General features: G+C 66.4%; 404 protein-coding genes, 6 tRNA genes, 1 pseudogene and 1 riboswitch (1 of these 412 only partly in view). Of the genes and pseudogenes, 174 read left to right on the top strand and 237 right to left on the bottom strand.

All coding sequences use genetic code 11. The features are described 5' to 3' along the window. Positions 1-332 precede the first annotated feature (332 nt). The 18 genes from IEW02_RS13305 (at position 333) to IEW02_RS13220 (ending at position 17,661) form a co-directional block, all read left to right on the top strand. Positions 333-1,187: a tetratricopeptide repeat protein gene (locus tag IEW02_RS13305; RefSeq protein ID WP_229745986.1), complete on the top strand. Its 855-nt coding sequence runs from the start codon at positions 333-335 to the stop codon at positions 1,185-1,187. Further along, a complete protein-coding gene (locus IEW02_RS13300) occupies positions 1,184-2,182 on the top strand; it encodes an HAD-IIA family hydrolase (RefSeq protein ID WP_188545199.1) in 999 nt (332 codons plus the stop codon). Before IEW02_RS13305 ends, IEW02_RS13300 begins: the two co-directional genes overlap by 4 nt. A gap of 61 nt (positions 2,183-2,243) precedes the next feature. After that, a complete protein-coding gene (locus tag IEW02_RS13295) occupies positions 2,244-2,486 on the top strand; it encodes a hypothetical protein (RefSeq protein ID WP_188545198.1) in 243 nt (80 codons plus the stop codon). Position 2,487: 1 nt separating this feature from the next. Then, entirely contained in the window at positions 2,488-3,315 is an 828-nt protein-coding gene (locus IEW02_RS13290) for a TlyA family RNA methyltransferase (RefSeq protein ID WP_188545197.1), read from the top strand. Continuing rightward, entirely contained in the window at positions 3,312-4,259 is a 948-nt protein-coding gene (locus IEW02_RS13285; RefSeq protein WP_188545196.1) for an NAD kinase, read from the top strand. The genes IEW02_RS13290 and IEW02_RS13285 overlap by 4 nt, the downstream gene beginning before the upstream one ends. 4 nt (positions 4,260-4,263) lie before the next feature. Continuing rightward, positions 4,264-6,033, top strand: a complete 1,770-nt coding sequence (gene recN, locus IEW02_RS13280) for a DNA repair protein RecN (RefSeq protein WP_188545195.1) — start codon at positions 4,264-4,266, stop codon at positions 6,031-6,033. A 94-nt stretch (positions 6,034-6,127) separates the two neighbouring features. Further along, positions 6,128-7,312: a putative cytokinetic ring protein SteA gene (gene steA, locus IEW02_RS13275; protein ID WP_188545357.1), complete on the top strand. Its 1,185-nt coding sequence runs from the start codon at positions 6,128-6,130 to the stop codon at positions 7,310-7,312. Beyond that, the gene (locus IEW02_RS13270; RefSeq protein ID WP_188545194.1) at positions 7,309-8,256 is read left to right on the top strand and encodes a copper transporter; all 948 of its coding nucleotides are present in this window, start codon (positions 7,309-7,311) and stop codon (positions 8,254-8,256) included. The genes steA and IEW02_RS13270 overlap by 4 nt, the downstream gene beginning before the upstream one ends. Positions 8,257-8,364: 108 nt before the next feature. Further along, the gene (gene pyrG, locus IEW02_RS13265) at positions 8,365-10,101 is read left to right on the top strand and encodes a CTP synthase (RefSeq protein WP_188545193.1); all 1,737 of its coding nucleotides are present in this window, start codon (positions 8,365-8,367) and stop codon (positions 10,099-10,101) included. After that, the gene (locus IEW02_RS13260; protein ID WP_229745985.1) at positions 10,098-10,784 is read left to right on the top strand and encodes an NUDIX domain-containing protein; all 687 of its coding nucleotides are present in this window, start codon (positions 10,098-10,100) and stop codon (positions 10,782-10,784) included. The genes pyrG and IEW02_RS13260 overlap by 4 nt, the downstream gene beginning before the upstream one ends. Further along, complete coding sequence (gene xerD / locus IEW02_RS13255) at positions 10,774-11,715, top strand: site-specific tyrosine recombinase XerD (protein WP_229745984.1); 942 nt, start codon at positions 10,774-10,776, stop codon at positions 11,713-11,715. Before IEW02_RS13260 ends, xerD begins: the two co-directional genes overlap by 11 nt. An 89-nt stretch (positions 11,716-11,804) precedes the next feature. Continuing rightward, complete coding sequence (locus IEW02_RS13250) at positions 11,805-12,785, top strand: ParA family protein (RefSeq protein ID WP_371829942.1); 981 nt, start codon at positions 11,805-11,807, stop codon at positions 12,783-12,785. Beyond that, a complete protein-coding gene (locus IEW02_RS13245) occupies positions 12,782-13,600 on the top strand; it encodes a segregation and condensation protein A (RefSeq protein ID WP_188545192.1) in 819 nt (272 codons plus the stop codon). The genes IEW02_RS13250 and IEW02_RS13245 overlap by 4 nt, the downstream gene beginning before the upstream one ends. Beyond that, on the top strand, positions 13,597-14,277 hold the full coding sequence (gene scpB, locus IEW02_RS13240; protein WP_188545191.1) for an SMC-Scp complex subunit ScpB: 681 nt from the start codon (positions 13,597-13,599) through the stop codon (positions 14,275-14,277). Before IEW02_RS13245 ends, scpB begins: the two co-directional genes overlap by 4 nt. A 13-nt stretch (positions 14,278-14,290) precedes the next feature. Next, positions 14,291-15,373 (top strand): pseudouridine synthase, encoded by a 1,083-nt coding sequence (locus tag IEW02_RS13235; protein WP_188545190.1) that lies wholly within the window; start codon positions 14,291-14,293, stop codon positions 15,371-15,373. Positions 15,374-15,426: 53 nt separating this feature from the next. Continuing rightward, on the top strand, positions 15,427-16,089 hold the full coding sequence (gene cmk, locus IEW02_RS13230; RefSeq protein WP_188545354.1) for a (d)CMP kinase: 663 nt from the start codon (positions 15,427-15,429) through the stop codon (positions 16,087-16,089). Beyond that, entirely contained in the window at positions 16,086-17,525 is a 1,440-nt protein-coding gene (der, locus tag IEW02_RS13225; RefSeq protein ID WP_188545189.1) for a ribosome biogenesis GTPase Der, read from the top strand. The genes cmk and der overlap by 4 nt, the downstream gene beginning before the upstream one ends. A 62-nt stretch (positions 17,526-17,587) precedes the next feature. Beyond that, positions 17,588-17,661 (top strand) — tRNA-Pro (locus IEW02_RS13220). Positions 17,662-17,726: 65 nt separating this feature from the next. On the opposite strand, the gene IEW02_RS13215 is transcribed toward IEW02_RS13220, so the two are convergent. The 4 genes from IEW02_RS13215 to IEW02_RS13200 all read right to left on the bottom strand — a co-directional run bounded on the left by IEW02_RS13215 (position 17,727) and on the right by IEW02_RS13200 (position 21,986). Further along, complete coding sequence (locus tag IEW02_RS13215; RefSeq protein ID WP_188545188.1) at positions 17,727-19,049, bottom strand: flavin monoamine oxidase family protein; 1,323 nt, start codon at positions 19,047-19,049, stop codon at positions 17,727-17,729. 11 nt (positions 19,050-19,060) lie between these two features. After that, positions 19,061-19,612 carry an Rv1733c family protein gene (locus IEW02_RS13210; RefSeq protein WP_188545187.1) on the bottom strand — a complete coding sequence of 184 codons (552 nt, stop codon included), beginning with the start codon at positions 19,610-19,612 and terminating at the stop codon, positions 19,061-19,063. Between the two features lie 50 nt (positions 19,613-19,662). Beyond that, complete coding sequence (locus IEW02_RS13205; RefSeq protein ID WP_188545186.1) at positions 19,663-19,953, bottom strand: DUF3263 domain-containing protein; 291 nt, start codon at positions 19,951-19,953, stop codon at positions 19,663-19,665. Between the two features lie 191 nt (positions 19,954-20,144). Next, a complete protein-coding gene (locus IEW02_RS13200; protein WP_188545185.1) occupies positions 20,145-21,986 on the bottom strand; it encodes an NAD(P)/FAD-dependent oxidoreductase in 1,842 nt (613 codons plus the stop codon). Between the two features lie 246 nt (positions 21,987-22,232). On the opposite strand from IEW02_RS13200, the gene IEW02_RS13195 reads away from it, so the two are divergent. From IEW02_RS13195 to gcvP, 10 genes are all read left to right on the top strand, one after another. Further along, complete coding sequence (locus IEW02_RS13195) at positions 22,233-23,297, top strand: 2,3-butanediol dehydrogenase (RefSeq protein WP_188545184.1); 1,065 nt, start codon at positions 22,233-22,235, stop codon at positions 23,295-23,297. 48 nt (positions 23,298-23,345) lie between these two features. Beyond that, positions 23,346-24,632 (top strand): GAF domain-containing protein, encoded by a 1,287-nt coding sequence (locus IEW02_RS13190; protein WP_188545183.1) that lies wholly within the window; start codon positions 23,346-23,348, stop codon positions 24,630-24,632. A 40-nt stretch (positions 24,633-24,672) separates the two neighbouring features. After that, complete coding sequence (locus tag IEW02_RS13185; protein WP_188545182.1) at positions 24,673-25,296, top strand: NUDIX hydrolase; 624 nt, start codon at positions 24,673-24,675, stop codon at positions 25,294-25,296. Positions 25,297-25,345: 49 nt separating this feature from the next. After that, positions 25,346-25,945, top strand: a complete 600-nt coding sequence (locus IEW02_RS13180; RefSeq protein WP_188545181.1) for a CDP-alcohol phosphatidyltransferase family protein — start codon at positions 25,346-25,348, stop codon at positions 25,943-25,945. Between the two features lie 85 nt (positions 25,946-26,030). Continuing rightward, entirely contained in the window at positions 26,031-26,435 is a 405-nt protein-coding gene (gcvH, locus tag IEW02_RS13175; RefSeq protein WP_188545180.1) for a glycine cleavage system protein GcvH, read from the top strand. Between the two features lie 217 nt (positions 26,436-26,652). Next, entirely contained in the window at positions 26,653-27,150 is a 498-nt protein-coding gene (gene garA, locus IEW02_RS13170; protein ID WP_188545179.1) for a glycogen accumulation regulator GarA, read from the top strand. Further along, positions 27,147-27,878 carry a transcriptional regulator FtsR gene (gene ftsR, locus IEW02_RS13165; RefSeq protein WP_188545178.1) on the top strand — a complete coding sequence of 244 codons (732 nt, stop codon included), beginning with the start codon at positions 27,147-27,149 and terminating at the stop codon, positions 27,876-27,878. The genes garA and ftsR overlap by 4 nt, the downstream gene beginning before the upstream one ends. A gap of 117 nt (positions 27,879-27,995) precedes the next feature. Continuing rightward, entirely contained in the window at positions 27,996-28,469 is a 474-nt protein-coding gene (locus tag IEW02_RS13160; protein WP_188545177.1) for a bifunctional nuclease family protein, read from the top strand. 257 nt (positions 28,470-28,726) lie between these two features. Beyond that, positions 28,727-29,296, top strand: coding sequence for a MerR family transcriptional regulator (locus tag IEW02_RS13155; protein ID WP_229746022.1), 570 nt, complete (start codon positions 28,727-28,729; stop codon positions 29,294-29,296). A gap of 13 nt (positions 29,297-29,309) precedes the next feature. Further along, positions 29,310-29,421, top strand: a riboswitch (glycine riboswitch). 196 nt (positions 29,422-29,617) lie between these two features. Continuing rightward, the gene (gcvP, locus tag IEW02_RS13150; protein ID WP_188545175.1) at positions 29,618-32,470 is read left to right on the top strand and encodes an aminomethyl-transferring glycine dehydrogenase; all 2,853 of its coding nucleotides are present in this window, start codon (positions 29,618-29,620) and stop codon (positions 32,468-32,470) included. A gap of 9 nt (positions 32,471-32,479) precedes the next feature. On the opposite strand, the gene IEW02_RS13145 is transcribed toward gcvP, so the two are convergent. From IEW02_RS13145 to IEW02_RS13095, 11 genes are all read right to left on the bottom strand, one after another. Further along, positions 32,480-34,249, bottom strand: coding sequence for a substrate-binding domain-containing protein (locus IEW02_RS13145; protein WP_188545174.1), 1,770 nt, complete (start codon positions 34,247-34,249; stop codon positions 32,480-32,482). Positions 34,250-34,252: 3 nt separating this feature from the next. Next, positions 34,253-36,427 (bottom strand): malate synthase G, encoded by a 2,175-nt coding sequence (locus IEW02_RS13140; protein ID WP_188545173.1) that lies wholly within the window; start codon positions 36,425-36,427, stop codon positions 34,253-34,255. A 65-nt stretch (positions 36,428-36,492) separates the two neighbouring features. Next, positions 36,493-37,389, bottom strand: a complete 897-nt coding sequence (locus tag IEW02_RS13135; protein WP_229745983.1) for a 3-methyladenine DNA glycosylase — start codon at positions 37,387-37,389, stop codon at positions 36,493-36,495. Next, positions 37,386-38,474: a hemolysin family protein gene (locus IEW02_RS13130; RefSeq protein WP_188545172.1), complete on the bottom strand. Its 1,089-nt coding sequence runs from the start codon at positions 38,472-38,474 to the stop codon at positions 37,386-37,388. The genes IEW02_RS13135 and IEW02_RS13130 overlap by 4 nt, the downstream gene beginning before the upstream one ends. Next, positions 38,467-39,846 (bottom strand): hemolysin family protein, encoded by a 1,380-nt coding sequence (locus IEW02_RS13125; RefSeq protein ID WP_188545171.1) that lies wholly within the window; start codon positions 39,844-39,846, stop codon positions 38,467-38,469. The genes IEW02_RS13130 and IEW02_RS13125 overlap by 8 nt, the downstream gene beginning before the upstream one ends. 330 nt (positions 39,847-40,176) lie before the next feature. After that, a complete protein-coding gene (locus IEW02_RS13120; RefSeq protein ID WP_188545170.1) occupies positions 40,177-41,613 on the bottom strand; it encodes a GuaB1 family IMP dehydrogenase-related protein in 1,437 nt (478 codons plus the stop codon). A gap of 28 nt (positions 41,614-41,641) precedes the next feature. Further along, positions 41,642-42,526, bottom strand: coding sequence for a DMT family transporter (locus IEW02_RS13115; protein WP_188545352.1), 885 nt, complete (start codon positions 42,524-42,526; stop codon positions 41,642-41,644). After that, positions 42,523-43,971, bottom strand: a complete 1,449-nt coding sequence (gene gnd, locus IEW02_RS13110) for an NADP-dependent phosphogluconate dehydrogenase (protein ID WP_188545169.1) — start codon at positions 43,969-43,971, stop codon at positions 42,523-42,525. The genes IEW02_RS13115 and gnd overlap by 4 nt, the downstream gene beginning before the upstream one ends. A 112-nt stretch (positions 43,972-44,083) precedes the next feature. Beyond that, on the bottom strand, positions 44,084-45,625 hold the full coding sequence (locus IEW02_RS13105; protein ID WP_229745982.1) for a DEAD/DEAH box helicase: 1,542 nt from the start codon (positions 45,623-45,625) through the stop codon (positions 44,084-44,086). A gap of 278 nt (positions 45,626-45,903) precedes the next feature. Continuing rightward, complete coding sequence (locus tag IEW02_RS13100; protein WP_188545168.1) at positions 45,904-46,854, bottom strand: M56 family metallopeptidase; 951 nt, start codon at positions 46,852-46,854, stop codon at positions 45,904-45,906. 45 nt (positions 46,855-46,899) lie between these two features. Continuing rightward, complete coding sequence (locus IEW02_RS13095; RefSeq protein ID WP_188545167.1) at positions 46,900-47,283, bottom strand: BlaI/MecI/CopY family transcriptional regulator; 384 nt, start codon at positions 47,281-47,283, stop codon at positions 46,900-46,902. A gap of 177 nt (positions 47,284-47,460) precedes the next feature. Between IEW02_RS13095 and IEW02_RS13090 the strand changes: the two genes are divergently transcribed. Beyond that, complete coding sequence (locus IEW02_RS13090) at positions 47,461-48,744, top strand: alpha/beta hydrolase (protein ID WP_371829941.1); 1,284 nt, start codon at positions 47,461-47,463, stop codon at positions 48,742-48,744. Continuing rightward, positions 48,741-51,287 carry a bifunctional lysylphosphatidylglycerol flippase/synthetase MprF gene (locus tag IEW02_RS13085; RefSeq protein WP_371829940.1) on the top strand — a complete coding sequence of 849 codons (2,547 nt, stop codon included), beginning with the start codon at positions 48,741-48,743 and terminating at the stop codon, positions 51,285-51,287. Before IEW02_RS13090 ends, IEW02_RS13085 begins: the two co-directional genes overlap by 4 nt. Here IEW02_RS13085 and IEW02_RS13080 read toward each other — a convergent pair. The 3 genes from IEW02_RS13080 to IEW02_RS13070 are packed head-to-tail and all read right to left on the bottom strand — an operon-like array spanning position 51,265 to position 54,694. Continuing rightward, positions 51,265-52,143 (bottom strand): ABC transporter ATP-binding protein, encoded by an 879-nt coding sequence (locus IEW02_RS13080; protein WP_188545165.1) that lies wholly within the window; start codon positions 52,141-52,143, stop codon positions 51,265-51,267. The genes IEW02_RS13085 and IEW02_RS13080 overlap by 23 nt on opposite strands. Beyond that, positions 52,140-53,231: a FecCD family ABC transporter permease gene (locus IEW02_RS13075; RefSeq protein ID WP_371829939.1), complete on the bottom strand. Its 1,092-nt coding sequence runs from the start codon at positions 53,229-53,231 to the stop codon at positions 52,140-52,142. The genes IEW02_RS13080 and IEW02_RS13075 overlap by 4 nt, the downstream gene beginning before the upstream one ends. Continuing rightward, complete coding sequence (locus IEW02_RS13070) at positions 53,228-54,694, bottom strand: FecCD family ABC transporter permease (protein WP_371829952.1); 1,467 nt, start codon at positions 54,692-54,694, stop codon at positions 53,228-53,230. The genes IEW02_RS13075 and IEW02_RS13070 overlap by 4 nt, the downstream gene beginning before the upstream one ends. Positions 54,695-54,891: 197 nt before the next feature. Between IEW02_RS13070 and IEW02_RS13065 the strand changes: the two genes are divergently transcribed. The 9 genes from IEW02_RS13065 to IEW02_RS13025 all read left to right on the top strand — a co-directional run bounded on the left by IEW02_RS13065 (position 54,892) and on the right by IEW02_RS13025 (position 62,102). Beyond that, complete coding sequence (locus IEW02_RS13065; protein ID WP_229745981.1) at positions 54,892-55,638, top strand: hypothetical protein; 747 nt, start codon at positions 54,892-54,894, stop codon at positions 55,636-55,638. Positions 55,639-55,864: 226 nt separating this feature from the next. Then, positions 55,865-56,293 carry a PaaI family thioesterase gene (locus IEW02_RS13060; protein WP_188545164.1) on the top strand — a complete coding sequence of 143 codons (429 nt, stop codon included), beginning with the start codon at positions 55,865-55,867 and terminating at the stop codon, positions 56,291-56,293. Positions 56,294-56,319: 26 nt separating this feature from the next. After that, the gene (locus IEW02_RS13055) at positions 56,320-57,555 is read left to right on the top strand and encodes a DUF6986 family protein (protein ID WP_188545163.1); all 1,236 of its coding nucleotides are present in this window, start codon (positions 56,320-56,322) and stop codon (positions 57,553-57,555) included. Positions 57,556-57,687: 132 nt separating this feature from the next. Next, complete coding sequence (locus IEW02_RS13050; RefSeq protein ID WP_188545162.1) at positions 57,688-57,990, top strand: urease subunit gamma; 303 nt, start codon at positions 57,688-57,690, stop codon at positions 57,988-57,990. A 7-nt stretch (positions 57,991-57,997) separates the two neighbouring features. Then, positions 57,998-58,309 (top strand): urease subunit beta, encoded by a 312-nt coding sequence (locus tag IEW02_RS13045; RefSeq protein WP_188545161.1) that lies wholly within the window; start codon positions 57,998-58,000, stop codon positions 58,307-58,309. Beyond that, positions 58,309-60,030, top strand: a complete 1,722-nt coding sequence (locus tag IEW02_RS13040; protein ID WP_188545160.1) for an urease subunit alpha — start codon at positions 58,309-58,311, stop codon at positions 60,028-60,030. The genes IEW02_RS13045 and IEW02_RS13040 overlap by 1 nt, the downstream gene beginning before the upstream one ends. A gap of 10 nt (positions 60,031-60,040) precedes the next feature. Beyond that, the gene (locus IEW02_RS13035; protein ID WP_188545346.1) at positions 60,041-60,685 is read left to right on the top strand and encodes an urease accessory protein UreF; all 645 of its coding nucleotides are present in this window, start codon (positions 60,041-60,043) and stop codon (positions 60,683-60,685) included. Between the two features lie 39 nt (positions 60,686-60,724). Continuing rightward, positions 60,725-61,429, top strand: coding sequence for an urease accessory protein UreG (ureG, locus tag IEW02_RS13030; RefSeq protein WP_188545159.1), 705 nt, complete (start codon positions 60,725-60,727; stop codon positions 61,427-61,429). 1 nt (position 61,430) lies between these two features. After that, positions 61,431-62,102, top strand: coding sequence for an urease accessory protein UreD (locus IEW02_RS13025; protein WP_188545158.1), 672 nt, complete (start codon positions 61,431-61,433; stop codon positions 62,100-62,102). A 72-nt stretch (positions 62,103-62,174) separates the two neighbouring features. Here the strand turns inward: IEW02_RS13025 and IEW02_RS13020 are convergent, their stop codons facing one another. Next, positions 62,175-63,713, bottom strand: coding sequence for an NAD(P)/FAD-dependent oxidoreductase (locus IEW02_RS13020; protein ID WP_188545157.1), 1,539 nt, complete (start codon positions 63,711-63,713; stop codon positions 62,175-62,177). Between the two features lie 216 nt (positions 63,714-63,929). On the opposite strand from IEW02_RS13020, the gene IEW02_RS13015 reads away from it, so the two are divergent. Both IEW02_RS13015 and IEW02_RS13010 read left to right on the top strand, forming a co-directional pair. Further along, positions 63,930-64,598 carry a rhomboid family intramembrane serine protease gene (locus tag IEW02_RS13015; RefSeq protein ID WP_188545156.1) on the top strand — a complete coding sequence of 223 codons (669 nt, stop codon included), beginning with the start codon at positions 63,930-63,932 and terminating at the stop codon, positions 64,596-64,598. Positions 64,599-64,643: 45 nt separating this feature from the next. Further along, positions 64,644-65,516, top strand: coding sequence for an LLM class F420-dependent oxidoreductase (locus IEW02_RS13010; protein WP_188545155.1), 873 nt, complete (start codon positions 64,644-64,646; stop codon positions 65,514-65,516). On the opposite strand, the gene IEW02_RS13005 is transcribed toward IEW02_RS13010, so the two are convergent. Beyond that, a complete protein-coding gene (locus IEW02_RS13005; protein WP_188545154.1) occupies positions 65,513-66,529 on the bottom strand; it encodes an LLM class flavin-dependent oxidoreductase in 1,017 nt (338 codons plus the stop codon). The two genes, IEW02_RS13010 and IEW02_RS13005, sit on opposite strands and share 4 nt — an antisense overlap. Before the next feature lie 105 nt (positions 66,530-66,634). Between IEW02_RS13005 and IEW02_RS13000 the strand changes: the two genes are divergently transcribed. Then, positions 66,635-67,303: a GNAT family N-acetyltransferase gene (locus IEW02_RS13000; protein WP_188545153.1), complete on the top strand. Its 669-nt coding sequence runs from the start codon at positions 66,635-66,637 to the stop codon at positions 67,301-67,303. Between the two features lie 29 nt (positions 67,304-67,332). Here IEW02_RS13000 and IEW02_RS12995 read toward each other — a convergent pair whose 3' ends face one another. Then, a complete protein-coding gene (locus tag IEW02_RS12995; protein ID WP_188545152.1) occupies positions 67,333-68,475 on the bottom strand; it encodes an RNA polymerase sigma factor in 1,143 nt (380 codons plus the stop codon). Between the two features lie 9 nt (positions 68,476-68,484). Next, complete coding sequence (locus IEW02_RS12990; RefSeq protein WP_188545151.1) at positions 68,485-68,892, bottom strand: YciI family protein; 408 nt, start codon at positions 68,890-68,892, stop codon at positions 68,485-68,487. A gap of 326 nt (positions 68,893-69,218) precedes the next feature. Here IEW02_RS12990 and IEW02_RS12985 point away from each other — a divergent pair, with 326 nt between their 5' ends. After that, positions 69,219-69,926: a GAF and ANTAR domain-containing protein gene (locus IEW02_RS12985; protein ID WP_188545150.1), complete on the top strand. Its 708-nt coding sequence runs from the start codon at positions 69,219-69,221 to the stop codon at positions 69,924-69,926. Between the two features lie 9 nt (positions 69,927-69,935). Here IEW02_RS12985 and IEW02_RS12980 read toward each other — a convergent pair whose 3' ends face one another. Continuing rightward, a complete protein-coding gene (locus IEW02_RS12980; RefSeq protein ID WP_188545149.1) occupies positions 69,936-70,376 on the bottom strand; it encodes a hypothetical protein in 441 nt (146 codons plus the stop codon). Positions 70,377-70,407: 31 nt separating this feature from the next. Beyond that, positions 70,408-71,079 carry a TetR/AcrR family transcriptional regulator gene (locus IEW02_RS12975; RefSeq protein ID WP_188545148.1) on the bottom strand — a complete coding sequence of 224 codons (672 nt, stop codon included), beginning with the start codon at positions 71,077-71,079 and terminating at the stop codon, positions 70,408-70,410. Positions 71,080-71,152: 73 nt separating this feature from the next. On the opposite strand from IEW02_RS12975, the gene IEW02_RS12970 reads away from it, so the two are divergent. Next, complete coding sequence (locus IEW02_RS12970) at positions 71,153-72,283, top strand: FAD-dependent oxidoreductase (protein ID WP_188545147.1); 1,131 nt, start codon at positions 71,153-71,155, stop codon at positions 72,281-72,283. A gap of 64 nt (positions 72,284-72,347) precedes the next feature. Beyond that, positions 72,348-72,911: a dihydrofolate reductase family protein gene (locus IEW02_RS12965; RefSeq protein WP_188545146.1), complete on the top strand. Its 564-nt coding sequence runs from the start codon at positions 72,348-72,350 to the stop codon at positions 72,909-72,911. Positions 72,912-72,917: 6 nt separating this feature from the next. On the opposite strand, the gene IEW02_RS12960 is transcribed toward IEW02_RS12965, so the two are convergent. Beyond that, positions 72,918-75,116 carry a sensor domain-containing protein gene (locus tag IEW02_RS12960; protein WP_188545145.1) on the bottom strand — a complete coding sequence of 733 codons (2,199 nt, stop codon included), beginning with the start codon at positions 75,114-75,116 and terminating at the stop codon, positions 72,918-72,920. Between the two features lie 245 nt (positions 75,117-75,361). On the opposite strand from IEW02_RS12960, the gene IEW02_RS12955 reads away from it, so the two are divergent. Then, positions 75,362-76,999 carry a cation:proton antiporter domain-containing protein gene (locus IEW02_RS12955; RefSeq protein WP_188545144.1) on the top strand — a complete coding sequence of 546 codons (1,638 nt, stop codon included), beginning with the start codon at positions 75,362-75,364 and terminating at the stop codon, positions 76,997-76,999. Between the two features lie 11 nt (positions 77,000-77,010). Here the strand turns inward: IEW02_RS12955 and IEW02_RS12950 are convergent, their stop codons facing one another. After that, a complete protein-coding gene (locus IEW02_RS12950; RefSeq protein WP_188545143.1) occupies positions 77,011-77,838 on the bottom strand; it encodes a MerR family transcriptional regulator in 828 nt (275 codons plus the stop codon). 137 nt (positions 77,839-77,975) lie between these two features. Between IEW02_RS12950 and IEW02_RS12945 the strand changes: the two genes are divergently transcribed. From IEW02_RS12945 to IEW02_RS12915, 7 genes are all read left to right on the top strand, one after another. Beyond that, the gene (locus IEW02_RS12945; RefSeq protein WP_188545142.1) at positions 77,976-78,320 is read left to right on the top strand and encodes a nuclear transport factor 2 family protein; all 345 of its coding nucleotides are present in this window, start codon (positions 77,976-77,978) and stop codon (positions 78,318-78,320) included. Further along, the gene (locus tag IEW02_RS12940) at positions 78,317-79,156 is read left to right on the top strand and encodes an SDR family NAD(P)-dependent oxidoreductase (RefSeq protein ID WP_188545141.1); all 840 of its coding nucleotides are present in this window, start codon (positions 78,317-78,319) and stop codon (positions 79,154-79,156) included. The genes IEW02_RS12945 and IEW02_RS12940 overlap by 4 nt, the downstream gene beginning before the upstream one ends. 81 nt (positions 79,157-79,237) lie before the next feature. Further along, positions 79,238-79,603: an ArsR/SmtB family transcription factor gene (locus IEW02_RS12935; RefSeq protein WP_188545140.1), complete on the top strand. Its 366-nt coding sequence runs from the start codon at positions 79,238-79,240 to the stop codon at positions 79,601-79,603. A gap of 35 nt (positions 79,604-79,638) precedes the next feature. After that, the gene (locus IEW02_RS12930) at positions 79,639-80,295 is read left to right on the top strand and encodes an SRPBCC family protein (RefSeq protein ID WP_188545139.1); all 657 of its coding nucleotides are present in this window, start codon (positions 79,639-79,641) and stop codon (positions 80,293-80,295) included. Between the two features lie 409 nt (positions 80,296-80,704). Further along, positions 80,705-82,300 (top strand): DUF2207 family protein, encoded by a 1,596-nt coding sequence (locus IEW02_RS12925; protein WP_188545138.1) that lies wholly within the window; start codon positions 80,705-80,707, stop codon positions 82,298-82,300. Between the two features lie 61 nt (positions 82,301-82,361). Continuing rightward, the gene (locus tag IEW02_RS12920) at positions 82,362-82,985 is read left to right on the top strand and encodes a dihydrofolate reductase family protein (protein WP_188545137.1); all 624 of its coding nucleotides are present in this window, start codon (positions 82,362-82,364) and stop codon (positions 82,983-82,985) included. A 116-nt stretch (positions 82,986-83,101) separates the two neighbouring features. Further along, positions 83,102-84,208, top strand: a complete 1,107-nt coding sequence (locus IEW02_RS12915; protein ID WP_188545136.1) for a GGDEF domain-containing protein — start codon at positions 83,102-83,104, stop codon at positions 84,206-84,208. Here IEW02_RS12915 and IEW02_RS12910 read toward each other — a convergent pair whose 3' ends face one another. From IEW02_RS12910 to IEW02_RS12900, 3 genes are all read right to left on the bottom strand, one after another. After that, positions 84,209-85,609 (bottom strand): amino acid permease, encoded by a 1,401-nt coding sequence (locus IEW02_RS12910; RefSeq protein ID WP_268236724.1) that lies wholly within the window; start codon positions 85,607-85,609, stop codon positions 84,209-84,211. 153 nt (positions 85,610-85,762) lie between these two features. Further along, positions 85,763-86,770, bottom strand: coding sequence for a phytanoyl-CoA dioxygenase family protein (locus IEW02_RS12905; RefSeq protein ID WP_229745980.1), 1,008 nt, complete (start codon positions 86,768-86,770; stop codon positions 85,763-85,765). An 11-nt stretch (positions 86,771-86,781) separates the two neighbouring features. Continuing rightward, on the bottom strand, positions 86,782-87,594 hold the full coding sequence (locus tag IEW02_RS12900) for a class I SAM-dependent methyltransferase (RefSeq protein ID WP_188545135.1): 813 nt from the start codon (positions 87,592-87,594) through the stop codon (positions 86,782-86,784). A 73-nt stretch (positions 87,595-87,667) separates the two neighbouring features. Here IEW02_RS12900 and IEW02_RS12895 point away from each other — a divergent pair, with 73 nt between their 5' ends. Next, complete coding sequence (locus IEW02_RS12895; protein WP_188545134.1) at positions 87,668-88,528, top strand: class I SAM-dependent methyltransferase; 861 nt, start codon at positions 87,668-87,670, stop codon at positions 88,526-88,528. 98 nt (positions 88,529-88,626) lie between these two features. Continuing rightward, positions 88,627-89,055 (top strand): VOC family protein, encoded by a 429-nt coding sequence (locus tag IEW02_RS12890; RefSeq protein ID WP_188545133.1) that lies wholly within the window; start codon positions 88,627-88,629, stop codon positions 89,053-89,055. Between the two features lies 1 nt (position 89,056). Here the strand turns inward: IEW02_RS12890 and IEW02_RS12885 are convergent, their stop codons facing one another. Beyond that, entirely contained in the window at positions 89,057-91,417 is a 2,361-nt protein-coding gene (locus IEW02_RS12885; RefSeq protein WP_229745979.1) for an ATP-binding cassette domain-containing protein, read from the bottom strand. A gap of 69 nt (positions 91,418-91,486) precedes the next feature. Continuing rightward, entirely contained in the window at positions 91,487-91,819 is a 333-nt protein-coding gene (locus tag IEW02_RS12880; RefSeq protein WP_188545131.1) for a hypothetical protein, read from the bottom strand. A 127-nt stretch (positions 91,820-91,946) separates the two neighbouring features. On the opposite strand from IEW02_RS12880, the gene IEW02_RS12875 reads away from it, so the two are divergent. Then, complete coding sequence (locus tag IEW02_RS12875; RefSeq protein WP_188545130.1) at positions 91,947-92,291, top strand: RNA polymerase-binding protein RbpA; 345 nt, start codon at positions 91,947-91,949, stop codon at positions 92,289-92,291. Positions 92,292-92,364: 73 nt separating this feature from the next. Here the strand turns inward: IEW02_RS12875 and IEW02_RS12870 are convergent, their stop codons facing one another. From IEW02_RS12870 to IEW02_RS12840, 7 genes are all read right to left on the bottom strand, one after another. Further along, positions 92,365-105,876 (bottom strand): non-ribosomal peptide synthetase, encoded by a 13,512-nt coding sequence (locus IEW02_RS12870; protein ID WP_229745978.1) that lies wholly within the window; start codon positions 105,874-105,876, stop codon positions 92,365-92,367. A gap of 257 nt (positions 105,877-106,133) precedes the next feature. Then, positions 106,134-106,898: a polyprenol monophosphomannose synthase gene (locus IEW02_RS12865; RefSeq protein WP_188545129.1), complete on the bottom strand. Its 765-nt coding sequence runs from the start codon at positions 106,896-106,898 to the stop codon at positions 106,134-106,136. Beyond that, a complete protein-coding gene (lnt, locus tag IEW02_RS12860; protein WP_188545128.1) occupies positions 106,895-108,502 on the bottom strand; it encodes an apolipoprotein N-acyltransferase in 1,608 nt (535 codons plus the stop codon). The genes IEW02_RS12865 and lnt overlap by 4 nt, the downstream gene beginning before the upstream one ends. Then, a complete protein-coding gene (locus IEW02_RS12855; RefSeq protein ID WP_229745977.1) occupies positions 108,499-110,076 on the bottom strand; it encodes an amidohydrolase in 1,578 nt (525 codons plus the stop codon). Before IEW02_RS12855 ends, lnt begins: the two co-directional genes overlap by 4 nt. Before the next feature lie 46 nt (positions 110,077-110,122). Then, a complete protein-coding gene (locus IEW02_RS12850; RefSeq protein WP_188545127.1) occupies positions 110,123-110,641 on the bottom strand; it encodes an FxsA family protein in 519 nt (172 codons plus the stop codon). A gap of 115 nt (positions 110,642-110,756) precedes the next feature. Further along, a complete protein-coding gene (locus IEW02_RS12845; RefSeq protein WP_188545126.1) occupies positions 110,757-111,416 on the bottom strand; it encodes a response regulator in 660 nt (219 codons plus the stop codon). Between the two features lie 24 nt (positions 111,417-111,440). Continuing rightward, positions 111,441-112,604: a sensor histidine kinase gene (locus IEW02_RS12840; protein ID WP_188545125.1), complete on the bottom strand. Its 1,164-nt coding sequence runs from the start codon at positions 112,602-112,604 to the stop codon at positions 111,441-111,443. Positions 112,605-112,645: 41 nt separating this feature from the next. Here IEW02_RS12840 and IEW02_RS12835 point away from each other — a divergent pair, with 41 nt between their 5' ends. Genes IEW02_RS12835 through IEW02_RS12825 form a run of 3 tightly spaced genes read left to right on the top strand, consistent with a single transcriptional unit; the run spans position 112,646 to position 116,335 of the window. Then, positions 112,646-113,413, top strand: a complete 768-nt coding sequence (locus IEW02_RS12835; protein WP_188545124.1) for a TSUP family transporter — start codon at positions 112,646-112,648, stop codon at positions 113,411-113,413. Between the two features lie 10 nt (positions 113,414-113,423). Beyond that, entirely contained in the window at positions 113,424-114,968 is a 1,545-nt protein-coding gene (locus tag IEW02_RS12830; protein ID WP_371829938.1) for a TldD/PmbA family protein, read from the top strand. Beyond that, positions 114,965-116,335: a metallopeptidase TldD-related protein gene (locus IEW02_RS12825; protein ID WP_188545122.1), complete on the top strand. Its 1,371-nt coding sequence runs from the start codon at positions 114,965-114,967 to the stop codon at positions 116,333-116,335. The genes IEW02_RS12830 and IEW02_RS12825 overlap by 4 nt, the downstream gene beginning before the upstream one ends. 51 nt (positions 116,336-116,386) lie before the next feature. On the opposite strand, the gene IEW02_RS12820 is transcribed toward IEW02_RS12825, so the two are convergent. Next, a complete protein-coding gene (locus IEW02_RS12820) occupies positions 116,387-116,773 on the bottom strand; it encodes a PPOX class F420-dependent oxidoreductase (protein WP_188545121.1) in 387 nt (128 codons plus the stop codon). A 17-nt stretch (positions 116,774-116,790) separates the two neighbouring features. Continuing rightward, entirely contained in the window at positions 116,791-120,393 is a 3,603-nt protein-coding gene (gene cobN, locus IEW02_RS12815; protein ID WP_188545120.1) for a cobaltochelatase subunit CobN, read from the bottom strand. A gap of 181 nt (positions 120,394-120,574) precedes the next feature. Between cobN and cobG the strand changes: the two genes are divergently transcribed. From cobG to cobJ, 3 genes are read left to right on the top strand one after another with little or no spacing between them, the layout of a single operon-like run. Further along, positions 120,575-121,702, top strand: a complete 1,128-nt coding sequence (gene cobG / locus IEW02_RS12810) for a precorrin-3B synthase (protein WP_188545119.1) — start codon at positions 120,575-120,577, stop codon at positions 121,700-121,702. A 23-nt stretch (positions 121,703-121,725) separates the two neighbouring features. Beyond that, positions 121,726-122,352, top strand: a complete 627-nt coding sequence (locus IEW02_RS12805; protein ID WP_188545118.1) for a precorrin-8X methylmutase — start codon at positions 121,726-121,728, stop codon at positions 122,350-122,352. Then, positions 122,349-123,842, top strand: a complete 1,494-nt coding sequence (cobJ, locus tag IEW02_RS12800) for a precorrin-3B C(17)-methyltransferase (RefSeq protein WP_188545117.1) — start codon at positions 122,349-122,351, stop codon at positions 123,840-123,842. The genes IEW02_RS12805 and cobJ overlap by 4 nt, the downstream gene beginning before the upstream one ends. On the opposite strand, the gene IEW02_RS12795 is transcribed toward cobJ, so the two are convergent. From IEW02_RS12795 to dprE2, 4 genes are all read right to left on the bottom strand, one after another. After that, positions 123,793-124,551 carry a cobalt-precorrin-6A reductase gene (locus IEW02_RS12795; protein ID WP_188545116.1) on the bottom strand — a complete coding sequence of 253 codons (759 nt, stop codon included), beginning with the start codon at positions 124,549-124,551 and terminating at the stop codon, positions 123,793-123,795. The genes cobJ and IEW02_RS12795 overlap by 50 nt on opposite strands. Before the next feature lie 400 nt (positions 124,552-124,951). Continuing rightward, a complete protein-coding gene (cobM, locus tag IEW02_RS12790; protein ID WP_188545115.1) occupies positions 124,952-125,701 on the bottom strand; it encodes a precorrin-4 C(11)-methyltransferase in 750 nt (249 codons plus the stop codon). Then, a complete protein-coding gene (gene cbiE / locus IEW02_RS12785; protein ID WP_188545114.1) occupies positions 125,698-126,885 on the bottom strand; it encodes a precorrin-6y C5,15-methyltransferase (decarboxylating) subunit CbiE in 1,188 nt (395 codons plus the stop codon). The genes cobM and cbiE overlap by 4 nt, the downstream gene beginning before the upstream one ends. After that, positions 126,882-127,628 carry a decaprenylphospho-beta-D-erythro-pentofuranosid-2-ulose 2-reductase gene (dprE2, locus tag IEW02_RS12780; RefSeq protein ID WP_229745976.1) on the bottom strand — a complete coding sequence of 249 codons (747 nt, stop codon included), beginning with the start codon at positions 127,626-127,628 and terminating at the stop codon, positions 126,882-126,884. The genes cbiE and dprE2 overlap by 4 nt, the downstream gene beginning before the upstream one ends. A 30-nt stretch (positions 127,629-127,658) precedes the next feature. Here dprE2 and IEW02_RS12775 point away from each other — a divergent pair, with 30 nt between their 5' ends. Then, entirely contained in the window at positions 127,659-128,060 is a 402-nt protein-coding gene (locus IEW02_RS12775) for a PPOX class F420-dependent oxidoreductase (protein ID WP_188545112.1), read from the top strand. Here the strand turns inward: IEW02_RS12775 and IEW02_RS12770 are convergent, their stop codons facing one another. Next, positions 128,061-128,813, bottom strand: coding sequence for a maleylpyruvate isomerase N-terminal domain-containing protein (locus IEW02_RS12770; protein ID WP_188545111.1), 753 nt, complete (start codon positions 128,811-128,813; stop codon positions 128,061-128,063). It lies immediately after the preceding gene. Continuing rightward, entirely contained in the window at positions 128,810-129,922 is a 1,113-nt protein-coding gene (locus IEW02_RS12765) for a M24 family metallopeptidase (protein WP_229745975.1), read from the bottom strand. Before IEW02_RS12765 ends, IEW02_RS12770 begins: the two co-directional genes overlap by 4 nt. A gap of 34 nt (positions 129,923-129,956) precedes the next feature. On the opposite strand from IEW02_RS12765, the gene IEW02_RS12760 reads away from it, so the two are divergent. Next, positions 129,957-130,907, top strand: a complete 951-nt coding sequence (locus tag IEW02_RS12760) for a 5'-3' exonuclease (RefSeq protein ID WP_188545109.1) — start codon at positions 129,957-129,959, stop codon at positions 130,905-130,907. 1 nt (position 130,908) lies between these two features. Here IEW02_RS12760 and IEW02_RS12755 read toward each other — a convergent pair whose 3' ends face one another. The 7 genes from IEW02_RS12755 to pafA all read right to left on the bottom strand — a co-directional run bounded on the left by IEW02_RS12755 (position 130,909) and on the right by pafA (position 139,098). Continuing rightward, a complete protein-coding gene (locus IEW02_RS12755; RefSeq protein ID WP_188545108.1) occupies positions 130,909-131,610 on the bottom strand; it encodes a DUF4333 domain-containing protein in 702 nt (233 codons plus the stop codon). A gap of 52 nt (positions 131,611-131,662) precedes the next feature. Continuing rightward, complete coding sequence (locus tag IEW02_RS12750; RefSeq protein WP_229745974.1) at positions 131,663-134,383, bottom strand: DEAD/DEAH box helicase; 2,721 nt, start codon at positions 134,381-134,383, stop codon at positions 131,663-131,665. Between the two features lie 25 nt (positions 134,384-134,408). Then, on the bottom strand, positions 134,409-135,368 hold the full coding sequence (gene tatC, locus IEW02_RS12745) for a twin-arginine translocase subunit TatC (protein ID WP_188545106.1): 960 nt from the start codon (positions 135,366-135,368) through the stop codon (positions 134,409-134,411). Positions 135,369-135,389: 21 nt separating this feature from the next. Further along, positions 135,390-135,659, bottom strand: coding sequence for a Sec-independent protein translocase subunit TatA (gene tatA / locus IEW02_RS12740; protein WP_188545105.1), 270 nt, complete (start codon positions 135,657-135,659; stop codon positions 135,390-135,392). A 97-nt stretch (positions 135,660-135,756) separates the two neighbouring features. Then, entirely contained in the window at positions 135,757-136,719 is a 963-nt protein-coding gene (locus IEW02_RS12735) for a helix-turn-helix transcriptional regulator (RefSeq protein ID WP_188545104.1), read from the bottom strand. Next, positions 136,716-137,714 (bottom strand): helix-turn-helix transcriptional regulator, encoded by a 999-nt coding sequence (locus IEW02_RS12730; RefSeq protein ID WP_188545103.1) that lies wholly within the window; start codon positions 137,712-137,714, stop codon positions 136,716-136,718. The genes IEW02_RS12735 and IEW02_RS12730 overlap by 4 nt, the downstream gene beginning before the upstream one ends. Before the next feature lie 25 nt (positions 137,715-137,739). Beyond that, on the bottom strand, positions 137,740-139,098 hold the full coding sequence (pafA, locus tag IEW02_RS12725) for a Pup--protein ligase (protein WP_188545102.1): 1,359 nt from the start codon (positions 139,096-139,098) through the stop codon (positions 137,740-137,742). 67 nt (positions 139,099-139,165) lie between these two features. Here pafA and IEW02_RS12720 point away from each other — a divergent pair, with 67 nt between their 5' ends. Beyond that, a complete protein-coding gene (locus IEW02_RS12720; RefSeq protein WP_229745973.1) occupies positions 139,166-140,656 on the top strand; it encodes a bifunctional phosphatase PAP2/diacylglycerol kinase family protein in 1,491 nt (496 codons plus the stop codon). Here the strand turns inward: IEW02_RS12720 and prcA are convergent. The 4 genes from prcA to dop form a co-directional block, all read right to left on the bottom strand. Next, a complete protein-coding gene (gene prcA / locus IEW02_RS12715; RefSeq protein WP_188545101.1) occupies positions 140,632-141,381 on the bottom strand; it encodes a proteasome subunit alpha in 750 nt (249 codons plus the stop codon). The genes IEW02_RS12720 and prcA overlap by 25 nt on opposite strands. Continuing rightward, positions 141,378-142,220 (bottom strand): proteasome subunit beta, encoded by an 843-nt coding sequence (prcB, locus tag IEW02_RS12710; RefSeq protein ID WP_229745972.1) that lies wholly within the window; start codon positions 142,218-142,220, stop codon positions 141,378-141,380. The genes prcA and prcB overlap by 4 nt, the downstream gene beginning before the upstream one ends. After that, positions 142,217-142,411, bottom strand: coding sequence for a ubiquitin-like protein Pup (locus tag IEW02_RS12705; RefSeq protein WP_188545100.1), 195 nt, complete (start codon positions 142,409-142,411; stop codon positions 142,217-142,219). Before IEW02_RS12705 ends, prcB begins: the two co-directional genes overlap by 4 nt. Positions 142,412-142,504: 93 nt before the next feature. Further along, the gene (gene dop / locus IEW02_RS12700) at positions 142,505-144,004 is read right to left on the bottom strand and encodes a depupylase/deamidase Dop (protein WP_188545099.1); all 1,500 of its coding nucleotides are present in this window, start codon (positions 144,002-144,004) and stop codon (positions 142,505-142,507) included. A gap of 65 nt (positions 144,005-144,069) precedes the next feature. On the opposite strand from dop, the gene IEW02_RS12695 reads away from it, so the two are divergent. After that, entirely contained in the window at positions 144,070-144,576 is a 507-nt protein-coding gene (locus IEW02_RS12695; RefSeq protein ID WP_188545098.1) for an NUDIX domain-containing protein, read from the top strand. A 36-nt stretch (positions 144,577-144,612) separates the two neighbouring features. Here the strand turns inward: IEW02_RS12695 and arc are convergent, their stop codons facing one another. Both arc and IEW02_RS12685 read right to left on the bottom strand, forming a co-directional pair. After that, on the bottom strand, positions 144,613-146,376 hold the full coding sequence (gene arc / locus IEW02_RS12690; protein ID WP_188545097.1) for a proteasome ATPase: 1,764 nt from the start codon (positions 146,374-146,376) through the stop codon (positions 144,613-144,615). A 226-nt stretch (positions 146,377-146,602) separates the two neighbouring features. Beyond that, positions 146,603-147,481, bottom strand: a complete 879-nt coding sequence (locus IEW02_RS12685; RefSeq protein ID WP_188545339.1) for a tRNA (adenine-N1)-methyltransferase — start codon at positions 147,479-147,481, stop codon at positions 146,603-146,605. A 97-nt stretch (positions 147,482-147,578) separates the two neighbouring features. On the opposite strand from IEW02_RS12685, the gene IEW02_RS12680 reads away from it, so the two are divergent. Together IEW02_RS12680 and IEW02_RS12675 are read left to right on the top strand one after the other, a co-directional pair. After that, positions 147,579-148,445, top strand: coding sequence for a RecB family exonuclease (locus tag IEW02_RS12680; RefSeq protein ID WP_229745971.1), 867 nt, complete (start codon positions 147,579-147,581; stop codon positions 148,443-148,445). Next, positions 148,442-149,287, top strand: a complete 846-nt coding sequence (locus IEW02_RS12675; RefSeq protein WP_188545095.1) for a thioesterase family protein — start codon at positions 148,442-148,444, stop codon at positions 149,285-149,287. The genes IEW02_RS12680 and IEW02_RS12675 overlap by 4 nt, the downstream gene beginning before the upstream one ends. 12 nt (positions 149,288-149,299) lie before the next feature. On the opposite strand, the gene hisG is transcribed toward IEW02_RS12675, so the two are convergent. From hisG to metH, 4 genes are read right to left on the bottom strand one after another with little or no spacing between them, the layout of a single operon-like run. Beyond that, positions 149,300-150,151 (bottom strand): ATP phosphoribosyltransferase, encoded by an 852-nt coding sequence (gene hisG, locus IEW02_RS12670; RefSeq protein WP_188545094.1) that lies wholly within the window; start codon positions 150,149-150,151, stop codon positions 149,300-149,302. A gap of 45 nt (positions 150,152-150,196) precedes the next feature. Further along, the gene (locus IEW02_RS12665; RefSeq protein WP_188545093.1) at positions 150,197-150,478 is read right to left on the bottom strand and encodes a phosphoribosyl-ATP diphosphatase; all 282 of its coding nucleotides are present in this window, start codon (positions 150,476-150,478) and stop codon (positions 150,197-150,199) included. 4 nt (positions 150,479-150,482) lie between these two features. Next, entirely contained in the window at positions 150,483-151,172 is a 690-nt protein-coding gene (locus IEW02_RS12660) for an HAD family hydrolase (protein WP_188545092.1), read from the bottom strand. Continuing rightward, positions 151,165-154,734 carry a methionine synthase gene (metH, locus tag IEW02_RS12655; protein ID WP_188545091.1) on the bottom strand — a complete coding sequence of 1,190 codons (3,570 nt, stop codon included), beginning with the start codon at positions 154,732-154,734 and terminating at the stop codon, positions 151,165-151,167. The genes IEW02_RS12660 and metH overlap by 8 nt, the downstream gene beginning before the upstream one ends. Before the next feature lie 192 nt (positions 154,735-154,926). On the opposite strand from metH, the gene IEW02_RS12650 reads away from it, so the two are divergent. From IEW02_RS12650 to IEW02_RS12610, 9 genes are all read left to right on the top strand, one after another. Further along, the gene (locus IEW02_RS12650; protein ID WP_188545337.1) at positions 154,927-155,826 is read left to right on the top strand and encodes a PAC2 family protein; all 900 of its coding nucleotides are present in this window, start codon (positions 154,927-154,929) and stop codon (positions 155,824-155,826) included. Further along, positions 155,823-156,983: an MFS transporter gene (locus tag IEW02_RS12645; protein ID WP_229745970.1), complete on the top strand. Its 1,161-nt coding sequence runs from the start codon at positions 155,823-155,825 to the stop codon at positions 156,981-156,983. Before IEW02_RS12650 ends, IEW02_RS12645 begins: the two co-directional genes overlap by 4 nt. Before the next feature lie 56 nt (positions 156,984-157,039). Next, positions 157,040-157,384: a molybdopterin oxidoreductase gene (locus IEW02_RS12640; RefSeq protein WP_188545090.1), complete on the top strand. Its 345-nt coding sequence runs from the start codon at positions 157,040-157,042 to the stop codon at positions 157,382-157,384. Further along, the gene (gene nirB / locus IEW02_RS12635; protein ID WP_188545089.1) at positions 157,384-159,867 is read left to right on the top strand and encodes a nitrite reductase large subunit NirB; all 2,484 of its coding nucleotides are present in this window, start codon (positions 157,384-157,386) and stop codon (positions 159,865-159,867) included. Before IEW02_RS12640 ends, nirB begins: the two co-directional genes overlap by 1 nt. After that, entirely contained in the window at positions 159,864-160,190 is a 327-nt protein-coding gene (locus tag IEW02_RS12630; protein ID WP_188545088.1) for a Rieske (2Fe-2S) protein, read from the top strand. The genes nirB and IEW02_RS12630 overlap by 4 nt, the downstream gene beginning before the upstream one ends. A 63-nt stretch (positions 160,191-160,253) precedes the next feature. After that, on the top strand, positions 160,254-161,723 hold the full coding sequence (locus IEW02_RS12625) for a TIGR02677 family protein (RefSeq protein ID WP_188545336.1): 1,470 nt from the start codon (positions 160,254-160,256) through the stop codon (positions 161,721-161,723). Beyond that, on the top strand, positions 161,720-163,030 hold the full coding sequence (locus IEW02_RS12620) for a DUF2398 family protein (RefSeq protein WP_188545087.1): 1,311 nt from the start codon (positions 161,720-161,722) through the stop codon (positions 163,028-163,030). The genes IEW02_RS12625 and IEW02_RS12620 overlap by 4 nt, the downstream gene beginning before the upstream one ends. Further along, complete coding sequence (locus tag IEW02_RS12615) at positions 163,024-167,163, top strand: TIGR02680 family protein (RefSeq protein WP_371829951.1); 4,140 nt, start codon at positions 163,024-163,026, stop codon at positions 167,161-167,163. The genes IEW02_RS12620 and IEW02_RS12615 overlap by 7 nt, the downstream gene beginning before the upstream one ends. A gap of 42 nt (positions 167,164-167,205) precedes the next feature. After that, positions 167,206-167,574 (top strand): glyoxalase superfamily protein, encoded by a 369-nt coding sequence (locus tag IEW02_RS12610; protein ID WP_188545085.1) that lies wholly within the window; start codon positions 167,206-167,208, stop codon positions 167,572-167,574. 91 nt (positions 167,575-167,665) lie between these two features. Here IEW02_RS12610 and mshC read toward each other — a convergent pair whose 3' ends face one another. Next, positions 167,666-168,904 (bottom strand): cysteine--1-D-myo-inosityl 2-amino-2-deoxy-alpha-D-glucopyranoside ligase, encoded by a 1,239-nt coding sequence (gene mshC, locus IEW02_RS12605; protein ID WP_188545084.1) that lies wholly within the window; start codon positions 168,902-168,904, stop codon positions 167,666-167,668. A gap of 137 nt (positions 168,905-169,041) precedes the next feature. Here mshC and IEW02_RS12600 point away from each other — a divergent pair, with 137 nt between their 5' ends. Continuing rightward, on the top strand, positions 169,042-169,509 hold the full coding sequence (locus IEW02_RS12600; RefSeq protein WP_188545335.1) for a MarR family winged helix-turn-helix transcriptional regulator: 468 nt from the start codon (positions 169,042-169,044) through the stop codon (positions 169,507-169,509). On the opposite strand, the gene IEW02_RS12595 is transcribed toward IEW02_RS12600, so the two are convergent. The 4 genes from IEW02_RS12595 to IEW02_RS12580 all read right to left on the bottom strand — a co-directional run bounded on the left by IEW02_RS12595 (position 169,466) and on the right by IEW02_RS12580 (position 172,561). Further along, on the bottom strand, positions 169,466-170,278 hold the full coding sequence (locus IEW02_RS12595) for an SCO1664 family protein (RefSeq protein ID WP_188545083.1): 813 nt from the start codon (positions 170,276-170,278) through the stop codon (positions 169,466-169,468). The genes IEW02_RS12600 and IEW02_RS12595 overlap by 44 nt on opposite strands. Before the next feature lie 2 nt (positions 170,279-170,280). Then, positions 170,281-170,877, bottom strand: coding sequence for a DUF3090 domain-containing protein (locus tag IEW02_RS12590; protein ID WP_188545082.1), 597 nt, complete (start codon positions 170,875-170,877; stop codon positions 170,281-170,283). A 99-nt stretch (positions 170,878-170,976) separates the two neighbouring features. After that, the gene (locus IEW02_RS12585) at positions 170,977-171,690 is read right to left on the bottom strand and encodes a histidine phosphatase family protein (RefSeq protein ID WP_188545081.1); all 714 of its coding nucleotides are present in this window, start codon (positions 171,688-171,690) and stop codon (positions 170,977-170,979) included. A 25-nt stretch (positions 171,691-171,715) separates the two neighbouring features. Continuing rightward, positions 171,716-172,561, bottom strand: coding sequence for an undecaprenyl-diphosphate phosphatase (locus IEW02_RS12580; RefSeq protein ID WP_188545080.1), 846 nt, complete (start codon positions 172,559-172,561; stop codon positions 171,716-171,718). A gap of 118 nt (positions 172,562-172,679) precedes the next feature. Here IEW02_RS12580 and IEW02_RS12575 point away from each other — a divergent pair, with 118 nt between their 5' ends. Next, on the top strand, positions 172,680-173,612 hold the full coding sequence (locus IEW02_RS12575) for an aldo/keto reductase (protein WP_188545079.1): 933 nt from the start codon (positions 172,680-172,682) through the stop codon (positions 173,610-173,612). Here the strand turns inward: IEW02_RS12575 and IEW02_RS12570 are convergent. After that, a complete protein-coding gene (locus IEW02_RS12570) occupies positions 173,609-173,992 on the bottom strand; it encodes a hypothetical protein (RefSeq protein WP_229745969.1) in 384 nt (127 codons plus the stop codon). The two genes, IEW02_RS12575 and IEW02_RS12570, sit on opposite strands and share 4 nt — an antisense overlap. Before the next feature lie 123 nt (positions 173,993-174,115). On the opposite strand from IEW02_RS12570, the gene IEW02_RS12565 reads away from it, so the two are divergent. From IEW02_RS12565 to IEW02_RS12555, 3 genes are read left to right on the top strand one after another with little or no spacing between them, the layout of a single operon-like run. After that, the gene (locus IEW02_RS12565) at positions 174,116-175,123 is read left to right on the top strand and encodes an NHL repeat-containing protein (protein ID WP_188545078.1); all 1,008 of its coding nucleotides are present in this window, start codon (positions 174,116-174,118) and stop codon (positions 175,121-175,123) included. A 15-nt stretch (positions 175,124-175,138) separates the two neighbouring features. Further along, complete coding sequence (locus IEW02_RS12560) at positions 175,139-175,378, top strand: DUF5703 family protein (protein ID WP_188545077.1); 240 nt, start codon at positions 175,139-175,141, stop codon at positions 175,376-175,378. A gap of 2 nt (positions 175,379-175,380) precedes the next feature. Further along, positions 175,381-176,454 carry a quinone-dependent dihydroorotate dehydrogenase gene (locus IEW02_RS12555; RefSeq protein WP_188545076.1) on the top strand — a complete coding sequence of 358 codons (1,074 nt, stop codon included), beginning with the start codon at positions 175,381-175,383 and terminating at the stop codon, positions 176,452-176,454. Here the strand turns inward: IEW02_RS12555 and IEW02_RS12550 are convergent. Both IEW02_RS12550 and IEW02_RS12545 read right to left on the bottom strand, forming a co-directional pair. Beyond that, entirely contained in the window at positions 176,451-176,981 is a 531-nt protein-coding gene (locus tag IEW02_RS12550; protein WP_188545075.1) for a YbhB/YbcL family Raf kinase inhibitor-like protein, read from the bottom strand. The two genes, IEW02_RS12555 and IEW02_RS12550, sit on opposite strands and share 4 nt — an antisense overlap. Positions 176,982-176,995: 14 nt before the next feature. Beyond that, a complete protein-coding gene (locus IEW02_RS12545; RefSeq protein ID WP_188545074.1) occupies positions 176,996-178,363 on the bottom strand; it encodes a M20/M25/M40 family metallo-hydrolase in 1,368 nt (455 codons plus the stop codon). A 149-nt stretch (positions 178,364-178,512) separates the two neighbouring features. Here IEW02_RS12545 and IEW02_RS12540 point away from each other — a divergent pair. From IEW02_RS12540 to IEW02_RS12515, 6 genes are all read left to right on the top strand, one after another. Next, positions 178,513-178,598 (top strand) — tRNA-Leu (locus tag IEW02_RS12540). 78 nt (positions 178,599-178,676) lie between these two features. Then, positions 178,677-180,101, top strand: coding sequence for an SDR family NAD(P)-dependent oxidoreductase (locus IEW02_RS12535; RefSeq protein ID WP_188545333.1), 1,425 nt, complete (start codon positions 178,677-178,679; stop codon positions 180,099-180,101). Between the two features lie 15 nt (positions 180,102-180,116). Continuing rightward, entirely contained in the window at positions 180,117-181,613 is a 1,497-nt protein-coding gene (locus IEW02_RS12530; protein ID WP_188545073.1) for a glutamate-cysteine ligase family protein, read from the top strand. A 25-nt stretch (positions 181,614-181,638) separates the two neighbouring features. Beyond that, positions 181,639-182,895 carry a saccharopine dehydrogenase family protein gene (locus tag IEW02_RS12525; protein ID WP_188545072.1) on the top strand — a complete coding sequence of 419 codons (1,257 nt, stop codon included), beginning with the start codon at positions 181,639-181,641 and terminating at the stop codon, positions 182,893-182,895. A gap of 32 nt (positions 182,896-182,927) precedes the next feature. Beyond that, entirely contained in the window at positions 182,928-184,202 is a 1,275-nt protein-coding gene (locus tag IEW02_RS12520) for a CoA transferase (RefSeq protein ID WP_188545332.1), read from the top strand. Positions 184,203-184,215: 13 nt separating this feature from the next. Further along, positions 184,216-185,256 carry a nucleoside hydrolase gene (locus tag IEW02_RS12515; protein ID WP_188545071.1) on the top strand — a complete coding sequence of 347 codons (1,041 nt, stop codon included), beginning with the start codon at positions 184,216-184,218 and terminating at the stop codon, positions 185,254-185,256. Between the two features lie 82 nt (positions 185,257-185,338). On the opposite strand, the gene meaB is transcribed toward IEW02_RS12515, so the two are convergent. The 3 genes from meaB to mutA are packed head-to-tail and all read right to left on the bottom strand — an operon-like array spanning position 185,339 to position 190,540. Further along, on the bottom strand, positions 185,339-186,367 hold the full coding sequence (meaB, locus tag IEW02_RS12510) for a methylmalonyl Co-A mutase-associated GTPase MeaB (RefSeq protein ID WP_371829937.1): 1,029 nt from the start codon (positions 186,365-186,367) through the stop codon (positions 185,339-185,341). Further along, positions 186,360-188,651, bottom strand: coding sequence for a methylmalonyl-CoA mutase (scpA, locus tag IEW02_RS12505; protein WP_188545070.1), 2,292 nt, complete (start codon positions 188,649-188,651; stop codon positions 186,360-186,362). The genes meaB and scpA overlap by 8 nt, the downstream gene beginning before the upstream one ends. After that, on the bottom strand, positions 188,648-190,540 hold the full coding sequence (mutA, locus tag IEW02_RS12500; RefSeq protein ID WP_188545069.1) for a methylmalonyl-CoA mutase small subunit: 1,893 nt from the start codon (positions 190,538-190,540) through the stop codon (positions 188,648-188,650). Before mutA ends, scpA begins: the two co-directional genes overlap by 4 nt. Before the next feature lie 155 nt (positions 190,541-190,695). Here mutA and IEW02_RS12495 point away from each other — a divergent pair, with 155 nt between their 5' ends. The 3 genes from IEW02_RS12495 (at position 190,696) to IEW02_RS12485 (ending at position 192,597) form a co-directional block, all read left to right on the top strand. Then, complete coding sequence (locus tag IEW02_RS12495) at positions 190,696-191,430, top strand: TVP38/TMEM64 family protein (RefSeq protein ID WP_371829936.1); 735 nt, start codon at positions 190,696-190,698, stop codon at positions 191,428-191,430. Positions 191,431-191,509: 79 nt separating this feature from the next. Then, on the top strand, positions 191,510-192,100 hold the full coding sequence (locus tag IEW02_RS12490; RefSeq protein ID WP_188545068.1) for a hypothetical protein: 591 nt from the start codon (positions 191,510-191,512) through the stop codon (positions 192,098-192,100). Further along, the gene (locus IEW02_RS12485) at positions 192,097-192,597 is read left to right on the top strand and encodes a hypothetical protein (RefSeq protein WP_188545067.1); all 501 of its coding nucleotides are present in this window, start codon (positions 192,097-192,099) and stop codon (positions 192,595-192,597) included. Before IEW02_RS12490 ends, IEW02_RS12485 begins: the two co-directional genes overlap by 4 nt. Before the next feature lie 4 nt (positions 192,598-192,601). Here the strand turns inward: IEW02_RS12485 and IEW02_RS12480 are convergent, their stop codons facing one another. The 3 genes from IEW02_RS12480 to IEW02_RS12470 are packed head-to-tail and all read right to left on the bottom strand — an operon-like array spanning position 192,602 to position 195,080. Further along, positions 192,602-193,792 (bottom strand): SPFH domain-containing protein, encoded by a 1,191-nt coding sequence (locus IEW02_RS12480; protein ID WP_188545066.1) that lies wholly within the window; start codon positions 193,790-193,792, stop codon positions 192,602-192,604. 7 nt (positions 193,793-193,799) lie between these two features. Then, positions 193,800-194,231 (bottom strand): NfeD family protein, encoded by a 432-nt coding sequence (locus IEW02_RS12475; protein WP_188545065.1) that lies wholly within the window; start codon positions 194,229-194,231, stop codon positions 193,800-193,802. 9 nt (positions 194,232-194,240) lie between these two features. Beyond that, positions 194,241-195,080 carry a DUF3097 domain-containing protein gene (locus tag IEW02_RS12470; RefSeq protein WP_229745967.1) on the bottom strand — a complete coding sequence of 280 codons (840 nt, stop codon included), beginning with the start codon at positions 195,078-195,080 and terminating at the stop codon, positions 194,241-194,243. Between the two features lie 110 nt (positions 195,081-195,190). On the opposite strand from IEW02_RS12470, the gene IEW02_RS12465 reads away from it, so the two are divergent. Both IEW02_RS12465 and IEW02_RS12460 read left to right on the top strand, forming a co-directional pair. After that, positions 195,191-196,261, top strand: a complete 1,071-nt coding sequence (locus IEW02_RS12465; protein ID WP_188545063.1) for a class I SAM-dependent methyltransferase — start codon at positions 195,191-195,193, stop codon at positions 196,259-196,261. Positions 196,262-196,297: 36 nt separating this feature from the next. Continuing rightward, on the top strand, positions 196,298-197,113 hold the full coding sequence (locus IEW02_RS12460) for an Rv1486c family protein (RefSeq protein ID WP_188545062.1): 816 nt from the start codon (positions 196,298-196,300) through the stop codon (positions 197,111-197,113). 21 nt (positions 197,114-197,134) lie between these two features. Here the strand turns inward: IEW02_RS12460 and IEW02_RS12455 are convergent, their stop codons facing one another. The 8 genes from IEW02_RS12455 to IEW02_RS12420 form a co-directional block, all read right to left on the bottom strand. Beyond that, positions 197,135-198,196: a ferrochelatase gene (locus tag IEW02_RS12455; protein WP_188545061.1), complete on the bottom strand. Its 1,062-nt coding sequence runs from the start codon at positions 198,194-198,196 to the stop codon at positions 197,135-197,137. A gap of 31 nt (positions 198,197-198,227) precedes the next feature. Further along, positions 198,228-199,052 carry an NADH-dependent enoyl-ACP reductase InhA gene (gene inhA, locus IEW02_RS12450; RefSeq protein ID WP_188545060.1) on the bottom strand — a complete coding sequence of 275 codons (825 nt, stop codon included), beginning with the start codon at positions 199,050-199,052 and terminating at the stop codon, positions 198,228-198,230. Positions 199,053-199,104: 52 nt separating this feature from the next. After that, positions 199,105-199,848, bottom strand: coding sequence for a 3-oxoacyl-ACP reductase FabG1 (gene fabG1, locus IEW02_RS12445; protein ID WP_188545059.1), 744 nt, complete (start codon positions 199,846-199,848; stop codon positions 199,105-199,107). A gap of 61 nt (positions 199,849-199,909) precedes the next feature. Next, complete coding sequence (locus IEW02_RS12440; RefSeq protein ID WP_188545058.1) at positions 199,910-200,905, bottom strand: VWA domain-containing protein; 996 nt, start codon at positions 200,903-200,905, stop codon at positions 199,910-199,912. Then, positions 200,902-201,858, bottom strand: a complete 957-nt coding sequence (locus IEW02_RS12435) for a DUF58 domain-containing protein (RefSeq protein ID WP_188545057.1) — start codon at positions 201,856-201,858, stop codon at positions 200,902-200,904. The genes IEW02_RS12440 and IEW02_RS12435 overlap by 4 nt, the downstream gene beginning before the upstream one ends. Beyond that, on the bottom strand, positions 201,855-203,054 hold the full coding sequence (locus IEW02_RS12430; RefSeq protein WP_229745966.1) for an AAA family ATPase: 1,200 nt from the start codon (positions 203,052-203,054) through the stop codon (positions 201,855-201,857). The genes IEW02_RS12435 and IEW02_RS12430 overlap by 4 nt, the downstream gene beginning before the upstream one ends. Positions 203,055-203,157: 103 nt before the next feature. Continuing rightward, on the bottom strand, positions 203,158-204,660 hold the full coding sequence (locus IEW02_RS12425) for an NlpC/P60 family protein (RefSeq protein ID WP_229745965.1): 1,503 nt from the start codon (positions 204,658-204,660) through the stop codon (positions 203,158-203,160). Between the two features lie 376 nt (positions 204,661-205,036). Next, positions 205,037-205,600: an Rv1476 family membrane protein gene (locus IEW02_RS12420; RefSeq protein WP_188545056.1), complete on the bottom strand. Its 564-nt coding sequence runs from the start codon at positions 205,598-205,600 to the stop codon at positions 205,037-205,039. Positions 205,601-205,916: 316 nt separating this feature from the next. On the opposite strand from IEW02_RS12420, the gene IEW02_RS12415 reads away from it, so the two are divergent. Then, a complete protein-coding gene (locus tag IEW02_RS12415; protein ID WP_371829950.1) occupies positions 205,917-208,712 on the top strand; it encodes an aconitate hydratase in 2,796 nt (931 codons plus the stop codon). Positions 208,713-208,792: 80 nt separating this feature from the next. Beyond that, positions 208,793-209,368, top strand: a complete 576-nt coding sequence (locus IEW02_RS12410) for a TetR/AcrR family transcriptional regulator (protein WP_188545054.1) — start codon at positions 208,793-208,795, stop codon at positions 209,366-209,368. A 4-nt stretch (positions 209,369-209,372) separates the two neighbouring features. Here the strand turns inward: IEW02_RS12410 and IEW02_RS12405 are convergent, their stop codons facing one another. Next, entirely contained in the window at positions 209,373-209,597 is a 225-nt protein-coding gene (locus IEW02_RS12405; protein WP_188545053.1) for a helix-turn-helix domain-containing protein, read from the bottom strand. Positions 209,598-209,722: 125 nt separating this feature from the next. Continuing rightward, on the bottom strand, positions 209,723-211,354 hold the full coding sequence (locus tag IEW02_RS12400; RefSeq protein ID WP_188545052.1) for an ABC-F family ATP-binding cassette domain-containing protein: 1,632 nt from the start codon (positions 211,352-211,354) through the stop codon (positions 209,723-209,725). A 114-nt stretch (positions 211,355-211,468) separates the two neighbouring features. On the opposite strand from IEW02_RS12400, the gene IEW02_RS12395 reads away from it, so the two are divergent. Genes IEW02_RS12395 through ku form a run of 3 tightly spaced genes read left to right on the top strand, consistent with a single transcriptional unit; the run spans position 211,469 to position 214,328 of the window. Beyond that, entirely contained in the window at positions 211,469-212,239 is a 771-nt protein-coding gene (locus IEW02_RS12395) for an SDR family oxidoreductase (RefSeq protein ID WP_188545051.1), read from the top strand. Next, positions 212,179-213,384, top strand: coding sequence for a lycopene cyclase family protein (locus tag IEW02_RS12390; protein WP_268236723.1), 1,206 nt, complete (start codon positions 212,179-212,181; stop codon positions 213,382-213,384). The genes IEW02_RS12395 and IEW02_RS12390 overlap by 61 nt, the downstream gene beginning before the upstream one ends. Positions 213,385-213,386: 2 nt before the next feature. Then, positions 213,387-214,328, top strand: coding sequence for a non-homologous end joining protein Ku (ku, locus tag IEW02_RS12385; protein ID WP_188545050.1), 942 nt, complete (start codon positions 213,387-213,389; stop codon positions 214,326-214,328). Position 214,329: 1 nt separating this feature from the next. Here the strand turns inward: ku and IEW02_RS12380 are convergent, their stop codons facing one another. Genes IEW02_RS12380 through IEW02_RS12345 form a run of 8 tightly spaced genes read right to left on the bottom strand, consistent with a single transcriptional unit; the run spans position 214,330 to position 221,320 of the window. Further along, a complete protein-coding gene (locus tag IEW02_RS12380) occupies positions 214,330-214,947 on the bottom strand; it encodes a hypothetical protein (RefSeq protein WP_188545049.1) in 618 nt (205 codons plus the stop codon). A 5-nt stretch (positions 214,948-214,952) separates the two neighbouring features. Continuing rightward, on the bottom strand, positions 214,953-215,288 hold the full coding sequence (locus IEW02_RS12375) for a metal-sulfur cluster assembly factor (protein WP_188545048.1): 336 nt from the start codon (positions 215,286-215,288) through the stop codon (positions 214,953-214,955). Further along, positions 215,285-215,752 (bottom strand): Fe-S cluster assembly sulfur transfer protein SufU, encoded by a 468-nt coding sequence (gene sufU, locus IEW02_RS12370; protein ID WP_188545047.1) that lies wholly within the window; start codon positions 215,750-215,752, stop codon positions 215,285-215,287. The genes IEW02_RS12375 and sufU overlap by 4 nt, the downstream gene beginning before the upstream one ends. Before the next feature lie 3 nt (positions 215,753-215,755). Beyond that, positions 215,756-217,012, bottom strand: a complete 1,257-nt coding sequence (locus tag IEW02_RS12365) for a cysteine desulfurase (RefSeq protein WP_188545046.1) — start codon at positions 217,010-217,012, stop codon at positions 215,756-215,758. Beyond that, a complete protein-coding gene (sufC, locus tag IEW02_RS12360; RefSeq protein WP_188545045.1) occupies positions 217,009-217,782 on the bottom strand; it encodes a Fe-S cluster assembly ATPase SufC in 774 nt (257 codons plus the stop codon). Before sufC ends, IEW02_RS12365 begins: the two co-directional genes overlap by 4 nt. 27 nt (positions 217,783-217,809) lie before the next feature. Then, positions 217,810-219,009, bottom strand: a complete 1,200-nt coding sequence (gene sufD / locus IEW02_RS12355) for a Fe-S cluster assembly protein SufD (protein WP_188545044.1) — start codon at positions 219,007-219,009, stop codon at positions 217,810-217,812. Between the two features lie 5 nt (positions 219,010-219,014). Then, positions 219,015-220,478, bottom strand: coding sequence for a Fe-S cluster assembly protein SufB (gene sufB / locus IEW02_RS12350; protein ID WP_188545043.1), 1,464 nt, complete (start codon positions 220,476-220,478; stop codon positions 219,015-219,017). Then, the gene (locus IEW02_RS12345) at positions 220,475-221,320 is read right to left on the bottom strand and encodes a helix-turn-helix transcriptional regulator (protein ID WP_229745962.1); all 846 of its coding nucleotides are present in this window, start codon (positions 221,318-221,320) and stop codon (positions 220,475-220,477) included. The genes sufB and IEW02_RS12345 overlap by 4 nt, the downstream gene beginning before the upstream one ends. Before the next feature lie 86 nt (positions 221,321-221,406). Between IEW02_RS12345 and mptB the strand changes: the two genes are divergently transcribed. Genes mptB through IEW02_RS12325 form a run of 4 tightly spaced genes read left to right on the top strand, consistent with a single transcriptional unit; the run spans position 221,407 to position 225,889 of the window. Continuing rightward, a complete protein-coding gene (gene mptB, locus IEW02_RS12340) occupies positions 221,407-223,116 on the top strand; it encodes a polyprenol phosphomannose-dependent alpha 1,6 mannosyltransferase MptB (protein ID WP_188545042.1) in 1,710 nt (569 codons plus the stop codon). Next, positions 223,113-224,069, top strand: coding sequence for an ABC transporter ATP-binding protein (locus IEW02_RS12335; RefSeq protein ID WP_229745961.1), 957 nt, complete (start codon positions 223,113-223,115; stop codon positions 224,067-224,069). Before mptB ends, IEW02_RS12335 begins: the two co-directional genes overlap by 4 nt. Then, a complete protein-coding gene (locus IEW02_RS12330; RefSeq protein ID WP_229745960.1) occupies positions 224,066-224,866 on the top strand; it encodes an ABC transporter permease in 801 nt (266 codons plus the stop codon). The genes IEW02_RS12335 and IEW02_RS12330 overlap by 4 nt, the downstream gene beginning before the upstream one ends. Before the next feature lie 48 nt (positions 224,867-224,914). Continuing rightward, on the top strand, positions 224,915-225,889 hold the full coding sequence (locus tag IEW02_RS12325; RefSeq protein WP_188545041.1) for a COX15/CtaA family protein: 975 nt from the start codon (positions 224,915-224,917) through the stop codon (positions 225,887-225,889). 10 nt (positions 225,890-225,899) lie between these two features. Here the strand turns inward: IEW02_RS12325 and IEW02_RS12320 are convergent, their stop codons facing one another. Then, on the bottom strand, positions 225,900-226,286 hold the full coding sequence (locus tag IEW02_RS12320) for a hypothetical protein (RefSeq protein WP_188545040.1): 387 nt from the start codon (positions 226,284-226,286) through the stop codon (positions 225,900-225,902). Between the two features lie 35 nt (positions 226,287-226,321). Here IEW02_RS12320 and IEW02_RS12315 point away from each other — a divergent pair, with 35 nt between their 5' ends. Continuing rightward, positions 226,322-227,287 carry a quinone oxidoreductase family protein gene (locus tag IEW02_RS12315; RefSeq protein WP_188545039.1) on the top strand — a complete coding sequence of 322 codons (966 nt, stop codon included), beginning with the start codon at positions 226,322-226,324 and terminating at the stop codon, positions 227,285-227,287. A gap of 20 nt (positions 227,288-227,307) precedes the next feature. On the opposite strand, the gene IEW02_RS12310 is transcribed toward IEW02_RS12315, so the two are convergent. The 3 genes from IEW02_RS12310 to IEW02_RS12300 form a co-directional block, all read right to left on the bottom strand. Then, positions 227,308-228,534 (bottom strand): cysteine desulfurase-like protein, encoded by a 1,227-nt coding sequence (locus IEW02_RS12310; RefSeq protein WP_188545038.1) that lies wholly within the window; start codon positions 228,532-228,534, stop codon positions 227,308-227,310. A 112-nt stretch (positions 228,535-228,646) separates the two neighbouring features. Beyond that, positions 228,647-229,486, bottom strand: a complete 840-nt coding sequence (locus IEW02_RS12305; RefSeq protein ID WP_188545037.1) for a DNA-3-methyladenine glycosylase family protein — start codon at positions 229,484-229,486, stop codon at positions 228,647-228,649. A 142-nt stretch (positions 229,487-229,628) separates the two neighbouring features. Further along, complete coding sequence (locus tag IEW02_RS12300; protein WP_188545036.1) at positions 229,629-230,615, bottom strand: heme o synthase; 987 nt, start codon at positions 230,613-230,615, stop codon at positions 229,629-229,631. Between the two features lie 307 nt (positions 230,616-230,922). On the opposite strand from IEW02_RS12300, the gene tkt reads away from it, so the two are divergent. From tkt to pgl, 5 genes are read left to right on the top strand one after another with little or no spacing between them, the layout of a single operon-like run. Beyond that, positions 230,923-233,022 carry a transketolase gene (gene tkt, locus IEW02_RS12295; protein WP_188545035.1) on the top strand — a complete coding sequence of 700 codons (2,100 nt, stop codon included), beginning with the start codon at positions 230,923-230,925 and terminating at the stop codon, positions 233,020-233,022. Positions 233,023-233,027: 5 nt separating this feature from the next. Next, complete coding sequence (gene tal / locus IEW02_RS12290) at positions 233,028-234,149, top strand: transaldolase (protein ID WP_188545034.1); 1,122 nt, start codon at positions 233,028-233,030, stop codon at positions 234,147-234,149. A 4-nt stretch (positions 234,150-234,153) separates the two neighbouring features. Further along, a complete protein-coding gene (gene zwf, locus IEW02_RS12285) occupies positions 234,154-235,695 on the top strand; it encodes a glucose-6-phosphate dehydrogenase (RefSeq protein ID WP_188545033.1) in 1,542 nt (513 codons plus the stop codon). Continuing rightward, on the top strand, positions 235,692-236,600 hold the full coding sequence (gene opcA, locus IEW02_RS12280) for a glucose-6-phosphate dehydrogenase assembly protein OpcA (RefSeq protein WP_188545032.1): 909 nt from the start codon (positions 235,692-235,694) through the stop codon (positions 236,598-236,600). Before zwf ends, opcA begins: the two co-directional genes overlap by 4 nt. Next, positions 236,593-237,330, top strand: a complete 738-nt coding sequence (pgl, locus tag IEW02_RS12275) for a 6-phosphogluconolactonase (protein ID WP_188545031.1) — start codon at positions 236,593-236,595, stop codon at positions 237,328-237,330. Before opcA ends, pgl begins: the two co-directional genes overlap by 8 nt. 265 nt (positions 237,331-237,595) lie before the next feature. Here pgl and ppc read toward each other — a convergent pair whose 3' ends face one another. The 10 genes from ppc to IEW02_RS12225 form a co-directional block, all read right to left on the bottom strand. After that, a complete protein-coding gene (gene ppc / locus IEW02_RS12270; protein WP_188545030.1) occupies positions 237,596-240,358 on the bottom strand; it encodes a phosphoenolpyruvate carboxylase in 2,763 nt (920 codons plus the stop codon). A gap of 53 nt (positions 240,359-240,411) precedes the next feature. Beyond that, positions 240,412-240,645 (bottom strand): preprotein translocase subunit SecG, encoded by a 234-nt coding sequence (gene secG / locus IEW02_RS12265; RefSeq protein WP_188545029.1) that lies wholly within the window; start codon positions 240,643-240,645, stop codon positions 240,412-240,414. A 78-nt stretch (positions 240,646-240,723) separates the two neighbouring features. Then, the gene (tpiA, locus tag IEW02_RS12260) at positions 240,724-241,509 is read right to left on the bottom strand and encodes a triose-phosphate isomerase (RefSeq protein WP_188545028.1); all 786 of its coding nucleotides are present in this window, start codon (positions 241,507-241,509) and stop codon (positions 240,724-240,726) included. Between the two features lie 3 nt (positions 241,510-241,512). Beyond that, positions 241,513-242,718, bottom strand: coding sequence for a phosphoglycerate kinase (locus IEW02_RS12255; protein ID WP_188545027.1), 1,206 nt, complete (start codon positions 242,716-242,718; stop codon positions 241,513-241,515). Between the two features lie 9 nt (positions 242,719-242,727). Beyond that, positions 242,728-243,747 (bottom strand): type I glyceraldehyde-3-phosphate dehydrogenase, encoded by a 1,020-nt coding sequence (gene gap, locus IEW02_RS12250; protein ID WP_188545026.1) that lies wholly within the window; start codon positions 243,745-243,747, stop codon positions 242,728-242,730. A gap of 108 nt (positions 243,748-243,855) precedes the next feature. Beyond that, positions 243,856-244,833 carry a DNA-binding protein WhiA gene (gene whiA, locus IEW02_RS12245; protein WP_188545025.1) on the bottom strand — a complete coding sequence of 326 codons (978 nt, stop codon included), beginning with the start codon at positions 244,831-244,833 and terminating at the stop codon, positions 243,856-243,858. Next, positions 244,830-245,852 (bottom strand): gluconeogenesis factor YvcK family protein, encoded by a 1,023-nt coding sequence (locus IEW02_RS12240; protein WP_308933176.1) that lies wholly within the window; start codon positions 245,850-245,852, stop codon positions 244,830-244,832. Before IEW02_RS12240 ends, whiA begins: the two co-directional genes overlap by 4 nt. After that, on the bottom strand, positions 245,849-246,769 hold the full coding sequence (gene rapZ / locus IEW02_RS12235; protein ID WP_229745959.1) for an RNase adapter RapZ: 921 nt from the start codon (positions 246,767-246,769) through the stop codon (positions 245,849-245,851). Before rapZ ends, IEW02_RS12240 begins: the two co-directional genes overlap by 4 nt. Then, positions 246,766-248,847, bottom strand: a complete 2,082-nt coding sequence (gene uvrC, locus IEW02_RS12230; RefSeq protein WP_188545024.1) for an excinuclease ABC subunit UvrC — start codon at positions 248,845-248,847, stop codon at positions 246,766-246,768. The genes rapZ and uvrC overlap by 4 nt, the downstream gene beginning before the upstream one ends. Positions 248,848-248,856: 9 nt before the next feature. After that, positions 248,857-249,438 (bottom strand): TetR/AcrR family transcriptional regulator, encoded by a 582-nt coding sequence (locus tag IEW02_RS12225; RefSeq protein WP_188545023.1) that lies wholly within the window; start codon positions 249,436-249,438, stop codon positions 248,857-248,859. An 89-nt stretch (positions 249,439-249,527) separates the two neighbouring features. Here IEW02_RS12225 and IEW02_RS12220 point away from each other — a divergent pair, with 89 nt between their 5' ends. Together IEW02_RS12220 and IEW02_RS12215 are read left to right on the top strand one after the other, a co-directional pair. Further along, positions 249,528-250,964 carry an FAD-dependent monooxygenase gene (locus tag IEW02_RS12220; RefSeq protein ID WP_188545022.1) on the top strand — a complete coding sequence of 479 codons (1,437 nt, stop codon included), beginning with the start codon at positions 249,528-249,530 and terminating at the stop codon, positions 250,962-250,964. After that, positions 250,957-252,897, top strand: a complete 1,941-nt coding sequence (locus IEW02_RS12215) for a gamma-glutamyltransferase family protein (RefSeq protein ID WP_195812347.1) — start codon at positions 250,957-250,959, stop codon at positions 252,895-252,897. The genes IEW02_RS12220 and IEW02_RS12215 overlap by 8 nt, the downstream gene beginning before the upstream one ends. Before the next feature lie 4 nt (positions 252,898-252,901). Here the strand turns inward: IEW02_RS12215 and IEW02_RS12210 are convergent, their stop codons facing one another. From IEW02_RS12210 to efp, 24 genes are all read right to left on the bottom strand, one after another. Next, positions 252,902-253,372, bottom strand: coding sequence for a PH domain-containing protein (locus IEW02_RS12210; RefSeq protein WP_188545021.1), 471 nt, complete (start codon positions 253,370-253,372; stop codon positions 252,902-252,904). After that, complete coding sequence (gene ribH / locus IEW02_RS12205; protein ID WP_188545020.1) at positions 253,369-253,866, bottom strand: 6,7-dimethyl-8-ribityllumazine synthase; 498 nt, start codon at positions 253,864-253,866, stop codon at positions 253,369-253,371. The genes IEW02_RS12210 and ribH overlap by 4 nt, the downstream gene beginning before the upstream one ends. Continuing rightward, a complete protein-coding gene (locus IEW02_RS12200; protein ID WP_188545019.1) occupies positions 253,863-255,128 on the bottom strand; it encodes a bifunctional 3,4-dihydroxy-2-butanone-4-phosphate synthase/GTP cyclohydrolase II in 1,266 nt (421 codons plus the stop codon). The genes ribH and IEW02_RS12200 overlap by 4 nt, the downstream gene beginning before the upstream one ends. A gap of 64 nt (positions 255,129-255,192) precedes the next feature. Beyond that, the gene (locus IEW02_RS12195; RefSeq protein ID WP_188545018.1) at positions 255,193-255,798 is read right to left on the bottom strand and encodes a riboflavin synthase; all 606 of its coding nucleotides are present in this window, start codon (positions 255,796-255,798) and stop codon (positions 255,193-255,195) included. Between the two features lie 12 nt (positions 255,799-255,810). Next, positions 255,811-256,821 (bottom strand): bifunctional diaminohydroxyphosphoribosylaminopyrimidine deaminase/5-amino-6-(5-phosphoribosylamino)uracil reductase RibD, encoded by a 1,011-nt coding sequence (ribD, locus tag IEW02_RS12190; protein ID WP_188545017.1) that lies wholly within the window; start codon positions 256,819-256,821, stop codon positions 255,811-255,813. 5 nt (positions 256,822-256,826) lie between these two features. Further along, positions 256,827-257,507, bottom strand: coding sequence for a ribulose-phosphate 3-epimerase (rpe, locus tag IEW02_RS12185; protein ID WP_188545016.1), 681 nt, complete (start codon positions 257,505-257,507; stop codon positions 256,827-256,829). A 6-nt stretch (positions 257,508-257,513) separates the two neighbouring features. Beyond that, entirely contained in the window at positions 257,514-258,182 is a 669-nt protein-coding gene (locus IEW02_RS12180) for an SGNH/GDSL hydrolase family protein (protein WP_188545015.1), read from the bottom strand. Next, the gene (locus IEW02_RS12175; protein WP_188545014.1) at positions 258,182-259,639 is read right to left on the bottom strand and encodes an RsmB/NOP family class I SAM-dependent RNA methyltransferase; all 1,458 of its coding nucleotides are present in this window, start codon (positions 259,637-259,639) and stop codon (positions 258,182-258,184) included. The genes IEW02_RS12180 and IEW02_RS12175 overlap by 1 nt, the downstream gene beginning before the upstream one ends. Further along, entirely contained in the window at positions 259,636-260,559 is a 924-nt protein-coding gene (fmt, locus tag IEW02_RS12170; protein WP_188545013.1) for a methionyl-tRNA formyltransferase, read from the bottom strand. The genes IEW02_RS12175 and fmt overlap by 4 nt, the downstream gene beginning before the upstream one ends. Before the next feature lie 38 nt (positions 260,560-260,597). Beyond that, positions 260,598-262,550 (bottom strand): primosomal protein N', encoded by a 1,953-nt coding sequence (locus IEW02_RS12165; protein WP_188545321.1) that lies wholly within the window; start codon positions 262,548-262,550, stop codon positions 260,598-260,600. 54 nt (positions 262,551-262,604) lie between these two features. Further along, complete coding sequence (gene metK / locus IEW02_RS12160; protein WP_188545012.1) at positions 262,605-263,819, bottom strand: methionine adenosyltransferase; 1,215 nt, start codon at positions 263,817-263,819, stop codon at positions 262,605-262,607. Positions 263,820-263,933: 114 nt separating this feature from the next. Next, a complete protein-coding gene (gene coaBC / locus IEW02_RS12155) occupies positions 263,934-265,202 on the bottom strand; it encodes a bifunctional phosphopantothenoylcysteine decarboxylase/phosphopantothenate--cysteine ligase CoaBC (RefSeq protein ID WP_188545320.1) in 1,269 nt (422 codons plus the stop codon). An 11-nt stretch (positions 265,203-265,213) separates the two neighbouring features. Next, positions 265,214-265,498, bottom strand: a complete 285-nt coding sequence (gene rpoZ / locus IEW02_RS12150) for a DNA-directed RNA polymerase subunit omega (protein ID WP_188545319.1) — start codon at positions 265,496-265,498, stop codon at positions 265,214-265,216. An 87-nt stretch (positions 265,499-265,585) separates the two neighbouring features. Then, positions 265,586-266,176, bottom strand: coding sequence for a guanylate kinase (gene gmk, locus IEW02_RS12145; RefSeq protein ID WP_229745958.1), 591 nt, complete (start codon positions 266,174-266,176; stop codon positions 265,586-265,588). 7 nt (positions 266,177-266,183) lie between these two features. Further along, complete coding sequence (mihF, locus tag IEW02_RS12140; protein ID WP_188545011.1) at positions 266,184-266,504, bottom strand: integration host factor, actinobacterial type; 321 nt, start codon at positions 266,502-266,504, stop codon at positions 266,184-266,186. 133 nt (positions 266,505-266,637) lie between these two features. Next, entirely contained in the window at positions 266,638-267,459 is an 822-nt protein-coding gene (pyrF, locus tag IEW02_RS12135) for an orotidine-5'-phosphate decarboxylase (protein ID WP_188545010.1), read from the bottom strand. Beyond that, positions 267,456-270,815, bottom strand: coding sequence for a carbamoyl-phosphate synthase large subunit (carB, locus tag IEW02_RS12130; protein ID WP_188545009.1), 3,360 nt, complete (start codon positions 270,813-270,815; stop codon positions 267,456-267,458). The genes pyrF and carB overlap by 4 nt, the downstream gene beginning before the upstream one ends. Then, positions 270,815-271,969 carry a glutamine-hydrolyzing carbamoyl-phosphate synthase small subunit gene (gene carA, locus IEW02_RS12125; protein WP_188545361.1) on the bottom strand — a complete coding sequence of 385 codons (1,155 nt, stop codon included), beginning with the start codon at positions 271,967-271,969 and terminating at the stop codon, positions 270,815-270,817. Before carA ends, carB begins: the two co-directional genes overlap by 1 nt. After that, complete coding sequence (locus tag IEW02_RS12120; protein WP_188545008.1) at positions 271,966-272,487, bottom strand: PH-like domain-containing protein; 522 nt, start codon at positions 272,485-272,487, stop codon at positions 271,966-271,968. Before IEW02_RS12120 ends, carA begins: the two co-directional genes overlap by 4 nt. A gap of 2 nt (positions 272,488-272,489) precedes the next feature. Beyond that, positions 272,490-273,785, bottom strand: coding sequence for a dihydroorotase (locus tag IEW02_RS12115; RefSeq protein ID WP_188545007.1), 1,296 nt, complete (start codon positions 273,783-273,785; stop codon positions 272,490-272,492). Beyond that, positions 273,782-274,735: an aspartate carbamoyltransferase catalytic subunit gene (locus IEW02_RS12110; RefSeq protein WP_188545006.1), complete on the bottom strand. Its 954-nt coding sequence runs from the start codon at positions 274,733-274,735 to the stop codon at positions 273,782-273,784. Before IEW02_RS12110 ends, IEW02_RS12115 begins: the two co-directional genes overlap by 4 nt. After that, on the bottom strand, positions 274,732-275,301 hold the full coding sequence (gene pyrR, locus IEW02_RS12105) for a bifunctional pyr operon transcriptional regulator/uracil phosphoribosyltransferase PyrR (protein ID WP_188545005.1): 570 nt from the start codon (positions 275,299-275,301) through the stop codon (positions 274,732-274,734). The genes IEW02_RS12110 and pyrR overlap by 4 nt, the downstream gene beginning before the upstream one ends. A 73-nt stretch (positions 275,302-275,374) precedes the next feature. Further along, a complete protein-coding gene (gene nusB / locus IEW02_RS12100; protein ID WP_188545004.1) occupies positions 275,375-275,878 on the bottom strand; it encodes a transcription antitermination factor NusB in 504 nt (167 codons plus the stop codon). Between the two features lies 1 nt (position 275,879). Further along, positions 275,880-276,443 carry an elongation factor P gene (gene efp, locus IEW02_RS12095; RefSeq protein WP_188545003.1) on the bottom strand — a complete coding sequence of 188 codons (564 nt, stop codon included), beginning with the start codon at positions 276,441-276,443 and terminating at the stop codon, positions 275,880-275,882. A gap of 84 nt (positions 276,444-276,527) precedes the next feature. Between efp and IEW02_RS12090 the strand changes: the two genes are divergently transcribed. Continuing rightward, positions 276,528-277,151, top strand: a complete 624-nt coding sequence (locus IEW02_RS12090; protein ID WP_188545002.1) for a B-4DMT family transporter — start codon at positions 276,528-276,530, stop codon at positions 277,149-277,151. Between the two features lie 20 nt (positions 277,152-277,171). Here the strand turns inward: IEW02_RS12090 and aroB are convergent, their stop codons facing one another. The 5 genes from aroB to IEW02_RS12065 form a co-directional block, all read right to left on the bottom strand. Then, positions 277,172-278,281, bottom strand: a complete 1,110-nt coding sequence (gene aroB / locus IEW02_RS12085) for a 3-dehydroquinate synthase (RefSeq protein WP_188545001.1) — start codon at positions 278,279-278,281, stop codon at positions 277,172-277,174. Further along, positions 278,278-278,898, bottom strand: coding sequence for a shikimate kinase (locus IEW02_RS12080; RefSeq protein WP_188545000.1), 621 nt, complete (start codon positions 278,896-278,898; stop codon positions 278,278-278,280). Before IEW02_RS12080 ends, aroB begins: the two co-directional genes overlap by 4 nt. A 12-nt stretch (positions 278,899-278,910) precedes the next feature. After that, the gene (gene aroC / locus IEW02_RS12075; RefSeq protein ID WP_188545317.1) at positions 278,911-280,098 is read right to left on the bottom strand and encodes a chorismate synthase; all 1,188 of its coding nucleotides are present in this window, start codon (positions 280,096-280,098) and stop codon (positions 278,911-278,913) included. A 13-nt stretch (positions 280,099-280,111) separates the two neighbouring features. Then, positions 280,112-280,690 carry a prepilin peptidase gene (locus tag IEW02_RS12070; protein WP_229745957.1) on the bottom strand — a complete coding sequence of 193 codons (579 nt, stop codon included), beginning with the start codon at positions 280,688-280,690 and terminating at the stop codon, positions 280,112-280,114. 99 nt (positions 280,691-280,789) lie between these two features. Beyond that, positions 280,790-281,407, bottom strand: a complete 618-nt coding sequence (locus tag IEW02_RS12065; RefSeq protein WP_188544999.1) for a class I SAM-dependent methyltransferase — start codon at positions 281,405-281,407, stop codon at positions 280,790-280,792. Positions 281,408-281,612: 205 nt separating this feature from the next. Here IEW02_RS12065 and IEW02_RS12060 point away from each other — a divergent pair, with 205 nt between their 5' ends. Continuing rightward, on the top strand, positions 281,613-282,074 hold the full coding sequence (locus IEW02_RS12060) for a hypothetical protein (protein ID WP_188544998.1): 462 nt from the start codon (positions 281,613-281,615) through the stop codon (positions 282,072-282,074). Here the strand turns inward: IEW02_RS12060 and IEW02_RS12055 are convergent, their stop codons facing one another. From IEW02_RS12055 to aspS, 11 genes are all read right to left on the bottom strand, one after another. Continuing rightward, positions 282,075-282,902 (bottom strand): shikimate dehydrogenase, encoded by an 828-nt coding sequence (locus IEW02_RS12055; RefSeq protein ID WP_229745956.1) that lies wholly within the window; start codon positions 282,900-282,902, stop codon positions 282,075-282,077. Next, positions 282,899-284,212 (bottom strand): endolytic transglycosylase MltG, encoded by a 1,314-nt coding sequence (locus IEW02_RS12050; protein WP_188544997.1) that lies wholly within the window; start codon positions 284,210-284,212, stop codon positions 282,899-282,901. The genes IEW02_RS12055 and IEW02_RS12050 overlap by 4 nt, the downstream gene beginning before the upstream one ends. After that, a complete protein-coding gene (gene ruvX, locus IEW02_RS12045) occupies positions 284,209-284,748 on the bottom strand; it encodes a Holliday junction resolvase RuvX (RefSeq protein WP_188545314.1) in 540 nt (179 codons plus the stop codon). Before ruvX ends, IEW02_RS12050 begins: the two co-directional genes overlap by 4 nt. Before the next feature lie 14 nt (positions 284,749-284,762). After that, the gene (gene alaS / locus IEW02_RS12040; RefSeq protein ID WP_188544996.1) at positions 284,763-287,432 is read right to left on the bottom strand and encodes an alanine--tRNA ligase; all 2,670 of its coding nucleotides are present in this window, start codon (positions 287,430-287,432) and stop codon (positions 284,763-284,765) included. A 22-nt stretch (positions 287,433-287,454) separates the two neighbouring features. Then, entirely contained in the window at positions 287,455-288,825 is a 1,371-nt protein-coding gene (locus IEW02_RS12035) for a replication-associated recombination protein A (protein WP_188544995.1), read from the bottom strand. 9 nt (positions 288,826-288,834) lie between these two features. Then, a complete protein-coding gene (locus IEW02_RS12030; RefSeq protein ID WP_188544994.1) occupies positions 288,835-290,007 on the bottom strand; it encodes a kinase in 1,173 nt (390 codons plus the stop codon). A gap of 178 nt (positions 290,008-290,185) precedes the next feature. Further along, a complete protein-coding gene (locus IEW02_RS12025) occupies positions 290,186-291,124 on the bottom strand; it encodes a transglutaminase family protein (protein WP_188544993.1) in 939 nt (312 codons plus the stop codon). Then, positions 291,121-293,817 (bottom strand): circularly permuted type 2 ATP-grasp protein, encoded by a 2,697-nt coding sequence (locus IEW02_RS12020; RefSeq protein WP_188545313.1) that lies wholly within the window; start codon positions 293,815-293,817, stop codon positions 291,121-291,123. Before IEW02_RS12020 ends, IEW02_RS12025 begins: the two co-directional genes overlap by 4 nt. A 35-nt stretch (positions 293,818-293,852) precedes the next feature. After that, positions 293,853-297,266: a transglutaminase family protein gene (locus IEW02_RS12015; protein ID WP_188544992.1), complete on the bottom strand. Its 3,414-nt coding sequence runs from the start codon at positions 297,264-297,266 to the stop codon at positions 293,853-293,855. A 139-nt stretch (positions 297,267-297,405) separates the two neighbouring features. Beyond that, positions 297,406-298,317 (bottom strand): DUF389 domain-containing protein, encoded by a 912-nt coding sequence (locus IEW02_RS12010; RefSeq protein WP_188544991.1) that lies wholly within the window; start codon positions 298,315-298,317, stop codon positions 297,406-297,408. A gap of 14 nt (positions 298,318-298,331) precedes the next feature. Beyond that, positions 298,332-300,122 (bottom strand): aspartate--tRNA ligase, encoded by a 1,791-nt coding sequence (gene aspS / locus IEW02_RS12005; RefSeq protein WP_188544990.1) that lies wholly within the window; start codon positions 300,120-300,122, stop codon positions 298,332-298,334. Positions 300,123-300,250: 128 nt separating this feature from the next. On the opposite strand from aspS, the gene ypfJ reads away from it, so the two are divergent. After that, a complete protein-coding gene (gene ypfJ, locus IEW02_RS12000) occupies positions 300,251-301,174 on the top strand; it encodes a KPN_02809 family neutral zinc metallopeptidase (protein ID WP_188544989.1) in 924 nt (307 codons plus the stop codon). Further along, positions 301,175-301,987, top strand: a complete 813-nt coding sequence (locus IEW02_RS11995; protein ID WP_188544988.1) for an MBL fold metallo-hydrolase — start codon at positions 301,175-301,177, stop codon at positions 301,985-301,987. It begins immediately after the preceding gene. On the opposite strand, the gene IEW02_RS11990 is transcribed toward IEW02_RS11995, so the two are convergent. Continuing rightward, positions 301,984-303,009, bottom strand: coding sequence for an Rv2578c family radical SAM protein (locus IEW02_RS11990; RefSeq protein ID WP_188544987.1), 1,026 nt, complete (start codon positions 303,007-303,009; stop codon positions 301,984-301,986). The genes IEW02_RS11995 and IEW02_RS11990 overlap by 4 nt on opposite strands. A 65-nt stretch (positions 303,010-303,074) precedes the next feature. Between IEW02_RS11990 and IEW02_RS11985 the strand changes: the two genes are divergently transcribed. Both IEW02_RS11985 and IEW02_RS11980 read left to right on the top strand, forming a co-directional pair. Beyond that, positions 303,075-303,539 carry a DUF3237 family protein gene (locus tag IEW02_RS11985; RefSeq protein ID WP_188544986.1) on the top strand — a complete coding sequence of 155 codons (465 nt, stop codon included), beginning with the start codon at positions 303,075-303,077 and terminating at the stop codon, positions 303,537-303,539. Positions 303,540-303,546: 7 nt separating this feature from the next. Further along, entirely contained in the window at positions 303,547-304,332 is a 786-nt protein-coding gene (locus IEW02_RS11980; protein ID WP_188544985.1) for a Fic family protein, read from the top strand. Here IEW02_RS11980 and IEW02_RS11975 read toward each other — a convergent pair whose 3' ends face one another. The 4 genes from IEW02_RS11975 to IEW02_RS11960 are packed head-to-tail and all read right to left on the bottom strand — an operon-like array spanning position 304,333 to position 309,353. Continuing rightward, positions 304,333-306,318, bottom strand: coding sequence for a 5-oxoprolinase/urea amidolyase family protein (locus IEW02_RS11975; RefSeq protein WP_188544984.1), 1,986 nt, complete (start codon positions 306,316-306,318; stop codon positions 304,333-304,335). It lies immediately after the preceding gene. Next, the gene (locus IEW02_RS11970) at positions 306,315-306,974 is read right to left on the bottom strand and encodes an urea amidolyase associated protein UAAP2 (protein ID WP_188544983.1); all 660 of its coding nucleotides are present in this window, start codon (positions 306,972-306,974) and stop codon (positions 306,315-306,317) included. The genes IEW02_RS11975 and IEW02_RS11970 overlap by 4 nt, the downstream gene beginning before the upstream one ends. Further along, positions 306,971-307,807, bottom strand: a complete 837-nt coding sequence (locus IEW02_RS11965; RefSeq protein ID WP_188544982.1) for an urea amidolyase associated protein UAAP1 — start codon at positions 307,805-307,807, stop codon at positions 306,971-306,973. The genes IEW02_RS11970 and IEW02_RS11965 overlap by 4 nt, the downstream gene beginning before the upstream one ends. A 1-nt stretch (position 307,808) precedes the next feature. Next, a complete protein-coding gene (locus IEW02_RS11960) occupies positions 307,809-309,353 on the bottom strand; it encodes an amino acid permease (protein ID WP_188544981.1) in 1,545 nt (514 codons plus the stop codon). 172 nt (positions 309,354-309,525) lie between these two features. On the opposite strand from IEW02_RS11960, the gene IEW02_RS11955 reads away from it, so the two are divergent. Further along, positions 309,526-310,197: a TetR/AcrR family transcriptional regulator gene (locus tag IEW02_RS11955; RefSeq protein ID WP_308933175.1), complete on the top strand. Its 672-nt coding sequence runs from the start codon at positions 309,526-309,528 to the stop codon at positions 310,195-310,197. Between the two features lie 3 nt (positions 310,198-310,200). Here IEW02_RS11955 and IEW02_RS11950 read toward each other — a convergent pair whose 3' ends face one another. Genes IEW02_RS11950 through IEW02_RS11940 form a run of 3 tightly spaced genes read right to left on the bottom strand, consistent with a single transcriptional unit; the run spans position 310,201 to position 312,765 of the window. Continuing rightward, complete coding sequence (locus IEW02_RS11950; protein ID WP_229745954.1) at positions 310,201-310,830, bottom strand: hypothetical protein; 630 nt, start codon at positions 310,828-310,830, stop codon at positions 310,201-310,203. Continuing rightward, a complete protein-coding gene (hisS, locus tag IEW02_RS11945) occupies positions 310,817-312,097 on the bottom strand; it encodes a histidine--tRNA ligase (protein WP_188544978.1) in 1,281 nt (426 codons plus the stop codon). The genes IEW02_RS11950 and hisS overlap by 14 nt, the downstream gene beginning before the upstream one ends. Next, the gene (locus tag IEW02_RS11940) at positions 312,097-312,765 is read right to left on the bottom strand and encodes an MBL fold metallo-hydrolase (protein ID WP_188545312.1); all 669 of its coding nucleotides are present in this window, start codon (positions 312,763-312,765) and stop codon (positions 312,097-312,099) included. The genes hisS and IEW02_RS11940 overlap by 1 nt, the downstream gene beginning before the upstream one ends. Before the next feature lie 207 nt (positions 312,766-312,972). Here IEW02_RS11940 and IEW02_RS11935 point away from each other — a divergent pair, with 207 nt between their 5' ends. After that, positions 312,973-313,845 carry a peptidylprolyl isomerase gene (locus tag IEW02_RS11935; protein WP_188544977.1) on the top strand — a complete coding sequence of 291 codons (873 nt, stop codon included), beginning with the start codon at positions 312,973-312,975 and terminating at the stop codon, positions 313,843-313,845. Positions 313,846-313,863: 18 nt separating this feature from the next. Here IEW02_RS11935 and IEW02_RS11930 read toward each other — a convergent pair whose 3' ends face one another. From IEW02_RS11930 to IEW02_RS11875, 12 genes are all read right to left on the bottom strand, one after another. Then, positions 313,864-316,134: a RelA/SpoT family protein gene (locus tag IEW02_RS11930; RefSeq protein ID WP_188545311.1), complete on the bottom strand. Its 2,271-nt coding sequence runs from the start codon at positions 316,132-316,134 to the stop codon at positions 313,864-313,866. A gap of 191 nt (positions 316,135-316,325) precedes the next feature. Next, positions 316,326-316,868, bottom strand: coding sequence for an adenine phosphoribosyltransferase (locus IEW02_RS11925; protein ID WP_188544976.1), 543 nt, complete (start codon positions 316,866-316,868; stop codon positions 316,326-316,328). Next, positions 316,865-318,562, bottom strand: a complete 1,698-nt coding sequence (locus IEW02_RS11920; protein WP_229745953.1) for an ABC transporter substrate-binding protein — start codon at positions 318,560-318,562, stop codon at positions 316,865-316,867. Before IEW02_RS11920 ends, IEW02_RS11925 begins: the two co-directional genes overlap by 4 nt. A gap of 2 nt (positions 318,563-318,564) precedes the next feature. Further along, a complete protein-coding gene (gene secF / locus IEW02_RS11915) occupies positions 318,565-319,743 on the bottom strand; it encodes a protein translocase subunit SecF (protein WP_229745952.1) in 1,179 nt (392 codons plus the stop codon). Positions 319,744-319,745: 2 nt separating this feature from the next. Beyond that, a complete protein-coding gene (secD, locus tag IEW02_RS11910) occupies positions 319,746-321,506 on the bottom strand; it encodes a protein translocase subunit SecD (RefSeq protein WP_188544974.1) in 1,761 nt (586 codons plus the stop codon). Positions 321,507-321,632: 126 nt separating this feature from the next. Continuing rightward, positions 321,633-321,992 carry a preprotein translocase subunit YajC gene (yajC, locus tag IEW02_RS11905; RefSeq protein WP_188544973.1) on the bottom strand — a complete coding sequence of 120 codons (360 nt, stop codon included), beginning with the start codon at positions 321,990-321,992 and terminating at the stop codon, positions 321,633-321,635. A gap of 74 nt (positions 321,993-322,066) precedes the next feature. Then, on the bottom strand, positions 322,067-323,140 hold the full coding sequence (gene ruvB / locus IEW02_RS11900; protein ID WP_188544972.1) for a Holliday junction branch migration DNA helicase RuvB: 1,074 nt from the start codon (positions 323,138-323,140) through the stop codon (positions 322,067-322,069). Next, positions 323,137-323,745, bottom strand: a complete 609-nt coding sequence (gene ruvA, locus IEW02_RS11895) for a Holliday junction branch migration protein RuvA (RefSeq protein ID WP_188544971.1) — start codon at positions 323,743-323,745, stop codon at positions 323,137-323,139. The genes ruvB and ruvA overlap by 4 nt, the downstream gene beginning before the upstream one ends. Continuing rightward, a complete protein-coding gene (ruvC, locus tag IEW02_RS11890) occupies positions 323,742-324,314 on the bottom strand; it encodes a crossover junction endodeoxyribonuclease RuvC (protein ID WP_188544970.1) in 573 nt (190 codons plus the stop codon). The genes ruvA and ruvC overlap by 4 nt, the downstream gene beginning before the upstream one ends. A gap of 90 nt (positions 324,315-324,404) precedes the next feature. Beyond that, a complete protein-coding gene (locus tag IEW02_RS11885; RefSeq protein WP_188544969.1) occupies positions 324,405-325,160 on the bottom strand; it encodes a YebC/PmpR family DNA-binding transcriptional regulator in 756 nt (251 codons plus the stop codon). 44 nt (positions 325,161-325,204) lie between these two features. Further along, on the bottom strand, positions 325,205-325,810 hold the full coding sequence (pdxT, locus tag IEW02_RS11880; protein ID WP_188544968.1) for a pyridoxal 5'-phosphate synthase glutaminase subunit PdxT: 606 nt from the start codon (positions 325,808-325,810) through the stop codon (positions 325,205-325,207). Then, positions 325,807-326,661, bottom strand: coding sequence for an acyl-CoA thioesterase (locus tag IEW02_RS11875; RefSeq protein ID WP_188544967.1), 855 nt, complete (start codon positions 326,659-326,661; stop codon positions 325,807-325,809). The genes pdxT and IEW02_RS11875 overlap by 4 nt, the downstream gene beginning before the upstream one ends. 88 nt (positions 326,662-326,749) lie before the next feature. On the opposite strand from IEW02_RS11875, the gene IEW02_RS11870 reads away from it, so the two are divergent. Continuing rightward, a complete protein-coding gene (locus tag IEW02_RS11870; RefSeq protein WP_188544966.1) occupies positions 326,750-327,367 on the top strand; it encodes a nucleoside/nucleotide kinase family protein in 618 nt (205 codons plus the stop codon). Positions 327,368-327,370: 3 nt separating this feature from the next. Here IEW02_RS11870 and pdxS read toward each other — a convergent pair whose 3' ends face one another. The 10 genes from pdxS to IEW02_RS11820 all read right to left on the bottom strand — a co-directional run bounded on the left by pdxS (position 327,371) and on the right by IEW02_RS11820 (position 336,102). Continuing rightward, positions 327,371-328,258: a pyridoxal 5'-phosphate synthase lyase subunit PdxS gene (gene pdxS / locus IEW02_RS11865; protein WP_188544965.1), complete on the bottom strand. Its 888-nt coding sequence runs from the start codon at positions 328,256-328,258 to the stop codon at positions 327,371-327,373. A 102-nt stretch (positions 328,259-328,360) separates the two neighbouring features. Beyond that, positions 328,361-329,389, bottom strand: a complete 1,029-nt coding sequence (locus tag IEW02_RS11860) for an NUDIX hydrolase (protein ID WP_188544964.1) — start codon at positions 329,387-329,389, stop codon at positions 328,361-328,363. Next, the gene (locus IEW02_RS11855) at positions 329,389-330,513 is read right to left on the bottom strand and encodes a glycosyltransferase family 4 protein (protein ID WP_188544963.1); all 1,125 of its coding nucleotides are present in this window, start codon (positions 330,511-330,513) and stop codon (positions 329,389-329,391) included. Before IEW02_RS11855 ends, IEW02_RS11860 begins: the two co-directional genes overlap by 1 nt. Next, the gene (locus IEW02_RS11850) at positions 330,513-331,415 is read right to left on the bottom strand and encodes a phosphatidylinositol mannoside acyltransferase (protein WP_188544962.1); all 903 of its coding nucleotides are present in this window, start codon (positions 331,413-331,415) and stop codon (positions 330,513-330,515) included. Before IEW02_RS11850 ends, IEW02_RS11855 begins: the two co-directional genes overlap by 1 nt. Then, positions 331,412-332,083 carry a phosphatidylinositol phosphate synthase gene (gene pgsA, locus IEW02_RS11845; protein ID WP_188544961.1) on the bottom strand — a complete coding sequence of 224 codons (672 nt, stop codon included), beginning with the start codon at positions 332,081-332,083 and terminating at the stop codon, positions 331,412-331,414. The genes IEW02_RS11850 and pgsA (IEW02_RS11845) overlap by 4 nt, the downstream gene beginning before the upstream one ends. Before the next feature lies 1 nt (position 332,084). Continuing rightward, positions 332,085-332,684, bottom strand: coding sequence for an ATP adenylyltransferase (locus IEW02_RS11840; protein WP_188544960.1), 600 nt, complete (start codon positions 332,682-332,684; stop codon positions 332,085-332,087). Continuing rightward, on the bottom strand, positions 332,684-334,738 hold the full coding sequence (gene thrS / locus IEW02_RS11835; RefSeq protein ID WP_188544959.1) for a threonine--tRNA ligase: 2,055 nt from the start codon (positions 334,736-334,738) through the stop codon (positions 332,684-332,686). The genes IEW02_RS11840 and thrS overlap by 1 nt, the downstream gene beginning before the upstream one ends. Positions 334,739-334,815: 77 nt before the next feature. Further along, positions 334,816-335,532, bottom strand: coding sequence for a (2Fe-2S)-binding protein (locus IEW02_RS11830; RefSeq protein ID WP_188544958.1), 717 nt, complete (start codon positions 335,530-335,532; stop codon positions 334,816-334,818). Further along, positions 335,511-335,933, bottom strand: a complete 423-nt coding sequence (locus tag IEW02_RS11825) for a TIGR02611 family protein (RefSeq protein WP_229746015.1) — start codon at positions 335,931-335,933, stop codon at positions 335,511-335,513. The genes IEW02_RS11830 and IEW02_RS11825 overlap by 22 nt, the downstream gene beginning before the upstream one ends. Positions 335,934-336,030: 97 nt before the next feature. Beyond that, positions 336,031-336,102, bottom strand: a tRNA-Val gene (locus tag IEW02_RS11820). A gap of 174 nt (positions 336,103-336,276) precedes the next feature. Between IEW02_RS11820 and IEW02_RS11815 the strand changes: the two genes are divergently transcribed. The 5 genes from IEW02_RS11815 to IEW02_RS11795 all read left to right on the top strand — a co-directional run bounded on the left by IEW02_RS11815 (position 336,277) and on the right by IEW02_RS11795 (position 337,352). Next, a tRNA-Gly gene (locus IEW02_RS11815) sits at positions 336,277-336,349 on the top strand. A gap of 40 nt (positions 336,350-336,389) precedes the next feature. Continuing rightward, a tRNA-Cys gene (locus IEW02_RS11810) sits at positions 336,390-336,460 on the top strand. Between the two features lie 31 nt (positions 336,461-336,491). Beyond that, positions 336,492-336,566 (top strand) — tRNA-Val (locus IEW02_RS11805). An 82-nt stretch (positions 336,567-336,648) separates the two neighbouring features. Continuing rightward, entirely contained in the window at positions 336,649-336,792 is a 144-nt protein-coding gene (locus IEW02_RS11800; protein WP_188544957.1) for a hypothetical protein, read from the top strand. Further along, positions 336,771-337,352 (top strand): alpha/beta fold hydrolase, encoded by a 582-nt coding sequence (locus IEW02_RS11795; protein WP_188544956.1) that lies wholly within the window; start codon positions 336,771-336,773, stop codon positions 337,350-337,352. The genes IEW02_RS11800 and IEW02_RS11795 overlap by 22 nt, the downstream gene beginning before the upstream one ends. Positions 337,353-337,654: 302 nt before the next feature. Here IEW02_RS11795 and IEW02_RS11790 read toward each other — a convergent pair whose 3' ends face one another. Beyond that, positions 337,655-337,900, bottom strand: a complete 246-nt coding sequence (locus IEW02_RS11790; protein ID WP_188544955.1) for a hypothetical protein — start codon at positions 337,898-337,900, stop codon at positions 337,655-337,657. A gap of 90 nt (positions 337,901-337,990) precedes the next feature. On the opposite strand from IEW02_RS11790, the gene IEW02_RS11785 reads away from it, so the two are divergent. Together IEW02_RS11785 and IEW02_RS11780 are read left to right on the top strand one after the other, a co-directional pair. Beyond that, on the top strand, positions 337,991-338,254 hold the full coding sequence (locus IEW02_RS11785; protein ID WP_188544954.1) for a hypothetical protein: 264 nt from the start codon (positions 337,991-337,993) through the stop codon (positions 338,252-338,254). Continuing rightward, a complete protein-coding gene (locus IEW02_RS11780) occupies positions 338,251-338,778 on the top strand; it encodes a GNAT family N-acetyltransferase (protein ID WP_188544953.1) in 528 nt (175 codons plus the stop codon). The genes IEW02_RS11785 and IEW02_RS11780 overlap by 4 nt, the downstream gene beginning before the upstream one ends. Here the strand turns inward: IEW02_RS11780 and zapE are convergent. Further along, the gene (gene zapE, locus IEW02_RS11775; RefSeq protein ID WP_188544952.1) at positions 338,775-339,785 is read right to left on the bottom strand and encodes a cell division protein ZapE; all 1,011 of its coding nucleotides are present in this window, start codon (positions 339,783-339,785) and stop codon (positions 338,775-338,777) included. The two genes, IEW02_RS11780 and zapE, sit on opposite strands and share 4 nt — an antisense overlap. A gap of 35 nt (positions 339,786-339,820) precedes the next feature. Here zapE and IEW02_RS11770 point away from each other — a divergent pair, with 35 nt between their 5' ends. From IEW02_RS11770 to IEW02_RS11750, 5 genes are read left to right on the top strand one after another with little or no spacing between them, the layout of a single operon-like run. After that, positions 339,821-340,585 (top strand): pyrimidine reductase family protein, encoded by a 765-nt coding sequence (locus tag IEW02_RS11770; RefSeq protein WP_371829935.1) that lies wholly within the window; start codon positions 339,821-339,823, stop codon positions 340,583-340,585. A gap of 48 nt (positions 340,586-340,633) precedes the next feature. Next, positions 340,634-342,235 (top strand): alpha/beta fold hydrolase, encoded by a 1,602-nt coding sequence (locus IEW02_RS11765; protein ID WP_188544950.1) that lies wholly within the window; start codon positions 340,634-340,636, stop codon positions 342,233-342,235. A 21-nt stretch (positions 342,236-342,256) separates the two neighbouring features. Further along, the gene (locus IEW02_RS11760) at positions 342,257-343,516 is read left to right on the top strand and encodes a glycosyltransferase family 87 protein (RefSeq protein WP_229745951.1); all 1,260 of its coding nucleotides are present in this window, start codon (positions 342,257-342,259) and stop codon (positions 343,514-343,516) included. A gap of 9 nt (positions 343,517-343,525) precedes the next feature. Next, positions 343,526-343,948 carry a peptide-methionine (R)-S-oxide reductase MsrB gene (msrB, locus tag IEW02_RS11755; RefSeq protein ID WP_188544949.1) on the top strand — a complete coding sequence of 141 codons (423 nt, stop codon included), beginning with the start codon at positions 343,526-343,528 and terminating at the stop codon, positions 343,946-343,948. Positions 343,949-343,953: 5 nt separating this feature from the next. Beyond that, positions 343,954-344,412, top strand: a complete 459-nt coding sequence (locus IEW02_RS11750; RefSeq protein WP_188544948.1) for a MaoC family dehydratase — start codon at positions 343,954-343,956, stop codon at positions 344,410-344,412. Here IEW02_RS11750 and IEW02_RS11745 read toward each other — a convergent pair. From IEW02_RS11745 to hemE, 5 genes are read right to left on the bottom strand one after another with little or no spacing between them, the layout of a single operon-like run. Continuing rightward, positions 344,393-346,699 (bottom strand): molybdopterin-dependent oxidoreductase, encoded by a 2,307-nt coding sequence (locus tag IEW02_RS11745; protein WP_188545307.1) that lies wholly within the window; start codon positions 346,697-346,699, stop codon positions 344,393-344,395. The genes IEW02_RS11750 and IEW02_RS11745 overlap by 20 nt on opposite strands. Before the next feature lie 29 nt (positions 346,700-346,728). Then, complete coding sequence (locus IEW02_RS11740; RefSeq protein WP_229745950.1) at positions 346,729-347,451, bottom strand: HAD family hydrolase; 723 nt, start codon at positions 347,449-347,451, stop codon at positions 346,729-346,731. Next, complete coding sequence (hemQ, locus tag IEW02_RS11735; protein WP_188544947.1) at positions 347,448-348,143, bottom strand: hydrogen peroxide-dependent heme synthase; 696 nt, start codon at positions 348,141-348,143, stop codon at positions 347,448-347,450. The genes IEW02_RS11740 and hemQ overlap by 4 nt, the downstream gene beginning before the upstream one ends. Positions 348,144-348,178: 35 nt before the next feature. Further along, complete coding sequence (locus tag IEW02_RS11730) at positions 348,179-349,546, bottom strand: protoporphyrinogen oxidase (RefSeq protein ID WP_188544946.1); 1,368 nt, start codon at positions 349,544-349,546, stop codon at positions 348,179-348,181. Next, positions 349,543-350,610, bottom strand: a complete 1,068-nt coding sequence (gene hemE, locus IEW02_RS11725; protein WP_371829949.1) for a uroporphyrinogen decarboxylase — start codon at positions 350,608-350,610, stop codon at positions 349,543-349,545. The genes IEW02_RS11730 and hemE overlap by 4 nt, the downstream gene beginning before the upstream one ends. A gap of 69 nt (positions 350,611-350,679) precedes the next feature. Between hemE and IEW02_RS11720 the strand changes: the two genes are divergently transcribed. From IEW02_RS11720 to IEW02_RS11705, 4 genes are all read left to right on the top strand, one after another. After that, positions 350,680-351,279 carry a DUF3000 domain-containing protein gene (locus tag IEW02_RS11720; protein ID WP_188544944.1) on the top strand — a complete coding sequence of 200 codons (600 nt, stop codon included), beginning with the start codon at positions 350,680-350,682 and terminating at the stop codon, positions 351,277-351,279. A gap of 19 nt (positions 351,280-351,298) precedes the next feature. Beyond that, complete coding sequence (locus IEW02_RS11715) at positions 351,299-352,603, top strand: ribonuclease D (protein WP_188544943.1); 1,305 nt, start codon at positions 351,299-351,301, stop codon at positions 352,601-352,603. A 64-nt stretch (positions 352,604-352,667) separates the two neighbouring features. Further along, the gene (locus IEW02_RS11710) at positions 352,668-353,861 is read left to right on the top strand and encodes a thiolase family protein (RefSeq protein ID WP_188544942.1); all 1,194 of its coding nucleotides are present in this window, start codon (positions 352,668-352,670) and stop codon (positions 353,859-353,861) included. 2 nt (positions 353,862-353,863) lie between these two features. Beyond that, positions 353,864-355,951, top strand: a complete 2,088-nt coding sequence (locus tag IEW02_RS11705) for a 3-hydroxyacyl-CoA dehydrogenase NAD-binding domain-containing protein (protein WP_188544941.1) — start codon at positions 353,864-353,866, stop codon at positions 355,949-355,951. A gap of 55 nt (positions 355,952-356,006) precedes the next feature. On the opposite strand, the gene dxs is transcribed toward IEW02_RS11705, so the two are convergent. Beyond that, on the bottom strand, positions 356,007-357,884 hold the full coding sequence (dxs, locus tag IEW02_RS11700; protein ID WP_188544940.1) for a 1-deoxy-D-xylulose-5-phosphate synthase: 1,878 nt from the start codon (positions 357,882-357,884) through the stop codon (positions 356,007-356,009). A 109-nt stretch (positions 357,885-357,993) separates the two neighbouring features. Here dxs and glsA point away from each other — a divergent pair, with 109 nt between their 5' ends. After that, the gene (gene glsA / locus IEW02_RS11695; RefSeq protein ID WP_188544939.1) at positions 357,994-359,805 is read left to right on the top strand and encodes a glutaminase A; all 1,812 of its coding nucleotides are present in this window, start codon (positions 357,994-357,996) and stop codon (positions 359,803-359,805) included. Here the strand turns inward: glsA and IEW02_RS11690 are convergent. From IEW02_RS11690 to IEW02_RS11675, 4 genes are all read right to left on the bottom strand, one after another. Then, the gene (locus IEW02_RS11690; RefSeq protein WP_188544938.1) at positions 359,789-360,535 is read right to left on the bottom strand and encodes an anti-sigma factor; all 747 of its coding nucleotides are present in this window, start codon (positions 360,533-360,535) and stop codon (positions 359,789-359,791) included. The genes glsA and IEW02_RS11690 overlap by 17 nt on opposite strands. After that, entirely contained in the window at positions 360,528-361,289 is a 762-nt protein-coding gene (locus IEW02_RS11685) for a sigma-70 family RNA polymerase sigma factor (RefSeq protein WP_188544937.1), read from the bottom strand. The genes IEW02_RS11690 and IEW02_RS11685 overlap by 8 nt, the downstream gene beginning before the upstream one ends. A 334-nt stretch (positions 361,290-361,623) precedes the next feature. Beyond that, positions 361,624-362,889 carry a class I SAM-dependent RNA methyltransferase gene (locus IEW02_RS11680; protein ID WP_188544936.1) on the bottom strand — a complete coding sequence of 422 codons (1,266 nt, stop codon included), beginning with the start codon at positions 362,887-362,889 and terminating at the stop codon, positions 361,624-361,626. After that, entirely contained in the window at positions 362,886-364,883 is a 1,998-nt protein-coding gene (locus IEW02_RS11675) for an APC family permease (protein ID WP_188544935.1), read from the bottom strand. The genes IEW02_RS11680 and IEW02_RS11675 overlap by 4 nt, the downstream gene beginning before the upstream one ends. A 147-nt stretch (positions 364,884-365,030) precedes the next feature. On the opposite strand from IEW02_RS11675, the gene IEW02_RS11670 reads away from it, so the two are divergent. Further along, a complete protein-coding gene (locus tag IEW02_RS11670; protein WP_188544934.1) occupies positions 365,031-365,696 on the top strand; it encodes a potassium channel family protein in 666 nt (221 codons plus the stop codon). Between the two features lie 34 nt (positions 365,697-365,730). Further along, positions 365,731-366,396 (top strand): potassium channel family protein, encoded by a 666-nt coding sequence (locus tag IEW02_RS11665; RefSeq protein ID WP_188544933.1) that lies wholly within the window; start codon positions 365,731-365,733, stop codon positions 366,394-366,396. On the opposite strand, the gene IEW02_RS11660 is transcribed toward IEW02_RS11665, so the two are convergent. Beyond that, the gene (locus IEW02_RS11660) at positions 366,383-367,066 is read right to left on the bottom strand and encodes a DUF3159 domain-containing protein (RefSeq protein WP_188545305.1); all 684 of its coding nucleotides are present in this window, start codon (positions 367,064-367,066) and stop codon (positions 366,383-366,385) included. The genes IEW02_RS11665 and IEW02_RS11660 overlap by 14 nt on opposite strands. A gap of 56 nt (positions 367,067-367,122) precedes the next feature. Next, positions 367,123-367,509: an OB-fold nucleic acid binding domain-containing protein gene (locus IEW02_RS11655; RefSeq protein WP_188544932.1), complete on the bottom strand. Its 387-nt coding sequence runs from the start codon at positions 367,507-367,509 to the stop codon at positions 367,123-367,125. 130 nt (positions 367,510-367,639) lie between these two features. On the opposite strand from IEW02_RS11655, the gene IEW02_RS11650 reads away from it, so the two are divergent. Next, complete coding sequence (locus IEW02_RS11650; RefSeq protein WP_188545304.1) at positions 367,640-368,341, top strand: alpha/beta fold hydrolase; 702 nt, start codon at positions 367,640-367,642, stop codon at positions 368,339-368,341. On the opposite strand, the gene IEW02_RS11645 is transcribed toward IEW02_RS11650, so the two are convergent. Both IEW02_RS11645 and dut read right to left on the bottom strand, forming a co-directional pair. Continuing rightward, complete coding sequence (locus IEW02_RS11645) at positions 368,318-369,082, bottom strand: DUF3710 domain-containing protein (RefSeq protein WP_188544931.1); 765 nt, start codon at positions 369,080-369,082, stop codon at positions 368,318-368,320. The two genes, IEW02_RS11650 and IEW02_RS11645, sit on opposite strands and share 24 nt — an antisense overlap. A 2-nt stretch (positions 369,083-369,084) precedes the next feature. Beyond that, on the bottom strand, positions 369,085-369,576 hold the full coding sequence (gene dut / locus IEW02_RS11640) for a dUTP diphosphatase (RefSeq protein ID WP_371829948.1): 492 nt from the start codon (positions 369,574-369,576) through the stop codon (positions 369,085-369,087). Positions 369,577-369,609: 33 nt separating this feature from the next. Here dut and IEW02_RS11635 point away from each other — a divergent pair, with 33 nt between their 5' ends. Further along, on the top strand, positions 369,610-370,104 hold the full coding sequence (locus IEW02_RS11635) for a DUF3093 domain-containing protein (RefSeq protein WP_188544929.1): 495 nt from the start codon (positions 369,610-369,612) through the stop codon (positions 370,102-370,104). A gap of 47 nt (positions 370,105-370,151) precedes the next feature. On the opposite strand, the gene IEW02_RS11630 is transcribed toward IEW02_RS11635, so the two are convergent. Next, a complete protein-coding gene (locus IEW02_RS11630) occupies positions 370,152-370,454 on the bottom strand; it encodes a DUF4193 domain-containing protein (protein ID WP_188544928.1) in 303 nt (100 codons plus the stop codon). A 496-nt stretch (positions 370,455-370,950) separates the two neighbouring features. Here IEW02_RS11630 and cei point away from each other — a divergent pair, with 496 nt between their 5' ends. Further along, positions 370,951-371,634 carry an envelope integrity protein Cei gene (gene cei / locus IEW02_RS11625; protein WP_188544927.1) on the top strand — a complete coding sequence of 228 codons (684 nt, stop codon included), beginning with the start codon at positions 370,951-370,953 and terminating at the stop codon, positions 371,632-371,634. A 3-nt stretch (positions 371,635-371,637) separates the two neighbouring features. Here cei and IEW02_RS11620 read toward each other — a convergent pair whose 3' ends face one another. Beyond that, on the bottom strand, positions 371,638-372,534 hold the full coding sequence (locus tag IEW02_RS11620) for an inositol monophosphatase family protein (protein ID WP_188544926.1): 897 nt from the start codon (positions 372,532-372,534) through the stop codon (positions 371,638-371,640). A gap of 75 nt (positions 372,535-372,609) precedes the next feature. Here IEW02_RS11620 and ppgK point away from each other — a divergent pair, with 75 nt between their 5' ends. Both ppgK and IEW02_RS11610 read left to right on the top strand, forming a co-directional pair. Beyond that, positions 372,610-373,419 (top strand): polyphosphate--glucose phosphotransferase, encoded by an 810-nt coding sequence (ppgK, locus tag IEW02_RS11615; protein WP_188544925.1) that lies wholly within the window; start codon positions 372,610-372,612, stop codon positions 373,417-373,419. 167 nt (positions 373,420-373,586) lie between these two features. Beyond that, entirely contained in the window at positions 373,587-374,921 is a 1,335-nt protein-coding gene (locus IEW02_RS11610; protein WP_188544924.1) for an RNA polymerase sigma factor, read from the top strand. A 56-nt stretch (positions 374,922-374,977) separates the two neighbouring features. Here the strand turns inward: IEW02_RS11610 and IEW02_RS11605 are convergent, their stop codons facing one another. Together IEW02_RS11605 and IEW02_RS11600 are read right to left on the bottom strand one after the other, a co-directional pair. Continuing rightward, positions 374,978-375,349 carry a DUF952 domain-containing protein gene (locus IEW02_RS11605; RefSeq protein WP_188544923.1) on the bottom strand — a complete coding sequence of 124 codons (372 nt, stop codon included), beginning with the start codon at positions 375,347-375,349 and terminating at the stop codon, positions 374,978-374,980. A 44-nt stretch (positions 375,350-375,393) separates the two neighbouring features. Next, positions 375,394-376,314 carry an EamA family transporter gene (locus tag IEW02_RS11600; protein ID WP_188544922.1) on the bottom strand — a complete coding sequence of 307 codons (921 nt, stop codon included), beginning with the start codon at positions 376,312-376,314 and terminating at the stop codon, positions 375,394-375,396. Between the two features lie 213 nt (positions 376,315-376,527). Here IEW02_RS11600 and IEW02_RS11595 point away from each other — a divergent pair, with 213 nt between their 5' ends. After that, positions 376,528-376,728, top strand: coding sequence for a DUF7455 domain-containing protein (locus IEW02_RS11595; RefSeq protein WP_188544921.1), 201 nt, complete (start codon positions 376,528-376,530; stop codon positions 376,726-376,728). Between the two features lie 111 nt (positions 376,729-376,839). Here the strand turns inward: IEW02_RS11595 and IEW02_RS11590 are convergent, their stop codons facing one another. After that, a complete protein-coding gene (locus IEW02_RS11590) occupies positions 376,840-378,585 on the bottom strand; it encodes a DEAD/DEAH box helicase (RefSeq protein ID WP_188544920.1) in 1,746 nt (581 codons plus the stop codon). Positions 378,586-378,781: 196 nt separating this feature from the next. Here IEW02_RS11590 and IEW02_RS11585 point away from each other — a divergent pair, with 196 nt between their 5' ends. Next, positions 378,782-379,867, top strand: a complete 1,086-nt coding sequence (locus IEW02_RS11585) for a YihY/virulence factor BrkB family protein (RefSeq protein WP_188544919.1) — start codon at positions 378,782-378,784, stop codon at positions 379,865-379,867. Here the strand turns inward: IEW02_RS11585 and IEW02_RS11580 are convergent. After that, positions 379,840-380,076 carry a DUF3039 domain-containing protein gene (locus IEW02_RS11580; RefSeq protein WP_188544918.1) on the bottom strand — a complete coding sequence of 79 codons (237 nt, stop codon included), beginning with the start codon at positions 380,074-380,076 and terminating at the stop codon, positions 379,840-379,842. The two genes, IEW02_RS11585 and IEW02_RS11580, sit on opposite strands and share 28 nt — an antisense overlap. 147 nt (positions 380,077-380,223) lie before the next feature. On the opposite strand from IEW02_RS11580, the pseudogene IEW02_RS11575 reads away from it, so the two are divergent. From IEW02_RS11575 to IEW02_RS11565, 3 genes and pseudogenes are all read left to right on the top strand, one after another. Then, a pseudogene (locus IEW02_RS11575) lies at positions 380,224-380,574 on the top strand (DUF3099 domain-containing protein); the annotation flags it as partial. 190 nt (positions 380,575-380,764) lie between these two features. Continuing rightward, positions 380,765-382,261, top strand: coding sequence for a DUF7782 domain-containing protein (locus IEW02_RS11570; RefSeq protein WP_188544916.1), 1,497 nt, complete (start codon positions 380,765-380,767; stop codon positions 382,259-382,261). Between the two features lie 159 nt (positions 382,262-382,420). After that, positions 382,421-383,389: a sigma-70 family RNA polymerase sigma factor gene (locus tag IEW02_RS11565; RefSeq protein WP_188544915.1), complete on the top strand. Its 969-nt coding sequence runs from the start codon at positions 382,421-382,423 to the stop codon at positions 383,387-383,389. A 24-nt stretch (positions 383,390-383,413) separates the two neighbouring features. Here IEW02_RS11565 and IEW02_RS11560 read toward each other — a convergent pair whose 3' ends face one another. Both IEW02_RS11560 and IEW02_RS11555 read right to left on the bottom strand, forming a co-directional pair. Beyond that, positions 383,414-386,089 carry a bifunctional acetate--CoA ligase family protein/GNAT family N-acetyltransferase gene (locus IEW02_RS11560; protein ID WP_371829947.1) on the bottom strand — a complete coding sequence of 892 codons (2,676 nt, stop codon included), beginning with the start codon at positions 386,087-386,089 and terminating at the stop codon, positions 383,414-383,416. 58 nt (positions 386,090-386,147) lie between these two features. Next, positions 386,148-387,410, bottom strand: a complete 1,263-nt coding sequence (locus IEW02_RS11555; RefSeq protein ID WP_188544913.1) for an acetoin utilization protein AcuC — start codon at positions 387,408-387,410, stop codon at positions 386,148-386,150. Positions 387,411-387,535: 125 nt separating this feature from the next. On the opposite strand from IEW02_RS11555, the gene IEW02_RS11550 reads away from it, so the two are divergent. Both IEW02_RS11550 and galE read left to right on the top strand, forming a co-directional pair. Continuing rightward, positions 387,536-388,225, top strand: coding sequence for an iron-dependent transcriptional repressor DtxR (locus tag IEW02_RS11550; protein WP_188544912.1), 690 nt, complete (start codon positions 387,536-387,538; stop codon positions 388,223-388,225). Between the two features lie 22 nt (positions 388,226-388,247). After that, positions 388,248-389,234 (top strand): UDP-glucose 4-epimerase GalE, encoded by a 987-nt coding sequence (gene galE / locus IEW02_RS11545; RefSeq protein ID WP_188544911.1) that lies wholly within the window; start codon positions 388,248-388,250, stop codon positions 389,232-389,234. Here galE and IEW02_RS11540 read toward each other — a convergent pair. The 4 genes from IEW02_RS11540 to IEW02_RS11525 all read right to left on the bottom strand — a co-directional run bounded on the left by IEW02_RS11540 (position 389,231) and on the right by IEW02_RS11525 (position 392,850). Beyond that, entirely contained in the window at positions 389,231-390,364 is a 1,134-nt protein-coding gene (locus IEW02_RS11540) for a DUF4192 domain-containing protein (protein ID WP_188544910.1), read from the bottom strand. The two genes, galE and IEW02_RS11540, sit on opposite strands and share 4 nt — an antisense overlap. A gap of 98 nt (positions 390,365-390,462) precedes the next feature. Then, positions 390,463-391,146 carry a sensor domain-containing protein gene (locus IEW02_RS11535; protein ID WP_188544909.1) on the bottom strand — a complete coding sequence of 228 codons (684 nt, stop codon included), beginning with the start codon at positions 391,144-391,146 and terminating at the stop codon, positions 390,463-390,465. Next, complete coding sequence (locus IEW02_RS11530; RefSeq protein ID WP_188544908.1) at positions 391,136-391,768, bottom strand: MBL fold metallo-hydrolase; 633 nt, start codon at positions 391,766-391,768, stop codon at positions 391,136-391,138. Before IEW02_RS11530 ends, IEW02_RS11535 begins: the two co-directional genes overlap by 11 nt. After that, on the bottom strand, positions 391,765-392,850 hold the full coding sequence (locus IEW02_RS11525) for an S-(hydroxymethyl)mycothiol dehydrogenase (RefSeq protein WP_188544907.1): 1,086 nt from the start codon (positions 392,848-392,850) through the stop codon (positions 391,765-391,767). The genes IEW02_RS11530 and IEW02_RS11525 overlap by 4 nt, the downstream gene beginning before the upstream one ends. A gap of 154 nt (positions 392,851-393,004) precedes the next feature. On the opposite strand from IEW02_RS11525, the gene sthA reads away from it, so the two are divergent. The 5 genes from sthA to IEW02_RS11500 all read left to right on the top strand — a co-directional run bounded on the left by sthA (position 393,005) and on the right by IEW02_RS11500 (position 399,865). Further along, positions 393,005-394,417 carry a Si-specific NAD(P)(+) transhydrogenase gene (gene sthA, locus IEW02_RS11520; RefSeq protein WP_188544906.1) on the top strand — a complete coding sequence of 471 codons (1,413 nt, stop codon included), beginning with the start codon at positions 393,005-393,007 and terminating at the stop codon, positions 394,415-394,417. A 97-nt stretch (positions 394,418-394,514) separates the two neighbouring features. Then, complete coding sequence (locus IEW02_RS11515) at positions 394,515-395,459, top strand: proteasome assembly chaperone family protein (RefSeq protein ID WP_188544905.1); 945 nt, start codon at positions 394,515-394,517, stop codon at positions 395,457-395,459. A gap of 136 nt (positions 395,460-395,595) precedes the next feature. After that, positions 395,596-396,636, top strand: coding sequence for an alpha/beta fold hydrolase (locus IEW02_RS11510; protein WP_188544904.1), 1,041 nt, complete (start codon positions 395,596-395,598; stop codon positions 396,634-396,636). 9 nt (positions 396,637-396,645) lie between these two features. Beyond that, entirely contained in the window at positions 396,646-399,153 is a 2,508-nt protein-coding gene (locus tag IEW02_RS11505; protein ID WP_188544903.1) for a DEAD/DEAH box helicase, read from the top strand. 25 nt (positions 399,154-399,178) lie between these two features. Continuing rightward, positions 399,179-399,865, top strand: a complete 687-nt coding sequence (locus IEW02_RS11500) for a PhzF family phenazine biosynthesis protein (protein ID WP_188544902.1) — start codon at positions 399,179-399,181, stop codon at positions 399,863-399,865. On the opposite strand, the gene IEW02_RS11495 is transcribed toward IEW02_RS11500, so the two are convergent. Next, positions 399,849-400,493 carry a hypothetical protein gene (locus IEW02_RS11495; protein WP_188544901.1) on the bottom strand — a complete coding sequence of 215 codons (645 nt, stop codon included), beginning with the start codon at positions 400,491-400,493 and terminating at the stop codon, positions 399,849-399,851. The two genes, IEW02_RS11500 and IEW02_RS11495, sit on opposite strands and share 17 nt — an antisense overlap. A 23-nt stretch (positions 400,494-400,516) precedes the next feature. Here IEW02_RS11495 and IEW02_RS11490 point away from each other — a divergent pair, with 23 nt between their 5' ends. Continuing rightward, positions 400,517-400,753 carry a hypothetical protein gene (locus tag IEW02_RS11490; protein ID WP_188544900.1) on the top strand — a complete coding sequence of 79 codons (237 nt, stop codon included), beginning with the start codon at positions 400,517-400,519 and terminating at the stop codon, positions 400,751-400,753. Here the strand turns inward: IEW02_RS11490 and IEW02_RS11485 are convergent. Genes IEW02_RS11485 through IEW02_RS11475 form a run of 3 tightly spaced genes read right to left on the bottom strand, consistent with a single transcriptional unit; the run spans position 400,728 to position 403,173 of the window. Further along, positions 400,728-401,960: an aminotransferase family protein gene (locus IEW02_RS11485; protein WP_188544899.1), complete on the bottom strand. Its 1,233-nt coding sequence runs from the start codon at positions 401,958-401,960 to the stop codon at positions 400,728-400,730. The genes IEW02_RS11490 and IEW02_RS11485 overlap by 26 nt on opposite strands. Before the next feature lie 10 nt (positions 401,961-401,970). After that, on the bottom strand, positions 401,971-402,588 hold the full coding sequence (locus IEW02_RS11480) for a Pr6Pr family membrane protein (protein ID WP_188544898.1): 618 nt from the start codon (positions 402,586-402,588) through the stop codon (positions 401,971-401,973). An 18-nt stretch (positions 402,589-402,606) separates the two neighbouring features. Then, positions 402,607-403,173 (bottom strand): GNAT family N-acetyltransferase, encoded by a 567-nt coding sequence (locus IEW02_RS11475; protein ID WP_188544897.1) that lies wholly within the window; start codon positions 403,171-403,173, stop codon positions 402,607-402,609. Positions 403,174-403,210: 37 nt separating this feature from the next. Here IEW02_RS11475 and hrpA point away from each other — a divergent pair, with 37 nt between their 5' ends. Further along, positions 403,211-407,125 carry an ATP-dependent RNA helicase HrpA gene (gene hrpA / locus IEW02_RS11470; protein ID WP_188544896.1) on the top strand — a complete coding sequence of 1,305 codons (3,915 nt, stop codon included), beginning with the start codon at positions 403,211-403,213 and terminating at the stop codon, positions 407,123-407,125. A gap of 1 nt (position 407,126) precedes the next feature. Here hrpA and nrdR read toward each other — a convergent pair whose 3' ends face one another. Together nrdR and IEW02_RS11460 are read right to left on the bottom strand one after the other, a co-directional pair. Beyond that, the gene (gene nrdR, locus IEW02_RS11465; protein WP_188544895.1) at positions 407,127-407,594 is read right to left on the bottom strand and encodes a transcriptional regulator NrdR; all 468 of its coding nucleotides are present in this window, start codon (positions 407,592-407,594) and stop codon (positions 407,127-407,129) included. A gap of 62 nt (positions 407,595-407,656) precedes the next feature. Continuing rightward, positions 407,657-408,064 (bottom strand): hypothetical protein, encoded by a 408-nt coding sequence (locus IEW02_RS11460; RefSeq protein ID WP_188544894.1) that lies wholly within the window; start codon positions 408,062-408,064, stop codon positions 407,657-407,659. 275 nt (positions 408,065-408,339) lie between these two features. Between IEW02_RS11460 and lexA the strand changes: the two genes are divergently transcribed. Next, entirely contained in the window at positions 408,340-409,122 is a 783-nt protein-coding gene (gene lexA, locus IEW02_RS11455) for a transcriptional repressor LexA (protein ID WP_188544893.1), read from the top strand. A 66-nt stretch (positions 409,123-409,188) separates the two neighbouring features. On the opposite strand, the gene IEW02_RS11450 is transcribed toward lexA, so the two are convergent. After that, positions 409,189-410,331 (bottom strand): acyl-CoA dehydrogenase family protein, encoded by a 1,143-nt coding sequence (locus IEW02_RS11450; RefSeq protein WP_188544892.1) that lies wholly within the window; start codon positions 410,329-410,331, stop codon positions 409,189-409,191. 373 nt (positions 410,332-410,704) lie between these two features. Between IEW02_RS11450 and IEW02_RS11445 the strand changes: the two genes are divergently transcribed. After that, positions 410,705-411,670: a glycoside hydrolase family 26 protein gene (locus IEW02_RS11445; protein WP_188544891.1), complete on the top strand. Its 966-nt coding sequence runs from the start codon at positions 410,705-410,707 to the stop codon at positions 411,668-411,670. Here IEW02_RS11445 and ptsP read toward each other — a convergent pair. Then, positions 411,667-413,346, bottom strand: coding sequence for a phosphoenolpyruvate--protein phosphotransferase (gene ptsP / locus IEW02_RS11440; protein WP_229745948.1), 1,680 nt, complete (start codon positions 413,344-413,346; stop codon positions 411,667-411,669). The genes IEW02_RS11445 and ptsP overlap by 4 nt on opposite strands. 136 nt (positions 413,347-413,482) lie before the next feature. Here ptsP and IEW02_RS11435 point away from each other — a divergent pair, with 136 nt between their 5' ends. The 7 genes from IEW02_RS11435 (at position 413,483) to IEW02_RS11405 (ending at position 419,598) form a co-directional block, all read left to right on the top strand. Then, positions 413,483-414,250, top strand: coding sequence for a DeoR/GlpR family DNA-binding transcription regulator (locus tag IEW02_RS11435; RefSeq protein ID WP_188544889.1), 768 nt, complete (start codon positions 413,483-413,485; stop codon positions 414,248-414,250). Then, positions 414,247-415,221 carry a 1-phosphofructokinase family hexose kinase gene (locus IEW02_RS11430; protein ID WP_188544888.1) on the top strand — a complete coding sequence of 325 codons (975 nt, stop codon included), beginning with the start codon at positions 414,247-414,249 and terminating at the stop codon, positions 415,219-415,221. Before IEW02_RS11435 ends, IEW02_RS11430 begins: the two co-directional genes overlap by 4 nt. A 54-nt stretch (positions 415,222-415,275) precedes the next feature. Next, positions 415,276-417,333, top strand: a complete 2,058-nt coding sequence (locus tag IEW02_RS11425) for a PTS fructose transporter subunit IIABC (protein ID WP_188544887.1) — start codon at positions 415,276-415,278, stop codon at positions 417,331-417,333. 32 nt (positions 417,334-417,365) lie between these two features. After that, positions 417,366-417,623, top strand: coding sequence for an HPr family phosphocarrier protein (locus IEW02_RS11420; RefSeq protein WP_188544886.1), 258 nt, complete (start codon positions 417,366-417,368; stop codon positions 417,621-417,623). 235 nt (positions 417,624-417,858) lie between these two features. After that, entirely contained in the window at positions 417,859-418,728 is an 870-nt protein-coding gene (locus IEW02_RS11415; protein ID WP_188544885.1) for an aldo/keto reductase family oxidoreductase, read from the top strand. Positions 418,729-418,801: 73 nt separating this feature from the next. Then, the gene (locus IEW02_RS11410; RefSeq protein ID WP_188544884.1) at positions 418,802-419,173 is read left to right on the top strand and encodes a ribosomal L7/L12 family protein; all 372 of its coding nucleotides are present in this window, start codon (positions 418,802-418,804) and stop codon (positions 419,171-419,173) included. Between the two features lie 44 nt (positions 419,174-419,217). Continuing rightward, positions 419,218-419,598 (top strand): hypothetical protein, encoded by a 381-nt coding sequence (locus IEW02_RS11405; protein WP_188544883.1) that lies wholly within the window; start codon positions 419,218-419,220, stop codon positions 419,596-419,598. Positions 419,599-419,806: 208 nt separating this feature from the next. On the opposite strand, the gene IEW02_RS11400 is transcribed toward IEW02_RS11405, so the two are convergent. Genes IEW02_RS11400 through IEW02_RS11375 form a run of 6 tightly spaced genes read right to left on the bottom strand, consistent with a single transcriptional unit; the run spans position 419,807 to position 425,651 of the window. Next, positions 419,807-420,814, bottom strand: a complete 1,008-nt coding sequence (locus IEW02_RS11400; RefSeq protein ID WP_229745947.1) for a hypothetical protein — start codon at positions 420,812-420,814, stop codon at positions 419,807-419,809. Then, on the bottom strand, positions 420,807-422,258 hold the full coding sequence (hflX, locus tag IEW02_RS11395; protein WP_188544881.1) for a GTPase HflX: 1,452 nt from the start codon (positions 422,256-422,258) through the stop codon (positions 420,807-420,809). Before hflX ends, IEW02_RS11400 begins: the two co-directional genes overlap by 8 nt. 43 nt (positions 422,259-422,301) lie before the next feature. Further along, on the bottom strand, positions 422,302-423,171 hold the full coding sequence (dapF, locus tag IEW02_RS11390) for a diaminopimelate epimerase (RefSeq protein WP_188544880.1): 870 nt from the start codon (positions 423,169-423,171) through the stop codon (positions 422,302-422,304). A 10-nt stretch (positions 423,172-423,181) separates the two neighbouring features. Then, positions 423,182-424,000: a TrmH family RNA methyltransferase gene (locus IEW02_RS11385; protein ID WP_188544879.1), complete on the bottom strand. Its 819-nt coding sequence runs from the start codon at positions 423,998-424,000 to the stop codon at positions 423,182-423,184. After that, positions 423,988-424,911 (bottom strand): tRNA (adenosine(37)-N6)-dimethylallyltransferase MiaA, encoded by a 924-nt coding sequence (gene miaA / locus IEW02_RS11380; protein WP_188544878.1) that lies wholly within the window; start codon positions 424,909-424,911, stop codon positions 423,988-423,990. Before miaA ends, IEW02_RS11385 begins: the two co-directional genes overlap by 13 nt. A gap of 26 nt (positions 424,912-424,937) precedes the next feature. Next, positions 424,938-425,651 (bottom strand): class III extradiol ring-cleavage dioxygenase family protein, encoded by a 714-nt coding sequence (locus IEW02_RS11375; protein WP_188544877.1) that lies wholly within the window; start codon positions 425,649-425,651, stop codon positions 424,938-424,940. A 123-nt stretch (positions 425,652-425,774) separates the two neighbouring features. On the opposite strand from IEW02_RS11375, the gene IEW02_RS11370 reads away from it, so the two are divergent. Continuing rightward, complete coding sequence (locus IEW02_RS11370) at positions 425,775-427,169, top strand: DUF349 domain-containing protein (protein WP_188544876.1); 1,395 nt, start codon at positions 425,775-425,777, stop codon at positions 427,167-427,169. Here IEW02_RS11370 and IEW02_RS11365 read toward each other — a convergent pair. Further along, positions 427,162-427,692 (bottom strand): Rv2732c family membrane protein, encoded by a 531-nt coding sequence (locus IEW02_RS11365; RefSeq protein ID WP_188545303.1) that lies wholly within the window; start codon positions 427,690-427,692, stop codon positions 427,162-427,164. The two genes, IEW02_RS11370 and IEW02_RS11365, sit on opposite strands and share 8 nt — an antisense overlap. Positions 427,693-427,742: 50 nt before the next feature. Further along, positions 427,743-429,254 (bottom strand): tRNA (N6-isopentenyl adenosine(37)-C2)-methylthiotransferase MiaB, encoded by a 1,512-nt coding sequence (gene miaB, locus IEW02_RS11360; protein ID WP_188544875.1) that lies wholly within the window; start codon positions 429,252-429,254, stop codon positions 427,743-427,745. A gap of 188 nt (positions 429,255-429,442) precedes the next feature. On the opposite strand from miaB, the gene gluA reads away from it, so the two are divergent. The 4 genes from gluA (at position 429,443) to IEW02_RS11340 (ending at position 432,700) form a co-directional block, all read left to right on the top strand. Next, a complete protein-coding gene (gluA, locus tag IEW02_RS11355; protein ID WP_188545302.1) occupies positions 429,443-430,171 on the top strand; it encodes a glutamate ABC transporter ATP-binding protein GluA in 729 nt (242 codons plus the stop codon). A gap of 38 nt (positions 430,172-430,209) precedes the next feature. Continuing rightward, a complete protein-coding gene (locus tag IEW02_RS11350; protein ID WP_188544874.1) occupies positions 430,210-431,037 on the top strand; it encodes a glutamate ABC transporter substrate-binding protein in 828 nt (275 codons plus the stop codon). Between the two features lie 89 nt (positions 431,038-431,126). Beyond that, complete coding sequence (locus IEW02_RS11345) at positions 431,127-431,807, top strand: amino acid ABC transporter permease (RefSeq protein ID WP_188544873.1); 681 nt, start codon at positions 431,127-431,129, stop codon at positions 431,805-431,807. Then, the gene (locus tag IEW02_RS11340) at positions 431,804-432,700 is read left to right on the top strand and encodes an amino acid ABC transporter permease (RefSeq protein WP_188544872.1); all 897 of its coding nucleotides are present in this window, start codon (positions 431,804-431,806) and stop codon (positions 432,698-432,700) included. The genes IEW02_RS11345 and IEW02_RS11340 overlap by 4 nt, the downstream gene beginning before the upstream one ends. 5 nt (positions 432,701-432,705) lie before the next feature. Here the strand turns inward: IEW02_RS11340 and IEW02_RS11335 are convergent, their stop codons facing one another. From IEW02_RS11335 to pgsA (IEW02_RS11290), 10 genes are all read right to left on the bottom strand, one after another. Beyond that, positions 432,706-433,293, bottom strand: coding sequence for a regulatory protein RecX (locus IEW02_RS11335; RefSeq protein ID WP_188544871.1), 588 nt, complete (start codon positions 433,291-433,293; stop codon positions 432,706-432,708). A gap of 5 nt (positions 433,294-433,298) precedes the next feature. Then, a complete protein-coding gene (gene recA, locus IEW02_RS11330; RefSeq protein ID WP_188544870.1) occupies positions 433,299-434,345 on the bottom strand; it encodes a recombinase RecA in 1,047 nt (348 codons plus the stop codon). A 234-nt stretch (positions 434,346-434,579) separates the two neighbouring features. Beyond that, complete coding sequence (locus IEW02_RS11325; protein WP_188544869.1) at positions 434,580-434,774, bottom strand: DUF3046 domain-containing protein; 195 nt, start codon at positions 434,772-434,774, stop codon at positions 434,580-434,582. Positions 434,775-434,788: 14 nt separating this feature from the next. Then, complete coding sequence (locus IEW02_RS11320; RefSeq protein WP_188544868.1) at positions 434,789-435,937, bottom strand: glycosyltransferase; 1,149 nt, start codon at positions 435,935-435,937, stop codon at positions 434,789-434,791. Positions 435,938-435,954: 17 nt separating this feature from the next. Then, on the bottom strand, positions 435,955-436,125 hold the full coding sequence (locus IEW02_RS11315; protein WP_188544867.1) for a hypothetical protein: 171 nt from the start codon (positions 436,123-436,125) through the stop codon (positions 435,955-435,957). Between the two features lie 144 nt (positions 436,126-436,269). Next, complete coding sequence (gene pspM / locus IEW02_RS11310) at positions 436,270-437,013, bottom strand: phage shock envelope stress response protein PspM (RefSeq protein ID WP_188544866.1); 744 nt, start codon at positions 437,011-437,013, stop codon at positions 436,270-436,272. Between the two features lie 13 nt (positions 437,014-437,026). After that, the gene (locus IEW02_RS11305; RefSeq protein ID WP_188544865.1) at positions 437,027-437,848 is read right to left on the bottom strand and encodes a PspA/IM30 family protein; all 822 of its coding nucleotides are present in this window, start codon (positions 437,846-437,848) and stop codon (positions 437,027-437,029) included. Between the two features lie 94 nt (positions 437,849-437,942). Beyond that, on the bottom strand, positions 437,943-438,281 hold the full coding sequence (locus tag IEW02_RS11300) for a helix-turn-helix domain-containing protein (protein WP_188544864.1): 339 nt from the start codon (positions 438,279-438,281) through the stop codon (positions 437,943-437,945). A gap of 79 nt (positions 438,282-438,360) precedes the next feature. Beyond that, positions 438,361-438,861 carry a CinA family protein gene (locus IEW02_RS11295; RefSeq protein ID WP_371829934.1) on the bottom strand — a complete coding sequence of 167 codons (501 nt, stop codon included), beginning with the start codon at positions 438,859-438,861 and terminating at the stop codon, positions 438,361-438,363. Then, positions 438,858-439,448: a CDP-diacylglycerol--glycerol-3-phosphate 3-phosphatidyltransferase gene (gene pgsA / locus IEW02_RS11290; RefSeq protein WP_188544862.1), complete on the bottom strand. Its 591-nt coding sequence runs from the start codon at positions 439,446-439,448 to the stop codon at positions 438,858-438,860. Before pgsA (IEW02_RS11290) ends, IEW02_RS11295 begins: the two co-directional genes overlap by 4 nt. A 114-nt stretch (positions 439,449-439,562) precedes the next feature. Between pgsA (IEW02_RS11290) and IEW02_RS11285 the strand changes: the two genes are divergently transcribed. Then, on the top strand, positions 439,563-440,057 hold the full coding sequence (locus IEW02_RS11285) for an amino-acid N-acetyltransferase (RefSeq protein WP_188544861.1): 495 nt from the start codon (positions 439,563-439,565) through the stop codon (positions 440,055-440,057). Between the two features lie 26 nt (positions 440,058-440,083). Next, on the top strand, positions 440,084-440,365 hold the full coding sequence (locus IEW02_RS11280) for a YciI family protein (protein WP_188544860.1): 282 nt from the start codon (positions 440,084-440,086) through the stop codon (positions 440,363-440,365). Here the strand turns inward: IEW02_RS11280 and IEW02_RS11275 are convergent. From IEW02_RS11275 to IEW02_RS11265, 3 genes are all read right to left on the bottom strand, one after another. Then, complete coding sequence (locus tag IEW02_RS11275; RefSeq protein ID WP_188544859.1) at positions 440,358-441,344, bottom strand: TerC family protein; 987 nt, start codon at positions 441,342-441,344, stop codon at positions 440,358-440,360. The two genes, IEW02_RS11280 and IEW02_RS11275, sit on opposite strands and share 8 nt — an antisense overlap. 240 nt (positions 441,345-441,584) lie before the next feature. After that, positions 441,585-444,224 (bottom strand): FtsK/SpoIIIE family DNA translocase, encoded by a 2,640-nt coding sequence (locus IEW02_RS11270; RefSeq protein WP_188544858.1) that lies wholly within the window; start codon positions 444,222-444,224, stop codon positions 441,585-441,587. A gap of 56 nt (positions 444,225-444,280) precedes the next feature. Continuing rightward, positions 444,281-444,907 (bottom strand): TIGR03085 family metal-binding protein, encoded by a 627-nt coding sequence (locus IEW02_RS11265; protein WP_188544857.1) that lies wholly within the window; start codon positions 444,905-444,907, stop codon positions 444,281-444,283. Positions 444,908-444,964: 57 nt separating this feature from the next. On the opposite strand from IEW02_RS11265, the gene IEW02_RS11260 reads away from it, so the two are divergent. Continuing rightward, positions 444,965-445,735, top strand: coding sequence for a sulfite exporter TauE/SafE family protein (locus IEW02_RS11260; RefSeq protein WP_188544856.1), 771 nt, complete (start codon positions 444,965-444,967; stop codon positions 445,733-445,735). Here IEW02_RS11260 and IEW02_RS11255 read toward each other — a convergent pair. Next, positions 445,732-446,137, bottom strand: the 3' end of a protein-coding gene (locus IEW02_RS11255; RefSeq protein ID WP_188544855.1) for a ribonuclease J. Its footprint extends 1,409 nt past the window's final position; 406 of the gene's 1,815 nt are visible here — the last part of the coding sequence; its start codon lies off the right edge, out of view — the gene reads right to left on this strand; it ends in the stop codon at positions 445,732-445,734. The two genes, IEW02_RS11260 and IEW02_RS11255, sit on opposite strands and share 4 nt — an antisense overlap.

Genomic DNA, 446,137 nt, shown 5'->3' with positions numbered 1-446,137 from the left:
ACCGCCGAACACAACCCCCAGAAAGCCCCCCACCACCAGGTGAGGGGCTTTCTGCATGTCACGGGCAAGTCGATGCCGGCCCTCAAACTGATGAATTATTGGGTCACCTATGCGGACCCAGTGACACATTGAGTCACCCATGCGGACCCAGTGACACATTGGGTCACCCATGCGGACCCAGTGACACATAGGGTCCAGCCGACGTGCGGGACTCGTGCCCACGCCCTGAGGCGTCGGTTGGTCTCGGGGCCCCGGTGCGCGGTATCTTCGACGTTGCTGGAAAACCTGTTCGGGCTGTGTTCGCCCGACATTTCGATGCGAAAGGAACCAACGTGCCGGAAGACAACGGCCGAGGCCGTCCCTTCCGGGATTCGGCTCCACGTCGCAACCCGCGGCAGGACAACCAGAGCGGGCGACCCCAATCCGGCGGAGACGGTCCTCGCCGACGAGGCGGCGAGGGCGCAGCTGCACCTCGGCGTTCCGGTGGTCCCCGTGATCGCGACTCCCGCCCACCGCGTCCGGTCGAGCCGGACCTGCCCGAGGATCTCGAAGCCAGTGAGCTCGATCCGGCGGTACGGCGTGATCTGCTCAGTCTCGACAAGAACAATGCCACCGAAGTGGCCCGACACATGGTGATGGTCGGCCGTCTGATCGCGGACGATCCGCGTGCCGCCCTGACTCATGCGCGTGCCGCTCGTCAGCGCGCCGGCCGGATAGCGGTGGTTCGTGAGACCGCCGGTATCGCGGCTTACCACGCCGGGGAATGGGCAGAAGCTCTGTCGGAACTTCGTGCCGCACGTCGGATGGCCGGCGGACCGGGACTTCTGGCTGTGATGGCCGACTGCGAGCGTGGTCTGGGTCGGCCGGAGCGCGCTATCGAACTGGGACGAAGCGACGAGGCACGCATGTTGTCGGGCGACGATGCCTCCGAGTTGCGCATCGTAGTGGCTGGAGCCCGCATGGACATGGGCCAGTACGACCAGGCGGTTGTCACGCTCCAGACCCCGGATCTCGAAGGTGACAAAACGGGATCCGCACCGGCTCGCCTGTTCTACGCCTACGCGGATGCGCTGGTGGCTGCAGGTCGCGTCGACGACGGGGTTCAGTGGTTTCTCCGGTCGGCTGCCGCCGACGTGGAAGGCGAGACCGACGCCGAGGAACGAGTGGAAGAGTTGACCGGACAGTGAGCGTCCTCGGCGACAAGTTCGACGCTCTGTTCCTCGACCTCGATGGAACCCTCTACCGCGGCGCGGACGTGGTTCCCGGCGCTGTCGAGGTACTGGCCGACTGCAGCGCCTCCCTCTGGTACGTCACCAACAACGCCAGTCGTTCACCGGCTCAGGTGGCGCACCACCTCGACGAGCTCGGATTCGTGGCTACCGAGGACACCGTGGTCACCAGCTCGCAAGCCGCAGCTCGAGTGCTGGCAGATCTCGTGGACCCGGGGTCGACGGTTCTCGTGGTGGGCACGGACGCGCTCGCCGCGGAGATCGAGAAGGTCGGACTGGTCCCCGTGCGTTCGGCCGAGCCGACGCCCGCGGCTGTGGTGCAGGGGCATTCCCCGACCACGGCGTGGCCGATCCTTGCCGAGGCGACCTATGCGCTGCGCGCGGGTGCGGTCTGGGTGGCGGCCAACACGGACACGACTCTTCCCAGCGAGCGCGGGTTCGGTCCCGGTAACGGAGCGATGGTTGCCGCGCTGAGGGCTGCGACCGACCTCGAGCCAATCGTCGCGGGCAAGCCGGCCGAACCGTTGATGCGAGATTCACTCGAGCGCAGTGGATCTCGTTCTCCGTTGGTCGTCGGTGACCGCCTCGACACCGACATCGAAGGTGCGAATGCGATCACCGTACCGTCGTTGCTTGTTCTCACCGGCGTCAGTCAGCCACTCGACGTTCTTCGAGCCGTTCCCGAACAACGGCCGACTTACATCGCATCCGAGCTTTCCGCTCTACTGCGCGCGGAAGACGACTCGATCGTCCGAGCGACGGACGACTGGTCGGCGACCGTGAAGGGCGACACCCTCGTCGTGAAGTACAACGGTTCCGAAGCCGTGTCGTACGACACCTCGACGGCCGCGCTGCGGGCCGTGGCTCCACTTGCCTGGGCTGCGGGCCGATTCTCCGAGGTCGCGGGTGACGGTTCCGTCGCCTCCGCCGTCGTCGAGCAGTGGATGCGCTGAGACCGCGGCCGGACGCGTCCGACCGGACCGGTGTCGGGACCATCGGCTAGCGTTGGCCGTGATGAGCGCACCCATTCCCCGTCCGGGTGAGCACCTACCCGGCCCGTCGCCGACCGTCGACCCCGACGCGGTGGTCGCGGAGGTCGACCGCCTGCTGTCCGAGGTCGACGATCTGTCATCGATCGAGTCCGGTGTCGACGCGGACGATCAGCACGGTCTCGTGTCCGTGCATCATCAGGCACGCATCCTCGAACAGGCCCATCAGCTGCTGGTCGATGCGCTGGCCGCCGTGGACAAGAACTGACGTGGCACGCCGTGCCCGGGTCGACGCGGAACTCGTACGTCGCGGTCTCGCGCGATCGCGCGAACACGCAACGGAACTGATCACCGAGGGTCGCGTGCTGATCGCGGGCTCGGTTGCCACCAAAGCCGCGACGGCCGTCGAACCCGGAACCCCGCTTCTGGTCACCGAGGTGACCGACGAGGTGTCGTGGGCATCGCGCGGTGCGCACAAACTGATCGGCGCCTTGGACTCGTTCGCTCGGCACGGGCTCGATGTCGCGGGCGCTCGCTGCCTGGACGCCGGCGCGTCGACCGGAGGATTCACCGACGTGTTGCTTACTCGCGGGGCGCGCGAGGTGGTGGCGGTCGACGTCGGATACGGCCAGTTGGTGTGGCGATTGCAATCCGACGATCGCGTGACCGTCATCGATCGTACGAACGTCCGCAACATCGATGCCGACGCGATCGGCGGACCGGTCGACCTCGTGGTGGCCGACCTGTCGTTCATTTCCCTCGGACTCGTCCTTCCCGCGTTCGCAGCGTGCGTGACGCCGCGTGCGGACCTGGTGCCGATGGTGAAGCCGCAGTTCGAAGTCGGCAAGGATCGGGTGGGGTCCGGCGGAGTCGTACGAGACCCCGCTCTTCGAGCAGAAGCGGTGATCAAGGTTGCCGAGACCGCGGCGTCCGTCGGATTGACTACAGTTGCGGTAGCGCCGAGTCCGCTTCCCGGGCCGTCGGGAAACGTGGAGTATTTCCTGTGGCTCCGGACGAAGGCGGCGTTGGATCCCGGTGAGACCATCGCACCGATCGCCGACCTGGTCGCGAGAGCCGTCGAGGAAGGACCGCAGTGAGCATCGAGCGCGACAACGCTCCGCGTGAGATCTTGTTGGTTGCCCACCCGGGCCGCCCCGACATCGCGGCCACCGCCCTGCGCGCGGCGAAAGTGTTCCACGAGGCAGGGATTCGTCTCCGGGTGCTGGTCGACGAGTACTACCGGTCCAAGCCCGACTCGAGCAGTGACATCGACGATCTGACTGCTGCCGTTTCCGACGTGAATGTCGTGGAGTTCGGTCCGGACGCAGCGGCAGGTTGCGAAATCGTTCTTGTTCTCGGCGGCGATGGAACGTTCCTCCGCGCAGCCGAGCTGGCGCGGTCTTCGTCCATCCCGGTTCTCGGAATCAATTTGGGCCGCATCGGTTTTCTCGCTGAGGCGGAGGCCGAGAATCTCGAAGAGGTTCTCGCTCGCGTCGTTCGGCGCGACTACCGTATCGAGCCCCGTATGACTCTGGACGTCACCGTTCGTGTCGACGATCAGGTGGTGGAGCGAGGCTGGGCTCTCAACGAAGCCAGCGTTCAGAACGGCACCCGGCTGGGCGTGCTCGACGTGGTCCTCGAGGTCGACGGACGGCCGGTATCGGCGTTCGGTTGCGACGGAGTGCTGCTCGCCACGCCCACCGGATCGACTGCCTACGCGTTCTCGGCGGGAGGGCCGGTGGTGTGGCCGGAACTCGAGGCCATACTCGTCATTCCCAGCAACGCTCATGCGCTCTTCGCCAGGCCGCTCGTCACCAGTCCCGAATCACGGATAGCGGTCGAGACCGTCTCGGACGGCCACGAAGCCCTCGTGCTGTGCGACGGTCGCAGGACCATGGCGCTGCCTGCAGGTGCACGCGTCGACGTGGTGCGCGGAGCAGAACCCATCAAGTGGGTCCGGCTCGACTCCGCCCCGTTCGCCGATCGCGTCGTGAACAAGTTCGCGCTCCCGGTCACCGGGTGGCGGGGAAGGATGACGTAGCCACGTGCTCAGCGAGATACGAATCGACGGCCTGGGGGTCATCGCCGAGGCGAGCGCGCAGTTCTCGAGCGGTTTGACGGTCCTCACCGGGGAGACCGGTGCGGGTAAGACAATGGTGGTCACCAGCCTGCATCTGTTGTCCGGAGCGCGGGCCGACGCCGGACGGGTGCGCATCGGTGCCGACCGCGCGGTCGTGGAGGGCCGGTTCACGACCGACAACGTCTCGTCCGCTGTCGTACGCGGGGTGGACGAGTTGCTCGAGTCCACGGGTGGACGGCGCGACGACGACGACAGCGTGATCGCCGTGCGAACAGTCGGCGGCGACGGCCGGTCACGCGCTCACCTCGGCGGACGCAGTGTGCCGGCGGGCGTTCTGGCCGAGTTCACCGGTTCGTTGCTCACGGTGCACGGGCAGAACGATCAGCTACGACTGCAGCGTGCCGACGAACAACTCGGCGCGCTGGATCGATTCGCCGGAGACACCGTCGGGACACTGTTGGCTCGATACCAGAAGCACCGCGCCGAATGGGCCGCGGCGAGAACCGAATTGCGCGATCGCACCGAGAAGAGCCGCGAACTGGCGCGCGAGGCCGATCAGCTGACTTTCGCCGTGCAGGAGATCGATACGGTCGCTCCGGCGCCACACGAGGACGTGGAGATCGCGGCGAGCGTTCGACGTCTGAGCGACCTCGACTCTCTGCGCGACAGCGCCCTGGGCGCGCACGCAGCACTCACCGGAGGGGACGACCCCACCGACGGGCCCTCGGTGATGGATCTACTCGGCGAGGCTCGTGACCGTCTGCAGTCCTCCGAGGATCGACTGCTCTCCGACCTCGCGCCGCGGTTGGCCGAAGCGATCGCGGTGGTCACCGACGTCGGTGCCGACCTGTCGTCCTACCTGAGCGATCTGCCGTCCGATCCCGAATCCCTGGATTCGCTCCTGACACGGCAGGCCGAGCTGAAGAATTTGACCAGGAAATATGCCGCGGACGTCGACGGCGTGCTGGCCTGGGCGGAGGAGGCCCGCGACCGGCTCACACGTCTGGACGTCTCCGCCGACGCATTGGCGGAGCTGTCGGCTCGGGTCGACGCCTCGGCCGCCGAGACCGTCGCGGTCGCCCGAAAATTGTCGTCGGCGCGGGTCAAAGCGGCAACCAAACTCTCGAAAGCGGTGAGTGTGGAGCTCGCCGGACTTGCGATGGGCAAAGCGGCGCTCGAGGTCGCGGTTCGTCCGCGCGACGCTGCGCCCGGCGACGTCGCTGCACTCGACGTCGACGGCCGCAGCCTGCACGCGGGTTCGTCGGGAACCGACGAGGTCGAGTTCCGGCTGTCCGCCCACAGCGGAGCGCAGTCGCTGCCGTTGAACAAGAGCGCCTCCGGCGGCGAGCTGTCGCGGGTGATGCTGGCTCTCGAAGTGGTTCTGGCGCAATCGGACACGGGAGCAACCATGGTGTTCGACGAGGTCGACGCCGGGGTGGGTGGCCGCGCGGCCGTCGAGATCGGGAAGCGTCTGGCTCGTCTTGCGCGCACCCACCAGGTCATCGTCGTGACTCATCTTCCGCAGGTCGCGGCGTTCGCCGACACCCACCTCGTGGTCGACAAGACGGACAGCAAGAGGGGTGCGAACAGTGGCGTCCGCACCCTGACGGACTCGGATCGAGTGGTGGAGCTCGCGCGCATGCTTGCAGGCCTGGACGACACGGAAACCGGGCGGGCGCACGCCGAGGAGCTGCTGCAGACAGCCAGTGTCGAGAGGCGTCAGACCGCTCGTTGACACGGAACGATTCGTGTGACTGGTGTGAACGATGTGGTAGTTGGTACGGCGCGCCTCCATCACGGCGGCGTGCGTCGGGTTCATCATCGTTCCCATGAAGATGCCGGCTCTGCTCTCGCGTAGTCATGACTCGTTGCCCGGAGTGAGCGGTATCGCTCGGGTGGACCGCAGTACGGCGAAGTTGCTTCGCCGCGTGGGCCCGGGTGATGTCGTGGTCCTCGACGAAATCGATCTCGACCGCATCACCGCCGACGCGTTGGTCGGCGCCGGTGTGTTGGCGGTCGTCAACGCCTCACCGTCCATCTCCGGTCGGTACCCGAACCTCGGGCCGGAGGTGTTGGTAGCCAACGGAATCCTGCTGATCGACAACGCCGGGTCCGAAGTGTTCAAGAAGGTCAAGGACGGGTCCAAGATCCGACTCGACGACGGCGGCGTCTACGCCGGCGAGCGTCGTCTGGCCAAGGGTATCGAACAGACCGAGGCCGAGATCTCCGACCGGATGATCGAGGCCAAGAGTGGTCTCATCGATCACCTGGAAGCGTTCTCCGGCAACACGATCGAGTTCATCAGAACCGAGAGCCCACTGCTCATCGACGGCGTCGGGGTTCCCGAAGTGGACGTCGACTTCACCGGTCGGCACGTCGTCGTGGTGGCCGAAGGCCCGGATCACATCGTCGACCTGAAGAACCTCAAGCCGTTCATCAAGGAGTACTCACCGATTCTCATCGGCGTGGGCGCAGGCGCAGACACCCTGGCGGACGCCGGCTACCGCCCCGATCTGATCGTCGGTGATCCGGAAGACGTGAGCACCCGAACCCTGAAATCGGGCGCCGAAGTGGTGCTGCCGGCCGACTCCGACGGACACGCCAAGGGCCTCGAACGCATCCAGGACCTCGGAATCGGCGCAATGACGTTCCCCGCCAGTGGAACTCCCTCCGATCTCGCTCTGCTCCTCGCCGACCACCACGGTGCGTCGCTGATAGTCACCGTGGGATGCGCCGCGTCGCTCGACGAGTTCTTCGACGCCGGCAAACGATCGAGCACGCCGTCCACCTTCATGACACGTCTCAAGGTCGGTCCGAAGCTGGTCGACGCGAAGGCAATGGCCACCCTGTACCGCAGCCGGGTATCCGGTGGGGCCGTGGCACTGCTGGTACTGGCTGCACTGATCGCGGTCATCGCGGCACTGATCGTCACCAACGGTGGCGGCGAGACGCTGGATTGGGCCATCGCCACGTGGAACAGCTTTGCAGAGTGGGTGCAGGGGCTGCTGGCGTGATCTCTATGCGACAGCACGCAATATCGCTCGCCGCAGTCTTTCTCGCCCTCGCCGTCGGAGTGGTTCTCGGCTCGGGATTGCTCTCGGGAAGTGTTCTGTCCGGACTGCGCGACGACAAATCTGATCTGCAGAATCAGCTGAACTCGTTGCAGGACAACAACAACGCTCTGGGTGAGCAGCTCAATGCCGCCGACGGTTTCGACGCTGCCGTGGCCGGCCGCGTGGTGGCGGGCTCGCTGACCGGACGTACCGTCCTCGTCGTCACCACACCCGATGCGGATCCGGGTGATCTGGACGCGGTGAACAGGATCGTTGCCGACGCCGGCGGATCCGTCACGGGCCGTGTCGGACTGACCGACTCGTTCGTCTCGGCATCGAGCGGTGACGACCTACGGACCCGTCTCACCAACGTCGTGCCCGCCGGGATTCAGCTCCGCACCGGAGCCGTCGACCAGGGAAGTCTCGCCGGGGACCTGCTCGGATCCGTCCTCCTGCTGAACCCGCAGACAGCGGAACCGCAGAGCACTCCCGAGGAGATGGGTCTCGCTCTCGACACACTCCGCAGCGGCGGCTTCATCACTTACGACGACAACGCCGTGCAGCCCGCACAACTCGCCGTGGTGCTGACCGGAAGTGCAGAGTCGAACGCGGACGACGGCAACCGCGGGGCCATCGTCGCGCGGTTCGCCGGAGCGTTCGACGGACGCGGCGCGGGCACGGTGCTGGCGGGTCGGCCGGGAGCGGCACAGGGCAGCGGCCCGATTGCCGTCGTGCGCTCCGACGCCGGACTCTCGTCGGGGCTGAGCACGGTGGACGACGTGGACCGGCAATCGGGCCGCATCACCGTCGCCCTCGCGCTCGGCGAACAGTTGAACGGTGCATCGGGTCGGTACGGAACGGGCCCGAACGCCACGGCAGTGACGGTAGGGGCACCTCCCACCTGAGGGGCCGAAAGGTGTTACCGTGAAATCCCGTGGGTCGGCCAGGTTCCGAACCACTCGACATGCCGGTCTTTCGGTCGGCGTCGGGTCGCAGTCGTCACGGGAGTTCCTTTGCCACTGTCACGCATTCATACGCGGACTGACATCAAGCACATCTTCGTCAGCGGCGGCGTCGCATCGTCCCTCGGCAAGGGGCTCACTGCCTCCAGCCTGGGACAGTTGCTGACCGCACGCGGCCTACGCGTCACCATGCAGAAGCTCGACCCCTACCTCAACGTCGATCCCGGCACGATGAACCCGTTCCAGCACGGCGAGGTTTTCGTGACCGAAGACGGCGCCGAGACCGATCTCGACGTGGGTCACTACGAACGCTTCCTCGATCGCGACCTGTCGGGACACGCCAACGTGACCACGGGGCAGGTCTACTCGACGGTCATCGCCAAGGAGCGGCGCGGTGAGTACCTCGGTGACACCGTTCAGGTGATTCCGCACATCACGGACGAGATCAAGAGCCGCATCCTGGCCATGCGCGGCCCGGACCTGCAGGGCCACAGCCCCGACGTCGTGATCACCGAGATCGGCGGAACGGTCGGCGACATCGAATCGCAGCCTTTCGTCGAAGCGGCGCGCCAGATCCGGCACGACGTGGGCCGGGAGAACGTGTTCTTCCTGCACGTGTCCCTCGTTCCCTACCTCGCACCGTCCGGAGAACTCAAGACCAAACCCACACAACACTCGGTGGCCATGCTGCGCAGTATCGGTATCCAGCCCGACGCGCTCATCCTTCGCTGTGATCGTGATGTGCCACCAGGACTCAAGAACAAGATCGCGTTGATGTGCGACGTCGACGTGGACGGCTGCATCTCCACCCCGGACGCACCGTCGATCTACGACATTCCGAAGGTCCTCCACAAGGAAGGGCTCGACGCGTACGTGGTGCGCAAGTTGGGATTGCCGTTCCGCGACGTCGACTGGACTGTGTGGGGAAACCTGCTCGAGAGGGTTCACCAGCCGCGGGAGTCAGTGCGCATCGCGCTGGTCGGCAAGTACGTCGATCTTCCCGACGCGTACCTCTCGGTCACCGAAGCCCTGCGCGCCGGCGGGTTCGCCCACCGCGCCAAGGTCGAGGTCGTGTGGGTGCAGTCCGACGACTGCCAGACCGACGCAGGCGCTGCGGCCGCGCTCGGCGACGTCGACGCGGTGCTGATCCCGGGCGGATTCGGCATTCGCGGCATCGAGGGCAAACTCGGCGCGATCAAGTACGCGCGCACGCGCAAGGTTCCCATTCTGGGACTGTGCCTCGGACTGCAATGCATGGTGATCGAAGCTGCGCGCTCGGTGGGTGTCACCGACGCGAACTCCGCCGAATTCGACCCGGAGACAACGCATCCGGTGATCTCCACGATGGCCGATCAGGAACAGGCCGTCGCGGGCGAAGCCGACCTCGGCGGAACCATGCGCCTCGGCGCCTATCCGGCGACGCTGACCAAGGGGTCGGTCGTGGCGCAGGCGTACGGATCGGAATCGGTGTCCGAGCGGCACCGTCACCGCTACGAGGTGAACAACGCGTACCGAGACAAGGTCTCCGAGAGCGGACTCGTCTTCAGTGGCACGTCACCGGACGGGCATCTGGTGGAGTTCGTCGAGCTGCCGGCATCGACTCACCCGTTCTTCGTTGCGACGCAGGCACATCCGGAGCTGAAGAGCCGGCCGACTCGTCCGCACCCGTTGTTCGCCGCACTGATCGGCGCGGCCCTGAAGTACAAAGCTGCAGAACGGCTCGAAGTGAACGTTCACGGCGACGAGATCGACATCGAAGGCGCCGCATCCGAAGCCGTCGGCTCGTGACGGACGACAGGCACGAGTTCGACACCGTCGATTCCCGACTGAAATACCAGGGTGCGATCCTCGCGCTCCGACTGGACACGGTTCGGATGCCCGGCGGGCGCGAAGCCGAGCGCGAGGTGGTCGAGCACTACGGCGCCGTCGCGGTGGTCGCGATCGACAGCGAGCAGCGCATCGTGCTCATCGAGCAGTACCGACACCCGTTGGGCAGACGGCTTCTCGAACTGCCCGCGGGCCTGCTGGACGAGGCCGGGGAGGACTACGTCGCGGCTGCGCAGCGCGAACTGGGTGAGGAGGCAGGCCTGCAGGCCGACTCCTGGTCACTCCTGGTGGACGTGGCAGCGTCACCCGGCTTCACGGACGAGACCGTGCGCCTGTTCCTCGCCGAGGGTCTGACCGAGATCGACCGTCCGGATCCGGTCGACGAGGAAGCCGACATCGAGATCGTGCGCCTCGAGTTGTCCGAGGCGGTGGCGCGCGTGTTCTCCGGTGAGATCGTCAACGCGTCGGCCGTCGCAGGGATTCTGGCGCTGGCGGCTGTCCGATCGTCCGGCGAGGTGTCGCTACGTCCTGCGTCGGCGCCGTGGCAGGACGTGCCGACTGCCTTCGAGCGCCGCAAATCCGGCAGCGGGTGCGGGCAGGCCGGAGGCCGGTCGGTGAGCGGACAGGGTTCGAGTGGCGGGTGACCGCCCGGAGCTCGACAAGGTCGGAGAGATCATCGCCACCTACCTCGATCACTTGACGGTCGAGCGCGGATCGGCTCGCAACACGATCACGTCGTACCGCCGTGATCTGACGCGGTACCACCACTATTTGAGCGAGCTGGATACTTCGGATCTCGGCGCCGTCACCGAGAACGACGTGGCGGAGTTCGTCTCTGCCCTACGACTCGGGGACGACGAGTTTCCGCCGCTCGCCGCGAGTTCCGCTGCGCGGACGCTGATCGCGGTTCGGGGGCTGCACCGGTTCGCAGTGTCGGAAGGTGTCGTCGCGCGCGACGTCGCGGCCGGAGTCAAACCGCCGGCGCCGGGTCGGCGTCTGCCCAAATCGCTGACGGTCGACGACGTGTTCGCGGTGCTCGACGCGGCCGGCGGCGACAGCGCCGATGCACCTCGCGGACTGCGCGACCGAGCGCTTCTCGAGCTGCTCTATTCCACCGGCGCACGCATTTCCGAAGCCGTGGGCCTCGATGTCGACGACATCGATACCGAGTCGCGGTCGGTACTGCTGCGCGGCAAAGGTGGCAAGGACCGGGTGGTGCCGGTGGGCAGACCGGCCGTCGACGCCGTCGACGCGTATCTCGTGCGCGGCCGGCCTGCTCTACTCGCCAGAGGGACACCGGCGCTGTTGCTCAACGCCCGCGGCGGGCGCCTCTCACGCCAGAGCGCCTGGCAGGTGCTACGCACCGCAGCCGAGCGGGCCGGCATCGCGGCGAGCGTGTCGCCGCACACGCTGCGCCACTCGTTCGCCACCCACCTGCTCGACGGGGGAGCGGATGTGCGCGTGGTTCAGGAGCTTCTCGGACACGCGTCGGTGACGACGACACAGATCTACACGTTGGTCACCGTCACCACCCTGCGCGAGGTGTGGGCCGAAGCGCATCCGCGCGCCAGATAGCGTGTCCGAACCCGACTGCACCCTCTGCGGCGGGTAGCGTTCCGCAGAACCAGACATGCAGGAATCGACGAGGGAGGGGAGCGCGGGCCGTGGTGTCACCACAGCCGCCGGCGGCGAGGCCCGAGGGCCCGCAGGCGGGCGAGCACGACAGGGAGCACGACGACGGTGCACTGTTCCGTACCCGCCAGCCCGAACCCGAGCATGCCGCTCCCGCATCTCATCCAGTGGGCGCCGGACCCACCGGCCGCCTTCCCCGGTCCATCCCGGAACCTGCGCCACTGACGTCACACGGCCCGGCGGTCGTGATCGCGATGTGCAATCAGAAGGGCGGCGTCGGAAAGACGACGTCGACTATCAATCTCGGTGCGTCGTTGGCCGAGTTCGGTAGGCGAGTTCTGCTCGTCGACCTCGACCCGCAGGGAGCGTTGTCCGCCGGTCTCGGTGTGCCACATCACGATCTGGACCTGACCGTGCACAACCTGCTCGTCGAACCGCGGGTATCGGTGGACGACGTGCTGATGCGCACCCGGGTCGAGAACCTGGATCTGCTCCCGTCCAACATCGACCTGTCCGCGGCCGAGATTCAGCTGGTCACCGAGGTCGGTCGGGAGCAGACACTGGGCCGAGTTCTGCATCCGATCCTCGATCGCTACGACTACGTCCTGATCGATTGCCAGCCGTCCCTCGGTCTCCTCACGGTCAACGCATTGGCCTGCGCCGACGAGGTGCTCATCCCGATGGAGTGCGAGTACTTCAGTCTGCGCGGCCTGGCCCTGCTGAACGACACCGTCGACAAGGTGCGCGACCGACTCAATCCGCGGCTCAAGTTGTCCGGCATCGTGGTGACGATGTTCGACGCCCGCACCCTGCACTCGCGGGAAGTGATGAACCGAGTGGTCGAGGTGTTCGGCGACGTCGTCTTCGACACCGTCATCACCCGCACCGTTCGCTTCCCGGAGACGTCCGTGGCCGGGGAGCCCATCACGACCTGGGCACCGAAATCTTCGGGGGCCGAAGCGTACCGAGCGCTCGCGCGTGAAGTGATCCACCGCGACACGCCCGTGGCATGACGGCGGCGACCGTCGTTCCGGTGGACAAGCCCACCGGCTTTCAGGTCCGGCTGCAGAACTTCGAAGGCCCGTTCGACCTTCTCCTGACACTCATCAACTCGCACCGTCTCGACGTGACCGAGGTTGCCCTGCACGTCGTCACCGACGACTTCATCGCCTACACCCGCGATCTGGGACCCGAGATGGGCCTCGACCAGACCACCGAATTCCTCGTCGTGGCGGCCACCCTGCTCGATCTGAAGGCGGCACGCCTGCTGCCCGCGGGGGACGTCGAGGACGCCGAGGACCTCGCACTGCTCGAAGTACGTGATCTGCTCTTCGCCCGGCTGCTGCAGTACCGGGCCTACAAGCAGGTCGCGCAGTTGTTCGGCGAACTCGAGGGTGCCGCGCTCCGCCGTTACCCGCGCTCGGTGTCCCTCGAAGATCAGTTCGCGGATCTGCTGCCGGAAGTGCTGCTCGGGGTGAACCCGCAGAGGTTCGCCGAGATCGCGGCGTCTGCGTTCGCGCCCAGAACGGTGCCGACCGTGGGGCTGGATCACCTACATGTGTCCAAGGTCTCGGTGCCCGAACATGCCGCCGCCGTGCTCGAGATCCTGCGCGGCGCAGGGGAGGGCGAATGGACGTCCTTCGGCGACCTCGTGGCCGCATGCGGTGTGACCGTCGAGATCGTCGCTCGATTCCTCGCGCTCCTCGAGTTGTACCGAGAACGTGCCATCGTGTTCGACCAGCCCGACGCTCTGGGTGAACTGAAGGTGAGCTGGACCGGTGAGCACCCGGACGTCGCGGGCCTGACCGAGGTGGAGGACTACGGATGACCCTTCCCGAGAGCCCCGAGCAGGAAGAAGCTCCGGCCGAGCTCGACGAGCACGAACTGCGCTCCGCCCTCGAAGCGGTGTTGCTGGTGGTCGACTCACCGGCCCCCGTCACACTGCTGTCGTCGACCCTGGGTACCGACGCCGAACGCATCGACGCTTCGCTGCGCGAGATGGCGGCGGACCTGACTCGACGGGGGAGCGGCATCGACCTCCGGTACGCCGGCGACGGGTGGCGGTTCTACACCCGGACCGACTACGCACCGTATGTCGAGAAGCTCCTTCTCGACGGCGCGAGATCGAAGTTGACTCGCGCCGCTTTGGAAACCTTGGCTGTCATCGCCTATCGTCAACCGGTTACCCGCGCACGAGTCAGTGCAGTGCGCGGCGTGAATGTCGACGGCGTGATGCGCACCCTTCTCGCGCGGGGACTCATCGCCGAGGCCGGGACGGATCCGGACTCGGCGGCGACGCAGTACGTCACCACCGAAATGTTTCTCGAGCGTCTGGGGTTGGCATCGTTGGCCGACCTACCCGAGCTCGCGCCGCTGCTTCCGGGCGTGGACATGATCGACGACATCAGCGAGAGCCTGGACACCGATCCACGGGTTCTGCGCGCGAACGCTGCACCGAAGAACGACCGGGGCCCGATCATCGGGCTCGACACCGAAGACGATTGACAAGAGAGAAAAAGTGAAGAACCCCGCTCGCCGTGATGGCACACCGGACCGAAGCAAGAGAACCCAACCGCGCCGCGGAGCGCCAGGCACCAGCGCAGCGCCCGGCGCCGGTGCACGGACCGGAGAGTCCAAGCGTGCCGCGAAACCGTTGCCGAAGAAGCCCCGCGCCGCACGAGGTGCCGCACGCACCGACGACGCGGACACGGTCAATCCGCGTGAGGTCAGCCCGACGATTCCGCGCAAGGCGCCGACAAAAAACGCCAAGCCCACACGCAAGCACGTCGCAGCACCGACCGTCAGCAACGCCAAACCCGCGCGACACCAGAACGCCGACGCCGGCCCGCGCAAGCACGTTCCCGCCGGCGAGGGAGTGCGGCTGCAGAAGGTGCTGGCTCAGGCCGGTGTCGCATCGCGCCGCGCAGCCGAGGAACTGATCGATCAGGGGCGTGTCGAGGTGGACGGGCGCATCGTGCGCGAGCAGGGCGTGCGTATCGATCCGGGTACCGCCGTGGTTCGCGTGGACGGCACCCGCGTTCTGGTGCAGGCCGATCTGGTCCACATCGCACTGAACAAGCCCCGCGGATGGCAGTCGACGATGTCCGACGACCTCGGCCGTCCCTGTATCGGCGACATCGTGGCCGAGCGCGTTCAGGCAGGACAGCGTCTCTTCCACGTCGGACGTCTCGATGCCGACACCGAAGGTCTCATCCTGCTGACCAACGACGGCGATCTCGCACACCGGTTGATGCACCCGTCCTTCGAGGTGTCCAAGACGTACATGGCGACGGTGAACGGCGTGATGGAACGCGGCGTGGGTCGCCAGCTCAAGGCCGGTGTCGAGCTGGACGACGGCCCGGCCAAGGTCGACTCGTTCACCTTGCTCGATGCCGGTGAGGGCAAGACCCTCGTGAAGGTCGTTCTGCACGAAGGTCGTAAGCACATCGTGCGCCGCCTGTTCGACGCCGTCGGCCACCCCGTGATTCGGTTGGTTCGCACGGACATCGGCATCGTCGCACTCGGCGATCAGCGTCCGGGCACCCTTCGTGTGTTGGGGCGCGGCGAGGTCAGCAGCCTGTACACGGCGGTGGGTCTGTGAGCGAGGTTGCGGGAGGGCCGGAGGCCGGTCGGACGTCCGGGGTGATCATCGCCATGGACGGACCGTCGGGAACCGGGAAGTCCACCGTCTCGCGGCGACTGGCGGCCGCGCTCGATGCGTCGTACCTCGATACCGGCGCGATGTACCGGGCGGCGACGGTGTGGGTGCTGGACAACGGCATCGACCCCGACGACGTCGACGCTGTCGGCGGCAGCGTGCGGGGCCTCGAACTGCGCGTCGGAACCGATCCGTCTCAGGAGACCGTGAGCGTGGCGGGTGCCGACGTGACCGGACCCATCCGCGGTGCTGCCGTGACCGCGGCAGTCTCGGCAGTCTCGGCCGTGCCGGCGGTCCGCGAGAAGCTGGTCGCGATGCAGCGCGAGATCGCCCGTTCCGCCGACCGAATCGTGGTGGAAGGTCGTGACATCGGGACCGTAGTGCTCACCGACGCCGACGTGAAGATCTACCTCACCGCGACCGCAGAAACGCGTGCTGCCAGACGCAACGAACAGAACATCACCGAGGGGCGTGGCGACGATTTCGCTGCCGTCCTCGCCGACGTGGAGCGACGCGACAGAGCGGATTCCACTCGCGCCCTGTCGCCCCTGCGCCCGGCCGACGACTCGGTGCCCGTCGACACCAGCGAGCTGAGCATGGACGAGGTCATCGACACGCTCCTGACGCTGGTTCACGAACGAACTGGAGTACGACAATGACCGAGGACAGCACTTTCGCAACCACCGACACGTTCGCCGGGGACGGCACGTGGACCGAGGAATCCGACTGGGACGGACTCGATTTCGAAGGGGAGGACGCGGACGAAGAGTTCGTTGCCGTACCGACCCTGGCCGTGGTGGGACGTCCCAACGTGGGCAAATCGACTCTCGTCAACCGCATCATCGGCCGCCGCGAAGCCGTTGTCGAGGACGTTCCCGGCGTGACCCGTGACCGTGTCTCGTACGAGGCGAATTGGAGCGGCCGCCGCTTCATGGTGCAGGACACCGGCGGGTGGGAGCCGGACGCCAAGGGCCTGCAACAGTCCGTGGCGCGACAGGCCGAGCAGGCCATGTCGACCGCCGACGCGATCTTGCTCGTCGTCGACGCCGTCGTCGGGGCGACCGCGACGGACGAGGCCGCGGCCCGCGTCCTGCGACGCTCGAAGACGCCGGTCATTCTGGTGGCCAACAAGGTCGACGACGAGCGCACCGAATCCGAGGCGGCCGCACTGTGGTCGCTGGGCCTCGGTGAACCGCGCGCGGTCAGTGCGACGCACGGACGCGGCACGGGCGATCTGCTCGACGACGTTCTCGCCGTGCTGCCGGAGACCCCACGAGAAGGCACCGGTACGGCCGGCCCCCGTCGTGTCGCCCTGGTAGGGAAGCCCAACGTGGGCAAGTCGTCGCTGCTGAACAAGTTGACCGGAGACGAACGATCGGTCGTCCACGACGTGGCCGGCACGACCGTCGACCCGGTGGACTCGTTGGTCGAGCTCGGTGGCAAGGTGTGGCGATTCGTCGACACCGCCGGGTTGCGCAAACGCGTCTCCCACGCCAGTGGAGCAGAGTTCTATGCATCGCTGCGCACCAAGGGCGCCATCGACGCCGCCGAGGTCGCCATCCTCCTGATCGACGCGTCCGAGGTGATCTCGGAGCAGGACCTGCGGGTGCTGTCGATGGTCGCGGAGGCCGGACGTGCACTCGTGATCGCGTTCAACAAGTGGGATCTCGTCGACGAGGACCGCCGCGGGCAGCTCGAGCGCGAGATCGACCGCGATCTCATGCGCGTCCCGTGGGCTCAGCGAGTCAACGTCTCGGCGAAGACCGGTCGTGCCGTGCAGCGGTTGGTGCCGGCACTGGAGACGTCACTTGCCTCGTGGGACAAGCGAATTCCGACGGGCCGGTTGAACACCTGGCTCAAGGAAGTGGTGGCTGCGACGCCACCGCCGATGCGAGGCGGGCGCTTGCCGCGCATCATGTTCGCCACGCAGGCAACGACCCGGCCGCCGACGTTCGTCCTTTTCACCACCGGGTTTCTCGAAGCCGGGTACCGCCGGTTCATCGAGCGGCGGTTGCGCGAGGAGTTCAACTTCGACGGAAGTCCCGTGCGCATTTCGGTGCGTATCCGAGAGAAGCGCGACCGGAACCGCAAATGAGCGGCGATTGGCTTCTGAAGTCGGCGCTGGGGTAATCTTTCCCAGCGCCCTTCGGGGCGCGGCGGGCTGTGGCGCAGCTTGGTAGCGCACCTGACTGGGGGTCAGGTGGTCGCAGGTTCAAATCCTGTCAGCCCGACCGACAAGGCAGTCCCGATATCTCGGGACTGCCTTTTTCGTGTGCAGGCACGTTTCGTGTAGGTGTCACGACCACAGTTCGTCGAACGCCACGGCGCGCCCGAGAATGCGTTCAGCCGCCCGGTGGCCCGATCGCAGCGCCGCGGTCACCGTGGACGGATCGTCGGTCCAGGTGGCTTCGCCGGCCAGATGAAGCACACCTCCGACCGGCGTCGCGAGGTCGTCGTGGTCGGTCGGAGTCGACCCCACAGTGGGGTAGGAATACGAGCCCCGCGAGAACGGGTCGTCCTGCCAGCGCGTGACGTGGACGCGATCCGGCCGTACGACGAGGTCTCCGTACAGCTCGCGCAGTGCGTCGAGAACGGAGTCGGCGATCCGGGTGTCCGGCCAGTTCCGGGTCTCGCGCGCGCAGGGCCCGGCTGCGAACGTCAGCAGCGTCGGCGAGCCGCCGGGCACGCTCACGTCGTACCAGGAATGCCACCACCGTCCGGCCTCACCTTGACGGCGGACGGCATACACGTCGTCGTCCCAGAACTTGGTGGGAAAGCGAAGGAACACCTTCTCGAACGCGTTCATCTCCAGACGTCTCAAGGCGCGCGCCACCGGGTCCGGTAATTCTGGTTCGACGACGAAGCCGGACGACTTCAATACCCCGACGGGGACGGTGATCACGGTTCGGGCTGCCTCGAAGACACCTCGGTCGGTCTCGACGGTGACACCGGTGCTCGACCACGTCACGCGGGTCGCCGTGTGCTCGAGCCGTACGTCGAGCCCGTCGGTCAGGTGTGTGGCGAGCCGGTCGTAGCCGTCGGGGAAGACGACTTCGTCGCCGAAGATCGCGTCGTCGTCGAGGCCGTGAGCATCGAGATCGTCGATCCAGACGCCGAGCTGCTCCTCTGCGCGGTGCCGCATGAATTCGTGAACGCGGGCGCGGCGGTCGTCGTCCCAATCACACTGTGACAGGGCGGCATCGACACAGTCGCCGTAGGAGGTTCCACGTTCGGAGGCGGTGACGACCCTCGCCAGCACGACATCGAAGGAGTGGATGTCGGATGCGAATCGGGCAGCGTCGTCGTCCGTCAACCGGATGCCGGCCGGGGAGTAGTAGGCGATCGGCCGCCCGTCCGGTTGAAAACTGCCGACGGTGAACTCGGTGGTGCGCAACCCGAATGCGTCGGCGGCAGTGGCCAGAGGATTGCCGTCGACGCCGTGAATCCAGGACGCGCCGTAATCGAGTACGTCGCCGCCGGTTCGAGAAGTCCACAGTCTGCCGCCCACGCGATCTCGGGCTTCCAGAACGATCACCCGCCTGCCGGCTCCGGCAAGAATCCGCGCAACGGTCGATCCGGCTATGCCGGCGCCGAGGACCAGGGTGTCGGCGGTGTTCACGCTGTCGAACGCTAGCCGATTCGTCCGTAGAACACAGCGAGGTCGTGGTCCCACTGCTTGTCACGCTGTTCGTCGAATCTGCGTCGAACGGCGAGGCGAGCGGCGACGTAGGCGGCCACGGTCAGGGCGAGCAGTACGAATCCGGTGACGGTCGCCATCACCCCGGCGCTCGCCGGGGCCGGTCGAAGAGATGCGGGTGCGCCGGTCGAATCCACAGTCAGCGGTACCCGGGTTCCGGCGGGTGTGTTGGCCGGGACAGTGATCGTGCCGGTCCGTTGGGCGCCGTTCCACGTCCAGTGCGCGGAGACGGTGGTCGATCCGTACGAACCGATAGCCGTGGAACTGGGGGTCGCTGCTCGAGTGGCCGCGTCGGTTTCCGCCGTGACGCGACTGACGGCGGGCGGCGGCGCGGACGTCGCACTCGATTGACTGCCCATCCAGATGGAGCCGCACACCACAGCGAGAGTCCCGATGAGCACCGCCGTCAGCGCGAGGATGCGCAGAACGCGTGCTTCCATGATGTCGACTCGCCGGGTGAGGGGTTCTGCTCGCATGTCCTTCATTCGGAACCGTGACGTGCGAGGATGTCCGCGCCACCGTCCTCGGCGAGTTGTTACTCGCCCAACCACAATCGCTTCCTGCAGACCGTGAGCATGTCGGCGACGACCGCTGGATCCATGCCCCTGCTCGACGGCCCTGTCAACAGCGTCCGGAGGCGACCGAAGAACTCGCTCGAGGACAGGCCGAATTCGACGAAGATGCTTTCGGCCGCGCCGCCCCCGAACGGATACCACCGCTGACCGAAGTCGAGCAGCGCGGCGCCGTCTGCGAGCGACGTCGACTCCGACCCGGAATCGGTCGGCTCGACGAAGGGCGGGAACAGGATGGGGTCCGGTGGTGGCACGAAGTCAAGTATCACCATTGTCGATGCCGGTGAGGTGCGCGCCGGTAAACGCCCGATGAACGGCGGTAACGACCGCGTACCGACCGGTACCGGAGGTCCGTGACCTGCCCGCGAGTCCAGCCTTCGGTACGGTCGCGAACCGAACTCGGCCGCGAACCCCGAATTGCGTCGGGGTTCGCGGCCGTGGGTGGTCACTTCAGATGGTGCACTTCCTGCAGCCCGTACACCGGGGTGGGAATTCCTTCGTACCGAGCCTTGATCTGCAGTGCGAGATACAGCGAATAGTGCCGGGACTGATGAAGATTGCCGCCGTGGAACCACATGTTCTCCTGCTGGGTGGGCTTCCACATGTTTCGTTGCTCGCCCTCCCACGGCCCTGGGTCCTTGGTGGTGTCCGAGCCCAGGCCCCAGCATTTGCCGACCTTGTCCGCTGTCTCCTGGTCGATCAGGTCGGCGACCCAGCCGTTCATCGACCCGTAGCCGGTTGCGTAGACGATGAGATCCGCCGGCAACTCCGTACCGTCGTCGAGAACGACACCGGTCCTGCTGATCCGTTCCACTTGTCCGGCAACCAACTTGATCTTTCCGTCGGCGACCAGTTCGGACGCGCCGACGTCGATGTAGTAGCCGGACCCCCGTCGCAGGTACTTCATGAACAGGCCACTGCCGTCGTCGCCGAAGTCGTGCTGGAAACCGACCTGCTCGAGGCGGTCGTAGAACTCCTTGTCCTGCTCCGCAATCCGCTGATACACCGGAATCTGGAACTCGTGCATGATCCGGTAGGGCAGCGACGCGAACGTCAGATCTGCCTTCTGAGTGGTCATCCCGGACTCCACCGCGCGCTCGGAGTACAGATCCCCCAGGGCGATGTCGCAGAGGGAGTCGGACTTGACGATGTGGGTCGAGGAGCGCTGCAGCATGGTCACGTCGACGCCGGTTTCGTACAGGGCCTTGCAGATGTCGTGCGCCGAATTGTTCGAACCCACCACCACCACACGCTTGCCGACATACGCGTCGGGGCCGGGGTGTTCGCTCGAATGGTGTTGCTCGCCTTCGAATTCGTCCATACCCGGGAAGTTCGGCACGTTCTTCTTGCCCGACATCCCGGTGGCCATCACCAGTTGCTTCGGCCGTAGAACCACCTCGTCGCCGTCACGATCGACGACGACCGTCCATTCCTTATTCTGCTCGTCGTAGGTGGCCGATTTTGCCGTGGTCTTCGTCCAGTACGGGACCTCCATCACCTTCGTGTACATCTCGAGCCAGTCGCCGATCTTGTCCTTGGGCGCGAACACCGGCCAGTTCGGCGGAAACGGCAGGTAGGGCAGGTGGTCGTACCAGACCGGGTCGTGCAGGCACAGAGACTTGTACCGACCTCGCCACTGGTCTCCGGGCCGTTCGGCGCGGTCGACGACGATGGCAGGGACGCCCAACTGGCGGAACCTGGCACCGAGTGCGATACCGCCCTGGCCGCCTCCGACGACGAGGACGTACGGCTGTGTTCCGTAGCCGAGATCCTTCTCCTCGGCTTCACGTCGCTCGGCCCAACTCTGCGCGTCGGCGTTCGATCCGTGCACCGCGCCCTTGACACGTGAATGGCCCTGCTGTTCCTCGTGACCCTTGAGTTCTTGCATGGTGGTGAGGAACGTCCACGCCGAGTCGGCTCCGGTATCGGGTACCTCGATCAGTCGCAGGTGGCCTTTGCCCCTACTGGTGGCGGTCTCGAACTCGATCCATGCGGACACGACACCGTCTGCCTCGTCCGGCTCCTCGATCGTGTGAAACCCGGTGGGGTCGGTGTCCCCGAGTCGGTGGGAGAGCAGGTCTCGAACTCCGTCTCGACCTTCGACCGTCTTGAGATTCCAGGTGAAGGTCACGAGGTCGCGCCAGAAGCTGTCGACCGCGAACATGGACGCGGCCCGGTCGACGTCGCGGGCGACGAGGGCGCTCTCGAATTCTCCGAGCCATGCATCGACGCGTTCCTGCGGCGTGCGTGTATGGGTCTGCGCGACCGGTTCGATGGTCTGGGTCATTACCGACTCCCTTGCTGATCGTGTGCGTGTGCTGTGACCCAGCACACTCGTTTCTCGGCCGGATGTCGAGGGTTGCACCGTGTTGCACGCAGGTCTCGGAGGCACGATTTCCTTCGGGCCGATCGAGTGGGAACGGACGATGAATGCAACGGCCTGCAACCCTTCTCCCTGTGCTCCGGGCCACATAGACATACATGCATCGGCAGGAGTTGTTCCTGCGGAACGAATGTCGAGGAGTGAGACCCGATGCGCGCAGCTGTGTACTACGGCCCGAACAAGGTGGAGATCGCCGACGTCCCCGAGCCGTCCCCCGGCCACGGACAGGTCAAGGTCGCGGTCGGCTTCAACGGGATCTGCGGAACGGATCTGCACGAGTACTACGCAGGGCCGATCTTCATCCCGACGGAACCGCACCCGTTGACCGGTCAGCAACTACCGATCGTCCTCGGCCACGAGTTCTCCGGCACCGTCGCCGAGGTGGGCACGGGCGTCACCGGCGTCGCGGTCGGCGACCGGGTCGCGATCGAACCGCTGTATCGCTGCGGTCATTGCGGACCGTGCCGTGCCGGCAACTACAACATCTGCGCCCAGATCGGCTTCCACGGGTTGATGTCCGACGGCGGGATGGCCGAGTTCACGGTCGTTCCGAGAAACATGATTCATCACCTTCCCGACAATGTGTCGCTGGAATTGGGGGCCCTCGTCGAACCGATGTCCGTGGCGTATCACGCTGCGACACTCGGTGAACCGAAGTCCGACGACACGGCGATGGTGTTCGGAGCGGGCCCGATCGGTATCGGTCTGTGGTTCGCACTCCGTGGAAAAGGCCTCGAGAACGTGTATGTCGTGGAACCGTCGACGACTCGGCGGAAGTCCATCGAGGCGCTGGGCGCGAGGACCCTGGATCCGACGGCACTCGACGTGCCGGCTTATGTTGCGGACCTCACCGACGGCCGCGGCGCCGACGCGGTGTACGACGCTGCGGGTGTGCAGGCTTCGGTCGAAACGGCGCTCGGGTGTGTGGGTGCTCGCAAGCCGATGGTCAGTGTCGCGATCTACGAAAAGCCCCTCAGCACGCCACTGATCGACCTCGTGATGAACGAGTCACGCATTCAAGGGTCGCTCTGTTACACGTCGGCGGACTACGACGCAGTGATCGCGCTGATGGCGGAGGGCAAGTACGACACCACGGGTTGGGTCGACAAGATTTCCCTCGACGGCGTCATCGACGACGGTTTCGAAGCGTTGCACGCCGGCACGAAGATGAAGGTTCTCGTGGATCCGTCGGTCGGTGGCAGTGGCGAACGCTGACGTCGTCTCGTTGCGTTCGACCTGTGATCCGGAGCACACTGAATGACGATGGTTCATTCGACGGGTCCGGAAGCTGCGGTAGCGGCAGGGGAAGACCCTCGCCGCTACGCGCAGATCCTCACTGCCGTCTACGACGCGACGATGTCGGGCGACCGGGCGCCGGCGCGTCCACGCGATGTCATCGGCGACTCGTGGCGCCGCTTGATGTCGGCCGGCGTCGACCCGGAACAGCGCGCACCCGATACCCCGACCATCGACATGTCCGACCTCGAGTTCGCCCGTCGACAGTCCGGCCTGTTCGACGTTCTGGACGATCTGGGCCGCGGACTCGAATCCGTGGTTCGCGACGGTGAGAACATCTTGGTCATCGCCGACAGGTCCGGGCGAGTGTTGTGGCGTAGCGGAACCACCACGGTCCTCGGCCGAGCGGACCGACTCGGGTTCGTCGAGGGGGCGAATTGGGCTGAGAACTCCGTGGGTACCAATGCAATCGGGACGGCCCTGGTCTCACGCCGCGCCGTTCAGATCTTCTCGGCCGAGCACTACGTCCGCAGTCACCATCCGTGGACCTGCGCCGGAGCGCCCATCCGAGATCCGCGAACCGGTGATGTTCTCGGCGCGGTCGATGTGAGCGGACCCGCTCGGTCGGTACATCCGACCACTCTGGCCCTCGTCGACGCCGTCGCCCGGCTCGCCGAGTCGCATCTTCGTGAGGACCATCGATGCACTCTCGATCGGTTGCGAGCGATCGCGGCGCCGGTTCTCGCGCGTCATCGAGGACCGGCGCTGGCGGTGGACGCTCACGGTTGGGTCGCGGCCGTCGAGTCGGTGCCGCTTCGAAGCCGAGTTCTGTTGCCCGACAACGTGTCGCCGGGTCGGTTCTGGGTGCCGTCCTTGGGTCTGTGCGACGTCGACGCGTTGCCGGGCGGCTGGCTGGTGCGAATCGCGGAGGACGACTCCGCGACCGGAACCACCCATGTCACGCTGGATCTGAGAAATCCGGAGCGCGCGACGGTGCACATCGCCGGACCGGTCGGTGAGTGGACGCACGAGGCCACCCCCCGGCATGCGGAGATCCTCTTCGTCCTGGCTCACCACCGTGACGGCCGGACTGCTCCGGAACTTGCCGACGACCTCTTCGGGGACCGCTCGCGAACGCTGACCGTCCGAGCCGAGGTATCGCGGCTTCGCAAGCATTTCGCGGGGATTCTTTCGGGTCACCCTTACCGCTTCGACGACGCGGTAGCGGTGGACGTTCTCGTTCCGGAGGTGCCGGGGCGAGTGTTGCCGCACTCGTCGGCTCCGTTCGTCAGGGCCGCGGACGTCGTGGCCTGAGCGGACGATCCCGTTCGTCGCCGGGCGATATGGTCTGGTGATGGCATCGGACTTCAGGCTCGAACGATCCGCGATCGAGCAGGCGCTGTCGGGGTTCGAACCACGCGGGATCGACGAGAGTGCCCCGCAGGGCGTCCGCATGGCCTCGGTAGTGATTGCGGTCGCCGGTGAACCGGGTCGGCGACACATCGTCCTGACCCGACGCCCTACCACCATGCGCGCACACCCCGGTCAGTTCGCCCTGCCGGGAGGAAGTGTCGACGCCGGTGAAACCGCTGTTCGAGCCGCCCTTCGCGAATTGCACGAGGAGGTGGGACTCGAGTTGACCGACGCCGACGTTCTCGGTCGTCTCGACGACTACGTGACTCGTTCGGGCTTCGTGATCCGTCCGTTCGTCGTATGGGCGGCCGAAGCGCCTGGCCCGGTCCTCGTCAACCACGACGAAGTCGCGGTGGTCTACTCGGTGACCGCCACCGAGATCGATGTCGACGTTCGGTTCGTCACCATTCCCGAGTCGCCGCGTCCGGTGATCCAGTGGCCGTTCCGGGAGTCCCTGGTCCATGCGCCGACCGGGGCGATCGTGCACCAGTTCCGTGAGGTCGTACTCGCGGGTCGGCACACACGCGTGGCCGACTTCGAGCAGCCCGTCTTCGCGTGGCGCTGAGCCGTTCTCGCATCCCGATGAACGGCCGGCAGTATGGCAGGCTGACGCCATGACCGAAGCGACGTCACAGGACCGGATCGTGACGGTACCGAACGCGCTGAGTCTGCTGCGGTTGCTGGGGATTCCGGTATTCGTGTATCTGCTGCTGGGTCCGAGGGCCGACGGCTGGGCGCTCGCGCTGTTGATGATCATCGGTGCGACGGACTGGCTGGACGGCAAGCTCGCGCGGCTTCTCGACCAATCCTCGCGGCTCGGTGCGCTTCTCGATCCGCTGGTCGATCGACTGTTCGTCGTCACCGTGCTGGTTGCGTTCGCCGTCCGCGGCATCATCCCGTGGTGGGTCGCTGCGCTGCTCATCGGTCGGGACGCGATTCTGGGGTTGACCATGTTCGTCTACAAGAGCCGCGGGTTGCCGCCGCCCGACGTCATCTACCTCGGTAAAGCAGCAACGTTCGTCATCATGTCCGCTCTTCCCATTCTGCTTGCAGCGCAGGGTGATTGGGTGGTCTCGGTGGTGGCCGACCCGGTCGGGCACGCACTGCTCGTGTGGGGGACCGGGCTCTACGTCTGGACGGGCGCTCTGTACCTGATCAAGGCCATCAGGGTGGCGCGCCGGATTCCGGTCGTCGGCCGCGCCGACCGGAAGTAGGGGTCGTCTTGCGAGATGCCGGAGCGCGCAAATACGCTCGTCCCGGGCCGACGGCCCATGGACACGTCGAAAGGAACTGGTAAGGGTGAGCGAGACCGATATCCCGACCGAGTTGAAGTACACGGCCGAGCACGAATGGGTGCAGCGCACCGGACCGACGGCGGTGCGGGTGGGTATCACGGACTTCGCACAGTCCCAGCTCGGCGACGTCGTGTTCGTGCAATTGCCGACCGTCGACGAGGCCGTCGCATCCGGGGAGTCGCTCGGCGAGGTCGAATCGACGAAGAGCGTGTCCGATATCTACTCCCCGTTGTCCGCGAAAGTCGTTGCGGTGAACGGTGAATTGGACGGCGACCCGGAGTTGGTGAACTCGGACCCGTACGGCGCAGGGTGGTTGGTCGACCTGGCGGTGGACTCGGAGTCCGAACTCGACGATCTGCTCGACGCGATGCTGGACGCCGAGGCGTACGCGGCGATCACAGAGGCATAACGTCTGCCGCCGAACAACCGGTAAGCAGCGCCATGCGCACCCGCGCGCAAGGTACGGTCGGTATTGTCCTCACGAGAGGTCACGACCGGACCTCGTGTCGCACCGGCATGGTTCGTAGAAGTACAAGCCGAAGAAGCACGAGTCGGACGACCGTGACCGAGAATGTCCTGAATTGCCTTCCGCGTCAGTCGGGGCGATCAGATCGAGGAGGAGAAACGTGAGCGATAACGGCAACGATGGCGTGTACGGCGAATCGCCGGCAGAGACGACATCCGTCTTCCGGGCAGATTTCCTGAACGAGCTCGACAAGGCCGCTCCGTCGAACACGGAAGCCCCCGTGTCGGGTGTCGAAGGACTGCCCGTCGGGTCGGCGCTTCTCGTGGTCAAGCGCGGTCCGAACGCCGGGTCTCGTTTTCTGCTCGATCAGCCGACCACCTCGGCCGGTCGCCACCCCGACAGCGACATCTTTCTCGACGACGTGACCGTCAGCCGTCGGCACGCCGAGTTCCGACAGGAAGAGGACGACTTCCAGGTCGTGGACGTCGGCAGCCTGAACGGCACGTACGTGAACCGTGAACCTGTCGACTCCGCCGTGCTCGCGAACGGCGACGAGGTACAGATCGGCAAGTTCCGTCTCGTGTTCCTCACCGGTCCCCGCGGCTCCGCGGGCGGCAGCCAGATCGGTGAAGCGTCTGCAGGTGCGGGCAGCCAGTGACAGCGGTCGGGCAGCAGTCACGCGGAGGGATGTCGATCGGCTCCGTCCTGGATCGACTGCGGCCCGACTTTCCCGACGTCACCATCTCGAAGATTCGTTTCCTCGAGGCGGAGGGACTCATCTCGCCCGAGCGCACCGCGTCGGGTTATCGGCGCTTCTCCATCGAGGATTGTGAGCGTCTGCGGTACGTCCTGACTGCGCAGCGCGACCAGTACCTGCCGCTCAAGGTGATCAAAGAGCAACTCGAAGCGATGGACGAGGGAAGCGCGGCGCTCGCCCCGCCCCTCGCTCGCCGACCACGAACTCTGGCCGTTGCCCCCGGCAGCGTGTCGCCGGACGAATTTCTGGCGGATCCGCAGACCAGGATGAGCAAGGCCGACCTGTTGGAAAGGGCCGGGATCGACGACGCCTTTCTGGCACAGCTGCGTTCGAGCGGCTTGGTGACTCCGGGACCCGCCGGCTTCTACGACGACGAGGCAGTGGTGCTGGCTCGAACGGCGTCCGCGATGACCGAGTTCGGTCTCGAGGTGCGACACCTGCGTGCGTTCAAGCTCGCGGCCGACCGCGAGGCAGGTCTGGTGGCGCAGATCGCGGGGCCCGTGGCGATGAGCCGAGACGCCGGCGCCCGAGATCGCGCCGAGGAGCTCGTTCGGGAACTGGCCGCGTTGTCCCTGATGCTGCACACATCGCTCGTGAAGCAAGCCGTCCGAGGCATGCTCGATCGTTGACTCGCACAACGCCGACGACCGTCGATCCATCGCGGCGACGGAGTGTGAATAGACTGGAGTTGCGGCCTGTCGGCCGCGACTTTTCTTGCGAGAAACACCAGGTGGGAGGCAGGCGCGATGAGCGAGATGCGCGTGATCGGGATCCGGGTCGAGCAACCGCAGAACCAACCGGTGCTCCTTCTCCGTGAGTCGGACGGTGATCGATACCTTCCGATCTGGATCGGGCAGACCGAGGCGAGCGCCATCGCGCTCGAGCAACAGGGAGTACAGCCGCCGCGTCCGCTGACCCATGACTTGATTCGGGACATTGTGACCGCACTCGGGCACACGCTCAAAGAGGTGCGGATCGTGGACCTCCAGGAGGGCACGTTCTACGCAGATCTGGTCTTCGAGAAGAACATCCGGGTGTCGGCCCGTCCGTCGGACTCGGTGGCGATCGCCTTGCGTGCCGGTGTACCGATCTTCGCCGAAGAAGCGGTGCTGGCCGAAGCGGGGTTGATCATGCCCGACGAGAGCGAGGACGAGGTCGAGAAGTTCAAGGAGTTCCTCGAGTCGGTGTCACCGGACGACTTCAAGGCCACGGACGGTTGATAACAGTTCAGTCTCACCCTCGACTCGAGGTTGAGGTTTGGGCGTGGCGCATTGATCGCGACCGCTCGGACCCATAGCGTTCGGTTCAGCAAGCGTCGAGGTCGTGAGAAGGACGTGTTGTCGGGTCGGTGGGGGCGTAGTCTTCACATACTGTGTTCTCCGAACGCCCGGCGGTACGGAACTCGTTGCCAGGGCGCGCAATGGGAGATCCGAGAGGGAGTATTTACGTGGCAGATCAGCCGCAGGAGCCCGAGCAGATGACGCTGCTCGCTCCGAACGTCGCCGACGTTCAGCCGGGCTTGTTCCCCGACGACTCCATTCCCGACGAACTCGTCGGATACCGCGTACCCAGCGCCTGCCAGATCGCCGGAATCACCTACCGTCAACTCGACTACTGGGCCAGGACCGGCCTCGTGGTCCCGTCCATCCGCGGGGCGGCCGGATCGGGGAGCCAGCGGCTCTACTCCTTCAAGGACATCCTGGTCCTGAAGATCGTGAAGCGGCTTCTCGACACCGGTATCTCACTGCAGAACATCCGGGTGGCCGTCGACCACCTTCGCCGTCGTGGCGTGGCCGACCTGGCGCGGATCACCCTGTTCTCGGACGGCACCACCGTCTACGAGTGCACGTCCGCCGAAGAGGTGGTCGATCTTCTCCAGGGCGGACAGGGAGTGTTCGGTATCGCGGTGTCCGGTGCGATGCGCGAACTCACCGGAACCATCGCCGACTTCCCGGCCGAGCGTGCCGACGGTGGCGAGAGCGAACCGACACCCGAGGACGAGCTCGCGTCGCGTCGCAAGAACCGGTCCTCACGCAAGACCGGCTAGACTCGAACTGCGTCGATGTCGCACGGGAGAGTTCCGTAGCGCGGTGATCCACTGCCGCGGTGCGGGCGCCGAAGGAGCAACACCTCTCCGTCAACCTCTCAGGCACCCAGGACCGTGCGGCCCCCGACGCCTCTGGAAAGTGGTGGACACACCCACCCGCCCACGGTGAAAGGCGCCGGCCTCTCAGGTCGGTTGCCGAATCTCTCAGGCGCCCGGAACGTCGGGCAATCGACAGAGGGAGAGGCGCGGACGTCCGCCCGAGTGCGGCGATCGCGTGTCTCGTCTCGGTTCGAGGTGTGGAGAACGCCAGTGGAGAACACAGTGAGTCAGTCCCCAGAACGCTCGTTCGTCGACCGTCACGTCGGACCGGACGCGTCCGACACCGACAGAATGCTGGCGGTCATCGGTGTCGCAGATCTCGAGGAACTCGCGGCCGCAGCGGTCCCGGCCAGCATCCTCGACGGGTCCACGGACGGCATCGCGGAGGGGCTCGACGCACTCCCACCCCCGGTCGACGAGCACCGCGCGCTGGCCGAACTGGCCGAACTGGCAAGCCGAAACACCGTGTCCACGTCCATGATCGGACTCGGGTACTACGACACCCTCACACCGCCCGTGCTGGTGCGGAACATTCTCGAGAGCCCCGCCTGGTACACCGCCTACACCCCGTATCAACCGGAGATCAGCCAGGGCCGCCTCGAAGCGTTGCTGAATTTTCAGACCATGGTGTCCGATCTGACCGGTATGGACATCGCCAATTCGTCCATGTTGGACGAGGCCACTGCGGCGGCCGAGGCGATGACTCTGCTCCGCCGGGCGAACAAGTCGAAGTCGGCCCGTCTCGTCGTCGACTCGGATCTGTTCCCGCAGACGAAGGCCGTCTTGGCGACACGGGCCGAACCGCTGGGAATCGAGCTCGTCGAAGCCGACCTGGCCGACGGGTTGCCGGACGGGGAGTTCTACGGAGTTCTCGCCCAGTACCCCGGCGCTTCCGGCCGCATTCTCGACCTCACCGGCGTGATCACGCAGGCGCACGAGCGTGGGGCTCTCGTCGCGGTGGGCGCCGACCTTCTCGCCCTGACTCTGCTCACCTCACCGGGCGAGCAGGGCGCCGACGCATGCTTCGGCACATCGCAACGCTTCGGAGTCCCGATGGGGTTCGGCGGCCCGCACGCCGGCTACCTCGCCGTCCACTCCGCGCACGCACGCCAGTTGCCCGGGCGCCTCGTGGGGGTCTCGGTCGACGCCGACGGAAATCCGGCGTACCGCTTGGCGCTGCAAACCCGCGAGCAGCACATCCGCCGCGAGAAGGCGACGTCGAACATCTGCACCGCGCAGGTTCTGCTCGCAGTCGTCGCGGCGATGTACGCCAGCTACCACGGCGCGGACGGCCTCACTGCCATCGCGCGCCGGGTTGCGGGGCGGGCGTCGAGCATCGGGACCGGTCTGACCGCGATGGGCGTCGACGTCGTCCACGAACACTTCTTCGACACCGTCGTGGCGCACGTCCCCGGTAGGGCGGCGGACGTCGTTGCGAAGGCGAAGTCCGAGCACAGGATCGACCTTCGCCTGATCGACGACGATCATGTGGGCATCTCGTGCGACGAGACGACCACGGCCCAGACGGTGTCCGATGTTCTCGGTGCGTTCGGCGGAGGCGGCGACGAGCAGCTGTCGTCCCAGCCTGCGATTGCCGCCGACATGCAGCGCTCCTCGGAGTTCCTCACCCATCCCGCGTTCACGCGCTACCGCACCGAGACGTCGATGCTGCGATACCTGCGAGCGTTGTCGGACAAGGACATCGCGCTCGACCGGAGCATGATCCCACTCGGCTCGTGCACCATGAAGTTGAACGCCACGGCCGAGATGGAGCCCATCACCTGGCCCGGCTTCAACCGGCTCCACCCATTCGCGCCGCTCACCGATGTGCCCGGCATGATGTCGCTCATCGACGACCTCGAAAAGTGGCTCGTTGCCGTGACCGGGTACGACTCCGTCAGCCTCCAACCCAACGCCGGTAGCCAAGGCGAGTACGCGGGACTGCTCGCGATTCGCGAATACCACCGCAGCCGCGGCGACGACGAGCGCACCATCTGCCTCATCCCGTCGAGTGCACACGGCACCAACGCCGCGTCCGCCGTCATGGCCGGAATGAAGGTCGTGGTGGTCTCGTGCCGGGAGAACGGCGACGTCGACGTCGACGACCTGAGGAACAAGGTCGAGACGCACCGGGACACCCTGGCCGCGATCATGATCACCTACCCGTCGACGCACGGTGTGTACGAGCACGAGATCGCCGACATCTGCGCGGCGGTGCACGACGCGGGTGGGCAGGTCTACGTCGACGGTGCGAACCTCAATGCCCTTGTCGGCGTGGCACGTCCGGGCCGATTCGGTGGCGACGTCAGCCACCTGAACCTGCACAAGACGTTCTGCATCCCGCACGGTGGCGGCGGTCCCGGGGTCGGCCCCATCGGGGTCCGCGAGCACCTCGCACCCTTCCTCCCCGGTCACCCGACGGTGCCCGGACTCGGGAGTGCGGGAGCGGTGTCGGCCGCCCCGTACGGCAGCGCTTCGATCCTGCCGATCACCTGGGCCTACATCCGAATGATGGGTGCCACGGGCCTGCGGCGCGCCACGCTGACGGCCATCGCCTCGGCCAACTACATCGCGCGCCGACTCGACGAGTACTTCCCCGTCCTCTACACCGGAGACCGGGCGATGGTGGCACACGAGTGCATCCTGGACCTGCGGCCGATGACGAAGAAGACCGGCGTGACGGTCGACGACGTGGCAAAACGGCTGGCGGACTACGGGTTTCATGCGCCCACGATGAGTTTCCCTGTGTCGGGAACCCTCATGGTCGAGCCGACCGAGAGCGAAAGCCTAGAGGAGATCGACGCATTCTGCGACGCGATGATCGCCATCAAGGGCGAGATCGACAGAGTCGGCTCGGGGGAGTGGCCCGTCGACGACAATCCGCTGCGCGGCGCCCCCCACACCGCGCACGCACTGGTCGCGGAGGAATGGGCACACCCGTACTCGCGAGAGATCGCGGCGTACCCACTGGGAACGACCCGTCCGAAGGTGTGGCCGAGTGTGCGGCGCATCGACGGAGTGCACGGCGATCGCAACCTGATCTGTTCGTGCCCGCCCATCGAAGCCTTCGCCTGACGGTCCCTCTCACTCCTCCTTCGCGAGCAGACGCCCGATCGTGCTCGCGAAGGACGGGTCCGACGACGACGTCTCGACGAGTTCGCCTCCCGTCTGTTGCGCCAGCGTGCGCAGGGTGGCGAGATCGGAGTTCGTTGCCAGAGAGACGACGTCGATGCGCACCGGCCGGGCCGGGTCGGGTCGAACGTTCGTGAGGAACGTCGCTGCCGTCAGGGAGGCGTCGTCGTTGGGACCGTCGGTGATCAGGAGAAGCGAATTGCTACGCCCTGCGTCCCAGTTGTCGACCGCCGCGCGGTAGGCGGCCTGCACCGACACGTAGGTCGACGTCGCGGTGGCCGGTCGCAGTGCCGACAGATCCGATGCCAACGCGGATCGACGCTCGCCGTCTCCCAGCGGACCCGTCGGCTCCTCGATGCGATAAGCAGTGGTTCCGTCGAGGTTGCGGCTGTAGACCCACAGTCCGACGTCTGCGGAGTCCGGCCGGCCGGAGATGCCGGCGGTCAGAGCGCGGGTGGTGTTGGTCAGCCTCGAGGCCGAGCCGTCCACGGTCTCCATGGAGCCGGAGACGTCGAGGAGAACCGTCGTCGTCGTGGGGGAGACGGGGTTCGCGAGAGTCGACGCGACCGCAGCGGACGCCCCTGCAGTGGGTGCCGGTGCCGGTAGTCCGACAGCGGTGAATTCCAGCCCGTCCGAGCTCGCCGGCGCGACCGGCTGCCTCTCCGGGCCGGCGACACGAAACCCGGCCTGACCCAACATGTTCTGCTGATCCGACCCCAGGACATAGTCGACGAATTCGGCAGCTGCACTGCTCTGCGTCTCGTCGACACCGGACAGCACCACTGATGGATGATCCGCGATGGGCGTCGCCCCGGCCGGCCGGTAGACGGTGAGGGTCGAACCGGCCTTCCGCGTCGCATACAGCTGTTGCTCGGTGGCAGGGACCACGTGGAAGGTGCCCTGCGCGGGATCGGCTTCGGAGACGATCTGTGCCAGGGCTGCCCCGGTGTCGGCGGGCGGGTCGGCGGTCTCGGCCAGGGCCAGTTGCGACAGACCGGCGACGACGGTTCCGGAGGAGACCTGGTCGGCAGTGAGCGGTTCGGTCGTGGCGCCGGCGAGGCCGATCGCCACAGCGTCCGTTGCGAGAGTCGTTGCGTCCGAACCGGCTCCGGACGGTAAGGCCATGCGGAGCGAACCCCATCCGGTCAAGCCGATCGCGTCGAGCGAGCCGGCGACCCCGGCGAGGCGAGGTAGATCGGCCCACCCGGCGGCGGCCGCGCCGAGAGCGGCAGTCAGATCGCCGGGCGCAGCGAGCACCACCGGACTCGATGCCAGGGACTTGGGGGTGCCGTTCACGGCACCGGTCTGCTCGAGGACGGGCGCTGCCGCCGCCGAGCTGCTCGGTATCCACAGAGCCGGCCGCGGACCCGTCGTGGGCGCGGCCGACCCTCCCTGCAGAGCCGAGGCCATCGCCGCAGACGGGGCGGCGGTGACGTTCAGCGTGATGCAGTGATCGCGAACCACGGGTGCGGTGTCGTTCCACCGGCCGGCGAGTTCGGTGATCGACTCGGCGATGTCGGGATCAGCGGACACCTCGACCGTCGACGGACCTTCGACGCACGCCTGTGCGGCCTCGGCCCCCTGGTCGGAAATCTGGTTGCGCAGCTCGAACCAACCGAACACCAGGGCGGCGACCACGACGAGTGCGACGACGGCGATGATCGGGCCTTTGCTGACCCCCCGACCACCTCCGTCGTCGGACTCGCGGCGGTGTTCGCCCATGACCTATGCGTTCGCGGCTTTGTACTCGCGGCGGCGTGCGTGCAGGATCGGCTCGGTGTAGCCGTTCGGCTGCGACGTGCCCTCGAGGATCAGGTCCCGAGCGGCGAGGAACGCGATGTTCGAATCCGGATCCTCGGCCAGGTTGCGGTAGGTGGGATCGCCCGAGTTCTGACGATCGACCACCGGCGCCATCCGCTTCAGCGACTCGACGACCTCGTCCTCGGTCACCACGCCGTGACGCAGCCAGTTGGCGACCAGCTGACTCGAAATACGCAGTGTCGCACGGTCTTCCATCAGAGCGACATCGTCGATGTCGGGAACCTTGGAGCAGCCGACACCGTGGTCGATCCACCGGACGACGTACCCGAGGATGGATTGGGAGTTGTTGTCGAGTTCGTTGCGCTTCTCCTCGCCCGACCAGTCAGTCGACGGAGCGAGGGGGATCTCGAGGATGTCGTCGACGGATGCCCGCTTGGACTTCGCGATCTCCTCCTGGCGGGCGAACACGTCCACCTGGTGGTAGTGCAGGGAGTGCAGCGTGGCCGCCGTCGGCGAGGGAACCCACGCCGTGTTGGCGCCGGCCTTCGGGTGCCCGATCTTCTGCTCGAGCATGTCGTGCATGAGGTCCGGCATCGCCCACATGCCCTTGCCGATCTGAGCCTTGCCCTCGAGCCCGGCGGCCAGACCGGTGTCGACGTTGAAGTCCTCGTAGGCGGCGATCCACTTCTGCTTCTTCATCTCTGCCTTGCGCACCACCGGGCCGGCGAGCATCGAGGTGTGGATCTCGTCTCCGGTGCGGTCGAGGAAGCCGGTGTTGATGAACACGACGCGTTCCTTCGCGGCCAGGATGCAGGCCTTGAGGTTGACCGTGGTCCGGCGCTCCTCGTCCATGATGCCGACCTTGAGAGTGTTCGTCGGCAGTCCCAGAACGCCTTCGACCCGCCCGAACAGTTCGTTCGTGAACGCGACCTCGTCCGGCCCGTGCATTTTCGGCTTCACGATGTACAGCGAACCGGTCCGGCTGTTCTTCAGTGCCGTTCCGTCCTGCAGGCTGTGCATGCCCGTCAACGATGTGAACAAGGCGTCGAGAATGCCCTCGGGCACCTCGTCTCCGTTCTTGTCCAGAATGGCGTCGCTGGTCATCAGGTGACCGACGTTGCGCACGAACAGCAGCGACCGTCCGTGGAGCGACAGCTCGGAGCCGTCGAGCGCGGTGTAGACGCGGTCGGGGTTCATCGTGCGGGTGAAGGTCTTGCCGCCCTTGCTGACCTCCTCCGTCAGGTCGCCGCGCATCAGGCCGAGCCAGTTGTGGTACCCGAGCACCTTGTCGTCGGCGTCGACGGCGGCAACCGAGTCCTCGAAGTCCATGATGGCCGTGACGGCCGATTCGAGCACGACGTCCTTGACGCCGGCGGCGTCGGTCTTGCCGATCGGGCTCTCTGCGTCGATCTGGATCTCGAAGTGCAAACCGTTCTGCACGAACAGGATTCCGGTCGGGGCGGACGGCTCACCGGTGTACCCGAGCAGCAGGGCGGGGTCCGCCAAGCCGACCGTCTCACCGGAGGACAGGGTGACCGCCAGGGCGTCTCCGTCGACGGCGTACTTCGTGGCGTCGACGTGCGACCCGGATGCGAGAGGCGCCGTGTCGTCGAGGAACTTGCGTGCGAACGCGATGACCTTGTCGCCGCGGACCTTGTTGTAGGACGTGCCCTTCTCGGCGCCGTCCTCCTCCGAGATGGCGTCGGTTCCGTACAGCGCGTCGTACAACGAACCCCACCGTGCGTTGGACGCGTTGATGGCGAAGCGGGCGTTGAGAACTGGCACCACGAGCTGGGGGCCCGCGGTGGTGGTGATCTCGGTGTCGACGCCGTCCGTGGTGATGTGGAAGTCGGCGGGCTCGTCCTCGAGGTACCCGATTTCCTTCAGGAACGCCTTGTACTCGGCCCGGTCGTATCCGGTTCCCGGGTGCTCGGAGTGCCACGCATCGAGCTTGCCCTGGATCTCGTCGCGGGTGGTGAGCAGAACGCGGTTCTTCGGCGACAGGTCGTCGATGAGCTTTTCGGTGGCGGACCAGAACGCGGCGGAGTCGACACCTGTGCCGGGCAGCGCCTGCTTCTCCACGAAGTCGTAGAGCACCGTGGCCACCTGCAAGTTACCGACTTGCGTTCTCTCCGTCATGAATGCCTCACTTCGCTTCGTTCGTCACGGACGTTGCGCCCGCGCTGGACAGGAGAACATGTTACTCACTGGTAAGCGAGCAATCGTCGGCAGAGCAGCGACACTTCCTCGCGCAGCGGAGCCGCCTCGGCCGACACCGTCGCCTGCGCCCGAACGTACTCGGCTCGTCCCGCTGCGGTCTCGATTTCGACGGGTGTGTACCCGAGGTCTCTCAAGTCGTACGGACTTGCTCGCATGTCGAGCTCCCGTGCCCGCAGTGCCAGTTCGAAGCACCGCAGAACCAGGTCCGACGGAACCAGGGGGGCGAGTTTGGTGCACCATTTGTAGAGGTCCATGTTGGCGTGCAGACACCCCGGCTGTTCGAGACGGAGCTGATCCGCACGGGCGAGAACACGTGCGTTCAACGGTGCGGCCTCGGGGGTGAAGAATCGAAACGCGTCGTAGTGAGTGCACCCGAGCTGAGCCGACTCGACTACCCGGTCGGTTGCGGCCGGCCCCAGACGCAGCGGCACGTCGTGGCGAACGGAGGCCGGGTCGCCGCGATAGACCATCGCCCACTCGTGCAGGCCGAAGCATCTCAGCACCGGTTCGCGAGCGGCGGTGACCCGCGTCAGGTGCTCCACGAACTCGAGTGTCGAGCGGCGGCGGACCAGGAACTCGTCGGAGACACGGACCGCCGACTGCTCGAACGATCGATCCACCTCGAAACCGGTCGAGCCGACGAAGTCGTCGGCACCGGCACCGGTCAGAACCGTTCCGAATCCTGGACTCCACCGGCGCAGCAGACCGGGTTTGAGGTTGTAGTACGTGAAGAGGAAATCCAGGACCGGATGCGACCGTCCGTGTCGACGACCCTCGGCGTAGGCCCCGACGAGCGCGTCGACGTGCTCACGATGCGCCGACCGCCGCGTGGTCCACTCGACTTCGTCGAGCACCGTGAACTCCACGTCGGTCGTTCTCACGCGTTCCGTGACCCCGGTACGAAATCGTCGCCTCGGTGCGTGCCGTCGCGCACGGTCCCCACGAACTCCTCCACGACGTCCTCGAGAGCGACGATGCCGATGGTTCCGACACCCTTCTCGACCACCGCTCCGAGGTGTGAACGTTGTCGCCGGAGCGCTGACAACGCCTCGTCCAACGGAGTGGAGACGTCGACGATGGGCAGCGGACGAACGTCTGCGCGTGGGATGACCGAGTCCGGGCCGGCCGATTCGTCGGCCATCAGATCGAGAACGTCCTTCAGATGCAGGTAACCGATCAGCCCGTCGTTCTCGGCGCGCACGGGGTATCGCGAGAAGCCCGTCTCCCGGACGGCGGCCTCGATGGCACCCAGCGTCGGTCCGGACGGGCCGGCGACGACTGTCCGAGCGAGGTCGAGCGGGATGAGCACGTCTCGCACCGTCCGGCCGGTGGTCTCGAGTGCCTGACGGAGCCGCCGGTGTTCGCCCTCGTCGATCAGACCTTCCGATCGCGATTCGCCGATCATCTCCGACAACTCCGTTGCCGAGACGCTCGAGCTCAACTCGTCCTTGGCCTCGACTCGCAACGCGCGCAGGACCAGGTTGGCGCTGATGTTGTAGAAACCGATCAAGGGATGTGCAACCTTGAGCCAGACGAGGTGAATCGGAACGAGCAGCATCGCCGTCTTCTCGGGCCCGGCGATGGCAATGTTCTTGGGCACCATCTCACCGATGAGGATGTGCAACACGACCACCAGCGCGAGTGCGAAGGCGAACGCGATCGGGTGCAGGAGCGCCTCGGGGACGTGAACGAGGTCGAGCGGCGCTTCGATCAGATGCGCTACCGCGGGTTCACCGACACGGCCCAGCAGGATCGAGCAGATCGTGATGCCGAGCTGAGCAGCGGCGAGCATCAACGACAGGTTCTGGCCTGCCTCGATGACCGTCTGCGCGCGTTTCTTGCCTTGCGCGACGAGGTTTTCCAAGCGGTCGCGTCGGGCGGAGATCAACGCGAACTCGGCGCCCACGAAGAAGGCGTTGAGCAGCAGCAGCACGGCGGCGAGAAGGACACCGTAGAAGTCATTCATCGTTCGCACCTGCTGCCGCCAGTTGCGCCAGTTCGTCCTGCGGGACCGGTCGGATCAGAATGCGATCGATGCGCCGACCGTCCATCGCGGTGACCGTGGCGATCCACCCACCGGCATCGTCGGACTCGGCGTCGCGCAGCATCGGTGGCAGAGCGACCTGCTCGCCTTCCTCCGGAATACGCTCGAACTGGGTCAACACCAGTCCGCCGAGGGTGTCGTACTCGCCTTCGGGCGCTGCGTAGCCGGTCGCCTCGTCGACCTCGTCGATGCGGAGCAGACCCGAGCACAACCACCCGTCGTCCGTACGCTGGACGTCGATTTCCGGCTGGTCGTGTTCGTCGCGCACGTCGCCGACGATCTCCTCGATCAGGTCCTCCATGGTCACCATGCCTGCAGTGCCGCCGTACTCGTCGACGACCAGGGCCACCTGCATTCCGTCGGCCCGCACCCGGTCCATGACGGAATCGCCGTCCAGGCTCGCGGGGACGTTGGGAACGCGTTGGGCCAAGGTGCTCAGTTCGGTGGTGGGGCGCGCAGCGGTCGGAATGGTGAAGGCGTGCTTGATGTGCACGACACCGAGCGTGTCGTCGAGGTCGCCGTCGACGATCGGAAAACGCGAGAACCCGGTACGGGCGGCGACGGCGATGAGATCGGTGACGGTGTCGGTGGCGGCGAGGGTCTCGATCTTGACGCGCGGAGTCATGAGTTCCTCGGCACTGCGTTCGCCGAACTGCAACGACCGGTCCACAAGCAACGCGGTGCCCTCGTCGAGCGAACCTTGTTCCGCCGAACTCCGGACGAGCGAGCCGAGCTCCTGAGGTGATCGCGCCGATCGCAGTTCTTCGGCAGGTTCGACGCCGAGGCGGCGAACTATCCAGTTCGCGGTTCCGTTGAGCCCGTTGATCGCCCATCTGAAGACCAGCGAGAAGCCGGCCTGCAGGCCGGCCGTCGCGCGTGCGGTTTTCAGTGGAGCTGCGATCGCCAGGTTCTTGGGTACCAGCTCACCGAACACCATCGACACCGAGGTGGCGATGACCAGAGCCAGAGCGAGGGAAATGCCACCGGCCAGATCGTCGTCGGCCCCGAGGGCGGTGAGTCCGGGGGTGATGAACCGCGCCAGAACGGGTTCGGCGATGTATCCCGTGATCAGCGTGGTGATCGTGATACCGAGCTGCGCACCGGAGAGCTGGAACGACAGCGTCTTGTGCGCGTGCTGCACCTGCCGGGCGCGTCTGTCGCCGTCGCGCGCATGGGCGTCGACCGTACTGCGTTCGAGGGCGGTCAACGAGAACTCGGCCGAGACGAAGATGGCAGTGCCGGCGGTGAGTGCGACGAAACCGACGAGGCTGGCAACGGTGATCAGGACGGTCACTGGACGTCACCGCGCATGCACAGCAACGAGAGTTGGGGAGGATCGCCGGGTTCGAGACCCGGCTCGGTAGAGGAACCCTCCGAAGTGGGGGCGCTCGACGTGTCGCCGGAGTCGGAAGGACCGGGGGCTGTGAGAGTAGGTGCCGCGGGCACCGTGGTCCTTTCGATAGACACTGCTGTAGGGCGTGACGGGTCAGCAAAACAGGAAACTGACCGCGCGGTGTGTGCTTACTGTACCGGCGACGCGACGTTTCGTGGACTCGGCAAACGATCCGGCCGGCCTCCGGCCTTCCCGCCAATCGATCCGGCCGGCCTCCGCGCACTCGGTTGGTCACCACCCGGCAGGCAGGGGCCGCCCTTCCGCGAAGCCCGCTGCAGACTGCACTCCCAGCACGGCGTCGCGGTGCAGTTCCTCCAACGAGCGCGCTCCCGCGTAGGTGCAGGTACTGCGGACACCGGCGCAGATGTGGTCGATGAGATCTTCAACACCCGGGCGCTCGGGATCCAGACGCATACGCGAACTCGATATGCCTTCCTCGAACAGGCCCTTGCGTGCGCGATCGAAGGCGCTGTCGGCCGCCGTGCGCGCTGCGACCGCGCGCTTGGATGCCATCCCGAAGCTCTCCTTGTACGCGTTCCCGGACGAGTCGACCCGGAGGTCGCCGGGCGACTCGTAGGTGCCGGCGAACCAGGATCCGATCATCACGTTCGCTGCACCCGCGGCGATGGCGAGGGCCACGTCCCGAGGGTGCCGCACGCCACCGTCCGCCCACACGTGCTTACCCAGTTCCCTTGCTGCCGATGCGCATTCGCGCACGGCCGAGAACTGCGGCCTACCGACGCCGGTCATCATGCGGGTGGTGCACATGGCGCCGGGGCCGACACCGACCTTCACGATGTCCGCTCCGGCCTCGATCAGGTCACGCGTGCCCGAGGCGGACACGACGTTGCCGGCGGCGATGGGAACCCCGAGACCGAGGTCCGCGACGGACCGGAGGGCTTCCAGCATCTTCTGCTGATGGCCGTGCGCAGTGTCGAGAACGAGGAGATCAGCACCCGCGTCGACGAGCGCCTTCGCTTTGCTGCCCACGTCGCCGTTGATGCCGACCGCCGCCGCGATGCGCAACTGTCCGTTGCTGTCCGTCGCGGGGCGATAGATCTCGGCACGCAGCGCTCCCGTCCTGGTCAGGACCCCGGCCAGCGTTCCGTCGCCGCGGGTGAGCACGGCGAGATCCTCGTGCCGGCTCTCGAGCATCTCGAACACCGCGCGCGGATCGGTGTCGACCGGGGCGGTCACGAAGGTCGACGAGGCGACGGTGCCCAACCGCGCGAAGCGGTCCACGTCGGCGCAGGAGTTCTCGGTCACCACCCCGATCGGACGATCGTCGGCCACCACCACGACGGCCCCGTGGGCCCGTTTGTGCATGAGGGCGAGCGCGTCGGAGACCGACGCGTCGGGAGCGAGGCTCACCGGCGTGTCCGCGACCAGATCACGCGACTTCACGAACGCCACGGTCTCGGCGACGGCGCTGGTGGGGAGGTCTTGGGGAATGACCACGATGCCACCGCGGCGCGCGACGGTCTCGGCCATCCGGCGCCCGGAGACAGCCGTCATGTTGGCGACGACGATCGGAATCGTGGTGCCGGAACCGTCGACACTGGAGAGGTCGACGTCGAATCTCGACGTGACATCGGTTCGATTCGGGACGAGGAAAACATCGTCGTAGGTGAGGTCGTACGGCGGCTGCGGTCCGGGAAGGAATTGCACGTTGTACGAGGGTACGCGGTTCGGGCCGTTACGCGGAATCGTGCGCGACGGGGCCGAGGTCGTCGGTGCCGACCACGGCCTGGACTCGGGACAGCAGTATCGCGCTCGCAATCATCGCCGCGACCGCGGCGCCGACCACGACGAACCCGACACCCCCGGTGCGGAGGCGTTCGTCGAGAACCGCAATCCCGAGTACCGCGGCACCGATCGGTTCTCCGACCGTCACGGCGGGAAGCGATGCGGCCAGCGGCCCGACCTGAAAAGCTTTCTGCTGCAGATAGAAGCCGATCACCCCGGATGCGACCAGTGCCCAGGTCTGCCACGCCGTCGCAGCCTCGAGCAGGCCGTCACCGACGAGGTCGGTCACGTACTTCGTGAACGCGACGGCCACTCCGAACAGAACGCCGCCCGCGGACCCGAGAAGCAGGGCGCGCCAGCGCGGGTCACGGATCGCGAAGGCCCCCGCCGTCGCTGCGGCGCACACGCCCACGACCACGCAGAGCGGAAGTGCCCACTGCGACCATGGTGCGTCGGAGTTGCCCTCGGTCGGGTTGCCGACCGCGAGGAATACGACGAGCGATGCGGCGAGCACGGATGCGAACACCCATGTCGAGCGACGCATGGTCAACCCGGAGAACCTCGCCGACAGGGGCAGTGCGAAGAGCAGCATGGTCACCAACAAAGGTTGCACGATCAGAACGGATCCGACCGCGAGTGCAGCGACCTGCACGAGATACCCGCCGGCGTCACCGACCAGTCCGGCCCACCAGCGTCTGCTGCTGACGAGACCGGAGACCAGAGATCGACCGTCGGGCACCGCGGACGCGGCACTCTGCTGGGCGACGGCGCCGCACGCGAAGAGCAGCGCCGCCACCAGCGAGAGAACGACCGCGGCGATCGGCACGTCGGTCAGGCTTCGACTTCGGACCTGTCACCGCTCCAGAGCGTGTGGAACTTGCCCTCGGCGTCGATGCGCTCGTAGGTGTGTGCGCCGAAGAAGTCGCGTTGGCCCTGAGTCAACGCGGCGGGCAGACGCTCGGCGCGCAACGCGTCGTAGTACGCGAGCGAGGACGCGAACGCCGGGACGGCAATGCCGAGGGACGCGGCGGTGACCACGACCCGTCGCCAGCTGTCGATTGCGTTCTCGATGGCCTCGCGGAAGTACGGCGCGAGAATCAGGGACGGCAGTTCGGCGTTGTCGTCGTACGCGTCCTTGATGCGGTTCAGGAAACGCGCTCGAATGATGCACCCACCGCGCCAGATGGTGGCGAGGTCGCCGGGGTGCAGGTTCCAGTCGTATTCGGCGCTGCCCGCGGCGATCTGGTCGAATCCCTGCGCGTAGGCGACGATCTTCGACGCATACAGCGCGCGGGAGATGTCGTGTGTGAACTGCTCGGCGTCGGTCGGCTTGTCGGCGAGAGAACCCGAGGCCAGCCCGACAGCTGCCTTGCGCTGAGCACGCGATCCCGACAGTGCACGCGCGAACACCGCCTCCGCGATACCGGTGACGGGCACGCCGAGGTCGAGAGCGGCCTTGACCGTCCAGCGTCCCGTGCCCTTCTGCTCGGCCGCATCGACGATGACGTCGACGAGAGGCTTGCCCGTCTTCGCGTCGACCTGCTTCAGGACCTCGGCGGTGATCTCGACGAGGTAGCTCTCGAGGTCGCCCGAATTCCATTCGGTGAAGACGTCGGCGATCTGTGCGGGGGAGTAGCCCAGGGCGTCGCGGAAGAGGTTGTAGGCCTCGCCGATCAGCTGCATGTCGGCGTATTCGATGCCGTTGTGCACCATCTTGACGAAGTGGCCGGACCCGTCCGGGCCGATGTGTGTGCAGCACGGGGTGCCGTCGACCTTCGCGGAGATCTCTTCGAGCAGGGGCCCGAGAGCCTTGTAGGAGTCGACGGGTCCGCCGGGCATGATCGATGGGCCGTTGAGGGCACCTTCTTCGCCGCCGGAGATTCCTGCGCCCACGAACAGCAGACCGCGGTCCTTCATGGCCGCCTCGCGGCGGATCGTGTCGGTGTAGAGGGCGTTGCCACCATCGATGATGATGTCGCCTTCTTCCATCGCGCCGGCGAGCTCCTCGATCACCGCGTCGGTGGGGTCACCCGCCTTCACCATGATCAGCACGCGCCGTGGCTTCTCGAGGCTGGCGACGAACTCCTCGATGGTCTCCGAGCGTATGAACGTGCCCTCGTCGCCGTGTTCCTTCAGCAGCGCGTCGGTCTTGGAGATGCTGCGGTTGTGGAGCGCGACGGTGAACCCGTGGTGGGCGAAGTTGCGTGCGATGTTGGAGCCCATGACCGCGAGGCCGGTGACCCCGATCTGGGCGAGCGTGGACGAATCCGAAGAAGTCATGACTACAGCTTTCCCTGCGCGGGGAAAATTGGAAACTCGGACAGCCCGAGACGACGAAAAACGGGACACCGGCAACTGCCGATGTCCCGCTTCGTCGAGGTTCGACCGAAGCTCAGTCGGTGCTTCCCGCTGCGCGGCTGCGGAATCCACCGGTTCGTACGGTGGCATCCGGGCGGCCTTGATAGCCACCGCCGGTGCTGCGACGGTTCTCGTCGCGGCCTTGGTAGCCGCCGGTGCTGCGACGGTTCTCGTCACGGCCTTGGTAGCCGCCGGTGCTGCGACGGTTCTCCTCGCGGCCCTGGTAGCCGCCGGTGCTGCGACGGTTCTCCTCGCGGCCTTGGTAGCCGCCGGTGCTGCGACGCGAATCGGTACCGAAACGGCTTGCGCCGGTGGGGCGTTCACGACGCGGTGACTCGCGGATGGGGTCGCCGCTGGGAGCTTTGGCGCCCGTGATCGACATCAGTTCGGCAGAGCCGGGTGCGACGTCGACGGACGTCACCTTCACGCCGGCCATGCCGGTGAGCTTGCTGATGGTGCGGCGCTGGTTCGGCAGTGCGATGGCAACCACGGTGCCGGCTGCGCCTGCGCGTGCCGTGCGGCCCGCGCGGTGCATGTAGTCCTTGTGGTCGGCGGGCGGATCGACGTGCACGACGAGATCGATGCCGTCGACGTGGATGCCGCGGGCGGCGACGTCGGTGGCGACGAGGACGGGGGTGCGGCCGGTCTTGAACCGCTCGAGCACGCGGGTGCGCTGGTTCTGAGCCTTGCCGCCGTGCAGCGATTCGGCGTGAATGCCCACTGCGCGAAGGCGATCGGTGATTCCTTCGCATCCGAGCTTGGTGCGCGCGAACATGATGGTGCGACCTTCGCGCGAACCGATCTCGGCGAGGACGATGTCCTTCTGCCCGCGGCCCACGTTGAGGACGTAGTGGTCCATCGACTCCACGGCGGCCTTGCTGTCACCGGTGGAGTGCTGCACGTGATCGGCCAGGAACTGGCGGACCAGAGACTGCACTTCACGGTCGAGCGTTGCGGAGAACAGCAGGCGCTGCCCGTTCTGTGCGGTCTGTCCGAGGATGTCGCGCACCTCGGGCAGGAACCCCATGTCGGCCATCTGATCGGCTTCGTCGAGGGCGGTGATCTCTACGTTCTCGAGGACGCAGGTGCCCTGGCGCAGGTGGTCGTTCAGTCTTCCGGGCGTCGCGACGAGAACGTCGACGCCGCGGCGAAGCTGGTCCGCCTGGCGGGAGAACGGGGTGCCGCCGACGGCGGGACGCACGGTCAGGCCCAGGGCCGACGCGTACGAGGTGAGCGAATCGACGACCTGGAACGCAAGTTCACGGGTCGGCACCAGGACCAGAGCGCGGGGGCGCTTGGCTGCCGGACGATCGTCGCGGCCGGCGAGGCGGGTGAGCATCGGAAGACCGAACGCGAGCGTCTTGCCGGATCCGGTCTGGGCGCGGCCCAACACGTTTCGGCCTTCGAGCGCGTCGGCGATCGCCATCTTCTGGATGGGGGACGGCACGGTGATTTCGTTGCGTGCCAGCGCGCTGACGATGGCTGCGGGAAGTCCGAGGTCAGCGAAGGTGATCTCGGAATCGGCCGGTACGTCGATGGATGTGGTGGAGGAAATTGTGGTGTCTGCGCTTGTCAACGCGGTGGTACCTCTCGGGTTGCAGGCGCGTCGCGAAGCAGCGACCTTCTACGGTCGCGTAAGAGAGACGAGCCAGGGCACTCTTCACCTGGTCATCGATGCGCAAGCGGTGCTCGGGCGCAAATGGAAGGTGTCACAACACTGCAGTACTGACTGGGCGCAGCGCGTTATGTGCCATATCGAAAAATGGACGGTTCGGTTGTGAACCACTGGTAACAGTACAGGGCGTCAGCGCTTTCGCTCGACTCCTGTGAGCCAATCGACTCCGCCCGCGTCCGTCAGCGGGTGAGAAGACGCGACAGTTCGGTCAGCCACGGCACGGCCACGTAGACGGTCGGAACCACCAGGATGCCCGCAGCTGCCGCGTACGCGGCGACGGACGTTGCTCGGTCGGGCCCAGCGCCGCCCAGGCGTTGAACACGCACGAGGGTGCTCGGACCGCCCGCTGCCATGGCGCCTTTCGGCGCTGCCGACCCCGCGCAGGCCACCAAGGCCCGCGCGAGGGGGCGGGGGCCGGTGACCTTGACCGCGGAATCGTCGGCGAGCAGTTCGACGAGAAGTTGCACGGCGCCGAGGGCGGATCGGCTACGCACGATGCGTGGAAAGGCTTCGTTGACGGCGGTGAACGCTTCGAGTACGAGGTCGTGACGAGCGCGCAGGTGCGAACGCTCGTGGCTGAGGATGGCGGTGAGTTCGACACGGTCGAGGTTGGCGATGGTGCCTTCACTCAGGACGACCCGCTGTCTCAGTCCCGGAAGGCAGTATGCGATCGGCTCCTCGGAGTCGAGGACCCGAATATCCGCTCCGTGGCACCCGGGGGTCGACGCCGATCCACAGTCGAGCAGGTCGACGAGCATCCGGTGCCGGGCGCGGCGGCGCCGGGTTCGCACCGCGACAAGAGACGACGCGTAGATCAGTCGAGCGCCGATCACCAACGTGATGGCGAGTACGACGACGTAGAGAATCCAGAGCGGGAGGCCGAGGGCATCGATTTCGGCGGTGGGTGCGGTGGTCGGTCTGCCGTCGGCGCCGGGTACGAGCAACTGGCTCGCGATGGCAAGGCCGGAGCTGAAGGCCGACAGCACTGCGGCCAGCGCGATGGCCTGCCACAGCACCAATGCGGCGCGCGGAGTGCGGTGTGGCCACCGGGCACGGGCGAGGAGGGCGGGAACCGGGCCTGCCAGGACGAGCGCCAGCACCGCGAACACCAGCGCTGTCGTTGCGCTCACGTCCTCCATGACTGCTCACTCACTGCCGTGGTCCGGCTGCTGTGGTTATACGTCCGGTCGGTCCTTCGCTTCGAGCGCAGCCAGCGCGTCGCGCAGCGCTGCGGCTTCGTCCGCACCGACCTGACCGACGAAATGCACCAGTGCGGCAGCGCGTCCACCGGATCGGTCGGCCTGCTGCAATGCGTCGACCATCAGGCTGGCCACCAGTTCCTCACGGCCGTGTACCGGAGCGTACCTATGGGCGCGGTCGTCTCGCTGCTGAGTCACCAACTGCTTCTTAGCGAGGCGCTGCAGGACGGTCATGACCGTGGTGTAGGCGAGTTCGCGTCGCTGTGCGAGCGCTTCGTGGACTTGACGCACGGTCTGCGGTTCGTCGTTCGACCACAGATGTTCCATGACTGCGCGTTCGAGTTCGCCTAGGCCTGCCATGGGATGCACTCTACTCAGCGTCCGACAGAGCTGCGTACTACGCGTCGTAGCAGCCAGTCGGTGCCACGTGTGGCGGTGTTCGAAGCGCCGTCGGTCCGATCGCTATCGTGTGCCTGTCTATCGTGTGCCTGTCTATCGTGTGACTGTGGTGGGAGTGCCGTGCTGACGGTTGCAAGAGTGTCGCTCATATCTGGTTGGTTGCCCGTCGTGGCCGCCGTTCTCGGTGTACTCGGAGTGTTGTGGCTTGTCGCCGTGCGGTCGCGACGGCACGTCGCCGTCACCGTCCCGCTCTGCGCGGTGTCCGCGGCCGTGGTCACCGTTGCCGCGTGGTACGTCGTGGAGAAGGTGTGGCGACCGTTTCCCGACCCGATCGAAACCGTCATCTACGTGTGGATCGGTACCGGGTTGTTCGCTCTGTTCGTGCTGGTACCGCGGTTGCTTCGATCCCGAGGATGGGTAGGCCGCATCGTCACGGTCCTGGCGGTCGTTGCGGTGGTGTTGACGGCGTCTCTGCACGTCAACGCCAAGTTCGACGCGTACCCCACGCTGGGAACTGTCATCGGTGTGTCGGACGAGAATGCGACGGCATTCTCCGACATCCCCGGTTTTCAGGGCGACCCGGTGACCGGCGATCCCCTCGACACGGTCTGGACGCCGCCGCAAGGGCAGCCCTCCGCGGGTCGGGTGACCTCTGTCGCCATCCCGAACACGCAGTCGGGGTTCACGGCCCGAGAGGCGAAGATCTACCTGCCGCCCGCGTACTTCGCGAACCCGAGGCCGCTGCTGCCGTTCATGGTGCTGCTCGCCGGTCAGCCGGGATCTCCCGACGATTGGTTCAACGGCGGCAAACTCGCCGAGACCATGGATACGTTCGCCGCCGCGCACGCCGGGTTGTCTCCAATCGTGATCGTCGCGGACGGCACCGGATCGGAGGTCGCCAATCCCTTGTGTGTGGATTCACCGTTGGGCAACGTCGCCACCTACCTCGCCAAGGACGTTCCCGCGTGGGCGGTCGCGAACCTGCAGATCGACACGAACCCGAAGCACTGGGCTATCGGGGGATTGTCCTACGGCGGGACCTGCTCCCTCCAAATGGCGACCAACTACCCGGATGTGTATCCGACGTTTCTCGATCTGTCGGGACAGCTCGAGCCCACACTCGGTGACCGACAGCGCACCCTCGACGCTGCGTTCGGTGGAGACGAGAAGGCGTTCGAAGCGGTCAACCCCGTGGATCTGATGAAGGCGAAGAAGTATCCCGACACCGCGGGGGTGTTCGTGGTCGGTGCGAACGACAACGATTACCGTCCGGGTGTGATGACCCTGTACGCCGACGCGCAGGCGGCCGGGATGAACGTGAAGTATCTCGAATTACCCGGCGCCCACAGTTTCGAAGTGTGGTCGGCAGGATTGATCCAGCAACTGGAGTGGCTGTCGCAGCGGATGGGAATCCTGTCGTGAATGCAGTGCTACTGCGCATCCGCCGTCAGGCCGTGCGGATCGGGGCGCTCGTGCGGTTCGGCGCGGAGGGCGCACCGGTCAGCCTCACCCTGCTGGCGATCATGTGGATTGCCGGCATAGCAGGAGCAATCGCCACCGACGACTGGTCGAAGTTCGTGGATCGACACTTCGCCGTCGGCATCGTTCCGTTCGAGCACCTGCGGCTCTGGACTCCGCTGACGGCGGGTGTCCTGTCCGTCGGCGTCGCATCGTTCGTGTCCGCAACCCTGTTGATCGTCCTGGTCGCCGCGCCCATCGAGCACCGGATCGGCTGGCGCCGTATGGGAATCGCGATCCTGTCGACGCAGGTCGCCGGTTCGTTGCTGGGGCTCGGTGCTGCTGCAGTGGCAAAACTCCTCGACGAGGACTGGGGCTTTCGGCTGCACCTCGGTGTCGCCGTCGGCCCGAACACCTGGATCGTCGGCGCACTCATGGCGGCGAGTGCCGGCATGGACACGTTGTGGCGCCGACGCGTGCGGGTCGGACTGTTCGCTCTTCTGATTGTGCTCGCGCTCTTCGGTGGGCACCTGCAGGACGTCATCCGTCTCGCGGCCGCGGTCGTAGGTCTGATTGCCGGTCCCGCGATCGTCGGAAAGTCGCCTCGCGGAACACGTCTGGCCGGAACACAGCGCGAGGGGCGGGTTCTCGTCGCGCTGGTGGTTGCCGCGACGACGTTGGGTCCGTTGCTGGCTGCGTTCTCGCCGGAAGCGGTCGGACCCTTCGCTGTGCTCCGAGATCTTTTTCGGTCCAGTCCGTTGTCCGTGTCGGAGGTGCGCGATATCTGCGCCGACACGCCGACCGCCGCGGAATGCCGGCGCGGTTTGCTCGAATTACGTCTCAGCGGCGTGGGACCCACGATTCTGTCGCTGATGCCGTCCATCTTCCTGCTGGTTCTCGCCGACGGGTTGCGCCGAGGACGTCGATTCGCGTGGGCAGCATCGGTGACCGCGCAGGTCCTGCTCGTCGCGGTGTCGGTTGCGAACTTCGCCATCCGTTTCATCGAATCGGGAGATGACCAGTCGATCTTCTACGGTCTGGATTCACCGACCTTCTACCGCACCGCAGTGCCGTTTCTGACCCCCGTGGCCGTGCTGCTGGTGTTGGTGGCAACACGAAAGTGGTTCGACGTGTCGGCGCCGCGCGGAACGTACCGACGGTTCTGGTCGACCGTCGCCCTGGCGGCCGTGGTGCTCGGCGTCGTGTTCGTCGCCGGCGGCCTCGCGGCCGGACAGGGATTCGACCGGCCGCCGGGAGTGTGGGCGCTCGTCGCGGAGTACCCGGACCGTCTCGTGCCACCGGTGTACCTGCAGTGGCTCGATCCGCAGTTCCTGCCGGACAGTGTCGCCACAACCCTGCTGTACGAGTGGGTCGGCGTGTTGTTCTGGGTAGTCGTCACGGTGCTGACGGCGGGGACGTTCGTGAAACCCGCGTTCGGGACCGAGACCGAAGCAGCCGAGCGCGCACGCGAGCTGCTGTGCGCGAGTGGCGGCAGCGCGCTGTCCTGGATGACCACCTGGCGCGGTAATCGGTACTGGTTCGCCCCGGACGGACGGAGTTACGTTGCCTTCCGGGTCATTGCGGGTGTTGCGCTGACGACCGGTGGGCCTGTCGGACCGTCGGCCCGTCACCGTGACTCGGTGGTCGGGTTCGCAGAATTCGCAGCGAGCAACGGATGGGTGCCGTGCTTCTACTCGGTCACCGCGGACATACGGACGATCACCGACGGTTTGGGCTGGTCGGGCATTCAGGTGGCAGAGGAAACGGTCCTGCCGCTGCAGAGTCTCGCGTTCACCGGGAAGAAGTTCCAAGACGTGCGCACGGCGGTCAACCGGGCGAAGAAGGCCGGTGTCGAGGCCGAGTGGATCAACTTCGGCACGGCCCCGCTGGCGATCACCGATCAGATCACCGCCATCTCCGAGGAATGGGTTGCCGACAAGGGCATGCCCGAAATGGGCTTCACGCTCGGTGGACTCGAGGAAATCGACGACCCTCAGGTCCGGTGCCTGGTCGCGGTCGACGAACATCGCACCGTGCACGGCATCACGTCCTGGATGCCGGTCTACCGGGACGGTGAAATCGTCGGGTGGACATTGGATTTCATGCGGCGCAGATCGGAGGGATTCCGGCCCGCGATGGAGTTCCTGATCGCGTCGGCGGCCCTACTGCTTCAGCAGGAGGGCGCGTCGTTCCTGAGCCTGTCCGGCGCGCCACTCGCCAAGATCGACGACCCGAACGGCGATTCCGAGGCCCTTGCGGGCTCGACTCTGTCGACGGTTCTCGAACGGCTGCTCGACGTCGTCGGTCGTACCCTCGAACCGGTCTACGGCTTCCGGTCGCTGCTGGCCTTCAAATCGAAGTTCCAGCCCGAGTACGAGCCCATGTACATGACGTTCGCCGACCCCGGTGCGCTGCCCAGCATCGGAAACGCCATCGGTCGCGCATACCTCCCGGACGTGTCGTTCGGTCAGAGCGTCCGGCTGATCAGGACGATGCTCGATCGCTAGCTGCAACAGCGGGTCTGACCGGCCCGCCGACGGAGCCGTAGACATGGCGGGTACCGATCGGGACGATCAGCGGTCGATCGGAGACCGGGTCGGCGATGACCGTCGCGTCGAGACCGAACACGTCCCGAAGCAGCTCCTCGGTGATCACGTCGGCCGGTGATCCGCTTGCCACGATCCGTCCGGCCTGCATGACAACGAGCTCGTCGCTGTAGCGGATGGCGAGGTTGAGATCGTGCAGAACCATCACCACCGTGCGGCCCAGTTCCTCGTGCATCCGGTCGACGAGGTCGAGAACTTCCATCGAGTGTGCGAGATCGAGATACGTAGTCGGCTCGTCCAGCAGCAAGATGTCTGTGCCCTGCGCCAGTGCCATGGAGATCCACGCGCGTTGCCGTTGACCTCCGGACAGTTGGTCGATGGGACGGTCGGCCAGATCGGCGACACCGGTGAGTTCGAGTGCACGCGCCACTTCGGTCTCGTCGTCACCGGACCATTGGCGGATCCAGGTCTGGTGCGGATTGCGGCCACGCGCGACGAGGTCGGCGACCCGTAGTCCTTCGGGTGCGATCGGAGCCTGCGGCAGCATGCCGAGGATTCGGGCCACCTCCTTGGTCTTCATGGAGTGAATGGCCTTGCCGTCGAGGAGGATCTGTCCACCTCTCGGCTTGAGCAGCCGCCCCAGGGACCGAAGGAGAGTCGACTTTCCACATCCGTTGGGCCCGATGACCGTGGTGATCACTCCGGTCCGGATGGCGAGATCGAGGCCGTCGACGACGATGCGGTCGCCGTAACCCAAACTGATTCCCTCGGCGACGAGCCGATCGGGAGCGCCGACGAGCCGGTCGGAAGTGCTCATGCCGACACCTTTCGGTTGCTGCGGACGAGTAGGTAGAGAAGGAACGGGCCACCCAGTGCCGAGGTGACGATGCCGACCGGCAACTCCACCGGCAGGATCGTCCGTCCGACGAAATCGGCGAACAACACCAGTATTGCGCCGCAGAGCGCGGAGCCGAGCAGCGGAGGACCGGAGGTGCGGAGCAGTCTCAGGGCCACCTGAGGCGCAGCCAGTGCGACGAATCCCACCGGCCCTGCGACCGCGGTCGCCGCCGCCGCCAGAACCACCGCAGCGAAGAGGAAGCCGGCCTGGTTCCGTTGCAATCCGAGGCCGAGCGATCGAGCGTTGTCGTCGCCGAGCCGCAGGATCGTCAGCCTGGTCGAACCCACGATCAACGCTGCACCGACCACGAGGACGGTCACGAGGATGGGCCATACCTGCGCCCACGTGGTGGCGCCGAGCGATCCGGTCAGCCAGACCTGCGCGCGTGCCACGTCGGTGATGTCCGCGGACACGAGCATCCACCCGATGAGCGCGGTCAGAATGGCATTGATGCCGATTCCGACCAGTACGAGCCGGAATCCTGAGACACCGCCGCGCCAGGAGAGCGAGTAGATCGCGATCGCGGCCAGAAGGCTTCCGATGAGAGCGGCGAGTGGAAGCCCCAGCGTCGCAAGGATTCCCACCAGAGTTCCGCCGCCGCCGAGCACGATCAACGCGACCGCCGCCGCGCTGCCGCCGGCGGTGATGCCGAGCAGGTCCGGGCTCGCCAGTGGATTGCGGGACACGGACTGGGTGACCGCGCCGGACAGACCGAGCGCCGCGCCGACGAGAAGGCCCGTGAGGCTGCGGGGGAGCCGTAGATCCATGACGACGAAGTTCTGGATTCGGGTGCCACCCCCGAGGAGTACGTCGACTACCTGGGGGATGGACAGTGGGTAGTCGCCGCGACCGATGCCGAGACAGAACACGAGGAGAAGCACCAGCGTCATCGCCGCCGTCACGACCAGCATCAGTGGGCGGCGCACCATCGACACGCGGCCGATACGGACGGCCGGGCGCGTCGGAACGCGCACCCTGTCGACGTACGTATCTTCGGACAGCGTCACAGCGTCACCAGCTTTCGACGCCGGATCAAGGCGATGAAGAAGGGCGCTCCGACGATCGCGAGAACGATGCCCACCTGTAGTTCGCCGGGACGAACGAGCACCCGCCCGATGACGTCGGCGAGAACGAGCAGCAGTCCGCCCAGCAGTCCCGAGTAGGGCACGAGCCACCGATAGTCGGGTCCGGTCATCGACCGCGCGATGTGCGGAACGACGAGACCGACGAAGGCGATCGGACCGCAGGCAGCGGTGGCCGCCCCGGTCAACAACGTGATCGCGACGATGCCGATCACGCGGGAGAGTCCGACGTTGGTACCCAACGACCGGGCGACGTCGTCGCCCAGGCTGAGGGTGTTCAGGCTGGGCGTACTTGCCAACGCGACGACGATCCCCACGACGATGAACGGGAGGACGGTCCACAGAATGTCGGTTCCGCGTCCGGCCACCGATCCGACGATCCAGAAGCGGTAGCCGTCGAGGGTCGTCTGATCGAGCAGGACGACAGCGTTGGTCATGGCCTGGAGGAAGAACGCGACTGCGGCGCCCGCGAGAGCGAGGCTGAGTGGGCTGGACGCGCCCGATCCGATCGACGACAGACCGAACACGACGATGCTGGCCACGGCCGACCCCGCGAACGCGAACCACAGGTAGTCACCCGGCGACACGACGTCGAACAGGTAGATGCCCATGACGACGAAGAAGGCTGCCCCGGCGTTCAGGCCCAGAAGGCCTGCGTCGGCGAGGGGATTGCGCGTGTGACCCTGGATGAGCGCACCCGCCACACCGAGCGCGACGCCGACCACGAAGCCGAGTGCGGTGCGAGGAATGCGCAGCGAGCGAACGACGGTGTCGGTGTCGCTTCCGGTCGAGGCCACCAGTGCGTGGAAGATCTCGGTGAAGGCGAGCGGACGCGCGCCGATCGCGACGCTCATGGCGGCGACGACGACGAGTGCCACGGCGAGCACGATCAACCCGATCAGGCGACGACGCCGAACCGCGGCCACCGTTCCGTCGGCCTTGATGGGCTCGAAACCTTCGTGAACCGCCGTCTTGCGGCGTACCACCTCGACGCCGCGGGTGCGAGGGCGAAGTGCGCGCCCGACCCCGACGGCAGCACGACTCTGCGTGTCGCGCAGTACGAGTCCGACGGCGTTCTTGCCGGCTCCTGCACCGGTCCTGCCGTCGCGGAAACCTCGATTCCAGACGAAGACGCTTGCGGCTACCACCACAGCGAGACCGCCGAACACCACGCGGTCCGCCTGGCCACCGCCGTTGTCGTCTCGCAAGGACTGAACCACCAGGGCGCCGAGAACCAGCGGTAGAGCCACCATCAGCAGATCGAGGGCATCGGCGACGAGCGTGAGACGCCGCGGGGCCGGACCCGTCGGCACGACCGTGGTGCCGTACCGGTCGTCCGGGGCGACGTGCGGACCCGACGACGGGTCGGGGAGGGCTGCGTGGCCCACGGATCGCGTCGTCACGCCTGTTGCCCTCCAGCCTCGGTGTCGCGTTGTCCCTCCAGGTTACGGAAGGCTAACCAAATGGGTCGTGCGGGTGGTCGTTTTGCCGCGTGCGATCACGGTCACACGAATCCGGATGCCGCTGCACGAATCACTCTGGTTAGGCTAACCTACATTTAACGACGGGCAATGGAGGTCGAGCAGTGACTGCAGTGCAGGACAGGTGGGCGACAGAACAGGTCGTCGGCGCGGCTGCGCGCCTGGCCGAGGCGTCGTCGGTGTTGGCCCACAGCAACATTCGACTGCGCAGGCTGGATCCCGAACATCCTCGTGTGTACGCCGTCGCGGACATGAGCACACAGGGAAAGAGACGTTGGTGGGCGTTGGCGTCCGGGTCGGAGTCCGGTCGAATCGCCACGTTGTACAGACGCGCCGAGCAGGACGCCACCCGTCCGGCGGATGCCGTCGAGCAGGTTGCCACCGCGTTGATCCATGCCGTCGTCGGGCGGGCGACGGCGTTGCTCGCACTGGAGGCGCGCGTGTGGGATCCCGGGATCGACAATCTGTGGATCCACCTCGACAGTGACGTCGGCATCGATTGGACCGGCGTGGTCGACCCCACGCTGCGCGTGCTGGCGAGTGACGCGAACGCCGGTCGGCCCGGTGTCGTGACCGTGCCGTGCGTGGAGGCACTGGTCATGTGGACCGCCCACCGCTGCCTGACGTCGTTGTTCGAGATACGCAGAGCGCTGGGCGAATGCGATGCAGTGGACGACGGCCGGTTCTGGGGGCTGGTCGGGCGTGCGGTGGTCGGTGCGTCGTCGTTCGTGCCGGTGCTCGGCGGGTCCGATCAACGGGCCGGTTGGCTCCGCGGCCAGGAACTGCTCGACGCGTTCGTCGCTCTGGGACAACCCGTACGCGGACAGGCGCGATCGAAGCAGATGACTTAGGACAGCCTTTCCTATATGCTCGACCGAAACACCGAGACAACACCGGACCGGCCGGAGTCCTGAGGGCTGCAGTGACTCCCGGTCCTTGCCACGACGGGCCCCACACGCGAATGCGCCGTGTGGGGCCCGTCGATCTTTCCCTCTCGTAGTGTCGGTGCCTCGCAGTGTCGGTGCCTCGTAGTGTCAGTACGAAGACACAGTGACGAAGACGGACAAGGGAGACGGCATGGCTGGAGTACCGACCGGAGACGACCTCGCGGCAATGCTCGCGACCGGGTTCGACAAAGTGATCGGACTGTCCTTCACCGAACTCACGCCCGATCGCGTACGGGCGACATGGACCGTCACACCGGAACTGTTGCAGCCGTGGGGAATCGTGCACGGGGGAGTGCACTGCGCAGTCATCGAGTCGGTGGCCAGCGCGGCCGGTTCGGTCTGGCTCGGCGACCGAGGTCACGTCGTCGGGGTCAACAACAGCACCGACTTCATTCGCGCCTGCAGGTCGGGAGTTCTCCGAGCGGAGGCGCTTCCGATTCATCGGGGCCGCACTCAGCAGTTGTGGGTCGTCGTCGTCACCGACGAGAACGACCGTCAAATCGCGCGCGGGCAGGTGCGCCTGCAGAACATCACCGACACGGCCGCGATCGGCAACTGACGCGGCAGTCTGGGAGACTTCGTCCCGTGATCGACCCACATCTCGCCGCCGCAGCTCTGGACCGTATCGACTCGATTCTCGATCCCGTCGATCGCCGCCTCGAACTGGACTACCCCGGCGAACGCTTCGGGGGCCAACCCGCCCACACCGTCTACGTCAGCGCCGCAGACGCCACCGACCGAACCACCGACGAGTGGGGTGCGAGGGCGTCCACGTTGCTCGCGGACAATTCCGAGGTGCTGTCCTCGCTCGCGGGCGCCGACGTGGTCAAACGGGTCGCAAACAGGCTCTCCCGCAACCCGATACAAGACCTCCGCATCGACTTCGAAGACGGGTACGGATGGCGGGGAGATCCCGTCGAGGACGAACACGCCCGCGCCGCCGGAGCCGTTCTGGCGGGACTTTCGGCACGTAACGACGGCCCGATCGCTCTCGGCATCAGGGCGAAGGGGCTGGCGCCGCACGAGCGCAGGCGCGGTATTCGCACTCTCGAACTCGTACTCGACGCAGCGGGCGGCGTCCCCGACGGTTTCGTCTTCACCGTGCCCAAACTTCGTGCCGTGGAGCAGGTGTCCGCGGTGGTCGCGCTGTGCGAGGAGCTGGAGACGGCACACGGCCTGACCACCGGGGCCTTGCGTTTCGAGTTGCAGATCGAAAGCCCGCAAGCGGTTGTCGGTGCGGACGGGACCGCCACCGTGGCTCGCGCGATTCACGCCGCGGACGGCCGGTGCACCGGATTGCACTACGGCACATACGACTACAGCGCAGCCTGCGGCATCACATCGGCCCAGCAATCACTCGAACATTCGGTGGCCGACCACGCGAAGGACGTGATGATGGCTGCGGCGGCACAGACCGGAGTCTGGATCAGTGACGGCTCGACACAGGTCGTTCCCGTCGGAAATCACGAGCAGGTGACCGACGCGATCCGGCGCCACTTCCGGCTCGTCACCAGGTCGCTCGAACGCGGTTTCTATCAGGGCTGGGACATGCACCCGGGTCATCTCGTCACGAGGTGGCTCGCTACGTTCGCCTTCTTCGGAGCTGCTCTCGAGCCCGCTGCCGTCCGGTTGCAGGCCTACCTCGACAAGCAATCCGGCGGAGTCATGGACGAACCGGCCACTGCTCAGGCCCTCGCTGCCGTGCTGCTGCGTGGCCTCGACACGGGATCGTTCGATTCGGCTGCAGTCGCCGCGGTGGCACCGGACGTCACACCCGAGGTGCTGCGCGGCCTGCTCTCGCGCAGAACTCCTCTGGAATGACCCACCTGCTCTGCACTGTGGCCCGGCGACTTTCGTGTCACCATTGCTGCGTCCGACTAGCCTGAGTCCCACTGCCCCGAGTCCCACTGCCCCGAGTCCCACTGCCCGAGTCGAGAACCGAGGAGCGCGTCGATGCGTTTGTCACCGCACGAGCAGGAACGGCTGCTGTTGAGTTACGCGGCGGAACTGGCTCGCAGGCGGCAACAGCGCGGGCTGAAGCTGAACCATCCCGAATCCATCGCGATCATCACGGACCACCTGCTCGAAGGGGCGCGGGACGGAAGATCGGTTGCAGAACTGATGGTTTCGGGTCGCGAGGTGCTGTCCCGGAGCGACGTCATGGACGGCATTCCTGAGATGCTCGTCGAAGTTCAGGTCGAGGCGACGTTCCCGGACGGAACCAAACTCATCACCGTGCACAACCCGATCACGTGAGGTGCGCATGATTCCCGGAGAAGTCATCACCGAGGACGGTGTGATCGAGCTGAACGCCGGCGCGGTCGTCACCGAACTGCACGTGGTCAACGACGGTGACCGTCCGGTCCAGGTCGGCAGCCACGTCCACTTCGCCCAGGCCAACGCCGCGCTCACGTTCGATCGCGTCCGTGCGCACGGCAAGAGGTTGGACATTCCGGCGGGAACCGCAGTGCGATTCGAGCCCGGAATTGCGCAGGACGTCGTTCTCGTCGATCTCGGAGGAACGCGAGAAGTCCACGGGCTCAGCATGACCCCACCCGGAAAGTTGGATTCCTGATGGCCGAACTGTCCCGTGCTCGCTACGCGCAACTCTTCGGGCCCACGACCGGTGACCGAATTCGGCTGGCCGACACGGACCTTCTCGTCGAGATCACCGAAGATCGCTGCGGTGGACCGGGTCTTGCGGGTGAGGAAGCAGTGTTCGGCGGCGGCAAGGTGATTCGCGAGTCGATGGGGCAATCTCGCGCAACTCGCGCCGACGGTGCTCCGGACACGGTCATCACCGGCGCCGTGATTCTCGATCATTGGGGAGTCATCAAGGCCGACATCGGTATTCGTGACGGGCGAATCGTCGCTCTCGGCAAAGCCGGCAATCCCGACACCATGGACGGAGTGCATCCCGGTCTCGTCATCGGTCCGTCGACCGAGATCATCGCTGGGAACGGCCGCATCGTCACCGCCGGTGCCATCGACTGCCACGTGCACCTCATCGCACCGCAGATCATGGAGGAGGCGCTCGGCAGCGGAATCACCACGATCATCGCCGGCGGTACCGGACCTGCCGAAGGCACCAAGGCCACCACGGTGACTCCCGGCGCCTGGCACCTGGCCCGCATGCTCGAAGCGCTCGACGGCTGGCCGATGAACATCGTGCTGTTGGGCAAGGGCAACACGGTCAATCCCGACGCGATGTGGGAGCAGTTGCGAGCCGGTGCATCCGGGTTCAAGCTGCACGAGGACTGGGGTTCGACGCCCGCGGCCATCGACGCCTGCCTCACTGTCTGCGATGCCGCCGGCGTCCAGGCCGCGTTGCACTCCGACACTTTGAACGAAGCAGGTTTCGTAGAGGACACCCTGGCCGCGATCGCCGGCCGCGGGATTCACGCGTACCACACCGAAGGTGCAGGCGGCGGCCATGCACCGGACATCATCACGGTGGCCGCGCAGCCACACGTCCTGCCGAGTTCCACCAACCCCACGAGGCCGCACACGGTCAACACGCTCGACGAACATCTGGACATGCTGATGGTGTGTCATCACCTCAGCCCCTCCATCCCCGAGGATCTTGCGTTCGCGGAGAGTCGAATTCGACCGTCGACCATTGCAGCCGAGGATCTGTTGCACGACATCGGTGCCATCTCGATGATCGGCAGCGATTCGCAGGCCATGGGCCGCATCGGAGAAGTGGTGATGCGGACGTGGCAGACCGCCCACGTGATGAAGAAGCGGCGCGGCTTTCTTCCGGGCGACACCCGTGCGGACAACGAGCGCGCCAAGCGATACGTCGCCAAGTACACGATCTGCCCGGCCGTCGCGCACGGACTCGACAAGGAGGTGGGGTCCGTGGAACCGGGTAAGCTCGCCGATCTCGTGTTGTGGGAACCGGCGTTCTTCGGCGTGCGCCCACACGTGGTGATCAAGGGCGGGATGATCGCGTGGGCAACGATGGGCGACGCCAATGCGTCCATTCCCACTCCGCAGCCCGAACTGCCGCGGCCGATGTTCGGCGCCACCCCGAAGGCCGCCGCTGCCACGTCCCTTCACTTCGTGTCCCCGCAGGCCATCGAAGACGGTCTGGCGGACCGGCTGGCGTGCGACCGAAAGCTGGTCGCGGTCGGCAACGTTCGCCGCATCGGCAAGGCCGACATGCCCAACAACGACGCGACGCCGAGCATCGAGGTCGATCCGGACACCTTCACGGTCCGCATCGACGGCGACGTGTGGACCGAGCAGCCGGCAACGGAACTGCCCATGGCGCAACGGTATTTCCTGTTCTGATGAGCCCGGTCTGATGCACCTGTCCGCCTTGCTCACGCTCAGCGATTCGCGGTTGCCCATCGGGGGACATGTGCATTCCGGAGGTGCCGAGGAAGCGGTGTCCTCGGGCATGGTGCACGACCTCGCCACCGTGGAGGCGTACCTCCTGCGTCGCATCAGGTCGAGCGGAGCCGTCGCCGGCTCGATCGCCGCTGCCGTGGCATCGGGACTTCTCGATCCGACCTCCGCCGATTTCGAGACGGATGCTCGTACGCCGTCACCCGCCGCGCGAGCCGCGTCTCGGGCACAAGGCCGGGGCTTGTTGAGGCTGGCCAAACACACCTGGCCGCAACACGATTGGTCGCCGTTGGGGTCGCGACCGCACCTGCCCGTAGTGTCCGGTGTGGTTGCCGACATCACCGGTCTCGGTCCGCGGGAGACAGCTCTGGTGCAGATCTACACCGCCATGACCGGTTCGGCGATCGCCGCACAGCGACTCCTCGCGCTCGATCCGGCCGATGTGGCGGCGTGCACCTTCGGGCTGACCGCGGAATGCGATCTGGTTGCCGAATCGGTGACGGCTCGTCTACCGGACCTCGCGGACCTGTCCGATCCGCTTCTCGACTTCCTCGGCGAGAAACACCTCGAGCGCGATCGACCCCTGTTCGTATCCTGAAGTCCAGCAACGCAGAAACCTGTCAGAAAGAGAGTTCCCATGCCCCCGCATCTCATCGACGGCGAACCGCATTCCCACGCGCATGATCGGCCCAAGCGCACCCGAACGCCCGGCGAGGCGCTTCGGATCGGTATCGGCGGACCGGTCGGGTCGGGAAAGACCGCGCTGGTCGCCGCACTCTGCCGGGAACTGCGAGAAGAGTTGTCGCTGGCGGTGCTGACGAACGACATCTACACCACCGAAGATGCGGACTTCCTCCGCCGACATGCCGTACTGCCGGACGAACGAATCACCGCGGTACAGACCGGCGGATGTCCGCATACGGCGATACGTGACGACATCACGGCGAACCTCGATGCCATCGACGACCTGGTCGAACACAACCCTCCGTTGGACCTCGTCCTGGTCGAGTCCGGTGGCGACAACCTCACGGCCACCTTCTCGTCCGGCCTGATCGACGTCCAGATATTCGTCGTCGACGTCGCCGGCGGAGACAAGGTTCCGCGCAAAGGTGGTCCGGGCGTGACGTTCTCGGATCTGCTGGTCATCAACAAGACCGACCTTGCGCCGATGGTGGGTGCGGATCTGTCGGTGATGGAACGCGACGCAGCCGCCGCACGTGACGATCGACCCACGGTGCTGATCTCGTTGACGGACGATCCGTCGGCCACCAAGGTGCTGAGTTGGGTGCGTGAACAACTTGCTGTGGTCGCGGAGTCCGACGCGGCGCTCAGCAGCACGTAGCTTGCGTACGCAAGTCCTGGTTGTCGCATCGGCCAGTCGAAGCCCTCGATTCGATGCCGTCGGAGGCATTGCGGCACGTCAGACGGGACGCGACACCGTGCACCTGATCGGAACGGCACAGACACCACTCGGCGGTGACGAGATCTGCGTCGACGTGCGGGTCGAGGCCGGGGCGAGGTTGGTGCTGCGAAGCGTGGCTGCCACGGTGGCCCTGCCCTCACGGGAGACGGACCTGTCCTCCGCATCCTGGACATTCGACGTGGCCGACGGTGCGTCGCTGGTCTTCGACCCGCAACCGACCATCGTGGCGTCCACCGCGGACCACCGGACGGTCACGCGCGTGGTGATGGCACGGTCGGCGTCGGTCGTCGTACGCGAGAGAGTGCGGATCGGGCGATCGAACGAAAGCGCCGGACGATGGTCGGGGGCGTTGAACGTCGACGTCGAAGGCCGACCTCGATTACGTCATCGGCTCGAACTCGGTCGTGGCGCCGCGGGACACGACGTACTGTTCGCGCCGTCCGCACTCGTCAGCACGCTCCACATCGGTGACGACGAGGCCGACACCGTGACGGTCGATGGACATCGTCTGGACCGGACCACTGTTCGGCTCCCGCTCGCCGGCGGCGGTTCGCTGTGCACCTGGCTGGGCGGCGAACTGCCCAGTTCTTGACGCGGACGTGCTACCTACGACGAAGGCCGCCGATACGACGCGCGTATCGGCGGCCTTCGTCGAAGATTCGGGTCAACCCGCGCGTGTGGCTCCGGCGTCCTCACGTTCGGGGTCGGTCGGCGAGGCACCGGACGCTGCGTCCTTCTCGGTGCTGTCCGCCTGATCCTGCTTGCCGGCATCGTCCATGGACGCGCTCACGACTCGCTGGCCGACCTTAGGCGACGCCTCCACTGTGCGAGTGGGAACGGAGATGCCGTCGATCTGCTTTTCCTTGCCCAACGTGTGAAGTTGCTCGATGGCCAACCGTGCGAACACCTGCTGCTCGGTAGACGCCATCTGAGCACGCCCGCGTCCGAGGAAGGTGACGAACCAGCTGATGATCGTCGTCAGGCGGTTGCGGTAGCCGACCTGGTAGAACAGGTGCAGCCCAAGCCACGCGACCCACGCGATGAACCCGCCGAACTCCAGCTTCCCGACCTTCGCGACCGCGCTGAAACGCGACACCGTGGCCATCGAGCCCTTGTCGAAGTAGGAGAAGGGCTTGCGCTGTGCCGGGTCGTCCCCGCTCAGGGATCCCTTGATCTGCTTGACTGCGTACTTGGCACCCTGAATAGCGCCCTGCGCCATACCGGGAACGTCCTTGACCGACATCATGTCGCCCACGACGAACACATTGGGGTGTCCCTTGACCGTCAGGTCGGGTTCCACGATCACGCGGCCTGCGCGGTCTACCTCGGTGCCGTCCGACTGATCGGCGAGCTGCTTGCCCAGCGGGCTGGCCTGCACGCCGGCCGACCACACCTTGCACTGCGCCTCGATGCGTCGCTCGGTGCCGTCCTTGTCCTTGACGGTGATTCCGTCGACGTCGACACCGGTGACCATGGCGTTCAGCTGAACGTCGACACCCAGCTTCTCGAGTCGGCGCTGCGCCTTGAGTCCGAGCTTCTCACCCATCGGCGGCAGCACGGCCGGGGCGGCGTCCAGCAGGATCACCCGCGCGTTCTTGGGGTCGATGTTGCGGAAGGCGCCGTCGAGAGTGCGGCCCGCGAGTTCCGAGATCTGGCCTGCCAGCTCGACACCGGTCGGTCCTGCGCCGACCACCACGAACGTCAGGAGGCGCTCGCGCTCCTGCGGATCGGTGGACAATTCGGCTTGCTCGAACGAACCGAGAATGCGGCCGCGCAGTTCGAGCGCATCGTCGATCGTCTTCATGCCGGGGGCGAACTCGGCGAAGTGATCGTTACCGAAGTAGGACTGCTGCGCGCCTGCCGCGACGATGAGGCTGTCGAACGGTGTGACCGTGACGCGCTCGAGCAGTCGTGACGTGACCGTCTGCGCCGTCAGATCGATGTTCTCCACATCACCCATCAGCACTTCCGCGTTCTTCTGCTTCCGCAGAATGACGCGGGTGGCGGGCGCGATCTCGCCGACGGAGAGAATGCCCGTGGCCACCTGGTACAACAGGGGCTGGAACAGGTGGTGCGTGGTGCGCGCGATCAGCGTCACGTCCACGTCCGACCGCTTCAGAGCCTGAGCTCCGAAGAGGCCGCCGAAACCTGAACCGATGACGACCACACGGTGCCGCTTCTTTTCGACCGGTTGGACGCTCATATATCCGCTCCTACATTCTGGGACTTGCCTACAACGGTAGTCGCCCCGCTGCTCACCGTCTCGCCGAGGCTCGGGGCAAGTTTGTCAGGACAATTATGCGCCGGGTCGCGACGTTTCTCGGCCACCGAATCCGGTTGCAACCACCTTGGCTGTTCATGCATCGTGAAAACGCACCGCCGGGGGGCCGTTGCGACGACACACGAGTAAAGGGGAACCATGTCGACTTCGGGTGGTGGGGGTGTGAACGCCGTGGCGTACCTCGTGGTCGTGTTCGCTGTGTTCCGGGGAGTTCAGTCGGTTACCGATACCCGCGCGCTCATTCTACGCCCGCGCCGGTCGGCACTGGTGCTGTGGACGCTGGTCGCAGTTCCCTCGGCCGCTCAGTTCGTGGTCCCGGACATCTACGACGCTCTTTCGCGACAGCCCGATCTCGTTCGCAACGAGTACCAGGTGTGGCGTCTGATCACGTCTGCGTACGTCCAGGACGGCGGCGTGTTCGGCACCGTCACGAACCTGATCATTTTGTATATCGTTGCTGCACTTGCTGTTCCACTGTGGGGGCGGCTGCATACCGGCCTGCTGTTCGTGTTCGGGACCGTCCTGTTCAACGTTCCCGCCGTCTACTTCTATCCGTCGGAGGGGGGCGGAAACTCCGGTGCAACGTTCTTTCTGGCCACGTCGATCCTGGCGCTGCTCGTCGTTCGTGATCGTTCGCGCACGGTCGTTGCCGCGTCGGCAGCGGCCGTCGTCGTCGGTGTGGTTCTGATCGCGATCGGAGACGCGCACGGAACGGCTTTCCTCGGCGGTGTCGTCGTGGGAGCGGTCGTCGCTGTCGCGGGTGGTCCTGCCGCTGGGAAGCGAGGGTCCGCGCAGGCGCCGACGTAGAGTCGGTCCGGTACCGATCCGGCTTCCGACCGAAGGTGAACAGCGATGCAACTCGCCATCCATTTCTCCAACTTCACACTGCCCGGCGGGACTCCGTCCCTGGCGTCCGCGCTGTCCGAAAGTGCTGTGGCCGCCGACGAGGGTGGGTGCTCCCAGTTCACCTTGATGGATCACTGGTTCCAGATGGAAAGCCTCGCCACCTCGTTCGATCCGATGCTGGAGGGCTACACCTCACTGGGGTTTCTCGCCGGCCGAACCGAGCGAATCACGCTGGGACTGCTGGTCACCGGTGTGACCTACCGCTATCCGGGTCTGCTGGCAAAGACGGTCACCACGTTGGACGTGCTGTCCGGCGGACGGGCGCTTCTCGGGATCGGTGCAGCGTGGTACGAGCGCGAGCACCTCGGTCTCGGCGTTCCGTTCCCTCCCACGGCGGAGCGCTTCGAGCGGCTCGAGGAGACCCTGCAGATCTGCAATCAGATGTGGAGTGACGACGACGGACCCTACGAGGGTGCGCACTACCGGCTTGCCGAGACCATCTGTTCGCCGCGGCCGATCAGTGCACCGAAGCCGCGCATCATGATCGGCGGCAGTGGCGAGAAGAAGACGCTGCGGTTCGTGGCGAAATACGCCGACGCCTGCAACTTGTTCGCGCCCGACCAGGAAACGGTGGCGCACAAGGTGGGTGTGCTGAAGGGGCACTGCGAGGCGGAGAGCCGTGATCCGTCCGAGATCGAGAACACCATCATCATCGGGTACGACCCCCTCGACGACGTCGACAAGTTCCTCACCGACATGGAGGGCTACGCGAAGATCGGGATCGATACCGTGTGCGTCGGCCCGGCGGGTGGGGATCCCGCCCGTTGGGTCACCGAGGTCACCGAGAAGACAGTGGGCCGACTCGCGGACGTCGGCTAGGTGGACGGGTTCCACCCGAGTGCCGGGCCGAGATGTGTCGCGATGTCGGTCAGGATCTGCACGTAGTCCTCGTGCTCGAAACTGAACGGCAGCGCGAATGCCACTTCGTCGATCTCGAGGTACCCGGCGTGAGAGTGCAGCCGTTCGGCTATCTGCGCCGACGTTCCCACGATGTCGGGGGAGAAGAGCATGCGCGCCGGACCGACGGGCGCCGCGGTGCGCGCCAGCCGAGAGTCGGCGTAGGCCTGGTACTTCGCGCGCTGTGTTGCCGACGCCGAATCGGTGGGTATGACGACCAATCCCTGTGAGACGCGGGCGTTGTCGCCGTCGGGATGATGGCGGCGAAAGTTCGTGATGTGGGACCGCTGGATCTCGGCGAAATCGTCCGACTCTTCCGCCTTCACCACGCTGCTCGTGAGGAAGTTGAGCCCGTTCTCGCCGGCCCATTGCGCCGATCGCAGACTCGCGCCCCCGTACCAGACGCGGTCTGCCAGGCCCGCCGAGTGCGGCTGTACGCGATTGCTGAACACTTCGATGCCCTCGACGCCGCTGAAGTCGTTCACCGGTTCGCCGCGGACGGCACGTAGGAACCGCTGCACGCGCTCGTACGAGAAATCTTCCGCGGCAGCGGTATCCGGATACAGGGCACCCTTGACCCGCTCCCAGTGCATCGGCGGTCCGACACTGATTCCGGGGTTCAGCCGGCCGTTCGAGAGAAGGTCGACCGTCGCGAAATCCTCGGCGAGTCGCACGGGATTCTCCCAGCCCAGCGGCGTCACGGCCGTCCCGAACTCGATCCGACTGGTGCGCTGCGACGCCGCAGCAAGGACCGCGACGGGCGAGGAAATGCCGTACTGCAGATGGCGGTGGCGTAGCCATGCGCTGTCGAATCCCAGCTGCTCACCGAGTTCGATGATCTCCAGGGTCGACTCGTGGCCGCGAGCCGGATCGTTCTCGTCGAACAACCCGATGGTCAGAAATCCCAGTTTGCGCAGCGGCTTGGGTGAAGGCACCCGTTCACTGTAGGGCGCGCGACTCCGTGTCCGACAGCGCGTAGCGGCGGTTCGGGCTCGACACGTGCTGGTCGCCCGAACGGTCGCTGTTCTAGGCTTGCGCCCATGACCGACCACGACCACGCCGCGACACGCCGCGAGATCACCGACGCCCTGCTCACCGCGCTCGAACGCCGCCACGAGGTGCTCGACGTGATCGTCGAGGCGGACGACCGCCCCACCGCCGTCGAGGCCATCGCCGCGCTGCTCGGCACCTCGCGCCTCGGTGGTGAGGCCGTCATGGGCATGTCCTTCGATCAGCTGACCAAGGACGAACGGCGCAAGAACGCCAGCGAACTCGAGGACCTGAACAACCAGCTCAGCTTCACGCTGTCCGAGCGACCGGCCAGCGCCGGCGAGGACTTGACCTTGGCTGCGTTCAGCGCCGACGCCGACCGTGACATCTTCGCCGCCCGTCTCGAGGATGTCGGCGCTTCCGGCGACGGCCTCGGGGGAGCGGCAGGCGATCTGGACGACGAGATCACCGCGGCACTCTCGCGGGTGCACCATGAAGACGCGGTCTGGTACGTCGCGGTCGAAGGCACCGAGAAGGTCGGCATGGTCTTCGGCGAACTGGTGAACGGCGAGGTCGATCTTCGCGTGTGGATCCATCCCGAGCATCGCCAGAAGGGTTATGGCACTGCAGCTCTGCGCAAGTCGCGGTCCGAGATGGCTGCAGCGTTCCCGGCGGTTCCGTTGGTCGTTCGAGCGCCGGGCGTGAAGCCGGGGGCCTGAGTCTCGTCATCCGTGCCGACGCACCGCGATCACGGGCTGCGGTGCCGGACGCGCGCAGCCTCTCGCGTCAGGTGGTGCCGCTCGGCGAGGGTCGGGGCCGACAAGGCAGCCTCGGCGTACAACTGCGCTGCGGCGGCCAGGTTCCCACCCCTCTCGTTCAGATACGCCGAGGCAGCAGTGAGGCGCGGGATTGTCGGATCGACCTCAGACAGTGCCCTCAGACCGGCGGCGGGACCGTCTGCCTCACCGACGGCGATCGCGCGGTTGAGCTGAACCACTGGGCTTTTCGTGATGTCGAGCAACTCGTCGTACCACTCGACGATCTGCGCCCAGTCGGTCTCGTCGACGTGGGACGCGTCGGCATGGAGCGCGGCGATAGCTGCTTGCGCTTGATACTCGCCGAGGCGATCGCGAGCGAGCGCGCGTTGGAGAACACGCACCCCTTCGGCGATCAGCGCGGTGTCCCAGAGTCGCCGATCCTGTTCTGCGAGAGGGACGATGGTTCCGTCGGGGTGAGTACGGGCAGATCGTCTCGCGTGGTGCAGGAGCATCAGGGCAAGGAGCCCGGACACCTCCTCGTCATCGGTGGTGGCCGCCACTTCGCGAGTGAGTCGGATTGCTTCCGCCGAGAGGTCGACGTCACCGCTGTAGCCCTCGTTGAACACGAGATAGAGCACCCGCAGGACGGTGTCCAGGCTCCCCGGCTCTCGGAACCGGACTCCGGAAACGGTGCGTTTGGCCCGGCTGATCCGTTGCGCCATCGTTGCTTCCGGTACCAGGTACGCCTGCGCGATCTGCTTCGTCGTCAACCCTCCCAGCGCGCGCAGGGTCAGTGCGACCGCGGAGCTCGCAGACAGAGACGGGTGCGCACAAAGGAAGAACAGCTGCAGGGTGTCGTCCGCGGACTCGGTCTCGCCCGGCGCGGGTTCGAGTTCGACGCGCTCCTCGCGTGCACGTCGAGCCGCATCGGACCGGTGCGAGTCCAGGAATTTCCGCCAGGCGACCGTGACCAACCATCCCTTGAGGTCGGCCGGCCTCCGGTCGGGCCATGACGAGTACGCCTCGATCAATGCCTCCTGGACGGCGTCCTCGGCCGCGGCAAAGTCGACTCCGCGACGGACGAGGACACCGATTACAGCGGGCGCGAGTTCACGCAGCAGGTAGTCGTCCACCCTGCGCACTCAGTCGGTGACGTTCTTCGGAACACCGAGCAGTGGCCTTATTTCGAGCCATTCGTGCAGCGGGCGCCCGCCCGATCCCGGCGCCGCAGACAATTCTCCGGCCAGTTCCAGAGCCCGTTCGTAGCTGTCGACGTCGATCATCATCCAGCCGGCGATCAGATCTTTCGTCTCCGCGAACGGGCCGTCGGTGACGGGCGGTCGACCCTCCCCGTCGTAGCGGACGAACGTTCCCTCGGGGGAGAGTGCCTGGCCGTCGACGTATTCGCCCGTACCTTCGAGTCTGGTCGCGAAGTCCGCCATGAACTGCATGTGGTCGTCGACTTCCGGTTGCGTCCACTGGTCCATGGGCACGTTGTTCACCGGCTCCGGAGCGCCGCGGTAGTGCTTGAGAAGCAGGTACTTCGCCATGATGTTCTCCTCGGTTCGGTGCACCCTGTTCGGCTGCATCTGCCCCTGGGACGGAGCCGTCCGTGCGTTCTCGACATCGTCTCGCACAATTCTTCGGGGAGAGGAGCATTCTCCGGCTCAGCCCTCCTGCGGGGAATCCGGCGCTCGCTGGACCATGCTCTACTTGGTCAGCGTTTACCGACTGCGCTCGCGCCCAGATTCGTCCACCCAGTACTGTGAACCGACACAACTGCGACACCGTGACACTGTGCCCTGGGTTCATGAAGCGGATCGGCACCGTACGCACGGTGCTCATCGACCGACAAAGACACAGGGCGGACCACACGATGTCCATCGATCGCGATTCCACCGGCTACCACCTCGGGCAGGCACTCGCCGAGGCCACGCGTACTTTCTTCAAGCCGAGCAGCGTCGACGAAACGCTCGCCGAAGTCACCCGCAGCGCGACCGCGTTGATCGACGCTGCCAATTCTGCGGATGTTCTCGTCGTCGCGGGCCGCAAGTCCTTCGAGTCGCATGCCGCCACGAGCGAGCTTCCGGTCCGGCTCGACTCCCTCCAGGAAGAACTGCAGGAGGGCCCGTGTGTCGATGCCGCCCGGCGCGACGTCTTCGTTCGGTGCGACGATTTCACCACCGACACCCGGTGGCCGAGGTTCGGTCCGAGGGCTGCGGAAATCGGTGTGCGCAGCAGCCTTTCGTTCCAGCTCTACACCGGGGAGGACACACTCGGCGCACTGAACATCTTCTCCTTGGAAGCGAACGCCTTCGATCTCGCGTCCGAAGAAATCGGCGCCATGCTCGCCACCCACGCAGCAGTCGCGTTGTACGCCGCGAACAAGAATCGGCAGTTCGTCTCGGCACTGGCCACCCGCGATCTGATCGGCCAGGCCAAGGGAATGTTGATGGAGCGATACCGGATCGACGCCGTGCAGGCGTTCGCACTTCTGGCCAAGCTGTCCCAGGACAACAACACCCCCGTCGCGACGTTGGCCGCCGATCTGATCAAGCTGGGTTCCGAAGCTCCGCAGGCCTGAACCGGGTCGCTATCGGACCGAGCTCGCGACTCGATCGAAACGCATGTCCATCCAGGTGACCCATGTCGAGCCGACCCTTCGCTCCCAGCGGGTCGTCATGAAATCGGGGCCGGCCAGAACGTTGAACCAGCTGCGCACGGCTCCGCCGTCGACAAGCAGTACTCCGGGCTCGTGCACGGTGAGCCGCATGAGTCCTGGTTCGGGGGACGAGTCGAAGGAATGCATCGACCATCCGCCGTCGGGATGCTCGCCGCCGATCAACTCGTGCGCAACGATGTGTCCGCCGCCGATCCGAACGTCGACTTCGTGTGCGATCCACGCTTCGCCGGGGAGCGTGCGATACGAGTCTGTTCCGTTGATCCTGGACTCGATGCCGCCCACGTCGTCGCGGACGTCCCCAGATGTCCGCCACTGACCGAGTATCGGCGCAAGTTCGTCGAGCGAAGGCACTGTGGGGCTCCTCTGGGTCGTCGGTTCCTTCTCACACCGTGGCGCTGATTCCTACCAGTATCAAGTCGATGCCGGCCTGGAACTGCGTGCGGTCGTCGTGCTGGGGGAGTTGCTCGGCAATTCGACGAACGAACGGGTACTCGTCTGCGTCCAGGCTTCTCCACCTGTCGGCCGCCGACGCCAGATACGCCGTTCGGTTCGTCTCGCCCGCAACAAGTCTCGCGCCCGCTGCGTACTGAGCGGCAAGGCCGAGGATGTAGCTCATGATGGCTGTTGCGCAATCGAATTGCTTGTCGTCGGGGACGCCGAACTGATCGAGTCGTGTTCCGATGCTCTCCAAAATCTGCATCGATGCGGTCTGCATCAGCTCTCGTGACAGCTGCGTACCGACCCACGGATGCGCGTGAATGGCGTCGAATACGCCGGAGGTGATGGTGCGGATGGCAGTTCGTGGGTCGTCGTTGTCGCCGACGGCAGCCAGGGCGTGGGCAATGACGGCGTCCGTGGCTGCGGTGAGCAGCTCGCTCTTGTTCGCGACGTGCCAGTAGAGCGCTCCACTTCCTGTGGCCAGGTGCGTGGCGAGGGCTCGGAACGTCAACGCGCTTTCGCCGTCGGAATCGAGAATGTCGATGGCTGCCTCGACTATTCGCTTCTTGGACAACGCGTCGGTGCGCCGTTCTCCTCGCTGTTCCTCCGTCGCCATGGGTTCATCTTGACACATCTGGAACGTTGTTCCAAGATGTTGGAACAACGTTCCATAACGAAGGGACCACCTCATGGCCACGTCGATCACGATCATCGGAGCAGGATTGGGCGGCCTCGTTCTCGCCCGCGTTCTGCACGTCCACGGGATTGCCGCAACGATCTACGAAGCGGATCCGTCGCCCGACGCACGTACACAGGGCGGTCAGCTCGACATTCACGAGCACGACGGCCAGATCGCCCTTGCCGAAGCCGGGCTCACTGCCGAGTTCCGCGCGATCATCCATCAGGGTGGGGAGGCCACCAGGATCCTCGACCCACAGGGCAATGCGCTTCTCGACGAACCCGACGACGGCAACGGCGGCCGCCCGGAAGTCCTGCGCGGCGATCTTCGGCGAATACTGCTCGATTCGTTGCCGAACGGCACTGTGAAATGGGGGCGCAAGCTCGTCTCGATCCGGCCCGTCGGTGGTGGACGGCACGAGCTGACGTTCGCCGACGGCACCACCGACACCGCCGAACTGCTCGTCGGCGCCGACGGAGCCTGGTCCAAGGTTCGGCCGCTGCTCTCGGACGCAGTGCCCGAATACGCAGGCACCGTGTTCGTCGAGACCTATCTCTACGACGTCGATCGCCGGCATCGTGAAACCGCAGAGGCCGTCGGCCCCGGCGCCATGTTCGCGTTCGCTCCAGCGAAAGGTATTGCTGCGCATCGAGAATCGGGCGATGTGCTGCACACTTACGTCGAACTCAGCCGCCCGCTCGACTGGGTGAACCGAATCGATTTCGGCGACCGCGAGGCGGCAACCGAGACGTTGGTGAACGAATTCGACGGGTGGGCGCCAGAACTCACCGCGCTCCTCACGGACGGTGACACGGCCCCGGTACCACGGCCCATCTACACGCTTCCGAGCAGTCACCGGTGGGACCGGACTCCTGGCGTCACGCTGCTCGGCGACGCCGCGCACCTCATGCCGCCCTCGGGAGACGGCGCAAATCTGGCATTGTTCGACGGCGCCCAGTTGGCGAAAGCCCTTGTGGCACATCCGACGGACGTGAACGCGGCGCTGGACGAGTTCGAATCGGCGATGTTCACGCGTAGTGCCGAGGTGGCCGTGGAAGCACACGACACCCTCGATCGCTGCATCGGAGAGCGTGCGCCGTACGGATTGATCGAGTTGTTGACGGGGGCGACAGTGCGCTGATGAGTTTCGAGCGATCGCGTGGTCTATCCCTTGTATTCTCGTACATCGACATTCGGAGGACACCATGCGCACACTCATCGTCTCGGCATTCGTCTCGCTCGACGGCGTCATGGAGGCCCCCGGCGGAGAACCGGAGTACCGGAACTCGGGGTGGACCTTCGAGGACATCGAGTTCGATCCGGCAGCGTACGAGATGAAGGGCAGAGAGCAGACCGAAGCGTCGGCCATGCTGTTGGGACGTCGGTCCTACGAAGCCTTCGCGCCGGTGTGGCCGACGATGAACGAGTTCGCGGATTACAACGCGATGCCGCGATACGTGGTGTCCACGACTCTCGATAAAGACGACACCCGTTGGCCTGCAACGATACTGAGGTCGATCGACGATGTGGCAGCGCTGAAGAAGACTGAGGGCGGCCCGATCTCCGTCCAGGGTAGTGCGCAGTTGGGGCAGTCACTCGCGGACGCCGGACTGGTCGACCGCTACCACCTACTGGTTTTCCCGCTGCTTCTCGGAGCGGGAAAGCGATTGTTCAGCGAGGCGGACAAGGACACCACGCACCTGACGCTCGTCGAGCACGAGGTCTACGGCAACGGTATTCAGAAGCAGATTTTCGACGTCGTGAAGTAGGGACCGTCACCGCGAGGTGCTTCGCAGCAATTCCGTGATCTCCGGTGCGGTGGACGGTCGTCCCAACAGAAAACCCTGTGCCAGATCGCAACCGGCTGCGGCGAGAGCGTCCAACTGTTCGCGCGTCTCGACACCCTCGCCCACCACGGTCACACCGAATGCTCGTGCGAGACCGACGATCGCCGTTACGATTGCGCGAGCCCCCGGCGCCGGCAACCGTTCGATGTAGGACTTGTCGATCTTGAAACTCTCGAACATCGGATAGCGGTCGAGGTAGGACATCGAACTGTGCCCCTTGCCCATGTCGTCGAGGAGCAGGGCCACCCCCATTGCGTGCAGCTCGGCGACGGTGTCCGCCACCCGCTCGGTGTCGGACACCCACACCGTTTCGGTGACTTCGAGACCCAAAGCGTGCGGCGGCAGGCCGGTGTCTCGGAGGATCAGCGCCACGTCGGCGGGAAAGGTGGGGTCGCGCAACTGCAAGGCGCTGACGTTCACCCGAACCGCAACGGTGCAAAAGGATCGCCAGCGGACCGCGTCGGCGCACGCAGTGCGAAGTGCCCACGCGCCCAACGTCATCGCCAGCCCGGTGCGCTCGGCGACACCCACGAACTCGGTCGGATCGATGGCCCCCAGCGTCGGGTGTTCCCAGCGGGCCAGGGCTTCCACTGCAACGGTCCGCTCGGTCGCGATGTCCACCAACGGCTGATACACGAGAGTGAGCTCGTTTCCCGCCAGCGCAGCCCGAAGATCGATCGACAGCGACCGGATGCGATCGGCGTCGTACAGATCGGTGGGATCGAACACCGCGTGGCCACCGGTACCGCCGTCCTTGGCCCGGTACATGGCAAGGTCCGCCCGGTTGATGAGATCGTGTCGCGTGGTGGTCGAATCCGATACTGCGATGCCGATACTGGCGCTCAGGGGAATCGGTACCTCGTCCGACGAAAACGGCACCGCGATCGACGAGGTGATGTGGCGAGCGATGTCCTCTGCGTGCGAGACGCTGTCGACGCCTTCGCACACGATGAGGAATTCGTCACCGCCCAATCGCGCGACGGTGTCCTGATCGCGAGTTGCCGACGTCAGACGGGCGACGAAATGAACCAGCGCGTGGTCACCCGACACGTGCCCGAGGCTGTCGTTGATGATCTTGAAGTCGTCGATGTCGAGCAACAGGAGAGCGACGGCGCTCGACGCCACTCGTGCGCGTTCGAGGGCCGCATCGATGACCTCGTAGGCCAGTGTGCGATTCGGCAGTCCGGTCAGTGCGTCGTGCGTGCTGCGTCGGCGTAATTGCCCTTGCAGGTCGATGCGCCGCACGGCTGCGGACAGGATTCCGGCCACCGAGTCGAGGAAGGACACCTCCTCGTCTCGGTACCACCGGGCATCGGCGCTGTGTGTGGACAGGACACCCCACGCCTCACCCGTCGCCGTGAGGACGGGGACCGCCATCCCGCTTCGCAGGCCCAGGGTAGCCATCGTCCTTGTCTCGAATCGAGTCTCGGAATCGATGTCCGGGCACACCACCGCCTCTCGATTTGTCAGCGCAAAGCCCATCAGCGAACCGTTGCCCGCGGGAATGTCGCCTCGGGTTCCCAATGAACCGCTTGCCGCGTCGATCTGTAGATAGGGATCACCAGGAGAACGGTGATGTGCAATCGCGGCCTGACCACTCCCGATCAGCGTTGCCGCCGCCGCGGTGGCCGCAGTCAGGAGTTGCGGCAGCTCGGCGTTCACGGCGATGCGGCTCAACTCCGCGAGTGCCTTCTGCTCCTGCGCGTGCCGTCCGGCCTGCGCTGCAGATGCGGCCATCTCGGTGTTCAGCCGCTCGCCGCTGCGACGGTCGCGCAGCGTTGCCGCGACCAGGTCCGGCATTCCGGGCCCACCACGCACCACATGGAGCGACACCACCACCGGAATGCCGGCGCCGCTGGCTTGATGTCGAAGTTCGCTGTAACCCCGCCAACTTCCCTTCGAGCGCAACGACTCGTCGATGTCCGTCACCACGTCGAGACCGCGCGCGGTCAACATCTGTTCGGCCGTCATACCCCTGGCATCGGTCGCACCGGACAAACCCACCAGGTCGAGTCCCGCCGGGTTGACCCACAGAATTGCGCCGCCGAAATCGGCAATGGCGACGAAATCGGGGGAGGACTCCACTAGAGACCGCAACAGCACCGGGTCGTCCAGTGGATCGCGCATCGATTCTCCGTTCCGAGCGGCGCGCTCCGACAACGCCACCACGAAATCTAGCAACGCCAATGTTCGCAGCAGACAATGGAGGGTCCGAAATGGTCGATCCTGAATCTGGGCAGCGACGACGCTCGGGCCGAGAGGTGGCGTCGCATCGCCCGCACTGAGAAATTGCCGGACTGCCGGGATAATTGTCCGAATCCGGCATCGCCCGGGTTCGGCGACTGTCGGCACACGACCAGCGAGGGATCCACATGACCGTTGTTGCACTCTATTTGGTCATCACGTTCGGGCTCGGTGGCCTCGCCATGGCAGCACGCCTACCTCCGTTGGTCGGATTCCTCGGGGCGGGATTCGTCATCAACGCGTTCGACTTGCAGGAGGTGCCGGAACTCGACACGGTCGCCGACCTGGGCGTCACGCTTCTGCTTTTTGCCATCGGTCTCAAGCTGGACATCCGGATTCTGCTCCGCCGCGAGGTTTGGCTGACGACGTCTGCGCACATGGTGATCAGTGTCGTGTTCGGCGCCGTGGCGATGTGGGTTCTCGCGCTCGTCGGGGTCTCGATGTTGGCGGGGCAGAGCTTGGAAACCATTGCGCTGCTTGCTTTTGCGCTGTCCTTCTCGAGCACGGTGTTCGTGGTCAAGGTGCTCGAGGAGCGGGGTGAGTCGCACTCGTTGTACGGCCGTGTGGCCATCGGCATCCTGGTGATGCAGGACATCGTCGCGGTGGTCTTCCTGACGGCGACCAGCGGAAAGTTGCCGAGTCCGTGGGCTCTCGCGTTGGTGGGACTGTGGCCACTCACTCGTGTACTTCGCAGAATATGGAGTGGCCTCGGGCACGGCGAGATGCAGAGCCTGTTCGGGATCGTGATGGCGTTCGTGCCGGGGTACGCACTGTTCTCCGCGCTCGGTCTGAAGGGCGATCTAGGTGCGCTGGTGATCGGTGTGCTGTTGGCCTCGCACCCGGCAGCGTCGGAACTCTCCCGTTCGCTGTTCCACATCAAAGAACTGCTCCTCGTCGGATTCTTCGTCTCCATCGGGTTGACCGGTCTGCCGGATCTGCCCACCATCGGGGTCGCTCTGCTGATGCTGCTGTTCCTACCGGTCAAGGCCGGCGCCTACTTCGGACTGTTCACGCTGATGAAGTTGCGGCATCGCACCGCACTTCTCGCTGGGCTGTCGTTGATGAACTACTCCGAGTTCGGCTTGATCGTGGTGTCCGTCGGCGTGACGTCGGGACTGCTCGCACCGGCGTGGTTGGTGGAGATGTCGATCGCGGTGGCGTTGAGTTTCGTGGTGTCGGCCTTGGTCAACGGACGTGGCCACCTCATGGTCGAGAAGATGGCCGCACGACTCCCCGCGCAGGACGAGGAAGCGCTGCATCCGGAGGAGCGGCCCGGTGACGCCGGTGACGCCGATGTGGTCGTCATCGGAATGGGCAGAGTGGGACTTGCTGCCTACCGGCGTCTGACCGATCACTACGGCTACCGCGTGGTCGGAGTGGACTACGACGGCCCCCGAGTCGAGCGACTGGTCGAGGAGGGTCTGCGAGCGATCGAGGGGGACGCCACCGATCTCGACTTCTGGCATCAACTACGGCGCTCCGAATCCGTGGCCATCGCGGTTCTCGCCATGCCGCGACACGGCGCCAACGTCACTGCGCTCGCGTGTCTGCGCGAGTCCGGCTTCAGCGGCCGCGTCGCCGCGGTGGCCCGGTACGACGACGAGGTCAAGTGGGCCACCGACCACGGCGTCGACATCGCCTTCAACGTCTACGCCGGCGCGGGGTTGGAGTTGGCGGATCAGGTGGCCGGCGGGGGACCGGTCGGCTACACCGAAACGCCGTCCGCCACGGGAAGCGATGCGTCGGGCGACTCCGAAGGCACGTGAAGGTCGTCCGGTCAGGGTGTCGGTGGGGTGGTGGAAAAAACCGGCCAGCAGATTTCCGTGCTGGTGAACGTTGTCGGAGTCGATTGGGTGCCGCCGAAGTAGTGTTCGCGGATCGGCCCCTGGTCGCTGATCAGGTGCTCGTTCGCGTAGATGCCCAGAGCCGCGTAACTGCGGTCGATGCCGTCGTGACCACCGGGGTGGGTGAGCACCGCGAACTCCGCTTCGGGAAGGATTTCGGCTCGGACGCCCTCGGGGGGTTGACCGACGAGCGGCGCAGGGACGAACAGTGTTGCACGACCCCGGGATTCGAGAAACAGTGCTCGGTCGTAGAGGCCACCGGGTACCACTTCCGAGGGCGCGCCCGTTGTCGCGGCAACTGCGCTGCGCAAGGTGTTCACCGACGCCGAGAACCAACTGTCGATCCCGGATTCCTCGAGGGTGGCGCGGATGGACCACACGGGGAGCGCAGGTTCACGGCGCACGGTCACGAAGGCGGGGGTATCGACCGGTGACAACAATTCGCGTAATTCGCCCACGGTGTCACGGGTCTGTTGAAGCTGCTTCTCCATGTGTTCCAGATGAGTCGTGATGATTTCGGCGCGCGTTGTCGCGTCGTCCGTGCTCAATAGTGCCTTGATGTCTGGAATGGACATGTCGAGGGAACGGAACCGGCGGATGATATGTGCGTGATCGACCTGACCGGTGTCGTAGAAGCGGTAGCCGGTGTGGGAATCGATATGCGCCGGTTGGAGAATGCCGATCTCGTGGTAGTGCCGCAGGGCCTTTCGGCTCAAGCTGGTCATCACCGCGAAGTCACCGATCGAGACCCGTGCGCTCATGGCGTCCTCCTGTTTTCGGCCCTGCCCGGGAATCGTGCAGCTTCCCCTTACGGCAAGGTCAACGTCCGCGGTACGAGTTCGGCGAATTCCAGCCTTGGGCTTGACTTTCCCCTTGGGGGAAGTCTCACCGTGGAGTCATGACCACAGAATGGGACGCACTCCCGAACAGTGTAAAGACGTTCATGACCGCCATCGACAACCGTGAGGACGGCCAAGCCATGACCGCGCTCACCGCCGACGCCGAGGTGACCGACGACGGCCACCACTACACGGGCCGTGACGAGATCGAGGCCTGGCTGTCCGCGGCGGTCAGTGGCAGCGGGTTCACCTATACGTCGACGTTCAGTGGCGCAACTGCGACCGCAGCCGGCGTCGACGTCCGGCAACATCTGGAGGGAAACTTTCCCGGTGGGGTAGTAGACCTGCACTACCGCTTCACCATGGACGGCACGTTGATCGGCCGGGTGGTGATCGAGCCGTGACGCGGCGTTGGTTCGTCACCGGAGGTACGCCCGGCGGCTTCGGAGTGGCGTTCGCCGAGGCCGCGCTGGAGACGGGGGACCTTGTGGTGATCACGTCCCGGCGGCCGCAGGAACTGGCCGCGTGGGCTGAGCAGTACGGTGACCGAGTTCTGGTCGTGCCCCTCGATGTCACCGATGCCGACCAGGTGCAGCGTGCGGTGCGAGAAGCAGAGGAGCGTTTCGGGGGTATCGACGTGCTCCTCAACAATGCCGGGCGCGGCTGGTTCGGATCGATCGAGGGAATGAGCGAGTCCTCGGTGCGGATGATGTTCGAACTGAACTTCTTCGCCGTGCTGTCCGTGACGCGCGCAGTATTACCGGGCATGCGGGCCCGCGGCGACGGGTGGATCGTCAACGTGTCCTCGGTGGCCGGGCTCGTGGCAGCTCCCGGTTTCGGCTACTACAGCGCGACGAAGTCCGCTATCGAAGCCGTCACCGAGACCCTGCGTGACGAGGTGGCCGCGCACGGCATCTCCGTGCTGGCAGTCGAACCGGGAGCGACCCGCACGAACGCCTACGCGGGCTTCGCCGAAGAGCCGGTCTCCGAGCCCATTCCGGAATACCACGAGCTTCTCGAGCACGTCCGCGCAACGTTCGTGGACATGGACGGTGTGCAGCCCGGCGATCCATACCGCGGTGCCCGTGCGGTGATCTCGGCCATGGCCCAACAGCCACCTCCTCGACGACTGGTGCTGGGCAACAGCGGCTTCGACGCCGTGACCGACACGTTGGAGACGGCGCTGGCTGATATTCGATCGAGCGAAAAGATTTCCCGGAGCACAGATTTCCCGGACTGATCTGTCGTTCGAAACCATCACGACACCGTCCTGATACACCGCTCTATGCTTATATAAGCAGTATCTGATATCATGGCGGTCGTGAACGCGTTCGATGTACTCGGCGACCCGGTGCGTCGGCGCATTCTGGAGGTGCTCGCCGACGGTGAGCAAACCTCCGGTGCGATCACGGACGTGATTCGGGCCGAGTTCGCGTTGTCGCAGCCTGCTGTGTCGCAGCATCTGCGTATTTTGCGTGAGCACGGATTCGTTTCGGTCCGAGCCGAGGGAGCTCGCCGGTTCTACACCGTGGAGGCCGGTCCGCTGAGTGAAGTCGATGCGTGGCTGGACCGGTTCCGCAGCTTCTGGAACCAGAGACTCGATGCGCTGGAGACCGAGCTCGCCCGCGGGAGGCGCACTCACCGGAAATCTGCCGGCGACAAGCTCGGCGGAGCCAAAGAAGCGTAGGCACACAAACGTTCTCGACCGAACGGAGCACGACGATGAAGGATGTACTCGACGAACTGTCCGAGGCCCGCCGGAAGATGGGCACGTCGACCCTTCCCGCAGGGGAGGCCTACACGATCGAGCTGAGCCGTCGCTACGACGCGCCCCTCGATGACGTATGGGACGCGATCACCAACCCCGAGCGGCTAGGTCGCTGGATGAAGCCGGTCACCGGCGAATTTCGCCTCGGCGGGGCATTCGCGCTCGACGGCGGCGAGCATGGCGAGATCCTCCGATGCGAGCCGCCGCGCTTGCTGAGGGTGTCCTGGATGTTCGGGCCCGGCGCAGATGAATGGCCGGGCACGAGCGAGGTCGAGGTGCGCCTGTCTCCTGGATCGACCGGAGGCACCGAATTCGAGCTGGTCCACGCGGCCGCCGTCGGAGAGCCCATGTTCCCGACCTACGGTCCTGGCGCAGGTGGTGTCGGCTGGGACCTTCACTTGCTCGCGCTCGCCTGCTTCCTTTCGAGCGGCGAGGTACTCGAGCACGAGGAGTTCAGCCAATCGCCCGCCGGACGCGAGTTCAGCCGGCGTAGCGCCGCTGTTTGGGGTGAGGCACACCTGGCCGGCGGCGGCGAACCGGGTCACGTCGCGGCCGCGGTCGAGGCCACCACCGCGTTCTACTTGCACACCGGGGACGCGCGTGACAAGTAGGCCGAACCTAGTTGACATAATGTCGATTATCGGCAAAGTTTCGACCTGCGGGTTGTCGGGGATGCGTCCGATGTCGTTGTCGTCGAACAGCACTCGATCGAATCGGGTTCGGGTTCGTCGTCGCTTGTGAAGGATGATCCGTGGCCTGCGCGGACTCTTCTTCACAAGCGGTGAGTCCGATCCGGCACGTCGTACTCGGTGGCTCCAGCTTCGGCCCTGGTCGTCGCTTGTGCAGGATAATCCGCGGCCTCCGCGGACTTTGCTTCACAAACGATCCGGGCTGGCGGGCCCGGTCTTCTGCCAGCAATTCGTCACTGTGACGAATTGATCGCAATCGAGACCGTATGTTCACCATCGTTTCCGACGAATGCGCTGGAAACGACAGACCACCTCTGATTAGCATGCCTAAATGGACGCGCTGCCGAACACACGTCATCGTCGGATCGCTGTGCATCGACTCGCCACCGTTGCAGTAGCGCTCGTCGCAACCGTCGTCCTGGTCGGATGCTCGGACGACTCCGGCGGCAATACCGCCTTCCAGGGACTGACATCCGATCAGCGGGTGTACGACGACACCGGCGAATCGCTGGATTCGGCCCAGTCCGCCGACATTGCCGGCCGGTTGGAAAGCCTGAAGACCGGAACCGGCGCCGACGTCATCGTGTACGTGCGAGAACTCGACGCAGACTCCGACGACACGCTCGACCTGGTCGAGGAACTCCAGCAGCAATGGGTCGCCGCGGCCGGAATCGACCAGAACATCGCGGGCGCCATTCTGATCAACCGGGAACCGGGAAAGGGCGACGAAGCTCGAGCCGGCATTTTTCTCGGCAGCACGTTCGACGACGGCAACGTCCCGCGAGACGAGCAAGAGGCCATCGTCGAAGACGCATTGATCCCGCCGCTGCGTGACGGAAACGTCGCGGGCAGTCTCACCGCGGGAATCGACCGTCTGCAATCGGACATTCGCAACGGTCCCCCCGTGACCGCACTCGACCGGTTCGCCGCGGGCCCGGGCTCGACCTGGCTCCCCTGGGCCGGGTTGGTCGTCGCGCTACTCGGTCTGCTTGGAGTGGCTGTTCTCTTCCGCGGCCGAGCCAAACCCACTGTGTCCGAACAACCTCCGAGCACTCTTCGGCCCGATCACAACACCGAACCCGCGTTCGTGACCGCCCTCGTCCATCGAAGCGCGCAGGCGAGTGGGGTGCCGGCCACCGTTCTGGCGCTCGCAGCCCAAGACGCGCTGATGATCGAGCAAGACAAGAAGCCCGGAAAATTCGACAAGGGAACAGTCCGCATCAGACTGCTCGACGAATCGCGGGTGCGCGGAGAAATGCAGCAGGCGGTGTGGGCGATGCTCGCCGAACGCGCCGACGGCGCCGTGGTGGACAGTGCCGCATTGAAGAAGATCGCCGGAAGCCCCGGTTCGACGAAAACTCTTGTCGAGGAACGGCTTCGGTCCAGCGGGCTCGTGGCCGACGGGACCGGGCGCCGACGCGCGGCGCTGACCGCTCTCGCTGTACTCGGCGGTGCGCTGGCTGTCGGCGGTATTGCCGTCGCCACGTCGGGCGCACCGCTGATGTGGCTGGCAGCAGGTCCTGCGGCAATGCTATTCATCGCAGGAATTGTCACCGCCATTGCGTACTCGCGATTCTCGGTCGCCGGGCGGGACGCAGCTCGGCCCTGGGAGGCATACCGAGACGGGTTGAAGAATGCAGCGAAAGACCACGACGAAGCGGTCGACCTGAACTCGGCGCTGCCCGACATCGTCGCGCTCGGTCTCGCACCGGCGTTCCAGAAACAGTTGGACGCCGCGACCGATCCCTCGAACGACACGCCGCTGCAAGCCTTCTCGTCGCCCGCGAGCGCGGGATTCGCATCCGGTGGACCAGTGGTACTCCCCTGGGCCGCGTTCTCCGGCGTCTTCGTCTCGAGCGGTGGCGCAGGATCGACCGTGTCCGGTGCGGGCGCCGGCGGCGGCGGAGGTGCTGCCGGAAGCACCTGACCGATGAGTTCGGGCACTGGCGATGGTCTGCCTCCATGTAGACCACGACAGGAGAAAAGCCATGGGACTCATCACGATCGAAACATTTGCGACTCTGGACCTCGTCGGTCAGGCGCCGGGAGGACCCGAGGAGGATCCGTCGGACAGTTTCCCGTTCGGCGGCTGGCAGGTACCGCTGATGGACGAGGTGTCGGGTGCGCAGGTCGACGTTGCCTACGAGGGGACGGATGCGCTGCTGCTGGGCAGACGAACCTACGACATCTTTGCCGCGTACTGGCCGAATCAGGACCCCGAGGCCGATTTCGTCGGCCTGTTCAACCGCATCCCGAAGTACGTGGCGTCCCGCGGTACGCCCGACCTCTCGTGGTCCGGATCGTCGCACCTCGGGTCCAACCTGCCCGACGCGATTCGCGAGATACGCGACCGACACGAGAACATCAAGGTGGTCGGCAGTTTGGACCTGGTGCAGACGCTGCTGCGGGAGCAGCTGTTCGATCGCCTGGATCTGTGGATTCACCCGATCGTGCTGGGTACGGGCAAGAGACTGTTCGACGGAGGCGCCGTGCCGTCGACTCTCACATTGCTCGAACCGCCGGTGGCGAGTTCGAGCGGCGTCGTCCAGATGCGATACGCGCGGGGCGAGGAAAGGCCGACCACGGGAGACATGGGCGACGTCACTCGGTAAACCGCCGAAAAGACCTGACTCCCGCAAGCAGCAGCGAAACGTTCGAAAGGCCCGATCCTGTTACGATCGGCCTCGATATCGTGCTCGGGGGCGCACCGTCTCTACCAGGGGTTCTCATGATCGCTGTACGCGCGCTTCTTGCTGCATCGATCCGTCCGTCGGAGCCTCGTCGAGATCCGACGACTGGCCGAGCGGGTCTACTCGACCTCGAGCGTCAACGGGCCACACTCACGCAGTACCTGGTCGGTCTGGCCACTCTCACCATCGGGCTCATCGGAATCGTCAGCGCCCCCTCGGAGGAGTACGACGGAATCGGTGTCGTCATCGTGGTTGCCGTCAGTCTCACGACGGTGCCGGTGGCCCTGCGGTGGTTCCTCGGAGGGTGGCCGGCGCCGCACGCATTGGTTGCGTACGTGGTGTACGCCGATGTGGCAATCACGATCTGCCTGCTGTTGAAACAGGACCTGCTGACCGCGATCGGCGGGACCGTGCTCTTCGCGGTCGTCACCACCTTCGCCGTCATCACCGTTCCGCCGCTCGTGAGTTCCCTCCACATGATGGCGGCGGTCCTCGTTCTGGGGATCGTCGCTGTTCGCGCCGTGCTGAACGATGCAGCCAGTAACTGGGTGGTGGCGGCACATACCCTGACCATGCTGCTGATGTTCTCGGCGCCGCTGATCTTGATCATCTACGTCAGCGAACTCCGCTCTCGTGCACGCGAGTCATTGGTCGACCCGTTGACCGGACTCCGCAATCGGCGGGGGTTGCTGGCTGCGGTGGACGCGATCGTGCTGACCGCGCCGAAGAACCGTCCGAACGTGATGTGCGTTGTCGTACTCGACGTGGACGGTATGAAGAAGGTCAACGACACCTTCGGTCACCACACCGGTGACGCCGTGCTGCTCGACCTGACGCAACATCTGCGGGCCTTGACCGCGAACGATTGGGTGGTAGCGCGCCTCGGAGGCGACGAATTCACCTGCGTCACGGTCGGTGCGGAGTCGGCCACTCAGGTTCGCGGCGAGGAGTTGGTGGCTGCGCTCTCCGGTGCCCGGATGATCTCGGGGTTGTCGGTGAGCGTCGGTTCTGCCACCACCGAGGTGCACGCCGGCGGTTCCGAACAGGCCGTACTACACCTGCTCAGAACCGCCGACGCCGAGATGTACCGCGCCAAGAGTGCCCGTAGGCAGGGTGGCGACCACCGTGATTCGGCGCGCGGCTGACTAGGTCTCGATGCGCTCAGCGGCGGTGGTCTCGATCGTCCGGTCCGACGATGCGGCGCGGTAGCGGTAGAGACCGATGCCGATCACGATGGCGGCGAGTGCGAGCGAGACGTACATCTGGCTGCGCGTCTCCGGAATGATCACCATGCCGATGCAGAGGGCGACGATCGAGATGATGGTCAACCATGTGAGGTACGGGAAGAGCCACATCTTCAGGTCGAGTTCGCGTCCCTCGCGTTCGAGCTGACGGCGCATCCGCAACTGCGACACCGAGATCACGAGCCATACGAACAGCGCGATCGCACCGGACGAGTTGACCAGGAACAGGAACACCCGGTCGGGCGAGATGTAGTTCAAGCCGACGGTGATGAACCCGACGACGGTCGACACCAGAACAGCTTGACGGGGAACGCCCGAGCCGCTGATGGTCGCGAAGCTCTTCGGCGCGTCTCCGCGTCGGGACAGCGAGAAGATCATGCGGCTCGCGGTGTACAGGCCGGAATTCAGGCACGACAGGACCGACGTGAGTACGACGACGTCCATGATCGTTCCGGCGGCGGGGATGCCGTACGAATCCATCACGGCGACATACGGACTCAGTGCCACGGACGCACTGTCCCACGGGAGGAGTGTGACGACGATGGCGATGGACCCGATGTAGAACACCAGAATTCGCCAGACGACCGACTTCACGGCCGTGCGCACAGCCGCAGCCGGGTTCTCCGACTCGCCGGCGGCGATGGTGGCGATCTCGGCGCCGAAGAACGAGAAGACCACCACGAGGATGCCGGCGAACACCGCGCCGTATCCGTTGGGGAAGAAACCGCCGTTGCCGGTGAGGTTGGACATCCCCGGTGCTTCCACTCCGGGCAGCAGCCCGAGTATGGCGAGTATGCCGAGTCCGAGGAAGGCGACGATGGCGGCGACCTTGATGGAGGCGAACCAGAATTCGAATTCGCCGAACGACTTGACCGACGCGATGTTCGTCAACGTCAGCACGATCATCAGCACCAGCGCCCAGGTCCACTGAGGCACACCCGGTACCCACCGGTTCATGATGACGGCACCGGCGGTGGCCTCGATTCCGAGCACGATGATCCAGAACCAGGCGTAGAGCCACCCGATGCTGAAGCCGGCCCACCGTCCGATCGCGCGGTCGGCGTACGCGGAGAAGGAGCCGGTCTCCGGGTTGGCCGTCGACATCTCCCCCAGCATGCGCATGACGAGGATGACGACGATGCCGGCGAGCGTGTACGAGACGAGGACGCCTGGCCCGGTCTCCTTGATGGCGGCGCCGGATCCGACGAACAGTCCAGCCCCGATCACCCCTGCGATGGCGATCATCGACAGGTGACGCTTCTTGAGCGTCTGCTGTAGTTCCGTGGGCGGGTTCGCGGCCACTGTGGACTCCCTGTGTCGTGCACGGTGGCTGCCACCGTGCGGTAGGGAAAGTCTGTTGCAGCCGGACGACGGAGAGCGCACTCCACTGTGTACAAGAAGGAACGAGCAGTTGTACGAAACGAAACGCGCAGATGACGGGAGAGTGCAGTCGGCTCAGCCGCTACGGCCGACCACGGGGTTGAGTTCGGAGATCGCCGGCCCACCGGGTTCGACGCCCGGAAGGAATTCGCGCCAGGTACCACTGATGAGCGTCGGCGAGTCGACGACCCGTGCTCCGTCGACGAAGTAGGTGGTGGCCAGCGCCCGCCGAGGTTGCCTGGTCCGGTTGGGACCTGCCGTGTGGAAGCACAGCGCCGAATGGAACGACACGTCGCCCACTGCGAACGGCTCGGACTCCACCGCGACGTCGCGCTCGACGAAACGCTGGGCGACGGCTTCGTCGTAGGAGGTGCCGACCTTGTCGAACTCGAGGTCGGCGACCTCGCCCCGCACCTCGCGGCCGCGGGCGAACGACAGCGGACCCATCCGTCCGGGGATGGCCGACATCGGCATCCACGCGGTGACCGCCTGGGTGGTCTGCAACGGGAAGTGCTCGGCGTCGTGGTGCCAGGGCGTGCGCCCGCAGCCGGGCTCCTTGGACAGCGCGTTGTCGTGATAGAGCCGGACGCCCGGCACGGCGAGCAGGGAGGCAGCCAAGCCGCCGATCCGGGGCGACAGAGCCACGGCGCGCATCAGATCGTCGTGAAGCCACATCTGTTCCAACGCGGTGAACCGGCCGGCCACGTCGTCGCCGTGTTCGGCGCGCAGCAGTTCGTCGAGTCGCTCGGCGAGCCGCCTGACGACAGCCGGCGACAGGACGGCCGGTAGCCGCACGAAGGCCTCGCGGGCGAACGCTTCGACGGAGGGCGGGTCGAGGTCGTACGGTTCGGCAAGCTCACGCTCGACCTGCTCGTCCGAAGCGGCCTCGATGTCGGGCAGGCCCGGTCCGTCGACCAGCTCGGCGGGCGCCGTGTCGTTGGCGGCCAGCGTGACGTACCAGTCCCACCAGTCCTGATCGTCGCCGGCCCAGTCCTGGTCGATACCGCCGGCGCGGTTCTGCTCGGGGAGCCGTTCGTTGGTCGTCGGATTGTTCGGATCCACAGCAGTTTCGTTCGGATCCACAGCAGTTTCGTTCAGATCCACAGCAGGGCCGCCTCGTGAGAGAAGGTGTAGGAACCGGACGCGTCGCGACACGAGGCGAGATAGTCGCCCAGCACCGGCGCCGCCTCCATTTCCTCCAGCGACACGGAGTCGTCGAAGGCGCACCGCTGCAGAAAGCCTTCGGCGACAACGCGATCGGATGTGCCGGTCGTATAGGTGACGCGCTGGTCTCGCACATCCGCGCCGGCTCGGATCAGTGCGTCGCGCACCTGCTCGGCCGTCGTGTAGGGCGTCGCTTCGCGAACGCCGGCGCGGAAAGCGTCGTAGAACGCGAGGTAATGGGAGGCCGCGGTAGCCTGCGCGACCAGGCCCAGACCGCCGGGGGCGAGTGCGGCGACGAACCGCTCGGCTGCGGCGTCCAACTCGTCCGGCGGAAGGGCGTAGAGCGCGTGCGTGGCCCACACGACGTCGTAGCCGGTGTGGTCGGCGGGGAGGTCTTGCAGGGTCATCACCAGGTCCCGGCGGGCCACGAACGGCACACCCAGGGCCCCGCGCGCCTCGGCCACCGAGAACTCGGACGGATCGAGAAGGTCGTAGGCCACCTCGGGCACGGCGGACAGGTCGGTGTAGCGGCGCAGCGCGGTGGGAAACTTTCCGCTGCCGCAGGCCACGTCGAGCAGCGACCAACCCTCGTGCGCTCGGTCGGCCAGCAGGGTGGGCCAGTCGGCAGCCAGTGCCAGCTGGTGGTAGTCCTCGGTGGCCAAGGCGTAGAACGCCTCCATGCCGGTGCGACCGGCCTCGCTCCAGTGCTCGAGACTCCGCTCGGCCGTATCTTTGCTGCTCACACCAGTCCTCGTCTTCTCGTCGGGAGCCGACCGCGTGCACCCGAGACGCAGGCGTGGTGGTTGACTCGAACAGGTGCCGAGCCTAGTCCCGACCCCGTCGACCGCCGCCGCCGCGCTCCTCGACGACCTACGTGCGTTGCGGCGCGGCGCCGAGCCTCTACCCGGGCTGGAGCCCGGTTCGTACGCTCGCGATCACGCCGCGTTCGAAGAGCTGTCCGACCAGCGCGGCCTGATTGCCGACCACCTCGTCGGCCGGCTGGCCGGAATAGAAGAAGGACCGGTATCGGTGCTGTCGGTGGGTTGCGGCGACGGCTCGCTGGACGTCCGGATCGCCGAGGCACTTCTCCGGACGATGCCCGGACGGCCGGTGCGCTACGTCGGTATCGAGCCCTGGTCCGACAGCGCCGAACGCTTCACCGACACGATGGCCGCACTCGGGGCGGGCACGCTGAGTGTCGACGTGCACGTCACGTCGTTCGCCGACGCACCGGTGGACGAAACGTTCGACGTCGTGATGTTCGTGCACTCGATCTATTACGTCGTCGACGTGGGCAAGGCGCTGATGGCCGCCCGCGAACTGCTGCGACCGGGCGGAGAGCTGTGGGTGCTCGTCGCACCGCGCGCCGCGCTCAATGCGCTGGTGGACGTACTCGCCCCGCCGCTCGAGGAGCATCGTCAGTGGTTCAGCGACGACATCGAGAACGCCTTCGTCGACGCCCGCGTCACGGTCGACGAAGTGGTGACCCTGAACGCGTTCGTCGACCTTGCTCGGGCGTCCGACGAGGTGCTCGACTTCGCGGTGCAGGCCCGGTTGACCCCCGAGTTGCGCGGGCCGGTGCGGGCCTACCTGGACGCCGTCTCCGTGCCCGCCGCCGACGGCTGTCCCCGGGTACCGCACCCGGTCGACATGTTCAGCACGCACGGTCTCTCGTAGCGGCCCGGTCTGTCGCAAGGGACAGTGGCTGTCCGCAATGACGGATAGAAATGAACGGCCCACCGCTCGGTGAGCGACCGACAACACCAGGAGCCGTCATGCCGTCGACCGACTACCTTCGTGAGAATTTCCAGGGATCGCAGATCGACCACGTCAACGTCACGGTGACCGACGTCCCAGCGGCGATCGCGGTGTGGGAGCCGGCCCTGGCGACGCTCGGTATCCGCAAGCTCCTCGACTTTCCGGCCCCGGCCGACGGGAGCAGGCCCCACATGACCGGCTTCGGGTCGGACCGGAAGCCGTCGTTCTGGTTGGTGGCGGGCGACGTCGTCGATCCGAACCTGCACATCGCGTTCACGGCGCCTTCACGCGAACACGTGCGCCGCTTCCACGAGGCCGCGCTGCACGCTGGTGCACGCAACAAGCTCGACCCGGCGGTGCACACCGAATACCACGAGAACTATTACGGCGCTTTCGTTCTCGATCCCGACGGAATCAACCTCGAAGCGGTCTGTCACATCGAATGAGTCAGCCGACGTAGGCCGCGAGGTGCTCCCCCGTCAACGTCGACTTGGACGCGACGAGCTCGGCGGGGGTGCCCTCGTAGACCAGACGGCCGCCGTCGTGGCCGGCGCCCGGCCCGAGATCGATGATCCAGTCGGCGTGCGCCATCACCGCCTGGTGATGCTCGATGACGATGACCGACTTGCCGGAGTCGACCAGTCGATCGAGCAGGCCCAGGAGCTGTTCGACGTTGGCAAGATGCAGCCCGGTGGTCGGTTCGTCCAGGATGTAGATATCGCCCTTGTCGGCCATCTGCGCCGCGAGTTTGATGCGTTGTCTCTCGCCACCGGACAGGGTGGTGAGCGGTTGGCCGAGTTTGAGATAGCCCAGTCCGACGTCCGCGAGCCTGGTCAGAATCTTGTGCGCCGCAGGTAACTTGGCGTCGCCGCTGCCGAAGAACGTCTCCGCCTCGGCGACGGACATGCCGAGCACCTCACCGATGTTCCTGCCTCCGAACGAGTAGTCGAGAACGTCGGCCTGAAACCGCTTTCCTTCGCACACTTCGCACGTGGTGGCGACCCCGGCCATCATTCCCAGGTCGGTGTAGGTCACGCCCGCTCCGTTGCAGTTGGGGCAGGCACCTTCGGAGTTCGCGCTGAACAGAGCCGGTTTGACTCCGTTCGCCTTCGCGAACGCTTTGCGAATGGGCTCGAGCAGCCCGGTGTAGGTCGCTGGACTGCTACGCCGAGACCCCTTGATGGCCGACTGGTCGACGGACACCACCCCGTCGAGGCTTGCCACGCTGCCCTGGATCAGGGAGCTCTTTCCTGATCCGGCCACTCCGGTGATCACCACCAGCACACCGAGGGGGATGTCGACGTCGACACCGCGCAGGTTGTGCGAATCGGCTCCGCGGATCTGCAGCACCTCGGAGGCCTCGCGCACCGAGTCCTTGAGGGACGCGCGGTCGTCGAGGTGGCGTCCGGTGAGCGTGCCGCTCCCCCGCAGTCCGTCGACGGTTCCTTCGAAGACGATCTCGCCGCCGTCCGATCCCGCCCCCGGGCCGATGTCGACGACGTGTTCGGCGATCGCGATCGCTTCCGGCTTGTGCTCGACCACCAGGACGGTATTTCCCTTGTCGCGCAACTCGAGCAACAGGTTGTTCATTCGTTCGATGTCGTGTGGGTGCAGTCCGATGGTGGGTTCGTCGAACACGTAGGTCACGTCGGTCAGACTTGACCCGAGGTGGCGAATCATCTTCGTGCGCTGCGATTCTCCGCCCGACAGGGTCCCGGACCGACGGTCCAGGGACAGGTACCCGAGCCCGATGTCCACGAACGAATCGAGAGTGTGGCGCAGGCTCTTCAGAAGCGGCGCCACCGATGGCTCGTCGAGGCCGCTCACCCATGTGGCCAGGTCGCTGATCTGCATCGAGCATGCGTCGGCGATGCTCACACCGCCGATCGTGGACGACCGCGCCGCCTCGCTCAGCCGGGTTCCGTGGCAGTCCGTGCACGTGGCGAACGTGACGGCCCGTTCGACGAACGTCCGGATGTGCGGCTGCATGGCGTCGACGTCCTTGGACAGGAAAGACTTCTGGATCGACGGAATCAGACCCGCGTAGGTCAGATTGATTCCGTCGACCTTGATCTTGGTCGCTTCCTTGTAGACGAGATCGTTCAGTTCCCTCTTGGTGAACTTCGCGATCGGCTTGTCGGGATCGAAGTACCCGCAGCCTCGATAGATCCGTCCGTACCAACCGTCCATGCTGTAGCCCGGAATGGTGATGGCGCCGTCGTTCAGGGACTTGCTCGCGTCGTAGAGGGCAGTGAGGTCGATGTCGCTGACCGATCCGCGTCCCTCGCAGCGCGGGCACATGCCGCCGGTGACGCTGAACGCGCGCCGTTCCTTCACGGTTCGGCCGCCGCGTTCCACGGTGACGGCCCCGGCGCCCGAGATCGACGCCACGTTGAACGAAAATGCTTGTGGCGAACCGACATACGGCGTGCCCAACCTGCTGAACAGGATGCGCAGCATGGCGTTGGCGTCCGTCGCCGTACCGACGGTGGAGCGTGGATCTGAGCCCATCCGTTCCTGGTCGACGATGATCGCCGTGGTCAGGCCCTCGAGCACGTCGACGTCCGGACGTGCGAGCGTCGGCATGAATCCTTGGACGAAGGTGCTGTACGTCTCGTTGATCATGCGCTGAGATTCCGCGGCGATGGTGCCGAAGACCAGGGAACTCTTTCCTGAACCCGACACCCCGGTGAACACCGTCAGGCGACGCTTGGGAATCTCGATGTTCACGTTCTTCAGGTTGTTCACCCGAGCGCCGTGTACCCGAATGAGATCGTGGGTGTCGGCTGTGTGGGTTCTGCTGGCCATGCCGGTCACCATAGTGGCGACGAGCGCCGAAGACTTCTCGAATCCTGACCGACCGCGGACGGTGTGAAGTCAGCGCAGCCGTTCGGCGTCCCGCGATCGTTCGACCAGGTCCGCACACAGTCGGCTCAATTCGTCTGCACTCGCGCCTTCGTCGACCGCGGTGGCGACGTCCTCGGCCAGACACCGGACCTCGAATGCCCGGTCGGCGAGAGCGGTGGCTTCGTCGGCGGTCAGCACCACCGCGTCGACCGGCACCGCCGTCCCCTTGACGGCGGCGCGTTGCTCGTAGGCGCGCTGCCGACACGACTGTCTGCAGTAGCGACGGCGCCGACCCATGCCGGCGTCCGGGACCGGGCGGCCGCACCACACACACGTCGACGGACGACGACTCCTCCCGGCCATGGTGATCAACCCTAAGGTCTCGGGCGGGTATCATTGCGCCTCGACACTCGCTCGACCGGGGAACGATGCAGGCTGCTCCGTCGTTGAACACGGTGACGAGCGGGAAACGATCAGAGAGGACTCCACCATGGCAGATCGCGTATTACGAGGTAGTCGACTCGGAGCGGTGAGCTACGAGACCGATCGTGACCACGACCTGGCTCCGCGCCGGATGGCGCGATACCGCACCGACAACGGTGAGGAGTTCGACGTTCCCTTCGCCGACGAGGCCGAGATCCCCGGTACGTGGCTGTGCCGTAACGGGCTAGAGGGGTCGCTCATCGAGGGCACCGCGCCGGAGGCGAAGAAGGTCAAGCCGCCGCGCACCCACTGGGACATGCTGCTCGAGCGCCGATCCGTCGAGGAACTCGACGAACTGCTCAAGGAGCGGATGGACCTGCTCAAGGCCAAGCGGCGCGGCGCCAACGCCTGACACGTCGTTCGACGACGAAGCCCCTAGACGACGAAGCCCCTCGGAGACGATCTCCGAGGGGCTTTTTCGTGTCCTAGGCCGTGCGGCGTGTGAGCGCCAGATGCTTCTCCACGGCGGGTCCGATCTGCGCCAACGCGGCTGGTTCCGTCATTGCGACGTGTGCGCTGTCGACCGCGTAGTCGACGATGCCGCCACCGACGTGCGCTCGCCAGGCGGACGCGTTGCGCGTGTGGTCGTTGCGGTTGACCTCGTCGTCGACGGCGGTGAAGAACACGACGTCCCCGTCGAACCGGGCGGGCCGGAACGAGTGCGCGAGCTCGGTGCCGTTGACGTACGCGTCGTACAGACGCTCGAGGGTGTCCGTGGTCAACGTCGCCGCCGGTCCGCCCTGCGCCCGCAGAACCTCGGCGGCGTCGGCGACGGTCGGCTCCAACCCGTCCGGCAGGACGTGCCCGGTGAACTCCTCGATCAGATCCCGTACCGACGGCGTCGCCGATTCGAGGTACCGATCGGCGAGAACGTAGCTGTCCAGCATCGACAAGAACGCGACATCTTCTCCTACCGAACGCAGTTGAACCGCCATGGCGTGCGCGATCAAACCGCCGAGCGACCATCCGAGCAGGTTGTACGGTCCGTGCGGCTGAATCGATCGGATCTCACGGACGTAGTGACGCGCGACGTCCTCGATCGAGTCGAACGGCCCGCTCTCCCCCGAGATCATCGGCGCCTGCAACCCGTAGACCGGCTGCTCGGTGTCCAGATGCGCCAGGAGACCGGTGTAGCTCCACGACAGCCCGAAGGCAGGGTGAACGCAGAAGAGCGGTGAATGTGATCCCTTCGGGCGAATCGGCAGAATCGTGTCGAACGAATCCTCAACGCTGGCAGCCACTTCGGCGCTGCTCAGATGACTGGACTCGTCTATGCGTCGTGCCAATCCGGCCGCGGAGGAATCCGTGAACAACCACTGCATCGGAACGGTCACCCCGAGAGCGTCCCGTAGCTCCGTCACCACGCGGGTGCCGAGCAGCGACGTCCCGCCGAGTTCGAAGAAGTTGTCGTCCACGCCGATCTCGTTCGCACCGAGGACGGTCGAGAATGCCAGGCACACGGCAACTTCCGTGGGGGTGCCGGGGCTGCGGTGGACGGCCGTCGCGCTGAAATCCGGCTCGGGCAATGCCTTTCGGTCCAGCTTGCCCACCGCCGTCAGCGGAAGCGAATCGAGCACGGTGATCGACTGCGGCACCATGTAGCTCGGAACCCGCGCCCCGACGTGCCGGCGCAGGGCGTCGACGTCGATGGCCGTTCCGGCTCTCGGGAGCACGTACGTCACCAATGCAGTGTCGCCGGAATCGCGGGCGAGGCCCATCGTCACCGAGAACTCGGTGTCGGCGTACCCGTCCACGGCAGCGTCGATCTCGCCGAGTTCGATTCGGAAGCCGCGGATCTTGACCTGGTGATCGGACCGTCCGACGTAGACCAGTTCGAGGTCCGACCCCACCCGTGCCCACCGCACGAGATCGCCCGTGCGGTACATCCTCTCCCCCGGCTTTCCGCACGGGTCGGCCACGAATCGACCCGCGGTGAGGGCGGTGCGGTCGTGGTAGCCACGGGCGACCTCCGGCCCGGCCAGGTACAGCTCGCCCACGACGCCGACGGACACGGGATTGAGTCGCGAATCGAGCACCAGCGCGGAGACCCCACGAATGGGTTCACCGATCGTGACGGGCGCGCCCGGTGTCATCGGCGACCCCATGGTGGCGACGATGGTCGTCTCGGTCGGGCCGTAGACGTTGTAGAGGTTGCGACCCGGCGCCCACTTCTCCACCAGTTCGGGCGGGCACGCCTCCCCGCCCACCAGGACGTGGGTCAGCGATGTGGCCGCCGCCGGGTCCGCCGTGGCGAGTGCGGCGGTGGTGATGAACGCATGAGTGATGCGTTCGGACCCGAACAGCTCCGACAGTTCGGTGCCGCCGTAGACGGCGGGTGGAGCGATCACGAGGGTGGCGCCCGCGCCGTACGCGAAGAGCTGATCCATCACGGCAGCATCGAAGCTGGGCGTCGCGAAGTGCAGAATGCGCGATTCCGGCTGCACCGAGAAGCGGTCCTTCAGCTCTGCTGCGAAGTTGGACAACCCACCGTGCGTGACGACGACGCCCTTCGGCGTCCCGGTCGAACCGGAGGTGTAGATGACGTAGGCGGGGTGAGACAGCGTCAGCGTCCCCGACCGATCCAGGTCGGTCAGCGGGTCGGTGGATTCCCGCGCGAGTGTGGACCGGGTGTCCTCGTCGTCGAGTGCGATCCAGGTGGTCGCGGTGCCGGCCGCCACCGTCTCACGATGCGCCGTGATCGTGATTCCCAGCGGCGCAGCCGAATCGGTGAGCATGTGTTCGATGCGCGCGCTCGGATACGTCGGATCGATCGGCACGAACGCGCCGCCTGCCTTCGTCACCGCGAGCACCGTCGTCACCGATTCGATCGATCGTGTGAGAGCGAGGGCGACGAACGTCTCCGGCCCGACTCCGCGGCGAACCAGCAAGCGAGCCAACGCATTCGACCGTGCATCGAGCTCGGCGTACGTCAGGGCTTCGCCCGCGTACTCCACGGCGATCCGGTCCCGTGCGCCCACGAGAGCGCGCGTGAACGCAACCGGCAGCGTGATGGCCGGATCGGGGTCGGTGTCGGCCACGCACACCGGAGCGAGCTCGCGATGTTCGTCGCTGCTGAGAAGGTCGATGTCACCGAGGGGCTTGCCCGGGTTGGACGCCGCCGTGGACAGCACCGCCGTGAACCGTCGCAGCATGTCCGTGGCCGTCGACGCGTCGAAGAGATCGGTCGCGTAGTCCACCGCGATCGACAGACCGCCCGCATTCTCTCGCTCGGTCACGGTGAACTGCAGATCGAACTTCGCGATGCCCACGGCGATGTCGGCGGCCGCGAGCTCGAGTCCACCTACGCTCGCCGACGTGACGGTGTCGGTGCGGTGGGACAGCATCACTTGGAACAGCGGGTGGTGGCTTGTCGAGCGGGTCGGGCGGAGTACCTCGACAAGCCGCTCGAACGCGACGTCCGGGTGCGCGTAGGCGTCGAGGTCGACGCTTCGGACGCGCCGTAACGTATCGCTCACGTTTGCGGCGGGCTCGACGTCGGTACGGAGCACCAGCGTGTTGACGAACATGCCGATCATGCGGTCCAGCGCCTCGTCGCCGCGGCCGGCGACGGCCGTTCCGATCGAAATGTCCGTGCGTCCGGACAAGCGGCCGAGCAAGATCGCCAGTGCCGTGTGCAGCACCATGAACAGGGTCGCGTTCTCGCCCTGCGCAAGGTCCAGCAACCGCCGGTGTAGCGCGGCATCGATGTCGACGCTCGTCGACGCGCCCCGATAGGACGGGACGCGCGGACGTGGACGGTCGGTCGGCAGATCGATCCGATCGGGTGCCCCGGTCAGTGCCTCGGTCCAGAACGCCAGCTGGGATGCCGCGACGCTGTCGGGGTCGGTTTCGTCGCCGAGTCGCTTCTCCTGCCAGATGCTGTAGTCGGCGTACTGCACCGGCAGTTCCGGCAGTGTCGGTGCGGTGCCGGCGGTGCGTGCGGTGTACGCCGCGACGAGGTCGGCGGTCAGCGGTGCCAGCGACCACCCGTCGGCAGCGATGTGATGCAGCGAGATCACCAACACGTACTCCGCGCGACCTGTGGTCAGGAGGTACGAGCGCATGGGGGCTTCGGTGGTCACGTCGAAACCTGCCGAAGCCAGCTCGCGGACGCGGCCGGCGAGATCGGCTGCGGACACCGTCTCCACGGCCAGGTTCGCCTCGACCGAATCCGCGTCGAGGATCACCTGGTGCGGGCCGTTCGTTGAGTCCGGGAAGACGGTCCGCAGGCTTTCGTGACGGCGTCGGAGGTCGGCGATGGCCATGCCCAGCGCGGGCACGTCGAGGTCGCCGGTCAAACGTACGGCGAACGGAACGTTGTACGCGCCGGAGGTGGCGTCGAAACGGTTGAGGAACCACAGCCGACGCTGCGCGGCCGACAACGGAATATGTTGCGGGCGTTGCTGTGTCGTCAGCGCCGGGCCGGCGGTGGCTGCCGAGGTGGCGACCGCTTCGGCGAGTGCGGCCACGGTGGGGTGTTCGAAGAGCGAGCGCACACCGATTCTGACGTCGGTTGCCGTGGCAATGCGTGACACGACCTGCGTCGCGAGCAGCGAGTTGCCGCCGAGCTCGAAGAAGTGATCACTGCGGCCGATGCCGTCTCGGTCGGCGCCGACCACGTCGGCGAAGATCTCGGCGACGACGGTTTCGAGTCCCGTTCGCGGAGCCTCGAATTCGCCTCCGGCGGAGGCGAACACCGGTGCGGGCAGCGCGCGCTTGTCCAGTTTGCCCACCGGGGTGAGCGGCACGGTGTCGAGGACGGTGATCGACGCCGGCACCATGTGCGGAGGGAGCACCGACTGCAGCGACGTCGTTACCGACTGCGTATCGAGTACGGCGCCGGTGCGAGCCACGACGTACGACGCGAGTGTGCTGCCCTCGTGCACCACGGTGTGCGCGAAGGTGATGTCGCTCAGACCGGTGAGAGCCGAGTCGATCTCACCGAGTTCGATGCGGAATCCGCGAAGCTTGACCTGATCGTCGGCGCGCCCGACGAATTCGAGGGCGCCGTCCGCGGTCCAGCGGACCACGTCGCCGGTACGGTACATCCGCTCGCCGTCGCGACCGTGCGGATCGGCGACGAACCGAGATGCGCTCAGGCCGGAGCGGTTCAGGTAGCCGCGGGCGAGCCCGACGCCGCTGAGGTAGAGCTCGCCCGTCACTCCGTTCGGAACGGGGGCGAGTCGGGCGTTCAGAACGGTGGCGCGCACACCGCGGATGGGGCGCCCGATGGTGACGGGTTCTGCGGAACGCAGTTCGGCGATGCTCGCGACGATGGTGGCTTCGGTCGGGCCGTACCCGTTGAACATCTCTCGGCCCTCGGACCATCGAGTCACCAGGTCCGCGGAGCAGGCGTCACCGCCGACCACGACGGTACGCAGAGACGGTAGGTCACCGGGTGCGATGTCGACGGTCGCGAGCGCCGCCGGCGTGACGAAGGCGTGGGTGACCCCGGCGCGCTCGATCAGCTCGGCGAGTTCGCGGCCACCGTAGACGTCGGACGGGGCGATCACGAGGGTGGCACCGGCGCGGATCGCTAGGAGCAGTTCCAACACCGAGGCGTCGAAACTCGGTGATGCGAAGTGCAGAGTTCTCGAATCCGGCGTGACGGAGAACCGCTCTCGTTCCTCGTCCGCGAAGTTGGACAGACCCGAGTGCGTGACGACCACGCCCTTCGGCACCCCGGTGGACCCCGAGGTGTAGATGACGTAGGCGGGGTTGTCGACCGAGGTCCGAGACGGAAGGGAGGCCGTCGACCGCTGTGTGAGGTCGTCGCCCACGACGGTGTCGTCGAGTGCGAACCAATCGATGTCCGTCGGCAAGGTGTCCGCGTGCGCGGTGGTCGTGAGCCCGAATGCTGCGCCCGAATCGGTCACCATGTGCGCGATGCGGTCGTGCGGGTATTTCGGATCGACCGGAACCCATGCAGCTCCCGACTTCGTCACGGCCACCATGGCGACGACCGACTCGATCGAGCGTGAAAGACCGAGCGCGACAATGGTTTCAGGACCAGCGCCGCGGTCGATCAAGAACCGGGCGAGCTGGTTCGACCGTTCGTCGAGATCGCGGTAGGACAGGGCCAGTGCCGACTCGGCGTTCCGTCCGTGCGACGGGTCGAACGTGACGGCGATGCCGTCGGGGTCCCGGCGGGTGACGGTCTCGATCATCGACGCCAGCGTCTCGGCGCGAGCTCCCGCTGCACCGCGACGGTCCACGAGGTCTTCGCGCTCACCGTCGACTAGCAGGTCGATGTCACCGACCACGACGGACGCGTCTGCGGCGACTGCGGTGAGCAGCCGCACGAGGCGCTGCGCGACGGAGTCGATCGTGTCGGCGTCGTAGAGATCTCGCGTGTAACCGAACTGGAACGCCGCGGCATCGCCCCGCTGCGAGACGCGCAACTCCAAGTCGAACTTGCTCTTCTCGATGTCGATCTCGTCGGCCTCGACCGTCAGCCCGGGCAGCTCCACGACGTCGTCGGCGGCCGTCGCGAACGCGAGTACGACCTGAACGAGCGGGTGACGTCCGGAAGATCGGGTCGGCGACACCGCATCGACCAATCGCTCGAAGGGCAGATCGGCGTTCGCGAACGCGTCGAGATCCGTTGTCCGCGTGCGAGCGAGCAGCTCTTCGAACGTGTCTGCAGATCGAACGGTGGAGCGCAGGACGAGGGTGTTCACGAACATTCCCACGAGATCGTCGAGGCGAGAATCACCGCGCCCGGCGATCGGCGTTCCGATCGCCACGTCGTCGGTGTCGGCGAGACGAGCCAGCAGGACCGCGAGCGCGGTGTGCACCACCATGAACAGGCTCGAGCCGGTGCGCGCGGCCAGCGCCGACAGGGCACCGACCACGTCGGCGTTCACCTCGAACGGGTGTACGCCTGCCCTGTACGTCGGCAGTGCGGGGCGTGGTCTGTCGACGGGGAGGGTGACCTCGTCGGGGAGGCCGTCCAATGCCGTGGTCCAGTAGGCGAGTTGCTGCGCGGCTCGGGACCGCGGATCGCTCTCGTCGCCGAGCATCGTCCGCTGCCAGAGGCTGAAATCGGTGTACTGCACGGGCAACGGTGACCACGCGGGGGTCGAACCTGCGGCCCGCGCGGTGTAGGCCGTCATCACGTCACGGGCCAGTGGGCCGAGGGACCAACCGTCGGCTGCGATGTGATGCACGACGAACGCGAGAACGTGCCGATCCGGGCCGGTCTCGAACAACGCGGTACGCAGCGGCGTGTCTGTCGTCAGATCGAACCCGGCCGACGCGAAGCTGCGAATGGACTCGGCGACAACGGAATCGGAAACGCGTCGGCGCTCGAGCGTCGGTACGACATCGGTGAGTACTTCCTGGCGTGGCCCGTGATCACTGTCCGGGTACCGCGTTCGTAGCGTCTCGTGCCGGCGCACCAGATCGGCGAGCGCCGCATCCATTGCGTCGACGTCCAGGGCGCCGGACAACCGGACCGCGAACGAGATGTTGTAGGCGTTCGACCCCGCGTCGAACCGGTTCAGGAACCACAGTCGCTGCTGTGCGAGCGACAGCGGAACGACGTCGGGCCGCTCCGCCGCGGGCACCGCCACCAGCGGTGCACGCGAGTCGTCTCGCTCCAGCTCGTCGAGCCGGGATGCGAAGGCCTCCACCGTCGGTGCCTCGAAGAGAACACGCACCGCGACGTCGGTACCGAGCACGGCAGAGAGTTGCGCGGTCACTCGCGTCGCCATCAGCGAGTTGCCGCCGGATGCGAAGAAGTCGTCGTCCAGGCCGACCTCGGTCACGCCCAGGACGTCGGCGAACACCCTCGCGACGTCGTGTTCGAGTGTCGTTGTGGGCGCACGGTATTCGTGCTCCACGGCGGCGAACACGGGCTCGGGAAGCGACTTCTTGTCGATCTTGCCGGCCGGTGTCAGCGGAAGTGTGTCCAGCACGGTGATGGACGCAGGAACCATGTACGACGGGAGCGTCGCGGCAGCTCGGGTGGTCAACTCCTCGACGCTCACCGGCCCCCTGACGCACACGTAGGCGGCGAGCCGGGTGACACCGGTCTCCGAGACATGCGTCGTGGTGAACGCGAACGTGACCGCAGGCTCGCGCAGCAGCACCGCGTCGATCTCGGTGAGTTCGATGCGGTGACCACGAATTTTCACCTGGTCGTCGCTGCGTCCGAGGTACGTGATCTCGTGGCTGTCCGTCACCGCGACGACGTCTCCGGTGCGGTACATCCGCTCCCCCGTATCGCCGTAGGGGTTGGCGACGAATCGCTCCGACGAGAGCGCGGTGCGGCCGAGGTAGCCGCGCGCGAGGGCGGGACCGGCGAGGTACAGCTCGCCGCGCACACCCGCGGGTGTGGGGTGCAACCGGCGGTCGAGGACCAGAGCGGTGACGCCGGGCAGGGGTGTGCCGATGGTCACCGGTCGGTCGGCCTCGAGCGGCGCCGTCATGGTCGCAACCACGGTGGCTTCGGTCGGCCCGTACAGATTGCGCATCACCCGACCCGGTGCCCAACGGGTCACGAGATCCGGATTGCAGACGTCGCCTCCGACACCGACGAATTCGAGATCGACGAGCCCCGACGGGTCGCACGTCTCGAGTGCAGCCGGCGTGACGAAGGCGTGGGTGACCCTCTTCTCACGCAGCAGCGTGGTGAGTTCGGCACCGCCGTAGACGGTGCTCGGCGCAATCACCACGGTGGCTCCCGCGGCGAAGCCCATGAGCAGTTCCAGCATCGAGGCGTCGAAACTCGGGGACGCGAAGTGCAACGTTCGGGATGCGGCTCCGATGCGATACCGCTCCACCTGTGTGGCGGCCAGATCGGCGATGCCGCGGTGGGTCACCACGACGGCCTTGGGAACACCGGTCGATCCGGAGGTGTAGATCAGGTAGGCCGGATTATCGACCCGCACAACGGGATCGAGTTTCTCTTCGGGGTCGAGTGTCACCACCGGTTCGGCGTCGAGCTCGATCCAGTGCACCGCACCGGGCAGCTGTGCGGTGTGCTCGCGCACGGTCAGACCGATGCGGGCACCGCTGTCGCGGATCATGTGCTCGATACGGTCGGACGGGTAGCGCGGGTCGACCGGGACAAACGCTCCCCCGGCCTTCGCCACTGCCCACAGGGCGGTGATCGATTCCACGGACCGTCCGAGAGCAAGCAGCACAAGGGATTCCGGTCCGACCCCCTGCGCGGTGAGAACCCGTGCGAGGAGCGTGGAACGCTCGTCGAGCTCGCGGTACGTCATCTTCTCCGACCCGAACTCGACGGCGGCGGAGTCGGGATGCACCCGCGCAGCGCGTGTGAGCAGCTCCGCTAGAGTCCCCGATTGTCCCGACGGGCCGCCGCTGAACGGGACCAGTGCGCTGCGCTCGTGCTCGGACAGCAGGTCGATGTCGCCGACCGACGTGTTCGGATCTGCCGCGACGGCCTCGAGAACGGCGGTCAGACGCGTCGCGAACGCGGCGGCCGTCTCGGGGTCGAACAGGTCGACCGCGTATCCGAACGTGAGCGACAGACCGGCCGGTCGGCCCGAGGAGAACGACTCCGACACCGACACCGAGAGGTCGAACTTGGCTGTGTCGGAGACGATCTCGTCGACCTCGACGGTCATTCCCGGAAGTTCGACGCGGGTAGGCGCCGTGTTCTCGAACGACAGCGCGACCTGAAACAGTGGGTGGCTCGCGGTCGACCGGGTTGTCGACACCGCGTCCACGATGCGTTCGAACGGAACGTCGGCGTGCGCGAAGGCTTCGAGGTCGGTGTCGCGAACCTCGCGAAGGAGGTCGACGAATCGCACGTGCGGAGCGGGTGCCGATCGAAGGACGAGCGTGTTGACGAACATGCCCACGACTGCGTCGAGGGCCCGGTCGCCGCGGCCCGCGATCGGCGATCCGATGGTCACGTCGTCGACATCGGCGAGCCGACCGATCAGTACCGACAGTGCGGCGTGCAGAACCATGAACATGCTCGCCGAGCGATCACCCGCGAGGGCGGCCAGCGACCGATGCACGTCCGCATCGACGGTCACGGTGTGCTGAGCACCCCGGTAAGTCGGTGCCGGCGGGCGCGGACGATCCGCGGGGAGGTCGACCACCTCGGCGACCCCGGCCAACTGAGTTGTCCAGTAGTCGATCTGCTTCCGTGCGGTGCTGGTGGGATCGTTCTCGTCACCGAGACTTGCGCGCTGCCAGATGCTGTAGTCCGCGTACTGCACCGGAAGCGGTGCCCATGCCGGGGCGTCACCGGCGACGCGCGCGGTGTACGCGGTCATGACGTCGGCGGCGAGCGGGCCGAACGAGAACCCGTCCGCCGCGATGTGGTGCAGCACGATCGCGAGGACATGGGTGGGTGCATCGGCGTCGATGACCCTGAGGAGGGTGACGCGCATCGGGCGGTCGACCGTCACGTCGAAACCAGTCGTCGCCGCGGCGATCAGACGTTCCCGAAGTGCGGCCTCGCGCACGTCGTCGGTGTCGAGTTCGGCAACGTCCGCGGCATGGACGATCTGGTGCGGTCCGTCGGTGCTGTCGGGGAACGTGGTCCGCAACGATTCGTGTCGGTCGAGCACGTCCGTGAGCGCGGAGGCCAGCGCATCCCGGTCCACGTCACCGGTCATGCGAATGGCGAACGGCATGTTGTAGGCAGGGGACGCCGGGTCGAAGCGGTTGAGGAACCACAGGCGTTGCTGCGCGGGAGAGAGCGGAATCTGCTCGGGGCGAGGGCCGGCCACGAGTGGCAGGCGGGTGTCGGAGTCATCTGTGGTCGGGTGACCGATTCGGTCGGCCAAAGCGGCGACCGACGGCGCTTCGAACAAATCCCTGATGGTCACGTCGGTTCCGAGGTCACTACTGAGCCGCGACACGACCTGCGTTGCGAGAAGGGAGTTTCCGCCGATCTCGAAGAAGCTGTCGTGAACGCCGGGCTGCGGTACTCCTACTACGTCGGCGATGGTGTCGGCGATCTGTTGCTCGACGCTCGTGCGCGGTGGGACCGACGGAGCGGTCGACACCTCGCGCTGCGGCGCGGGCAGCGCTTTACGGTCCACCTTTCCGTTCGCGCTGAGCGGCATCTCGTCCAGAACCATGAACAGGGTGGGCACCATGTACGCGGGGAGGACCTGCGACAGTTCCGTGGTGAGGTCCGCGGGGACGATGCGGTGACTGTTCGCCGACGCCACGTAGGCGACGAGCTCGGTCTCACCTCGGTCGTCCGTATGCGCCACGGCCACTGCGTGATCGACAGCGGGCTGGTCCATCAGGGCCGACTCGACCTCGCCGAGCTCGATGCGGAGACCACGAATCTTGACCTGGAAATCGGTGCGGCCCAAATACTCGACGTGCCCGTCTGCGCGCCACTTCGCGAGATCGCCGGTCCGGTACAGACGCTGTCCGCTTCGACCGTAGGGACTCGCAACGAACCGGTCGGCGGTGAGATCGGGCCGCGCGACGTATCCACGCGCGAGTTGTGTTCCGGCGAGATACAACTCACCGGCGACACCGACCGGAACCGGTTCGAGCCGGGCGTCGAGGACGTACAGGCCGGTGTTCCACACCGGTGACCCGATCGGAACCGTCGTGTCACCGGGCCGGTAGGTGTAGTGGCTGACGTCGACGGATGCCTCGGTGGGGCCGTAGAGGTTGTGCAGTTCGCGTCCACCCAGTGCGCTGAATCGGGTAGCGGTGTCGGGGGCGAGCGCTTCGCCGCTGCAGAAGACGCGGCGCAGCTTCGGCACGGCATCGGCGGAGGCCGGTTCGGAGACGAACGCGCTGAGCATGGACGGGACGAAGTGGGCGGTGGTGATCTTCTTCTCGGAGATCACGCGTGCGAGATACCGCGGGTCGCGGTGGCCGTCCGGCGTCGCCACGACGAGCCGAGCCCCGGCCTGCAGCGGCCAGAAAAACTCCCAGACGGACACGTCGAACGTCGCCGGGGTCTTCTGAAGGACGGCGTCGGTGCGGTCGAGCGGGTACCGCTCCTGCATCCAGAGAAGCCGGTTGACGATGCCCGAATGCGGTACGGCGACGCCTTTGGGGCGGCCGGTGGACCCGGAGGTGTAGATGACGTACGCGGTGTTGTCACGGTGGAGCGGCGTGACGCGCTCGTCGTCGGTGATCTCGGACCGATCGATCCCGTCGAGAGACGTCGTGTCCACGTCGATCCGAACGGTGTCGCCGGGCAGAGTCGGCCGGTCGCGGGTCGAGGTCAGTACACACACCGGCGCTGCGCTGTCCAGCACGTAGGCCAGGCGGTCCGCGGGATGGTCGGGATCGAGCGGTACGTACGCGCCGCCCGTCTTGATCACGGCGTACATCGCGACGACGAGGTCGAGCGATCGGCGCATCGCCAGGGCGACGGATCGTTCGGGCCCGACCCCACGGCCGATCAGGATCCGGGCCAGGGCGTTCGAGCGGCGATCGAGCTCGGCGTAGGTGAGCGTGTCGTTCTCGAACTCCAGGGCCACGGCGTGCGGCGTACGACGGACCTGCGCGGCGAAGAGGTCGGGCAGCGTGGTGGCAGGGACGGCGTGGGCGGTGTCGTTCCAGGTGTCGAGGACCTGGCGGCGTTCGTCCGGTTCGATGACGTCGAGACCGGAGATCCGGGTGCGCGAGCCGCGTCCGAGGAGGTTCTCGAAGAATGCGAGGAAGCGACGGTGGTGGCCACGCAGCTCGTCGGTGCCGTACAGGGCGGGGTTCGCCTCGAAGTCGATGTTGAGCCGGGCGCCGGCGTCACTGTTGTAGACGTTGAACGTCAGATCCTCGATGGGACCGCTGGAGAGCAGATGCAGATCGCCCTTCAGATCACCGAGTCGAACCTGCCAGTCGAACAGCATGATGTTCACCATCGGCCCGAAGAATCCGCGGTGCATCGACGCGGTCCCGTGATCGCGGCGGATGTCCTCGTGGCGATATTTCTGATGGCGAAGGGCGCCGGTGATGCGCAACGTCACCGCATCGACGAGGTCGCCGAGGTTGGTGTCGGAATCGATGTGGATTCGGATGGGGACCACGTTGGAGACCATCCCGCCGGACCGGCGCAGGGCCGCGGTGGTGCGAACCGAAACCGGCAGGCTCAGGACCACGTCGGCGGATCCGGTGATGCGGTGCAGGTACGCCGCGAACGCGGCGGCCACGACTGCCGCTGCACTGGCATCGAAGCGCGTTGCGGCGTCGGCCAGCAGTTCGTTCACGGAGGCATCGAGAACTGCGTTCTCGCGCAACCGGTTCGGCTCCGCAGGTGCGGTCCGATCGGACAGTCCGAAAGAGTCTGCAAGTCCGAAAACTTCTGCAGCCCAGTACGTGCGGTCGGTCTCGAAACGTGTGGATTGACGGTACGCACGTTCGGATTCGTAGATCTTTGCGAGCGGAGACGCTGTGCTGGTGACGGATTCACGACCCGCGGCTTTGTCGGTGTACAGCTCGGCGACGCGGTTCATGGCCGTCATGGCGCCGAATCCGTCGCCGGCGATGTGATGCATTCGCGTGTACCACAGGTACCGATCGTCGGCGACACGCAGAAACACGTTCACGGTCAACGGATCTCGGTCGATGTCGACCGGTCGCCGCATCTCCTCCTGCATCCAAGCCAAGGCATGGGCGATGGGGTCCGCTTCGCGGCGGACGTCCATCCGGGTGGAATGGATGGACGCTTCGGGGTCGACCACCTGGTAAGGCTGGCCGTCGATCTCGACCAGACGGATACGGCCGGACTGCAATTCGGCACCGGCCTGATTGCCGGCAAGCTCGAGCAGGTCGACGTCCAGATCACCGTGGATGTCGACGTACTGGGCCACGGTGAGCGGCACCTCGGGGGCGAGTTTCTGCGCGAACCACAAGCTGGTCTGAGCAGGTGAAAGAGGAATAGGGTCCAGTGTTGCTGCGTCGCTTGCGCTCTCGGCGCCGCCGGAGCGGCGACGAGCAGTGGGATTGTTTTCGGTCTCCGCAGAAGAGGGCACCGTTCGCTCCGTTCATGACGTCGATCGTCTCTGTCGCAGAAACGACGCACACATCAAACCGAAAGCTGAACGCGGTGAAAGTCTCGGACGCGCAGAGACTTCCAGGTTGCCCCTCGTGTGAAGGGCAGATCCCCTACGTGTGACGCTCGGTGTCCCCGACCGTGGTCGCACTGTGTTGGGTGATTCGCTGTATAGAACCGGTTGGATTGGTCCGAACGTCTAGTTGTTCGGCACCGAAGCCGACGGCGTTACGTCGGTCACCCGCGACGGGACGAGCCCGTGATCTTCTGCCAACGATTGCGTAGACCCCACACCGTGACCTTGAGCAGAGCCTCGCGGACGATGTTGCCGCTCATCTTCGATTCGCCACGTTCGCGTTCGGTGAACGTGATCGGGACCTCGTCGACCACGAAGCCTTCCTGAATGGTGCGCCACGCCAGATCGACCTGGAAGCAGTAGCCGTGCGATTCGATCTTCTCCAGCGGGAGCTTCTCGAGAACCTCGCGGCGGTAGGCGCGGTAGCCGCCCGTGATGTCGCGCAGTGTGACGCCGAGGGCCAGTCGCGAGTAGATGTTTCCGCCGCGGGACAGCACCTCGCGGTGCTTCGGCCAGTTGACGACGGAACCGCCCGGGACGTAGCGCGAACCCAGGACCAGGTCGGCGCCGGCGTCCACACGCGCGAGAAGCAGGTGCAGCTGTTCCGGAGCGTGCGATCCGTCGGCGTCCATCTCGACCAGCACCGTGTATTCGCGCTCGAGCCCCCACCGGAAGCCGGCGATGTACGCGCCGCCGAGGCCGTTCTTCTCCGTGCGATGCATGACGTGGATACGACCTGCGGTGTCACCGGCCGCCAAGCTGTCGGCCAGATCGCCGGTCCCGTCGGGGCTGCCGTCGTCGACCACGAGGACGTGGGTCTTCGGGAGTGCGCGATGAAGCCGCTCCACGATCTGTCCGAGATTGTCGATCTCGTTGAACGTGGGCACGATCACCAAGGTGTGATCGCTCGGCTTCTCTGCCGTCATCGCGCGTCCTTTCCTACGGCCGGTGGCCGGTTCGTCGTTTCTCCGCCGGGACTGTAACCGGTCGCGGCCCCACGCCGCGTGGAGAACACGGCCACGGCGCCGGCCAGCACGGCCACGGCGGCGAGAACGTATTCCGGTATCGCACCGAGCCGGGTTGCCAGAGTAATACCCGAGCGAATCCCCACCGACGACACCAGGAAGTCGGCGTCGAAAAGATTCGTGCGTTCGGTCACCGAGCCGTCCGGTGCCACGATGGCGCTGACCCCGGATGTAGCGGCCACCACAACCGTTCGCGAGTGCTCGACGGCACGAACGCGTGACATCGCGAGCTGTTGATACGTCATTTCGGTGTCGCCGAAGGTGGCGTTGTTGGTCGGTACTGCGATTATCTGGGCCCCCGACTCCACGGATTCGTGCAGCGCGCGGTCGAACGCGACCTCGTAGCAGGTGGCGACCCCGACGGCCAGATCCGCCGGCCCGGACAGGTCACGGTTGTCGTTGACGTGCACGACGCCGTTTCCGTCGCCGGGGACGAAATTGCCGGCCGAGTCCGCGTAGGACGAGAACAGCCGGAAGAAGCTTCGGTAGGGCAGGTATTCACCGAACGGCTGGATGATCTTCTTGTCGTGCCTCTCCCCCACGCCCCGGTCGCCGTTCCACACCAGAACGGAGTTGGTCGTGGTTCCGTCCGAATTGACCAGAACCGCGCCGACCAGGATCGGGGCCCCGATCCGTTCCGATGCCGCGGAGATCTCGATCGCGGCGTCGCTGTTGCGCAGCGGATCGATGTCGGAGGCGTTCTCCGGCCACACCACCACGTCGGGCTTCGGCTGCCGGCCGGCGTCGACCTCGTCGGCGAGCCGCAGCGTTTCCTGCACGTGGTTGTCCAGCACCTTGCGACGCTGGGAGTTGAAGTCCAGACCCAGCTTCGGGACGCTTCCTTGAATGGCCGCCACGGTGATGGTGCGATCGCCCTCGGTGGGGCCCGCCAGGGTGGTGCCGACGATTGCGGCGACGACAGGCCAGAACACCGTCAGCGCCAGGGTGCCCGCCACGCCGCGCACGGTGCGCCGCTCTGCCGTGGCCACGACCCTGATCAGCGCGGCGAGGCCGGTTCCGGTGAGCGCGACGGCAAAGCTCAGCAGCGGCGCGCCTCCGAGTTCGGCCACCGGGAGGAGCAGCGACTCCGATTGGCCGAACGCGAGTCGGCCCCACGGTAAACCGCCGAACGGGGCGGAGCTACGCAACCATTCGGCGAGCGACCACGCGGCTGCGATCCACAGCGGCGCGAACCGCAACCTCGACACGAGCACGGCGACGATGCCGAAGATGCCGACGAAGAGCGCCTCGGCAACGCACAGGGCGATCCAGGGCAGCGGTCCGACGTACACCCCGATCCACGGCAGCAGCGGGAGGAAGAAGCCGAGTCCGAACAGGTATCCGTAGAGGAATCCGCCCTTCTTGCCGACACCGCCGGTGGACAGGACGGACGCGATGATCGCGATCGCGATCGGGGCCAGAAACCACAGCGGTCTCGGCGGGAAGGAAAGGAACAGAAGTCCGCCGGATCCGGCCGCGAGCACGAGACGAACGAGGACGCTCATCGAGCGAAGACCGTCTGTCCGCGGTGGACGGTCCGCAGACAGGTCGGATCGGTGAGTCCGACATCCATCCGAGGAAGCGCCGGTACGCGGGACCGGGGGTCCGTGGACCAGCGTTGTACCGAGTCGTTCGGCGCGCTGACGACGAGTTCCGCAGCGTCCCACACCGCGTAGGAGGCCGGCGCACCCGGTACCAGGGTGCCGGCCAACCCGTCGCGCACACCTCCGGCCCGCCATGCGCCGCGAGTGGCGGCCGAGAAGGCTGCGCGAGGCGACACGGCGGAACCGGGCGTGTGATGGTTGACCGCAGCACGGATCGAGGACCACGGGGAGAACGGGGTGACCGGCGAGTCGGTCCCGAAAGCCAGCGACACCCCCGCAGCAGCCATCATGGCGAGCGGGTTCAGCGCTGCTGCTCGGTCGGCGCCGAGGCGCGCCGCGTACATCCCGGCCGGTCCGCCCCACACGGCATCGAATGCAGGTTGCACGCTCGCGATCACGCCGCGGGCCGCCAGTACTGCGGCCTGGTCCGACGTGACCATCTCCGCGTGCTCGAGACGGTGCCCCCTCGACGCGAAGGCCGGTCCGCCCAACTCGTCGACAACTCGACCGATTGCCTCGACGACCGCAGTCATGGCAGCGTCACCGATGACGTGGAATCCGGCTTGGATTCCGGACCGGGTGCACGCTGCGAGGTGGGCAGCAATGGCGTCGACCTGGAGATAACTCGAACCGGTGCCGTCGGCGTCCGTGTACGGGTCGGTGAGCCACGCAGTCCTCGAACCGATCGACCCGTCCACGAACAGGTCGCCGCCCAGTGCGTGTGCGCCGGTGTCGGACAGCAACGCCCTCGCGTCGTCCTCGGACGTCACGGCTTCACCCCAGTACCCGCGCACTTCCACACCGTGGTCCAGTGCGAGCAGGTCGGCGAAGTCGGCTCGCCCGGTGATGTCCGGTCCCGCGCATTCGTGGACGGCGACGATCCCGTGCCGAGCCGCGGTGTCGAGGGCAAGAGAGCGTGCGCGCTCTGCGTCACGCGGTGTCATGAGGTCGCGGACAGCACGCCGGACGGCGTGGTGCGCCTCGCCGATCACCGGGACGTCGTCGACGGGAACACCGGCGACGGTCCGCAGGGCGGTCGAACACACTGCGGAGTGCGCATCGACACGCGAGAGGTAGATCGACCGCCCGGGCACGGCCGCATCGAGTTCGGCCGTGGTCGGTCCCCGTCGTTCCGGCCACGCAGACTCGTCCCAGTTCTGCCCCCACAGCACGGCGTCGTCGTGCCGCGCGGCATGCGCACGCAGGAGTTCGAGGCAGTCCCCGAGCGACCGGGCGCCTGCGAGATCGAGACCGCCGAGGGCGAGACCGGTCGCCGTGACGTGGACGTGCGTGTCGACGAAGGCGGGCGCAACGAACGCGCCGTCCAGACGAACGATCTCGGCGTCGGGGTGCAGCGCCAGCGCCGGACGGTCCTCACCGACCCAGACGACCGTGCCATCGGTGACGGCCATCGCAGTGGCGTCGGGGGCAGCCGGGCTGTAGATCCGGCCGTCGATCAACAGTTGCGTACTCACGAGAGTCGAGTCTGCCCGGTCCTTGAACCGGCGGGGGCGCCGCGGGTCAGTCGCGCGGCGTGCGCAGGTCGGGGCCCTCGATGACGGGGTAGGACTGACGGGCACGTGGTTCGGTCACGACCTCTCCGTCGACGACCACGTGACCCGATGCGAACGTCGGTCCGAAGCGACCGCTTGCCGTGGGTGCGAAGTGGCCGGCGGCGACGGCGCCGGAAAACCGCTTGGCTCCGACGGCCTTGACGACCGGTCGCAGCAACGCGCGGGTGAGCGGAAACAGCAGAAGCAGTCCCAACGCGCTCGTCACCAGACCGGGTACGGCCATCAGGATCGAACCCGCCGCCACCATTCCGCCGTCGGCGAGAGCTCCGATCGGTGATCGACCCGACGCCGACGCCGCCCGCAGTTCGCTCAGCACCCGCCGACCCTGCGAGCGGACCAGCACGAGACCGAGGACCGACGTCAGCACCACGAGCAGAATCGTCGACAGAATGCCGATGGTGCTGCCGAGCCAGACGAGGGCGGCGATCTCCACCGCCACGTAGAGGAAGAAGTACAGCAGTGCCATGACAGATCCTTTCGTCGTTCTTGTCCGGATCAACGCACGGGCTCGGTCGTTTTCTCCCCGGCACCGACATTGACAGTGGATTCTCAGCTGCCGAGATTTTCAGTTGCAGGGATTCTCAGCTGCCGGGCGTGACGAGTCCGGTCTCGTAGGCGAGTACCACGGCCTGCACTCGATCGCGCAGGTGCAGTTTGGTCAACACCCGACCGACGTGGGTCTTCACAGTCGCCTCGGACAGGAACAGGGATCCGGCGATCTCGGCGTTGGACATGCCGGTCGCGATGAGTCCGAGGACCTCTCGTTCCCGTTCGGTCAGCGAGTTCAGGACCTCGACGTCGCGTGGTGGCGCCGGGTCCTCGGTCATGAAGCGCGAGAGCAGGCGTCGGGTCACACGCGGCGAGACCACTGCATCCCCGGCGGCGACGCTGCGGACTGCGGACACCAGATCCTCGGGTGGGGTGTCCTTGAGGAGGAACCCGCTGGCACCGGCGCGCAGCGCACCGAGTACGTGTTCGTCCAGGTCGAACGTCGTCATGATCAGCACTCGGACGGACTCGTTCGACGACGTGATGCGCTCGGTCGCGGTCACACCGTCGATGCCCGGCATGCGCACGTCCATCAGAACGACGTCCGGTTGCAGGCGCGCCGCTGCTGCGATGGCCGACGCACCGTCCGCGGCCTCCCCGACGACGGTGATGTCGTCGTGAGCGTCGAGCACCATGGTGAGGCCCATGCGCATCAGTTCCTGATCGTCCACCAGAAGAACGGAAACGGTCACGGCCAGAACCTATCGTGCACGAGGTCACGAATCGAGTTCGAGCGGCAGCTCGGCTCGCACGGCCCAGGTTCCGTCCCGTCGTCGTCCGACGGTGAGATCACCACCCAGGACGGTCACCCGCTCCCGCATACCGAGCACTCCGTTTCCGGTCCCGCCTCCCGTCGAGGTCACCGGACCGGCACCCGATCCGTTGTCCACGATCTCGACGAGTACGTCGTGCGCTCGGCGCCGCACGGTGACCCTGGCTCGCGGTGACGCACCCGCGTGGCGGAGGACGTTGGTGAGCGATTCCTGAACGAGTCGGTGTATCCCGAGGGCGACGGCGGGTGCGATGTCGTCGATGTCTCCGCTCTGCTCGAGCTGAACGGCCAGGCCGGCGCTGCGCATCGTCTCCACGATCTTCGCGAGCGCCGCAGTGCCGTACTGCGGAACGACGTCGTCGGGGCTCTCGGTGCGGAGGAGCGCCACGGTGCGACGCAACTCCGACAGCGCCTGGCGGCCGGTTGCGGAGATGTTGCCGAGCGCTGCCTCGGCCCGATCCGGATCTCGGCGGAGCGTGTACGACGCACCGTCGGCCTGAACGATCATCACGCTCACGGCGTGCGCGACGACGTCGTGCAGTTCGCGCGCGATTCGGGTGCGTTCTGCCGCAACGGCTTCGACGGCACGACGGTCCCGCTCGTCCTCGGCCACCGACAGTCGCGCCTCGACTTCTCGGTCGTAGGCGCGACGGGCGCCATTGAATTCCGCCGAGATCCACGCCAGCGAGTAGACGAGGAACACGACGCCCAAGTTCTCGAACAGTGGTTGGTCGAGCAACAGGGTGGAGAAGACGTCGGTGGCCACCAAGACGAGCAGATAGATCGCACCGGGTCCGCGGCCGACGTACGCGACCAGGGTGTAGAGCGCCACGACCGTACTCAGCAGGCCGAGGTGAGTGGTGTCGTCACCGACCGCATAGGACACGAGCGCCGCGATCGGCGCCATGGTCAGCGCAGCCCATGCCGAGGCCAGCGGTAGCCGGCGACGCCACGGAACCGGTGCGCAGACCGCGATCCCGACGAGCAGGTACGCAATCGTGTTGTCTGCGTTGACCGTTCCGATGACTTCCAGCGCGAACAGCAGCGCGGCGAGGGCGCAATCGGCGACGAACGGCTGTTGCCGAAGCCACAGGCTGAGCGCACGCATGGTGCCACCCTATTCGGATGGTGCTGTGATCCACTGATGTCATGGGTGCTGCCGACTGGTCGATTCTGCTGGTGGCTGCCCTGGCCGCGGGGTGGGTCGATGCCGTGGTCGGCGGAGGAGGGCTGATTCTGATTCCGGCCCTCTTCCTCGTCGCGCCGACCTTGACTCCCCAGACGGCGCTCGCCACGAACAAACTCGCCGCGGTTGCGGGAACGTCTGCCGCAGTCGTCACGTTCGCACGCAGACTGTCGATGAACTGGCGGCTCCTGGTTCCCGCCGGGATCGCGGCGGCGTGCGCCTCCTCTCTCGGCGCGGCGACGGTGTCGCTGATCGACAAGGACGTGTTCGTCCCCGTGATCCTCGTCGTCCTGGTCGGTGTGGCACTGATCGTGACCCTGCGTCCGAACATCGGCGCGGTGACCGACGCCCCTCCCGCCACGGCTCGGCGCCTGGTGACGGTGGTGCTGGCGGCCGCCGTCGTGATCGGCTTCTACGACGGCTTGTTCGGACCCGGTACCGGCACCTTTCTGATCATCACCTTCGCTGCCCTGCTCGGAACCGAATTCGTCCGCAGCGCAGCGATGGCGAAGGTGCTGAACCTGGGGTCGAACCTCGGTGCACTGATCTTCTTCGCGTCCACCGGCAACGTCCTGTGGCTTCTCGGACTCGCCATGGCCGTCGCCAACGTCGCGGGCGCCGTCGTCGGCTCTCGGATGGCGCTGACGAAGGGGTCCGGGTTCGTACGAATCGTGTTGCTGGTGGTGGTACTCGCGCTCGTCGTCCGGTTGGGATGGCAGCAGTTCGGCTAGCGTGAGCGCGGTGACCACGAACTCACCGCAGAGGTCCGTCGATGCGGATTTTCTCGCCCTGCCGCTCCGCGTGTTGGCCGAAGCAGCTCTGACCGCGGCGCGGGCCGCCGGGGCCACGCACGCCGACCTTCGAGTGCATCGCATCCGGTCGCAGTCGCTCCGTCTGCGTGACGGGACGGTCCAGTCGTCGGTGGAGGGCGTCGAACTGGGGGTGGCGGTCCGTGTCGTCGTCGACGGGACCTGGGGTTTCGCCTCTCACGCCGAACTCGGAGTCGACGTGGCGATCGAGACGGCACACCGCGCGGTACAGGTGGCGCACGCCCTTCGCCTGCTCAACCGAGAGCAGGTCGTGCTGGCTCCCGAGCCCGTCTACGACGACGTCACGTGGGTGTCCGAGTACGCCGTCGATCCGTTCGACGTGCCGACTCCGCACAAGATTGCACTGCTGAGCGAGTTCTCGTCACGCCTGTCCGCCTCCGACGGCGTCGACCATGTCACGGCGTCGGTGCTGCAGGTCAAGGAACAGACGTTCTACGCCGACATGGCGGGGTCCACGCTCACGCAGCAACGAGTGCGGCTCCACCCACAGATCGAGGCCACCGCTGTCGACTCGGCGGCAGGAACCTTCGAATCGATGCGTACGCTCGCTCCCCCGGTCGGCCGCGGGTGGGAGTACCTGGTGGGCACCGAGAACGGCCCCGAAGGCGGGTGGGACTGGGACGACGAGCTCGCCCGAATCCCCGGGTGGCTGGCTGAGAAGGTGAAGGCTCCACCGGTGGTCGCCGGCCCGATGGACCTGGTCATCGATCCGACCAACCTGTGGCTCACCATTCACGAATCCATCGGTCACGCAACCGAATACGACCGCGCGATCGGGTACGAGGCGGCGTACGCCGGCACCTCGTTCGCCACACCGGACCAGCTGGGCACCTTGCAGTACGGGACGCCCGTCATGCACGTGACCGCGGATCGCACCGAACCGCACGGCTTGTCGTCGATCGGCTGGGACGACGACGGTGTCGCGGCCCAGAAATGGGACCTCGTTCGTGACGGTGTGCTGGTGGGGTATCAACTCGATCGAGTGTTCGCGCCCCGACTCGGGCTGCCCCGATCGAACGGTTGCGCCTACGCCGACTCGCCGCACCACGTGCCGATTCAGAGAATGGCCAACGTCTCGCTGCAGCCCGACCCGGTCACGGACACGACCACCGAGGATCTGATCTCCCGCGTCGAGAACGGGCTGTACGTCGTCGGTGACAAGTCGTGGTCCATCGACATGCAGCGCTACAACTTTCAGTTCACCGGGCAGCGCTTCTTCAAGATCGAGAACGGTGCGCTCGCGGGTCAGGTGCGCGATGTCGCCTACCAGGCCACCACCACGGACTTCTGGGGCTCGATGGAAGCCGTCGGCGGCCCGTCGACGTGGCGCCTCGGCGGCGCGTTCAACTGCGGGAAAGCCCAACCGGGACAGGTCGCAGCGGTGAGCCACGGGTGCCCGGCTGCGCTCTTCCGTGGGGTCAACGTCCTGAACACACGCACGGAGGCGGGCGCATGATCGCGGCACACGAACTGGTCGAGAAGGCACTGGCTCTCACCACCGTCTCCGACGCCGTCGTCATTGCGACGGACGCGACCGAGGCGTCGCTGCGGTGGGCCGGAAACTCGATGACCACCAACGGGGTGTCCGTCACCCGCTCGTGGATCGTGATCGCGATCGTGCGCGACGGTGCCGACACTCGCGTCGGCACGGTCGCGTCGACCAGCGTCGATCCGGACGACATCGCTGCCGTGGTGGCCGCCGCCGAGGACGCTGCACGCAGTGCAGAACCAGCAGACGATGCCATGCCCCTGATCGACGGTGCCGGCGCCGGGTCGGACTGGGGAGACGTCGCGGCCGCGACGGGCGTGGACGTCTTCGGGCGCGTCACCGACGACCTCGGGGTGGGGTTCGACGGCGCCGACGCGTTGTACGGGTTCGCCACTCATCACGTCACCACCACGTGGCTCGGTACCACCACGGGGTTGCGCCGCAGGTTCGTCGAACCGGTCGGGTCCATCGAGATCAACGGCAAGCGCGGTGGTCTGAACGGCGCCAGCGCCTGGGCGGGGACCGGGACGCGCGACTTCGCCGACGTCTCCGTGGCGTCGTTGCTCGGCGAGATCTCGCGCCGACTCGATTGGGCTGCGCGCACGATCGAACTGCCCGCGGGCCGGTACGAGACGCTGTTGCCGCCGTCCACCGTCGCCGATCTCATGATCTACCTGATGTGGACGATGGATGGGCGCGGCGCTCAGGAGGGTCGCACGGCGCTGTCGAAGCCGGGCGGTACGCGCGTCGGGGAGCGACTGGGAACGCTTCCGCTCACGCTCTTCTGCGACCCGTCGGCGGCCGGGCTCGAGTACTCGCCGTTCGTCGTCGCGGGGTCGTCCAGCGATGCGGTGTCGGTGTTCGACAACGGAATGACGGCCGAGCGGGTGGACTGGGTTCGCGACGGCGTCGTGAACTCGCTCGCCTACCCACGTGCCGCGGCCGCGGAATTCGATGCGCCGGTTGCCGTTCCCGGTGAGAACCTCGTCATGACCGGTGGGTCGAACGCGACGATCGACGACATGGTGGCGCGCACCGAGCGCGGGTTGCTGTTGACCACACTGTGGTACATCCGCGAGGTGGACCCGACGACCCTGTTGCTGACCGGACTGACCCGAGACGGGGTCTATCTGGTCGAGGACGGCCGAGTGACCGGCGCCGTCAACAACTTTCGGTTCAACGAGAGCCCGTTGGACCTGCTCCGGCGTGCCACCGAAGCGGGCGTGACCGCGCCGACGTTGCCGCGCGAGTGGAAGGACTGGTTCACGCGCACGGCGATGCCGGCGCTACGGATCCCCGATTTCCACATGTCGTCGGTGAGCAAGGCGCAGTAGGCAGCTCCGCTGCCTGTGCGCCTTTTGATACCTTCCGGGGTACTTTTCTGCTCACGACGGGGTGGGGGTGACTGCGATCCCGATCGTGCTGGACTTGCCCTTGAACAGCTGACTCGCCGTGACCGCGAACCGTCCGGTGATGCCGTACTTGGCGATGACGGCCTTGCGAGTACGTGCGGTTCCTGCGTCGTCGAGGATGCGGGCGGTCGCTTCCTGTGTGGGTCCGACGTTCTTGCCGGCTCGGTCGCACGTCGCGAGGGTGACGCGCGGGGTGTTCTTGATGCGCTTGACCTTCCACGACTTCGCTTGCGTCCACATCAGCAACTCCCCCTTGTCCAGCGCGGCCCAGATGGGCGTCGGCTTGGGGGTGCCGTCCTTGGTGAACGTGGTCAGCTGGACGTACTTCGCGGTACCGATGTCTCCGAACGGGTTCGTCATGCTGACCAGCGTAGGGCTCAGGCGCCTTCGAGGTCACCTTCCGATTCGAGGTACGCCGACTTCAGTTCCGCCAGCAGCTGTGGGTCCGGTTCGGCCCACAGCCCCCGCTCGACCGCTTCGAGCAGTCGTTCGGAGATCCCGTGCAGTGCCCACGGGTTGGACGTCGTCATGAACTTGCGGTTCTCTTCGTCCAACACGTATGTCTCGGTGAGCTTTTCGTACATCCAGTCCTGGACCACACCCGTCGTGGCGTCGTAGCCGAACAGGTAGTCGACCGTCGCCGCCATCTCGAACGCACCCTTGTAGCCGTGGCGTCGCATCGCGGTGAGCCACCGCGGGTTGATCACTCGCGCACGAAATACCCGCGCCGTCTCCTCGGCCAGGGTGCGCGTGCGCACCGACTCGGGGCGGGTGCTGTCACCGATGTACGCCTCGGGTGACGAGCCGGTCAGAGCGCGCACGGTCGCGACCATGCCGCCGTGGTACTGGAAGTAGTCGTCGGAGTCGGCGATGTCGTGTTCGCGGGTGTCGGTGTTCTTGGCTGCCACTGCAATCCGGCGGTACGCGGTGCGCATGTCGTCGGCCGCCGGAATGCCGTCGAGTCCGCGTCCGTAGGCGAACCCACCCCACGTCGTGTAGACCTCGGCGAGGTCCTCGTCACTGCGCCAACTCTTGCTGTCCATCAACTGGAGCAGTCCGGCGCCGTAGGAACCCGGCTTGGAGCCGAAGATGCGGGTGGTGGCGCGTCGTTCGTCTCCGTGCTCGGACAGATCGGCCTGCGCGTGAGCGCGCACGAAGTTCTGTTCGAACGGCTCGTCGAGGGCGGCGACCATCCGGACGGCGTCGTCGAGCATGGCCAGCACGTGCGGAAACGCATCCCGGAAGAAGCCGCTGATACGCACGGTCACGTCGATGCGCGGACGGGCCAGTTCCTCGAGCGGAATGGATTCGAGCTTGACGACGCGCCGAGACGCCTCGTCCCACACGGGCAGGACCCCGAGGAGTGCGAACACCTCGGCGACGTCGTCGCCCGACGTGCGCATGGCGCTCGTCCCCCAGACCGACAGGCCGACCGACTGCGGGTACTCGCCGTGATCGGTCAGGTAGCGCTCGAGCAACGAGTCGGCCATCAGTTGACCGGTCTCCCAGGCGAGTCGCGACGGGACTGCCTTGGGGTCCACCGAGTAGAAGTTGCGTCCGGTGGGCAGAACGTTGATCAGTCCGCGCAGCGGTGACCCGCTGGGTCCGGCCGGAATGAACCCGCCGCCGAGGGCGTGCAGGATGCGGCCGACTTCGCCGTTCGTCTGGCGCAGGCGCGGAACTACCTCGGTCGCAGCGAATTCCATGATCTTGGCGACCGTCTCGTCGTGTCCGGCGGTCACCGACGGGACGGCGTCGACGGACCAGTCCGCAGCCGCCATCGCGGCCACCAGACCCCGAGCGCGCACCTCGATCTCGTCGACCCGTTCTCGCACTTCGTCGCCGTCTTCGCTGAGCCCCAACGCTTCTCGCAGACCGGGCACGCTACGTTCGCCGCCCCACATCTGACGAGCACGAAGCATCGCGAGGACCATGTCGATCTCGGACTCGCCACGCGGAGCCTCCCCGAGAATGTGCAACCCGTCGCGGATCTGGACGTCCTTGATCTCACACAGCCAGCCGTCGACATTCAAGAGCATGTCGTCGAACACTTCTTCGGCGGGGCGCTCCTCGAGTCCGAGGTCGGTGTGCATCTGCGCCGCCGTCATCAGCGTCCAGATCTGCTGCCGGATCGCGGGCAGTTTGACCGGGTCGAGGGTCGTGATGTTCGAGTGCTCGTCGAGGAGTTGCTCGAGCCGGGTGATGTCGCCGTAGCTCTCGGCCCGCGCCATGGGCGGAATCAGGTGGTCGACGAGCGTCGCGTGCGCGCGGCGTTTCGCCTGCGTCCCCTCCCCCGGGTCGTTGACGAGGAACGGATAGATCAGGGGAAGGTCACCGAGCGCGGCATCGGTTCCGCACGAAGCCGACATGGCCAGGGTCTTGCCGGGCAGCCATTCCAGGTTGCCGTGCTTGCCCAGGTGCACGACGGCATCGGCGCCGAATCCGCCGCGTTCGCGCGGTGCCGCCACCCAGCGGTAGGCCGCCAGATAGTGGTGGCTCGGTGGCAGATTGGGGTCGTGGTAGATCGCGATCGGGTTCTCGCCGAAGCCGCGAGGCGGCTGCACCATCAGCAGTACGTTCTCGAACTGCAATGCGGCGATGACGATTTCACCCTCGGGATCCGCCGAACGATCGACGTAGAGCGATCCCGGTGCCTCACCCCAATGATCGTTGACGCGATCGCGGAAATCCTCTGGCAACGTCGCGAACCACTCGCGGTACAGCGACGCCGAGATACGAATCGGGTTGGACTCCAACTGATCCTGAGTGAGCCAGTCGGGATCCTGACCACCCGCGGCGATCAAGGCGTGGATCAGCGCGTCACCGTCCTGTGCCGCCAGACCGGGAACCGCGTCGTCCCCGAACTCGGGGCCCATCCGGTACCCGGCTTCGCGCATCGCGGTCAGCAGTCGGATCGTGCTGGCCGGGGTGTCGAGGCCCACGGCGTTGCCGATGCGCGCGTGCTTGGTGGGGTACGCCGACAGCATCAGCACCACGCGCTTGTCCTGCGGCTCGATGTGGCGGAGGCGGGCGTGCCGCACCGCGATGCCGGCCACGCGGGCACACCGCTCGGGATCGGGAACGTAGGTGCTCAGACCCTCGGAGTCGATCTCCTTGAAGGAAAACGGAACCGTGATGATGCGGCCGTCGAATTCGGGCACGGCAACCTGCGTCGCCACGTCGATCGGGGTCATACCGTCGTCGTTCGAGGCCCAGGTCGCGCGGCTGCTCGTCAGGCACAGGCCCTGCAGGATCGGCACGTTCAGGGCAGCCAGTTCGGCGACGTCCCACGCTTCGTCGTCGCCTCCCGCCGACGCCCCCGCAGGCTTGGTGCCGCCCGCGGCCAGAACGGTGACCACCATCGAGTCCGCCTGGCGCAGCGTCTCCAGCAGCTCGGGCGGGGCGGCGCGCAGTGACGCGCAGAAGATGGGAAGCGGCCGTGCGCCGTGCGCCGCGATGGCGTCGCACAGGGCGTGGATGTAGGCGACGTTTCCTGCGAGGTGCTGCGCACGGTAGTAGAGAACGGCCACCGTAGGGCCCGATACGTCGTCGTTGCGCTCGAGCAGACCCCAGACGGGCAGGTGCGCGGGCGGCTCGAACCCGTGACCGGTGAGCAGGACGGTGTCCGACAGGAAGAACGCGAGCTGGGCGAGGTTGGTGGCGCCCCCCTCGGCGAGATAGTTGTGGGCTTCCGAGGCGACGTTGGCCGGAACCGTCGACAGTTCCATCAACGCTGCGTCGGGAGCTTGCTCACCGCCGAGCATCACCAGGCGAACACCCGACTTCAGGACTGCGTCGACACCGCGGGACCACATCTGCCGACCACCGAGGATGCGCAGCACTACTACGTCGGCCTCGGCCAGCATCACCGGGAGGTCGTCGGTGACGCTGATGCGATTCGGGTTGGCCAGGCGGTAATCGCCGCCCGAAGCCCTGGCGCTGGAGAGGTCGGTGTCCGAGGTGGACATCAGCAAGATCACAGGTACTGCCTCCCATGGGGTTTCGCGCCCCGTCGGTCGTTCGCGGTGAGCGGCCCAGGTCTGACTTCCCGCGTCTCCGCAAGTCCTGCGTCGACGAGAGTCACAGTGGCGCGACCGCGCCGGAATCACACCGGCTTCTGCGCTGCTCACGGCCGATCCTACGGGTCGTAGTCTGGAACGCATGGAACAGGACCGGAGCCGAGTGGACGCGTGCCCGGGCGCGCTGCAGGTCCATCAGGCATCCGACGGTGCCCTGGCGCGAGTGCGGCTTCCCGGTGGCGTGCTGACCCCGTCGCAAATGCAGGTGCTCGCCACCGCAGCACAGGAACTCTCGACCGGTGAATTGGAGCTGACCAGCCGCGGAAACATTCAGCTGCGGGCGGTGACAGATCCGGACGATCTGGCCGAACGCTTGGCGTCCGCCGGCCTGTTGCCGTCGGAAACACACGAACGTGTGCGAAACATTCTGGCGTCACCGCTCGCCGGACGTGTCGGTGGACGGTCGGTGTCGGGACTGGTCGACGGTCTCGACACCGCCCTCCGCGCCGACCCCGACCTCGCCGAACTGCCGGGTCGCATCCTGTTCACCGTCGACGACGGACGAGGTGACGTCTCCGGCCTGGAAGGCGACATCGGTGTCCATGCGGTCGACGACAAGTACGCGCTGCTCCTCGCCGGCCGTGACACCGGCGTCAGGGTGCCGCACGACGCTGCGGTCGAGACCATGGTCGACGCTGCACGGGGGTTTCGAACAGCGCGCGACCGGCACTGGCGAGTGGCCGAGTTGCCCGACGTCGGCGCTGTCCTGGGGCATACCGGCCACGTACCCACGGCCGAGCGGATCGACTTCGACGTGGTTGCGACGGCGCCCGTCGGGTGGTTCGACCAGGACGACGGGAAGGTGGCGCTGGGCGCAGTGTTGGCGCACGGTGTGCTGCCCTCCCGCACCGCCGAATTCTTGGCTGCGGTGGACAGACCGATCATCGTCACGCCGTGGCGGTCGATTGTTCTCGTGGACCTCGACGAAGGTGCCGCCGAGCAGGTGGTGCGGGTACTTGCGCCGATGGGACTGATCTTCGATGCCGAATCGCCCTGGGTGAACGTGAGTTCGTGCGTCGGTTCGTCGGGTTGCGCGAAGTCGCACGCCGACGTCCGGGGCGATCTGGACGACGCGGTCCTGAACGGTGAGGTGCAGGAGGGTGAGCGCCAACACTGGGTCGGGTGCGAGAGGCGTTGTGGCCGCCCCCGCGGCGAAGTCACCGACGTCGTCGCCGGCCCCGATGGGTACACGGTCACACCGCCGGCCTGACCCCCTCCCCTAGGGTGAACCGCATGCACGACTACATCAGCGACGGCGCCGAGATCTACCGGCGTTCGTTCGCCACGATCCGAAACGAGGCCGATCTCTCTGCGTTCGCGCCCGATGTGGCGCAGGTCGTCGTCCGCATGATCCACGCGTGCGGCGAGGTGAATCTGGCCCAGTCGATCGCGTCGACTCCCGGTGCGGTGGCCCGTGGCCGCGCGGCTCTGCAGGCCGGTGCGCCCATTCTGTGCGACGCGACGATGGTGGCCGCCGGAGTCACCCGTCGGCGGTTGCCGGCGGACAACGAGGTGGTCTGCACCCTCAACTCGCCGACGGTTCCCGAGATGGCGCAGCGGTGGGGAATGACGAGAACCGCAGCAGCGGTGGATTTGTGGGTGGACAAGCTGGAAGGGTCCGTCTTGGCGATCGGAAACGCGCCGACCGCGCTGTTCCGCTTGCTGGAGTTGCTCGCCGACGGTGCCCCGCGGCCGGCTGCGATCCTGGGTGGACCGGTCGGCTTCATCGGCGCTGTCGAGTCGAAGGAAGATCTGATCGCCTCCGAGTTCGGGCTCGAGTACGTCGTGGTCCGCGGGCGACGTGGGGGTAGTGCGATCACTGCTGCCGCCGTCAATGCCGTTGCGAGCGAAGAGGAATGAAAGGGAAGCTGTGGGGTGTCGGGATCGGGCCGGGTGATCCCGAACTGGTCACCGTGAAGGCGGCGAGGGTCATCGGCGCGGCAGACGTGGTGGCGTTCCACAGTGCTCGCGGGAAGAGCCTCGCGCGCGCGTCTGCGCTGCCGTATCTGCGCGACGGGCAGATCGAAGAGCACCTGGTCTACCCCGTCACGACCGGAACGACCGATCACGCGGGCGGCTACGACGGTGCCATCGCGGACTTCTACACCGAGGCTGCCGAACGGTTGGCCGTGCACCTCGAGGCGGGACGGTCGGTGGCGCTGCTCGCGGCGGGAGATCCGTTGTTCTACAGCTCCTATCAGCACATGCACACCCGCTTGGCCGATCGATTCGAGACCGAGATTGTCCCCGGCGTGACATCGGTCAGCGCGGCGTCCGCCGCGCTGCAGGAGCCGCTCGTCGAGGGTGAAGAGGTGCTGACAATTCTGCCGGGAACGCTTCCGGTGGAAGAATTGACCCGACGTCTTCGGGAAACGGACTCGGCCGCGATTCTCAAGCTCGGTCGTACGTACCCCGCTGTGCGACAGGCGCTTCGAGATTCGGGTCGGCTGTCCGAAGCGCGGTACGTCGAGCGGGCATCGACATCGACCGAGCGTGTAGTCGACGCGGGTGACGTGGACGAGTCCTCGGTGCCGTATTTTTCCATCGCTGTGGTGTCGAGTCCGTCGTACGCCCCCGCCTCCGCGGCACCAATTTTCGGCGAGGTCGTCGTGGTGGGGCTCGGTCCCGGATCGGACGAATGGACGACACCCGAAGCTCGACGGGAATTGTCGAAGGCGACGGACCTCGTCGGATACACCACGTACATCGACCGAGTGCCGGTGCGGGAAGGCCAAGTCCGTCACGCGAGCGACAACCGTGTCGAGTCGGAACGCGCGGAGATGGCCCTCGATCTCGCGAGCCGCGGAGCATCGGTGGCGGTCGTGTCGTCGGGTGACCCGGGCGTATTCGCCATGGCCGCAGCGGTTCTCGAGGTTGCGGCCGAGGAACGGTGGCGACACGTTCCGGTGCGGGTGGTTCCCGGCATGACGGCGGCCAACGCGGTTGCCTCCCGTGTCGGTGCGCCGCTGGGCCACGACTACGCGGTGCTGTCGCTGTCGGATCGGCTCAAGCCGTGGGACGTGGTCGAGAAGCGGGTGCGTGCAGTGGCATCGGCGGACATGGCGATCGCCGTCTACAACCCGGCGTCGAAGACTCGGACGTGGCAGGTCGGTGCGCTGCGCGATCTCGTCCTCGAGTCACGAGCGCCGGAGACGCCGGTCATCGTGGGTCGGGACGTCGCCGGTCCGGAGGAGGACGTCTACGTGGTGACTCTGGCAGAGCTGGATCCGTCACGAATCGATATGCGGTGTCTGCTGATCATCGGGTCGTCGACGACCGTCGTGTCCGGGGATCGGGTGTTCACGTCGCGTCGGTACGCATCAGATGGTTCAAAACCGCTGTCGCAGTGACGAACTCGGTGGTTGGAATGGACGGCGGTCGTTCTACGACGATTACCGGGATATTCCGTCGCCGCGCCGCAACCAACTTCGCGTAGGTCATGTCGCCGCCACTGTTCTTGGTCACCAGGATGTCGACGGACTGACGTCGCATCAGGTCGAGTTCGTCGTCGAGATCGAACGGACCCCGAGCCAGCACCACCGTCGACGAGGCTGGTGTCGGACCCGTGGGCGGGTCGATAGCGCGAATGACGAACCGGTGACGAGCAATGCCGGCGAACGTCTCGACGTCCTGACGACCCGTGGTGAGAAAGACAGTCGACGGGTCGGGAAGTGCGTCGAGCGCCAGCGCCGCAGCGTCCATCGTCGGCACGTTCTGCCACCGATCGCCCGGAACCGGCAGCCAGGGTGGGCGGCGGAGGACCGTCAGGGGTATGTCCGTGTCCTTGCACGCTGAGACGGCGTGATCGGAGATGGTGGCGGCGAAGGGGTGGGTGGCGTCGACAACCTCGTCGATGTGGTTGTCCGACATCCAGTGTCGAAGGCCGATCACGCCGCCGAACCCACCCGACCTGACCGTGCCGGTCGGGACTACCGGATTCTCGACTCGGCCTGCGAGTGAGTAGACGACCTCGAACTCCGGCTTCTTGTCGAGCAATTCGGCTAGCCGACGCGCCTCACCGGTACCGCCGAGCAGCAGGATTCTGCGCGGTGGTGTCATTTGTCGATCATCTCAGATGGTGTGTCGGTGGGTCGTTGTAGGTTGCGCGGTATGAAGGAGTTGGGGGACTTCACCGACATCGACGACCGGCAACTGGTCGTCGACGCTGTCACGCTCGCTGAACGCGTAAACACCGTCACAGCACAGAAACTGGCGCACCTCGCCGAAATCGACCGCCGCGGACTCGCCCTCACACTCAACGCATCGAGCATCACCCGCTGGTGGGCCAGAGGCACCCGCGTCACCGACGGCAACGCCGCCCGCCAACTCGAGTGGGGGCAGTCCCGATCGTCCTCGGCGACGACCGACACCCCCGCATCATCCCGCCGGCCACACTCGACCCCGAACGAGAACCACGACAGAGCTGCCACCGACAGCACAGGCGACGAGCGGCGTGAGGTCAGTGATCGAGACGTCGGCGAGCCGCCGAATACAAGAAGCTGTCCGGGAAACCTTCGGCCGACAACACGCGGCCCACGACCACGACGGCAGTCTTGAGGACGCCCGCCTCGTGTACGAGCGCGGCAATCGTGGACAGCGTTCCGCGCAGTACGATCTCGTCGGGCCGGCTGGCGAACGCAACCACCGCAGCCGGGCAGTCGGCTCCATAGGAGGGGGTCAGCTCGTCGACGATCTGCTCGATTCTGCGCGCGCCGAGGTGAACCACCATCGTGGCGCCGCTTTGCGCCAAGGTCGGCAGGTCCTCGCCGTCGGGCATGTCGGTCGACAGGGTCGACACCCTCGTCAAGACGACTGTCTGCGAGACACCCGGCACAGTCAGTTCGCGACCCAACGACGCTGCGGCAGCAGCGAATGCGGGCACACCCGGCACGATCCGGTAGTCCACGCCGGCTGCGTCGAGACGTCGGGCTTGCTCCGCCACCGCGCTGTAGATGGACGGATCACCCGAATGTAGCCGCGCCACATCCAGATCGGCGCGGTGCGCCTGCACCATTTCCTCGACGATGTCTTCGAGCGTCATCCGTGCGGTATCGATGACCCGGGCGCCGGGCGGGCACATTGCGACCAGTTCGGCCGGCACCAAACTGCCCGCGTACAGACACACCGGGCTCGACTCGACCAGCCGAGCAGCGCGCAGTGTCACCAGATCCGCCGCACCGGGCCCCGCGCCGATGAAGTGGACGGTCACTTCGTCGCCACCCACTGGGCAACCGGAAGCTGCGGGCGCCACGCCGTGAACGACCCCAGGGCATCGGCGCGGTACACCTGGAACTTCTTCATGACTCCACCCTTCCTCGAATACCACTGCAGGATGAGCGATTCCGATTCTGCCGTGACCGCATTCACGACCATGCGCCCACCCTCTGCGAGGCGATCCCAGCATGCGTCGAGCAATCCTGGTTCCGTCACCCCGCCGCCCACGAATACCGCATCGGGAGAAGCCAGGTCACCGAAGGATTCGGGGGCGCGGCCATGAATGCGTAGCGAAGGAACTCCCAGCGCCGCAGCGTTCGCCGAGATGAACTTCGACCTTTCCGACGACTGCTCGAAGATGTCCGCGCGACACGACGGGTGTGTCCTCATCCATTCGATGGAGATGCTTCCCGATCCGCCGCCCACATCCCACAGCGTCTCCCCCGCTGCCGGGGCCAGCGCGGCGAGCGTCAGCGCGCGAATCTCGTTCTTGGTCAGTTGTCCGTCACCGGAATAACATTCGTCGGGCAGGCCGGGGACGCGGGACGTGCGGGCGCCGACGACGTCGACGGCGATGACGTTCAGCGGATCGGGCGCTTCGCCTGTCCAGGACTCGGCCGTCGCAGTCACCACGGTCTCGTCGGGGCCGCCCAATTGCGCCAGTACCGTGACCGACGACTGTCCGAACCCGTTGTCGCACAACAACTGCGTGACGCGGGAGATCGACTGCTCGTCCTCGCTCAACACCAGCACGCGCCGACCGTGCGTCAGCGCCGGAATCAGTGACGACGGCTGACGCGCAACCAGGCTGACCACCTCGACGTCGTTCACAGCCCAGCCGAGCCGGGCACAGGCCAGCGAAGCCGACGACGGATGGGGCAGCACCCGAATGTTCTCCGCGCCCAGCATTCGCACGAGTGTGGTGCCGATACCGAAGAACATCGGGTCACCGCTCGCGAGCACGCAGCGCGGCGAGTTCTCATGGTCGGCCAGCAGACGTGTGAGAGCGGGCATCAAGGGACTCGGCCACTGCACCCGACGGCCGGCGAACTCGGTCGGCGGGACCGAATCCAATTGTCGCGCGGACCCGAACAGGACTTCGGCGGACGCCACCGCGCGCTTGGACGCGTCGGCAAGACCGCTCCATCCGTCGGCGCCGATCCCGACCACATCGATCATCGAGGCATCCGTCGCCAGACGGCGCGCGGCAGCAACCGCATCACGAAGAACACCGGGCGCAGTCGCCCCGGAACCCACACCACGTCTCTGCTGCCCTTCAAGGCGCCGACCACCGCGTCGGCGACCTGACCGGGCGTACTGGACATCGGAGCGGGGTCCATCCCCTCGGTCATTCTTCCGATCACGAAGCCCGGACGAATCAGGATCAAGCGCACACCGCTGCCGTGCAGGGCGTCGGCCAGCCCGCTCGCGAACCCGTCGAGACCGGCCTTGGCCGACCCGTACACGTAGTTCGCACGCCGAACACGCACACCGGCGACGGACGAGAAGACCACCAGCCGGCCCGACCCCTGAACGCGCAACAGCGTTGCGGAGTGGGTCAATACGCTGACCTGGGCAACGTAGTCGGTATGCACGACGGCCACCGCGTGGTCGGCATCGACCTCCGCCGCGGCCTGGTCGCCGAGGATGCCGAAGGCGAGCACGATGGTGTCCACCCGGCCGTGTTCGCGGAAAACGGTGGCCAACACGTCGGCGTGAGTATCCAAGGCGTCGGCGTCGAACTCGACGGTGGACACCGCTGCTGCGCCCGCCCCCTCGAGACGAGCTCTCTCGTCGGCCAGATCCTCGCTGCGCCGAGCCGCGAGCACGATGGTGTTGCCCGGTGCCAGTCGCTCGGCGATCTCGAGGCCGATGTCGCTGCGTCCACCGAGGAGGAGGACGGTCGAGGATGCAGAAGTCACGGGCTCAGTCTCCTGGATTATCGTCGGATCATGGCTGCCACCCCCTCCGACCTGAACGACGACGCCCTCCAGTTCCTTACCGAGCGTCATCTGGCGACTCTCGCGACGTCTCGTCCCGACGGCACCCCGCACGTGGTGGCGGTGGGATTCACGTGGGATCGCGACGCGCAGAAGGCCCGCGTCATCACGATGGAGGGGTCACAGAAGGTTCGCAACGCCGAACGTGGCGAGTACGCCGCCGTCACGCAGATCGACGGCCCGCGGTGGCTCACCCTGGAGGGCAGCGCGCGCATTCTGCGGGACAAGGACAGCGTGACGGATGCGGAGAATCGTTATGCGGCGCGCTACCGGGTGCCGCGGGAGAATCCGCGGCGCGTGGTGGTCGAGATCAGCGTGACTCGGGTGCTCGGGTCGCAGTCCCTCCGAAGCTGATCAGAACCGCGCGACGTCCAGCAGGCCCTCGACGATCGACACGTCCCCGAATGTCTCGACGACGCTCGTCGGACGTCTACGGCACATGATCAGCAACAGGTCTTGGGCCGAACCACGCAGCGCCACATCGGCTTTGGCGTGCGTCCGTTCGGTGGTGACGCGGCCGTTGTCGATGGTCAGCAGCCATTCGGCGTCGGCGACTTCGGTCCCGTGCAGATGAATCGTTCGACCTGTGACGTGCGGAGCCATCACCTCGTGTTTCACCCGGTGAACAAGCTGCAGCTCGGTGAGTTCGTCGATTCCGTCGGCGGCCGACTCGGCATTCGTCGGCTCCGGCTCGGGACCGCCTGCCGCGTGCACCGCGTCGGCTGCGTCGAAGCGATGAACAGTGGCTTCGTGAGCCTGTCGTCGCATCCACCATCCCACCGTGGCCGGACCGACAAAGCTCATGGCGGGCGTCGACGGATCCGCGTCCCCGAGCCGTTCGACCAACGCGTCCAGCTCCGTGCGGTACTCCGTGAGGCAATCGGCACCGCGGGGTAACGACTCGACGCGGACGGACGGCACATCTACCGACGGGCCCGCATCGAGTATCGCGCTGACCCATCTGTGCACCTTTCCGGTGTGCCGCACGACGTGCTCGAGCGTCCAGCCGGGAACGGCCGGGACGGGAGCGTCCAGCGCGTCCGCCGGCATCTGGGCGAGGCGGTTACCCTCACGCCTCAGCGTCTCGAGCAGCAGCTCGGGCGTCACAGAACCGTCAGCCCATGGGGCCGGTTGTTGAACGATTCGCACCCGTCGGCGGTGACCACCACGATGTCCTCGATCCGGGCGCCCCACTCACCGCGGAAGTAGATGCCTGGCTCGATGCTGAACGCCATCCCCTCCGTGAGCGTCATCGAGTTGCCCGCCACGATGTAGGGCTCCTCGTGAACCGACAGCCCGATGCCGTGGCCGGTGCGATGGACGAAGTACTCCCCGAGCCCCTCCTCGATCAACACGTCTCGACCCGCCGCGTCCACTGCTTCTGCGGTGACTCCGGGCCGGACCGATTCGACGGATGCCTGTTGCGCCCGCTCGAGTACGGCGAACTTCGCGGCGACCTCCGAGCTGGGCTCACCGATGCTGTAGGTGCGGGTCGAGTCGGAGTTGTATCCGGGCTCGACGGGTCCGCCGATGTCGACGACCACGATGTCGCCGGCCTGGACTACCCGGTCCGACACCTCGTGGTGTGGATCGGCGCCGTGCGGGCCGGACCCGACGATGATGAATTCGGCAGCGGTGTGGCCTTCGTCGACGATGGCGCGCCCGATGTCGGCGGCCACCTCCGCCTCTGTGCGCCCCGCCGCGAGGAACTCCCCCATCCGTGCGTGCACTCGGTCGATCGCTGCCCCGGCCCGTCGGAGCGCAGCGATCTCGTCCGCGTCCTTTGTCATTCGCAGCTCGCGCAGCACCTCGGTCGCGAGAACCGGTGCGGCGCCCAGGGTCTCGGTGAGGGGAATCAGATGCAGGGCCGGCATCGCGTCGGCGACGGCAGTGCGGGCGGGTGAGGGAAGCATGGCCGCGACCATCTCGTGGGGACTGACACCGTCGACCCAGTCTCTGATCTCGAGACCCAACTCGTTCGCTGCGGACTCGCGGAGCGCCGCCAGTTCGAGGCGAGGGATCACCACCGACGCGGTGGAGCCGTCGGCGGGGATGACGAGAGCGGTCAGACGCTCGAACGATTGCGCGCGAGAACCGATGAGGTATCGCAGGTCCGGCCCGGGGGTGATGACGAGGGCATCGAGCCCGGCGGACTTGGCCAGTTCGGCTGCGCGGCGCACGCGGGAGTCGTACACGGACGAGGGAAAGCGTGTCATGCAGATCAGGCTAGTGGTTTGACAGTATGGGTTCATGACCGACGACCGCGGCACCGTATTGCTCCTGGACGCAGCCTCGCTGTGGTTTCGTGCGTTCTACGCGCTCCCCGAATCCATCACTGCACCCGACGGTCGGCCGGTCAACGCCGTTCGCGGTTTCACCGACATGGTCTCGTCGTTGATCACCCGTACGAACCCGACTCGTGTGGTCGTGTGCCTCGATCTCGACTGGCGTCCGACGTTTCGGGTGGACCTCGTGCCGTCGTACAAGGCGCATCGAGTTCTGAAGGAAGTGTCGACGGGTCCGGACGCGGAGGAAGCGCCCGATGCGCTCGGTCCGCAGGTGAACCTGATCATGGAAGTCCTCGACGCGGCCGGTATCGCGGCGGCAGGCGCCGTGGGTCTCGAGGCGGACGACGTGCTCGGAACCTTGGCCGCGCAGGAGCGGACAGACAACGTCGTGGTGGTGAGCGGCGACCGTGACCTGTTGCAGGTGGTGTCGGACGACCCGGTAGCGGTGCGGGTGCTGTACGCCGGCCGAGGCCTGGCGAAGGCGGAGTTGTTCGGGCCGGCCGAGGTTGCCGAGCGGTACGGCGTACCGGAACACCGGCCCGGACCCGGTTATGCGGAACTTGCTCTGCTGCGCGGAGATTCGTCCGACGGACTGCCCGGCGTGAAGGGCATAGGTGAGAAGACGGCGTCGACGTTGATGCTGCGGTACGGCTCGCTCGAGGCGCTGATGGACGCGGCCGACGGGACCGATCGAGACCTGGCGGCCGGTGTCCGCTCCAAACTGCTGGCCGCGAAGGACTACATCGAGGCGGCTCTGCCCGTCGTGCGGGTGGTCACCGACGCCGACGTGACCGTGTCCCGCTCCGACGAGCTTCCCACCGAACCCGTCGACCCCGACCGCATCGACGAGTTGGCTGCCGAGCTGGGCATCGAGAATTCGATCGCGCGACTCCGTAAAGCGATGGCGCGCTGAGCTACTGCGGCCTGCTCACTTCGTAGGTTCCACTGTCGTCGGTGAACTTCACGGTGACCTCGCGGGCCTGACCGTCCACACTGAGCGAGCAGGTGAACTCCTTGTCCGACTCGACTTTCTGTCCCGACGGGCACGACACGTCGGTGACATCGGTGGCGCCGTAGGACTCGGTGACGATCTTCTCGACGCCGGCTTCGGCGGCGGCGTTGTCGAGGGTGTCGCCGCCGACCACGCCCGTCAGTCCGAGAACCGCAGCAACGATCGCGATGAGCGCCACCAACCCGATGATGATGAACAGCGGCGCCTTCGACTTCTTCGGCGGCTGCGGCGCGCCCGACGCGTTCCACTGCTGGTTGCCTTGCGGGTACCCGTACTGCTGCGGTGGCTGCTGGCCGTACCCGGGCTGCGCGTACCCCGGTTGTCCGTAGGCCGGTTGGCCGTAGGGCTGCTGACCATACGCGGGCTGCCCGTACTGCTGCGGCGGCTGCCCGTACGGCTGCTGGCCGTAGCCGGGCTGGCCGTACTGCGGCTGCGGCTGCGGCTGGCTGTACGGCTGCTGCCCGTACGCCGGCTGGCCGTAGGGCTGCTGACCGGTGTCGGACGCCGGAGGGAACGCCTGCGTGGGATCTGGCGACGCCTGCTTGTCGGCGTCACCCGAGCCGGCACCGCGCCACTGCTCGTTCGGGTCGTACGGGCCGGTCATCGTCGCCTCCAGGAAGCCGTCGCTCGAATCTGCTGAATCCTACGTGTGTGCACTATGCGGCATCGACGGCTACAACGCCACGCCGGATCGCCGAGATCGCCTTCGTGGCAGCGCCCGTCACCTCGTCGTCGGGTGACGCCGATCGAATCTGATCGAGCAGATCGATCACCTGACGACACCACCGCACGAAGTCGCCGCCGGACAGTGCCCGCCCCTGCTGACCGGCCGCCATGAGCACGTTTTCCAGAGATTCCTTGCGCGCCCACTTGTAGACAGCGATGACGAAGCCGTGGTCCGGCTCGCGAGTCGGCGGCAGTTTGTGCCGGATCTCGTCCGAACGCAGCTCGCTCCACAGATGAACGGTCCGTGCGAGTGCGTGCCGGATTGCGCCCGTCGGGCCGTGTGGGGGCGCCGATTCACCGTCCTGCCGCGATTCGTAGACCACCGACGACACGACCGCCGCCAGTTCCGCCGGCCCGAGCCCCTTCCACACCCCGGCCGCGAGGCACTCCGCCACGAGGAGATCGGACTCGGAGTAGATGCGTCCCAGCTTCGACCCGCGCTCGGTGACCTCCACGTCCGGTTCGTCGGTCAGGTAACCACGCTCGCTGAGCAGAGACAGAATCCGATCGAAGGTCCGCGCAAGCGAATTGGTCGTGGACGCCACCTTCTGGCGCATCGACTCGGTGTCGCGCTCGAGTCGGCTGTACTTGTCGGCCAGGCGGGCCAAGTGATCGCGATCCGGCCACGAATGGCACGGATGGGAGCGCACTGCACGCCGCAACGCGCCGAGTTCGCGATCGTCGGCTGCGGTGGACTGGTGTCGTCGCCCACGCCCCGGCGCGACGATTCCGGTGCCCCGCAACGCCGACGCCAGGTCCCGGCGCGTGCGCGCGGTGCGGTGATCGACGTGGCGCGGTAGTCGCATGTGTCCGAGAGAACTGACGGGAGTGGGGAAATCGGCGGAGGACACCCGTCCGGCCCACTTGTCCTCGGTCAGGACCAGCGGTCGGGGGTCGGCGGAGTCGGTGTCGATTTCGAGCACCACGGCGAGTCCGGACCGCCTGCCCGACGGGATCGAGATGACGTCGCCCCTGCGCAAGGTGACCAGGGATTCGACCGCGTCGTTGCGGCGGTCGGTGCGGCCCTGCTGTTCGAGCGTGCGCTCACGTGCCTTCAAACGGGCCTTGAGCATCGTGTACTCGACGAACGGGGAGTCCTCCCCGCCGAGCTTCTCCAGCAGATCGCGGTGCGACTTCTCGTTGCGTTCGATGCCGCGTACAAGGCTCACCACGGACGCATCCGCCTGATACTGCGCGAAGGAGCGCTCCAGAAGCTGCCTCGACGCCGGAACGCCCATCCTGTCGACCAGATTGATGGCCATGTTGTAGGACGGCCGAAAAGAGCTGCGCAAGGGGAAGGTTCGCGTCGACGCGAGTCCGGCGACCTCGGTGGGCTCGACACCCGTCTGCCACAGCACGACGGCGTGTCCCTCGACGTCGATACCGCGCCGGCCCGCGCGTCCAGTCAGCTGGGTGTACTCCCCTGCCGAGAGACTTGCGTGTGTTTCGCCGTTGTACTTCACCAGTCGCTCGAGCACGACGGTGCGCGCGGGCATGTTGATGCCCAGAGCCAGTGTCTCCGTGGCGAATACGGCTTTCACCAGGCCCTTGACGAACAGTTCTTCCACGGTGTGCCGAAAGACGGGAAGCATGCCGGCGTGGTGGGCGGCGAGTCCGCGCTCGAGCGCCTCGCGCCATTCCCAATAACCGAGCACTTCGAGATCGCCTCGCGGGATATCGGCGGTGTGCCGGTCGATGATGCCGGAAATTTCCGACGCCTGTTCCGGCGTCGTCAGCCGCAGTCCCGATCGCAGGCACTGCCCCAGCGCGGCATCGCATCCCGCTCGGCTGAAGACGAACGTGATCGCCGGCAGCAGCGCTTCGGAATCGAGAAGTCGAATGACCTCGGGCCGCGGGATGGGCCGCGTCTCCGGCCGACCACCCCGCGACGGACCGCCGCGACCACGTCCGCGCGGCTCCCAGGATCCCATTCGCTCGGCGGCGACTCGTTCCTTGACGTGCCGTGCCAGATCCTTGTCGACGATGGTTCCCTGCGGCCCGTCCGACGTCTTCACGTCGAAGAGGTCGAAGAGTCGGTGTCCGACCAGAATGTGCTGCCACAGCGGCACCGGCCGCTTCTCGTCGACGACGACGGTGGTGTTGCCGCGCACGGTTTCCATCCACGCGCCGAACTCCTCGGCGTTGCTGACGGTCGCCGACAGGCTCACCAGCCGGACGTCCTCCGACAGATGCAGGATCACTTCCTCCCACACGGCGCCGCGGAAGCGGTCCGCCAGGTAGTGCACTTCGTCCATGACGACGTGGGAAAGCCCGCGCAGCGCGGGTGACTCCGCGTAGAGCATGTTGCGCAGCACTTCGGTGGTCATGATCACGATCGGCGCGTCGGAGTTGATGCTTTGGTCACCGGTGAGCAATCCGACGTACCCCTTGCCGTACCGCGCGACGAGTTCGGCGTACTTCTGATTGCTGAGCGCCTTGATCGGTGTCGTGTAGAAGCACTTGTTTCCCGACATCAACGCCAGATGAACAGCGAATTCGCCGATCACGGTCTTACCGGCGCCGGTCGGTGCGCACACGAGGACTCCGTGACCGTCCTCGAGCGCGAGACACGCGCGTTGCTGGAACGGATCGAGAGGGAACGGCAGGCCCTCCACGAACTTGGTGAGTTGGGGCCCGGCTTCGACTACCACCACTCCAGGTTAGAGGTTGTCCCGACTAGAGGGTGTCGGAGTAGTCCGCGTCGGCGCTGTGTCGCACCGGCGCCGGGGCCTCGACCGGCGACGCCGAACCGAGTGGCGTGGCACGGGCGTCCAACGGAGACGCCTCGTCGTCGGAGAGTGCACCCCATTCTTCGCCGGCTCGTCGTGCTCGACGCTTGTCGGTGATGCGGGCGATCTGCACGGCGAACTCGAACAGCACGGTCAGTGCAAGCGCCAGCGCGAGCATCGAGAAAGGGTCCTGGCCGGGTGTTGCCACGGCAGCGAAGACGAACAGCGCCATGATCAGTCCGCGCCGCCACGCCTTGAGCTTGGCGTAGCTGAGCACGCCGACGGCGTTGAGCGCGACGATCAGAAGGGGGATCTCGAAACTGACACCGAAGATGACGAGCAGGTTGATGACGAACCCGAAGTACTCGGCACCGCTCAGGGCGGTGACCTGCACGTTGTCGCCGATGGTGAGCAGGAAGTGCAAGGCCTTCGACACCACGACGTACGCGAGAACCGCGCCCATGACGAACAGGACGGCCGCGGCGCTCACGAACGCGATTCCGTAACGACGTTCCTTGGCGTAGAGGCCGGGAGTCACAAACGCCCAGATCTGGTAGAGCCAGATCGGGCACGCCATCACGACGCCGGCGGTGATACCGACCTTGAACCGGAGCATGAACTGCTCGAAGGGAGCGGTGGCCAACAGCCGGCAGGATCCGTCCTCGGTCAGGTACGCGCGGGACTCCGGCGGAAGCGAGCAGTACGGCCCGCGCAGCAGATCACCGAGACTTTCGATACCGAACAGGGTGTGCGAGTACCAGAAGAACCCGACGACGGTCGTGACGAGAATGGCGAGCAACGCCCACAGCAGGCGAGTACGCAACTCGTAGAGATGCTCGACCAGGGACATGGTCCCGTCGGGGTTGACTCGCCGCTTGCGTTGCCGCGGATCCAGGGGAATTCGCACCGTGACGTACGCGTGGGTGGATCAGGCCGACTTGGACTCGGGATTGTGCGCGTTGCCGGTGGTGTACGGCGCCTCGACGGGGGGAAGCTGCGCGGGCGGAGTGACGGTCGACGCCTGCTCGGTCGGCGCCGAGGTGTCCTTGCCGTCGTTCTGCATTTCCTTGACTTCGCTCTTGAAGATGCGGAGCGAACGGCCGAGACCGCGGGCGGCTTCCGGCAACTTCTTCGAACCGAAAAGAACAACGATGACGATCAGAACGATCGCCCAGTGCCATGCGCTCAACGCACCCATAACAAGACCTCCCAGATCAGATGACACCAATGCTACCGGAGATGGGTCCCCCCGACGGGATCGCCTTTACCGCTCGAGTCGACAGTTTGCGCGATGTTCACGTCGAACTCGTATCGAATTCGTCGTAGAGGGACAAGGCTTCTGCCGCTCGCACACCGACCAGGTCGACCAGTGTCGACGGTCCGAGCACTCGCACTCCCGCGCCGAATCCGAGGACGAGTCGTGCCATCCAGTCCTCGGTGGCGAACCGCATCGTGACCTCGACGAATCCGTCCTCGCGCACCGCGGTCTGGGTCATCGGGTAGTAGTCGAGAATCCACACGTGGTCCGGTGCCACCGCCAGGCTCGCAAGGGGTAGGGCCGGATCGTCCCGGAAGAGATCGAGCGCGTCCGAGTCGTCGACTTCGTGTGGCGGCGCGGAGGGTTCGTCGCGTTCGGTGGCCGCGTCGATCCGATCGAGGCGGAAAAGGCGGACACCTTCGGCGCTGCGGCACCAGGCCTGCAGGTAGCTGTGGTCGTCGACCAGCACGATCCGGATGGGATCGACAGTCCGCTCCGACACGACGTCGCGCGAGGCGGAGTAGTAGGTGATGTCGAGTGCGTGTCGTCTGGTCACCGCACCGCGCACGGTTGCGACAGTGGGACTTTCCGCGGCGGCCACGTGCGTTCCGGCCTTGGACGCCGCCGCCCCCGCAGCCTGCTCGATCTTCGCGATCGCGTGCTGAGCAGCGGACGGGTCCACCATGCCCGGCATCTCGACGAGCGAACGGAGCGCCACGAGCAAAGCGGTCGCCTCCGTCGACGTCAACCGCAGAGGGCGGTCGATGCCGGCCGAGAAGGTGACTTCGATGCTGTCCTCCGAGAACGACAGATCGATGAGGTCGCCGGGTCCGTAACCGGGAAGTCCGCACATCCACAGCTGATTCAGATCGTCCATCACCTGCTTGGCGGAGACGCCGAGCTCGGCAGCGGCGTCCGCAGCGCTGATACCGGGGTTGGCGATGAAGTAGGGAACCATGTTCAGCAATCGCGCCAGCCGCGACGACAACCGCGCTGTCATGCCGACCTCGAATCATGTTGCTGCGCAGCGACAGTCAGCTTGGCCCTGACGTCGGCACGCAACTCGGCGGGATCGAGGACGACTGCATCGGCGCCGTGCCCGGTGATGACCCGAGCGATCCACTCCCACGACCGGACGGGGATCCGTACGACTACTCCGCCTCGCTCACCGACGGTGCGCGGTCCGTCGTCGCTGCCGAGCCGGCGTAGTTCCGCGGCACGGCCGTCGGCGACCCAGACGCGCGCCTCCCCCGCTACGTCACCGGTGCTCGCGACACGCTCGACGATGGCCTGCAGGTCGACGCCGTCGGGCTTCTTCACACTTCCGGATTTTCCCACCAGGGTGACGTCGTCGCCGATACGGGACAACCGAAACGTCCTGACGTCGCCCCGGTCCACGTCGTGTCCGACGAGGTACCAGCGACCGCCGTGCGTGACCACACCCCACGGCTGCACCGTGCGCGTGATCCAGTCCGACGTCGGCGACGAGCGGTGCGGAAACGTGACGGCGCGTCCGTCGTCGATGGCGGCGAGAAGTTTGCCGAGCGCCGGTTCGGATCCGCGGGTTCGCGCGGGCACGGCAGTGATCGACGCCGGCAACTCGTCGGAGTCGACCTGTACCCCGGCCGCACGCAGCTTGAGCAGTGCGCTCTGCGCAGCGGACGTCAGCTCGGGTGATTCCCACAGCTGAATCGCGACGGCGACTGCCGCTGCCTCGTCTTGCTCGAGGTCGATCTCGGGGAGTTCGTACGCGTCGCGGTTGATCCGGTACCCCTCGACCGAGGAGAACTGAGACGACATCGACGTCTCCAACGGAATACCGAGATCACGCAGTTCGTTCTTGTCGCGCTCGAACATCCGGCTGAACGCGTCGTAGCTGGCGGACTCGGAGTACCCCGCAACGGAATCGCGAATGCGTTCGGCCGTGAGGTACTGACGTGTCGAGAGAAGGCAGATCACCAGGTTCATGAGCCGTTCGACTTTGGAGATCGCCACCCACGAAACCTTAGTGGTACCGCGCTCACATGGACGCGATGAGCCGTTCGACGCGCTCGTCCACCGACCGGAACGGGTCCTTGCACAGGACGGTTCGCTGCGCCTGATCGTTGAGCTTGAGGTGGACCCAGTCGACGGTGAAGTCGCGGCCGGCTTCCTGCGCCGCGGTGATGAACTCGCCGCGCAGCTTCGCGCGTGTCGTCTGCGGCGGCGTGTTCACGGCCTCGTCGATCTGCTCGTCCTCGGTGATGCGCTTGGCGAGACCCTTGCGCTGGAGCACGTCGAAGACTCCGCGGCCCCGCTTGATGTCGTGGTACGCCAGGTCCAACTGTGCGATCTTCGGATCGGACAGCTCCATGTCGTACCGGTCCTGGTAGCGGTCGAAAAGCTTGCGCTTGATGACCCAGTCGATCTCGGTGTCGACCTTCGCGAAGTCCTGCGCTTCGACGGCGTCGAGCGTGCGTCCCCAGAGGTCGACGACCTGCTCGATCTGCGCGTTGGGTTCGCGCGTCTTCAGGTGCTCGACGGCGCGGGAGTAGTACTCGCGCTGAATGTCGAGCGCACTGGCCTGGCGTCCCCCTGCCAACCGCACCGGTCGGCGGCCAGTCAGGTCGTGGCTCACCTCGCGGATCGCCCGGATCGGGTTGTCGAGCGCGAAGTCCCGGAACGACACTCCGGCTTCGATCATCTCCAGAACGAGCGCGGCGGTGCCGACCTTGAGCATGGTGGTCGGTTCGGCCATGTTCGAGTCACCCACGATGACGTGCAGACGGCGGTACTTCTCGGCGTCGGCGTGCGGCTCGTCGCGGGTGTTGATGATCGGGCGCGACCGCGTGGTCGCGGACGACACACCTTCCCAGATGTGCTCTGCGCGCTGCGACAAGCAGAACGTGGCTGCTTTCGGCGTCTGCAGAATCTTCCCGGCTCCACAGATGAGCTGACGTGTGACCAGGAAGGGCAGCAGCACATCGGAGATCCGCGAGAACTCGCCGGCCCGCACGACGAGATAGTTCTCGTGGCAGCCGTAGGAGTTACCCGCCGAGTCGGTGTTGTTCTTGAACAGGTAGATGTCCCCGCCGATACCTTCTTCGGCGAGACGCTGCTCGGCATCGATCAGCAAGTCCTCGAGGACCCGTTCACCGGCGCGGTCGTGTGTGACGAGCTGGACGAGGCTGTCGCACTCCGCTGTCGCGTACTCCGGGTGCGAGCCCACGTCCAGATACAGCCGGGCGCCGTTGCGCAGGAACACGTTGGAGCTGCGTCCCCACGAGACCACCCGCCGAAACAGGTAACGGGCCACCTCGTCCGGGCTCAGCCGGCGATGACCGTGGAAGGTGCACGTGACACCGAACTCGGTCTCGATACCCATGATTCGTCGCTGCACAGTTCGACAGTACAACGGTGGGACGACACGCATCGGGCGTCGGTTGTCACCACCTAGGCTGGGCCACGTGAAGCTCAGAACCGTGACCCGTCGTGCACGCGCGGCAGACCTTGCTCTGGTGCGGGCCGTGTCGTCCTCGCGACCGCTCCTCGGGGATGCCGCGCTGCGTCGGTTGTCCCAGTCCGCGAACCACAGTCGATTGTGGATCGTCGTCTCGCTGGCTCTGGCCGCGTCGGGCGGATCACGCCGCCGGGCGGCGGTGCGCGGGCTGTTGTCGGTGGTCGGCGCGAGCGCGCTCGCGAACGGTCTCCTCAAGCCCATCTTCCCGCGTGACCGGCCGCCGGTGGATTCCGCACCGGTGTTGCGCCGGTTGCTCGATCCGCCGCTGTCGTCGTCGTTCCCGTCCGGACACTCGGCCTCGGCAGCAGCGTTCGCCGCCGGTGTGGCTCTCGAATCCCCGGCGGCCGGCCTGGCCATCGCCCCGCTCGCTGCCGCCGTCGCCTATTCGCGGGTGCACGTGGGCGTGCACTGGCCGTCCGACGTGGTTGCCGGCGCCGCACTGGGCACAGCCGTGGCGCTGTCGACCCGTCGATGGTGGGCCGTGCGGTCGGAAGATCCCGCCGAACTCGCATCGGGAGGAAACGCACCCGCACTCCCGGGCGGCGAGGGCATGGTAATCCTGGTCAATCCCAGTGCGGGCGTGCGCGATTCAGATCAGAACACCGCCGGAATCGTCGCGATGCTCGAGGAGCACCTGCCCAAGGCCGAGTTGTTCGAACCCGACACGGACCGCGACTTCGCCGAGCAGCTCACCGAACGCATCGGTGCCGACACACAGGCGCTCGGCGTCTGCGGCGGTGACGGAACCGTTGCGACCGCGGTGGGCGTGGCCATCGAGGCGGGCCTGCCGCTGGCGGTGTTTCCGGGCGGAACGCTGAACCACTTCGCACGCGATACCGGTCTGGTCGACGTCGAGGCCTGCGCTCGCGGAATCGAGACCGGTGAGTCGGCGATGGCCGACATCGGGCACGTCAGTGTGGACGACGAGCCCGGTCGCTACTTCATCAACACCGCGAGCATGGGCGGTTACCCGGACTCGGTCCTGCTGCGCGACGAGTGGGAACCGAAGATCGGCAAGTGGCCTGCGGCAGCCGCAGCGATGGTCGCGGTTCTGGCGGTCGCGAAGCCGCTGGTCGTCAGTATCGACGGGCGGCGCGAATCGATCTGGATGATCTTCGTGGGTAACGGCAAGTACGCGCCGGCGGATCAAGTTCCGATGTCACGTCCGTCGATGTCCGGCGGGGTGCTCGACATTCGGTACCTGCGCGCGAACATGAAGCTCTCACGCACCCGGCTGCTGTTCGCTGCGTTGACCGGGACTCTCGGATCGTCACCGACCTACACGCACCTACGGGAGCCGTCGATTCGTGTGCAGGATCTGCAGAAGACGTTGACGGTTGCAGTGGACGGCGAGGTGTACGGCGAAGGCCGAGCGTTCGAATTCGACGCCCGGCCTTCACTGTTGACGCTATATCAGCCCGTCGGCAACAAGTCCTGAAGTGCCGCGCCGGCGATCCGCCGGAACGCGCGGCGCGGGCGGGTCTGCTCGAGCACTCCGACTTCGAGGGCGGACACCTCGAGAATCCGCTTCTCGGGTGTCGGTTCGGCGCTGCCCCCGTTGGCGGCGACCGGAGCCGGCGCCGGTGACGTGCCGTCCTGCAGGGCGTTGACGGCAAGCGCGACAGCAGCACCGAGATCCAGACCGGAACGGTACTGCTCCTTCAGCGCGGTGGAGATCGGCTCGGTGGCGCCGCCCATCACCACGAACTCGGTCTCGTCGACGATCGAGCCGTCGTACGTGATGCGGTAGAGCTGCGACCACGACGGGTCACCCACGTTGCCCACCTCGGCCACACAGATCTCGACTTCGTAGGGCTTGAGCTGCTCGGTGAAGATCGTTCCGAGGGTCTGCGCGTACGCCTTAGCGAGGGACCGTCCCGTGACGTCGGCACGGTCGTAGGTGTAGCCCTTGGTGTCGGCGTGCACGATGCCGGCACGGCGCAGGTTCTCGAACTCGTTGTATTTGCCGACGGCAGCGAATCCGAGTCGGTCGTAGAGCTCGCTGACCTTGTGCAGTGCCGACGACCTGTTCTCGGCGACGAACAGAACTCCGTCGGCGTAGGTCAGCACGATGACACTTCGGCCACGCGCAATTCCCTTGCGCGCCAGCTCCGATCGATCGCGCATGATCTGTTCGGCAGATGCGTAGTACGGCATCGTCATCGCAGTTCACCTCCCTGATTCGCGCGGTCGGACAACACGGCACGTGCGACGGCTTCGGTGCGCGATTGCGGCGCGAACGTCGCCCCACCGGCGCCGATGACCACTGCGGTCGGATAGATCCCGCGGGTGATGTCCGGTCCGCCGGTAGCTGAGTCGTCGTCGGCCGCGTCGTAGAGCGCTTCGATGGCGACACGAAGTCCGTCGTCCTCGGACATGCCGGGCGAGTAGAGCTTCTTCATCGCCGCCTTGGCGAACAGAGAACCAGATCCGACGGCGTGGTAACCCGAGGCTTCCTCGTAATGGCCACCCACGACGTCGTACGAGACGATCCGGCCGGCCTTGCGGGCGTCGGCGGCATCGAGGTCGTATCCGACCAGCAACGGGACCACGGCGAGACCCTGCATGGCAGCACCGAGGTTGGCGCGGACCATCGACGACAGCTTGTTCACCTTGCCGTTGAAGGTCAGGGAGACGCCCTCGATCTTCTCGTAGTGCTCGAGCTCCACCGCGAACAACCGGACGAGCTCGATGGCCATGCCCGCGGTACCGGCAATGCCGGCCGCCGAGTACTCGTCGGTGATGTAGACCTTCTCGACGTCGCGACTGGCGATGAGATTGCCCATCGTCGCTCGGCGATCGCCCGCGAGGATGACTCCGCCGTCGAACGACAACGCCACGATGGTCGTACCATGCGGCGCGATGTCCGAATTGGTCTTTGCATCAGCGGGATTCATGACGCGATTCTCCGGGAGAAGTTCGGGTGCATGCTTACGCAGATGGTCGGTGAACGAGGACAGATTCGAGCCGAAGGGCAACGCGAGTTCGCTCTCCGCCGTCACTGGCCGCCCTTTTGGACGTAGGCACGCACGAAGTCCTCGGCGTTCTCCTCGAGGACGTCGTCGATCTCGTCGAGCAGATCGTCGGTCTCCTCGGCGAGCTTCTCTCGTCGTTCCTGGCCCGCTGCACCGTCGACACCGGTTTCGTCATCGTCGTCGCCACCGCCGGAGCGTGTGGTCTGCTCTTGTGCCATCGCCGATCTCCTTGTCCTACGTCGACCCGCTGATGAGTTACGCGAGCGAATCCTCAGCCTACCGAGCCGGACAGCCCGCAGGGTGGCAACACGTCAGTTGGTGAGTTGATCGACCAATTCGGCCGCCGAATCGACCGAGTCCAGCAGCGCCCCCACGTGGGCTTTGCTGCCGCGCAACGGTTCGAGAGTCGGGATCCGGACCAGCGAGTCTCCGCCGAGATCGAAGATGACCGAATCCCAACTGGCCGCGGCGATGTCCTGACCGAACCGGCGTAGGCACTCACCACGGAAGTACGCACGGGTCTCGGTCGGCGGGTTGCCGATGGCGTCCAGCACCTGCTGCTCGGACACCAGCCTCTCCATCGAGCCACGAGCGACGAGGCGGTTGTAGAGACCCTTGTCGAGGCGGACGTCCGAGTACTGCAGATCCACCAGATGCAGCCGCGGCGCAGACCATCCGAGGTTCTCCCGATTGCGAAACCCTTCCAGGAGGCGGAGTTTGGCCGGCCAGTCGAGCAGGTGAGCACAATCCATCGGGTCGCGCTCGAGCAGATCGAGAATCATCGCCCACTTCTCGATGATGTCGTCGACGCGCGGATCCTCCTCACCACGAGCGTCGACGAACTTCTTCACCCGGTCGAGGTAGATGCGCTGCAAGGCGAGCGCCGTGAGTTCACGTCCGTCGGCCAGTGCAACCGTTTGCCGCAGCGTCGGATCGTGACTGATCAAGTGCACCGCGGTCACGGGCCTCGCGAGCTGCAAGTCGCTGAGATCGACTCCCCCCTCGATGATGTCGAGGACGAGAGCGGTGGTGCCGACCTTGAGGTAGGTGGCCATCTCGGCCAGGTTGGCGTCGCCGATGATGACGTGGAGCCTGCGGTACTTGTCGGCGTCGGCGTGCGGTTCGTCGCGAGTGTTGATGATGCCGCGCTTGAGCGTCGTCTCGAGTCCGACCTCGACCTCGATGTAGTCCGAGCGCTGCGAGAGCTGGAATCCGGCGTCGTCACCCGCCTGGCCGATCCCGACGCGGCCTGAACCGGTGATCACCTGGCGGGATGCAAAGAATGGGGTCAAACCCGTGATGACCGCGGAGAACGGCGTGTCGCGGGACATCAGGTAGTTCTCGTGCGTTCCGTACGACGCACCCTTGCCGTCGACGTTGTTCTTGTACAGCTGCAGCCGCGGGGCGCCCGGCACGCTCGACGCATGGCGCGCAGCGGATTCCATGACGCGTTCTCCTGCTTTGTCCCAGATCACGGCGTCCATCGGGTCCGTCACCTCGGGTGCGGAGTACTCCGGGTGCGCGTGGTCGACGTACAGCCGTGCGCCGTTGGTGAGAATCATGTTCGCGGCACCGACCTCGTCGGCATCGATCACGGGCGCGGGACCACTGAACCGCCCGAGGTCGAACCCGCGCGCGTCTCGCAGTGGCGACTCCACCTCGTAATCCCACCGGGTGCGTTTGGCGCGCGGCACTCCAGCGGCTGCGGCATAGGCCAGCACGGCCTGGGTGGACGTCAGGATGGGGTTGGCCGAGGGTTCTGTCGGAGACGAGATTCCGTATTCGACCTCGATGCCGATGATCCGCTTCATCGGTCGAGCCTAGGCGATCGACCGCGGTAGGCGGTGGCCCCGACCCCCTCTGACACGATGCAGGGATGGACGAGACCGTTGCAGTGTTCGACGAGGCCGGAGTGGCCGTCGGCTCGGCGCCACGCTCTCGTGTGTACCGAGAGGGTCTGTGGCACGGCAGTTCCGGGGTCCTCCTTCGGTCCGTCGACGGGGAACGGATTTACGTCCACCGCCGTACGACGACGAAGGCGGTGTTCGGCGGAATGCACGACTGCATTGCCGGCGGGGTGATGGACCCGGGTGAGTCACCGATCGAGACCGCCCGCCGCGAGCTGGCGGAGGAGTTGGGCGTGAGCGGGTGCGAACTCACGCCGCTCGCGCGCGCGGCATGGAGCGGACGATCGGGCGACCGGATTCTGCGGTGCCATCTGTTCGCGTTCGAGGCGCGCTACGACGGGCCGGTGCGTCACCAGGCCAGCGAGGTAGCCGAGGGTTGGTGGTGTACGGACGCCGAACTGGCGGCACTCCTCGCCGACCCCGATTGGCCGTTCGTCCCCGACACACGAGAACTGCTCGCCACAGTCTTCGGGTGACGAGCAGTTGACGGCTGTACAGCTATTGGGGCGGGCCTAGAGGTACTGACCGGTGTTGGCCTCGGTGTCGATCGCTCGGCTGGCGCTGGCATTCTTGCCGGTGACCAAAGTGCGGATGTAGACGATCCGCTCGCCCTTCTTGCCCGAGATGCGAGCCCAGTCGTCCGGGTTCGTGGTGTTGGGCAGGTCCTCGTTCTCGGCGAACTCGTCGACGATGGAATCGAAGAGGTGTCCGACCCGCAGACCGCGCGTTCCCGACTCGAGCACCGACTTGATCGCGTACTTCTTCGCGCGGTCGACGATGTTCTGGATCATCGCGCCCGAGTTGAAGTCCTTGAAGTACAGGACCTCCTTGTCACCGTTGGCGTAGGTGACTTCGAGGAAACGATTCTCGTCGGTCTCGGCGTACATCCGATCCACGACGCGTTCGATCATCGCCTTGATGCATGCTCCGCGATCACCCGAGAACTCGGCGAGATCGTCGGCGTTGATCGGCAGCGCTTCGTCGAGGTATTTCGAGAAGATGTCCAGTGCCGACTCGGCGTCCGGGCGTTCGATCTTGATCTTCACATCGAGGCGGCCGGGGCGCAGAATTGCGGGGTCGATCATGTCCTCGCGGTTGGACGCGCCGATCACGATGACGTTCTCCAGGCCTTCGACACCGTCGATCTCGGCGAGAAGCTGGGGAACCACCGTCGTCTCGACGTCGGACGAGACGCCCGACCCACGGGTACGGAAGATCGAGTCCATCTCGTCGAAGAACACGATCACCGGTGTGCCCTCGGACGCCTTCTCACGAGCGCGCTGGAAGATCAGTCGGATGTGACGCTCGGTCTCACCGACGAACTTGTTGAGCAGCTCGGGACCCTTGATGTTCAGGAAGAACGACTTGGCTTCCTTGGGGTCGTCTCCCTTGGCCTCGGCGATCTTCTTCGCCAGCGAATTGGCGACGGCCTTGGCGATGAGCGTCTTGCCGCATCCGGGAGGCCCGTAGAGCAGCACACCCTTCGGCGGACGCAGCGAGTACTCGCGGAACAGCTCCTTGTGCAGGAACGGCAGCTCGACGGCGTCACGAATCTGCTCGATCTGACGGCCCAGGCCGCCGATGTCCTCGTAGCCGACGTCCGGGACCTCTTCGAGCACCAAGTCCTCGACCTCGGCCTTGGGTATGCGTTCGAAGGCATACCCGGCCTTGGTGTCCACCAGCAGTGTGTCGCCCGGGCGCAGGCGTCGTGACGGTCCGTCGAGGTCGTCGTCGAGACGCTCGTCGTCGGCCATCTCCTGCAGTGGCTGGGCTAGCCACACCACGCGCTCCTCGTCGGCGTGACCGACGACCAAGGCGCGACGACCGTCGTCGAGAATCTCGCGCAGTGCGCTGAGTTCGCCGACCCGCTCGTATTCCATGGCCTCGACGATCGTCAATGCCTCGTTCAAGCGCAGTGTCTGACCGGGGCGCAGGGATGACGTCTCGATGTTCGGTGAACACGTCAGGCGCATCTTGCGACCGGAGGTGAATACATCCACAGTCGAGTCGTCGTAGACCTTGACGAGCACGCCGTAGCCGCTCGGTGGTGCCCCTAGACGATCGACCTCTTCACGCAGAGCGATCAGCTGCTGACGTGCTTCCTTCAGCGTCTCCATGAGCTTGGTGTTACGGATGGACAGCGAGTCCACACGCGACTCGAGATCACGAACACTGTCGGGTGAGTCGGACAATTGGCGGCGAAGAACGGCAGCCTCGGCGCGCAAGGCGTCCAACTCTGCTCTCGCGGCAGCATCCGATTTGTCTGTAGGGCTCATAGCGACTCCTCCCAGTGACAACGACAACAAGTGCTGCGCCAACAACACCGGTGCGATTCGTTCAACGCTACCGGTCGAAACCGATCGGTGCGTGACGACCGTCCGTGGTGTCGGCGCCGACATGCGTTCGTAACGCGCTCATTTCCCGGTAACCACGTGTTTTCCGGTGACCGGTAGAGAGCATTCGGTACGACTGGCCGTTTGGACCGGCTGAGGCCGGAGCGGCTCAAGCCGGCGCGGTCGGAGTCTTCCCCGCACGGCGTTGCGGCTTGGGAGTGACCGTTCCTTCGGCCAGGCGGCGCGCGCTGACGAGAAACGCGGTGTGGCCCTGCATCCGATGCTCCGGACGAACAGCAAGTCCGACGACGTGCCACCCGCGCACTATCGACTCCCACGAGCGGGGCTCGGTCCAGCACTCCTGCTCGCGCAGCGCCTCGACGACCTTGGACAGCTGCGTGACCGTGGCTACGTAGACGATGAGCACGCCGCCGGGAACCACGGCGCGGGAGACGGCGGGGAGCGCGTCCCACGGCGCGAGCATGTCGAGCACCGCGCGATCGACCAGGCCTTCGTGTGTCGCCACGTCGAAGTCGGCCACGTCGCCGAGAACGAGGTCCCAGTTGTCGGGCCGCCCTCCGAAGAACTGTTCGACGTTGCGTACCGCGTGCTCCGCGTGGTCGTCGCGCACTTCGTAGGAAATGACCTTGCCGGTAGGACCGACTGCCCGCAGAAGCGAGCAGGTGAGTGCACCGGAACCGGCGCCGGCTTCCAGAACGCGCGCACCCGGGAAGACGTCACCCTCGTGCACGATCTGAGCCGCATCCTTGGGGTAGATCACCTGCGCGCCGCGCGGCATCGAGAGCACGTAGTCGACGAGAAGTGGACGCAGGGCGAGGTACGGCGTGCCGTTGGTCGACTTGACCACACTCCCCTCGTCGACACCGATGAGGTCGTCGTGCCGGATTCCACCGCGATGCGTGTGGAACTCCTTGTTCTCCTCCAGGTTGACGGTGTAGTGGCGGCCCTTGGCGTCCGTGAGTTGCACACGGTCACCGGCGCGGAACGGTCCGGTGGGTCGAGCGCCGTAGGTCGGCTGCACGGGCATCCTCTTCTGTTCGTACGACTGCGGTCGGGTCACGACGCGCCGGTAACACTATGGGAGTGACAGGGTGTTGTCGGACCGCGGGCATAGTGTGCGCACCGTGAGTACTGCACTGGTCGATCTCGATACACCGGTTCGCCGCCGTCCGGCGTTGTCGCCGTCGCGTGCGGGCGATTTCAAGCAATGCCCTCTGCTCTACCGCTTGCGTGCGGTGGATCGCATCGACGCCCCGTCCACGCGCGCTCAGCTCAAGGGCACTCTCGTTCACGCGGCGCTGGAGGCTCTGTATTCGCTCCCCGCGCCGCAGCGAGTCAGTGATCGCGCTGTGGCCTTGATCGACGAAGCCTGGCGAACCATGCTCGCGGACAACGAGTTCGCAGCAGCGGTGGTACCCGAAAGCGACGCCGAAAAATTTCTGGGTGAAGCGCGGGCGCTGGTCACCGGTTACTACGAGTTGGAGGATCCGACCCGCTTCGAGCCGGAGTCGTGCGAGCAACACATCGAGACCGAGCTGGACAACGGTGTGGTGCTGCGCGGATTCGTCGACCGCATCGACGTCGCCCCCACCGGGCAGCTTCGGGTGGTCGACTACAAGACCGGGCGCGCGCCCCGCGAGATGAGCGAGTCCAAGGCGCTGTTCCAGATGAAGTTCTATGCGCTGGTTCTGTTGCGGACCCGCGACGTGGTGCCGACTCAGCTCCGGTTGCTCTACCTGGCGGACGGACAGATCCTCACCTACTCCCCCGACCGCGACGAGTTGCTGCGCTTCGAACGCACCTTGTCCGCGATCTGGAAAGCCATTCTCGAAGCGGGTCGCACGGGTGATTTCCGGCCCAAGACGTCCCGGCTGTGTTCCTGGTGCGAGCACAAGAACCTGTGTCCCGAGTTCGGCGGGACGCCGCCGCCGTACCCCGGGTGGCCGCAGGAGCCCGCCGAGGATGCGGTCTTCGAGGAACCGGCCGAATGACGAGCGGGAAGGCCGGAGGCCGGCCGGAGTTGACTGGCGCGTATTTCGTCCCGGTGCAGTCGGTTCGAGAGGGCTACGAACGGTTTCGTGCCACCTCGCACACCGTCAGCGTGTGGGCCGACACGATGCAGCACGGCGCGCCGCCGTCCGCGTTGCTCACCCGCGCCCTCGAGCTGTGTCAGCCGCGCGCGGGGGCACGGCTGAGCCGCATCACCGTGGAAATTCTGGGTCCGGTTCCCGTCGCCGAGATCGAGTCGCGGGCGTGGGTGGAACGCCCCGGCTCCAGGGTCGAGATGCTCGGAGCCGAGCTGACTGCGCGCCGACCCGACGGCAGCGACCGGGTCGTGGCGCGCGCAACGGGTTGGCGAATTGCCTTGTCGGACACGACGACCGCAGCTCATGACGCCGACCTCTCGTTACGGCCGGGCCCCTCCGACTGCGAGGCCGGGTGGGGTTTCGCGTCCGACTGGCACGGTGGTTATCTCGACTCGCTCGAGATGCGCGGCTCAGAGGCGCCCGACCCGACGCGCGGACCGGGCCGGGTATGGGCCAAGCCGATCGTGTCTTTGATCGACGGGGAGCATTATTCGCCGCTCACCCGGCTGATGTCCGTGGCGGACATTGCCAACGGTGTCGGCGCACGCATCGACGTCGGAACGTGGACTTTCCTGAACACCGATCTGTCGGTACACATCTACCGCGAACCCGTGGGCGACTGGACCGGCGTGTTGTCCGAGACATCGATCGGTCCGGACGGGGTCGGGATGTGTGCCGCGGTGCTGCACGACGAGGTGGGACCCGTCGGCAGATCCGCTCAGATAGTCGAGGTTCGGCGACGCTGACGTCCGACAGGGCTAGAACGCGCGGCAGGACCGAATGTCCGACGCCAGAATCGCTTTGGCGCCGAGATCGGCAAGCTCGTCCATCACGGCGTTGTGTCCCTTGCGCGGAACCATGGCTCGGATAGCCACCCATGCCTCGTCGGCCAGCGGCGACAGCGTCGGCGATTCCAGCCCGGGCGTGATCAGCACAGCCTCGTTCAGAATGGTCTTCGGGCAGTCGTAGTCCAGCATCAAGTACTGCTGAGCGAACACGACACCTTGGATGCGGGCGATCAGCTGGTTGCGTGCACGGTCGTCGGACGGCGCCCCGATCTGCTCGATGAGCACTCCTTCGGAGTCGCAGAGTGATTCGCCGAAGGCAACCAGATTGTGTTGGCGCAGCGTGCGGCCCGAGCCGACGACGTCGGCGATGGCGTCGGCCACTCCGAGCTGAATCGATATCTCCACGGCGCCGTCCAGACGAATGACGGTCGCGTCGAGTCCGCGCTTCTTCAGGTCTGCTTTGACCAGGTTGGGGTACGACGTCGCGATGCGGAGACCGGCGAGATCTTCGGGCGCCCACTCTTTTCCGGCGGGAGCAGCGTAGCGGAAGCTGGACCGCCCGAAGCCGAGTGGGAGACGTTCGGACACCGGCGCACCCGAGTCGAGGGTCAGGTCACGACCGGTGATGCCGAGATCGAGTTCACCCGATCCGACGTAGATGGCGATGTCCTTGGGGCGGAGGAAGAAGAACTCGACGTTGTTCGACGGGTCCAGAACGGTGAGGTCGCGGGAATCGGTGCGGCGGCGGTATCCGGCCTCGCTGAGAATTTCGGCGGCGGATTCGGACAACGAGCCTTTGTTGGGTACGGCTACGCGAAGCATGGGTGAATCCTTACGGTCTGGGGAAGATGTGGGCGACGGCGGGTGTCACAGATGTCGGTAGACATCGTCGAGTGACAACCCCTTTCCGACCATCAAGACCTGCACCCAGTACAAGAGCTGCGAAATTTCCTCGGCGAGCGCCTCCTCGGTCTCGTGCTCGGCGGCGATCCACACTTCACCGGCTTCTTCGAGAATCTTCTTGCCCTGAGAGTGGACGCCGGCGTCCAGCGCGGCCACCGTTCCCGAGCCTTCGGGTCTGGTTGCGGCGCGGTCCTTCAGTTCGGCGAACAGGCTCTCGAAGTTCTTCACGGGTGGTGATTGTTCCACGGTCTCAGACCAGCGCCGCCTGCAGGTCGGCCAAGGTCAGTCCGTCGAGGGTCGTCCGGAAGGTGCGTCGTGCGCCCGCCGGAACCTCGATTTCGGACGGGACCACCACGACCGCGCATCCCGCCGACGAGGCGGATTCGGTCCCGGTCGGCGAGTCCTCCACCGCCACACAGCGTGATGGGTCGACGCCGAGCAGAGACGCCGCGCGCAGGTAGGGGTCCGGAGCAGGTTTGGTGGCGTCGACCTCGTCTCCGCACACGGTGGCGTCGAAGAAGTCGCGGCCGATGGTGTCGAGTGCCATCTCGGTCAGTGCCCGCTCGGTGTTGGTGACCAACGCGCACTTGAGACCGGCCTCGCGCACCATCGTCAGCGCCTCCTTGGCGCCGGGACGCCAGGGCAAGCCCTCGCCGAAGAGTTCGGCGACGCGAGCGTTCAGCCAACCGGCGCTCCCGGCGAGAGCCTCGTCGGTGGCGTCGACCCCGACATGGGCGTACACCTTGCGTAGCGCCCCCATCATCGAGTTTCCGAGCGTGCTCTCCCGAACCTCCGGGGTCAGGTCCTTCCCCAGGGCCGAGGAGAGCTCGAACACCGCGATGTCCCAGAGCTTTTCCGAATCGAGAAGCGTGCCGTCCATGTCGAACAGAACTGCAGTCACAGTGACATCCGGCCGGCCTCCGGCCTTCCCGCTAAACATTGAAGTACTTGGCCTCGGGGTGGTGGAGGACGAAGGCATCGGTGGACTGCTCCGGGTGCAGCTGCAGTTCCTCGGACAGCTTCACGCCGATGCGTTCCGGCTCGAGCAGCGCGACCAACTTGGCGCGGTCCTCGAGGTCGGGGCACGATCCATAGCCGAACGAGTAACGGGCGCCGCGGTATTCGAGTTTGAAGAACCCGTCCACTTCGTTCGGGTCCTCCTCGGCGATCTTGTGTCCGCCCGGCAGCAACAACTCTTCACGTACTCGGCGGTGCCAGTACTCGGCGAGCGCCTCGGTGAGCTGCACACCGATACCGTGAACTTCGAGGTAGTCGCGGTACGAGTCGGCGGCGAACAGTTCGTTCGCGAAATCCGCGATGGGTTGACCCATGGTCACGAGGTTCATCGGCAGCACGTCCACCTGTCCCGTCTCGCGAGCGCGTTCGCGTGAGCGCACGAAGTCGGCGATGCAGAGGAACCTGCTGCGATCCTGGCGCGGGAAGGTGAACCGCAGGCGTTCGGGCGCATCCGGTTCGGGTGACTCGAGCACGATGACATCGTCGCCCTCGGAGACGCAGGGGAAGTATCCGTAGACCAAGGCGGCGTGCGCGAGAATTCCGTCGGTGCTCAGGCGGTCGATCCAGTACCGCAGCCGAGGCTTGCCCTCGGTCTCGACGAGGTCTTCGTAGCTTGCACCTTCGCCCGCGCGGGCTCCACGCAGTCCCCACTGCCCCAGGAACAGCGCACGTTCGTCGAGCAGGGTGGAGTACTCCGCGAGAGAGACGCCCTTGACGATGCGGCTGCCCCAGAACGGCGGTGTGGGTACATCGAGGTCCGCGGCGACGTCGGAGCGCTCCGGAATCTCGACCTTGACTTCCTCGGCTTTGCGTTTCGCGGCGATGCGCTGCGAGCGTTCGTGGCGCTCCTTGCGCTCGGCCGTCTTCTGCTTGGCGGCGAGTGCCTCCGGGCTGTCGGGGGCAGGGCCGGACCCGCGCTTGGTGGTCATGATGGTGTCCATCAGCCGCAGGCCCTCGAACGCGTCTCGGGCGTAGCTGACCTCGCCCTCGTAGACCGATTGGAGGTCGTTCTCCACATAGGAGCGTGTCAGCGCGGCGCCGCCGAGCATGACCGGGAACTGCTCGGCCACACCCTTCGCGTTGAGCTCGAGGAGATTTTCCTTCATCACGACCGTGGACTTCACGAGCAACCCGGACATGCCGATGACGTCGGCGCGCTTGTCGATCGCAGCTTCGAGAATCGACGAAATAGGTTGCTTGATACCGAGATTGACGACCTCGTACCCGTTGTTGCTGAGGATGATGTCGACGAGATTCTTCCCGATGTCGTGCACGTCGCCCTTGACGGTGGCGAGCACGATTCGACCCTTGCCGTCCTCGTCGCTGGCTTCCATGTGCGGTTCCAGGTGCGCCACAGCGGCTTTCATGACCTCGGCCGACTGGAGCACGAACGGCAGCTGCATCTGGCCGGAGCCGAACAGCTCGCCGACGGTCTTCATGCCCGACAACAGCGTCTGGTTGATGATCTCGAGTGGCGGCTTCTCCGTCATGGCCTCGTCGAGATCGTCACCCAGGCCCGCGCGTTCGCCGTCGACGATGCGACGTTCGAGACGGTCGAACAACGGCAGGCCGGCCAATTCCTGCGCACGCGACTCTCGTGCCGACGCTGCGGACACGCCCTCGTACAGCGCCATCAGCTTCTGCAGTGGGTCGTAGCCCTCGCGGCGACGGTCGTACACCAGGTCGAGTGCTGTTTCGCGCTGTTCGTCGGGAATCTTGTTCATCGGCAGGATCTTCGACGCGTGCACGATCGCCGTGTCGAGTCCGGCTTCGGTGCACTCGTGCAGAAACACCGAGTTCAGGACCTGGCGTGCGGCCGGGTTCAGGCCGAACGAGATGTTGGAGATACCGAGTGTGAAATGTACGTCCGGATGCGAAATATGCAGTCGCCGAATGGCTTCGATGGTCTCGATGCCGTCCTTGCGCACCTCTTCCTGTCCCGTCGAGATGGGAAAGGTGAGGGTGTCGAGAATGATGTCGGACTCGGGAAGGCCCCAGTTCTCGGTGATGTCGGTGATGAGCCGCTCGGCGATGCGCACCTTCCAGTCCGCGGTGCGCGCCTGGCCCTCCTCGTCGATGGTCAGCGCGACCACCGCGGCGCCGTGCTTCTTCACCAGACGCATGATCTTCTGGAAGCGCGAGTCCGGACCGTCACCGTCCTCGTAGTTGACCGAGTTGACAGCGCTGCGTCCGCCGAGGTGCTCGAGCCCGGCCTCGAGAACGGCCGGTTCCGTGGAGTCGAGCATGATCGGCAGCGTGGACGACGTGGCCAGGCGACTCGCGAGCGCGGACATATCAGCTGCTCCGTCGCGGCCGACGTAGTCGACGTTCAGGTCGAGCATGTGTGCGCCGTCGCGGGTCTGGTCCTTCGCGATGTCGAGGCACTTCTGGTAATCCTCGGCCAGCATGGCATCGCGAAAAGCCTTGGAGCCGTTGGAGTTGGTGCGCTCACCGACCATCAGAATGCTGTTGTCCTGATCGAACGGCACCGCGGCGTAGAGCGACGAGACACCACGCTCGGGGACGGGCGAGCGTTCGGCCTTGCGTGCGTCGTGCACGGCGTCGGCGACCTGGCGAATGTGCTCGGGTGTGGTGCCGCAGCAGCCACCCACCAGGGACAATCCGAACTCGCTCACGAATCCGCTCAGCGCCTCCGCCAATTCCTCGGGCTGCAGCGGGTATTCCGCACCCTTGGGGCCGAGCTGCGGCAGGCCGGCGTTGGGCATGACGGAAACCGGAATGGTGGCGTGCTTGGACAGGTGGCGCAGGTGCTCGCTCATCTCGGCGGGCCCGGTGGCGCAGTTGAGGCCGATGAGATCGACGCCCAAGGGCTCGATGGCAGTCAACGCAGCGCCGATCTCGCTGCCGAGGAGCATGGTTCCGGTGGTCTCGACGGTGACGTGGGTGATGATCGGCAGGCGTCGCCCGAGCTTCTCCATGGCGGCCTGGCTGCCGAGAACGGCTGCCTTGACCTGAAGAAGGTCCTGGCAGGTCTCGATCAGGATGGCATCTGCGCCGCCGTCGATCATGCCCAGTGCGGACTCGGTGTAGGCATCGCTCAGCGAGCGGAAACTGGCGTGGCCCAGCGTGGGCAACTTCGTGCCCGGACCCATGGAACCGAGTACGAAGCGGGCCATCCCGTCGCGGCCGGGGCCCATTTCGTCGGCCACTTCGCGGGCGAGCCGCGTGCCCTTCTCGGACAACTCCCGGATTCGGTCCGAGATGTCGTAGTCGGCGAGGTTGGGCAGGTTGCAGCCGAACGTGTTGGTTTCCACCGCGTCCGCGCCGGCCTCGAAGTACGCGCGGTGGATGTGCCGGAGCACGTCCGGCCGGGTGTCGTTGAGGATTTCGTTGCATCCCTCGAGGCCCAGGAAATCGTCCAGAGTTAGGTCTGCGTCCTGCAGCATGGTGCCCATGGCGCCGTCGCCGATGACAACGCGCTGTGCCAGCGCATCGAGCAGGGCTGAGTGGAAGTCTGCAGGCATACCCACCAGCGTAGTGGTCCCGTCGGACACTGGGCTTCGTCGGTCGGGCGAGGGTCGTAGGCTGGGCGGGTGAGTGAGCCAGAATCGCCCCGAGGCGAGTCCGCACCGGACCCGTCGGTTCCCCCAGCACCCGTGAACACAGCACCCGTGGACGATGCACCCGTGAACACTGCACCCGTGGACACTGCGCCCATCGATGCGGACGTCGCCGGCGACGAGGGTGATGACGACACGATTCTTCCGTCCCTGCGCAAGCCCGTCCTCGTGGCCGCCTTCGAGGGATGGAACGACGCGGGTGACGCGGCGAGCGGCGCCGTCGAGCATCTCGAACTCATCTGGGACGCCAACCCGCTGGCCGAACTGGACTCCGAGGACTACTACGACTACCAGGTCAATCGTCCGACGGTGCGTCAGGTCGACGGTGTGACCCGCGAAATCGAGTGGCCGTCGACGCGCCTGTCAGTGTGTTCGCCACCGGGAAGCGACCGAGATGTCGTGCTGTTGCGCGGCATCGAACCCAACATGCGGTGGCGCAGCTTCTGCGACGACCTTCTCGAGTTCATCGACCAACTCGGCGTCGACACGGTCGTCATCCTCGGCGCGCTGCTGGCCGACACACCGCACACCAGGCCGGTCCCCGTCACGGGAACCGCGTACAGCATCGAATCGGCCGAGCAGTTCAACCTCGAACAGACGCGATACGAAGGCCCCACCGGCATCACGGGTGTGCTCCAGGACGAGTGCGTCAAGGCCGGTATTCCGGCCGTGTCCCTCTGGGCGGCCGTCCCGCACTACGTGTCGCAGCCACCGAACCCCAAGGCGACGGTTGCGCTGTTGCAGCGCGTCGAGGACGTCCTCGACATCGAGGTTCCCCTCGGTGAGCTGCCGACGCAGGCCGAGGACTGGGAAGAGGCGGTCACCGAGATGACGAAGGACGACGACGAGATCGCCGACTACGTGCGCACTCTGGAAGAACGTGGAGACGCCGAGGTGGACATGTCCGAGGCGGTGTCCAAGGTCGACGGTGACGCGCTCGCTGCCGAGTTCGAGCGGTACCTGCGTCGTCGGGGCCCCGGCAGCTTCGGAGTGTGACCGGCCCACTCCGGTCACGGTTGCAGGTTTCCGCCCTCTACCTCGGTGGTTTCCTCGGCCCGTTCGGCGGCGCGGTGGTCGCGTCGATGCTGCCGGAAATGGGCTCCGGGTTGGGCGTGTCGTCGGGATCGGCGTCGTCGTCGCTGACGGCGTACCTGCTCCCCTTCGCCCTGACGATGCTGGTTTCCGGAACGCTCGGCGCCCGGTGGGGCCGACTGCGCACCGTACGGATCGCGTACGGGGTCTATCTCGTCGCGTCCATTGCCTGTGCTCTCGCGCCCGGGCTCTACTTCCTCCTCGGTGCCCGAGTGGTGCAGGGATGCGCCAACGCGTTCACGACGCCCCTTCTCCTCGCCGCTCTGGCGATGATCACGCCGAAGGAACGCCTCGGGCGCGTGCTCGGTACGTTCGGCGCCTTGCAGGCGGCCGGTCAGACCAGCGCTCCGTTGGTCGGCGGTCTCGCGGCGGAGTTCGATTGGCGCTACGCATTCCTCGTGCTCGCGGTGGTGTCGGCGGTGCTCGGTCTGATCGGCCTGCCCGCGCAGGCATCGGCACCCGCATCTGCAACACCGGAGCGACTACGAGACGCGTTGACCCCACGCGTGCTGCGCATCGGCGTGGTGGCTCTGCTCGGGTGGGGTGCCCTCGGCGGACTGAGCTTCCTGCTGGCGTTCCGGGCCGAGGACGATTTCGGGTTGTCGCCGGGGCTGCGCGGTCTGTTGCTGACCGGATTCGGCGCCGCCGGCATCGTGGCGGCTCGGCCGGTGGGCGGTCTGATCGACCGGATCGGACCGCGGCGCACCATCGTCATCGGCGCGGTGGGCGGCGCTGCTCTCATCGCCGCTGCCGGAACCGTGAACGTGGTGATCGTCGTGGGAATCGTGTGGGCGATCGCGGGCGTCGCCTCGCAGTTCGTCCTGGTCGGAGTCAACGCCGCCGTACTCGGCGCATCCGGACCGAATCGCGGCGGCTCGGTGTCGGTGGTGCAGGCGTTCCGTTTCACCGGTGCGGCACTGGCGCCGCTTGCGCTGACGCCGGTGTACCAGGTCCACCCGGCAGCGGCGTTTCTCGTCCCGGCGGCGCTCCTAGCGGTGATCGCGCCTTTGGTGATGCCCGCACCTGACAGCAGAGCGCCCGGCCTCGAGAGGTCTTCCTGACTCCGCCGTAACCTGCGCGCAGCGTTCTCGTCACCGCACCCACGGACAGTCGAGCCATGGCCAGCACACCGACATTCCTGCAGGGCGTCTTCTCTTTCACCGGCCACGGCCTGAGCAAGCCGGAGCCCATCGATTCGATGTCGTTCGTCGTCCCGTCCGGACTCACCGCGCAACCCCTCTACTTCCGCGGCGGAAATTCGTCCGAGGAGCTCATCGTGGTGACGTTGACCCGCGACGGCGAGTCGATGCGGGTCTTTCCCATGGGGGCGAAGAGCAGCGTCAACGTCCCGTTGCGCGTCGTCGAGGACGTGGACCCGGACACCACGCTCGAACTGGTCGTGGCGGCGCCCGAGGGATGCTCGGGCGAGGTCGTCGTCGACTTCGGCATGGTCACGTTCTGATGACTCGCCAACGGCTGCTCGTCGTCGGCAACGGCATGGCGGGCGCCCGCACCGTCGAGGAAATCTTCGCCCGCGGCGGAGCGGACATGTTCGACGTCACCATGATCGGCGACGAACCGTACGGCAACTACAACCGCATCATGCTCTCGCACGTGTTGTCCGGCGAAAGCTCCATCGACGACGACGATCTCATGCTCAACCCGATGGCCTGGTACCGCGAGAACAACGTCACGTTGTTCGTCGGCGACCGGGCGGTCAAGCTCGACCGCTTCGCGAAGTCCGTCACCTGCGAGAGCGGCCGGACCGTCGACTACGACATTCTCGTGATAGCGACGGGGAGCAACACGTTCTTTCCCAACATGGACGGACTGCGCGAACCGGACGGTCGACTGGCCAAGGGCATCTTCGGATTTCGCACCATCGAGGACACCAACGGCATGCTCCAGATGGCACTGTCGGGCGACGACGTGCGCGCCGTGGTCATCGGCGGCGGACTCCTCGGCCTCGAAGCGGCGTACGGATTACGTACGCAAGGAATCGATGTGGACGTGGTGCACTCCCCCGGACATCTGATGAACCAGCAACTCGACGAGCGCGGCGGGCGCGTGCTGCGCAACAAGATCGAGGACCTGGGCGTCGGCGTCCACACCTCGAAGCGCACCACCTCGGTGCTGCGCGCCGACGACGGGTCCGTGGCCGGAGTGGGCTTCAACGACGACACCACCCTTGCGGCCTCGATGATCGTCGTGACCGCCGGTATCAGGCCGAACGTGGAGTTCGCCCGCGGTGGTGGCTTGGTCGTCGAACGCGGCATCGTCGTCGACGACCAGATGCGCTGCGAGGACGAAGGATCGATCTACTCCGTCGGTGAATGCTGCCAACATCGCGGTGAGGTCTACGGCCTCGTCGCCCCGCTCTGGGAACAGGCCGTGGTGTTGGCCGACGTCATCACGGGCGCCGATCCCACAGCGGCGTACCACGGTTCGCGACTGACGACCAAGTTGAAGGTCGCCGGAGTCGACGTGGCCGCCATGGGCGTCAAGGGGCCCGAGCGGGACACCGACGAGTTCGTCCAGTTCTACGAACCACGCAGCGGGACATACAAATCCGTCGTCGTGCGGGACAACAAGCTGATCGGCGCCATGCTTCTCGGTGACATCAGCAAGGTCAGCTTCCTTACGCAGGCGTTCGACGAGAAGGTGCCGCTACCGGACGAGCGCATCTCGATGCTCTTCGACATGGGAACGCCCAGCGCAGAGACGGGAGCCGCCGAACTGGCCGACGACGTACAGGTGTGCAACTGCAACGGCGTCACCAAGGGTGACATCGTGGCGTGCGTCCACGGCGGCGCCAAGACCGTGGCCGACGTCGTGGCCAAGACCCGCGCCGGCAAGGGGTGCGGTTCGTGCAAGGGACTGGTCGGCGACATCGTCGCCTGCGCGGCGGGCGGAGCGCTGGAGGTCGACCCGGCGGCGAACTGGTACGTCCCGTCCATTCCGATGACCAAGCCCGAGCTGATCGCCGCGATTCGTGAGAACGATCTGCGTTCGGTCTCGCAGATCTTCGCGGAGCTCGCGACCGACGGCGCCGAGGACGTCGCGTCGAAGATGCCGCTGGCGTCGTTGCTTCGGGTGGTGTGGGGTCCTGATTGGGTCGACGAACGCGGCGCCCTGTTCATCAACGATCGAGTGCACGCCAACATTCAGCGCGACGGCACGTTCTCCGTCGTGCCGCAGATGATGGGCGGCGTCACGACTCCGGACCAACTCCGCACGATCGCCGACGTGGCCGACAAGTACAACGTGCCCCTGGTGAAAGTGACCGGCGGACAACGCATCGACCTACTGGGCATCAAGAAGGAGGACCTCCCCAAGGTGTGGGGCGACCTCGACATGCCGTCCGGGTACGCCTACGGCAAGAGCATGAGAACCGTCAAAACCTGTGTGGGAACGGACTTCTGCCGGTTCGGGCTCGGGGATTCGACTGCCCTCGGCATCGCGATAGAACAACGGTTCCAAGGTCTGGAGACCCCCGCGAAACTGAAGATGGCGGTGGCCGGCTGCCCGCGCAACTGCTCCGAGGCGCTGTGCAAGGACTTCGGTGTGGTCGCCGTGGGAGACGGCCGCTGGGAAATCTACGTCGGGGGCGCGGCGGGGGCACACATTCGCAAGGGTGACGTGCTGGCGACCGTCGACTCGCCGGAAGAGGTACTCACCATCGCGGGACGCTTCATGCAGTACTACCGGGAAGAGGCCAAGTGGCTCGAGCGCACCTACGCCTGGGTCCCGCGAATCGGGCTCGAGGAACTTCGAGCCATCCTGATCGACGACCGCGACGGCATCGTCGCCGGTCTCGACGAGCGCATGCAGAAGTCCATCGACGGGTACACCGACCCGTGGAAGGAACGGTCCGCACCGCGGTCACCGGCACAGTTCCAGCCCTCGCTGCCGTTGCTCCCCCTGCCGCAGGTGCCGGTCCGATGAGCGCGGCGATGGACTACGACAGCTCGGTCGTCGTCGGCCACGTCAGCGACCTCACGCCGGGTGAAGGGCGTACCTACGTGGTGGGCGGCCGTCAGATCGCAGTCTTCCTCCTCGGAGACGGAACGGTCCGGGCGATGGACGCACTCTGCCCGCACAAGGGCGGACCGCTGGCCGACGGGCAGATCGACGGCAAGGTCGTCATGTGCCCGCTGCACCAGTACCAGTTCTCCTTGGCCGACGGCGGATGCACGTCGGAAGGTATCGCATCGGTGGACGTCTACGAGGCCGCGGTGGTGGACGGTCAGGTGTCCGTCCGGCTCTGAGGTCGACCACCTACCCTGTTCCGAGTGACCGCATCTGCCGACTCTTTTCTCGTCGACGACCGTATGCGGCTCTTCTCCTTCGCCACCGCCGAGAAGAGATCGGACTATCTACGCGTCCTGCGGGCGTTCGAGCAGGCGCGCACCGGGTACGTGGTGCTTCTGCACGCCGGTGAGGTGGCCGACCTGCTACCCGGTGACCATCTCACCCGCATCGAGATCGCGCCGCTGCTCGAGCAGTTGCATTCCTGGGGCGTGCTCGAACGCAGCTACGACGGCACCCGCGCCGCCACACTTGCCGAGTACCGAAACCGTCACTACGTCTATCAGTTCGCCCAGGTCGGTTACCAGGCATACCGTGCGGTCGAGGATGTGCTTGCCGCCAGGCCCGAGGATGCGTCACTGTCGCGGTTGGTGCTGCCCGAGTTGCTGGCGGATCTCGACGAACTTGCAACGGCCAACGCCACCGGCAATTCCGATCTCGTCTATCGCAAGCTCAACCGGCTCGACAGCGCGCTCACCGACATGGCCACGCGGGCGGCACATTTCTACCTCTCCCTCGGTGATCTGGTGCGGACCACGGAGGTGACCCCCGAGTCGTTTCTTGCTCACAAGGACGCGCTGTTGTCGCATATGCGGGAGTTCAGTCTCGATCTCGCACGCTTCGCGCCGAAGTTGGCCGACGCCATCGGACGGGTGGAGAGCACCGGTATCGAGGCCCTGCTCGACCGGGCCGCGCGCAGCGACGAGCGTGTCTTTCTCACACCGGACGAGCGCCGCGACGACTGGAAATCCCGCTGGACCGGCCTCGTTCATTGGTTCGTCAGTGCATCCCAGAGAACGGCCTCCGGCCTGCCCACCGCCGAAGGTGAACTCACCGAGGCGGACCGCCTGCGTGAGGGAACGATGAGCGCGATCGCGGCCGTGCTGTCGTTGTTGCGTCGTGTCACCGAGACTCGGAAGGGTGGGGTGAGTCGCGAATCTCAGCTCCGCCATCTCGCAGGCTGGTTCGCCGCCGCACCCACCGAGGACGCGGCCCACGCACTGTTCGGGGCCGCGTTCGGACTCGGTCGCCCGCGACATCTGTCCATGGTGCATCCCGACGACGACATCATCCCCGCGAACAGGTCCTGGTGGGACGCCCCACCGGTCGAGATCTCACGCACCCTCGCCGAGACCGGCAGGCCGCCCGCCGCCGGAGCTCCGGCCAGGGTGCAGCGCAACGATGCCGGCGTGCGACGGCTCCGTGAGCGGCAGCTCGACGACCAGCGCCGCCGCGCGAATGCAGCCGCGTCCCTCGCCGCAGCCGACCTCTACGACCGCGTCCTGACGGACGAGGAGACCGAGGTGCTGCTGCGGTTGCTGACCGCGGCCATGTCCGCGCGGGTCCCGACGGTCGGCCGCATCACCGACTCGTCCGCCGCCGATTCGGGTGTCAAGCTGATCGTCTCGAACGGCGCGGGCTACTCGGCGGTTCGGACTGCCCGCGGCGTACTGCACCTCGGTGACCAACGTCTTCGGGTCGAAGCTCTGTGAAAGCCCGAAGCATTCCGACTCTCGCCCTCGACTCGTACCAGCGTGCGGCTCGGGTGGCGTTGTCAAACCATCTCGTGACGCGCACCTATCCGGATCGTATTGCGCTGCCGCTGCTTCGGCGCTGGGCGACCGAGCTACGCGAGGACATGCTCGAGCTGTTCGGGTACCGCCTCGAGGTCACCGAGACCACGGCACGGTTGTATCCCGTTCTGGATCGACTCGATCCGACGCAGCCGGCCAGAACGGGAAACGACCGAATTTTCGATCGTCGTCGGTACTCGTTCCTCGCGTTGGCCTTGGCCGCGCTCGGGCGTGCCGGTGACCAAATCACGTTGTCAGAGTTAGCGGATCATGTTGCGGCCGAGGCCAATCGGGTGGTCGGAGTCGATCTCGACACCGCACGCGCGGCGGATCGCGACGCGTTCGTCGACGCTGTCGGCTGGCTTGCCGCGCGGGGCGCCATCGGTCTCGCCGATGGCGACGCCGGTGGGTGGGTCAGCAATCCCGATGCAGGAGAGGCGTTGTACGACATCGACAGGGCCGTCGTCGTGGCCTTGTTTCGTCCGCCGCGTGCGCTTCAGCACCTGCGCAGTGTCATGGGCCTGTTGACCGGTCCGTCCGACGAGCCGGGTGAGGCGGCCCGCCGGGCTCGCCGGGCTCTCGTGGAACTGCCCGTGGTGTACGGGATGGACGGCATGGACCCACGTTCCGTCGAGGACGTACAGCTGTTCACCGGCCTCGCGGTCGAACGCCGCGCCGAAGGCCTGGCGTTGATCGACACGTCGGGTCGGTTGTCCGACACCAGGTTTCCGTCGACGGGTACCGTCGCTCAGGTCGCGCTTCTGCTCGCCGGCGAGATCGCCGAGCGGGTGCTGGACCCGGACTCCCCCGACCGGCAGGACCACCCGATCGACACGGATCCGACGGTGCACCTCGTCGTTGCACTCGACGATGCCATCCCCGAGGACGGAGTCTTCGACAACCTTCTGGACGTACCGGACGATCCGAGCTCGGCTCAGGTTCGCGCCACCGAACCTGTCCGGTATCCGTTCGTTCCGGATTCGTGGACAGCGGACACCGTGGAGAGATTGGTCGACGCCTACGGACGAACCTTTGCCGCGCAATGGCAGTCGGACCGCGAAGGGCTGCGCGCTGCGGCCGTTGCGTTGCTGTCCAAGTTGTCGCTCGTGGCCCCCGCTCCCGGCGGCGTGGTCGCCCTGCCCGCCCTTGCTCGTTACCGCGGTGTGGTCGTGACCGTTCGGGAACGCAGTGCCGAGCCCGATTTGTTCGAGGAGTCGTCATCGTGACCCGCAGTACTAGATTTCGCCCGACTCGCGCAGGCATCGTCAACCTGTGGGACTACCGAGACCAGGAATTCTCCTTCGCCGACGGGCGACTGGTTCTGCGCGGACCCAACGGCTCCGGCAAGACGAAGGCGCTGGAAGTGCTGTTCCCCTTCGTCCTGGACGGTCGTATCGAACCTCGCCGATTGAATCCGTTCGCGGGTGAAGAGCGCACCATGAAGTCCAATCTCCTCTACCGCGGACAGGACTCGGCTCATTCGTACGTGTGGATGGAGTTCGCGCGCGGTGACAGTCACGATCCGGAGGCCGTGACGGTCGGAATCGGCATGCGCGCCACCAAGTCTGCGGACAAAGTGACTCGGTGGTACTTCGTCGCGGACGGTCGGGTCGGGGTGGATTTCTCCTTGCTGGGGTCGGACGATCGACCGCTCACCAAAAAGCAACTGGCAGAACAGATCGGCACCGATTCCATCGTCGATCGACCCGTCGATTATCGGGCTGCGATCGACGCTCGCCTGTTCGGGTTGGGTGCCGAGCGTTACGACCAGCTGATCAACCTGATCCTCACGTTGCGACGCCCGCAGCTCGCGAAGAACCTGGACCCCAAAGGTCTCTCGCGTGCTCTGTCGGAAGGCCTGCGGCCCCTCGACGAACATCTTGTTCTCGACGCTGCGCGATCGTTCAGCGACATGGAAGAGGTCGGGCGAGCCCTGGACGGTCTCGTCCAAGCGGACCTCGCGTCCAAACGCTTCGTCGGCGTGTATTCCAAATATCTTGCGGTGCAGGCGAAGACCGACGTAGAGCAGGTCACCCGTCGACTCGACTCGGTCGAGCACGCCACCGTTGCCCTGTTCGCGGCCAAGCAGCTGCGTGAACGGCGCCGGACCGAGAGGGCGGAGGCAGAAGTACGGTTCGAGGCCGCCGAACGTGCGCTCGACCTCGCCCTCGCAGATCAGCACACACTGCAGCGTTCGTCCGCCTACGAGGGCAAACAGCAACTCGACGACCTCGCCGATGCCGTCCGCAAGCTCGAGGTGTCGATACAACAGCAGGTCGAGAAGTCCCGAAAGGCCACCGAAGCCGTCGACGTGCGCAGCCGCGAGAACGCCGAGGCGTCCGCGAAACTTCGGGAGGCAACCGCGTCCATCTCTCGTGCCGAGGACGAACTGCTCGCGGCCGCAGAGGACGCCGGCATCGTGTGGACCGCCCTTCCCGCCGGCGCCCGCACCGATCAGGTGACGGCAGCGGTACGGGGGCACGCCGAGGAGCGCGACGGCGATGTACGTGCCGTCCGCTCCGCTGCGGCTGTCGCCGAACGCGCCTCGGCCGAACGCGACCGCGCCGAACGCGCGGCAACCCGTGCCGGCGAACAGCACGACACCGCGTCGGTCGCCGTGCGCGAGGCGGAGGCCGGTGTCGAAGCTGCCCGCGGCGCGTGCGCCGGCGAACTGCGGTCCTGGTGGACCAGCCACTCCCCGCTGTTCGACACGCCCACCCTGTTCGAGTCCCTGGATGCGGCTCTGTCGACTGTCGGGGACGACGACGCTCCGACGCTCGCGGACGTGGTGAGCGACGCAGCACGCGAGCCGCTCGACGAGCTGCGTGCCCTTCGCCAGGACGCTCTGCGCGACGCCGAAGCAGCCGGTGACCGGTTGCGTGAACTCGCCGCCGAGAAGGCTTCCGTGGCCGAGAGCCGCGACGACGCACCCCCGGCGTTCGCCGCACGTACCGCCGACCGCTCCGACTTGGTCGGCGCGCCGCTGTGGCGCCTCGTGCGCTTCGCGGACCACGTGTCCGACTCCGATGCCGCGGGTCTCGAAGCAGCTCTGCAGGCCGCGAACATCCTCGACGGGTGGGTCACCGAGTCCGTACCCGACGACGTTCGCTCGGAGCAGTTTCTCGCGGCCGCAGCACCCGTCGTGGGTCGTTCCCTCGCCGACGTTCTCGTGGTCGAGAACGACATTCCCGTGTCCGCCGCGACGGTGCGCGCCATCCTGGAATCCGTCGCGCTGGACGACGACAACGCTGCGGTGCACGTCGGTGTCGACGGGCAGTACCGCCAGGGGGTGCAGCGCGGTGCGCACGGCAAGCCCGCGGCCGAATACATCGGTGCGACCGCACGCGCACAGCGGCGGTCGTCGCGTGTCGCCGAGATCGAGGAACTGTCTGCCGACATCGTGGAGCGACGGACCGAGTACATCCGGATGGCCGACGAGGCGGGGGCCCGCATCGATGCCATTCAGATTGCGTCCAAGGCCCTGCCGCGAACTGCGGCGATCACCACCGCACTCCGGAGCGTCGTCGATGCAGCCGGCGCGTTGCGGTCGACTGCCCGCGCCGTCGCGTCGGCGGATCGCGATCTCGACGTGGCCGTGGCCGAGTTGTCTGCGGCCGAGCGAACGCTCCGTTCCGAGGCTGTGGCTCATCGCGCACCCCACCGGCCCCGCGAGCTCGACGCACTCGCCGCGGCCATTCGCCACTTCGAGAACATGGGCTCGGCCATTCTGCGGCACCGAAGCGATGTCGACCGAGCGTCGGAACGTGGACGTGAGGCCGAGTCACGGCTCGACGAAGCTCGGTCCGTCGCCGAGGAACTGGCTGAGGAAGCGGCCATCGCCGAGTCCGGATACGAGCAGCAGGTTGCCAAACTCGACACACTTCGCGACTCGATCGGCGCGAGTGCCGAGAAGATCGACGACGAACTCGCCGTCGTCCGCACCCGCATCGAGGAGTGCAAGAAGGAGCAGCGCGCCGCAACGAAGGCCGACCGTGACGCGGGTGAAGCCATCGGCAAAGCGGAGGGGGGACACGAAACAGCGGTTGCCGGGTTGACCGCGGCGCTCACCGAGACGATTGCCGACGCCGGTCGCTTGGCGCCCTACGCGCAGCGCGATCTCCTTGCTGTTCTCGGCGCTGCGCAGGACTGCACGTGGCCCGCGAGCGACGCTGCGTGGTCGACCGCCGCACAGCTGCTGTATCGCATCGAATCCGCCGCCGGCCCCGACGACGCGCCCGATGTTCTGCCCGACGATGTGCGCCGGCTCCTGCGCGAGTTGGTCCTGGCGACCGATTCGGTGAAGGTGAGCGACGCCTCGAGAAAGACCACCCGAAGTGCTCTCACCGCGGCACTGCAGGAATTCGACGCTCAACTCGCCGGGTCCGGCCAGGACTTCAGGCTGAGCTGGGATGCAGTGGACGGTGTGACCGTCGTGCGAGTCCAGGACGAGCAGGGATATTCCACGATTGCCGATTTCGCAGATCGCATCGACGCGGCACGGCGCGACCAGGAAACACTGCTGACCGACGCGGAGCGCCGCATTCTGGAAGACGCGCTCCTCACCGGTCTGGCCCAGCAGATCCACGAGAGGACCGCGGACGCAAAGGAACTCATCGCCCGGATGGGATCGGAGATGAAGCAACGCCGAATGTCGTCCGGCAATACGATCGGAGTGCACTGGGTGCTCGCCGACTCCCTGGACGATGATGCGCGTGCTGTGTCCAAACTGCTCGACCGGGATGCATCGGCGCTGGGACCCGACGAGCTGTCGGCGATGAGAGCGCATTTCGCGGCGCAGATTCGGACGGCTCGTGCGGCGCATCCCGAGCGCTCGTATCCCGAGATCCTGTCGTCCACACTCGATTACCGGCAGTGGCGGGTGTTCTCGTTCACGCTGATCGGCGGTGACGGATCAGAGGACCGGCTCACGGTGGCGAGGCACAGCGCCTTGTCCGGTGGCGAACAGTCCGTGTCGCTTCACCTTCCACTGTTCGCGGCGGCGCACGTGATGTTGTCGTCGGCGGATCCGCACTCACCCCGATTGTTGGCGCTCGACGAAGCCTTCGCCGGTGTCGACGACAACGGTCGAAGCGAATTACTCGGTCTCAGCGTGCAATTCGACCTCGACCTGTTCATGACCGGGTACGACCTGTGGATCACCTACGCCGGCGTGCCCGGGTGTGCGCACTACGATCTCGCGCACTCGACCGCCGAGAACACCGTCAGCGCAGCGCTTCTGGTCTGGGAGGACGGCGAGCTACTCGCCGAACACGACGGGTCCGATCTGGCCGCGGCCCTGGGCTCGCCGCGCCGGCGCCGGGTGCCGGAGCCGACGGCGGGTGGCTTGGATTTCGCGTGACACCGGGTGTGATGAGCCGGTCTCGAGGACTACCCTGACGCCGTGACCATCGGAGCAGCCATTCCGATCCTCCGCATTTTCGACGAAGCGGTCGCTCGGAAGTTCTACGTCGACTACCTGGGCTTCACCGTGCAGTGGGAGCATCGATTCGAGCCCCAACTGCCCCTGTACATGCGGGTGGAGCGGGACCAGTGCACGCTGGACCTTTCGCAGCATCACGGCGATGGCACTCCGGGCACCGTGCTGTGGATACCGGTCACCGACGTTCTGGCGTTGCACGAGCAGGTGCACTCCCGGCGCGATCTGTTCCCACTGCGGCCCGGTATCGATCCGGATGGCCCCGGCGGTCCGACCATGGACGTGCCCGACCCGTTCGGCAACAGTTTGCGGTTCGCGCAGAACGTGTCCTGAGCACGCTGTTCCAGTGTCGGCGCCGCCGAGCGGGAAGTCGCTCGCGGACAACGCAACCGGAACACACGGCCCATGCAACACCAGGCTCGCCTTAGAGCTGCACTCCCAACAAGGCATCCACCACGTCGACTACGAGCCCCGGCGCTCCCGCGTCCGACCCGCCCGTCGACAGCGCGTACGTGGCCCATGCGTCGATCGCGTCGAGCGCCTTCGGTGAGTCCAGGTCGTCGGCGAGGTGCTGACGCACGCGTGCCACGGTGTCGTCCGCGGACTGCGCGGTGTCCAACGCCGTCGCCTTGCGCCACAACGCAACTCGATCCTGCGCGGCGGCGAGCACCTCGTCGGTCCACTCGCGATCCTGGCGATAGTGACCGGACAGCAGGCCGAGCCTGATGGCCGCAGCGTCGACTCCGGCCGCCAGCAACTTCGAAACCAACACCAGATTGCCCAGGCTCTTCGACATCTTGGTTCCGTCGAGGCCGATCATGCCGGTGTGCACGTAGTGCCGCGCGAACCGGTCCGCTCCCTGGAGCGACTCGGCGTGGGCGGCTGAGAACTCGTGATGCGGAAAGATGAGGTCGCTGCCACCACCCTGAATGTCGAATCCGAAACCGATGCGGTTCAGTGCAATAGCTGCGCATTCGATGTGCCAACCGGGACGCCCGGGGCCGAAGGACGACGGCCAGGACGGCTCGCCCGGCCGCTCGGCCTTCCAGATCAACGCGTCGAGCGGATTGCGTTTTCCGGGCCGGTCCGGATCGCCGCCGCGCTCGGCGAAGAAGCGATCCATGGTGTCTCGGTCGTAACCGGATTCGTAGCCGAACTGCTCGGTTGCGTCGGCACGGAAGTAGACGTCGGGAAACTCGGCGTCGTCGACGACGTAGGCGGCGCCGGACGCCACGAGCTTGTCGACCAATTCGGTGACCTCGTCCACGGATTCGACGGCGCCGATGTAGTCACGCGGGGGAATCACACGCAGTGCCGTCATGTCCGAGCGGAACAGGTTCGTCTCGCGGTGGCCGAGCGACACCCAGTCCTCCCCGTCGCGTTCGGCTCGCTCGAACAGTGGGTCGTCGACATCGGTGACGTTCTGCACGTAATGCATCTCGTGCCCGAGGTCGCGAAGTATGCGGTTCACGAGGTCGAAGGTCACGTAGGTTGCCGCGTGCCCGAGGTGAGTCGCGTCGTAGGGGGTGATCCCGCAGACGTACATCGATGCAATGGGGCCCGGTGTGACGGGTCTGACAGCTCGATCGGCCGTGTCGTACAGCCGAAGTGGAGGTCCTTCCCCGGGAACGGAAGGGACGACGACTTCGGGCCACGACTGCATGTCGCGAGCCTAATCGAGGCCCCTCGGGCCCCGGCCGCGGGCGTCGAGGTAGGGGTCGAAGGGCGTGCCATTACGCTGTGACTCGACACAGCTGGTTCAGCGTGCTGAACGGTTTCTCCAGACACAGCGAGGTGGCCGTGACGAGCGAGGTCGACGGGTTCGACGAGTGGCCGACGGGCCGCTTGCTGTCCACTGCCGCGCGCCTCGTCGAGCAGTCCTGGAGCGAATTGCTCGAGTCCCACGGCGTCACCCACGCGGGTCTGATTGCCCTGCACACCATTCGCAACGCTGCTCTGTCGCAGCGCAACATGGCCCGTGCGAGCCGAGTCACGGATCAGACCATGAGCCGGACCGTGGAGAAGTTGGCGCGCTCCGGCATGGTCGAACGCAAGAGCGACCCGAGTGACGACCGACGGGTGTTGGTATCGATCACAAAGAGCGGTCGCGCGATGCTGTCGACTGTCATCGCATCCGAGCGGGAGGACAGCGCGCTCCATTCCGTATCCGATCCCGACGCACTCCGCGATCAGCTTCTGCAGTTGGTGCGCGACCTGTCGGGTCCTAGAACGCCGGCCACGGAATCGGACGGTGCCGGTCCGGAGTAGGCATGACCGGTCGAGCGATCAGCGTCGCCGTCCGATCGATCAGGGCGTCGATCTCGACATCGGTGATGTGGGGCGCGAGCGTGTCGGTGAAGCCGGTGCCCAGCTTCTCTGCGAAGGCGACGACGTCGGCCATCGATCCGTCGTCGATCGCACGCCCCGCCCAGCCCCACAGCACCGTGCGGAGCTTGTCGTCGGTATGCATGCAGATTCCGTGATCGACGCCGTACACCGATCCGTCGAGACCCTCCAGAACGTGGCCGCCCTTACGGTCGGCGTTGTTGACCAGGATGTCCAGCACTGCCATCCGCTGCAGGCGCGGGTCGTCCGCGTGGACGAGCGACACCTCTTCTCCCACGTCGTCGTAGGCCTGGAGAACCGGGATGTATCCGGTGGGAACCATGTCGGGCCGGCACAGATCGACCATGTCGATCCCTTCGCCCCGCTCCGGATGGTGATCCGCGGTGTCGATCCACCGCTGAACCATCCCGGGTCCGAACGGTCCGTCGCGCAGCACCGTCGTCGGGACCACGCCCCACCCGAGGGCCTCGGACACCAGGAACGAGGACACCTCTCGGCCGGCCAGGGTGCCGTCCGGAAAATCCCACAGCGGACGTTCCCCGCGCACCGGTTTGTAGACGCACCGCAAGGGGGGTGCCTCGTCCGGGCGCACGATCTCGCACACGAGGGTGGCGTTGCTGGCCGTGGTGACTCGCCCGACGATGGCGAGCTCCCCCGTGGTCAGCAGTTCGGTGTCCGACGCTTCGGTCAAGGTCAGGTCTCGTCGCCGAATTCGGTGGAGTCTTCGCCCAGGACGGTTCCGCGGCGGTACCCGTTGGTGCGGACGCACATGTGTCCGGCCGACGTCAGCGGCTCGCCGCACAGCGGGCAGGGCGGGCGGCCGGCAGCGATCACCCGCTCACTTCGCGTCGCGAACTCACGGGCTTGCTCCGGGCTCAGGAACACTCGAACGGCGTCCGGGCCCTCGTCCGTGTCGTCGAGAACCACGGACTCGTCGACTTCCGTCTCCGTGATGGCGAGCAACTCGACCACCACGGCGTTGGCTTCCGCGTCCCACCCGAGGCCCATCGTGCCGACACGGAACTCGGCGTCGACCGGCATCACCAACGGGTGGACGTCGCGCGGCTCGACCTCCTCCGGCGGTACGTCCGTACCGAAGCGGCGATGAATCTCCTCGAGGAGGAGGCCGACCCGATCGGCGAGCACCTGCACCTGTTGCTTCTCGAGTGCGACGCTGACGATCCGTGCCTCGTGAACTGCCTGCAGGAAGAACGAGCGATCACCCGGCTCCCCCACCGTTCCGGCGACGAACCGATCAGGAGTGCGAAATACGTGAATCGCGCGGGACATGAGCACCTCCCTTGATCGCGCCGAAGTATCGAACTGTCATTCCCATTATCCGCAGTATTGCCCGTGCTGGACGGTCGACGACGCCGACGGGGCCCCGAATCAGACTTCCCCGCCCGGAACGGCGTCGGACGCCGACCGTTCCGGCAGGTCAGCGGCGGGCTCCGACTCGGCCGGCGGAGTTTCGCCAGGAACGAACGCGGACAGATCACCACCCGTGTCGCCCACTCGATGCACGAACGGACGAGTTTGGGTGTAGCGCACGATGCTGATCGACGCCGGTTCGATCATGATTCGCTGGAATTCGTCCAGGTGACATCCCAGCGCGTCGGCGAGAACCGACTTGATGACGTCGCCGTGCGAGCAGGCAACCCAGAGAGCGTCACGTCCGAACTGCTCCGCGAGCCTGCGGTCGTGCTCACGGATGGCTTTGACGGCTCGCGACTGCACGTCGGCCAAGCCTTCGCCTCCGGGGAACACGGCCGCCGACGCGTGCTGCTGCACGACCTTCCACAGCGGCTCGGCCGCCAGGTCCTTCAGGCCGCGCCCGGTCCAGTCGCCGTAGTCGACCTCGACTATCCGATCCTCGACCGCAGGCTCGAGTTCGCGCGCGGCAGCGAGCGGAGCGACCGTCTGCTCGCACCGCAACAGCGGCGAGCGCACGATCGCGTCGATACGAAGGCCGCTGAGGCGTTCGACCACACGCTCGGCTTGCGCGACGCCGGTGACGTCCAGTTCGACGCCGGGTGTGCGGCCCGCCAAAGTGTGCGCCGTGTTCGACGTAGACCGTCCGTGCCGAAGAAGAATGACCGTCATGGGGCAAGCCTAATGACCGACCGGCCTAGGTCGCGGCGACGACCCCCGTGCCCAGCAGGACCAACACAGCGGCACCGACGACGATGCGGTAGCCCACGAACCAGTACAGCGAGTGGTTGGCCACGAACTTGAGCAGCCAGGCGATCGAGGCGTACCCGAGGACGAAGGCGACGATGGTCGCCACGATCAGCTGCGGGCCCGACGCGGTGAGCCCCTCGCCCGCCGGTTCGAACGCGTCGGGAAGCGAGAACAGACCGGACGCCGTCACGGCGGGTATCGCCAGTAGGAACGAGAACCGAACGGCGGCTTCACGTGTGAGTCCCATGAACAGGCCGGCACTCGACGTCGCTCCCGACCGCGAGACGCCCGGGATGAGCGCCAGACACTGCGCTGCGCCCATGACCAGCCCGTCTCGGGTGGTCAACTTCTCGATCGGACGGGTCTGACGACCCACCTTCTCGGCGACCGCGATGACCAGGGCGAAGACGATCAGCATCGTCGCGATGACCCAGAGATTGCGTGCGCCCGTACGAATCTGGTCCTTCAGCAGGTACCCGAGGAGACCGATCGGAATGGTGGCGATGATCACGTACCACCCGATGCGGTAGTCGAGATTGCCGCGTTGGGTCTTGTCGAACAGGCCGCGGAACCAGGCTGCGACGATGCGACCGATGTCGCGGGCGAAGTAGATCAGCACCGCCAGCTCGGTGCCCAGCTGGGTGACTGCGGTGAACGATGCGCCCGCATCGTCACCGAAGAAGACCTGCGAGACGATCCGCAGATGGGCGGACGACGAAATGGGCAGGAATTCGGTGAGGCCCTGCACCGCGCCGAGAACCAGCGCCTGCAGCCAGGTCATCGATTCGATCACGCCAGAGGCTCCGGAGTCGAAGTAGTCACGGAGCCAGACCGTACTAGGGTTCTGCCGTCGGCGACCATTGCGGTCTGCGGGGGAACAGGACGAAAACGACGATGATGCGGAAACACCCATGATTGAGAGAACGGTCGGAACCAGCGGCCTGCGCGTGTCGAGGCTCGGCCTCGGGACGGCCGAGTGGGGCCGCAGCGTCGACGGTGACTCCGCGGCTGCGCAACTCGCCGCATTCGCCGAGGCGGGCGGCACCCTGGTCGACACCTCACCGGCGTACGGCGACGGACGGTCGCTGCGCGTACTCGCCGAGATCGTGGACGACGTGGTCCCCCGCGCCGACCTCGTCCTCAGTTCCGATGCGGGGGTGTTCGCACGCGACGGCGTCACCCGGATCGATTGCTCGCGGCGCGGCCTGTTGACGGTGCTCGATGCGACCCTGCGCGAGCTCGGTACCGACCATCTCGATCTGTGGAACGTCGGCGCGTGGGATCCCGTCACACCGACCGAGGAGATCGCCGCCACGTTGAGCTACGCGGTCACGTCCGGACGCGTGCGTTACGTGGGGGTGCGCGGTTACCTCGGCTGGCAGTTGGCCACCGCGACGGGTACCGGCCTGCGGGTCGAACCGGTTGCGGCGCAAGCAGAGTACTCGCTGCTCGCCCGTGACGTCGAAGACGAATTGATCCCGGCCGCGCAGCATCACGGCGTCGGAATCCTGGCGGTTCTTCCGCTCGCCGGAGGCGTTCTGACCGGTAAGTACCGTGACGGCGTTCCGGCCGACTCACGAGGTGCGGACGACACACGTGCCGTCGGCATCGATCGCTACCGGACTCGGACGGCGGCAAACGTCGTCGAAGCGGTCGCCACGGCCGCGGACGGGCTGGGTACGTCGCCGCTCGCTGTCGCGCTCGCGTGGGTTCGGGATCGGCCGGGCGTGTCGGCGGCCGTCGTGGGTGCCCGTGACATCGGTCAGCTCACGGGGGTTCTGGCCGCCGAGGACTTGGAACTACCACCGGCGATCGTGTCCGCGCTCGACGACGTGAGCAGTTAGCTCGGATCGATCACGGAGCCGAGGCGCGAGAGGATTGCGCGGATGCTGGACCCGTCGTTGGGGGGTCCGTCCACCGGAGTCGCCGAGGCGACGGCGTCGCGAACCGCACCGACGATGCTGCGTTCGTCCGCCAGGTCGAGTTCGACCACGGACAGGTCTGCGGTGGCCTCGACGTCACGAACGTCGGGCACGGTCGTGGCGAGGTCTGCCCGGTAGACGTCGAGGAACATTCGATTGCCTCGGACTCGGAACGCGTACGTTCGCCCGTCTCCGGTGTCGCCGAAGCCGTGCGCGTACGCGCCGACCGAGATGTCGTCGACGGAAAACACCGGCGGTGTGTCGAAGTGCGACTCACGCTCCACGGTCTGCCTTTCGTTCACTCGAGCTGTTGGTGTGTCTTCGCGACCGACGCTGCGGGCGACTGGTCCCCGATCGCGTCGGCTCCGTTCGTGGATGATCGAATTGACCCGCCCGATCGACAGAGCCCGAAGGAAGTTGCCCCGATGCCGTCACCCGTTGCCCGCCGTCACGCGATCACGGTCGGACTCCTGGTCGTCGTCGCGGCCGGTTGTTCGTCCGGGGACGATCAGACCAACCTCAACGTACGCGAACCGGAAACTGCCGCAACCTCTCCCGAGATCACGACCGCGCCCGCAGGTGTCGTGTCCGAGGCGGGAACGTCCGTCGAGTCCATGGCGTTCGACCCCGGTTCGCGAACCGTGGCCGCGCTCACCGCCGACGGCAGGACGCTGCTGCTGCAGACCTCGGCCGGTACGGACGCCACGCCGCGCACGACAAGCCTGCCCGAAGCGGGCAACTCGGTGTCGGCTGGTCGTGACGGGACAGTGCTCGTCACCACGAATTCGGGCGTCCTGCAAGTGGATTGCGCATCCGGCGCCGTGCGTGATCTCCCCGTCGACGGCGGCGCTGTCTCGGCGGTGCCATTCGGTGACGGCCTGGCCGTCGGCAACTCCAGTGGTGCGATTCACATTCTCGATGCCGACGGCGGCGTCACCGAGACGATCGACGGACTCGCGTCCGTGGACGCGCTCTCGGCCATCGACGGTCAACTGACCGCTCTCGACACGAAACAGACGTCCGTGACCTCGATCGACACAGACCGAGGCGCCCTCGGTCCGGCGTTGCGAGCCGGTGAAGGTGCCACCAATCTCGCGTCGTCTCCGGACGGGCGCATTGCGGTCGCGGACACGGCGGACGGCGAACTGCTCGTCTTCACCGACGACGACCTCATCCTGCGCCAGCGATTCCCCGTGGCCGGGTCGCCGTTCGCCGTTGCGTACGACACCAGCTCGGGCATCGTCTGGGTCACGACGACGGCCACCAACGAGGTCGCCGGTTACGACGTCTCCACCGGCATCGGAGTCGAGACGGCACGTTTCCCGACTGTTCGACAGCCCGACTCGCTCGCCGTCGACTCGCAATCGGGCGATCTTTTCGTAGGCTCGTCCGACGGGCAAGGTATTCAACGCATTCAGGCTCGGAGCGAATAGCGAGGTGACGAACTGATGAGCAGCTCCAAACGCGCCCTGCCTTCGGGGTGGGAAAGCACGTCCGACGACTGGGAGTACGTACCCCTGCGTCTGCCACCGGACGTTACGCGGGTCAGCGCGTCGATGCGGTTGGCCATCTCGGCTGAGTTCGGCGGGTGGGAACTCTCACGTGTCCGGCTGTACACGGACGGGAGCCGCCGGGTGCTGCTCAAGCGGCGCAAGACGGCCGCGCACGTCCCCGAACCCGGAATGTGAGCATGTCTGCGTATCACCTGCTGCTCAAAGCGATGTTCCTCGTTCCGCCGGAGCGCATCCACCACGTTGCGTTCACCGCGATGCGCTCGGTCACCGGGTTCGGTCCGACACGTGCCGCAGCGGCACGGATCCTCACCGTCCGCGATCCGCTGCTGGCATCCACCGTGTTCGGAGTCCGATTTCCGTCGCCCGTCGGTCTCGCCGCGGGATTCGACAAGGACGCCGCGGGAGTCGACGCGTGGGGGCCGCTGGGCTTCGGCTTCGCCGAGATCGGCACCGTCACGGCAGATGCGCAGCCCGGTAATCCGCAACCACGTCTGTTCCGCGTCGCCGCGGACCGCGGTCTCGTCAACCGAATGGGGTTCAACAATCACGGCGCTGCGGCCGCGGCCGGCCGGTTGACCCGGCGGCGCGGTGACATTCCCATCGGGGCCAACATCGGCAAGACGAAGGTGATTGCTCCGGAGGGAGCGACCGCCGACTACACGACGAGCGCACGGCTGCTGGGCCCGGTGGCGGACTTCGTGGTCGTGAACGTGAGTTCGCCCAACACGCCAGGATTGCGGGATCTGCAGGCAGTCGAATCGCTGCGACCCCTCCTGGCCGCGGTGCAGTCGGCCGTCGACAAGCCCGTTCTGGTCAAGATCGCCCCCGACCTCAGCGACGACGACATCGACGCCGTCGCGGATCTGGCGGTCGAACTCGACCTCGCCGGAATCGTCGCGACCAACACCACCATCGCACGGACCGGGCTGCGAACGCCGTCGGCGGAAGTCGATGCCATGGGCGCGGGCGGGCTGTCCGGCGCACCCGTCGCCGCGCGATCCCTGGAGGTACTGCGCCGCCTGCATTCCCGTGTCGGTGGGCGTATCGCGTTGGTGTCGGTCGGCGGCATCGAGACGGTCGATCAGGCCTGGGAACGCATCGAAGCCGGTGCATCCCTGATTCAGGGCTACACCGGCTTCGTGTACGGCGGACCGTTCTGGGCGCGTCGACTGAACGCGGGCATCGCCCGGCGTGCCCGCGCCGCCGGATTCCGCTCGTTGTCCGACGCAGTCGGTTCCGGCAGTCGCTAGTTCTGCTCGTAGGTCCCGACGATCACGGCACGGGCGATCGCGTGCGAGAACAGGTTGAATCCGAGGTACGCGGGAGAGGCGGTCTCGTCGATTCCCAACGACTCGGTGTCGACGGCGTGGACGGCAACGAAGTAGCGATGCGGTCCGTGACCGGCGGGCGGGGCGGCGCCGATGAATCGCGCCACGCCGGCGTCGCCCTTCAGGGTGATCGCAGACGTCGGCAACCCGGTCCCCTGGTCGTCACCGGCGCCCACGACGAGCGACGTGGTCGATGCGGGGATGTCTGCCACGGCCCAATGCCAGAAACCCGAGGCCGTGGGCGCGTCCGGGTCGTACACGGTGACGACGAAGCTCTTCGTCTCCTCGGGGAATCCCGACCAGGACAGTTGCGGCGACTGATCGTGACCGCCGGCGCCCATGATTCCGCTGACCTGGTCTTCTTTCAGCGGACCGCCGTCGGTGATGTCCTCACTCGTCAGTTCGAAGGACGGGAGATCGGGAAGGGCGGCGTAGGGGTCGTACGACATGTGAATCCTTTCGGTCAGCTGTGCATCAAGAAATGCGCGAACACCTTGGTGCCGAACACCAAGGAATCAGTGGGTACCCGTTCGTCGACGCCGTGGAACAACGCAGCGAAGTCGAGTTCTGGCGGCAGTTTGAGCGGCGCGAATCCGAAGCATCGAATGCCCAGCTTCGCGAACGCCTTGGCGTCGGTTCCCCCGGACAGCATGTACGGGACGGTGCGACCGTTGTCGTCGAAGGCCAGGATCGCGTCGTTCATCGCATCCACGAGGGTCCCGTCGAACGTGGTCTCGTAGGAATCGAGGTTCGTGATCCACTCCCGCTCGACGTGCGGGCCGATCAACTCGTCGACCTCTTTCTCGAAGGCGGCTTTACGGCCGGGCACGATGCGGCAGTCGACGACGGCTGTGGCGCTCTGTGGAATGACGTTGGCCTTGTATCCCGCCGAGAGCATGGTCGGGTTGGCCGTGTCGCGGAACGTGGCGCCGACGATGCGGGCGATGCTTCCGAGCTTGGCGAGCATGCCGTCGATGTCGGGTGACTCGGGGTCGAAGTCGATACCCGTTTCTTCCGACACCGCGGCGAGGAACTCGCGCACGGAATCCGACATGACCAGTGGGAAGGTGTGATTGCCCAGGCGCGCAACGGCTTCCGCCAGGTAGGTGACTGCGTTCTCTTCGTGCAGAAACGATCCGTGACCCGCTCGGGCTTTGGCGGTGAGCCGCATCCAGGCCAGGCCCTTCTCCGCCGTTTCGACGAGGTACAACCGCTTCTCGGTTCCGTCCGGCCGCGCAACCGTCAGCGAGAAACCGCCGACCTCGCCGACTGCTTCGGTGACACCCTCGAACAGGTCGGGTCGGTTCTCGACCAGCCAGTGCGAACCCCAGGTGCCGCCCGCCTCCTCGTCCGCGAGGAATGCGAAGACCAGATCGCGCGGGGGCACCGTGCCGGAGGACTTGAGCTCGCGGGCGATGGCAAGTGCCATACCGACCATGTCCTTCATGTCCACGGCACCGCGGCCCCACAGGTAGCCGTCCTCGACGGCGCCGGAGAACGGATGCACACTCCAGTCGGCGGGTTCGGCGGGAACGACGTCGAGATGTCCGTGTACGAGGAGCGCACCGCGGGAGGAGTCGGCACCTTTCAGCCGCGCGAACACGTTGCCGCGCCGCGGTTGTCCGGACTCTACGTACTCGGTCTCGTATCCGACCGCCTCGAGTTGCGAGGCGACCCACTCGGCGCATTCCTTCTCGCCGACCGTGGTCTCGAGTTCGCCGGTGTTGGACGTGTCGAAGCGGATGAGGGACGCGACCAGGTCGACGACTTCGTCGACGGCAACGGTAGGAGTGGAGCCTGCGGAACGACTCGATCGATCGGTGTCAGTCACCCGTCTTTCCTACCAGGGAGCTGCCGCGCCGTCCGTGCGACGTGCGGTTTTGTCTCGTGGGCCGGGATCGGCTAATATTTGCCGTCGCACCGAGAAATCGGTGCGGCAGTATCTGTATGTCACACGGTGGCCAAGTTCAGAAACTGTATGTCCGAGTGGCGGAATGGCAGACGCGCTAGCTTGAGGTGCTAGTGTCCTATTAACGGACGTGGGGGTTCAAGTCCCCCCTCGGACACGCACAGACCCCGATTCTCGCCCGAATCGGGGTCTTTTCGTGTGTGAGGTGTCAGAGCGTCGTGGTAGCCGAACGGAAGTGGGCAGCGTGAACATCGATCCGGACGATCTCGACGTCTGTCTCCGGGTGCTCGCCCAGGCCTCCGACCTGCACGACGAGCATCCCGATTCCGTTGCGCTGCAACGTGCGACGGCGCAGCTGTTCAAATCGATCAAGAAGCGCCGACGCGTCGAATCACGCACCAGAGTGTCCGAAGCCGACCGATCCGTGATCGCGAGCACGGCCACCGGCTCCCCCGAGCGCATCGACGACGAGACGGCCGGGTTGGCGCTCACGTCGGCCACGACCGCTGACACGGCGGGCACACTCCTGCGCGCACGTCCCTGCTACATCTGCAAACAGCGCTACACGGTCGTCGACGCCTTCTATCACCAACTGTGCCCGGCGTGCGCGGAGCTCAACCGCGACAAGCGGAACGCGCGGACCGATCTGTCCGGACGGCGTGCGCTGTTGACGGGCGGCCGGGCGAAGATCGGCATGTACATCGCGCTGCGTCTGTTGCGGGACGGGGCGCACACCACCATCACCACCCGCTTCCCGGCCGACGCCGTTCGCCGTTTCACCTCCATGCCCGACAGCGCCGACTGGTTGCATCGACTTCGGGTGGTCGGTATCGACCTTCGCGATCCAGCGCAGGTGGTTTCTCTCGCCGACTCGGTCGCCGCCGACGGACCACTCGACATTCTGATCAACAACGCCGCGCAGACCGTGAAGCGCTCCGCTGGTTCGTATTCCGCGCTGATCGACGCCGAATCTCCACTGGTGTTGCAGGAATCGCCCGTCGAGGTACTGACCTTCGGCAACACGAGCGACGCGCATCCCGCTGCGCTGGCCGGGTCCGTTCCGACCACTGCACTCGAGGCGGTTTCGGCGCTGGCGTTGGTTGCCGGGTCGGCGTCGCCGGAACGCATCGAGATGGGTGTCGCCATCGACGCCGGCGGGTTGGTCCCGGATCTGGCCGACACCAACAGCTGGGTGCACACCGTCGATCAGGTCGATCCGATGGAGCTCCTGGAAGTTCAGCTGTGCAATTCGGTCGCACCGTTCATCCTCGTCTCCCGCCTGCGGCCCGCCATGGCTTCTGCGGCTGCCAGGCGCAAGTACGTCGTCAACGTCTCGGCAATGGAGGGACAGTTCGGCCGTGGGTACAAGGGTCCGGGGCATCCGCACACCAACATGGCCAAGGCCGCGCTCAACATGCTGACGCGCACCAGCGCGGGTGAAATGCTGTCCGACGGCATCCTGATGACCGCCGTCGACACCGGGTGGATCACGGACGAACGCCCACATCCGACGAAGATGCGGTTGGCGGACGAGGGATTCCACGCTCCGCTGGACCTGGTCGACGGTGCGGCGCGCGTCTACGACCCCATCGTGCAGGGCGAGGCGGGACACGACGTCCACGGCAAATTTCTCAAGGACTACGCCCCCTCGCCCTGGTAATGGTGTGATTGCTACATGGGCGATGAAGTCGACGCACGGACATTCAGTCGTCAAGACCGACAGGAATTTCGGCGCAAGGTGCAGCGGTGTCTCGACGCGCTTGCCACGATGCTGGCGAACGACGACTTCAGCGTCGACGAGCCGCGTCTGGGCATGGAAGTCGAACTGAACCTGGTCGACGACACGATGCAACCGGCCATGGCCAATGCTGCGGTCCTCGAAGCCATTGCCGACCCGGACTTCCAGACCGAGCTGGGCCAATTCAACATCGAGATCAACGTGGCGCCGAAACCGCTGAGCGCGAACAACATGCGCGCGCTCGAGGACGGGCTGAGGTTCTCGTTGGACTCCGCGGATGCGCGGGCGAAGGAATCCGGTAGCCGGCTGGCGATGATCGGCATGCTTCCCACGCTCACCGAAGAACACTTCGCACGGCACTGGTTCTCGTCCAACCCCCGCTACGAACTGCTCGATCAGCAGATCTTCGCCGCGCGCGGCGAGGACATCGAGTTGTCCATCTCGGGTGTGCCATTGCACGACGACGGCAATGTCGAGACGCTGAACACCATCTGCGAGACCATCCTGCCCGAGGCCGCCTGCACGTCGGTACAGCTGCATCTTCAGGTCGCTCCGTCCGACTTTCCGTCGTATTGGAATGCGGCTCAGGCACTTTCTGGAGTCCAAATCGCGCTGTCGGCCAACTCGCCCTTCTTCGCCGGTAAGGCACTCTGGCACGAGAGTCGCATCCCCATGTTCGAGCAGGCCACCGACACCCGGCCGCAGGAACTCGTCAATCAGGGCGTACGGCCGCGGGTGTGGTTCGGCGAGCGGTGGATCACCTCCATCTTCGACCTCTTCGAGGAGAACTCGCGCTACTTCCCTGCCCTGCTGCCGGTTGTCACCGACGAGGATCCCGTGGAGGTTCTCGCTGCGGGCGGTACGCCGAAGCTGACCGAACTGCGCATGCACAACGGCACCGTCTATCGCTGGAACCGGCCCGTCTACGACACGTCCGGCGGCGGCCATCACATCCGTCTCGAGAACCGCGTACTGGCGGCCGGACCCACCGTCGTGGACATCATGGCCGACGCCGCCTTCTACTACGGAACAGTGCGCGCGCTCGTCGACGCCGATCGGCCCGTCTGGTCGCAGATGTCGTTCGACGCGGCCGAGGAGAACGTCCACGCGGCGGCGCGCGGCGGTTTCGACGGGCGACTGTATTGGCCCGAGGTCGGGTGGGTCGGACCGCAGGAACTCGTGCTGCGCCGGTTGCTCCCCCTCGCCGACGCCGGTCTCGAGTCCTACGGTGTCGACGCCGATGTCCGCGATCGCTATCTCGGTGTGATCGAGGCGCGGTGCCTTGCCCGGCAGTCGGGGTCGGTATGGCAACGAGCATCGGTCGCCGCTCGCGAATCCGCGGGCGACAATCGCGCGACGGCGTTGGCGGGCATGCTCGCCGAATACCTGGACCGCATGCACCAGGGCGATCCGGTGCACACCTGGACGGTGTGACCCGTCGCGCACGTAGGGTTGGCTCATGGCTTCCACTGAGCAACGTGTCCGCGATTTCGACGTGATCGTCTACGGAGCCAGTGGCTTCGTCGGCGCTCTCGTAGCCAAGCATCTGGCGGGCGCTGCGCCCGAGGGAACTCGCATCGCGCTGGCCGGCCGCTCGCAGAGCAAGCTGGTGTCGGTCCGGTCCTCGCTCGGCGGTACGGCGGCCGACTGGCCCATCCTCGTGGCCGAAGCGGACGACACCGTGGCCTTGGACGCGCTGGCGAGCAAGGCCCACGTCGTGATCACGACGGTCGGACCCTACGCCAAATACGGTAAGGCGCTTGCACATTCGTGCGCAGCAGCCGGTACCGACTACGTGGACCTCACCGGTGAAGTATTGTTCGCGCGCGAGAGTGCCGACGAGAACCACGAACTGGCTCACTCGACCGGCGCCCGCATCGTGCACTCGTGCGGGTTCGACTCCATCCCGTCGGACATCGGTGTGTTCGCTCTCTACGAGAAAGTGAACCAGGACGGCGCCGGTGAGCTGACCGACACCACCTTGGTCGTGACATCCATGAGCGGCGGCGTCAGCGGAGGCACCATCGATTCGCTGCGTGGGCAGATCGACGAGATGACGGCCAGCAAGAAGGCCCGCAAGATTGCGGTCAGTCCCTATTCGCTGAGCCCCGACCGCTCGATCGAACCCGACCTGGGTCGACAGAACGACGCGCCGATCATGAAGGGTTCGTCGATACATCCGTCTCTGAAGGGTTACAAGGCGCCGTTCGTCATGGCGTCGTACAACTCTCGGGTGGTGCGACGGTCCAACGCCCTCCTCGGCTACGCGTACGGCAAGACGTTCAAGTACAACGAGGTCATGAGCGTCGGTTCCTCACCGCTCTCCCCCGTTCTGGCCGGCGCGGTGGCCGCCGGGCTCGGCGCCGTCGTCGCGGGTCTGGCGTTCAAGCCGACTCGCTTCATCCTCGACAAGGTGCTCCCGAAGCCGGGTGAGGGACCCAGCGAGAAGACCCAGCGGAAAGGCCATTTCACGGTCGACATCTACACGACCACCACGACCGGTGAGCACTACGTCTCCCGCGTCAAGGCCAAGGGTGACCCCGGCTACGCGGCGACGGCCATCATGCTCGGCGAGTCGGCGCTCGCACTTGCTCTCAATCGTGACGAGCTGCCCGGTATCGGTGGCGGGGTGCTCACTCCCGCAACGGGTATCGGTGACGCGCTCGTCACTCGGTTGCGGACCGCCGGCGTCGAGGTGTCGGCCCGAAAGGTGTAGCGGTGCACGAGCTCCTGCTCAGCGACTACGACATCGGGCTCAAGTCGGCGACTGCGCTGCGTGGTGCGCAGCCGACCCGGCCCTACCTGTCGGCGACTCTGCCCGTGGCTGCCTTGGCGGCCGGATCCGTTGCGGCGCTGTGCAGTGCGGTCGACCGCTACCGCACTGCACGCGAGCTCGAATCGGCTCCCTGGACTCTCGACCTCGCACGCATTGCCGCCTCCTTCAGCGGTGACAAGATGCTTCGTATCGACGGTGCACCGGTGAACGGTTTCGCCGAGCTCTCCGGTTTCTTCCCCACCTCGGACGGATGGGTTCGCACCCACGCCAACTATCCGCACCACCGTGCGCGGTTGCTGGCCACGCTCGACCTGCCCCGCAACGCATCTCGGGACGACCTTTCCGCCGAACTCGCACGTCGGGAGGGTGCAGCGGTGGAACATGAGGTGACGTCGGCCGGTGGTCTCGCGGTGCGGGTGCGGACCGAACAGGATTGGGCCGCATCGGAACCCGGACGGCGCGCCGCATCGGGGCCCGTCGTGTCGCGGACGATGCGGCCCGACTTCCGCGACCCCTACGGGCCGCCACAGGCCACCTCGCGGACGCCCCTGGCAGGCATCCGTGTTCTCGACCTCACGAGGGTCATCGCCGGTCCCGTTGCGACGCGAGCGCTGGCGCTTCTCGGCGCGACGGTGCTGCGGGTGGACTCGCCACACCTGCCGGAAATCGCCTGGCAGCACATCGAGAACGGGCAAGGCAAGCGCACCACCTTGCTCGATCTCGGTGAACCGAACGACCGCGAGCGGTTCGACGCCCTCATGAGCGGAGTCGACGTCGTTGTCACCGGATACCGGCCAGGTGCCCTCGACATTCGTCTGGCCCCCGGAGTGGTGCACGGACGTGTCAGCGCATGGGGTGAGCGCGGCCCGTGGGCGCACCGACGCGGATTCGACAGCCTCGTCCAGGCCGCATCGGGGATCTCACTGATCGAAGGCGCACCGGGAGCGCTGCCCGCGCAGGCACTGGACCACGCCAGCGGATACCTGCTCGCGGCAGGAGTAGTCGACGCGCTCGCGGCTCAGCTGGCCGACGGGATCGGTCGAGACGCGACGGTGTCGTTGGCCCGTACCGCCGCGTGGCTGCTCGCGGCTCCCGGTCGAATCGAGGACCCACCGGCCGCGGTTCTTCCCGACGAGCAAACTGTCTCCACTCACGGCACGATCACGGCAGCCAGGCCTGCCCTGGCCGACTACGACGACTACCCGTTCCCCGCGCACGACTGGGGTTCCGACGACGCGCGGTGGTGAGAGGATCACTCGGGTGACCCCGTTCCCGCAGAAGCTGATCGTCGACGTCGACACCGGAATAGACGACTCGCTCGCACTTCTCTACCTGCTGGCAAGCGCCGACGAAGCCGAGATCACCGTCCTCGCCTGCACCGCGGGCAACGTTCCCACCGCGCAGGTCACCGAGAACAACCTGCGCTGGCTCGACGTGTGCGGCGCCCCGCTGATCGAGGTGGCCGTGGGCACCGACGGACCGCTTGTTGCTCCCCTCATGACGACCGAGGACACCCACGGGCCCCACGGCATCGGGTACGCGGAACTACCACCGTCGACCAGGACGGTCTCCGATCGGACCGCAGCGCAGGCGTGGGTAGCGGCCGTCCACCAATATCCCGGCGAGATCACCGGACTGGTCACCGGACCGCTGACCAATCTGGCCCTGGCGGTCAGGTTGGAACCAGATTTGCCGAAACTGTTGCGCCGCCTGGTGATCATGGGCGGATCGTTCGACCACCCCGGCAACACCACCCCCACCTCGGAATGGAACGTGGCCGTCGATCCCGAAGCGGCGAAAGAAGTGTTCGACGCGTTCTCCGAGGCGCTCCACCCGCCGATCGTGTGCGCACTGGGCCTGACCGAGACCATCGAGATGAAGCCGCATCACGTGGCGCGACTGGCCGAGATCGCGGGCAGTCGACCGATCGAGACGCTCTCCGAGACCGACGAAGTGGGGATCCGCTCGGCAGCGTCGAACCCGATGGTGCGGTACTTCACCGATGCGGTGCGCTTCTACATGGAGTTCCACCAGGCACAGGGCGAGGGATATCTCGCGCACATGCACGACCCCTTCGCTGCGGCGCTCGCTCTGCACCCGGAATTCGCCGAGTACGAAGAGGCGACGGTCGACGTCGAGCTGGACGGAACCCTCACGCGCGGAACGACGGTGGCCGATCGGCGCGGATTCTGGGGTCGACCGCCCAACGCGGCGATCGCGGTGCGCACGGACCCGGACGCCTTCTTCGACCATCTGCTCGAGCGGGTGGGGCGGTTCGCGGCGGCCGTTCATCCCGACTGAGGGGCACATTCGGTCGATCTATCGGTGTGAGGGTGCCCCTGAGTCGCAACAGGTTCCCGACTGAGGGGCACATTCGGTCGATCTATCGGTGTGAGGGTGCCCCCGAGTCGGTGGGTGGCGCATCGAACGCGCTCAATATCTCCTGCGCCGCCAACGCCGCGGTGAGCGTTCCCTCCGCCACCCGCGCCTCGACGTCACCGCGCACCTTCTTGACCGCATCGTTCGAGGAAAGTCTGCGCAGCAGTTGATCGTTGACCATCATCCAGGTCCACTCGACCTGCTGCCGCCGGCGCTTCTCGTCGAACTCGCCGGCCTCGGCAAGTACCCGTTGATGTTCGAGCACGGTGTCCCAGAACATGTCCAGGCCGGTACCTTCGATGGCGCTCATGGTGAGGACCTTCGGCTTCCACAGCGCGTCGTGCGGGTAGATGAGCCGCAATGCTCCCGCCAACTCGCGCGCGGCTCCCTTCGCCTCGGTCAGATGCTTGCCGTCGGCCTTGTTCACCGCCACCACGTCGGCGAGCTCGAGAACACCTTTCTTGATGCCCTGCAACTGATCTCCGGTGCGGGCGAGGGTGAGGAAGCAGAAACAGTCGACCATCCCCGCCACCGTGATCTCGGACTGCCCGACGCCGACGGTCTCGACCAGAATGACGTCGTAGCCGGCGGCTTCGAGCAGGACGATGGTCTCGCGGGTCGCCTTGGCCACGCCGCCGAGAGTTCCCGACGTCGGAGACGGCCGGATGTACGCCTCGGGTGCGACGGCCAACCGGGCCATCCGGGTCTTGTCACCGAGAATGGAGCCACCGGTACGCGTCGACGACGGGTCGACGGCCAGGACGGCGACGCGGTGACCTTCCGCGATGAGCTGCATGCCGAGGGCGTCGATGAACGTGGACTTGCCGACGCCGGGCACACCGGTGATTCCGACGCGATGCGCTCCCCCAGCTTCGGGCAGCAGCTCGAGGAGAAGCTTCTGCGCGAGGTCTCGATGGTCCGCACGAGTGGATTCGACCAGGGTGATGGCGCGCGCCAACCCGGATCGCTCGTTCGCGCGGACCGACGTGGCGAGCTCGGCGATGTCGATCGTGCGTGTGGGACGGTCAGACACCGGAGACAGACGGGAAGGCCGGAGGCCGGTCGACGTGTCCAGCTCCGTGTCCCAGCGATTGCGCGAGCTTGGTCACCAGATCGGCTGCGGCGTCGGCGATCACCGTGCCGGGCGGGAAGATCGCGGCCGCGCCGGCGTCGTAGAGGGCGTCGAAGTCTCCGGGAGGGATGACACCGCCGACCACGACCATGATGTCCGGCCGTCCCGCGGCGGCCAGGGCATCGCGCAGCGCCGGAACGAGGGTGAGGTGCCCAGCGGCGAGCGAGGACACACCGACCACGTGCACGTCGTTGTCGGCGGCCTGGTTGGCGACCTCTTCCGGTGTCTGGAACAGCGGGCCGACGTCGACGTCGAATCCGATGTCGGCGAAGGCCGTGGCGATGACCTTCTGGCCGCGATCGTGGCCGTCCTGCCCCATCTTGGCGACGAGGATGCGGGGTCGGCGCCCTTCGTTCTCGGCGAATTCCGCGACGAGTTCGCTGGCGTGGGCCAAGTTCTTGGCTTTCCCTGCTTCGTCGCGGTACACGCCGCTGATGGTACGGATCTCGGCCTGGTGGCGGCCGTAGACCTTCTCGAGCGCATCCGAGATTTCGCCGACCGTCGCCATGGCTCGTGCTGCGTCGACCGCGAGGGCGAGCAGGTTGTTCTCCATCCCGCCCTCGTCGGAGGCGGCTGCGCGGGTCAGCGCTGCCAGCGCCGCCTCGACGGCATCCGAATCTCGTTCCGCGCGTAGTCGTTCGAGCTTCTCGATCTGCTCCTTGCGGACCTTCGAGTTCTCGACCTTGAGCACCTCGATGCTGTCCGGCTCGTCCGGTACGTACTTGTTCACCCCGACCAGCGGTTGGATACCGGAGTCGATGCGGGCCTGTGTGCGGGCGGCGGCTTCCTCGATACGTAGCTTCGGGATGCCCTCGCTGATGGCCTGTGCCATACCGCCGGCTTCTTCGACCTCGGCGATGTGGGCGCGCGCGCGGTCGGCCAATTGTGCGGTGAGCCATTCGACGTAGTACGACCCACCCCAGGGATCGATCGGGCGGACGGTACCCGATTCCTGTTGCAGCAGAAGCTGCGTGTTTCGCGCGATGCGGGCGGAGAAGTCCGTGGGCAGTGCCAGCGCCTCGTCGAGGGCGTTGGTGTGCAGCGATTGGGTGTGGCCCTGCGTTGCCGCCATGGCCTCGATGCAGGTGCGCGAGGCGTTGTTGAACACGTCCTGGGCGGTGAGGGACCACCCGGAGGTTTGCGAATGTGTCCGCAGGGAACGCGATTTGGGGCTCTTCGGGTCGAATTTCTGGACGAGCTCCGCCCAGAGCAAACGGCCCGCGCGGAGTTTGGCGACCTCCATGAAGAAGTTCATGCCGATGGCCCAGAAGAACGACAGCCGGGGCGCGAAGGTGTCGACGTCCATGCCCGCGTCGAGGCCCGCGCGGATGTACTCGACACCGTCGGCGAGGGTGTACGCGAGCTCCAGATCGGCTGTCGCACCGGCTTCCTGGATGTGATAGCCCGAGATCGAGATCGAGTTGTACTTCGGCATTCGCTCGCTCGAGTACGCGAAGATGTCGGAGATGATGCGCATCGAGGGCTTGGGCGGATAGATGTAGGTGTTGCGCACCATGAACTCTTTGAGGATGTCGTTCTGAATGGTCCCGGCCAGTTTTTCCGGTCCGACACCCTGCTCCGCCGCGGCGGCCACGTACAGCGCGAGAATGGGGAGCACGGCACCGTTCATGGTCATCGAGACCGATACGCTGCCGAGATCGATTCCGTCGAAGAGCTGACGCATGTCGTAGATGGAATCGATTGCGACACCGGCCATTCCGACGTCACCCTGTACTCGCGGATGGTCCGAGTCGTATCCGCGGTGCGTGGCGAGGTCGAATGCGACGGACAGACCCTTCTGGCCCGCCGCGAGGTTACGGCGGTAGAACGCATTGGACTCCGACGCCGTGGAGAAGCCGGCGTACTGACGAATGGTCCACGGTTGGTTGACGTACATTGTGGGGTATGGGCCTCGGACGAATGGCGCCTCCCCGGGGTAGGAATCGACCGGATAGCCCGCCGCGGCGACGGCGTCACGATCGGCTCCCGCGTACACGGACTTGACGTCGATGCCTTCGGGGGTCGACCACCTCAGCTGATCGGTGGTGTACCCGTTCGCTGCGGCACCCGCTGCGACGTGGGCGTCCACCTCGGCCGCGGAGGGTGACGGCGCCACGGGGTCGCCCGGCTCCACCAGAGGTACGTCGGCGAAACTGCCGATCACGTGCCCGATTCGCCGATTCATGCCGGACTCCTGTCGAGAGTGCTGGTCAGTTCGTCCATGAGTTCGGTCAGCGCGGCGATCGCGTCGATCTTGGCCGTCAGGTACCCGTCGGGTCGACCGTCGTCGGGCGCGTCGGCGAATGCCTTCTCCGGACCGGCGAGAAGGACGCGTTCGATGCCGGCGTTCCGCAGCGTGCGCACCGCCTCGGCTCCTTCGTCGGCGTAGCGGCGGTCGGTGCCGCACAGTACGGCGATGGAGGCACCGCACTCGCGCGCTGCGCCGCCGAGGTCGGTGACCGCTCCGGGGTCGACGGCATGAATCCCACCGGATGCCAACAGGTTTGCTGCGAACGTCGTGCGGACGTTGTGTTCGGCCACCGAGCCCAGCGGCGCGAGGAAGATCTGTGGCCGCGAACCGGTCTGCTCGAGTGCGCGGTCGCTGCGATCGCGAAGCGCCTCGAACTGCGCGGCGTAGCGCGTCGTTCCCGCGGCCGGTGCGAGTCCTTCCGGCAGCGGCTTCTCCGCGAGATTCGGGAACTCGTTCACGCCGGTGACGGCGGTTCGGCGGTGGGCGATGTCCGATGCACGCTCCTCGCGTGTCGTGTCCACCGCTCGCCGTACGAAGCCCGACTCGAGGGCGGCGGCGTACCCGCCTTCGGATTCGATCTCCTGCAGCACCGACCACGCGGACTCGGCCATCTTGTCGGTGAGATCCTCGACGTACCAGGATCCGGCGGCGGGGTCGAGCACCCGACCGAGGTGCGACTCCTCGAGCAGGAGCAGTTGAGTGTTGCGGGCGATCCGATTGGAGAACGACCGGGACACCCCGAGTGCGCCCGGCGGCAGCGACACGTCGAACGGCAGCACCGTCACCGAGTCGGCACCCCCCACACCCGCGCCGAAGGCGGCGAGGGTGGTGCGCAACATGTTCACCCACGGATCACGCTGAGCCATCATTGCGGCCGAGGTGACCGCGTGTTGCGGTGCGTCGCCGCTGTCGGGCGCACCGCACACCTGCGCGACACGCGCCCAGACCCGGCGGGCGGCTCGGAACTTCGCGATGGTGTCGAACTGACCGTCGGTAGCGGCGAACCGGAACTCGATCTGGGCCAAGGCCTGTGCGGCGGTCAGACCGGCGGCGGTGAGACTGCGGAGGTACTCGAGTCCCACGGCGACCGCCATGCCGACTTCCTGAGCGTCGGCGGCGCCGCCGTCGTGGAAGACCGTGCCGTCGACGGTGATCGCGCGGACGGACTCGGCCCGACCGGATGCCGTCTGCGCCAGGGCTACCGCGGCGTCCAGGTCGACGCCGTTCGAGGAGTCGAACGCGTCGGTCAGCGGTGATGCGGCGAGGCGAACGTCGACCGCCGATCGATTCTCTGTGCCGTCTGCCGAATCGAGAAGAGCGAAGAGCGCGTCCGCGAAGTCGACCAGCCGGTTCCCCGCGTCGAGCGTGACCGGTGCGAGATCGAGCAGCACCCCGGACAGAATCTGCGGGAGGTCCGACGGTGCGACGGAATCGACCCCGACCCACAGTGCGCTGATGCCGTTCTCGAGGCCGTTCAGAATCAGGGAGTTGATCGCGGCGGGGTCCTTCTCGCCGACTCCGACGCTTCCGGCGACCAGCCAGCCGCGTGCCACGTCGCGCGATGCGTCGCGCCCACGAACGAACGGGAAGGCCCCGGGCAAAGGAACTTCCGGGCGGGCATCGCGAGGCCCGTACAGAGCGTTGATCGTGATGCCGTCGTAGGTCGTCGACGCGAGCAGCGATTCGGGGTGCTCGGGGAGCGTGTTCGCATCCACGCGACGGGATTTCGCGAGAACGCCGGCCACTGCTCCCTGCCACGCCGTGAAGGCCGCGTCGAGCGAATCGTCCCTGTCGACGCCTGTGTCCGGGGTGCTGTCCGCCATTGTTCCCTTTCGCCGAGCGCCGCGTGCGTTCGCAAGGCGTCGTTGTGGTGATGCTAACCGCACCGATTGCACGTTATCGTGAGGTACACCTCATCTTGCTGAGACGGCTGTCACATCTCACGACGCCCGGGTCCTCGGCGGTAGCGTGGAGTCCTGTGACAGGTGCACGGACACGGAAGTACGGTCGACCCCTGCTTGCGGCGCTGCTCGTGGCGGCGTTCGTGGCGGTCGCATTCCTCGTCCCGCACCCGACGGTGGAGCAGCTGCGCGCGTGGGCGGGTTCGTGGGGCCCGGGTTTCCCGGTGGCGTTCTTCGTGGCGCACGTTCTGCTGACGATCACCCCGATTCCTCGCACCTTGTTCACGATCAGTGCCGGCGTGTTGTTCGGGGCTGCGACGGGTCTGCTCATCGCGGTGGCCGCCACCACCGTCAGCGCGGTGCTGGCGTTTCTCCTGGTGCGCTGGGTCGGCCGCGACATCGTGGCCGCTCGTCTGAGGCACCCGGCGCTGGCGGCCGTCGACGCACGACTCGCGCGCCGTGGGTGGTTGGCCGTCGGCTCGTTGCGTCTGATCGCACCCGTTCCGTTCTCGGTGGTGAACTACTGCGCCGGAGTCTCCGCCGTGCGTGTCGTGCCGTTCGCGCTGGCCACGCTGGTCGGGGTCGTTCCCGGCACGGTGGGGATCGTGCTGCTGGGGAACGCACTGGGAGGGCACACGGATCCGGTTCTGCTCGCGGTATCGGGTTCGTGCATCGCCCTCGGTGTGGTGGGTTTGGTGGTCGACGCTCGGATGCCGGTCACGGTCCTTCCGCTGACGGATGTGTCGCCGACGGATGTGTCGCCGACGGACTCGACGATGTCGGTGACGTCGCCGTCAAGTTCCGATACTTGATTCGCGCGAATCCAGTTCCATCCCTTGCGTCAAGTTTCGATGCTTGATTACTGATTATCAAGTCACTAGGCTTTACATTATGTTCGTCCTCACCGTGGATCAACGACGCAGCAGACGCGATATCGATCGCGTTCCCGACCTCCTCGATCGTTACGCGGAGCGATCACTGATCCGCCCCTTCGACCGAACGGCCGGCGACGAGGTGCAGGCAGTGTCCGACGATCCGAACCTCGTTGTCGACATCGCTCTCGACCTCGTGGACGACGGCTCGTGGAGCGTCGGTATCGGAGCCGGCGCCACCGAGCAACCGTTGCCGGACATCACCCGCGCCGGTCGAGGAGAAGCATTCGAAGCTGCCCGCGACGCGGTGACCCGCGCCAAGACCGCCCCCGGAGCCATTGCGGTCTCGGGACCCTCGGACGACACCGCAGCCGACGCACAGGCCGTACTCACGCTGCTTGCGGTGTTGATCACCCGCCGTTCCGACGAGGGTCGGTCGGCCACCGCGACCATGCGCACCGCAACCTCCCAGGCCGTGGCTGCGGCGGAGCTGGGGATCACCCGACAAGCGATGTCGCAACGACTGGCCGTGGCCGGCTGGCAGGCCGAACTGTCCGGACGAAACGCCGCGGTCCGGTTGCTCGCCCGAGCCGACGGGGGCGTGTCGTGATCGCCACCGCGCTCATCGCGCTCGCCGTCGCGGCGCTCGCGCCACTGCTCCCGACCCGAAAGGTGCCCTGGTTGGGCAGCGCGGTCGCCGCCGCCGGCCTGGCGGTAGCCGGAGCCGTTGCCGCAGCACTACCCGACCCGGTGACCGGGGTGCCGCTCGTGCTCGCCTTGGTGCTGGCCGTGGCCGCGGCAGCCACGGGCGGGGTGCCGTTGGTGCCGCTGGCATTCACGATTGCCCGCAGGCAGGACTCGACCGGACCCGAACCCGCTGTGCTGCACGGCGGTCTGGTCATCGGCGTCCTCGAAAGGCTCGCCGTCGCCGTGTCCGTCGTCAGCGGGTGGCCCGAGGGCATTGCCGTCGTGCTGGCGGTGAAAGGCCTCGCCCGCTACCCCGACGTACGCGACGCACACGCATCCGAACACTTCATCATCGGAACGTTCACCAGCGTGCTGTGGGCCCTTGCCTGCAGCGGTGTCGCTGCAGGCATCGCCCACTAGGACATCAGTTCTCCGGTGCCGGCTCGGACGGGGCCGGCTCGGAGGTCGACGGCGCCGGCGCGGCCAGCTCGCTGACCGACGGCGGGCGACCCAGAGAGGTGTCGACGGGCTTGCGGGCCACCGCTTCTGCAGCGGCCACAGCCTGAGCGATCACCGGATCGGTCTTGGTGTCGAACCAGCTGGCGACCTCTTCCGAGTCGTCCTCGGGCTTGGACCTGACGTCGCCGTGGTCACTGGGCTCGAAGCGGAACACGCCGTCGTCGCCCTTGGCGCCCAGGTTCTTGGCGAACCCCTTGAGGGCGTCACCGAAATCGCTGGGCACGATCCACGTCTTGTTCGCCGTGCCTTCCGCCATCTTCGGCAGCGTCTGAAGATATTGGTACGCAAGAAGTTCCGGCGTGGGCTTGCCGGCCTTGATGGCTTCGAACACCTTCTCGATGGCCTTCGCTTCACCTTGCGCCTGCAGGTACTTCGCGGCGCGCTCGCCCTGAGCGCGCAGGATGCGTGACTGGCGCTCACCCTCGGCCGAGAGGATGGCAGCTTGCTTGGCACCTTCGGCGGACAGAATCTGACTCTGCTTCTCGCCCTCCGCGGTCTTGATGGACGATTCGCGGTGGCCTTCGGCCGTGAGGATGGTGGCGCGCTTCTCACGGTCCGCCTTCATCTGCTTCTCCATCGATTCCTGGATCGACGGGGGCGGATCGATGCTCTTGAGCTCGACACGTGCCACCCGCAGGCCCCAACGGCCCGTGGCCTCGTCCAGCACACCGCGCAACTGGCCGTTGATCGAATCACGGGACGTCAGAGTCTCTTCCAGCGTCATGCCACCGACGACGTTACGCAGTGTCGTCGTGGTGAGCTGCTCGACGCCGACGATGTAGTTGCTGATCTCGTACACCGCTGCCTGCGGTGTGGTGACCTGGAAATACACGACCGTGTCGATGGACACGGTGAGGTTGTCCTGTGTGATCACAGGCTGCGGTGGAAACGACACGACTCGTTCGCGCAGATCGACTTTCGCGCGAACACGGTCGACGAACGGAACGAGGAAGGCCAACTGGCCCGAAATGGTCTTCGAGTACCGGCCGAGGCGCTCGATCACCGCGGCCTCCGCTTGCGGGACGAGGGTGACGGACTTGGCCACCACCACGACCACGAGAAGAACGATCACTGCAAGGACGATCAATGCCACCATCAGTTGTTCACAGACCTTTCCATACGACGGCGGTAGCGCCGTCGATCTTCATCACGGTCACGGTCATTCCTACTTCGTACGTTTCGGTGGAATCCAGCGCGCGAGCGGTCCAGACGTCGCCGTCGAGCTTGACGCGGCCCGACTGACCCCCGACGTCCTCCAGGACGACGGCGGACTTTCCCGTCAGGGCCTCCATTCCCATCGGCACCGCCGGCGGAGAAGCGAACTTACGCAACAACACCGGGCGCACGGACAGGACGAGAAGGGCGGACAGCGCAGCGAACACGATGGCGTCGCCCCACACGGGAAGATCGGTCACCGCCGACACACCGGCGGTACCGAGGGCACCGCCCGCGAGCATCAAGAGAAAGAAATCACCCGACAACGCTTCCCCAGCGGCCAGCAACACCGCTCCGACAAGCCAGATGATTGCAACCACGTCTCCACCCTACGTGGACAGACCGTCCGGTTGGGTCACGAAATCGACAAGACGCTCCACCGCACCGATGAGCGGAGCCTCCAGATCACGAAAGCTGTTGACGGAGTTGTACACCCGTCTCCAGCCCTCTTGTGGTGAAGCCCACCCGAGTGTCCGGCACACGCCGGTTTTCCAGTCCTCGCCGCGCGGAATCCTCGGCCATGCGTCGATTCCGACGGCGGCCGGACGCACTGCTTCCCACACGTCGATGTACGGATGGCCGGTCACGGCGACATGGGGGCCGAGGGAACGCGTCAACGCTGATTCCTTGGACCCTTCGACGAGGTGGTCGACGAGCACACCCACTCGACGACCGGGCCCGGGCGAGAATTCCGCCAAACGGTCCCCGAGATTGTCGAGACCCTCGAGGTGCTCGACGACGACGCCCTCGACTCGAAGGTCGTGGCCCCACACACGTTCGACGATGGCCGCGTCGTGAATGCCCTCCACCCAGATTCGACTCGGCAGCGCCACCCGAGCGCGCAAACCGTCGACCTTGGTCGAACCGGACGCCGATCTGCTGGGAGCCCGCGCGGCCGACGGGGCCGGGCGGGTGAGGGTGACGGGCGCCCCGTCGAGCAGGAAGGCTGCCTCGCGCATCGCGAACAGGCGGGTCTTGCCTCGATTGTCTTCGAGCCGCACGAAGTCTCCGTCATAGGTGCGCTCGAAACCCACGACAGCACCGCAGAATCCGGTCTCCGCGTCCTCGACGACGAGGTCTCGCTCCGCGGCCACCGTCGGGTACACCTTCTTGGCCCGCCGAGGGTGCCCGGAAAGAATGTCTGCGCTGTACGGGTCGCGGAAAGTCACGAGCATCGACGCTAGGTCAGGCGCTCCCGATCGGGCGTGACGCCACGCCGAGCGAACTAGGCTCCGGGCGTCGGGCCACGTTTCCCACCGCCTCGAACAGGAGAGTCACGATGACCGCGTCGCATCCCGAGCTGACCACGGACCAGTTCGCCGCCAAGATCTTCGACGTCGTCCGCGGGGCGGCGTCGGCGCAGGCTCTGTATCTGGGTGACCGACTGGGGTGGTACCGCACTCTCGCCGACCACGGTCCGTCGACGGCCACCGAACTTGCCGAGAGGAGCGGCACCGACGCTCGATACGCCCGCGAGTGGCTGGAGCAGCAAGTGGTGTCCGGGGTGTTGACCGCCGACCTCGCGCACGACCCGGTGCGGTTCGAGTTGCCCCGCGCGCATGCCGCGGTGCTGGTCGACACCGAGAGCACCTCGTTCATGCTCCCGCTGGCACGGCTGTTCGCCGCGACCGGAGTCCGGCTACCGGACCTCGTGCAGGCCTACCGCACGGGCGGGGGCGTGTCGTGGGCGCAGCTGGGGGTCGACGCGCGCGAAGCGCAGGGAGCGATGAATCGACCGGTCTTCTCCACTCAGCTCACCATCGAATTGCTGCCGCTGGTGCCGGACCTGCACCAGTTGCTCACGGCGGGTGGGCGTGTGGCCGACATCGGCTGCGGCGAGGGGTGGGCGTCCATCGCCCTGGCGGTGGGCTACCCGTCGCTGCACGTACACGGCATCGACGTCGACGCACCCTCGATCGCTGCAGCAGCGCGCAACGCGTCCGAGCGCGGTGTTGCGGACCGAGTCACCTTCGACGTCGCCGACGCCGCCGAACTCCGCGACGCCGCCTACGACGCCGTGTTCGCCTTCGAGTGCATCCACGATCTTCCCGATCCGGTTGGCGTGCTGGCCGCCATGCGGCGCATCGCGGAGCCCGGCGCCCCGGTGATCGTGATGGACGAGCGCACCGCTGACGTCTTCACGCCGGACGCCGGACCGGTGGAAGAGCTTCTGTACGGCTACTCGATTCTGTGCTGCCTGCCGGACGGCAAGTCGCACGAGAACACCGTCGCTACCGGGACGGTGATGCGTGCGTCGACACTGGACACCTACGCCCGCTCGGCCGGATTCGACGGAGCCTCGGTGCTGCCGATCGACCACGAGTTCTTCCGCTTCTACCGTCTGCAGTAGAACTCGCTCGCAGATCACGACCTATGCTGGATTGTTGTGCCTTCATCTGCTGCCAGCCTCGCCCTCTGGACCGGTTCCTGGCTCGGGGGCGTCGCCTCACCCGACGACGTCATCGACGCCGTCTGTGCTCGCGCGCCCATGAATCTCGTGGTCGCCGGCGACGTCGCCACGGCCGAGCGGTTCTCGCTTCCGTGGCCCACGCCGCGAGATCTGGGTGTCACCGAACTGCTGCGCGTCGTCCGAGAAGTGGCGACGTCCGCCGGCCCGAACGCCGTCGTGAGACTGGTGCTGCCCGCACCCGGCGATGTGCGCGGGCTTCCCGTCCGTTCCGAATTCTCGACGGCGGCCGTGTTGTCGGGCGACGGAATGCTCGTGGGCGCCCCGGGTGACACCGGAATCGGCATCGTCCCCACTGTCGAGGGACCGGATGTGTTGCGCTGGAGCGTGTTCACCACGGCCGTACCCCACCTCGTGCCCGACGCGTCCCTTCGCGAGATCGAGTACTCGATGCGAGAGACCGTGCGCGAGGCAGCCCTCACCCTGACTCGTCAGCAGACGGTGGGTACTGCCGCGGCGTCCGTCGACGCGCGAGCCGTCATCGATGCTCATATCGAAGAAGCGAACCGGCACGCCTACCCGCCGATGGACGAACGCATCACCCGCATCCTGGACACCGCCGACCGCGTAGCGGCCATTCTTGCTGTCGCAGAGAAGAATTCACCGGCTCAGGGAACGACCGGGTCCGTCGCGCTGGCTCGCGAGGAGGTGCTGAGGCCGCTCCACGCCGCGGTGCGGTCCGCACGCCTGGTCGCCATCGGAACGGCTATCGACGAGGCGCTCGGGCGCCGCTGAATTTTGCGACCGGTCAACCGACTAGGTGCGGGCCGGCCGCTTCGCCGGTTCGCAGCACCCGACGTTGCAGAGCGACCCGTCCTGCGAGGTGCCGTACGCGGGCTCGGAGCCCAGCCGCACCGGCGTTCCGCCGGAGTACTCCTCGACGAGCGTTCGAATCAGCGTCGCGAAACGAGGATCGCTACCGGGGGTGCCGACCCGCGAGTAACTCATGCCGAGTTCGGCTGCCTTCTCGGCACCTTCGGTGTCGAGGTCCCACACCACTTCGAGATGGTCGGAGACGAAACCGACCGGACATACGATCACCGCGTCGACTCCCCCGGCGGACAGGGACTCGAGGTGATCGCAGATGTCGGGGTCGAGCCACGGGATCTGCGGCGGGCCCGACCGCGACTGCCAGACCAGGTCGAAGTCGTCGACCCCGGCCGCCGCCGCGCAGAGCTTCGACGCTTCCGCGACCTGGCGGCTGTACAGGTGACCGCCGTCGCTCGGCGGACCGGCGGTCGCATCGGCCGAGACGGGCACGGAGTGCGCGGTGAACACCAGACGTGCTGCGTCGCGGCGCTCTTCGGGTAGTCGCCTACGGGCAGCGACGATGGCATCGGCGAACGACTCCACCATCAGCGGGTGGTCGTAGTACTGCCTGATCTTGCGCAGCGCCGGTGCGCCGGGGCCGTACGCGTCGCGGGCCCGGGCGATGTCCTCGTGATACTGCCGGCACCCGGAGTAGCCGCCCCATGCAGAGGTGGGAAACACCAGGGCAGATCGCACGCCGTCGCGCGCCATCTCCGCAACGGTGTCCTCGACCATTGGGTGCCAGTTGCGATTGCCGAAGTACACCGGCAATTCGATTCCCGTGAGCGCGAATTCGGCCTCGACCGCGGCGATGATCTCGCGATTGAGCCGGTTGATGGGCGACACCCCGCCGAAGTGCATGTAGTGCTGGGCGACGTCGTCGAGGCGTTCCGGCGGTACGCCTCGACCGCGTGTCACGTTCTCGAGGAACGGACGTACGTCCTCCGGCTTCTCCGGTCCCCCGAACGAGAGCAGGAGGAGAGCGTCGAAACCGGAGGGCGTAGTCATGACTCCATTGTGCAGTGCCGCCCGGTGGGGCTCACATGTCGTCCGGGAACCACGTGTTGTGGCTCGCGCCGCCGTCGACGTACACGATCGATCCGGTGGTGCCGGGCAGCCAATCCGAGAGCAGCGCACAGATCGACTTGGCCACCACGGTCGGGTCGTCGACGTTCCACCCGATGGGCGATGCGCCGTCCCAGTATTCGTTGAGCTGGTTCATCTTGGTCGCGTCGCCGGTCGCCGTGCCCGCGATGGCCTTCGCCGCCAGGGTCTTGATCGGTCCCGCCGCAACAAGATTGGAGCGGATGCCCTTCGCGGCTCCGACCTCGCGGGCGACGTAGCGGTTCACCGACTCGAGTGCGGCCTTGGCCACGCCCATCCAGTTGTAGAACGGCATCGACGTCCGGGGGTCGAAATCCATTCCGACGATCGAACCGTTCTCGTTCATGACGGGAAGAACGGCGCGAGCGAGCGACGCGTACGTCCACGCAGAGATCTGGAACGCCGAGGCTGCGTCTGGTCCGGGACCCTCCAGGAAGGGTTTGGCGTCCGGGCCCATCAACGTTCTGGGCGCGAACGCGATCGAGTGCAGAACACCGTCGATGCCCTCGGGCGCCACCGCGGTGATCTTCTCGGCCAGCGCCGCGAGGTGCTCCTCGTTGGTGGCGTCGAGTTCGATCGCCGGCGGAACTTCCTTGGGCAGGCGCTGCGCGATGCGGTCGATCAGCCGTAGCCGGTCGAACCCGGTGATGATCACCTTGGCGCCCTGCTCCTGAGCCATGGCCGCCGCGTGGAACGCGATGGAGGCATCGGTGATGATGCCGGTCACCAGGATTGTCTTGCCTTCGAGAATTCCGGTCATGAAAAGCGTTCCTCTTTCGAATCAGTATGCGTCGGAACAATATCGGTTAGAACTAGTGACCCATGCCCATGCCGCCGTCGACGGGGATCACCGCGCCGGAGACGTAGGCGGAGTCCTCGGACGCGAGGAAGCTGACGACTGCTGCGACATCTTCCGGGGTACCGAGTCGCTTGAGCGGAATGTAGTCCCGCGCCATGGTGCGGAGCTTCTCGTCGAGATCGGCCGTCATGTCGGTCTCGATGAAGCCGGGTGCGACCACGTTGGCGGTGATGGAGCGCGAACCCAGTTCACGGGTGATCGAACGTGCCATGCCGACGACGCCGGCCTTGGACGCGGCGTAGTTGATCTGGCCCGGCCCACCAGCCATTGCCACGACGGAACCGAGGAACACCAGCCGACCCCACCGGGCGCGGAGCATCGCGCGGTTGGCGCGCTTGGCGACGCGGAAGGCGCCGGTCAGGTTGGCGTCGAGAACGCGGGTGAACTGGTCCTCGGTCATGCGCATGAGCAACGTGTCGTCGGTGATACCGGCGTTGGCCACCAGCACCTCGACCGGTCCTTGGTGCTTCTCGACTTCGGTGAAGGCGGCCTCCACGGAATCGGTGTCCGTGACGTCGCAGACCACGCCGAAGAGTCCTTCGGGCGCACCCGAACCGCGATGCGTGACCGCGACCTTGTGGCCGTCGGCGGCGAGGCGCAGCGCAACGGCGAGACCGATGCCTCGGTTTCCGCCCGTGACGAGGACCGATCGGGACACGAAGTCGGGCTTGAGTGCCGTGGGCTGCTCCGGGGGCATAGAGAAAGTCACCTTTGCTGTTGCTGGACGGAAGAATCTCGCAAGATGTTACCGACGAGTGTCACGGAAGTCGCTGACGCAGGCCCAACGCTGTGACAACTCCTGCTGCGGTCAGCAGAACTCCAGCGATCAACCAAGGTCGCGAGGCGTCGCCCTTCGTGATCTCGAATCCGATCTGTTCCTCGAGGGTGTCGTACACCGAGCGCAGCTCTTCCAGGCTCGATGCCGTGAAGAAGTTTCCGTTCGACAGGTTGGCGATCTCCTTGAGCGACGGGTCGTCGACCGGAACCGGGACGCGTTCGGTGTTGCCCTGGTCGTCGGTGATGTCGACGGTGCCGTAAGACGTTCCGAACGAGATCGTCGAGATCGGAATGTCCTTGGTCTGCGCTTCGCGGGCCGCGGTGTAGCCACCGCGAGGATCGTCCGGGCTTTCCGGCACGGTCTGCTTGCCGTCCGAGAGCAGCACGATGCGAGCCGGCGGCGCGGCATCTCCCCCGCCTAGGACGGCGCCGAGGGTGTCGATGGACTGCATCGCCGTGAAGATCGCTTCCCCCGTCGCGGTGCGTTCGGCGAGTTGTAGCTTGTCGATCGCACTCTTGACCGCATCGCGATTCGTGGTGGGCGAGACCAGCACCGACGCGGTACCCGCGAACGCAACAAGACCGAGGTTGATGCCGGGAGTCAGGCCGTCCGCGAACGACTTGCCGGCCTCCTGCGCAGCCACGAGTCGATCGGGTGCGACGTCCGTCGCCTCCATCGACAAGGACACGTCGATGACGAGCATGACCGTCGCGCGATTGCGCGGGACTCGTTGGTCGGAGGTCGGGCCCGCCAGCGCAACGGTGAGGAACATCAAGCCCGCGAGGATCAGAGCGGTCGGCGCGTACCGCGAGATGCCGAGGCGGCGCGGGGCAACCTTCTCGAGCAGGTCCATGTTGGTGAATCGCATCGTGTTGCGCTGCCGACGCCGAGCGGCGAGAACGAATCCGACAGCCATCGCAACGACGACCACGAGGAACAGCAGCCACCACGGTGACGCGAAATCTCGAAAGCTCATGCGCCGGAACCGATGCTGTGCCGACGGCGGGAAACGAATCGGACCACGTCCGCAATCCAGTCGCCGTCGGTGCGCAGGGTCATCCGTGGCGCGCTGCACTGCCGCAGTACGCGTTCCACATCGGCGCGGTGATCGGCTGCCGCTCGGGCGAAGTCCGCACGCAGTTGCGGGGTGGTGGTGAACTCCCTAGTCCGTCCGGATTCGGGGTCGTGCAGAACGATGTCACCCACGTCGGGGAGTTCGAGATCGCGAGGGTCGAGCACCTCCACGGCGAGCAGGTCGTGCCGCGCCGCAATGGCGCGCATCGGGCGCTCCCAGTCCAACGGCCCGAGGAAGTCGCTGATCACGACGGCCATTCCGCGACGACGCTGAGGGCGCCGCAGCGAGTCGATGGCGCCGGCGAGGTCACCTCGCACGCCGTCGGTGGCGTGCGGAGTCGTCGCGATGCGGCGCAACAACGATTGCGTGTGCACCCGGCCGCCTCGAGCGGGTACACGAACGATGGTCTCGCCGTTGGCAATCACGGCTCCGATGCGGTTTCCGCCGCCACTGGTCAGGTGGGTGACGGCGGCCGCGGCGGCCACCACGAGGTCACGCTTCTCGCATCCGGTGGTGCCGAAGTCGAGGCTCGCCGACAGGTCGACCACCAGCCACGTCTCGAGTTCGCGGTCTGCGACCGACTGACGTACGTGCGGGTGCGTGGTGCGGGCGGTGACCGACCAGTCCATCTGACGAACGTCGTCCCCGGGCTGGTACTCGCGAGCATCTCCCGGCTCCGAACCCGGGCCGGGAATCAGGCCGAGGTGATCTCCGTGCAGCACACCGTCGAGTCGACGCCGCACGGTCAGCTCCAGCGTGCGCAAGGCTGCAGCCAGTTGTGGGTCCTCCAGCGATCCGGACCGGAACAAAGGTGGTCCGCCGCGTCCGCGCCGGGGCTCGTCCGGTGCCGTCACCGCGTCGGATCGGTGGCCGGGGTCTGCTTCTGCATCGCCGGTTGCTGGTGGGGACCGCTCGCTGATTGCGGGGCACTCTGTGACGGCGGGGCACTCTGTGGCTGTGGGTAACCGTTCGACGGGCCCTGTTGATTCGGACCCTGTTGATTCGGGCCCTGTTGGGTCGGACCCTGCTGCATCGGGGCGGGCGGAACGGGCTGCGCGCCGACCTGGGGCAGACCCACGGTCTGCAGAATCCGCGTGATCACCTGTTCGGGTGTCACCTCGTCGGCCAGGGCGTCGTAGGACAGGACGAGACGGTGGCGCAGGACGTCCGGAATCACCTCGAGGACGTCCTGTGGAACGACGTAGTCGCGACCGCGGACGAAGGCCAGCGCCCGCGACGCCGCGATGATGCCGAGGGTCGCGCGGGGCGATGCACCGTAGGCGATCCATCCGGCCACGTCGGTCAGACCGAGTTCTTCCGGCGTCCTGGTCGCTGCGATGACCCGAACCACGTAATCGACCAGCGCATGGTGCACGAAGACCGTGGCAGCGACGTTCTGCAGGCGCACCAGCTCGACGGGATCGAGGATCTGCTTGGGCGTGGGCGGGGTGACACCCATGCGATAGACGATTTCGCGTTCCTCTTCCACCGACGGGTAATCGACGACGATCTTGAAGAGAAAGCGGTCACGCTGAGCTTCGGGGAGCGGGTAGACGCCCTCGTTCTCGATGGGGTTCTGCGTGGCCATCACCAGGAACGGGTCGGGCATCGGGAACGTCCGGCCGCCGATGGAGACGTGCCGCTCGGCCATGACTTCGAGCAGAGCCGACTGCACCTTCGCCGGGGCGCGGTTGATTTCGTCGGCGAGGACGAAGTTCGCGACCACCGGTCCGAGTTCGGTGTCGAACTCCTCGCGGCCCTGGCGGTAGATGCGCGTACCGATCAGGTCGGTGGGAACGAGGTCGGGGGTGAACTGCACGCGGGAGAACGAACCCCCGACGACTGTGGCGAACGTTTCGACAGCCAGGGTCTTCGCGACGCCGGGCACACCTTCGAGGAGAACGTGTCCGCGTGCGAGCAGCCCGACGAGGATGCGCTCGACCAGTCGGTCCTGCCCGACGATGACTCTCTTGACTTCGTAGATGGCTTTCTCGAGAGTCTTTACATCGCTCGCGAGGTCAGCCGAATCGCCGTCCCGTGAAGTCACCAAGAATCCACCGCTTTCTCACCTGGACCGAACATGGGTGCCGTATCTCGCTCCACTATTCCAGGTGTGACGCAGTAGGGGTCGTACTGGCCGGTCGTCGCAGATCTCAGTCGATCATTCGGACGACGTAGGGCGTCATGCCGCTGTAGCGCACGGGTGACACTTTCACGACGTCACCGGACTGCGGTGCTTCGAGCATCTTGCCGTCCCCGAGGTAGAGCGCGACGTGCTGACTCGCGTTCGGACCGTAGAAGATCATGTCGCCACGCTTCATCTGCGCGGACGGGATCTGCGTTCCGGCGGTGTACTGGTAGCCGGTGTAGTGCGCCAGTTTGATGCCGAGGCCACCGAATGCGTACATCATCAGCCCCGAGCAGTCGAAGCCGACTTTGTTGTAGTCGCCGTAGCTGTCGGCCACCCCGCCGTCGCGGATGCCTTTCGTCGGGCCGTTGGCGTTACCGCCGCCCCACGAGTACTGAACCCCGAGCTGCGACATGCCACGGTCGACGACCAGCTCGATGGCGGCGCTTCCGGTGAGTGACGTGTCGACCTTCCCCGTCGTGCTGGGCTTGGTCGTGCTGGGCTTGGCTGTGCTGGGTTTCGCCGTGCTCGGCTTCGTCGTGGTTGTGGTGGGGCTGGAATCGAGATCGGTGTGGCTGCGTTCGTCTGCCGCCAGCGACGATGCCAACTGGTTGGCTGCCGTCTCGGCCGCCACGCGGGTGGCGGCCGCGGCTGCGGCCTCCTTCGCAGCTTGCTGCGCCGCCGCGATCGCTGCCTGTTCGGCCTGGCGCTGCTGGTCCCAGTGGTTGTACTGGTCTCGCTGGCCTTCGAGGCCGGCGGCCGAGCTCCGGGCCTGATCGAGTTCGGCCTGCGCAGTGTTTCGGTCTGCTTCGATCGACGCTTTCTGCGCGGCCTGTTCCTGCTGAGCGGAGACGGCGGCGTCGATGGCGTTCTGCGCTTCGGCCTTCTTGGCGTCGGCGTCCGCAGCAGCCTGGTCGGCCTGCTGCTTGCTGGCGCGGGCGGTCGAGTCCTTGTTGGCCTGATCGGTGCGGGCGCGCTGCAGGTTGTCGAGCACCGAATTCTGCTTCGACGCAAGCAGTTTGAGTATCTGTGCGCGGTCGAGGACGTCCTGCGGCCCCTGCGCGCCGAGCAGGGAGGTGATACTGGCGGACCCGGTTCCCTTGACGTAGTCGTCGACGGCGAATTGATCGAACTTCTGCTGGGCCGATGCGATCATCGTTCCGGCATCGGCGAGGGCTTGCTGGGCTGCGGACACCAGGGCCGCAGCGACGTCCGCGGCGTCGCGCGCGTTCTGCAGATCGACGAGCGCCTTGTTCACTTCTTCGCGCCTGATCGCGACCTGATCGTCCAGGGCGGCGAGCTGTTGATTGGCCGAGGCCACCAGATCGATCAGTTGGCCGACTCGCCCGCTCTGACTGTCGACCGCCGCGCCCGCGGCAGCGAGGTCGGAATCGGACGGATTGGGAGGTGGAGGCGGTACGGCTGACGCGAGGTTCGGCGTGGCGGTCACGATGGCCGCGACCAAGCTCAGGCCGAGCAGCAGCTGCACACCACGGCGCTGCACTCCTCCGGTGGTACTTCGCCTCACGTATGTCTCCCTCGATTTCGCGCCGCGGCCCCACCCGCGCCTGACGCAGGGAAGAACCCGCAGACCGAAACCAGCTCCGGACACAACCGCACGGGCCGCATGAGCCCCACAGGTGTTTCCGGTCCCTCTGCGACACTCCTTCCCCAAGCAGTGCCATGCGAACCGTACGACACTTTGCACTCTTACGGAACTCCAGTCACAAATGACATCGAAGTAATTTCACCCGCAACTACCGCGCTGAGCAGCGGCGATACGGCGAAATAGTCATAGGGACTTTTTTGGAGCAGGTGGTGAAGAATCGGACAGAATGCGCTCTCGACCTGCGTCGGTCCTGCCCGATCGAGAGTGAGAGGTGCGTGAACGACCGCATCCGTTTTTACTTCCGGTCGGAACGACCCGCACTCGTAGACGGAGTTGTCCCGGCCGAATGCGTGCCTGTACGCCGGACGTTCAGGGCGTAGGTGGCCGCCACGATCACTGCGACGAGGACGATGAGCACGACGGTGTACGCGGTCCAGGGAGTGCCGGGGCCGGAGATCTCGTCGACGAAGTTGTCGGCTGCCACCACCGGATTGCCGACGTAGGTCCGATCCTGACCCGCTTCGAGCACGACGCGACTGATGCTGTCGCTGAAGGACCCGACCTGCCCGGGACTCAGTACCAGGACCGTCCCGCCTTCGGATGCGCCGACCTGAGTGGCGAGATCACGAAGTTGCGAGTCCTGGCCTGGATCACGGTCGACCACGACGATGCTCAGTGAAATTCCGTCGCTCTCGGCGCGAGACACTGCTGCCGCGAGTCCGTCGACGTCTGCCGCGGGCGCCGAGACCGAGTCGTCCTGCACGTCGGAGATCACGTCCGCGACGTTCACCCCTGCGGGAATCACTGCCGACAACGGCGTGGCCGCGGCGCTGGGCAAGGCGAGAAACGGTGTCGACATCGTCCATCCGTGGTGCGAAGCGGGTCGGTGATCACGCAAGACCCTACGTGACGGTCCACCCCGAGTCGGTCGGACTCGCACGAGTTCTCCAGGTGCGTTGCGGAAGCGAAGCCGGTACGTGAGGATTCGAAAGGTACGCGTGTCGAAATTCTCACAGGACAAGCGTACTGTTAGAATCTGTAAACGAGACACGGCGACGCTGCCGAACCCGAGAGCCCACGGCTCTCCGCGGCGGTGCGCACCGTTTCGTTAGGCCGTCGACACAGCCCCGTCGATGGCAGCCCTGAAGACGAGTGGAGCTGACGTGACCGCAAGTATCGATTCCTACGGTGCCAAGGGAACACTGGAAGTCGGTGAGAACTCTTACGAGATCTTCCGACTCAGTGCCGTACCGGGTACAGAAAAGCTTCCTTACGCGCTGAAGGTTCTCGCCGAGAACCTGCTGCGCACCGAGGACGGCGCAAACATCACCAAAGACCACATCGAAGCCATTTCGCACTGGGATCCCTCCGCGGACCCGAGCATCGAAATCCAGTTCACGCCGGCCCGCGTGATCATGCAGGACTTCACCGGCGTTCCCTGCATCGTCGACCTCGCCACGATGCGCGAGGCTGTCACCGCGCTCGGCGGCGACCCGGAGAAGGTCAACCCTCTCGCTCCCGCCGAGATGGTCATCGACCACTCGGTCATCATCGACGTCGCCGGCCGCGCCGACGCGTTCGAGCGCAACGTGGAGATCGAGTACTCGCGCAACGGCGAGCGCTACCAGTTCCTGCGCTGGGGTCAGGGCGCGTTCGACGACTTCAAGGTCGTCCCGCCCGGCACCGGCATCGTGCACCAGGTCAACATCGAGCACCTCGCCCGCACCGTCATGGTGCGCAACGGGCAGGCGTACCCCGACACGTGCGTCGGCACCGACTCGCACACCACCATGGTCAACGGCCTGGGTGTTCTCGGATGGGGCGTCGGCGGCATCGAAGCCGAGGCAGCCATGCTGGGCCAGCCCGTCTCCATGCTCATCCCCCGCGTCGTCGGCTTCAAGCTCAGCGGCGAGATCAAGCCGGGCGTCACCGCCACCGACGTCGTCCTCACGGTCACCGAGATGCTCCGCAAGCACGGCGTCGTCGGCAAGTTCGTCGAGTTCTACGGGCACGGCGTGGCCGAGGTTCCCCTCGCCAACCGCGCCACGCTGGGCAACATGAGCCCTGAATTTGGTTCCACCGCAGCGATTTTCCCGATCGACGACGAGACGGTCAAGTACCTCGCGCTGACCGGACGCTCCGAGGAGCAGCTCGCGCTCGTCGAGGCGTACGCCAAAGAGCAGGGTCTGTGGCACGACGCCGATCACGAGGCGGAGTACTCCGAGTACCTCGAACTCGACCTCGGTGACGTCGTTCCGTCCATCGCCGGACCGAAGCGACCGCAGGATCGAATCCTGTTGTCGGAGGCCAAGACTGCGTTCCGTAAGGACATCCACAACTACGTGGGCGGCGAGGATCTGGACGACGACCACAAGTCGAAGCTCGACGAGAACCTCGACGAGAGTTTCCCGGCGTCGGACCCCGCGACGCTGTCCTTCGCAGACGACGATGCGGTTCCGCTCCACTCGGCAGCCAACGGCGCCGAAGGTCGACCGACCAAGCCCACCAAGGTGATGTCGGACGAGAAGGGTGAATTCGTCCTCGACCACGGCGCCGTGGTGATCGCGTCGATCACCTCGTGCACCAACACCTCCAACCCGTCGGTCATGCTCGGTGCGGCATTGCTCGCCCGCAATGCCGTCGAGAAGGGGCTCACGTCCAAGCCGTGGGTCAAGACCTCGATGGCCCCCGGTTCGCAGGTCGTCACCGACTACTACGACAAGTCCGGCATGTGGCCGTACCTCGAGAAGCTCGGCTTCTACCTCGTCGGCTACGGCTGCGCTACCTGCATCGGTAACTCCGGTCCGCTCGACGACGCCATCAGCAAGGCGATCAACGAGTCCGACCTGACCGCCACCGCCGTGCTCTCGGGCAACCGCAACTTCGAGGGTCGCATCTCCCCCGACGTGAAGATGAACTACCTCGCCTCGCCGCCGTTGGTCATCGCGTACGCCCTGGCGGGCACGATGGACTTCGACTTCGAGCACGACGCCCTGGGTCAGGACGGCGAGGGCAACGACGTCTTCCTGAAGGACATCTGGCCGTCGGCCAAGGAGATCCAGGAGACCATCAACTCCTCGATCACGCAGGAGATGTACGTCAAGGGATACGCGGACGTCTTCAAGGGTGACGAACGCTGGCGCGGACTGCCCACTCCCGAGGGCAAGACCTTCGAGTGGGCGGAGGATTCCACCTACGTCCGCAAGCCCCCGTACTTCGACGGAATGCCCAAGGAGCCGACCCCGGTCAGCGACATCACGGGTGCGCGCGTTCTGGCGCTGTTGGGCGACTCGGTCACCACCGACCACATCTCCCCCGCCGGCAACATCAAGGCAGGCACTCCGGCGTCGCAGTACCTCGACGCCAACGGCATCGACAAGAAGGACTACAACTCCTACGGGTCGCGCCGCGGTAACCACGAGGTCATGATTCGTGGCACCTTCGCGAACATCCGCCTGAAGAACGAACTGCTCGACGACGTCTCGGGCGGCTACACCCGCGACTTCACGCAGGACGGTGGCCCGCAGGCCTTCATCTACGACGCGTCGCAGAACTACCAGAAGGCCGGCATCCCGCTGGTCGTGCTGGGCGGCAAGGAGTACGGGTCCGGCAGCTCGCGTGACTGGGCCGCCAAGGGCACGTCGCTCCTCGGCGTCAAGGCGGTCATCACCGAGTCGTTCGAGCGCATCCACCGCTCCAACCTCATCGGCATGGGCGTCGTGCCGCTGCAGTTCCCGGCCGGCGAGTCCGCTGCGTCGCTGAAGCTGAACGGCACCGAGACCTACGACATCGTCGGTATCGAGAAGCTCAACGACGGCACCACCCCGAAGACGATGCAGGTCACCGCGACGAAGGAAGACGGCTCGACCGTCGAATTCGACGCCGTGGTCCGCATCGACACCCCCGGTGAGGCCGACTACTACCGCAACGGCGGCATCCTGCAGTACGTGCTGCGCAACATGATTGGCTGATTTCCACCGTCGAACGCGCACGACCATCCATCAGGGTGGTCGTGCGCGTTCTGCGTATCGCCCGCCGGAGGAAGGACACCATGCCCAAGGTCAGTGAGGACCATCTGGCCGCACGCCGCAGCCAGATCCTCGACGGAGCTCGCGCCTGCTTCGCAGAGTTCGGTTACGACGGCGCCACCGTGCGCCGCCTCGAGGAGGCGACCGGACTCTCGCGCGGGGCGATCTTCCACCACTTCAAGGACAAAGACGGTCTGTTCCTGGCGTTGGCGCGTGACGACGCACTCCGGATGGCCGACGTGGCCGCGAACCAGGGCCTCGTGCAGGTGATGCGCGACATGCTCGCCTCCCCCGAACAATTCCACTGGCTCGGGACACGTCTCGAAATCGCCCGCCGACTGCGTACCGACGCGGAGTTCAGGGAGAGCTGGTCCGAGCGCTCGGCCGAACTTCAGGACGCCGTGCTGCACCGTCTCGAACGGCAGAAGTCCGCCGGACGCCTACGCGACGACGTGCCGACCGAAGTGCTGCTGGGATACCTGGACCTCGTCATGGACGGACTCGTGGCCAGGATGGCGTCGGGCCAAGGCTCGGAGAACCTCTCGGCCGTGTTGGACCTGGTCGAGGAATCGGTGCGCAGGCAGGCAGCGCAGGACTGACGCCTCAGGCCTTGCGGCGGTTCGCCCCGCCCCGTTTGCGAAGTTCCACATCGGTCTCGGCCAGGACGTTGTGGACGAATCCGTACGAGCGACCCATCGACTGCGCGATGGACCGGATGCTCTCCCCCGCTTCGTACCGGGACTTCAGCTCGTCCTGCAGGTCGTCACGCCGCGCGCCGGTGATGCGGGCGCCTTTGCTCAGCGGCTGCGACTGGTCGGTCTCCGTCATGGTGCCTCCGGTCCATCGGCCCGTCAGAACAGGACGAAACCGAACGCCCGCCCGGCTTCCAGGCAAGGTTAGAGCCAGCACCGTGAGATGAGCAGCATTTTGGGGCAATTCACACCCATCCGCGATCAAGCCAGCGTGATGAGCTCCAGATAATCCTGTGACCAGTGGTCTTCGCTGCCGTCCGGCAGCAGGATGACACGCTCCGGAGAGAGTGCCTCTGCGGCGCCCGGGTCGTGGGTGACCAGCACGACGGCACCCTTGTAGCTCCGGAGCGCATCCAACACCTGCTCGCGCGAGATGGGATCGAGGTTGTTGGTCGGTTCGTCGAGCAGAAGCACGTTGGCTGCCGACGACACGAGCCCGGCCAGCGCGAGTCGCGTCTTCTCACCACCGGACAGCGTGCCGGCGGGTTGTTCGAGTTGCGGGCCGGTGAACATGAACGCACCCAGCAGCGACCTGAGCTCCTGCTCACCGGTGTCGGGCGCGGCGTGCCGAATGTTCTCCCACACCGTCGCCATGTCGTCGAGGGTGTCGTGTTCCTGGGCGAAGTAGCCGACGCGCAGACCGTGGCCAGGAACCAACTCGCCCGCATCGGACTGCTCGGCGCCGGCGAGGATCCGCAGCAGCGTCGTCTTACCCGCACCGTTGAGTCCGAGTACGACCACCCGGCTGCCGCGGTCGACCGCCAGGTCCACCCCGGCGAAGATCTCCAGCGAGCCGTACATCTTGGTGAGGTTCTTGGCCATGAGCGGTGTCTTGCCGCAGGGCGCCGGTTCGGGAAAGCGAATGTGCGCGACGCGATCGGACACCCGTTCGGCGTCGAGTCCCGCCATTAATTTGTCGGCGCGCTTCGCCATGTTCTGTGCGGCAACGGCTTTGGTTGCCTTGGCGCCCATCTTGGCCGCCTGGATGCGCAGCGCGCCCGCCTTCTTCTCGGCGTTCGCGCGCTCGCGGCGTCGGCGCTGCTCGTCCGTGGCGCGGGCGTCGAGGTACTTCTTCCAGTTCATGTTGTACACGTCCGCTTCGCCGCGGACGGCGTCGAGGAACCACACGCGGTTGACCACGTCGCCGAGCAGTTCCACGTCGTGGCTGATCACCACGAGCCCGCCTTCGTGGCTCTGCAGGAACCCCCGCAGCCAGGTGATCGAATCGGCGTCGAGGTGGTTTGTCGGCTCGTCGAGCAGCAGAACGGTTCCCGATCGCCCACCGCTGCCGTCGGAGGCGGCGAACAGGATCCGCGCCAACTCGACGCGTCGACGCTGACCGCCGGACAGGGTCCGCAACTGCTGCCCCAGGATGCGATCGGGAAGTCCGAGGCTGTTGCAGATTCGGGCCGCTTCGCTTTCGGCGACGTAACCGCCCAGCGAGGAGAACCGCTCCTCGAGTTCGCCGTACTTGCGCACCGCTTTGTCCAGGAGCGTCTCGTCGGCGACCTCGGCCATGAGCGCCTGCTGCTTCTCCATGTCGTGCAGCAGTGTGTCGAGGCCGCGGGCCGAGAGCACCCGGTCCTTCGCCAGCATCTCGAGGTTGCCTTCGCGAGGGTCCTGCGGCAGGTAGCCGAGTTCACCGGTGCGCACCACCTCCCCTGCGTACGGCTCGCCCTCACCCGCCAGAATGCGCAGTGTCGTGGTCTTGCCGGCACCGTTTCGTCCCACCAGACCGATACGGTCGCCCGCCTGGATACGTAGGGCCGGGCCGGGTGCGGACAGAAGCGTCCGTACGCCGGCACGAACCTCCAGGTCGGTGGCGGTTATCACGAAAAAGTTCTCCCAAAAGGTCGGAAATCGCGCTGTAGCGAAAGCAACTTCGAATTTTACCGCGCCACGCAAGCCGCGTACTCCACTCTGCAGTGACTTGGCTAACCTTTGGCTATGACTGGAGAACAGGACCTCGCCGGACGCGCAGCGCTGATCACGGGTGCGAGCCGCGGCATCGGCAAGGCCATCGCAGCACAGCTTCTGGCCCGCGGCGCGGCCGTGACGATCACGGCGCGCAAGCCGGAACCACTCGAGGAAGCAGCAGCCGACCTGCGCGCGGCCACCGAGGGTGCGCGAGTGCTCGCGATCGCCGGAAACGCAGCCGACGAACAGGCGCGCGCCGACGCGGTGGACCGCACGGTCGCCGAATTCGGATCGTTGGACATCTTGATCAACAACACGGGAATCAATCCGGTGTACGGGTCGCTGATGGAGGCCGACCTGGCTGCCGTCAGCAAGATCTTCGACGTCAATGTCGTTGCGACACTGGGCTACATACAGCAGGCGCACCGGGCGTGGATGGGCGAGCACGGCGGCGCCGTCGTCAACCTGGCCAGCGTCGCCGGGTTGCGTTCCACCGGAGTCATCGCCGCGTACGGCGCTTCCAAAGCTGCGCTGATCCGGCTGACCGAGGAACTTGCGTGGCAGCTCGGACCCAAGATTCGTGTCAACGCTGTGGCCCCGGGAGTGGTCAAGACCAAGTTCGCCGAGGCTCTGGTCGCTGCCGGTGAGGACGAGGTGTCGAAGGGCTATCCGCTGAAGCGGCTGGGCACGCCCGAGGACGTCGCGTCCCTCGTCGTGTTCCTCGCGTCCGACGAGGCGTCGTGGATCACCGGGGAGACCGTGCGTGTCGACGGTGGTCTACTCGCAACGGGGTCCTTGTAATTTCGCCCACACCCTCTGTCGACCTCGCGGTCGTCGGCCTCGGACCGTCGGGCCGGGCTCTCGCACACCGAGCGCTCGTGCGCGGCGCGTCGGTGGCCGTGGTGGACCCGCATCCCGATCGTAGATGGACACCCACCTACGCGGCGTGGACCGACGAGATCCCGGGCTGGTTGTCCGCCGCGTCCAGGTCGACGGAGACGGCGAGTCCGTCGGTGTGGGGTACGCGCCCGCGTCTGCTGGACCGCTCGTACACGGTGCTCGACACCGCTGCGTTGCAAGAAGGGCTCGAACTCGACGGTGCGCAGCGGTTTCGCGGTAGCGCAACGGAACTGAATCGGGAGTCCGTCACCCTCGCCGACGGAACCACCGTTCGCGCTCGTGTCGTCGTCGACGCGCGGGGAGCCCCGTTGGGCGCGGGGGTTCCGGAACAGACCGCGTACGGCATCGTCGTGTCGCCGGATGTCGCGCGCCGCATCGCCGGTGACGCGTCGGCGTGGATCATGGACTGGCGAGACGACAACGGCACGGACGGTTCGTCGCTTCCGAGCTTTCTGTACGTCGTCCCGCTGAGCGCGGATCGGTTCCTGCTAGAGGAGACGTGTCTGATCGGTTCGCCCGCACTCGATTTCGCCGAACTGAGCAGGCGCCTCGCACTGCGGCTGTCCGGGCGCGGATACGAGGTGACCGGGCACGAGCCCGTCGAGCGGGTGCGGTTCGCGGTACGGCCGCCTCGCGGCGGCACGGCAGGAGTGCTGCGTTTCGGCGCACGCGGCGGCTTGATGCACCCGGCCACGGGTTACAGCGTCGCCGCCTCTCTCTCCCTCGCCGACGCGGTGGCCACCGACATCGCCGACGGCCGCGTCCCGCAGGTGTACTCGCGCCGCAGTGCCGCGGTGTCGAAGCTCCGCTCCCTGGGATCGGCCGCACTGACAACGCTCCCCCCGGGCAGTGTCGCCACGTTCTTCGACGCGTTCTTCGATCTCCCGATAGAGCGGCAGCGGGCCTACCTGTCGGAACGTGACGACCTCGTCGGGGTCGGGGTCGCCATGGCGTCCCTGTTCGGGGGTATCGACACTTCGTCACGATTGGCGATCGTTCGCGCAGTGGGTGGTGGCAAACTGCGGGGTCGTACACCAAGATTGTGACCATGCGGTCAATCTGGAAAGGCTCCATCGCCTTCGGTCTCGTGAACGTCCCGGTGAAGGTGTACACCGCGACCGAGGACCACGACATCAAATTCCACCAGGTGCACGGCAAGGACGGCGGCCGCATCAAGTACGACCGCAAATGTTCCGTGTGCGGGGAATCGGTGCAGTTCGCGGACATCGACAAGGCGTACGAGTCGCCGGACGGTGATCGGGTCGTGCTGACGGACGACGATTTCGCGAAGCTCCCCGCGGCCGAGAAACACGAGATCCCGGTGTTGGAGTTCGTTCCGACGGACCAGATCGACCCGATCCTCTACGACAAGAGCTACTTTCTCGAACCCGATTCCGCGTCACCGAAGGCGTACGTCCTGCTGCGCGAGACGCTGGACGACACCGAGCGCACGGCGTTGGTGCATTTCACCCTCCGGCAGAAGACACGACTGGCGGCGCTACGCGTGCGCGACGACGTGTTGGTGATCCAGACTCTGCTCTGGCCGGACGAGGTTCGCGCCGCGGAGTTCGGTTCTCTCGACGACGCTCCGAAGCCGCGCCCGCAGGAGCTGAAGATGGCGTCGACGCTCGTGGAGAGCATGTCCTCGGACTTCGATCCGACCGAATTCACCGACGACTACCAGATCGACCTGCGCAAGATGCTGGAGGAGACGATCGAGAACGGCGGCGAGAAAGTCGTGCACGCCGAACGCGACGACTCCGACGACTCGGGCGAAGACGCCGAGGTGGTCGATCTCGTTGCGGCGCTGCAGCGCAGTGTGGAGGCGGCCGGCCGCAACACCAAGACGAGCGGAAACACCAGCGCCGCAACCGAGAAGGCGCCGGCGAAGAAGGCCGCCGCAAAGAAAGCTCCGGCCAAGAAGGCTCCCGCGAAGAAGGCCCCCGCCAAGAAAGCGGCTGCGAAGAAGGCCGATCAGAAGAGCGCGTGAGCTAGTCGGACGCAGCCTTGGCGCGTCCGCGCTGGAAGAAGTCGGCGAGCGCACCCTTCTCGCCCACCTCGTCGATGGACCTAGCGGCGCCGAAGGACGCGTTCCAGAACGACCCGGTACGCGGGGTCCAAGGCGAAACGTAGGCGTACGGGCGAGGCGACGACGCGTCGCCTGGCGAGACACCGAAGGTCACCTCCCCCACGCTCACGGCAAGGTCGAAATGCTCGGGCCACAGCACGGGAGTCTCGTCGGGTGCGAATGCACGCAGCGCTCTATCGCCCTGCTCGAGCCAGTTGGCGATGAGTGTGGCGCATTCCGGATCCAACTCGAGCGCGTCGTCGTCGCCGAGCTCGGCGGTCGGCTCGTACAGCGAGGGCGCCACCGCGCGGATACCGGCCGCTGCGGCCGTGCTCGCGATCGAACCCGAGATCGGTGTGCGCCCACTCGATGTCACGAGGTCCGTCCCGTCGACCGAGGTCGAGGACGAGACACCGCCGAAACCACGGGGGCTGACCGCGAGCCGGATCGTTCCCGACTGGGCGTACTGCGGACCGGCGATCAAACGTTCGGCGACGGCGTGAAGCGCCCGACGGGTCGAATCGAGAAGAGCGTTGTCCACCTGCGTCAGATGGTGAAGCCGAGCGCCCGCAGCTGCTCACGCCCGTCGTCGGTGATCTTGTCCGGACCCCAGGGCGGCATCCAGACCCAGTTGATCTTCAGCTCGTTGGCCAAACCGCTCCGCACCAAGGCGGTGCGCGACTGGTCCTCGATCACGTCCGTCAGCGGGCACGCGGCGGAAGTCAGGGTCATGTCCATCGTCACGACGGCGTCGTCGTCGATGCTCATGCCGTAGACCAGGCCGAGGTCGACGACGTTGATCCCGAGCTCGGGGTCGACGACGTCACGCATCGCCTCTTCGAGGTCTTCCAGCACGTTGTCGGTGGTGGGTGTGTCGGTCATTTCTGTCCTCCGGTCAGGTCGAGCTCGTCTACCGTGAAAGTTTGCAGGGTGGCGTCCTTGAACGCCATCCAGCCAAGCAGCGCGCACTTGACCCGCGCCGGGTATTTCGAGACACCCGCGAAGGCGATGCCGTCTCCGATCACGTCTTCGTCACCCTCGACAGTTCCGCGGCTGCCGATCATCGCGTTGAACGCGTCGACCGTCGCCATCGCCTCGGTGACGGACAGTCCGGTCACCTGGTCGGTCAGCACCGACGTGGACGCCTGGCTGATCGAGCAACCCTGCCCGTCGTACGAGACGTCGGTGACGATGCCGTTCTCGATCTGCACGCGCAGCGTCACCTCGTCGCCGCACGTCGGGTTGACGTGATGAACTTCGGCACCGAACGGTTCGCGCAGACCGCGACCGTGCGGATGCTTGTAGTGATCGAGGATCACCTCTTGATACATCTGTTCCATCCGCACGGTCTACGTCACCGTCCCGAAGAACGTCTGAGCGCGGCGGATGGCGGCGGCGAGAACGTGCACCTCGTCGACGGTGTTGTAGAGCGCGAACGATGCACGGGCAGTGGCGGCGACACCGAACCGGCGATGCAGTGGCCACGCGCAGTGATGCCCGACCCGAATGGCCACGCCTTCGTCGTCCAGGATCTGGCCCAGATCATGGGCGTGGATTCCGTCGACCACGAACGCGACGGTTGCTCCGCGAGCAACACTGTCGGTCGGACCGATGATGCGCAGACCGTCGATCTCACTCAGCGCCGCAACGGTTTCCACGCCGAGCGCGTGCTCGTGTTCGGCCACGGCGTCCATGCCTACGGCGTTCAGGTAGTCCACTGCAGCGCCGAGTCCGACGACCTGCGAGGTCATCGGCACACCCGCTTCGAATCGCTGCGGAGGTGCCGCGAAGGTGGTGGCCTCCATGGTGACGGTTTCGATCATCGATCCGCCGGTGATGAAGGGCGGCATGGCGTTCAGCAGCTCACTGCGGCCGAACAGCACACCGACACCCGACGGACCGAGCATCTTGTGACCGGAGAAGGCTGCGAAATCGACGCCGAGGGCATGGACGTCGACGGGCATGTGCGGCACCGACTGGCACGCGTCGAGGACGACGAGAGCGCCGACGCCGCGTGCGCGCCGCACCAGTTCCTCGACCGGCGAGACCGCACCGGTCACGTTGGACTGATGGGTGAACGCCACGACGCGTACTCGATCGGACAACTCCAGCGAATCGAGATCGATTCGGCCGTCGTCGGTGACTCCGTACCAGCGCAGTACCGCCCCGGTACGCCGTGCAAGCTCCTGCCACGGAACGAGATTCGCGTGATGCTCGAGCTCGGTGATCACGATCTCGTCGCCGGGCTTCAACGACTTCTCGAACCGGTCGTCCGCCAACACGTACGTGACGAGGTTCAAGGACTCGGTCGCGTTCTTGGTGAACACGATCTCGTCGGAGTCCGCGCCGACGAACGCGGCGATCTTGTCGCGAGCGCCTTCGTACGCGTCGGTCGCTTCCTCCGCGAGCTGATGCGCCCCTCGGTGCACCGCCGCGTTGCAGGTGGTCAGGAAGTGGCGTTCGGCGTCGAGCACCTGCACCGGGCGCTGTGATGTCGCGCCCGAGTCCAGGTACACGAGCGGCTTGTCGTCGCGCACGGTCCGACCGAGGATCGGAAAGTCGGCCCGAATGCGAGCGACGTCGAGCGTTGCGACGCCGGCCGTCATGCTGTCGTCTCGGCCTTGGTGAAACGCTCGTAGCCGTTGGTCTCGAGCTCGTCGGCGAGTTCGGGTCCACCCGACAGGGCAATCTTGCCCCCGGAGAACACGTGGACGAAGTCAGGCTTGATGTAACGCAGGATGCGGGTGTAGTGCGTGATCAGCAGAATGCCGCCGCCCTCGCGCTCCTTGTAGCGGTTCACGCCTTCCGAGACCACGCGTAGCGCATCGACGTCGAGGCCCGAGTCGGTCTCGTCGAGGATGGCGATCTTCGGCTTGAGCAATCCGAGCTGCAGGATCTCGTGGCGCTTCTTCTCGCCGCCGGAGAACCCCTCGTTGACGCTGCGTTCGGCGAAGGTGGGGTCGATGTCCAATTCCGTCATCGCGGTCTTGGCTTCCTTGACCCAGTGCCGCAGCTTCGGTGCCTCGCCGCGAACTGCGGTGGCCGCGGTGCGGAGGAAGTTCGACATCGAGACGCCGGGAACCTCCACGGGGTACTGCATCGCCAGGAAGAGTCCGGCGCGGGCGCGCTCGTCGACGCTCATCTCGAGGACGTTCTCGCCGTCGAGGGTGATGGTGCCGGACGTGACCCGGTACTTCGGGTGACCGGCGATGGCGTAGGACAGGGTGGACTTGCCCGATCCGTTGGGTCCCATGATCGCGTGTGTCTCACCGGACTTCACGGTCAGGTTCACACCGGTCAGGATCTCGATGTGCTCGCCGGCGACGTCGTTGTTCGCGACGTCGACGTGCAGGTCACGGATTTCGAGGGTGGACATGAACTTCCTTTGCGTTGTGGCGAAAAATCAGACGCCGGTGAGGGCGAGTTCGGCTTCGACGGCGGTTTCGAGCCGCTCGCGAATGGCCGGCACGGGAATCTTCTGGATGATCTCGTGGAAGAACCCCCGCACCACCAGACGCCGCGCAACGTCTTCCGGAATGCCGCGGGCGCGGAGATAGAACAGTTGCTCGTCGTCGAAACGGCCTGTGGCACTGGCGTGTCCGGCCCCCACGATCTCACCGGTCTCGATCTCGAGGTTCGGTACCGAATCGGCGCGCGCACCGTCCGTGAGGATCAGGTTGCGGTTGAGCTCGAACGTCTCGGTTGCCTCGGCGGCCGCGCGAATGACGACGTCGCCGATCCACACCGTGTGCGTGTCGGGCTTCTTCGACGTCGGATCGCCTTGCAGCGCACCCTTGTACACCACGTTCGACTTGCAGTGCGGCGCCGAGTGATCGACGAGCAGACGCTGTTCGAGGTGCTGACCGTCGTCGGCGAAATACAGACCCTGAAGGTCCGCGTCGCCGCCGGGTCCGGCGAACTTGACCACGGGAGTCAGGCGGACGAGGTCGCCGCCCAAGCTCACCGAGAAGTAGCGCAGCGTGGCGTCGCGACCCACCAGAGCGTGGTGCGCAGCAACGTGCACGGCATCGTCGGCCCATTCCTGGAGAGCGACGACCACGAGTTGTGCGCCGTCGGCGACGACGAACTCGACGTTCTCCGCGTAGGTGCCGCTTCCGCGCTGTTCGAGGACGACGGTCGCGGTTGCGAACGCCTCCACCCGAATCTGGATGTGGCCGTACGCGGTGAGGCCCTCACCTGGTCCGTCGACCGACACGATGACGGGCTCGGCGAGTTCGGCGTCCTTGGCGACGGTCACCACGGTGGCTTCGGTGAACGACGTGTATGCCTGCGCCGCAACACGATCCATCGGGACACCGGCAGTGCCGAGTCGCGAGTCGTCGCGACCGACGACCTCGACGGTGACGGACGGGCTCTGCGACACGGACACCGCTGCGGTGCCGTCGGCGACGGCGGAACCGTCGTGCAGGCCGCGCAGACGACGCAGCGGGGTGAACCGCCAGATCTCGTCGCGGCCCGACGGGATCTCGAACGCGTTCACGTCGAACGAGGTGAACTGTGCGCCCTTGTTGGCGACAATGTCCCTCTTGTTCTCGGACACTGTGTTTTCGGACGCTACTGCGCCTTCGACTCCGGATGTCATAGGTGCTAGCCCACCGACCCTTCCATCTGAAGCTCGATGAGACGGTTCAGCTCGAGCGCGTACTCCATCGGCAGTTCCTTGGCGATGGGCTCGACGAAGCCGCGCACCACCATGGCCATGGCCTCGTCCTCGGTCATGCCGCGACTCATCAGGTAGAACAGCTGATCGTCGCTGACCTTCGAGACGGTGGCCTCGTGCCCCATCGTGACGTCGTCCTCGCGGATGTCCACGTACGGGTACGTGTCACTGCGGCTGATCTGGTCCACCAGCAACGCGTCGCACTTCACGGTCGAGCGTGACCCGTGCGCACCCTTGTTGATCTGAATCAGACCGCGGTACGAGGTGCGGCCACCGCCACGGGCGACGGACTTGCTGACGATGTTCGACGACGTGTTCGGCGCGAGGTGCAGCATCTTCGAACCGGTGTCCTGGTGCTGGCCTTCGCCGGCGAACGCGACGGACAGAACCTCACCCTTGGCGTGCTCGCCGGTCATCCAGACCGCCGGGTACTTCATGGTGACCTTGGAACCGATGTTGCCGTCGATCCACTCCATGGTGGCGCCTTCTTCGGCCTTCGCACGCTTGGTCACCAGGTTGTAGACGTTGTTCGACCAGTTCTGGATGGTCGTGTAGCGGCAACGCCCGCCCTTCTTGACGATGATCTCGACGACCGCCGAGTGCAGCGAATCCGACTTGTAGATCGGTGCGGTGCACCCCTCGACGTAGTGCACGTACGCACCTTCGTCGACGATGATCAGGGTCCGCTCGAACTGGCCCATGTTCTCGGTGTTGATGCGGAAGTACGCCTGCAGCGGGATGTCGACGTGGACGCCCGGCGGGACGTAGATGAACGAGCCACCCGACCACACCGCGGTGTTCAGTGCGGAGAACTTGTTGTCACCGGCCGGGATGACCGAGCCGAAGTACTCCTTGAAGATCTCCGGGTGCTCCTTGAGGCCGGTGTCGGTGTCCATGAAGATGACACCCTGCTCCTCGAGGTCCTCACGGATCGAGTGGTAAACAACCTCGGACTCGTACTGAGCCGCGACGCCGGACACCAGGCGCTGCTTCTCGGCTTCGGGGATGCCGAGTCGGTCGTACGTGTTCTTGATGTCGGCGGGCAGGTCGTCCCAAGTGGCCGCCTGCTTCTCGCTCGAGCGCACGAAGTACTTGATGTTGTCGAAGTCGATGCCGTCGAGATTGGAACCCCAGTTCGGCATGGGCTTGCGATCGAAGGTCTTGAGTGCCTTGAGGCGCGTCTCGAGCATCCACTCGGACTCGCTCTTCTTCTGCGAGATGTCGCGCACGACAGCTTCGGACAGCCCACGCGTGGCGCTGGCGCCGGCGGCGTCGGAGTCCGACCAGCCGTATCCGTAGGTGCCCAGGGAGGCGATGGTTTCGTCCTGGGTCAACGGAGCTGCCGGGATTGTCGATACCGGGGGTGTCACCTGATCTGGTGTGACGGTCATGCGTGCTCCTTCCGGAGGCGTTGCTGCGACTCGAGGCTGTACGAGATCCGACGCGAGGCTGAGCGCCGGTTCGGTGCGGTGGAACTACTGCTGTCGGGTACAACGCTGGACCCGACGTGGATATTCGATTCGGCCGAGGGAATGCCGAGCTCGGTTGTGGCGAGCGGTACGTGAGTGGTGCATGCACAGTCGCCGTTGGCGATCGTGGCCAGCCGCTGCACGTGCGTTCCGAGGAGTTCGGCGAACGCCTCGCGCTCGGCGGTGCACAACTCGGGAAACTCCGATGCCACGTGCGACACCGGGCAGTGATGCTGGCAGATCTGGACGCCGGTACCCACGTGGCGCGTCGACGCCGCGAATCCGGCGTCGGTCAGAGCCTGCGAGATCGCGTCTGCGGTGGCTTCGACCGAATCGGGTGAGCTGTGGTCGGCCGGTACGACGTCGGCCACGATGGACTGGATGCGACGGCGAGCAAAAGTCTCGATGGCACCGTCGCCACCGATCTCGCGCAACTGCCGCATGGCCGCACCGGCGAGATCGTCGTAGGAATGGCCGAGACGTGAGCGACCGGTCGCGGTGAGCTGGAAGAGCTTGGCCGGTCGGCCGCGGCCCTTCTGCAGTCGTCCCGGTGTGACCGTGGATCGGGCTTCGCCGGCGTCGATGAGCGCGTCGAGGTGGCGACGAACTCCCGCCGCACTCAGACCCAACTTCAGCCCGATGTCCGACGCGCTGACAGGTCCGTCCTCGAGCAGAAGGGTGACGATCGCGGACCGAGTTTGGCCCTCGGGCGCAGCAGAGGAGGGACCGGTGGACCGGTCCGTCGCGTCGGCTGTCGTTTTCACAACACCAGTGTGACGGAATTGGTGCTGGTCTTCCAGCAAGGGGACCCTGGCCTGATCCAGCGCGAAGTTCGTTTACGCTCCGACACGTGCCTCCACCCGCCGCCGATTCGAGTGCTTCCGCTCCGACGCGGGCGCGAAGGTGGGCAACGACACAGGTGCGGCGCGTCCTCGGTGTCGACGATTCACGGCCGCACGGCACGGTGGCTGTACTGAACGACGTCGAACCGGACCGCCCCGGTCTCGACTCCGCCGAACTGAATGCTCTACGCAACGTGCGACTGTTCGGCGCCGTCGGATCGGTGATGATGGCCGTCGGGGCTCTCGGCGCCGGTGCGCAGCCCGTTCTTCAGAACCCGCTCCAGGGCGTTCGTGTTCTGGGACTTTTCGCTCGGATCCCGACGTCGGCGCTGTCGGTGACGATGATCGGCACCGTCATGGTGGTGTTGTCGTGGCTGATGCTCGGACGGTTCGCGGTCGGATCGTTCCGCGGCGGGTCGCCCCGCCGCCTGAGCCGGTCGCAGCTCGACCGGACGCTGCTGCTGTGGATCGTTCCGTTGTCGGTCGCACCGCCGATGTTCAGCAAGGACGTTTACTCGTATCTGGCGCAGAGCGAGATCACCGCACGGGGTCTCGACCCCTACGTCCTGGGCCCACGTGAGGCGCTGGGCCTGGACAACGTGCTGACTCGAACGGTGCCGACTATCTGGCGGGACACTCCCGCGCCCTACGGTCCGCTGTTTCTGTGGATCGGCCGCGGCATCACCTGGCTCACCGGCGACAACATCGTCTTCGGAATCTTTCTGCACCGTGTGGTGGCACTGGCCGGCGTGGCGTTGATCGTATGGTCGCTCCCCCGCCTCGCCGCGCGGTGCCGAGTCTCCAGTGTCGGCGCACTGTGGCTCGGTGCAGCGAACCCGCTTCTCCTGTTCCACCTCGTGGCGGGCATTCACAACGAAGCGTTGATGTTGGGACTGATGCTTGCCGGCATCGAATTGTCCTTGCGCGCTATCGAATCCGCTTCTCCGATCCGCGGTCCCGCGCTCGCTCTGCTGATCGGCGGCGCCGGGCTGATCGCCCTGTCCGCCACGGTCAAGATTCCGTCGCTACTCGCCCTGGGGTTCGTGGGTATGGCCCTGGCACGACGGTGGGGTGCAACGGTCCGATCCGTCCTCGCATCGGCCGCTCTGCTGGCCGGCGTGGCCGCCGCCGTCATGTTGGTGATCAGTTGGGCGAGTGGACTGGGCTTCGGCTGGGTGAACACCTTGAACACCGCCAGCGCGGTGCGAAGCTGGATGTCTTTACCCACTCTGCTCGGTATGGGAACCGGCCGGGCGGGCGTGCTCCTGGGAATCGGTGACCACACCACAGCAGTGCTGAGTCTGACCCGGCCCATCGCGTCCGTCGTCGCCGGCGTCATCGCCCTACGAATGTTGATCGCTGTCCTCAGAGGCCGTCTGCATCCGATCGGAGCGCTGGGCGTGTCGCTCGGAGCTCTCGTCCTGCTGTTCCCCGTCGTGCAGCCCTGGTACCTGCTCTGGGCTGTCACTCCGTTGGCGGCGTGGGCCACGCGACCGGTGTTCCGCGTCCCGGTGATCTGTTTCTCGGCCTTCGTGAGCGTGATCCTGATGCCGAACGGAAGCGAATACCAGCCCTTCGTGATCGTGCAGGCGGCAATTGCCACCATCCTGACTGTGACCGCACTCATAGCGGTGACCCGAAACCATCTACCGTGGCGCACACCCGACGGGGCGGAAACGGAGCACCCCAGGTCGGGCGCCTACTCTGGATCATTGTGACCGCACCGCCTCTCTCCTCCTCCACCACAGTGACGACCCCTGCGGTGGCTCTGCACGGAGTGCGCAAGAGCTACGGCGACGTCGCGGCGGTCGACGGTCTCGATCTCGTACTCGAGCGCGGGCGTGTCCTCGCGCTTCTCGGACCCAACGGCGCCGGAAAGACCACCACCGTCGAGATGTGCGAAGGGTTCGTCTCCGCCGATTCGGGTGATGTCCGCATTCTCGGTCTCGACCCGGCCACGCAGTCCGCTCAGCTGCGCCCGCGCATCGGCGTCATGTTGCAGGGTGGCGGCGCGTACCCCGGCTCGCGGGCCGGCGAGATGTTGCGGCTCGTCGCGTCCTACTCCGCCGACCCGATCGACCCGACCTGGCTGCTGTCGAGGCTGGGTCTGACCGACGCGGTCCGAACCCCGTACCGCCGTCTGTCCGGCGGGCAGCAGCAACGACTGTCACTGGCCTGCGCGCTGGTCGGGCGGCCCGAACTCGTCTTCCTCGACGAGCCGACCGCAGGACTCGACGCTCAGGCGCGTCTGCTGGTGTGGGACCTGATCGACGCCCTTCGCCGTGACGGCGTGAGCGTGCTGCTGACGACGCACCTCATGGACGAAGCCGAGCAACTCGCCGACGACCTGGTCATCATCGACCACGGCAAGGTCGTCGCGTCCGGTACTCCCACCGAGCTGACCAGCCGAGGCGCCGAAGGGCAACTGCGCTTCTCCGCCCCCGCCGGTCTGGATCTGACCCTTCTGCAGACCGTTCTGCCCGAGGGGTTCGACCCGATCGAAGCGTCGCCGGGAAACTACCTTCTCGAGGGCACGATCGACCCACAGGTTCTTGCCACCGTGACCTCGTGGTGCGCGCGATTGAACGTGCTGGCCACCGATCTTCGCGTCGAGCAGCGCAGCCTCGAGGACGTCTTCCTCGAACTCACAGGACGGGAGCTCCGAGGGTGACCACGACCCGCCGAGCAGACGGCGTCGACAACCGATTCGAGCCGGGGACGTTCACACCCGACCCGCGACCGGCCCCCAAAGCATCGATGCTGTTCGCGCAGTCCAAGCTCGAACTCACGCTCTTGCTTCGTAACGGCGAGCAACTGCTGCTGACGCTGTTCATCCCCATCACTCTCCTGATCGGGCTGTGCCTGCTCCCGTTCGGAGAGCTGGGAACGGACCGCGTCGACACCGTCGTTCCGGCAGTGATGACCGTTGCCGTCATGTCGACCGCCTTCACCGGACAGGCGATCGCCGTCGGATTCGACCGGCGGTACGGCGCCCTCAAACGGCTCGGCGCCACCGCGCTACCGCGCTGGGGAATCATTGCGGGCAAATCGATCGCCGTCGTGATCGTGGTGGTCCTGCAGTCGGTGGTGCTCGGCGTGATCGGTGCTGCCCTCGGGTGGCGGCCGGAGCTCGGCGGTCTCGCGCTCGGCGCCGTCATCATCGCGCTGGGAACGGTGACGTTCGCCGCGATGGGACTGTTGCTCGGTGGAACTCTCCGCGCGGAGATCGTGCTGGCCCTGGCCAACATCCTGTGGTTCGCGATGCTGGGCGTGGGCAGCGTCATCTTCGCCACCGACGCGCTTCCCGCGGGAGTGCACACCGTGGCGCGCTTGATTCCGTCCGGTGCGCTGGCGGAAGGACTCGAGCGAGCCGTCGGTGGATCGGTGGACGTCTTCGCTGTGGTCGTCCTAGCAGTGTGGGCGCTCGTATGCGGATGGCTTGCCACTCGCAAGTTCAAATTCGTCTAGGGGCGGTCCACTACACGGTGTAGTTTGCCCGCGATCTACCATCGAACAGTGCTGTATCGAGGGTTTCTCCGAGTGGTCGACCGTCTCCCGCTGCCCTCACTGAGGGTGCAGAAGATCATCGCGTTCGTGGTCATCGTGACCCAGGGCGGTATCTCCGTCACGGGCGCGGTGGTGCGGGTCACTGCGTCCGGTCTGGGTTGCCCGACATGGCCACAGTGCTTCCCCGGCAGCTTCACCCCCGTCGGCGTGTCCGAGGTTCCGGTCATCCACCAGGCTGTCGAGTTCGGTAACCGCATGCTGACGTTCGCTGTGGTGCTCGCCGCCGCCGCGATCGTCCTTGCCGTCACTCGAGCGCGCAGGCGTCGGGAAGTCCTTGCCTACGCGTGGCTGATGCCCGGCGGCACCGTGCTGCAAGCCGTCCTCGGCGGCATCACCGTCCTGACCGGTCTGCTGTGGTGGACCGTGGCGGTGCACCTGCTCGTGTCGATGCTGATGGTGTGGCTCGCCACGGTGATGTACAGCAAGATCGACCAGCCCGACGACGGCATCACGGTCGCCGCCATCCCCGCTCCCCTGCGCCTGCTGACGGCACTGACCGGCGTCGTGCTGGGATTTCTGCTGGTGGCCGGAACCATGGTGACCGGCGCCGGCCCGCACGCGGGTGACGCCAGCATCGAAAGGCCGGTGCCCCGTCTACAGGTCGAGATCACCACACTGGTTCACCTGCACGCAGACCTCCTGATCGCCTACCTCGCGTTGCTGGTCGCGCTCGGGTTCGGGCTGTACGCCGTCGGCGCGTCGGAACGGGTGAAGACGCGGCTCAAGGTCGTCGTCGTGCTGGTGATCGCACAGGCCGGTGTCGGCGTCGTGCAGTACATCACCGACGTACCTGCGGCACTGGTGGCCGTCCACGTAGCGGGCGCTGCGTTCTGCACGGCAGCCACCGCCGCGCTGTGGTCCGCAGGCCGGACGCGCGAGGCGGTACCCGCACAGCTGGAAGAGAAGGTCGAGCCGGGTAGGTAAGACCGACCGACTAGCTGATCGGCTCGTTCCGCGCCTTCGGGAACTTGGTCTGCTTCGCGACCCAGCCGGCCATCTGCGCAAAATGACCCTTGCGCGGTGTCACGACACTGGAGAGTTCACGATCCCACTTCGCAACTTCGACGTTGTCGAGATGCTTCACCACGTTCTGTGCTGTCGTCAGATCCGGTGCCACGCGATCGCCCAGGATCCCGTCCGACCCGACCAGGGTGATGCGAACGCCGGCGCGACCCAGCGGCTGCAGTACGGCCTTCGCCGAACCGCCGTGCGCCGCAACGAAAGACGAGATCGAACTCACCAGATGCTTCGGCGGCGCCGCGGTCTCCGTATCGGTTCCCGGCTCGCCGAGATCGGAGTTCTCGATGCTGTGCGTGGTCATGGCCAAACTTTACCGCGGCATGCCAGACTCGTTTCATGCACGCTGTCGTCGTAAACAAGACCGGTGGACCCGAAGTACTCGAGTACACGGAGGTTCCGGATCCGCAGCCCGGTGAGACCGACCTGCTCGTTGCGGTCGACGCCGCGGGCATCAACTTCATCGACACGTACTTCCGAAGCGGAATGTATCCGCGTCCGCTCCCCTACACCGTCGGCGACGAAGGGTCGGGCGTCGTCGAAGCCGTCGGCGCACAGGTCACGCAGTTCGCCGTGGGCGACCGCGTCGCGTGGTCCGCCGCCCCCGGAAGCTACGCCGAGAAGGTCGTCGTCGCGGCCGACAAGGCACTGCACGTTCCGGACCACGTGTCGGCTCCCCAAGCAGCCTCCGTGCTGCTCCAGGGCATGACGGCCCACTACCTCGCCAACTCGACCTACCCGATCCAGTCGGGGGACGTCGTGCTCGTCCACGCCGGTGCGGGCGGTACCGGGTTGCTGCTCACCCAACTGGCGAAGGCCAAAGGGGCGACGGTGATCACCACCGTGTCCACCGACGAGAAGGAAGAACTCTCTCGCGGCGCCGGCGCCGATCACGTGCTGCGGTACGAGGCGGACGTGGCAGCCGAGGTCCGTGACCTCACGGGCGGAGAAGGCGTGCACGCCACCTACGACGGGGTCGGAAAGTCGACGTTCGAGGCGTCGGTTGCGTCGACTCGCGTCCGCGGCACAGTCGCCTTGTTCGGAGCCGCGAGCGGACCGGTCCCGCCGTTCGATCTGCAGCGTCTGAACGGTCTGGGCTCGCTGTTCGTCACCCGTCCGACGCTGGCGCACCACGTGCGCAACCGCGAAGAACTGGAATGGCGCGGCGGTGAAGTATTGAACCTGCTGTCCGACGGGACCCTCTCCGTGCGTGTCGGCGCGGAATATCCCTTGGCCGAGGCCGCGCGAGCCCACACCGATCTGGAAGCGCGGGCGACGACCGGGTCCATCGTTCTGGTGCCCTGACCCTTCCGGTCGGAATCTTCCTACCTCCGCGTGACCTTGACCAACGCGTCGAGCAACCGGTCGACGTCTTCGTCGTCGTTGTAGGGCGCAACCCCGACTCGCACTGCTCCCTCGGTACTCAACCCCAGGTGTCGAGCCCCCTCGTCGCAATAGAAGGCGCCGGCTCCGACCGCGATCTTCAGCTCTCCGAGTCGTCCGGCGATCGTTGCAGCGGACATTCCGTCGATCGTGAAAAGCACTGTGGGCGTTCGCTCGAGCGCTCGTGAGTACATGGTCACGCCCGGCAGTTCACCGACGCCCTGCTCGATACGACGGAGCAACCGGCCCTCGTGCTGATCGATGGTCGACATCGCGGCGACGAGGGCGCTGCGCCGATCCCGTTGTGGCGCAACGGCTGCCACGAAGTCAATCGCTGCCGTGACACCCGCCATCTGTTCGTAAGGGAGGGTGCCCAGCTCGAACCGTTCGGGTAGTGCGTTGCTGGACGGGTCCAGCTTTTCCGGCCGGAGGTTGTCGAGGAGGTCCCGCCGACCGGTTGCGAACGCGCAGTGCGGTCCGAGCAATTTGTACGGAGAGAAGACGAAGAAGTCTGCACCGAGCGTCGCCATGTCCACGGGGTGATGCGCCGCGTAGTGCACACCGTCGACGTACACCAGACCGCCGACTCGGTGGACGACCTCGGCGATGGCCGCCACGTCCGGAATGGTTCCGATCAGGTTCGAGGCTGCGGTCAGCGCGACGATTCGAGTGCGCTCGGACAGCACTTCGGAGACGGCGTCGGCGGTCAGTTCCCCAGTCTCGGGGTCGAAGTCGACCCATCGGACGACGGCGCCGGTGCGGCGAGCCACCTCGATCCACGGCCGCACGTTGGAATCGTGATCGAGGCGCGTCACGACTACCTCGTCGCCGGGTGTCCAGTCCGCACTGATCGCATGCGCGAGGTGATAGTTGAGCGCGGTGGCACTGCGTCCGTGGATGGCCAGATCGGGCTCGATCCCGAGGAGATCGCCGACTGCAGAACGGCATTCGAGAACGATCCTGTCGGCGTTGCGCGCGCCGACCGAGGTGGCTCCCCGGTTCGACAGCGGCAACGTCAGAGCCTGAGCGATCGCGTCGCCGACGGGCGTCGGAGTCTGCGTACCTCCGGGACCGTCGAAGAATGCCCATTCGGCGTCGGCCAACGAGGGGAAGAACGCCCTGAATCGGGCCACATCGAAGGATCCGTTTGCTGCTGGCGATGTCGCCATCGTGAACTCCTCTGTTGCCGCGTCGTCTGATGTCGACCGTAGCGAGTCCATTCGATCTACTGTTCAGCGGTTCAACGCACTTCGCGCATTCAGCTGCACAAGAATTGCCTTGCTACTTGTCGAGCTCCCGCAGCGCACGCAGGTGCACCGTTGCCCATGAGCGGAACGGTTTCCACGCTTCGGTGATCTGGTCGATCGAGCGATCACCGCCGTAGCGCTTGGCGATTTCGTCCTTCAGGTGGCTTTCGTTGCGGGGCAGCACATCGGGAAAGTTGGCCCCGCGGATCACCACGAGCTCGGCCGAGAACGGTCCCATCCCCAGGATGCTCTGCACCCCGGCCATCGCATCGGCCGGCTGCAGCGAGCGAAGACGAGAGCCGGCGAGCTGGCCGTCGAGAGCGGCCTCGGCGATCGCATGCAGGTACTCCGCCTTGCGTCCGGGCAGATCGAGGGATTCCGCACGCAGAGTGGCCGGGGACGGAAAGGCTCCGTCGTCGCCGAGCTGCTGCAGGAGGCGTCTCTTGATCGCCGCCGCCTGCCTTACAGCCAGGCGCTGGGTCAGCACCGACCACACGGCCGCCTCGTAGGGCGAGAAGAAGCCGCACGGCCGGAACCCACTGAGCCGGGCCTGCGCATCCGCAATGACCCCATCGCGCGCCGCGACATCGGGCCAGCCGCGTCCATCGATGTCTATCGACAGCAGCCGACGTACCTGCTCGGTCGCAGCATCCAGCTCGCCCGGGCCCTCGACCACGATGCGGACGGACGGCCCGTCCTGGGTGATGACGGCATCGACCCGCTGCCAGTCGGTATCGCAGAGGAAAGCGGTGTGGATGCCTGCGGCCTGCGTCTGGGATACAAGTCTGCCGGGGGTGAAACCCTCCCAGAATCGCTTACTGGTGGCGAGCGACCAGGGCCCGACAATCTCGTGAACAGTCTCGAGTCGAGTCATGGATCAAACGAATCGCTGATGAAACTCTCCTGACCTTGAAACAGGAACACCAGCGTTGGTCTTCAACCCCGGACCACCGCTGCCGTTCCACTCTGTCGCGAAACGGGACGTCGGAGCGAAACACCTTCGTACGTATCTCGCCTCAGGAGAAGAACGACGCCACGGTTCCCATGTTCAGCACGGAATCGACCGCCAGACCGATGAAGACGACAGACAGATAGTTGTTCGACTGCAGAAACAGACGCAGGGGCTTCACCGGCTCGCCGCGGCGCACACCGGAGTACAGCTGGTGCGCCATGAGGAGGAACCAGGCACCGGCCACGAGTGCGACGGCCGCATAGACGACGCCGGTAGCCGGGACGAGCGCAAGGGTCGCAGCGACGGTGAGCCAGGTGTAGATGACGATCTGCTTGGTGACGACCTTCTCAGTCGCGACGACCGGCAGCATCGGCACGCCCGCGGCTTTGTAGTCGTCCTTGTATCGCATAGCCAGCGCCCAGGTGTGCGGCGGCGTCCAGAAGAAGATGACTAGGAACAGAACGATGGCTTGCCAGCCGACGGTGCCCGTGACCGCGGACCAGCCGACGAGTGCAGGCATGCAGCCGGCGGCGCCGCCCCAGACCACGTTCTGCGACGTCCGCCGCTTGAGTCCGAGGGTGTAGACGAAGACGTAGAACAAGATGGTCGCAACGACGAGCAACCCGCTGAGCAGGTTGGCGGCCCACCACAGCCACAGGAACGACGCGATGCCGAGGGCCGTTCCGAACACGAACGCGTGCGATGTGGGAACGGCGGCACGCGCAAGCGGGCGACGGGCGGTGCGCTTCATCAGCTTGTCGATGTCGGCGTCGGCCACGCAGTTCAGGGTGTTGGCCGAGGCCGCACCCATCCAGCCACCGAAAAGCGTCGCCAGCAAAAGGGGCAGGTTCACGTTGCCGCGATCGGCGAGCAGCATCGTCGGAATGGTCGCGACGAGGAGAAGCTCGATGACGCGAGGCTTGGTCAGCGCAATGTAGGCGAGCGGCTTGGCGGTGAGTTGTCCGAGCCTCGATTGCGGTGCCGACGTCGTCACTTCCGATGCGGATGTGTCGGCGAACCCGTGTCCACCGGGGCGCTGCCCTATCCGCACTCGTATCTCCTGTGACTGTCGTAAATCGGGAAAGCTCGACCAGAAAGCTCACTGCTACTACAAGCGATGGTAGACGCCATCACCGGCGGCACCCCAATCGGTCGTGGGTGACACACACGACGTGTCGATGCGTCGGCCGCGGGGCAACCGGCGACGTACATGTCGCGGCCGGGCAGGACAGGTCGCGGGCAAGGTCCAACCGGAACTAGGCTGGACCACAGATGTCCCACCGTCGGCAGGATTTCGTCTCGGGGTCTGTCCCGAGGCGTGGCCCTGTCCCCTCTCAACCGTCAGGAGACCTCTCCTCGTGTCGATCACAGACGACATTTCCGTTCTCACCACGCCGCACCACCCCGACGGCTGGACCGACCTCGACACGCGATCGGTCGACACCGTGCGTGTTCTCGCCGCGGATGCGGTGCAGAAGGTCGGCAACGGCCACCCCGGCACGGCCATGAGCCTCGCGCCGCTGGCGTACACGTTGTTCCAGCGCACGATGCGCCACGATCCGACGGACACGACCTGGATCGGCCGCGACCGCTTCGTCCTCTCCTGCGGTCACTCGAGCCTGACCCTCTACATTCAGCTCTACCTCGGTGGGTTCGGCCTGGAACTGATCGACATCGAGTCGCTCCGCACCTGGAAGTCGAAGACCCCCGGCCACCCCGAATTCCGCCACACCAAGGGCGTCGAGATCACGACCGGGCCGCTCGGCCAGGGACTGGCTTCCGCCGTCGGCATGGCCATGGCGGCCCGCCGCGAACGCGGTCTGTTCGATCCCGAACCCGCGCTGGGTGAAAGCCCGTTCGATCACTACATCTACGTCGTCGCATCCGACGGTGACATCGAAGAGGGCATCACGTCCGAGGCGTCGTCGCTCGCCGGCACGCAGCAGCTCGGGAACCTCATCCTGTTCTACGACGACAACAAGATCTCCATCGAGCATTCGACGGACATCGCCCTGTCCGAGGACACCGCGAAGCGCTACGAGGCCTACGGCTGGCACGTCCAGATCGTCGAGGGCGGCGAGAACGTCACCGCAATCGAAGAGGCCGTCGAGGCAGCGAAGGCCGTCACCGACAAGCCGTCGATCATTCTGCTCCGCACGATCATCGGCTTCCCCGCTCCCAACATGATGAACACCGGAGCCGTGCACGGCGCCGCGCTCGGCGACGACGAAGTGGCCGCGGTCAAGGAGAAGCTCGGCTTCGATCCGAGCAAGACCTTCGAGGTGTCCGACGAGGTCATCGGCCACACGCGCGAGCTGCAGGAGCGCGGCCGCAAGGCGCATGCGGAGTGGGACTCCGAGTTCGCCGCGTGGGCCGAGCGCGAGCCCGAGCGCAAGAAGCTGCTGGACCGCCTGACCGAAGGCACGTTGCCCGAAGGATGGACCGACGCGCTGCCGACCTGGGAGGTGGGCGGCAAGGCGGTCGCCACCCGCGCCGCCTCGGGTGAGGTTCTGAACGCCGTCGCAGACATTCTGCCCGAGTTGTGGGGTGGCTCCGCCGACCTCGCCGGCAGCAACAACACGACCATGAAGGGTGCCAAGTCCTTCGGACCCACGTCGATCTCGACCGACGACTGGGATGCCGAACCCTACGGCCGCACGCTGCACTTCGGCATCCGCGAGCACGCGATGGGCGCAATTCTGTCCGGCATCGTCATGCACGGCCCGACCCGCGCGTACGGCGGCACGTTCATGCAGTTCAGCGACTACATGCGCGGCGCTGTGCGACTCGCGTCGCTGATGGACATCGATCCGATCTACGTGTGGACCCACGATTCGGTCGGCCTGGGCGAGGACGGTCCGACGCACCAGCCGGTCGAGCACCTGACCGCACTGCGCGCCATCCCGAACCTGTCCGTGGTCCGACCCGCCGACGCAAACGAGACCGCGCACGCGTGGCAGTCCGTGCTCGCGCGGTCGTCCAGCAGCGGACCGGTCGGGCTCGCGCTCACCCGTCAGGGTGTGCCGATTCTGGAGGGCACCTCGTACGAGGGAGTGTCCAAGGGCGGATACGTGCTGTCCGATGCCGAGAACGGCGCGCCCGACGTCGTGCTGATCGGTACCGGGTCCGAGGTGCAGTACGCCGTCGAAGCGGCAACGTTGCTGAAGGAACAGGGAATCGCCGCACGGGTCGTCTCCATGCCGTGCATGGAGTGGTTCGAAAGTCAGGATCAGACGTACCGCGATCAGGTGATCCCGCCGACCGTGAAGGCGCGGGTGTCCGTCGAAGCCGGCATCGCGATGTCGTGGCACAAGCTCGTCGGCGACGCCGGCGAGACCGTCTCCCTGGAGCACTTCGGCGAATCTGCAGACGCCGCAACGCTGTTCCGTGAGTACGGATTCACCGCCGAAGCCGTGGCCGCCGCCGCGCAGCGCTCGATCACCACAGTGAAGGGATAACCGCCATGACCCAGAACGAGAACCTCGTTGCGTTGTCCGAAGCCGGCGTCTCCGTCTGGCTCGACGACCTTTCCCGTGAACGCATCAAGTCGGGAAACCTGAAGCAACTCATCGACACGAAGAGCGTCGTCGGTGTCACCACGAACCCGTCGATCTTCCAGGCCGCATTGAGCAAGGGCGATGCCTACGACGAGCAGGTCAACAAGCTCGCCGGTGAGGGTGCCGACGTCGACACCACCATTCGCACGGTCACCACGGACGACGTCCGCGACGCCTGCGACATCTTCCTGCCCCAGTACGAGGCCAGTGCCGGCGTCGACGGACGCGTCTCCATCGAGGTCGACCCCCGGGTTGCCCACGACGCCGACGTCACCTACTCGCAGGCAGTCGAGCTGTGGAAGATCGTCGACCGGCCGAACCTGCTGATCAAGATCCCGGCGACCGAAGAAGGCATTCCGGCCATCGCCAAGGTGATCGGTGAGGGCATCAGCGTCAACGTCACACTGATCTTCTCGGTCGAGCGGTACGAGCTGGTCATGAACGCCTACCTCGAGGGTCTCGAGAAGGCACGCGCCGCCGGGCACGACGTCTCGAACATCCACTCGGTCGCATCGTTCTTCGTCTCGCGCGTCGACACCGAGATCGACAAGCGACTCGACGCCATCGGCACCCCCGAGGCCGTCGAGCTGAAAGGCAAAGCAGCACTGGCGAATGCGCGCCTCGCCTACGTCGCGTACCAGCAGGTGTTCGAGGTCGGCCCGCGTTTCCACGAGCTCGCCGGCAGCGGTGCCCGCCCGCAGCGTCCGCTCTGGGCGTCGACCGGAGTGAAGGATCCGAACCTGCCCGACACGCTCTACGTGACCGAGCTGGTCTCGCCGAACACGGTCAACACAATGCCGGAGAAGACGATGGACGCCGTCGCCGACCACGGCGAGATCACCGGCGACACCGTCAGCGGCAAGGGTCCCGAGTCGCAAGAGATCTTCGACAAGATCGCCGCACTCGGCATCGACCTCACCGACGTCTTCCTCGTCCTCGAGAACGAGGGCGTCGAGAAGTTCGAAGGCGCGTGGACCGAGCTGCTCGAGGCCACCGACCAGCAGCTCAAAGCCTCCAGTAAGGGCTGATCGTATGGCCGCGACGGATGACACCTGGGTCAATCCGCTTCGTGACAACCGAGACAAGCGTCTCCCGAGGATCGCCGGGCCCTGCAGCCTGGTGATTTTCGGTGTCACGGGCGACCTTGCCCGCAAGAAGCTGATGCCGGCCGTGTACGACCTCGCAAATCGTGGCCTGCTCCCTCCCGGATTCGCGCTGATCGGGTTCGCCCGTCGTGACTGGAGCGACGAGGATTTCGCGGGCGTCGTGCACGACGCCGTGCGTCAACATGCTCGAACACCGTTCCGAGAAAGTGTGTGGGACCGCCTGGCCGAGGGAATTCGCTTCGTACGCGGCACCTTCGACAACACCGACTCGTTCGATGCCTTGGCCACGACGCTGTCGAGTCTCGATGTCGAACGTGGCACCGGCGGCAATCATGCGTTCTACCTGTCGATTCCGCCCAGTTCGTTTCCCGTTGTCCTCGAACAGCTCTCGAAGTCCGGCCTCGCCGCCGGCGAAAGTGCCGACCAGTGGCGACGCGTCGTCATCGAGAAGCCGTTCGGCCACGACCTTCAGAGCGCCAAGGAGCTCAACGAGGTCGTGAACCGAGTGTTCCCGGAGGACAGGGTCTTTCGAATCGACCACTACCTCGGCAAGGAGACGGTGCAGAACATCCTGGCGCTTCGATTTGCGAACCAGCTGTTCGACCCGATCTGGAACTCGCACTACGTCGATCATGTCCAGATCACGATGGCCGAGGACATCGGTCTGGCCGGTCGCGCGGGGTACTACGACGGCATCGGCGCGGCCCGCGACGTGATCCAGAACCACCTGCTCCAACTCTTGGCCATCACGGCGATGGAAGAGCCCGTCAGCTTCAGCCCCTCCGAGTTGCAGACGGAGAAGATCAAGGTCCTCTCCGCCACCAAATTGGCCGAGCCGTTCGCCGAGACCGCCGCCCGCGGGCAGTACACGTCGGGATGGCAGGGCAGCCAGAAGGTGGAGGGACTGAAGGAAGAAGAGGGGTTCGACACAGAGTCGAACACCGAGACCTACGCCGCCATCACCCTCGAGGTCGACACCCGTCGGTGGGGTGGGGTTCCCTTCTACTTGCGCACCGGAAAGTCGTTGGGGCGCCGCGTCACCGAGATCGCAATGATCTTCAAGCGCGCTCCGCACCTTCCCTTCGACGCGACGATGACCGAGGAACTCGGCCAGAACGCCCTCGTCATCCGGGTGCAGCCCGATGAGGGTGTCACGCTGCGATTCGGATCGAAGGTGCCGGGGTCGTCGATGCAGGTACGCGACGTCTCGATGGATTTCAGTTACGGGCAGGCGTTCACCGAGTCCTCCCCCGAGGCGTACGAACGGCTGATCCTCGACGTTCTGCTGGGTGAACCGTCTCTCTTCCCGGTGAATGCCGAGGTGGAGTTGTCATGGAAGATTCTCGACCCGATTCTCGACTACTGGGCGTCCGGTGGCGAAGCGGATCCGTACCAAGCCGGTTCGTGGGGCCCGGATTCCGCGAACGAGATGATGGAACGCACCGGCCGTGAATGGAGAAGGCCATGATCGTCGATCTACCGTCCACAACGACCGGTGCCGTGTCGAAGAAGCTGATGGAACTGCGCGAGACGGGCGGTGCAGTCACCCTCGGGCGGGTGCTGACCCTCGTGGTCATGACGCGTGACTCCGCGGGCGCCGAGACGGCGATCGAAGCGGCCAACGAGGCCAGCCGCGAGCACCCCTGCCGGGTGATCGTGCTGGCCTTGGACAGTCGGGACACCGAGCCGAAGCTCGACGCTCAGATCCGTGTCGGCGGTGACGCCGGCGCATCCGAGGTGGTCGTTCTCCGCCTGTACGGCGAGATGGCCGAGCACGAGGAGAGCGTCCTCATGCCCTTCCTGCTCCCGGACACCCCGGTCGTCGCATGGTGGCCCGATGTCGCCCCACCGGTTCCGTCGAAGGATCCCGTGGGACGTCTGGCCATCCGCCGGATCACCGACGCCACGAACGCGGCAGACCCCAAGGCGGCGATCGCGAGTCGTCTCGACTCGTACTCCGAAGGCGACAGCGATCTCGCGTGGAGTCGCATCACCTACTGGCGGGCGTTGCTGACCAGCGCGTTGGATCAGCATGCATCGGATCCTGTTGTCTCCGTGGTCGTGTCGGGCCTTCGCGAGGAACCTGCTCTCGACATCCTGGCCGGATGGCTCGCGGCGCGTCTGCACGTGAAGGTCGTGCGCAAGGTCGGCGATCTCTTCGTGAAGATGAACATGGAGAACAGCTCGGTATCCATTGCGCGGCCGCAGACAGGAACGACCGCCACGTTGGTGCGGACCGGCCAACCCGACAGTCGAGTGACATTGGGACGCCGCGAAACTCGCGACTGCCTGGCAGAAGAACTACGTCGCCTCGATCGCGACGAAATCTACGAGGAAGCCCTCGCGGGCTTGGCAAAGGTGACGTATGAGTGAACCGACCGTCCGCACGTTCCCTGATTCGGCCGCGCTGTCGACGGCGGCTGCGGCCGCGTTCGTCGACGTCGTCGTCGCGGCGCAGAAGGAGCGCGGCACTGCGTCCGTCGTGTTGACGGGAGGCGGAACGGGAATCGCGACGCTGAAAGCGTTGCGCGAGAACAGCGGTGACGTCGATTGGTCGGCCGTGCACGTCTTCTTCGGAGACGAACGGTTCCTGCCGGAGGGTGACGGCGAGCGCAACTACGTGCAGGCGCGCGCCGCGCTCCTCGATCATGTACCGGTCGATGCCGACCTCGTGCACGCGATGGCGTCGTCCGACGGTCCACTCCGGGACGACATCGACGTTGCGGCGGCGACGTACCTGCAGGCGATTGCGGCCTTCGCGGCGCCCGACGGCGAACCGACGTTCGACATCCATCTCTTGGGCATGGGCGGTGAGGGACACATCAATTCGCTGTTTCCCCACACCGACGCCGTGCGCGAGTCCGAGCGGCTCGTGATCGCGGTGACCGACTCCCCCAAGCCGCCTCCGCGCCGGATCACGTTGACCTTGCCTGCCGTGCGCCGGGCCCGCCAGGTGTGGTTCCTGGTCGCCGGTGAGGAGAAGGCCGAAGCGGCCGCCGCCGCGATCAACGGTGCCTCGGCCGAGGACTGGCCGTCGGCCGGCGCGAAAGGTATCGACGAGACGGTCTGGTTCCTCGACGAGGCTGCCGCGTCCCAGCTCTGAGGCCTCACGATTCCGACGTCTTCCGCTGCGGCCGATCGTCGCGGGGAAACCGGCAGCCGTGCGGTGGTGCTGCGGGACTACGACCTCGGTGAGTGCGCGGAACGCCGGATCGCCATGCGGTAGCGGAAGATTCACAACGCTTCATACTCAGTACGACGCAGCGAAGCCGCTGCCGGTTCCATCGAACCGGCAGCGGCCTCCGGCCTAGCTGGTCACTCCGACCGGCCTCCGGCCTACCCGCTGTTCATTCCGACCGGCCTCCGGCCTACCCGCTGTTCCGCAGGGCCGTCGCCAACCCGTTCATGGTCAGCAGGATCCCGCGCTTGACCTGCTCGCGCTCGTCACCGGCACGAAACTGCCGAAGCAGCTCCACCTGAAGGTGATTGAGCGGCTCGAGGTACGGGAACCGGTTGAACACAGATCGCGCCAACGCAGGGTTGTCGTCGAGCAACCCGTCGTAGCCGGTGATGGCGAGGTACATCTCGACCGTCTTCGCGTGCTCCGTGCTGATCATTCCGAACACGTGCTCGCGCAGCGTCTGGTCAGGAACCAGCTCGGCGTAGCGGGCCGCCAGGCCCAGATCGGACTTGGCCATCACCTGCGCCATGTTGGAGAGCACCGTGCGGAAGAACGGCCACTTCGCGTTCAGCTCCGACAGTTTCGCCAGCTTCTCTGGATCGCCGCCCACCCAGTCCTCGAAGGCGGTTCCGACGCCGTACCAACCGGGCAGCATGACCCGCGACTGACTCCAGGACATCACCCACGGGATGGCCCGCAGGTCGTACACCGAGCTGGTGGGCTTGCGCGACGCCGGTCGACTACCGATGTTCAACTCACCGATCTCCGCGACGGGAGTGGACATGCGGAAGTAGTCCACGAACCCCGGCGTCTCGTGCACCAGCGCGCCGTAGGCAGCCTGAGCGCGTGCCGCGAGGTCGTCGAGGATCGCGTAGGCAGGTTCGGCGTCCTCCCCCAGTCCTTCCACGTCGAGCAGAGTGCTCTCGATGGTCGCGGCCAGCAGAGTCTCGAGGTTGCGACGGGCCAGGCGCGGCTCCGCGTACTTCGCCGCGATCACCTCGCCCTGCTCGGTGATGCGAAGCGATCCGGTCACGGCCCCGGTCGGCTGAGCCAGGATCGCGTCGTAGCTCGGGCCACCGCCGCGGCCGACCGTGCCGCCGCGACCGTGGAAGAGCCGCAGGCGGATTCCCGCGGTACGTGCGGCCTCGATCAGGTCCAGTTCCGCGCGGTACAGGGCCCAGTTCGCAGCGAGGTAACCACCGTCTTTGTTCGAGTCGGAGTACCCCAGCATGACTTCCTGGTTCATGCCGCGGGACTTCACCAACGCGCGGTAGACGGGGACGTCCATCGTGGCGAGGAGCGTCGCGGCGCCCTGCTTCAGGTCGTCGATCGTCTCGAACAGCGGTACCACCCCCACCTCGGACGTGGGACCGTCGCCGGCACCGGGGTCGAGGATCCCCGCCTCCTTGAGCAATACGGCAGCCTCGAGCATGTCGCTGACCGAGGTGCACATGCTGATGATGTAGTTCGGGATCGCGCCGCCGCCGAAGGTACGCACCACGTCGGCGGCCGAGGTGACGATGGCTAATTCCTTCGTGGTCAGCTCGCTGAACTCAGCGCGTGCGCTGATCAGCGGACGCCGTGTCTCGAGTTCCGCGGACAGGATCGCCACCCGTTCGTCCTCCGGCAACGACGTGTAGTCCGGGTGCACACCTGCCCAGGCGAGAAGCTCGGCGACGACTTCCTCGTGCACCTCGGAGTTCTGGCGCAAGTCGAGTCCGGACAGATGGAATCCGAAAGTCTCGATGGAGTACCGCAGTGTCGCCAGTCGATCGTCCGCCAGCGCTTCGTCGCCGATACCGCGCAGCGACGTATCGATGAGATCGAGATCGCTGAGCACCTCCTGCGGTGTGGAGTACGGGTCGAGAGTCGAGGCCAACCCGTGGTCCGGAACCACGTCGAGGACCTTCTCGGCCGTTTTCGTGAGCCGTCCACGGATGCCGCGCAACGCCTGCCGGTACGGCTCGTCCGCGCGGAACACGGACTCGTCACCGGCCGACGTGGCGAGAGCGCCGAGCTCCGGCGTCACCTCGACCAGTCGTGCGGACATCGACAGTTCGTCCTCGAGGTGTACCAGCTGATCGAGGTAGTGCGCGAACGCGACCTGAGCTGCACGGTTGCTGGCCTGGTGCACCACCTCGCCCGTGACGAACGGGTTGCCGTCTCGGTCGCCACCGATCCACGAGCCGGGCCGCAGCATCGGTTTCGGCAGCAGGTTCGCGCCGGGCCAGCGGCTGCGCAGTGCGTCGCGCAGCTCGGTGTTCACCTTGGGAATGACGTCGAAGAGCGACATCTGGTAGTACCGCAAGCCGACCTCGATCTCGTCCTGAATGCGCAAGCGCGACAGGCGAATCAACGCGGTCTGCCACAGCGTCAAGATCTGGCGGTGGATCTTCTTGTCGGTGTCGGCAAGTTCGTCGGGGTCGAGTTCGGTCCGCTCGCGGAACCGCATGAGATCGGTGATGCGGGTCTGCGTTTCGAAGATGGTGCGCCGACGGGTCTCGGTGGGATGTGCGGTGATGACGGGCGAGACGAGGGCATCGCGCAACAGATCTTCGACGACGGCGGAATCGAGCTGTGCTGCATCGAGTTTGGCGAAGGTCGACGCCAAGGAGCTGTCCTGCGGGGGCTCGCCTGCCTTGACGTGCACGGCGCGGCGTCGTTCCCGGTGAATGTCCTCGGCGAGGTTGGCGAGAAGTGAGAAGTGACTGAAGGCCCGGATGACCGGAATGGCGGTGGCGATGTCGATACCGTCGAACAGCTTCGACAATTCCGCGCGGTCGATCTCCGACCGGCGTACCCGGAAGGACTCGACGCGAGCTTTCTCCACGAGCGCGAACACGTCGTCGCCCTCGTGATCTCGGACGATGCTGCCGAGGATTCCTCCCAGCAGTCGGATGTCTTCGCGGAGCGGTTCGGTTGCCGGCAGGCCGGGATCAACTGCTGTCATACGCTCAGTATCGCCGCCGACTACGGGCGGCGCAGCACGAGTGCCCTACGCCGTCAAGCGAATTTGATCTCGAGACCGATACCGAGGATCGCGATGAGCCACACGACGGCCGTGAAGACGGTGACCCGGTCGAGGTTCTTCTCGACGACGCTCGAGCCGGAGAGGCTGGACTGAACCCCGCCGCCGAAGAGGCTGGACAAGCCGCCGCCCTTGCCGCGATGCAGCAGGACGAAGACGAGCAGCGCGACGCTGGTGACGATCAGCAGGATGTCCAGAAATGTATCCACGAGGAAGAATCCTACAGGTAACGCCCCGAGCACAGAATCATCGTGCGCGGGGCGTCACCGTGAGAGACGAACTAGACGTCAGGGAAGTGGTCCACCGGCGGCAATGGCCGACAGGGTGGCGAACTCGTCCGCCTTCAACGACGCACCGCCCACGAGGGCACCGTCGACGTCGGTCTGGCCGACGATCTCGCCGACGTTCTTCGCACTGACCGAACCACCGTAGAGAACGCGAACCGTGGCGGCGACGTCGACAGTGGACAGCGAGACGAGCTCCTGGCGAATGGCGCCGCACACCTCCTGCGCGTCCGACGCGCTCGCGACACGACCGGTTCCGATGGCCCAGACCGGCTCGTACGCGATGACGACCTTGCCGATGTCCTCGGCCGACAGTCCGGCCAACGATCCCCGCAGTTGCTCGACGTTGTAGTCGACGTGCGTGCCTGCCTCGCGAATGTCGAGACCCTCACCGATGCACACGATGGGCGTGAGCCCGTGCTTCAGCGCTGCCTTGGCCTTCGCCAGGACGGTCTCGTTGTCCTCGCTGTGGTTCGTGCGGCGCTCGGAGTGACCGACCACGACGTAGGTACACCCCAGCTTGGCGAGGAACGCCCCGCTGATCTCACCGGTGTAGGCACCGGAGTCGTGGACCGAAAGATCCTGGCCACCGTAGGTGAGCAGGAGCTTGTCGCCCTCGATCAGCGTCTGCACACTGCGAATGTCGGTGAACGGCGGAATGACCGCGACGTCCACCTTCTCGAAATACTTCGCCGGCAACGAGAAGGCGATCTTCTGCACCAGAGCGATGGCCTCGAGGTGCGTGAGGTTCATCTTCCAGTTGCCCGCGATGAGCGGTTTACGTGCCACGCGTCAGTCCTCCAGAACCGAAAGTCCGGGTAGCTCTTTGCCTTCGAGGTACTCGAGTGAGGCACCGCCACCGGTGGAAATGTGCGAGAAACCGTCGTCCGGCAATCCGAGAGCACGGACGGCCGCCGCCGAGTCGCCACCACCGACGACGCTGAACGCGCCCTTGGCCGTGGCGCCCACGATGGCCTCCGCGACACCCTTGGTACCCGCCGCGAACTTCTCGAACTCGAACACGCCCGCCGGACCGTTCCAGAACACCGTCTTGGCGTTCGCGAGCACGGCGGCGAAACGCTCCACCGACTTCGGCCCGATGTCCAGGCCCATCCAGTCGTCCGGAATCTCCGACGCCGGAACGACCTTGGACTCCGCGTCCGGCGCGAACTTGTCGGCGATCACGATATCCACCGGGAGGTGGATCACGTCGGCGTACTTGTCGAGCAGGCCCTTGGTGACCTCGATCTGATCTTCCTGCAACAGCGAAGTTCCGACCGAATAGCCCTGTGCGGCAAGGAATGTGTAGGCCATACCGCCGCCGATCACCAGGGTGTCGACCTTGGGCGCCAACGCCTCGATGACACCGATCTTGTCGGAGACCTTCGAACCGCCGAGCACCACTGCGTACGGCCGCTTCGGATCCTCGGTCAACGTGGCCAGCACGTCGACCTCGGTGGCGACCAGCGTGCCCGCGTAGTGCGGGAGCAGTGCAGCGACGTCGTAGACAGACGCCTGCTTGCGGTGGACGACGCCGAAGCCGTCGGAGACGAACGCTGCGTCCTCGCCCGCGAGGGCGACGAGTTCGCGAGCGAGGGCGGCGCGCTCGGCGTCGTCCTTGCTCGTCTCGCGCGGATCGAAACGAATGTTCTCCAGCAACAGGACGTCGCCGTCGGTCAGGCCCTCGGCGCGCGCCTCGGCGTCCTGACCGACCACGTCGCCCGCCAACTGCACGTGCCGACCGAGCAGCTCACCGAGCTTGGCCGCCACCGGTGCCAACGAGTACTGCGGATCCGGTTCGCCCTTCGGGCGGCCGAGGTGCGCCGTGACGATGACCTTGGCGCCGGCGTCCACCAGTGCACTGAGCGTCGGGATGGAGGCTTCGATACGACCGGGGTCGACGATCTTGCCGTCTTCGAGCGGAACGTTGAAGTCCGACCGGACGAGAACACCTCGACCGGCGACTCCTGCGTCGAGAAGCTCTTGAAGATTTTTCACGCCAGCGCCCTAGAGCGACTTGCCGACGAGATCGATGAGGTCGGCGAGGCGGTTGGAGTAGCCCCACTCGTTGTCGTACCAGGAGACGACCTTGACCTGATCCTCGATGACCTTGGTGAGCGGCGCGTCGAAGATCGACGAGTGCGGGTCGGTCACGATGTCCGAGGACACGATGGGGTCGGTGTTGTACTTCAGGATGCCCTTCAGCGGTCCCTCGGCAGCGGCCTTCATCGCGGCGTTGATGTCCTCGACCGAGCCGGACTTGCGCACGTTGACCGTGAGGTCGGTGACCGAGCCGGTGGGGATCGGCACGCGCAGGGCGTAACCGTCGAGCTTGCCGAGCAGCTGCGGGAGCACCAGGCCGATCGCCTTGGCGGCGCCGGTGCCGGTGGGCACCACGTTGAGAGCGGCGGCGCGGGCGCGGCGCAGATCCGAGTGCGGGCCGTCCTGCAGGTTCTGATCCTGGGTGTACGCGTGGATGGTCGTCATGAGGCCCTTGACGATGCCGAACTCGTCGTCGAGCACCTTGGCGATCGGGCCGAGGCAGTTGGTGGTGCACGAGGCGTTGGAGATGATGTTCTGGCTGCCGTCGTACTTGTCGTCGTTGACGCCCATCACGATCGTGATGTCCTCACCCTTGGCGGGTGCGGAGATGATGACCTTCTTGGCGCCGGCGTCGATGTGCCCCTGCGCCTTCGCGGCGTCGGTGAAGATGCCGGTGGACTCGACGACGACGTCGACACCCAGGTCACCCCAGGGAAGCGCCGACGGTCCCTCACGAAGCGAGAGTGCCTTGATCTTCGAATCGCCGACGACGATGGTGTCGTCACCCTCGAGGCTCACGTCGTACGGCAGACGGCCGAGGATGGAGTCGTACTTGAGGAGATGCGCGAGAGTCGCGTTGTCCGTCAGGTCGTTGACCGCGACGATCTCGATGTCGGTGGTTCCGAGCGCCTTCTGCGCATCGACTGCTCTGTAGAAATTGCGCCCGATACGACCGAAGCCGTTCACGCCTACCCGAACCGTCACTGTTCGCTCCCTATGTATGTGGCTGATCTTGCTTTAGCGTGACCTACCCTAGTGCTCCGCGCGTTCCGTCGTGCAGTTGCAGGAACTCGCCGGTTTCGACGGCGACCGTCAGGCCTCGTCCAGGAGTTCCGCGGTCACGGCGGATTCGGTGTCCGGGATGCCCGTGTCCTTGGCCTTGCGATCGGCCATCGACAGCAACCGGCGGATGCGACCGGCCACGGCATCCTTCGTCATGGGTGGGTCGGCCAGCTGTCCGAGCTCCTCGAGCGACGCTTGCCGGTGCTCGACGCGGAGATGACCCGCGGCCGCCAGATGGTCGGGCACGTCCTCGCCCAGAATCTTCAGAGCCCGCTCCACCCGCGCCGCCGCCGCCACGGCAGCGCGGGCCGAGCGGCGGAGGTTCGCGTCGTCGAAGTTGGCCAGTCGGTTCGCCGTGGCGCGCACCTCGCGGCGCATGCGGCGTTCCTCCCATGTGAGCCTGGTGTCCTGTGCGCCCATCTTGGTGAGCAGTGCGCCGATGGCCTCACCGTCTCGGACCACCACCCGGTCTGCACCCCGAACCTCGCGAGCCTTGGCGGTGACCCCGAGTCGACGCGCCGCGCCGACGAGCGCGAGAGCCGCCTCCGGGCCGGGGCAACTGACCTCGAGCGCCGACGACCGGCCGGGTTCGGTCAACGATCCGTGGGCGAGGAACGCGCCGCGCCACGCGGCTTCGGCGTCGGCCACCGTTCCGCCGACCACCTGGGCGGGCAGTCCACGAACGGGCCGGCCGCGCATGTCCAGCAGACCGGTCTGCCGGGCCAGTGCTTCGCCGTCCTTCGCCACCCGCACGAGGTACCTGGACGTCTTCCGAAGGCCACCCGCACTGAGCACGTGCACCTCGGCGTTGTACCCGAACAGCTCGAAGATTTCTCGACGCAATCGACGCGCGATGGACCCCTGGTCCACCTCGGCCTCGACGACCACGCGACCGGCGACGATGTGAAGTCCTCCGGCGAAACGCAGGAGCGCCGACACCTCGGCCTTGCGGCAGCTGACCTGTGTGATCGTCAACCGGCTCAATTCGTCCTTGACATCGGCTGTCATGGCCACGAAGAGCGTTCCTTCCTACTGATGTCCACCATGTGGTCGTCTCTTCCGGGTCGCCCCTGGCCGCACAGACGGCTCAGGACGCGTCCCAGTTTGTCCGCGTCGTGCACGTTCGCTCGCGGCCCCGAGACGTCCTCGTAGACCACGGTGGCGCCGAACAAGCCGGCCGCGCGGGCGACGTGCTCGCGTTCGCTCCCCTCCGGCACCGACGCCGAATCCACGAGAACGTCGTCCACCGCGAAAGCAGGGGCGTGTTGGGACAGTACGTGCAGATGGCGCTCCGCGGAGAATCCGGTGGTCTCCCCCACCTCCGGCGCAAGGTTCAGCACCAGGACCTTGCGCGCCGCGGTCGTACGCAGCGCGTGCAGCAGCTGCGGAACCAGGACGTGCGGAAGCACGCTGGAGAACCACGACCCGGGGCCGAGCACCACCATCTCGGCTCGTTCGATCGCGGCGAGCACCTCGGGTCCGGCCGGCGGATCGGGCGGCAGCAACCGCACCCGTCGCACCTTGCCCGGCGTGGTGGCCACCGCGACCTGACCGCGGATGACGCGGCTCACGCGCGGGTCCGATTCCAGGCCCACGACGTCCGCTTCGATGTCCAGCGCGATCGGCGACATGGGAAGAACTCGACCTTCGAGCCGCAGCAGACGTGCGACCTCGTCGAGCGCGGACACGGTGTCCCCCAGCACCTCGGCGACGCCGGCGAGAAGCAGATTGCCCACCGAGTGTCCCGCCAGTGCGCCGTTGCCGCCGAACCGGTGCTGAAGCACCTCGGCCCACAGTTGACTACGCGCATCCGTTCCCGCCAACGCGGCCAGCGCCATCCGGAGATCGCCCGGAGGAACGACCCCCAGCTCGGTGCGCAAACGGCCGGACGATCCGCCGTCGTCCGCCACCGTGACCACCGCGGTGACCGACGACGTGAACCGACGCACCGCACTCAAGGTGGCGTAGAGCCCGTGGCCACCACCTAGTGCCACAACATCCGCGGCCACGACGTCCGCGTCGGTCACTCTCGACCCAGATCTCGATGCACGACGCGCACGGACACCCCGCTGTCTGCGCGGAGACGCTCGGCCAGGGCCTCGGTGGTCGCGACACTGCGGTGCTTGCCGCCGGTGCACCCGACGGCGATGGTCATGTACCGCTTGCCCTCCCGCCGATAGCCACTCAGCGTGAGCTGGACGAGCCGGTAGTACAGGTCGAGATACTCCGCTGCGCCCGGTTGGGACAAGACGTAGTCGCGCACGGCCGCGTCTTGGCCGGTGGACGCGCGGAGCTCGGGTATCCAGTGTGGGTTGGGCAGAAAGCGCATGTCGCACACCGCATCGGCGTCGAGCGGGAGACCGTACTTGAACCCGAAGGACTCGACGGTGATCGCGATGGTCTCGGACCGCTCGTTCGCGAACGCACTCTCGATCTTGTCGCGCAGGCCGTGCACCGACAACGTGCTGGTGTCGATGACGAGATCGGCCGCTGCCTTGACCGACGACAGCTGCGACCGCTCGTCCGCGATGCCCTCGGTGAGGGTGCCGTCCACTCCGTAGTTCTGCAGCGGATGGCTACGCCGGACGGATTCGAAGCGCCGAACCAGCACGTCGTCGGATGCGTCGAGGAACAGCACCCGTGGGCGCACCCCGGTTCCGGCGAGGTCTTTCAGCAGGGTTGCGACGTCACCGTTGAACAGCCGACTTCGAACGTCGACGACCAGCGCGAGCCGATCTATTCCGGGGGTGCTGGTGCGACCGATCTCGATCATCCGGGTGATCAACTCGGGCGGCATGTTGTCGGCGACGTACCACCCGAGGTCCTCGAGCACCTTGCCCGCCGTTCCGAGCCCGGCACCGGACAGTCCGGTCACCAAGGCGACCTCGATGTCGGTGTTCTCGGCGGCGCTCTCGTCGAGCTCTCGTTCCTGCTGGTGGTTCACTCGGCCGGCTGTCCTGTTCGTGGAGACGTACTCGCGGTCGGTGGAAGTGCTGACTCATCATCCCCCACGGGCGTCGTCGATGCGTCGGCATCGCCGGGTTCGACCGGTTCGCGCTGTTCGACGCCGAGCGCCTCGAGGACCGCCCGCGCCGTGGTCTCACCGATTCCGGGGACTTCGACGATCTCGTCCACCGTCGCCTGCTTCAGCTTGGCCACCGATCCGAAGTGGGACACCAGCGCGGCTCGACGGGTCTCTCCCAGGCCTTTCACCGAGTCCAGCGCGGACGCGGTCATGCGCTTGCTGCGCTTGCTCCGGTGAAAGGTGATGGCGAACCGGTGTGCCTCGTCGCGCACCCGCTGCAGCAGAAACAACGACTCGCTGGTGCGCGGGAGGATGACGGGGTCCACCTCGCCGGGAACCCACACCTCCTCGAGCCGTTTGGCGAGCCCGACGATGGCGACGTCGGTGACCCCGAGCTCGTCGAGAACCGCCGCGGCGGCCGCCACCTGCGGCGCTCCTCCGTCCACGACGAACAGGTTGGGTGGGTACGCGAACCGGCGCGGACGTCCGGTCTGCGGGTCGAGGGACGCCTCGGGCGACAGGTCGCCTCCGGAGTCCTTGCCGTGCCGGAGGAACCGGCGCCGGGTGACCTCGGCGATGCTGGCGACGTCGTCGGAGTGACCGTCGCCGGCCGCTTCCTTGATGGCGTAGTGGCGATAGTCGCTCTTGCGCGGCAACCCGTCCTCGAACACCACCAGCGACGCCACGACGTCGGTGCCCTGGACGTGCGAGATGTCGATACACTCTATCCGCAGTGGGGCGGTGTCCAGATCCAATGCTTCTTGAATGCCTTGCAGCGCTGCCGATCTGGACGTGAAATCGCCGGCGCGTTTCAGCTTGTGCTGTTGCAGCGACTCCAGCGCGTTGCGCTGCACGGTCTCCGCAAGGGCGCGCTTGTCCCCTCGCTGGGGTACGCGCAGAGCGACCGTGGACCCACGCAGCGTGCTGAGCCACGTCTGCACCTGTTCGGCGTTGGGCGGGAGGACCGGTACCAGTACCTCACGCGGTACCGCGTTGGTGGCGCCGTCCGCGGTCTGCGCCGACAGCGACGCCTGCTCTCCGTAGAACTGCGTGAGGAACTGTTCGACGAGTGCGGGAAGATCCGACTTGTCTCCTGCGGTTGACGTGTCGACGACGTCGCCGGCCTTCTCGATGACCCACCCACGTTGCCCACGGACCCGTCCACCACGGACGTGGAACACCTGTACGGCGGCCTCGAGCTCGTCGGTGGCGAACGCCACCAGATCGGCATCGGTGCCGTCGCCCAGTACGACCTGCTGCTTCTCGAGGGCGCGCTTGAGGGCGCCGACGTCGTCTCGCATGCGTGCGGCCATCTCGAAATCGAGGTTCTCGGACGCGGCCTGCATTCGGTTCTCGAGCTGCCGAACCAATTTGTCGGTCTTGCCGGACAGGAAGTCGCAGAAGTCCTCGACGGTCTGACGATGTTCCTGCGCCGTGACCCGCCCCACGCAGGGCGCCGAACACTTGTCGATGTACCCCAGAAGGCAGGGCCGCCCGATCTGGTTGTGGCGCTTGAAGACTCCGGCCGAGCAGGTGCGAGCGGGAAACACGCGCAACAGAAGATCGAGTGTCTCGCGGATGGCCCAGGCGTGTGCGTACGGCCCGAAGTACCGCACGCCCTTGCGTCGAGGCCCTCGATAGACGAACAGTCTCGGGAACTCTTCGTTCATCGTGACGGCAAGCATGGGATAGCTCTTGTCGTCCCGGTAACGCACGTTGAACCGCGGATCGAATTCCTTGATCCAGTTGTACTCGAGCTGGAGTGCTTCGACTTCCGTGGTGACGACGGTCCATTCGACACTGGCCGCGGTGGTGACCATCTGCCGGGTACGCGGGTGCAGGGACGTGATGTCGGCGAAGTACGAATTCAGCCGACTGCGCAGGCTTTTGGCTTTGCCGACGTAGATGACGCGTCCGTGCGGGTCACGAAATTTGTACACCCCTGGTTCCACCGGAATGCTTCCGGTGGCGGGGCGATACGAAGCTGGATCGGACACCCACCCAGGCTAGCGGTCGGGTGCGACAGAGCCGACCGGCGTCGGCTCGTTCAGGTAACGCCGCAGCGTGGGGCCTATCCAGGCGGTCAGATCCTCCCGTGACATGTCGACCAGGGGCGGTACGCGCAGCACGTAGCGCGCGAAAGCGAGCCCGAGGATCTGCGATCCGACGAGGGCGGCTCGTTCCGTCGGGTTGTCGACCGCGACGGTGGCGAGCGCGGGCGCGACCTGTCGTTCGAACACGCCGAGCATCTCCTCGACGGCGCGGGAGCTGGTGGTCGTCGCCCGCAGCAGGGACAGGAAGGACGCGTCGTCCTCCCACACCGCGAAGAACCGCGGCATCAATATGTCCGCGATGTCGTCCGCGGTCACACCCGTGAGGTCCGGAATCGGCAGCTCGAAGGAGGCGGCGTCGGCGAAGAGTGCGTCCTTGGTTCCGAAGTACCGCATCACCATTGCGGGGTCCACGCCGACGTCCGCGGCGATGGCGCGCACGGTGGTGCGCTCGAACCCGTCGGCGCCGAAGCGAATCCGTGCCGCGTCGAGAATCGCGGCTCTCGTCGTGGCCGCGGACCGAGTGCGTGGAGGCATGACGCCAGCGTAGTCAACGCATGTTGACCAGAGGGCACACGGGGTCTACCGTCGAAGTCAACAACCGTTGACAAGCGAAGGAGCCTGCGATGAATTCGGTGGACGTGATCGTGATCGGAGCCGGACCGGCCGGATGTATGCTCGCCGGCGAGATAGCCCGCACGGGCCATTCGGTCGTGGTCCTCGACAAGCGGGACGGCGTCTCACCGCACAGCCGAGCGTTCGCCGTGCACGCCCGGACGCTCGAGTTGCTGGACACCCGCGGACTGGCGGACGACCTGATCGCGACGGGGACGATCACGCACACACTGTCGCTGTGGCGCGGAGCCTCCGTCGACCTCTCCCGGCTGCGCACGCCGTTCCCGTACGTCCTGGTGACACCGCAGGTGCACGTCGACCGGGCTCTGGAGACCTACGCACGGACACAGGGCGCCCGGGTCGAGCGCGGCGTGACCGTCACCGGCCTCGAACAGGACGACGCCGGCGTCCGGGTTCGCGCAGTGTCGAGCGACGGAACCGAACAGACGTGGACCGCCGAGTACGCCGTCGGCGCAGACGGTGTGCACAGCACCGTTCGAGGATTGCTGGGACAGGCATTCCCCGGCCGAGAAGTGTTGCGCTCCATGGTGTTGAGCGACGCCAAGCTGGACCGGCCACCCACGGATGCCATCACCGTGAACGTCGGCGGCGACTGCTTCGCGTTCCTGGCACCGTACGGCGAGGGATGGTTCCGCGTCATCGCGTGGGACCGGCGGGCGCATCATCGCGACGACGCACCCGTGGAACTCGAGGAAGTTCGCGGACTGCTCCAACGCGCCATGGGAACCGACTACGGCCTCAGCGACATCCGGTGGTACTCACGCTTCGCCTGCGACGAGCGGCAGGTCGAGCAATACCGCACCGGCCGGGTGGTTCTCGTCGGAGACGCCGCCCACGCCCACTCACCGGCCGGTGGCCAAGGTATGAACACCGGCATACAGGACGCAGCGAACCTCGGGTGGAAGCTGGCGGCAGCGTTGGACGGCGCCCCGAATGTTCTCGACACCTATCAGGACGAACGCCATCCCGTCGGCAAAATGGTCCTGCGCACCAGCGGGCTGACGATTCGAACCATGACGATGAAACCTGCCATCGTCCGGCGCTTACGCCAGCGGCTGGTCAGCGCGCTCGTGCGTCGACATTTCGTGAGCGATCTGGTCACGCGTACGTTCTCGGGCATCGGCATCTCCTATGCACGCGGCCGCGGCGACCATCCGCTGGTCGGCACACGGGTCTCCGACGTTCGGCTCACCGACGGCACCGTTGCGGACGCCCTGCAGCACCCCGGTTTCCTGCTCGTCGCGGGGCGCGGTGACGACCGCGTACAGGCACCCGTTCCGGTGGTTCGTCGAGCCGACGACGGCCCGAGCATCCTCGTGCGTCCCGACGGGTACATCGCCTGGGCCGGCGACCACACGTCACGTGAGTGGCGCACGGCTCTGTCGAGATGGACGGGTTCGACCCCCGCGACCGCCGACGCTGGGTAGCGTTCGGGCGGTGTCTCGCGCCCTGATTCTCGCCGGTGTTGCCCTGCTCGTCATCAGCTCCGCAGCGTGTTCGTCCACTGAAGTGGAGGCCGCGAACACCTGCGTACCGGGAGGCGGCGGAACACCCGTGCCGCAATCGTCGGCACCGGGCGCGCCCGGCGACATCTCGACGAATCCGGAGATTGCGACGGGCTACCGGACGGGAATGACCGCGGTGTCGACGAACAGCTACGCGGTGTCCACCGCCAATCCCGTGTCGACGCAGGCCGCGTGCGAGGTATTGCGCGACGGGGGAACGGCTGCCGACGCGTTGGTCGCGGCCCAGATGGTTCTCGGGCTCGTCGAACCGCAGTCGTCCGGCATCGGCGGCGGCGCATTCCTGCTGTACTACGACGCCGAGAGTCGCGAGGTGCAGGCGTACGACGGTCGTGAGACGGCCCCGGCGTCGGCCACCGAGAACTATCTGCGGTACGTCGACGACACGAACCGCACCGCTCTCCTGCCGACCGCCCGTGCCAGTGGCAGGTCGATCGGGGTGCCCGGTGTGCTGCGTCTGCTCGAATCGGCACAGGGTGATCACGGAAACAAGCAGTGGGACAGCCTCTTCGCCCCGGCAGTCGACCTCGCCGACAACGGGTTCGAGATCAGTCCCCGCATGGCGCAGTCGATCTCGGATTCCGCAGCGGATCTGGCCAAGGACCCAGAGGCCGGCGCCTACTTCCTCGAGCCCGACGGATCGGCCAAGACGGCGGGAACGGTATTGACCAACCCGGCGATGGCCAAGACCCTCGGCGCGATAGCGAGCGACGGCGCCGCTGCGTTCTACACCGGGGACATCGCCCGCGCGATCGTCGACGCCACCGCGGACACCACCGGTGGCCGCACGCCCGGACAGATCACGATGGACGACCTGGCGAACTACGAGGCGAAGACGCGGACCGCGGTCTGTACGCCCTACCGCGATCACGACATCTGCGGGATGCCCGGTCCGTCGTCGGGCGGTATCGCCGTGGCGTCCGCGATGGGAATTCTCTCGAACTTCGATCTGGGGCAGTACGCCCCGACCGACCTCGACGCCGACGGCGGCCGTCCGACAGCCGAGGGAGTGCATCTGATCTCCGAAGCCGAGCGCTTGGCGTACGCCGACCGCGACAAGTACGTCGCCGATCCCGACTTCGTTCCGCTTCCCGGTGATTCACCCGATCGATTACTCGACCCGCAGTACCTCGCCGAGCGGTCTCGGTCGATCGATCCCGCGCGCTCGATGGGAACCGCCCAGCCCGGCGACTTCGGCCCGGTTCCGCTCGGCAGCTATGCCGGACCGGAGCACGGAACCTCACACATCACCGTGGCCGACGAGTACGGCAACGTGGCGTCGATGACCACGACGGTCGAGTCGGCGTTCGGGTCGTTCCACATGACCGACGGGTTCGTCCTCAACAACCAGATGACCGACTTCGCAGCGGAGCCGGTGGGGAAGGACGGCCTGCCCGTCGCCAACCGTGTGGAGCCCGGCAAGCGGCCCCGTAGTTCGATGGCTCCCACCCTGGTGTTCGACCGCCAGGCCGACGGTTCGCGCGGTGACCTTCGGCTGGCGACCGGTTCGCCCGGCGGCTCGGTGATCATCCAGTTCGTGGTGAAAAACCTTGTCGGCGTTCTGGACTGGGGTCTCGACCCGCAGCAGGCGGTCTCGATGGTCGACTTCGGCGCCGCCAACACACCCGCGACGAACGTGGGCGGCGAACACCCGAACATCGACGCGTCCAACGACGGCGCGGCCGACCCCCTGGTGACCGCCCTGCGCGGCATGGGACACCAAGTGTCAGTGGCAGATCAGTCGAGCGGCTCGTCGATGCTGCTCAGGACCGACTCCGGATGGATCGGCGGGGCGGACCCGCGTCGTGAGGGTGTCGTGATGGGCGACGCGAACTAGTCGGTCACTCGGCGACGCTGGATCCGTACTTGCGTTCCAGCGCACGAAATTTGCGCGCCGCCGCGACCGCGTACTCACGGTCGTTCGCCTGGATGGCCATCACCGGGATGTATTCGTCGTCCGGTATCTCGATTCGGGCCCACGACGCCCCCGGTGGGAACGACAGGCTGTTGACGAGGTCCCATTCGACGAACTTCTCGGTCACGAGATTGCGTACGAGAACACCTTTGGCACCGACGCGAACACGGGGCCGAGTCAGCAGCAGCACCCCGCCGCCGAGGCCACAGCCGATCAGAAAGATGCCGATCTGATCGACTCGCTGGAAGTACACACCCGTCGCGCCTGTTCGCAACAGGATGCCCAACGTCAGATGAACCAGAATCAGCAGTGCCGCAACGGCGATCGCGTACCGGGCAGACTTGCGCGGACGCGCCTCGAGCTCCCATTCCGGCACTTCGGTCGTGTTCTCGGTCATCGGAACGACCCTTCCGTCCACGGCTCACGCAGGTGCTTCAGCGTCAGGGCGGTGTCGATAGCGGCGGCACACGCCTGCGCGCCCTTGTCCTCGCTGGAACCGGGCAGCCCGGAACGGTCCAGAGCCTGCTGCTCGTCGTTCACGGTGAGCACACCGTTGGTGACGGGCGTGGACTCGTCGAGGGACACGCGCGTCAAGCCGGCGGTCACCGCGTCGCAGACGTACTCGAAATGCGGTGTGCCGCCGCGGATCACGACGCCCAGCGCGACGACGGCGTCATGTGTGCGGGCCAACTGCTGCGCCACGACCGGTAGCTCGATGGCGCCGGCCACCCGCACGACGGTGATGTCCTCCACGCCGGCCTCGGCGGCCTTGCGCTTGGCGCCCTCGAGCAACGCTGTGCTCACCTTCTCGTGCCACTGTCCCGCCACGATGGCGAGTGTGAGATCGGACGCGCCGCCGAGTTCGAGCTTGGGTTCGCCGGCTCCGCTCATCGTGGGCCACCGGCGTCGAGGGTGGATCCGAACTCGTCCAGACCGACGAGGTCGTGGCCCATCCGATCTCGTTTGGTGCGGAGGTAGGTCAGGTTCTCCGCATTCGCGCGCAGGGGCATCGGTACCCGCTCGGTGATGTGCAGCCCGTACCCGTCCAATCCCACACGCTTGGCGGGGTTGTTGGTCAGCAGCCGCATCGACGAGATACCGAGGTCGACGAGGATCTGTGCGCCGATGCCGTAGTCGCGCGCGTCGGCGGGCAACCCGAGTTGGAGGTTCGCGTCGACGGTGTCCGACCCGGCGTCCTGCAGTTGGTAGGCCTGCAACTTGTGCAGCAACCCGATACCGCGGCCTTCGTGCCCGCGCATGTAGAGCACGACGCCGCGATCTTCCTTGGCCACCATGTCCAGTGCCGCGTCGAGTTGAGGCCCGCAGTCGCAGCGCATGGAGCCGAACACGTCGCCGGTCAGGCACTCGGAGTGCACGCGCACGAGAACGTCGCTGCCGTCGCCGTCCGGCCCGGGGATGTCCCCGCGCACCAACGCCACATGTTCGACCTCGTCGTAGATGCTCTGGTAACCGACCGCGCGGAACACGCCGTGAGCGGTGGGGATGCGAGCCTCGGCGATGCGCACCACGTGCTTCTCGTGTTTGCGACGCCATGCGATCAGGTCGGCGATGGAGACGAGCGCCAGATCGTGCTCGTCGGCGAACACGCGGAGTTCGTCCGCGTGCGCCATCTCGCCTTCGTCCTTCTGGCTGACGATCTCGCAGATGACGCCGGCGGGGCGCAGATCGGCCATACGTGCCAGATCGACGGCTGCCTCGGTATGGCCGGGGCGCCGCAGGACGCCGCCTTCCTTGGCTCGCAGCGGAACTACGTGGCCGGGCCGGGTGAAGTCGTTGGCGCCGGTGTCGGGATCGGCGAGCAGACGCATCGTGGCGGCGCGGTCGGACGCCGAGATGCCGGTGCCGATTCCTTCTCGCGCGTCGACGGTGACCGTGTACGCGGTGCCGTGCTTGTCCTGGTTCGTGGAGTACATCGGCGGCAGGCCCAGACGGTCGCAGTCCTCGCCGGACAACGGGACGCAGAGGTATCCGGAGGTGTAGCGCACCATGAAGGCGACCAACTCCGGTGTCGCCTTCTCGGCGGCGAAAATCAGGTCGCCCTCGTTCTCGCGATCCTCGTCGTCCACCACGACCACCGCTTTACCAGCGGCAATGTCGGCGATGGCGCGTTCGATCGTGTCCAATCTGGTCACGCGTTGCGCTCCCCACGTTCGCTACTCGCAGAGCCGAGTAGATCGTTTCCTCCAGCGTACGACCTCACGGTCGGGCGTTCTGCAACCGCTCGACGTACTTGGCGATGATGTCGACCTCGAGGTTGACGGGTGTTCCCGGCTGTGCTGCGCCGAGCGTCGTGAGGTCGAGGGTCGTGGGAATGAGCGAGATCTCGAAGTGCTCGTCGCCAGGTGTCCCGCCGAGCGCGGACACGGTGAGAGACACACCGTCGACGGTGATGGATCCCTTCTCCACGACATAGCGAGAGATGTTGTCGGGCAGTGAAATTCGGACGACGGTCCAGTTGTCGGACGGAGTTCGGGAGACGACGTGGCCCGTACCGTCCACATGGCCCTGCACGATGTGGCCACCGAGTCGGCTGTTGACCGCGGCCGCGCGTTCCAGGTTCACCGCACTGCCGACGGCGAGACTCTGCAGGCTGGAACGGTTCAGCGTCTCCTGCATCACATCGGCCGTGAACGACCCGTCGACCACGTCGACCACGGTCAGGCACACGCCGTTGACCGCGATCGAGTCGCCGTGTGACGCGTCGGATGTCACCAGCGGTCCCTGCACGGTGAACCGTGCGGCATCGCCCAGTTCCTCCTTGGCCACCACGTGGCCGAGTTCTTCGACTATTCCGGTGAACACACACTCTCCTCGTCAGCGGTCGGGCGTCAGGCTGATCAGAGTATCCGGACCGAACGTGCGCACCGACTCTCGTCGAAACCTCAACGCGTCGGCGATTGTTCCCACGCCGGCCTCGGCGGACACGGCCGGCCCGGAACCGAGAATCACCGGAGCGATGTAGGCCGTGACTCGGTCGACGAGGTCGGCGGACAGGAACGCGCCGACGACCGTCGGGCCGCCTTCGAGCACGACGTCTCCGAGGTCGCTCAGCGCAGCCAGGACGGCGTGCGGATCGTGGGAGCGGACCAGCCGGGTCTCGGCGGAGCCGTCGAGAATCCGGGCGGCGGGCGGAATCTCCCGCTCGCCGACGACGACACGGACAGGTTGGCGCGGGGCGAGCGAACCGTCGGGCAGGCGGGCGGTGAGCCACGGGTCGTCGGCGAGAACCGTGCCGGTTCCGACGATCACCGCGTCGACCTTCGCGCGTTCGGAGTGCACGTGGGCACGTGCCTCCGGGCCGGTGATCCATCGACTGGTCCCGTCCGCGGCAGCGATCCGCCCGTCGAGGGACGACGCGTACTTCCAGGTGACATGGGGCCGTCCACTGCGCTGCCGATGCAGCCACGCACGCAGCGGACCTGCGGCGACGGCGTCTGCATCGAGTCCGTCCGTCACGTGCACCCCTGCTGCCGTGAGTGTCTCGGCTCCGCCGGACGCCACGGGGTTCGGGTCGGCCAAGGCGAACACTACCGAGGCCACCCCGGCCTCGATCAGTGCGCGGGTACACGGCCCCGTGCGGCCGGTGTGATTGCACGGCTCCAGCGTCACCACGGCTGTGCCGCCGCGTGCGAACTCCCCCGCTGCCCGCAGCGCGTTCACTTCGGCGTGCGGGCCCCCGGCCGGTGACGTGTGACCGACGCCCACGACGTCCCCGACCGCGTTCAGGATCACTGCGCCGACGGGCGGATTGGGCGTCGAACTGCCGCGAGCGTTCTCCGACGCCTCGGCGGCCAACCGCATCGCCGCCGCGACATCGAGCGCCATACCGCTCAGGCCAGGGTGAGGTGCGGAGAGGCAGCGGCAGCGGCGGCACGCAACGACGCCACCGCGGCGGCCGGGTCGTCGGTGTTGTAAACGGCCGACCCGGCGACGAAGCAGTCGACGCCGGCTTCGGCGGCGGCGGTGATGGTGTCGGCGTTGATGCCGCCGTCGATCTCGACGACCAGGTTCAGCTCACCCGAATCGACCAGGCGACGTACCGCGCGTGCCTTGTCGAGCACGGCGTCGATGAAGCTCTGCCCGCCGAAGCCTGGTTCGACGCTCATCACGAGAAGCGTGTCGAAGTTCTTCAGGATCTCGAGGTACGGCTCGATCGGTGTGTTCGGTTTGATGGACAGCCCCGCACGAGCACCGGCGGCGCGGATGTCCTTCGCCACGGCGATCGGGTCGTCGGTCGCCTCGGCGTGGAACGTGACGTTGTATGCGCCGGCTTCGGCGTAGGGCGGCGCCCATCGGCCCGGGTCGTCGATCATGAGATGACAGTCGAGCGGAATGTCCGTCGCGGCCAGAAGGGACTTCACGACGGGCAGGCCCAGGGTCAGGTTCGGAACGAAGTGCGCGTCCATGACGTCGACGTGCAGCCATTCGGACCCGTGCACGGCTGCCGCTTCGTCGGCGAGGCGGGCGAAGTCGGCGGACAGTATCGAGGGGGCGATCATCGGTTGGGCCACGAGCGGTCAGCCTAGTAGGTCCTGGTCCACGCGTTCGAGAGCGTCCGCGATGTCGTCGGCGAGCTGGGCCTGCCCGGCGTCGGTGGGATGGTCACCGTCGTCCTGGATCAGCGTCGGATCGGCGAGCCACCGCAACGGCAGAGGGTCGACATAGCTCAGTTGTGCACTCTCCGCTGCGGATCGGACTGCGTCTCCCACAGGAGTGAGTTCGGGCGGAGGGTCACCCACGCTCCAGATCGGACCGATCACCACGACACGTGCAGAGGGCGCCTCGAGTTCGAGTCGGCGGTAGAGGTCCGACGCGGCGACGCCGACCGCGCTCGGGTCGGCGTCGACGTCGTTCTCGCTGCCGACGACGAGCACGACATCGACCGGGTTCGCGACCACCGCGTCGACCTGATCGGTGAATGTGCCCAGAACACCGTCTCCCGCAACGTAACCTGCACCACCCTGGCTCGCGTTCTCGAGGCCCCAGCCGTACCGCTCGGCGAGGACTTCGGGCCAGACGACGTCGTTGTCCGAACCCGCGGAGAACGAGTCACCGATCACCGCGACGGCTGCTTGCGCCGGCGCGGATACCACGGTGACCGGAGCCGCGGGCGGCGCCGGCTGTGCGGAACAGGCCGCGAGAAAGACGGCGAGGAGAAGGCACGACCCCACGCGCGACATCTCCATCAATCAGTTGTACCTGCCCCGGCCGGCACCCGCAGCGCCGCCATGAACATCGCGTCGGTCCCCTGACGGTGGGGCCACAACTGCACGTGCGGCCCGGAACCGAGGTCGGGTACGCCCGCCACGAGCTCGCGGGTGTCGAGCTGCTGAACACCGTGACGACGAACCGCGTCGGCCACCACACCCATGGTCTCGGACAGATGCGGCGAACAGGTCGAATACAGCACCACACCCCCCGGACGCACCAAAGCTACTGCGGCAGCCAGCAGTTCGCGTTGCAGCTTCACCAGTGCGGCCACGTCGGACGGCTGTCGACGCCATCTGGCCTCGGGCCGGCGGCGCAACGCCCCCAGCCCGGTGCACGGTGCGTCGACCAGAATCCGGTCGTAGCCGGGCGTCAGGCCCGATTCGCGGCCGTCGACCACATGGACGTCGACGGGCAGATCGCGCGCCGTCTTACGCACCAGTTCCGCACGATGCTCGGACGGTTCCACCGCGTCGACTCGGTGTCCCTCGATGGCCGCCAACGCTCCGAGAAGGGCGGCTTTGCCGCCGGGGCCGGCACAGAGGTCGAGCCACCGTCCGCCGTCCGGACCGTCGAGCGGAGCCACGGTCAATGCCCGCGCCACCAGTTGGCTGCCCTCGTCCTGCACGGCGGCCAGCCCGTCGCGGACGGCGTCGAGACGCCCCGGGTCACCGCCGTCCAGATACACCGCGTAGGGCGACCACCGGCCCACCTCTCCGCCGGTCACCAGGGCAAGTTCTTCTGCCGAGATCTCTCCTGGCCGCGCAACGAGATGCACGGCGGGTCGGGCGTCGTCGGCGGTCAGCGCGTCCTCGAGCTCGGCGGCGTCGGCACCGAGGGAATTCGAGAACGCCTGCGCGATCCACGCGGGGTGCGCATGCGCGAAGGCGAGGTGGCCCACCGGATCCTTCTCGGCCGACGGCGCGAGCAACGCGGTCCACTCGTCCGCGCTGCGTTCGGACACTCGCCGGAGCACGGCGTTGACGAAACCTGCCTGCCCCGGCCCGAACTCGCTGCGCACGAGGTCGACGGACGTGGCGACCGCGGCGTGCGGGGCGACCCTCGTTCGCAGCAACTGATAGGCCCCTAGTCGCAGCACGTCCATCAACGGACCGTCGATCTCGGACGCGTCGCGCCCGGCGGCATGCGCGATGACCGGGTCGAGAACCCCGCGGGCGCGGGAAGTCCCGTACGCCAGTTCGGTGGCCAGTGCGCTGTCGCGGGCGTCGAGTCGACGCTCACGCAGGAGCCCGGGCAGAACCAGGTTGGCGTAGGCCTCCCGTTCGCGGACAGCGCGCAGCACATCGCGCGCGGCCAGCCGAGCGGGGTCGAGTGCGGCGTCGGACGGGTTGGGCCGTGACGGTTGCTTCGGTCGGTTGGTCCCGCGGCCCTTGCCCCGTCGCCCCGGGGAGCTGCCCGCTTTGTTCTCGCTCATCGCGCCGTCACCGATTCTCCGAGCCGTGCACCTCGGGCCCAGTCGCTCGCCACCATCGGTTTCTTACCGGGAGGCTGAACGGTACCGAGTTGCACTGCGCTGCTTGCCGTTCCGATCAGTACCGCCTTACGACGGACGTCGACGGCGCCCACGGGCAGGGCCTCGTCGACGATCGTGACCGGTCCGAGCTTGATGCGCGTATCGCCGATCTCGGTCCACGCACCGGGTGCGGGGGTGACCGATCGAATGAGACGGTCGACGGCGTGGGCGGGCGCGGACCAGTCGACGTGCGCCGACTCCGTGGTGACCTTCGGCGCCGCCGACACCCCGTCGGTGCTCTGCGGAACGGCGGTGACCGTGCCGTCCGCTATCCCGTCGAGCGTCGACTCGAGAAGCGTTGCTCCACCCTCGGCGAGCCGAGACAGCAGCGAACCGGTGGTGTCGTCGGGCCGAATGCGCTCGGTCATCACGCCGAACACCGGGCCGGTGTCCATCCCTTGCTCGAGCAGGAACGTCGACGCGCCCGTGAGCTCGTCACCCGCTGCGATGGCCGCCTGAACCGGGGCGGCGCCGCGCCACGCCGGCAGCAACGAGAAGTGCAGGTTGACCCACCCGAACCGCGGAACGTCGAGAATCGACCGCGGCAGCAGGGAGCCGTAGGCCACCACGGGGCAGCAGTCGGGCGCCAGATCGGTCAGCGCGGCAAGGAACTCGGGGTCCGACGCTGTGGCGGGCGTCAGCACCGGGATCGCGTGTTCGTCCGCCAGCAGAGCCACCGGTGATCTGGACGCCTTCCGGCCGCGACCGGCGACCGTGTCGGGTCTGGTCACCACGGCGACGACGTCGTGTCGCGGTGACGCGATCAGCGCAGCCAGAGACGGCAGAGCGGGGTCCGGTGTGCCGGCGAACACGATGCGCACGAAAACAGATCCTCATTCTCGGGTCGGGACGGGACAGCTCAGCCTATGCGGACGGGGTCGATCTGCACGCGCAGCGCTGCGGTGGACTTCTTCGCTCCCAGGAGAGCGCGCGATTCGGCGAGTGCTCTCGCCAACGCGCCACCCGACGCGCGGGGCACTCGCACCAGCATCCGCTCCACCGGCCCGGTGTCCGCGCCGGGCATGGATTCTCCGCCTGGAAGGTCCACCGGCCCCAGAACCTCAGCCGACTCCGGCAGTTCGGCCTGCTCCAGCAGTTGCGCGAGGGCCTCGGACGACCCGTCGATCGCGGCGAGGTGGACGGCAGGGGGCAGCAGTACTTCCGCCCGTTCGGCCAGTTCGGCGCGCGCCCGACCGACCGGGTCCCACCGCACCAACCCCTGCACCGTGGGGAGCGACGAATCGGCCACCACCACGACCTCGCCGCCTTCACCATGGGGTTTGACCAGGGTCGAGGCATTCATCCAGCGGCGCAGCGTCTCTTCCGTCGCCCGAAGGTCGGCCCGGCCGAGCAACGCCCACCCGTCCAGGAGGAGGGCAGCGCCGTACCCACCCGGCATCACCGGCTCCGCTCCGACGGTGGCGACCACGAGACTGGGTCCGGCGGGCACTTCGTCGAGGACGGATGCGCCACCCGACATGCGCACGGTGACGCCGGCGAACGCTCGGCCCAGTTCTTCCGCGGTTCGCCCCGCTCCCACCACCACCGCGCGAAGGGCTCGCGAACCGCAGGTCGGGCATCGGAACATCGAGTCGGCGATGCCGCACCACTTGCAGGTGGGGGTCCCGGAACCGTCCGGCCCTACCGCCGCCGGAAGCGCGAGGGGGCCGTGGCAGCGTCGGCAGCGCGCGGGTGTGCGGCACTTGCCGCACGCCAACGAGGGCACGTATCCGCGTCGTGGAACCTGAACCAGGACACCGTGTCCCGCGCCGAGAGCGGCCCTCGCAGCGGCGAACGCAATGCCGGGAAGCCGAGCCGCACGAGCGCCCGGGTCGCGAGCGAGGGCATGGTCGCTGTCGGCCAGGGCGGTGATCTTCGGTGCGCTCGCGCGTACGACGTCGCGCGTTGCCACCAGGTCGTGGGCCCAGCCGGAGTCGGCCAGTGCCTGAGCCTCGGCCGTGCGGGCCACCCCGCCGACCACAGCGGCGCAGCCGGAGCCGTGCGCCCGCAACAACGCCACCTCGCGCGCGTGTGGATAGGGTGCTCGCGGTTCGGAGTGGCTGTCGTCGCCGTCGTCCCAGACGGCGACCAGTCCGAGGTCCGCGAGCGGAGCGAAGACGGCACTGCGAGTACCGATCACGATCCGAGCGCTACCGCGCAGCACCGCAAGCCAGCGACGGTATCGCGCCGCCGGACCGAGTCCGGCCGCCAGGGCGACCACTGGTTCTTTGCCTACCAGAGCCACACATGTCGCAGCGACACGGTCGAGGTCGCGTTGGTCCGGAACGATGACGAGCGACGTTCTACCGGTAGCCGCCGTGACTGCTGCAAGTTCGGCGAGCCGCTCGGCCCAGATTTCACCGGGGCGGGCTTGCCACACTGCGCGCGGCCCGCGACCGTCTCGCACGGCGGCCAGGAACTCTGTCCCATGGTCGTACGCGGCCCACGCACCGGAGTTCACGACCGGATCGGTCACGACGGGTTGTTCGGGGGCTGGCTCCCCCTCCACTCGTGCGTGCCGCGGGGGGATGGCCAACCGCAGCACGTCCGACCGTGTTCCGGCGTAGCGGGCCGCCACGGCGGCGACCAACGCCGCGATGTCGGGAGTGAGGACACGCTCGGGTGAGACCACCTTGTCGAGCGTGCCCAGCTTGCCCGGATGCTCGCTGACCGCGATGCGATCGAGAACGAATCCGTCGACCAGACGACCGGCGAAACGCACCCGCACCCGAACACCGGGCTGAGCCTGCTCGTCCAGCTCGGCCGGAACCAGGTAGTCGAACTCGCGATCCAGATGCGCCAGGGCCAGCATCGGCAGCACCCTGGCGATCGGCAGTGCCGAGCCGGTTGTCTCGGCCAAGCGGTTCTATGCGCCCACGGCGGAGCGCAGCTTGTCCGCGCGGTCGGTGTTCTCCCACGGGAGGTCGATGTCGGTACGGCCGAAGTGGCCGTATGCGGCGGTCGGAGCGTAGATCGGTCGCAGCAGATCCAGGTCCCGGATGATCGCGCCCGGTCGCAGGTCGAAGACCTCGGTGATGGCCTTCTGGATCTTGGCCGGATCGACCGTCTCGGTTCCGAACGTCTCGACGAACAGCCCGACCGGCGCCGCCTTGCCGATGGCGTAGGCAACCTGGACCTCCACGCGCTCGGCGAGGTCCGCGGCAACGACGTTCTTGGCGACCCACCGCATGGCGTACGCGGCACTGCGGTCGACCTTCGACGGATCCTTGCCGGAGAACGCACCGCCGCCATGGCGAGCCCAGCCGCCGTAGGTGTCGACGATGATCTTGCGTCCGGTCAAGCCGGCGTCCCCCATCGGTCCGCCGAGCACGAACTTGCCGGTCGGGTTGACGAGCAACCGGACGTCGGAAGTGTCGAGCGAGTCGTGGGCGAGTTCGGCGAGCACGGCGTCGACCACGTGCTGGCGGATGTCGGGCGTGAGCATCTTGTCGAGATCGATGTCGGCGGCGTGCTGGGTGGACACCACGACGGTGTCGAGGCGCACTGCCTTGTTGCCCTCGTATTCGATGGTGACCTGGGTCTTGCCGTCGGGTCGCAGGTACGGAAGCACCTCGGTCTTGCGGACCTCGGTCAGACGGCGGGCGAGGCGGTGTGCCAGTGCGATCGGCAGCGGCATGAGCTCGGGCGTGTCCTTGATGGCGTAGCCGAACATCAGGCCCTGATCGCCGGCACCCTGACGGTCGATCTCGTCGTCGGTCAGGCCCTCGACGCGCGACTCGTAGGCGTTGTCCACACCCTGCGCGATCTCCGGCGACTGCGCTCCGATGGCGACGTTGACGCCGCAGGAGTTGCCGTCGAAGCCCTTGGCAGACGAGTCGTACCCGATCTCGAGTACCTTCTCGCGCACGATGTGCGGGATGTCGGCGTACGCCGTGGTGTTGACCTCGCCGGCGACGTGCACCTGACCTGTGGTCACCAGTGTCTCCACCGCGACGCGCGCTCGCGGGTCCTCGGTGAGCAGGGCGTCCAGAATGGAGTCACTGATCGCGTCACAGATCTTGTCCGGGTGACCCTCCGTCACGGACTCACTGGTGAATAGTCGACTGCCGGCCTTGCTCAACGGAACTCCCTCTCGCTGCTGATGGCTGGAACTGGTGGGGGTGAAACCCCCAAGGAACAGTAGACGTGATCACCGACAGTCGGCAGACCCGGGATCACGCTGCACAAATCTCTGCTACCCCGTTCGGGGCGTGAGCAATCCACCGACGGCGTCGAGCACGCGAGAGGACAGCAGGGCCTTCGACCCGTGTTCGAGGGCGGACTCGGACCCGTCGGCGGACAGCATCCACCCGTCGTTGTCTTCCATCTCGAATGCTTTGCCTTCTCCGACTGCGTTCACCACCAACAGATCGCAGCCCTTGCGAGCCAGTTTGGCCCGCGCATGCGTCAGAACGTCACCGTGCTGGTCACCGGTCTCCGCAGCGAATCCGACGATCACGAGATCGGCGGGCAGCCGGCCGTCGCCGCGCGCCTCGACCAACCCGGCAAGGATGTCGTCGTTGCGGGTCAGTGGGATGGTGTCGGGCTCACCCGCACCTTTCTTGATCTTGCTCGTGGCCAGCGTGGTCGGACGGAAATCGGCGACTGCGGCTGCCATCACCACGGCGTCGGCACCCGCGGCGCACTTGTCGACGGCGGCGCGCATGTCCGACGCCGTCTTGACGTGGACGACGTCCACGGCGGCGGGAGCCACCAAGTCGGCGGTGAAGCCCGACACCAGGGTTACCTCGGCTCCGCGCTGCGCGGCGACACGGGCGAGTGCGTAGCCCTGCTTGCCGCTGCTGCGGTTGCCGAGGAAACGAACCGGATCGAGGGGTTCACGGGTACCGCCGGCCGACACGACGATCTTGCGGCCGACCAGATCGCGGCGCAAGGCGTCGGGACGCTCGAGCAACAGCCGGGCGAGCGCGACGATCTCGTCGGTGTCGGGGAGTCGACCGGCGCCGGTGTCGCGGCCGGTGAGGCGCCCCGAAGCAGGCTCGATCACGACGGCTCCCCGACTGCGCAACGTCTGCACATTGGCCACCGTGGCGGGGTGCTCCCACATCTCGGTGTGCATGGCGGGCGCGAAGACCACCGGACACCGAGCCGTCAGCAAGGTGGCCGTGAGCAGATCGTCTGCGCGGCCCGTCGCGGCGCGTGAGAGCAGATCGGCGGTGGCCGGCGCGATCACCACGAGGTCAGCCTGCTGCCCCAGCCGCACGTGCGGCACTTCGGGCACATCCGCGAACACACCGGTGTGGACCGGGTTTCCCGACAGAGCCTCGAAGGTGGCGCGGCCGACGAACTGCAGAGCCGACTCGGTGGGGATGACCCGGACGCTGTCCCCCGCTTCGCTGAACGCTCGGATGAGGGCGCATGCCTTGTAGGCCGCGATGCCCCCGCCGACGCCGACGACGACATGGCGGCCACGCCGACCGTCGCCTGCGCCCGCCATGGTCATGGAGTGGGGACTCACTCGCCTTCGACGTGCTCGAGAAGGTCGGCGTGGATCTCGCGCAGCGCGATGGAGAGCGGCTTCTCCTGCAGACCCGGCTCGACGAGCGGGCCGACGTACTCGAGAATGCCGTCACCGAGCTGGTTGTAGTAGTCGTTGATCTGACGCGCGCGCTTGGCCGCGTAGATCACCAGGGCGTACTTCGACGACGTGCGCTCGAGCAACTCGTCGATCGGAGGGTTGGTGATACCGAGCGGGGTGTCGTATGCCGGCACCTCGGAACGGGACGCCGAATCGGACACGTTCGCTACGGGACTGCTCACTGAATATGCTCCTAGGGACTTCGAAATCGTGCGTCTAGCAGGGCCGGAGCACCGGGCGGAACGCGGCTAGCGCACTTCCGACCGACCACCGACCAACAAGGATACCAACTCGTCGCACGCACTCGCGACATCGTGGTTCACGATGGTCGTGTCGAACTCCGTTTGCGCGGCCAATTCGACCTGCGCCGTCGCCAACCTTCGTTCGATCACGTCGGCCGGTTCGGTGCCTCGGCCGGTCAGCCGGGAGACCAGAGTCTCCCAGTCAGGCGGTGCGAGAAACACCAGGAGCGCATCCGGCGCAACCTCGCGAACCGAGCGCGCGCCGGCCAGATCCACTTCGAGGAGGACCGGCTCCCCCGAGTCCAGCGCCGCTCGGACAGGTGCGGCGGGGGTGCCACTGCGTTGCAGACCTCCGTGGATCTCGGCCCATTCGAGCAGTTCGCCGTCGGCGATCATGCGGTCGAACTCGTCGTTGCCGACGAACCAGTAATCGCGTCCGTCGACTTCACCCGGACGCGGGGCGCGTGTGGTGGCCGAAACACTGAAGTGCAAATTCGGAAGTCGGTCACGAACCTGCTTGACGACGCTGGATTTGCCGACGGCGGACGGACCGGCCAGAACGACCAGTCGACCCTTCGTTTCACCGCTGGCGGTCACCGCTACGTCAGGCTTCGAAATCGAACCTGGCGAGCAGCGCCTTGCGCTGACGGTCGCCGAGGCCGCGGAGGCGACGAGTCGGGGCGATCTCGAGCTCGGTCATGATTTCTTGAGCCTTGACCTTGCCCACCTTCGGCAGCGCCTCCAGCAGAGCGGACACCTTCATCTTGCCGAGGATCTCGTCGTCCTCGGCGTCCTTCAGGACCTGCTTGAGGTCGGTTCCGCCGCGCTTGAGACGGTCCTTGAGCTCGGCCCTGGCACGACGCGCCGCAGCCGCCTTCTGCAGAGCAGCAGCACGCTGCTCGTCGGTCAGTACGGGAAGGGCCACGGTTCCTCCATCTGGACATGCGTTCGTCGATCGATGCTCGACCACCGGTTTCCCAGCGGCGTTTGCGACCGTACCGATCCCCGCGGGCCTTGGCGAACTCGACCCCCGCCCTTCTTCGGCCCTCGTCGGTGGGCTAGGAGAGCGCTCGTTCGACGTCGTCCCGCACGCGGTGCGCGGCCGCCCGCAGATCGGCGGTCGCGGGTCCGTATCGGAGAATGTCACGAGAAGAGCTGGGCAGCAACAACTCTCGCGTGTCGGGGAAGATCTCGGCGAGATCGAGCACGGTGGCCCCCTGGGCGCCGAGCCCGGGCGCCAGGATGGGACCGCCGAACGCGGTCACGTCGAGTCCGTGCCCGCGGGTGGCGCCGACCACGAGCCCGACCGTCTCGTCTCCCAACCCGGCATTCCACCGTGCGGCTTCGTCGACGACGTGCTGCGCCACCGAGACACCGCCCGAATCGACGGCGGTCTGAACCGCGGTGCCGTCCGCGTTCGACGTCCGAGCAAGCACGAACACACCGCTCTGGTGAGCAGCAGCACGCTCGATCGCCGGGGCGAGCGCCCCCACACCCAGGTACGGAGACAACGTCACCGCGTCCGATCGCAGCGGTGACGTCGAGCCGAGCCACGCGGAGGCGTAGGCATCCAACGTCGTACCGATGTCACCTCGCTTGGCGTCGGAGAGCACCAGGGTGCCGGCCGATCGGAGACCGGCGATCGTTCGCTCCAGCACGGCGATCCCTGCGGATCCGAAGCGTTCGAAGAAGGCCACCTGCGGCTTGACGATGCCCACGTGGCCGGCGAACGCCTCCACGCACGCGTTTGAGAACGAGCCGAGCCCATCGACCGTGTCGCCGAGCCCCCATGCGTCGAGCAGACCCGGATGCGGGTCGATCCCCACGCACAGGCGCCCGTGCTCGGCAACCGCGCCGCGCAGTCGCCGTACCCAGGTCATGCGACCGGCGACGTGATCGAGCTGTGCAGGTCCTGCAGCGACCGAACTCCGATGTTGCCGCGCATGGATGCCTCGATGCCCTGAACCGCTGCAGCGGCGCCCTGCACGGTGGTGATGCAGGGGATGTTGCGTGCCACCGCGGCGCTGCGGATCTCGTACCCGTCGACGCGGGGGCCCGAGTTGCCGAACGGTGTGTTGAACACCATGTCGACTTCCCCGGCCCGGATCAGATCGACGATCGTGCGTTCGCCCTCCTCGATCGTGTCGGAGTGCTTGTGCACGACTTCGCTGGCAATACCGTTGCGTCGCAGCATTTCCGCGGTACCTATGGTGGCCAGGATGCGGAACCCGAGGTCGGCGAGACGCTTGACCGGGAACACCATGGAGCGCTTGTCGCGGTTGGCGATCGAGACGAAGATCGCTCCCGTGGTCGGGAGGGAGCCGTACGCTGCGGTCTGCGACTTGGCGAAGGCGGTGCCGAAGTCGGCGTCGATGCCCATCACCTCGCCGGTCGACTTCATCTCCGGCGAGAGCAGAGTGTCGACTCCGCTGCCGTCCGCCTTGCGGAAGCGATTGAAGGGCAGCACCGCTTCCTTCACGGCGACCGGAGCGTCGAACAGGGCGTGTCCTCCGTCGCCTTCGGCCGGTAGCACACCCGAAGCGCGCAGGTCGGCGATGGTCTCCCCCAGCATGATTCGCGCCGCCGCCTTCGCGAGCGGCACCGCCGTGGCCTTCGACACGAAGGGAACCGTCCGCGACGCGCGTGGATTCGCTTCGAGGACGTAGAGAACGTCGTCTTTCAGCGCGTACTGCACGTTGAGCAGACCGCGCACGCCGATGCCGTGAGCCAACGCTTCCGTAGACCTGCGCACGGCGTCGATGTCCGTGCGGCCCAACGTGATCGGCGGCAAGGCACACGCCGAGTCGCCGGAGTGGATGCCGGCTTCCTCGATGTGCTCCATCACGCCGCCGATGAAGACGTCGGTCCCGTCGCACAGTGCGTCGACGTCGATCTCGATCGCGTCCTCAAGGAACCGGTCGACGAGTACGGGATGTTCCGGGGTGAGTTCGGTTGCCCGAGAGATGTAGTCGTCGAGGGACGCCTCGTCGTAGACGATCTCCATACCGCGCCCGCCGAGAACGTACGACGGCCGCACCAGCACGGGGTAGCCGATCTCGGCCGCGATGCGCTTGGCCCCGTCGAACGTGATGGCCGTGCCGAACTTGGCGGCGGGCAGTCCCGCGGCGGCGAGTACCTCGCCGAACTCGGCGCGGTCCTCGGCCAGGTCGATCGCTTCCGGGGACGTACCGACGATCGGAACCCCGGCGTCGGCCAGACGCTGCGCGAGACCGAGCGGCGTCTGACCGCCGAGCTGCACGATCACGCCGACGACGCCGGGGCCACCTTGCCCGGATTCCGCCTCGGCCATGTAGACCTCGAGCACGTCCTCGAATGTCAACGGCTCGAAGTACAGCCGGTCGGCGGTGTCGTAGTCGGTGGACACGGTCTCCGGGTTGCAGTTGACCATCACGGTCTCGTATCCGGCTTCGGACAACGTGGTCGCAGCGTGCACGCAGGAGTAGTCGAATTCGATGCCCTGACCGATGCGGTTGGGACCCGACCCGAGGATCAGCACCTTGCCGCGCTCGGTCTGCGGGGCCACCTCGGACTCGGCCGACGGGTCGAGCTCGTACGTCGAGTAGTGATACGGCGTCTTTGCTTCGAACTCGGCCGCACAGGTGTCGACGGTCTTGTAGACCGGACGAACGCCGAGCCGGTGTCGGAGCGATCGCACCCCGTTCTCGCCAGCCAGTTCGGGGCGCAGTGCCGCGATCTGCCGATCGGACAGCCCGGCATTCTTGGCGCGGCGGAGCAAATATTCGTCGACCACCGGCGACTCGACGAGTTCCTGGCGAAGTTCGACGAGCCCGAGCACGACGTCGACGAACCACGGGTCGATACCGGACGCCGCAGCGACCTGCTCGACGGTGCCGCCGAGACGCAAGGCCAGTTCCACGTCGTAGATCCGGCCCTCGGTGGGCACCTTCAGGTCGGCGAGGACGGCGTCGAGATCTTCCGCGCGGTCCCCCGCCAAGGCGGTGTCGGTGACGGTCCAGAACCCGGCGCCCTTGGTCTCGAGCGAGCGGAGAACCTTGCCGAGCGCCTCGGAGAAGTTGCGGCCCAACGACATCGCCTCACCGACGGACTTCATCGTGGTGGTGAGGGTGGTGTCTGCGCCGGGGAACTTCTCGAACGCGAAACGGGGAGCCTTGACCACCACGTAGTCGAGCGTCGGCTCGAAACACGCCGGCGTCTCCTTCGTGATGTCGTTGACGATCTCGTCGAGGCTGTACCCGACGGCGAGCTTCGCGGCGATCTTGGCGATCGGGAAACCCGTCGCCTTGGAGGCCAGCGCGCTCGAGCGTGACACTCGGGGATTCATCTCGATGACGATCAGACGACCGTCCGTCGGGTCGATCGCGAACTGAATGTTGCAGCCACCGGTGTCCACGCCGACCTCGCGCAGAATCGCGATACCGAGGTCGCGCATCGTCTGGTATTCGCGGTCGGTGAGCGTCATGGCCGGGGCGACGGTCATCGAATCGCCGGTGTGGACGCCCATCGGGTCGACGTTCTCGATGGAGCACACGATCACCACGTTGTCGCGGTTGTCGCGCATCAACTCCAGTTCGTATTCCTTCCACCCGTAGATGGACTCCTCGATGAGCACGTTCGCGGACGGCGAGGCGGCCAGACCGCCGCCGGCCAACCGGTCGAGATCCTCGGTGGTGTAAGCCATTCCGGAACCGAGACCGCCCATGGTGAAGCTGGGACGGATGACGACGGGGAGGCCGAGTTCGGCGACGGTGTCGTGGACTTCGTCCATGGTGTAGCAGACCCGCGAGCGAGCGCTCTCGCCGCCGACCTTCGCCACGATGTCCTTGAACTTCTGGCGATCCTCGCCGCGCTGAATCGCCTCGAAATCGGCACCGATCAGTTCCACGTCGTACTTCTCGAGGATGCCCTGCTCGTGCAGCGCCACAGCGCAGTTCAGTGCCGTCTGACCACCCAGGGTCGCGAGAACGGCGTCGATGGGATGTCCCTCCTCCGCTTCCTTGCGGATGACCTTCTCGACGAACTCCGCGTTGATCGGCTCGACGTACGTGGCGTCGGCGAACTCGGGGTCGGTCATGATGGTCGCCGGATTGGAGTTGACGAGGCTGACTCGCAGCCCTTCCGCCCGCAGCACGCGGCACGCCTGAGTGCCGGAGTAGTCGAACTCGCAGGCCTGCCCGATCACGATCGGCCCCGAGCCGATGACGAGGATGTGCTGGAGGTCTGTGCGCCGTGGCATTACTGCGCGCCTTTCTTGCTGTCGAGGAGACCGAAGAAGCGGTCGAAGAGGTACTCCGCGTCGTGCGGACCGGCAGCGGCTTCCGGGTGGTACTGCACCGAGAACGCCGAATCATTCAGTAGCCGAACGCCTTCGACGGTGCCGTCGTTGGCGCAGGTGTGGCTGACCACCGCGCGTCCGAACGGAGTGTCGAACTCCTCACCCGCCTCGCCCTCGAGCGCGAACCCGTGATTCTGCGAGGTGATGGCGACGCGACCGGTGCCGTGTTCGATCACCGGAATGTTCATACCGCGGTGGCCGAACTTCATCTTGTACGTGCCCAATCCCAGTGCGCGCCCCAGGATCTGGTTTCCGAAGCAGATCCCGAACAACGGCACACCGTCGCCGAGTACTTCCTCCGTGAGCCTCACGGTCGGGTCGGCGGTAGCTGGGTCACCCGGGCCGTTGGACAGGAATACGCCGTCGGGCTTCAGCTCCCGAACCTGGTCGATCGTGGTTCCCGCCGGGACGACATGCACCCGAATGCCGCGCTGGGCGAACATGCGCGGAGTGTTGGTCTTGATCCCCAGGTCGACGGCGACGACGGTGAAGCGAGGGTCCCCGTCCGGCTCGACGACGTATCCGGATCCAGTGGTGGACACCTCGCCCGCGAGGTCGGCGCCCAGCATGCTGGGCTGCGTACGCACTCGTCCGATCAGGGTGTCGTCGTCGGCCAGGTCCGCACCCGAGAAGATGCCGGCGGCCATCGACCCACGGGTGCGCAGGTGGCGCACCACCGCGCGGGTGTCGATGCCCGCGATCCCGACGACGTCCTGTTGAACCAGTTCCGCGTCCAGAGTGCCGCTGGCGCGCCAATTCGAGCTGCGCCTGCTCGGGTTGCGTACGGCGTAACCGGCGACCCAGATCTTCGAATCAGCCGGTGAGCCATCGGGGCCGACGGACTCGTTGTCCTCGTCGTTCCACCCGGTGTTGCCGATCTGGGGGGCGGTCGCGACGACGATCTGTCGGTGGTAACTCGGGTCGGTCAGTGTTTCCTGGTACCCGGTCATCCCGGTGCAGAACACTGCTTCACCCAACGTCGAGCCCTCTGCACCGAACGAGGTTCCGCGAAAAACCCGGCCGTCCTCGAGCACCAATACGGCTTGAGCGCTCACGCTGTCTCCTTCTTGTCGTCTGTCGTCTCGGGCGCAGGTGGGAACGAATCCACCCACGTCGGGTAGACGTCCTTGTCGTCGGCCCGAAAGCCGGTGTCGATCTCGGTGCCGGTGGGAAGCTCCCATCGGATGACCAGCAAGCCGTCCTTGGTCATGACCTTGCCGGCGAGTCCACGCTCGGTCCGCACGGCACGGATCGAGCGCTGCGGCACCCAGATCGGCGACTCACCGTTGCGGTCCAACAGGATTCCGGTGGCGAACCTCGTGAGCGTTCCGGTTGCGCGGTGGCCGATGTCGCCCACGGCAATACGGTCCTGCCAGCTCGGTGCAATCGTGCTGCCGACGTACAGGCCGGTCACGGGCGCGATCAACTCGTCCCCCACGTCGGCGGGAACGGGCGGAAGGTCACCGATACGGTCGGCCTGACGCTTCTGTCGTCCGCGCCACCCCCACAGGATCAGCCCGATCAGGGCCGCCCAGAACACCAGGAATCCGATGACGAGCCACACTCTGTCCATGGTCAGCTGACCTCTTCCACATCGCGGCGGTAGGTGATACGTCCGCGCAGGAACGTCGCGGTGATCTGCGCGGGCATGGTCATGGCGTCGAACGGGGTGTTACGCGACAGGCTCGCGAGGCGGTCCCGCTCGACCGTCCACGATGCGTTCGGATCGACGAGAACGACGGTGGCGGGCTCACCGACCTCGATCGGACGTCCCTGATCGTCGAGTCCGACGATCTCGGCCGGGCGCTCGCTCATCACACGCGCAACTCCGCGCCAGGTCAGCAGGCCGGGTTCGACCATGGTCTTCACCACGATCGACAGCGCCGTCTCGAGCCCCAGCATTCCGGGCCGGGCGACACTGAACTCACAGCACTTGTCCTGCTCCGCGTGCGGTGCGTGATCTGTTGCTACACAGTCGATCACTCCGTCGGCGAGTCCGGCGCGCAACGCATCCACGTCCTTGACCTCGCGAAGAGGCGGATTCACCTTGTTCACCGCGTCGTAAGTCTCGAGCCGGGAATCGTCGAGGAGGAGATGGTGCGGAGTGACTTCGGCGGTGATGGAAATGTTCTGCGCCTTCGCCCAGGCGAGGAGTTGCACGGTGCCCTCGGTGGACGCGTGGCAGATGTGTACGCGCGCACCGGCATCGCGAGCGAGGAGAGCGTCACGCACGACGATGGACTCTTCGGCGGCGCGCGGCCATCCGGCCAACCCGAGCCGTGCTGCGGTTGCCCCTTCGTGGGCGACGGCGCCCTTGGTCAGCCGCGGCTCTTCGGCATGCTGCGCGACGAGAACACCCAAACCGGCCGAGTACTCGAGTGCGCGACGCATGAGCAGCGGGTCGTCGACGCAGTGGCCGTCGTCGGAGAAGAGACGGACGCCGCCCACTCCCGCGGCCATCATGCCCATCTCGGCAAGTTGCTTGCCCTCGAGGCCGACGGTCACTGCTCCCACCGGATGGACGTCGACCAGGCCGACTTCCTGTCCGCGGCGCCACACATGGTCGGTGACCACCACCGAGTCCGCGACGGGATCGGTGTTGGCCATGGCGAAGATCGCGGTGTACCCGCCGCGAGCCGCTGCGAGAGAACCGCTTTCGATGGTCTCGGTGTCCTCGCGGCCCGGTTCGCGGACGTGGGTGTGCATGTCGACGAACCCCGGTAGCAAGATGTGGCCGCGTGCGTCGACGGTGTCGTCGGCATCGGTGTCGAGGTCCGCGCCGATGTCGACGATGACGCCGTCACCGAGGAGAACGTCGACCGGATCGCCCTCGCCGTACGGCAGGACACCTTTCAGCAGAACAGTAGTCATGATCGAGAACCCTCCTCGGATCCGATGAGAGCCCGGAACAATACGGCCATGCGGACGTGCACTCCGTTGGTGACCTGTTGCAGCACAGCGGTTTCGGGAGCGTCCGCGACCGAGAACGCAATTTCCATCCCGCGCAGCATCGGTCCGGGATGGAGCACCACCGCGTGATCGGGCAGCAGCTCGAATCGCTTCTGCGACAGACCGAAGTTCACCGAGTACTCGCGGGCGGAGGGAAAGAATCCCCCGTTCATGCGCTCGGCCTGCACGCGAAGCATCATGACCGCGTCGAGCGCAGGCAGTTCCGCGTCGAACGAGTCGGCCACGGTGACCGGCCACGTGTTCACCCCGGCCGGCAAGAGCGTGCGCGGTGCGACGAGGACGACCTCGGCGCCGAGTGTGGCGAGCAGGAACGCGTTGGACCGGGCGACACGGCTGTGCAGGACGTCGCCGACGATGGCGATGCGTCGACCCTCGATGTCACCCAACCGCTGTCGCAGGGTCAACGCGTCGAGCAGCGCCTGCGTCGGGTGTTCGTGGGTGCCGTCGCCGGCGTTGATCACGGCCGGCCCCGCTCCGGTCGTGGGATCGGTCGTCCAGGCGGCGATCTGATGGGCGGCCCCGGATGCTGGGTGTCTGACGACGAGGGCGTCGGCTCCCGCGGCACGCAAGGTCAAGGCGGTGTCGCGCAGCGACTCACCCTTGGACGCGGACGAGGTGCTGCCGCTGACGTTGATGACGTCTGCGCTCATCCACTTGCCCGCTACCTCGAACGACACCCGGGTACGCGTGGAGTTCTCGTAGAACACGGTCATCACGGTCTTGCCGCGCAGCGTCGGTAGCTTGTGGACGTCTCGGCCGAGCAGCGCCTGCTCGAAACGGACGGCTTCGTCGAGAATGTCGGTGGCCGCCTCTCGGGTCAGCCCCGAGGCGGTCAAGAGGTGCCGCGTCATCCCTGGCCTCCGCTCAGGTCCACGCCGTCTCTGCCGTCGTGCTCGACCAGCAGTACGGCGACGTCCTCGTCGCGCGCGGTGGGCACGTTCTTACCGACGTAATCCGCGCGCAGCGGAAGCTCACGGTGACCGCGATCCACCAGCACGGCGAGCTGGACGGCGCGCGGGCGCCCGAGATCACGCAGCGCGTCGAGAGCTGCGCGCACCGAGCGCCCGGAGAACAGGACGTCGTCGACGAGAACCACCAGTGCTCCGTCGACACCGACGTCGGGCACCGACGTCCGCTCGAGGGCGCGGTGGGGCTTGCTCCGCAGGTCGTCGCGGTAGAGCGTGATGTCCAGCGAACCCACGGGCGGACGGAAGCCGGAGAACTCTTCGATCCGGTCGGCAAGGCGAGTCGCGAGTGTGGACCCGCGAGTGGGAATTCCGATGAGCATGACCGGCGGTGCGTCCGGTGCATCGAGGGCGGTCTTCTCGATGATCTGATGCGCCATTCGGGCGATCGTGCGACCGACATCGGCCGACGACAGCAACTCGCGGGCGGACTCGGAAGAGGGCGGCGTCACACCATGACCTCCTTCTCCGCCTCACAGGACGGATCGTTAAAGGATGTCGAACGACAGAACTATAGCAAGCGAGCTACTCGGCGTCGGGCGCACTCTCGCGGACGACAGGAGTGGCAGCCGCGGCCGCGCGAACCTGGGGCGCGACCAGCACGATCTGCCCGAGGATGCCGTTCACGAACGACGGCGAGTCGTCGGTGGACAACTGCTTGGCCAGTTCGACTGCCTCGTCCACGGCCACGACCGGCGGCACGTCCGTGGCATGGAGGAGCTCCCACACCGCGACGCGAAGAATGGCGCGATCGACTGCAGGAAGCCGGTCCAAGGTCCAGTCGTGCAGATGATCGCCGATCACACTGTCGACACGATCGAGGTTCTCGGCCACGCCGGTCACGAGGGTGACGGTGTACGCGCTGACCGGCGCCACCTGATCGTCGGTGGCGGCCAATTCGCTGCGCTCGTCGGCGAGAACCACGGGATCGAGGTCGCGTGCCTCGGCTTCGAAGAGGAAGTCGACCGCCCGTTTGCGCGCCTTGTGCCTGGCTCCGAGCTTCTTCGGGCTCTTCTGGGGACTGCTCACTCTAGGAGTTCACACGCCCGAGGTAGTTGCCGTCGCGCGAGTCGATCTTGAGCTTGTCTCCGGTGTTGATGAAGAGAGGAACGGCGATCTCGGCGCCCGTCTCCAAGGTTGCCGGTTTGGTTCCACCGGTGGACCGGTCGCCCTGCAGACCGGGGTCGGTGTGCTGCACCACGAGCTCGACCGTGACCGGGAGTTCGACGTACAGCGGCATCCCTTCGTGCATCGCGACCTGCACCTGGAGATTCTCGAGCAGGAAGCGGTGGCCGTCGCCGACCGTGGCCTCGTTGATCGACAGCTGGTCGAACGTGTCGCCGTCCATGAACACGTAGTCGGAGCCGTCGTGGTAGAGGTACGTCATGTCGCGGCGGTCGACGTTGGCCGTCTCGACCTTCACGCCGGCGTTGAACGTCTTGTCGACGACCTTGCCCGACAACACGTTCTTGAGCTTGGTCCGCACGAAGGCGGGACCCTTACCCGGCTTCACGTGCTGGAACTCGATGATCGACCACAGATTGTTGTCGATGTTCAGGACGAGCCCGTTCTTGAAATCACTGGTCGAAGCCACTTGCTTGAAGTCTCCTCTTTCGTATCCAAACCGAACTTGTGGGCACCGACACACGAGTCCGGAGCAGTGGCTAGTCTATCGACCATGAACGCCTGGTTGGTACGTGGCCTCGGAATGGCCCTTGTTCACTTCGTCGCGCGCACCCTGTTGGCCCTGGCCATCGCGGCCTGGCCCACCCAAGGCTCCATCCTTCGCATCGTCACGATGGTCGTCGTCATCCTTGTCGCTGTCATCTGGGGCGGAATCGACGGCATCAACGATCGCCGTGCCAACCCCGATCCCGACGACTCCGCCGACCTCACGATGGTGTGGCTGAAGGCGTCCGTCGTCGCCGGCCTGCTGTCGGGCGCGGTCACGTGGATCGTGTCGACCGTCTCCCCGATCGCCATCACGGCCAACTCGTTCATTTTCGAGGTCACGTCGGGTGCGGCGTTCACCATCCTGCTGGTCTTCGTGCCGACGATCCTCGCCGTGGGGCTCGGACGCCTGCTCGCAGGCCGCGACGGGAAGAAGAACGAGGATCCGCGCCCGAGCAAGAAGACCAAGAAGAACGCCGACGACCGTGAGCTGGTCGGTGCGGGAGCGCAATCCGAGTACAGCCGACCGGCGAATCAGGACGAGCAGTCCGACGCCGATACCGAGCAGTTCGAGCCCGTGAAGCTGCAGAAGGACGACGAGCGGTCCTCGACGTGGCAGGAACCGCGGTAGTTCATGCTGCTCACGACTGCCTAAAGCAGGATCGGCCCCGCTGCTGCTGGCTCGTCCTTCGCGATAGCCGAGTAGGCCGCCACGAGAAGTGACGGATCGGGGCCCTCGAGGCGGCCGGGCTTTGCGAGGTCGTCAAGTACGACGAAGCGCAGCAGACCGTTACGGTTCTTCTTGTCCGTCTGCATCCCCTTCAGGAGATGAGAGAACGCGTCGGCGTCGTAGGACACGGGAAGCCCGACACTCGCGAGAATCGTGCGATGACGGTCCGCGACCGCGTCGGAGAGCCGACCTGCGAGCCGCCCGAGTTCGGCCGCGAACACCAGCCCGACGGAGACAGCCGCGCCGTGGCGCCACTTGTACTTCTCGCGGCGCTCGATTGCGTGCGCCAAGGTGTGGCCGTAGTTGAGGATCTCGCGAAGATCGGCCTCGTGCAGATCGGCAGCGACCACCTTCGCCTTCACCTCGATGGAGCGCCGGATCAGTTCGGGGAGAACGGAACCCGTCGGGTCGAGGGCAGCGTCGGGGTCTGCTTCGATCAGGTCGAGAATGGCAGGGTCGGCGATGAAGCCGGTCTTGATGATCTCCGCCATTCCGGAGATGATCTCGTTGCGCGGCACCGTCTCGAGCGTCGCCAGGTCGACCAGGACGGCAGACGGCTCGTGAAAGGCCCCGACCAGGTTCTTGCCCGCATCGGTGTTTATACCGGTCTTGCCGCCCACCGCGGCGTCGACCATGGCCAGCAGAGTGGTCGGCACGTGCACGACGCGGACGCCGCGCATCCAGGTGGCGGCGACGAATCCGGCCAGGTCGGTCGCCGCTCCCCCGCCGAGACTCACGACGGCGTCACTGCGGGTCAACCCGATGCGTCCCAGTACCTCCCAGCAGAACCCCGCTACCGCGAGTTCCTTGCCGTCCTCGGCGTCCGGGATCTCGATGCGGTGCGCGTCGATGCCCGTCTCGGCGAGAGCGGCGCGCACGGCCTCGGCGGTGTCGGCGAGGGGCGGCTGATGGAAGATCGCGACGGTACGGGTACCGGCCAGGGTGTCGACGAGATCGGTCAGCAGACCGCGACCGATGACCACGGGATAGGGCTTGGCCGTGCGGACCTCGACGCGTACCGGTTCGGTCACTTGCTTCGCTCCTGGTGTAGGTCGGATGGTTTCGGAATACCTTTGCGCCGCAACGGAATGGGCGCAGGTCGGGGTGTTCTGACCGGCGCGGCAGCATTCTCCGGCGGTTCGACGCCGAGTTTGGTGAGAATTTGCGCCACGACGCGTGCCGGGCTGCGGCCGTCCGTGCGAACGCGAACCGTGGCCACACCGCGGTACAGCGGCCGTCGGCGGCGCATCAGTTCGCGGTACTTGGCGCGTGGGTCACCGCCGGCGAGCAGGGGTCGGCTGGTGTGGGTGCCGGTACGCCGAAGCCCTTCTCCCACACTGATTTCGAGGTAGACGACGGTGTGACCCTGCAGTGCGGACCGGGTGCGTTGCGACAGGATCGCGCCGCCACCGAGCGAGACCACACCGGTCTGAGTGGCGAGCGCGTCGAGCACGATCCGCTCTTCGATCGCACGAAACGCAGGCTCACCGTCCGTCCCGAAGATGTCGGGAATCGTGCGCCCGGTGTCTCGCTCGATCGCGACGTCGGTGTCGAACACCTCGGTGCCCAGCGCGTTGGCCAACCGCCGTCCGATCGTCGATTTCCCGGCGCCGGGCGGACCGACGAGGACAGCGCGGGGTCTACTCATCGGACTGCACGGTCATCGCGGTGGGCGGGCTGCGGCGCCCTTCACGTAACTGTGGATGTTGCCGACGGTTTCGGTCAGCGAGTCGCCACCGAATTTTTCCAACGCTGCCTGCGCCAGAACGAGGGCGACCATGGTCTCGGCCACGACGCCGGCGGCGGGCACGGCACACACGTCGCTGCGCTGGTGGATGGCGACGGCTTCCTCACCGGTGCTCATGTCGACCGTGGCGAGAGCGCGGGGCACCGTGGAGATCGGCTTCATCGCCGCACGGACCCGGAGTGGCGCCCCGTTGGTCATGCCGCCCTCGATGCCGCCGGCTCGGTTCGTGCTGCGTTCCACGCCGTCCGGTCCGGGTGTCATCTCGTCGTGCGCCTTGCTGCCGCGTCGACGTGCCGTCTCGAAGCCGTCGCCGACCTCGACACCCTTGATGGCCTGAATTCCCATGAGAGCGGCGGCGAGTCGGGAGTCGAGGCGGTTCTCACCGCTGACGAAGGATCCCAACCCGACGGGAAGTCCGTGCACCACGACCTCGACGATGCCGCCGAGGGTGTCGCCGTCCTTCTTGGCCGCTTCGATCTCGGCGATCATCGACGCCTCGGCCGCCGAGTCGAACGCCCGCACCGGACTTTCGTCGATGGCGTCGGAATCGGACGGTCCCGGCACCGGACCCGTGTAGGGATCCGACGCACCGATGGAGATGACGTGCGAGACCACCTCGACGTCGAACGCCTGACGCAGAAAGTGTCGCGCGATGGTTCCCGCTGCGACGCGAGCGGCCGTCTCGCGTGCGCTGGCTCGCTCGAGCACGGGCCGTGCGTCGTCGAAGCCGTACTTGAGCATGCCGGAGTAGTCGGCGTGTCCGGGCCGAGGCCGGGTGAGTGGGGTGTTGCGAGCGAGCTCGGCCAGCTTTGCCGGGTCGACCGGCTCGGCGGACATCACTTCTTCCCACTTGGGCCACTCGGTGTTGGCGATCTCGACGGCGATGGGGCCACCCATGGTGCGGCCGTGGCGAACGCCGCCCACGACGGTCACCTGGTCCTTCTCGAACTTCATGCGCGCTCCGCGGCCGTATCCCAGCCGGCGGCGCGCGAGCTGCGCCGCGATGTCGTCCTTCGTCACCTCGACACCGGCCACCATGCCCTCGACGATGGTGACCAGGGCAGGTCCGTGTGATTCTCCGGCAGTAGTCCAACGCAACACGGGTCCCATCTTTTCACGCTGCGAAGGTCACGGACGCCACCAGGGTCGCCGCGCACATCGACGGGCCGTGCGGCACCGGGTGTCGGGCTCCGCCGAACGGGTGAACGGCGAGGGCGAGGGCCGCGGTTCCGACCGGCGCCAGGAACGCAGCCGCGCACCACGCGGATCCCCCGGACGTTGCCGCCACGGCCCCGAGGGGTACGGCCAGCTTGACGTCGCCCGCGCCGACGCCGCCGGACGTCACGTAGCCGACGAGGTACAGAAGACCCAGCATCAGCCCCCCGACAAGTGCGGCGCTCCCGAGTCCGCCCCACACTGCGGACACCATGACTGCTGCGGCGCCGGGCAGCGTCAGGGCGTTCGGGAGCCGACGGCAGGAGTAATCCACGAGGGCCAGGCACAGCGACCAGTAGGCGAGGGCTGCGAAGGCCTCTCCCGCCTCGAAGGTGGTGGCGACCGCAAACAGCGCCGCGCACGTTGCAGCACCGACGAGCCGCATGGATATGTCGGCAGTCCCGATCCACTGTGCGACCACTGCGGGCGCACACCACCCGGCCGCGAGACCGACCAGTACGGCGCAGAGTGCGTTCATCCGGTGACCGCGTTCATACGATGACTGCGTTCATACGATGACTGTGGCACGGCGCGCCCTGGCCGACCGGCCGTCGGGCGGGCGCCTGTGGATAACTCGTCAGAACGAGTAGCGGCCCTCGGCCCATGCTCGGTCGGCCGGTTCCCGCACTGCGTCGACGGTCCGACCGTCCTGGTAGTACGCGGTGTGCAGAACCGATCCCTCGTCGAGGGCGTCCTGCCAGGCCCGCGTGGGGCCCTCGCCGTACCAGAGCCACGGCATGATGTCGTCCATCACGACCACGGTGTCGGGACGGGCCAACGCGCGCAGGTCGGTCAGGTCGGCGCGAGCACCTTCGACGGAATGGTCGCCGTCGACGAAGATCGCGTCGAACCGGACGTCGGGGTGCGCCGTCGCGAAGCCGGTGATGGTCGAATGCGAATCGCCCTCGATCAACGTGTGACGACCGGGGAAGAGTTCGTCGATATGGGTCTTGGCGGCCGCGCTGTAGGCGTAGTTCGCCAGATCGAACGAGTGCACGGTCACGTTCGGCGACGCCCCCAGGAAGGCCCAACTCGAGAAGCCCGCGTTGAAGCCGACCTCGCAGATCGAGCGTGTGCCGGGCCGGGCGGCGATCGAGGCCAGGTAGGCCAACTCCGCTTCGTCCGCTCCACCCTCGAACGGCTCTCCGGCAGTTCGGGTCTCGCGCAACAAGGATTCGAGATAGTGCAGGGCCACGACACTCCTATCGGTTCGAGGTGAAGCCTAACCGTGCGATGTTTCGACACTCGCAATCGCGTATCCCCACCTCGGCAGGCGCCGCGCTATACAGTCTTGAACACGGTCGAGCCCGAGCCAGTCAGCAGTCCCAGCGACTGCGCACCCGGTTCGATCGTGTTCTGCGCTCGGCCGGCGCGTCGTCGCCTGTCCAGGAGGCGCATTCGTGATTCTCACTTCTTTGCACGACGATTCCGCAGACACGGTCACTCACGCATTCACACTCGACGTCGACGAGCTCGACGCCGGTCCGGTCGTCATCCGACTCGGGGGTGTGGTGGATCGACGAACAGCCGAACCGCTGTGCCAGTGCGTCGACGAGGTCCTCGTGTCCGGCCGGTCCCTGGTCCTCGATCTTCGCGCGGTGGACGGGGTCCCGGAAGTCTTGATGCCGATCGTTCACGCCACCGTGCTGAAGGTGTCGAGAACCCGTGCCCGCGTGATCGTCGTGGGTTCCGCGGCCCTCGCCGGCCGGCTGGAGCAGCGGGTGCCCGGGGTCCGCTGCGTCACGACGACGGCCGAGGCGTTCGCGGCCGCGAGCGGAAAGATCGCCCCCTCGACGACTGTGGTCGAACCGCGGACGACCTGGATCGACACCTCCGAGGCGCTGCAGGGTCGGTATCTCTGATCACCGAACGGCGTCAGCCAGCGCATCCGCCATGGCATGCCGAGGGGCCGGCATGCCCGTGAACTGTTCCACCTGCCCGTACGCCTGATTGAGCAGCATCGCCAAGCCGCCGACCACCACTCCCCCGGCCCGCGACACCGCCTGGGCGACGGGGGTGGGCCACGGATCGTAAATGGCGTCGAAGAACAGCGGCGTGCGGGCGAGAGACTCCGCAAGCGGTGCGGCGGCCTCCGCCGGCACGGTGGAAATGACTGCTGCGCAACCGAACACAGCTGCAGCGATGGACTCCGCGTCGAAACCGGTCCAGGTGACGTCCAGGCCGACAGCCCGCCCGCACGCGATGGCGCCCTGTGCGCGATCGGCACTTCGCGCGACTACTCGCACGGATCGCGCGCCCAACGACGCCAACGCCACCAGCGACGGCCGCGCCGTGCCGCCGGCACCCACCACGACGACGGTTTCCCCGTCGAGGTCGGTGACTCCGGCGTCGGCGAGAGCGCCCGTCACCCCGTCGACGTCGGTGCAGTCCGCTCGCCATCCGTCCGCGATGCGCACCAGCGTGTTGGCCGACCCGACCACCTCGGCGCGGGTGGTGCGCTCGGTGGCGAACTCGAGCGCCGCGATCTTGTTCGGCATCGTCACCGACAGACCCACCCACTCGGCTCCGAGGCTGCCGACGAGCCCGGGCAGTCGATCGCCGGTGCATTCGATCCGCTCGTACGTCCATCCGGTCAACCCGAGAGCGTCGTAGGCGGCGCCGTGCAGAACGGGCGACTTCGAGTGTGCGATCGGCGAACCCAGAACCGCCGCGCGCCTGGCGCCGATCACCGGCCGCTGGCCAGGAAGCCCGGCTCGACTTGCTGGATGTTCGCCAGATGCTGCTCGTAGTTGTCGGTGAACAGCGTGTCGCCGGCTGCATTGATCGTGACGAAGTACAGCCAGTTACCCGGCTCCGGATTCTCGGCGGCTTGGACGGCCCCGACACTCGGAGAGCAGATCGGGGTAGCCGGCAAGCCCGTCATCGCGTACGTGTTCCACGGCGTGACGGCGGCTCGATCGCCGTCCGTCGTCGCCACCTCGGTGGTGTCGAGCGCGTAGTTCACCGTCGAGTCGAACTCGAGCCTCTGCCCGATGGCCAGGCGGTTGAGAATGACTCGTGCGACCTTGGCGAAGTCGTTGGGCAACGCTTCGCGCTCGATGAGAGACGACGCGACGAGCGTTTGGTAGGGGTCCAGCCCGGACTGCGCCCCGGCGTTCACCAAACCGGTGTTCTCGTAGATCGCGGAGCTCTCGCTCACCAACTGCTTCAGAATGTCCGCAGCCGATGCACTGGGGTCGAAGTTGAACGTCCCCGCGGCAATCAGTCCTTCGAGTTGCCGGTCGCGGTCCGGGACACGCGCCACGGCATCCGTCGCCCATTCCGGCACACCGAGCGCGGACGAATCGCTCCCGGCGCCCGCCGCGTTCAGTTCGTCGTAGCTGACACACGGAACGCCCTGTCCGACCGCGCAGCTCGCCTCCGAGATGAGGGTATAGATACCCTTCTTCACCGCTCCGGTGTTGACGTCTGCCGAGTCGTGCAGCTGTCGCCCCTCGGCGATCACGATCTGACCGACTCGCGACTCGGGGTCCACCAGCGTCGTCACCGCGTCGGCTGCCGCCATCTGAGATTTCATTCGGTAGAAGCCGGGTTGCACGGAATTCATGGCGGAGTTCTGCACCGCAGCGTTGTAGAACGCGGCGCCGCTCGCGGTGACGTCCTTGTCGACCATCTCGGTGGCGATCTGATCGGCGGTGTCGCCGTCGCGCACCTCGATGACCACCGCGTTCCCTCCAGGACCGGCGTAGTCGGCCGGAGCGTCTTCGCCGCCGAACAACTTCATCCCTCCGTAGGCACCACCCGCGATCACCACGACCAGCACGAGGGCTCCCAGGACGACGGCCAGCGCACGCCCCCGCCGCTTGCGACCGGCAGCACCTGCCTCCCGTCGCCTGTTCGCTCGCGACGGGCCGACCCGTCCCGGCTCGGCTCGACGCTCCTCGCCGACCGGCTGACGCCGACGCGCCTGCCCGTGCGGCACCCTCAGCTCGTCCGTGGGGAATTCGTCTTCGTGGTAACCACGCCGTCGGTCGTTCACCGATCGAACTCCGAACTGTCCTGCTCGCCCTCGGGCACCGTTGCCCCTCCTTGAAGTACGGACCTGCGCTCGTCGAGCCACCCTTGCAAGATCGCGACCGCCGCCATCTGATCGATCATCGACCGCTGATTCTTGGCACGGACCCCGCTTTCGCGCAACCCGCGTGCCGCAGTCACGGTAGTCAACCGTTCGTCCGCCATTCGAACCGGTACGGACGGGAGTGCGCGAGCGAGGACTCGGGCAAAGCGGACGGACAGCTGGGCCGCCTTTCCGCGCTCACCGCGCAACGTGCGGGGAAGTCCGACGACGATCTCCACGACCTCGTACTCGAGGGCCAGTGCGACGATGCGCTGTACATCCGACGCATCGGGGTGCGTCTTGTCCGCTCGGGCCACCGTTTCGACCGGTGTGGCGAGCACACCGTCGGGGTCGCTGGACGCCACTCCGATGCGCACGCTGCCCACGTCGATCCCGAGGCGACGACCCCGTCCGGGGTCGTCTTCGCCGGGTCGGTCCGGGGATTCCGCGCTCGACATGGGAACCATCACGATCAGGATCCGGCGATCTCCGCGACCCGATTCCGCAACGCCTCGATCGCCGCCGGAATGCCCGCGGCGTCGGAACCCGCACCCTGCGCAGTGTCCGCCTTGCCGCCGCCACGACCGCCGATGCTCGGACCGAAGCTGGCGACGAGCCCGCCCGCCTTGACCCCGACCTCCTGAGCGGCCTTGGTGGCCGAGACGACGAACGGAACCTTGCCGTCGGCGTCGCCGAAGAGAGCAACCACGGCTGCCTGCGAGCCGAAACGGCCGCGTACATCGGCCACCAGGGTGCGCAGATCGCCGGCACCCACACCCGCGGGTGCAGGCTCGGCGACCAGCAGAACACTGCCGATGCGGTGGGCCTTGTCGACGAAGGACGACGCCGAGGACAACACGGACGCCGCTCGCGCCGCCTCGAGTTCCTTCTCGGCGACCTTGAGCCGTTCGACGAGATTCTCGACGCGCGCCGGAACCTCGTCGCTCGGAACCTTGAGCGAGGACGCGATTCCGGCGAGCAGCGCGCGTTCCTTCGCCAGGTACTTGTACGAGTCGAGTCCGACGAACGCCTCGACCCGTCGAACACCCGATCCGACCGAGGATTCGCCCAGGATGGTGACCGGACCGATCTGCGAGGAATGCGCGACGTGGGTGCCACCGCACAGTTCCATGGAGAAGGGGCCGCCGATTTCGACGACCCTCACCTCGTCACCGTAGTTCTCACCGAACAATGCCTGTGCACCCATCGCCCTGGCCTTGTCGAGCTCGGTGACGAAGGTATTGACCTCGAAGTCCGACGACACCGCGTCGTTGGTGACGGCTTCGATGTCGGCGCGCTGCGAATCGGTCAGTGCGCCTTGATAGTTGAAGTCGAAACGCAGATACCCGGGCTTGTTCAGCGAACCTGCCTGCACCGCGTTGGGCCCGAGGATCTGCCGCAGCGCTCCGCCGACCATGTGGGTGCCGGAGTGACCCTGGGTGGCACCGCGCCGCCAGGCCGGATCCACCTGCGCGAGAACGACATCGCCTTCGGTGATCTGACCTTCGGTCACGGTCGACTTGTGCACCCACAGCGTCTTGGCGATTTTCTGGACGTCGTTGACCGTCACACGCAGCCCCGGCGCCGACAGGAATCCGATGTCGGCGAGCTGCCCACCCGCCTCCGCGTACAGGGGGCTGCGGTCCAGAACGATCTCGACGTCCTGTCCCGTCGTCGCAGTGGGAATACGAACGCCACCCCAGATGAGTGCGAGAACGGTTGCGTCGGAATCGAGCTCGTCGAACCCGGTGAACTCGGTGGGGCCACGGTCGACGAGATCGCGGTAGACGGTCAGGTCGGTGTGTGCGTGCTTGCGCGCTTGCGCGTCGGCCTTCGCGCGCTGACGCTGCTCGCTCATCAGCGATCGGAACCCGTCCTCGTCCACCGTCAGTCCGGCCTCGGCGGCCATCTCGAGGGTTAGGTCGATGGGGAAACCGTAGGTGTCGTGCAGGACGAACGCCTCGCTGCCCGCGATGACGCCGCCCCCGGACGACTTGACCGCGTCGGCGGCGTTCTCGAACAAGCGGGACCCGGACGTGAGCGTCGCGAGGAACGCCGTCTCCTCACCGACCGCGATGGAATGAATGCGATCGAACTCGCTGATCAACTCCGGGTAGGACTCGGCCATCGTGTCCCGGACGACGGTGACGAACGCCGACATGGACGGGTCCGTCGCGCCGAGCAGGCGCGCGCTGCGGACGATCCGACGCAGCAAGCGGCGCAGTACGTATCCGCGGCCGTCGTTGCCGGGTGTGACGCCGTCACCGATCAGCATCACTGCGGTGCGGGCGTGATCGGCTATGACGCGGAACCGAACATCGGCCTGGTGGTCGGCGCCGTAGCGTCGTCCGGACAGTTCCTCCGCCTTGGAGATCACCGGGCGAACGAGGTCGGTCTCGTAGACGTTGTCGACGTCCTGAAGCAGAAACGCGACGCGCTCGACACCCATGCCGGTGTCGATATTCTGCTTGGGTAGCGGTCCGAGAATCTCGAAGTCGTCCTTCGAGGTCCCCTGGCCGCGCTCGTTCTGCATGAAGACGAGATTCCAGATTTCGATGTAGCGGTCCTCGTCGGCCTCTGGGCCCCCGTCGACTCCGTATTCGGGTCCGCGGTCGTAGTAGATCTCCGAGCACGGTCCGCACGGACCGGGGATGCCCATCGACCAGTAGTTGTCGGCCATGCCGCGGCGCTGGATGCGCTCGTCGGGCAGTCCGGCGATCTCCTTCCACAACGCGATGGCCTCGTCGTCGTCGAGATAGGCTGTAGCCCATATCCGTTCGGGGTCGAACCCGTAACCGCCGTCCTCGACGCTCGAGGTGAGGAGCGACCACGCGAACGTGATGGCCTCACGTTTGAAGTAGTCACCGAACGAGAAGTTGCCTGCCATCTGAAAGAACGTGTTGTGCCGAGTGGTGACGCCGACGTTCTCGATGTCGCCGGTGCGGACACACTTCTGAACACTGGTCGCGCGTGAGAACGACGGAGTCTGCTGGCCCAGGAAATAAGGGACGAACTGCACCATGCCGGCGTTGATGAAGAGGAGATTGGGGTCGTCGAGGATCAACGAGGCGCTGGGCACCGGAGTGTGCCCGGCCTTTTCGAAGTGGTCCAGGAAACGCCGGCGAATCTCGTGAGTTTGCACCCACGTAGGTTACCGGCTGTCCTTACGACCGGCCTCGCACGATGCGCCGAAGCTTGCCCAATCTGGTCTTGATCTCGCGCTCCGCACCGTGGTCCGTCGGCGCGTAGTAGTCCACTCCCACCAATTCCTCGGGCGGGTACTGCTGCTCCAGGACGCCACCGGGGTCGTCGTGTGGGAAGCGGTATCCGACGGCGTTCCCCAAACTCTTCGCTCCGCTGTAGTGGCCGTCGCGCAGATGAGTGGGCACCGACCCGGCCTTGCCCGCGGCGATGTCGCCCATCGCGGCTCCCAGAGCAGAGGTGACCGAGCCGGATTTTGGCGCCGTAGCGAGATGAATGGTGGCCTGCGCCAATGCAAGTCGCGCTTCCGGCATGCCGATCAGTTGCACCGCCTGAGCGGCGGCCGTCGCGGTCTGCAGCGCCGTCGGATCGGCCATGCCGATGTCCTCGGACGCGTGGACCATCAGTCGACGCGCGATGAACCGCGGGTCCTCGCCGGCGGTGATCATGCGCGCCAGGTAGTGCAACGCCGCGTCGACGTCCGATCCGCGGATGGATTTGATGAAGGCGCTGATCACGTCGTAGTGCTGGTCGCCGTCGCGGTCGTACCGCACGGCGGCCTTGTCGACACTCGCTTCGACCGTCGGTAGGTCGACCGTTCCGCCGGGACCAGCCGTGTCCGATGCTGCCTCGAGTGCGGTGAGACCACGACGGGCGTCGCCTCCGGCCAGTCGAACCAGGTGATCCATGGCGTCGTCGGTCACGGTGACCGATGCGGCGAGTCCGCGCGTGTCGGCAACGGCGCGTGTGAGTACTGCGCGGATGTCGTCGGGAGTCAGCGGTTGGAGTTGAAGGACCAGGGAGCGAGACAGGAGCGGCGACACCACGGAGAAGGACGGGTTCTCGGTGGTGGCGGCCACCAACAGGACCACGCGATTTTCTACGGCTGCGAGGAGTGCGTCCTGCTGCGTCTTGGAGAATCGGTGGACCTCGTCGATGAACAGCACGGTCTGCTCACCGTTCAGGAGCCGTCGGCGAGCGAGTTCGATGACCCCGCGCACCTCCTTGACCCCTGCGGACAGAGCCGAAAGTGCTTCGAATCGGCGGCCCGTGGCACCCGAGATCAACGACGCGAGAGTCGTCTTCCCGGTACCGGGAGGTCCGTAGAGCATCACCGAGGCCGCCCCGGATCCCTCCACCAAACGGCGCAGGGGCGCACCCGCGGTGAGAAGGTGGCTCTGTCCGACGACTTCGTCGAGCGACAGCGGGCGCATGCGAACCGCCAGGGGTGCGTCGGAACGAACCGACGACACAGAGGGAAGGGCAGCACTGTCGTCGACATGCTCGTCCTCGCGCGGCGCGTCGAACAAGCCGTCCGAGTCGGAGTCGATCACCGGACGAGGCTACGTGAGCGGGGCGTCGAAGCGTGTGCGCAGACCGTCCACGACGGAACGAGCAAAGGCCGCGGTGTCGGTGTTGCCGACGCGTTCCGCATAGTTCGCCATGATCGTCCAGCGCACGATCAGCGCCCGCGACCGCGGTACCGACAGGTGATGTTCGCGCAAAGCGGCGTTGCGTGTGTCGTCTTCGGGAAGGAACCAGTACGTGGTCAACCACAGCCAGATCAGCTGCGCGTCGAACAGTTTCGCGTCCAGCACCGCGTCGTCGGCGAGCTGCGGCCAGATGCCGACGACCTCGGCGCGCCACGCGTCGACCATCGCGCCGGCCCGCTCGGGCGAGAGTTCGAGTCGGCACAGGCACCCCGGATAGGACATCAGGTTGTAAGCGACGTCGAGTGTGGCGTCGCGGTAGCCGCCCCATTCGTAATCCATGAACCGCACGCCTTCGCCGTTGACGGTGACGTTGTCCGGACACAGATCCGAGGGGCTGAACGCCCGCATACCACCGGGACCGAAGAGCTTCGCAGCGCGGGCGACCGCGGTGGACACCGAGCACGGGACCTCCACCCGCAGCTCCGACGCCAACAGTTCGGGGACGACGGCCACCGCGTCCGCGACCTGCGCCGACAGACCGTCGACCGTGCCGGCAACGCCGACCCGAGCGAGCAGGGCGCCGAAATCGTCCTCGCGCCCCACGGTGGCCGCGTGCATGCGGCCGAGCGCCTGAGCCATGGCCATCAGGGAGTTGGTGACCGTCGATGAGTCGGGATGTACCAGAAGCGACGTGAACGGTGCCGCGTCACCCAGGTCGCTGAGTACGAGAAGCCGCGCCCCCAGGTCGTAGGCGATCAGAGCGGGCCCCGGCCGGCTCTCCGTCGCCAGCGCGGTGGAGAACTGGTAGGACACGGCCTCGCGCAGGAACGCGGTGTCGTCGCCGGCGCCCAGTCCGGTGCGCGTGGTGATATCGCGAGCGGACTCACGCACCTGCTTGATCACGAGTGTCCGCGGCAGTTGAAACGGGTTCTCCCCCACCCGAACTCGCAATACGACCGTCCGGCCACTCCCACCGAGGTCGATTGGATCGATCAACGTGACCGGTGCGCCCGTGCGCCTCGCGAGCAGGTCGCGCGCCGCAGACACGGCTTCGGTCACTGGATCCGCCAACATTGCAGTCATCTCTGTCCAACCTACCCGCAGGCGGGCAGGTCTCCCCTCAATCACATCTCGTATCGGTTACAGCTTGGTGGCCCTGGCCGGTGAGGCTCGTTCGGGCTCTCCGAAGCGGTTCGTGACCCTTCGTGCCGGGACGGGAGTTCCCGTCGACAGACCACCCTAAACCGACCGGGCGGACCGTTCAAACCGCGCGAATCGGGGCGGTGGGCAACGGCTCCACGTCCACGGACACCGAGATCGTGCTCTTGTCGGCTTCGGTGTAGATGATGCCGCGCAGCGGAGGAACGTCCTGATAGTCGCGACCCCAGGCGACCGTGGTGTATCTCTCGTCCACCAATTGGTCGTTGGTCGGATCGAACGCCAACCACGTGTCCCCCGGCAACCACACCGCGGCCCAGGCGTGCGTCGCATCGACGCCGATCATCCGTTCCTTGCCGGGTGGTGGTTGCGTCGCAAGGTATCCCGAGACGTAGCGGCCGGCCAGGCCCACCGACCGAAGGCAGGCGAGGGCGAGCCTTGCGAAGTCCTGACACACGCCCGAGCGTGCCTGCAGCACCTCCGCGACCTTCGTGGACACCGTCGTGGACCCGGACTTGTAGGTGAAGTCGGTGAAGATGCGATGCGTGAGATCGACGACGGCGTCGACGAGGGGGCGACCCGGGGTGAAGGACACCGCGGCGTACTCCCGGACATCGTCGGTGATCTCCGGGGGGACCAGATCGAGTTCGAACTCGACGGCCATCGCTCGGCCGACGTCCAGCATCGAACTCCAGGCCCGTGGGCGGGCGTTCTCCCAGGGCCCGGTGGCGTTCCACCCGGCGATTCGTGCCGGGTCGGGAGCGTCGACACACACGAGCGACCGTGCGGTCACGACCAGCTTCTCGTGATCGCGGGTGACGTGGAAGAACACGTCCTCGTTGCCGTAGACGTCTCGGCCGGTCGACTGATCCGCCGGAGAAGGGTCGACGGTGACCGACGACTCGAGCACGTCCTGACCGTCGAAGCCTCGTGGGGTGAGGAACCCGCGGCCGAACGAGGACTTCACTCGATCGGAATAGGTGTAGGTGGTCTCGTGGGTGATGGAGTACCACCGCTGATTCGGTGCGACCGACTGGTTCACGACAGAATCCGTCCGCCGCCGCTGCCCCACAGGGGCTGCGTTCCACCAGGAAGCGTGAAGTGGGTGTCCACGATGACGTTCGCCAACTCGGTGAGGGAGGCGTGGATCGAGTCGAGAAGGTCGGCGAGGTCCACCCGCGTCCCGGTGGGGTCGACGGTTTCCAGATCTTCCGGATCGACTCTGCGCAGCCGCGCGATCATTCGCTCGACCAGAGCCTCCGGCCGTGACGTACCGGTGGAGCCCGGTAGCCGCCCGAGGCCTTCCAGGGCTCGATCGAGCTGGTAGACCAGCGACCGCGGGTTACCCGCGTCGAACAGCAGAAGATCCGCCACGGCGGCGAGTCGAATTCGGCCGTGGTGACGACGCCGGTACGTCACCGACGACTCCATGGCCGCCAGAACCGATTCGATGACCGCAGTTTCCGTCACCGGAATGCGGACAGCCGTGACCGTGACGGACAGCAGCTTGGTGAGCTGGAGAGCGCGTTCGACGCGTTTGCCGACGTCCATCACGAACCAGCCGGGATCGCGCACCATCGATTCCGACGCCAGTCCGGAGACCGCCAGGATGGAGCCGACGACGGCGGACTGCGTGGTCCACAGCGGCGCTTCGTCGGTGGCCGGGGCCGCAGCGAGACCGGCGAGGGCGTTGTCGAGTCTGCTCAGTACGGCCCACGTGTCGACCGACAGTTGGTCGCGCACCGCTCGCGCCGCGTTCTGCAACCCGTCCACGGACTGGGCCAGCGAACCGGGCCGGGTCGCGTCGAGTGTGAGGGACCGGAACTCCGCGATGGCCTGACTTCGCGCGAGTTCCGCGGTGAAGCCCGGCCCGGTGCCGGACACCTGTGTCACCGCTTCGAGCAAGACCGGCAGCGCGCCGCTTCCGTCGGCCCACGGTTTGGATTGGTACTCCTGATACCGATCGCCCGCTGTCACCAGCAGACGGGCCATGTCCTCGGCGCGTTCGGAGTACCTCCCGAGCCAGAAGAGGTCGGCGAGCACACGCGGTGACGACACGCCCTCGACGCGCGCGGCGGCGTAGCGCGGGAGAACCTCCGGCTGGGCCGGGATGTAGGCGATGTCGGCGTCGGCGGGCGTCGCGCGCTGTTCCGAACGGACCCAGACGTCCTTCGCGGCGGTGCTCAGCATCGGATCGATCAGCGGATCGGTCACCAGGACTTGAGCGAGCCCGCCGTACATCGGGGTGTACCCCACCCGCTGCGCCACATCGAACAGCCGCAGACCGACGGCGCCGGGGACCACTGCTTCCCGTGGATCGTGGTGACCGGCCGGCCCTACGGGTGACGTGGCGAACTCTGGCCGGTCCTGCGCCGACCACGCCCACGGTTCGGACCCGATGCGCGCGAGGATCTGCTCGCGTGCCGCCTGCGACATGGTCGAGGCGACGTGCGCTTCCCGAGAGTCCGTGGAGCGCAACAGGAGCGAGCCGATGTTGTTCTCGATGTACGACAACGATGCGGGATCACCCGCCCAGTACGTCTCGACCGAATCGAGGAGCAGGTCCTCGTCCAGCAGGGCACGGCACAGCCGCGGCAGTAGCGGGAGGAAGGCAGGGTTCTCGAGAACTCCGGAACCGATCGTGTTGACGACCGTGACGACTCCGCGGCGCAGCACCTCGACCAGACCGACGACACCGAGGTGGGAATCCGGCCTGAGGTCGAGCGGGTCGACGTAGCTCTCGTCCACACGTCGTACGACGACGTCGACTCGCCGCAGGGTGCCGAGCGCGCGCATCCACAACGTCCCGTCGCGCACCACCAGATCGGCGGATTCGACGAGAGGAAACCCGAGTACGGACGCCAGGTACGCCTGATCGAAGGCGGTCTCCGACATCACGCCCGGGCTCAGAACGACGACCAGTGGGTCCTCGGCCGACTCGGGCGCCGCTTCCACCAGCGCGAGACGCATCGCCCGCGCGAAGTTCGAGAGTTGGCGCGGACTCGTCTTCTCGTACAGCTCCGGAACCGACCGCGACATCACCGTGCGGTCCGCGAGCGCGTAGCCCGCTCCGGACGGCGCCTGCGTGCGGTCGGCGGTGACGCGAAATTCCCCGTCCGCGAACCGGGCGACGTCCGCAGCATGGAAGAACAGCTGGTGCGGGCCAGGAACGGTGATTCCGTGCGCGGCGCGCACGTACCCGGGGTGCCCGAAGACGATCTCGGGAGGCAACAGACCCTTCCGGATCAGGGAACGGTCGCCGTAGATGTCGGCGAGGATCAGATCCAGCAACCGCGAACGCTGCACCATTCCGGCCTCGAGGACCTTCCAGTCCTGCGCGGAGACGACGTACGGCACCGAGTCCAGTTCCCACCGCACCGTGCCCGTTCCGGATACCCCGGGCCCGGGGATGGTGTTGTAGGTGATTCCGTGATCGTCGACGAGCCGCCCGACCCGATTCTGGATGCTCGTCAGAGCGTCGAGCCCGTGGTCGGTGACCGACGACACGAGATCGAGCCAGTGCGGCCTGATCCCGTGGCCGTCCTCGAGCAGTTCGTCCCGCACTCCGGTTGCCGCGGCCAGCGACCGGTAGCGCGCGAGAAGGCCCTCGGGATCAGGGGTGCCCGGTGCATGTTGGGAGCCCTGTGCCTGCTGGGAGCCCTGTGCCTGCTGGGAGCCCTGTGCCTGTGGGGTGTTCTGCGAATCCGGCGCACCGGAGATCGTTGCCTGCGCCATGTGACCCGGTGTTCCCTTCGTGACGACGTGACGTGTCACGCCAGGAACGACCCCGTTCGACGGAGATCGAGCAGCCCTGGTGCGCTGACGTCGGCGGCAAGGCGCGCTTGCTTCTCGAGTAACTTACCCAGGTCGATGCGGCCGGTCGTGAAGCCACCCTCCTCGAAGCGTCCCCCGCGGCGCGATTCCGCCTCGACGGCGTTCACCGGCGGCGCGTCGTAGGACCGTCCGCCGGGATGCACGACGTGGTAGGCGCACCCGCCGAGCGATCGCTGCGACTGCTTCTCGATCAGGTCGAAATGCAGCGGGGACTGCACCTCGATGCTGGGGTGCAGCGCGCTGGGCGGCTGCCAGGCGCGGTAGCGGACGCCGGCGACCTGAACGTCGGCTTTGCCGGTCCGCATCAGCGGCACGGGTGTGCCGTTGCACGTCAAGACGAACCGGCCGGGATCGGCTCCGGTGACGGAGACCTGGATCCGTTCGACGGACGAGTCCACGTAGCGCGCCGTACCGCCCGACGTCGATTCCTCGCCGAGGGTGTTCCACGGTTCGATCGCCCCGCGCAGTTCGATCTCCGCGTCGGCCACCACGGTGGTGCCGATGCGTGGGAAGCGGAATTCGGTGAACGGGTCGAGCCAGCTTGTGTCGAACTCGATGCCGTGATCGCGCAGATCCTCGACGACGCGTGCGATGTCGGCAATCACGAAGTGTGGCAACAGGTAGCGGCCGTGCAGGTTCTCGCCATGCCTGATCAGCGGAGCCACCAGCGGCTCCTCCCAGAACCGCGAGACCATGGACCGGACGAGCAGCGACTGCACCATCGCCATCTGGTGGTGCGGCGGCATCTCGAAGCCTCTGAGCTCGAGCAGACCGAGACGTCCGCGCGAGGAGTCCGGGCTGTACATCTTGTCGATGCAGAACTCGGCGCGGTGCGTGTTGCCGGTGAGGTCCGTCAGCAGATGTCGCAGTGCGCGATCGATCACCCACGGCGCGGGCGCGGCCTCGGGGTCGGCGGGCGTGCGCACCTCCGCGGTCCGGCGAGCGACCTCGCCGAAGGCGATCTCCATCTCGTACACCGACTCCGGACGTCCCTCGTCGAATCGCGGTGCCTGCGACGTGGGTCCGATGAACCGACCCGAGAACAGATAGGAGAGCGACGGATGGCGTTGCCAATGCGTCAGCATCGACACCAGCAGGTCCGGGCGCCGCAACAGCGGAGACTCGCGCGGTGTGGCGCCGCCGAGGGTGATGTGGTTACCGCCGCCGGTCCCGCGACCGGTGCCGTCGTTGTCGAACGCCTCCGTGCTCAGGCGCGACTGCCGCGCCTCGCGGTAGAGCGTCTGCATCAGATCGTTCTGCTCGGCCCACGACGCGGTGGGCTGGACGTTGACCTCGATGACACCCGGATCCGGTGTCACCGTGAGGGTTTGGATACGTGGATCGTTCGGCGGGCCGTATCCCTCGATGACCACGGGCGTCTCGATGCTCGCCGCCGCCGCCTCGATCCGCGCAATGACGTCGACGAAATCGTCGAGCTCGTCGATGGGCGGAAGGAACACGTGCAGGATTCCGTCGCGCACCTCGGAGACCAGCGCGGTGACGGGGTTGTCACCGGGCTCGATCCCTACCGTCATCGACGACTGGCTGTCCATGTCAGGACCGAATTCGAATCCGAACTCTCGGCGTAGTTGCCGCGGCGTCGGCAGCGGTCCACGCGCGGCGATCGGGTCGGCCGGGTTCTCGAGCCGCTTCGGCTTCCACGAGATCGCGTCGAGCGGAAGTCGCAGACCGGCCGGAGAATCGCCCTCCAGCAACACGATTCGGCCACGCCGCAATCGCCAGTCGGCACTCCCCCAGCCCGACCCGTCATCGGTGCGGTGGATGGGCAGTACGAACGCGGCGGGCTCGTCGGTGGAGCCGTCGAGCTTGGCCAGCAGTGCTGTGCGGGCGTCGGGAGTGTCCGTGCCCGGCTCGATGTCGTCCTGTCCCGAGGCGGCGGGTGGGTCGCCGTCCGGCTTCTTCAGCAGCGAGAGCAGGTGTGCGAGCGGGTCTTCGAACGCAGGGCGAGCCTGCGAGGCGGGGAATCCGAAGTCCTTCACGAGCGCCTCGACCAATTCGCGCGCTTTCGCCGGTTCGGTGGCCGGTCTCTTGCGTCCGTCCGGCAGCCACGGGTCGGCGATCAAGGTGTCGTCGTGCCACAGGCTTTCACCGTCGGTGCGCCAGAACAGCCCGATCTGCCAGCGCGGCAACGGCTCTCCCGGGTACCACTTGCCCTGACTGCGTTGGACCAAGCCGTCCGGGGCGTAGATGGTGCGCATGCGCTCGGCCAGCACGCTCGCGAGTTCGCGTTTGTGTGGCCCGTCTGCGTCGGTGTTCCACTCGGGCGCACTCGGGTTGTCGATGGCCACGAACGTGGGTTCGCCGCCCATCGTGAGCAGAATCTGCTGCCTCTCGATCCGCTCGTCGATCGTCAGGCCCGCGGTCTCGATCGCGTCCCACTGCTCGTCTGTGTACGGAAGGGTCGTGCGAGGGTCCTCGTGCACCCGGACGACGGTGTTGGAGAAGTCGAGCTCGGCCTTGCATTTGCCGACAGCTCCGGTGATGGCTGCGGCGGTCGACGGGTGGGGTGTGGCCGACAGGGGGATGTGCCCTTCCCCGGCGAACAGCCCGGACGTCGGGTCCATGCCGACCCAGCCGGCCCCGGGGAGATACACCTCGCACCACGCGTGCAGATCGGTGAAATCTTCGACCGGTCCGCTTCCGCCCTCGAGGGACTGGACGTCCTGACTGAGCTGCACCAGATATCCGGAGACGAACCGAGACGCAAGTCCCATCTCGCGCAGGATCGACACCAGGAGCCACGCCGAGTCGCGGCAGGACCCGATCGCGGTGCGGAGAGTGTGGTCGGGTGTCTGCACGCCCGGCTCCATACGAACGGAGTAGGCGACATCGCCCATGACCGCCCGGTTGATCATCGCCAGTAGCTCGATGGTCCTGATGTCACCGCGTTCACGTACCGCGGCGCGCATCTTCTCCACCCACTGTGTGACGAGCACACCCGGGCCGGATCGGTCGTCGCCCTCGTCGACCGAGCGCAGGTAGGGCTCGAGGTCGGGGAGGTCTTCCTTCTTGTACTCGAACCCGAAGTTCTCGGCCCAGTCCTCGACGAAGAAGTCCAGCGGGTTGATGGCCTCGAGGTCGGCGACCAGGCCCACGGTGATCGACAGGTGGTTCGTCCGTTCGGGGAACACCACCCGCGCAAGGAAATTACCGAAGACGTCCTGCTGCCAGTTGACGAAGTTCTCGGCGGGCTCGATGGTCAGCGAGTAGGCCTCGATGGGCGTTCTCGCGTGTGGAGCCGGGCGTAGGCGAATTTCGTGCGGATACACCTTCGTGAACCGATCGAACTGGTAACTGGTCCGATGTTCGAGTGCAACCTTGATGCCCACCGGCCGACCAACTCCTCATACGCTGCGATTCTCGAGTCCGGCCCCCGGGGCCGGTTCGCTGAAGCCACAACTCTAGAGCCGACTCCACCGGGGCGCCTGCCGACGAACAGGTGTTGCAGTCCGGCGCGTGTGCCGCTTGTCACGTCGGGGCGACGCGCCGCCGAATCATCAGAACGACGGCGGCGGACAGCACGATGCCAACCAGATTGATCGCGAGCTGCCCGACGGACAAGGCCGCGATTCGCCAGGACCCGACCATCGCAGCCACGACCGCGAAGCCGGCCGCCGGGACCGTGGTGACCGAGATGAAGACGCCGACCAGAGCCGCCGATTTCGACGAGAGCAACGCGAGCATGCCCGCAGCACCGGCTAGTACCGCGACGACAAGTGAAGCGGGCCCCACCGAATAGATGAAGTCGACCTGTTGGAGATCGTCGATGGTGCTGTACTGAAACCACCCGAATATCTCGGCCAGCAGCGCAAAGATCGCGGTGACGGCCATGGCCAGCGGGAAGCCGACGACCAGTGCGATCGACGACCGTTTGACCAACCGCGACCGACGGAGGACGAGGCCGACGGCGAGGGCGGCCAGCGGTCCGAATTCTGGACCCACCACCATTGCCCCCACGATCGTCACCGGCGAATCGGTGATGACACCGACCGCGGCGAGCAGGCAGGCGATGGTCAGGAAGGACGTGAACGTGATGTTCAGCGTCGACTCCTCCTTGGTGCGCACCAGAAGCTCGTCCCACACGATGGCGTCGTCCGGGTCACCCGGTGCGGCACGCTCCGCCCTGTCCGCCCGCTCGGACAACGTCGCCGCAATCGTCGTCACCGTGATCGCTCCGGACTGGACAAGCCCCAACGTGCGCAACGCGTCGAGCACCTCGTTCGAGCTCTCCCGAGTGACGTCGGCCTCGACGACGTCGCCGGCGGGTTCGATGGCGGCACCGCGGAACAGCATCAGGTGGGCGACCCCGACGCAACCTCGCAAAATCTCGACCACCCGATCCGTCGAGTCGGGTGGAGTCAGCACGCGGATGTGCTGCACGGCCGCCAACTCTGTCAGTCCTTCGTGATCTGGGACTCGGCCTTCTTCTCGGGCTTGGCGTCGATACCGGACTCCTTGCGCTGCTGCGCAGTGATCGGAGCCGGAGCGTCGGTCAGCGGATCGACGCCGCCACCGGACTTCGGGAACGCGATCACCTCACGAATGGAGTCGACGCCGGCGAGCAGCGCCGTGATGCGGTCCCATCCGAAGGCAATTCCGCCGTGGGGCGGCGCGCCGAAAGCGAACGCGTCGAGCAGGAAGCCGAACTTCTCCTGCGCTTCGGCCTCGTCGATACCCATGACCGCGAACACGCGTTCCTGAATGTCCTTGCGGTGGATACGAATACTGCCGCCACCGATCTCGTTGCCGTTGCAGACGATGTCGTAGGCGTAGGCGAGCGCCGAACCGGGGTCGCTGTCGAAAGTGTCCATCGACTCCGGCTTGGGCGAGGTGAACGCGTGGTGCACCGCTGTCCACGATCCGGAGCCGACCGCGACGTCGCCACTGGCGGTCGCGTCGGACGTCGGCTCGAACAGCGGCGCGTCGACGATCCACACGAACGCCCACTCGCTCTCGTCGATCAGGCCTTGCTTCTTCGCGATCTCCCCGCGAGCGGCGCCCAGCAGTGCGCGTTGGGCCTTGACCGGACCGGCGGCGAAGAACACGCAGTCGCCCGGCTGCGCGCCGACGTGCGCGGCCAGACCGTCACGCTCGGTGTCGGACAGGTTCTTGGCGACGGGACCGCCGAGGGTGCCGTCCTCCTGCACCAGCACGTAGGCCAGTCCCTTCGCGCCGCGCTGCTTGGCCCAGTCCTGCCACGCGTCGAGCTGGCGTCGGGGCTGAGACGCACCACCCGGCATGACGACCGCACCGACGTACGGCGCCTGGAACACCCGGAACGGAGTCTCGGCGAAGTACTCGGTGCACTCGACCAACTCGACACCGAAGCGCAGATCCGGCTTGTCCGATCCGTAGCGACGCATCGCCTCCGCGTAGGTCATGCGCGGGATGGGGCTGGTGATCTCGTACCCGATCAGGTTCCACAGCGATGTGAGAATTTCCTCGGCGAGAACGATGACGTCGTCCTGCGTCACGAAGCTCATCTCGACATCGAGCTGGGTGAACTCGGGCTGCCGGTCGGCACGGAAATCCTCGTCGCGGTAGCAGCGCGCGATCTGGTAGTACCGCTCGATGCCGCCGACCATCAACAGCTGCTTGAACAGCTGCGGGCTCTGCGGCAACGCGTAGAAGCTGCCCGGCTGCAGACGCGCGGGGACGAGGAAGTCGCGGGCACCCTCGGGAGTGGAGCGGGTGAGCGTCGGCGTCTCGACCTCGACGAATTCGTGGTGCGCCAGAACGGTGCGCGCCGCTGCATTGACCTTGGAGCGCAACCGGATTGCGTGACCCGGTCCGGGACGGCGCAGGTCGAGGTAGCGGTACTTCAGCCGAGCTTCCTCGCCGGGCGTCTCGTCGAGCTGGAACGGCAGGGGCGCGCTCTCGCCGAGAACCTCGAGTGCGGTCACGTTGACCTCGACGGCACCGGTGGCGATCTCGTAGTTCTGGTTGCCTTCGGGGCGGAGCTCGACGGTGCCGGTGATCTTGACGCAGAACTCGGACCGCAGACGATGGGCCTGCTCGGCGGCGACACCCTCGCGAAAGACCGCCTGCGCGACCCCGGACGCGTCGCGGAGGTCGATGAAGATCACCCCGCCGTGGTCACGGCGCCGGGCTACCCACCCGGTCAGAGTGACTTCTCTGTCGGCGTGCTCGGCTCGTAGCGAACCGGCGAGGTGCGTGCGCAGCACAGGTTTCCTTCCGTGACGGGGATGTTCAAGGTGATCTTACGGAGCACGTCCACCGAGATCCGAAGGCCGGTCTGTCGAATGCGGGAAGGCCGGAGGCCGGTCGGCCCAAATATGCGAAGCTGTCCGGCATGACGTTCGACGACAACGCCCGTATCGACTCCAGCCGGGTCTCGCGCAGCGGCGGCGGTGGCCGCGGCGGCAAGCTCGCGATCGGTGGCGGCGCCGGCGGCCTCATCATCATCGTGATCGCACTCGTCCTCGGCGTCGACCCGAGTTCGTTGACCGGCGGCGGCACCACCGAAGCGCCGTCGTCGAGTCAGGCCGGTGCCATCACCGACTGCGACACCGGCGCGCAGGCCAACGCGAACGTGGACTGCCGGGTCGCGGCCACGATCAACAGCCTCGACCAGGTGTGGGAGTCCGAGCTGCAGAAGCAGACCGGGACCGCGTACGTGCAACCGGAGGTGCAGTTGTTCTCCGGCGCGGTGAACACCGGCTGCGGTCAGGCCAGCAGCGAGGTCGGACCGTTCTACTGCCCTGCCGATTCGACGGCGTACTTCGACACCAGTTTCTTTCAGGTACTCGTCGACCAGTTCGGTTCCAGCGGTGGACCGTTGGCGCAGGAATACGTCGTCGCCCACGAAGTCGGCCACCACATCCAGAACCAGCTCGGCGACATCGGCCGCGCCCAGAACGACCCCAGTGGCCCGGAATCCGGCTCCGTACGAACGGAACTGCAAGCCGACTGCTACGCCGGCATCTGGGCCAACTACGCCGACGACCTCCCCGCTCCCGGCAGCAGCGAACCCCTTCTCGATCCTTTGACCGACCAGGACATCTCCGACGCGTTGTCGGCGGCCTCGTCGGTGGGCGACGATCGGATCCAGCAGGCCTCGACCGGTCGAGTCAGCCCGGAAGGCTGGACCCACGGCTCGTCCGAACAGCGACAGAACTGGTTCCTGACCGGGTACCGCACCGGTCAGGTCTCCGCGTGCGACACCTACGGCGCGCCGGACCTCGACAACCCCGCCGGTCTGCAGGGCGCTCGATAGGTGGCCGACCGCCCGATCTGCATCACCTGCGGGGTCGCCGTCGACCTCGACCGGTTCGACCGCGACGACTGCGTGATCTGCACCGACGACAGGCAGTACGTCGGGTACGACGGTCAACAGTGGACGACGCTGACGGAGCTCCGAGCCGGACACACCAATGCCGTCCGCGAGGAAGCGCCGGGACTGTGGGGCGTCGGCACCGAACCGGCGTTCGCCATCGGTCAACGCGCACTGATCGTGCCCGGGGAGGGCGGAAATCTGTTGTGGGACTGCATCTCCCTCGTCGACGGGCCCACTGTGGACCGAGTGAATCAATTCGGCGGCCTCGCTGCGATCGCGATCTCGCACCCGCACTACTACAGCTCGATGGTCGAGTGGAGCGAGGCGTTCGGCGGTATCCCGATCTACCTCCACGGTGACGACGAGAAGTGGATCAGGGCGTCGGGAAACACCCGCACGTGGGACGGTGACACGGCCGAAATCCTGCCCGGGAGAACGTTGCTCAATCCTCGGGTTCACTTCGCCGGAGGAACCGTCGTGCACTGGGCCGGTACCGACGGTCGAGGGGCTCTGTGCACCGGCGACATCGTTCAGGTGGTGGCCGACCATCGGTGGGTGAGCTTCATGTACAGCTACCCGAATTTGATTCCCGAGCACCCGGACACTGTGCGGCGGACGGTGAAGCTGTTGTCGCCCTACGAATTCGAGACCATCTACGGTGCGTGGTGGGGACGGGTGGTGCCCGCGGACGCCAAACGCGCGGTCACCCGATCGGCACGCAGATACCTCGAGCACCTAGGGCTGACTCTCTAGAACAGCATCAGCGCAGGCTCTTTCGTCGGCTTCACCGGCTGCGGGAGATCGTGCACCGCCCGCGCGCCGACCGGGTCGAGATCGGCCAGAGCACGCTTCGCGAGCAGTGGGGTCACTTTCTCGCGCAGCCAATTCTTGTATTCCGGAGTGACGTAGGCGCCGCGGCCGTAGAGCTGCCGATAGCGCCGTACGAGCGCGGGGTGCTCCTCGGCGAGCCAACTCATGAACCATTCCCGAGTGCTCCCGCGCAGGTGCATGGGCATGGCCGACACGCCCGTGGCGCCCGCGTCCTCGATGGCTCCGATCAGCGTTTCCAGGTGCTTGGACGAGTCGGTGAGAAACGGAATCACCGGTGCCACCAGAACATTGCAGGACAATCCCGCGTCGGTGATCGCGCGAATCAGATCCAACCGCGCCCGCGGCGACGGTGCACCCGGCTCGAGGGATTTCTGAAGGTCGACGTCGTGGAACGCCAGGCTCACACTCACCTGCACGTTCACCTTCGTGGCGGCGAGCGCCAACAGCGGTAGATCTCGACGAATCAACGTCCCCTTGGTCAGGATCGAGAACGAGGTGCCCGATTCGGTGAGCGCGCGAATGATGCCGGGCATCAGGCGATATCGGCCCTCGGCGCGTTGATACGGGTCGGTGTTGGTGCCCAGTGCGACCGGTTCACGCTTCCACGACGCCCTGGCCAATTCCTTGCGCAGCACCGGCACGATGTTGGTCTTCACCACGATCTGCGAGTCGAAGTCTCGCCCCGCATCGAGATCGAGGTATTCGTGGGTGGGACGTGCGAAGCAGTAGCGGCAGGCGTGCGAGCAGCCGCGCGCCGGGTTGATGGTCCACTTGAACGGCATGGACGAATCCTCGGGCACCTTGTTCAATGCGCTCTTGCACAGCACCTCGTGGAACGTGATGCCTTCGAACTCGGGCGTCTGCACCGTGCGGACGAGGCCGGCGCGTTCCAGACCGGGCAGTGCCCCGTCGGGTGCGTCCAGCGACTGTCCCTGCCACCTCATGCGTCACAGTCGAACATCTGTTCTAGTCGGTGTCAAGCCGGTCTCAGCCGCTATAACCTGTGGGTGTGACCGCACCGATCCTGCCGACGCTCGAGCCCCTACTCACCTTGGTGATCGAGACGGGAGACGGGTACGACATCGGCGACTCCCCCGCCGGCGCCGACGTCGTCGTTCCCGTCACGGGGGGAACCGTCGACGGGCCCGGAATCTCCGGTCGCATTCTTCCCGGCGGCGTCGACGTCCGGACCACCAGAGCGGACGGATCGACGACATACACCGCGGACATGGTCGTGGACACCGCCGACGGACTTCTTCGATTGCACTGCACCGGCTTTCGGTTCGGCTCCACGGAGGTCACCGCCGCCGTCGCCGAGGGGCAGACGGTCGATCCCGCGCTCTACTATTTCCGAGGCACACTCGAGGTGACCACGGCGGTGCGGGAACTGACCTATCTCAACCGGGCGCTTCTGGTGACCTCGGGCGCGCAGGACGCAGAGTCCGTGGTGCTCGCCGCGTTCCTCGTCACCTAGCAGCGCGGTGGACGCCGCTGCCGCTGTCCGCGTCGCAATCACCAGCGCGGGCCTCGAGGGCTGGAACCCCACTCCCGACGAGGTGACGGCGTTGACCGCACTCGCCGAGGGCAGTTGCTCGTTCGAGCATTTCGCGGAGTCGGCGGGCGCGGCGCAGGGCAACCGCGCGGGTAACCGTCGACCGTTCGGGTCGATGCGCCGTGCCGGCTATACCGTTCCCGGAACCACGGTGTTGCGCAATCGCTTCGGCATCGTCGACCCGGAGGCGGCACATCGTATCGAGTTCGCTCTCGCCGCCGGACGGACCTGCGAACTGCACCTCGGCCTGGACGGCATGGTTCCCCGGTCTGCGCGGGGCTTGCTCGAGGTCCACCGACACCTCTTCCGCGACATGTACCCGTGGGCGGGGTCGGTGCGCACGGTGCAATTGTCGAAGAACGGGACGAAGTTCGCCTCGGTCGGCCGCATCGCGGAATACTTCGACGAGATCAACGCGCTCGTCGACGGCGCACGATGGCCCGAACTCGATCACGGGTCCCTGGCGTACGTGTGCAGTGCCCTGTACGCGGTGATGAACCAGGCTCACCCGTTCCGGGACGGCAACGGCCGAGCCGGACGCGCCTTTCTGTGCGAGCTGACGCGCGAGACTGCGTTCCACATCGACTACTCGCACACCGACCGCGCGGAATGGGTTGCTGCATCCATCGATTCGGCACCGATGCGTTCGAACGGTACGCCGTCGCCGCGGCCGTTTCTGCCCATCTTCCGCGCCGTGGTGCAGCCCAGCGACTGATCAGACGCCCGTGGTGGCGAACTCACCGGCGGCGGACCACGCGTCTCGTTCGGTCCCGAAAGCCTCGGACTGACCTTTGCGGAACAGTGCTATCGACTCGGCGTTCGATTCCAGGAACGCTTCGTGTTCAGCGAGCGAGAACCGTCCATCGGTGATCTCGACTCCCGCGCCGCGGCCCGCCGCGAGATCGGCGCGCATGTCGAGGAGTTCCTCGGCGGTGACCGGGTACCAGGAAATGCGGTCGAAGAACCGAAGCAGCCAGGGACTGCCCTCCTCGAAACCCGGCACGACGGAGGGGAACCGATGGTTCCACACCTGCGTGGTGCGGCCCACGAACTGGTATCCGCCGGGACCTTCCATACCGTAGATGCAGAGGTACGCGCCACCGATTCCTACCGCGTTCTCCGGCGTCCACGTGCGGGCCGGGTTGTACTTGGTGGTCACCAACCGGTGCCGCGGATCGAGCGGAGTCGCCACGGGCGCACCGAGATACACATCGCCCAACCCGAGAACCATGTAGTCGGCGTCGAACACGGTGTCGTACACGTCGTCCACGCTGTCGAGACCGTTCATTCGCCTGATGAACTCGATGTTCCACGGGCACCACGGGGCATCCGCGCGCACACCGTGCATGTAGCGCTCGGTTGCCTCACGGGTGGACGGGTCGTCCCAGGACAGCGGAAGACGCACCGAGCGCGACGGCACCGACAATTCGGAGGTGTCGGGCAGTGCGTCCTCGACCTCACCGAGCATGTCGAGCAGCGATCGCGCCGGCATGACGTCCGGATCGAACTTGATCTGTAACGACCGTATCCCCGGCGTCAGGTCCCGCAACCCCCGTGGCGCCGCGTCCTCGACGGCGCGGTGCAATGCATGCACCCGCGCGCGTAACGCGAGATCGAGTGTCATCGAACCGTATTCGACGAGAATGTTGTCGTCACCGGACCGGCGATACGTGACGACAGTGGCTGCGTCTCGTCGCCCGACGACACCGTCGTCGCCGTCTCCACCGCGGGAGAAGACGGCCGGTATCGAGGCGCGCCGGTCCCTGCCCAGGGACGACGGCGACGCGGCATGCGACTGTTCGACGGCCACGAACCGCACCGAATCACCCGGACGGAGCTGGCCGAGCTTCCACCGCTCCGCGGCGACGACCGTCACCGGGCACACGAACCCGCCCAGACTCGGCCCGTCCGGACCGAGCAGAATGGGAGTGTCACCTGTGAAGTCCAGCGCCCCAACAGAATATGCGTTGTCGTGAATGTTCGACGGATGCAAGCCGGCCTCGCCGCCGTCGGTGCGCGCCCAGTCCGGGCGCGGTCCGATCAGGCGGACTCCGGTGCGATCGGAATTGAAGTGCACCTCGTAATCGGTGTCGAACACGGTGTCGATGTCGGCCCGGGTGAAGAATTCGGGCGCTCCGTGCGGTCCCTCGGTGACGGCGATCTGCCAGCTGTCGGTCAGTGCGGGAACGTGTTCCGACGGAATCGACTGCGGAACGGAGTCTCTGGCGACAGCGTGGGTGGTCAGCACGTCACCCGCGGCGAGGACTCGACCGTGATGCCCGCCGAATTTTCCCAGCGTGAATGTTGCTGCACTGCCCAGGTACTCCTCGGCGTCCAACCCACCTCGGACCGCGACGTAGGTTCGCATTCCGTGACCGCTCACCGTCCCGACGTCGAGAACGCCTCCTGCGGGTACGGAAATCGGCGAGAACCGCTCGACCGCAACGCCGTCGACCGTCACCGGAGCATCGGCGCCCGTGACGCACACGACGGCGTCGTTCTCGAAGCGCAGGGCCGGACCGACCACGGTGGCTTCGAGGCCGCAGGCTCCCTCGGCGTTGCCCACGGCGACGTTGGCCAGTCGGAACGACACGTCGTCCATCGGACCGGACGGGGGCACTCCGACCTGCCAGTATCCGACGCGACCCGGCCAATCCTGCACCGTCGTCATCATTCCGGGACGGAGAACGTCCATCTTCATCGGCTCGGCTTCCCACGGGTCACGATCATGCGAACCGGCGTGGGATCGAATCCGTTGCAGGGGTTGTTGATCTGCGGGCAGTTGGACACCAGGACGAGGACGTCCATCTCGGCGCGCAGCGCGATGCGCTTGCCGGGTGCGGAGAGACCGTCGACGATGCCGAGGGAGCCGTCGGGATCGACCGGCACGTTCATGAAAAAGTTGATGTTGGGCACCAGATCCCGTTTGCCGAGCCCCCAGCGACTACCTTCGATCAGGAAGTTCTCGACGCACGCGTGCTGGTGCTTGGTGTGATGGCCGTAGCGCAAGGTGTTCGATTCCTGCGAGCAGGCACCGCCGACGGTGTCGTGGTTGCCCACTTCGTCGGCGACGATGGTCATCAGCGGTTCCGATTCTGCGCCGAGCAGTACCGTGCCCGTTCCGAGAAACAGATTGCGTTGCGCTACAACGGTTGCGGCCGAGCTGTACCGCACGGTGCGGTCGTCCGCTCCGTAGATCAGCGTGTCGACGGCTTGATTGCCTTCGAGATCCACGATCGTGAGCACGTCACCGGCCGCGACGACGGCCGACCACGGCGCGCGGGCACCGGCTGTCGAGTCGTGGAGAACCGTTCCGGGGACCAGGGCGAGGTCGGCGGCATCCAGTGTGAGGGTCATCGCTGTAAGTCCTTGTCGAACGTCGTTGCATTCCAGGCATCGTCGGAGTTGGCAACCGCTCGGAGGTACTCCGGATCGGCCTCGGTGATGTCGTCGAGATCGTCGGGGGCGTCCCAGGCGATCACTTCGAGCGTCGTCGTCTCGAATGTCGGCGACGGGTCGAGCGGGTGGGCCGTGTTGACCAGCACCACGATCAGCGGCAGATGCAGAACGAGCTCGACGGCGGTGTCCGCGCCGGCGGAACCGGTCGAGACGAGTCCTCCGCGGGCTCCGGCGCGCACGCCGTGGAAGAACGACAGGCTGGGCGGCACGTCCCGCGGTTTCAATCCGTTCTTCGCCGCGGCGAGGACGAACAGTTCGCGTCCTGCGGGCGAGGGCGAATGCGCCTCTCCCGCTCCGTATCGCGCGGTGTTGGTGCGCAGCGTCGTGGTTCCGCACAGCGCGTCATGACGACCGGACGTGTCGGAGACCACGGTGGCGAGTACCCGGCCCTGATCCGACAGGAGTGGGTGACCTGCCCCGAGGTACGCCTGCCACGGCACCTTGACCGTGTCGGCGACGTTCAGCCGCTCCCAGGGTGCGTCGGCTCGGTACAGCATCACGTGCGCGCAGGCGGCGCCGGCCACGTCCCGCAACCTGATTCGGGTGCCGCGTGTCAGCACCTTGCTGGTATATCGGCCGCCTGGAACCGATTCGGCCCAGGTGAGTCGGTGCGGCGCCACCCCCTCGGGCGGTGAGGGCCAGGCGCTGGCCGGGACCACCGGCATGGCGTCGGTGATCGAACCTGCCTGCGCCCGTGCGTGATCACGGGCTGCGGCGGTGGTCGCGGTCATCTCATGCTCCGATCGTGACGGTGTTGGGGTGCGTCCTGCCGCGGGGGAAGCACAGTGCGCCCACGATCACCACGGCGAGAACGGTCAGCGGGGCGGCGAAACGCAGAATCGGCATCTCGCCTGCGGGATCGAAGATCTCCGCGCGAGGCCACGAGAGGTTCACGACCATCACCAGGCCGTAGACCACGGCGAGGATGTTCACGGGCAGACCCAGAACTCCGAGGGAGAACAGCGGTTTGCCGTCGGCGTCCACCTGCGCGGTCCTGCGTGGCCATCCCTTCAGCCGTTGCACGAGGAGCGGGACGGTCACCATCAGGTACGCCAGATAGATCAGCACGATGCACACGCTCGACAAGGTGGTGAAGATGGCCGAGTTGCCGACGTTGACGGCGAGGATGCCGACGCACCCCAGACCGATCACCACCGACGGACCGATGGGTGTTCCGGTGCGGCCGTTCACAGTCGAGAGCGCACGGGAGAACGGAAGTCGTCCGTCGCGCGCCATCGAGAACATCAGACGAGACGCCGCGGTCTGAATGGCCAACGTGCAGATCAGGATTGCGATGGACACGTCGATCAGCAGGACCGTCCCCCACGGTGAGGACAGGACTGCGCCGAGGACGTACGGCAGGCCCTGCGTCGCCAACTCACCGTCCGTCAGGCTCGGCGCCGCCATCAACGCACCGATGATCATCAGGCCGCCGCCGAGAGCCGACACGGACAGTGCGAGCCGGATCGTGCGGGGTGCGACGCGTCGCGGGTTCTTCGTCTCCTCCGCCAGCTCGCCGGCCGAGCCGAACCCGACCATGACGTAGGCGGCCATCAGCCCCGAGACGATCCACGCACCGATGTAGCCGGAACCGCCCGGCACACTGCCGGTGTCGAACACCACCTGCGGCCCGCGCTGAGCGTGCGTGAAGAAGACGCCGATGACCGCAATGACACCGATGATCTCGCAGGTCACCCCGATGCTGTTGATGCGTGACATCCAGTTCACGCCGAGGCAGTTGATGGTGGTGGTGATCACCAGCAGCACGGATCCGAGGATCACGGCGTTGGCGGCACCGCTCGGTGAGGTCAGGGCGGTGTCGTCGCCGACGAACTGAAAACCGCTCCACACCGAGGGCAGGACCACCTGGAGCGCGATGGCGGCGGCCGACGCGGTGACGATCTGCGCGATGATCATGAACCACCCCGCGAACCAGCCGATCACTTCCCCGCCCATGCGCCGGGACCACTGGTAGATCGCGCCGGAGATGGGGAACCGCGCCGCGAGTTCGGCGAAGTTCAGCGCGACCATGAACTGACCGATGAACACCACGGGCCACGTCCAGAAGAAGGCAGGGCCGGCGAAACCGAAACCGAGGCCGAACAATTGGAAGATGGTGGTGAGAATGGAGACGAACGAGAACCCGGCCGCGAAGGAGGCGTAGCGACCGAGCGATCGGTGCAGCTGTTGCTCGTATCCGAAGTCGGCGAGATCGCCCGAATCGGCCGCGCCGGTTGCTCCCGAGCGGGAGCCTGGAGGTAGCAGTGTGTCGCTCATGGACGTGTACTCCCGCGTGCTGGAAACCGGTTATCTGTCAATTGACAGTTAAGCGTGATCCGGAGTCCGTCGGGTGTCGTGCGTGTGACCGAAACAGCTGCGCACGTTACGAGTTCGTTTCTCCCGTGTCGCCGCCATGACCGAGTCCTCACCTGCTGACACAATGACCACCATGACTTCGATCGGAGCTGGTCGGCCACGTCTCGGAGCCCGCAAGAGGCCCGGTGCGACCGCTCGGGACGAAATCCTCGATGCCGCTGCGGAACTGTTCACCACGCAGGGATTCACCAGCACGTCCACCCGTGCGATCGCCGACGCCGTCGGGATACGGCAGGCCTCGCTTTATCACCACTTCGGAACGAAGGACGACATCCTCGCGGCACTCCTGGTCGGGACCGTCGACGCGCCACTCGCGCACGCACGCGAGTTGCGTGGGCTCACCGAAGACGCCGTGTTGCGGCTCTACACACTCGCATGGTTCGACGCGGGCCAGCTCGCCCACTCTCGTTGGAACCTGGGCGCCCTGTACTTCCTGCCCGAACTGGCCAACGAGAGGTTCGAGCCGTTCCGCGCGCAACGCACCGACCTGATGGCCTTCTACACCGAATTCTCCCGTGCCGCCGTCGTGGCCATCGGCGCTCTCGACCCTGCGGACACCGCCACCGCGGCTCTCCCGTTCAGGCTCGTCGAGTCGGTGATCAACACCCGCTCGGATTTCGGAGAACCGGCGGGTAGGACGGCGGTCACCATCGCCGACGCCGCGATCCGCGCTCTGGGCTGGACCGGTCCCCCCGGGGAGTTCGAGGGACCGGCACGCGCACTGCTGAACTCGACCGATCGCTGAACGTCAGTCGCTGAGTTCGGCCACTTCTCGGTCCGTCAGAACCGTCCCCTGCTCGCGGCCGGCGTTCTTCACCATCGTCACCGCCGCGTAGAGCGGTCGCTCGGCCAGCCCGGCGTCCCGTGCCTCCGCACGCAACTGCTTGATCAGCACCGACGCCGCTGCCGCAGCCGGAACCAAGGCAGCCGACGACAGAGCATTCGCGAGAGAGCGCAGGCCCATGGGTTGCAGCTCGCGCCCACCGTTGACGGTGTACAGCGCCAACGCGACCGTCACGCTGGCGTTGCCGTCGCTGACGCGCAGCAGAACCTGGCTCACCTTCGCGGCACGCACCACGACTTCCACCGAGACGGCTTCCGCGAAATCGACGTGACGACTGCGTAATCGGAACCGCTGATGGACCGTCGTACCGTCGATCCACGTGTGATGCCGAGCGACGAGGAGAATTAAGACCACCGGCGGGACGGCCAGAACGACCGTGAGCAGAACGCCCAGGAGAAACGACGACGCCAGGAACCCGACCACGACACCGAGCACCACCGCAACGGCGCCGACGAGGGCCGAGGCGCGACTCAACCGTGGGGCCAGCAGCTCCGGCGGAATCAAATCCAGGTCGGTGATCTCACCCTTCGCCAAGAATCGCCTCCACGCGCGCCAGAACATCGCCGAGCGGAACGGACTCCTGCTCTCCCGTCGCGAGAACCTTGACGCCGATCTCGTCGGCCTCGATGTCGCGCTCCCCCAAGACGAGAGCGATGCGAGCACCGGATCGATCGGCTGCCTTCATCGCACCCTTGACGCCGCGACCGCCGTACGCGAGGTCCGTACGCACACCGGCGTGACGGAGGTCCTTCGCGATGACGGCCAACCGGCGCATCGCGTCGTCGCCCATCGGCACCCCGAAGACGTCGCACCGGCGCGATTCTCCGACGCCGACGCCCTCGGCCGCGAGCGCGAGGACGGTCCTGTCGACTCCGAGCCCGAATCCGATGCCGGACAACGGCTGTCCCCCCAGCTGCGCCATCAGACCGTCGTAACGCCCACCGCCGCCGATGCCCGACTGTGCACCGAGACCGTCGTGGACGAACTCGAAGGTGGTCTTGGTGTAGTAGTCCAGACCGCGGACCATGCGGGGGTTGACCACGTACGGAACGCCCAGCGCGGTCAGATGCTCGAGCACGGCGTCGAAGTGCTCCTTGGCCGGCGCGGACAGGTGGTCGAGCATCAACGGTGCGTCGGCGGTCATTTCGCGCACGTGCGGGCGCTTGTCGTCGAGCACCCGCAACGGGTTGATCTCCGCGCGGCGACGGGTGTCCTCGTCGAGGTCGAGGCCGAAGAGGAACTGCTGCAACAGCTCTCGATACTGCGGGCGGCAGCTGTCGTCACCCAACGAGGTGATCTCGAGACGGAACCCGGTCAGACCCAGACTGCGAAAACCGGTGTCCGCCACGGCGATCACCTCGGCATCCAAAGCGGGGTCGTCCACCCCGATCGCTTCCACACCGACCTGCTGCAGCTGTCGGTAGCGTCCGGCCTGCGGCCGCTCGTAGCGGAAGAAGGGTCCGTTGTACGACAGCTTCACCGGGAGCGCCCCGCGATCGAGGCCGTGTTCGATGACCGCGCGCATCACACCGGCGGTGCCCTCGGGACGCAACGTGACGCTGCGATCCCCCCGGTCGGCAAAGGTGTACATCTCCTTGCTGACCACGTCGGTGGACTCACCGACACCGCGGGCGAAGAGCCCGGTGTCCTCGAAGATCGGCAGCTCGATGTGGCCGTACCCGGCCAAACGGGCGGACCGCACCAGGCCGTCGCGCACCGCCACGAACGCGGCCGAGTCGGGCGGCAGATAGTCGGGAACGCCTTTCGGCGCCGCAAAACTGCTGACGTGTTCCTTGCTCATCACGCGCCGCCCAAGCCCGACAGGAACGGGTTGTTCGCTCGCTCGTCACCGATGGTGCTGGTGCCGCCGTGCCCGGGCAACACCACGGTGCTGTCCGCGAGCGGCAGAAGCCGGTCTCGAATGGACCGAAGAAGCTGTTCGTGGTCGCCGCCGGGCAGGTCCGAACGACCGACCGAACCGGCGAAGAGCGTGTCCCCCGACAGCACGACGGCGCTCTGCGGATCCACCTCGACGCGGAACACGACCGACCCCTGGGTGTGACCGGGGGTGTGGTCGACGCCGAACGTGATGCCCGCCAGCTCCAGCGACTCGCGATCGGTGAGCTCCACGACCGTCTCCGGTTCGGTGAAGGTCATTCCGCCGATGAACGGGGCCAGCGCCGGACCGATGGCCGAACCGGGGTCGAGCAACATGTAGCGGTCCGCGGGGTGCACGTACAGCGGGACGCCGAACTTGTCGCACACCGGCTGCGCGTCCCACATGTGATCGAGGTGCCCATGCGTCAACAGAACCGCGACCGGCGTCAGCTGCGACTCGTTCAGGAAGTTGATCAACGGTGCCATCGACTCCTGCCCCGGGTCGACGACGACGCATTCGGCGGCCCCGTCGTGAGCGAGGACGTAACAGTTGGTCTGGAACATCCCGGCAGGGAATCCGGTGACGAGCACGGTGGTGGACTCCTCGAGTACGTGGGGCGGCAAGCATGGGGCGGTGGCGAAAAGAATGGCGGAGACTCCACCCTAAGCTGCGGGGCTCGCACCCGGCATAACGGGCTCGCTCGCCCGGGTCAGTGGCCTCTCAGGTTCGCCTGGCACACTTTGCCGGTCAGCCGAGGCCCGAGAGTCCGTCCGCCCCGAGGAAAGAGGATCGCCGCAGTGCCCAGCAACGAACAGCGACGTGAGGCAGCCAAGCGCAAGCTCGATCGCCAGCTCGAGAACCGCGCCGCACGCGCCAAACGACGCAAGCAGCTCACCGTCGCCGGATCCGTCGTCGGTGTGGTCGTCCTGGTCGGCGCAGTGGTACTCGCTGTCACGTTGACGCGGGGTGGAGATTCGGAATCCACCGACGCAGCCGCAACGTCCTCTGCCGCGCCCGAGCCTCAGGTTGCGGGCATGATGCCGGTCGGCCGGTCGCAGCCGCTGCCGGACACGGTGAGCTGCACCTACACCCCCGGGGGGACCGCGGCCAAGCAGGTCAACCTCCCGCAGACCGACGGGGTGCCGACGGCGCAGGAGAACGTCAGCGTCAGCATGGACACCACCCAGGGCCCGATCGGGTTGTCGCTGAACGCAACCGAGTCACCCTGCACCGTGAACAGCTTCGCCTCGCTGGCCGGCCAGGGCTACTTCGACGCCACTCCCTGCCACCGGCTCACCACGGCCGATTCGCTGAAGGTGTTGCAGTGCGGTGACCCGACGGGATCGGGTAGCGGTGGACCGGGATACCAGTACTCGAACGAGTTCCCCACCGATCAGTACGCGCCGAGCGATCCGGCTCTGCAGGAGCCGGTGACCTACGCCCGCGGCACCATCGCCATGGCCAACGCGGGCGCCGACACCAACGGCAGCCAGTTCTTCCTCGTCTTCGGCGACTCCCAGTTGCCGCCCAACTACACGGTGTTCGGCACCATCGACGAGGCCGGTCTGGCCACGCTCGACAAGATCGCGGCGGCCGGAATCACCGGTGGCGCTCAGGACGGTGCTCCTACCCTGGCGACGACGCTGAACACGGTGCAACTGGACGTCTAGCGACGTGAACGGGGGTGTCTACGCCGCCGACGTGAGTCGGTACACGTCGTAGACACCCTCGACGTTGCGCACCACGTTCAGCACGTGCCCGAGATGCTTCGGGTCGCCCATCTCGAACGTGAACTTGCTGATGGCAACCCGGTCACCCGACGTGGTCACCGACGCGGACAGGATGTTCACCTTCTCGTCGGCCAACGCCTTGGTGACGTCGGAGAGCAGGCGATGTCGGTCCAGCGCTTCGATCTGGATGGCCACCAGGAACACCGACGACGGTGACGGCGCCCATTCCACCTCGATGAGACGTTCGGACTGCAGATGCAGTGAACTGGCGTTGGTGCAGTCCGTGCGGTGCACGCTGACCGATCCCCCGCGAGTCACGAATCCCATGATCTCGTCGCCCGGCACCGGCGTGCAGCACTTGGCCAGCTTGGCGACGACACCGTCGGCACCGGACACCATCACACCGGCGTCACCGACGCGGCGGGGACGAGTCGGGATGGTCGACGGCGTCGACCGCTCCGCCAGCTCCTCCTCGACGTCGCCGACGCCGCCGAGATGCGCCACGAGCCGTTGCACCACGTGTTGGGCCGAGACGTGGTTCTCCCCGACCGCGGTATAGAGCGCGGACACGTCGACGTAGCGCAATTCGTGCGCGATCGACGACATCGACTCGGCATTCATCAAGCGCTGCAACGGAAGTCCCCCGCGGCGCACTTCCTTCGCGATGGCGTCCTTGCCTGCTTCGAGCGCTTCCTCGCGGCGCTCCTTGGCGAACCACTGGCGGATCTTGGTCTTCGCGCGCGGCGAGACGACGAACCCCTGCCAGTCGCGGCTCGGGCCGGCGCCTTGCGCCTTGGAGGTGAACACCTCGACCACTTCGCCGTTGTCGAGGGTGCGTTCGAGCGCCACGAGCCGCCCGTTCACTCGCGCTCCGATGCATCGGTGACCGACTTCCGTGTGCACCGCGTAGGCGAAGTCGACGGGACACGATCCGGCCGGCAGTGTCACCACGTCACCCTTGGGGGTGAACACGAAGATTTCCTTGACCGCGAGGTCGTAGCGCAGCGACTCGAGGAACTCTCCGGGGTCGGCTGCTTCCCGCTGCCAGTCGAGCAGTTGGCGCATCCACGCCATGTCGTCGAGCTCGGTGGTGTCCGACTTCGAGGAGTTCTTTCCTTTGGTCTCCTTGTAGCGCCAGTGCGCCGCGATGCCGAACTCGGCCGTGCGGTGCATGTCGCGGGTACGAATCTGAACCTCGAGCGGCTTGCCCTCCGGCCCGACGACGGTGGTGTGCAGCGATTGGTACACCCCGTACCGCGGCTGCGCGATGTAGTCCTTGAACCGCCCGGCCATCGGCTGCCACAGTGAGTGGACCACACCGACGGCGGCGTAGCAGTCGCGAATCTCGTCGCACAGAATGCGCACACCGACGAGGTCGTGGATGTCGTCGAAGTCGCGGCCCTTCACGATCATCTTCTGATAGATGGACCAGTAGTGCTTGGGCCGTCCCTCGACCACCGCACCGATCCGCGATGCGGACAGTTCCGAGTTGATCTGGGCGCGAACCTTGGCCAGGTAGGTGTCACGCGACGGTGCGCGATCGGCCACGAGGCGGACGATCTCGTCGTACTTCTTCGGATGCAGGATGGCGAAGGCGAGGTCTTCGAGCTCCCATTTGACCGTCGCCATGCCGAGACGGTGCGCGAGAGGCGCGATGACCTCGAGCGTCTCCTTTGCCTTGCGGGCCTGCTTCTCGGGCGGGAGGAATCGCATGGTGCGCATGTTGTGCAGGCGGTCGGCGACCTTGATCACGAGCACGCGCGGGTCGCGCGCCATCGCGATGATCATCTTACGAATGGTTTCGCCCTCGGCGGCCGTACCGAGAACGACCTTGTCCAGCTTGGTGACTCCGTCGACCAAGTGCGCTACCTCGTCGCCGAATTCGCTACGCAGCTGTTCCAGTGAGTAACCGGTGTCCTCCACAGTGTCGTGGAGCAGCGCGGCAACCAGCGTGGTGGTGTCCATTCCGAGTTCGGCCAGGATGTTGGCGACGGCCAGCGGGTGGGTGATGTACGGGTCGCCGGACTTGCGCATCTGGGTGGCGTGGCGCTCGTCCGCGACGTCGTACGCACGCTGTAGCAGCGCGAGGTCGGCCTTGGGGTAGAGCTCGCGATGCGTGCCGACCAGAGGCTCGAGTACGGGCTTGACCGCAGTGTTGCGCTGCGCCGTCATGCGCCGGGCGAGCCGGGCACGAACACGCCGAGACGCGGAGGTCGACGTGGTGGTCACCGTCTCCTCGGGCGCAGTGGGTGCTGTCGGCGCCGCAGATGGCGGGGCATCGACCACCTCGGGCACCGAATCGGTCTCCGTCGGAACCGAATCCGACGGGTTCTCGCCGATGAACCGTGTCAAGGGGTCACCTCCCTGCTCCGCTTGTCATGCCGTCACCACTGGTCGCGCGTACGTCTCGACTTTAGTCCTCAGACCTCGGAGAGGGCGGTCAGCGCACCCGAACCCCATCGCGTCCGCCCGTTCAGGGCTCCGATCTCGAGGACCACCGCGGCTCCGACGACTTCGGCTCCGCATCGGGTGAGCAGATCGCGGGCGGCGACGAGCGTGCCGCCGGTGGCGAGAACGTCGTCGACGACGAGGACGCGGCGGCCGGTGAGATCGATCGTGTCCGCGGGCACCTCCAACCGAGCCGTGCCGTACTCGAGGTCGTACGACTCGCTGTGCACCGGCGGCGGTAACTTACCGGCCTTGCGCACGGCCAGAACACCAGTGCCGAGCGCGAGGGCGACACCGGCACCGAGGAGAAATCCGCGGGCGTCGATGCCCGCGACGAGGTCCGCCTCTCGGCCCGCTTCCGCCAACGCGTCGACGACCGCACGCAGCCCTGCCGCGTCGGCGAAGACCGGGGTGAGGTCGGCGAAGCGCACACCCTTCTCCGGGAAGTCGTCGGCCCACCGTGTCAGGCGTGTGACGGCCTGCTGGGCTTCGGTACCGGGGGCAGAGCTCGTCATCGCAGCAGTACCCACCTGTCCATGTTCCAGCCGGTGCCGGCTGTCGTCGGGTTGAACATCACGTTCTCGACGCCGCTCGCCGTCGACGTCTTGCGCGGGGCGTTGAACAGCGGCAGCGTGGGCATGTCGTTCCACAGGATGTTCTCCGCCTCGGTACCGATCGCAGCCTGCGTCGCATCGGAATCGTCCACTGCGAGTTGATCCACGATCGCGTCGATTCGGCCGTTGGAGTAGCGCCCGAAGTTGGTGGCCTCTCCCGTCCGCAACGCGAAGCGGTCCGCTTCTGCCAGCGCGGATCCGGTTGCACCCGCCTGACCGGCGGTGCCGACGAGGACCGCATCGACCTGACCGGAACTCAGATCGGTGGGCAGGAATCGATCGCTTCCCGCGTCGACGACGGCCACTCCGGCCGGCGTGCAGGCAGACGCGATGGCGGCGACGATCTCGCGGCGGGTGTCGTCCGGCCCGAGGTACCCGATCCGAATGGTGGGGTTCGGTACCCCGGCCTGGGCGAATCCCGTTGTGGCGGACGCGGTGTCGGGTTGCCGGTACCGTTCGGCGGCCGTCGCTGCCACGGTCGGATAGACGAGTGATCCGGGAACTGTCATGCGGCTGTCGACGACGGCGGTGCCTCGACCACCTGCGGCGGCGGAGTCGTAACCAGGATTTCCGGCGCCGTCGAAGAGCTGAGTTCGCGGGACGCAGGAGGCGAAAGCTCGTCGCGCGGCCGGGTTCTGGAACACTCCGGTCGTGGCGAACACCAACTGTTCGATCCCCCACCCGGGGGCGACGGTATCGGTGAAACCCGACGGCGACGGGGTGGCCGCCGCGGAATCGACCACCTCGACGTCGGACGAGGTGACCTTGGCCGTGACGTCGGTGCCCTTGGGCCAGACGACGATTCGCTCGGTCTCCGGGGCCCGTCCCCACCACGCCTCGTTGGGGACGAGAACGAGCCCGTCCTCGGCGGTGTAGGACTCGATGCGGTACGGGCCGGCAGACGGGAAGTCGGCGGGGTCGAACGACGCCGGATCGAGGTTCCAGCCGGTGTTCCACATCTGTGCAACACGCTCGAGCGACGCGGTGTCGTTGTCGGCCACGGCAATCGGCAGGTCGGGAACGTCGGCCGCTGCGGTCGCGATGTGTGCCGGCATCAGCGCGGTGGCTCCGAACAGAGACCGCCAGTCGACGTAGTTCCGCCCTGGCGCGAAATGGACCAGCGCGTCCTTCGACCCAGTGGCGCAGTCGATTCGGTCGATGTCGGCGTAGCCGGCGGTCGACGCGGCGTCGAACACCGGGCCGCCGCCCGCTCCGCGCACCTTCCCGCTCCGTGCAGTCCAGGCCAGCACGAGATCTTCGCATCCCATGGGCACGCCGTCCGACCAGACCGACGCGGGTGAGAGCGTGTACGCCACGGTGAGGGCGTCACCGGCAACAATCGAGGACGTTCCGATATCGGTGTCCGCGAGCGGAACGCCCTCCGGTCCGAGGTAGGTGAAACCCGGAAGAACTCGCGAGAGAACTTGCGGCGCAGCGGATACCGACCCCGCGGTGGTGCCCGCGTTGTACGTGGTGATCACGTTGTCGATCGCGTACCCGATCGACGGAACCTTGTCCTCGGGCGACGAACACGCAGACAGGCAGGTACCGGCTGCGATGATCGCAACCGCGGCGAGGGCGACTGACCGGCGCACCGTCAGCGCCGCCTTTTCGCGCGCTTTCCCGTCGGACGTGCGCCCGCCTGCGGCGCACGGGCCGCTTCCCGCACGGGTTCGGACTTGATCGCGGCAGCGCCGCCGGCGGCCACCGGCACTCGCTGTGCGCCACTGTCGGCGCCGGCGCGGCGTGCGAGCACCTTCTTGGTGTGCGCCGCAACCGGTCCCCACTTCTCCTTCAGCGTCACCACGAGCGGGGTCGCGAAGAAGATCGAGGAGTAGGCACCGACGAGGATGCCGACCAACTGAATCAGCGCGAGGTCCTTCAGCGTGCCGACGCCGAGCAGCCACACGGCCACGATCATCAACGCGAGAACCGGAAGCACCGAGATGAGCGTGGTGTTGATCGAGCGCATGAGGGTCTGGTTGACCGCGAGGTTGGCTTGTTCGGCGTAGGTGCGACGGTTCAGGTGCAGAATGCCTCGGGTGTTCTCCTCCACCTTGTCGAACACGACGACGGAGTCGTAGAGAGAGAAGCCGAGGATGGTGAGCAATCCGATGACCGTCGCCGGCGTGACCTCGAATCCGACGAGGGAGTACACGCCTGCCGTGACGAGGATGTCGAAGAACAGCGCCGCGATACCGGCGATGGCCATGTCCCGCTCGTACCGAATGGAGATATAGATGCTGACCAGGACGAGGAAGACCGCCAGCGCGATGAGCGCTTTCTGCGTGATCTGACCGCCCCAGGTCTCGCTGACGTCGGTGAAGCTGATGGCGTCGGCCGTCGGGGTTCCGCCGCTGTTGACGGGCTTGAACGCGTCGAACAGAGCCGCCTGCAGCGTGCTGGCCTGACCTTGATCGAGCGCTTCCGAGCGAATCTGGACGGTGGCCCCGGCACCGCTGCCGACGGTCTGCACGGACACCGGGTCCTGGCCGAGCGCCTGCGAGTACACGGTCTCCACCTGGCTGGTCGAGACGTTGTCGGCCGCCGGGAACTGGACCCGCGTACCGCCTTCGAAGTCGATTCCGAACGTGAACCCGCGCACTGCGATCGACAGCAGCGCGATCAGCACGATGACGCCGGTCAGCATGTAGTAGAAGCGTCTGCGGCCGATGACCTCGAAGGCGCCGGTACCCGTGTAGAGACGGCTGAGCCAACTCTTGGACGCTTCGGCCTGCGCCGGATCGAGCGAGTCGGTGACTGTGGTGTCGGCCATGATCATGCCTCCTTGGAGGTGGTGGCGAGTTTGGCCGATGCTGCCCGTTTACGGGCGCGGGCGATCTCCGCGACCGCACCGAGTCCGTTCACGGACGGCTTGGACCAGAAGTCGGTGCGCGATGCGATGTTCACCAACGGCCAGGTGACGAGAATGACCACGATGATGTCGAGCAGGGTGGACAGGCCCAGGGTGAACGCGAACCCGCGCACCTGACCGACGGCCAGAGCGTAGAGCACCGCGGCGGCGATGAAGCTGACCGCGTTTCCGGACAGAATCGTCCGTCGTGCTCTCGACCATCCGCGGGGAACGGCGGACCGGAAGCTTCGGCCCTCACGCATCTCGTCCTTGATGCGTTCGAAGAAGACGACGAACGAGTCGGCGGTCATGCCGATGCCGATGATGATGCCGGCGATGCCGGCGAGATCGAGGGTGAAATCGATCCATCGACCGAGCAGCACCAGGATCCCGTAGATGGCCACCAACGACAGGGCCAGGGAGAGCGCGGTGAGGATGCCCAGCATGCGGTAGTACAGGAGGCAGTACAGAAGCACCAGGGCGAAACCGATGCCGCCGGCGATCAGGCCTGCCTGCAACGACGCGAGACCGAGTGTGGCGGAGACGGTTTCGGCCTCCGACGCTGCGAACGACAGGGGAAGCGAACCGTACTTCAACGTGTTCGCGAGCTCGCGCGCGCTGTCTGCGGTGAAGTTGCCGGTGATCTGCGTGGCGCTTCCGGACGGCGTTGCACCCTGGATCACCGGTGCACTGACGACCTTGGAGTCGAGGGTGAACGCGGCCTGCTTGCCGATGTTGGAGGAGGTGAACTGCGCCCAGGTGTCACCGCCGCCGGTGTCGAAGCTCAGCGACACGACGTTGCGCGACTGCTGGGTGTCGAACTGTGAGCTGGCGTCGGCGATCTGCTGTCCGTCGATGATGGACGGCTCGAGCACGTACACGGCCGTGCCGTCGGACGAGCAGGTCACCAGCGGGAGTGCCGGATCGTCGTTGCCCTGCAACGGGTCCGGCGCAGAGCAGTCGATGGTCGCCATCGCCTGCTGCTGAATGCTCGGGTCGGTGCTCTGACGCAACGCCTTGGCGGACGCGATCGCGTCGGCGGTCTCTCCGGCCGTCGACTCGGCGGGTGCGTCACCCGGCTCGGTACCGGCGTCCTGACCGTCGGCGGGCGCCGGTTCGGTGCTGGTGGGGTCGGCCGGTGCCGTCGGGTCCTGCGCCGGGAAGGGGCGATTCTGCGGCACGGTCGCAGCGGGATCCTGGGCCGGCGGCGCTGCCGGGTTCTGCGCAGCGGGCGCCGTCGGATCACCGGTCGCAGGCACCTGCGCCGACGGATCGGTGGCGGTCGGGGCCTGACCGGCGGCCGTGGGGGCTTGGGTCGTGAGGACCGGCCGGATGTACAGCCGAGCTGTCTGACCCAACGTGCGGGCCTGCGAGCTGTCGTCACCCGGCACGGTGATCACCAGGTTGTCGCCGTCGATGACGACCTCGGACCCGGAGACGCCGAGACCGTTGACGCGAGTCTCGATGATCTGCTGTGCCTGACGCAGGCTGTCTTGACTGGGGGCGCTGCCGTCGGGGGTCCGCGCAGTGAGCGTCACCCGCGTGCCGCCCTGTAGATCGATACCCAACTTGGGGGTCGGGGACTTGTCACCGGTGAGGAAGACGAGTCCGTAGACGACGGCGACCAGCACTGCGAACAGAGCCAGAGCGCGCACCGGGTACGTCGATCCGCTGGAAGGTGCCACGGTGTGTCGTTCTCCTACAGTCGAAAGGGGTCAGAGCACGGTCGACCGTACCCTCCCCATGGAAAAGCACCGCCGCCCAGGACGCCCGGGCAGCGGTGCGCGCGAGGTTTGTCTTCTTCTCGCGTGTCAGTCCTTGGTCAAACGCGCCTGAGTCTGCTCGGGGCTTTCCTCGGCAACGGGGGCGCCGAGCGTCGTGGTCGCGTCGCTCTCGTACTCGTCGTCCTCGTATTCCTCGTCGACCAGCACGTCACGCACGACTGCACGGGACCACGTGGTGATGATGCCCGGTGCGATCTCGAGGTCGACGGTCGTCTCGTCCAGGTCCTCGATGGTGGCGTGCAGGCCCGAGGTGGTCAGAACGCGGTCGCCGATCTGCAGCGAGTCCTGCAGCTCGGTCGTCTTCGCAAGTTCCTTCTTCTGACGGCGGATGCCGAGAAACATCGGTACGAGAAGGGCGAGAATCAGGAGCGGAAACAGCAATTCCATGAAGAATCATTCCTCGATTTATCGGGTGGGGTTCCGACCAGTGTGCCATCTGTCCGGATCGATGTGTGCCGTCGTCAGTCGTCGAACAGTGTTCGCGCGGGTTCGTTGGATCGCACCGGGATCCCGCCGACGGTGAGATCGGACGGCGGTACCAAGCCCAGTTGCTTCCACGCCGCAGCCGTCGCAACGCGCCCACGTGGGGTTCGGGCCACCATTCCGGCTCGCACCAGAAACGGTTCGCACACTTCTTCGACTGTGGCCGGTTCTTCGCCGACCGCGACCGCCAGTGTCGACACGCCGACGGGTCCGCCGCCGAAACTGCGGACGAGCGCGCCGAGTACGGCGCGGTCCAGACGGTCGAGACCGAGCTCGTCGACGTCGTAGACCGCGAGCGCGGCTTGGGCTACCTCGAGCGTGACGATGCCGTCGGCCCGCACGTCGGCGTAGTCGCGCACGCGTCGCAGCAACCGGTTGGCGATGCGGGGTGTCCCCCGCGAGCGGCCAGCGATCTCGACCGCGGCGTCCGTGGTGATCCGGACGCCGAGGATGCCGGCGGATCGAGTGAGAATGCGTTCGAGTTCGGGCGGGTCGTAGAAGTCCATGTGTGCGGTGAATCCGAACCGGTCACGCAGCGGACCCGTCAGTGCGCCGGAACGGGTGGTGGCTCCCACCAGGGTGAAAGGTGCGACCTCCAGGGGAATCGACGTGGCACCGGGTCCCTTCCCGACCACGACGTCGACGCGGAAGTCCTCCATCGCGAGATAGAGCATCTCCTCCGCGGGACGGGCGATCCGGTGGATCTCGTCGATGAACAGGACGTCACCCTCGACGAGGTTGCTCAGCATCGCCGCCAGGTCGCCGGCTCGTTCGAGGGCCGGACCCGACGTCAGACGCAGTGCGGTACCCAGCTCCCCCGCGATGATCATGGCCATCGAGGTCTTGCCGAGACCGGGCGGACCCGACAGCAGAATGTGATCCGGGGTGCCGCCGCGCATCTTGGCCCCGGTGAGTACCAGCTGCAGTTGCTCGCGCACCCGCGGCTGCCCGATGAAGTCGTCCAGCGATTTCGGTCGCAGGCTCGCGTCGATGTCCGCGTCGTCGGCCACGAACTCCGCGGTGACCGGTGACTCCTCCGGCTCGTCCGTCATCGGGATTTGCCCAGACTGGCCAGGGCGGCGCGCAGCGTCACCGAGGTGTTGGCATCCGGCTCGGCCGCGAGGACCGCGTCGACCGTGTCCTCGGCTTGCTTCAGGGGGAACCCGAGGCCGACGAGGGCCTCGCTGACCTGATCACGAACCGAGGTGCCACTGCCCGGCACCGCCGCGGTACGCGTCGGCGACCCTGCGGATGCGACGGCGTGCACCTTGTCCCGCAACTCGACCACCAGCCGTTCCGCACCGCGCTTGCCGATCCCCGGCACGCGGGTGAGCGCGACGACGTTGCCGTCGGCCAGGGCTGCGCGCAACGAATCCGGTTCCAGCACAGCGAGAATGGCCATCGCAAGTCGCGGCCCGACCCCGGAGACGGTCTGCAGCAACCCGAACAGGTCACGTTGTTCGGAGTCCGAGAACCCGTACAGCGTCATCGAGTCCTCGCGGACGATCATCGCCGTGATCAACCGGGTGTCGTCGCCTCGGGTCAGGCCGGCGAGCGTGGAGGGTGTCGCGTTGAGGCGATACCCGACCCCCGCGGCTTCGACGACCACGTGATCGAGTGCGATGTCGAGCACCTCACCGCGGATCGAGCTGATCATCGCTTCGCACCCGCCTTCCGCTGTTCCTTCAGTTTGGCCTCGTAGCGCCGTTTCTGCTCTGCTGCAAGCGCTTCCGCCTGCGCCATGCGCGCCATCATCGGCGCCCGCCAGCAGTGGCAGATCGCCAGCGCGAGAGCGTCAGCCGCGTCGGCCGGTGTCGGCGCCTGCTGCATCCGCAGAATTCGTGTGACCATCGCGGTGACTTGAGCCTTGTCGGCACTTCCGTTTCCGGTGACCGCGGCCTTCACCTCACTGGGCGTGTGGAACGCGACCGTGATCCCCCGCCGCGCAGCGGCGAGAGCGATCACACCCCCCGCTTGCGCAGTGCCCATGGCGGTCCGCACGTTGTGTTGGGAGAAGACTCGCTCGACGGCCACGACGCTCGGCTGGTGGGTGTCCAACCAGTATTCGGCGGCCTCGGAGATGATCAGCAGACGTCGCGCCAGATCCAGATCCGCAGGAGTGCGGATCACGTCGACGTCCAGCGCGGTGACGGTGCGCCCGCTGCCGCCCTCGACCAAGCTCAACCCGCACCGCGTCAGACCCGGATCGACACCCATCACCCGCACGCTGCTGTGCTCCCGTTCTGCTGCTCTACGAACTGTTGTTCGAGAGCATATAGACGGGTACCCGTGCGGACGGGAAGGCTCGCCCGGCGACTACTCCTCGTCGAGCTCCGCCATGACCTCGTCGGAGAGTTCGACGTTGGACCACACGTTCTGTACGTCGTCACTGTCCTCGAGTGCGTCGATGAGCTTGAACACCTTGCGCGCACCGTCGACGTCGACCGGGACACTGACCGACGCCTGGAAGCTCGCTTCCGCCGAGTCGTAGTCGATCCCGGCCTCCTGCAAGGCCGTGCGGACCGCGACGAGGTCGGTCGGTTCGCTGACGACCTCGAAGCTTTCCCCGAGGTCGGTGACTTCTTCGGCACCCGCGTCGAGAACCGCCATCAGGACGTCGTCCTCGGACTGACCGTTCTTGTCGAGGGTCACTACTCCCTTGCGAGAGAAAAGGTAGGACACGGATCCGGGGTCGGCCATGTTGCCGCCGTTGCGCGTCATCGCGACGCGCACTTCACCTGCGGCGCGGTTGCGGTTGTCGGTGAGGCACTCGATCAGCACCGCAACGCCGTTGGGCCCGTAACCCTCGTACATGATGGTCTGCCAGTCGGCGCCGCCCGCTTCTTCACCGGCGCCGCGCTTGCGTGCGCGCTCGATGTTGTCGTTGGGCACCGACGTCTTCTTGGCCTTCTGGATCGCGTCGTACAGGGTGGGGTTGCCCACCGGGTCGCCGCCGCCCGTACGGGCCGCAACCTCGATGTTCTTGACCAACTTCGCGAAGGACTTGCCGCGACGAGCGTCGATGACCGCCTTCTTGTGCTTGGTCGTGGCCCATTTGGAGTGGCCGCTCATACGCGCAGGCCCCTTTCTTTACTGTGAAACCGAATGAAGTGAGTTTACGCGTGCTCGCGCACGATCTCGGCGAACAGGCGGTGTATCCGTAGGTCGCCGGTGACCTCCGGGTGAAACGACGTGGCCAGCGCCGGCCCCTGACGCACCGCGACGATCCGGCCGTCGGCGGGACCGCCCTTCACCGCGCCGAGCACCTCCACGTCCGGTCCTGTCCGCTCCACCCACGGCGCTCTGATGAAGACCGCCCGTACCGGGCCACCGGCCACACCGGTCACGTCGAGGTCGGTTTCGAAGGAGTCGACCTGACGGCCGAAGGCGTTGCGACGCACCGTGATGTCGAGGGCGTCCAGGTGTACCGCGTCGGGTCGGGTGTCGAGGATCCCGCTCGCCAGGAGAATCATCCCGGCGCACGAACCGAACACCGGCAGCCCGCCCGAGATCCGCTCGCGCAGCGGGTCCAGCAGATCGAAGACCGCCAGGAGCTTGCTCATGGTGGTCGACTCGCCGCCGGGAAGCACCAACCCGTCGACATCGGCGAGTTCGCTCGGCCGTCGGACACCGACGGCGCGTACGCCGCACTCGGTCAGCGCCGCCAGGTGCTCGCGGACGTCACCTTGAAGGGCGAGGACACCGATGGTGGGGGTGGTCAACTCTTGATCTCGAGGCCCGGTGTCGGCTTCACCGGGTCACGCTCGATGCGCATCAGACCCTCCTGCGTCACCGCCGCCACCATATGGCCGTCTCGATCGAAGATGCGGCCCTGCGTCAACGCGCGGCCGAAGCCGGCGGACGGCGACGTCTGGTCGTAGAGCAACCATTCGTCGGAGCGGAACGGACGCAGGAACCACAGCGCGTGATCGAGGGACGCGGTCTGTGTCGCAACGCCCGCATGCGGAACCTTGGCCGATCCCAGCAGCGTCATGTCCGACATGTAGGCGAGTGCACACACGTGGAACACCTGACCCTGCGGCAGCGGATCCCGGTACCGGATCCACACCCGTTGCTGCGCGGCCAGATCCGGGCTCTTGTGCAGCTTCTCCTCGGGGACGAGTCGCACGTCCCATCGGTTCCACTCCTTGTAGAACGTGTTGTCCGACAGGGACGGATCGGTGGCGGGGTCCGGAAGATCTTCTGGGTCGGGCACACTCGGCATGCGGTCTTGATGCACCACGCCCTCGTCCTCGACGTGGAACGACGCCGACATGGTGAAGATCGCCTTGCCGTCCTGCAGTCCCGTCACGCGGCGGGTCGCGAACGAGCGGCCGTCACGGACGCGATCGACGAGGAACACCGTCGGTTCGGTGGGGTTGCCGGGGCGCAGGAAATACCCGTGCAGCGAATGCACTCGGAAACGCTCGTCGACGGTGTGTACGGCCGATACCAGAGCCTGCCCGGCCACCTGACCGCCGAACGTACGCATCAGGTTCGTCGGGATCGTCTTACCCCGATAGATGTCGTTCTCGATCCGCTCGAGTTCGAGAATCTCTTCGATTCCGGCCATGTTCACCTCATTCGTGTCCGGGTCAGGCTAGCAACCTGCGTGTAGGCCGGAGGCCGGCCGGCTGAGCGGCAGCCTGCACTATGGATACGTGCCTCAGTTCTCACCCGTGGGCGTCGACGCCCTCCTCACCCTCGTCGCTCGGTCGGTTCGTGCCAGGACGGGACGACGCGTCGTCGCGATCGACGGGGCAGATGCAGCGGAGCCCGCGGCGTTCGCCCACCGCCTCGCCGACGTTCTTCGCGCGGACGGCGGCGAGGCTGCGGTGGTGTCGCTGCACGGTTTCGTGCGACCCGCCTCGGTACGGCTCGAGTACGGCAAGACGGACGAGTTGTCCTATCGCACAGCATGGTTCGATTATGCTGCCCTCGAGCGCGAGGTGCTGACGGCAGTGCGAGAACGCGGCGAGTGGCTTCCCGCCCTGTGGGACGAGGCAACGGATCGATCACCGCGCGCCCCCATCCGCTCGGCGAGTGAGAACGCCGTGATCGTCGTGGCCGGACCGATGTTGCTCGGTCGCGGTCTGCACTTCGACGTGACCGTGCGGTTGCAGATGACCGAGAAGGCTGTTCGCCGAAAGACGCCCGCGGACCGGGCGTGGTCCATCTCACCGCTCTTCGATCACGACAACGACGTGGCCGACACCGCCGACTTCACGGTGCGGTGGGATCACCCCGACCGGCCTGCGCTGGCCGGGGCGATCACCTGAGAACTACCAACCGCGCTCGGCCAACCGGTGCGGCTGTGGGATCTCGTCGACGTTGATGCCGACCATGGCCTCCCCGAGCCCGCGCGAGACCTTCGCAAGAACATCCGGGTCGTCGTAGAACGTGGTTGCCTTCACGATGGCGGCGGCGCGCTGTTCGGGGTTGCCGGACTTGAAGATCCCGGATCCGACGAACACACCTTCGGCGCCGAGTTGCATCATCATCGCGGCGTCGGCAGGCGTCGCGATACCGCCGGCCGTGAACAACGTGACCGGCAGCTTGCCGGCCTTCGCGATCTCGACGACGAGGTCGTAGGGCGCCTGAAGTTCCTTCGCGGCGACGAACAACTCGTCCTCGGGCATCGAGGTGAGTCGGCGAATCTCGTCGCGGATGGTGCGCATATGGGTGGTGGCGTTCGAGACGTCCCCGGTGCCGGCCTCACCCTTCGAACGAATCATGCCCGCTCCCTCGGTGATTCGGCGGAGCGCCTCGCCCAGTCCGGTCGCTCCGCAGACGAAGGGAACGGTGAACTTCCACTTGTCGATGTGGTTGGCGTAGTCGGCGGGGGTGAGTACCTCCGACTCGTCGATGTAATCGACTCCGAGGCTCTGAAGGATCTGCGCTTCGACGAAGTGGCCGATCCGGGCCTTGGCCATGACGGGAATCGTCACCGACGTCTTGATGGACTCGATCATGTCCGGGTCGCTCATCCGCGAGACGCCACCCTGGGCGCGAATGTCGGCGGGGACACGCTCGAGTGCCATGACGGCGACGGCGCCGGCCTGCTCGGCGATCTTGGCCTGCTCGGCGTTGACCACGTCCATGATGACGCCGCCCTTGAGCATTTCGGCCATTCCGCGCTTGACGCGAGCGGTACCTGTGGCGGTGGTCACGACTGACTCCTAGTGTCGACTGAACTCGTGCAGAGCTGTCGAGCGTAGGCGCGATCGTGTCGTGTTTCGATGGCCACTCGACCATTGCTGGACTGCACCGCGTCAGTGAATGGTGCGTACTTCCGGGTCGGTTCGCAGCGCTACGACCGTGTCCGCCTCGTCCAGAAGCTCCGCCATCCCGTAGGGATAGACAGTTTCTCCGGACGCCGCCAGTGCGCGGATGTCCTCGGCGCTGCACCAGCGGTGTCCTGTCACCGCGCGGCGCTCGAGATCGGTGAAACCGGTGTGCACGGGCTCGAATTCCTCGGTGCGCGTGGCGAAGAACAGTTCCTCGGAACGAATGACCACGCCGTCGAACGGGAACGTCGCGATGCGCCTCCACATGGGACCGCGAAGGTCGTCCACGTCGATCATCAAACCGGTTTCCTCGGCGAGCTCGCGAACGGCTGCCTGCTTCAGGCTCTCCCCCGGCTCCACACCGCCGCCGATGGTGAACCAGAAGTACACGTCGGGTGTCGTCGGGTCGTGCCCGCGCATCAACAGAACGCGGCCGCGCCCGTCCAGCAACACCACTCGCGCGGACGTGCGAGTGGAGGCCACCTCGAGCGTGTCTGCTCCCGACGGATTGGCCCGCTCCGAGATCTCGAAATAGGTCGGCAGAGGCGCAGTGCCGCCGAGTCGAAGCCACCGGACGGGTCGACGCGATCGGAGAGCCAGCGTGTCCCGGACCGCGTCGTTGTGGAACCGGCGTGCGATCAGGACACGCGCTTCCGCGTCGGCCAGCTCGGAGATCAGTTGCGGCTTCAGCGAATCGAGCTCGATCGCGGCGAGCGCGACCGACACCGCGTTCTCCGCGGACTCACGCTCGGCGCGGTCGGCACGTTCGGCCCGGTCCGCGAGGGAGGTGAGGTTCTTGCTTTCGAGGGACCCCGGCGCGGCCAGCGCAGCGGCGACCGCGCGGGTCACCACGGAACGTCGAGCCAACGCGGCTTCGAGCGACTGCCACGCCTGATCGGAGCGAACGTGCAAGCGATCGAGCCGATTGGCCGTCCCGTAGGCCCACAGGCCGACGACGAGAATCACCATCACGATCAGACCGACGATCAGAACGGTCAACGCAGAGAGCGTCATCAGTCTTCGACCCGCACTTTCTTTCCCCCGACGGTCACGGTCTCGTACACCCGCAGAATCTGCTCGGCGACGACCGGCCAATCGTATTCGGTCACGATGCGGCTCGCCCGATCGACGAGACCCTGCCGCAGCTCGTCGTCCGACAGAACGGCATCGATCGCGGTCGCCACCGCGTCGGAGTCGGAGATGGGCACGAGCATGCCCGCGGCGCCGTCGCGCAGCACACGACGGAAGGCGTCTAGTTCGCTGGCGACCACCGCGGCTCCGGCCGCCATGGCCTCGACCAGCACGATGCCGAAACTCTCGCCGCCGGTGTTGGGTGCGCAGTACACATCCGCGCTGCGCAGGGCCGACGCTTTCTCCGCGTCGCTCACCAAACCCAGAAACGTCAGGTGATGGGCCAGGCGGCCGGCCTGACGACGAAGTTTGTCCTCGTCACCCCGGCCGACCACGAGGATCTCGATGTCCGGATGTGCTTCCGCGAGAACGGGAAGCGCCCCGAGCAGTGTGGCCATGCCCTTGCGCGGCTCGTCGTAGCGGCCGAGGAACAGCACCGTTTTTCCCGGCCGCGGATAACCGGGCAGCGGTGTCGCCGTCGAGAACGCCGGTACGTGCACCCCGTTGGGGATCTCCACCGCGTCCGACCCCAGCGCTTCCACCTGCCAGCGCCGGGCCAGCTCCGACACCGCGATTCGACCGCTGATCTTTTCGTGATACGGCCGCAGGACGCCTTGAAAGGTGCTCAGCAGCAACGACTTCGTGGTTGCCGCGTGGAAGGTCGCGACGATCGGACCCTGCGCGATCTTGAGCGCATACATCGACAGGCTCGGAGCGTTCGGCTCATGGATGTGCAGAACGTCGAAGTCGTTGTCGTCGATCCAGCTCTTGATTCGGCTGTACGTGATGGGCCCGAACGCGAGTCGCGCCACGGACCCGTTGTACGGAAAGCTCAGCGCTCGACCGGTCGAGACGACGAAATCCGGCAGCACCGTCTCGTCCGCGGCCGGAGCCAGCACACTGACGCGGTGGCCGCGCTGAATGAGGACTTCTGCCAACTCGGCGATGTGCGCTTGCACGCCTCCCGGCACGTCGAACGAGTATGGACACACCATCCCGATCTTCACTACTGGGTCATCCGATCCTGTCGCGCCTGCGACAAGTCGTCCCACCAGAGTGGTTGCAGCATGTGCCAATCCGCCGGATGCGCGGCGATGTTCGCCGCGAACGTGTCGGCCAGGGTCTGCGTTGCCTGCTCCACCCCGCCGGACACGTCGATCGGAGGTTCGACGCTGAAACCCCATCCCCCGTCGGTGAACCAGCAATGCACCGGAAGCAATGCAGCACCGGTGTCGATGGCGAGGCGCGCCGGCCCTGCGGGCATCCGCGTCGGTTCGCCGAAGAACGTCACGGGAACACCGTGCTTGGCCAGATCGCGTTCGCCGAGGAGGCAGACCACCTTGTTTGCCCGCAACCGCGCCGCGAGTTCCGGGAACGGAGGCTTCTCGCCACCGCTGAGCGGAAAGATCTCGAAGCCCAGCGACTCTCGATACTCCACGAATCGTCGGTAGAGGCTTTCCGGCTTCAACCGCTCTGCCACGGTGGACAGTTCGCCGTGCGCGTGCACGGCCCAGACTCCGGCCATGTCCCAGTTTCCGCTGTGCGGCAACGCAAGCACCACACCGTTGCCTGTCGACAGAGCCGCGTCGATGTGTTCCTTGCCCTGGATCAACCCGTCGAGATCGGCGCCCACGGCAGCCAGATCCATCGACGGCAGCCGAAACGCTTCACGCCAATACCGCGCGTATGAGCGCACGCTCGCTCGGATCAACTCGTCGGGCACGAGTTCCGGTGTCGTCTCGAGGACGCGGGCCAGGTTGCGACGCAACTGAGCAGGGCCACCGCCCCGTCGAGCCGCCACGTCCGCCGCACGATCGAACATCGACACCGCCACCCGCTCGGGCAGGGCACGCACGATGCGCCAACCGGCGACGTAACCTGCAGCGCCAAGCCTCTCGGAGAGGCTCACGAAGCGTCCGCGCCGGCGTCCGGCTTGGCCATCGGCAGAATGTCGCGGGCACCATCCGACCGCCGCACGGCCAGGACCCGCTGGAACACGGTGACGATGCTCGCTGCCGCGAGAACCCACATCGCGACGTAGATGGACCAATGCAGCCAGTCGATACCGAGAATGCCTCCGAGACCGGTGAATCCGGCACCGACGAGCACGATCACGAGACGGTCGGGCCGTTCGATCCAGCCGCCGTCGGCCGACAGACCGCTGGCTTCGGCTCGCGCCTTGGCGTAGGAGATCACCTGCGAGGTGACCAGGCAGATCAGCGTCGCGACGAGAAGGGGGCGGTTGTTCTCGTGATAGACCGCCCACCACGACAGGCCGGCGAAGATCGCTCCGTCGGCGACACGGTCGCACGTCGCGTCGAGGACGGCGCCGTACTTGGTGCCCCCGCCACGCGCCCGCGCCATCGCTCCGTCGAGCATGTCGAACATGACGAACAGCCAGATGACAAGCGCTCCGGTCCAGAGGTGGCCGGTCGGGAACAACGTCACCGCGGCAACGACCGTCGCGACGGTGCCGATCACGGTGACCGAGTCCGGAGTCAGGCCGGTGCTGTTCAGCGCGCGCCCGAGCGGCGCGGTGGCCTTGGACACCGACGCTCGTCCGAAGATGCTCAGCACGTCAGTCCTTCCAGGCCGCGGCGAGCAGCGCGCGGGTGTCGCGAAGCAGTTGTGGCATCACCTTTGCGCCGCCGATGACCGTGATGAAGTTGGCGTCGCCGCCCCAGCGCGGAACGATGTGCTGGTGCAGGTGCTCGGCAAGCGATCCGCCGGCCGGCGCACCAAGGTTGAGTCCGACGTTGAAACCGTGCGGGCTCGACACCCGTTTGATGACGCGGATGGCGTGCTGGGTGAAGCTCATCAGCTCCGCACTCTCCTCCGGCGTGAGGTCCTCGAGGGCTGCGACCTTGCGGTACGGAACGATCATCATGTGGCCGGGGTTGTACGGGTAGAGGTTGAGGACGCCGTAGACCGAGGTACCGCGGGCGACGATGAGACCGTCCTCGTCGCTCAGCTTGGGAATCTCCGAGAACGGTTCGGTCGCCATCTTGTCGTCGACCTTCGGCGCGGTGGCGACGTAGGACATGCGATGCGGAGACCACAAGCGCTGCAAGCGATCCGGATCACCCACACCGGTGTCGACGATATCCTCTCCCTCCGACCGGCCTCCGGCCTGCCCGCTCGTCTCCGACCGGCCTCCGGCCTGCCCGCTGCCGCTCATTACTGCGCGTCCTCGGCGAAGGCGCCGGCCGTCGGAGACTGGTTCTGCCGCTGCGCAATCCACTCGGTGACCAGAGGGATGGCGCGTTCGATCGGCACACCGTTGACCTGAGTGCCGTCGCGGAACCGGAAACTGACGGCCCCTGCTTCGACGTCACGCTCGCCCGCCAGAAGCATGAACGGGACCTTCTGCGTGGTGTGATTGCGGATCTTCTTCTGCATCCGGTCGTCGCTCGCATCGACCTCGGCGCGCACGCCGGCCCGGCGCAACTGCTCGATCACTCCGCGAAGGTGCTCCTCGTAATCCGCCGCCACCGGGATACCGACGACCTGCACCGGCGAGAGCCAGGCGGGGAACGCTCCGGCGTAGTGCTCGGTCAGCACGCCGAAGAAGCGCTCGATGGATCCGAACAGCGCACGGTGAATCATGTACGGCTGCTGACGACTTCCGTCGTTGGCGGTGTACTCGAGGTCGAATCGGTCGGGTAATTGGAAGTCGACCTGGATGGTCGACATCTGCCACGTGCGCCCCAGGGCGTCGCGCGCCTGGACCGAGATCTTCGGGGCGTAGAAGGCGGCTCCGCCCTCGTCGAGAACAAGTTCGAGTCCGGAGTCCATGGCCGCTTCGCGCAGCGCCTCGGTGGCCTCGTGCCACTGCTTGTCGGTACCGACGTACTTCTCTTCGTTGCGAGTGGACAACTCGAGGTAGAAGTCGTCGAGGCCGTAGTCGGCGAGAAGACCGAGCACGAACCCGAGCAACGACTTGAGTTCGGACTGAAGCTGATCCGGGGTGCAGTAGATGTGCGCGTCGTCCTGGGTCATCCCCCGCACTCGGGTCAGACCGTGGATGACACCGGACTTCTCGTACCGGTAGACGGACCCGAATTCGAAGAGCCGCAACGGAAGTTCTCGGTAGGAGCGTCCCCGGGCCTTGTAGATCAGGTTGTGCATCGGGCAGTTCATGGGCTTGAGGTAGTAATCCTGGCCCGGCTTGCGGACGGTGCCGTCCTCGTTCAGTTCCTCGTCGACGTGCATCGCCGGGAACATGCCGTCCTTGTACCAGTCGAGGTGACCCGACGTCTCGTACAGATCACCCTTCGTGATGTGCGGAGTGTTCACGAACTGATAGCCCGACTCGATGTGGCGTTGCCGCGAGTAGTTCTCGAGCTCGGTGCGAATGATGCCGCCCTTGGGGTGGAACACCGGCAGGCCGGACCCGAGTTCGTCGGGGAAGCTGAACAGGTCGAGCTCGGTGCCGAGCTTGCGGTGATCGCGGCGTTCGGCCTCGGCGAGCAACTCGAGATGCGCGTCGAGAGCCTCGGTGCTTTCCCATGCGGTGCCGTACACCCGCTGCAGGTCGGCGTTGGCCTGATTGCCGCGCCAGTACGCCGCGGAGCTGCGGGTGAGCTTGAAGGCGGGAATGTACTTGGTGGTGGGAACGTGCGGCCCGCGGCAGAGATCGCCCCATTCACGTTCTCCGGTACGGGGATTGAGATTGTCGTACGCGGTCAGCTCGCCGCCACCGACCTCCATGACCTCCGGATCGTCCGCGGAGCCCTTGTCGTCGACCAGCTCGAGCTTGTACGGCTCGTCCGCGAGTTCCGCCTTGGCCTGATCCACCGACTCGTACACCCGCCGAGAGAAGCGCTGACCACCCTTGATGATCTGCTTCATCTTCTTCTCGAGCTTGGCCAGATCCTCCGGGGTGAACGGCTCGTTCACGTCGAAGTCGTAGTAGAAGCCATCCTTGATGGGCGGGCCGATCCCGAGCTTGGTGCCGGGGAACAGGTCCTGCACCGCTTGCGCGAGGACGTGGGCGGCGGAGTGCCGGATGACACTGCGGCCGTCCTCGGTGTCGGCAGCAACCGGCTCCACCTCGGCATCGGACTGCGGCGCCCACGACAGATCGTGCAGCTGACCCTCCAGATCACGCACCACCACGATGGCGTTCGGGCCCTTGTTGGGTGCGCCGAGCTCGCGGAGCGCCGTTCCGGCGGTCGTCCCGGCGGCCACACTGACGCGGGCGGGGAGAACGGCGGAATCGGGCGTGGTCACGGTGATGCGCTCCTGAGGGGTCGGGCGGTGTCTATGGCAGTGAACAGACTATCGGCAGAGAAGGGCAATCGAACACATCACCCGACGAGCGCAGCGAGTCGCGTGATACGCGTCTGTGGGGTCTGACGGGGGCAGCTCGAACACTTGTGGTCGCCCACCTCGAACACCAAGCAGCACGAGCTGCGTCGCAGAAACCGTCTGGTCCCGTCGGCGGGTTCCTCCGAACCGGCAACCGACGAGGTTCCGTCGGCGTCGATGTCGACGAACCGCGGCGTCGGCATGCCGGCCGACAGTTCGCGGGCAAGGTCCGTCGCATCGCCGATCCGCCCGAGCGCCGTACCGACGTCGAGCGCGCGGTTCGCGAGCGAATCCGAGGCAATGGCCCACAGACTGGGTCGGTGCACGACTCCGAGTGTCCCCACGGTGTCGATGAACGTCTCGCACAGCTGTGCCAGTGCGGAACCGAGCGAAGCTGGATCGTCGATCCATGCGCTCGACGCCACGGAGTCGGGAACGCCGGCATCGTCGAGATGAACCGTCAACGCGGACGTACGCATGTCGAACGCCCGGCCGGTGGTCAGCATCTGCGCGACCGGGACCAGCATGAACGTGGAGCTGGTCGAGTACCACCACAACGTCGCGGCGACCGCGGGGTCGGCCTCGGGCCAGCGACGACCAAGCAACGGACCGAGGGTGTGCGGATGCACCAACTGCCCAGCGGGCATACCGTCGGCGGCCAGGTAGTCGGCCAGCCAGGGTAGGGCGGGAGCGGTCAGATCGGGCTCTGAAGCCATGCCTGGTCCAGACCGACCCAGCCGGCCACCAATCCGATTGCGCCGAGCAGCCACAGTGTCAGCACGACGACCGCAGCGGTGAAGAGAACGCCGAGTGCCTTGACGAACATGCTCTGCCGACCGAACCACTCCATGAACGCGTTGTACTTCTTCTTGGCGAACTTGAGCAGACGCTTCGCCCAAGCGAACTCCGAAGCCAGAATGCCCAGGCCGGCGAACACGATGACCCACCCCGGTCCGGGGTAGGGAATCAGCAGGATGCCGATGACCAGCACGATCGCACCGAGCACACCGACACCGATGCGGTACGCCAAGTCCATGGTGGGCTTTTCGGCGATCTTGGCCCGGAACTCCTGGTACCGCCCGGCAGCCTCCTCGAAGGCATTGTCGTCGTCGTCCACTGCCGACTTGTTCCGGACGTTTTCGCTGGCTGCCACGGGCTCAGCGTACCGACAGAAACGACGAAAGCCCCCGACGTTGCCGTCGGGGGCTGGTGTGTGGTCCCGGCTGGGTTCGAACCAGCGACCTTCCCGGTGTGAACGGGACGCTCTTCCACTGAGCCACGGGACCGAATCGGGCCGCAGCGCAGCCCGTTCGAACGAGGACGAACATTAACACGGTGGTCGCGAGAGCAACCAATCGCCGGCGGCCGAAACGCGGTGAGCAGGTGATTTGTGACTTGCGGTGGCAGTGGGCTAATGTTTCCAACCGCACCTCAGAGGCGTTCGAGTCGATGAGGCGTGTGCGGACGTGGCGCAGCTGGTAGCGCACAACCTTGCCAAGGTTGGGGTCGCGGGTTCGAATCCCGTCGTCCGCTCGATCGAGGGTCTCGACCCCTTACGGGTCATCCGACCAAGGGTGGAGTGGCCGAGTGGTGAGGCAACGGCCTGCAAAGCCGTGCACACGGGTTCGATTCCCGTCTCCACCTCGCTAGGCGAACGTCCCGTGTTCGCCGACATGCGCGATTAGCTCAGCGGGAGAGCGCTTCCCTGACACGGAAGAGGTCACTGGTTCAATCCCAGTATCGCGCACCAGGTTCGAACGAAAGGCCCCCTCTGACGGGGGCCTTTTGCATTGAGGACCGTCTCTTTCCGCAATCGGTCCTACCGTCTGTTCATGACATTCACCGAGAGCTCTGTTCCCACCTCGTTCGGCCCGGTCGCTCTCACCGAAACCGGGCCCGCCGACGCACCGGCTGTCGTCCTTCTCCACGGCTGGCCGCAGAATGCGTCCGAGAGGTGGTCGTCGCTCTGGGTCTGACGGACGTCACGCTGGTGGGCCATGACATGGGCGGGATGGTTGCTTACTCGTATCTGCGCGAACACGACCTGAGGCAGGCCGTGATCATGGACGTGGTGATTCCGGGCGTACCCCCGTGGGAGCAGGTACTGGCCAACCCGTACATCTGGCACTTCGCGTTCCATTCGATACCTGGACTACCCGAAACTCTGGTTGCTGGAAGGCAATTCGAGTATTTCGGATTCTTTTTCGAAAACCTGGCGACGGTGCCGATCGAGCACGCCGCCCGCCTCGACTACGCCCGTGCGTACGACGACCCCCGAGCCTTGTCGGCCGGGTTCGACTTCTACCGTGCGTTCGCCGCGGATGCGGTCGCCAACGCGGGGCCGAGGGAGGTGTCCGCTCCCCTGCTGTACCTACGCGGCGACGCCGAGCACGGTGACATCGACGCGTACGCACAAGGCTTTCAGGACAACGGCATCGAGAACGTGTCGACCGCGATCATCGGAGGCAGCGGTCATTTCGCGCCGGACGAGGCGCCGCGGGCGGTGTGGGACCTCATCGAGTCGGTGTTGCGGTAACGCCAGGACGTTCTGCGGGGGGAACGGTCGCGAAATTGCCGCAGCGGTCAGGAGACCCGGACGGGAGCGACGCCGCAGTCGCGGGTGCGCTCCGACTTGTCGCAGCTGTTACGACAGAAGTAGTACCGATCGACGCGCTGCGGTCCGGGAGCACCGAAGCTGTGCACGGGTACGTCTCGATGTCTCACAGGTCCGTGGCAGTGCACGCATTCGGGAGTCTGCATACGTTTCAGGCTAGGTGATCGTGACGGGCGTCACCCTCATCGGGGTACTGCGCAACGAACCTGCACCGATGGGAGCTGTCAGTGCACCCGGTACCGCTCGACGAGTTCGCCGAGGTGCGAGGTCGTCTTCGGATCGTCGACCAGCCGGTTGTCGCCCTCGTCGGTGACGTGTACGTGATCGTGCACGTACTGCGTCCACTCGAGGTCGGTCATCAGCTGATCGGAGCCGTACGCACCGGCCTCCTCTATTGCCTTCTCGATCGCCTTGCGCACCTGATCGACGCGTCCGGTGAAGTAGTCCAGTGTCAACGGCTGTTCGCTCATGACCGTAAGCCTGTCCGGATACACGGCAATTCGCAGGAGAACCGTCAGGATTTTTTGTACCGAACCCGTGTCGGTGATCTACTGCACTACATGCCGACCTGGGGATGGTTCGTCGTTGCGCTGGTGGTCGTCGATCTCGTCGTGATCGTGACCTGGGTGGTGCTGCGACGCACCGCGAAGCCGACGCTCGCGAGCGCGCACGCGGTGGACGCCGCAACGCAGGACGAAGTGTTCGCGCTGGTGTCCGCCCGCAAGAAGGTCGAGGCCATGAAGCTGTTGCGTGATCGCACCGGAATGCCGTTGCGTCAGGCCAAGGACACCGTCGACGCCGTGTCGTCAGGGCGTACGCAATGAGGATCGTCGATGCGAGCCCCAGCGACATCGATCGTCTTGCCGACCTCGCCGCACGCACCTTCCCCCTCGCGTGCCCACCCGGATCCGACGAGAGCGACATTGCCGCGGCCATCGACGCGATGCTGTCGCCGGAGCGGTTCGCCGAGTACGTGAAAGACCCCCACAAAGTCGTGCGCATCGCAGTCGACGACGATTCGTTCGTCGGGTACGCGATGTTCGTCAGCGCAGCCCCGACCGATCCCGACGTCACCGCCGCCCTGACCGTCGTACCGAGTGTCGAGGTGAGCAAGCTCTATGTCGACCCCGACGCTCACGGGTCGGGAGTTGCTGCGGCGCTGATGAATTCGGGCGCCAAACTCACCAGAGAACTGGGCCGACGTGCGATGTGGCTGGGCGTCAACGATCAGAACATCCGCGCCCGCAGGTTCTACGAGAAGAGCGGCTTCGTCGTCATGGGCCCCAAGACGTTCACGCTCGGAACCGAGGTCGAGAACGACTTCGTGATGCAGCGACTTCTGGACTAGACCGACGCGAAACGTGACAGGGCGAGCAGACGCGACGTCGCGCGCAGATACTTCTTGCGGTACCCGCCGTTCAACATCTCGTCGGTGAAGATTTCGTCGAGCTTGGCGCCCGACACGGTGACCGGGGTTCCGGCGTCGTACAACCGGTCCGCGAGAACCACCAGACGCAAGGCCACCGACTGGTCGGGGGCGGCGTGCACGTTTTCGAGGAATACCGCGGGAACGCCGTCGATGAGTTTCCCGTAACGCGACGGATGCAACGTGCTGAGGTGCTTGCAGAGTTCGTCGAAGTCGTCGAGAGTCGCACCTTCGATCTTGGCCGCCGCCGCTCCCAGGTCCTCCGCCGAGATCGGGTCGGGTGCCGGGGGCAGGTCGCGGTGGCGGTAGTCCGGCCCGTCGACCCGGACGGACTCGAAGATCGACCCGAGCTTCTTGATCTCCCGCAGGAAGTCCTGGGCGGCGAACCGCCCCTCTCCGAGCTGTCCGGGCAAGGTGTTGGAGGTGGCTACGACGGACACGCCGACCTGCGAGAGTTCGGTGAGCAGGCGAGAGACGAGCATCGTGTCACCCGGGTCGTCGAGTTCGAACTCGTCGATGCACAGGACGCTGTAACCCGAGAAACCTTCGAGTGCCTTGTTGAAGCCGAGCGCGCCGACGACGTGGGTCAGCTCGACGAACGTGCCGAACGCCTTCGGTTCGGGGCTCGCGTGGTAGATCGAGGCGAGCAAGTGGGTCTTGCCCACGCCGAAGCCGCCGTCGAGGTAGAGCCCGGCGCCGACCGGTTGCGACTTCTTACCGAACAGCCCGCGCTTGCCGCCCGAGCGGATCTTGCCCACCTTGCCGGCGAACTCCTCGGCGATGCGTACGGCGTCGGCCTGAGTCGGTTCGTTGGGGTCGGGAATGTACGAGGCGAAGCTGACGTCGTCGAACATCGCGGGCGGCACCATCTGCGCGATCAGCTGATCGGCGGGAACAACCGGGTTGCGGTCGACAAGACGTTCTGGCATGAGGTCGAGGTTAACGACGTGGTGTGATGGTATTTGTGCAGCGTATCGATAATGGGACCTACCTCACACCCTCCGAGACGGATCTTCGTGACCTCTACGAATATCCCGCCGGCCTCGAGGCGCCGTGCATACGTCTCAACTTCGTGGCCAGCATCGACGGTGCCGCTACCGACGACGGAAAATCGGCCGGGCTCGGAACGCCCGCCGACAAGCACGTGTTCGAGGTTCTCCGTGATCTCACGGACGCCGTTCTGGTGGGGTCCGGCACCGCCCGCGCCGAGAACTACGGTGGGGTGGTCGTCTCGGACGAAGCCCGCGCGTGGCGGGTCGCCCACGACCGAGCCGCGGTCCCACCGATCGTGGTGGTGACGTCGTCGGCGAACGTGGACCCGACGTCGAAACTGGTGACAGGTGCCGAGATTGCGCCCATCGTCGTCACACTCGAGTCCGCTCCGACCGACCGTATCCGCGCGTTGCGAGACGCCGGGGCAACCGTGATCACGACGCCGGGTGAGACGGTCGGCAGCCACGACATCCGGGACGCCCTGGCCGACGCCGGCCTGATGCGCATTCTGTGCGAGGGCGGGCCGAGCCTGTTCGGGCAACTGCTCGACGACGACATGGTCGACGAACTGTGCGTCACCACCTCGCCCACACTCGTGGCGGGCGACGCGGGGCGCATCGCCCGCTCCTCGACCACTCGGTCGCGTCCGATGCGCCCCGCGCACATCCTCACCGACGACGACGGAACCATCCTCGTCCGCTGGGTTCGCGAGCACCCTGGCACCGCGAAGGCATGAAGCACCCTGGCACCGCGAAGGCATGAAGCACCCTGGCACTGTTGAGACATGACATCGACCTTCCAGGTCGCGACCGGCCGCCGACCGCTTGCGATCGTCGCGGTGCTCTCGGCCATCGCGCTGACCGCTGGGTGTGCTGCCGGACCGTCGACTCGGCCGGACGTCGCCGTCGAGCGCAGCGGCGGGGGCGCAGGTGCGCCGGAGTCGACGACGGAGGACCCGGGTCCCGCCGGTCCCCCGCCGCTCGAGGTTCCCATCACCGACTTGGCATGGCAGGACTGCACCGCATCCACCACGAGTAGATACGGGGTCACTGCATCGGCCTCCGTGGTCGTCGAGTGCGCCACCTTCTCGGCCCCTATCGACGCGTCCGACGTCTCGCTCGGCACGTTCGACCTGGCCGCAACCCGGGCCCGTCTGTCCACGACTCCCCCCGAGGCCGCCCCGTTGATCTACTCGCCCGGCTCGGATCGGCCGGCCTCCGCCGACATCGCAGTCTTGGCCGCACAGCCGGACACCTCGCTCTTGGCGGCCCACCCCGTCGTCGGTGTGGACCGCCGCGGACTCGGCGCATCGGCCCCGTTCGACTGCGGTACCGCCATGACGGACGTGCGGTCGCAGCTCGCCGACCTCGGTCAGTTCACCCCCGGATCGACCGATCCGGTGGACACGGTGGCGAGCCTCGGCCGAGACGCGACCATCGCGTGCACCGACTTCCTGCAGGCCGACGCACTGAAGTTCGGCAACGCGGCGAGCGCCGACGACCTCGAGGCGCTGCGCACTGCGCTCGGGGTTCGGACACTGGGACTCGTCGGATCGGGTAACGGTGCACTCGTCGCGCTGGCGTACGTGTCCTCGCATGCGGACAACGTCTCGCGTTTGATTCTCGACTCCCCGAACAGCGTCAACACCGACGCCTCGTCCACTACCGAACAGACGGTCAAGGGTCGCGAAGCCGCGTTCGACGCGTTCGCCGCGCGCTGTGTCGCATCGAATTGCTCTCTGGGAGCCGACCCGCGAGCGGCCACCACCGAACTGCTGAGCCGGGCCGCATCCGGCGGCTTGGGTCCGGTGTCGGCGAGTTCGCTGCTGGCCGCCATCACTCGCTCACTCGCCTTCGGCTCCCCCGTCGACGCGGCGGCGCGGACGACTGCGTTGTCGAACACTTTGAGCTCGGCCGCGAGAGGGGACACGTCTGCGCTGACGGCAGCCGTCCTGGCCACCCGCGCGGACGTGGGTTCGGACGGCCAGTTCGTCAGCCGCTGCACGGACGGGCAACAGTGGCCGGGTCCCGATCGCGTACGCGAACTTCGGCAGTCGTGGGGGCAGTCCTACCCGTTGTTCGGTGCGGACGCCGCACTCGGGATGCTCGCGTGCGCTGCGTGGCCTGCGTCGTCACCGTCTCCGCTGCCGGGATCGATCGCGGTGCCGGTTCTCGTGCTGAGCGGAAACGCAGACCCCGTGGTGGGGAACGACGGTCTTCCCGCCGTGACGGGCGCGATCGCCGCGACCGGGGCGACCACCGCGTCGGTCACCTGGCAGGGATTCGGGCACCCGGTGTCGATCCTCTCCTCGTGTGCCCGGTCGTCCGTGGTCGCGTACGCGAACGACGCGACACTTCCGGGCGACGGCAATGCCTGTCCTGCGTAGCTGTCGCGGTACCGTTCCCGGGTGTCGTTCCGGTCCTTAGAACCCCGCACCGCGGATACCGCTGCTCGGGTGATCAGTTACGTGATGTGGCCGATCGCTGTGATGACGGTGCTGAATCGGGTACTGGTCAAGGCCGTCAACGGATTCCGGACGGACGACTTCACCCCGGTGTACCAAGCGGCGCTGGCGTTCCTCAACCGCCGGCCCGTCTACGACGCGAACTTTTCGTCGGTGGACCCGCACTATCTCTACCCGCCGAGCGGGACGCTGATGATCGCGCCCCTCGCCGTCATCGACCCCGAGCGCTCACGGTGGCTCTTCATTTCGATCAACGCCATCGCAGCCGTCGTCGCCCTGTACCTTCTTCTGAAACTGTTCGACGTCGCGTTGTCCTCACCCATCACCCCGGTGGTGCTGTTCGCCGCGTTCTCGACCGAAACAGTCACGAACACACTGGTATTCACCAACATCAACGGTCTGGTTCTGCTCGGTGAGGTCGCGTTCCTGGGGCTGCTGCTGAAGAAGAAGCCCTACTGGTCCGGTGCGGCAATCGGATTGACCATCGCGGTGAAACCGACGCTCGCTCCGCTGTTGCTTCTGCCCCTGGTCCGCAAGGAATGGCGAGTCTTCGTCACCGCCATCGGTATCCCCCTGGTTCTGACGGCTGTCGCCATTCCCTTGATCGTCGATCCGTGGGATTTCGTGCGGCGGACGGTGCCCTACCTCGGCGAGACTCGGGACTACTTCAACAGCTCCATCGCCGGTAATGCGCTGTACTACGGACTTCCCGAATGGTTGAGCGTCGGCCTTCGCGGCGTCTTCGCGATCATCGTCGTCGCCACCCTCTACCTGCTGTGGAAGTACTACCGCCACGACGAACTGTTCTTCCTCATGACCGCCAGCGGGGTGTTGCTCACGGCGTCGTGGCTCCTGTCGTCGCTGGCGCAGATGTACTACTCGATGATGCTGTTCCCCTTCCTGCTCACCGTTCTGCTCCGCAACTCCACGATCCGAAACTGGCCGGCGTGGCTGGCCGCGTACGGATTCCTGAGCTACGACAGTTGGCTCTCGGGTCGATGGCCGACGGCCGGTCGCGCGGCGGAGTACATGAAGACCACCTTCGGATGGAGCCTGCTGCTCATCGTGGTCCTGTGTGTTCTGGTGGGCCGCTACCTCGCGGCCAAGCGGGAAGGACGCCTCGACGGCGGGATCGATCCCGTCTTCGACGACGCCCGGACCCCGTCACCAGCGCTCGAGACAAAGGTCGCCGAGAAGTATTAGCGTGGGGGCATGAGTTCAGCACCCGAACGCAGCGCCCCATTCGAACTGTCCGACGCGCAGTGGCGCGAAAAACTCACCCCCGCCGAGTACGCCGTCCTGCGCCAAGCCGGAACCGAGCGCCCCGGTGTGGGTGAATACACCGACACCACCACCGAGGGAATCTACAACTGTCGAGCATGCGGGCAGGAACTGTTCCGTAGTACCGAGAAGTTCGAATCCCACTGCGGCTGGCCGTCCTTCTTCGATCCGGCCGACTCCGACAAGGTGATTCTGAACACGGACACGTCGCTGGGAATGAAGCGCGTCGAGGTCGTCTGCTCGAACTGCCACAGCCACCTCGGGCATGTCTTCGAGGGGGAGGGGTACCCGACACCCACCGATCAGAGGTACTGCATCAACTCGATCTCCATGACCTTCGAGCCGAAGGCCTGATCGGCGTGCGCACGTTCACCTCCGCCGACGAGATCGTTGCCGCCGTCGGCGAGACGATCGGCACCAGCGACTGGCTCGAGGTCACGCAGGAGAAGGTGAACCAGTTCGCCGAGGCGACCGGCGATCACCAGTGGATTCATGTCGACGTCGAACGAGCGACGAAGGAGAGCCCCTTCGGCGGTCCCATTGCGCACGGATATCTGACGCTGTCGTTGCTGCCGGCGCTGTCGTGGCAGACCTACACGGTGGAGAACACCAAGATGGGGGTCAACTACGGCTCCAACAAGGTTCGGTTCGTCAACCCGGTACCCGTCGGTTCGCGCGTGCGACTGACCGCGGTGTTGGCCTCGGCCGAGCCGCTACCGAACAATGCTCTCCAGATGGTCGTGGACTCGACCATCGAGATCGAGGGCGCGGACAAGCCGGCTCTCGTCGCTCAGGTGATCAGCCGCCTGTACTTCTAGCCCAGCCCGCGCTTCCGACAACGAACGTGGGTTGCTCGTAGGCCCTGATCGGTGGGACTGCACCGGTCCACAACTCGATGTCGACGAGTGCGTGCTGACCGGTGCACCCCTGGGCCAACTTGGACGTGTGCTCGTCCGACGTCAGGACGTTCGGGTTGCCGTGCACACACATCGACTGCGGGTCCGCCGGGTCCAGGGGGTCGTACCACGCACCCGTCGACAGCTGCGCCACTCCGCGGGACACGGCGTCGTCGAGAACGGCGCCGGCCAGGCACGCGCCGCGGTCGTTGAACACGCGGACCACGTCACCTTCGGCGATACCACGCGACTCGGCGTCGCCCGGATGCAACCGAATCGGTTCGCGCCCCTGCACTTTCGATGCCTGGCTGACGGCACCGTGGTCCAGCTGGCTGTGCAGACGCGACTTCGGCTGGTTCGCGATCAGATGCAGAGGGAAGTCCGCAGACCTGGCCCCGCCGAGCCACTCCGTTGGTTCGAGCCACGTGGGGTGCCCGGGGCAATCGTCGTACCCGAAACCATCGATGTCCGAGCTGAAGATTTCTATCCGCCCACTGGGGGTACGGAGCGGCTGCCCGACGGGATCCGCACGGAACTCCTCGAACAGGGTCAGCCCGTCCTCGGTGTCCATGCGGTAGCTGCCCGTGCGCCAGAACTCGTCGAAATCCGGGACCGGGTGTCCGGCAGCGCGCACGAAGCCCTGCCACTGCCCGTACATGTGCCGCAACCACTGCTCTGCGGTACGGCCCTCGGTGAAGCGTTCTGCCACACCGAGTTTCGCCGCCAGCATCGACAAGGTGTCGTAGTCGTCCCGAGCGTCGGCGTACCGAGGTACCGCCTGCTGCATCGCGACCATCAACGGATCGTTTCGGGTGCAGCTGAGGTCGTCGCGCTCGAGGCTGGTGGTGGACGGGACGACGAAATCGGCGTGCCGCGCCAAGGGCGTCCAGTAGGGGTCGTGCACGACGATCGTCTCCGGCCGCGCCAGTGCGCGACGAAGCCGGCCGATGTCCTGATGATGGTGGAACGGGTTGCCGCCGGCCCAGTGCACGAGCTTGATGTCGGGATAGGTCAGTGACCGGCCGTCGTACTCGAAGCGCCCACCCGGATCTAGCAACATGTCCGACACGGCGGCGACGGGGACGAACGTCTGCACCGGGTTGACGCCCTGCCAGAACGTCGGCAGCGGATACGGCACCGGCGCGAGACCCGGCTCGTTCATCGAACCGTACCCGTGCCCGAATCCTGCTCCTGGCGTGCCGATTCCGCCGAGCATGGCGGCAAGGGTGATGCCCATCCACGGGGCCTGTTCGCCGCCGCGCACCCGCTGCAACGACCAGGTGACGGTCACCATCGTGGTGTGCGCCGCCATCTGCCGCGCCAGGGCGGCGATGACGTCCGTGGGCAGTCCGGTGATTACCGACGCCCACGCCGGGTCTTTCGGGACTCCGTCGGACCGACCGAGCAGGTAGTCCTCGAAGCGATCGTATCCGGTGCAGTAGCGGGCGAGAAAGTCCGTGTCGTGCAGCCCTTCCGACGCCAGCACGTACGCGAGTCCGAGCATCAGAGCGACGTCGGTTCCCGGCACCGGCGCAAGCCACCGGGCCGCTCCGTCCACGTCGTCGCGGAGCGGGCTGATCGACACGAGTTGCCCACCGCGGGCACGGAAACGGTCGAGCGCGTCACGCGTCGGATGATTGGACGTACCGCCGTGATTTGTGCCCGTGTTCTTGCGCGGCACGCCGCCGAAGCACACCATCAGCTCCGTGTGCTTCGCGATGACCTCCCAGGAGGTGCTGCGCGCGAACAGCTTCCAGTGCGTTCCGACCACGCGGGGCATGATGACGCCCGTGGCGCCGAGGGAATAGCTGTTCACCGACCGCGTGTAGCCGCCGATGGTGTTGAGGAAGCGGTGAAGTTGGCTCTGTGCGTGATGAAAGCGGCCCGAGCTGGCCCAGCCGTAGGAACCGCCGTAGATCGCCTCGTTGCCGTGGGTGTCCACGACACGGCGCAGTTCACCGGCGAGCAGATCGATGAACTCGTCCCACTCGAGTTCGACGAACGAGTCGTTTCCGCGATCGTTCGACGCTCCCGGTCCGTCCCGCAGCCACCCGCGACGGACCGCCGGCCGTCGCACGCGGGAACGGTGACGTACCGATCCCGGGATGTTTCCCAGCGCGGGCGACGGATCCGCGTCCCCTCGGTCCGGAACGACGGACGTCACCTCGCCGTCCGAGGATTGCGCCGTGAACATGCCCCAGTGGGCCATGTGTTGACGAGGGGCCGAGTGTTCGCTGCTCACAGCTCGATTCCGTGTGCGCGCACCGCCTCCAGCAGCGCAACGGGGCGGTCGGCGGTGGGCAAGGGCTCGACCAGTGCGAACGCAGCACCCAGAGCGCGGGCGCCGCCGTCCGCCTCGTCGCTGTCGCCGACCATCAGCGCACGCTCGCCGGGTACCCCGACGCGGGTCAACGCGACGTCGAAGATCTCGGCGTTCGGTTTGATGGCGCCGACTTCGTACGACAGCACGTACTCGGTGACGTATCGGTCGAAGTCGAGCTTCTCGAAGACGGGGCGCACGTCGAACGCGATGTTGCTCACGATGGCGACGGGAATACCCAACTCCGACAACCCTTTCAACACCGCACCCGTGTCCGGGTACGGGGTCCACGACGTCGGGTCGGTCACGCGGTCGTACAGGGACTCGGCGTGCTCACGGCGCCGGACGCCCGAGGCCTCCAGCACCGCCAAGTAGGCGGCGCGATGCATCGCGGGATCGAGATCCCGGTTCTCCCACGCATGCTTCCCGTCCTCGTCGAGTTCGACGACAGCACCGACCGGAGTGGTCATGCGGCGCATCAGTTCTGCCTGCAGGTGCCCGTCGACTCGCTCGTCATCCCCCACACGCAGGTCGACGAACCACGTGTCGTCCTCTTCGAGGCGGAACAGCGTTCCCGAGTAGTCGAACAGGACGGCAGCGGGCAGGCCGGAGGCCGGTCGGGATTCAGCGGGCGCGGTCACGGCAGCTGGCTCACGAGCTTCTCGACCTCGACGCGGGGGCCGGTGAAGAACGGAATCTCTTCGCGCACATGGCGACGCGCCTCCGTGGCCCGCAGATCGCGCATCAGATCGACGATGCGATCGAGCTCGGGAGCCTCGAACGCGAGGATCCATTCGTAGTCGCCGAGTGCGAACGCCGGCACCGTGTTGGCGCGAACGTCCTTGTATCCGCGCGCCGCCTTGCCGTGGTCGGCGAGCATGGTGCGACGCTCGTCGTCCGGCAGTAGGTACCAGTCGATGGACCGCACGAACGGGTAGACGCAGATGTAGTCGCCGGGGTCCTCGCCGGCGATGAACGCTGGTACGTGCGACTTGTTGAACTCGGCCGGACGGTGAAGTGCAGCGTTGCTCCATACCGACGTGCTTGCCTTGCCCAACGCAGTCGTGCGGCGAAAGTCGTGGTACGCCGCCTGCAAGTCTTCGATGCGCTCCGCGTGGGTCCAGATCATGAAGTCGGCGTCGGCTCGCAGGCCGGCGACGTCGTAGAGACCTCGAACGACGACGCCATTGTCTTCGAGGCCGTCGAAGAATGCTCGTGCCTCCTTGATCGCTGCCTCACGATCGTCCCCGAGGACGCCGGGCGTGACCTTGAAGACCGAGAACATCAGGTAACGGAGGGTGGAGTTCAGTGCGGAGTAATCCAGACGTGCCATGGTCCTATTGTTCCACGGGGCTATGGCCCACGGGCCTACTGCTCCGCGAGCGCCTCGGCCAGCCGCTGCGCCGCTCGGGTCCCCGACGCGATGCAGGCCGGAACACCGACGCCGTGGAGATAGGCCCCGGCCACCTCGATCCCGGGCGACGCGTCGACTGCCTCGACGATGGCGCGCACCCGTTCGGTGTGACCGGGTGCGTACTGCGGCAGTCCCCCGCGCCATCGCTGGACCACGGTGTCCGTCGGCGCCGCGGTGACGCCGAGCACGGTGCCCAGATCCTCGCGGGCGGTCGCAACGAGGTCGGCGTCGGCCATCTCGACGATGGCGTCGTCGCCGAAGCGCCCGAACGAGCACCGCACCAGCGGAACGCCACGATCGGCCAGGTGCGGCCACTTTCGGGAGGACAAGGTGAATGCTTTCGCGCGCAACGGTTTTCCGTCGTCTCCCGGTTCACCCGTCGCGACGAGCACTCCCGAGTTGTTCGGCAGCTCGACATCGTCGAACGCCAGAGCGACGAGCACCGAGGATGCGAGGCGAATCTGCGCCAGCTCCGAAGCTGCTGCCGGGACGACGGATCCGATCACACGAGCCGCTTCGGGCGCGGGGGTGCAGACCACGACACCGTCCACAGGCCCGATCGGGTTCACCGTCCACCCCGTCGACGCCCGCTCGATCACGCCCACCGACGTTCCGGTGAGCACGGTGGCCCCGGCCGCTTCGACGAGCGCCCGCAGCAGAACGCCGTAGCCGTCGCGGATGCCCCCGAACACCGGCCCCGGCACGGGAAGGGGCAGAGCAGCCGTGACCGCGTGCGTGAGAGACGCCGCTCCTGCGTCGAGCGCGGCGGCCAGTGGCGGCACCGCGGCCCGGACTCCGATCGACGAGGCGAGGCCGGAGTACACCCCGCCGAGAAGGGGATCGACGCTTCGTGCCACCACCTGGCTGCCGAAGCGTGCGGACACGAGTTCCCCGACGGAGAGGTCGTCACCGCGGGTCCAGTGCAGCGGTCGGGTCGCCTCGGTGGCGATCTGCCGGTAGGTGGCGTCGTCGACGAGCCCGCGGACGGAATCGGCCGTCGCCGGGATGCCCATGAGCGTGCCGACGGGGAGTGGATGCAGTGCGCCGCCGGACCTGATGAGCGGACGCGCTCCCGACGGGCGGACCAGTTGATCCGCCAGTCCGAGCTCGGACAACAGAGCCGGGACTTCCGGACGCCGGGACACGAAGGCCTCGGCCCCGACGTCGACCATGCCCGACGTCAGTCGAGCGGAATGCAGTTTGCCGCCGACACGATCGCCGGCGTCCGCGACCACGATCTCCGCGTCGGGACCGAGGGCGAGCCGAAGTCGGTAAGCCGCAACGAGACCGGTGATTCCGGCGCCGACCACGGCTATTTTCACAGCGAATGCACCAGCTCCACCACTGCTGTCAGTATCGCTGGATCCGTCTCGGGAAGAACGCCGTGCCCGAGGTTGAAGATGTGCCCGGTGGCGTTGCCCGCCAGTGCTACGTCGGCTTCGGCGACGATGCGCCGGACCTGCTTCTCGACGGCAGCCGATCCGGCGAAGAGGACGGACGGATCGAGGTTGCCCTGCAGCGCAGTCCCCGGTCCGACCCGTTCGGCCGCCACGTCGAGTGGGATGCGCCAGTCCACACCGACGACGTCCGCGCCGGCCTCGCCCATGGCGCCGAGCAGCTCGCCCGTGCCCACCCCGAAGTGGGCGCGCGGCACCCCTGCTCCGGCGACCTCGGCGAACACGCGCGTCGAGTGCGGAAGCACGAATTCGCGGTACTCGGCGAGCGAGAGAAAGCCCGCCCACGAGTCGAACAGCTGCACTGCATCGACACCGGCGCGAAGCTGAGCCTGCAGGAACGTGATCGTCAGATCGGCCAGCGAACCGAGCAACGCGTGCCACGTCGTCGGGTCGGAGTGCATCATCGCCTTGGTGCGTTCGTGGTTGCGACTCGGGCCGCCCTCGACGAGGTAGGACGCGAGCGTGAACGGCGCACCGGCGAAGCCGATCAGGGGCACCTCGCCCAACTCGTCGACGAGCAGTCCGATACCGCGGGATACGGCGCCGACCTGCTCGGGAAGCAGGCGTGGGAGGGCCTTCACGTCGGCAACGGACCGAACCGGGTTCGCGATCACCGGCCCGGTGCCGGGAACGATGTCCAGATCGACGCCCGCCGCCTTGAGAGGAACGACGATGTCGGAGAACAGGATCGCGGCGTCCACACCGTGACGCCGAACCGGCTGCATGGTGATCTCGCAGACCAGTTCGGCATCGAAGCAGGAATCCAGCATCGCGATGCCTGCGCGCACCTTGCGGTACTCGGGTAGCGACCGGCCGGCCTGCCGCTGAAACCACACGGGCCGCCGGCTGGGAATCCGTCCGGTCGCCGCCGCGAGGAACGGGGCATCGGGAAGGAGGCGGCGCGGAGTCAGGTCGGTGCTCATCGACATCCATGCTGCCACGGGCGGTGCGGCGCGCCTCCGACGCGTCGGCCGCGGGCGACGATAGCGTCCGCAGTTGTGACCACGCCCGTATCCGCCGCCGAGCCCGCGGTTTTCCGCGCTGCGATCGATGCGATGCACCGGGCGACGGTGCACCCGGACATCGAGGTCGGTCCCATCCGCCCGCCCCAGCGCCTGGCTCCGTTCAGCTACGCGATCGGCGCCGAGGTGCGACACCCGGAAACCGACCTCGTCGCCGAGCAGTCCGACGGTGACGCCTTCGGTCGTCTCATCCTGCTGTACGACCCGGACGGCGACGAGGCATGGAACGGCACCATGCGACTGGTGGCGTACATCCAGGCCGACGTCGACGCCTCCCTCGCCTCCGATCCCCTGCTTCCCGAGGTGGCGTGGAGCTGGCTGGTGGAGGCCTTCCAGACTCGCGACGAGCCGTTGACGGCGCTCGGCGGCACCATCACCTCGACCAGTTCGGTCCGGTTCGGTGACATTGCCGGACCGGCGCGCGCGCACCAACTCGAACTGCGCGCGTCCTGGACGGCGCTGACCGGTGAGTTGGCCGTGCACGTCGAAGCGTTCGGTGAAGTACTCGCGTACGCGGCCGGATTGCCGCCCGCTGGAATCACCCGCCTGGACTCACGCACCGACAGCGTCGACTGACCGCATAAAGTCGACCTTTATGTCCGACCAACCGGTAGCCGCCGAACCCGACGAGGTGCCCGAAAGTACCGCGGAACCACTCCTCGCCCCCGCGGACGGGGTTCCACCCCTCACCGACACAGTCGAGTCGGTGGTCCGTGCTGCAGAGTTGTTGGCGGCCGGAACCGGCCCGCTCGCCGTCGATGCCGAACGCGCATCCGGGTTTCGATACTCCGCCCGCGCATACCTGATCCAGTTCCGCCGCAAGGGTGCCGGCACGGTACTGCTCGACCCGATTCCGATCGTCGAGGCCGCGGGCGTTGCCGGTCTGCAGCCTCTCGCCGAGGTCGTCAATCCCCTCGAGTGGGTTCTCCATTCCGCCGACCAGGACCTGCCCGGTCTGGCCGAACTCGGGATGCGGCCCGCCGTGCTCTACGACACCGAACTGGCCGGACGCCTGGCGGGCTTCGAGCGCGTGGGTCTGGCCGCGATCGTCGAGCGCACACTGGGATTGGCCCTGCAGAAGGGACACGGCGCAGCGGACTGGTCCACTCGTCCTCTTCCCGACACATGGCTCAACTACGCGGCACTCGACGTCGAGGTGCTGGTCGAATTGCGTGACGCGATGGCGGCCGAACTCGAGGCGCAGGGCAAGTCCGGCTGGGCTGCGGAGGAGTTCGAACACATTCGGCTCGCCGGACCGCCGCCGCCCAAGCCGGATCGGTGGCGGCGCACGTCCGGTATTCACGCCGTGAAGTCCGCACGCACCTTGGGCGCGGTACGCGAGTTGTGGACGACGCGCGACGAGATCGCGCAGCGCCGCGACATCGCACCGAGCCGCATCCTTCCCGATTCGGCAATCGTCGCTGCGGCTCAGAAGGACCCGACGACGATGAACGATCTACGCACCCTGCCGGTCTTCGGCGGCCCGCGCCAGCGGCGCTCGTCGGCAGTCTGGCTCGGCGCGTTGGAACGGGCCCGCACGCTCGGCGACGGCGACCTGCCACCGGTCTCGCAGCCGTTCACCGGACCGCCCCCGGTCAGCAGGTGGTCCCGCCGTAACCCCGAGGCGGCAGCGCGCCTCACGGCCGCACGCGCGGGACTGACCGAGTTGAGTACCGAGGTCTCGGTCCCGCTCGAGAACCTACTCACCCCCGATCTGGTCCGACGCCTCTGCTGGGACTGGACGCCGCGTGAGGACGGCACCGTTGCGGACGCCGTGGATCGCTTTCTCACCGAGGGTGGCGCGCGCCCGTGGCAGCGCACGCTGACCGTTCCCGTGCTGGCCGCAGCTCTGATCAGCGCGGAGATTCCTGCCCCCGACCCGAATGTTACCGACGAGTAATAGGGTTTAGAGTGTGCGTGTCCGGACCCCCGTCCGGTACGCAACAGCCCAGCCCGGAGGAAGCATGTCCCCGAGAAGCGTCGTGTTCGTCGACGGCATCAGAACACCGTTCGGCAAGGCCGGACCCAAGGGCATCTACGCCGAGACTCGCGCCGACGATCTCGTCGTGAAGGCCATTCGCGAACTGCTCCGCCGCAACCCGCAGCTCCCTCCCGAGCGCGTCGACGAAGTCGCGGTCGCCGCCACCACACAGACCGGTGATCAGGGTCTGACGATCGGCCGTACCGCCGCCATGCTGGCCGGTCTGCCGCGCAGCGTCCCCGGCTTCGCCATCGACCGCATGTGCGCCGGGGCCATGACGTCCGTGACGACCACCGCGTCCGGCATCGGTTTCGGTCAGTACGACGTCGTCATCGCCGGCGGTGTCGAGCACATGGGCCACCACCCGATGGGCGAGGGCGTCGACCCCAACCCGCGCTTCCTCGCCGATCGTCTCGTCGACCCCAGCGCACTCGTCATGGGCAACACCGCGGAGAACCTGCACGACCGGTTCCCGTCCATCACCAAAGACCGCACGGACGCGTATGCCGTGGGCAGCCAGGACAAGTACGACGCGGCGAAGAAGGCCGGCTTCATCGCCGACACCCTCGTCCCCGTCGCCACCAAGTCCGCTGCCGGTTGGGGCCTTGCCACCGAGGACGAACCGCCTCGCCCGGGCACCACCGTCGAAGACCTCGCAAAGCTGAAGACTCCGTTCCGCCCCGCCGGTCGCGTCACCGCCGGCAACGCCGCCGGACTCAACGACGGTGCCACTGCAGCCCTGCTCGCCGGTGAGGACACCGCGGCCGAACTCGGCCTGCCCGTGGGCATGCGCATGGTCGGCTTCTCCTTCGCCGGCGTCGACCCCGCCGTGATGGGCATCGGGCCGGTTCCGGCCACCGAAAAGCTCTTCGGACGTACCGGATTGAGCATCGACGACATCGGCCTGTTCGAGATCAACGAGGCCTTCGCCGTTCAGGTTCTGGCGTTCCTCGAGCACTTCGGAATCGACGACGACGATCCCCGCGTCAACCAGTGGGGCGGCGCCATCGCGTGTGGACACCCTCTCGCGTCGTCGGGTGTGCGCCTGATGACCCAGCTGAGCCGCCAGTTCGCCCAGCGCCCGGACGTTCGGTACGGGCTCACCACGATGTGCATCGGCCTCGGAATGGGCGGCACGGTCGTGTGGGAAAACCCAATCTACGACGGGACAAAGTGATCATGGCCGACATCGCCACCGCCTTCGCCGACGAAGTCGTCACGAACGCGTACACCACAGTCTTCTCCGTCCCCGGCCTCCAGGGCTCCGTGGCCCTGGTGACGCTCGACAACGGGTTCGACCACACCAAGCCGTCCACCTTCGGACCAGGCGGACTCACCGCCCTCGACGCGGCACTCGACGAGGCATTCGCCGCACACCCGGTGGCCATCGCAGTCACGGGCAAGCCGTTCGTCTTCGCCGTCGGTGCCGACCTCAACGGTGTTCCCAACATCACCTCTAAAGACGATGCGCTGCAGATCGGTTCGCTCGGTCACCGCGTGTTCCGCCGGCTGCGCGAATCCGAGATCCCGACGTTCGCCTTCGTGAACGGCGCGGCGCTCGGCGGCGGTCTGGAGATCGCGCTGCACTGCCATTACCGCACCGTGGCGTCCAACGCTGCTGCGCTCGGTCTGCCCGAAGCGTTTCTCGGTCTCGTACCCGGTTGGGGCGGAACACAATTGCTGCCCAACCTCGTCGGGGCGTCCAACGCCGTGACGGTCGTCATCGAGAACTCGCTGAACCAGAACAAGATGCTGAAGCCGGCGCAGGCGAAGGATCTCGGAATCGTCGACGAAGTCTTCGACGGCGCGGACTACCTCGAACAGTCACTGGCGTGGTTGGCGAAAGTCGTGAACGGCGACGTCATCCCTGCCCGCCCGGAGATCGACCGTGGGAAAGCCTGGGACGACGCCGTCGCCCGTGCTTCGGCGATCGTGGCCGGCAAGACCGGCGGTTTCGCACCGGGGCCCGTCGCCGCCGTCGAACTACTGAAATCCGCCAAGAACGTCGACATCACCGACCGGGCGTCGCTCGACGCCGCGTTCGCCGCCGAGGACGAAGCACTCGCCACGCTGCTGATGTCCGACGAGTTGCGTGCCGGTCTGTACTCGTTCGATCTGGTGCAGAAGCGGGCCAAGCGTCCCGCCGGTGCGCCGGACAAGTCGTTGGCGCGCAAGGTGACCGGCGTCGGCATCGTCGGTGCGGGACTGATGGCGAGTCAGCTCGCCCTGCTGTTCGTGCGGCAGCTGAAGGTGCCGGTCATCCTTACCGACATCGACCAGGAACGCATCGACAAGGGCGTGGGTTACGTCCACGCCGAGATCGACAAACTCCAAGGCAAGAAGCGCCTGTCTCCCGACGCAGCCAACCGCCTCAAAGCACTCGTCAGTGGCTCGCTGGACAAGGCCGCGTTCGCCAGAACCGACTGGGTCATCGAAGCCGTCTTCGAGAACCTCGACGTCAAGAAGAAGGTGTTCGCAGAACTCGAGGAGTTCGTCTCGCCCGAGACGATTCTGGCGACCAACACCTCGTCTCTGTCGATCGGCAAGATGTCGGCGGACCTGAAACACCCGGAGCGGGTCGTGGGTTTCCACTTCTTCAATCCGGTCGCCGTGCTCCCGCTTCTCGAGATCGTCAAGGGTGACAAGACCGACGACGCTACTCTCGCAACGGCATTCGCCACCGCCAAGTCGCTCAAGAAGTCGGCGGTGCTGATCGCCGACAAACCCGGGTTCGTGTTCAACCGGCTGCTGACCCGCGCGCTCGGTGAGGTCATGAACGCGATCGACGAGGGCACCCCCTTCGATGTGGCGGACAACGCCATCACCGAGTTGGGTATGCCGATGAGCCCACTCACGTTGCTCTCGCTCGTCGGTCCCGCGGTTGCGCTGCACACGGGCGAAACGATGGCCGAGTACTACCCGGAGCGGTTCCACGACTCCCCCGGTCTGCAGGCGCTCGTGGCGGCGAAGAAATCGGCCATCTGGACCTACGGCGCCGACGGCACCAAGACCGTCGACCCCGAGGTGGCCGATCTGTGGCCGCAGGGCGATCAGCCCTCGACAGCGGAGCAGGTGCTCGATCGCACCCGCCGCGCGTTCGCGGAGGAGATCGAGATCATGCTGGACGAAGGCGTGGTCGCCGCACCGGAGGACATCGACCTCTGCCTCATCCTCGGTGGTGGGTTCGGATTCTGGAACGGCGGCATCACCCCGTACCTGGACCGCACCGGAACGTCGGACGCGGTCAACGGCACCAAGTTCCACTAGAACGCACGCGGGCCCCTTCCGGAAGGAGGGGGCCCGCGTTGTTCGTGGTGTGCGACTAGTGCTCGCCGATCCAGCCGAGAATGCGGCGGGAGATGTCCTGCGGGGTCAGTTCGAGCTCCGAGTGAATGCTCTCGCGGCTCGCGTGATCGAGAAAACGTTGCGGCACACCGAGATCGCGGCAAGGAACGTCGAGACCCGCGGCGCGCATCGTGGCGGACACGGAAGAACCGATGCCACCGTGCAGGCCGCTGTCCTCGAGTGTCACCACCAGTCGATACTCCTCGGCGAGCTTGACCAAGGACTCGGGAACCGGAAGCACCCACCGGGGATCGACGACCGTGGCCGAGACACCCCGCGCGCGGAGAAGTTCGGCGGTCTGGAGCGCCATCCCGGCGAACGAACCGATCGAGACGACGAGGACGTCCCGCGAGGACTCCGGTGCTTCGAGCAACACGTCGAGCACACCGTCCAACCGGTGAACGGCCGTGATGTCTTCGCAGACTGCGCCTTTGGGAAACCGGATAGCTGTCGGACCATCGGACACCGCGAGCGCCTCGCCGAGTTCCTCCCGCAACGTGGCACCGTCACGAGGAGCGGCTACGCGCATGTTGGGAACGATGCCGAGCAGCGACATGTCCCACATACCGTTGTGGCTCGCGCCGTCCGACCCGGTGACACCGGCTCGGTCGAGCACGACCGTGACCGGCAACTTCAGCAGCGACACGTCCATCAACAACTGGTCGAACGCGCGGTTGAGGAAGGTCGAGTAGACGGCGACGACGGGGTGCAACCCGCCCAACGCGAGGCCTGCGGCGGAGGTCATGGCGTGCTGCTCGGCAATTCCCACGTCGAACATGCGGCCGGGGTACGCCTCCCCGAACGCAGCCAGACCGGTAGGCCCGGCCATGGCTGCGGTGATCGCCACGACGTCGTCGCGGGTCTTCGCCTGCTCGATGAGTTCTGCGGAGAACACCGACGTCCAGTCCGGCTTGGACTTCGATTTCGCGAGCCCGGTCAACGGGTCGATGATGCCGGTGGAGTGCATCTGGTCGGCGACGTCGTTCTCGGCGTACGAGTAGCCCATGCCCTTACGCGTGACCGCGTGGACGATCACCGGGCCGCCGAAGTCCTTGGCCCGGCGCAGCGCGGATTCGAGAGCACGCTCGTCGTGACCGTCGACGGGTCCGAGGTACTTGATCCCGAGGTCGGTGAACATGACCTGGGGGCTCACCGCGTCCTTGAGGCCGGCCTTCATGCCGTGCAGCATCAGGTACGCGGGCGTGCCGACGACGGGCAGACGCTTGACCAGACGCCTGCTGGTGTCCAGGACACGCTCGTAACCCGGCTGCAGACGCAGCGCGGCAAGATGGTCGGCCAGACCGCCGATGGTCGGCGAGTACGACCGGCCGTTGTCGTTGACGACGATGACCAGCGAGCGGTTCTTTCCGGCGGCGATGTTGTTCAGCGCCTCCCAGCACATACCGCCGGTGAGTGCGCCGTCGCCCACGACCGCGACCACGTGCCGATTCTGTCCGGTCAGTTCGAAGGCTTTCGCCAGTCCGTCGGCGTACGAGAGCGACGCGGACGCGTGCGAGGACTCCACCCAGTCGTGCTCGCTCTCGGCCCGCGACGGGTATCCGGACAGCCCGCCCTCTTTGCGCAGCGACTCGAACAAGTCGACTCGGCCGGTCACCATCTTGTGCACGTAGGCCTGGTGCCCGGTGTCCCAGATGACGGGGTCGTTCGGCGATTCGAAGATGCGGTGAATCGCGAGGGTCAACTCGACGACACCGAGATTGGGGCCGAGGTGGCCGCCGGTGGCCGACACCTTCTCGACGAGAAAAGCCCTGATCTCCTTCGCCAGCTCGGACAGTTCCGACTGGTCGAGGTCACGCAGATCGCCAGGCGTCTGTATGCGGTGAAGAACACCCACCGAGATCGCTCCCTCCAAGTTCGACCACACCGCAATCGCGGGTGGTCAGGTTCGTGCAAGTCTACGTGTCACCCGAAACTAGGGTTACCTCCATGATCGGGTTCCAGACATGAACGTGGTGAACGACATGCTGCGTGAGGTGCACTCACAATTCGTAGCCGACACCTCCGGGGGCGTGGCCGACTACATACCGGAACTTGCCGCAGTCGACCCCGACGCCTTCGGCATCGTGGTGGCCACTGCGGACGGGTACGTCTACGAGGTCGGTGACACCGGAACCGAATTCACGATTCAGTCGGTGTCGAAACCGTTCACGTACGCACTGGCGCTCGCCGACAACGGTGAGGACGCTGTCGGTGCGAAGATCGACGTCGAACCGTCGGGCGAACCGTTCAACGAGATCAGTCTCGACCCGGTGACCGAACGCCCGCGCAACCCGATGATCAACGCAGGTGCGATCACCTCGGTGTCGTTGGTGCACGGACGATCACATCAGGACAAGTTCGACCGCATTCGCGACACCTACTCGCGGTACGCCGGGCGAGAGCTCACGATGAACGAACAGGTGTACCGCTCGGAAGCCCGCACCGGACACCGCAATCGGGCCATCGGGCACATGTTGCGCTCGTTCGACATCGTCGACACCGATCCGGACGACGTCGTGGACCTGTACTTCCGGCAGTGCTCGATCGACGTGACGTGCCGCGATCTCGGGGTGATGGCCGCCACGATGGCCAACAACGGCGTCAACCCGATCACGCGCAGCAGGGCCGCGGCGCCCGCGCTCGTCGAACGAGTGCTCAGCGTGATGACGACGTGCGGAATGTACGACGGTGCCGGTGACTGGGTCGCCCGTGTCGGCCTGCCCGCCAAGAGCGGCGTGGGTGGCTCGATTCTGGCGGTCCTCCCGGGCCAGCTCGGGATCGCGGTGTACTCCCCCAGGCTCGATCAGCACGGGAACAGTGTGCGGGGAGTGTTGGCGTGCCGTGAGCTGTCGCGTCGACTCGAACTGCACTTTCTCCACGTCGGGCGCGCGGCGCGGTCGGCGGTCCGGGCCGACTACACCTTGCACGACGCACCGTCGCGGCGACGTCGGAGCACGAGCGAGCAGGACACCCTGGAGGAGAGGGCGTCGCGGGTCCGCATTCTCGAACTGCACGGGGACATGCTGTTCTCGGCGGCCGAGAGCGTCGTTCGCGCCGTCGGCACCTCGGGTACGGACCTCGACGCCGTGGTCCTCGACATGCGACGGGTCGACGAGGTGAGCGGCGTGGCCCGCACGATGCTCGACGACATGATGAAGGGTCTGCGATCGGACGGGTGTGCCACCGCGCTCGTCGACCCGAACAGCTCGCTCGGCCACACGACGTCGTCCATCTCCGGGTCCGACGGCGAGCGAGTGTTCACCACCGTGAATGCGGCCAGCCAATGGGCCGAGGAATTGGTTCTGGACCGATGGTGCACCGGTCCGCGGCAGCCGACACGTGTCACGCTCGACACTCATCCGGTGCTGGAGGCCATCGCCGAAAAGCACCGGGCAGTGATCAGGGAGGCGTTCGAGCTCCGGCACTTCGGGCGCGGTGACATGATCGCGGCGCCAGGCGACCACGCCCTCGGTCTGGCACTGATTCTCGAGGGCCGCGTGGTGATTGCCGCGCCCGACCCGGCCGGCCGCACGGTGCCGGTGTCGACGCTCGGGCCAGGTATGTCCTTCGGCGAGATGCCGATGATGCAGCGCTCGCAGTTTCTCGTCGAGGTGCGCGCCGAAGCGCCCGTCACGATCGCTCTGATGACCATGGCACGCTTCGATTCGCTGACCGAAGCGGACCCGGCGGCGAAACTCGACCTGCTCGAAACGCTGCTCGAGAGCGCTTACATGCAGGCCGAATCGATCATTCGCTCGCTCAGACGTCCAGTGTGACCGCGGTGATCGGAGTGGTCGTCGGCGCGGGCGACCCACCGTTCGGCTCGACCGACACGGCGAAGGTGCCGGCCTGACCGAGGCCCGTGATCAGTTGCGGCGCATCGGGATTCGCCGAATCAGGCGGCACTAGGCCGACCGAGCGCGGGTCGGAATTGCCCTCGATGAGCCACAACTCGAACACGCGGTCGGGGCCCGGCGACGCGAGACCGTCGAAGGTCACGACGGCTGCGTTCGCCGTGCGCGACCATTTCACTGTCGCCGTTCCGCCGCCGGTGACGTTCGCGGTCGACGTGCGCACGTCGTCGGCCGCGAGGACCTGAGACGTCGGCGTCTCGGATGGGCTGTCGCGCAACTGGCTGGAGACGACGACGCCCCCGACACCGACGACTGCCACGATTGCAGCGGCAGCCGCAACGACGCGCAATCGAGACGCCCGTCGCGCGCGATGGTCCGCAAGGGACGTCACGGAAGCGGTTTCCTGCGTCGTGTCCCCGATCGCGTCGAGGATGCGCGCGCGCAACGCGGGAGGCGGCGCGATCGCAGTGGCCGCCGAGGTGACCGCGAGGGTCTCGTGGGCGTCGCGGACGGTTGCATGGAAGTCCGCGCGCACGGACGCGTCGGCGGTACGCAGGCTCGCCTCGATCTGCGCGCGCTCGGCGGCGTCCACCGCGTCGAACGCGTACGGGTGGGCCAGGTCGGCCAGGTCGACGTAGCTGTCGTCAGTCATCTCGGTTCACCCCCAGACACGTCTTCAGTTTGATCAGTCCATCCCGTATTCGAGACTTGACCGTCGGAACGGCGACTCCGAGGCGTTCGGCCACCTCGCGGTAGGTCCATCCGCTGTAGTAGGCCATCTGCACGGACTCGCGCTGCGTGGACGTCAACGTGTCCAGGCACCGCACGACCGCCTCGGATTCGAGCGTCTGCGTGACCGACTCGAGCACTTCGTCGTGGGCGGGGCTGTGCGTGGAGGAACCGTAGAGCGCTTCACGGTCGGTGCCGGATTGTTCCGAGCGCACCCGGTCCACCGCGCGCCTGTGCGCGAGAGTCATCATCCAGGCGAGCGGCGAGCCCTGCGCCGGGTCGTACCGCTCGGCGGTCTTCCAGATCTGCAGGAACACCTCCTGCGTCGTCTCCTCGCTGAAACCCGGGTCGCGGAGAACCCGCAGAACCATGCCGTAGACCCGCGCCGACGTGAGGTCGTAGAGCTGCGAGAACGCAGTCCGGTCCGAACGACCGGTGGCGAGAAGCAGCGTCCGCAACTGGTCGGTCTCGGCGCTGCGTTGCGCGGCGAGACCGGTGTCGGGAACCGGACAGGTGGGATCGGCCGGCGCGGCAGCAGGCGCTGCCGCCCGCTCGTCCGCACGGTGCCGACCCGCATCGGTCCGGGCCCCGTGGTCCCAGTTGTCGGTGCTCACCGGGTGTACCTCCCGGAGACACAGGTCGTGGTCGCGTTCATCGATCATGAGAGTAGTGCTCATCGGAGCTGCACCTGCACACCTCCGTCAATTACGGGCGTCTTCGCACGTGAACCGCCCATTCGGCGCGCGTGTCGCTGTGCTCCGCATTCGGCGCCGCTGTACCCCGAGATGGATTGTGCCCGCGTATCGGTCCCCGCGCCCGTTTTCGGAACTTCTGTAAGGGTTGAGCCGTACAAGACCATTACCGAATACTGACGGACATGACCTCGACGATCAGCTGCCTGCACTCCTGGACCACGGAATCCACCCACCGCACCAGCGAAGGCGCGGTGAGCTACGAACGGTGTTCCTGCGGTGCCCGCCGGATGCAGCAGCGCGGCGCCGTGATTCACGACTACCGCGTGAACAGCCCGATCACCTCGACATGGTGGGTCAGCGGAAACGCGTCGAACGCCCGCAGTTCGGTCAACCGGTAGCCGGCCTGCTCGTACAGACCGGCGTCGCGCGCGAATGCGGCGGGATCACACCCGATGTGCACGAGCGCGCCCGCTCCGGCCGCCGAGACCCCGGCCACCACGTCACGCCCGGCGCCCGATCGAGGTGGGTCGAGCACGACCACGGACGGGTTCGACGGCAACCGATCGAACATCCGCTCGACCCGACCCGAATACAGCGACACCTGCGGCAGATCGTCCAACGCCGCTCGACCGTCGACGACCGCCTGCCGCGAGAATTCCGCGCCGACCACCGATCCATGCGGCCCGACCTGGTCGGCCAGGACGGACGCGAACACCCCGACCCCGCAGTACAGATCCCACGCAGTCGCCCCCGACAGCGCCCCGGACCAATTCCGGACCACGTCGCTGTACCGATCGGCCGCGCCGGTGTGTGCCTGCCAGAAACCGGTCGCGTCGAGTTCCCAGTCCCGCGCGCCCACCCGCTCGACGGGCCGTCCGGTTCCCTCCAGGACACGGTGGCGCCTCGGACCCGACGCGCCGGCACGACGGGCGGCAGCGCCGCGACGACCACGGTCGGTGCGCGCGGTCCGGCTCTGTGCGGCGGAGGACTCGACGACGTGCCTTGTCCCGGTCGAATCGACCACCACGTGCAGTTCGGAGTCCGGACGCCAGGACGCGTCCCCGAGCTCGTCGTAGAGCCCCGGCACGACCTGGGGACACCGGAGGTCGGTGACGAGGCGCGAGCTCCGAAACCGGTGGAAGCCCGCGCGGCCGGTGTCGTCGACCGCGAGTCGTACGCGGCTGCGCCACTGGGTGCCGTCGTCGCGGCCGGGCAGCGCTTCCACCGTCACCTCACGGTCGATCTGTGCGATCTTTGCCAGTTGTTCGCGGACCACCGTGGACTTGATGACACGCAGCGCGCCAGGAGTCACGTGCGAGAAGTCGCAGCACCCGGATGCGCCGGGTCCCGAGATGGGGCAGCGCGCCGGAATCCGGTCGGGTGACGGATCGAGCACCTCGACGGCGTCCGCGCGGCAGAACGACTTGCCCGGATCCTCGGTGACCCGCACCAGGACGAGTTCGCCCGGGAGCGTGTGCCGAACGAAGACGACACGTCCGTCCCGACGCCCGACGCAGAATCCGCCGTGTGCAGGACCGTCGACCCGAACCTCGAAGGTCTCCCCGAACCAGTTGGCGCTCACCTGCCGGCGGGCGGTTCGTACCCGCGACGCGACGAGCCGGGGGCGTTCTCGATCCGCTCGCGTTTGGCTCGTTCCGACGAATTGAGCTGCCACGGAACGCTGGTGACCATGACCCCCGGCTGAAAGAGCAACCGACTCTTGAGCCGCAGGGCGCTCTGGTTGTGCAGGATCTGCTCCCACCAGTGACCCACGACGTACTCGGGAATGAATACGGTGACGACATCGCGCGGCGAGTCGCGGCGCACCCGCTTCACGTAGTCCAGGACGGGCTTCGTGATCTCCCGGTACGGCGACTCGACCACCTTCAACGGCACGGACACGTCACTGTTCTCCCACTCCCGCACCAACTTTCGAGTATCCGGCTCGTCCACGTTCACGGTGATGGCCTCGAGCGTGTCCGGTCGGCTCGCACGTGCGTAGGCGAGCGCGCGCTGGGTAGGCCCGTGCAGTTTCGACACCAGGACGATCGAGTGGGTGCGGCTGGGCAGAACTCCGTCCCATTCGAAGTCCTCGAGTTCCGTGGTCACCGAGTCGTAGTGCTTGCGAATCAGTTTCATCAATCCGAAGATCGCGACCATCGCCACGATCGCGATCCACGCACCGGCGGCAAACTTGGTGATGAGGACGATCACGAGGACGGTTGCGGTCATACCGAGGCCGATGCTGTTCACCACGCGCGATCGCATCATCTGCCGCCGGGCCGACGGGTCGGTCTCGGCCTTCAGCAACCGGGTCCAGTGCCGAATCATGCCGGTCTGGCTCAGGGTGAACGAGACGAACACCCCGACGATGTAGAGCTGGATCAGCTTGGTGACCTCGGCGCCGAACACCACCACGAAGAAGATCGCGGCCCCCGAGAGGAACACGATGCCGTTGCTGAACGCGAGCCGATCGCCTCGGGTGTGGAACTGACGCGGAAGGAAACGGTCCTGCGCGAGAATCGAGCCCAGCACCGGGAATCCGTTGAAGGCGGTGTTCGCGGCGAGTACCAGGATCAGCGCGGTCACGATGGTGATGAAGTAGAAGCCGATCGGGAAGCCGGCGAACACCGCTTCCGCCAGCTGCGCGATCAACGTCTTCTGCTGGTAACCGTCGGGGGCGCCGACGAGCTGCGTCGCCGGGTCCGCCGCGTACTTCACCCCGATCTTCTCGGCCAGCACGATGATGCCCATCAGGAGCGTGATGCCGATGGTTCCGAGCAGCAGCAGCGTCGTCGCCGCGTTGCGTGACTTCGGCTTCCGGAAGGCCGGCACGCCGTTCGAGATGGCCTCCACGCCCGTCAGCGCCGCGCAACCGGACGAGAACGCACGGGCGACCAGGAACGCGAAGGCGATGCCGTAGAGGTGGCTGTCGTCCTCTCGCAACTCGAAGTTCGACGATTCGGCGGACACGTCGTCGCCCAGGACGAACACCTTGACCAGTCCCCAGACCAGCATGAGGAACATCCCGACCATGAAGGCGTAGGTGGGGATAGCGAACGCGGTGCCCGATTCCCGGATACCGCGGAGATTGATGGACGTGATCAGCACGATGGCTGCGACGGCGAACAGAACCTTGTGCGTCGCGACGAACGGCACTGCCGACCCGATGTTGGACGCGGCGGCCGAGATGGACACCGCGACGGTCAGGACGTAGTCGACCAGGAGGGCGCTGCCCACGGTCAGGCCCGCCGTCGGCCCGAGGTTGGTCGTGGCGACTTCGTAGTCGCCACCGCCGGACGGATACGCGTGCACGTTCTGCCGGTAACTGGCGACGACGACGGCCATGACGACCGCGACGGCAAGACCGATCCAGATGCTGAACGAGTAGGCGCTGATCCCGGCGACCGAGAGCACGAGGAAGATTTCCTCGGGCGCGTAGGCGACGGAGGACATGGCATCGGACGCGAACACCGGTAGGGCGATCCGCTTGGGCAGGAGAGTATGTCCGAGCGTGTCGCTACGGAACGGCCTACCCAGCAGCAGCCTCTTGGTGGCCGTCGAAAGCTTGGACACAGTGGGAAGCGTAAGGCGTGTACGCCCGGTCGGGGCGCTTCGGGTGCCGAGCGCCGCGGCCAGTCGCGGCCGGTTTCGTCGGATCCGTCCACGGTTGTACCGTTCACTCTCGAAGGTTCACTCGCACTTGCCCCGAACGGAGCAGCGTTGTACGTAGTCGTCATGGGGTGTGGCCGAGTCGGGTCGTCGCTCGCCGCAGCTCTCGTCCGGATCGGACACGAGGTTGCCGTGATCGACCGCGACCGCACCGCGTTCCTGCGCCTCGGACCGAATTTCCCCGGACGCACCGTGGTGGGAATGGGATTCGACCGGCAGGTGCTGATCGACGCCGGGGTCGACAATGCCGACGCGTTTGCTGCGGTGTCCTCGGGTGACAACTCGAACATCATTTCCGCCCGCGTCGCGCGCGAGACGTTCGGCGTCGAACGCGTCGTCGCCCGTATCTACGACGCCAAGCGAGCGGCAGTCTACGAACGCCTGGGCATCCCGACGGTTGCCACCGTCCCGTGGACCACGGATCGTTTCCTGCACACTCTCATTCACGACACCGAACCGACGAAGTGGCGTGACCCGTCGGGCAACGTCGCCGTCGCGCAACTCCAACTGCACGACGGATGGTTCGGCAAGGGTGTCGGCACCCTGGAATCCGCCACTCGTACCCGGGTGGCGTTCATGATCCGATTCGGCAACGGGGTTCTGCCCACTCGCAAGACGGTTCTGCAGTCCGGCGACGAGGTGTGGGTCGCGGCAGTGGACGGCACCGTCGCCGAAGCCTTTGCCGCAGCGGGTAATCCACCGCCCGAGGACAGCTGATGACCGACTTCGCTTTTCTGACAGGTGGATCTCGATGAGGGTTGCAATTGCCGGCGCAGGTGCGGTGGGCCGCTCCATCGCACGCGAGTTGCTGCGCAGCAAACACCACGTTCTGCTGATCGAGCGCAAGCTCGAGCACGTCGATCCCGAGGCCGTTGCCGATGCGGAGTGGATTCTCGCCGACGCGTGCGAGCTGGTCACGCTCGAAGACGCCGAGATGCAGACGTACGACGTGGTGATCGCAGCGACGGGTGACGACAAGGCGAACCTCGTGCTCAGCCTTCTGGCCAAGACCGAGTTCGGCGTCAACCGCGTCGTCGCGCGCGTCAACGACCCGCGCAACGAGTGGCTGTTCGACAGTGCCTGGGGTGTGGACGTCGCGGTCTCGACACCGCGCATGCTGGCCTCACTGGTGGAGGAAGCGGTATCGGTCGGCGACCTGGTCCGGTTGATGACCCTGCGCCAGGGTCAGGCAAATCTGGTGGAGATCACACTGCCCGCCGACACTCCGCTGGCCGGGAAGGCTGTGCGCAAGGTCGATCTGCCGCGCGATGCCGCACTCGTCACCATTCTTCGTGGCGGCCGGGTGATCGTTCCCGAGAAGGACGATCCGATCGAGGGTGGCGACGAACTGCTGTTCGTCACGACGGTCGACGTCGAGGATCAGCTCCGCGCGGCGCTCGGACTCACGGCTCGCTGACCGGTCGCGCGTCCGGCTCGGTCTCGCCGACGGTCACCTCGTTCGGTGACACCTCTTTCGGTGACACCTCTTTCGGTGACACCTCTTTCGGTGACACCTCTTTCGGTGACACCAACGAGTCGGCCCGACGCACCGCCCAGAACGTGACGACGAACGCCAATGCCGCCAGCGGCCATCCCATTGCGATGCGCGCAACTGCGAGCCACCCGGTCCGATCGGCGTCATAGAGCTGCGACTGGACCACGTAACGAGCCGCGAAGACGAGAACCCATGCCGCCGTGGCGATGTCGTACGCCCGCATCGCGCCTTTCACGCGGCGCCATTGCGTTCCGCCACCGTTCAAAGCGCCCCAGATGATGCCGACCAGTGGCCAGCGAACCAGAATCGACACCAGGAAAACTCCGCCGTACAGCAGCGAGGTGTAGATACCGAACAAGAAGAAGCCCTTGGCGTCTCCGGTTCGATGCGCGATGAACGCGCACACCCCGACCCCCAGGAAACCGGAGATGGCCGGCTGAATCGGATTGCGACCGATCAAGCGCCACACCAGGATTGCCGCGGCGATGCCGAGAGCTGACCAAATGGCCACGGTGAGACCGAACAGCGAGTTGAGGGGAACGAAGGCGATGACGGGAAGCGTCGAGTAGACGAGGCCGCCGATGCCGCCCATCTGTTCGAGAACGGTCTCCGGTCGCTGTTCGCGCTCGCCCGAAGGTCGTTGTTCGGTCAAGAGAGCTCGGAATCCTCGTGGAGTTCGTAATACGGGTTGTAGACGATCTTGCGCCCGTCGCGTTCGCCGACGCGGCCCCTGATCAGGACCGTCTTGCCCGGTTCGATACCGGCGATACGACGTCGGCCGATCCACACCAGCGTGATGGTGTCGGTCCCGTCGAACAACTCGGCCTCGATGTTGGCGTTGGCTGCTTTGGAACACGCCTCCACGCTGCGGAGGCGGCCGAGAATGGTCGCTTCCTCGCCACGGGTGCAATCGCACGCGCGCTGCGCTCCGGACGCCTGCGACGACTCCGCCATGTCCTCGGCATCGAGCTGGTCGATGTCGGCGGTGAGTTTGCGGGTCATGCGGCGGAAATATCCTGCGGCAGCGGGTGCCATGGTGCGCTCCTGGTAATTCGGACAGTGCGCTCGACTGTAGTCCTCTCCGGACCCGACAACCACACCAGTGGCACCGCCCGTGCAGGATCGTTCGATGCCCCTGTTCGATACACCCCGAACTGTGATTCTTCTGCCCGGAACAGGGTCGGATGCACGGTTCGTCGAAGAAGCCTTCGGCCCCGCCGTCGCGAACGTCGGATCCGCTGTGACGGCGGTTCGACCGGAGCCGTCCGCTCTGGTGGCCGGCTACCGCCGCGCCCTCGACCTGGCGGCGGAGGCCGCCGTCACGCCGATCGTGGTGGGCGGAGTGTCGATCGGTGCGGCCGTCGCACTCGGGTGGGCCGCGGACAATCCGGGTCGGGTGGCCGCAGTCCTGGTTGCACTGCCCGCGTGGACGGGCGACGGCTCCGATGCCCCGGCTGCGGCAAGTGCGCACGCCACCGCGGACCTGCTGCGCTCGATCGGCCTGGAGGCAGCGATCGCCGCGATGACGGCGTCGTCTCCGCCGTGGCTTTCGCGCATGCTGTCCCGGTCGTGGCGCGAGCAATGGCCCGATCTCCCGGCCGCCCTCGACGAGGCCGCGCAGTACACCTCGCCGACGACGCAGGTACTGCGCACGGTCCGTGTTCCGGTGGGCATCGTCGCCGCCGTGGACGACCCCGTCCACCCCGTGGACGTCGCTCGGCACTGGGCCGCCGAGATTCCGGTCGCGGCGTTGACCACCCTCACCCTCGACCGACTCGGCACCGACCCGTCCGTGCTCGGCCGACTGTGCGTCGACGCCGTGCGCGGCGCCGACGAGAAGGGATCAGCCCAGTTGCTGCATGGCTGAACCCGACGCACCCCGACGCGGCTGCGGATTGTCCGGCTGCGGCGCCGGCGCCTGCTGCGTGGGGGCGGGCCCAGGGGTCGCGGGTGCCTGCGCCTGCGCGACCTGCTGTTGGTGCGCCGCCGCCAGCTGGTCGGCCAGCGCCTGCGGCAACGTGATCGGGAGCGGAGTGCGGACCGGGTGCGGCTCGGTCCCCCGGTCGACGACGGTGCCGCGAATCACGGTACGAATTTGCTTGGCGAGCGCCGAGTCGACGTCGACGGTGCCCACCGGCCCTGTCGCGACACCGCGAATCATCCAGCGGTAACCGTCGACTCCGACGAAGCGCAGGTCGCCGTTCACCGTGGACGCCAGTACCTCACGGCCCCACGGACCCGTCTCGATGCTCACCGACGCGCTGTCCGTGCGCAGGGCGTCCGCGAGCTCGGACGCCACGTCCCGCCACTGCCCGGGCGACTTCGGTGCGGCGAAGGCCGCGACGGTGATGCGGCCGTGCTGGGTCATGAGATGAACCGCCTGCGGCGCTCCGGCGGGTGTCATCTCGACCTGGAGTTGACCACCGTCCGGAACCGGAACCAGCACCGATCCCAGGTCCAGCCGACCCTGCAGCAGTGTTTCGCGATCGTCGTCCAGATCGGTGAGTTCGAACGGCCCGTCCTCGGTGCGACCGACACCGTCGGTGACGTCCTCGTCCGAGTCACCCGTGGTGGCCGCGCTCTCGTTCTTGCTACGTCGTCCGAACATGCTCAGCTCTCCTTCTCGCCTGCTCCGACGGTCCGCAGAAGTGCGTGGCCGCCGCTCGAGCCGTATCCGCCGCTACCGCGGGTGGTTTCGTCGAGTGCCTCGACCTCCACGAAGTCCACCAATTCGACGCGCTGCACCAACAGCTGCGCAATGCGATCGCCGCGCCGCAGGTCGACAGGAGTCTCGAGGTCGTGATTGATCAGGCACACCTTGATCTCACCCCGGTACCCGGCGTCCACGGTGCCCGGCGTATTCACCACGGAGAGACCGGTTTTGGCCGCGAGCCCGGACCGGGGGTGCACCAACCCGACCGTGCCGATCGGCAGCGCGATCGCGATGCCGGTACCCACCACCACTCGCTGCCCCGGTGCAATGACCACGTCCGTGGTGGTGGTCAGGTCAACCCCGGCGTCGCCGTGGTGGGCACGAGCGGGCATGGGCACACCCGGATCGAGTCGCGTTATCGCAATGGGGGGTAGGTCACTCACGTGCACCGAGATTACTCGGCTGCCTCTACTCTGGATCACGTGACCGACGGATCCCTGGCAGCAGCCCCCACGACGAGAGTCGTGTACTCCGAGCGGCTGTGGGTGCCGCTCTGGTACTGGGTGGCTGCGCTCGTCGTCGCCGGACTGCTCTCGGCCGAAGTGCACATGGGCTCACCGGGCGTCCTGACATGGCTGCCCTACGTCGTACTCGTGCCGTTCGCGGTGTGGGGCGCTCTGCACCTGAGCCGCACACGCGTCGAGATCACCGACGGGCCCGAGGGCCGGGTCCTGCACGTGGGCAAGGCTCATCTGCCGGTCGCCGTCGTCTCCCGCGTCGCTGTAGTACCCCCGAGCGCAAAAAGTGCGGCGCTGGGAAGGCAACTCGATCCTGCCGCCTTCGTTCAACACCGCACCTGGGTGAAGCCGATGGTGATCGTCGTTCTGGACGACCCCGAGGACTCCACCCCCTACTGGTTGGTCAGTTCCCGCCACCCCGAGAAGGTGGCGGACGCACTGGTTCCGCCTACTGCCTGACGGTTCTCACTGCCTGACTTTCTTCACTGCCGGACAGCTCGCACCGTTCAGGCCGCGCAGTCCCTGCACACCAGGACACCGCTGTTGTCCTCGGCGAGGCGCGAGCGGTGATGTACCAGGAAGCAGCTCGAGCACGTGAACTCGTCGGCCTGCTTCGGCACGACCCGCACCGAGAGCTCTTCGCCCGACAGGTCGGCGCCGGGCAGTTCGAACGATTCCGCCGTGTCCGTCTCGTCGACATCGACCACTGCGGATTGCGCCTCGTTGCGCCGGGCCTTCAGCTCTTCGAGCGAATCCTCGGATACGTCGTCTGTTTCCGTACGCCGTGGGGCGTCGTAATCGGTTGCCATGTTTCCCCTTCACCTTCCTGCTCGGGCCGCGCGCTGCGCGCGTGACCCACTGTCGATCGTCTCGCTGGGGAGTGTTCGTTCTGACTCGGTGCCGACCATTTTTCGATTCGGCTTCTCTGTCGTCCACCTATTCGCAGCCGATGCGATCACGGATGATCCGACGATCGAGACCACACGCGAATGCCCGAATCACCGCCGGTCAAACCTGCGTTCGACCCGGCGCCGAACAGGAGAACTGCCCGCTCGACACCGTTTCCCGACTGGCCGGGCCGCCAGACGATAGCCGATTGCGTTCCGGAAGTGGTAACCGGGCCGTTCGCGCGTGTCGTGTGTCGACTCGACACAGGCCCTAACGCCGGCTCCGGCCGGAATGTTCCGCCTGTCCGGCGCCCACCACCGCGGCCGAGAGTCGGCACCGAACTAGAGTGAGCACCGATCGCCACCGGTCCACCCGATGCGGCGCGGCGACAGGACGACACGAAGGGCTTCGACGACCGTGGTTTCTTTGATTACCGAGGGACACTCGACCGACCGCAACGGCAAGCCGTTCCGGCGGCGCCGTGTGCTCCCGATCGTGGCGGTTCTCGCGGTCTTGGCCGTTCTCGGCGGCGCCGTGTGGATCAAGGTGTTCACCACCACCGACGCGACCACGGCGGCGGTGTCCTGCAACCCACCCCAGCCGTCGTCCGATCCGAACGCTCCCGCGCCGGCTCCGCTCGGAACCGAGGTGGACCCTGCGTCGTTGCAGGACGTGCAGCCCGCTCCCCTGTCCGCGACGCGAGTGCGGGTGTTCAACGCGAACGGTCAGGGTGGCCAGGCAGCCCACATCGCCGCTCAACTCAGTGACTTCGGGTTCGCAAGCGCTCCGGACGTGCAGGTCGGAAACGACCCCGTGTACGTCGACCAGAACCTGCAGTGCCAGGGACAGATCAGGTTCGGCGAGAACGGCCGTGCGGCAGCGGAAACCGTGGCCCTCGTGGCCCCGTGTTCCGAACTGATTCAGGACGGGCGGACCGACGACACCGTCGACCTGGCGCTCGGCACGTACGCCGTGGCGGACCTGCAGCCGAACCCCGATGCGCAGGAGGTTCTGCGCTCGCTCGCGGACACCCCGCAGGGAGCACAACCGGCCCCGCTCGATCTCGACCTTCTGGGTGCAGCACGCGTCTCGCGCTGCTGATCGTCACGGGATCGGGTCGAGTCCGCCGATCTCGCCGAGCAGAGCATGGAACTCGTCCGCGATACCCGGTGCGCATGCCACGGTCACTGCGCCGTGGTGGCTGCGAGAGGACGCGGACGGCACGATCACGACTGCCCCGGCCTCGGCTGCGACGAGACTGCCCGCGGCCCAATCCCACGGACTGAGTCCGTGCTCGAAGTGGGCGTCGACGAGGCCGGCCGCCACCATGCACAGATCGAGTGCGGCAGAACCGATTCGGCGAACGTCCCGAACCCGAGGAAGCAACTCACCGATCAGGCGGCCCTGCTCTCGCCGCCGAGCGGCGTCGTACCCGAATCCGGTGGCCATCAGCGCCATGGCCAGGTCGTCGACGGGATTGGCGCGCAACGGTTTCGGTATCTTCCCGTCGGCCGACACGTGTGCACCCCCGCCGACGTGCGCGGAGTACGTCCGTCGCCCCACGACGTCGACGACGGCGCCCGCAACGGACGTTCCGCGTACCTGCGCGGCCACGGAGACCGAGTACACAGGGATGCCGTAGAGGAAGTTGACGGTCCCGTCGATGGGGTCGACGACCCACCTCACCCCGTCCGGTGGAACATCGTCCCCGCCCTCCTCTTCGCCCAGTACTGCGTCGTGCGGGCGTAAGCGGGCCAACGTCGTTCGCACCAGGTTCTCGGTCTCGGTGTCGACGATCGTCACCGGATCGGTCCGAGTGGACTTCGAGCGCACAGCGTCGTCGTGAGCACCGGAATCGGCGAAGACCTCGGGCCGCCGACGCCGGACGTGTTCGCTCGCTTCCTCGGCGACCGCGACGGCGACACGCCGGAGAACGGCAGGATCTTCGGACGAGTGGTCGTGGTCTTCTGCTTCGGAACGAGGTCTCGTCACGACGACCATCCTTGTCCATCGGCGACAGCTACGCGAACGAACTAGTGTGGTCGCGAGTTTGTTGTCGACCCTGAAGGGGACCTCATGACGGAAGCAGTCTCGTCGCCCGGCTCTATCTCGATCTCGAACGCGTCTGCCGACGTGGCCGGAACGCAGGGGTTCGGCGTGGACATCGGAGGTAGCGGAGTCAAGGGCGGCATCGTCGACCTGACCACCGGCGATCTGATCGGCGAGCGCTTCAAGATCGAAACCCCGCAGCCGTCCACGCCGAAAGCCGTCGCGGACACCGTGAAACAGATCGTCGACCATTTCGAGTGGACCGGTTCGATCGGAATCACCCTCCCGTGCGTCGTGACGGGAAACGTGGCACGCACTGCCGCGAACGTGGACAAGGGCTGGATCGGCACCGACGCCGGGAAACTGTTCGGTGAGTTGCTCGGACGCGACGTGACCGTCTTGAACGACGCCGATGCTGCGGGCCTCGCGGAGGACAAGTTCGGCGGCGGCAAGGACACCAAGGGCGTGGTCATCCTCCTCACCTTCGGAACCGGTATCGGCTCCGCCATTCTTCAGAACGGGGTGTTGCTGCCGAACACCGAACTCGGTCACCTCGAGGTCGACGGCAAGGAGGCGGAGCACCGCGCCGCGTCGTCGGTGAAGGAGGACAAGGATCTGTCCTACAAGGAGTGGTCCAAAGAGGTCTCGCGCGTTCTGAGCCGTATCGAGGACTTGTTCTGGCCCGACCTGTTCATCGCCGGCGGCGGAATCAGCCGCAAGGCGGACAAGTGGATCCCCCATCTGACGAACCGAACGCCTGTCGAAGCGGCAACTCTGCTGAACACGGCAGGCATCGTAGGCGCTGCTCTGGCGGCCCAATCGGGCCTCGCACCATGACACCGGGCGGCAACGCGCGGTAGGCCGCGGCGCCGCGATGGGTTCATGCACCCGAATCATCGTTACAATGGGTTTCGCCCGGCTTCGAGCCGGGAAAACCGACTGACCTCTCCGCCGGAAGAACACTCTGGCGTGACGCCGCACGACACCGTCACGAAAGGGCGTACGTGGCAGCCACCGATACCCGTCAGACCGTAGACCGCGAGACTGACACCCGCGAAACCGACAGCAGCGAGATCGTCGGTACCGTCACGGAGACTCCGGCCCCCGCCAAGAAGGCGCCCGCCAAGAAGGCTCCGGCTCGCAAGGCCGCAGCCAAGAAGGCAGCGCCCAAGAAGGCAGCGCCCGCGACCGCGTCGACGGACGAACCCGCCGACGACGGACCGACGGACATCGCCGAACTCGAGGCTCCCGAAGCCGAGCTGGGCACCGATGTCGTCGAGGTCGTCGCCGTAGGTGACGAAGCCGAGGACGAGCCCGCGGCCGAGCCGACCGCGGAGGACAAGGCGTCCGGCGACTTCGTCTGGGACGAGGAAGAGTCCGAGGCTCTGCGGCAAGCACGCAAGGATGCCGAACTCACCGCCTCGGCCGACTCGGTTCGCGCCTACCTCAAGCAGATCGGCAAGGTCGCACTCCTCAACGCCGAGGAGGAGGTCGAGCTGGCGAAGCGCATCGAAGCCGGCCTGTACGCCACGCAGATCATGGCCGATCATGCCGACAAGGGCGACAAGCTCCCCGTCGCGCAGCGCCGTGACATGAACTGGATCTGCCGCGACGGAAACCGCGCCAAGAACCACCTCCTCGAGGCGAACCTTCGCCTCGTGGTGTCGTTGGCCAAGCGCTACACCGGCCGCGGAATGGCGTTCCTGGACTTGATCCAGGAGGGCAACCTCGGCCTCATCCGCGCCGTGGAGAAGTTCGACTACACCAAGGGCTACAAGTTCTCGACCTACGCAACCTGGTGGATCCGTCAGGCCATCACCCGTGCGATGGCCGATCAGGCCCGCACGATCCGTATCCCGGTACACATGGTCGAGGTCATCAACAAGCTCGGCCGCATCCAACGCGAGCTTCTTCAGGACTTGGGCCGTGAGCCCACACCGGAAGAGCTGGCCAAGGAAATGGACATCACGCCGGAGAAGGTGCTGGAGATCCAGCAGTACGCGCGTGAGCCGATCTCGTTGGACCAGACCATCGGTGACGAGGGTGACAGCCAGCTCGGTGACTTCATCGAGGACTCCGAAGCCGTCGTGGCCGTGGACGCCGTGTCGTTCACACTTCTTCAGGATCAGCTGCAGTCCGTGCTCGAGACGCTGTCCGAGCGCGAAGCGGGCGTGGTGCGCCTGCGCTTCGGCCTCACCGACGGTCAGCCGCGCACGCTCGACGAGATCGGGCAGGTCTACGGGGTGACGCGTGAGCGCATCCGTCAGATCGAGTCGAAGACGATGTCGAAGTTGCGGCACCCGAGCCGGTCGCAGGTCCTGCGCGACTACCTGGACTAGATCGCCCGATCGCACCGAATCGAGCCGGACCCGCCCTCACCGAGGGTGGGTCCGGCTCAGTTCGTTGCGGCGGCGGAGAACACGCCGGATTCATCGGGCCGGTAATCGACGACGGCGGTGACGGCGGACGCGGGCAGCGGCCCGTACAGGTGGGGGAACAGCATTCCGCCGGGGTCGGTGGGTACGCCCGGCTCCCACTTCACCGGTGACCCGAGCCGTGACGGGTCGAGACGAAGCAACACGAGATCCCTGCGGCCCGCGAAGATGCGGTTGGCCGGCAGATGGACCTGTGCGGGTGTCGACAGGTGGACGAAGCCGTGTTCGTCCAGAGACGGCGGCCGGTGCTCGCCGGTTCCCTTGCAGGCCAACCAGTCCGAGAGAGTGCAGATGTGTACGAGGGCTGCGTGGGGTGCTGAGGTGTCGGTCATGAGCGAAATCCTGTTCGTTCGGTCACACCAGTGTGGCATCACGCTCACGGCGGTGGCACAGGCCCGCGCAACCCGGTGCCGCCGAGAATCACCGCGGCGACGACGAGCGCGATGCCGACGACTTCGAGAGCGGTCGGCACCTGTCGCAGAACGGCGACGCCTACGACGGTGGCGGTGGTGGGAAGCAGCGCGAGCAGAAGAGCGAACCGGGCGCGCCCCACCCGGCGGAGAACGACCTGGTCGAGCGCGTACGGAATCACGCTCGACAGCAGGCCGACCCCGATGCCGAGAATCCAGGTGACGGGATCGAGGAGAACCCCCGCGCCGACCTCGAACTGTGGCCACAACGCGACCGGAGCGAGCACCACAGCCGCGATGGAGACTCCGACCGCCAGGGAGTCCAATCCGTCCCCTCGGTCCGCGACACGTTTGCCCAGGACCACGTAGGCGGCCCACAGTGCGGCCGACGCCAAGGCGAACCCGACGCCGACGATCCCGCTCCCATCGAAGGTGTCCCCGTCGAAGGTCGCGCCCGCGACGCACACGACACCCGCAGCGACCAAGAGCAGTGCGGCGACGTCCCGACCGCGGCGAGACCCCACCGCCGCCACCGCGACCGGGCCGACGAACTCGATCGCTACCGCGGTACCGAGCGGGATTCTCGCGATCGCCTCGTAGAAGACCAGGTTCATCCCGACGGTGACCACGCCGAAGCCGCCTGCGACGACCAACGAGCGCCGGGTCCAGCGGCGGCCGGCGCCGAACGGGCGCCTCCATGCCAGCAGCACCACTGCTGCGCCCGCCGCGCGAAGCCATGCCACTGCGGCAGGCTCGGTGGTGTCGAACAGAAACACTCCGATGGCTGCCCCGAGGTACTGGAACACCCCTCCGACGACGAACACGAAGGGGATGAGCCAGGCGGGCAACGTGGCGGTGACGTCGCGAGGTCGCTCGACACCGGTCATCGCGTGCTCCTGTCCTGTTCACCGGTGGCGAACGAGGAAATCGGCTTGGCCTCGGCACCAGTGTGTTTCGTGTTAGTGACAACACACGGATACGGGCGTGGGAACAACGCATGAAGCCCGAACGTCTGTAAGAGTGAAGGAACCGCGTCGGACCGACGCGGCGGACCGGCCCCAGGCTCTCGCCTCGAAACCGCGAGCCAGTACGGAGGAGTCATGCCCGGATTGTTGACCGAAACGACGTTGAGCGCTGCGGATCGTTGTGACCGTTGTGGCGCTGGAGCACGAGTTCGTGCCGTCCTCGAAAGCGGCGGCGAGTTGCTCTTCTGCCGTCACCACGCGAACGAGCACCAGGATCGACTGCAGCAGATGAACGCGACGATCGTCGTGGATGCGGATGCAGACGCAGTAGCTTGATTCCGAGCTTGCTTGAACAACTGGCAGACTCCGACAACAGCGACTCTCGACGCGGGCGATCACCACGGTGATCGCCCGCGTTGTCGTTTCTCACCATGTTTCCCTCACCATTCACCACTTGCGTAGTGCAGCGATGCGCTCGGTCAGCTGATCCGCGGTGGCGATGGCCGTGGGCGGACCGCCACACGTCCGGCGCAGCTCCCCGTGGATGATGCCGTGGGCCTTGCCCGTGCGGTGATGGTGCATCGCGACGAGACCGTTCAGTTCTCGCCGCAGCGACGCCAACTGCCCCGCCGTCCCAGCGCGCTCGGCCACTGCGGCCGGACGTTCGGCCGTAGCCGGCACGACGACGGCCGACGGAGCGTCGATTTGCTCTTGCTGCCGCTTACGCAGTAGCGCGCGCATCTGCTCGCCGTCGAGCAGACCGGGCAGCCCCAGGTAGTCGGCCTCGGCGTCGCTGCCCGAGAAGGTGGCCGTCCCGAACGAGGAACCGTCGTAGATCACCTGGTCCAACTCGGCGTCGGCACCGAGCGACGTGAACGCCTTTTCTTCGTCGCCCGGCTCGTCCTTGGCCTTGTTGGCGTCGATCAGCAGGTCGTCGTCCAGACCGTCCTTCTCGCGATGCGGCTTGCCGATCACGTGATCGCGCTGCGCCTCGAGCTGGCTGGCGAGATCGAGCAGAACGGGCACCGACGGCAGGAACACGCTCGCGGTCTCCCCCGGCCGCCTGGACCGCACGAAGCGTCCGATGGCCTGCGCGAAGTACAGCGGGGTGGACGCGCTGGTCGCGTAGACACCCACGGCGAGCCGGGGAACGTCGACGCCTTCGGACACCATGCGCACCGCCACCATCCAGGCGGATGTTCCGGCTCCGAATTCGGCGATCAGTGACGACGAGGACGGCTCGTCCGACAGCACGAGGGTCGGGGTCTCCCCCGTCAGGACTTCGAGAATCTTGGCGTACGCCCGCGCAGTCGTCTGATCGGAGGCAATGACGAGCCCCCCGGCGTCGGCGATGCCGCCCGCCCGGAGTTGATGCAGCCGAGTGATGGCCGCCGTGAGCACCGCGGGAATCCAGTCCCCGGACGGGTCGAGAGCAGTACGCCACGCACGGGCGGTCTGTTCTGCACTCAGCGGCTCTCCCAGACGCGCTGAGAACTCCTCGCCCGCGCTGTCACGCCACCGAGCCTCGCCGGAATATGCCAGGAAGACCACGGGACGAACCACACCGTCCGCCAACGCCTCGGAATATCCGTAGCTGTGGTCCGGCTTGGAGCGCGGCAGCCCCTCTTTGTCGGGCTCGTAGGTGACGAACGGAATGGGGCTGTCGTCGCTGCGGAACGGTGTGCCGGTCAAGGCGAGCCGACGGGTGGCGTCGCTGTACGCCTCGCGGATTCCTTCTCCCCAGCTCTTCGCGTCGCCGCCGTGGTGGATCTCGTCGAGGATGACCAGCGTGCGCCGCGCCTCGGTACGCACGCGGTGCCGGGCCGGGTGTGATGCCACCTGCGCGTAGGTGACCACGATGCCGTGGAAGTCGCTCGACGTCTGGCCGGTGCTGTTGGAGAACCGCGAGTCCAGCGCCAGTCCGACTCGCGCCGCAGATTCCGCCCACTGGTGCTTGAGGTGCTCGGTGGGAGCGACGACGGTGATCTGATCCACCGTTCGATCCGCGAGCAGTTCCGACGCGATGCGCAGCGCGAACGTGGTCTTGCCGGCGCCGGGTGTGGCGACGGCCAAGAAGTCCTTCGGACCTGTGGTCAAGTACTTCGTCAGTGCTCGTCGCTGCCATGCACGAAGGGGCTGACCCGACGCCGATAGTGTTGCGGTGGTCGAGCTTTCGCCGGTCTCAGCACTCATGAGCACACCTCGCCCACGCTGACATCGCACTCCCGTTCACTGCTGGTGTAACTGTCTTGGTCCGCAGGAGAGCCTAGCGCCCGAAGCCGACAGGCCTTGCATCGAACGACCCCGTCGGCGGTGTGAGGAGCAAGACGATCGGCGCGTCGTGTGGGTGTGACGAGCAGCGATGGCGGTGGTAGGCAATGCTGGACGAATGACCGACGACGCGCAGGCCGGACCGGACGGCGACTCCCCTCGTCGGGGTCCCCTGCGCACCGGCCTCCACGTGATCGGCCGGACGGCGAGCAAAGCCTGGGACGATTCGATCTTCAGCGAATCCGCCGCCGCCGCCTTCTGGCAGACGTTGTCGCTGCCCCCGCTCCTTCTGGGCCTGCTCGGCAGCCTCGGATACGTCGGTGGGTGGTTCGGGCCGGACACGCTGACCATCATCGAATCCAAGATCGTCACCTTCGCCGGGACCACGTTCAGCGACAGCGTGGTGAACGAGATCATCGCCCCCACGGTGCAGGACGTCCTGCAGAACAGCGCCGGCGAAGTCGTCTCGTTCGGGTTCCTGCTCTCGCTGTGGGCGGGCTCGTCCGCCATCTCCACCTTCGTGGATGCGATCGTGAAGGCGCACGGTCAGCAGGACGCTCGAAACCCGGTGTGGCAGCGCATCTTCGCGTTGTTGCTCTACGTGATGTTTCTCGTTGTCGCGGTGTTCGTGTTGCCCATCGTGGCGCTGGGCCCCACGCTGATCGGTCGCGCCCTACCCACCGCGTGGTACGAGGCGGGTTCGGAAGCGCTCGACGTCTTCTACTACCCCGGCGTGGCGCTGCTGCTGATCATCGGTCTGACCACCCTGTACAAGGTGGCGCTGCACACGTCGTTGCCGTGGCATCGACTGCTCGGAGGGGCGCTGTTGGCGGCCGTGTTCTTCGTCGTCGCCAGTGCGGTGCTGCGCTTCTACCTGTCCTGGGTGACCAGCACCGGCTACACGTACGGCGCACTCGCGTCGCCCATCGCGTTTCTGCTGTTCACGTTCTTCCTCGGCTTCGCCGTCGTGCTCGGCGCCGAATTCAACGCCACGATCCAGGAGACCTGGCCCGCTCGGGCCACCCGCATCGACCAGGTCAAGGAGTGGATCGTGGAGAGAGCGGCCCAGGACGGCGAGCAGCCCAGCGGCACCGTCGGAGCCCTGACCAAGCTCGCCACCGGACCGATTCGGATCGACCGCTCACGCCGTACCACGGCGGCCGACCGGGACGAACCTCAGTCGCCCTTGCGCAAGCCCTCGTAGACCTTCTTGCAGTCGGGGCAGACCGGCGATCCCGGCTTCGCCGACTTAGTGACGGGGAAGACCTCACCGCACAGAGCGACCACGTGCGTGCCCATGACGGCCGACTCCGCGATCTTGTTCTTCTTGACGTAATGGAAGAACTTGGGTGTGTCGTCGTCGGTGGTCTCTTCGGTGGTGACGTCGGGGCGTTCCTTGGTCTGAGTACTCATGACACAATTATGAAGCACCGCGGCGCGGGGCGAGAAGACCAGTTGCCGAAAAGCCTTTATTCGTCACGGATCCCCTGTTCGGACTGGTTTTCCCCATGTGACGTACGGACGTGTGCGTACTACGGACGACAGTGACAGAGTGGAGTCATGGCACGCAACGCGAAGGTACAGACCTCCGGAGACGATTCTCCTCGCGAGGCCATCCGCATCACCGAAGCTCACTCGTCCGTCGAGGAACAGCACCGGGCGCGGGTGAAGAAATACCTCACCATCATGTCCGTCCGCATCCCGGCGCTCGTCCTCGCGGCGATCTCGTACAGCATCTGGGCCAACCCGTGGATCGCGATGGCCATCATCGGGATTTCCATCCCACTCCCGTGGATGGCCGTGTTGATCGCTAACGACCGCCCGCCGCGCACAGCCGACGAGCCGTCGCGCTACTACTACCGCGCGCAGGATTCCACGGCCCTCGAGGCTCGGCCGCACCCCGTGGTGGACGACGGCGCCGAGATCATCGACGACCGCCCGGCACTGACGACCAAGGTGGCAGCCCCGACGGCGTCCGCACCGCGCCAGCCCAAGCAGAAGGCGCCCAAGCCGTACACCGGCGAGGACTTTCTCGCCGACAACTTCCCCAGCAGTAGCTGACCCGTCCGGGGTGCGCCGACGCGGCTGACACAATTCGACGGTGACCGACTCTCCGCCCGTCGACCGTGCCGCCCTCCTCGCCCTCTGCCCTTCCCTCCGCGCGTCGTTTCTGCGCTGCTCGTACGACGCCGACTCGGTGCTCGCCCTGTTGGGTGACGACGTCCATGCCGCGCTGGGACGCGCCGAACCCGTGCCGGTGCGCCGTGCGTGCGTTTCCGCGGGCGAGCTCGGCACGTTGATCCGCCTCTTCCTGCTGGCAGACGATCTGCCCGCCACTGCGGTCGAGGCGGCACTCGCGCCGGTGTCGCTGTCCGACGCCGCCCGATCCGGCCTCGTCGCGGTCGAAGGCGACGTTGCCCGCGCGGCCTTGGACGTACGTCCGGTCGATTTCGGCAACGGAAACAGGTGGGTCGTGTCCGACATCGACGGCAGCACCCGCGCCCTCGACATCGGATCCGACCACGTGTTGGGCGTCGGGCAAGCGTCTCTGTCGTTGATTCGTGCCACGCCCACCGACCCGGTCGCATCGGTTCTCGACCTCGGCATCGGTTGCGGCGTGCAGGCGGTGCATGCCGCCGCGTACGGGTCGCACGTGACCGGAACCGATGTGAGCGAGCGGTCCATGACCCTGGCCGCGATGACCGCCGCCCTGAACGGACTCGAGTTCGAACTCCTTCGCGGTTCGTGGTTCGAACCGGTCGTCGGCCGAACGTTCGAGCGCGTGGTCGCCAATCCCCCGTTCGTTGTCGGGCCGGCGCAGGTACAGCACAGCTACCGCGATTCCGGGCTGGATCTCGACGGTGCCAGTGCCTTGGTGATCTCCACTGCACCGGGTCATCTCGAACACGGCGGCCTTGCAACGCTTCTCGCAGCGTGGTTGCACGTCGACGGCGAGGACTGGCAATCGAGGGTGGCGTCGTGGTTGCCCGATCACGGGGTGGACGCCTGGATTCTGCAACGCGACGTCGCGGACCCGGCCCTGTACGTGGGGACGTGGATGAGGGACGGCGGCGTGGACCTGCGCTCCCCCGCGTCGGGCGCCCAAGCGGAAGCATGGCTCGACCGTCTGGAGCAAGCGGACGTGACCGGTGTCGGTTTCGGTGTGGTGTACCTGAGGCGGACCGATCGGCCCACTCAGGTCGTGGCCGAAGACCTCTCCCACGGCTTCGACGATCCGCTCGGGCCCGAGGCGCCCGCCTGGTTCGACCGACTGGATTGGGTGCGTGAACACGACGTTCTCGCATCGACGTTCGCACTGGATCCGGCGACCGCATTGGAAGAGGTGTCGCTGCCCTCCGGTGAGGGCTGGTCACGCGTCGTGACGCGCGTGCACCGCGGCAACGGCCCGCAGTGGTCGCACGAGATCGACGAACTGGGTGCAGCTCTGCTGGCCGGGTTGCGCCACGACGGTCTTCCGGCCGGCGAGTTGGTCTCTCTGCTGGCCGCAGCGCACGGTGTCGACCCGGACGATCTCGGCGAGGGCGCCGAGGAACTGCTCACCGCATTGCTTCTGCACGGACTGATCACGCCGGGCTGAGACCGGTGCGTTCCGACGGGAAAGTGTTCTCAGCAACTTCTCAGACGTGAAAGGGCAAAACCCCAGCTCACATGGGTTTGCGGCGTGTGCCTCGGGGGAACTTTTACAGCGTGTCCGGGCGTTGAACCCAGTGAGACACCACCGAGCAGGAGGCACGTCATGACCAGCCCCACCACAGTCCGCCCCCGTCCCACCGACGCCGATCTGGATGCCCAGAGTCCGGCCGCCGACCTGGTGCGCGTGTACCTCAACGGGATCGGCCGGACCGCGCTGCTCACCGCCCTCGAAGAGGTCGACCTGGCCAAGCGCATCGAGACGGGCCTGTACGCCACGCACATCCTCGAGACCGGAAAGCGACTGTCTCCCACCAAGAAGCGCGATCTGGCGATCGTGGTCCGCGAGGGGCGGGCGGCGCGCGCTCACCTTCTCGAAGCGAACCTACGACTGGTGGTGTCGCTCGCGAAGCGGTACACCGGACGTGGAATGCCGCTGCTCGACCTCATCCAGGAGGGCAACCTCGGATTGATCCGCGCGATGGAGAAGTTCGACTACGCCAAGGGCTTCAAGTTCTCGACGTACGCGACCTGGTGGATCCGTCAGGCCATCACTCGCGGCATGGCGGATCAGTCACGCACCATCCGGCTGCCCGTCCACCTCGTCGAGCAGGTGAACAAGCTGGCGCGCATCAAGCGTGAACTGCATCAGCAGCTCGGCCGCGAGGCGACGGACGACGAGTTGGCCGAGGAGTCGGGTATCCCGGTCGAGAAGATCGCCGACCTGCTCGATCACAGTCGTGACCCGGTCAGCCTCGACATGCCGGTGGGTAGCGACGAGGAGGCACCGCTCGGCGACTTCATCGAAGATTCCGAGGCCACCTCTGCCGAGAACGCAGTGATCGCGGGTCTGCTGCACACCGACGTGCGCAGCGTGCTGGCCACGCTCGACGAGCGCGAGCAGCAGGTCATCCGTCTGCGGTACGGCCTGGACGACGGGCAGCCGCGCACCCTCGATCAGATCGGCAAGCTTTTCGGCTTGTCGCGTGAGCGAGTCCGCCAGATCGAGCGCGAGGTCATGGGCAAACTGCGCCAGGGCGATCGCGCCGAGCGCCTCCGCTCGTACGCCAGCTGACCGAAACTCCCAGCTGACCGAACATCAGCGCAATCGGCGCGGTCCCAGATCGATCTTGGTCGGGACCGCGCCGATTCGCATTTTGGCGTCCGTTATCGCGGCACCCGACGACGACGCCAGGACCGGGTCGCACACCAACTCGCGCAGCTCCGGGAGATCCTCCGAGATGGCCGAGACGCGCTGAACGAAGTCGACGAGCGCATTCTTGTTCACCGGTTCCGCCGTTCGGTATCCGCTGAGCAGAGGCGCGGCTTTCGGCGCGTCGATCAGCGAAACCGCTTCCTGCTCGGTGAGCGGAAGAACTCGAAATGCTCTGTCACCCAACAGGTCCGAGATGATTCCGGACAACCCGAACGAGATCAGCGAACCGAACGAGACGTCGTCCTGCACCCTGATCACGCAGCCGATGCCCTTGGTGGCCATTTTCTGCACCTGGACCAACGGAGCACCCGACACCGCGGACAGATCGCGGTAGGCGCGGGCTACGGCGTCGCCGCCCACGACATCAAGTCGTACCCCACCGAGGTCAGGACGATGCCTCCACTGCTCACCCATTGCCTTGACGGCCACCGGGTAGCCCAACTCCTCCGCTGCGTCGACTGCCTCCTTCTCGGAAGTCACTCCTCGGAATGCGGCCACGGGTAGTCCGTAGCACTCGAGCAACTGGGCCGTTTCGAAGTCCGACAACCAGCGACCGTTCGGGCTGGCCGCATGCCACCCCGCGACCAACGATCGCGCGCGGGCGGTGTCGATGTCCGCGGGTCGAACGACGTTGTCCGGTGGACCGCTCAGCCACGCCGCGTAGCGCCACGCCTTGGCGAGAGCGTTCACGGCACGGTCGGGATCGGGGTACGAGGGGACCGAACCGCGAGCCGGGCTTCCGTCGTCGCCTAGATTCGCCAGGACCTCCGGGATGCCCTCGGCGGCGAGGAACGTCGTCACGATCGGCTTCGTCGCGCCTCGCACGACGTCGACGAGAGCCTGCGCGTACGCCTCCACCTTCAGGGTGACCGGCGGGACGAACACGGCGACCACCGCGTCGACGTCGGCGGACGCCAACGCCACGCTGATCGCGCCGGCGAACTCCGACGGTGATGCCGCCGCGCCGACGTCGACCGGAGCGCCCGATCGCAAGCCACGTGCGTTGGCGCCGTCTGCCGCGAGTACGCCGAGCGCCGTGGAGTTGCCGACCACCGCTACTCGCGGGCCGGCAGGGAGCGGTTGGTACCCGAGCAGGATGGCGCAGTCGAACAGTTCGGAAATGGACTCGACTTGGATCACCCCGGCCTGCTCGAACAGGGCACGAACGATGGAGTCGTCGATGTCGGTTCCCGTCGCGAGCGCCGGGGGAACCGCTCCGCGCCCACTCTTCACGGCCACGATCGGTTTGTTCCGGGCCACCCGTCGAGCGATTCGCCAGAACTTGCGCGCGTTGCCGAAACTCTCGAGGTAGAGCAGCACCACCTCCGTGCTCTCGTCCTGGTCCCAGTACTGCAGCAGGTCGTTGCCCGACAGATCCGCGCGGTTGCCTGCCGAGACGAAGGTCGAGAGCCCCAATCGGCGCTTCGACGCCTGGGCCAGAATCGCGATGCCCAGCGCACCGGACTGGCAGAAGAAGCCCACCCGGCCGCGTCCGGGCAATTCCGTTGCGAGCGTGGCGTTGAGCGAGATCTCGGGATCGAGGTTGGCGACACCGAGCGCGTTCGGTCCCACCAGACGCATGCCGTGCGCCCGTGCGGCGTGGACCAGTCGACGTTCGTTGGATCGACCGTCCTCCCCCGTCTCACCGAACCCCGAGGACACGACGACGAGTGCGCGCACACCTTTGGCGAGACAGTCGTCGAGAACCGCGTCGATCGCCTCGGCCGGAACCGCGGCGATGGCCAGATCGACCTCGTCGGGAATGTCACTGACCGTCGCGTAGGCGCGGACGCCGCGCACCGAGGTGTGCTCGGCGTTGACCGGGTACACCGGACCGGTGAACGACGCGCGGAGCAGGTTCGTCAGCACCGCGTTGCCGACCTTCGCCGGATCGGTCGACGCACCGATCACCGCAACCGATCGCGGGCGCAGAACGTTGCGCACACTGCGAGCCTCGGCGGCCCGTTCGCGTGAATTGCGAACGGTGACCAGGGCGTCGGTCGGGTCGATGTCGAAATCGAGACTGAGCACTCCGCCGTCGTAACTACGGCTGACCTGGTACCCGGCCTGACGAAACACGGTGACCATGTTGCGGTTCTCCGCGAGAACCTCGGCGATGAACCTGGTCACTCCGTTCTCCGCGGCGGCGCCGGCCAGGTGCTCGAGCAGTATCGGTCCCAGTCCGCGACCTTGGTGCGCATCCGCGACCACGAAGGCCACCTCCGCGGAATTGCCGTCGTGGCTCGCATTGCCGTTCTGGCCCGCAGCGTCGGCGGGCAACCGTTCGTAGCGCCCGACCGCGATGATCTCGTCGCCGAGGGTGGCCACGAACGCCACCCTGCTCGAGTGGTCCACCGTGGTGAAGTTGAGGACGTCGCGCTGCGGCATCGTGGGATACGGACCGAAATAGCGCAGGTAGCGCGTGCGCTCGGAGAGCTTCGAGTGGAAGTCGACGAGCGCGTCGGCGTCGGAGGGGACGATGGGACGCAGCCGCACCGCTCGACCGTCGGAGGCCAGCACGTCAGCGGCCCAGTGCTTCGGGAAGTTCTCCGCCTGCAGGCGCTCGCGGTCTTTGGACGTGAGTTCGCCGGACGCCGGTCGGGAACTATCGATCGAGTCAGTCACGGGGGTCCTCCGGGTCCAGACCGAGCAGCGGGAACACCGCGCGGCGAGTGGCGATGATGGCGGTGTCGATCCGTTCCAGTGAGCGATCGAGATGCGGGACACCGGATTCCGGCGTCCCTCCCGGCCCGTCCCACGGCGGGTAGTCCACGTCGCCGTCGTCGCTGAGGGTGGACGGCAGATCGATACTCGGTGCAATGCTGCGCACGTGGTCGTGCCATCCGCCCGGAATCGGTGTGGCGGGGTCGAGTTCGCGACCGAGCGCCGCGGCGATCAGATGCGTCCACGCTCGTGGAACGACGCGTACGAGGCCGTATCCCCCGCCGCCGACGGCCAACCAGCGACCCTCGGAGTGCTCGTCCGCGAGATCTCGCATGGCGAGGAAAGCGGCGCGTTGCCCGTCCACCGTCAGGCCGAGATCCGCCAACGGGTCTTCACGGTGGCTGTCCACTCCGCACTGGCTGACGATGATCTGGGGTCCGAACGCGCCTATCGCCCCGGGCACGATCGCGTGAAAGGCGCGAAGCCACAGTCGATCTCCGGTGCCCGGCAGCAGCGGCACGTTGACCGATGTGCCCTCGCCCTTCTCCGTTCCGATCTCGCTCGACCATCCGGTGTTCGGCCACAGCGTGGCGGGGTGCTGGTGGAGCGAGACGGTGAGAACGCGGGGGTCACCGAGGAACGCGGCCTGGACTCCGTCGCCGTGGTGGGCGTCGACGTCGATGTAGGCGATGCGGTCGAAACCGTTGTCGAGCAGCCACGAGATGGCCACAGCCGCATCGTTGTAGACGCAGAAGCCCGATGCCCAGTCGGGCATGGCGTGATGCATGCCCCCGCCGATGCTGACCGCGCGGCGCGAGGTGCCCGCAGCAATGGCGCGGGCCGCGGTCAGGGTTCCGCCGGCGATGACCGCGCTGGCGTCGTGCATGTCGGGAAAGATGGGGTTGTCCTCGGAGCCGAGGCCGTGCACGACCTCCGACGCCCGCACGCCGAGAGGCGAATCCAGCGGCGCCCGTTTCACCGCTGCGACGTACTCGGGAGTGTGAACGCGCAGTAACTCGCTGTCCGTGGCGGCCACGGGGGCGATGATCTCCGCACCGTCGAGCAACCCGATCCCGCGCGCCAGTTCCATCGTCAGGGCGAGCCGCGTCGGATTCATCGGGTGGTCGTCGCTCCACCGATAGGACAGATAGTCCTGGCTCCACACGACGGCGGGCAACGGGTGCGGGCTCCACTGCTGACCGGACTCCTGTGTCATGACCCCAAACTACGTGCACGGACGCTGTGACGGGGCATGCTCGGCCGGTCGACGTGCCGTGAGATGCGCGCGCACCGCGGAGTGGGTGAAGACCGTTAGAATCGGACGGAACGAAGGGTGTGATTGTGAAGGATCTGGTCGATACCACGGAGATGTACCTCCGCACGATCTACGACTTGGAAGAAGAAGGTGTCGTGCCCCTGCGGGCTCGCATCGCCGAACGACTGGAACAGAGCGGACCCACCGTCAGCCAGACCGTTGCCCGGATGGAGCGGGACGGGCTCCTGCTCGTCGCCGGCGACCGGCACCTGCAGTTGACGGAGAAGGGCCGCAACCTTGCGATCGCCGTCATGCGTAAACACCGTCTCGCCGAGCGTCTGCTCGTCGACGTCATCGGCTTGCGCTGGGAAGACGTGCACGCCGAGGCGTGCCGCTGGGAACACGTCATGAGCGAGGAAGTCGAGCGCCGCCTCGTCGAGGTGCTCGACAACCCGACGACCTCGCCGTACGGGAACCCGATTCCCGGCCTCGCACAGCTGGGTCTGAGCAAACCGGCAGAAAGGCCGGAGGATCTGGTCCGGCTCACCGATCTACCTGCGGGCAAGTCGGTCGCGGTGGTCGTTCGCCGACTGTCCGAACACGTGCAATCCGACCCCGAGGTCATCGCGCGGCTTCGCGAGGCCGGCGTCGTGCCCGACGCCCGCGTTACAGTCGTGGCGAAGCCGGGGGCCTCGGTCACCATCACTGTCCCCGGACACGACGACGTGGATCTCTCCGAGGAGATGGGACACGCCGTTCAGGTCAAACGGATCTGAGCAATTCGAACAGGGGCAAACTGTGAAGTTGGTGGTCACCGGCGGTGCCGGGTATGTGGGTGGCGTGTGCGCGGCGGTGCTCGTCGAACGTGGCCACGACGTCGTGATCGTCGATGATCTGTCGACGGGCAATCGCGACGGGGTGCCGTCGGCAGCCCGGTTCGTGGAGGGCAACGTCGCCGACGTCATCGGCGACGTTCTCTCCGGGGACACCTACGACGGCGTTCTGCACTTCGCTGCGCAGTCGCTCGTGGGCGAATCGGTGGAGAAGCCGGAGAAGTACTGGCGCGGCAATCTCGGTGCCGCGCTGGAACTTCTGGACGCGGTGACCGAGACGGGTGTTCCTCGGCTGGTGTTCTCCTCCACGGCCGCCACGTACGGTGAGCCGGAGAGTTCGCCCATCACCGAGAACGCCCCGACGCGACCCACCAACCCGTACGGTGCCAGCAAGCTCGCCATCGACAACGCGATCACCGGCTATGCGCAGGCACACGGCTTCGGTGCGACGAGCCTGCGGTACTTCAACGTGGCCGGCGCGCATGCCGGTTTCGGCGAGAATCGGGTCGTCGAAACACATCTCATCCCTCTGGTGTTGCAGGTGGCGCTCGGTCAACGCGAGAAGATCTCCGTGTTCGGTACCGATTGGCCGACACCCGACGGCACCGCCGTCCGTGACTACATCCATGTCCGCGACCTTGCCGATGCCCACCTTCTCGCACTGGAGTCCTCGGTTCCGAGCAGCCACCGAATCTTCAATTTGGGTTCTGGCCAAGGATTTTCGGTTCGAGAAGTCATTGCATCGTGCGAGCGCGTCACCGGTCTGCCCATCGCGGTGGAAAATGCTCCTCGCCGCGCGGGCGACCCGGCGGTGCTGGTGGCGTCCAGCGACAAGGCCATGGCCGATCTCGGGTGGAAGCCCACGTCGACCGACCTCGACGAGATCGTCGGCGATGCATGGGCTTTCCTGCAGCAGCTGGGCGAGCGTTCGCACAGCGCCGGCCGCACCTAGCCCACCGTGGGTGGCAGCGCGATCCCCAGTTCCACGAGGTCGTCGTAGGCGTTCCGAGCAACCTCCCGGACGAAATCCGGCCGCATCGCGTTCATCAGAGCGGTATCGAGCAGCGAGGCGAAGTTGTGGTCCGGCTGTGACGTCAACGCCGCCGCGAACGCGGTACCCGCTAGCGGCCCCTCCCCTCGCACGTAGGAAAAGAACCCGAGAAGTGTTGCTGCCGTTGCGCGGTCGGCTTCCGGAACTGCGCGTGTGACTGCGATCCACAGTTGTTGCGCCTGATCGGACACCGTGGTGATCGCCAGGGCGAGAAGCATGTCGCGCACCGCGATCCGTTCCACCGCCCACGCCGTTTCGGCGATCTCCATGGGACCGTAGGGGCTGATACGGTCCGTCTGCACCAGATTCAGAACCAACTGCATGCACTCGAGGTCGGTGCGCTCGGCGGCCCGTGTGGCGGCGAGGTCGATCGCCGTCTCCACCATTGTCCGCACGTCCTCCGGTGCCGGATCCAGGAGTCGTTCGATCTCTTCGCGTGATCCTCGGATGGCCTTGCCACCGACCACGGTCGCGAGCGTCACGGGAGCAGATCGGTGGTCGGTGAGTACCCCGCGGCGAGTGTCCCCGAAGAAGCTGGCCCACGGCGCATCCGTTTCGATTCGACCGACGATGTGCGCGCTGCGCAACTCGGTGCCGTACTCGTTGAGGATGGCGTCCACCACGTCCATCAAGAGGACGTGATCGTCGAGCGCCTCGTAGTCGCAGGGGTGGGTGATCCCGTAGGCGGTGGACGTCGAGGACGCTATGGCCCGCTCGACGTCGTCGGTGTCGTCGACGATCACGGCGATGGCCTGCAGGATGTCCTCCCGTTCGCAGAGCTCGGCGAGCTTCTTCACCACCTCCACCATGACGGGATGAACCCTGTGGGCGACGGTCGGTGGCGCCAGGTCGTGACGCATCGTCGGTCCGAGGGTGAACGACGGGCCGGTGCCCGAAAGGCACACGATCACGAGCGAACGGCTCGGGACGAAGCCCATGAGGGCGGGAAGCGCGGTCAGGAGGTCGGTGGGATCGGACAGCTTCGGCACGGGGGCCTCGGCCCATCCGTCGGATTCGGCGTGTGTTGTCATGCCGCAGAAGCATTCCGGGCCTGCGTGCCGGCGTTGCGGGGTCGACCAGGGCCCGAAACCCGGCTGTGGATGACGGCGTCGTCGGGCTTACCCGGGTATCAACCGACCTTCTGGACCGACTGGGTGAACAACTCGTCCAACGTGGCCGAGTCGGGTGTGTCGCCGGAGAACGACATGAAGGTGGCCGTGATGCGGACGTCCGATTTCTGCGCGACGAGCGACAGCATCGATTGGGTCACCTCACCGGAACCCGAGGTCACCGTGCGGCGATACGCAGCCGTGTCGTCGGCGTCGATGGGCGGAGCGGGCACCAGATCCGTTGTGACAGTGGACACCACATCGTTCGACGTCGCCTGGACCGACGGGCACTGCTCCCACTGCGACACCTGATCGGCGAGTGAGTCCCGCACCCTCGTGAGCTCGATGGAGATCGTCGCCCTGGTCTCGTTGTCGGTTCCGACCACGAGTGCGGTCGAGCCGGCTGCGGTGCCACGCGCGGACGGTTTGCAGCCGGCCGGATCGACGGATGCGTCCGCTCCGATCCCGTCGAGGTCCTGGGCCGCCGCCGCAGCGGCCTGTTGCGGTAGAACCACCGCTTCGTACGGAGCTGGAAACACGGACGGATCGACCAGCATCGTGTCCAAGCCGCCCTCGATCGGCGAACTCGACAGTGGTGCGGCGCTGCTCGGTTCCGGTGTGCCACTGACGGTGGATCCGCCGCAGCCGGCGACGATTAGAGCCGCGCCGGCTGCGAATGCTGCGTGACGGGTCCTACGACCCACGCTTGATCCACTCTTCGAGGTGGGGCGACTCGTCGCCGATGGATGTGCCGTCCCCGTGGCCGGTGTTGACGACCGTCGAGGCGGGTAGCGCGAACAAGCGGTCCCGGATGGATCCGATGATGGTCGGGAAGTCCGAGTAGGACCGCCCGGTGGCACCGGGGCCGCCGGAGAACAGCGTGTCCCCGCTGAACAACTGCCCCGCCTCGGGCAGGTACAGGCACGTCGAGCCCGGTGAGTGTCCCGGAGTGTGCATCGCTTCGATGTCGGTACCGGACACGGAGATCCGTTGCCCGTCCTCGATCACCTGATGAGACACACCGGGATGCGTCTGCTCCCACAGCATGTCGTCCGCCGGGTTGAGGAAGATCGGCGCGTCCAGTGCCGCGGCCAGTTCCGGTGCCACCGTCACGTGGTCGTTGTGGCCGTGTGTGCAGATGATTGCTCGCACAGTTCGCCCTGCCACCGCGTCGATGATCGGTTGCGCGGTGTGCGCCGCATCGACGATCACGACCTCGGAATCGTCGCCGATCAACCAGATGTTGTTGTCCACGTCCCACGTTCCGCCGTCGAGACTGAACGTGCCGGACGTGACAACCTTGTCGACTCGCAATGCGGCGCTCACAGCACGACCACCGAACGCAGGACCTTGCCGTCGCGCATCGTCTGGAACGCGACTTCGACGTCGTCCAATCCGACCCGCTCGGTCACGAATTCCTCGAGCGGGAGGCGACCCTGCTGATACAGGTCGACGAGCATCGGGAAGTCACGCTCGGGCAAGCAGTCGCCGTACCACGCGGACTTCAGAGATCCACCGTGACTGAAGAAGTCGATCAGCGGCATCTCGAGGGTCATGTCGGGAGTCGGGACTCCGACGAGGACGACGGTACCGGCGAGGTCGCGCGCAGCGAACGCCTGCTTGTACGTCTCCGGACGGCCGACAGCATCGATGACGACATCGGCGCCGAACCCGTCGGTGAGTCGCCGAATGGCCTCGACGGCGTCTTCTTCGCTTCCGTTGACGGCGTGTGTGGCGCCCAGCTTCAGCGCCCAGTCCAGTTTTCCCGGATCACGATCGACCGCGACGATGGTGGACGCGCCGGCGAGTTTCGCACCCACGACGGCGGCGTTTCCGACACCGCCACAGCCGATCACGGCCACCGAGTCACCGCGCTGCACGTTGCCGGTGTTCACCGCGGCTCCGATTCCGGCCATGATTCCGCATCCGAGCAGTCCCACCACGGCAGGATCGGCGTCGGGGGCAACCTTGGTGCACTGCCCCTCGTGCACGAGGGTCTTTTCCGCAAAAGCTCCGATTCCCAGGGCCGGCGTGAGCTCGGTGCCGTCTTCCAACGTCATCTTCTGCGATGCGTTGTGGGTGTCGAAGCAGTACCAGGGCTTGCCCTTCTTGCAGGCCCGACAGTCACCGCAGACCGCTCGCCAGTTCAGAACGACGAAGTCGCCGACCTCGACATGGGTGACGCCCTCCCCGATCGTCTCGACGATGCCGGCCGCCTCGTGTCCGAGCAGGAACGGGTATTCGTCGTTGATCCCACCCTCGCGGTACGACAGGTCGGTATGGCATACACCGCACGCCTGCACCTTCACGATCACCTCGCCCGGACCGGGATCGGGAATGGTGATGGTTTCGGTGGTCACCGGATCGCCCTTGCTTCTGGCGACGACGGCGCGGACCTGCTGTGGCATGTGTTCCTCCGAAGAGCTGTTGGTGAGACGTGTCTCATCAACCCTAACGACCCACGCATGCGAATACCCGCATGGACTCGCGTAGGCCGAACGTTCACCAGTTCGTGACACGGTGAGCACGCGCGCGTTCCCCGATCGGAGTATCTCTGGACGAATGTCGGACGGAAACGAATACGACCTGCTCGTCATCGGCTCGGGGCCGGGCGGGCAGAAGGCGGCCATTGCCGCGGCCAAGCTGGGCAAACGCGTCGCGATCGTCGAGAAGGGAAGCATGCTCGGCGGCGTCTGCGTCAACACCGGCACCATTCCGTCGAAGACCTTGCGCGAGGCGGTTCTGTATCTGACCGGAATGAGTCAGCGTGAGCTCTACGGGGCCAGCTACCGAGTGAAGGCCAACATCACCCCGCAGGACCTGCTGGCGCGCACCTCGCACGTAATAGGCAAAGAGGTAGAAGTGGTGCGGTCGCAGTTGCTGCGCAACCGCATCGAGATGATCACCGGCGAGGCGCGATTCCTCGACGCCAACACCCTGGCGATCGACGACCGAGCGCGCGGTGAACGGTTGACGGTCCGCGCGAAGAACGTGGTGATCGCCACCGGTACCGCACCGGCCCGTCCGGACGGCATCTCCTTCGACAACTACCGCGTTCTCGATTCCGACGGAATCCTCGACCTGCAGTTCATCCCCTCGTCCATGGTCGTCGTCGGTGCCGGTGTCATCGGCATCGAGTACGCATCGATGTTCGCAGCCCTCGGCACCAAGGTCACCGTGGTGGAGAAGCGCGACACCATGCTCGATTTCTGCGACCGCGAGATCGTCGAGGCCCTGCAGTTCCACCTCCGCGACCTCGCGGTGACCTTTCGCTTCGGCGAGGCGGTGACGACGGTCGACGTCGGTGAATCCGGTACGGTCACGACCTTGGCCAGCGGAAAGAAGGTTCCCGCCGAGACCGTCATGTACTCCGCGGGGCGACAGGGGATGACGGACGCGCTCGACCTCGAGAAGGCCGGCCTGGAGGCGGACGCTCGGGGTCGGATCTTCGTCGACGACAACTTCCAGACCAAGGTCGACAACATCTACGCCGTCGGCGACGTCATCGGGTTCCCCGCGTTGGCGGCGACGTCGATGGATCAGGGGCGACTCGCCGCGTATCACGCGTTCGGCGAGCCCACGACGAAGCTCACGGACCTGCAACCGATCGGCATCTACTCCATCCCCGAGGTGTCCTACGTCGGTGCGACCGAGGTCGAGCTGACCAAGAACTCCGTTCCCTACGAGGTCGGTGTCTCGCGTTACCGCGAGCTTGCGCGCGGCGGGATCGCCGGTGACTCCTACGGGATGCTGAAGATGCTTGTCTCCACGGAGGACCGAAAGCTGCTCGGAGTGCACATCTTCGGGTCCGGCGCCACGGATCTGGTGCACATCGGCCAGGCGGTCATGGGGTGTGGCGGCACAGTCGACTATCTCGTCGACGCCGTCTTCAACTACCCCACACTGTCGGAGGCCTACAAGGTGGCCGCGCTGGACGTCACCAACAAGATTCGCGCGTTGAAGGCCTTCAGCTGACCGCCCGCACGCGAGCGAGGGGAATCAGACCGCACTCTCGGGGTGTTGAAGGGTAGGCGTGGGACGATAGAGGCTGCGCGCCACGAGAGGAGTCGTCATGGACGAGAAGTCAGGGATGTACGAGCTGGAGTTCCCCGCACCTCAGGTGTCCTCCGCGGACGGACTGGGACCGGTGCTGGTGCACGGCCTCGAAGGGTTCTCCGATGCAGGTCACGCCGTGAAGCTGGCGACTGCCCACATGCTGGACACGCTCCAGACCGAGCTGGTGGCATCGTTCGACGTCGACGAACTGCTGGACTACCGCTCGCGTCGCCCCATGATGACGTTCAAGTCCGACCACTTCGCTGCGTACGAGGAGCCGAGTCTCAACCTCTACGCCGTCCGCGACGCGACCGGAACACCGTTCCTGCTGCTGTCCGGCCTCGAGCCCGATCTCAAGTGGGAACGGTTCACCACCGCGGTCCGCCTGTTGGCGGAGCAGCTCGGCGTCCGTCGCACCATCGGTCTGAACTCGATTCCGATGGCCGTCCCGCACACCCGTCCTCTCGGAGTGACGGCGCATTCGACCAACAAGGAGTTGATCGAGGATCAGCACCGTTGGGCCGGTGAACTTCAGGTCCCGGGCTCCGCATCGTCACTGCTCGAATATCGGATGGCCTTGCACGGTCACGAGTCGATGGGCTTCTCCGTGCACGTTCCGCACTACCTCGCGCAGACGTCGTTCCCGAGTGCGGCCGAGACCCTCCTCGAGAACGTGGCCCTGTCCGCCGACCTCGAGCTCCCTCTCCTTGCTCTGACCGAGGCCGCTGCCCGCGTACGGGAGCAAGTCGATCAGCATGTCGAGGGCAACACGGAGGTGCAGTCCGTCGTGCACGCCCTCGAACGCCAGTACGACACCTTCGTCACCGCACAGGAGCAGCAGTCGACGCTTCTGGCCAGTGACGAGGAGCTGCCGAGCGGAGACGAACTGGGCGCCGAGTTCGAGAAATTCCTCGCCGAGCAGGGAAAGTTCGAGGAGAACGACGACAGCACGGACTCCTGAGCACCCTCGGGCCGAAACGCAGTCGTAACCGCGCCCACCGGGTGACTTCGGCCACGCGGGTCTAGGCTTCGACCGAGATCATCAAAAGTTGTTCTTGCGTCGACGGTGGGAGCGGGTTCATGGCAGGTGTACGCCTGTGACCGACCAGCGCCGACGGGCGTTGCGCCCCGTTCCCAACGACACCCAGCCCCGCCTGGTGTTCCGTACGATCCACGGCTACCGCCGGGCCTTCCGCATGGCGGGCGAGGGCCCCGTCGTCCTTCTTATCCACGGCATCGGGGACAACTCGGAGACGTGGCAAGAGCTGATTCCGCACCTTGCGCAGCGCTACACCGTGATCGCGCCGGACCTGCTCGGCCACGGCCGCTCCGACAAACCACGTGCCGACTACTCGGTTGCCGCCTATGCGAACGGCATGCGCGATCTTCTCTCCGCCTTGGGTATAGACCAGGTCACCGTGGTCGGGCACTCGCTCGGCGGCGGGGTGGCCATGCAGTTCTCCTACCAGTTCCCGCAGATGGTCGAACGGCTCGTTCTCGTGTCGGCGGGTGGTGTCACCAAGGACGTTCATCCCGCGCTGCGCCTGATGTCCGTTCCCGTGGTCAACGAATTCATGAAGTTGCTGAGACTCCCGGGCGCCGGGACCGCGATGAGGATGCTCGGATCTGCGGTCGGTGCGCTCGACGGATCACGGCTGCGTCCCGGCGCGATGTTGCACGACACCCCCGATCTGGTTCGTGTGTTGAGTGACCTTCTCGACCCCACCGCCTACGCGGCCTACCTCCGGACATTGCGCGCGGTGGTGGACTGGCGAGGACAGGTCGTGACGATGTTGGACCGCTGTTATCTCACCGAAAACCTGCCGGTGCAATTGATCTGGGGAGATCAGGACATCGTCATCCCGGTGGCCCACGCCCACCTCGCGCATGCCGCCATGCCGAACTCGCGACTCGAGATCTTTCGCGGATCCGGACACTTCCCGTTCCGTGACGATCCGATGCGGTTCCTGCAGGTCCTCGAGGAATTCCTGGGCGACACCGCGCCGCTGCACTTCGACGAGGCGCGCTGGCGTCAGATGCTCGTCTCCGGTGTCGGCGAGGACATGATCACCGGCAGCCCATCCACCCGTCAGGCGGTTCTCGGTGCCATGGGGTCCGACGAGCGGTCGGCCACCTAACCTGTAGGGGTGCTCCTCTCGTCCCGCGTCCCCCCGAATTCCGACTCCACCTCTCCCGACGCCTTGTACGACGCGTTCACCGAATGGATCACCGAACGGGGGCTCGAGCTCTACCCGCTGCAGGACGAAGCAGTCATCGAGCTGGTCACCGGAAACAACGTCATTCTCGCGACACCCACAGGGTCGGGTAAGTCCATGGTGGCCGTGGCAGCACACTTCGCGGCCTTCTCGGCCGGAGTCCGCTCGTTCTACACGGCGCCCATCAAGGCGCTGGTGAGCGAGAAGTTCTTCGCACTGTGCGAAATCTTCGGTTCGGAGAACGTCGGAATGGTGACCGGTGACGCTGCGGTGAACGCGCAGGCGCCCATCATCTGTGCCACCGCCGAAATCGTGGCCAACATGGCACTTCGCGAGGGACCGGACTCGTCCATCGGGCAGGTGATCATGGACGAGTTCCACTACTACTCCGAACCCGACCGCGGGTGGGCCTGGCAGGTTCCGCTCATCGAGCTCCCCAAGGCCCAGTTTCTGCTGATGTCGGCCACTCTCGGTGACGTCTCCTTCTTCCGGGACGACCTGACCCGACGCACCGGCCGCACCACCACCGTGGTGTCGGGATCCGAAAGACCTGTCCCCCTGATGTTCTCCTACCGGCTGACACCGGTCGTCGAGACCATCGAGGAGCTGGTGAACACTCACCTCGCGCCCGTGTACGTCGTGCACTTCACTCAGGCCGCCGCCCTGGAGCGCGCACAGGCGCTCACGAGCGTGAACGTGACGACCAAAGCCGCCAAGGACGCCATCGCCGAGGCCATCGGCAACTTCAGGTTCACGACCGGTTTCGGAAAGACTTTGTCGCGCTTGGTTCGCCACGGCATCGGGGTGCACCACGCCGGCATGCTCCCCCGCTATCGACGGCTGGTGGAGAAGCTGGCGCAGGAGGGCCTGCTCACCGTCATCTGCGGCACGGACACCCTCGGGGTCGGCATCAACGTGCCCATCCGAACTGTGCTCCTGACGGGCCTGACCAAGTACGACGGGATTCGCACCCGCCAACTGCGTGCCCGCGAGTTCCACCAGATCGCGGGGCGCGCCGGCCGAGCCGGATACGACACGCTCGGCACCGTCATGGTGCAGGCACCCGAGCACGAGGTCGAGAACGCGCGACTGGTCGCCAGGGCTGGGGACGATCCGAAGAAGCTGAAGAGAATTCAACGCAAGAAAGCGCCGGAGGGATTCGTCTCCTGGGGCGAACCGAGTTTCGAGCGCCTCGTCGCGGCCAGCCCGGAACCCCTGACGTCACGCTTCTCGGTCACCAACTCGATGCTGCTGAACGTCATCGCACGCCCGGGGAACTGCTTCGAGGCGATGCGCCATCTGCTCGAAGACAATCACGAGACACGCGCGATGCAGCGACGCCACATCCTGCATGCCATCCGTCTGTATCGCGGTCTGCGGGACGCCGGCATCGTGGAGCAGCTGCCCGAGCCGGACGCAGACGGACGTACGGCCAGACTCACCGTGGAACTGCAGCGCGATTTCGCTCTGAACCAGCCCCTGTCGACGTTCGCGCTGGCCACCTTCGAGCTGCTCGACGTCGAATCCCCCACGCACGCACTCGATGTGGTCTCCATCATCGAGTCGACGCTGGACGACCCACGGCAGATCCTCATGGCCCAACAACACGCCGCGCGCGGGGAGGCCGTCGCGCAGATGAAAGCGGACGGTCTCGAGTACGAAGAGCGGATGGAACTGCTCGAGGAGGTCACGTGGCCGAAGCCGTTGGCGGAGCTGCTCGTACCCGCCTTCGAGATCTACCGAGGCGGTCATCCGTGGATCTCCGAGTTCGCGCTGTCGCCCAAGTCGGTGGTACGCGACATGATCGAGAAGACCATGACGTTCGCCGAACTCATCAGCCACTACGGACTGTCTCGATCCGAAGGTCTGGTGCTTCGCTACCTTGCGGACGCGTATCGCGCTCTGCGGCAAACGGTTCCGCCGGAAGCACGTACCGACGAGGTAGGCGACATCACCGAATGGCTCGGGGAGCTCGTGCGGCAGGTCGACTCCTCACTCCTCGACGAATGGGAGAACCTCAGCGATCCCACCTTCGAAGAGGACGGCACGCCCATCGTCGCCTACGGCGGTGACACACCCAAGCCCATCTCCGCGAACCCGCGCGCGTTCCGAATCATGGTGCGCAACGCGCTCTTCCGCCGCGTCGAGCTCGCATCACTGAAACGCTGGGACGCCCTGGACGCTCTGGGCCACGATCTGGACTGGGAGTACGAACTCGAGCCGTACTTCGACGAGTACGACACCATCGGCACCGGGCCGTCCGCCCGCGGCCCGCAGCTGTTCACGCTCGCCGTCGCCCCGGACGGGACCACTGCGCGTCAGGTACTGGAGGATCCCGCCGGTGATCACGGGTGGTCGATCGACGCGGTGATCGACGTCGACGAATCCGACGCGCTGGCCGAGATCGTCTTCGACGACATGACGGTGACGGCCGGCTGATCGCACCGGCCCGTATTCTCGGATCATGTCGATCGAGGTGTCCGTGGTTCGAGTTTTCGCCGATCAGGGAGGGCGGTTCGGAAATCGCCTGGGAATTGTCGACGCGTCCGTCGTCGATCCCGCCGATCGACAGGAGGTGGCGCGGCGAATCGGTTTCAGTGAGACGGTGTTTCTCGAGGTCCCCGACGACTCCGCGCACTCCGTCAACGTCGACATCTTCACTCCGGCGGTGGAGCTCCCCTTCGCGGGCCACCCGACGGTGGGAGCTGCGGCGTGGCTTGCAGGACGCGGCACCCCTGTCACGGTGCTCGAGGTGAAAGCCGGTGACGTGCTGGTCCGGCAGGTAGACGACATTCTGAGCGTCCGTGCCAAAGCCGAATGGTGCCCGAACTTCGAGTTCCATCGAGTCGACTCCGTGGAACAGGTGGTCGACTTCGACGCGGCCGCCTATCGAACGGGCCATCACTACGTGTGGGCCTGGGCAGACGAGGCCACGGGCGCCGTCCGTTCGCGAATGTTCGCACCTGACATGGGTGTTGCGGAGGACGAGGCGACGGGTTCGGCGGCGGTGCGCATCACGGAACTGCTCGGACGCGATCTCGATATCACTCAGGGACGAGGGTCGCGCCTGACGACGACGTTCGGAGACGACGGGTGGATCGAAGTCGGTGGCCGCGTGGTCCGGGAGCCACCGTTCACGATCGATTCCTGACGGCTACCGCGACTTCCTCTCCGAGCTCGACTCCGGGGGTCAACGGGAGCGAGTCACCGCTCCAGAACTTGCCGGGGTCGTACCAGTTGGCGCGTCGGCGGGCCTCGAGCAGGCCCATCGCTTCGTAGGTGAGCGCAACGACCTCGGCGCAGTATGCAGTTTCGAGGGCGACTCCCGCTTTGTCCCCACGCCCCGGCAGGGAGGGAAGCCGCCCGGCGAACCACCGTCCCGCCAACCTCGCCGTCGTCGGAAACGCCGTCCCATCCATGCGCGCGATGGTCTTCAGCAGGGCGTCTTCCTGATGACGAGTCACCGGTGCCTGCAGTTGGCGAATCCACGCTCGCTGGGAGTACTTCTCCGACCAGTGCACCACCGCATCACGCAGGTCGTGCAACTGGACTCCGCGCTGGTGTTTCCCGGTCCACATGTCCTGCAACCGGTTTCCGAGTTCCGCGTGCCACATTAACGGTGGCAGATCGTCGAGCACCACCGCCATTCCCACGTGGTTGACGGGGCTGTTGGTCAAGGTCTGTATCGCCCGGTCCGGAAGCGACGTCCCGCGGAAGATCCAGATGTCACCCGTGCGCGTCTGGTCCACGGCCTGATCGAGACTCACGAGCGATGGCATACACATGAGACTAATCTGAACCGATGCGATGGTCCTCGGTGTTCAAGATCGTCGGCTTGGCGGGCGCAGTCGGCGTCGCCGCCAGTGGAGCGCTCGCCGTGCGGTCGGAACGACAACGACGCGCGTACTCACCGGACGACGTTCGCGAACAGCTCCACCGACGACTGGCCGTGGCCACGTCCGAGACCGAGCCCGAGTCCGTCCCCGCGGTGAAACCGGGCCGCCTCGCTCGGCTCAGGCGTCGAGCGCGCGCGCGGTAGCGGCAGCCATCTCCTCGACTTCGGCGTCGGTCATGACGAACGCCGGAGAGAACTGGATGGCACCCTGTCCTGCGGCGCGCGCCGACACTCCCTCGCGCCGCAGCGCCTTGACGAACGGCATCGCCTCCGCGGGATCGGCGAACTGGACCGCTGCCACCGCGCCCAGACCACTGCGCACCTCGGAGATGCGCTCGTGGTCGGCGAGCGGACTCAGGTGGCGGTGCAGCGCGTTCTGCACGCGGGTCGCCTCGTGCACCAGGTTCTCGCGCTCCATGATGTCGAGGGTCGCCATGGCCGCGGCGGCTGCGCCGGCGTGACCGCCGTAGGTGTAGCCGTGCCGCCACCACGTTCCGCCCGAGTAGAACGGCTCGGCGACGTTCGGAGCAACGAACACCGCGCCCATCGGCACGTATCCCGACGTCAATCCCTTTGCGGTGGTCATCATGTCGGGCTGCAGGTCGAACTTGGTCGAGGCGAACCAGTCACCGCCGATGCGTCCGAATCCGGTCACCACCTCGTCGGCCACGAACAGAATGTCGTGGTCACGGCAGATCTGGCGCACCTCGTGCAGGTATCCCGACGGCGGCAGATAGATGCCGCCCGCGCCGATCACGGGCTCGGCGAAGAAGGCCGCGATGGTGTCCGCGCCCTCCCGCTCGATCAGTTCCAGCAACGACTTGGCGTCGTCCCACGTGACCGTGCGGGCGTCGGGCATCAGCTCGCCGTAGTGCTCGCGATTGAGCGGGATGCCGGCGAGAGATGTTCCGCCGACATGCATTCCGTGGTACGCCTTCTGCCTGCCGACGATGACCGTCTTGCCCGGCTGCCCCACCTGGTTCCAGTACCTGCGGGCGAGCTTGGCGGCGGTGTCGATCGAATCCGAGCCGCCGGAGGTGAAGAAGATCTTGCTTCCGGCGACCGGCGCGATGGCCGCGAGCCGTTCGGCCAGAGCCAGCGTGATCTCGGGAACGACGTCGCCGAACGTGGAATAGTGCGCCAGCGTGGACAGTTGGCGTGCCACGGCGTCGGCAATCTCGGTCCGTCCGTGCCCGACGTTGGTGAACCAGAGACCGGCTGTTCCGTCGAGGTAGCGGTTGCCGTCGGCGTCCCAGATCGACGCTCCGTCACCCTTCGAGATCACGAACCGGCCGCCGTCCTCGACGGTCTTCATGTCGGCGAATCCATGCCAGAACGCTGCAGCAGTCATGCCGCACACACTAGCGAGCGCGGGCCGAGCGCCTTCGTCCGGCGAGCTCACCGAGGTTCGCGATGGCCATCGCAATCAGGACGAATCCACCGATCAGAACGATCAGCCCGATCCCCAGGGCGACGTAACCCTGCGTCCGAGGATCGAGGAACGGATACGGATACCACTCGACGATCGGCCCCCGGATCAGCGAGTACACACCGTATGCGACCGGGAACCACAACCAGGACAGCGCTGTTCGGTTCGAGATCGCAGTGCGCGCGGGCGCGATCAGCCAATCGAGGAGGATTGCGAGCGGGACGATGCGGTGCAGAACGTTGTTGGTCCACGGGTCGCGAACGTTGACGTCGACTTCGGCCAGCAACACGGCGTACACGATTCCCGTGATCACCATGTACGTCACGACGCTGCCGCGGAAGGCGTCCCACCGCGGTGACTGCGGGTCGAGTGCGCCACCCACACCCAGCACGACGACAGCCAGAACGTTGCTCAGCACCGTGAAGTAACTGAAGAAATTCGCGATGGTGAAACCGGGCACGTCACCACTGCTGGCAGGGATGTACACCAGTGCCGCCAGGGACGCCGCAGCGCACACGACGCGGCCGACGCGGATCGACGGGTGTGTCATGCGGACGATGGTGACACGTCACGGGCCCGAGATGGGCCGATCGATGCGATAGATGTAGTGCAGCGGGTCGTCGATCGGATTGTCCGGTTCCATCGCGCCCTCGCCGATCCGGCGAAATCCGGCCTTCTCCACTGCCCGCCACGACGCGGTGTTGGCAGCAACGATCGCGACCAGCACACACGGCACCTCGGGTTGCGTTCGCCAGGTGTCGTCCACCACGGCGGCGATGATCCGCGAACCCAACCCGAGCCCCCGCAGCGACGCGTCACCGACGAGGTAGTCGAGTTCGACTGCCCCCTCCAGCACCGTCACGATGCGTGCGAAGTCGGCGAGGTCGGTGTCGTATGCGGCGATCGGCGACCGTTGCACCAGCGCCACCGGGACGCCGTCGCGGCACACGATCAGGTCCTCCCCCGCCTCCTCGCCGCGCACGCTGGGACCGAAATCGCGCGCCACGGCCTCGCCCGACGGCTCGTGGTTCCACCATCGGGCAACCTGCGGCTCCGTGAACCAGGTCGACAACAGCCCGAAGTCGGCCTCGGTCAACCTGCGCCACGAGAGATCGGACTCGACGTCACTGCCCACGGTGGAGATAGTGACACCGATTAGACTGATGTGCAGAATGCCCACGTCACCTTCCCCCCGCTCTCAGCTCACCTCCCGGCTACGCGAGTTGACCGTCCGCGACGCGTACCGCATCGGCCAAAACCTCGATCGTGCCCGCGACGACGCCGCCCTCGCCAAGATCACCACGGAAATCGAGCGCGCCGAACTCACCGTGGAGAACCGACGCGCCTCCGTCCCGGAGCTCACGTACCCCGAGTCGTTGCCGGTCACCACCCGCCGCGGCGACATCGCGGCTGCCATCGCCGCCCACCAGGTGGTCATCGTCGCCGGTGAGACGGGTTCGGGAAAGACGACCCAGATCCCGAAGATCTGCCTCGAGCTGGGCCGCGGCGTCCGCGGCGTCATCGGTCACACACAGCCCCGGCGTATCGCCGCCCGTACGGTTGCCGAACGCATCGCCGAGGAGCTGGGACAGCCGCTCGGTGAGAGCGTCGGCTACAAAGTGCGCTTCACCGACCAGTCGTCGGACAACACGCTGGTCAAACTCATGACCGACGGAATCCTTCTGGCCGAGATTCAGCGCGACCGTTTCCTGCGCCAGTACGACACCCTCATCATCGACGAGGCCCACGAACGCAGCCTGAACATCGACTTCATCCTCGGGTATCTCGCGCAACTGCTACCCCGTCGGCCGGATCTGAAAATCATCGTCACGTCGGCGACCATCGACCCCGAACGCTTCGCCGAGCACTTCCGCAACGCCGGTGCGCCGGCGCCGATCGTGGAGGTGTCGGGGCGTACGTTCCCCGTCGAAGTGCGGTACAGCCCGCTGACGGTCGACGTGGGCGAGGAGACCGTCGACCGTGACCCGGTGGACGCCACCTGCGACGCCGTACAGGAGCTCCTGCACGAGCCCGAGGGTGACGTCCTGGTCTTCCTCTCCGGTGAACGCGAGATTCGAGACACTGCCGACGCTCTGCGCGACCGGGCGATGCGCGGGGTCGAGATTCTGCCGCTCTACGCCAGACTGTCTGCCGCCGAACAACATCGGGTGTTCACTCGGCACACGGGTCGGCGGGTGGTGTTGTCCACCAATGTCGCCGAGACATCGCTGACGGTCCCGGGTATCCGCTACGTCGTCGACCCCGGCACCGCTCGGATCTCGCGGTACTCGGTGCGGACCAAGGTTCAGCGTCTGCCCATCGAACCGATTTCGCAGGCGTCTGCCCGGCAGCGCGCCGGGCGGTGCGGCCGCGTCGCGGACGGCATCTGCATTCGGCTCTACTCCGAAGAGGATTTCGATTCGCGCCCCGAGTTCACCGAGCCGGAGATCCTGCGCACCAACCTCGCGTCCGTCATTCTGCAGATGACCTCGCTGGGTCTCGGCCGTATCGAGAAGTTTCCCTTCGTCGAGGCGCCGGATCCACGCGCCATCAGAGACGGTCTCGGCCTGTTGGACGAACTCGGTGCCATCGACCACTCTCCCAAAGAAGTCGACACCGGCCCGACCTTGACGCAGTTGGGGCGTGAGCTCGCGGGGTTGCCTGTCGATCCGCGTATGGCTCGAATGTTGGTCGAGGCCAACCGAACCGGATGCTTGAAAGACATGCTGATCATCGTCTCCGCCCTGTCGATCCAGGACGTGCGGGAGCGGCCCGCCGAGCACCAGCAGGCGGCGGACGAGAAGCATGCGCGCTTCGCGGTGGAGAACTCGGACTTCCTGGCGTATCGCGCGCTGTGGAACTACCTGCGGGAGCAACGGGACGAGTTGTCGTCCAACCAGTTTCGACGGATGTGCAAATCGGAGTTCCTGCACTACCTGCGCATCCGTGAGTGGCAGGACCTGCACGGTCAACTGCGGCAGATCACCCGTGGCCTGGGGTGGACAGTGTCCGACACGGTCGCCTCCGACACGGTCGCCTCCGATACGACAGTGCATCAGGCGTTGCTCGCGGGACTGTTGTCGCACATCGGTGTTCGTGAAGGCGACAAGAGGGACTTCCTCGGCGCACGAGGGAGCAAGTTCGCCGTTTTCCCTGGCTCGAGCCTGTTCAAGAAGCCTCCGCGCTGGGTCATGGCCGCCGAACTGGTGGAGACTTCACGCCTGTGGGCGCGCATGGGCGCTCGAATCGAACCGGAGTGGGCCGAGAAACTCGCGCCGCACCTGGTGAAGCGCGCATACTCGGAACCACACTGGTCGATCAAGCGCGAAGCGGCGATGGCGTACGAGCGGGTCACGCTGTACGGAATTCCGCTGGTGACCAAGCGGCCAGTGAACTACGGACCCATCGACACCGAGGTCTCTCGCGAACTCTTCATCCGACACGCCCTGGTCCAGGGTGAGTGGCGGACACATCACGCGTTCTTCCGTGCGAATCAGGAATTGCGCAGCGACGCCGAGGAATTGGAGCAGCGGGCCCGCCGGCGCGACATCGTGGTCGACGACGACGCACTGTTCGCCTTCTACGACGAACGCGTTCCGGCGACAATCGTCTCGGCGCGCCATTTCGATCGGTGGTGGAAGAAGACCGTCCGAACGTCGCCCACTATGCTCGATTTCGACCGCACCACGGTCGTCAACACCGATGCCGCGTCGGTTCTCGGCGGCGAGTACCCGGACGCCTGGAGACAGGGCGAGCTGCAGTTCGCGTTGACCTACCAGTTCGAGCCGGGGAAGGACGACGACGGTGTGACCGTGCGCATCCCGGTCGCGTTGCTGGCTTCGGTATCCGACGTGGGATTCGACTGGCTCGTCCCGGGGATGCGCCAGGAACTCGCCGCCGCCTTGATCAAGACGCTCCCGAAAGAGTTGAGGCGCAACGTCGTTCCCGCACCCGACTACGCGAAGGTAGCGCTGGCGGCCGTGCGTCCGCGGTCGGAACCGCTGACGTTCGCCCTCGCCCGTGAATTGTCCCGGCTGGGGTCGACGCGCATCGCGCCGACGGATTTCGACCCCGGCTCGCTTCCGACGCACCTGAAGATGACCTTCGTCGGTCAGGACGAGAACGGGCGTGAGTTGGCTCGATCGACCTCACTGCCCGAGCTCCGTCGCATGCTCGGGGCACGGGCGTCCTCGGCGGTGGCCCGCGCTGCGGCCGACTCGGAGCGCGCGCCCACCACACGCTGGACGTCGGAGACACTCGGCACCCTGGAGCCGACGGTCACCCGCACCGTGGGCGGTCAGAAGGTCACAGGGTATCCGTCGCTGGTGTCGGAAAACGGTGGCGTTGCGGTGAGGGTTCTCAGTTCTCCCGCGGCGCAGCGCGTGTCGATGCGGGACGGCACGCGTCGGCTCCTTCTCGATGCCGTACCCACGTCGTCGAAGTCGATCCTCGGCGGGCGTACGAACAGTCAACGCCTCGCGCTGGGCCAGAACCCACACGGCAGCCTCGACGCCCTTCTGGACGACTGCCGCACTCTTGCTGTCGACGACATCATGATGGCGAACGGCGGACCGGTGAGCTCCCCCGACGCATTTTCCGCCCTGGTGACGGTGGCGCGAGCTCAGTTGCCCGCTCGCGTGGCGCGCATCGTGCGAGCCGTCGAACCGGTCCTCGCCGCGACTGCGCGACTGCGATCGGTCCTGCACGGAGCAACCGGAGACCCTGCCGACGATGTGCGGGAACAACTGGATTCACTGATCTTCCCCGGCTTCGTGTTCGAGACGGGAGAGAACCATCTTCCGGACTTACCGCGTTACCTGCAGGCCGCCGTCGAGCGGCTCGAGGCTCTTCCGTCGAGTGCGAACCGCGACCGCGTCGGCATGGACGCGCTCGACCGGGTCTACGCGGTGTACGAGGCGTTGTTGACCTCCGTGCCCGAATCGCGCCGGACCACGCCCGCGATCAGAGAGGTTGCGTGGATGATCGAAGAGTTGCGAGTGAATCTGTTCGCTCAGAAGTTGGGAACGCCGTATCCCGTGTCGGAGAAGAGAGTCCGACGTGCGATCGAGGATCTCCGTCGCAGCTGACTCAAGACCCGTCGAGTGACTCGGCTCGATGCTCGCGGAGGTCCTTGATCTCGCGTTCGAAATCGTCGGCGCTGCTGAACGAGCGATAGACGGACGCGAACCGAAGATATGCCACTTCGTCGAGGTCTCGTAGCGGTCCGAGGATGGCCAAACCGACCTCGTTGCTGGGGATCTCGGCTGATCCCGACGCTCGAACTGCGTCCTCTACCTGCTGCGCCAGCAATCCCAACGCGTCGTTGTCCACGTCGCGACCCTGGCATGCCCGGCGCACACCCTTGATGACCTTCTCGCGACTGAACGGCTCGGTGACGCCGCTCCGCTTGACGACCGACAGCACCGCCGTCTCGACAGTGGTGAAGCGACGTCCGCATTCTGGACAAGATCGACGCCGGCGAATGGCCTGGCCCTCGTCAGCCTCGCGCGAGTCGACCACTCGCGAGTCGGGATGGCGACAGAACGGGCAGTGCATGAAACAAGACTACCTGTCGGTGATCAGCGCCCGATGCAGGCAGCGGGCCCGCTCGGAGGCGGTCAGTAGTGCACGATCGATGTGGTGGACGGGGACGGCACCTCGTCGGTGTCGGCGCGCATGTTGGCGACGCCGATCAAGCCGAGCGACAGGACTGCAGTGACCACGGCGACCGCGATCATCTGTCCGAACCCGATCCGTGAAGGCTGCTCGTGCTCGGTCTGCGACACGCCCGGCCCGCACTGGCCGTATTCGAACGATCCTGCGGCCGGACGCGACGCGACCGGCCGACGAACCGGAGCACTGCGGTGGACGGTGTCGCGGTCGACGACTGCAGTGGAACGAACACCGACCGGGGCGCGTCGCACCGCAGGGCGGCGATCGGCAACAGCGCAGGCGGTCGAACTGCCGGTCGACGCGGAGCTACCGGTGAGGACTGAACTGCTGGTCAGAACGGTACTTCTGGTCATCGGAACAACTCCCTGTCGTACGCGTCGACCGCGGTGGGCCGACTGTGTCGGTGTTCGAACGTCGAAAGGCTTTCGAATGTCAGGCCCTCGATCTTCGATCACGCGTTCGAAAGAACGCATGTGCGATTTGTAGCACGCAGCTCCGACAAAGTCTCCGAAACACGCGACACGCTTCGAACAGGTGTTTGATCGAACAGGTGTTTCGGTCTAAATTCGTGGCATATCGCACAGCTTGTTCGAACACCGGTAGCACGCAGAACCAGGAGGCCAGACGGATGAAGGACGACAACTCGTCACCCACATCGGGAACACGGAAGAGGGGCTCGGAACGCAGCGGCGCTGTGCCCGAGTCGGGTTCGGTCGCCGTCGGTGTTCCCGATGCGGACATCACGGCAGGTCTGACGGATCGCCAGCGTCGAGTTCTCGAGGTCATTCACGCATCGGTTCGTGAACGGGGATATCCGCCGAGCATTCGCGAGATCGGTGACGCAGTGGGGCTCACGTCCACCTCGTCGGTCGCGCATCAATTACGCACCCTCGAGAAGAAGGGCTTTCTCCGGCGTGACCCCAACCGGCCCCGTGCCGTCGATGTTCGTGGACTCGACGATCCCGCCCAGGACGTGACCCAGACCGTCCCCGAGGTCGAGACGGACGTTGCGGTGACGGATTCGGATCGATTGCCGGCCCCGACCTTCGTTCCTGTACTCGGCCGCATCGCCGCCGGCGGACCCATCCTCGCGGAACAGGCAGTGGAGGACGTGTTCCCGCTCCCCCGCGAGCTCGTCGGTTCCGGATCTCTCTTTCTGCTGCGTGTCGTCGGTGAGTCCATGATCGACGCCGCGATCTGCGACGGCGACTGGGTCGTCGTACGTCAGCAGAACGTGGCGGAGCAAGGAGACATCGTGGCCGCCATGATCGACGGTGAGGCGACGGTCAAGACGTTCAAGCGCATCGACGGTCAGGTGTGGCTGATGCCCCACAACCCGCTGTTCGAACCCATCCCCGGCAACCACGCGGTCGTCCTGGGCAAGGTCGTCACGGTCATGCGCAAGCTGTAGAAGTCCCGACAGACGAACACCCCGGATGCTCGCGGCATCCGGGGTGTTCGTCTGTGACGGGTCGGGTCAGAGATTCAGCCCGCGGCCGATGATCTCCTTCATGATCTCCGTGGTGCCGCCGTAGATGGTCTGTACACGAGAATCCATGTAGGCCTTGGCAATCGGGTACTCCTTCATGTACCCGTAACCACCGTGCAGCTGTAGGCACCGGTCGATCAGCTTGACCTGAGACTCGGTGGTCCACCACTTGGCCATCGCAGCTTCCTGGACGGTCAGCTTCTCGTCGTTGAGCAACTCGATGAACTTGTCGACCATGATGCGCACCGCGGTGGTCTCGGTGGCCAACTCCGCCAACACGAATCGTGTGTTCTGGAACTTCCCGATCGACTTGCCGAATGCCTTGCGATCACGGCAGTACTGGATCGTCATCTCGAGGGCGGATTCCATTGCCGCCGCCGCAACGACGGCGATCGACAGACGCTCCTGGGGAAGGTTTTTCATCAAGTAGATGAAGCCCATTCCCTCTTCGCCGATGAGGTTCGCGGCCGGGACGCGTACGTCGGTGAAACTGAGTTCGGCCGTGTCCTGGGCCTTCATGCCGATCTTGTCGAGGTTACGTCCCCGCTCGAAGCCTTCCATGCCGCGCTCCACGCCGAACAGACTGAAGCCCTGAGCTCCCTTGTCGGGATCGGTGCAGGCGACGACGATGATCAGATCGGCGTTGATTCCGTTGGTGATGAACGTCTTCGAGCCGTTGAGCACCCAATCGTCACCGTCTCGGACGGCGCGAGTCTTGATGCCCTGCAGATCACTTCCCGTGCCTGGTTCGGTCATGGCAATCGCGGTGATGATTTCACCGGAACAGAACCCCGGCAGCCACCGCGCCTTCTGCTCGTCGTTCGCGAGATCGATCAGGTACGGCGCAACGACGTCGTTGTGCAGCGTGAAACCGATACCGCTGAATCCCGCTCGGGTCGTCTCCTCGGTGACCACCGCGTTGTAACGGAAATCCTTGACGCCGCCGCCACCGAAATCCTCCGGCGCCGCCGTGCCGAGGAAGCCTTGCTTGCCGGCTTCGACCCACACACCGCGGTCGACGATGTTCTGCTTCTCCCACTCGTCGTGGAACGGCGCCACGTGCTGCGCCAGGAACTTCTTGTACGACTCGCGAAAAAGCTCGTGCTCCGGCTCGAACAGCGTGCGTTCCATCGGTTCTCCTCGTGGTCGTGGCCCGTGCGCGATGACGGGCAATGGAGCGATCGGCGACATGCGTCCGCCCAGTACCTCGACTGTACGACTCGGCTCCGACGTGCGTCGATGACCAAGACGAGCACCATCCGTGACCGAACACGGTGACCTCGCCCCGAACAAAAACCTTGCCCAGCGGGGTCGATTCTCCGCGCTTCGGCGGGTCGGAGTGGCGAACAGGCGACCGGGACCGAGTGCATCGATGCAGATTCGACTTTCACCCTTTGCCGAGACGTGTTGGAAGAGTTGACGTTCGAGCAAGAAATGCGGATGTGATCTAGCGTCGCAATCCTCGCCCCGAGTCTCACCTCTACCTGCCGGGGCCGGAGGACTCATGAACCACATCTCGCGTATCGGACGGCTACTGGTCGTACCCCTGGCACTGACGGCCGCCCTCACCGTCGCGGCTCCGGGTGTTGCAGACGCGGCGCCGGGTATCAGCACGGCCAAGCTCCGGTTCGGCATCGTGAACGAGGGCGGTCCCCTGGCCGGCGCCGAACTCGACCGCATTGCCACACAGGCGGGTGAAGCGCCCTCCGTCGTCATGACCTACCAGGATTTTCGGTCGCAGCCGCCGATCTCCCAACTCGATGCCGTCGCGGCCCGGGGGGCCACCACCATGATCACCTGGGAACCGTGGGCGTGGGGCGGTGGCACCGTGCAACCCGACTTCCGCACCGATCGCATCACCGCAGGTGCTTTCGACGCTTACATCCGTTCGTGGGGAACGGCATTGGCGCGGTGGGGCAAGCCGGTCATGCTGCGCTTCGGGCACGAGATGAACGCCAACTGGTACCCCTGGGCCGACGGAGTGAACGGAAACGGTGCGGGCGACTACGTCGCGGCCTACCGTCGCGTGCACGACGTCCTGCGCTCCGCGGGCGCCGCCAACGTGTCGTTCGTCTGGGGACCGAACGTCCCGGACTACGGCATGACCCCCCTGAAGGGCCTGTACCCCGGATCGTCCTACGTCGATCAGGTTTCCCTGGACGGATACAACTGGGGCACAACGCAGTCCTGGAGTTCGTGGCAGTCGGCATCCGCGATCTATGCGACCGGAATCAGCCAGATGCGCAACATCGCACCGGGCAAACGAATCATCGTCGCCGAGGTCTCCTCGGCGGAGGCCGGCGGATCGAAGTCGACGTGGATCAAGGATGCGATCTCGTACTTCGCCGCGAAACCCGATATCTCCGCGGTCGTCTGGTTCAATCTGAACAAGGAACAGGACTGGCGATTCGACAGCACCGCGGCCAGCGCGACGGCGTTCCGTGACGCACTGGCCCGACGCCCGCGCTAACCGAGGATTGCGGTGGCCGCGGCCCGTGCCTCTTCGGTACTCGACGTGGTGAGGACGGCGGCCGCGGCCCGACGGCACTGATCGAGCGTGACCGACTCCAGCTTGGCCCCGACGCCCGCCACGGCGGCGGACGCCGCGGACAGGGACGTCACGCCGAACCCGACGAGCACACAGGCCAGAAGCGGGTCGGCCGCTGCCTCACCGCACACACCGACGGGCTTGCCCACTCGCGCACCGGCTTCCGCCGTCTTGGCCACGAGGGTGAGGACGGCGGGCTGCCACGGGTCGGTGAGTCCAGCGAGGTTGGCGGACATCCGGTCGGCGGCCATCGTGTACTGCGCGAGGTCGTTCGTTCCGATCGAGAGAAAGTCGACGTGGTCGAGGATGCGGTCGGCCAACAGGGCTGCGGCCGGTACCTCGATCATCACGCCCGGCTTGAGCCCGCGCTCACGGACGTCCGCCGCGAAGGCTTCGGCCTCGCTCGCCGTGGCGATCATCGGCGCCATCACCCACGGCGCCGAACCGGTGGTCTCGGCTGCGGCGGCAATGGCGTCGAGCTGCCGGTAGAGGATGCCGCGGTTGCCCTCGGCGATACGGATGCCGCGGACACCGAGCGCCGGATTGGCTTCGTCGGGGTGGTTGGCGAAGCGCATCGGCTTGTCGGACCCGGCGTCGAGCGTACGGATGACGACCTTCTTGCCGTCGAACGCGTCGAGTACCTGGCTGTAGATCTCTGCCTGCTCGTCGACCGTGGGTTCGGTGTCGCGGTCGAGGAAGCTCAGCTCGGTGCGGAAGAGGCCGATTCCCTCGGCGGCAGTCGAACTGGCAGCGCGGGCACCGGCGCCGTCCTGGACGTTTGCGAGGACGTCGACGAGGTGACCGTCGGCGGTGCGGCCGGGGCCCTCCCACTGCGATACCTGCTCGAGGTGCGACTTCGACTCGGCCACAGCAGTGTTCGCGGTGTCAGGATCAGGGTCGACGACGACGAGCCCGGTGGTGCCGTCGACCATGACCAACGTGCCGGACTCGATGTCGTCGAGACCGGTGACGGCCACGATGCACGGGATTCCGAGCTGGCGCGCGATGATTGCGGTGTGGCTGGTCGGACCACCCAACGAGGTGGCCAGTCCGACCACGAGCGATGCGTCCAGGCCGGCCGTGTCGGCGGGAGCGAGATCTTCGGCGAGGAGGATCGAGGGGGCGGTCGGGGTGGGCACGCCGGGCTCGGGGAGACCGAGAAGCTCGGCGATCACACGATCACGGATGTCGTAGAGATCGGTGGTGCGCTCGGCCATCCGCCCGCCGAGCGTGGCCAGGGTGTTCGCCAGCTTGCCTGTCGCCACCGACACGGCGACGACTGCGCCGGCACCGTTCTTCACCTGCTTGACGGCGGGAGACAGCCATCCGCGATCCTCGGCCATGGCGGCGTTGGCTGCGAGCACCTCGGACGCCGAACCGGTGGCCAGCGCGGCGCGGTCCTTGAGACGGCCGCCGACCACGGCGGCCGCGTCGCGCAGGCGCGCCACCTCGGCTTCGCGCTCGTCCTCGGCCACGGTCACCTCGTCGGCGGGCGGTACGGGCCGCGGTGCCGGACGGATGACCGGGGCGTAGCCGACCCCCGGAACGACCGGCGTTCCCTGGTACTCGCTTGTTTTCGTGGTGACCGATCCCGACATGACGTTTTCTCCTTCGACGTATGTTTCACGTCTCGACTTACCTGACTTGTGACTCAGATTACTCGAATCCATTGACAAGTCAACACACACGGGCGTAAAACAACATAAAGCAACAGAAAATCCCGAGGAGGTGAAGATGTACGCAGAAGAGCGACAGCAAGCAATCGCGAGCCTGATCGGTCAGCGTGGACGGGTGTCGGTGACCGAACTCGCCGACTCCTTCGAGGTCACTACCGAAACCGTACGTCGGGACCTCGCGGTCCTGGACCGAATCGGACTGGTCAAACGAGTTCACGGCGGCGCCGTTCCTGCGTCCACCCTCATTTCGACCGAACCGGGCATGGCCGAACGCGAGCACACGCACGCCGATCAGAAGGACCGCATCGCCTCCAAGGCGCTCGCGTACCTGCCGCCGGCGGGCGGAAGCATGATCGTCGACGCCGGAACCACCACCGCACGTCTCGCTGCACTCCTTCCCGTCGACTGCGATCTGAACGTGGTCACCAATTCCGTTCCTATCGCCGCCCGACTCGCAACCGTCCCGTCGGCGCACCTGCATCTGCTCGGCGGCCGCGTCCGAGGCGTCACCCAAGCGTCCGTCGGCGAGGACGCACTACGAGTCCTCGGCACGCTGCGAGTCGACGTCGCGTTCGTCGGGACCAATGCCATCAGCGTCGGACACGGCCTGTCCACCCCGGACAGCGACGAGGCCGCGGTCAAACGCGCTATCGTGTTGGCAGCCAATCAAGTTGTGGTCGTTGCCGATTCGGCCAAGCTCGGGCGCGAGTTCCTCATCTCGTTCGCCCCCATCGACAGCGTCGACGTGCTCGTCACGGACGACGGCATCTCCAGCGCGGACGTCACTCGTCTGCAAGATCAGGGAATAGAGGTAGTGGTGGCATGATCGTCACACTCACGGCCAACCCCAGCATGGACCGAACCGTATCGCTGGACGGTGCGCTCGTCCGTGGCTCGGTACACCGGGCATCGGGATCGACCACCGACCCCGGCGGCAAGGGGGTGAACGTCGCCCGTGTCATCAGCTCGGCCGGAAAGGGCTGCACTGCAGTACTTCCCGGAAACGGAAGCGATCCACTCCTCGCCGCACTCGGTGCCATCGGTGTTCGGTACCGCGCCGTTCCGACGCTCGGCGCCGCACGCATCAACCTCACGGTGAGCGAACCCGACGGCACCACCACCAAGATCAACGAACCCGGGGCGACGGTTGCCTCGGACACGGTCGACGGGCTGTTCGCGACGATCCTCGATCTCGCGGCGCACGCCGAGTGGGTGGTTCTCTCCGGGTCCGTTCCGCCCGGCATCTCGGCCGGCTGGTACGGCGAGCTGGTGCGGGCCATGGCGAACCTCGAGTGCAAGGTTGCGGTCGACACCTCCGACGACCCTCTCACGGCACTCGCCGCCGGATTCCCCGACACCGCACCGGATTTGATCAAGCCCAACGCCGAGGAGCTTGCCCAGCTGACCGGCTCCGACGGAGACGAACTCGAACGAGCCGCTGCCGCAGGAGATCCGAGTCCGACAGCGTCCGCGGCTGCGATTCTCGTCGACCGGGGTGCGGGCGCAGTCCTTGCCACCCTCGGAGCAGCGGGAGCCGTTCTGGTCACGGCCGACGGTGCCTGGTCCGCGATTCCTCCCCGAATCACGCCCCGAAGCACCGTCGGTGCGGGAGACTCGTCCTTGGCCGGGTACATCCTGGCGGACCTCGACGGGGCCGACGGGGGCGGCCGTCTGGCACGCGCCGTCGCCTACGGCACCGCAGCCACCGCGTTGCCGGGCACGCAGCTCCCGACACCCGCTCATGCGAGAGAGGGTGACGTGACCATCCGAACACTCGATCAGCCGATCCGCGCATGACCTGAAGAACCTTCCTTTCATCCACAGCACGACCGCACACCAAGGAAAGAATCAATGACCACCTCCAGCACCAAGCCGGGAATCATCAGCGAGGAGCTGATCGCTCTCGACGCGGACCTCGGCTCCACCAAGACCGAGGTCATCGAGAAGCTGGCCAGGCTGCTGGCCGACGCCGGCCGCGCCACCGAGGTCGACGGACTGCGCGACGCAGCCCTCGCCCGCGAGGCGCAGTCTGCGACCGGCCTTCCCGGGGGCATCGCAATCCCCCACTGCCGGTCCGCCGCCGTCACCACGGCGTCCCTCGGCTTCGCTCGTCTGAACCCGAAGGTCGACTTCGGCGCCCCGGACGGCGACGCCGACCTCGTCTTCCTCATCGCCGCGCCCGAGGGTGCCGGTTCGGAGCATATGAAGCTGCTCTCGAGCCTGGCTCGTGCGCTGGTCAAGCCGGCGTTCGTGACCTCGCTGCGCGAAGCCGCCACCCCGGCCGACATCGTCGCGCTCGTCGAGGACGTGCTCAAGCCGAAGGCACCCAAGGCATCGACCGCAACGCCGGCGGCAGCCGCGGTCAGCACGACCAAGGACGCCGGACCCGGTGCCGCCGGACCCGGTGACACCGACTCGGGCGCAGCCCGCCACATCGTCGCCATCACCGCCTGCCCGACCGGAATCGCGCACACCTACATGGCAGCCGACTCGCTGACCGCAGCCGGCGAGCGCGCCGGAGTGCCGGTCTACGTCGAGACGCAAGGTTCCTCGGGTTCGACTCCCCTCGATCCGTCGGTCATCGCGAACGCGGCCGCAGTCATCTTCGCCACCGACGTGGGCGTCAAGAACCGTGAACGGTTCGCCGGCAAGCCCGTCATCGAGTCCGGAGTCAAGCGGGCCATCAACGAGCCCGACGTGATGGTCACCGAGGCACTGCGCGCCTCAATGGATCCGTCGGCCCGCACCGTGTCCGGCACCGCTCCCGGCGCGTCCGACGCGTCGGCGTCCGGCAGTTCACTCGGCTGGGGTACGCGCCTGCGGCAGATTCTCCTCACCGGCGTCAGCTACATGATCCCGTTCGTCGCCGCCGGCGGTCTTCTCATCGCACTCGGATTCCTCCTCGGCGGATACGAGATCAAGGGCACCGCCGAAGACATCATGACCAACAACAGCATCACCAACCTGCCGGACGGCGGCATCCGAATCTTCCTCGGCGCTGTCCTGTTCCAGCTGGGTGGCCTCGCCTTCGGATTCCTCGTTCCCGCACTCGCCGGCTACATCTCGTTCGCCATCGCTGACAGGCCCGGCCTCGCGCCAGGTTTCACCGCGGGCGCCGTCGCGTTGTTCGTCGGTGCGGGCTTCATCGGTGGCCTCGTCGGTGGCATCATCGCCGGCTTCGTCGCACTGTGGATCAGCCGCATCTCCGTGCCGCCGTGGCTGCGCGGTCTGATGCCCGTCGTGATCATCCCGCTCGGCGCCACCCTGGTGGTCGGTGCGCTGATGTTCCTGGTACTCGGTCGTCCGCTCGCCGCGATCACCACCGGCCTCACCAATTTCCTGAACGGACTGTCCGGGTCGTCGGTCATCATCCTCGGCATCATTCTCGGCCTGATGATGTGCTTCGACCTCGGCGGGCCGGTCAACAAGGCGGCCTACGCCTTCGCGACCGCCGGCCTCAGCGTCGACAACACCGCATCGCTCAAGATCATGGCCGCCGTCATGGCTGCGGGCATGGTTCCGCCGCTCGCCATGGCGCTCTCGTCCACCCTGCGTCCGAAGCTCTACAGTGAGGCCGAGCGCGAGAACGGCAAGGCCGCATGGCTTCTCGGTGCCGCGTTCATCTCCGAAGGTGCCATCCCGTTCGCCGCAACCGACCCGCTGCGCGTCATCCCGTCGATGATGGCCGGAGGCGCCGTCACCGGCGCGCTGATCATGTCGTTCGGAACCACGCTCAGTGCACCGCACGGCGGCTTGCTGGTGTTCTTCGCAATGAACAACTTCTTCACGTTCCTCGCCGCACTGGCGATCGGCACGGTCGTCTCGGCACTGCTCGTCACTTCGATCAAGCAGTTCGCGGGTAAGAAAGACCCCGCTCTGGTCGAAGACAAGATCGCCGTGGCAGCCTGATCTTCACCACTCCACCACCAGAAGGAGCACTTATGCCCAGCACCACCGTCACCGTCGGATCGGCCATCGGGCTGCACGCCCGCCCGGCCGCCATCATTGCCGAAGCGGTCGACGCCGCCGGGGAAGAAGTCACCCTCGAGGTCGAGGAAGACGAAGAGGTCGACGCCGGATCGGCTCTGCTGATCATGACCCTCGGCGCCACCAAGGGCACCGAAGTGAAGGTCACCGCAGAAACCCAGGAGACGCTCGACAAGATCGCCGCGCTGGTCGCGTCGGACTTGGACGCCTGAGCTCCCTCCGCACCGGCAACGCACCCCTGCTCCCGCGTCACGGGCAGGGGTGCGTTGTCAGCTGTGGAGCGCGAAGTCGACGGCGGCGTGCGACGCCAAGGCGTCGCGCTCGAACCATGCAGCGACGGTGTGGACCAGTCGGGACAGGATGCGCATGGTGCTGAACCTAGGTACCGACCGCCCTGGTGTGAAGGCTTCGGATCACGATGATTCGAACAGGTGTTGGATGGACGTCATGACAGCGAACACTCTTCCCGGCGGCACCTTCACGATGGCCGACGATCTCACCGTCACCCGTACGGGTTACGGGGCGATGCAACTCGCCGGACCGCACGTGTTCGGCCCACCCGCCGACCGTGACGCCGCGATCGCGGTGCTCCGCGCGGTGATCGAACTCGGCATCAATCACATCGACACCAGCGACTTCTACGGGCCGTACGTCACCAACGAGATCATCAAGGAAGCGCTGCACCCGTACCCCGACTCGCTGCACCTCGTGACCAAGGTCGGATCTCTACGGGACGCGGAGGGCGGCTGGCCCAAGGCCATGGCGCCGGAGCAGCTTCGTCAAGCCGTTCACGACAACATCGACCGGCTCGGACTCGACGCCATCGACGTGGTGAACCTCCGCGTCGGCGGCCTCGACAGCCCCACGCCCGGCTCGATCGCCGAGCCCTTCACCGTGCTCGCCGAACTGCAGCAGCAAGGGCTGATCAAGCATCTCGGCGTCAGCACCGTCACGGCAGACCAGGTCGCAGAAGTACAGACCATCGCACCTATCGTGTGCGTCCAGAACTTCTACAACGTCGCCCACCGCGATGACGACCAACTGATCGATTCGCTAGCCGCACAGGGTATTGCGTACGTCCCCTATTTCCCGCTCGGCGGCTTCTCACCGCTGCAGTCGGCAGAGCTGGAAGCCGTCGCGGCGCGGCTGGACGCCAGTCCGATGTCGGTGGCGCTGGCGTGGCTGCTTCAGCGCTCCCCCAACATCCTTCTCATCCCCGGCACCTCGTCGGTGGACCACCTGCGCGAGAACGTCAGCGGTGCGGGTCTGGCACTCTCGGCAGACGATGTGGCGGAGCTGGACCGTATCGGTACGTAACCGCGCCCGACCGGGGCTGAGCGGATACGGGCCTCACAATGTGGCTGCAGCCCCGGTAGGACAGACTGGTCCAATGGCCCGATGGATGGAGGACGAGCGCCTGCAGCGGTGGGGCCGGACCCTGTTCCTCCTCTACCTGCTCGGCGTGGCAGGTCCCACGGCGGTGGACTCGCTGACCACTGCGCGCGACTGGGCCCACCTCGCGGTATGGCTCGTCGCCGTAATAGGTTTCGCAGGAGCGGCATACGGGTCGTGGAAGCGCTATCGACATCCTGAGCGCATCACCGCTCCTGTGCCGCCGAACGAGGTCGACGCCGCCGACGTGACTTCGGTGATCGATGTGTCCGGCTCTCGTATCGGCGCGATCAAATCGTTGCGAACGCTCTATCCCGGCCTGGGTTTACGCGACGCGAAGGATCTCGTCGACCGACATTCCGTGACGTGATCGACCCCTGGAATCATTAGCGAAGGTCGGTATAAAATGGCCGCGTGGACGACGCGGAGAGCAAGGAGAGCCGGCGGCGGTGGGGTGCCACCCTCGGCTTGATGGCCATCTTGTCTATCACCGGAGACGCCGTTGGACCCATCGCATCGGATCCGTCGATCCGAGACTGGGTTCGCTTGATTCTCTGGACCGTGGGGACGATCTATTTCGCATTCAACGCATACGCTGCCTGGCAGAAGCATCGCCGGCGTCCCGACCGGCCCGCGAAGCCAGTCGCACCGGCCGATGTAGCCGAGGACGACGTCCTTGCCGCGACCGAAACGTCGTGCGACCGCATCGAGTCCATCAAGAGTCTGCGAGTCCGCTACCCCGGCCTCGCATTTCGCGACGCGCGGGAGCTCGTGGACCGGTATTCCCGAACCTGACCGACACCGCCTATTCGCAACCCGTAACGGCTGTCGATGTCCGTGCCAACCATGTTCCGGCAGAGCGGGAATCGGGTGCGGTTGACCGCGCGTACCGCGGTGAACAGCACCGAATTTTTGTCGACCTTCAAATCGTTAGCCGAGGACGGCGTGATTTCCGTGGCTTCGGTCCGGATCCATGGGCGGTGCGGCCCGCTCCGAGACTTTGCTACCGCCGCCGCTTGACCGCCAACACAGCTGACCCGAGAATGACGAGCGCGACGACTCCCCCGGCCACCAGTACCCACACGACCGTGGGCAAGGACGACTGCTGCTCGTCCGCAACGGGTTTCGCCGGAGCCGCCACCGCAGTCGCCCCCCGAAGCACACCGATCGGCGGAAGCGTCGTTGTCGGGGTGAAACCCTCCTCCGACCCGAACAGAAGATCACCGTTCTCGGTGAACGCCAACGACTCGCCCTGCGGCTGAGCGGGCAAGGGGACCTGCTTCGTCGGCCCGGACATCAACGCGGACACCACGTTTCCGTCGGGCGCCCAGTAGAGGTACAGGTCGGTGTACGTGCGCAGAGCCACCACCGTTCCGTCGGCGCTCACGGCGCCTCCGGTCACGAGAAGCGAACCCTGGATGAGGGGTGGTCCGCCGGTCGTGCTCGTGGCGGCCAGCGTCACGTCGCCGACGCGCATCAGCGCCGTGGGACCCGGGGAGGCCAACTGGTCGACGGGCACGCCCGCGCTGTAGATCCCGCTCACACCGCTCGGCACCTTCGTCACGATCACCGGTATTGCGTCCCGTCCGACGAGCAGCGTCTCCGCGTCGTGGGGCCCGTCGGGATACGCCAATCGGTGCAGTTCACCGGCGCCGTCGGCAGGGTCGAGGCGGGTGAGCGCGACGGTCGACCGAATCGAGTCGTTGTCCCCGATGTCGGCCAGCCACAACGAGTTTCCGTAGTGGGACAGATCTTCGACGTCGTACGGATCCACCGGATTGGGTATCCACCGCACGACGGCGCACGTCGACGGGTCCATTTCCGCGACGCGGTCGTCGGCGCCGCTGTCACCCATCCCGTAGAGGAACCCACCGAGCTCGGTTGTTCCCGACAGCTCGGACAGTCCCGGGTCCGTGGGCGTGCACACCTCACCGAACTGGAGGTCCTGGGCCGCCGCAGTTCCCGGAAACATCACGAACAGGGCGGCAGTGAGAGCGAGAGCCCTACGCACTGTGGCTGAAGTCGTGCAACGCCGACGCCAGCGCATACGGCACCTTCGCGTCGATGCGGGTGCCACCGTCCTCGTGTGTGGAACTGACGATCTGCCCGTCGGCGTGAATTCGGGACACCAGGTCGCCGCGGTCGTACGGCAGGAGAACGCTTACCGCGACTTCCGGCGGACGCACCAATTCGCTGAGGCGCGAACGCAATTGGGGAATGCCTTCGCCCGTGTGGGCGGAGACGAAGACGGCTCCGGGCAGGAGACTGCGCAGCTGCGTCAACGTGATCGGGTCGGCGACGTCGATCTTGTTGACCACCACCAACTCCTGCACCGGCACGGTGTTCTGCTCGCGCACGACGTCGGTGATGACTTCGTGCACCGCGTTGATCTGCTCGGTGGGCAGGGGATCCGAACCGTCGACGATGTGCAGCAGGAGATCAGCGTCGGTGACCTCTTCCAGGGTCGACCGGAACGCCTCGACGAGCTGAGTCGGAAGGTGTCGCACGAACCCGACGGTGTCGGTGAGAACGCAGGCCCGACCGTCGTCGAGCTCGCCCTTGCGCGTCGTCGGATCCAACGTCGCGAAGAGCGCGTTCTGCACCAGCACTCCGGACCCGGTGAGCGCATTGAGGAGCGAAGACTTGCCGGCGTTGGTGTAACCGACGATCGCGATGTTCGGAACGTCGCTGTGCAATCGGCGAGTTCGCTTGGTGTCGCGAGCAGCCTTCATGCCCTTGATCTCGCGGCGCAGCTTTGCCATTCGCTCACGAATGCGTCGACGGTCGGTTTCGATCTTGGTTTCACCGGGACCACGCAGGCCCACACCACCGTTGCTGCCGGCTCGACCACCGGCCTGGCGGGACATCGATTCACCCCAGCCGCGCAGTCGCGGAAGCATGTACTCCATCTGGGCGTACGCCACCTGCGCCTTGCCCTCGCGGGACGAGGCGTGCTGAGCGAAGATGTCGAGGATCAGCGCGGTGCGGTCGATGACCTTCACCTTGACGATCTTCTCCAGGGCGGTCAGCTGCGCCGGAGTGAGTTCACCGTCGCAGATCACGGTGTCGGCGCCGGTCGCCAGCACCACCTCGCGCAGCTCCTTGGCCTTGCCGGATCCGATGTATGTCGCGGCGTCCGGCTTGTCGCGGCGTTGGACGAGGCCCTCGAGCACTTCCGAACCGGCGGTCTCGGCGAGCGCCGCAAGCTCGGTCATCGAGGAATCGGCCTGAATCGCGGTTCCGGAAGTCCACACCCCGACCAGCACCACCCGCTCGAGTCGCAGCTGGCGGTACTCGACTTCGGTGACGTCGGTGAGTTCGGTGGACAGACCCGCGACACGGCGAAGCGATGCGCGGTCCTCGAGCTGCATCTCTCCGACCGACCACGCGACATCGTCGTCGTGATCGTCGGAGTAGTTGTCGGCGTCGGGCAAAAGATCATGTGAGTTCGTCATACACCGTCCATGATCCACGAAAACCCGTTCGCATGCACCGGCATTACCGGAGAGAGGCCCACCAGGCATCGGAGACGGTTCCCGAGGCCACGAGCTTGGACGGCCCGCGCAGCTCTCCGACCCCGTCGGCGATGCGCACTTCGACCTCGCCGCCGAGGACACGGACTTTCACGACACCGTTCTCGGCGCCATCGAATCGAAGTGCGGCCGCTGCGGCAGCGACGGTTCCGGTGCCGCACGAGCGGGTCTCACCGACCCCGCGTTCGAAGACGCGCATGTCGACGGCACCGTCCCGCGGGACGGTCACGAACTCGATGTTGACCCCGTGCGGGAACACGTCCGCGTCGAACTCGGGCTGCGACGACAGGTCGAGGGTCCGCAGGGCGCCGCTGTCCAGCTCCGCGTCGACGCAGGCCAGATGTGGGTTTCCGACGTCGATGCCGACACCGTCGAACTTCCGGCCGGCCACCATGGCGCTGGACCGCCCCAGGTCACGAACCTCTCCCATGTGCACGGTGACGTCGGCATCGGTGTTGTCCGCGGAGTGCACCGTCACGGGCCTGGCCCCGGCACGACTGCCGACCACGAAGTCCGAACGCGATTCCAGGCCCGACGAGCGCAGGTAGTGGGCGAACACCCGCACGCCGTTGCCGCACATCTCCGCTATCGACCCGTCCGCGTTGCGGTAGTCCATGAACCAGTCGTCGTGATCGAGCCCCGAGGGAAGTTCGCTCAGGACTCCGCGCTCGAGCAGGGCGCCGGACCTGGCGACCCGCAGCACCCCGTCGGCTCCAATACCCCGGCGACGGTCGCACAGCGCGTCGACGCGCGACGGCTGCAGGTCGATCGCCACGTCGAGGTCGCGAAGGAGCACGAAGTCGTTCTCGGTGCCGTGACCTTTCGCGAAATCCATGGTGGCCAGCTTAACCGCGTCGCTGGCGTGCGATCTCGTACAGACTCACCGCGCCGGCCGACGGCGCCCCGAGCGAACTCGCCGACCCCCCGATCGGGATGGACACCACGGTGTCGCATGCCTCGCGCCACGCCGCACTCATCCCCCGCGTCTCGTTGCCGACCACGAGAACCGTTCCGCCGGTGAAATCGTGGCCGTACAGAGGGACCGTTCCGGTTTCGTCGGTGCCCACCACCGACATCGGGACGCCGAGGCCGGCCTGACGGGTAACGAAATCTGCGATGTCCGACGGTCCGGTGGCCTGCGCCACCGGCACGGCAAAGATCGATCCGGTGGAGGCGCGGACGCACTGCGGATCGAACGGATCTGCGCCGTGCCCGGTGATCACCACCCCGCCGGCGCCGAACGCGTCGGCAGAACGGATCAGAGTGCCGAGGTTTCCCGGTGACGTCGGGCGGTCGAACACCACGATGACGGGGTCCGCGCCCGGCGGATTCCACGCTTCCAGGTTCGCCCACGCCGTCGACGCGATCGCGAGAAGCTCCGGAGGTTGGTCCGGCTTGTCCCCCAGTTCACCGATCAGCTCGGCCGACATGCCCACCGCCGGGACCGTGGCCGCGCCCAGGACGTCCGCTGCCCACGACGACAGCGGCGCGTCCTGCAGTCGGTAGACGAGAGTGTCGATCGGCCAATTCCGTTCGAGCGCAAGGTTGAGCGGCCGCACCCCCTGAAGAACGAACAGTCCTGCGCGCGTGCGTTTTGCGCGATTGGTCAGGTAGGACTGCCACTGTTGGAAGCGTGCGTTGCGGGTGGTGATCATCTGATCCATGTCTTCGAGACGCCCTTTCCGACGATCTGCAAGGCCCGGTCCTCGAGATGGGGGTCGGCACCGTCGAGCCACGTGATGCGCGGATCGCGACGGAACCACGAGCGCTGACGCCGAACATAGCGTCGGGTGCCGGTGAAGGTGAGCTCTCGCGCCTGCTCCTCGGTCAGTTCGCCGTCGAGCATGGACAGAACTTGTGCGTACCCGATCGCGCGAGCAGCCGTGACACCGTCCCGAAGACCGCGATCGACGAGTCCGACGACCTCGTCGACGAGCCCGGTGTCGAACATCTGCGAAGTGCGCTGCGCGATCCGCTGGTCGAGTTGCTCTGTCTCGCGGTCGATTCCGAGAATCATCGTGTCCCAGCGCGGCGCGCCGATGACCGGAGCCGACGCTGCGAACGGTTTGCCCGTCAGTTCCACCACCTCGAGCGCACGCACCATGCGCCTGCCGTCGGTCGGCAGGATGGTGGCGGCAGCAGCCGGATCTGCGGCAGTCAGAGCCTTGTGCAGACCGGCAGTTCCCTGCGCCGCCAGGACGGCTTCCCACTTCGCTCGGACAGCGGGATCTGTTGCAGGGAAGGCCCATTCGTCGAGGAGGGACTGGACGTACATCATCGAACCACCCACGATCACCGGGACGACGCCGCGACTGCGCATGTCCTCGATGTCGGCGGTGGCCGCATCCTGGTACCCGGCGACGGTGGCGGTGGCGGTCACGTCGAGAACGTCGAGTCGGTGGTGCGGGATCCCGCGGCGCTCGCCGACCGGAGTCTTCGCCGTACCGATGTCCATGCCCCGATACTGTTGCATCGCATCGATGTTGACGATCTCGCCACCGATCTTCGCGGCGATCGTCAGCGCCAGATCCGACTTGCCGGTGGCGGTGGGGCCGACGACTGCGACCGGCCTCACGGCGTCCGGTCTCACGGCGTCCGGTCTCACGGGATCCACAGACCCACGAAGTATCCGACTCCGTACGGGGCGCCGGAATACAGCTCGGTCGCACTCGACACGGGTTCCATCGCGGCGGCCGCGATCTGCCAGATCGCGCGGCCGTTCATCCCGATCTCGCGGCAGGTCTCGACGTCCAGGGCGGCCAGAGACCGGGCGTCACCGGTTCGCAGCGCACGATCGACGGTGGCCTGAACGGCGGGCGCATCCTCGTGGAAGGACCCCGGGGCCTTGTCCGTCAACGTCGTGGCACCGTCGGCGATCACCAGAAGGCCGATCGGTTCATCGGACGCGTCCAGTTCCGCACGCACGGCGAGCCCGTACCGACGGCAGTCGTCCGCATCGGTGGCGGCGGGAACCGTTCGGACCTCGAGCCGAACCTGCGATGCTGCGTTGGTCCGCACCCACGCCCCGGTCAGTGCGGTCAACGGGAGTAGTCGGTCGACGGTGGACGGAGAATCGGGGGATTGGGTCACCACCACATCGGCGCCGAAACCCGCGTACGTTCCCGCCGCGGTCGTCGGCACGGTACCGAGGGCGTCGCCGATTCCGACGGCAAGCCACGTTCTGGCGCGGCGACCGAGGGCGGCACCGGCGTCGAGTGTGGCCTGCCGCAGATCCGCCGTCTCCTGCGCGGCCGATCCGGCCAGTTCCGGAACCAGGATCGGCGGGGACGAGACCAATGCGGCGGCAACGAGCACCCCTTCAACCTAGTCGGTGGGAGTTCATCGCCTGTTTCACTGGTCGTTGCGGCGCCGAACGGGGTTGAATGGTCGAGCACACGTAGTTCAGGCAGCCGTGACGCGCGGCAGAGACGAGGACAGATGACCGAGAACACAGGACCCAGCACGACCGGAACCGACGCCGCCGCCGAACCCAGCGGAACGGCGGATACACCGGCACCGTCCTCCTCGCCGAAGCCGTCACCGCGGCCCGGGCCCAGACCTGGCCCGATCCCGTCTCACAAACCTGTTCCTCACCCGGCCGCGCATGCTCCCGCACCGGTGACGACCGACCCGTCGAAGTTCGGGCGAGTCGACGACGACGGCACCGCGTGGGTGAACGGTCCCGACGGCGAGCGACAGATCGGCTCGTGGCAGGCCGGCGACGCCGCCGAGGGCCTCGCGCACTTCGGCCGCCGCTACGACGACCTGGCCACCGAAGTTTCCCTGCTCGAGGCCCGACTCACCTCGGGTGCCGGCGACGCGAAGAAAACGAGGGCAGCGGCAAGTGCGCTGGCCGACACGCTGGCGACCGCGGCCGTCATCGGCGACCTGGAGTCGCTGAAGACTCGCTTGCAGACCATCGTCACCAGCTCCGACGAAGTTGCTGCGGCCAACAAGGAACAGAAGGAACGCGAGCGCACCGAGAACACTGCGCGTAAGGAAGCGCTGGCAACCGAGGCCGAACAGATCGGCAACGAGTCGACGCAGTGGAAAACCGCCGGGGACCGTCTTCGCGAGATTCTCGACGAATGGAAGACCATCCGCGGCGTCGACCGCAAGGTGGACGACGCACTGTGGAAGCGGTACTCGAAGGCGCGCGAGGCGTTCAACCGACGTCGCGGTGCACACTTCGCCGATCTGGACCGCGAGCGTGGTGCAGCGAAGGTGAAGAAGGAAGAACTGGTCGCCAAGGCGGACGAGTTGTCCGGTTCGACGGATTGGGGCGGCACCGCTGCGGTGTTCCGCGATCTGCTGGTCGAATGGAAGGCCGCCGGACGCGCCCCTCGCGATGCCGACGACGCGTTGTGGAAGCGTTTCAAGGGTGCGCAGGACGTGTTCTTCGCCGCACGCAACGCCGCACAGTCGGAACAGAACGCCGAGTTCGAGGAGAACGCCGCAGCGAAGGAAGAACTGCTGAAGAGCGCAGGTTCCATCGACCCGGCGACGGACATCGAGGGAGCGCGAGCAGCGTTGCGTGCGCTCCAGGACAAGTGGGACGCGATCGGCAAGGTCCCGAGGGAGAAGATGCAGGACCTCGAAGGTCGACTGCGCTCGATCGAGAAGAAGGTCCGAGACGCAGCCGACAACGAGTGGCGCAGAACCGATCCCGAAGCCGTGGCGCGGGCCGCCCAATTCCGGGAGCGCGTCACCTCCTTCGAGGATCAGGCCGCCAAAGCTGTTGCGGCCGGAAAGACGAAGGACGCCGAGAAGCTGCAGGCGCAGGCCCAGCAGTGGCGCGAGTGGGCCGAGGCCGCCGAGGGCGCGATCAGCTGAAGTCGGCCGGTCCTCGCTCGGCGCGCGCGTCCGCTTCTGCGGTGGCGATACGTCGCCGCTCGGCTGCGGCGAGTTGCGCCGTCGACCTCAGCCACACGGCGCGTAGCCAGTGGAAGGTGAGGATCGCCACGACGATCCACGCGAGAACCAGTCCGATCCCGGGTCCCGCAGCGGTCGAGGTGGACGGCAGTGTCTGGCGCGACCAGATTGCCAACAGCCCGAACACCGTGGCGACACCGGACCCGTAGAGGGCAATCCACGCGAGTGCCCACTTCTGAGTCACCAGGGCGAGCGTCGAGAAGATCACCGCGAACACCAAGGTCAGCCACACGAAGATGCGGGACGGCAGCGCAATCGATTCGGCGACCGCGTCCGCATCGCCGGCCAGCACGTCCCAGCCGTTCGCAGAACCGGTGTGCGGCAACGCGAACGACAGGAGCAGTACGAGAACGGCCACGGCGACCACGAGGGCACGCGCTCCCGGATCGATGGCGCCGGAGACCTTGCGTTCGGCGTCCTCCATGGTGCCGAGGCGGTCGAGAGCGGCCTGCTTGTCGATCTGCGATTTTTCGGTCACAGTGCACATCCTGTCGATACGGGTTCCGGCGCCGGGGCGCCGATTCTGGGTAGTCCGAGTCCGACGCCGATGGGCGCCGTTTTCGGGGTGATGCCGAGGGCATGTCGGTCACCGGCCTTGGTGGCGCGGTGCGTGAGAATCTCGCCGTCGGCGACGAGGTGGTACGGCCGAGCGTCGGTGACGCGGGTGGTCACGATGTCCCCCGGCCGAATTGCCGACGGGTCCGCTCCGGGACGGAAGTGGACCAACCGTCCGTCACGGGTGCGTCCGCTCATCCGCTCGGTTGCAGCGTTCTTCCGGCCACCGTGCGCGGAGACGAGGAGCTCGACCTCGTTGCCCACGACGGCTTGGTTGCCTTCGAGGGTGATCTGCTCCTGCAGGGCGATCAGGCGTTCGTATCGTTCCTGCACCACGGCCTTCGGGATCTGATCGGCCATGTCCGCAGCGGGCGTTCCGGGCCGCTTCGAGTACTGGAACGTGAACGCACTGGTGAAACGAGCGCGGCGCATGACGTCGAGCGTGTCCTGGAAATCTTCTTCGGTCTCCCCCGGAAACCCCACGATGATGTCGGTGGTGATCGACGCGTCGGGGATCGCCGCGCGGACGCGGTCGATGATCGACAGGAACTTGTCCTTGCGGTAGGACCGTCGCATCGCGCGTAGAACTGTGTCGGAACCGGACTGCAATGGCATGTGCAGCGTGGGGCACACATTGGGCGTCGTCGCCATCGCGTCGATGACGTCGTCGGTGAACTCGGCAGGGTGCGGAGAGGTGAATCTCACGCGTTCGAGACCGTCGATTGTTCCGCACGCCTTCAGCAGTGCGGCGAATGCGCCGCGGTCACGAGGAAGGTCGGCGTCGGCGAAGGATGCCCCGTATGCGTTGACGTTCTGACCGAGCAGGGTCACCTCGAGCACGCCTTCGTCGACGAGCGCCTGCACCTCGGCGAGGATATCGCCGGGCCGACGGTCGACCTCCTTGCCGCGCAGCGACGGGACGATGCAGAACGTGCAGGTGTTGTTGCAGCCCACGGAGATCGACACCCATCCGGAATGGGCGGAATCACGCTTGGCGGGCAATGTCGACGGGAAAGCCTCGAGCGACTCGAGGATCTCGACCTCGGCGCGCTCGTTGTGACGTGCGCGATCCAGGAGCGCCGGCAACGAACCCAGGTTGTGGGTACCGAACACCACATCGACCCAGGGGGCTCTCTTCACCACCACGTCGCGGTCCTTCTGCGCCAGGCATCCACCGACCGCGATCTGCATGTTCGGGTTTGCCTCCTTGGCGGGGCGCAGCATGCCGAGGTTTCCGTACAGCTTGTTGTCCGCGTTCTCCCGAACCGCACACGTGTTGAACACGACGAGGTCCGGGTCGGCACCCGCCTCGGCAGGTACGTATCCGGCATCCTCGAGAAGTCCGGACAGCCGCTCGGAGTCGTGCACGTTCATCTGACAGCCGTACGTGCGCACTTCGTAACTTCGTCGGGTTCGGTCGATCGTTTCCACCGCTCCAGGGTACGGCCCGCCCCACCTGGCCCTTTCCACCACCGATCCTTCCGGCGAGACCCGGGTGCGAGTAAAGGTTTCATTACATAACGGGGAAAGAACCCCAATAAATGCCTGTATGCGAGCAAACTACGAATAGGGTCACTGCCATGAGTTCGCCCGCCGTACCGGTATCTGCACACCGTCCGATGATCTCGATGCGCGGAGTGCAGAAGCACTTCGGCGATCTGCACGTCCTCAAGGACATCGACCTCGAAGTTCCCACCGGGCAGGTCATCATCGTTCTCGGACCGTCCGGCTCCGGTAAGTCGACGTTGTGCCGCACCATCAACCGCCTCGAGCCGATCGATACCGGCACCATCGAGGTCGACGGTAAGGAACTTCCGTCCGAAGGAAAAGCGTTGGCCGCCTTGCGCGCCGACGTCGGCATGGTGTTCCAGTCGTTCAACCTGTTCGCGCACAAGACGATTCTCGAGAACGTCAAGCTCGCGCCCACGAAGGTCCGCAAGCTCGGTAAGGCCGAGGTGGACAAGACCGCCAAGGATCTTCTCGAGCGAGTGGGCATCGCCAATCAGGCGGACAAGTACCCGGCGCAGCTCTCCGGCGGGCAGCAGCAGCGTGTGGCCATTGCTCGCGCCCTCGCGATGAACCCCAAGGTGATGCTGTTCGACGAGCCGACGTCCGCACTCGACCCCGAAATGGTCAACGAGGTGCTCGACGTCATGACCTCGCTCGCCAAGGAGGGCATGACGATGGTCGTCGTCACCCACGAGATGGGCTTCGCCCGCAAGGCCGGCGACCGGGTCGTCTTCATGGCCGACGGTCAGATCGTCGAGGACACCGATCCCGAATCCTTCTTCACCGCACCGAAATCCGATCGCGCCAAGGACTTCCTCGGCAAGATCCTCAGTCACTGATCTCCACTTCCCTCTCACCCATTTCACGAAGGAGTTCGATGAAGATCACACGTTCGCTCCGCTTCGGCGTCGCCGCCGTAGCTCTCGCGTTTGCCGCCACCGCCTGTGGAGGTGACGAGGCCACGAGCGCGTCCGAAAGCGCGGCAAGCGGCACCCTCAACGTGGGTATCAAGTTCGATCAGCCCGGTCTCGGTCTGCGCAACCCCGATGGTTCGTTCACCGGCTTCGACGTCGAGGTGGCCAAGTACGTCGCCGACAAGCTCGGGGTTCCCGCCACCGGGATCACCTTCAAGGAAGCTCCGTCCGCGCAGCGCGAGACTCTGATCGAGAACGGTGAGGTGGACTACGTCGTCGCCTCCTACTCCATCACGGATGCACGCAAGGAGAAGGTCGACTTCGCCGGTCCGTACTTCGTTGCGGGACAGTCGCTTCTGGTGTCGAGCAACACCAACGACATCACCGGCCCGGACACCCTCGGCGGCAAGGTCTTGTGCTCGGTGTCGGGATCGACCCCGGCGCAGAAGATCAAGGATCAGTACCCGGACGTTCAGCTGCAGGAGTACGACACGTACTCCGCGTGCGTCGAGGCGCTGCGAAACGGCGCAGTCGCTGCGGTGACCACCGACGACATCATCCTGGCCGGCTACGCGGCGCAGTTCCCCGGACAGCTCAAGGTCGTCGGCCAACCGTTCTCGACGGAGAACTACGGCATCGGCCTGAAGAAGGGCGACACCGACACCCGCAACAAGATCAACGACGCCATCCAGGAAATGATCGACTCCGGCGCATGGAAGACCGCGTTCGAGTCCACCGTCGGACCGTCCGGTTATGCACTCCCCGCTCCCCCCACCGTCGACCGTTACTGAGCTGTCGGTTCTGACCTGAGAATGTCGTCGGCGGTCCGGATCTCCTTCCGGGCCGCCGACGACGTTCGCCCTACCTAGGGAGTTCGTCGGTGGATCTCATTACCAAGTACGACACGCAACTACTCCAGGCATTCTGGATGACGATCAAGCTGACGGTGCTGTCCGCCGTCGGGTCGCTGATTCTCGGTACCGTTCTCGCCGGCATGCGGGTGTCCCCGATTCCGGTCGCGCGCTGGGTCGGATCGACGTACGTCACGATCTTTCGGAACACACCGCTGACTCTGATCCTGGTGTTCACCGCGTTCGGACTGAACCAGACACTGGGCCTCACCCTCGCCAGTAGGGAGTCGTCCAACTTCCTCGTGGACAACAACTTTCGTCTGGCCGTTCTGGGCCTGACTGTCTACACCGCGTCCTTCGTCTGCGAATCCATTCGCTCCGGCATCAACACCGTGAGCGTCGGTCAGGCCGAAGCAGGTCGTTCGCTCGGCCTGACGTTCTCCCAGAACTTGCGGATGATCGTGCTGCCTCAGGCTTTCCGCGCCGTGATCGCCCCCCTCGGCAGCGTGCTGATCGCGCTGACCAAGAACTCGACCATCGCCGCCGTGATCGGTGTCGCCGAGGCGTCGCTGCTGATGAAGGAAATGATCGAGAACGAGGCGGCCATCTTCGTGGTCGGCGGAATCTTCGCGCTCGGATTCGTGATCCTCACCCTGCCCACCGGCTTGTTCTTCGGCTGGCTCAACAAGCGATTGGCGGTGGCCCGATGAGCCAGGCTTCGGTTCTCTACGACGCACCCGGCCCCAAGGCCAGAGTGCGAAACACCGTCCTGTCGGTGGTCGTCGGCCTCCTCGTCCTGTTGGCGCTGTACTACGTCTATTCGGCGCTGAACGACAAGGGACAGATCACATCCGACAAGTGGAAGCCCTTCGTGGAAGGCAACACCTGGACGACCTACATCATCCCCGGCATCCAGGGCACCCTGATCGCAGCGGCGCTGTCGATCGTGTTCGCTCTGATTCTGGGCGCCGTACTCGGAATCGGTCGGCTGTCCGATCACCGTACGGTGCGCATGGTCAGTGGGTTCTTCGTCGAGCTCTTCCGAGCCATTCCCGTCCTGATCCTGATGATCTTCCTGTACCAGTTCTTCGCCGAGTACCAGGTGTTCAAGTCTCGCTACCTCGCACTCGCTGCTGTGGTGACGGGCCTGACCTTGTACAACGGTTCGGTCATCGCCGAAATCGTGCGGTCGGGCATCAACAGCCTGCCCAAGGGACAGACCGAAGCGGCTATGGCCGTGGGTCTGCGCAAGGGTCAGATCATGCGGATCATCCTGCTCCCGCAAGCGGTCACGGCGATGCTTCCGGCGCTGATCTCGCAGATGGTCGTCGCGTTGAAGGACTCGGCGTTGGGATACCTCATCGGATACGTCGAAGTGGTGCGGTCGGGCCAGCAGGTCGGTGCCTTCTACGGCAACTACCTCCCCGCTCTGATCGTCGTCGCGATCATCATGATCATTCTGAATTCTCTGTTGACCACGGCGGCGACTCGTGTCGAAAGGCGACTGCGTAGATCGAAACGCGGTTCCACGGTAGTTCCGGCCGAGGCAGACTTCGGCCCCGGAGCGTTCAAGGCCGGAGGCGGCGGAACGGGCGTTGTCTGATACCGCTACTCCACCTCGAGGCCTTCGGCGTCCGCGCCGTGGGCCTCGAGCTCTGTCTTGACCACCTCGAACGCCATGCCCTGCGCAAATCCCCTGCGCGCCAACATTGACACCAGCTTGCGTACGATCTTGTCCCGCTCCGCCCGGTCCGTCGTCGCCAGGTTGTCGGACCGTGCCAGGGTGCGCATCTTCTTGACGATCAGTTCGCGGGCGCGCTCACGTTCGTCGTCACCGTCGATCGTGTCCAGTGCCTCTGCGGCGATGTCCTGACTGATGCCTTTGGTGCGCAGTTCCATCCCGATTGCGCGCTTCCCGCGACCGGAATACGTGTGCCGAGAATTGACCCACTGCTGAGCGAACTCGACGTCGTCGATCAGTTTGATGTCGGTGAGACGATCGAGTACCCGCTCGATGATGTCCGGCGCGAAACCCTTCGTGGTCAGCTTGTCCGCCAACTCTTTTCGGCTGCGTGCTCGGTCGGTGAGGTACCGGAGACACACGTCCTTGGCCTGAGCCTCGGTGCCGCCCTCCGGACGCGACCGGGCGCCCGAATGATCTCGGGCGCCCGGCCGGTCGGCGCGTTGCTCGCGCACTACGTCTAGAAGTCGACCGGAGCCGGCGCAACCTCGGCGGCGTCGCGAACGTCCGCACCGATGCCGAGCTTCTCCTTGATCTTCTTCTCTATCTCGTCGCGGATGTCGGTGTTCTCGAGCAGGAACTTGCGAGCGTTCTCCTTGCCCTGGCCGAGCTGGTCGCCCTCGTAGGTGAACCACGAACCCGACTTGCGGACGAAGCCGTGCTCGACACCCATGTCGATGAGCGAGCCTTCCTTACTGATGCCGCGGCCGTAGAGGATGTCGAACTCGGCCTGCTTGAACGGCGGCGAGACCTTGTTCTTGACGACCTTGACGCGGGTGCGGTTACCGACTGCGTCGGTACCGTCCTTGAGCGTCTCGATACGTCGGATGTCAAGGCGGACGGACGCGTAGAACTTCAACGCCTTACCGCCGGTTGTGGTTTCGGGAGACCCGAACATGACGCCGATCTTCTCACGCAGCTGGTTGATGAAGATCACGGTGGTGTTGGATGCGCTGATGGCACCGGTGATCTTGCGCAGTGCCTGGCTCATGAGGCGAGCCTGCAGACCGACATGGCTGTCACCCATCTCGCCTTCGATCTCGGCGCGGGGCACCAGGGCGGCCACGGAGTCGACGACGAGGATGTCGAGCGCGCCGGAGCGAATCAGCATGTCCGCGATTTCCAGCGCTTGCTCACCGGTATCGGGCTGCGAGACGAGCAGGGCATCGGTGTCGACACCGAGCTTCTGGGCGTAATCGGGATCGAGCGCGTGCTCGGCATCGATGAACGCGGCGATACCGCCGGCCGCCTGGGCGTTTGCCACGGCGTGCAGTGCCACCGTGGTCTTACCCGAGGATTCCGGGCCGTATATCTCGACGACACGTCCGCGCGGCAACCCTCCGATGCCAAGCGCGACGTCCAGTGCGATGGATCCCGTGGGGATCACCGCGATGGGCACGCGAGCCTCGTCACCGAGACGCATCACCGAGCCCTTGCCGAAATTCTTGTCGATCTGAGCGAGAGCAAGATCGAGTGCTTTGTCCCGGTCGTATGCTGCTGCGGCCATCATGTTCTCCTTCGAGTGGTCTTCTCCAACGATCCGGCCGGCCTCCGGCCTTCCCGTACGATCCGGCCGCCTCCGGCCTTCCCGCACGATCTGCCGATACGGTAGATGCGGGTACCGACAAGAACTGCTCGCCCGGATCTGCGCCAGCCGTTCTCACCGCGTTCCGACCCAACTATAGGGGAACACCTGTTCGATTCGGTGGCGAGACACGCCGCACGAAGTTCGACCCAACTGTCACCAGACAGATTTGGGAACGTCGAACTCGGCGCACAGTGCGAGCCAGACCTCTTTGGGGTCCACCCCGGCTTCGATGGCCTGCGCGCCAGTCAGTCCGCCCAGGCTGATGATCACGTGGTCGACGAGGATGGAATCGCCTCGAATTCGACCGAACTGGGTCTCGATACGTTCGTGGAAGTCGGTCATGCGCACGCGCTCCACCGTAGCTACCTCACCACACTCCGGCACACCGCCACCGGATCCTTCACCGCGGCCGCTCCCCGCGCCGCTCGCCGCGCCGCCGCGGTGTACGACGGATCGGTGAGCACGGTCGATACCGCGTCGCGCACCGATTCCGGGGAGAACGGGCGCACCAGCACCGCACTCCCCTGGCGTGCAGCACGATTGGCCAGTTCCCACTGATCGCCGCCACCCGGAATCGCGACCACCGGCACGCCGGCAGTCAATGCCTTCACCAACAGACCATGACCACTGCCGCACACGACCACCTCGGCGTCGCGCAGCATCACGTCCTGCCGACCCAATCCCGCGACCACCCAGGGCGGGAGATCGGCGGGCGGCTCGTCGACCATGCTGACCATCACGCGCACCCCGGCATCGCTCAGCCCCTCGACGGCGGCCTCGACCATGCCGTCTGCGCCGGTGAACGCGGTGGAGGGAGCGATCATCACGAGCGGGTCGTCGCCGGGTGGCGGTGTCAGCACGGTGTTCGTCGGCTCCCACAGCAAGGGCCCCACCAGGCGAGCATTCGACGGCCAATCCGAACGAGGCACTTCGAGCGCCGGAATCGTGGCCACCAGCGTCATGGCGGGACCGGGATCGACGCTGGGCAAACCGACGGTCGAGCGGGCTTCGCCGCGCTGTCGCCGTCCTTGGCGAATGGAACGAGCAGTGAGCGTACGCATGATCGAATCGCGCGCACGTCCGCGGACACCGGAGCCTGGAGCAAGCCCACTGCCCAAGGGCGGCAACGACTTCGACGCAGAATAGAGAGGGTGCGGAAGCAGTTCGAGCCACGGCAGACCCAGTCGCTCGGCCGCTATCCCACCGCAGGCCGTCAGCACGTCCGACACGACGAGATCGACATCGGCCGAACGCAGATCGTCGAGCAGCAAGGTCGACATGTGTGCAGCACGGGCATGGATACGTTGCCCGGCATCGTCGTCGTCATCGGTGCTGCGCGGCGCCAATCCCCGAAGTTCGCGACTGTTCACGCCGGCCGACCGGGCCGCGGTCAGCCAACGGTCACCGGTGAACAGAATCGGCTCGTCGCCGCTGCGTAGGAACTGCCGAGACAGAGCGATCGCCGGAAACGCGTGGCCCGGGTCGGGACCTGCCACCACCGCCACTCGCACGCGCCCACCCTAGACCGTCAGAGCGGCATATCGGCGCGGTCCTTCTTCCCCATCGCCTTGAAGAGCAGGTAGAGGCCGAACACCAGAACCGACAGCGCTATCAGCGGGAACAGGAACTTCACGAGCGCGCCGACAACGGTCAGCACGATCCACACGAGAACGATTCCGAGAACTATCTTCCAGAACATGACACCGACTCCTTCGCTGTGGCGATCGGATCGTCCGATCGCTTCATGAGTCGATCGTGGCACGCGATGAACCCGAAATCGCCTCCCGAGCAACAAGATCAGGGAAAGATCAGGGCCAACCCCTGCATGACCCCGACCGACGGCTCAGGGCCGCAGTTCGTCCAGTGCGTATGCGAACCCGCGAAGCCGGTCCGACGCGAAGAGCAGCGCATCGCGCCTGGTATCGGGGCCGGACACTCCGGGTGAGGTGAGTTGCGCTGCGGCGGCCACCAGTTCGTCGAATTGGTCGACGCCCTGGTCGAGCTCCTCGACCGCAGCGTCGATGCTGGTGGCGAGGTGCTCGGCGGCTCTTGGGCTACCTTGCGCGGCTCGTTCCATCTCGACGATGTCGACGGCAACCTGATCGAGCGATTCCGCTGCCCCCGACGCGATTCGTGCGGTGTCGTCCAGATCGCCCGTGGCGATGGCACCCGATCTGGCCACCATGGCGAGGAGGTGGTGCAGACTCTGCTCCGCGCCCGTGAGCCGCATCATCGGTGCTCGGGCGGCCGATCCCCACGGCGGCAGCGCTCGCTTGCGAGGCTTGGCAGGCGGAAGCGGCACGCCGCGCATACGTCGGTATCGGCTCACCGCGAGCACTGCGGGGACGGCGAACACCGCAGCCGCGCCGCCACCGGTGACCACGAGCCATTCGGGTGCGGATGCCACTGCCACTGCTGCCGTGCCGACCGCTGTGGAGCCGGACGCCGCGCCGAAGAAGGAGGCCTTGCGTCGGGTCCGCCGACGGCGTCGGATCTCCTTCTTGCGCGGATCTGCCCGCGATCGAACGAAGTCGATGACAGGGCGAGCCGCGCCGGCCACCGAGTCACCGAAGTCCGAGCGCGCCATCGTGAGTCAGGTTCTAGCCGGCAGAACCGGTCTGGCTCGGCGGTTCCGTCGCCGGCTGCGCGGGCGCGGACAAGTTCTTCTGCGTCGACGGTGTTCCCGACGTCAGCGAGTCGCCGGCCATCGAGGCCCGAATCTGCTCGAGCCGAGAATGCCCGGCCATCTGGACACTCGCCTGCTGAACTTCCATCATCCGGCCCTGCACCGAGTTCTGAGCGAGCTCGGCCGAACCCAGAGCGTTCGCGTAGCGCTTCTCGATCTTGTCGCGCACGGCGTCGAGGCTGGGAGTGTTACCCGGCGCGGACAGCGTGGAGTCCATCGACCGCAACGACGCGCTGACCTGCTCCTGCATCTTGGCCTGCTCGAGCTGGCTCAGCAGCTTGGTGCGCTCGGCGACCTTGGCCTGCAGCGACATCGCGTTCTGCTCGACGGCCTTCTTCGCTTGAGTGGCTGCCTGCAGCGCCTGATCGTGGAGCACCTTGAGGTCTTCGACGTTCTGCTCCGCAGTCACGAGCTGGGCAGCGAATGCCTCCGCCGCGTTGGTGTACTGCGTTGCCTTCTCGACGTCGCCGGCGGCGCCCGCCTGATCGGCGAGTGTGACGGCTTGCCGCGCATTCGCGTTGAGCTTTTCGACCTCGTCGAGCTGACGACTGAGCTTCATCTCGAGCTGGCGCTGGTTACCGATGACGGACGCAGCCTGCTGGGACAGCGCCTGATGCTGACGCTGAGCGTCTTCGATGGCCTGCTGGATCTGAACCTGAGGGTCGGCCTTCTCGTCGATTTTCGAGTTGAAGAGGGCCATGAGGTACTTCCAGCCCTTGACGAAAGGATTGGCCATTGCTTGGTCCCGCCTCCATGAATTCTGCCGCGACGATCGCGACTACGGCTTTCCTGGCATGATTCCACGACCGACGCCGTGGCGTGCTGCAAGACTACGCAGCCGCGAGGGCCCTCGGTGCGGGTGCCGGAATGACGACCCTGGTCTCGTCGGAAATGTGCGCGGCCTTGTCGACCTCGACCGAGTCGGCGCGAACCGGTGCGTCGGACATCGTTTCGCTGACGTCGTAGAGGACGGCGGCCAGCGGAACCGCCAGCGCGTCACAAATGGCATTGAGCAGTTCGCTCGACGCCTCCTTGCGGCCGCGCTCGACCTCGGAGAGATATCCGAGGCTCACTCGTGCCGTGTTGGAGACCTCGCGCAGTGTTCGGCTTTGAGATACCCGAGTGCGTCGAAGACTGTCACCGAGTGCCTCACGCAAGAGCAGCGCCATGCGGCCCCTCCTTCATCGTGTCCGTCTCAATGCCAACGTCTGCCGGGTGCCGGATGGTTCCCGAGCGTGTCGTGCAAGCCTATCCCGTGTCGGTTCGCGTGACGCGGTCGAGCAAGTGCGACACGGCTTCGCGGACCGCGTGGGACCGGACGAACCAGCGGTCCCCCGTGAGCTGCAACTTCACGACATCCGTGCCGTCCGGGCCGTGAAAACCGAGGAACACCGTTCCGGCGCGGTGCCCGTCCTGCGTATCGGGGCCCGCGACACCGGTCAATCCGACACCCCAGGTCGCTGCGCACCTGGCAGCCGCACCGACGGCCAGCTCGCCGGCCGTCGACTCGGCGACGGGACCGTCGCGCCCGAGGACGTCGTCGGACACACCCGCCAGCGACGCCTTCAGATCGGTCGCGTAGACGACGAGACCGCCGCGCAACACCGCACTCACACCGGGCACGCCGCCGAGAGTCGCGGAGAGCAGTCCTGCCGTCAAGGACTCCGCGGTGGCGACTGTCTGTCCTCGGGACGCGAGTGCGCCGACCAACTCACGTACCGGGCCGAGGTCTGCCAGTGGATCCATCACGGCTCGGTGACCGCCGCAACTCGGGGGCGGACCGCTTGGACGAGGTAGTCGATGCCGGTCACCACCGTGAGGACCACGGCCGCACCCATGACGACCATCGCCGCCGGCATGACAAGGTCCGGAAGCGGGAGTACGTAGAGCCCGATCGCAACGCTCTGGACCAATGTCTTGAGCTTGCCACCGCGACCGGCCGGGATCACGCCGTGACGCAACACCGCGAACCGCAGTGCGGTGATTCCCAGTTCGCGGACCGCGATGACGACGGTGATCCACCACGGCAGATCGCCGAGCATCGACAATCCGACCATTGCCGCACCGATGAGCGCCTTGTCGGCAATGGGGTCGGCCAGCTTTCCGAACTCGGTCACCAGGCCGTGCTTACGTGCGAGTTGGCCGTCGATGCGATCCGTCACCGCCGCGACCGCAAACACCGTGAACGCCATGCAGCGCCAGAACGTGTCGTGACCGCCCTCGGCGAACAACGCAGCGAGGAAGACCGGTACGAGGGCGATGCGCAGCACGGTGAGCACGTTCGCGATGTTGAGCAGAGGAGGAGTCGAGATCACCGCATCCGCTGTGGGTTTCACGGAATCACCGCCGTGCCGCTCGCTCACCGAACAGCCCACCGCTCGCGGCGGGTGAACTCGGGGCACGGCACACGGTCACAATATCTTCTGCGCTCGACCACTACTGTTCACCCCATGACTGTCGTCGTCCGTCGCGCCCGCACCTCCGACGTCGAGGACATCAAACGCCTCATCGACATCTACGCCGGCCGCATCCTGCTCGAGAAGAATCTGGTCACCCTGTACGAGGCGGTACAGGAATTCTGGGTGGCGCAGCTCGGCGACGAAGTCGTCGGATGCGGAGCGCTGCACGTGCTGTGGGCGGATCTCGGTGAAGTACGTACGGTGGCCGTCGACCCCAGCGTGAAGGGTCACGGCGTCGGTCATCTCGTCACCTCGAAGCTGATCGAGGTGGCCCGCGAGCTCGAGCTGACGAGGGTGTTCGTCTTGACCTTCGAGGTCGACTTCTTCAGCCGGCACGGATTCGTGGAGATCGACGGTACGCCCGTCACCGCCGAGGTCTACGCGGAGATGTGCCGCTCGTACGACACGGGTGTGGCCGAGTTCCTCGACCTCAGCTACGTCAAGCCGAACACCCTCGGCAATACTCGGATGCTCTTGACGCTTTGATCGACAACACCACAAAGGAGAACACCGTGGCCCATTTCGTCGTCTCGTACACCTACTCGTCGTCCACTACCGAGGGTCGTGATCGGTACCGTGCCGAGCACCGTGAGTGGTTGCGCGGCTTGCTGGACGACGGAGTGCTCGTGGTGTCGGGACCGTTCACCGACGACAGCGGAGCACTGATCGTCGTCACCGGCGAGGACACGACATCGGTTCGTACCCTTTTCGAGAACGACCCCTTCGCCCGCGAACACCTCATCGAGGCCTCGAGCGTCACCGAGTGGAAGCCCGTGATGGGCTCACTCAGCTGACCTTCCTGTCGGCGCCACGAGTCTTCAGCAGGCTCGCGACCGTGGTGACGATCAGGATGCCCATGATGACGCTCAGCGAGACGCCCGTGCTGATCTCCGGCACCGCCAGGTGTTCGCCGCCGTTGATGAACGGCAGTTCGTTCTCGTGCAGCGCATGCAAGACGAGCTTCACACCGATGAACGCCAGAACCAGCGAGAGGCCGTAGGAGAGGTACACCAGGCGGTCGAGCAGGCCACCGATCAGGAAGTACAACTGGCGAAGACCCATGAGCGCGAAGGCGTTGGCCGTGAAGACGATGTACGGCTCGGTGGTGAGGCCGTAGATGGCCGGGATCGAGTCGAGGGCGAAGAGGATGTCCGTGAACCCGATGACGACGAGCGCCAGCAACATCGGCGTGACCACGCGCTTTCCGTCGATCTTTACCGTGAGGCGGTCGCCGTGGTACTCCTCGGTGGTGGGCAGAACCTTCTTGGCCCACCTCATGATCTTCGTTTCCTGCTCGACTTCGTTTTCTTCCTCGTGGCCTGCGTCCTTGACGAGTTTGTAGGCCGTGTAGATGAGGAACGCGCCGAACAGGTAGAAGACCCAGCTGAAGTTGTTGATGGCAGCGGCGCCGAGCGCAATGAAGCCGGCCCGCATGACCAGCGCCATCACGATGCCGATCAAGAGCACCTTCTGCTGGTACTGACGGGGCACCGCGAAGGTCGTCATGATGATGAGGAAGACGAACAGGTTGTCGACGCTCAACGCCTTCTCCGTGACGTACCCGGCGAAGTACTCACCGCCGAATGCCGATCCGTACTGCCAGAAGACGATGCCGCCGAAAATGATGGCGATCGTGATGTAGACGGCCGACCAGATTGCCGATTCCTTGAAGGTCGGCTCGTGCGGGGTCTTGACGTGCGCGAAGAAATCGAAGACGAAGAGACCCAGAATCACCACACAGGTGACGATCCAGACGGTCGTGGAGACGTTCACGGGCTAGCTACCTCCGGTAGTCCAAGGGGCTCCGGAGGTCTCTCCCGCAGGGGCAGCGTGTCGACGCCTCTGCCGATGGCCCGGACCGAGACTGGGCTCGATCGTGCTGACGGGTCCTTCGCGATGTGGGGATACTCCCCTCCTGAACGCAATGGTGCCACAGCACATCGGCCACCCGATGCGGAGTACGCACGTTTCTTGGTTAAAGCACAGGTAAAACTCGGTGCGGGGAGACGGACGTCACTCGCCGTTGAGTCCGTCGTCACCGCCGGCAGGATCGCCACCCTTGAGCGACCACAGCAAACCGTCGAGTTCGTCGGGTTTGACCAGCACGTCGCGTGCTTTCGACCCCTCGCTCGGACCCACGACCCCCCGCGTCTCCATGAGGTCCATGAGGCGACCCGCCTTGGCGAAGCCGACACGGAGCTTGCGCTGCAGCATCGAGGTCGAGCCGAATTGTGACGTCACGACCAGTTCGACAGCCTGGAGTAGGACGTCGAGATCGTCACCGATGTCGGCGTCGACGTCTTTCTTCTCGCCGGCCTTCTGGGCGGTGACGCCCTCCTGGTACTCGGGCTCGGCCTGGTTCTTGGCGAAGTCGACGATCGCGGTGATCTCCTCGTCGGTGATGAACGCACCCTGCAACCGGGTGGGCTTGCCCGCTCCCATCGGCAGGAACAGCGCGTCGCCCATGCCGATCAGCTTCTCCGCACCGGGCTGATCGAGAATGACTCGGGAGTCGGTCAACGACGACGTGGCGAATGCCAGTCGTGACGGCACGTTGGTCTTGATCAGACCCGTCACCACGTCGACGGACGGACGCTGGGTGGCCAGCACGAGGTGAATTCCTGCCGCACGCGCTTTCTGGGTGATGCGCACGATCGCCTCTTCGACGTCGCGAGGGGCGGTCATCATCAGGTCGGCGAGCTCGTCGACGATCGCCAGAATGTAGGGGTACGGACGGTAGACGCGTTCGCTGCCGAGGGGCGCGCTGATTTCGCCCGAGCGCACCTTCTTGTTGAAGTCGTCGATGTGGCGAACCTTGTTCACCTGCATGTCCTGGTAGCGCTGTTCCATCTCCTCGACCAGCCAGGCCAGGGCGGCCGCTGCCTTCTTCGGCTGCGTGATGATCGGCGTGATCAGGTGCGGAATGCCCTCGTAGGGCGTCAGTTCCACCATCTTCGGGTCGATGAGGATCATGCGGACCTCGTCCGGGGTCGCCCGAGCGAGCAACGACACGAGCATCGAGTTCACGAAGCTCGACTTACCGGAACCGGTGGAACCCGCCACGAGAAGGTGCGGCATCTTGGCCAGGTTGGCGCTGACGAAGTTGCCTTCGATGTCCTTTCCGAGTCCGATCACCAACGGGTGGTGATCTTTTCGCGTCGAGGGCGCGGTCAGGACGTCGGCCAGACGGACCATTTCACGGTCCGAGTTGGGTACCTCGATACCGACCGCGGACTTGCCGGGGATCGGGGCGAGGAGTCGAACGTTGTCCGTGGCGACCGCGTACGCGATGTTGCGAGCGAGCGCGGTGATCTTCTCGACCTTCACGCCGGGACCGAGTTCGACCTCGTATCGGGTGACCGTGGGACCTCGGGTGAAGCCCGTGACGGCGGCATCGATCTTGAACTGCTCCAGTACTTCCGAGATGGCCTCGATCATCACATCGTTGGCCTGGCTGCGCGTCTTGGGAGGGTCGCCGTCGATGAGAAGCGACAGCGACGGCAGTGTGTAGTCGCCCTCGATGACCCGGTCGACCACCAGTTTGTCGTCGGTGTCGGCCTTCTTCGGCTCGGCCGCCTTCACGACGGGCTTCGGCCTCGCGGCGGCGGGCGGCGGCGCGATGACCTCCGTGGTCTGTTCGGGCACCTCGTCCGGCACGGGCTCCGCCTTGGCCTTGCGGGCCCGCGATTTCTTCACCGGGACGTATTCCTCGGTCGCGTACGCCGACTCGTCGACCGGATAGCCCGAGGCGTCGAACAGAGACGGGTCGTAGGAGTCGCTGCCGTAGTCGTAACTGCCGGAATCGAACCTTCCGTCGTCGAACCCGGGGTCACCGTCCAACGGATCCCAGTCGCCGTACTCGTCACCTCGACTGTCGGTGCCGAACAGCGCGCGAAGCGTGGTCGGTATGTCGCGAATGGTGGTGCCCGTCAACAGGAGTACCCCGAACAGGATGGCGATCAACAGCAGCGGGACGGCGATCCAGACCGTCACGCCATCGGCCAAGGGCCCACCCGCTGCGAAGCCGACGAATCCCGCTCCGGCCGCCCGGCCCACCGCGTCGGACGGCGAACCGGAGGCCAGATGCCACAGTCCGAGAACGGGAAGCGCAACGAGGAGGGATCCGAGTACGAGTCGAGGGCGAGCCTCCGGCGTCGGCTCGGATCGCATGAGCACCACGGCGAGTGCGGTGCCGAGGACGGGGAGAAGTACCGCGGCCGATCCCACCACGGCACGCACCGCGATCTCGATCCAGTGCCCGACGGGTCCGGCGGCGGAGAACCACAGGCCGGCCGCGATGACGACGCTGACCGCAATGAGACCGAGCGCGAGTCCGTCGCGCCGGTGTCCGTGCTCGATGTCGGCGGCCTTGCCGACGGTGCGGGTGGTGGCCCCGACACCGCGAGCGGTCAGCGACCAGGTAGCACCGATGCCGCGACCGACGGAGGACAGAGCGCGCTTGCCGGGCGAGACGGTCTTCTTGCGCGGCGCCGACCGGCCGGCCGCGCGGGAGCGGGTAGTAGCGGCATTGGTCGACCTGGTCGACGACGCGGACGACGCACGCGGAACGGTCGGCTTCCGAGGTGTGGTGACCGTTCGAGACGTCTTGGACGACGTCTTCGGTGCGCGCGGTGTTGTCGTCTTCCCTGCCATGGTTGTCAGGTTAGTCGCATCATCACCTTCAGGACCATCCGCAACACCAGCAACACTCAAACAGCCCTGTCCACCGCGTTCAGCGCGTCGATGTCCGCCTGGTCACCCTCGAACTCGAGGTCGACGGCGTCGCGCCCCAAGGCGTGGAGCAGCAACTCCGACGGCTCGCCTCGCAGAACGACGTCGCCTCGTCGCCCTCCGCGCAGCACCTCGCGGCGACCACCGGGCGCCACGACGGTCACCCCGACGGGCGATGTGCGGTAACTCAGGCGACCCATGAGGCGGACGAACCGCCACAGGGCGGTCTGGGTGTCGGTGGACAGGGTGCGCGCCGTCCACTCTCCCGGTCCGGCGCGGCGGACGTCTTCGTGGTGCACGAACATCTCGTGCACGTTCACCTGCGAGTCGAGCAACTTGTACGGCGACCAGATCGGCGGCCCGGATCGGAGATCCGCGACCAGGTCGGGCCACGGTGTGCGCGCAACCGACTTCTGAACCTTCTCGGTGTACCCGGCGAGCGGCGGCAGGAAGATGCCTGCCATGGCGTCGAAGCGGCGTTCACGAATGACCAGGTGTGCAGCCAGGTCTCGCACCGTCCAGTCTCCGCACAAGGTGGGCGCATCGGGCCCCATCTCGACCATCGTCGTTGCCAAGTCCTGACGTTCCCTGCTCGCAAAACTCATAGGCAGACGGTACCTGCGCCGACTGGGTGGCGTTCGCCGTGTCGTAGCGTCGCACCGGTGTCCGCATTCGAGATCGTCGTCATCCTGCTGGCCGGCTTCGGTGCCGGTGCGATCAACGCGATCGTCGGATCCGGCACCCTGATCACGTTCCCCACGCTGGTCGCCTTCGGCTACCCGCCGGTCGTTGCGACGATGAGCAACGCGGTGGGACTCGTCGCCGGCGGTGTGTCCGGCACCTGGGGATATCGGCGGGAGCTGAAGGGGCAGTGGCGCAGGCTCCGCTGGCAGATGCCGGCGTCCTTTCTGGGTGCGCTGACCGGCGCATGGCTCCTATTGCATCTGCCCGAGGACACCTTCACCTCGATCGTGCCCGTACTCCTCGTACTGGCGTTGATCCTGGTTCTCGTCGGTTCCAAGATTCAGGACTGGGCACGTGGCCGGTCCGAATCCACGAACGCGATGGGCCCGGTTCGCTCGACACTGCTCACGGTCGGCACCTACGCCGTCGGCGTGTACGGCGGCTATTTCACTGCGGCACAGGGCATTCTGCTGATCGGCGTGATGGGGGCACTGCTCCCCGAAACCATGCAGCGCATGAACGCGGCGAAGAATTTGCTCTCGCTCATCGTCAACATCGTGGCCGCAATCGCCTACACCATCGTTGCTTTCGACCGAATCAGTTGGGCTGCAGCGGGATTGATCGCCGTCGGCTCTCTGATAGGCGGAACAGTCGGCGCCCGATACGGACGCCGACTGTCTCCCACCGCTCTGCGCATCGCCATCGTGGTTCTAGGCCTTGTGGGCCTCTGGCGACTGCTTGCTGCTTAGGCCTGACTCACTTCGAGCACCGTCGGGACGATCATCGGGCGGCGACGGTACTTGTCCGCCACCCACCGGCCGACGAGGCGACGAACGGCCTGCGCAATACGGTGACTGTCCGTGACACCCTCGCCCGCAAGTCGAACCAACTCGGCCTCGACCAACTGAGCCGCTTCCTTGAGCGCTGCGGGATCGTCGGAGAACCCGCGGCCGTTGACCTCGGGCGTACTGACCGATCGCCCGGTGGTCGCGTCGATGGCAATGGTGATGGCGATGAAGCCGCCCTCACCGAGAACGAGACGATCGGACAGCGTCGAATCGCCGACGTCACCGACGGACAGACCGTCGACGTAGACGTGTCCGACGGGGACCTGCCCGACGATCTCGGCCAACCCGTCGACCATGTCCACG

The sequence above is a fragment of the Rhodococcoides trifolii genome, assembly GCF_014635345.1.
GTDB lineage: Bacteria > Actinomycetota > Actinomycetes > Mycobacteriales > Mycobacteriaceae > Rhodococcoides > Rhodococcoides trifolii.
Note: the sequence above shows the minus strand (reverse complement) of the source record. Positions and strands in the feature narration are given on the sequence as shown.

Bases quoted from the DNA above. Each gene is read 5' to 3' on its own strand.
- IEW02_RS13295 (WP_188545198.1), top strand. From the start codon at position 2,244: ATGAGCGCACCCATTCCCCGTCCGGGTGAGCACCTACCCGGCCCGTCG.
- steA (WP_188545357.1), top strand. From the start codon at position 6,128: ATGAAGATGCCGGCTCTGCTCTCGCGTAGTCATGACTCGTTGCCCGGA.
- IEW02_RS13245 (WP_188545192.1), top strand. From the start codon at position 12,782: ATGACGGCGGCGACCGTCGTTCCGGTGGACAAGCCCACCGGCTTTCAG.
- scpB (WP_188545191.1), top strand. From the start codon at position 13,597: ATGACCCTTCCCGAGAGCCCCGAGCAGGAAGAAGCTCCGGCCGAGCTC.
- cmk (WP_188545354.1), top strand. From the start codon at position 15,427: ATGGACGGACCGTCGGGAACCGGGAAGTCCACCGTCTCGCGGCGACTG.
- der (WP_188545189.1), top strand. From the start codon at position 16,086: ATGACCGAGGACAGCACTTTCGCAACCACCGACACGTTCGCCGGGGAC.
- IEW02_RS13210 (WP_188545187.1), bottom strand. From the start codon at position 19,612: ATGAAGGACATGCGAGCAGAACCCCTCACCCGGCGAGTCGACATCATG.
- IEW02_RS13200 (WP_188545185.1), bottom strand. From the start codon at position 21,986: ATGACCCAGACCATCGAACCGGTCGCGCAGACCCATACACGCACGCCG.
- IEW02_RS13195 (WP_188545184.1), top strand. From the start codon at position 22,233: ATGCGCGCAGCTGTGTACTACGGCCCGAACAAGGTGGAGATCGCCGAC.
- IEW02_RS13190 (WP_188545183.1), top strand. From the start codon at position 23,346: ATGGTTCATTCGACGGGTCCGGAAGCTGCGGTAGCGGCAGGGGAAGAC.
- IEW02_RS13185 (WP_188545182.1), top strand. From the start codon at position 24,673: ATGGCATCGGACTTCAGGCTCGAACGATCCGCGATCGAGCAGGCGCTG.
- IEW02_RS13180 (WP_188545181.1), top strand. From the start codon at position 25,346: ATGACCGAAGCGACGTCACAGGACCGGATCGTGACGGTACCGAACGCG.
- IEW02_RS13160 (WP_188545177.1), top strand. From the start codon at position 27,996: ATGAGCGAGATGCGCGTGATCGGGATCCGGGTCGAGCAACCGCAGAAC.
- IEW02_RS13155 (WP_229746022.1), top strand. From the start codon at position 28,727: ATGACGCTGCTCGCTCCGAACGTCGCCGACGTTCAGCCGGGCTTGTTC.
- IEW02_RS13145 (WP_188545174.1), bottom strand. From the start codon at position 34,249: ATGGGCGAACACCGCCGCGAGTCCGACGACGGAGGTGGTCGGGGGGTC.
- IEW02_RS13140 (WP_188545173.1), bottom strand. From the start codon at position 36,427: ATGACGGAGAGAACGCAAGTCGGTAACTTGCAGGTGGCCACGGTGCTC.
- IEW02_RS13130 (WP_188545172.1), bottom strand. From the start codon at position 38,474: ATGAATGACTTCTACGGTGTCCTTCTCGCCGCCGTGCTGCTGCTGCTC.
- gnd (WP_188545169.1), bottom strand. From the start codon at position 43,971: ATGACTTCTTCGGATTCGTCCACGCTCGCCCAGATCGGGGTCACCGGC.
- IEW02_RS13095 (WP_188545167.1), bottom strand. From the start codon at position 47,283: ATGGCAGGCCTAGGCGAACTCGAACGCGCAGTCATGGAACATCTGTGG.
- IEW02_RS13080 (WP_188545165.1), bottom strand. From the start codon at position 52,143: ATGAGCACTTCCGACCGGCTCGTCGGCGCTCCCGATCGGCTCGTCGCC.
- IEW02_RS13060 (WP_188545164.1), top strand. From the start codon at position 55,865: ATGGCTGGAGTACCGACCGGAGACGACCTCGCGGCAATGCTCGCGACC.
- IEW02_RS13050 (WP_188545162.1), top strand. From the start codon at position 57,688: ATGCGTTTGTCACCGCACGAGCAGGAACGGCTGCTGTTGAGTTACGCG.
- IEW02_RS13045 (WP_188545161.1), top strand. From the start codon at position 57,998: ATGATTCCCGGAGAAGTCATCACCGAGGACGGTGTGATCGAGCTGAAC.
- IEW02_RS13040 (WP_188545160.1), top strand. From the start codon at position 58,309: ATGGCCGAACTGTCCCGTGCTCGCTACGCGCAACTCTTCGGGCCCACG.
- ureG (WP_188545159.1), top strand. From the start codon at position 60,725: ATGCCCCCGCATCTCATCGACGGCGAACCGCATTCCCACGCGCATGAT.
- IEW02_RS13020 (WP_188545157.1), bottom strand. From the start codon at position 63,713: ATGAGCGTCCAACCGGTCGAAAAGAAGCGGCACCGTGTGGTCGTCATC.
- IEW02_RS13015 (WP_188545156.1), top strand. From the start codon at position 63,930: ATGTCGACTTCGGGTGGTGGGGGTGTGAACGCCGTGGCGTACCTCGTG.
- IEW02_RS13010 (WP_188545155.1), top strand. From the start codon at position 64,644: ATGCAACTCGCCATCCATTTCTCCAACTTCACACTGCCCGGCGGGACT.
- IEW02_RS13000 (WP_188545153.1), top strand. From the start codon at position 66,635: ATGACCGACCACGACCACGCCGCGACACGCCGCGAGATCACCGACGCC.
- IEW02_RS12990 (WP_188545151.1), bottom strand. From the start codon at position 68,892: ATGGCGAAGTACCTGCTTCTCAAGCACTACCGCGGCGCTCCGGAGCCG.
- IEW02_RS12985 (WP_188545150.1), top strand. From the start codon at position 69,219: ATGTCCATCGATCGCGATTCCACCGGCTACCACCTCGGGCAGGCACTC.
- IEW02_RS12975 (WP_188545148.1), bottom strand. From the start codon at position 71,079: ATGGCGACGGAGGAACAGCGAGGAGAACGGCGCACCGACGCGTTGTCC.
- IEW02_RS12970 (WP_188545147.1), top strand. From the start codon at position 71,153: ATGGCCACGTCGATCACGATCATCGGAGCAGGATTGGGCGGCCTCGTT.
- IEW02_RS12965 (WP_188545146.1), top strand. From the start codon at position 72,348: ATGCGCACACTCATCGTCTCGGCATTCGTCTCGCTCGACGGCGTCATG.
- IEW02_RS12960 (WP_188545145.1), bottom strand. From the start codon at position 75,116: ATGCGCGATCCACTGGACGACCCGGTGCTGTTGCGGTCTCTAGTGGAG.
- IEW02_RS12955 (WP_188545144.1), top strand. From the start codon at position 75,362: ATGACCGTTGTTGCACTCTATTTGGTCATCACGTTCGGGCTCGGTGGC.
- IEW02_RS12950 (WP_188545143.1), bottom strand. From the start codon at position 77,838: ATGAGCGCACGGGTCTCGATCGGTGACTTCGCGGTGATGACCAGCTTG.
- IEW02_RS12945 (WP_188545142.1), top strand. From the start codon at position 77,976: ATGACCACAGAATGGGACGCACTCCCGAACAGTGTAAAGACGTTCATG.
- IEW02_RS12930 (WP_188545139.1), top strand. From the start codon at position 79,639: ATGAAGGATGTACTCGACGAACTGTCCGAGGCCCGCCGGAAGATGGGC.
- IEW02_RS12925 (WP_188545138.1), top strand. From the start codon at position 80,705: ATGGACGCGCTGCCGAACACACGTCATCGTCGGATCGCTGTGCATCGA.
- IEW02_RS12920 (WP_188545137.1), top strand. From the start codon at position 82,362: ATGGGACTCATCACGATCGAAACATTTGCGACTCTGGACCTCGTCGGT.
- IEW02_RS12915 (WP_188545136.1), top strand. From the start codon at position 83,102: ATGATCGCTGTACGCGCGCTTCTTGCTGCATCGATCCGTCCGTCGGAG.
- IEW02_RS12890 (WP_188545133.1), top strand. From the start codon at position 88,627: ATGCCGTCGACCGACTACCTTCGTGAGAATTTCCAGGGATCGCAGATC.
- IEW02_RS12885 (WP_229745979.1), bottom strand. From the start codon at position 91,417: ATGGCCAGCAGAACCCACACAGCCGACACCCACGATCTCATTCGGGTA.
- IEW02_RS12880 (WP_188545131.1), bottom strand. From the start codon at position 91,819: ATGGCCGGGAGGAGTCGTCGTCCGTCGACGTGTGTGTGGTGCGGCCGC.
- IEW02_RS12875 (WP_188545130.1), top strand. From the start codon at position 91,947: ATGGCAGATCGCGTATTACGAGGTAGTCGACTCGGAGCGGTGAGCTAC.
- IEW02_RS12865 (WP_188545129.1), bottom strand. From the start codon at position 106,898: ATGACGGCAGAGAAGCCGAGCGATCACACCTTGGTGATCGTGCCCACG.
- lnt (WP_188545128.1), bottom strand. From the start codon at position 108,502: ATGAGCGTCCTCGTTCGTCTCGTGCTCGCGGCCGGATCCGGCGGACTT.
- IEW02_RS12850 (WP_188545127.1), bottom strand. From the start codon at position 110,641: ATGGCACTGCTGTACTTCTTCCTCTACGTGGCGGTGGAGATCGCCGCC.
- IEW02_RS12840 (WP_188545125.1), bottom strand. From the start codon at position 112,604: ATGCGTGCGCTCAGCCTGTGGCTTCGGCAACAGCCGTTCGTCGCCGAT.
- IEW02_RS12835 (WP_188545124.1), top strand. From the start codon at position 112,646: ATGGGTGCTGCCGACTGGTCGATTCTGCTGGTGGCTGCCCTGGCCGCG.
- IEW02_RS12825 (WP_188545122.1), top strand. From the start codon at position 114,965: ATGATCGCGGCACACGAACTGGTCGAGAAGGCACTGGCTCTCACCACC.
- IEW02_RS12820 (WP_188545121.1), bottom strand. From the start codon at position 116,773: ATGACGAACCCGTTCGGAGACATCGGTACCGCGAAGTACGTCCAGCTG.
- cobG (WP_188545119.1), top strand. From the start codon at position 120,575: ATGGAACAGGACCGGAGCCGAGTGGACGCGTGCCCGGGCGCGCTGCAG.
- IEW02_RS12805 (WP_188545118.1), top strand. From the start codon at position 121,726: ATGCACGACTACATCAGCGACGGCGCCGAGATCTACCGGCGTTCGTTC.
- cobJ (WP_188545117.1), top strand. From the start codon at position 122,349: ATGAAAGGGAAGCTGTGGGGTGTCGGGATCGGGCCGGGTGATCCCGAA.
- IEW02_RS12795 (WP_188545116.1), bottom strand. From the start codon at position 124,551: ATGACACCACCGCGCAGAATCCTGCTGCTCGGCGGTACCGGTGAGGCG.
- cbiE (WP_188545114.1), bottom strand. From the start codon at position 126,885: ATGATCGATGTGGTCGGGATCGGCGCCGACGGATGGAGCGGTCTTGCC.
- IEW02_RS12775 (WP_188545112.1), top strand. From the start codon at position 127,659: ATGGCTGCCACCCCCTCCGACCTGAACGACGACGCCCTCCAGTTCCTT.
- IEW02_RS12765 (WP_229745975.1), bottom strand. From the start codon at position 129,922: ATGACACGCTTTCCCTCGTCCGTGTACGACTCCCGCGTGCGCCGCGCA.
- IEW02_RS12760 (WP_188545109.1), top strand. From the start codon at position 129,957: ATGACCGACGACCGCGGCACCGTATTGCTCCTGGACGCAGCCTCGCTG.
- IEW02_RS12755 (WP_188545108.1), bottom strand. From the start codon at position 131,610: ATGACCGGCCCGTACGACCCGAACGAGCAGTGGCGCGGTGCCGGCTCG.
- tatA (WP_188545105.1), bottom strand. From the start codon at position 135,659: ATGGGTGCGTTGAGCGCATGGCACTGGGCGATCGTTCTGATCGTCATC.
- IEW02_RS12735 (WP_188545104.1), bottom strand. From the start codon at position 136,719: ATGACAGCGCGGTTGTCGTCGCGGCTGGCGCGATTGCTGAACATGGTT.
- prcA (WP_188545101.1), bottom strand. From the start codon at position 141,381: ATGACGATGCCGTACTACGCATCTGCCGAACAGATCATGCGCGATCGA.
- IEW02_RS12705 (WP_188545100.1), bottom strand. From the start codon at position 142,411: ATGGCACAAGAGCAGACCACACGCTCCGGCGGTGGCGACGACGATGAC.
- dop (WP_188545099.1), bottom strand. From the start codon at position 144,004: ATGAAGCGGATCATCGGCATCGAGGTCGAATACGGAATCTCGTCTCCG.
- IEW02_RS12695 (WP_188545098.1), top strand. From the start codon at position 144,070: ATGGACGAGACCGTTGCAGTGTTCGACGAGGCCGGAGTGGCCGTCGGC.
- arc (WP_188545097.1), bottom strand. From the start codon at position 146,376: ATGAGCCCTACAGACAAATCGGATGCTGCCGCGAGAGCAGAGTTGGAC.
- IEW02_RS12685 (WP_188545339.1), bottom strand. From the start codon at position 147,481: ATGCCCGTGCAGCCGACCTACGGCGCTCGACCCACCGGACCGTTCCGC.
- IEW02_RS12675 (WP_188545095.1), top strand. From the start codon at position 148,442: ATGACGAGCGGGAAGGCCGGAGGCCGGCCGGAGTTGACTGGCGCGTAT.
- hisG (WP_188545094.1), bottom strand. From the start codon at position 150,151: ATGCTTCGCGTAGCCGTACCCAACAAAGGCTCGTTGTCCGAATCCGCC.
- IEW02_RS12660 (WP_188545092.1), bottom strand. From the start codon at position 151,172: ATGTTTAGCGGGAAGGCCGGAGGCCGGCCGGATGTCACTGTGACTGCA.
- metH (WP_188545091.1), bottom strand. From the start codon at position 154,734: ATGCCTGCAGACTTCCACTCAGCCCTGCTCGATGCGCTGGCACAGCGC.
- IEW02_RS12640 (WP_188545090.1), top strand. From the start codon at position 157,040: ATGGCCAGCACACCGACATTCCTGCAGGGCGTCTTCTCTTTCACCGGC.
- nirB (WP_188545089.1), top strand. From the start codon at position 157,384: ATGACTCGCCAACGGCTGCTCGTCGTCGGCAACGGCATGGCGGGCGCC.
- IEW02_RS12630 (WP_188545088.1), top strand. From the start codon at position 159,864: ATGAGCGCGGCGATGGACTACGACAGCTCGGTCGTCGTCGGCCACGTC.
- IEW02_RS12625 (WP_188545336.1), top strand. From the start codon at position 160,254: ATGCGGCTCTTCTCCTTCGCCACCGCCGAGAAGAGATCGGACTATCTA.
- mshC (WP_188545084.1), bottom strand. From the start codon at position 168,904: ATGCAGTCGTGGCCCGAAGTCGTCGTCCCTTCCGTTCCCGGGGAAGGA.
- IEW02_RS12590 (WP_188545082.1), bottom strand. From the start codon at position 170,877: ATGTCCCGCGCGATTCACGTATTTCGCACTCCTGATCGGTTCGTCGCC.
- IEW02_RS12585 (WP_188545081.1), bottom strand. From the start codon at position 171,690: ATGACGGTCATTCTTCTTCGGCACGGACGGTCTACGTCGAACACGGCG.
- IEW02_RS12575 (WP_188545079.1), top strand. From the start codon at position 172,680: ATGATTGAGAGAACGGTCGGAACCAGCGGCCTGCGCGTGTCGAGGCTC.
- IEW02_RS12565 (WP_188545078.1), top strand. From the start codon at position 174,116: ATGCCGTCACCCGTTGCCCGCCGTCACGCGATCACGGTCGGACTCCTG.
- IEW02_RS12560 (WP_188545077.1), top strand. From the start codon at position 175,139: ATGAGCAGCTCCAAACGCGCCCTGCCTTCGGGGTGGGAAAGCACGTCC.
- IEW02_RS12555 (WP_188545076.1), top strand. From the start codon at position 175,381: ATGTCTGCGTATCACCTGCTGCTCAAAGCGATGTTCCTCGTTCCGCCG.
- IEW02_RS12550 (WP_188545075.1), bottom strand. From the start codon at position 176,981: ATGTCGTACGACCCCTACGCCGCCCTTCCCGATCTCCCGTCCTTCGAA.
- IEW02_RS12530 (WP_188545073.1), top strand. From the start codon at position 180,117: ATGGGCGATGAAGTCGACGCACGGACATTCAGTCGTCAAGACCGACAG.
- IEW02_RS12525 (WP_188545072.1), top strand. From the start codon at position 181,639: ATGGCTTCCACTGAGCAACGTGTCCGCGATTTCGACGTGATCGTCTAC.
- scpA (WP_188545070.1), bottom strand. From the start codon at position 188,651: ATGAATCGGCGAATCGGGCACGTGATCGGCAGTTTCGCCGACGTACCT.
- mutA (WP_188545069.1), bottom strand. From the start codon at position 190,540: ATGGCGGACAGCACCCCGGACACAGGCGTCGACAGGGACGATTCGCTC.
- IEW02_RS12490 (WP_188545068.1), top strand. From the start codon at position 191,510: ATGTTCGTCCTCACCGTGGATCAACGACGCAGCAGACGCGATATCGAT.
- IEW02_RS12480 (WP_188545066.1), bottom strand. From the start codon at position 193,792: ATGGTGGCATTGATCGTCCTTGCAGTGATCGTTCTTCTCGTGGTCGTG.
- IEW02_RS12465 (WP_188545063.1), top strand. From the start codon at position 195,191: ATGACCGCGTCGCATCCCGAGCTGACCACGGACCAGTTCGCCGCCAAG.
- IEW02_RS12455 (WP_188545061.1), bottom strand. From the start codon at position 198,196: ATGACTACGCCCTCCGGTTTCGACGCTCTCCTCCTGCTCTCGTTCGGG.
- inhA (WP_188545060.1), bottom strand. From the start codon at position 199,052: ATGACCGGAATTCTCGAAGGCAAGACAATCCTGGTGACCGGCATCATC.
- fabG1 (WP_188545059.1), bottom strand. From the start codon at position 199,848: ATGCCCCCGGAGCAGCCCACGGCACTCAAGCCCGACTTCGTGTCCCGA.
- IEW02_RS12440 (WP_188545058.1), bottom strand. From the start codon at position 200,905: ATGAGCTTTCGAGATTTCGCGTCACCGTGGTGGCTGCTGTTCCTCGTG.
- IEW02_RS12420 (WP_188545056.1), bottom strand. From the start codon at position 205,600: ATGTCGACACCGTTTCTCGCCTTGCCCAGCGCCGCGGCCACGCCGTTG.
- IEW02_RS12410 (WP_188545054.1), top strand. From the start codon at position 208,793: ATGCCCAAGGTCAGTGAGGACCATCTGGCCGCACGCCGCAGCCAGATC.
- IEW02_RS12405 (WP_188545053.1), bottom strand. From the start codon at position 209,597: ATGACGGAGACCGACCAGTCGCAGCCGCTGAGCAAAGGCGCCCGCATC.
- IEW02_RS12395 (WP_188545051.1), top strand. From the start codon at position 211,469: ATGACTGGAGAACAGGACCTCGCCGGACGCGCAGCGCTGATCACGGGT.
- ku (WP_188545050.1), top strand. From the start codon at position 213,387: ATGCGGTCAATCTGGAAAGGCTCCATCGCCTTCGGTCTCGTGAACGTC.
- IEW02_RS12375 (WP_188545048.1), bottom strand. From the start codon at position 215,288: ATGACCGACACACCCACCACCGACAACGTGCTGGAAGACCTCGAAGAG.
- IEW02_RS12365 (WP_188545046.1), bottom strand. From the start codon at position 217,012: ATGACGGCCGGCGTCGCAACGCTCGACGTCGCTCGCATTCGGGCCGAC.
- sufC (WP_188545045.1), bottom strand. From the start codon at position 217,782: ATGTCCACCCTCGAAATCCGTGACCTGCACGTCGACGTCGCGAACAAC.
- sufD (WP_188545044.1), bottom strand. From the start codon at position 219,009: ATGACATCCGGAGTCGAAGGCGCAGTAGCGTCCGAAAACACAGTGTCC.
- sufB (WP_188545043.1), bottom strand. From the start codon at position 220,478: ATGACCGTCACACCAGATCAGGTGACACCCCCGGTATCGACAATCCCG.
- IEW02_RS12320 (WP_188545040.1), bottom strand. From the start codon at position 226,286: ATGACCACGCACAGCATCGAGAACTCCGATCTCGGCGAGCCGGGAACC.
- IEW02_RS12315 (WP_188545039.1), top strand. From the start codon at position 226,322: ATGCACGCTGTCGTCGTAAACAAGACCGGTGGACCCGAAGTACTCGAG.
- IEW02_RS12310 (WP_188545038.1), bottom strand. From the start codon at position 228,534: ATGGCGACATCGCCAGCAGCAAACGGATCCTTCGATGTGGCCCGATTC.
- IEW02_RS12305 (WP_188545037.1), bottom strand. From the start codon at position 229,486: ATGACTCGACTCGAGACTGTTCACGAGATTGTCGGGCCCTGGTCGCTC.
- tal (WP_188545034.1), top strand. From the start codon at position 233,028: ATGACCCAGAACGAGAACCTCGTTGCGTTGTCCGAAGCCGGCGTCTCC.
- zwf (WP_188545033.1), top strand. From the start codon at position 234,154: ATGGCCGCGACGGATGACACCTGGGTCAATCCGCTTCGTGACAACCGA.
- opcA (WP_188545032.1), top strand. From the start codon at position 235,692: ATGATCGTCGATCTACCGTCCACAACGACCGGTGCCGTGTCGAAGAAG.
- pgl (WP_188545031.1), top strand. From the start codon at position 236,593: ATGAGTGAACCGACCGTCCGCACGTTCCCTGATTCGGCCGCGCTGTCG.
- ppc (WP_188545030.1), bottom strand. From the start codon at position 240,358: ATGACAGCAGTTGATCCCGGCCTGCCGGCAACCGAACCGCTCCGCGAA.
- whiA (WP_188545025.1), bottom strand. From the start codon at position 244,833: ATGACAGCCGATGTCAAGGACGAATTGAGCCGGTTGACGATCACACAG.
- IEW02_RS12225 (WP_188545023.1), bottom strand. From the start codon at position 249,438: ATGCCTCCACGCACTCGGTCCGCGGCCACGACGAGAGCCGCGATTCTC.
- IEW02_RS12220 (WP_188545022.1), top strand. From the start codon at position 249,528: ATGAATTCGGTGGACGTGATCGTGATCGGAGCCGGACCGGCCGGATGT.
- IEW02_RS12210 (WP_188545021.1), bottom strand. From the start codon at position 253,372: ATGACCGAGAACACGACCGAAGTGCCGGAATGGGAGCTCGAGGCGCGT.
- ribH (WP_188545020.1), bottom strand. From the start codon at position 253,866: ATGAGCGGAGCCGGCGAACCCAAGCTCGAACTCGGCGGCGCGTCCGAT.
- ribD (WP_188545017.1), bottom strand. From the start codon at position 256,821: ATGGCGCTCGATGTCGCGGCGGCGATGCGGTTGGCCGCCGAGGCGTCG.
- IEW02_RS12180 (WP_188545015.1), bottom strand. From the start codon at position 258,182: ATGGAGATGTCGCGCGTGGGGTCGTGCCTTCTCCTCGCCGTCTTTCTC.
- IEW02_RS12175 (WP_188545014.1), bottom strand. From the start codon at position 259,639: ATGAGCGAGAACAAAGCGGGCAGCTCCCCGGGGCGACGGGGCAAGGGC.
- IEW02_RS12165 (WP_188545321.1), bottom strand. From the start codon at position 262,550: ATGCTGGCCCTGGCGCATCTGGATCGCGAGTTCGACTACCTGGTTCCG.
- coaBC (WP_188545320.1), bottom strand. From the start codon at position 265,202: ATGACCATGGCGGGCGCAGGCGACGGTCGGCGTGGCCGCCATGTCGTC.
- pyrF (WP_188545010.1), bottom strand. From the start codon at position 267,459: ATGACCTGGGTACGGCGACTGCGCGGCGCGGTTGCCGAGCACGGGCGC.
- carB (WP_188545009.1), bottom strand. From the start codon at position 270,815: ATGCCACGGCGCACAGACCTCCAGCACATCCTCGTCATCGGCTCGGGG.
- IEW02_RS12120 (WP_188545008.1), bottom strand. From the start codon at position 272,487: ATGGACAGAGTGTGGCTCGTCATCGGATTCCTGGTGTTCTGGGCGGCC.
- IEW02_RS12115 (WP_188545007.1), bottom strand. From the start codon at position 273,785: ATGACTACTGTTCTGCTGAAAGGTGTCCTGCCGTACGGCGAGGGCGAT.
- IEW02_RS12110 (WP_188545006.1), bottom strand. From the start codon at position 274,735: ATGACGCGGCACCTCTTGACCGCCTCGGGGCTGACCCGAGAGGCGGCC.
- IEW02_RS12090 (WP_188545002.1), top strand. From the start codon at position 276,528: ATGAACGCCTGGTTGGTACGTGGCCTCGGAATGGCCCTTGTTCACTTC.
- IEW02_RS12080 (WP_188545000.1), bottom strand. From the start codon at position 278,898: ATGAGTAGACCCCGCGCTGTCCTCGTCGGTCCGCCCGGCGCCGGGAAA.
- IEW02_RS12070 (WP_229745957.1), bottom strand. From the start codon at position 280,690: ATGAACGCACTCTGCGCCGTACTGGTCGGTCTCGCGGCCGGGTGGTGT.
- ruvX (WP_188545314.1), bottom strand. From the start codon at position 284,748: ATGTCGAGCGCGGAATCCCCGGACCGACCCGGCGAAGACGACCCCGGA.
- IEW02_RS12030 (WP_188544994.1), bottom strand. From the start codon at position 290,007: ATGACTGCAATGTTGGCGGATCCAGTGACCGAAGCCGTGTCTGCGGCG.
- IEW02_RS12020 (WP_188545313.1), bottom strand. From the start codon at position 293,817: ATGGCGCAGGCAACGATCTCCGGTGCGCCGGATTCGCAGAACACCCCA.
- ypfJ (WP_188544989.1), top strand. From the start codon at position 300,251: ATGACGTTCGACGACAACGCCCGTATCGACTCCAGCCGGGTCTCGCGC.
- IEW02_RS11990 (WP_188544987.1), bottom strand. From the start codon at position 303,009: ATGAGGTGGCAGGGACAGTCGCTGGACGCACCCGACGGGGCACTGCCC.
- IEW02_RS11975 (WP_188544984.1), bottom strand. From the start codon at position 306,318: ATGAAGATGGACGTTCTCCGTCCCGGAATGATGACGACGGTGCAGGAT.
- IEW02_RS11970 (WP_188544983.1), bottom strand. From the start codon at position 306,974: ATGACCCTCACACTGGATGCCGCCGACCTCGCCCTGGTCCCCGGAACG.
- IEW02_RS11965 (WP_188544982.1), bottom strand. From the start codon at position 307,807: ATGACCGCGACCACCGCCGCAGCCCGTGATCACGCACGGGCGCAGGCA.
- IEW02_RS11960 (WP_188544981.1), bottom strand. From the start codon at position 309,353: ATGAGCGACACACTGCTACCTCCAGGCTCCCGCTCGGGAGCAACCGGC.
- IEW02_RS11955 (WP_308933175.1), top strand. From the start codon at position 309,526: ATGACTTCGATCGGAGCTGGTCGGCCACGTCTCGGAGCCCGCAAGAGG.
- hisS (WP_188544978.1), bottom strand. From the start codon at position 312,097: ATGAGCAAGGAACACGTCAGCAGTTTTGCGGCGCCGAAAGGCGTTCCC.
- IEW02_RS11925 (WP_188544976.1), bottom strand. From the start codon at position 316,868: ATGACGAGCTCTGCCCCCGGTACCGAAGCCCAGCAGGCCGTCACACGC.
- secF (WP_229745952.1), bottom strand. From the start codon at position 319,743: ATGGCCGACACCACAGTCACCGACTCGCTCGATCCGGCGCAGGCCGAA.
- yajC (WP_188544973.1), bottom strand. From the start codon at position 321,992: ATGGAATTGCTGTTTCCGCTCCTGATTCTCGCCCTTCTCGTACCGATG.
- ruvB (WP_188544972.1), bottom strand. From the start codon at position 323,140: ATGACGGACGAGCCGGAGGAGTCACCGGTCACCGCGGAGTTCGTGGCC.
- ruvA (WP_188544971.1), bottom strand. From the start codon at position 323,745: ATGATCAGCTCGATCCGCGGTGAGGTGCTCGACATCGCACTCGATCAC.
- IEW02_RS11885 (WP_188544969.1), bottom strand. From the start codon at position 325,160: ATGAGCGGCCACTCCAAATGGGCCACGACCAAGCACAAGAAGGCGGTC.
- IEW02_RS11875 (WP_188544967.1), bottom strand. From the start codon at position 326,661: ATGGCCGGAATCGAAGAGATTCTCGAACTCGAGCGGATCGAGAACGAC.
- IEW02_RS11860 (WP_188544964.1), bottom strand. From the start codon at position 329,389: ATGACGCTCTCTGCGTTGACCGTTCTGATCGTCGGTCTGATCGTGATG.
- IEW02_RS11840 (WP_188544960.1), bottom strand. From the start codon at position 332,684: ATGAGCGGCAGCGGGCAGGCCGGAGGCCGGTCGGAGACGAGCGGGCAG.
- IEW02_RS11830 (WP_188544958.1), bottom strand. From the start codon at position 335,532: ATGGCTTCAGAGCCCGATCTGACCGCTCCCGCCCTACCCTGGCTGGCC.
- IEW02_RS11800 (WP_188544957.1), top strand. From the start codon at position 336,649: ATGACATTCACCGAGAGCTCTGTTCCCACCTCGTTCGGCCCGGTCGCT.
- IEW02_RS11790 (WP_188544955.1), bottom strand. From the start codon at position 337,900: ATGAGCGAACAGCCGTTGACACTGGACTACTTCACCGGACGCGTCGAT.
- IEW02_RS11785 (WP_188544954.1), top strand. From the start codon at position 337,991: ATGCCGACCTGGGGATGGTTCGTCGTTGCGCTGGTGGTCGTCGATCTC.
- IEW02_RS11780 (WP_188544953.1), top strand. From the start codon at position 338,251: ATGAGGATCGTCGATGCGAGCCCCAGCGACATCGATCGTCTTGCCGAC.
- zapE (WP_188544952.1), bottom strand. From the start codon at position 339,785: ATGCCAGAACGTCTTGTCGACCGCAACCCGGTTGTTCCCGCCGATCAG.
- IEW02_RS11765 (WP_188544950.1), top strand. From the start codon at position 340,634: ATGACATCGACCTTCCAGGTCGCGACCGGCCGCCGACCGCTTGCGATC.
- msrB (WP_188544949.1), top strand. From the start codon at position 343,526: ATGAGTTCAGCACCCGAACGCAGCGCCCCATTCGAACTGTCCGACGCG.
- IEW02_RS11745 (WP_188545307.1), bottom strand. From the start codon at position 346,699: ATGGCCCACTGGGGCATGTTCACGGCGCAATCCTCGGACGGCGAGGTG.
- hemQ (WP_188544947.1), bottom strand. From the start codon at position 348,143: ATGGCACGTCTGGATTACTCCGCACTGAACTCCACCCTCCGTTACCTG.
- hemE (WP_371829949.1), bottom strand. From the start codon at position 350,610: ATGTCGATGAGCACCGACCTGACTCCGCGCCGCCTCCTTCCCGATGCC.
- IEW02_RS11715 (WP_188544943.1), top strand. From the start codon at position 351,299: ATGTCCGACCAACCGGTAGCCGCCGAACCCGACGAGGTGCCCGAAAGT.
- IEW02_RS11710 (WP_188544942.1), top strand. From the start codon at position 352,668: ATGTCCCCGAGAAGCGTCGTGTTCGTCGACGGCATCAGAACACCGTTC.
- IEW02_RS11705 (WP_188544941.1), top strand. From the start codon at position 353,864: ATGGCCGACATCGCCACCGCCTTCGCCGACGAAGTCGTCACGAACGCG.
- glsA (WP_188544939.1), top strand. From the start codon at position 357,994: ATGAACGTGGTGAACGACATGCTGCGTGAGGTGCACTCACAATTCGTA.
- IEW02_RS11690 (WP_188544938.1), bottom strand. From the start codon at position 360,535: ATGACTGACGACAGCTACGTCGACCTGGCCGACCTGGCCCACCCGTAC.
- IEW02_RS11685 (WP_188544937.1), bottom strand. From the start codon at position 361,289: ATGAGCACTACTCTCATGATCGATGAACGCGACCACGACCTGTGTCTC.
- IEW02_RS11665 (WP_188544933.1), top strand. From the start codon at position 365,731: ATGAGGGTTGCAATTGCCGGCGCAGGTGCGGTGGGCCGCTCCATCGCA.
- IEW02_RS11660 (WP_188545305.1), bottom strand. From the start codon at position 367,066: ATGGGCGGCATCGGCGGCCTCGTCTACTCGACGCTTCCCGTCATCGCC.
- IEW02_RS11655 (WP_188544932.1), bottom strand. From the start codon at position 367,509: ATGGCACCCGCTGCCGCAGGATATTTCCGCCGCATGACCCGCAAACTC.
- IEW02_RS11645 (WP_188544931.1), bottom strand. From the start codon at position 369,082: ATGTTCGGACGACGTAGCAAGAACGAGAGCGCGGCCACCACGGGTGAC.
- IEW02_RS11630 (WP_188544928.1), bottom strand. From the start codon at position 370,454: ATGGCAACCGATTACGACGCCCCACGGCGTACGGAAACAGACGACGTA.
- IEW02_RS11620 (WP_188544926.1), bottom strand. From the start codon at position 372,534: ATGGTCGTCGTGACGAGACCTCGTTCCGAAGCAGAAGACCACGACCAC.
- ppgK (WP_188544925.1), top strand. From the start codon at position 372,610: ATGACGGAAGCAGTCTCGTCGCCCGGCTCTATCTCGATCTCGAACGCG.
- IEW02_RS11605 (WP_188544923.1), bottom strand. From the start codon at position 375,349: ATGACCGACACCTCAGCACCCCACGCAGCCCTCGTACACATCTGCACT.
- IEW02_RS11600 (WP_188544922.1), bottom strand. From the start codon at position 376,314: ATGACCGGTGTCGAGCGACCTCGCGACGTCACCGCCACGTTGCCCGCC.
- IEW02_RS11595 (WP_188544921.1), top strand. From the start codon at position 376,528: ATGCCCGGATTGTTGACCGAAACGACGTTGAGCGCTGCGGATCGTTGT.
- IEW02_RS11590 (WP_188544920.1), bottom strand. From the start codon at position 378,585: ATGAGTGCTGAGACCGGCGAAAGCTCGACCACCGCAACACTATCGGCG.
- IEW02_RS11585 (WP_188544919.1), top strand. From the start codon at position 378,782: ATGACCGACGACGCGCAGGCCGGACCGGACGGCGACTCCCCTCGTCGG.
- IEW02_RS11580 (WP_188544918.1), bottom strand. From the start codon at position 380,076: ATGAGTACTCAGACCAAGGAACGCCCCGACGTCACCACCGAAGAGACC.
- IEW02_RS11565 (WP_188544915.1), top strand. From the start codon at position 382,421: ATGACCAGCCCCACCACAGTCCGCCCCCGTCCCACCGACGCCGATCTG.
- IEW02_RS11555 (WP_188544913.1), bottom strand. From the start codon at position 387,410: ATGACACAGGAGTCCGGTCAGCAGTGGAGCCCGCACCCGTTGCCCGCC.
- IEW02_RS11540 (WP_188544910.1), bottom strand. From the start codon at position 390,364: ATGACAACACACGCCGAATCCGACGGATGGGCCGAGGCCCCCGTGCCG.
- IEW02_RS11525 (WP_188544907.1), bottom strand. From the start codon at position 392,850: ATGCCACAGCAGGTCCGCGCCGTCGTCGCCAGAAGCAAGGGCGATCCG.
- sthA (WP_188544906.1), top strand. From the start codon at position 393,005: ATGTCGGACGGAAACGAATACGACCTGCTCGTCATCGGCTCGGGGCCG.
- IEW02_RS11515 (WP_188544905.1), top strand. From the start codon at position 394,515: ATGGACGAGAAGTCAGGGATGTACGAGCTGGAGTTCCCCGCACCTCAG.
- IEW02_RS11500 (WP_188544902.1), top strand. From the start codon at position 399,179: ATGTCGATCGAGGTGTCCGTGGTTCGAGTTTTCGCCGATCAGGGAGGG.
- IEW02_RS11495 (WP_188544901.1), bottom strand. From the start codon at position 400,493: ATGCCATCGCTCGTGAGTCTCGATCAGGCCGTGGACCAGACGCGCACG.
- IEW02_RS11490 (WP_188544900.1), top strand. From the start codon at position 400,517: ATGCGATGGTCCTCGGTGTTCAAGATCGTCGGCTTGGCGGGCGCAGTC.
- IEW02_RS11485 (WP_188544899.1), bottom strand. From the start codon at position 401,960: ATGACTGCTGCAGCGTTCTGGCATGGATTCGCCGACATGAAGACCGTC.
- IEW02_RS11480 (WP_188544898.1), bottom strand. From the start codon at position 402,588: ATGACACACCCGTCGATCCGCGTCGGCCGCGTCGTGTGCGCTGCGGCG.
- hrpA (WP_188544896.1), top strand. From the start codon at position 403,211: ATGCCCACGTCACCTTCCCCCCGCTCTCAGCTCACCTCCCGGCTACGC.
- nrdR (WP_188544895.1), bottom strand. From the start codon at position 407,594: ATGCACTGCCCGTTCTGTCGCCATCCCGACTCGCGAGTGGTCGACTCG.
- IEW02_RS11460 (WP_188544894.1), bottom strand. From the start codon at position 408,064: ATGACCAGAAGTACCGTTCTGACCAGCAGTTCAGTCCTCACCGGTAGC.
- lexA (WP_188544893.1), top strand. From the start codon at position 408,340: ATGAAGGACGACAACTCGTCACCCACATCGGGAACACGGAAGAGGGGC.
- IEW02_RS11450 (WP_188544892.1), bottom strand. From the start codon at position 410,331: ATGGAACGCACGCTGTTCGAGCCGGAGCACGAGCTTTTTCGCGAGTCG.
- IEW02_RS11445 (WP_188544891.1), top strand. From the start codon at position 410,705: ATGAACCACATCTCGCGTATCGGACGGCTACTGGTCGTACCCCTGGCA.
- ptsP (WP_229745948.1), bottom strand. From the start codon at position 413,346: ATGTCGGGATCGGTCACCACGAAAACAAGCGAGTACCAGGGAACGCCG.
- IEW02_RS11435 (WP_188544889.1), top strand. From the start codon at position 413,483: ATGTACGCAGAAGAGCGACAGCAAGCAATCGCGAGCCTGATCGGTCAG.
- IEW02_RS11430 (WP_188544888.1), top strand. From the start codon at position 414,247: ATGATCGTCACACTCACGGCCAACCCCAGCATGGACCGAACCGTATCG.
- IEW02_RS11425 (WP_188544887.1), top strand. From the start codon at position 415,276: ATGACCACCTCCAGCACCAAGCCGGGAATCATCAGCGAGGAGCTGATC.
- IEW02_RS11420 (WP_188544886.1), top strand. From the start codon at position 417,366: ATGCCCAGCACCACCGTCACCGTCGGATCGGCCATCGGGCTGCACGCC.
- IEW02_RS11415 (WP_188544885.1), top strand. From the start codon at position 417,859: ATGACAGCGAACACTCTTCCCGGCGGCACCTTCACGATGGCCGACGAT.
- IEW02_RS11410 (WP_188544884.1), top strand. From the start codon at position 418,802: ATGGCCCGATGGATGGAGGACGAGCGCCTGCAGCGGTGGGGCCGGACC.
- hflX (WP_188544881.1), bottom strand. From the start codon at position 422,258: ATGACGAACTCACATGATCTTTTGCCCGACGCCGACAACTACTCCGAC.
- dapF (WP_188544880.1), bottom strand. From the start codon at position 423,171: ATGGATTTCGCGAAAGGTCACGGCACCGAGAACGACTTCGTGCTCCTT.
- IEW02_RS11385 (WP_188544879.1), bottom strand. From the start codon at position 424,000: ATGGATCAGATGATCACCACCCGCAACGCACGCTTCCAACAGTGGCAG.
- IEW02_RS11370 (WP_188544876.1), top strand. From the start codon at position 425,775: ATGACCGAGAACACAGGACCCAGCACGACCGGAACCGACGCCGCCGCC.
- IEW02_RS11365 (WP_188545303.1), bottom strand. From the start codon at position 427,692: ATGGAGGACGCCGAACGCAAGGTCTCCGGCGCCATCGATCCGGGAGCG.
- gluA (WP_188545302.1), top strand. From the start codon at position 429,443: ATGATCTCGATGCGCGGAGTGCAGAAGCACTTCGGCGATCTGCACGTC.
- IEW02_RS11350 (WP_188544874.1), top strand. From the start codon at position 430,210: ATGAAGATCACACGTTCGCTCCGCTTCGGCGTCGCCGCCGTAGCTCTC.
- IEW02_RS11340 (WP_188544872.1), top strand. From the start codon at position 431,804: ATGAGCCAGGCTTCGGTTCTCTACGACGCACCCGGCCCCAAGGCCAGA.
- recA (WP_188544870.1), bottom strand. From the start codon at position 434,345: ATGGCCGCAGCAGCATACGACCGGGACAAAGCACTCGATCTTGCTCTC.
- IEW02_RS11315 (WP_188544867.1), bottom strand. From the start codon at position 436,125: ATGTTCTGGAAGATAGTTCTCGGAATCGTTCTCGTGTGGATCGTGCTG.
- pspM (WP_188544866.1), bottom strand. From the start codon at position 437,013: ATGGCGCGCTCGGACTTCGGTGACTCGGTGGCCGGCGCGGCTCGCCCT.
- IEW02_RS11305 (WP_188544865.1), bottom strand. From the start codon at position 437,848: ATGGCCAATCCTTTCGTCAAGGGCTGGAAGTACCTCATGGCCCTCTTC.
- IEW02_RS11300 (WP_188544864.1), bottom strand. From the start codon at position 438,281: ATGGCGCTGCTCTTGCGTGAGGCACTCGGTGACAGTCTTCGACGCACT.
- IEW02_RS11285 (WP_188544861.1), top strand. From the start codon at position 439,563: ATGACTGTCGTCGTCCGTCGCGCCCGCACCTCCGACGTCGAGGACATC.
- IEW02_RS11270 (WP_188544858.1), bottom strand. From the start codon at position 444,224: ATGGCAGGGAAGACGACAACACCGCGCGCACCGAAGACGTCGTCCAAG.
- IEW02_RS11265 (WP_188544857.1), bottom strand. From the start codon at position 444,907: ATGAGTTTTGCGAGCAGGGAACGTCAGGACTTGGCAACGACGATGGTC.